Origin of the sequence: Variovorax sp. OK212 (assembly GCF_900112425.1) — a bacterium.
Taxonomy (GTDB): Bacteria; Pseudomonadota; Gammaproteobacteria; order Burkholderiales; family Burkholderiaceae_C; genus Variovorax.
This window is the reverse complement of record NZ_FOLP01000001.1, coordinates 953045-1400234: the sequence shown is the minus strand read 5'-3', so window position 1 is coordinate 1400234 and position 447190 is coordinate 953045. Positions and strand designations below refer to the sequence as shown.

431 protein-coding genes, 6 tRNA genes, 1 other RNA gene and 4 pseudogenes (2 of these 442 cut by a window edge) are annotated in these 447190 nt (G+C 67.9%); 208 read left to right on the top strand and 234 right to left on the bottom strand.

Annotated elements, in window-relative coordinates; translation table 11 throughout:
- Positions 1-1776, bottom strand: the 5' portion of a protein-coding gene (gene ppsA, locus BM004_RS06470) for a phosphoenolpyruvate synthase (RefSeq protein WP_093125020.1). Its footprint begins 618 nt before the window's first position; the window shows 1776 of its 2394 coding nt (coding positions 1-1776); it begins with the start codon at positions 1774-1776; its stop codon lies off the left edge, out of view.
- Between the two features lie 194 nt (positions 1777-1970).
- Between ppsA and BM004_RS06465 the strand changes: the two genes are divergently transcribed.
- On the top strand, positions 1971-2792 hold the full coding sequence (locus BM004_RS06465) for a posphoenolpyruvate synthetase regulatory kinase/phosphorylase PpsR (RefSeq protein ID WP_093125018.1): 822 nt from the start codon (positions 1971-1973) through the stop codon (positions 2790-2792).
- Between the two features lie 90 nt (positions 2793-2882).
- Here the strand turns inward: BM004_RS06465 and BM004_RS06460 are convergent, their stop codons facing one another.
- The 7 genes from BM004_RS06460 to ahpC all read right to left on the bottom strand — a co-directional run bounded on the left by BM004_RS06460 (position 2883) and on the right by ahpC (position 11409).
- Positions 2883-3698 (bottom strand): heme ABC transporter ATP-binding protein, encoded by an 816-nt coding sequence (locus tag BM004_RS06460; RefSeq protein ID WP_093211894.1) that lies wholly within the window; start codon positions 3696-3698, stop codon positions 2883-2885.
- Positions 3695-4729: a FecCD family ABC transporter permease gene (locus BM004_RS06455; RefSeq protein WP_093211892.1), complete on the bottom strand. Its 1035-nt coding sequence runs from the start codon at positions 4727-4729 to the stop codon at positions 3695-3697. Before BM004_RS06455 ends, BM004_RS06460 begins: the two co-directional genes overlap by 4 nt.
- Positions 4726-5631, bottom strand: a complete 906-nt coding sequence (locus BM004_RS06450) for a heme/hemin ABC transporter substrate-binding protein (RefSeq protein WP_093125011.1) — start codon at positions 5629-5631, stop codon at positions 4726-4728. Before BM004_RS06450 ends, BM004_RS06455 begins: the two co-directional genes overlap by 4 nt.
- A complete protein-coding gene (locus BM004_RS06445) occupies positions 5628-6737 on the bottom strand; it encodes a hemin-degrading factor (protein WP_093211890.1) in 1110 nt (369 codons plus the stop codon). The genes BM004_RS06450 and BM004_RS06445 overlap by 4 nt, the downstream gene beginning before the upstream one ends.
- A gap of 37 nt (positions 6738-6774) precedes the next feature.
- Complete coding sequence (locus tag BM004_RS06440) at positions 6775-9024, bottom strand: TonB-dependent hemoglobin/transferrin/lactoferrin family receptor (protein WP_093211888.1); 2250 nt, start codon at positions 9022-9024, stop codon at positions 6775-6777.
- Positions 9025-9183: 159 nt separating this feature from the next.
- Positions 9184-10752 carry an alkyl hydroperoxide reductase subunit F gene (gene ahpF / locus BM004_RS06435; RefSeq protein WP_093125003.1) on the bottom strand — a complete coding sequence of 523 codons (1569 nt, stop codon included), beginning with the start codon at positions 10750-10752 and terminating at the stop codon, positions 9184-9186.
- Positions 10753-10845: 93 nt separating this feature from the next.
- Positions 10846-11409, bottom strand: coding sequence for an alkyl hydroperoxide reductase subunit C (ahpC, locus tag BM004_RS06430; protein WP_056520682.1), 564 nt, complete (start codon positions 11407-11409; stop codon positions 10846-10848).
- A 262-nt stretch (positions 11410-11671) separates the two neighbouring features.
- Here ahpC and bfr point away from each other — a divergent pair, with 262 nt between their 5' ends.
- From bfr to hemP, 12 genes are all read left to right on the top strand, one after another.
- On the top strand, positions 11672-12148 hold the full coding sequence (bfr, locus tag BM004_RS06425) for a bacterioferritin (protein WP_093125000.1): 477 nt from the start codon (positions 11672-11674) through the stop codon (positions 12146-12148).
- 119 nt (positions 12149-12267) lie between these two features.
- Entirely contained in the window at positions 12268-12912 is a 645-nt protein-coding gene (locus BM004_RS06420; RefSeq protein WP_093124998.1) for a PepSY-associated TM helix domain-containing protein, read from the top strand.
- A 68-nt stretch (positions 12913-12980) separates the two neighbouring features.
- Positions 12981-13481, top strand: a complete 501-nt coding sequence (locus BM004_RS06415; protein WP_177206396.1) for a DUF2271 domain-containing protein — start codon at positions 12981-12983, stop codon at positions 13479-13481.
- 64 nt (positions 13482-13545) lie between these two features.
- Positions 13546-14352, top strand: coding sequence for a DUF4198 domain-containing protein (locus BM004_RS06410; protein ID WP_093211886.1), 807 nt, complete (start codon positions 13546-13548; stop codon positions 14350-14352).
- Between the two features lie 17 nt (positions 14353-14369).
- Complete coding sequence (locus BM004_RS06405) at positions 14370-15377, top strand: FAD:protein FMN transferase (protein ID WP_177206367.1); 1008 nt, start codon at positions 14370-14372, stop codon at positions 15375-15377.
- Positions 15374-16747: a sulfite reductase subunit alpha gene (locus tag BM004_RS06400; RefSeq protein WP_093211884.1), complete on the top strand. Its 1374-nt coding sequence runs from the start codon at positions 15374-15376 to the stop codon at positions 16745-16747. Before BM004_RS06405 ends, BM004_RS06400 begins: the two co-directional genes overlap by 4 nt.
- Before the next feature lie 114 nt (positions 16748-16861).
- Entirely contained in the window at positions 16862-17542 is a 681-nt protein-coding gene (locus BM004_RS06395; RefSeq protein ID WP_093211882.1) for a Fe2+-dependent dioxygenase, read from the top strand.
- A 126-nt stretch (positions 17543-17668) separates the two neighbouring features.
- Positions 17669-17941 carry a (2Fe-2S)-binding protein gene (locus BM004_RS06390; RefSeq protein WP_093124988.1) on the top strand — a complete coding sequence of 91 codons (273 nt, stop codon included), beginning with the start codon at positions 17669-17671 and terminating at the stop codon, positions 17939-17941.
- 122 nt (positions 17942-18063) lie between these two features.
- Positions 18064-18762, top strand: a complete 699-nt coding sequence (locus BM004_RS06385; RefSeq protein ID WP_371268855.1) for an energy transducer TonB — start codon at positions 18064-18066, stop codon at positions 18760-18762.
- Positions 18763-18784: 22 nt separating this feature from the next.
- Positions 18785-19498: a MotA/TolQ/ExbB proton channel family protein gene (locus tag BM004_RS06380; protein WP_093124984.1), complete on the top strand. Its 714-nt coding sequence runs from the start codon at positions 18785-18787 to the stop codon at positions 19496-19498.
- Positions 19499-19503: 5 nt separating this feature from the next.
- A complete protein-coding gene (locus BM004_RS06375) occupies positions 19504-19917 on the top strand; it encodes an ExbD/TolR family protein (protein ID WP_093124982.1) in 414 nt (137 codons plus the stop codon).
- Positions 19918-20021: 104 nt separating this feature from the next.
- Positions 20022-20234, top strand: a complete 213-nt coding sequence (gene hemP / locus BM004_RS06370; protein WP_093124980.1) for a hemin uptake protein HemP — start codon at positions 20022-20024, stop codon at positions 20232-20234.
- A gap of 181 nt (positions 20235-20415) precedes the next feature.
- On the opposite strand, the gene BM004_RS06365 is transcribed toward hemP, so the two are convergent.
- On the bottom strand, positions 20416-20823 hold the full coding sequence (locus tag BM004_RS06365; protein ID WP_007830736.1) for a GlcG/HbpS family heme-binding protein: 408 nt from the start codon (positions 20821-20823) through the stop codon (positions 20416-20418).
- A 195-nt stretch (positions 20824-21018) separates the two neighbouring features.
- Between BM004_RS06365 and BM004_RS06360 the strand changes: the two genes are divergently transcribed.
- Entirely contained in the window at positions 21019-21720 is a 702-nt protein-coding gene (locus BM004_RS06360) for a Bax inhibitor-1/YccA family protein (RefSeq protein ID WP_093124977.1), read from the top strand.
- A 58-nt stretch (positions 21721-21778) separates the two neighbouring features.
- Here BM004_RS06360 and rlmD read toward each other — a convergent pair whose 3' ends face one another.
- The 5 genes from rlmD to surE are packed head-to-tail and all read right to left on the bottom strand — an operon-like array spanning position 21779 to position 26816.
- Positions 21779-23275, bottom strand: coding sequence for a 23S rRNA (uracil(1939)-C(5))-methyltransferase RlmD (rlmD, locus tag BM004_RS06355; protein ID WP_093211878.1), 1497 nt, complete (start codon positions 23273-23275; stop codon positions 21779-21781).
- A 30-nt stretch (positions 23276-23305) separates the two neighbouring features.
- The gene (locus BM004_RS06350; protein ID WP_093211876.1) at positions 23306-24352 is read right to left on the bottom strand and encodes a sigma-70 family RNA polymerase sigma factor; all 1047 of its coding nucleotides are present in this window, start codon (positions 24350-24352) and stop codon (positions 23306-23308) included.
- A 4-nt stretch (positions 24353-24356) separates the two neighbouring features.
- Positions 24357-25271, bottom strand: a complete 915-nt coding sequence (locus BM004_RS06345; protein WP_093124970.1) for a peptidoglycan DD-metalloendopeptidase family protein — start codon at positions 25269-25271, stop codon at positions 24357-24359.
- An 11-nt stretch (positions 25272-25282) separates the two neighbouring features.
- Positions 25283-26056, bottom strand: a complete 774-nt coding sequence (locus tag BM004_RS06340) for a protein-L-isoaspartate(D-aspartate) O-methyltransferase (protein ID WP_093211874.1) — start codon at positions 26054-26056, stop codon at positions 25283-25285.
- A 1-nt stretch (position 26057) separates the two neighbouring features.
- Entirely contained in the window at positions 26058-26816 is a 759-nt protein-coding gene (surE, locus tag BM004_RS06335) for a 5'/3'-nucleotidase SurE (protein ID WP_093124966.1), read from the bottom strand.
- A 128-nt stretch (positions 26817-26944) separates the two neighbouring features.
- Here surE and BM004_RS06330 point away from each other — a divergent pair, with 128 nt between their 5' ends.
- Positions 26945-27931, top strand: a complete 987-nt coding sequence (locus BM004_RS06330) for an NADPH:quinone oxidoreductase family protein (protein WP_093124963.1) — start codon at positions 26945-26947, stop codon at positions 27929-27931.
- A gap of 85 nt (positions 27932-28016) precedes the next feature.
- On the opposite strand, the gene BM004_RS06325 is transcribed toward BM004_RS06330, so the two are convergent.
- The 3 genes from BM004_RS06325 to BM004_RS06315 all read right to left on the bottom strand — a co-directional run bounded on the left by BM004_RS06325 (position 28017) and on the right by BM004_RS06315 (position 29468).
- Complete coding sequence (locus BM004_RS06325) at positions 28017-28361, bottom strand: H-NS histone family protein (protein ID WP_093124961.1); 345 nt, start codon at positions 28359-28361, stop codon at positions 28017-28019.
- A gap of 279 nt (positions 28362-28640) precedes the next feature.
- A tRNA-His gene (locus tag BM004_RS06320) sits at positions 28641-28716 on the bottom strand.
- A gap of 119 nt (positions 28717-28835) precedes the next feature.
- Positions 28836-29468 carry a YbhB/YbcL family Raf kinase inhibitor-like protein gene (locus BM004_RS06315; RefSeq protein WP_093124959.1) on the bottom strand — a complete coding sequence of 211 codons (633 nt, stop codon included), beginning with the start codon at positions 29466-29468 and terminating at the stop codon, positions 28836-28838.
- 203 nt (positions 29469-29671) lie between these two features.
- Between BM004_RS06315 and BM004_RS06310 the strand changes: the two genes are divergently transcribed.
- Both BM004_RS06310 and BM004_RS06305 read left to right on the top strand, forming a co-directional pair.
- Positions 29672-29920, top strand: coding sequence for a GlsB/YeaQ/YmgE family stress response membrane protein (locus BM004_RS06310; RefSeq protein WP_093211872.1), 249 nt, complete (start codon positions 29672-29674; stop codon positions 29918-29920).
- Positions 29920-30300: a hypothetical protein gene (locus BM004_RS06305; RefSeq protein ID WP_093211870.1), complete on the top strand. Its 381-nt coding sequence runs from the start codon at positions 29920-29922 to the stop codon at positions 30298-30300. Before BM004_RS06310 ends, BM004_RS06305 begins: the two co-directional genes overlap by 1 nt.
- A gap of 39 nt (positions 30301-30339) precedes the next feature.
- On the opposite strand, the gene BM004_RS06300 is transcribed toward BM004_RS06305, so the two are convergent.
- The 6 genes from BM004_RS06300 to BM004_RS06275 form a co-directional block, all read right to left on the bottom strand.
- Entirely contained in the window at positions 30340-31014 is a 675-nt protein-coding gene (locus BM004_RS06300) for a histidine phosphatase family protein (RefSeq protein ID WP_093211868.1), read from the bottom strand.
- Positions 31015-31159: 145 nt separating this feature from the next.
- Complete coding sequence (locus BM004_RS06295; RefSeq protein ID WP_093211866.1) at positions 31160-33076, bottom strand: SurA N-terminal domain-containing protein; 1917 nt, start codon at positions 33074-33076, stop codon at positions 31160-31162.
- Positions 33077-33153: 77 nt separating this feature from the next.
- Positions 33154-33229, bottom strand: a tRNA-Val gene (locus BM004_RS06290).
- Between the two features lie 29 nt (positions 33230-33258).
- The gene (locus BM004_RS06285; RefSeq protein WP_007830705.1) at positions 33259-33531 is read right to left on the bottom strand and encodes an HU family DNA-binding protein; all 273 of its coding nucleotides are present in this window, start codon (positions 33529-33531) and stop codon (positions 33259-33261) included.
- Between the two features lie 230 nt (positions 33532-33761).
- Positions 33762-34847: a tartrate dehydrogenase gene (locus BM004_RS06280; RefSeq protein WP_093211864.1), complete on the bottom strand. Its 1086-nt coding sequence runs from the start codon at positions 34845-34847 to the stop codon at positions 33762-33764.
- Positions 34844-35788, bottom strand: a complete 945-nt coding sequence (locus tag BM004_RS06275) for an alpha/beta fold hydrolase (RefSeq protein WP_371268846.1) — start codon at positions 35786-35788, stop codon at positions 34844-34846. The genes BM004_RS06280 and BM004_RS06275 overlap by 4 nt, the downstream gene beginning before the upstream one ends.
- A 38-nt stretch (positions 35789-35826) precedes the next feature.
- Between BM004_RS06275 and BM004_RS06270 the strand changes: the two genes are divergently transcribed.
- Positions 35827-36786 carry a LysR family transcriptional regulator gene (locus BM004_RS06270; protein WP_093211860.1) on the top strand — a complete coding sequence of 320 codons (960 nt, stop codon included), beginning with the start codon at positions 35827-35829 and terminating at the stop codon, positions 36784-36786.
- Between the two features lie 35 nt (positions 36787-36821).
- Here the strand turns inward: BM004_RS06270 and BM004_RS06265 are convergent, their stop codons facing one another.
- The 5 genes from BM004_RS06265 to BM004_RS06245 form a co-directional block, all read right to left on the bottom strand.
- On the bottom strand, positions 36822-37709 hold the full coding sequence (locus BM004_RS06265; RefSeq protein WP_093211858.1) for a DMT family transporter: 888 nt from the start codon (positions 37707-37709) through the stop codon (positions 36822-36824).
- Positions 37706-38272, bottom strand: a complete 567-nt coding sequence (pgsA, locus tag BM004_RS06260) for a CDP-diacylglycerol--glycerol-3-phosphate 3-phosphatidyltransferase (RefSeq protein WP_093124940.1) — start codon at positions 38270-38272, stop codon at positions 37706-37708. The genes BM004_RS06265 and pgsA overlap by 4 nt, the downstream gene beginning before the upstream one ends.
- 57 nt (positions 38273-38329) lie before the next feature.
- On the bottom strand, positions 38330-40291 hold the full coding sequence (gene uvrC, locus BM004_RS06255; protein ID WP_093211856.1) for an excinuclease ABC subunit UvrC: 1962 nt from the start codon (positions 40289-40291) through the stop codon (positions 38330-38332).
- 183 nt (positions 40292-40474) lie between these two features.
- Complete coding sequence (locus BM004_RS06250; RefSeq protein ID WP_093211854.1) at positions 40475-41413, bottom strand: alpha/beta fold hydrolase; 939 nt, start codon at positions 41411-41413, stop codon at positions 40475-40477.
- Positions 41414-41426: 13 nt separating this feature from the next.
- The gene (locus BM004_RS06245) at positions 41427-42878 is read right to left on the bottom strand and encodes a M20/M25/M40 family metallo-hydrolase (RefSeq protein ID WP_177206365.1); all 1452 of its coding nucleotides are present in this window, start codon (positions 42876-42878) and stop codon (positions 41427-41429) included.
- Between the two features lie 75 nt (positions 42879-42953).
- Between BM004_RS06245 and earP the strand changes: the two genes are divergently transcribed.
- The 3 genes from earP (at position 42954) to BM004_RS06230 (ending at position 45765) form a co-directional block, all read left to right on the top strand.
- Positions 42954-44045: an elongation factor P maturation arginine rhamnosyltransferase EarP gene (gene earP / locus BM004_RS06240; RefSeq protein ID WP_093211852.1), complete on the top strand. Its 1092-nt coding sequence runs from the start codon at positions 42954-42956 to the stop codon at positions 44043-44045.
- A 162-nt stretch (positions 44046-44207) separates the two neighbouring features.
- Positions 44208-44762, top strand: a complete 555-nt coding sequence (gene efp, locus BM004_RS06235) for an elongation factor P (protein ID WP_093124930.1) — start codon at positions 44208-44210, stop codon at positions 44760-44762.
- Between the two features lie 139 nt (positions 44763-44901).
- Positions 44902-45765 (top strand): LOG family protein, encoded by an 864-nt coding sequence (locus tag BM004_RS06230; protein WP_093124927.1) that lies wholly within the window; start codon positions 44902-44904, stop codon positions 45763-45765.
- A 36-nt stretch (positions 45766-45801) separates the two neighbouring features.
- On the opposite strand, the gene BM004_RS06225 is transcribed toward BM004_RS06230, so the two are convergent.
- From BM004_RS06225 to pncB, 8 genes are all read right to left on the bottom strand, one after another.
- Positions 45802-46491: a TetR/AcrR family transcriptional regulator gene (locus tag BM004_RS06225; protein WP_256219799.1), complete on the bottom strand. Its 690-nt coding sequence runs from the start codon at positions 46489-46491 to the stop codon at positions 45802-45804.
- An 8-nt stretch (positions 46492-46499) separates the two neighbouring features.
- Positions 46500-46970, bottom strand: coding sequence for a hypothetical protein (locus tag BM004_RS06220; protein WP_093211850.1), 471 nt, complete (start codon positions 46968-46970; stop codon positions 46500-46502).
- 84 nt (positions 46971-47054) lie between these two features.
- Positions 47055-48608: a DHA2 family efflux MFS transporter permease subunit gene (locus BM004_RS06215; protein ID WP_093212051.1), complete on the bottom strand. Its 1554-nt coding sequence runs from the start codon at positions 48606-48608 to the stop codon at positions 47055-47057.
- A 111-nt stretch (positions 48609-48719) separates the two neighbouring features.
- Complete coding sequence (locus tag BM004_RS06210; RefSeq protein WP_093124920.1) at positions 48720-49883, bottom strand: MFS transporter; 1164 nt, start codon at positions 49881-49883, stop codon at positions 48720-48722.
- Positions 49880-51259 (bottom strand): DNA recombination protein RmuC, encoded by a 1380-nt coding sequence (locus BM004_RS06205; protein WP_093124917.1) that lies wholly within the window; start codon positions 51257-51259, stop codon positions 49880-49882. The genes BM004_RS06210 and BM004_RS06205 overlap by 4 nt, the downstream gene beginning before the upstream one ends.
- A gap of 67 nt (positions 51260-51326) precedes the next feature.
- Complete coding sequence (locus BM004_RS06200; RefSeq protein ID WP_093211848.1) at positions 51327-52313, bottom strand: 2-hydroxyacid dehydrogenase; 987 nt, start codon at positions 52311-52313, stop codon at positions 51327-51329.
- A 43-nt stretch (positions 52314-52356) separates the two neighbouring features.
- Positions 52357-53769, bottom strand: a complete 1413-nt coding sequence (locus BM004_RS06195) for a sodium:proton antiporter (RefSeq protein ID WP_093211846.1) — start codon at positions 53767-53769, stop codon at positions 52357-52359.
- Positions 53770-53804: 35 nt separating this feature from the next.
- On the bottom strand, positions 53805-55025 hold the full coding sequence (gene pncB, locus BM004_RS06190; protein ID WP_093124910.1) for a nicotinate phosphoribosyltransferase: 1221 nt from the start codon (positions 55023-55025) through the stop codon (positions 53805-53807).
- Positions 55026-55220: 195 nt separating this feature from the next.
- Between pncB and BM004_RS06185 the strand changes: the two genes are divergently transcribed.
- Both BM004_RS06185 and BM004_RS06180 read left to right on the top strand, forming a co-directional pair.
- On the top strand, positions 55221-55454 hold the full coding sequence (locus tag BM004_RS06185) for a CsbD family protein (protein WP_093124907.1): 234 nt from the start codon (positions 55221-55223) through the stop codon (positions 55452-55454).
- A gap of 71 nt (positions 55455-55525) precedes the next feature.
- The gene (locus BM004_RS06180) at positions 55526-55933 is read left to right on the top strand and encodes a hypothetical protein (protein ID WP_093124905.1); all 408 of its coding nucleotides are present in this window, start codon (positions 55526-55528) and stop codon (positions 55931-55933) included.
- 98 nt (positions 55934-56031) lie between these two features.
- Here the strand turns inward: BM004_RS06180 and BM004_RS06175 are convergent, their stop codons facing one another.
- Positions 56032-56484 carry an acyl-CoA thioesterase gene (locus BM004_RS06175; RefSeq protein ID WP_093124902.1) on the bottom strand — a complete coding sequence of 151 codons (453 nt, stop codon included), beginning with the start codon at positions 56482-56484 and terminating at the stop codon, positions 56032-56034.
- Positions 56485-56710: 226 nt separating this feature from the next.
- Here BM004_RS06175 and BM004_RS06170 point away from each other — a divergent pair, with 226 nt between their 5' ends.
- Together BM004_RS06170 and BM004_RS06165 are read left to right on the top strand one after the other, a co-directional pair.
- Positions 56711-57262: a phasin family protein gene (locus tag BM004_RS06170; protein ID WP_093124900.1), complete on the top strand. Its 552-nt coding sequence runs from the start codon at positions 56711-56713 to the stop codon at positions 57260-57262.
- Positions 57263-57499: 237 nt separating this feature from the next.
- Entirely contained in the window at positions 57500-58258 is a 759-nt protein-coding gene (locus BM004_RS06165) for a 3-hydroxyacyl-CoA dehydrogenase (RefSeq protein WP_093124897.1), read from the top strand.
- On the opposite strand, the gene BM004_RS06160 is transcribed toward BM004_RS06165, so the two are convergent.
- Positions 58206-59153 (bottom strand): YihY/virulence factor BrkB family protein, encoded by a 948-nt coding sequence (locus tag BM004_RS06160; protein ID WP_093124895.1) that lies wholly within the window; start codon positions 59151-59153, stop codon positions 58206-58208. The genes BM004_RS06165 and BM004_RS06160 overlap by 53 nt on opposite strands.
- Before the next feature lie 82 nt (positions 59154-59235).
- Here BM004_RS06160 and dnaG point away from each other — a divergent pair, with 82 nt between their 5' ends.
- The 4 genes from dnaG (at position 59236) to BM004_RS06140 (ending at position 66400) form a co-directional block, all read left to right on the top strand.
- Entirely contained in the window at positions 59236-61260 is a 2025-nt protein-coding gene (gene dnaG, locus BM004_RS06155; RefSeq protein ID WP_093212049.1) for a DNA primase, read from the top strand.
- Between the two features lie 298 nt (positions 61261-61558).
- A complete protein-coding gene (rpoD, locus tag BM004_RS06150; protein ID WP_093211844.1) occupies positions 61559-63910 on the top strand; it encodes an RNA polymerase sigma factor RpoD in 2352 nt (783 codons plus the stop codon).
- A gap of 107 nt (positions 63911-64017) precedes the next feature.
- Positions 64018-65253: a multidrug effflux MFS transporter gene (locus BM004_RS06145; RefSeq protein WP_093124890.1), complete on the top strand. Its 1236-nt coding sequence runs from the start codon at positions 64018-64020 to the stop codon at positions 65251-65253.
- A 19-nt stretch (positions 65254-65272) separates the two neighbouring features.
- Positions 65273-66400 carry an HPP family protein gene (locus BM004_RS06140; protein ID WP_093211842.1) on the top strand — a complete coding sequence of 376 codons (1128 nt, stop codon included), beginning with the start codon at positions 65273-65275 and terminating at the stop codon, positions 66398-66400.
- Positions 66401-66538: 138 nt separating this feature from the next.
- Here the strand turns inward: BM004_RS06140 and BM004_RS06135 are convergent, their stop codons facing one another.
- The 3 genes from BM004_RS06135 to BM004_RS06125 are packed head-to-tail and all read right to left on the bottom strand — an operon-like array spanning position 66539 to position 69735.
- Positions 66539-67531, bottom strand: coding sequence for a Bug family tripartite tricarboxylate transporter substrate binding protein (locus tag BM004_RS06135; protein ID WP_093211840.1), 993 nt, complete (start codon positions 67529-67531; stop codon positions 66539-66541).
- Between the two features lie 42 nt (positions 67532-67573).
- Positions 67574-68776 (bottom strand): CaiB/BaiF CoA transferase family protein, encoded by a 1203-nt coding sequence (locus tag BM004_RS06130; RefSeq protein WP_093211838.1) that lies wholly within the window; start codon positions 68774-68776, stop codon positions 67574-67576.
- Entirely contained in the window at positions 68773-69735 is a 963-nt protein-coding gene (locus BM004_RS06125; protein WP_093124881.1) for a hydroxymethylglutaryl-CoA lyase, read from the bottom strand. Before BM004_RS06125 ends, BM004_RS06130 begins: the two co-directional genes overlap by 4 nt.
- A gap of 111 nt (positions 69736-69846) precedes the next feature.
- Here BM004_RS06125 and BM004_RS06120 point away from each other — a divergent pair, with 111 nt between their 5' ends.
- The 3 genes and pseudogenes from BM004_RS06120 (at position 69847) to BM004_RS06110 (ending at position 72449) form a co-directional block, all read left to right on the top strand.
- Entirely contained in the window at positions 69847-70749 is a 903-nt protein-coding gene (locus tag BM004_RS06120) for a LysR family transcriptional regulator (protein ID WP_093124879.1), read from the top strand.
- A 120-nt stretch (positions 70750-70869) separates the two neighbouring features.
- A pseudogene (locus BM004_RS06115) lies at positions 70870-71781 on the top strand (MBL fold metallo-hydrolase); the annotation flags it as partial.
- A complete protein-coding gene (locus BM004_RS06110; RefSeq protein ID WP_093211834.1) occupies positions 71775-72449 on the top strand; it encodes a DsbA family protein in 675 nt (224 codons plus the stop codon). The pseudogene BM004_RS06115 and the gene BM004_RS06110, both read left to right, overlap by 7 nt.
- On the opposite strand, the gene BM004_RS06105 is transcribed toward BM004_RS06110, so the two are convergent.
- From BM004_RS06105 to BM004_RS06070, 8 genes are all read right to left on the bottom strand, one after another.
- Positions 72446-73150, bottom strand: coding sequence for an ABC transporter ATP-binding protein (locus BM004_RS06105; RefSeq protein ID WP_093124871.1), 705 nt, complete (start codon positions 73148-73150; stop codon positions 72446-72448). The genes BM004_RS06110 and BM004_RS06105 overlap by 4 nt on opposite strands.
- Positions 73143-73904 (bottom strand): ABC transporter ATP-binding protein, encoded by a 762-nt coding sequence (locus tag BM004_RS06100; RefSeq protein WP_093124869.1) that lies wholly within the window; start codon positions 73902-73904, stop codon positions 73143-73145. The genes BM004_RS06105 and BM004_RS06100 overlap by 8 nt, the downstream gene beginning before the upstream one ends.
- Entirely contained in the window at positions 73901-74917 is a 1017-nt protein-coding gene (locus BM004_RS06095) for a branched-chain amino acid ABC transporter permease (protein ID WP_093211832.1), read from the bottom strand. Before BM004_RS06095 ends, BM004_RS06100 begins: the two co-directional genes overlap by 4 nt.
- Positions 74917-75789, bottom strand: coding sequence for a branched-chain amino acid ABC transporter permease (locus BM004_RS06090; RefSeq protein WP_093124864.1), 873 nt, complete (start codon positions 75787-75789; stop codon positions 74917-74919). The genes BM004_RS06095 and BM004_RS06090 overlap by 1 nt, the downstream gene beginning before the upstream one ends.
- A 43-nt stretch (positions 75790-75832) precedes the next feature.
- The gene (locus BM004_RS06085; RefSeq protein ID WP_093211830.1) at positions 75833-77017 is read right to left on the bottom strand and encodes an ABC transporter substrate-binding protein; all 1185 of its coding nucleotides are present in this window, start codon (positions 77015-77017) and stop codon (positions 75833-75835) included.
- 169 nt (positions 77018-77186) lie between these two features.
- Positions 77187-78191: a PDR/VanB family oxidoreductase gene (locus tag BM004_RS06080; protein WP_093211828.1), complete on the bottom strand. Its 1005-nt coding sequence runs from the start codon at positions 78189-78191 to the stop codon at positions 77187-77189.
- Positions 78192-78228: 37 nt separating this feature from the next.
- Positions 78229-79002: a GntR family transcriptional regulator gene (locus BM004_RS06075; RefSeq protein ID WP_093124856.1), complete on the bottom strand. Its 774-nt coding sequence runs from the start codon at positions 79000-79002 to the stop codon at positions 78229-78231.
- Positions 78999-80150 (bottom strand): aromatic ring-hydroxylating dioxygenase subunit alpha, encoded by a 1152-nt coding sequence (locus tag BM004_RS06070; protein WP_093211826.1) that lies wholly within the window; start codon positions 80148-80150, stop codon positions 78999-79001. The genes BM004_RS06075 and BM004_RS06070 overlap by 4 nt, the downstream gene beginning before the upstream one ends.
- A gap of 146 nt (positions 80151-80296) precedes the next feature.
- Between BM004_RS06070 and BM004_RS06065 the strand changes: the two genes are divergently transcribed.
- The 4 genes from BM004_RS06065 (at position 80297) to BM004_RS06050 (ending at position 85613) form a co-directional block, all read left to right on the top strand.
- Entirely contained in the window at positions 80297-81418 is a 1122-nt protein-coding gene (locus BM004_RS06065) for a 5-methyltetrahydropteroyltriglutamate--homocysteine S-methyltransferase (protein ID WP_093124852.1), read from the top strand.
- A 36-nt stretch (positions 81419-81454) separates the two neighbouring features.
- Complete coding sequence (locus BM004_RS06060) at positions 81455-82144, top strand: glutathione S-transferase family protein (RefSeq protein ID WP_093211824.1); 690 nt, start codon at positions 81455-81457, stop codon at positions 82142-82144.
- 46 nt (positions 82145-82190) lie between these two features.
- Complete coding sequence (locus BM004_RS06055; protein ID WP_093124847.1) at positions 82191-83579, top strand: phospholipase D-like domain-containing protein; 1389 nt, start codon at positions 82191-82193, stop codon at positions 83577-83579.
- Positions 83580-83813: 234 nt separating this feature from the next.
- Entirely contained in the window at positions 83814-85613 is a 1800-nt protein-coding gene (locus tag BM004_RS06050) for an Ig-like domain-containing protein (protein ID WP_093211823.1), read from the top strand.
- Here the strand turns inward: BM004_RS06050 and BM004_RS06045 are convergent.
- Positions 85549-86742, bottom strand: coding sequence for an ROK family protein (locus tag BM004_RS06045; protein ID WP_256219798.1), 1194 nt, complete (start codon positions 86740-86742; stop codon positions 85549-85551). The genes BM004_RS06050 and BM004_RS06045 overlap by 65 nt on opposite strands.
- Positions 86743-86853: 111 nt before the next feature.
- On the opposite strand from BM004_RS06045, the gene BM004_RS06040 reads away from it, so the two are divergent.
- The gene (locus BM004_RS06040) at positions 86854-88431 is read left to right on the top strand and encodes a glycine betaine ABC transporter substrate-binding protein (protein WP_093211821.1); all 1578 of its coding nucleotides are present in this window, start codon (positions 86854-86856) and stop codon (positions 88429-88431) included.
- Positions 88432-88444: 13 nt separating this feature from the next.
- Here the strand turns inward: BM004_RS06040 and BM004_RS06035 are convergent, their stop codons facing one another.
- From BM004_RS06035 to BM004_RS06010, 6 genes are all read right to left on the bottom strand, one after another.
- Entirely contained in the window at positions 88445-89881 is a 1437-nt protein-coding gene (locus BM004_RS06035; RefSeq protein WP_093211820.1) for an aldehyde dehydrogenase family protein, read from the bottom strand.
- A gap of 88 nt (positions 89882-89969) precedes the next feature.
- The gene (gudD, locus tag BM004_RS06030) at positions 89970-91304 is read right to left on the bottom strand and encodes a glucarate dehydratase (RefSeq protein ID WP_093211818.1); all 1335 of its coding nucleotides are present in this window, start codon (positions 91302-91304) and stop codon (positions 89970-89972) included.
- An 8-nt stretch (positions 91305-91312) separates the two neighbouring features.
- A complete protein-coding gene (locus BM004_RS06025; RefSeq protein ID WP_093211816.1) occupies positions 91313-91762 on the bottom strand; it encodes a nuclear transport factor 2 family protein in 450 nt (149 codons plus the stop codon).
- Positions 91763-91831: 69 nt separating this feature from the next.
- Positions 91832-92743: a 5-dehydro-4-deoxyglucarate dehydratase gene (kdgD, locus tag BM004_RS06020; RefSeq protein WP_093124832.1), complete on the bottom strand. Its 912-nt coding sequence runs from the start codon at positions 92741-92743 to the stop codon at positions 91832-91834.
- A gap of 156 nt (positions 92744-92899) precedes the next feature.
- Positions 92900-93916 (bottom strand): Bug family tripartite tricarboxylate transporter substrate binding protein, encoded by a 1017-nt coding sequence (locus BM004_RS06015; protein WP_093124829.1) that lies wholly within the window; start codon positions 93914-93916, stop codon positions 92900-92902.
- 113 nt (positions 93917-94029) lie between these two features.
- Entirely contained in the window at positions 94030-94899 is an 870-nt protein-coding gene (locus BM004_RS06010) for a FadR/GntR family transcriptional regulator (RefSeq protein ID WP_093211814.1), read from the bottom strand.
- A gap of 123 nt (positions 94900-95022) precedes the next feature.
- On the opposite strand from BM004_RS06010, the gene BM004_RS06005 reads away from it, so the two are divergent.
- The 23 genes from BM004_RS06005 to BM004_RS05895 all read left to right on the top strand — a co-directional run bounded on the left by BM004_RS06005 (position 95023) and on the right by BM004_RS05895 (position 120103).
- Positions 95023-95784: an amino acid ABC transporter permease gene (locus tag BM004_RS06005; RefSeq protein ID WP_093124824.1), complete on the top strand. Its 762-nt coding sequence runs from the start codon at positions 95023-95025 to the stop codon at positions 95782-95784.
- Positions 95781-96437, top strand: a complete 657-nt coding sequence (locus BM004_RS06000) for an amino acid ABC transporter permease (RefSeq protein ID WP_093124821.1) — start codon at positions 95781-95783, stop codon at positions 96435-96437. The genes BM004_RS06005 and BM004_RS06000 overlap by 4 nt, the downstream gene beginning before the upstream one ends.
- 64 nt (positions 96438-96501) lie before the next feature.
- Positions 96502-97239: an amino acid ABC transporter ATP-binding protein gene (locus tag BM004_RS05995; RefSeq protein WP_305727952.1), complete on the top strand. Its 738-nt coding sequence runs from the start codon at positions 96502-96504 to the stop codon at positions 97237-97239.
- Positions 97240-97302: 63 nt separating this feature from the next.
- Positions 97303-98097: a transporter substrate-binding domain-containing protein gene (locus tag BM004_RS05990; RefSeq protein WP_093124816.1), complete on the top strand. Its 795-nt coding sequence runs from the start codon at positions 97303-97305 to the stop codon at positions 98095-98097.
- A gap of 14 nt (positions 98098-98111) precedes the next feature.
- A complete protein-coding gene (locus BM004_RS05985; RefSeq protein WP_093211810.1) occupies positions 98112-98927 on the top strand; it encodes an NAD-dependent epimerase/dehydratase family protein in 816 nt (271 codons plus the stop codon).
- A gap of 28 nt (positions 98928-98955) precedes the next feature.
- A complete protein-coding gene (locus BM004_RS05980) occupies positions 98956-99846 on the top strand; it encodes an SMP-30/gluconolactonase/LRE family protein (protein WP_093212047.1) in 891 nt (296 codons plus the stop codon).
- 52 nt (positions 99847-99898) lie between these two features.
- A complete protein-coding gene (locus tag BM004_RS05975; protein ID WP_093211809.1) occupies positions 99899-100891 on the top strand; it encodes a TRAP transporter substrate-binding protein in 993 nt (330 codons plus the stop codon).
- 12 nt (positions 100892-100903) lie between these two features.
- Positions 100904-101398 (top strand): TRAP transporter small permease, encoded by a 495-nt coding sequence (locus BM004_RS05970; RefSeq protein ID WP_093124809.1) that lies wholly within the window; start codon positions 100904-100906, stop codon positions 101396-101398.
- Complete coding sequence (locus BM004_RS05965) at positions 101389-102741, top strand: TRAP transporter large permease (RefSeq protein ID WP_007836432.1); 1353 nt, start codon at positions 101389-101391, stop codon at positions 102739-102741. Before BM004_RS05970 ends, BM004_RS05965 begins: the two co-directional genes overlap by 10 nt.
- Positions 102742-102760: 19 nt before the next feature.
- Entirely contained in the window at positions 102761-104350 is a 1590-nt protein-coding gene (gene garD / locus BM004_RS05960) for a galactarate dehydratase (protein WP_093211807.1), read from the top strand.
- 70 nt (positions 104351-104420) lie between these two features.
- Complete coding sequence (locus BM004_RS05955; protein ID WP_093211805.1) at positions 104421-105182, top strand: SDR family NAD(P)-dependent oxidoreductase; 762 nt, start codon at positions 104421-104423, stop codon at positions 105180-105182.
- Between the two features lie 82 nt (positions 105183-105264).
- Positions 105265-106242, top strand: a complete 978-nt coding sequence (locus BM004_RS05950; RefSeq protein WP_093124801.1) for a tripartite tricarboxylate transporter substrate binding protein — start codon at positions 105265-105267, stop codon at positions 106240-106242.
- Positions 106243-106253: 11 nt separating this feature from the next.
- Positions 106254-107336 carry a lactonase family protein gene (locus tag BM004_RS05945; RefSeq protein WP_093211803.1) on the top strand — a complete coding sequence of 361 codons (1083 nt, stop codon included), beginning with the start codon at positions 106254-106256 and terminating at the stop codon, positions 107334-107336.
- 46 nt (positions 107337-107382) lie between these two features.
- Positions 107383-108378 (top strand): Bug family tripartite tricarboxylate transporter substrate binding protein, encoded by a 996-nt coding sequence (locus BM004_RS05940; protein ID WP_093211801.1) that lies wholly within the window; start codon positions 107383-107385, stop codon positions 108376-108378.
- Between the two features lie 145 nt (positions 108379-108523).
- The gene (gene asd, locus BM004_RS05935; protein WP_093124794.1) at positions 108524-109375 is read left to right on the top strand and encodes an archaetidylserine decarboxylase; all 852 of its coding nucleotides are present in this window, start codon (positions 108524-108526) and stop codon (positions 109373-109375) included.
- A gap of 189 nt (positions 109376-109564) precedes the next feature.
- Positions 109565-110041 carry a winged helix-turn-helix transcriptional regulator gene (locus tag BM004_RS05930; RefSeq protein WP_093212045.1) on the top strand — a complete coding sequence of 159 codons (477 nt, stop codon included), beginning with the start codon at positions 109565-109567 and terminating at the stop codon, positions 110039-110041.
- An 85-nt stretch (positions 110042-110126) separates the two neighbouring features.
- Positions 110127-110477, top strand: coding sequence for an FKBP-type peptidyl-prolyl cis-trans isomerase (locus tag BM004_RS05925; RefSeq protein WP_013540334.1), 351 nt, complete (start codon positions 110127-110129; stop codon positions 110475-110477).
- A gap of 161 nt (positions 110478-110638) precedes the next feature.
- Positions 110639-111211 carry a nucleotide exchange factor GrpE gene (grpE, locus tag BM004_RS05920; protein ID WP_093211799.1) on the top strand — a complete coding sequence of 191 codons (573 nt, stop codon included), beginning with the start codon at positions 110639-110641 and terminating at the stop codon, positions 111209-111211.
- Positions 111212-111327: 116 nt separating this feature from the next.
- Entirely contained in the window at positions 111328-113265 is a 1938-nt protein-coding gene (gene dnaK / locus BM004_RS05915) for a molecular chaperone DnaK (RefSeq protein WP_093124788.1), read from the top strand.
- Between the two features lie 109 nt (positions 113266-113374).
- A complete protein-coding gene (gene dnaJ / locus BM004_RS05910) occupies positions 113375-114520 on the top strand; it encodes a molecular chaperone DnaJ (protein WP_093124786.1) in 1146 nt (381 codons plus the stop codon).
- Between the two features lie 730 nt (positions 114521-115250).
- On the top strand, positions 115251-117173 hold the full coding sequence (locus tag BM004_RS05905; RefSeq protein ID WP_093124783.1) for a PrkA family serine protein kinase: 1923 nt from the start codon (positions 115251-115253) through the stop codon (positions 117171-117173).
- 78 nt (positions 117174-117251) lie between these two features.
- On the top strand, positions 117252-118544 hold the full coding sequence (locus BM004_RS05900) for a YeaH/YhbH family protein (RefSeq protein WP_093124781.1): 1293 nt from the start codon (positions 117252-117254) through the stop codon (positions 118542-118544).
- Positions 118541-120103, top strand: a complete 1563-nt coding sequence (locus tag BM004_RS05895; protein ID WP_093211797.1) for a SpoVR family protein — start codon at positions 118541-118543, stop codon at positions 120101-120103. The genes BM004_RS05900 and BM004_RS05895 overlap by 4 nt, the downstream gene beginning before the upstream one ends.
- A 304-nt stretch (positions 120104-120407) precedes the next feature.
- Here BM004_RS05895 and aroQ read toward each other — a convergent pair whose 3' ends face one another.
- Together aroQ and BM004_RS05885 are read right to left on the bottom strand one after the other, a co-directional pair.
- Complete coding sequence (aroQ, locus tag BM004_RS05890; protein ID WP_093124778.1) at positions 120408-120854, bottom strand: type II 3-dehydroquinate dehydratase; 447 nt, start codon at positions 120852-120854, stop codon at positions 120408-120410.
- Between the two features lie 38 nt (positions 120855-120892).
- The gene (locus BM004_RS05885; RefSeq protein WP_093211795.1) at positions 120893-121864 is read right to left on the bottom strand and encodes a LysR family transcriptional regulator; all 972 of its coding nucleotides are present in this window, start codon (positions 121862-121864) and stop codon (positions 120893-120895) included.
- 119 nt (positions 121865-121983) lie between these two features.
- Here BM004_RS05885 and BM004_RS42410 point away from each other — a divergent pair, with 119 nt between their 5' ends.
- The 6 genes from BM004_RS42410 to fghA all read left to right on the top strand — a co-directional run bounded on the left by BM004_RS42410 (position 121984) and on the right by fghA (position 127351).
- Positions 121984-122721, top strand: a complete 738-nt coding sequence (locus tag BM004_RS42410; RefSeq protein ID WP_093211793.1) for a Rieske 2Fe-2S domain-containing protein — start codon at positions 121984-121986, stop codon at positions 122719-122721.
- 9 nt (positions 122722-122730) lie between these two features.
- The gene (locus BM004_RS05875) at positions 122731-123591 is read left to right on the top strand and encodes an aromatic ring-hydroxylating oxygenase subunit alpha (protein WP_093211791.1); all 861 of its coding nucleotides are present in this window, start codon (positions 122731-122733) and stop codon (positions 123589-123591) included.
- A complete protein-coding gene (locus BM004_RS05870; RefSeq protein WP_093211789.1) occupies positions 123588-124268 on the top strand; it encodes a glutathione S-transferase family protein in 681 nt (226 codons plus the stop codon). Before BM004_RS05875 ends, BM004_RS05870 begins: the two co-directional genes overlap by 4 nt.
- Before the next feature lie 40 nt (positions 124269-124308).
- Entirely contained in the window at positions 124309-125415 is a 1107-nt protein-coding gene (locus BM004_RS05865; RefSeq protein WP_093124767.1) for an S-(hydroxymethyl)glutathione dehydrogenase/class III alcohol dehydrogenase, read from the top strand.
- 140 nt (positions 125416-125555) lie between these two features.
- A complete protein-coding gene (locus BM004_RS05860; protein ID WP_093124764.1) occupies positions 125556-126476 on the top strand; it encodes an alpha/beta fold hydrolase in 921 nt (306 codons plus the stop codon).
- A complete protein-coding gene (fghA, locus tag BM004_RS05855; RefSeq protein WP_093211786.1) occupies positions 126473-127351 on the top strand; it encodes an S-formylglutathione hydrolase in 879 nt (292 codons plus the stop codon). Before BM004_RS05860 ends, fghA begins: the two co-directional genes overlap by 4 nt.
- 24 nt (positions 127352-127375) lie before the next feature.
- On the opposite strand, the gene BM004_RS05850 is transcribed toward fghA, so the two are convergent.
- Complete coding sequence (locus BM004_RS05850; RefSeq protein ID WP_177206363.1) at positions 127376-128320, bottom strand: LysR family transcriptional regulator; 945 nt, start codon at positions 128318-128320, stop codon at positions 127376-127378.
- A 94-nt stretch (positions 128321-128414) separates the two neighbouring features.
- Here BM004_RS05850 and BM004_RS05845 point away from each other — a divergent pair, with 94 nt between their 5' ends.
- Genes BM004_RS05845 through BM004_RS05825 form a run of 5 tightly spaced genes read left to right on the top strand, consistent with a single transcriptional unit; the run spans position 128415 to position 131273 of the window.
- Positions 128415-129257, top strand: coding sequence for an NAD(P)-dependent oxidoreductase (locus tag BM004_RS05845; RefSeq protein WP_093211782.1), 843 nt, complete (start codon positions 128415-128417; stop codon positions 129255-129257).
- A 59-nt stretch (positions 129258-129316) separates the two neighbouring features.
- Positions 129317-129811: a GNAT family N-acetyltransferase gene (locus BM004_RS05840; RefSeq protein WP_256219796.1), complete on the top strand. Its 495-nt coding sequence runs from the start codon at positions 129317-129319 to the stop codon at positions 129809-129811.
- A gap of 21 nt (positions 129812-129832) precedes the next feature.
- The gene (locus BM004_RS05835; protein WP_093211778.1) at positions 129833-130222 is read left to right on the top strand and encodes a VOC family protein; all 390 of its coding nucleotides are present in this window, start codon (positions 129833-129835) and stop codon (positions 130220-130222) included.
- Entirely contained in the window at positions 130219-130662 is a 444-nt protein-coding gene (locus BM004_RS05830; protein WP_093124751.1) for a TfoX/Sxy family protein, read from the top strand. The genes BM004_RS05835 and BM004_RS05830 overlap by 4 nt, the downstream gene beginning before the upstream one ends.
- Positions 130659-131273: a 3'-5' exonuclease gene (locus tag BM004_RS05825; RefSeq protein WP_093211776.1), complete on the top strand. Its 615-nt coding sequence runs from the start codon at positions 130659-130661 to the stop codon at positions 131271-131273. Before BM004_RS05830 ends, BM004_RS05825 begins: the two co-directional genes overlap by 4 nt.
- A 24-nt stretch (positions 131274-131297) precedes the next feature.
- Here BM004_RS05825 and BM004_RS05820 read toward each other — a convergent pair whose 3' ends face one another.
- Complete coding sequence (locus BM004_RS05820) at positions 131298-132026, bottom strand: alpha/beta hydrolase (protein WP_093211774.1); 729 nt, start codon at positions 132024-132026, stop codon at positions 131298-131300.
- Between the two features lie 135 nt (positions 132027-132161).
- Between BM004_RS05820 and BM004_RS05815 the strand changes: the two genes are divergently transcribed.
- The 4 genes from BM004_RS05815 to arsH are packed head-to-tail and all read left to right on the top strand — an operon-like array spanning position 132162 to position 134932.
- A complete protein-coding gene (locus BM004_RS05815) occupies positions 132162-132503 on the top strand; it encodes an ArsR/SmtB family transcription factor (RefSeq protein WP_093211772.1) in 342 nt (113 codons plus the stop codon).
- A complete protein-coding gene (locus BM004_RS05810; RefSeq protein ID WP_093211770.1) occupies positions 132497-133789 on the top strand; it encodes an arsenic transporter in 1293 nt (430 codons plus the stop codon). The genes BM004_RS05815 and BM004_RS05810 overlap by 7 nt, the downstream gene beginning before the upstream one ends.
- Positions 133786-134229: an arsenate reductase (glutaredoxin) gene (arsC, locus tag BM004_RS05805; RefSeq protein ID WP_093211768.1), complete on the top strand. Its 444-nt coding sequence runs from the start codon at positions 133786-133788 to the stop codon at positions 134227-134229. Before BM004_RS05810 ends, arsC begins: the two co-directional genes overlap by 4 nt.
- The gene (arsH, locus tag BM004_RS05800) at positions 134186-134932 is read left to right on the top strand and encodes an arsenical resistance protein ArsH (protein ID WP_093211766.1); all 747 of its coding nucleotides are present in this window, start codon (positions 134186-134188) and stop codon (positions 134930-134932) included. The genes arsC and arsH overlap by 44 nt, the downstream gene beginning before the upstream one ends.
- 30 nt (positions 134933-134962) lie before the next feature.
- On the opposite strand, the gene BM004_RS05795 is transcribed toward arsH, so the two are convergent.
- Positions 134963-135934, bottom strand: coding sequence for an AraC-like ligand-binding domain-containing protein (locus tag BM004_RS05795; protein ID WP_256219795.1), 972 nt, complete (start codon positions 135932-135934; stop codon positions 134963-134965).
- Between the two features lie 153 nt (positions 135935-136087).
- On the opposite strand from BM004_RS05795, the gene gnd reads away from it, so the two are divergent.
- Positions 136088-137509 carry a decarboxylating NADP(+)-dependent phosphogluconate dehydrogenase gene (gene gnd / locus BM004_RS05790; protein WP_093211762.1) on the top strand — a complete coding sequence of 474 codons (1422 nt, stop codon included), beginning with the start codon at positions 136088-136090 and terminating at the stop codon, positions 137507-137509.
- A gap of 16 nt (positions 137510-137525) precedes the next feature.
- Positions 137526-138107 carry a GNAT family N-acetyltransferase gene (locus BM004_RS05785; protein ID WP_093211760.1) on the top strand — a complete coding sequence of 194 codons (582 nt, stop codon included), beginning with the start codon at positions 137526-137528 and terminating at the stop codon, positions 138105-138107.
- Between the two features lie 3 nt (positions 138108-138110).
- Here the strand turns inward: BM004_RS05785 and BM004_RS05780 are convergent, their stop codons facing one another.
- Positions 138111-138638, bottom strand: coding sequence for a thioesterase family protein (locus BM004_RS05780; RefSeq protein ID WP_093124725.1), 528 nt, complete (start codon positions 138636-138638; stop codon positions 138111-138113).
- A gap of 69 nt (positions 138639-138707) precedes the next feature.
- Here BM004_RS05780 and BM004_RS05775 point away from each other — a divergent pair, with 69 nt between their 5' ends.
- On the top strand, positions 138708-139238 hold the full coding sequence (locus BM004_RS05775) for a MarR family winged helix-turn-helix transcriptional regulator (RefSeq protein WP_093124724.1): 531 nt from the start codon (positions 138708-138710) through the stop codon (positions 139236-139238).
- Here the strand turns inward: BM004_RS05775 and BM004_RS05770 are convergent.
- Positions 139228-139734: a gluconokinase gene (locus tag BM004_RS05770; protein ID WP_256219794.1), complete on the bottom strand. Its 507-nt coding sequence runs from the start codon at positions 139732-139734 to the stop codon at positions 139228-139230. The genes BM004_RS05775 and BM004_RS05770 overlap by 11 nt on opposite strands.
- A gap of 109 nt (positions 139735-139843) precedes the next feature.
- Here BM004_RS05770 and BM004_RS05765 point away from each other — a divergent pair, with 109 nt between their 5' ends.
- The 4 genes from BM004_RS05765 (at position 139844) to BM004_RS05750 (ending at position 146938) form a co-directional block, all read left to right on the top strand.
- Complete coding sequence (locus tag BM004_RS05765) at positions 139844-143071, top strand: efflux RND transporter permease subunit (RefSeq protein WP_093211755.1); 3228 nt, start codon at positions 139844-139846, stop codon at positions 143069-143071.
- A 93-nt stretch (positions 143072-143164) separates the two neighbouring features.
- Positions 143165-144463, top strand: a complete 1299-nt coding sequence (locus BM004_RS05760; protein ID WP_093211753.1) for an efflux RND transporter periplasmic adaptor subunit — start codon at positions 143165-143167, stop codon at positions 144461-144463.
- Entirely contained in the window at positions 144460-145950 is a 1491-nt protein-coding gene (locus BM004_RS05755) for an efflux transporter outer membrane subunit (protein ID WP_256219793.1), read from the top strand. Before BM004_RS05760 ends, BM004_RS05755 begins: the two co-directional genes overlap by 4 nt.
- Positions 145951-146005: 55 nt before the next feature.
- On the top strand, positions 146006-146938 hold the full coding sequence (locus tag BM004_RS05750; protein ID WP_093211751.1) for an alpha/beta fold hydrolase: 933 nt from the start codon (positions 146006-146008) through the stop codon (positions 146936-146938).
- A gap of 31 nt (positions 146939-146969) precedes the next feature.
- Here BM004_RS05750 and BM004_RS05745 read toward each other — a convergent pair whose 3' ends face one another.
- Entirely contained in the window at positions 146970-148064 is a 1095-nt protein-coding gene (locus BM004_RS05745; protein WP_093211749.1) for a PA0069 family radical SAM protein, read from the bottom strand.
- A 121-nt stretch (positions 148065-148185) separates the two neighbouring features.
- Between BM004_RS05745 and BM004_RS05740 the strand changes: the two genes are divergently transcribed.
- The 6 genes from BM004_RS05740 to BM004_RS05715 are packed head-to-tail and all read left to right on the top strand — an operon-like array spanning position 148186 to position 152387.
- Complete coding sequence (locus BM004_RS05740) at positions 148186-148788, top strand: GbsR/MarR family transcriptional regulator (protein WP_093211747.1); 603 nt, start codon at positions 148186-148188, stop codon at positions 148786-148788.
- A gap of 60 nt (positions 148789-148848) precedes the next feature.
- On the top strand, positions 148849-149271 hold the full coding sequence (locus BM004_RS05735) for a thiol-disulfide oxidoreductase DCC family protein (RefSeq protein ID WP_093211745.1): 423 nt from the start codon (positions 148849-148851) through the stop codon (positions 149269-149271).
- A gap of 59 nt (positions 149272-149330) precedes the next feature.
- Complete coding sequence (locus BM004_RS05730) at positions 149331-150299, top strand: SAM-dependent methyltransferase (RefSeq protein WP_093211743.1); 969 nt, start codon at positions 149331-149333, stop codon at positions 150297-150299.
- Positions 150300-150335: 36 nt separating this feature from the next.
- Entirely contained in the window at positions 150336-151406 is a 1071-nt protein-coding gene (locus tag BM004_RS05725) for an SRPBCC family protein (protein ID WP_256219792.1), read from the top strand.
- On the top strand, positions 151403-152032 hold the full coding sequence (locus BM004_RS05720; RefSeq protein WP_093124700.1) for a DUF4166 domain-containing protein: 630 nt from the start codon (positions 151403-151405) through the stop codon (positions 152030-152032). The genes BM004_RS05725 and BM004_RS05720 overlap by 4 nt, the downstream gene beginning before the upstream one ends.
- Before the next feature lie 7 nt (positions 152033-152039).
- A complete protein-coding gene (locus BM004_RS05715; protein ID WP_093124697.1) occupies positions 152040-152387 on the top strand; it encodes a DOPA 4,5-dioxygenase family protein in 348 nt (115 codons plus the stop codon).
- Here the strand turns inward: BM004_RS05715 and BM004_RS05710 are convergent.
- On the bottom strand, positions 152384-153736 hold the full coding sequence (locus BM004_RS05710) for an aromatic ring-hydroxylating oxygenase subunit alpha (protein WP_093211741.1): 1353 nt from the start codon (positions 153734-153736) through the stop codon (positions 152384-152386). The genes BM004_RS05715 and BM004_RS05710 overlap by 4 nt on opposite strands.
- A gap of 22 nt (positions 153737-153758) precedes the next feature.
- Positions 153759-154745, bottom strand: coding sequence for a tripartite tricarboxylate transporter substrate binding protein (locus tag BM004_RS05705; RefSeq protein ID WP_093124693.1), 987 nt, complete (start codon positions 154743-154745; stop codon positions 153759-153761).
- A gap of 121 nt (positions 154746-154866) precedes the next feature.
- Here BM004_RS05705 and BM004_RS05700 point away from each other — a divergent pair, with 121 nt between their 5' ends.
- On the top strand, positions 154867-155694 hold the full coding sequence (locus BM004_RS05700; protein WP_093211739.1) for a helix-turn-helix domain-containing protein: 828 nt from the start codon (positions 154867-154869) through the stop codon (positions 155692-155694).
- A gap of 18 nt (positions 155695-155712) precedes the next feature.
- Here the strand turns inward: BM004_RS05700 and BM004_RS05695 are convergent, their stop codons facing one another.
- Positions 155713-156369, bottom strand: coding sequence for a glutathione S-transferase (locus BM004_RS05695; protein WP_093124687.1), 657 nt, complete (start codon positions 156367-156369; stop codon positions 155713-155715).
- A gap of 80 nt (positions 156370-156449) precedes the next feature.
- Here BM004_RS05695 and BM004_RS05690 point away from each other — a divergent pair, with 80 nt between their 5' ends.
- The 3 genes from BM004_RS05690 (at position 156450) to BM004_RS05680 (ending at position 159601) form a co-directional block, all read left to right on the top strand.
- Complete coding sequence (locus BM004_RS05690; protein WP_093124684.1) at positions 156450-157670, top strand: polyhydroxyalkanoate depolymerase; 1221 nt, start codon at positions 156450-156452, stop codon at positions 157668-157670.
- A 357-nt stretch (positions 157671-158027) separates the two neighbouring features.
- Positions 158028-158915, top strand: coding sequence for a universal stress protein (locus BM004_RS05685; RefSeq protein ID WP_093124682.1), 888 nt, complete (start codon positions 158028-158030; stop codon positions 158913-158915).
- Positions 158916-158971: 56 nt separating this feature from the next.
- Positions 158972-159601, top strand: coding sequence for an N-acetyltransferase (locus tag BM004_RS05680; protein ID WP_093212041.1), 630 nt, complete (start codon positions 158972-158974; stop codon positions 159599-159601).
- 5 nt (positions 159602-159606) lie between these two features.
- Here the strand turns inward: BM004_RS05680 and BM004_RS05675 are convergent, their stop codons facing one another.
- Positions 159607-160590, bottom strand: coding sequence for a LysR family transcriptional regulator (locus BM004_RS05675; protein ID WP_093211737.1), 984 nt, complete (start codon positions 160588-160590; stop codon positions 159607-159609).
- A 105-nt stretch (positions 160591-160695) separates the two neighbouring features.
- Between BM004_RS05675 and BM004_RS05670 the strand changes: the two genes are divergently transcribed.
- Complete coding sequence (locus BM004_RS05670; RefSeq protein WP_093211735.1) at positions 160696-161817, top strand: adenosine deaminase family protein; 1122 nt, start codon at positions 160696-160698, stop codon at positions 161815-161817.
- 8 nt (positions 161818-161825) lie between these two features.
- Positions 161826-162812 (top strand): Bug family tripartite tricarboxylate transporter substrate binding protein, encoded by a 987-nt coding sequence (locus BM004_RS05665; protein ID WP_093212039.1) that lies wholly within the window; start codon positions 161826-161828, stop codon positions 162810-162812.
- A gap of 166 nt (positions 162813-162978) precedes the next feature.
- On the opposite strand, the gene BM004_RS05660 is transcribed toward BM004_RS05665, so the two are convergent.
- A complete protein-coding gene (locus BM004_RS05660) occupies positions 162979-163434 on the bottom strand; it encodes a CBS domain-containing protein (RefSeq protein WP_093124676.1) in 456 nt (151 codons plus the stop codon).
- A 207-nt stretch (positions 163435-163641) separates the two neighbouring features.
- Here BM004_RS05660 and BM004_RS05655 point away from each other — a divergent pair, with 207 nt between their 5' ends.
- Complete coding sequence (locus BM004_RS05655; RefSeq protein WP_093211733.1) at positions 163642-164952, top strand: O-acetylhomoserine aminocarboxypropyltransferase; 1311 nt, start codon at positions 163642-163644, stop codon at positions 164950-164952.
- Position 164953: 1 nt separating this feature from the next.
- Complete coding sequence (locus tag BM004_RS05650; RefSeq protein WP_093124670.1) at positions 164954-165760, top strand: alpha/beta fold hydrolase; 807 nt, start codon at positions 164954-164956, stop codon at positions 165758-165760.
- A 28-nt stretch (positions 165761-165788) separates the two neighbouring features.
- On the opposite strand, the gene BM004_RS05645 is transcribed toward BM004_RS05650, so the two are convergent.
- Genes BM004_RS05645 through BM004_RS05635 form a run of 3 tightly spaced genes read right to left on the bottom strand, consistent with a single transcriptional unit; the run spans position 165789 to position 167864 of the window.
- On the bottom strand, positions 165789-166778 hold the full coding sequence (locus BM004_RS05645) for a Bug family tripartite tricarboxylate transporter substrate binding protein (RefSeq protein ID WP_256219791.1): 990 nt from the start codon (positions 166776-166778) through the stop codon (positions 165789-165791).
- Between the two features lie 28 nt (positions 166779-166806).
- Complete coding sequence (locus BM004_RS05640; RefSeq protein ID WP_093211731.1) at positions 166807-167469, bottom strand: NAD-dependent epimerase/dehydratase family protein; 663 nt, start codon at positions 167467-167469, stop codon at positions 166807-166809.
- Between the two features lie 11 nt (positions 167470-167480).
- On the bottom strand, positions 167481-167864 hold the full coding sequence (locus tag BM004_RS05635) for a thioredoxin family protein (protein ID WP_093124665.1): 384 nt from the start codon (positions 167862-167864) through the stop codon (positions 167481-167483).
- 102 nt (positions 167865-167966) lie between these two features.
- Here BM004_RS05635 and BM004_RS05630 point away from each other — a divergent pair, with 102 nt between their 5' ends.
- Positions 167967-168305, top strand: a complete 339-nt coding sequence (locus tag BM004_RS05630; RefSeq protein WP_093211729.1) for an Mpo1-like protein — start codon at positions 167967-167969, stop codon at positions 168303-168305.
- A gap of 21 nt (positions 168306-168326) precedes the next feature.
- Here the strand turns inward: BM004_RS05630 and BM004_RS05625 are convergent, their stop codons facing one another.
- Complete coding sequence (locus BM004_RS05625; protein WP_093211727.1) at positions 168327-169538, bottom strand: YihY family inner membrane protein; 1212 nt, start codon at positions 169536-169538, stop codon at positions 168327-168329.
- Between the two features lie 75 nt (positions 169539-169613).
- Between BM004_RS05625 and BM004_RS05620 the strand changes: the two genes are divergently transcribed.
- On the top strand, positions 169614-170039 hold the full coding sequence (locus BM004_RS05620; protein WP_093211725.1) for a DUF2069 domain-containing protein: 426 nt from the start codon (positions 169614-169616) through the stop codon (positions 170037-170039).
- Complete coding sequence (locus BM004_RS05615) at positions 170036-171463, top strand: FAD-binding oxidoreductase (protein ID WP_093124654.1); 1428 nt, start codon at positions 170036-170038, stop codon at positions 171461-171463. Before BM004_RS05620 ends, BM004_RS05615 begins: the two co-directional genes overlap by 4 nt.
- Before the next feature lie 297 nt (positions 171464-171760).
- Here the strand turns inward: BM004_RS05615 and BM004_RS05610 are convergent, their stop codons facing one another.
- The 3 genes from BM004_RS05610 to nthA are packed head-to-tail and all read right to left on the bottom strand — an operon-like array spanning position 171761 to position 173441.
- Positions 171761-172129 (bottom strand): nitrile hydratase accessory protein, encoded by a 369-nt coding sequence (locus BM004_RS05610; RefSeq protein WP_093124651.1) that lies wholly within the window; start codon positions 172127-172129, stop codon positions 171761-171763.
- On the bottom strand, positions 172126-172791 hold the full coding sequence (gene nthB / locus BM004_RS05605; RefSeq protein WP_093211723.1) for a nitrile hydratase subunit beta: 666 nt from the start codon (positions 172789-172791) through the stop codon (positions 172126-172128). The genes BM004_RS05610 and nthB overlap by 4 nt, the downstream gene beginning before the upstream one ends.
- A complete protein-coding gene (nthA, locus tag BM004_RS05600) occupies positions 172788-173441 on the bottom strand; it encodes a nitrile hydratase subunit alpha (RefSeq protein WP_093211721.1) in 654 nt (217 codons plus the stop codon). Before nthA ends, nthB begins: the two co-directional genes overlap by 4 nt.
- A 36-nt stretch (positions 173442-173477) precedes the next feature.
- Between nthA and BM004_RS05595 the strand changes: the two genes are divergently transcribed.
- The 4 genes from BM004_RS05595 (at position 173478) to BM004_RS05580 (ending at position 176426) form a co-directional block, all read left to right on the top strand.
- Positions 173478-174317 (top strand): thymidylate synthase, encoded by an 840-nt coding sequence (locus BM004_RS05595; protein ID WP_093124641.1) that lies wholly within the window; start codon positions 173478-173480, stop codon positions 174315-174317.
- Positions 174318-174321: 4 nt separating this feature from the next.
- Positions 174322-174846 carry a dihydrofolate reductase gene (locus BM004_RS05590; RefSeq protein WP_093211719.1) on the top strand — a complete coding sequence of 175 codons (525 nt, stop codon included), beginning with the start codon at positions 174322-174324 and terminating at the stop codon, positions 174844-174846.
- Positions 174843-176021 (top strand): phosphatidate phosphatase App1 family protein, encoded by a 1179-nt coding sequence (locus BM004_RS05585; RefSeq protein ID WP_093211717.1) that lies wholly within the window; start codon positions 174843-174845, stop codon positions 176019-176021. The genes BM004_RS05590 and BM004_RS05585 overlap by 4 nt, the downstream gene beginning before the upstream one ends.
- A gap of 165 nt (positions 176022-176186) precedes the next feature.
- Positions 176187-176426 (top strand): hypothetical protein, encoded by a 240-nt coding sequence (locus BM004_RS05580; protein ID WP_093124632.1) that lies wholly within the window; start codon positions 176187-176189, stop codon positions 176424-176426.
- A gap of 25 nt (positions 176427-176451) precedes the next feature.
- Here BM004_RS05580 and gdhA read toward each other — a convergent pair whose 3' ends face one another.
- A complete protein-coding gene (gdhA, locus tag BM004_RS05575; RefSeq protein WP_093124629.1) occupies positions 176452-177795 on the bottom strand; it encodes an NADP-specific glutamate dehydrogenase in 1344 nt (447 codons plus the stop codon).
- Positions 177796-177962: 167 nt separating this feature from the next.
- A complete protein-coding gene (locus tag BM004_RS05570) occupies positions 177963-181142 on the bottom strand; it encodes an EAL domain-containing protein (RefSeq protein WP_093211715.1) in 3180 nt (1059 codons plus the stop codon).
- A gap of 225 nt (positions 181143-181367) precedes the next feature.
- On the opposite strand from BM004_RS05570, the gene xth reads away from it, so the two are divergent.
- Both xth and BM004_RS05560 read left to right on the top strand, forming a co-directional pair.
- A complete protein-coding gene (xth, locus tag BM004_RS05565; protein WP_093124624.1) occupies positions 181368-182153 on the top strand; it encodes an exodeoxyribonuclease III in 786 nt (261 codons plus the stop codon).
- Between the two features lie 4 nt (positions 182154-182157).
- Positions 182158-182685 carry a hypothetical protein gene (locus tag BM004_RS05560; protein ID WP_093124621.1) on the top strand — a complete coding sequence of 176 codons (528 nt, stop codon included), beginning with the start codon at positions 182158-182160 and terminating at the stop codon, positions 182683-182685.
- Positions 182686-182758: 73 nt separating this feature from the next.
- On the opposite strand, the gene ntrC is transcribed toward BM004_RS05560, so the two are convergent.
- The 13 genes from ntrC to BM004_RS05495 form a co-directional block, all read right to left on the bottom strand.
- On the bottom strand, positions 182759-184300 hold the full coding sequence (gene ntrC, locus BM004_RS05555) for a nitrogen regulation protein NR(I) (protein ID WP_093124619.1): 1542 nt from the start codon (positions 184298-184300) through the stop codon (positions 182759-182761).
- Positions 184301-184327: 27 nt separating this feature from the next.
- Complete coding sequence (gene glnL / locus BM004_RS05550; protein ID WP_093124616.1) at positions 184328-185407, bottom strand: nitrogen regulation protein NR(II); 1080 nt, start codon at positions 185405-185407, stop codon at positions 184328-184330.
- Between the two features lies 1 nt (position 185408).
- Positions 185409-185915 carry a hypothetical protein gene (locus BM004_RS05545; protein WP_093124614.1) on the bottom strand — a complete coding sequence of 169 codons (507 nt, stop codon included), beginning with the start codon at positions 185913-185915 and terminating at the stop codon, positions 185409-185411.
- Positions 185916-186073: 158 nt separating this feature from the next.
- Positions 186074-187489, bottom strand: a complete 1416-nt coding sequence (glnA, locus tag BM004_RS05540) for a type I glutamate--ammonia ligase (protein WP_093124612.1) — start codon at positions 187487-187489, stop codon at positions 186074-186076.
- Positions 187490-187635: 146 nt separating this feature from the next.
- Positions 187636-188436, bottom strand: a complete 801-nt coding sequence (locus BM004_RS05535) for a competence/damage-inducible protein A (RefSeq protein ID WP_177206360.1) — start codon at positions 188434-188436, stop codon at positions 187636-187638.
- On the bottom strand, positions 188433-189329 hold the full coding sequence (locus tag BM004_RS05530) for an EI24 domain-containing protein (protein ID WP_093211713.1): 897 nt from the start codon (positions 189327-189329) through the stop codon (positions 188433-188435). The genes BM004_RS05535 and BM004_RS05530 overlap by 4 nt, the downstream gene beginning before the upstream one ends.
- A gap of 50 nt (positions 189330-189379) precedes the next feature.
- On the bottom strand, positions 189380-190354 hold the full coding sequence (locus BM004_RS05525; RefSeq protein ID WP_093211711.1) for a sterol desaturase family protein: 975 nt from the start codon (positions 190352-190354) through the stop codon (positions 189380-189382).
- Positions 190355-190364: 10 nt separating this feature from the next.
- Positions 190365-191177, bottom strand: coding sequence for a polysaccharide deacetylase family protein (locus BM004_RS05520; protein ID WP_093211709.1), 813 nt, complete (start codon positions 191175-191177; stop codon positions 190365-190367).
- On the bottom strand, positions 191161-192174 hold the full coding sequence (locus BM004_RS05515) for a YncE family protein (protein ID WP_093211707.1): 1014 nt from the start codon (positions 192172-192174) through the stop codon (positions 191161-191163). Before BM004_RS05515 ends, BM004_RS05520 begins: the two co-directional genes overlap by 17 nt.
- 82 nt (positions 192175-192256) lie before the next feature.
- Entirely contained in the window at positions 192257-193006 is a 750-nt protein-coding gene (locus BM004_RS05510; protein WP_093125212.1) for a pseudouridine synthase, read from the bottom strand.
- Positions 193007-193067: 61 nt separating this feature from the next.
- Positions 193068-194762, bottom strand: coding sequence for a gamma-glutamyltransferase (gene ggt, locus BM004_RS05505; protein ID WP_256219811.1), 1695 nt, complete (start codon positions 194760-194762; stop codon positions 193068-193070).
- Positions 194763-194892: 130 nt separating this feature from the next.
- On the bottom strand, positions 194893-196500 hold the full coding sequence (locus BM004_RS05500; RefSeq protein WP_093211702.1) for a class I SAM-dependent methyltransferase: 1608 nt from the start codon (positions 196498-196500) through the stop codon (positions 194893-194895).
- Positions 196501-196716: 216 nt separating this feature from the next.
- Complete coding sequence (locus BM004_RS05495; protein WP_093211700.1) at positions 196717-197010, bottom strand: hypothetical protein; 294 nt, start codon at positions 197008-197010, stop codon at positions 196717-196719.
- 53 nt (positions 197011-197063) lie between these two features.
- On the opposite strand from BM004_RS05495, the gene BM004_RS05490 reads away from it, so the two are divergent.
- Entirely contained in the window at positions 197064-197339 is a 276-nt protein-coding gene (locus tag BM004_RS05490) for a hypothetical protein (protein WP_093125210.1), read from the top strand.
- 87 nt (positions 197340-197426) lie between these two features.
- Positions 197427-197555, top strand: a complete 129-nt coding sequence (locus BM004_RS41905) for a hypothetical protein (protein WP_256219790.1) — start codon at positions 197427-197429, stop codon at positions 197553-197555.
- Between the two features lie 219 nt (positions 197556-197774).
- Here BM004_RS41905 and ssrA read toward each other — a convergent pair.
- From ssrA to ompA, 4 genes are all read right to left on the bottom strand, one after another.
- Positions 197775-198159, bottom strand: a transfer-messenger RNA (tmRNA) gene (gene ssrA / locus BM004_RS05480).
- 12 nt (positions 198160-198171) lie between these two features.
- Complete coding sequence (locus BM004_RS05475; protein ID WP_177206357.1) at positions 198172-198840, bottom strand: HAD family hydrolase; 669 nt, start codon at positions 198838-198840, stop codon at positions 198172-198174.
- Positions 198837-199574: a bifunctional 2-polyprenyl-6-hydroxyphenol methylase/3-demethylubiquinol 3-O-methyltransferase UbiG gene (gene ubiG / locus BM004_RS05470; protein ID WP_093211694.1), complete on the bottom strand. Its 738-nt coding sequence runs from the start codon at positions 199572-199574 to the stop codon at positions 198837-198839. The genes BM004_RS05475 and ubiG overlap by 4 nt, the downstream gene beginning before the upstream one ends.
- Before the next feature lie 128 nt (positions 199575-199702).
- The gene (gene ompA / locus BM004_RS05465) at positions 199703-200353 is read right to left on the bottom strand and encodes an outer membrane protein OmpA (RefSeq protein ID WP_093211692.1); all 651 of its coding nucleotides are present in this window, start codon (positions 200351-200353) and stop codon (positions 199703-199705) included.
- 224 nt (positions 200354-200577) lie between these two features.
- Here ompA and gyrA point away from each other — a divergent pair, with 224 nt between their 5' ends.
- The 21 genes from gyrA (at position 200578) to mnhG (ending at position 222961) form a co-directional block, all read left to right on the top strand.
- Positions 200578-203223, top strand: a complete 2646-nt coding sequence (gyrA, locus tag BM004_RS05460) for a DNA gyrase subunit A (protein WP_093124584.1) — start codon at positions 200578-200580, stop codon at positions 203221-203223.
- Positions 203224-203270: 47 nt separating this feature from the next.
- Positions 203271-203795, top strand: a complete 525-nt coding sequence (locus BM004_RS05455; protein ID WP_256219788.1) for a DUF2059 domain-containing protein — start codon at positions 203271-203273, stop codon at positions 203793-203795.
- 73 nt (positions 203796-203868) lie between these two features.
- Positions 203869-204936: a 3-phosphoserine/phosphohydroxythreonine transaminase gene (gene serC / locus BM004_RS05450; protein ID WP_256219809.1), complete on the top strand. Its 1068-nt coding sequence runs from the start codon at positions 203869-203871 to the stop codon at positions 204934-204936.
- Positions 204937-204966: 30 nt separating this feature from the next.
- Positions 204967-206091, top strand: coding sequence for a prephenate dehydratase (gene pheA / locus BM004_RS05445; RefSeq protein WP_093124577.1), 1125 nt, complete (start codon positions 204967-204969; stop codon positions 206089-206091).
- A 19-nt stretch (positions 206092-206110) separates the two neighbouring features.
- Positions 206111-207001 (top strand): prephenate dehydrogenase, encoded by an 891-nt coding sequence (locus tag BM004_RS05440; RefSeq protein WP_093211688.1) that lies wholly within the window; start codon positions 206111-206113, stop codon positions 206999-207001.
- A 1-nt stretch (position 207002) separates the two neighbouring features.
- Positions 207003-209051, top strand: coding sequence for a bifunctional 3-phosphoshikimate 1-carboxyvinyltransferase/cytidylate kinase (locus BM004_RS05435; protein WP_093211686.1), 2049 nt, complete (start codon positions 207003-207005; stop codon positions 209049-209051).
- Between the two features lie 241 nt (positions 209052-209292).
- Positions 209293-210981 (top strand): 30S ribosomal protein S1, encoded by a 1689-nt coding sequence (rpsA, locus tag BM004_RS05430; RefSeq protein WP_081266812.1) that lies wholly within the window; start codon positions 209293-209295, stop codon positions 210979-210981.
- A 71-nt stretch (positions 210982-211052) separates the two neighbouring features.
- Positions 211053-211379 carry an integration host factor subunit beta gene (locus tag BM004_RS05425; protein WP_093124570.1) on the top strand — a complete coding sequence of 109 codons (327 nt, stop codon included), beginning with the start codon at positions 211053-211055 and terminating at the stop codon, positions 211377-211379.
- A 66-nt stretch (positions 211380-211445) separates the two neighbouring features.
- On the top strand, positions 211446-211781 hold the full coding sequence (locus tag BM004_RS05420; protein ID WP_093124567.1) for a LapA family protein: 336 nt from the start codon (positions 211446-211448) through the stop codon (positions 211779-211781).
- Positions 211771-212940, top strand: a complete 1170-nt coding sequence (gene lapB, locus BM004_RS05415) for a lipopolysaccharide assembly protein LapB (RefSeq protein ID WP_093211684.1) — start codon at positions 211771-211773, stop codon at positions 212938-212940. The genes BM004_RS05420 and lapB overlap by 11 nt, the downstream gene beginning before the upstream one ends.
- A 138-nt stretch (positions 212941-213078) precedes the next feature.
- Entirely contained in the window at positions 213079-213399 is a 321-nt protein-coding gene (locus tag BM004_RS05410) for a ComEA family DNA-binding protein (protein WP_093124562.1), read from the top strand.
- A 144-nt stretch (positions 213400-213543) separates the two neighbouring features.
- On the top strand, positions 213544-214512 hold the full coding sequence (locus tag BM004_RS05405) for a TRAP transporter substrate-binding protein (RefSeq protein ID WP_093211682.1): 969 nt from the start codon (positions 213544-213546) through the stop codon (positions 214510-214512).
- A 21-nt stretch (positions 214513-214533) separates the two neighbouring features.
- Entirely contained in the window at positions 214534-215043 is a 510-nt protein-coding gene (locus BM004_RS05400; protein ID WP_093124557.1) for a TRAP transporter small permease, read from the top strand.
- Positions 215036-216337, top strand: coding sequence for a TRAP transporter large permease (locus tag BM004_RS05395; protein ID WP_093211680.1), 1302 nt, complete (start codon positions 215036-215038; stop codon positions 216335-216337). Before BM004_RS05400 ends, BM004_RS05395 begins: the two co-directional genes overlap by 8 nt.
- 10 nt (positions 216338-216347) lie before the next feature.
- Complete coding sequence (gene crcB / locus BM004_RS05390) at positions 216348-216725, top strand: fluoride efflux transporter CrcB (RefSeq protein WP_093211678.1); 378 nt, start codon at positions 216348-216350, stop codon at positions 216723-216725.
- 77 nt (positions 216726-216802) lie between these two features.
- Positions 216803-219745 (top strand): monovalent cation/H+ antiporter subunit A, encoded by a 2943-nt coding sequence (locus BM004_RS05385; protein WP_093211676.1) that lies wholly within the window; start codon positions 216803-216805, stop codon positions 219743-219745.
- Positions 219745-220095 (top strand): Na+/H+ antiporter subunit C, encoded by a 351-nt coding sequence (locus BM004_RS05380; RefSeq protein WP_093124545.1) that lies wholly within the window; start codon positions 219745-219747, stop codon positions 220093-220095. Before BM004_RS05385 ends, BM004_RS05380 begins: the two co-directional genes overlap by 1 nt.
- Positions 220096-220136: 41 nt before the next feature.
- Entirely contained in the window at positions 220137-221792 is a 1656-nt protein-coding gene (locus BM004_RS05375) for a monovalent cation/H+ antiporter subunit D (protein ID WP_093125205.1), read from the top strand.
- Positions 221789-222280, top strand: coding sequence for a Na+/H+ antiporter subunit E (locus tag BM004_RS05370; protein ID WP_093124542.1), 492 nt, complete (start codon positions 221789-221791; stop codon positions 222278-222280). The genes BM004_RS05375 and BM004_RS05370 overlap by 4 nt, the downstream gene beginning before the upstream one ends.
- On the top strand, positions 222277-222555 hold the full coding sequence (locus BM004_RS05365) for a K+/H+ antiporter subunit F (RefSeq protein ID WP_093124539.1): 279 nt from the start codon (positions 222277-222279) through the stop codon (positions 222553-222555). Before BM004_RS05370 ends, BM004_RS05365 begins: the two co-directional genes overlap by 4 nt.
- A gap of 31 nt (positions 222556-222586) precedes the next feature.
- Complete coding sequence (gene mnhG, locus BM004_RS05360) at positions 222587-222961, top strand: monovalent cation/H(+) antiporter subunit G (protein ID WP_093124536.1); 375 nt, start codon at positions 222587-222589, stop codon at positions 222959-222961.
- A 42-nt stretch (positions 222962-223003) separates the two neighbouring features.
- Here mnhG and BM004_RS05355 read toward each other — a convergent pair whose 3' ends face one another.
- The 7 genes from BM004_RS05355 to BM004_RS05325 all read right to left on the bottom strand — a co-directional run bounded on the left by BM004_RS05355 (position 223004) and on the right by BM004_RS05325 (position 230734).
- The gene (locus BM004_RS05355; RefSeq protein WP_093211674.1) at positions 223004-224026 is read right to left on the bottom strand and encodes an XdhC family protein; all 1023 of its coding nucleotides are present in this window, start codon (positions 224024-224026) and stop codon (positions 223004-223006) included.
- Between the two features lie 19 nt (positions 224027-224045).
- On the bottom strand, positions 224046-224693 hold the full coding sequence (locus tag BM004_RS05350; RefSeq protein WP_093211672.1) for an SRPBCC family protein: 648 nt from the start codon (positions 224691-224693) through the stop codon (positions 224046-224048).
- Between the two features lie 31 nt (positions 224694-224724).
- Complete coding sequence (locus tag BM004_RS05345) at positions 224725-225957, bottom strand: vWA domain-containing protein (RefSeq protein ID WP_256219786.1); 1233 nt, start codon at positions 225955-225957, stop codon at positions 224725-224727.
- A gap of 17 nt (positions 225958-225974) precedes the next feature.
- Positions 225975-226877 carry an AAA family ATPase gene (locus BM004_RS05340; RefSeq protein ID WP_093211670.1) on the bottom strand — a complete coding sequence of 301 codons (903 nt, stop codon included), beginning with the start codon at positions 226875-226877 and terminating at the stop codon, positions 225975-225977.
- Between the two features lie 79 nt (positions 226878-226956).
- Positions 226957-227748 carry an FAD binding domain-containing protein gene (locus BM004_RS05335; RefSeq protein ID WP_093124528.1) on the bottom strand — a complete coding sequence of 264 codons (792 nt, stop codon included), beginning with the start codon at positions 227746-227748 and terminating at the stop codon, positions 226957-226959.
- 24 nt (positions 227749-227772) lie between these two features.
- A complete protein-coding gene (locus BM004_RS05330; protein ID WP_093211668.1) occupies positions 227773-230223 on the bottom strand; it encodes a xanthine dehydrogenase family protein molybdopterin-binding subunit in 2451 nt (816 codons plus the stop codon).
- A 13-nt stretch (positions 230224-230236) separates the two neighbouring features.
- Entirely contained in the window at positions 230237-230734 is a 498-nt protein-coding gene (locus BM004_RS05325; protein ID WP_093124522.1) for a (2Fe-2S)-binding protein, read from the bottom strand.
- 176 nt (positions 230735-230910) lie between these two features.
- Here BM004_RS05325 and BM004_RS05320 point away from each other — a divergent pair, with 176 nt between their 5' ends.
- The gene (locus BM004_RS05320) at positions 230911-232065 is read left to right on the top strand and encodes a helix-turn-helix domain-containing protein (RefSeq protein ID WP_093124519.1); all 1155 of its coding nucleotides are present in this window, start codon (positions 230911-230913) and stop codon (positions 232063-232065) included.
- Positions 232066-232133: 68 nt separating this feature from the next.
- Here the strand turns inward: BM004_RS05320 and BM004_RS05315 are convergent, their stop codons facing one another.
- From BM004_RS05315 to BM004_RS05280, 8 genes are all read right to left on the bottom strand, one after another.
- The gene (locus tag BM004_RS05315; RefSeq protein WP_093124516.1) at positions 232134-232511 is read right to left on the bottom strand and encodes a nuclear transport factor 2 family protein; all 378 of its coding nucleotides are present in this window, start codon (positions 232509-232511) and stop codon (positions 232134-232136) included.
- A 104-nt stretch (positions 232512-232615) separates the two neighbouring features.
- Positions 232616-234109, bottom strand: coding sequence for a M81 family metallopeptidase (locus BM004_RS05310; RefSeq protein ID WP_093211666.1), 1494 nt, complete (start codon positions 234107-234109; stop codon positions 232616-232618).
- The gene (locus BM004_RS05305) at positions 234106-235371 is read right to left on the bottom strand and encodes a Zn-dependent hydrolase (protein WP_093211664.1); all 1266 of its coding nucleotides are present in this window, start codon (positions 235369-235371) and stop codon (positions 234106-234108) included. Before BM004_RS05305 ends, BM004_RS05310 begins: the two co-directional genes overlap by 4 nt.
- A 35-nt stretch (positions 235372-235406) precedes the next feature.
- A complete protein-coding gene (locus BM004_RS05300; RefSeq protein WP_093211662.1) occupies positions 235407-236120 on the bottom strand; it encodes an ABC transporter ATP-binding protein in 714 nt (237 codons plus the stop codon).
- On the bottom strand, positions 236117-236884 hold the full coding sequence (locus BM004_RS05295; protein WP_093211660.1) for an ABC transporter ATP-binding protein: 768 nt from the start codon (positions 236882-236884) through the stop codon (positions 236117-236119). Before BM004_RS05295 ends, BM004_RS05300 begins: the two co-directional genes overlap by 4 nt.
- A complete protein-coding gene (locus BM004_RS05290; RefSeq protein WP_093212035.1) occupies positions 236881-237852 on the bottom strand; it encodes a branched-chain amino acid ABC transporter permease in 972 nt (323 codons plus the stop codon). The genes BM004_RS05295 and BM004_RS05290 overlap by 4 nt, the downstream gene beginning before the upstream one ends.
- Positions 237853-237862: 10 nt before the next feature.
- Complete coding sequence (locus BM004_RS05285) at positions 237863-238723, bottom strand: branched-chain amino acid ABC transporter permease (RefSeq protein ID WP_093124505.1); 861 nt, start codon at positions 238721-238723, stop codon at positions 237863-237865.
- A gap of 97 nt (positions 238724-238820) precedes the next feature.
- The gene (locus BM004_RS05280) at positions 238821-240026 is read right to left on the bottom strand and encodes an ABC transporter substrate-binding protein (RefSeq protein ID WP_093211657.1); all 1206 of its coding nucleotides are present in this window, start codon (positions 240024-240026) and stop codon (positions 238821-238823) included.
- A gap of 239 nt (positions 240027-240265) precedes the next feature.
- Here BM004_RS05280 and BM004_RS05275 point away from each other — a divergent pair, with 239 nt between their 5' ends.
- Positions 240266-241030: a FadR/GntR family transcriptional regulator gene (locus BM004_RS05275; protein ID WP_093124500.1), complete on the top strand. Its 765-nt coding sequence runs from the start codon at positions 240266-240268 to the stop codon at positions 241028-241030.
- Between the two features lie 43 nt (positions 241031-241073).
- On the opposite strand, the gene BM004_RS05270 is transcribed toward BM004_RS05275, so the two are convergent.
- Complete coding sequence (locus BM004_RS05270; protein WP_093211655.1) at positions 241074-242042, bottom strand: LysR family transcriptional regulator; 969 nt, start codon at positions 242040-242042, stop codon at positions 241074-241076.
- 107 nt (positions 242043-242149) lie between these two features.
- Here BM004_RS05270 and BM004_RS05265 point away from each other — a divergent pair, with 107 nt between their 5' ends.
- Positions 242150-243505: an omega-aminotransferase AptA gene (locus tag BM004_RS05265; RefSeq protein ID WP_093124495.1), complete on the top strand. Its 1356-nt coding sequence runs from the start codon at positions 242150-242152 to the stop codon at positions 243503-243505.
- Between the two features lie 76 nt (positions 243506-243581).
- Complete coding sequence (locus BM004_RS05260; RefSeq protein WP_093124492.1) at positions 243582-245021, top strand: MFS transporter; 1440 nt, start codon at positions 243582-243584, stop codon at positions 245019-245021.
- Between the two features lie 59 nt (positions 245022-245080).
- On the opposite strand, the gene BM004_RS05255 is transcribed toward BM004_RS05260, so the two are convergent.
- On the bottom strand, positions 245081-246367 hold the full coding sequence (locus BM004_RS05255) for an SUMF1/EgtB/PvdO family nonheme iron enzyme (protein WP_093124489.1): 1287 nt from the start codon (positions 246365-246367) through the stop codon (positions 245081-245083).
- A 164-nt stretch (positions 246368-246531) separates the two neighbouring features.
- Here BM004_RS05255 and BM004_RS05250 point away from each other — a divergent pair, with 164 nt between their 5' ends.
- Positions 246532-247170 (top strand): TRAP transporter small permease subunit, encoded by a 639-nt coding sequence (locus BM004_RS05250; RefSeq protein ID WP_093124486.1) that lies wholly within the window; start codon positions 246532-246534, stop codon positions 247168-247170.
- Positions 247171-247193: 23 nt separating this feature from the next.
- Positions 247194-249041, top strand: coding sequence for a TRAP transporter large permease (locus BM004_RS05245; RefSeq protein ID WP_093211653.1), 1848 nt, complete (start codon positions 247194-247196; stop codon positions 249039-249041).
- A 140-nt stretch (positions 249042-249181) separates the two neighbouring features.
- Here the strand turns inward: BM004_RS05245 and BM004_RS05240 are convergent, their stop codons facing one another.
- The 4 genes from BM004_RS05240 to xseB form a co-directional block, all read right to left on the bottom strand.
- Positions 249182-250264, bottom strand: a complete 1083-nt coding sequence (locus tag BM004_RS05240) for a TRAP transporter substrate-binding protein (RefSeq protein WP_093124480.1) — start codon at positions 250262-250264, stop codon at positions 249182-249184.
- 113 nt (positions 250265-250377) lie between these two features.
- The gene (gene dxs, locus BM004_RS05235) at positions 250378-252234 is read right to left on the bottom strand and encodes a 1-deoxy-D-xylulose-5-phosphate synthase (protein WP_093211651.1); all 1857 of its coding nucleotides are present in this window, start codon (positions 252232-252234) and stop codon (positions 250378-250380) included.
- Positions 252235-252255: 21 nt separating this feature from the next.
- A complete protein-coding gene (locus BM004_RS05230) occupies positions 252256-253161 on the bottom strand; it encodes a polyprenyl synthetase family protein (protein ID WP_093125195.1) in 906 nt (301 codons plus the stop codon).
- A 14-nt stretch (positions 253162-253175) separates the two neighbouring features.
- Positions 253176-253442: an exodeoxyribonuclease VII small subunit gene (xseB, locus tag BM004_RS05225; protein ID WP_093124474.1), complete on the bottom strand. Its 267-nt coding sequence runs from the start codon at positions 253440-253442 to the stop codon at positions 253176-253178.
- A 183-nt stretch (positions 253443-253625) separates the two neighbouring features.
- Here xseB and BM004_RS05220 point away from each other — a divergent pair, with 183 nt between their 5' ends.
- From BM004_RS05220 to BM004_RS05185, 8 genes are all read left to right on the top strand, one after another.
- Positions 253626-254771, top strand: a complete 1146-nt coding sequence (locus tag BM004_RS05220; RefSeq protein ID WP_093124472.1) for an aromatic ring-hydroxylating oxygenase subunit alpha — start codon at positions 253626-253628, stop codon at positions 254769-254771.
- Between the two features lie 96 nt (positions 254772-254867).
- A complete protein-coding gene (locus tag BM004_RS05215; RefSeq protein ID WP_256219785.1) occupies positions 254868-255800 on the top strand; it encodes a DMT family transporter in 933 nt (310 codons plus the stop codon).
- 29 nt (positions 255801-255829) lie between these two features.
- Positions 255830-256738 (top strand): sulfurtransferase, encoded by a 909-nt coding sequence (locus BM004_RS05210; protein WP_093211649.1) that lies wholly within the window; start codon positions 255830-255832, stop codon positions 256736-256738.
- Entirely contained in the window at positions 256735-257328 is a 594-nt protein-coding gene (locus tag BM004_RS05205; RefSeq protein ID WP_093124467.1) for a DUF2796 domain-containing protein, read from the top strand. The genes BM004_RS05210 and BM004_RS05205 overlap by 4 nt, the downstream gene beginning before the upstream one ends.
- Positions 257329-257331: 3 nt before the next feature.
- Positions 257332-258093, top strand: a complete 762-nt coding sequence (locus BM004_RS05200) for an ABC transporter ATP-binding protein (RefSeq protein ID WP_093124464.1) — start codon at positions 257332-257334, stop codon at positions 258091-258093.
- Complete coding sequence (locus BM004_RS05195) at positions 258090-259352, top strand: ABC transporter permease (RefSeq protein WP_093124463.1); 1263 nt, start codon at positions 258090-258092, stop codon at positions 259350-259352. Before BM004_RS05200 ends, BM004_RS05195 begins: the two co-directional genes overlap by 4 nt.
- Before the next feature lie 3 nt (positions 259353-259355).
- Complete coding sequence (locus BM004_RS05190; protein WP_093124461.1) at positions 259356-259991, top strand: DUF3299 domain-containing protein; 636 nt, start codon at positions 259356-259358, stop codon at positions 259989-259991.
- A gap of 183 nt (positions 259992-260174) precedes the next feature.
- Positions 260175-262427 (top strand): DUF3300 domain-containing protein, encoded by a 2253-nt coding sequence (locus tag BM004_RS05185; protein WP_256219784.1) that lies wholly within the window; start codon positions 260175-260177, stop codon positions 262425-262427.
- A 33-nt stretch (positions 262428-262460) separates the two neighbouring features.
- Here BM004_RS05185 and BM004_RS05180 read toward each other — a convergent pair whose 3' ends face one another.
- Positions 262461-263234 carry a helix-turn-helix domain-containing protein gene (locus tag BM004_RS05180; RefSeq protein ID WP_256219783.1) on the bottom strand — a complete coding sequence of 258 codons (774 nt, stop codon included), beginning with the start codon at positions 263232-263234 and terminating at the stop codon, positions 262461-262463.
- A gap of 203 nt (positions 263235-263437) precedes the next feature.
- On the opposite strand from BM004_RS05180, the gene BM004_RS05175 reads away from it, so the two are divergent.
- The 8 genes from BM004_RS05175 to BM004_RS05140 all read left to right on the top strand — a co-directional run bounded on the left by BM004_RS05175 (position 263438) and on the right by BM004_RS05140 (position 273460).
- Positions 263438-264616 (top strand): NAD(P)/FAD-dependent oxidoreductase, encoded by a 1179-nt coding sequence (locus BM004_RS05175; RefSeq protein WP_093211643.1) that lies wholly within the window; start codon positions 263438-263440, stop codon positions 264614-264616.
- Between the two features lie 86 nt (positions 264617-264702).
- On the top strand, positions 264703-266154 hold the full coding sequence (locus BM004_RS05170) for a M81 family metallopeptidase (RefSeq protein ID WP_093211641.1): 1452 nt from the start codon (positions 264703-264705) through the stop codon (positions 266152-266154).
- Between the two features lie 69 nt (positions 266155-266223).
- Positions 266224-267810: an ABC transporter substrate-binding protein gene (locus BM004_RS05165; protein WP_093124454.1), complete on the top strand. Its 1587-nt coding sequence runs from the start codon at positions 266224-266226 to the stop codon at positions 267808-267810.
- A gap of 30 nt (positions 267811-267840) precedes the next feature.
- A complete protein-coding gene (locus BM004_RS05160; protein WP_093124453.1) occupies positions 267841-268776 on the top strand; it encodes an ABC transporter permease in 936 nt (311 codons plus the stop codon).
- 12 nt (positions 268777-268788) lie between these two features.
- Complete coding sequence (locus tag BM004_RS05155; protein WP_371268840.1) at positions 268789-269703, top strand: ABC transporter permease; 915 nt, start codon at positions 268789-268791, stop codon at positions 269701-269703.
- A 10-nt stretch (positions 269704-269713) separates the two neighbouring features.
- Positions 269714-270754 carry an ABC transporter ATP-binding protein gene (locus tag BM004_RS05150; protein ID WP_093212033.1) on the top strand — a complete coding sequence of 347 codons (1041 nt, stop codon included), beginning with the start codon at positions 269714-269716 and terminating at the stop codon, positions 270752-270754.
- Positions 270751-271746, top strand: a complete 996-nt coding sequence (locus tag BM004_RS05145; protein ID WP_093211639.1) for an ABC transporter ATP-binding protein — start codon at positions 270751-270753, stop codon at positions 271744-271746. Before BM004_RS05150 ends, BM004_RS05145 begins: the two co-directional genes overlap by 4 nt.
- 256 nt (positions 271747-272002) lie before the next feature.
- Positions 272003-273460 carry an N-acyl-D-amino-acid deacylase family protein gene (locus BM004_RS05140; protein WP_093211637.1) on the top strand — a complete coding sequence of 486 codons (1458 nt, stop codon included), beginning with the start codon at positions 272003-272005 and terminating at the stop codon, positions 273458-273460.
- 25 nt (positions 273461-273485) lie between these two features.
- Here the strand turns inward: BM004_RS05140 and BM004_RS05135 are convergent, their stop codons facing one another.
- The 6 genes from BM004_RS05135 to BM004_RS05110 all read right to left on the bottom strand — a co-directional run bounded on the left by BM004_RS05135 (position 273486) and on the right by BM004_RS05110 (position 278180).
- On the bottom strand, positions 273486-274025 hold the full coding sequence (locus tag BM004_RS05135) for a DUF6886 family protein (RefSeq protein WP_093211635.1): 540 nt from the start codon (positions 274023-274025) through the stop codon (positions 273486-273488).
- A gap of 57 nt (positions 274026-274082) precedes the next feature.
- Entirely contained in the window at positions 274083-274295 is a 213-nt protein-coding gene (locus BM004_RS05130) for a hypothetical protein (RefSeq protein ID WP_093124443.1), read from the bottom strand.
- A 120-nt stretch (positions 274296-274415) separates the two neighbouring features.
- Positions 274416-275345 (bottom strand): ZIP family metal transporter, encoded by a 930-nt coding sequence (locus BM004_RS05125; protein WP_093211633.1) that lies wholly within the window; start codon positions 275343-275345, stop codon positions 274416-274418.
- 120 nt (positions 275346-275465) lie between these two features.
- Positions 275466-276362: a dienelactone hydrolase family protein gene (locus BM004_RS05120; RefSeq protein WP_093211631.1), complete on the bottom strand. Its 897-nt coding sequence runs from the start codon at positions 276360-276362 to the stop codon at positions 275466-275468.
- A gap of 162 nt (positions 276363-276524) precedes the next feature.
- Positions 276525-277265 (bottom strand): aspartate/glutamate racemase family protein, encoded by a 741-nt coding sequence (locus BM004_RS05115; protein WP_093211629.1) that lies wholly within the window; start codon positions 277263-277265, stop codon positions 276525-276527.
- A gap of 24 nt (positions 277266-277289) precedes the next feature.
- Complete coding sequence (locus BM004_RS05110) at positions 277290-278180, bottom strand: transporter substrate-binding domain-containing protein (protein ID WP_093124438.1); 891 nt, start codon at positions 278178-278180, stop codon at positions 277290-277292.
- Between the two features lie 187 nt (positions 278181-278367).
- Here BM004_RS05110 and BM004_RS05105 point away from each other — a divergent pair, with 187 nt between their 5' ends.
- Positions 278368-279579 (top strand): D-amino acid dehydrogenase, encoded by a 1212-nt coding sequence (locus BM004_RS05105; RefSeq protein ID WP_093211627.1) that lies wholly within the window; start codon positions 278368-278370, stop codon positions 279577-279579.
- A gap of 32 nt (positions 279580-279611) precedes the next feature.
- Here BM004_RS05105 and BM004_RS41900 read toward each other — a convergent pair.
- From BM004_RS41900 to polA, 6 genes and pseudogenes are all read right to left on the bottom strand, one after another.
- Positions 279612-279686, bottom strand: a pseudogene (locus tag BM004_RS41900) (QacE family quaternary ammonium compound efflux SMR transporter); the annotation flags it as partial.
- 71 nt (positions 279687-279757) lie between these two features.
- Positions 279758-280222, bottom strand: coding sequence for a carboxymuconolactone decarboxylase family protein (locus tag BM004_RS05095; protein ID WP_093211625.1), 465 nt, complete (start codon positions 280220-280222; stop codon positions 279758-279760).
- 107 nt (positions 280223-280329) lie between these two features.
- Complete coding sequence (locus BM004_RS05090) at positions 280330-281751, bottom strand: MocR-like pyridoxine biosynthesis transcription factor PdxR (RefSeq protein ID WP_093211623.1); 1422 nt, start codon at positions 281749-281751, stop codon at positions 280330-280332.
- A 99-nt stretch (positions 281752-281850) separates the two neighbouring features.
- Positions 281851-282753 carry a LysR family transcriptional regulator gene (locus BM004_RS05085; RefSeq protein WP_093124433.1) on the bottom strand — a complete coding sequence of 301 codons (903 nt, stop codon included), beginning with the start codon at positions 282751-282753 and terminating at the stop codon, positions 281851-281853.
- A 13-nt stretch (positions 282754-282766) separates the two neighbouring features.
- Positions 282767-284065 (bottom strand): M20/M25/M40 family metallo-hydrolase, encoded by a 1299-nt coding sequence (locus BM004_RS05080; RefSeq protein WP_093211622.1) that lies wholly within the window; start codon positions 284063-284065, stop codon positions 282767-282769.
- Between the two features lie 41 nt (positions 284066-284106).
- Complete coding sequence (gene polA / locus BM004_RS05075) at positions 284107-286929, bottom strand: DNA polymerase I (RefSeq protein ID WP_093211620.1); 2823 nt, start codon at positions 286927-286929, stop codon at positions 284107-284109.
- Between the two features lie 97 nt (positions 286930-287026).
- Between polA and BM004_RS05070 the strand changes: the two genes are divergently transcribed.
- From BM004_RS05070 to BM004_RS05060, 3 genes are all read left to right on the top strand, one after another.
- Positions 287027-287416 carry a hypothetical protein gene (locus BM004_RS05070; protein WP_093211618.1) on the top strand — a complete coding sequence of 130 codons (390 nt, stop codon included), beginning with the start codon at positions 287027-287029 and terminating at the stop codon, positions 287414-287416.
- An 81-nt stretch (positions 287417-287497) separates the two neighbouring features.
- Positions 287498-288553 carry a homoserine kinase gene (locus tag BM004_RS05065; RefSeq protein ID WP_093211616.1) on the top strand — a complete coding sequence of 352 codons (1056 nt, stop codon included), beginning with the start codon at positions 287498-287500 and terminating at the stop codon, positions 288551-288553.
- Between the two features lie 9 nt (positions 288554-288562).
- Positions 288563-289402 carry a BPSS1780 family membrane protein gene (locus tag BM004_RS05060; RefSeq protein WP_093124419.1) on the top strand — a complete coding sequence of 280 codons (840 nt, stop codon included), beginning with the start codon at positions 288563-288565 and terminating at the stop codon, positions 289400-289402.
- Between the two features lie 42 nt (positions 289403-289444).
- Here BM004_RS05060 and BM004_RS05055 read toward each other — a convergent pair whose 3' ends face one another.
- The 3 genes from BM004_RS05055 to BM004_RS05045 all read right to left on the bottom strand — a co-directional run bounded on the left by BM004_RS05055 (position 289445) and on the right by BM004_RS05045 (position 297385).
- Positions 289445-290962 carry a DUF3999 domain-containing protein gene (locus tag BM004_RS05055; RefSeq protein WP_093212031.1) on the bottom strand — a complete coding sequence of 506 codons (1518 nt, stop codon included), beginning with the start codon at positions 290960-290962 and terminating at the stop codon, positions 289445-289447.
- Between the two features lie 8 nt (positions 290963-290970).
- Positions 290971-294840 (bottom strand): DUF2339 domain-containing protein, encoded by a 3870-nt coding sequence (locus BM004_RS05050; protein WP_093211614.1) that lies wholly within the window; start codon positions 294838-294840, stop codon positions 290971-290973.
- Between the two features lie 106 nt (positions 294841-294946).
- A complete protein-coding gene (locus tag BM004_RS05045; RefSeq protein WP_093124414.1) occupies positions 294947-297385 on the bottom strand; it encodes a UvrD-helicase domain-containing protein in 2439 nt (812 codons plus the stop codon).
- A 206-nt stretch (positions 297386-297591) separates the two neighbouring features.
- On the opposite strand from BM004_RS05045, the gene BM004_RS05040 reads away from it, so the two are divergent.
- A complete protein-coding gene (locus BM004_RS05040) occupies positions 297592-298569 on the top strand; it encodes a GMP reductase (protein WP_093124411.1) in 978 nt (325 codons plus the stop codon).
- Between the two features lie 21 nt (positions 298570-298590).
- Here the strand turns inward: BM004_RS05040 and BM004_RS05035 are convergent, their stop codons facing one another.
- Entirely contained in the window at positions 298591-299457 is an 867-nt protein-coding gene (locus BM004_RS05035) for an alpha/beta hydrolase (RefSeq protein ID WP_093212029.1), read from the bottom strand.
- Between the two features lie 89 nt (positions 299458-299546).
- Here BM004_RS05035 and BM004_RS05030 point away from each other — a divergent pair.
- A tRNA-Ala gene (locus tag BM004_RS05030) sits at positions 299547-299622 on the top strand.
- A 54-nt stretch (positions 299623-299676) separates the two neighbouring features.
- On the opposite strand, the gene BM004_RS05025 is transcribed toward BM004_RS05030, so the two are convergent.
- On the bottom strand, positions 299677-300384 hold the full coding sequence (locus tag BM004_RS05025) for an SDR family NAD(P)-dependent oxidoreductase (RefSeq protein WP_093211612.1): 708 nt from the start codon (positions 300382-300384) through the stop codon (positions 299677-299679).
- A 139-nt stretch (positions 300385-300523) separates the two neighbouring features.
- Between BM004_RS05025 and BM004_RS05020 the strand changes: the two genes are divergently transcribed.
- Positions 300524-300599 (top strand) — tRNA-Lys (locus tag BM004_RS05020).
- A 56-nt stretch (positions 300600-300655) separates the two neighbouring features.
- Here the strand turns inward: BM004_RS05020 and BM004_RS05015 are convergent.
- Positions 300656-301072, bottom strand: coding sequence for a hypothetical protein (locus BM004_RS05015; RefSeq protein ID WP_093211610.1), 417 nt, complete (start codon positions 301070-301072; stop codon positions 300656-300658).
- Positions 301073-301346: 274 nt separating this feature from the next.
- On the opposite strand from BM004_RS05015, the gene BM004_RS41350 reads away from it, so the two are divergent.
- Positions 301347-301523: a hypothetical protein gene (locus tag BM004_RS41350; protein WP_177206351.1), complete on the top strand. Its 177-nt coding sequence runs from the start codon at positions 301347-301349 to the stop codon at positions 301521-301523.
- An 88-nt stretch (positions 301524-301611) separates the two neighbouring features.
- Here the strand turns inward: BM004_RS41350 and BM004_RS05010 are convergent, their stop codons facing one another.
- The 4 genes from BM004_RS05010 to BM004_RS04995 all read right to left on the bottom strand — a co-directional run bounded on the left by BM004_RS05010 (position 301612) and on the right by BM004_RS04995 (position 302653).
- The gene (locus BM004_RS05010; protein ID WP_093211608.1) at positions 301612-302175 is read right to left on the bottom strand and encodes an HNH endonuclease; all 564 of its coding nucleotides are present in this window, start codon (positions 302173-302175) and stop codon (positions 301612-301614) included.
- A gap of 54 nt (positions 302176-302229) precedes the next feature.
- A tRNA-His gene (locus BM004_RS05005) sits at positions 302230-302303 on the bottom strand.
- A 25-nt stretch (positions 302304-302328) separates the two neighbouring features.
- The gene (locus tag BM004_RS05000) at positions 302329-302535 is read right to left on the bottom strand and encodes a short-chain dehydrogenase (protein WP_093124397.1); all 207 of its coding nucleotides are present in this window, start codon (positions 302533-302535) and stop codon (positions 302329-302331) included.
- Between the two features lie 41 nt (positions 302536-302576).
- Positions 302577-302653, bottom strand: a tRNA-Arg gene (locus BM004_RS04995).
- Positions 302654-303386: 733 nt separating this feature from the next.
- Between BM004_RS04995 and BM004_RS04990 the strand changes: the two genes are divergently transcribed.
- Positions 303387-303779, top strand: coding sequence for a hypothetical protein (locus tag BM004_RS04990; protein WP_093211606.1), 393 nt, complete (start codon positions 303387-303389; stop codon positions 303777-303779).
- A 30-nt stretch (positions 303780-303809) separates the two neighbouring features.
- Here the strand turns inward: BM004_RS04990 and BM004_RS04985 are convergent, their stop codons facing one another.
- From BM004_RS04985 to BM004_RS04875, 23 genes are all read right to left on the bottom strand, one after another.
- A complete protein-coding gene (locus BM004_RS04985) occupies positions 303810-304271 on the bottom strand; it encodes an acyl-CoA thioesterase (RefSeq protein WP_093124392.1) in 462 nt (153 codons plus the stop codon).
- 2 nt (positions 304272-304273) lie between these two features.
- Positions 304274-304804: a MarR family winged helix-turn-helix transcriptional regulator gene (locus BM004_RS04980; protein ID WP_093124389.1), complete on the bottom strand. Its 531-nt coding sequence runs from the start codon at positions 304802-304804 to the stop codon at positions 304274-304276.
- On the bottom strand, positions 304801-305577 hold the full coding sequence (locus tag BM004_RS04975; RefSeq protein ID WP_093124387.1) for an SDR family NAD(P)-dependent oxidoreductase: 777 nt from the start codon (positions 305575-305577) through the stop codon (positions 304801-304803). The genes BM004_RS04980 and BM004_RS04975 overlap by 4 nt, the downstream gene beginning before the upstream one ends.
- A 53-nt stretch (positions 305578-305630) precedes the next feature.
- A complete protein-coding gene (locus tag BM004_RS04970; RefSeq protein WP_093211604.1) occupies positions 305631-306380 on the bottom strand; it encodes an SDR family NAD(P)-dependent oxidoreductase in 750 nt (249 codons plus the stop codon).
- Positions 306381-306385: 5 nt separating this feature from the next.
- A complete protein-coding gene (locus BM004_RS04965) occupies positions 306386-307975 on the bottom strand; it encodes an ATP-dependent acyl-CoA ligase (RefSeq protein WP_093211602.1) in 1590 nt (529 codons plus the stop codon).
- The gene (locus BM004_RS04960) at positions 307965-308696 is read right to left on the bottom strand and encodes an ABC transporter ATP-binding protein (protein WP_093124379.1); all 732 of its coding nucleotides are present in this window, start codon (positions 308694-308696) and stop codon (positions 307965-307967) included. The genes BM004_RS04965 and BM004_RS04960 overlap by 11 nt, the downstream gene beginning before the upstream one ends.
- A gap of 82 nt (positions 308697-308778) precedes the next feature.
- On the bottom strand, positions 308779-310569 hold the full coding sequence (locus BM004_RS04955; protein ID WP_093211600.1) for a branched-chain amino acid ABC transporter ATP-binding protein/permease: 1791 nt from the start codon (positions 310567-310569) through the stop codon (positions 308779-308781).
- On the bottom strand, positions 310566-311621 hold the full coding sequence (locus tag BM004_RS04950) for a branched-chain amino acid ABC transporter permease (protein ID WP_093124373.1): 1056 nt from the start codon (positions 311619-311621) through the stop codon (positions 310566-310568). Before BM004_RS04950 ends, BM004_RS04955 begins: the two co-directional genes overlap by 4 nt.
- Positions 311622-311655: 34 nt before the next feature.
- Positions 311656-312819, bottom strand: a complete 1164-nt coding sequence (locus BM004_RS04945) for an ABC transporter substrate-binding protein (RefSeq protein ID WP_093211598.1) — start codon at positions 312817-312819, stop codon at positions 311656-311658.
- A 40-nt stretch (positions 312820-312859) separates the two neighbouring features.
- Entirely contained in the window at positions 312860-313324 is a 465-nt protein-coding gene (locus BM004_RS04940) for an aromatic-ring-hydroxylating dioxygenase subunit beta (RefSeq protein ID WP_093211596.1), read from the bottom strand.
- A complete protein-coding gene (locus BM004_RS04935) occupies positions 313321-314652 on the bottom strand; it encodes an aromatic ring-hydroxylating dioxygenase subunit alpha (protein WP_093211594.1) in 1332 nt (443 codons plus the stop codon). The genes BM004_RS04940 and BM004_RS04935 overlap by 4 nt, the downstream gene beginning before the upstream one ends.
- A 27-nt stretch (positions 314653-314679) precedes the next feature.
- Entirely contained in the window at positions 314680-315822 is a 1143-nt protein-coding gene (locus BM004_RS04930; RefSeq protein WP_093124363.1) for an ABC transporter substrate-binding protein, read from the bottom strand.
- Positions 315823-315879: 57 nt separating this feature from the next.
- Positions 315880-317049 carry an ABC transporter substrate-binding protein gene (locus tag BM004_RS04925; protein WP_093211592.1) on the bottom strand — a complete coding sequence of 390 codons (1170 nt, stop codon included), beginning with the start codon at positions 317047-317049 and terminating at the stop codon, positions 315880-315882.
- A gap of 63 nt (positions 317050-317112) precedes the next feature.
- On the bottom strand, positions 317113-317847 hold the full coding sequence (locus BM004_RS04920) for an SDR family NAD(P)-dependent oxidoreductase (RefSeq protein WP_093211590.1): 735 nt from the start codon (positions 317845-317847) through the stop codon (positions 317113-317115).
- Positions 317848-317995: 148 nt separating this feature from the next.
- Positions 317996-318808 carry a cyclase family protein gene (locus BM004_RS04915; protein ID WP_093124355.1) on the bottom strand — a complete coding sequence of 271 codons (813 nt, stop codon included), beginning with the start codon at positions 318806-318808 and terminating at the stop codon, positions 317996-317998.
- A gap of 17 nt (positions 318809-318825) precedes the next feature.
- Complete coding sequence (locus BM004_RS04910; RefSeq protein WP_093124353.1) at positions 318826-320079, bottom strand: SDR family NAD(P)-dependent oxidoreductase; 1254 nt, start codon at positions 320077-320079, stop codon at positions 318826-318828.
- Positions 320080-320164: 85 nt separating this feature from the next.
- Entirely contained in the window at positions 320165-321337 is a 1173-nt protein-coding gene (locus BM004_RS04905; RefSeq protein WP_093124350.1) for a thiolase family protein, read from the bottom strand.
- Positions 321334-322980, bottom strand: a complete 1647-nt coding sequence (locus BM004_RS04900) for an AMP-binding protein (protein WP_093211588.1) — start codon at positions 322978-322980, stop codon at positions 321334-321336. Before BM004_RS04900 ends, BM004_RS04905 begins: the two co-directional genes overlap by 4 nt.
- 7 nt (positions 322981-322987) lie before the next feature.
- Positions 322988-323500, bottom strand: a complete 513-nt coding sequence (locus BM004_RS04895; RefSeq protein ID WP_093211586.1) for an aromatic-ring-hydroxylating dioxygenase subunit beta — start codon at positions 323498-323500, stop codon at positions 322988-322990.
- Entirely contained in the window at positions 323500-324813 is a 1314-nt protein-coding gene (locus BM004_RS04890; protein WP_093211584.1) for an aromatic ring-hydroxylating dioxygenase subunit alpha, read from the bottom strand. Before BM004_RS04890 ends, BM004_RS04895 begins: the two co-directional genes overlap by 1 nt.
- A 19-nt stretch (positions 324814-324832) precedes the next feature.
- On the bottom strand, positions 324833-325825 hold the full coding sequence (locus tag BM004_RS04885; protein ID WP_093211582.1) for a PDR/VanB family oxidoreductase: 993 nt from the start codon (positions 325823-325825) through the stop codon (positions 324833-324835).
- A 13-nt stretch (positions 325826-325838) separates the two neighbouring features.
- Positions 325839-327341 (bottom strand): indolepyruvate oxidoreductase subunit beta family protein, encoded by a 1503-nt coding sequence (locus tag BM004_RS04880; RefSeq protein WP_093211580.1) that lies wholly within the window; start codon positions 327339-327341, stop codon positions 325839-325841.
- 4 nt (positions 327342-327345) lie between these two features.
- Positions 327346-329538: a thiamine pyrophosphate-dependent enzyme gene (locus tag BM004_RS04875; RefSeq protein ID WP_093211578.1), complete on the bottom strand. Its 2193-nt coding sequence runs from the start codon at positions 329536-329538 to the stop codon at positions 327346-327348.
- Positions 329539-329682: 144 nt separating this feature from the next.
- Here BM004_RS04875 and BM004_RS04870 point away from each other — a divergent pair, with 144 nt between their 5' ends.
- Positions 329683-330168 carry a MarR family winged helix-turn-helix transcriptional regulator gene (locus BM004_RS04870; protein ID WP_093124331.1) on the top strand — a complete coding sequence of 162 codons (486 nt, stop codon included), beginning with the start codon at positions 329683-329685 and terminating at the stop codon, positions 330166-330168.
- A gap of 68 nt (positions 330169-330236) precedes the next feature.
- Here the strand turns inward: BM004_RS04870 and BM004_RS04865 are convergent, their stop codons facing one another.
- The 6 genes from BM004_RS04865 to orn all read right to left on the bottom strand — a co-directional run bounded on the left by BM004_RS04865 (position 330237) and on the right by orn (position 337026).
- A complete protein-coding gene (locus BM004_RS04865; RefSeq protein ID WP_093211576.1) occupies positions 330237-331121 on the bottom strand; it encodes a quinone oxidoreductase family protein in 885 nt (294 codons plus the stop codon).
- Complete coding sequence (locus BM004_RS04860) at positions 331118-331915, bottom strand: alpha/beta fold hydrolase (RefSeq protein WP_093212027.1); 798 nt, start codon at positions 331913-331915, stop codon at positions 331118-331120. Before BM004_RS04860 ends, BM004_RS04865 begins: the two co-directional genes overlap by 4 nt.
- A complete protein-coding gene (locus tag BM004_RS04855; RefSeq protein ID WP_093211574.1) occupies positions 331912-332916 on the bottom strand; it encodes a 3-hydroxybutyryl-CoA dehydrogenase in 1005 nt (334 codons plus the stop codon). Before BM004_RS04855 ends, BM004_RS04860 begins: the two co-directional genes overlap by 4 nt.
- The gene (locus tag BM004_RS04850; protein WP_093211572.1) at positions 332906-333979 is read right to left on the bottom strand and encodes an NAD/NADP-dependent octopine/nopaline dehydrogenase family protein; all 1074 of its coding nucleotides are present in this window, start codon (positions 333977-333979) and stop codon (positions 332906-332908) included. Before BM004_RS04850 ends, BM004_RS04855 begins: the two co-directional genes overlap by 11 nt.
- A gap of 211 nt (positions 333980-334190) precedes the next feature.
- Positions 334191-336137, bottom strand: coding sequence for a DEAD/DEAH box helicase (locus BM004_RS04845; RefSeq protein ID WP_093211570.1), 1947 nt, complete (start codon positions 336135-336137; stop codon positions 334191-334193).
- Between the two features lie 292 nt (positions 336138-336429).
- Positions 336430-337026 (bottom strand): oligoribonuclease, encoded by a 597-nt coding sequence (orn, locus tag BM004_RS04840; RefSeq protein WP_093124316.1) that lies wholly within the window; start codon positions 337024-337026, stop codon positions 336430-336432.
- Positions 337027-337085: 59 nt separating this feature from the next.
- Between orn and BM004_RS04835 the strand changes: the two genes are divergently transcribed.
- From BM004_RS04835 to rsgA, 3 genes are read left to right on the top strand one after another with little or no spacing between them, the layout of a single operon-like run.
- On the top strand, positions 337086-338345 hold the full coding sequence (locus BM004_RS04835; RefSeq protein WP_093211568.1) for a M48 family metallopeptidase: 1260 nt from the start codon (positions 337086-337088) through the stop codon (positions 338343-338345).
- 25 nt (positions 338346-338370) lie between these two features.
- Entirely contained in the window at positions 338371-338727 is a 357-nt protein-coding gene (locus tag BM004_RS04830; protein WP_093124310.1) for a 4a-hydroxytetrahydrobiopterin dehydratase, read from the top strand.
- A 12-nt stretch (positions 338728-338739) separates the two neighbouring features.
- Positions 338740-339693 (top strand): ribosome small subunit-dependent GTPase A, encoded by a 954-nt coding sequence (gene rsgA, locus BM004_RS04825; protein WP_093124308.1) that lies wholly within the window; start codon positions 338740-338742, stop codon positions 339691-339693.
- A 9-nt stretch (positions 339694-339702) separates the two neighbouring features.
- Here rsgA and BM004_RS04820 read toward each other — a convergent pair whose 3' ends face one another.
- The 8 genes from BM004_RS04820 to rpsP form a co-directional block, all read right to left on the bottom strand.
- Entirely contained in the window at positions 339703-340728 is a 1026-nt protein-coding gene (locus tag BM004_RS04820; RefSeq protein WP_093124305.1) for a hypothetical protein, read from the bottom strand.
- A gap of 13 nt (positions 340729-340741) precedes the next feature.
- On the bottom strand, positions 340742-341833 hold the full coding sequence (gene hisC, locus BM004_RS04815) for a histidinol-phosphate transaminase (RefSeq protein WP_093124303.1): 1092 nt from the start codon (positions 341831-341833) through the stop codon (positions 340742-340744).
- Positions 341834-341849: 16 nt separating this feature from the next.
- Complete coding sequence (locus tag BM004_RS04810) at positions 341850-342851, bottom strand: CobD/CbiB family protein (protein ID WP_093124300.1); 1002 nt, start codon at positions 342849-342851, stop codon at positions 341850-341852.
- 52 nt (positions 342852-342903) lie between these two features.
- Complete coding sequence (locus tag BM004_RS04805; protein WP_093212025.1) at positions 342904-343623, bottom strand: CoA pyrophosphatase; 720 nt, start codon at positions 343621-343623, stop codon at positions 342904-342906.
- A 163-nt stretch (positions 343624-343786) separates the two neighbouring features.
- Complete coding sequence (rplS, locus tag BM004_RS04800) at positions 343787-344164, bottom strand: 50S ribosomal protein L19 (protein ID WP_093124295.1); 378 nt, start codon at positions 344162-344164, stop codon at positions 343787-343789.
- A 110-nt stretch (positions 344165-344274) separates the two neighbouring features.
- Entirely contained in the window at positions 344275-345021 is a 747-nt protein-coding gene (gene trmD / locus BM004_RS04795) for a tRNA (guanosine(37)-N1)-methyltransferase TrmD (protein ID WP_093211566.1), read from the bottom strand.
- Between the two features lie 16 nt (positions 345022-345037).
- Positions 345038-345592: a ribosome maturation factor RimM gene (gene rimM / locus BM004_RS04790; protein WP_093124289.1), complete on the bottom strand. Its 555-nt coding sequence runs from the start codon at positions 345590-345592 to the stop codon at positions 345038-345040.
- A gap of 15 nt (positions 345593-345607) precedes the next feature.
- Positions 345608-345871, bottom strand: coding sequence for a 30S ribosomal protein S16 (gene rpsP / locus BM004_RS04785; RefSeq protein WP_093124286.1), 264 nt, complete (start codon positions 345869-345871; stop codon positions 345608-345610).
- Between the two features lie 180 nt (positions 345872-346051).
- On the opposite strand from rpsP, the gene BM004_RS04780 reads away from it, so the two are divergent.
- Both BM004_RS04780 and BM004_RS04775 read left to right on the top strand, forming a co-directional pair.
- Entirely contained in the window at positions 346052-346576 is a 525-nt protein-coding gene (locus BM004_RS04780; protein WP_093211564.1) for a GNAT family N-acetyltransferase, read from the top strand.
- A 37-nt stretch (positions 346577-346613) separates the two neighbouring features.
- The gene (locus tag BM004_RS04775; RefSeq protein WP_093124281.1) at positions 346614-347060 is read left to right on the top strand and encodes a TM2 domain-containing protein; all 447 of its coding nucleotides are present in this window, start codon (positions 346614-346616) and stop codon (positions 347058-347060) included.
- Positions 347061-347103: 43 nt separating this feature from the next.
- Here BM004_RS04775 and BM004_RS04770 read toward each other — a convergent pair whose 3' ends face one another.
- From BM004_RS04770 to hda, 5 genes are all read right to left on the bottom strand, one after another.
- Positions 347104-348114 carry an inorganic phosphate transporter gene (locus BM004_RS04770; protein WP_093211562.1) on the bottom strand — a complete coding sequence of 337 codons (1011 nt, stop codon included), beginning with the start codon at positions 348112-348114 and terminating at the stop codon, positions 347104-347106.
- 14 nt (positions 348115-348128) lie between these two features.
- Positions 348129-348773, bottom strand: a complete 645-nt coding sequence (locus BM004_RS04765; protein ID WP_012746613.1) for a DUF47 domain-containing protein — start codon at positions 348771-348773, stop codon at positions 348129-348131.
- Between the two features lie 138 nt (positions 348774-348911).
- On the bottom strand, positions 348912-349637 hold the full coding sequence (gene folK, locus BM004_RS42455) for a 2-amino-4-hydroxy-6-hydroxymethyldihydropteridine diphosphokinase (RefSeq protein ID WP_371268838.1): 726 nt from the start codon (positions 349635-349637) through the stop codon (positions 348912-348914).
- Entirely contained in the window at positions 349634-351286 is a 1653-nt protein-coding gene (gene pcnB, locus BM004_RS04755; RefSeq protein ID WP_093211560.1) for a polynucleotide adenylyltransferase PcnB, read from the bottom strand. Before pcnB ends, folK begins: the two co-directional genes overlap by 4 nt.
- Positions 351287-351313: 27 nt before the next feature.
- A complete protein-coding gene (gene hda / locus BM004_RS04750; protein WP_256219780.1) occupies positions 351314-352000 on the bottom strand; it encodes a DnaA regulatory inactivator Hda in 687 nt (228 codons plus the stop codon).
- Positions 352001-352160: 160 nt separating this feature from the next.
- Between hda and purM the strand changes: the two genes are divergently transcribed.
- From purM to BM004_RS04725, 5 genes are all read left to right on the top strand, one after another.
- On the top strand, positions 352161-353201 hold the full coding sequence (purM, locus tag BM004_RS04745) for a phosphoribosylformylglycinamidine cyclo-ligase (RefSeq protein ID WP_093124272.1): 1041 nt from the start codon (positions 352161-352163) through the stop codon (positions 353199-353201).
- 47 nt (positions 353202-353248) lie between these two features.
- Positions 353249-354340: an AI-2E family transporter gene (locus BM004_RS04740; RefSeq protein WP_093124269.1), complete on the top strand. Its 1092-nt coding sequence runs from the start codon at positions 353249-353251 to the stop codon at positions 354338-354340.
- 132 nt (positions 354341-354472) lie between these two features.
- Positions 354473-355033 (top strand): isochorismatase family protein, encoded by a 561-nt coding sequence (locus BM004_RS04735; RefSeq protein WP_093211558.1) that lies wholly within the window; start codon positions 354473-354475, stop codon positions 355031-355033.
- Positions 355030-355698 carry a DJ-1/PfpI family protein gene (locus BM004_RS04730; protein ID WP_093211556.1) on the top strand — a complete coding sequence of 223 codons (669 nt, stop codon included), beginning with the start codon at positions 355030-355032 and terminating at the stop codon, positions 355696-355698. The genes BM004_RS04735 and BM004_RS04730 overlap by 4 nt, the downstream gene beginning before the upstream one ends.
- On the top strand, positions 355632-356663 hold the full coding sequence (locus BM004_RS04725) for a GlxA family transcriptional regulator (RefSeq protein ID WP_093211554.1): 1032 nt from the start codon (positions 355632-355634) through the stop codon (positions 356661-356663). The genes BM004_RS04730 and BM004_RS04725 overlap by 67 nt, the downstream gene beginning before the upstream one ends.
- A gap of 6 nt (positions 356664-356669) precedes the next feature.
- Here the strand turns inward: BM004_RS04725 and BM004_RS04720 are convergent, their stop codons facing one another.
- From BM004_RS04720 to murJ, 7 genes are all read right to left on the bottom strand, one after another.
- Positions 356670-358319, bottom strand: a complete 1650-nt coding sequence (locus BM004_RS04720; protein ID WP_177206348.1) for a M14 family metallopeptidase — start codon at positions 358317-358319, stop codon at positions 356670-356672.
- A gap of 52 nt (positions 358320-358371) precedes the next feature.
- Positions 358372-359664, bottom strand: coding sequence for an RNA polymerase sigma factor (locus tag BM004_RS04715; protein ID WP_093211550.1), 1293 nt, complete (start codon positions 359662-359664; stop codon positions 358372-358374).
- 4 nt (positions 359665-359668) lie between these two features.
- Entirely contained in the window at positions 359669-360094 is a 426-nt protein-coding gene (locus tag BM004_RS04710; protein WP_093211548.1) for a YciI family protein, read from the bottom strand.
- Positions 360095-360149: 55 nt separating this feature from the next.
- Positions 360150-360581 carry a YciI family protein gene (locus BM004_RS04705; protein WP_093211546.1) on the bottom strand — a complete coding sequence of 144 codons (432 nt, stop codon included), beginning with the start codon at positions 360579-360581 and terminating at the stop codon, positions 360150-360152.
- Between the two features lie 149 nt (positions 360582-360730).
- The gene (locus tag BM004_RS04700; RefSeq protein ID WP_093124251.1) at positions 360731-361159 is read right to left on the bottom strand and encodes a bleomycin resistance protein; all 429 of its coding nucleotides are present in this window, start codon (positions 361157-361159) and stop codon (positions 360731-360733) included.
- On the bottom strand, positions 361159-362010 hold the full coding sequence (locus tag BM004_RS04695) for a SirB1 family protein (protein WP_093124248.1): 852 nt from the start codon (positions 362008-362010) through the stop codon (positions 361159-361161). Before BM004_RS04695 ends, BM004_RS04700 begins: the two co-directional genes overlap by 1 nt.
- 101 nt (positions 362011-362111) lie before the next feature.
- Positions 362112-363665 carry a murein biosynthesis integral membrane protein MurJ gene (murJ, locus tag BM004_RS04690; RefSeq protein ID WP_093211544.1) on the bottom strand — a complete coding sequence of 518 codons (1554 nt, stop codon included), beginning with the start codon at positions 363663-363665 and terminating at the stop codon, positions 362112-362114.
- A 128-nt stretch (positions 363666-363793) separates the two neighbouring features.
- On the opposite strand from murJ, the gene rpsT reads away from it, so the two are divergent.
- The gene (gene rpsT / locus BM004_RS04685) at positions 363794-364108 is read left to right on the top strand and encodes a 30S ribosomal protein S20 (RefSeq protein WP_007831346.1); all 315 of its coding nucleotides are present in this window, start codon (positions 363794-363796) and stop codon (positions 364106-364108) included.
- Between the two features lie 167 nt (positions 364109-364275).
- On the opposite strand, the gene BM004_RS04680 is transcribed toward rpsT, so the two are convergent.
- Positions 364276-364605 (bottom strand): DUF3579 domain-containing protein, encoded by a 330-nt coding sequence (locus BM004_RS04680; protein WP_093124243.1) that lies wholly within the window; start codon positions 364603-364605, stop codon positions 364276-364278.
- A 161-nt stretch (positions 364606-364766) separates the two neighbouring features.
- Here BM004_RS04680 and BM004_RS04675 point away from each other — a divergent pair, with 161 nt between their 5' ends.
- From BM004_RS04675 to kynA, 7 genes are all read left to right on the top strand, one after another.
- The gene (locus BM004_RS04675) at positions 364767-365975 is read left to right on the top strand and encodes an aspartate aminotransferase family protein (protein ID WP_093124240.1); all 1209 of its coding nucleotides are present in this window, start codon (positions 364767-364769) and stop codon (positions 365973-365975) included.
- Positions 365972-366913 (top strand): ornithine carbamoyltransferase, encoded by a 942-nt coding sequence (gene argF, locus BM004_RS04670; protein ID WP_093124237.1) that lies wholly within the window; start codon positions 365972-365974, stop codon positions 366911-366913. Before BM004_RS04675 ends, argF begins: the two co-directional genes overlap by 4 nt.
- 40 nt (positions 366914-366953) lie before the next feature.
- Entirely contained in the window at positions 366954-367268 is a 315-nt protein-coding gene (locus tag BM004_RS04665) for a YkgJ family cysteine cluster protein (protein WP_093124234.1), read from the top strand.
- A gap of 87 nt (positions 367269-367355) precedes the next feature.
- Positions 367356-368006, top strand: coding sequence for an arylformamidase (gene kynB, locus BM004_RS04660; RefSeq protein ID WP_093124232.1), 651 nt, complete (start codon positions 367356-367358; stop codon positions 368004-368006).
- A 13-nt stretch (positions 368007-368019) separates the two neighbouring features.
- Entirely contained in the window at positions 368020-369330 is a 1311-nt protein-coding gene (gene kynU / locus BM004_RS04655) for a kynureninase (RefSeq protein ID WP_093211542.1), read from the top strand.
- Between the two features lie 61 nt (positions 369331-369391).
- The gene (locus BM004_RS04650) at positions 369392-369877 is read left to right on the top strand and encodes a hypothetical protein (protein WP_093211540.1); all 486 of its coding nucleotides are present in this window, start codon (positions 369392-369394) and stop codon (positions 369875-369877) included.
- Between the two features lie 16 nt (positions 369878-369893).
- Complete coding sequence (gene kynA, locus BM004_RS04645; RefSeq protein WP_093211538.1) at positions 369894-370742, top strand: tryptophan 2,3-dioxygenase; 849 nt, start codon at positions 369894-369896, stop codon at positions 370740-370742.
- A gap of 27 nt (positions 370743-370769) precedes the next feature.
- Here kynA and BM004_RS04640 read toward each other — a convergent pair whose 3' ends face one another.
- Positions 370770-371822 carry a PDDEXK nuclease domain-containing protein gene (locus BM004_RS04640; protein ID WP_093212023.1) on the bottom strand — a complete coding sequence of 351 codons (1053 nt, stop codon included), beginning with the start codon at positions 371820-371822 and terminating at the stop codon, positions 370770-370772.
- A 389-nt stretch (positions 371823-372211) separates the two neighbouring features.
- Here BM004_RS04640 and BM004_RS04635 point away from each other — a divergent pair, with 389 nt between their 5' ends.
- Positions 372212-373576 (top strand): reverse transcriptase family protein, encoded by a 1365-nt coding sequence (locus BM004_RS04635; protein WP_177206346.1) that lies wholly within the window; start codon positions 372212-372214, stop codon positions 373574-373576.
- Positions 373577-373645: 69 nt separating this feature from the next.
- The gene (locus BM004_RS04630) at positions 373646-374896 is read left to right on the top strand and encodes an SMI1/KNR4 family protein (protein WP_093211534.1); all 1251 of its coding nucleotides are present in this window, start codon (positions 373646-373648) and stop codon (positions 374894-374896) included.
- A 54-nt stretch (positions 374897-374950) separates the two neighbouring features.
- On the opposite strand, the gene BM004_RS04625 is transcribed toward BM004_RS04630, so the two are convergent.
- The 11 genes from BM004_RS04625 to BM004_RS04575 all read right to left on the bottom strand — a co-directional run bounded on the left by BM004_RS04625 (position 374951) and on the right by BM004_RS04575 (position 387294).
- Positions 374951-376135 carry an FAD-dependent monooxygenase gene (locus BM004_RS04625; RefSeq protein ID WP_093211532.1) on the bottom strand — a complete coding sequence of 395 codons (1185 nt, stop codon included), beginning with the start codon at positions 376133-376135 and terminating at the stop codon, positions 374951-374953.
- Between the two features lie 5 nt (positions 376136-376140).
- Positions 376141-376446: a DUF6587 family protein gene (locus tag BM004_RS04620; RefSeq protein WP_093211530.1), complete on the bottom strand. Its 306-nt coding sequence runs from the start codon at positions 376444-376446 to the stop codon at positions 376141-376143.
- Positions 376447-376486: 40 nt separating this feature from the next.
- The gene (locus BM004_RS04615) at positions 376487-378382 is read right to left on the bottom strand and encodes a ferrous iron transporter B (protein ID WP_093124211.1); all 1896 of its coding nucleotides are present in this window, start codon (positions 378380-378382) and stop codon (positions 376487-376489) included.
- Complete coding sequence (locus BM004_RS04610) at positions 378375-378674, bottom strand: FeoA family protein (protein ID WP_093124209.1); 300 nt, start codon at positions 378672-378674, stop codon at positions 378375-378377. Before BM004_RS04610 ends, BM004_RS04615 begins: the two co-directional genes overlap by 8 nt.
- Before the next feature lie 205 nt (positions 378675-378879).
- Positions 378880-379716 carry an iron uptake system protein EfeO gene (gene efeO / locus BM004_RS04605; RefSeq protein ID WP_093211528.1) on the bottom strand — a complete coding sequence of 279 codons (837 nt, stop codon included), beginning with the start codon at positions 379714-379716 and terminating at the stop codon, positions 378880-378882.
- Between the two features lie 51 nt (positions 379717-379767).
- The gene (efeB, locus tag BM004_RS04600; protein ID WP_093211526.1) at positions 379768-381105 is read right to left on the bottom strand and encodes an iron uptake transporter deferrochelatase/peroxidase subunit; all 1338 of its coding nucleotides are present in this window, start codon (positions 381103-381105) and stop codon (positions 379768-379770) included.
- A gap of 35 nt (positions 381106-381140) precedes the next feature.
- Complete coding sequence (gene efeO, locus BM004_RS04595) at positions 381141-382328, bottom strand: iron uptake system protein EfeO (RefSeq protein WP_093211524.1); 1188 nt, start codon at positions 382326-382328, stop codon at positions 381141-381143.
- A gap of 9 nt (positions 382329-382337) precedes the next feature.
- Positions 382338-383174 carry an iron uptake transporter permease EfeU gene (gene efeU, locus BM004_RS04590; RefSeq protein WP_093124199.1) on the bottom strand — a complete coding sequence of 279 codons (837 nt, stop codon included), beginning with the start codon at positions 383172-383174 and terminating at the stop codon, positions 382338-382340.
- Positions 383175-383363: 189 nt separating this feature from the next.
- The gene (locus tag BM004_RS04585) at positions 383364-383825 is read right to left on the bottom strand and encodes a metallophosphoesterase family protein (RefSeq protein WP_093211521.1); all 462 of its coding nucleotides are present in this window, start codon (positions 383823-383825) and stop codon (positions 383364-383366) included.
- Between the two features lie 4 nt (positions 383826-383829).
- A complete protein-coding gene (locus BM004_RS04580; RefSeq protein WP_093124195.1) occupies positions 383830-386706 on the bottom strand; it encodes an aconitate hydratase in 2877 nt (958 codons plus the stop codon).
- A gap of 153 nt (positions 386707-386859) precedes the next feature.
- The gene (locus BM004_RS04575; protein ID WP_093211519.1) at positions 386860-387294 is read right to left on the bottom strand and encodes a hypothetical protein; all 435 of its coding nucleotides are present in this window, start codon (positions 387292-387294) and stop codon (positions 386860-386862) included.
- A 141-nt stretch (positions 387295-387435) separates the two neighbouring features.
- Here BM004_RS04575 and BM004_RS04570 point away from each other — a divergent pair, with 141 nt between their 5' ends.
- Entirely contained in the window at positions 387436-388326 is an 891-nt protein-coding gene (locus tag BM004_RS04570) for a helix-turn-helix domain-containing protein (RefSeq protein ID WP_256219779.1), read from the top strand.
- Between the two features lie 49 nt (positions 388327-388375).
- Here the strand turns inward: BM004_RS04570 and BM004_RS04565 are convergent.
- The 3 genes and pseudogenes from BM004_RS04565 to BM004_RS04555 all read right to left on the bottom strand — a co-directional run.
- Positions 388376-390490, bottom strand: a pseudogene (locus tag BM004_RS04565) (acyl-CoA dehydrogenase); the annotation flags it as partial.
- Positions 390491-390596: 106 nt separating this feature from the next.
- Entirely contained in the window at positions 390597-391187 is a 591-nt protein-coding gene (locus BM004_RS04560) for a hypothetical protein (RefSeq protein ID WP_093124187.1), read from the bottom strand.
- An 8-nt stretch (positions 391188-391195) separates the two neighbouring features.
- A pseudogene (locus BM004_RS04555) lies at positions 391196-391423 on the bottom strand (DUF2827 family protein); the annotation flags it as partial.
- Between the two features lie 4 nt (positions 391424-391427).
- On the opposite strand from BM004_RS04555, the gene BM004_RS04550 reads away from it, so the two are divergent.
- Both BM004_RS04550 and BM004_RS04545 read left to right on the top strand, forming a co-directional pair.
- Positions 391428-391655 (top strand): DUF2827 family protein, encoded by a 228-nt coding sequence (locus tag BM004_RS04550; protein ID WP_256219778.1) that lies wholly within the window; start codon positions 391428-391430, stop codon positions 391653-391655.
- Positions 391656-391667: 12 nt separating this feature from the next.
- Entirely contained in the window at positions 391668-392528 is an 861-nt protein-coding gene (locus BM004_RS04545) for a hypothetical protein (protein WP_093124175.1), read from the top strand.
- Positions 392529-392607: 79 nt separating this feature from the next.
- Here BM004_RS04545 and BM004_RS04540 read toward each other — a convergent pair whose 3' ends face one another.
- From BM004_RS04540 to BM004_RS04520, 5 genes are all read right to left on the bottom strand, one after another.
- Positions 392608-395193 (bottom strand): bifunctional aconitate hydratase 2/2-methylisocitrate dehydratase, encoded by a 2586-nt coding sequence (locus BM004_RS04540; RefSeq protein WP_093124172.1) that lies wholly within the window; start codon positions 395191-395193, stop codon positions 392608-392610.
- A 79-nt stretch (positions 395194-395272) separates the two neighbouring features.
- Positions 395273-395842, bottom strand: a complete 570-nt coding sequence (locus tag BM004_RS04535) for a hypothetical protein (RefSeq protein ID WP_093124170.1) — start codon at positions 395840-395842, stop codon at positions 395273-395275.
- 34 nt (positions 395843-395876) lie between these two features.
- Positions 395877-396875, bottom strand: coding sequence for an HpcH/HpaI aldolase/citrate lyase family protein (locus BM004_RS04530; RefSeq protein ID WP_093211514.1), 999 nt, complete (start codon positions 396873-396875; stop codon positions 395877-395879).
- Complete coding sequence (gene tam, locus BM004_RS04525) at positions 396872-397663, bottom strand: trans-aconitate 2-methyltransferase (protein ID WP_093124163.1); 792 nt, start codon at positions 397661-397663, stop codon at positions 396872-396874. Before tam ends, BM004_RS04530 begins: the two co-directional genes overlap by 4 nt.
- 14 nt (positions 397664-397677) lie before the next feature.
- A complete protein-coding gene (locus BM004_RS04520; protein WP_093124159.1) occupies positions 397678-398664 on the bottom strand; it encodes a malate dehydrogenase in 987 nt (328 codons plus the stop codon).
- A 183-nt stretch (positions 398665-398847) separates the two neighbouring features.
- Here BM004_RS04520 and BM004_RS04515 point away from each other — a divergent pair, with 183 nt between their 5' ends.
- The 18 genes from BM004_RS04515 to accD all read left to right on the top strand — a co-directional run bounded on the left by BM004_RS04515 (position 398848) and on the right by accD (position 418237).
- A complete protein-coding gene (locus BM004_RS04515) occupies positions 398848-399606 on the top strand; it encodes a GntR family transcriptional regulator (protein WP_093124157.1) in 759 nt (252 codons plus the stop codon).
- Between the two features lie 232 nt (positions 399607-399838).
- Entirely contained in the window at positions 399839-400282 is a 444-nt protein-coding gene (gene sdhC / locus BM004_RS04510; protein ID WP_093124155.1) for a succinate dehydrogenase, cytochrome b556 subunit, read from the top strand.
- A 14-nt stretch (positions 400283-400296) separates the two neighbouring features.
- On the top strand, positions 400297-400662 hold the full coding sequence (gene sdhD / locus BM004_RS04505) for a succinate dehydrogenase, hydrophobic membrane anchor protein (protein WP_093124152.1): 366 nt from the start codon (positions 400297-400299) through the stop codon (positions 400660-400662).
- Between the two features lie 7 nt (positions 400663-400669).
- A complete protein-coding gene (sdhA, locus tag BM004_RS04500; RefSeq protein WP_093124150.1) occupies positions 400670-402478 on the top strand; it encodes a succinate dehydrogenase flavoprotein subunit in 1809 nt (602 codons plus the stop codon).
- Positions 402479-402507: 29 nt separating this feature from the next.
- Positions 402508-403209, top strand: coding sequence for a succinate dehydrogenase iron-sulfur subunit (locus tag BM004_RS04495; protein ID WP_093124147.1), 702 nt, complete (start codon positions 402508-402510; stop codon positions 403207-403209).
- Positions 403210-403237: 28 nt separating this feature from the next.
- A complete protein-coding gene (locus BM004_RS04490; protein ID WP_093124145.1) occupies positions 403238-403552 on the top strand; it encodes an FAD assembly factor SdhE in 315 nt (104 codons plus the stop codon).
- Positions 403553-403576: 24 nt separating this feature from the next.
- Positions 403577-404887, top strand: coding sequence for a citrate synthase (gltA, locus tag BM004_RS04485; RefSeq protein WP_093124143.1), 1311 nt, complete (start codon positions 403577-403579; stop codon positions 404885-404887).
- Between the two features lie 177 nt (positions 404888-405064).
- Positions 405065-406009, top strand: coding sequence for a LysR substrate-binding domain-containing protein (locus BM004_RS04480; protein WP_093124141.1), 945 nt, complete (start codon positions 405065-405067; stop codon positions 406007-406009).
- 61 nt (positions 406010-406070) lie between these two features.
- Positions 406071-407492: a 3-isopropylmalate dehydratase large subunit gene (gene leuC, locus BM004_RS04475; protein WP_093124138.1), complete on the top strand. Its 1422-nt coding sequence runs from the start codon at positions 406071-406073 to the stop codon at positions 407490-407492.
- Between the two features lie 17 nt (positions 407493-407509).
- Positions 407510-408166, top strand: a complete 657-nt coding sequence (gene leuD, locus BM004_RS04470; RefSeq protein ID WP_093124135.1) for a 3-isopropylmalate dehydratase small subunit — start codon at positions 407510-407512, stop codon at positions 408164-408166.
- Positions 408167-408203: 37 nt separating this feature from the next.
- On the top strand, positions 408204-409292 hold the full coding sequence (gene leuB / locus BM004_RS04465; RefSeq protein ID WP_093211512.1) for a 3-isopropylmalate dehydrogenase: 1089 nt from the start codon (positions 408204-408206) through the stop codon (positions 409290-409292).
- 90 nt (positions 409293-409382) lie between these two features.
- Complete coding sequence (asd, locus tag BM004_RS04460) at positions 409383-410552, top strand: aspartate-semialdehyde dehydrogenase (protein WP_093124130.1); 1170 nt, start codon at positions 409383-409385, stop codon at positions 410550-410552.
- Positions 410553-410720: 168 nt separating this feature from the next.
- On the top strand, positions 410721-413576 hold the full coding sequence (locus BM004_RS04455) for a FimV/HubP family polar landmark protein (protein WP_093211510.1): 2856 nt from the start codon (positions 410721-410723) through the stop codon (positions 413574-413576).
- A gap of 41 nt (positions 413577-413617) precedes the next feature.
- Positions 413618-414430, top strand: a complete 813-nt coding sequence (gene truA, locus BM004_RS04450; protein WP_093211508.1) for a tRNA pseudouridine(38-40) synthase TruA — start codon at positions 413618-413620, stop codon at positions 414428-414430.
- Positions 414427-415128, top strand: coding sequence for a phosphoribosylanthranilate isomerase (locus BM004_RS04445; RefSeq protein ID WP_093124123.1), 702 nt, complete (start codon positions 414427-414429; stop codon positions 415126-415128). Before truA ends, BM004_RS04445 begins: the two co-directional genes overlap by 4 nt.
- A 47-nt stretch (positions 415129-415175) precedes the next feature.
- Positions 415176-416453 carry a tryptophan synthase subunit beta gene (trpB, locus tag BM004_RS04440; RefSeq protein WP_093124119.1) on the top strand — a complete coding sequence of 426 codons (1278 nt, stop codon included), beginning with the start codon at positions 415176-415178 and terminating at the stop codon, positions 416451-416453.
- Positions 416453-417298 (top strand): tryptophan synthase subunit alpha, encoded by an 846-nt coding sequence (gene trpA, locus BM004_RS04435; protein ID WP_093211506.1) that lies wholly within the window; start codon positions 416453-416455, stop codon positions 417296-417298. The genes trpB and trpA overlap by 1 nt, the downstream gene beginning before the upstream one ends.
- A gap of 66 nt (positions 417299-417364) precedes the next feature.
- The gene (accD, locus tag BM004_RS04430; RefSeq protein ID WP_093124114.1) at positions 417365-418237 is read left to right on the top strand and encodes an acetyl-CoA carboxylase, carboxyltransferase subunit beta; all 873 of its coding nucleotides are present in this window, start codon (positions 417365-417367) and stop codon (positions 418235-418237) included.
- Between the two features lie 93 nt (positions 418238-418330).
- Here accD and BM004_RS04425 read toward each other — a convergent pair whose 3' ends face one another.
- Positions 418331-418891, bottom strand: a complete 561-nt coding sequence (locus tag BM004_RS04425; RefSeq protein WP_093124112.1) for a YggT family protein — start codon at positions 418889-418891, stop codon at positions 418331-418333.
- Positions 418892-418980: 89 nt separating this feature from the next.
- Here BM004_RS04425 and BM004_RS04420 point away from each other — a divergent pair, with 89 nt between their 5' ends.
- The 5 genes from BM004_RS04420 to BM004_RS04400 all read left to right on the top strand — a co-directional run bounded on the left by BM004_RS04420 (position 418981) and on the right by BM004_RS04400 (position 424112).
- Positions 418981-419946: a glycosyltransferase family 2 protein gene (locus BM004_RS04420; RefSeq protein WP_093211504.1), complete on the top strand. Its 966-nt coding sequence runs from the start codon at positions 418981-418983 to the stop codon at positions 419944-419946.
- A 36-nt stretch (positions 419947-419982) separates the two neighbouring features.
- Positions 419983-420606, top strand: coding sequence for an LON peptidase substrate-binding domain-containing protein (locus tag BM004_RS04415; RefSeq protein ID WP_093211502.1), 624 nt, complete (start codon positions 419983-419985; stop codon positions 420604-420606).
- A 124-nt stretch (positions 420607-420730) separates the two neighbouring features.
- Positions 420731-422314: a lysine--tRNA ligase gene (gene lysS, locus BM004_RS04410; RefSeq protein WP_177206344.1), complete on the top strand. Its 1584-nt coding sequence runs from the start codon at positions 420731-420733 to the stop codon at positions 422312-422314.
- A gap of 2 nt (positions 422315-422316) precedes the next feature.
- Complete coding sequence (locus BM004_RS04405; protein ID WP_093124107.1) at positions 422317-423588, top strand: Hsp70 family protein; 1272 nt, start codon at positions 422317-422319, stop codon at positions 423586-423588.
- The gene (locus BM004_RS04400) at positions 423585-424112 is read left to right on the top strand and encodes a M48 metallopeptidase family protein (RefSeq protein WP_093124105.1); all 528 of its coding nucleotides are present in this window, start codon (positions 423585-423587) and stop codon (positions 424110-424112) included. The genes BM004_RS04405 and BM004_RS04400 overlap by 4 nt, the downstream gene beginning before the upstream one ends.
- A 6-nt stretch (positions 424113-424118) precedes the next feature.
- On the opposite strand, the gene BM004_RS04395 is transcribed toward BM004_RS04400, so the two are convergent.
- From BM004_RS04395 to BM004_RS04280, 24 genes are all read right to left on the bottom strand, one after another.
- A complete protein-coding gene (locus BM004_RS04395) occupies positions 424119-424991 on the bottom strand; it encodes a DUF7164 domain-containing protein (protein ID WP_093211500.1) in 873 nt (290 codons plus the stop codon).
- Positions 424992-425021: 30 nt separating this feature from the next.
- The gene (locus BM004_RS04390) at positions 425022-426368 is read right to left on the bottom strand and encodes a glycosyltransferase family protein (RefSeq protein WP_093211498.1); all 1347 of its coding nucleotides are present in this window, start codon (positions 426366-426368) and stop codon (positions 425022-425024) included.
- Between the two features lie 3 nt (positions 426369-426371).
- On the bottom strand, positions 426372-427493 hold the full coding sequence (gene nagZ, locus BM004_RS04385; RefSeq protein WP_093211496.1) for a beta-N-acetylhexosaminidase: 1122 nt from the start codon (positions 427491-427493) through the stop codon (positions 426372-426374).
- Positions 427490-427882 carry a holo-ACP synthase gene (gene acpS / locus BM004_RS04380; protein ID WP_093124095.1) on the bottom strand — a complete coding sequence of 131 codons (393 nt, stop codon included), beginning with the start codon at positions 427880-427882 and terminating at the stop codon, positions 427490-427492. Before acpS ends, nagZ begins: the two co-directional genes overlap by 4 nt.
- 13 nt (positions 427883-427895) lie before the next feature.
- Positions 427896-428663, bottom strand: a complete 768-nt coding sequence (locus BM004_RS04375; protein WP_093124093.1) for a pyridoxine 5'-phosphate synthase — start codon at positions 428661-428663, stop codon at positions 427896-427898.
- On the bottom strand, positions 428660-429433 hold the full coding sequence (gene recO / locus BM004_RS04370; RefSeq protein WP_093124090.1) for a DNA repair protein RecO: 774 nt from the start codon (positions 429431-429433) through the stop codon (positions 428660-428662). Before recO ends, BM004_RS04375 begins: the two co-directional genes overlap by 4 nt.
- 1 nt (position 429434) lies before the next feature.
- Complete coding sequence (gene era, locus BM004_RS04365) at positions 429435-430400, bottom strand: GTPase Era (protein ID WP_093124088.1); 966 nt, start codon at positions 430398-430400, stop codon at positions 429435-429437.
- Positions 430401-430407: 7 nt separating this feature from the next.
- A complete protein-coding gene (gene rnc / locus BM004_RS04360) occupies positions 430408-431094 on the bottom strand; it encodes a ribonuclease III (RefSeq protein WP_093211494.1) in 687 nt (228 codons plus the stop codon).
- 17 nt (positions 431095-431111) lie between these two features.
- Complete coding sequence (locus BM004_RS04355; RefSeq protein WP_093211492.1) at positions 431112-431480, bottom strand: DUF4845 domain-containing protein; 369 nt, start codon at positions 431478-431480, stop codon at positions 431112-431114.
- A 34-nt stretch (positions 431481-431514) separates the two neighbouring features.
- Positions 431515-432480 carry a signal peptidase I gene (gene lepB / locus BM004_RS04350; RefSeq protein ID WP_093211490.1) on the bottom strand — a complete coding sequence of 322 codons (966 nt, stop codon included), beginning with the start codon at positions 432478-432480 and terminating at the stop codon, positions 431515-431517.
- A gap of 8 nt (positions 432481-432488) precedes the next feature.
- Complete coding sequence (lepA, locus tag BM004_RS04345; protein WP_093124079.1) at positions 432489-434300, bottom strand: translation elongation factor 4; 1812 nt, start codon at positions 434298-434300, stop codon at positions 432489-432491.
- A 522-nt stretch (positions 434301-434822) separates the two neighbouring features.
- Positions 434823-436307, bottom strand: a complete 1485-nt coding sequence (locus tag BM004_RS04340; protein WP_093124077.1) for a DegQ family serine endoprotease — start codon at positions 436305-436307, stop codon at positions 434823-434825.
- A 101-nt stretch (positions 436308-436408) separates the two neighbouring features.
- Entirely contained in the window at positions 436409-437497 is a 1089-nt protein-coding gene (locus tag BM004_RS04335; protein ID WP_093211488.1) for a MucB/RseB C-terminal domain-containing protein, read from the bottom strand.
- Positions 437498-437522: 25 nt separating this feature from the next.
- The gene (locus tag BM004_RS04330) at positions 437523-438200 is read right to left on the bottom strand and encodes a sigma-E factor negative regulatory protein (RefSeq protein ID WP_093211486.1); all 678 of its coding nucleotides are present in this window, start codon (positions 438198-438200) and stop codon (positions 437523-437525) included.
- Positions 438201-438217: 17 nt separating this feature from the next.
- Positions 438218-438892: an RNA polymerase sigma factor RpoE gene (gene rpoE / locus BM004_RS04325; RefSeq protein ID WP_093124069.1), complete on the bottom strand. Its 675-nt coding sequence runs from the start codon at positions 438890-438892 to the stop codon at positions 438218-438220.
- 10 nt (positions 438893-438902) lie between these two features.
- A complete protein-coding gene (locus BM004_RS04320; protein ID WP_093211484.1) occupies positions 438903-439385 on the bottom strand; it encodes a hypothetical protein in 483 nt (160 codons plus the stop codon).
- Positions 439386-439398: 13 nt separating this feature from the next.
- Positions 439399-440643, bottom strand: coding sequence for a beta-ketoacyl-ACP synthase II (fabF, locus tag BM004_RS04315; protein WP_093124065.1), 1245 nt, complete (start codon positions 440641-440643; stop codon positions 439399-439401).
- 99 nt (positions 440644-440742) lie between these two features.
- Positions 440743-440982, bottom strand: a complete 240-nt coding sequence (gene acpP, locus BM004_RS04310) for an acyl carrier protein (protein WP_007830471.1) — start codon at positions 440980-440982, stop codon at positions 440743-440745.
- Positions 440983-441080: 98 nt separating this feature from the next.
- Positions 441081-441824, bottom strand: a complete 744-nt coding sequence (gene fabG / locus BM004_RS04305; protein ID WP_093124062.1) for a 3-oxoacyl-ACP reductase FabG — start codon at positions 441822-441824, stop codon at positions 441081-441083.
- Between the two features lie 25 nt (positions 441825-441849).
- Positions 441850-442803, bottom strand: coding sequence for an ACP S-malonyltransferase (fabD, locus tag BM004_RS04300; protein ID WP_093211482.1), 954 nt, complete (start codon positions 442801-442803; stop codon positions 441850-441852).
- 53 nt (positions 442804-442856) lie between these two features.
- Positions 442857-443834, bottom strand: coding sequence for a beta-ketoacyl-ACP synthase III (locus BM004_RS04295; protein ID WP_093124057.1), 978 nt, complete (start codon positions 443832-443834; stop codon positions 442857-442859).
- Positions 443834-444931, bottom strand: a complete 1098-nt coding sequence (plsX, locus tag BM004_RS04290; RefSeq protein WP_093211480.1) for a phosphate acyltransferase PlsX — start codon at positions 444929-444931, stop codon at positions 443834-443836. The genes BM004_RS04295 and plsX overlap by 1 nt, the downstream gene beginning before the upstream one ends.
- Positions 444932-444992: 61 nt before the next feature.
- Entirely contained in the window at positions 444993-445175 is a 183-nt protein-coding gene (gene rpmF, locus BM004_RS04285) for a 50S ribosomal protein L32 (RefSeq protein ID WP_007830466.1), read from the bottom strand.
- Between the two features lie 146 nt (positions 445176-445321).
- A complete protein-coding gene (locus tag BM004_RS04280) occupies positions 445322-445891 on the bottom strand; it encodes a YceD family protein (protein ID WP_093211478.1) in 570 nt (189 codons plus the stop codon).
- Positions 445892-445983: 92 nt separating this feature from the next.
- Between BM004_RS04280 and BM004_RS04275 the strand changes: the two genes are divergently transcribed.
- Both BM004_RS04275 and BM004_RS04270 read left to right on the top strand, forming a co-directional pair.
- Positions 445984-446565 (top strand): Maf family protein, encoded by a 582-nt coding sequence (locus BM004_RS04275; RefSeq protein WP_093211476.1) that lies wholly within the window; start codon positions 445984-445986, stop codon positions 446563-446565.
- Positions 446562-447190: the 5' portion of an SAM-dependent methyltransferase gene (locus BM004_RS04270; protein WP_177206342.1), read on the top strand. Its footprint extends 139 nt past the window's final position; 629 of the gene's 768 nt are visible here — the first part of the coding sequence; the start codon lies at positions 446562-446564; the stop codon falls past the right edge of the window. Before BM004_RS04275 ends, BM004_RS04270 begins: the two co-directional genes overlap by 4 nt.

Genomic DNA, 447190 nt, shown 5'->3' with positions numbered 1-447190 from the left:
GTACTCGTTCGACTTGAAGTCCGACAGGCGCACGATCACGGGCTTGGGCCAGAACGCGGCGGCGATGGTCGCAATGCCTTCGGCGACCTTGTCGACGTAGAACGCGCGCGGCGACGCATGGCCGCGGGCCACCGACTCCACGGCCTTCTTCAGGTCGTTGTCGACGTTCGGATAGTCGAGGATGGCCTTCGGGTGCACGCCGATGTTGTTGTTGATGATGAACTCCAGGCGGGCCAGGCCCACGCCGTGGTTCGGCAGCTGCGCGAAGTCGAAGGCGAGCTGCGGGTTGCCCACGTTCATCATGATCTTCAGGTCGATCTCGGGCATCACGCCGCGCTGCACTTCGGTCACTTCGGTCTCGAGCAGGCCGTCGTAGATGAAGCCGGTGTCGCCTTCCGCGCAGCTCACGGTGACGAGCGTGCCGTCCTTCAGCAGGTCGGTGGCGTCGCCGCAGCCGACCACGGCCGGAATGCCGAGTTCGCGCGCGATGATGGCCGCGTGGCAGGTGCGCCCGCCGCGGTTGGTGACGATGGCGGCGGCGCGCTTCATCACCGGTTCCCAGTTGGGGTCGGTCATGTCGGTGACGAGCACGTCGCCGGCCTGCACCTGGTCCATTTCGCTGATGTTGTGCACCAGGCGCACGGCGCCGGTACCGATCTTCTGGCCGATGGCACGACCCTCGGCCAGCACGGCGCCCTTGCCCAGCAGCTTGTAGCGCTGCTCGGCCTTGCCCTGCTGCTGGCTCTTCACCGTCTCGGGACGGGCCTGCAGGATGTACAGATGGCCGTCGGTGCCGTCCTTGCCCCACTCGATGTCCATCGGGCGGCCGTAGTGGTCCTCGATCACCAGCGCGTACCTGGCGAGCTGCTCGACGTCGGCGTCGCTCAGCGAGTAGCGGTTGCGCTGCTCGGCCTTGACGTCGGTGGTCTTCACCAGCTTGCCGCTCGCCTTCTTCTCTTCGGGCGTGGCGAATTCCATCTGGATCAGCTTGGAACCGAGGTTGCGGCGGATCACGGCCTTCTTGCCGGCCTTCAGGGTCGGCTTGTGCACATAGAACTCGTCGGGGTTCACGGCGCCCTGCACCACCGTTTCACCCAGGCCGTAGCTCGAGGTGATGAACACCACGTCTTCGAAGCCCGATTCGGTGTCGATGGTGAACATCACGCCGGCGGCGCCGAGGTCGGAGCGCACCATGCGCTGCACGCCGGCCGACAGCGCGACCACGTCGTGCTCGAAGCCCTTGTGCACGCGGTAGCTGATGGCGCGGTCGTTGTACAGGGAGGCGAACACCTCCTTCATCTTGTGCAGCACGTCTTCGATGCCGACCACGTTCAGGAAGGTTTCCTGCTGGCCCGCGAACGAGGCGTCGGGCAGGTCTTCGGCGGTGGCCGAGGAACGCACGGCGAACGAGGCGGCCGGGTTGCCGGCGCTCAGCGTGGCAAAGGCCTCGCCGATGGCTTTCTGCAGGTCAGCGGGGAAAGGCTGGGCTTCGACCATGGCGCGGATCTCGGCGCCGGCGGTGGCCAGCGCGCGCACGTCTTCGGTGTCGAGCGCGGCCAGGCGCTTGCTGATCTTGTCGGCCAGGCCGTCATGGGCCAGGAACTGTCGGAATGCGTGGGCCGTGGTCGCGAAACCGGTCGGCACCCGCACGCCCTGGGGAAGCTGCGAAATCATCTCGCCGAGGCTGGCGTTCTTGCCGCCGACCGACTCGACGTCGGTCATTCTCAGGTTTTCAAACGGTACGACCAGGGCGGTCGCGTCGAAAAGTGCAGACATGGGGAAGCTCCAGAAGTTGAAACCGGTGCCGCATGCAGACGGCGCGGCACGATCGTTGTCGTTGCTTTGGGTGCAGTCGCGGTGTGCATGGAAAGAATTGGGGGGTTGGGAAAGCGGATTCCCGATAATGGGCCGGATTGTAGGCGTGGCAGGCCCGCACGCGCCGCAGGACAAGGCCGCAAGAACCCAAGACCATGCACACACGCACCGTTTTCTTCATATCGGACGGCACCGGCATCACGGCCGAAACATTCGGCAACGCGGTTCTCGCGCAATTCGAGATGAAGCCGCGCCATGTGCGCCTGCCCTTCACCGACACCGTCGACAAGGCCCACCAGGCGGTGCGCCAGATCAACCACACGGCGGAAGTCGAGGGGGTCCGCCCCATCGTCTTCACCACGCTGGCCAACATGGACGTGCTGGAAGTGATCGAAACCGGCTGCAAGGGCATGCTGCTGGACATGTTCGGCACCTTCGTGCGCCCGCTCGAAATCGAGCTGGCCATGAAGTCCAACCACCGCATCGGCCGCTTCAGCGACGTCAGCAAGAGCAAGGAATACAACGACCGCATTGCCGCGATCGACTTCAGCCTGCAGCACGACGACGGCCAGAGCAACCGCGACCTGCAGGGCGCCGACGTCATCTTGGTGGGCGTGAGCCGCAGCGGCAAGACGCCGACTTCGCTCTACCTGGCGATGCAGCACGGCCTGAAGGCCGCCAACTACCCGCTGATTCCCGAAGACTTCGACCGCCGCCAGCTCCCCCCGGCGCTGATGCCGCACCGCAAGAAGATCTTCGGCCTGACCATCCAGCCCGAGCGGCTCAGCGAGATCCGCAACGAACGCCGGCCGAATTCGCGCTATGCGAGCCTGGAGAACTGCCGCCACGAGGTGAGCGAGGCCGAGGCGATGATGCGGCGCGCGGGCATCCGCTGGCTCTCGACCACCACCAAGTCGATCGAGGAAATCGCGACCACGATCCTGCAGGAGCTGCGGCCCGAGCGGCTCAACTACTGAGGTTGCTGTCGTTCAGATAGCGCCCTGCGCACGACTGGCGTGCGTAGGGAGTGCGTAGGGCGTGTGTACGGCGTGTGTACGGCGGCGAAATCATCCAAAAAGATACTGCGCCGTGCCGTCCGCGCTGGTCACGCTCTGGCACGGCGTGCGCCAGACCTGCTCGATCAGTGCCGGCTGCAGCACCTCGGCGGCCGGCCCCCGGATCAGCCCGCCAGCATCGCCGCCCAGCACCACCACCTCGTCGGCATAGCGCCGCGCCAGGTTCAGGTCGTGCAGCACCGCCACCACGCCCACGCCGCGCCCGGCCCAGGCACGCAGCAGGCGCATGGCCGAATGCTGGTGCGCGAGGTCCAGCGCCGCGGTGGGCTCGTCGAGCAGCAGCCAGCGGCTCGCGCCATCGGGCCGCGGATGCCACAGCTGGGCCAATGCCCGCGCCATGTGCGCCCGCGCCTTCTCGCCGCCCGACAGCGTGTTGAGAACGCGCCCCGCCAGCGCCGAAACGTCGGTGAGCGCCATGGCCTCCTCGACGATCGCGTCCTCGTCGCACCCCGGCGCCCGGCGGTGCGGGTAGCGGCCCAGCACCACGATCTCCTGCGCGGTGAAGTCGAAGGCGACCGCGCTTTCCTGCGGCATCAGCGCCCGGCGCAGCGCCAGTGCCGGCATGCCGTGCGCCTGGAGCGGCCGGCCGTCGAGCGTCACCCTGCCCTGCGTCGGCGCGCGCTGGCCGGCCAGCACCGACAGCAGCGTCGACTTGCCGGCCCCGTTCGGCCCGAGGATGGCCGTCACCTTGCCCGCGGCCAGCGCAATGGAGGCACCGACGAGCAGCGTCTTCTCGCCGATGCGCACCTCGACATCGGCACACGACAGCGCCGTCGCATCGCGAGGCGAACCTGATTGCGTCGTCATATGCGCCCCTTGAACCGCCGCAGCATCCAGAGAAACATCGGCACGCCGATGAACGCCGTGAGCACGCCCAGCGGCAGCTCGACCGGCGCCATCGCCGTGCGCGCCACCGTGTCGGCCGCGAGCACCAGCGCGGCGCCCAGCAGCGCCGAGGCCGGCAGCACCACGCGGTGATCGGGCCCGGCGACCATGCGCACCCAGTGCGGCGCGATCAGCCCGATGAAACCGATGATCCCGGTCGTCGCCGTCACCGCCCCCACGGCCACGGCCGTGACGACGATGGCGCGGCGCTTGATGCGTTCGACGTCCACGCCGAGCAGCGCCGCCTGCGCCTCGCCCAGCGCAATGGCGTTCAGCGGCGCGGCCAGCGATCGCGCGGCCAGGCAAGCCAGCAGCACCGCCGCGGCCACCAGCAGCACCGCGCTCCAGCGCGCCCCGCCCAGGCTGCCGAGCAGCCAGAACTGCAGGCTGCGCAGTTGCTCGTCGGTCGCCATCACGCTGAGAAAGCCGAGCCCCGCGCCCGCCAGCGCATTGACCGCGATGCCGGCCAGCAGCATCAGCGCCATGCGCGTGCCGCCCTCGCTGCGCGAGAGGCTGTAGATCAGCAAGGTCACCGAGAGCCCGCCGCCGAAGGCCATGAGCACCAGCGTCCAGCTGCCGAGCGTGCGCGGCAGCGAAGGCCACAGCGTCGCGCCCAGGATGATGGTCACGCCCGCGGCCAACGCGGCACCGCTGCTGATGCCCACCAGGCCAGGGTCGGCCAGCGGGTTGCGAAACAGCCCCTGCATCAGCGTGCCCGCCATGCCGAGCCCCGCGCCCGCCGCCACGCCGAGCACCAGGCGCGGCAGGCGGATGTTGAGAAACACCAGGTGCTCGGGCGACTTGTCGGCGCCGTGGCCCAGCGTCATCAGCACCTTCCACAGTTGCGGCAGGCTGATGGCATAGGCGCCCGACACCGCGCCCAGAATGAACACCGCGACGAGCAGCAGCGCACTGCCGCCCAGCACGGCCCGCGCGGAAAACCGCTGGCTCATGCCACCGCTGCCAGGAACTTCTCGTGCAGTTCGGCAATGGCCGCCGGCGTGCGCGGGCCGAAGCCCAGCAGCAGCAAGGCGTCCTGCGTGACCAGGCTGCGCTTTTTGAAGGCCGGCGTGAGCGCCAGTTCGGGCCGTTGCCAGAACCTGTCGACGCCGCCGTGGGCCTCGATGCTTTGCGTGCTCGTGAGAATGACGTCGGGCGCGGCGCTGGCCATGGCCTCTGCCGTCATCGGCCGGTAGCCCTGGAAGCCGCCGAGCGCGTTCACGCCGCCCGCGAAACCGATCACCGAGTGCGCGGCGGTCTTCTCGCCCGACACCTGCGGGCTGGCGCTGTGCGACAGCACGAACAGCACGCGCGGGGTGCGCACCTTGCGCGCCCTTGAATCGGCCACGCGCTGCTGCACCCGGGCCCACTCGGCGTCGAGCCTGGCCTGCAGTTCGCGCGCCTGCGCCTCGCGCGCGGCGGCGCGGCCCACGGCCTGCACCTTGCGCTGCACCTCGCCCCAGCTGTGGTCGGCCTCGATGATCTCGACCTTCACGCCCGCGCTGCGAACCTGGTCGAGCACCACGCTCGGGCCCGATTCATTGGTGGCGATGATCGCGTCCGGCTTGAGCGACAGCAGGCCCTCGGCCGACAGCTGGCGCATGTAGCCCACCTTGGGCGTGGCGCGCGCGGCGGCCGGGTACAGGCTGGTGGTGTCTGTGCCGACCAGTTGCCCTTCGGCGCCCAGCAGGTAGACCACCTCGGTGATCGCGCCGCTGACGGTCACGAGCTTCGGCAGCTTCGCGTCCTGCGCGAACAGCGGCAGCGCGGCGGCGCCGAGCGACGAGGCGCCGATCAGGCGCAGCACGTCGCGGCGTTGCGGCAGGCGGCGGGCGATGTGGTGAAAGGCGGTCATGGCGCGGGTGTGGTGGATTGAAGGCGCGGCAGCTCGCGCACGATGTGGCGCCACGGCTCCAGCTCCGGCGTGCCGGGCTTGCGCGCGCCGAAGAACATGGCCATCAGCTCGCCGGTATGGTCGAAGGCTTCGACCGAGGTGACGACGCCGTCGCTGGTCGGCTTCTCGACGATCCACACGCTGGCGATGCGGTCTTCGCGCAGGTGCAGGTTGAAGCCCGGGTCGAGCACGTTGAGCCAGCGGATCGGCGGTGCGTTCTCGTCGGCGCCGCGCATCTCCATCGGCTCGATGCGCACCACGGGGCCGGAGTGGATCTGGATGCAGCCCGGGCTGCCGACGAACACCATGATCGGCGTGCCGTCGAACGAGGCTTCCTGCAGCAGCGCGCGGATGGCGCCGAGCTCGGCGCGCTGCGTGAACTCGCCCTCGGTCAGGCGAAAGCTCTGCTGGCGCTCCACGTTGAACTTGTTGAGCAGGCCGAAGAACTCGTGCGTGTCCTTCATGCCGCGCCAGGCCTCGGCGAGACCCGCGGCATCGACGGCGCCGTCCTCGCGCGGCGCGGCCTTGTCCTGCGCTGCGACGAACGCCACGGGCCCGGCTTCTTCGCCGGTCGCGGTGTAGGTGTCGATGACCGACTGGAACGCATCGCGGTCGGTGGCGTCGCGCACGAAGATCTTGTGCACGGCCACGCCCTGCGCGTTGAAGAACTGCAGGCTCAGCGACGGTAGCACGCCCGGGTTGGCTGCCGCCTCGCTCACCGCGAAGCCCGCATGCCAGCGGCTGAAGAACAGGCGCAGGTCGATGGCCTCGCCCAGCGCGATGCCCATCGCGCCGCTGCCCGAGACCTTCTCGTAGACCCCGGTCTTCTCGTGCACCGTGGTCTCGTTGCGCGTGAGCGCGAGCACGGGGCCGCACAGCTCCAGCGCCTGCAGCAGTTCGACCCAGGGGCCGCGCAGCCGCGTGGCGCGCAAGGCCTTGTCATGCGTGCCGGTGTGCGCGGCCGCGGCCGCGCCCTCGGACAGGCCCATGGCCGCGGCGGCGTCCTTGTGGCGCATGCCCTTGGCGCGCAATGCGGCGAATCGGTCTCGGATGTCTTGGGCGTTCATCGGTTTTCCTTGGTGTGCAATCGGCGGTTCGCCGGGGTCAGAAGTCCGCCACGAGCGACACGTTGAAGCTGCGCCCCGGCTGGGTGTAGGCGTCGCGGACGGTCGAGGTCGAGGCCAGGCCGCGCACGTCGCTCCACATCCAGTAGCGCTTGTTGGTGAGGTTGGTGACCGAGGCGTTCAGGCGCAGGTCCTTGCGGATGCGCCACTGCGCGCCCAGGTCGAAGGTGGTGGCCGCGGGCGTCTGGAACTGGGTGCCGGCCGTGACTTCGGTGGCGTCGATGTCGGACCATTTCTTGCGCGCGTGGTTCACCGCGCTCAGGCTCACGTTCCACACCGGCGCCTGGTACTTGATGCCCACGCTGGCCTTGCTCGGATCGATCGAATTCAGCGGCCGGTTGTTGGTGCGGTCGCGCCCGCGCGTCTGGCCGTAGGCGAAGGGCACGGAAAAACCGTTGCCGTTGTCGGTGAAGTCGAGCTCGCCCTTGATCTCGAAGCCGCTGATGCGCGCGCGGCCGATGTTCACCGACTGGAAAGTCGCCGGATTGGTGCGCGAGCCGAACACGCCGCCCACCTGGCGGTCGTTCTCGATCAGGTCCTTGTAGTCGCCGGTGAAGGCGGCCACGTCGAAGCTCAGGATGCCGGTGCGCACGCGCAGGCCCAGCTCGATGTTCTGGCTCTTCTCGGGCTTGAGGTTCGGGTTGGGAATGGTCTTGTAGCCCGAGATCACGTTCTCGAAGAAGTTGTTCACCTGGAACGCGTTGGGCGCCTTGAAGCCCGAGGCGTAGTTGCCGTACACGCTCCATTGCGGCGTGGCGCGAAACAGCACGCCCAGCTTGGGCGACACCGCGGAGCCCGACAGCGACACGGCCTGCGCGCCGAAGCCGGCCTGCTTCGCATCGAGCGAGAAGTGGTCGAAGCGAATGCCGGGCGTGATGCTCCAGCGGTCGTGGATGAACTCGTCCTGCACGTAGAAGGCGGACGAGCTCTCGCGCGTGTCGGGGAAGCGCTTGAGCGGATAGCTCTCGCCGGCCGGCGGCACCAGCCCGGTCTGCAGGTTCTCGACGTTGGTGCGCGTGTAGTCGAAGCCGTAGGTGATCTTCTGGGCCCACCCTCCCATGTCCGGCCCCATGCGCACCATCTTGTCGGCCTGCAGGCCGAGCTGCCAGGTGCTCTCGTCGTAGGTGACGTCGCGCGTGCGGTCGGCGGCGGTGTAGCGGTCTTCGTAGATGAACTCGCGCGACTTTGCCTTCTGGTAGCTCACCACGGCCAGCAGGCTGTCGGCCATGACGGAGTTCAGGCGCAGGCGGCCGTCGTAGGTGAAGCGGTCGCGCTGCAGGTCGGTCTTCGCGTTCAGGCCGACGACCGAGGTGGAAGCATAAGGCGGCTTGGCGACGCCCGACAGCAGGTCGTAGCGGGCCGTCTTGTCGACGTGCTCGAAGGTGAAGCCGTGGCGCTGGTCGGCGTTGGGCGTGAGGGTGACCTTGGCCAGCAACGCCTTGTTGCGGTCGCGCTGCGGGTTGGGCGTGGTGCGCTCGACGTTGGCCGCGTTGTTGCTGCCCATGTTCTCCAGCGCGCTGGAGCGGCCCATGTTGGCCGAGATGAGCCACTGCAGCGTGTCATTGGCCTTGCCCGCGAGCGTGACGCCGCCGTGCGTGCCGTTGTCGTCGCCGCTGTAGCCGACGTTGGCGCTGCCGCCGAAGGTCTTGCCGTCGCGCAGGTACGACGACGGATCGCGCGTGATGAAGTTGACCAGGCCCGCAAGGCCGTCTGAACCGTAGAGCGCGGAGGCCGGGCCCTTGATGATCTCGATGCGCTCGACCAGGCTGAGGTCGAAGTAGTCGCGCCCGAACGCGTTGGCGCTGAACACATAGCTGCGCGGCGTGCGGATGCCGTCGGTCAGCATCAGCACGCGATTGCCGTCGAGGCCGCGGATGTTGAAGCCGGCGTTGCCGTCGCGCCCGGTGTTGCCCTGCGCCAGGCCGAAGCGCGCGGGGGCGCGCTTGACCGACACGTTGGGCAGGTCGCGCACGGCGTCGCGGATGTCGGTGATCTGCCTGGACTCGATGTCGTCGCGGCCGATGACTTCGGTGCTCACCGCGAGGTCGTCCCTCGCCTGCTCGGAGCGCGAACCGCTCACCACCACTTCATTGAGCGCCGCGACGCGCTGGGCCCACGAGGGGGCCGCGAGGCCGAGCCCGGAGGCGATCAGGCACGGCAGGAGGGCAAGGCGAAAACCAGGGCGAACGGCAGCGCGAACAGCAGCACAAGGGGTGTTTTTGGTGGCCACGAAAAAGGTCCAGGAAACAGTTGAAAAACTGCTTGCTGGACCTTCGGGCGCAGGCGTCTGCGCGGGCCGACCTGGCTGGCGGTGAGGGACCGGAAACGGGTTCGGCCCAAGCCTTTTATTGTATGAGAATAATTCTCAACTGAGCAACTTTAGGCTTACTTACGCCGGGGCCGATGTGCGGATCAGGTGGTCGAACGCACCGAGCGCCGCCTTCGCGCCGTCGCCGGCCGCGATGATGATCTGCTTGAACGGCACGGTGGTGGCGTCACCCGCCGCGAACACGCCAGGCACCGAGGTCTGGCCGCGCGCGTCCACGACGATCTCGCCGTGCTTCGACAGCTCCACCGTGCCCTTGAGCCAGTCGGTGTTGGGCACCAGGCCGATCTGGATGAACACGCCCTCGAGCTCGACCTTCTTCAACTCGCCCGTTGCGCGGTCCTTGTAGACCAGGCCGTTGACCTTCTGGTCGCCGGTGATCTCGGTGGTCTGCGCGTTGGTGAAGATGTCGACGTTCTTCAGGCTGCGCAGCTTGCGCTGCAGCACGGCGTCGGCACGCAACTGCGTGTCGAACTCGATCAGCGTGACATGGCCCACGATGCCGGCCAGGTCGATTGCCGCTTCGACGCCCGAGTTGCCGCCGCCGACCACCGCGACGCGCTTGCCCTTGAACAGCGGTCCGTCGCAGTGCGGGCAGTACGCCACGCCCTTGTTCTTGAACTCGTGCTCGCCGGGCACGTTGATGTTCCGCCAGCGCGCGCCGGTCGAGATGATGACGGTCTTGCTCTTGAGCGAGGCGCCGCTTTCGAGCTGCACTTCGATCAGGTCGCTGCCCGGCCCCGCATTCGGCACGAGGGCCTTGGCGCGCTGCAGGTTCATGATGTCGACCTCGTAGTCGCGCACGTGCTCTTCGAGCGCATGGGCGAACTTCGGTCCTTCGGTTTCCTTGATCGAAATGAAGTTCTCGATGCCCATGGTGTCCAGCACCTGGCCGCCAAAGCGCTCCGAAGCCACGCCGGTGCGGATGCCCTTGCGTGCGGCATACACGGCAGCTGCGGCGCCCGCGGGACCGCCGCCGACGATCAGCACGTCGAACGGGTCCTTGCCGGCGATCTTCTTGGCTTCACGCTCGACGCCGCTGTTGTCGAGCTTGGCGAGGATCTCCTCGAGGCTCATGCGGCCCTGGCCGAACTCGGTGCCGTTCAGGAACACGGTGGGCACGGCCATGACCTGGCGTTCCTTCACTTCGTCCTGGAAGGTGCCGCCTTCGATCATGGTGGTGCGGATGCGCGGGTTCTGCACCGCCATCAGGTTCAGCGCCTGGACCACGTCGGGGCAGTTGTGGCAGGTGAGCGAGACGTAGATCTCGAACTCGAAGTCGCCGTCGAGCGCCTTGATCTGGTCGAGCACAACCTGCTCGACCTTCGGGGGATAGCCGCCGATCTGCAGCAACGCAAGGATCAGCGACGTGAATTCATGGCCCATCGGCAGGCCGGCAAAGCGCGGGCCGTGGTTTTCGCTCGGGCGGTTGACCGAGAACGAGGGCTTGCGGTGGTTGTCGTCGCGGCTTTCGGTCAGCTTGACCAGCGCAGATGATTCGGCCACGTCCTTCAGCAGCGACAGCACCTCGCCCGAGGCCTTGCTGTCGTCGAGCGAGGCGACGATCTCGATCGGCTGCGTGGCGCGGTCGAGGTAACTCTTCAATTGGGCTTTGGTGTTGGCGTCGAGCATGAGGGACTCTCTTTCGATAACTGAAAACTATCAACTGGGGACAAAAAAGCCCGGGGGCCTCGTGAGCGCCCGGGCTTTCGCGCGGGGCGCTGCTTAGATCTTGCCGACGAGGTCGAACGACGGAGCGATGGTCTTGTCGCCATCATTCCACTTTGCGGGGCAGACTTCGTTCGGGTGGGCGGCGGTGTAGACCGCTGCCTTGAGCTTGCGCAGGGTTTCCTTGACGTCGCGGGCGATTTCGTTGGAGTGCACTTCGGCGGTCTTGATGATGCCGTCGGGGTTGATCACGAAGGTGCCGCGCAGCGCCAGGCCTTCTTCAGGGATGTGCACGCCGAAAGCGTTGGTCAGCGTGTGGGTCGGGTCGCCCACCAGCGGGAACTTGGCCTTGCCGACGGCCGGCGAGGTGTCGTGCCAGACCTTGTGCGAGAAGTGCGTGTCGGTGGTCACGATGTAGACCTCGGCACCCAGCTTCTGGAACTCGGGGTAGTTGTCGGCCGCGTCTTCGACTTCGGTCGGGCAGTTGAAGGTGAAGGCCGCGGGCATGAAGATCAGCACGGACCATTTGCCCTTGAGCGTCTCGTCGGACACATCGATGAACTTGCCGTTGAGGTAGGCCTGGGTCTTGAAGGGCTGGACTTGGGTGTTGATCAGGGACATGGTGATTCCTTGGATGCTGCGGGTGGACAAAAATAAGTGCGAGCCATGAGTATAGCTACCAAATAAGACATTTTGATAGCAATGAACTATCGATTGCATCGGTGCGGCCTATGAAAAACAAAGGCGCCGATGCCTTCGCGGCTTGCCCGAATACGAACGCCTATCACCCTCGTACGCATGCAGACCGGCTGCGCAGGGGAATGCTTGCGCGGGCCCTGCGAGCCCCCGGACAATCCCCTCTTTCAGAACAAGGAAAACGATCATGAAGGGCGACCCCAAGGTCATCGAACATCTGCAGGCGCAGCTCAAGAACGAGCTGACCGCAATCAACCAGTACTTCCTGCACTACCGCATGCTCAAGCACTGGGGCTTCGACAAGCTGGCGAAGAAGGAATACGAGGAATCGATCGGCGAAATGAAGCACGCCGACTGGCTCATGGACCGCATCTTCATGCTCGACGGCCTGCCGAACCTGCAGGACCTGGGCAAGCTGAACATCGGCGAAGACGTGCCCGAGCTTCTGAGCTGCGACCTCGGCGCCGAAACCGGCGCGCAAGCCACCATCAAGGCCGGCATCGCGCATTGCGAATCGGTGCGCGACTATGTCTCGCGCGACCTGCTGCAAAAGATCCTGGACGACACGGAAGAGCACATCGACTTCCTGGAAACCCAGATCGACCTGATCGGCCACGTCGGCCTGCAGAACTACCTGCAGTCGCAGATGGGCGAGATCGCGTAAGCCAGGCCCTGCGCTTGCCATCCAACGGGACTTCGGTCCCGTTTTTTATTGCTTTACGTAACTTAACCAGCCACGAATAACATTCATTCTCATTTGACCGGATAAAATCCGCGCCTCCAATGACTGCTGCCCGCTCCGACAACCGCCGCCGCGCCTACTGGCTCAAGACCCTGCACGAATGGCATTGGGTCAGCTCGGCGATCTGCCTGATCGGCATGATCCTGTTCAGCGTGACCGGCTTCACGCTCAATCACGCGGGGCAGATCGAGGCCAAGCCGGCCATCACGAAGCTGAATGGCGCCATCGGCGAACCGCTTCGCACACAGCTCGAAAAGCAACTGCCCGCCGCCAAGGCGCTGAAGGGCAAGGCCCCCCTCCCCGCCGAACTGCAGGCCTGGGTGCACAAGCAATGGGACGTCGGCACCGCCGGGCGCGACGCCGAGTGGTCCGACGACGAAATCTATCTCTCGCTCCCCCGCCCCGGCGGCGACGCCTGGCTGCGCCTGAGCCTGGCCGACGGCGAGATCGAATACGAGCGCACCGACCGCGGCTGGCTCTCCTACTTCAACGACCTCCACAAGGGCCGCAACACCGGCGCCGCGTGGAGCTGGTTCATCGACATCTTCGCGGGCGCCGCGCTGGTCTTCTCGCTCACCGGCCTGTTCATTCTCAAGATGCACGCGGGCAACCGCCCCTTCACCTGGCCGATGGTCGGCATGGGGCTGGTGGTGCCGGTGCTGCTCGCGCTGCTGTTCATTCATTGATCCGTTGGTTCTTCGATTCAGGAAAAGAGGTTTCCGTGCACGTTCGCTATTCCCTTGCGCCGCTCGCCATGTCGGCGCTGTTCGCAGCCCCGGCCTTCGCGGCCGGCCTGGCCGTCAACGTCGAGATCCCGCGGCTGAACGTCTCGGAGTACCACCGCCCCTACGTGGCCGCCTGGATCGAACGCGCCGACAACTCGGTGGCCGGCACGCTGGCCGTCTGGTACGACGTGCGCACCAAGACCAACAACCCCGAAGGTGAAGGCACCAAGTGGCTCAAGGACCTGCGCCAGTGGTGGCGCCGCGGCGGCCGCGAGCTCGCCGTGCCGGTCGACGGCGTGACGGGCGCGACCAAACCCGCCGGCAAGCACCAGCTGAGCTTCACCGAAGGCACGGGCGCCATGCCCAAGCTCGCACCGGGCGCCTACAAGCTCGTGGTGGAGGCCGCGCGCGAAGTCGGCGGCCGCGAGGTCGTGAGCATCCCCTTCCAGTGGCCGCCCACGGCCGCGGCGCAACCGACGGCCGCGGGCAAGGAAGAGCTGGGCGAGATCAAGCTCGAACTCAAGCCCTGATGCGCATCGACCCTTCGACTGCCGCCTGACTGCCCAACCGCCCCCGTTCATTCAAGGACCTGCCATGACCCACTTTCCCCTGCGCGCCGCCGCCATCGCCATCGCCCTGTCGGCCGCTTCGCTGGCCCAGGCGCACAACGCCTGGTTGCTGCCCTCTTCCACCGTGTTCTCGAAGGCCGACACCGTGAGCGTCGACGCCGCGGTGTCGAACGACCTGTTCGTTGCCAACCACGCACCGCTGCGCCTCGACGGCCTGCAGATCACCGCGCCCGACGGCAGCAGCGTCAAGCCCGAGAGCGAGGCCAAGCTCAAGCTGCGCAACGTGTTCGACGTGAGCGTGGCGCAGCAAGGCACGTACCGCATCGCCGTGATCAACGCGGGCGCCTTCGCGAGCTGGAAGGACAAGGCCACCGGGCAGAACAAGCGCGCGCGCGGCTCGGCCGAGACCATCGGCAAGGAAATTCCGGCGGACGCGCAGGACGTGGCGATCACGCAGTCGTCCGGCCGCATCGAGACCTTCGTGACGGTCGGCAAGCCCTCGGCGCTCAAGCCGATCGGCCAGGGCCTGGAGCTCATCACCACCGGCAGCCCCACCGACCTCGCCAAGGGCGAGAAGGCCACCTTCACGCTGCTCCTGGACGGCCAGCCCGCCAAGGACCTCGAAGTGACCGTCACGGCCGGCAACACGCAGTACCGCGACAAGCTCGAGGAGCTCAAGCTCAAGACCGACGACAAGGGACAGTTCAGCGTGACCTGGCCGGCCGCGGGCATGTACTGGCTCGACGCCAGCACCAAGGACGGCAAGACCACGGTGCCGCAAGCCAAGGAGCGCCGCCTGAGCTACGCGGCCACCCTTGAAGTGATGCCCTGACACGGCAGCAAGCCACCTTGGGCATTTCGTTCAGCACCTGGCGCGCGGGCGGCTACGCCAACGCGGCCGTCCCGCGCCCCGCCGATCCCGCCACGCTGCAGCAGCTTGGCGGCCAGACGATGGGCACGACATGGTCGCTGCGCTTCGACAACCCACGCATGCGGCCGCTGGCCGAGGTGCGCGACGCGGTCGACGCGGCGCTGGGCCGCGTGATCGCGCAGATGAGCCACTGGGAGCCGGACTCGGACATCGGCCGGTTCAACCGCGCACCTGCCGGGTCGCGCCACGCGCTGCCCGCCGAATTCGCCGAGGTGATGCGTTGCGCTTCGCGCTGGCATGCGGCCAGCGGTGGCGCGATCGACCCGACCGTCGGTCCGCTGGTCGCCTGCTGGGGCTTCGGCCCCGAAGCCCGGCAAGACGGCCTGCCCGATGGCGATGCGCTGGCCGAAGCCCGCGCGCACGTCGGCTGGCAGCGGCTGGCATTCGACGCAGACCAAGGCACCTTGACGCAACCCGGCGGCTTCACGCTCGACCTGTCGGGCATCGCCAAGGGCTTCGCCGTGGACCATGGCGTGGATGCGCTGCGCGCGCTGGGCCTGACTGACCTGCTGTTCGAAATCGGCGGTGAATTGCGCGGCATCGGGCGGCGTCCGGACGGCCAGCCGTGGCGGGTGCTCGTCGAAGGCGAAGCGGACGCAGCGCGCCGCATTGCGCTCGCCGACCTGGCCGTCGCCACCTCGGGCGACCGTTGGCACACGCGCACGGATGCAGGACGCAGCTGGTCGCACACCATCGATCCACGCACCGGCGAACCGGCCGCGCATGCGCTCGCCAGCGTCACCGTGCTGCATGCGGAATGCATGCAGGCCGATGCCTTGGCCACGGTGCTGACGGTGCTCGGGCCGGACGAAGGTTTCAGCTTCGCCGAACGGCACGGCATCGCGGCGCTGTTCTTGAGCCATGGCGACGCGTCGCCGCCCGTCGTGCGCACCACGCCCGCCTGGCCGCCAGCGACAGCGGCATGAGCGACATGGCATGGCGCGCGCTGGGCGCGGGCTCCACGGTGGTGGCGTACACGGCGCTGTGCGCATCGATCTACCTGCGCGAGCAGAAGCGAAAAATCGCTGCCGCGCGCGACGCCGCGGCGCTCGCCGGCAGCAGCGACAACAGCGGCAGCAGCACCGACAAGGCACCGGTCCTCGTGCTGTTCGCCAGCCAGACCGGGCAGGCCGAAGCCATCGCCTGGCAGACCGCGCGCCAGCTGAGCGCCGCTGGCACGCCGGCGCGCGTGATGGAACTGAACGCGCTCGACGCACCGGCATTGGCTGCCGCGAACCGGGCGCTCTTCATCGCCAGCACCTATGGCGAAGGCGATGCACCCGACGGCGCAAGCGTGTTCGCCGAACGCGTGATGGCATCGCCGCCCGCATTGGCTGCCTTGCGCTACGCCGTGCTGGCGCTGGGCGACCGCCAGTACGCCAACTTCTGCGGCTTCGGCCGCGCGCTCGACGAATGGCTGCATGCGGCCGGCGCCACGCGCGAATTCGAGCGCATCGATGTCGACAACAGCGACCCGGCGTCACTGGCCGCCTGGCACGCGCAATGGGGCGGCGAGGCCGGCACCACCGCGGAGGCGACGTTCGCACCCTGGCGGCTGCTCAAGCGCGAGCTGCTCAATCCGGGCAGCGCCGGCGCGCCAGTCTTCCACCTCGGGCTGGTGCCCCAGTCGGGCCCGATGCCGCCGTGGTCTTCCGGCGACCTGGTGCAGATCGGCATCGCCAGCGACCCGGCACATCCGCGCGACTATTCGATCTCATCGCTGCACAGCAACGGCGAACTGCAGTTGCTCGTGCGGCAGGAGCAGCACCCGGACGGCACGCTGGGCGCGGCGTCCGGGCTGCTCACCTCCACCCTCACGCTCGGCGACAGCGTGTCGTTGCGGCTGCGCCCCCACCGCGGGTTCCGGCTCGACGGCAACGAAGGCCGCCCCTTGATCCTCATCGGCAACGGCACCGGGCTGGCCGGCTTGCGGGCGCATCTTCGTGCGCGCGCCGCCGCAGGCCGGCACGACAACTGGCTGGTGTTCGGTGAACGCCAGTCGGCGCACGACTTCCTCTACCGTGAGGAAATCGAAGCCTGGCAGGCCGACGGCGTGCTGCAGCGGCTCGACATGGTGTTCTCGCGCGACCAGGCAGAACGCCTTTACGTGCAGCACCGGCTGCTGCAGTCGGCCGACACCCTGCTTCGGTGGCTGCAAGACGGCGCGGCGGTCTACGTGTGCGGAAGCCTGCAGGGCATGGCCTCGGGCGTGGATGGCGCCTTGCGGCAAGTCGCCGGCGAGGCACTCGTGAGCGACCTGGTGGCCAGCGGGCGCTACCGGCGCGACGTCTATTGAGCCCGGTCGCCCCGCCGGGTTGCGCGGCGGCGACGGGAGCCCGAACCTTTGAATTTGCGAAACTCGAGCCGAGGCGGGTCCGCCAAGGCTTCCTATTTGTGGAGTTGCTGAAAAATGATGCTGCATGTGCCTGACGTGCTGAGTCCTGCCCAGGTGCGCGACATGCGCGCGGCGCTCGATGCGACGAACTGGACCGACGGCCGCGAGACGGTGGGCGACCAGGGCGCGCAGGTGAAGCGCAATCGCCAGTTGCCCGAGCAATCGCAGATCGGCCGCGAACTCGGCAGCGCCGTGCTGGCCGCGCTGGCCCGCCACGCCCTCTTCTTCTCCGCGGCGCTGCCGCTGCGCTTCGTGCCGCCGCTTTTCAACCGCTACGAAGGCGGCGAGCACTACGGCGTGCATGTCGACGGCGCCGTGCGCGCCTTGCCAGGCGGCGCGCAACAGCTGCGCACCGACCTGTCGTGCACGCTCTTCCTGTGCGAGCCGGAGGAATACGAAGGCGGGGAGCTCGAGGTGATCGACACCTACGGCTCGCACGAGGTCAAGCTGCCGGCTGGCGACCTCATTCTTTACCCCGCGAGCAGCCTGCATCGCGTCCACCCGGTGACCAGCGGCGCGCGGGTCTGCTCGTTTTTCTGGCTGCAGAGCATGGTGCGCAGCGACCAGCAGCGCGGCATGCTGTTCGAACTCGACCAGAACATCCAGAAATTGCGCACCCGCCTGGGCGAATGCGAGGAAACGGTGGCACTGACCGGCCACTATCACAACCTGTTACGGCTCTGGTCGGAAGTCTGAAGGGGCGAAATTCCGCTCGGGCCCGATTCGTTGGGCGGTTCGTAACATCTGGTTATTGCAAATGCGATGGATTCTTATTTATAATCAATCACTTCCAACAGCCAGCTAACTGCCGCTTTCACCGCCATGATCGTTTGCGTCTGCCGCCGAGTCTCCGACCGCGAAATCGCACGCCACGTGCGCGCCGGCATGACTTTCGACGAAGTCCAGTTCGAACTCGGCGTGGCCACCCAATGTGGCCAATGTGAAGGCTGTGCGCGCGATATCGTCGCGCAATGCAGCGCGTCTCACCCGGTCGCCGCACTCAACTGCGAAACGGGTGCGAGGGCGATCCAGCTTGCCAACTCCATCAAGGAAAGCAAGGCATGGAACTCGTCTCGGCACTCGGCGGCAGCCTGATCCTGGTCGCAGGTTCGGTCTGGTGGATTTTTCGCAAGTAACGCAAGCGACGCCCCTCGCGTCCTCGTAGCGGTTTTGCTGCAATCGGGGCACCTTTCAGGGTGCCCGCATTCGAATGGTTGATCGTGTCTGACCGCTTTGCCCCTCCCCCCTCCTTCCTCGGCCTGTCCCGCAATGCCCTCATTGCGGGCGGCGTCATCCTCTTTCACGGGGCCGCGCTCTGGGCGCTGCAAAGCGGGCTCCTGCGCCGCGCCGCCGAGGTGGTGATTCCGGTCGAGATCCTGAGCCAGTTCGTCGAGCCGCCGACGCCGAAGGTCGACCCGCCTCCACCGCCCCCGCCGCCGCCCCAACCCAAGGTGACGAAGGCACCGCCGCCACCGCGGCCGCAAGCCATTCGCGAGCCGAAGCCCACGCCGGCCCCCATGGCGCCGGTCGGCACCCCGGAACCACCCCCGCCCGCCACGCCGCCGGCGCCGCCCACACCACCGGCGCCGCCGATGCCACCCGCACCGCCGCCGGCCCCGCCGGCACCGCCCGCGGTGTCGCTGCCGTCGAGCAACGCCGACTACCTGCAGAATCCGCGGCCGGTCTACCCCGCCATGAGCAAGCGCCTGGGCGAGCAGGGCAAGGTCATCGTGCGGGTGCTGGTCGGTGTCGACGGCCTGCCCAAGAGCGCGGAAGTCAAGAGATCCAGCGGCTTCGATCGCCTCGACGAGGCCGCCGTCGAATACATCATGAAATGCCGGTTCGTCCCCGGCAAGGTCAACGGCGTGGTTCAGGCCATGTCTTACGACGCCCCCGTCAACTACGTCCTGAACTAATTTTTCTCTGGAGCAACTTCGTATGGATTCCCAATTTGGCTTGATGAACGTCTGGAACCAGGGCGATTTCGTCACCAAGGCCGTGGCGGTGCTGTTGATCGGCATGTCGCTCGCGTCCTGGATCGTGATCATCGTCAAGGCCCTCGACGTCATTCGCTACAAGCGCCTCGCCAAGCGCTCGCAAGACTTCTGGCACAGCGAAGACTTCGCCACCGCGCTGAACAAGCTCGGCACCGACGACTCCAACCCCTTCCGCGCGCTGGCCCTCGAAGGCCGTGAAGCCGCCGCCCACCACCGCAACACCAAGGCCCACCTGCACGATGCGCTGGACGTGAGCGACTGGATCACGCGCGCCCTGCGCAACGGCATCGACGCCTTCACCGCGCGCCTGCAGAGCGGTCTGGCGATCCTGGCTTCGGTCGGTTCCACCGCGCCCTTCATCGGCCTGTTCGGCACGGTCTGGGGCATCTACCACGCGCTGATGAGCATCGGCTCGGCCGGCCAGGCCACCATCGACAAGGTGGCCGGCCCGATCGGTGAGGCGCTGATCATGACGGCGCTCGGCCTGGCCGTGGCCATTCCGGCGGTGCTGGGCTACAACACGCTGGTGCGCGGCAACAAGTTCGTGCTGACCAAGCTCAACGCCTTCGCGCACGACCTGCACGCCTACTTCGTGACCGGCGCACGCGTTCAGAGCGGCAGCGAATCGATCGTGGTTCCGCTCAAGAAGGGCTGAGCATCATGGCTTTCGGAACGCAAGACGAACCCGATGAGGTGATGAACGAGATCAACATGACGCCGCTGGTCGACGTCATGCTGGTGCTCCTGATCATCTTCATCATCACCGTGCCGGTGATGAAGCACGCGGTCAACATCGACCTGCCGCGCGCCACCAGCGAGCCCGAGCAGCCCAAGCCGCAGAACATCCTGTTCAGCGTGACGGCCGACGGCGCCTACTACTGGAACGAAACGAAGATCGACGACAGCGAACTGCCCTCCCGCCTGGCCGCGGAGGCCGCCAAGGAACCGCAGCCCGAGCTGCACATCCGCGGCGACAAGGCCGTGCGCTACGAGCGCGTGGCCAAGGCCATGTCCGAAGCCCGTGAAGCCGGCGTGCGCAAGATCGGCTTCATCACGGAGCCCGACGCGAAGTGACCTGAATCGCATGCGCCGCGATCGAAAAATTTTTTCATCGCGACGATTGACTTTTTATTGCGAATCATTATCATTCAATCATCGCTTCGATAAGGGAACTCCAAATGCCAGCCACGCCCAACGCCTTTTCTGTTCTGAACCATCCTTCGCTCGACCAATCGGGCGGCGGCCATGCGTCCATCCAGGCATCGCGTCCGGTGGCCATGCTCGAAAGCACGGAGCTTCTGAAAGGAAGCAAGACCGTCGCGATCATGCACAACGGGTCCCTCTATCGGCTTCAAGCCACCAAACTCGGCAAGCTGATCCTGACCAAGTAGGTCGAATCAGCCCGCCCTCCGCGCAAGTTTCATCGTGGGGCGACTCGAGGAGATTCATCTCCGAAGGGTCGTTTTTTGCTAGCCAACGGTTCGCCGACTAGCCAAGCTTTTTTTCACGCTGAACCGCTCAAAGAAAACGCCGACTCGAAGTCGGCGTTTTGCTTTGCGCGAACGAAAAGAATCAGAGGCCGAGTGCCGCGATGCCCGCCTTGGCGATCTGCGCGTCTTCGTTCGACTTCACGCCGCTCACGCCCACGGCGCCGATCACATGGCCGTCCTTCACGATCGGCACGCCGCCTTCGAGCAGGCCCTGCACTTCAGGCGCCGTCAGGAACGCGGTGCGGCCGCCGTTGATGATGTCTTCGTAGACCTTGCTCTCGCGGCGGCCCATGGCAGCGGTGTGCGCCTTGGCGGGGGCGATGTGCGAGGACAGTGCCGCGGCGCCGTCCAGGCGTTGCAGCCAGAGCAGGTTGCCGGCGTCGTCCGAGATCGCGATGGTCACGGCCCAGTTGTTCTTGAGAGCCTCGGCTTCTGCTGCGGCGGCCACGGCCTTGACGTCGGCGAGTTCGAGGAATGACTTGGTCTTCATGGTGTGCTCTGGTTGCGTAAAACCCAACAGCATAACGGCCATGCCGCCCCCAGTGTCTTCAGCCCGAAATGAAGCCGGAAAGCGGCCCCGCGGGCTTAGGAACATCCTGCATACGGTCTTTCTCTTCCCCTGCTCTTGCAGGCCCCTAGAATGCGCCCCAACTGCGTCTTCGCAGCAACCACAGGAGCTCCGGCCATGAACGACCGCGTTACCACCCTAGACACCTCCGCCGGCTACGGCCAGCCACTGGCGCAAGCCGAACGCCAACGCGTGCTGCGCAACACCTACTGGCTGCTCGCACTGAGCCTGCTGCCCACCGTGCTGGGCGCATGGGTCGGCGTGAGCACCGGCATCACCCGTTCGCTCACGGGCGGCCTCGGCCTCATCGTTTTCCTCGGCGGCGCCTTCGGCTTCATGTTCGCCATCGAGAAGACCAAGAACTCCGCCGCCGGCGTGCCGGTGCTGCTGGGCTTCACCTTCTTCATGGGCCTGATGCTGTCGCGCCTGATCGCGATGGTGCTCGGCTTCAAGAACGGCTCCGAACTCATCATGACGGCCTTCGGCGGCACCGCCGGCGTGTTCTTCGTGATGGCCTCGCTGGCCACGGTCATCAAGCGCGACCTGTCGGGCATGGGCAAGTTCCTGTTCGTTGGCGCGATGGTGCTGATGCTGGGCGCCGTCATCAACGTGTTCGTCGGCTCGAGCACCGGCATGCTGGTGATCTCGGTGGCCGCCATCGGCATCTTCTCGGCCTACATGCTCTATGACCTGAAGCAGATCATGGACGGCGGCGAAACGAACTACATCAGCGCCACGCTCGCGCTGTACCTCGACCTGTTCAACGTGTTCCAGAGCCTGCTGGCGCTGCTGGGCATCTTCGGCGGCGAACGCGACTGAACGAGCGCACCGCGCGCATCAGGCGCACCAGCAAGAAGGGCCCCGAGGGGCCCTTCTTTCATTCCAGCTCGAAGACCGCGATCGACTCGACGTGCGCCGTGTGCGGGAACATGTTGACCACCCCCGCATGCGTGCAGCGATAGCCCGCCTGGTGCACCAGCAGGCCTGCATCGCGCGCCAGCGTCGACGGGTTGCAACTCACGTAGACGATGCGCTTGGGCGGCGTCCAGCCGTCGGTGCGCAGCTCGGGCTGCTGGTGCAGGTCGGCCATGGCCTTGGCGAGCGCGAATGCGCCCTCGCGCGGCGGATCGACCAGCCACTTGTCGGCGCTGCCGTCGGCCACCAGCATGGCGGGCGTCATGTCGAACAGGTTGCGTGCTACGAAAGTTGCAGGTGACAACGCACGGCGGACGGGCGTTGCGGGCTCATTTCGCTTGAAGTTGTCGGTGGCGCGCGCGACCAGCGTGTCGCTGCCCTCGATGCCCAGCACCTCGCGCGCCCGGCTCGCCAGCGGCAAGGTGAAGTTGCCCAGGCCGCAGAACCAGTCGATCACGCGCTCGTCCGATTGCACGTCGAGCAGACGGAGCGCCTTGCCGACCAGCGCACGGTTGATGTGCGGGTTGACCTGCGTGAAGTCGGTCGGCTTGAACGGCATCGTCACGCCGAATTCGGGCAGGCGGTAGGCCAGCGGCGTGCCGCCCTCTGCCAGCAGCTTCACGGTGTCGGGCCCCTTGGCCTGCAGCCACCATTGAACGCCCTCGTTCTGCGCCGCAAAAGCCTTCAGCCGGTCGATGTCGTCGCGCGACAGCGGCTCGAGATGCCGCAGCACCAGCGCGATGGTGCCGAGCTTCGTGGACTCGGGTGCATCGCCGCACGCCAGTTCGATCTGCGGGCAGGTCTCGCGCGCGTCCATCGAGCCGATCAGCGCGCGCAGCGGCATCAGCATGTCGCTGACCTGTTTGGGCAGCACGGGACAGACCTGCATGTCGGCCAGGTAGCGGCTCTTGCGCTCGTGGAAGCCGATCAGCACCGTGCCCTTCTTGACCACGTGGCGCACCGACAGCCGCGCGCGGTAGCGGTAGTGCCAGGCCGGGCCTTCGAGCGGGCGCAGCAGGTTCTCGGGGCGCACCTTGCCGAGGTGCCAGAGGTTGTCTTCCAGCGCGCGCTGCTTCACGGCCACCTGGGCGGCGGCGTCGAGGTGCTGCATCTTGCAACCGCCGCAGGCGCCGGTGTGCAGGCCGAAATGCGGGCAGCCGGGGCGCACCCGCTGCGACGACTCGCGGCGAATGGCCGTGACCGTGCCCTGCTCCCAGTTGTTCTTGCGGCGGTGGACGTTGAATTGCACTTCCTCGAAGGGCAGCGCGCCCTCGATGAACACGACCATGCCGTCGGCCTTGTGGGCCACGCCCTGTGCGTCGAGGTCGAGCGACTCGACCTGCAGCCACTCGTCACCCGCGTGCGTGGCGCCTTTCGTGGCGTCTTTCGCGGAGGACTTCGCGGCAGGGGTCGCAGCGGGGTTCGTGGGGGTTTTCTTTTCTTCGATGGATTCCGTCATCCCCCGATTGTCTCAGCGCGGCGCACCCCGCTAGAACAGCGCGTCCCGCCCCACGCCCGAACGGGCCAACTGGCGGCGCATCTTGGCCAGCGCCTCGTTCTGGATCTGGCGGACACGCTCGCGCGTGAGGCCCAGGCGCACGCTCAGCACCTCGAGGGTTTCGGGCTCGCGGTCGTGCAGGCCGTAGCGGCCTTCCAGTACCTCGCGCTCGCGCGCATCGAGGGCATGCACCCACTGGTCGAGCAGGCGCTCCACCTCGTGGCTGTGTGCCACTTCGGTCGGGCTGCCCTGCTCGTCCTCGGAGGCCACGGTGTCGGCCAGCGTGAAGCCTTCGTCGCCACGCGCATCGCCCGCATCGAGCGAACGCGGTGCCTCGGACAGCGCCAGCAGGTCGGCCACGGACTGCACGTCGCGACCGAGCAGCGCCGCAATGTCTTCCACGCGCACGCCCTCGGGCCGTTGCGCCACGAATTCCGCATCGCCCTCGAGCGTGCGGCGCGCGCGCAGCACCTGCTGCAGCTCGCGCACCACGTGCACGGGCAGGCGGATCGCTCGCGCCTGCGTCATGACGGCGCGCTCGACGGACTGGCGAATCCACCATGTCGCGTAGGTCGAGAAGCGAAAGCCACGCTCGGGCTCGAACTTGGTGATGGCGTGCATCAGCCCGAGGTTGCCTTCCTCGATGAGGTCCGACAGCGGCACGCCGCGGCCCAGGTAGTTCTTGGCGATGTTGACCACGAGCCGCAGGTTGTGCTCGATCATCGATTGCCGCGCCTCGAAGTCGCCGGACCGCGCGGCGCAGGCGGTCTCGTATTCCTGCGCGGGCGTGAAGAGCTCGGTGCGACGGACCTGGCGCAGGTAGATGGTCAAGGCGTCCGCGCCTTCGCCGCCCAGCAGTTCGCTCACGGCCCCGTGAGGCAGCGCGGCATCGGTCGTCAGGGGTTCGGCATCGACGGCGCCCTTGGCGTCGAAGGCATCGCGCTCGTCGTCGGGAGCAGCGGGCGCTGCCGGTGACGGGCTACCCTTGCCCGCCGACCCGCGCACAGGCAGCGTGCGACGGGGGCGGGAGGCAGCCATGGCATCACCGGTTGGGCAGGTAGCGCGAGGGATCGACGGGCTTGCCCTGGCGGCGGATCTCGAAATGCAGCTTGACGCGGTCGGCGTCGCTGTTGCCCATCTCGGCGATCTTCTGGCCCTTCTGAACCGACTGGTCTTCCTTCACGAGCAGCGTCTGGTTGTGCGCATACGCCGTGAGGTAGGTGTTGTTGTGCTTCAGGATGATCAGGTTGCCATAGCCTCGCAGCCCGGCGCCCGCATACACCACGCGGCCGTCGGCCGCCGCCAGCACGGGGTCGCCCGCCTTGCCGCTGATGTCGTAGCCCTTGTTCTTGGCTTCGTCGAAACCTGCGATCAGCGAACCGCCCGCGGGCCAGATCCAGCCGAGGTCGTCGTCACCCGAATTGCCGCTGCCCGGTGCCGATGGCGACGCCGTGACCGGCACCGACGGCCTTGCCGCGCTGCTGGCAGTTGCCGCTGGCACCACGGCCGCGGGCGGCGTCACGGGCTTCGTCGTCGCGCCTTCCGAAGAAGGCGATGACGACATGCCCGACGGCGGTGCGACAGCAACAGCGGTTCCGCTCGGCGGAATCACGCGCAGAACCTGGCCGACTTCGATCAGGTCCGGGTTGTCGATGTTGTTCCAGCGAACCAGGTCCTGCCAGCGTTGGCCCGTGTCGGCGCCGATGCGGCGGATGGTGTCACCGGGACGCACGGCGTAGTAGCCGGGCTTGCCGTAGTTCTCGATGCCCGCGAGCGGCTTGCCGTTGGCATCGGTGGTGATGGGCGGGCCGCCGGGGACTGTGGGGCTCGGTGCGCGCGTCATCGTGCCGCGGTCTTCGACCGGCGCCGGCCCGCGCGGTGTGGAACAGCCCGCGATCACGAGCACAAAGGCCAACGTGACGCCAGCGAACCAACTCCGATTGCCTAAACCCTGCATTTGTTGTTCCTTCAAGCGATACCTGATTTTAGGGGGACAAAGTGAACCGCCTCAAGAACGAGGCGCTCCAGTCCCCGAGCGGTCTTGTCGATGACGACAAGGGCTTGTCCACCGCTGGCGGAGTGGGTCGGCGCGACGATGCGGCCGCCCACGGCGAGTTGCGCGATCCATGCTTCTGGCACGGCCTCTCCGCCTGCCGCTGCAATGATGCCGGCGTAGGGCGCGCCCTTGGCGTAGCCGATCATTCCGTCGCCCAGCATCAGGTGCACCGTGGCCAGCCGGAACGGCCGCAGATTCAGGCGCGCGCGCTCGTGCAGCCCGCGCAGGCGCTCGATGCTGTAGACCTCGGAGGCCACATGGTTCAGCACGGCGGCCTGGTAGCCGCAGCCCGTGCCGATCTCGAGCACCCGGCCCAGCTTGTCTTGCGGCTTTCCTGCCAGCGCGGGTGCGGCCAGCAGCAGCTCGATCATGCGGGCGACCACGCTCGGCTTGGAGATGGTCTGCCCGAGGCCGATCGGCAGGCTCGTGTCTTCGTACGCCTGGTTGACCAGCGCGCTGTCGACGAAGCCGTGCCGCTCCACGGCGCTCATGGCACGCAGCACGCGCGGATCGGAGATGCCCTGCGCCGCGAGCTTTTGCACCATGCGCGCGCGCACGGCGTTCGACGCCATCGAGGGCGTGGACGGCACCATTGGCTTGACCGGCACGGCGGGCATGCGCCCGCGCGTGGCGGCCGAAGCGGTGGGTGTCAGGCGGACGGGGAAACTGGGCCGTTGCGTGGCCATGTCAATTGCCGAGACGGGCCACCGTCTCGCGCCATTGGCCCAGGTTGGCGTGGTCGGTCAGGTCGATCTGCAACGGCGTCAGCGCGATGTGTCCGGCCGCGGTGGCATGGAAGTCGGTGCCCTCGCCGCTGTCCTTGGCGCTGCCTGCGCCGGCGATCCAGTACATGGTCTCGCCGCGCGGACTGTCCTGCGTGATCACCTTTTCGGCCGAGTGCCGGCGGCCGAGCCTGCAGACCTTGACGGGCTTCAGTTCGTCGAAAGGCAGGTTCGGCACGTTCACATTGAGCAGGAACGCATTGCCTTCCAGCATGCGCTCGCGCTCGATCTGCTGCACCAGCCGGCGCGCCACCTGGGCGGCCGCATCGACGTGCGCCCAGCCCTTTTCGATCTGCGAGAACGCGATGGCAGGAATGCCGAACAGGTACGCCTCCATGGCCGCGCCCACGGTGCCCGAATAGATGGTGTCGTCGCCCATGTTGGCGCCGTTGTTGATGCCGGAGACCACCAGGTCGGGCCGGTAGCCGAGCAGGCCCTTGAGCGCGATGTGCACGCAATCGGCCGGCGTACCCGTGACATAGCGAAAGCCGTTGTGCGCCTGGTGCACGTAGAGCGGTGCCGCCAGGGTCAGTGCATTCGACTTCGCGCTGTTGTTGTGCTCGGGTGCAATCACCTCGACATCGGCGATGTCCTTGAGCGCGTCGTGCAGTGCGACGATGCCCGGCGCCTGAAAGCCATCGTCGTTGGAAATGAGTATCTTCATGGTGTCCTGAATGCCCCCGGATTGTAGGCGGCGGGTGCGTCGCAGCAGGGACAAGCCCGCCCTACCGCGCCGCCTATCATCGCCCGCATTCATTGCCCCCACCCGACTCACACGAAGGAGACTCGAGCATGCACGCATGGCTTTGCGAAAACCCCACCGGCGTCGACGCGCTGACCTGGAAGGAACTGCCGACACCGGCGCCGGGCCCGGGCCAGGTGCTGATCGAGATCAAGGCGGCGAGCCTGAATTTCCCCGACCTGCTGATCGTGCAGAACAAGTACCAGATGAAGCCGCCCCTGCCCTTCGTGCCGGGCTCGGAATATGCGGGCGTCGTGCAGGCGGTCGGTGACGGCGTCACGCACCTCAAGGTCGGCCAGAACGTGGCCTGCCTGTCGGGCACGGGCGGCTTCGGCACCCACACGCTCGCACCCGCGGCCCTGTGCATGCCGCTGCCCGAGGGCTTCGGCCACGTGGACGCGGCGGCTTTCATCATGATCTACGCGACGTCATGGCACGCCCTGATGGACCGCGCGCAACTCAAGCCCGGCGAGACCGTGCTGGTGCTCGGCGCGGCCGGCGGCGTGGGCACGGCGGCCATCCAGATCGCCAAGGCGGCCGGCGCCAAGGTCATTGCAGCCGCCTCGACCGATGAAAAGTGCGAACTTTGCCGTTCAATTGGTGCCGACGCGACGATCAACTACACGACGCACGCACTGCCCAATGGCTTTCGCGATGCGATCAAAGCCGCCACCGACGGCAAAGGCCCGGACGTCATTTACGACCCGGTCGGCGGCGATTTTGCGGAACCGGCCTTTCGCTCGATCGGATGGCGCGGACGCTATTTGGTCGTGGGTTTTGCGTCGGGCCCCATTCCCTCGCTGCCATTGAATCTGACGCTGCTCAAAGGCGCGTCGCTGGTCGGCGTGTTCTGGGGCGATTTCGCCAAGCGCGAACCCAAGGCCAATGCGCAGATGATGGCCGAATTGGCCCAGTGGTACGGCCAGGGAAAGATCAAGCCGGTGATCGACAGCACGATGCCGATGTCCGAATTGAAGGCCGCCTACGCCCACATGGGCTCGCGCGGCGTCAAAGGCAAACTCGTGATGGTGAACTGAACGCACCGCGCTTCGTACGCCCAATAAAAAAGCCCGCGGATGCGGGCTTTTTTATTGGGCACTTGCCCAGAAAGGCGGGAGGCACTTACTTGATCTCGTAATCCGAGAGCGACTTGCCTGCGGCCAATGCCTCGGTCACCCAGCGCGGCTTGCGGCCACGGCCACCGGACCAGGTTTCGCCCGTCGGACCGCGGTATTTGGCTGCTGCCTTGGCCGGCGCAGCACCTGCGGCGCGCTTGACCGCACCCACGCGCCCCGTCAGTTTCAGATCGGAAGCCGTCAATCCGTATTCGGAAATCTTCTTGCGAACCTCTTCGATCACGCCGGAGCGTTCCTGGTTGCGCAGCTCTTCGGCCTGCCTGCGCAATTGCGCAATCTGCTCGTCGTGCTTCTTGATCTGAGAATTGATATCGGCGAGGGTCGAAGCCATTTGTTGGACTCCAGAAATTGAAAACGAGCGGATTTTAATTCAGTTTTCTTTTGCCACAAGAGCCTCTTGAAGCGAAAAACCGCTTTTCCGATTGCCTTGATGCAACAACTCGCAACACAAGGCACGTCGGCGTGGACGGCTTATATGCGGAGGGGAATCGGTAAAAGAGCGCAGCGCGCAACCAGAAGAAGTTGCGGCTCGGAAATGACAACGCCGGGGCAAGCCCGGCGGTGTAATCCTTTGATTGCTATTGAGCAATAGCGCAAAGGAGATATTTTTTGGGGTGGCTGATGGGACTCGAACCCACGACGACCAGAATCACAATCTGGGACTCTACCAGCTGAGCTACAGCCACCGCAGAGCCTTCGATTCTAGCGTTAAAAATCGCGCTTTTGAAGGGTCTCGATCAAAAAGACGCGATTTGATCGCTGGCGGCCTGTCGCCGGTCCCCTCCGACCCAACCTTGGCCCGCCATCAGCCTGCGGCGAGCGGGCCGTTCGGCGTCGCACCCTCCTCGATCCTGATCGAGCCATCGGGCCGCTCGTGCGTGCCGATGAGCAGGCCGCTTGCCATTGCATGTTCGCGCAGGGCCTCGACGACCTCGTCACGGCCCGGCGCATCGGAGAATTCCGGCGCCTGTCTCAGCGCGAACAGCTGGAACGCATAGCGGTGCGTTCCGTGTCCTGGTGGCGGATCGGGCGGCAGCCAAGCCGACTGCAAGGCCGAGTTGCGCCCGACATGCAGGCCCGCGCCTTCGTTGTCTTCGCTCGGCATCGCAGCCTCGGCCAGCGAACCGATGTCCAGCGGCAGGCTTACCACGATGGCATGCACCAGCGGATTGGGGGTCGGCGAATCGGCATCCTCGACGATCAGCAACAGCGAGGCTGCGCCGGCCGGAACGCCTTTCCACTGCAGGGGCGGCGAAACGCCCTCGCCGTCAGCGGTGTAGCGTGGCGGCAGCGGCGCATGGTCCGTGAAGGCCAGGCTTGTGACTTCGATCGACGCCATGCCTTCGCGCAAGCCAAGGGTGTTGAAGACGATCTGGTCCAGACCAGCGCGCACGCCCTGCAGCGCGTGGCCAATGACATCGGGCAATTTTTCCAGCATGCACAGGGTGTACCGCGGCGTTTGCCGCGCATCTGTAGGACGCCGCGCAGGCCCGGCGTCACGGCACCGGGTAAAAATTCTCGCGTCTGCGTTTCATCTGCGTTGGCGACACTCGCGCGCAAATCGCTCCGCTATCATGAATGCGGCTCGCGCAGGCGGGCTCGGCATTGGCCACTCCCCTTCACCACCAAAGGAATTTCTTCATGAGCATCGTCTGGACTATTCTGATCGGGTTCGTCGTGGGTCTTGTGGCACGCGCCGTCAAGCCGGGCGACGATTCCGCGGGCTTCATCGTCACCACCATCATCGGCATCGCGGGCTCGCTGATCGTCACCTACGTGGGCCAATCGCTCGGCTGGTACACCGCCGGCCAGGGTGCAGGCTTCATCGCTTCCGTGCTGGGCGCGATCGTGCTGCTGATCCTCTACGGCCTCATCAAGCGCAAGAGCTGATGCCTCCGCGGCCGCCCCGCGTCGCGCGGGCGGCCACCCCGAAAGCCACGCCCCGCAAGCCGCGCGCCAGGCATCACGTCTATGTGGTCGAGCTCGACGACCGCGTCTGGAACAACGGCCGCTTCAGGCGCGCCAACCCCGACTACCAACTCGGCAAGCCCTTCGTCTACGTCGGCATGACAGGGCTGGACCCCGACATCCGCTTCGACAAGCACAAGGCCGGCATCCAGGCCAACAGCTTCGTTCAGGAATTCGGCCTGCACCTGCTGCCCGCGCTCTACGAACGCTACAACCCCCTGACCTACGAAGACGCGCGGCTGATGGAGGTCGACCTCGGCATCGCGCTGCGCAAGGCCGGCTACGGCGTCTGGCAGGCCTGAAGCACAACCTGAAGCACAAGCAGCCTCACGACGTACACCTCAGGCGTAAGTCACCCACCCCTCGTACGCCGGCCCGTCCAGGTGAGGCAGCGTGTTGTAGGTCACCAGCATGTGCCGCTTGGGCGTGAACGCGAATTCCGTCACCGAGGTATTGCGGATGCGCAGGTTCAACTCGATCGTGGTCTCCGCGCTCGTGCCCAGCACATGGCCGACCGCGGTGCTGATCGGCCCGCCGCTCGACACCACCAGCACTTTCGCACCGTGGTGCCTCTCGCGCACATGGTCGAGCGCGGTCGTCACGCCGCCCAGGAAGTCGACATAGCTCGGCATGCCGACCGGTGCCGTCTTGGCCTGCATCCATGCGCCCAGGCCTTCACGCAGCAAGCGGAAGTGATGGCGGTACATCTCGGGCGAGTCCGGCTTCTCGAGCTTGCCGTCGTGGATGGTCGCGATGAGCGCCTCGCTGTCGTACTCGTTCAGTCCGGGCCACGGCAGCACGTCGTCGCGCGTCAGGCCCAACCCCTTGGCAATGCCCTCCCAGGTCTGGCGATGGCGCTTCAGCGTGCCGGTGATGACCGCGTCGAACGTCATGCCGCGCTCGCGCCAGTACTCGCCGAGCCGCACCGACTGCCGATGCCCGAGCTCGCTCAGGTTGTCATAGTCGGCAGCGCCGAAGCTGGCCTGTCCGTGGCGCACGAGGTAGAGGGTTCCCATGCCGGGGATTCTGGCAAGAAGCGCAGGCGCCGCTTGTCCCTCGTGCGACGACCAGCAAATGCATCGGATCGGCGCTCGCCATGAAAAAAGCCCGAGCCATGGCTCGGGCTTGGTGGGCTTGGCGTCTCGACGCCAGCCGTGTATCTCAGCGGCCCGCGACGGGCAGCGTGTCCGCCGGCTTCGGCACGAGGATCTCGGCCTTGAAGCGTTCCTTCAGCAGGTTGTAGTAGGCGGCATCTTCGGCGGCGGCGATCGACTGGCCGACCTGCGCCTGTTCCTGCTTCGCGAGTTCGGGTGCCGGCGGCGTGCGCGGCACGACCTTGGTCACGCGCACCACGACATAGCCTTGCGCACCCAGGTCCACGCCCACGAGCGCCGGCAGCTTGGAGGCGTCGGCACGCAGCGCGGCGTCGATGACCGGCAGCGGCTGCGATTGGGCCTCGCGGCGCGACACCGTCACGGGTGCGCCGAACGTTGCACCATCTGCCTTCGCGGTCCATGCGGCGAGCTTGGCTTCGCCTTCGGTCTTCGCGAGCACCGCGGCACGCTCGGTGACGAGCTGGGCGCGGATCTTGTCCTTCACGTCCGCCAGCGGCACGGCATGCGCCGGCGTGTACTGCGTGACGCGGCCTGCTGCCAGCTGGCTCGAGCCGACTTCGATCGCCTCGGTGTTCTGCTTGCGCTCGAGCGAGTCGGGCGCGAACAGCGCGCTCAGGAAGTTGCGGCTGGCCAGCGCGCCGGCGGCACCCGACGCGGCGGTGCGCGCAACGTTCTTGGCCGTCTGGATCGTGAGCTTCAGCTTCTCGGCGGCGGGCTTGAGGCTGTCGGGCGACTGGTAGACCGCATCGGTGAAGACCTCTGCCGCCTTCGCGAATTCCTGCGTGGCCTGCTGCGCGCGCGCTTCGTTCTCGATGGTGGCACGCACCTGCTCGAAGGGGGTCACCTGGGCAGGCTTGATGTCATTGAGCTGAACAATGTGAAAGCCGAATTCGGTTTCGATCAGGCTGCTGATTTCACCCTTCTTGAGCGCGAACACGGCGTCGTCCAGTGGTTTGGCAACAAGACTTCCCTTCGGCCCCATATCGAATTGACCACCGTTCTTGGCAGTCAAATCATCATCGGAATTCTTGCGGGCCACGTCGGCGAAGGTGTTGGGCGCCTTCTTCACTTCAGCCAGCAGCTGTTCGGCCTTGGCCTTCGCCTTTTCGCGGTCGGCGGCGGGCATGCTGGCCGGCGCATTGATCAGGATGTGGCTCGCACGGCGCTCTTCCTTCGTGCCGAAGCGCGCGGTGTTGTCCTTGTAGTAGGTCTGCAGGTCGGCGTCGCTCAGCACGATGTTCTTCTTGGCGGCCTCGATGTCGAGCACCAGGTACTCGATGTCCGCGCGCTCGGGCGCCTGGAACTGCGCCATGTGGTCCTTGTAGTAGGACTCGATGTCGGCGTCGCTCACCGCGACCTTCGACGCGAAGCTGTCGGGGGCGAAGCGGGCAACCTGGATCTCGCGGCTGTCGTAGAAGGCGTTGATGGTGGTCGAGGCCAGCGCGGGCGGCGTGAAGGCCGTGCCCGAGACGCCCAGCAGCACCTGCTGCGTTGTCATGTCGGAACGCACCGAAGCCTCGTACTGCTCGGGCGTGCGGCCGGTCACGCGCATGAAGGCGTCGCGGTCGAACTTGCCGTCGGGCGTGCGGAACGCGGCCAGGCCCGGGTCCTGCGCGAACATGCGCGCCAGGCGGTCTTCGGAAACCGTCATGTTCGTCTTCGCGGCGGCGGCGGCCAGCACGCGGTCGCGCACCATGCGCTCCAGCGTGGCATAGCGCAGCGCGTCGGAGTCGAGCACCGTCGGATCGACGTTGGGCGACTGCTGGCGGATGCGGTCCGTCTCCACGCGGTGCTGCTGGTCCCACTCGGGACGCGTGATGTCGTGGCCCTGGATGCGGGCAACCTTCTCGTCGCCGCCGGAGCCCTGGTAGCGCTCGACACCGAAGAGCACGAACGAGGGAATGATCAGCAAGAACAAGAAAATCATGACGATCTTGTTGTACTTGCGGAAGAAATCAAACATGCTTGAACACTCTTTTTCGACGGATGTCGGACGGCAATAAAAAAGGCGAACTTGTGGTTCGCCTTTGCATCGGGTGGTGGTGGGTGCTGAGGGGCTCGAACCCCCGACCTACGCCGTGTAAAGGCGCCGCTCTACCAACTGAGCTAAGCACCCCACCGGAAATACTCTCCGAGTCTAACGTCTTAGTTGAGCGCGTCTTTCAGCGCCTTGCCCGGACGGAACTTCGGAATCTTGGCGGCCTTGATTTTAATCGCGTCGCCGGTACGGGGATTTCGGCCGGTGCGGGCCGCGCGCTTGCCTACTGCGAAAGTGCCGAAACCGACGAGCGAAACGGAGCCGCCCTTCTTGAGCGTGGTACGAATAGCGCCAATGGTGGACTCGAGCGCACGGGTTGCTGCAGCTTTGGAAATATCGGCGTTCTTTGCGATGTGCTCAATCAGTTCGGTCTTGTTCACAAGGGCCCCTTGCAGAAAAATGTTGGTCGGCTTCCGTCAGCTGCGACCTGGCCGCGAAGTGTGCGGACTCAAGAACCTGGCAGGACTGACGCCTCGGCAGCGCACTGCCAGCGAGGATTACAACCACTGGTCTGCAGGGTGTCAATAAGACACGAGGCCTTGCAGATCAGCGGAGCGCGCGATTTTAGGGGCGTTTCGTGAAGTCTTTTTTGAAGGCGGCGCAAAGCTGTTCAAAGGGCTTCGGCGATCGCTTTTCCGAGGTCGCTGGTGCTCGCATTTCCACCGATATCGGGGGTGCGCGGCGCTCCGCTCTGGGGCGCCAGCACCTTCTCGATGGTCGAGAGGATGGCGTCGTGCGCCTGCTTGTGGCCCAGGAATTCCAGCATCATCGCGCCGCACCAGATCTGCCCGATCGGGTTGGCGATGCCCTTGCCCGCGATGTCTGGCGCCGAGCCGTGCACCGGCTCGAACAGGGACGGCGTGGTGCGCTCGGGGTTGAGGTTGGCGCTGGGCGCAATGCCGATGGTGCCGGTGCACGCCGGTCCCAGGTCGGACAGGATGTCGCCGAACAGGTTGCTCGCCACCACCACGTCGAAGAAGTCGGGACGCTGCACGAAGTGCGCGGTGAGGATGTCGATGTGGAACTTGTCGAGCGTGACGCCCGGGTAGTTCTTGCCCATCTCGGCCACGCGCTCGTCCCAGTACGGCATGGTGATCGAGATGCCGTTCGACTTGGTGGCGCTGGTGAGGTGCTTCTTCGGGCGCGACTGCGCAAGCTCGAAGGCGAACTTCAGTACGCGGTCGACGCCCACGCGCGACATCACGGTTTCCTGCACCACGATCTCGCGCGGCGTGCCCTGGTACATGCGCCCGCCGATGCTCGAGTACTCGCCCTCGGTGTTCTCGCGCACGATGTACATGTCGATCTCGCCGGGCTCGCGCGGCGTGCCGTCGCGGCGCACCACGGGCGCGATGATGCCGGGCATCAGGCGCGCGGGACGCAGGTTGATGTACTGGTCGAACTCGCGGCGGAACATCAGCAGCGAGCCCCACAGCGACACGTGGTCGGCGATCTTCTCGGGCCAGCCGACCGCGCCGAAGAAGATGGCGTCATGGCCGCCGATCTGGTCCTTCCAGTCGTCGGGCAGCATCTTGCCGTGCTTCTCGCAGTAGTCCCAGCTCGAGAAGTCGAAGTGGTCGAACTTCAGGTCGATGCCGAACCTGGTGGCCGCGGCCTCGAGCACGCGCAGGCCCTCGGGCGTGGTTTCCTTGCCGATGCCGTCACCAGCGATGACTGCGATTCTCTGGGTGCTCATGGTTTGGCTCCTGCTTGTCGGGTAGATGAAAAGAAGCTCAACGCCTCGGCGAGCAATTCGCCGGGCGCTTCTTCGGGAACGTAGTGGCCGCACGGCAGCGCGCGGCCCGAGACATCGGCGGCGCGCTCGCGCCACAGCGCCAGCACGTCGAAGGCCTTGCCCACGGCGCCGTGCTCGCCCCACAGCACGCGCAGCGGCTGCGCCAGCTGCAGGCCGGCCGCGATGTCGGCGCGGTCGTGCACGAGGTCGATGGTGGCGGAGGCGCGGTAGTCCTCGCAGATGGATTCGGCGGTGCCCGCGATGGCGGCGCAGCGCTCGTACTCGGCCAGCACCTCGGGCGCGAACGGCGCCAGCCCCGCGTGCCGCCCGCCCATCACGCTGCGGATGTAGCGCACGGGGTCGGAGGCGATCAGCGCCTCGGGCAGCGGCGGCGGTTGGATCAGGAAGAACCAGTGCCAGTACGCCTTGGCGAAGGCCTCCGACGTGTTCTCGTACATCGCGAGCGTGGGCGCGATGTCGAGCAGCAGCATGCGCTCGACGGCCGCCGGATGGTCGGCCGCGAGCCGGTGCGCCACGCGCGCGCCGCGGTCGTGCGCCAGCACGCCGAAGCGCTCGAAACCGTGGTGCCGCATGGCGGCGAGCGCATCGAGCGCCATCTCGCGCTTGCTGTAGACCGCGTGCTCGGCATCGGGCGCGGGCCGGCCCGAATCGCCGTAGCCGCGCAGGTCGACGGCCACCACGGTGAAGCGCTCGGCCAGCGCGGGCGCCACGCGGTGCCAGATCGCGTGCGTCTGCGGATGACCGTGCAACAGCAGCAGGGGCGCGCCGCTGCCGCCGATGCGGCCATGGATGCGCACGCCGTTGCGCTCGATGTCGAAAGTGGGAAGGGAAAGGAAGGAGGCCGTCACATCGGCGATTGTGCGTTGCGCCCCTGCGATCATCAAGCAACAATCAGCCAATTCATACTTTCCATTTCGGCATGAATCCTCCTTCGATGGACCGCGGCGACCTGGCCCTGGTGCTCGCCATCCGCGACGCGGGCAGCCTGGTCGGCGCGGCCGACACGCTCGGCGTGGTGCCTTCGGTCGTCACCAAGCGGCTGGGCGCGCTCGAGGCCCGGCTGGGCCAGCGCCTGTTCGACCGCACCACGCGGCGACTGAGCGTCACCACCGAGGGCGAGGCCATGTGCGTGCACGCGCGCAGCTTGCTCGACGGCTTCGCCGCGCTCGAAAGCGAACTGGGGGAGCGCCAGAACGAGCTGGCCGGCACCATCCGCCTGGCCGCCACCTTCGGCTTCGGCCGGCGCTGGCTCGGCCCGTCGCTGGCCAGCTTCCAGGCGCGCCACCCCGGCGTGCGAATCGAGCTGATGCTGACGGAGCAACTGCCCGACCTGGGCGCGGAAAGCTACGACGGCGCGGTGTGGCTGTGGGCGGTGCAGCAGCGCCACGCGGCCGACTGGGTCTCGCGGCGCATCGCGCGCAACCAGCGCGTGCTGGCGGCGTCACCCGCCTACCTGGAACGCCGGGGCATGCCGGCCACGGTCGAGGCGCTGGCTTCGCACGACTGCCTGGTCGCGCGCGAGAACGGCGACCCCAGCCAGCGCCAGCACGCGTTGTGGACGCTGCGCCACGCGCGCGACGGCGGCACGGCGCGCGCGCGCGTGCAGGGGCCGCTGGCCAGCAACTCGGGCGAGATGGTGCGCGACTGGTGCCTGGCCGGCCACGGCGTCATGCTGCGCAGCCTGTGGGACATCGCACCGCAACTGGCCACCGGCGAACTGGTGCGCGTGCTGCCGCAGTACGCCATGCCGGAGGCGGACATCCACTGGGTCGCGCCCTGGCGGCCGAAGACGCCACGCCGCGTGCGGCTGCTGGTCGACCACCTGGCGGAACAGTTTCGCGGCGAACCGTGGAAGCCGGGCAAGGCCGGCGCGCGCTGAAGGGGAAGCGGGGAAAAGAGAAGAACGCGCGCCGCTCAGCGCGTGCCGCGCACCACCAGGCTCACGCCGGCCGCGGTCAGCGCGATGCCCAGCACCGTCACCAGCGTGATCGGCTCCGAGAACAGCAGCCAGGCCATCACCGCCGTGCACGGCGGCACCAGGTACAGCAGGCTGGTCACCGCGGTGGCCGTGCCGCGCTGTATCAACATATAGAGCAGCGAGCTGCCGCCCAGGGACAGCGCCAGCACCGACCAGGCCATGGCCCCGCCGGAATACGCGTTCCATTCGATGCCCTGCGATTCCATGGCCGCGAACGGCAGCGTGACCAGCAGCGCCGCGGCCATCTGCACCGCACTGGCGCTGCGCACGTCGCAGGGCGCGACGAAGCGCTTCTGGTACAGCGTGCCCGCCGTGATCGACAGCAGCGCCATCACCGCCAGCCCCATCGTGAGCGCATTGACCTCGGCGCCCTGCCCCAGCTTGCGCGCCACCACGAGCACCAGCCCCGCGAAGCCCAGCACCAGCCCGACCCACTGCCGGCCCGTGATGCGTCCGCCGTTGAACGACAGCCACACCGCCGTCAGCACCGGCTGCACGCCGACCAGCAGGGCCACCAGCCCCGCGCCCATGCCCGCATGCACCGCGGCCCAGACACCGCCCAGGTAGCCCGCCTGCATCAGCACGCCCGTGACCGCGAGGTGGCCCCATTGCGCGCGCCCCTTCGGCCACGCGACCCGCGCCAGCGCGACCCACACGCCGAAGCACGCCAGCGACAACGCGTAGCGCACGGCCAGGAACTTGAGGGGTGGCGCGTACGGCATGCCGTAGCGCGCGACGATGAAGCCCGTGCTCCAGATCAGCACGAAGACCGCCGGCATCGCCCGCAGCCAGCCCGCGTTGCGGGCCGTGGCCGCCGTGGTCATTTGGTACGGGCCCGGATTTCCGGAATGGCCTTCTGCAGGTAGTACACCATCGACCAGATGGTGAGCACGGCCGAGATCCAGATCAGCCACTGGCCCCACAGGCCGGTGTCGATCACCTTGAACAGGCGCCCGTCATAGAGCAGGAACGGAATGGCCACCATCTGCACGGTCGTCTTGACCTTGCCGATCATGTGCACCGCCACGCTCTTGCTGGCGCCGATCTGCGCCATCCATTCGCGCAGCGCCGAGATGGCGATCTCGCGGCCGATGATGATGAGCGCCACGAACACGTCGGCCCGGTTCAGGTGAACCAGCACCAGCAGCGACGCGCACACCAGGAACTTGTCGGCCACCGGATCCAGGAAGGCCCCGAAGGCCGAGGTCTGGTTGAGCTTGCGCGCCAGGTAGCCGTCGAGCCAGTCGGTGGCGGCGAAGACGATGAACATCACCGTGGCGATCAGGTTGCGCATCGGCTCGCTGATCGGCAGGTAGAACACGCCGACAATCAAAGGGATCGCGACGATGCGCGTCCAGGTCATGATGGTCGGTAGGGTCCAGAACATCGCTTGATTGTGTCATGGCGGCGTTAACCCTCCGGCGAAGGTCTTGCCTTCTTGCCGTCAGTGCAGCGCCTTGTAAATTTCTTCCGCCAGCTCGGACGCGATGCCCTCGACCGAGGCGATGTCCTCCACGCTCGCCGCCGCCACGCCGCGGATGCCGCCGAAGCGCTGGAGCAGCCGCGCCCGCCGCTTCGGGCCGATGCCGGGAATGTCCTCGAGCTGGCTGCCGCCCACGCGCACCTTGGCGCGCTTGGCCCGCATGCCGGTGATGGCGAAGCGGTGCGCCTCGTCGCGGATCTGGGCCACCAGCATCAGCGCGGCCGAGTCCTTGCCCAGGTAGACCTTCTCGCGGCCGTCGGCGAACACCAGTTCCTCGAGCCCGACCTTGCGGCCCTCGCCCTTCTCGACCCCGACGATCAGCGACAGCGGCAGGCCCAGCTCGCTGAACACCTCGCGCGCCATCGAGACCTGGCCCTTGCCGCCGTCGACCAGCACCAGGTCGGGCATGCGCGCCGTCCGGATCTTGACCGGGGCTTCGCTGTCGTCGCTCTCGGCGTCGCCCGGGGGCAGCTCCTCGGTCTCGGCGGCCATCGCCTCGGCCAGCTTGCCGTAGCGCCGGTGCAGCACCTGGCGCATGGCCGCGTAGTCGTCGCCGGGCGTGATGCCCTCGATGTTGTAGCGGCGGTATTCCTTGTTCTGCATGGTGTGGTGCTCGAACACCACGCACGAGGCCTGCGTGGCCTCGCCCGCGGTGTGCGAGATGTCGAAGCATTCCACGCGGAATGCGTCGAGGTCGTCCGAGGCCAGCTCCAGCGCGTCGGTCAGCGCGCGCGTGCGCGCTTGCTGCGAGCCTTCTTCGGCCAGCAGCCGGGCCAGTTGCAGCTTGGCGTTGGTCTCGGCCATCTCCAGCCAGTGGCGGCGCTGCTCGCGCGGCTGGAACACCGCCGTCACGCGCGCGCCCGCCTGCAGCGAGATCGCCTCGATCAGCTCTCGGCTCACCTGCTCGCTGAGCACCAGCGTGGCGGGGACCGGCACGTCGATGTAGTGCTGGGCAATGAAGGCCTCGAGCACCTGCACCTCGATAGCGTCGGCGAGCACGGGCGCCGCGCCCTCTTCCGCATCGAGCTCGCCGTGGTGAATCTGCGCGGCGTCTTCCACGTGCACCGGAAAGTAGGGGCGGTCGCCCAGGTGCCGGCCGCCGCGCACCATGGCCAGGTTCACGCAGGCCTTGCCGCCCTGCACCTTCACGGCCAGGATGTCCACGTCCTTGTCGGAGGCGATCTCGATCGACTGCTGGTGCAGCACGCGCGAGATGGCCGACATCTGGTTGCGCAGCTCGGCGGCCTGCTCGAACTCGAGTTTCTCCGCGTGCGTGGTCATGCGCTGTTCGAGCTTGGAAAGCACGAGCTGCGTGTCGCCCATGAGGAAGGCCTCGGCGCTGGCCACGTCCTGCGCGTACGCATCAGGCGCGATGTGGCCGACGCACGGCCCACTGCAGCGCTTGATCTGGTACAGCAGGCACGGCCGCGTGCGGTTGGCGTACACGGTGTCCTCGCAGGTGCGCAGGCGGAACACCTTCTGCAGCAGCTGGATCGATTCCTTCACCGCCCAGGCGCTCGGGTACGGTCCGAAGTAGCGGTGCTTCTTGTCGGTCGCGCCGCGGTAGTAGGCCAGCCGCGGAAACGCGTGCGACGCGATCTTCAGGTAGGGGTAGCTCTTGTCGTCGCGAAACAGGATGTTGTAGCGCGGCTTGAGCGTCTTGATCAGGTTGTTCTCGAGCAGCAGCGCCTCGGCCTCGGAGCGCACCACCGTGGTCTCCATGCGCACGATCTTCGAGATCATGTGGCCGATGCGGGTGCCGCCGTGGCTCTTCTGGAAGTAGTTGGCCACCCGCTTCTTGAGGTTGCGCGCCTTGCCCACATAGAGCACCGCGCCGGCCGCGTCGAAGTAGCGGTAGACACCCGGCAACTGCGGCAGGGCCGCGACTTCGCTGAGCAATTGATCGGAATGCACGTCTGACATGGCGGCTATTGTGGCGCGCGCCACGCAGGCCGGCCGCGGCCCTCGCGCAAACCCCGACATGGCTGGAACGAAATGTGCCGTGGACGACAAGCGCGCCCGGCCACAAGGTCAAGACCGGGGCCTAACTAACCCAACGGCACCCGCACCGTCATCCGCGCGAAGGCATCGTGCGGGGCGGCACCTTCACGCCCCGAGGGCCACGGCGGGGCGTGCGGCGGCGAGCGCGGCAGGGTCGGCAACGGCACCTGGCGCGCGCCCCATGAACGCGAGGATGCGCCGGCTCACGTCGACGCCCTCCTCGTGCAGCACCCAATGCCCGGCGCCCTCGATGCGCTGCAGCTCGCCCTGGTCGCACAGGGCGATGCTGGGCTGGGCCATCTCGATGCCGAGCGCCTCGTCCTGCACACCCCACAGCAACAGCGTGGGCATGGGGATGCGCGCATCGGCGTGAATGCGCGCACGGCTGCGCATCAGCGCGCGGTACCAGTTGAGCATGGCGGTCAGCGCACCCGGGCGGCCCCATGCCTCGCGGTACAGCGCAATGTCCGCATCCGGGAAGGCGCCGGGGCGGCTGCCCTGGCGCAGCACCCGCACCAGGCCGCGAAAGTCGCGCCGGCCCAGCAGTCGCTCGGGCAGGCGCGGAATGCGGAAGAAATGCATGTACCAGCTGCGCAGGCGCTGCCGCCCGCCCGACATGTGCCGCAGCATCACCGCCAGGTGCGGTGAATTGACGATGACCAGCCGTTCCACCAGCTCGGGGTTGCGCGCCGCCACGCGCCAGCTCACCGCGCCGCCCCAGTCGTGGCCGAGCAGCGTCACTTTGTCGCGACCTGTGCTGCGGATCAGCGCGCAGATATCGTCGGCCAGTGTCTCCAGGCCGTAGGCTTCCACGCCCTGCGGCTTGTCGCTTTCACCGTAGCCGCGCTGGTCGGGCACCCAGACGCGGTAGCCGGCCTTGGCCAGGGCGTCGATCTGGCCGGCCCAACCGCGCCAGAACTCCGGAAAGCCGTGCAGCAGCATGGCCACCGGCCCGTCGGCCGGGCCGGCCTGCACGACGTGCAAGCGAATGCCGTTGACATGAACAAAGCCGTGTTCGAGCGCGTGTTCGCGGGTGCCGCTCATTGCGCAACCCCGCTCACTTCGCCAGTTCCGACACCAGCCGGTACAGGAACTCGCGGCCGTCGTACAGGCGCTGGATCTCGATGCGCTCGTCCAGCCCGTGCGCGCGCGCGTCCGACGGCTCGAGGAACATGCCGGTCACGCCGTACATCGGGATGCCCGCATTGCGCATGAACCGGCTGTCGGTGGCGCCGGTGCTCATGGCCGGCACCACGGGCACGCCGGGCCACATCTGCTGCGTGAGCGATTCCACCGTCTTCACCAGGTCGCCGTTCAGTGGCGACGCCGGGCTGCGCAGCGGCTTGCCCATGTTGCGCACCACGATCTTCTCGTTGCCGAGGGCCTGGGTCAGCAGGCGCTCCACCTCTTCGGGGTCGTCATGCGGCAGGATGCGGCAGTTGACCGTGGCCTTGGCCGACTGCGGCAGCGCGTTCTCGGCGTGGCCGGCCTGCACCATCGTTGCCACGCAGGTGGTGCGGAACTGGGCGCTGTAGGCCGGGTTGGCCGACATGCGCTCGATCACCGACGGGTCGGGGTTGCCGGCGCCCACCGCGCGCATGTCGTCGGCCAGCTGGCCGGTGGCGAACGGCGCGCTGCGCGCGAAGTAGGTCTTCGTCACGTCCGCCAGCTTGACCGGAAAGGCGAAGTTGCCCAGCCGCTCGAGCCCCGCCGACAGCGCATAGATCGGGTTGCTCCTGGTCGGCACCGAGCTGTGCCCGCCCACGTCGCGCACCTCGAGCATGTAGGTGGTGTACATCTTCTCGGCCACCTGCATGCGGTGCAGGTTCGGCTTGCCGCCGCGCAGTTCGCCGCCGCCGCCCTCGTTGATGCCGAACTCGGCCTGCATCAGCTCCGGCTTGTTGTTGATGAGCCAGAAGGCGCCGTTGCTGAGCGCGTCGCCGCGTTCCTCGTCGGCGGTCAGCGCCAGGATGATGTCGCGCCGCGGCTTGAAGCCTTCCTGCTTCAGCTGGCCCAGGACCGAGACCAGCGCCGAGGCCATCGCCTTGTCGTCGATGGAACCGCGCGCGGTGAAGTAGCCGCCGGTTTCCTGCAGCTTGAACGGGTCGGTCTTCCAGTCTTCGCGGCGGGCCTCGACCACGTCGATGTGGGCCAGCAGGAGCAGCGGCTTCTTGCTGCCGTCGCCCTTGAAGCGCAGCACCAGGTTGCCCTTCTTGGGGAAGGGTTCGAAGATCTGGATGTCACCGGGCGCGAAGCCCGATTCGACCAGGCGCTTTTCCATGGCGCGCGCCGCCACCGTGTTGTCGCCCACCGAATGGGTGGTGTTGATCTCCACCAGCTCCTTGTAGATGTCGTGGAAGCGCTGCTGCTGCGGGGTGAGCGCGGGCGGGGTCTGCGTCGGCGTCTGCGTCGGTGTCTGGGCGATCGCGGCGGTCATGCCGCCCAGCGCCATCGACACGGCCAGCACGGCTTTCGCTGCTTTCGCGACATGGAAGGTCTGCATCCTCATGGTCGTCTCTCTCCGGTGGTTGTTGTGCGGCCAGCATAGCAAGCGGTGCGCGCGAACACGGGCACACTCCCGGCCATGCAATCCATGGGCTGGGACATCTTCTGCAAGGTCATCGACAACCACGGCGACCTCGGCGTCTGCTGGCGGCTGGCCTGCCAGCTGGCCTTGCGCGGCGAACGCGTGCGGCTGTGGATCGACGACGCGGCGGCGTTGCGCTGGATGGCACCTTCGGGCCACCACGGCGTGGAAGTGATCGACTGGCTCGACCCCCTTGCGCTGCGGGCGGCCGTGGCTGCGCCGGCGCCCGACGTGCTCGTCGAAGGCTTCGGCTGCGAGCCGGCGCCGGAACTGATCGCGCGCTTTGCCCAAGCGCCGGGCCGGGCCTGGATCAACCTCGAATACCTGTCGGCCGAACCGTACGTCGAGCGGCTGCACGGGCTGCCCTCGCCGGTGTTCAAGGGGCCGGGCGCCGGGCTGACCAAGCGCTTCTTCTACCCGGGCTTCACACCGGCCACCGGCGGCCTGCTGCGCGAACCCGACCTGATGGCGCGGCGCGAGGCCTTCGACCGCGCGGCGTGGCTGGCCGCGCAGCAGATCGAATGGCAAGGCGGCGAGCGCCTGGTCTCGCTCTTCTGCTACGAGCCGCCGGCGCTGGCCGCGCTGCTCGCGCGCCTGGGACAAGGCCCCGGGCCCACGCGGCTGCTGGTGACCGCGGGCCGTGCCACGCAGGCCGTTCGCGCCGCTCTTTCGGATGAAAAGGAGCCCTCACGCACGTCCGTCGTGCGTGGTGCGCTATCAATTTCATACCTGCCGCACCTGACGCAACCCGACTTCGACCACCTGCTGTGGTCGTGCGACCTGAACTTCGTGCGTGGCGAAGATTCGTGGGTGCGCGCCCTGTGGGCCGGCGCCCCGTTCGTCTGGCAGATCTACCCGCAGGACGACGACGCGCACCACGAGAAGCTCGGCGCCTGGCTCGACTGGCTGGGCGCCCCGCCCTCGCTGCGGCTTTTTCACCACGCGTGGAACGGCTTCGGCGATGGGGCGCTGCCCGCGCTGGAAACACAGGGCCCCTGGCTCGAAACAGCCCGCGACGCCCGGGCGCGACTGCTGGCGCAAGACGACCTGGTCACCCAATTGCAGAAAATGATCGGCCAAAAAAGCTAAAATAGCGGGCTTTGCGGATTTCAAGCCCGGATCTCGACGATCCGAGATGCTGTCCGCTAAACCTGCCGCGGGACATGTACCGCGGGGCCAGACACACCGGCAAACGTCAAAAAGTCGCCGATGGCCCCGTGCACCGAGCGGCCAACATCCAGAGACCCTGTTATGAAAATCGCTCAAGAAATCCGCGCCGGCAACGTCATCATGCACGGCAAGGACCCGATGGTCGTGCTGAAGACCGAATACAGCCGCGGCGGCCGCAACTCCGCCACCGTGCGCATGAAGATGAAGAGCCTGATCGCCAACTTCAACACCGAAGTGGTCTTCAAGGCCGACGACAAGATCGACCAGATCGTGCTCGACAAGAAGGAGTGCACCTACTCCTACTTCGCCGACCCGATGTACGTCTGCATGGACGCCGAGTTCAACCAGTACGAAGTCGAAGCCGAAAACATGGGCGACGCCCTGAACTACCTCGAAGACGGCATGGCTGTCGAAGTGGTGTTCTACGACGGCAAGGCCATCTCGGTCGAACTGCCGACCAGCGTCGAGCGCGAAATCACCTGGACCGAGCCGGCCGTCAAGGGCGACACCTCGGGCAAGGTCATGAAGCCCGCCAAGATCGCCACCGGCTTCGAAGTGCCCGTGCCCCTGTTCGTCGCGCAAGGCGACAAGATCGAAATCGACACGCGCACCGGCGAATACCGCAAGCGCGTCTGAGCCCCTTCCCGGGCTCTGGCCGGGAACACCCGGCTGACCAGCACTCTCGAAAAAGGCTCCGCAAGGAGCCTTTTTCGTTGGCTGGGCACGCCAGTTGCAACGCTGCACAATCACTCGGGTCTATCTGTCTGGTTTTCTCATGAACAACACGCACAACCTTCACGACAAACGCCTGGCCGATGCCTGGGCCACGCTGCACTCCCATGCGGACAAGGGCCTGCCGCTCGACCCCGACCCCTCGCGCATCGCCTTCGCCGACCCCGAGTTCCTGCTGCGCCGCGAGACCCGCGGCATCCGCATGCAGCTCGAGTTGATGAAGCCCGACCTCGAGCAGCGCGCCCACGGCATCGAGAACACCGTGGTGGTGTTCGGCAGCGCGCGCTTTCGCAGCGAGGAAGACTCCGCCGCCATGATCGCGCAGGCCGACGCCGCCGGCGACACGGCCGCATCGGAGCGTTGGCGCCGGCTGGCGCGCAACTCGCACTACTACGAGAAGGCGCGCGCCTTCGGCAAGCTGGTCGCGCAGTACAGCAACGACAAGGAACCGCAGGACAAGCTCTTCGTGTGCACCGGCGGCGGCCCCGGCATCATGCAGGCGGCCAACCGCGGCGCGCATGAAGGCGGCGGCCTCTCGGTCGGCCTGGCCATCGCGCTGCCGATGGAAGAAGAAGCCAACCCCTACGTCACGCCGGCGCTGAGCTTCAAGTTCCACTACTTCGCCATCCGCAAGATGCATTTCATGATGCGTGCGAAGGCGCTGGTGGCATTCCCGGGCGGCTTCGGCACGCTCGACGAGCTGTTCGAAGTGATCACGCTGGTGCAGACCAAGAAGTCGAAGCCGGTGCCGATCGTGCTGTTCGGCTCGGACTACTGGAAGCGGATGATCGACTTCGACTTCCTGGTCGACGAAGGCGTGATCTCGCCCGGCGACCTGAAGCTCTTCGAATACGTCGACGCGCCCGACGACGCCTGGAGCGCGATCAAGCGCTTCTACAAGCTCTGAGCTGAGCCCCCGCCCCCCCCCGGGCCGGATCGCGGATCAACCCGTGCTGTCGTCGCCGGCCCGATCGACGGGGCGCAGCGCCTGCGCGAAGAAGTTCGTGAGCGAACGCGCGCGGCGCTTGCGTTCCGCGTCGCCGGTCTGCCCCATGGCCACCGCGTCGTCGGCCACGCCGTGCAGCGCATTGAAGAGGATCACGGCGGTCATGGTGCTGTCGTCCACCGACCACGTGCCGGCGGCGGCGCCCTGCTCCAGCAGCGCGGCGAGCTGCGTGATCACCGCGTTGTCGTTGCGCATGCGGCGGTCTTCGGGCCGGTACTCGTGGAAGACCACGTCGTGCAAGGCGACGTTGTCCAGGTAGATCTGCAGCCCCGTCTCGACCCAGGCCTTGAGCCGGGCGCGATGGTTGTCGGTGCGGTGACGGTCCATTCCCTCCTGCAGGCGCCCGCAGAAGTTGTCTACGAAGCGCTGCTGCAGCGCGCCGAGCAGCGCCTCCTTCGAAGGAAAGTAGAGATAGAAGGTGCCCTTGGCCACCTGCGCACCGGCCGCGATGTCGTCGATGCTGGTGGTGGCGATGCCCTTGGAGATGAAGAGCCGCTCGGCGGCGTCCATCAGCGCGGGCGCGCGTGTCTCGGGGGCCTTGGTGCGGCGGCGCGGAACGGCCTCGCCATCGACCATCGTGGGAATCGTGAGAACCGTGGGGATCGTGACCGCGCCGCTCTTCGCCATCGACAGCCTCAGGAAGCGGCCGCGGCCGCGGCCGCGCAGGTGGCGCGTGCCGAACGGATCGCCGCGCGCACAGCCGCCAGGTCGAACGGCAGGCCGCGCGGCGCCATCACGCGCTCGCCGAGCCACACCAGCGCATCGTCGGCGTCGGCAAAGGTGCTGGCGGGCACGCCGAAGAGTTTCTCGACATTCATCTTGCGGATTTTCTCGTACTGCTCGGCGGGCACCACGCTCGCCATGCCCATCATATGGCGGCGAATATCGGCGCCGCGCGCCTGCAGCCACTGCCTGGCGCCTTGCGCGCTGCCCTCGGGATGGACCAGCGCATCGGCATCGGCGAACACGCGCAGCGAGGCGAAGGGCTCGCCGCGGTCGAGCCAGCGGTTCCAGTCCTCGGTGAAGGCCTGCATCGCCTCGAGGGTCTGAAGCCCCGACGAGACGCTGATGACGAGCGGCCACTGCCCGAGTTCGTGATGGATCATGGAAAGCTCCTTGAAAAAAACCGATGAAGGGCGCGCACGAAAGCGCACCGGCACATGTGCGGCGGGCATGGAAAGAACGAAGCCTCAGGCGCGGGCGGGCACGGCAGCGGCGCGGGGCCGCACGCTCACGAGCAGGCCCGCGGCAAGCAGGCCGGCAATGCCGGCGCAGGCCATGGCGGCGTGGAAGCCACCCGCGAGCGCGGTGGCCAGCAGTTGCTGCGCCGTGGCCGCATCGAGCGAGGCCAACGCCCCCAGGTCGTGCCGGCCGACGGCGGCGACAGCGGCCTGCTGCGCCTCGCCCAGGCCGGCCTGGGCAAGCGCATCGGCCAGCAGCGACGTGGCGCGCGTGCTCATCAACGTGCCCAACAACGCAATGCCGATCAGCATGCCGGCCTGGCGCAGCGCGTTCATCGTGGCCGAGGCCATGCCCGAGCGCTGCGCCGGCACCGACCCCATCACGGCCGTGCTGGTGGCCGGCACGGCAAGGCCGGTGCCCGCACCCAGGAACACGAACAGCAGCGCCAGCCACACATAGGGCGTGTCGGCCGAGAACAGCGTCAGCAGCAGCATCGACCCGCCGATGAGCGCGTAGCCCGCCACCATCAGCGTGTGCACGTCGCAGCGCCGGGCCAGGCGGCCGAACTGCGAGGCCACGATGCCGGTGGCGACGAACTGCGGCGCCAGCCGCCAGCCGGTGTCGCTGGGCGACCAGCCCTGCACCTGCTGCAGGAACAGCGAGAAGAAGAACAGGCTCGCGTAGGCCGAGAAGCCGAGCACGAACGACGCGAAGTTGGTCACCGAAAAGCGCGCGTCGCGGAACAAGCCGAGCGGCAGCAGCGGCCGCGCCACACGCGCCTCCACTGCCAGGAAGAGCGCCAGGCCGACAGCGCCCGCAATCAACGCGCTCGAAGCCTGCACGGAGCCCCAGCCCTGCTCGCCCGCCGCGATCAGCCCGTAGGTCAGCGCGCCCAGCCACAGCACGCTGAGCACCTGCCCGGCCGGGTCGAGCGCCGCATGCTCGGGGTGCGCGCTTTCCCGGATGCCCCAGAGCCCGAGCCCCACGGTCAGCAGCCCGATCGGAATGTTGATGAGGAAGATGCTCTGCCACCCCGCGTGGTCCACCAGCAGCCCGCCCAGCATCGGCCCGAGCACCAGCGACAGCGCCGTGAACGACGACCATCCGCCGATCACCCGCGCCCGGCTCGCGGGCTCGGGGAACGCATGCGCCAGCAGCGACAGCGCACCCGGAATCAGCAGCGCCCCCGCCACGCCCTGCACCGCCCGACCTGCCAGCAAGGTCGGCAGGCTGCCGGCCATCGCGCACAACGCCGAGCCGACGGTGAACACGGCCACGCCCGCCAGCCAGGCGCGCTTGCGGCCGTAGCGATCGCCCAGCGGGCCGGCCGACAGCATGAAGGCCGAAAGGCACAGTGCGTAGATGTCGATCACCCACTGCAGGCCGGCGAGGTCGGTGGCGAGGGCGCGCTGCAGCGTGGGCAGCGCGACGTTGACGATGCTCACGTCGAGCGTGGCGATGAAGCTGCCGAGGTAGACCGCGGCAACGAGCGCGAGGCGGCGGCGCGGATCGGCCGCGGCCGCGACCGCGGCTGGAATTGCGATGGGGATGGGGGAACGCATGAACGCCTTCAAGGTCGGTTGAAGAAGGCGTCGATACTGACTGCGGGTCAGTTAAATGTCAATCAAATGAGAATTGCTCTTATCTGAAAACAGGTTTCGCACCCTGCCCCGTCAGGCCTTCAACCCCCAGGTCGCGCGCGCGCCGAGCGCCACCACGCCGCCGACCACCCAGAACACGCCGCCGATGCCGATCACCGCGCCCAGCGAACCGAACAGCATCGGCATCGCCACGCTCGACGCGTTGATGGTCATGAGCCGCAGGCCCAGCGCCTCGCCATGGCGCGTGTGCGGCGTGATCTGGTGCAGCATGCTCATCACCATCGGCTGCACCGCGCCCAGCGCGAAGCCCAGCACCACGGAGCACAGGCCCATGGTCCAGGCCGAGTCGAGCAACGGGTAGACCGAGAACACCATCGCCGTGACCAGCGTGGAGATCAGGATCACGCTGCGCTCCGAAGCGCGCGAGGCCAGCACCGGCAACACCACGCGAATGACGGCCGCCGCAATGGCGAAGGCGCCGAGGATGGAGCCGATCACCGAGGCGCTGATGCCGCGGTCGTGCCCCAGCACCGGCAGCACGAAGGCGTGCACGTCCCAGCTCGACGACTGCAGCCAGTTCACGAACAGCAGGCGCCGGAACATCGGCTCGCGCAGCAGGTCCCAGGCGCGCGTGGGCACGGCGCCCGCCACGGGCGCCGTGGGCGCCGGCTCGTGCGCGCCGCGCGTCAGCAGCCAGCAGATGAGGGGCAACGCCGCCATGGCCACGAAGCAGATGCGAAACGCGAGCATGTCCGCGGGCGAACGACCGGCATGGTCGATCAGCATGCCGGCCAGGAACGGGCCGACGAAGTTGGACAACGCCGGCGCAATGGCGAGCCAGCTGAACACGCGCTTGAGCTGCGTCGGGTTCGTGGCCGAGCGGCCCACGTGCCGCTGGAACGCGATGACCGTGACCCCCGTCGCGCCGCCGGTCAGCAGCGCGGCAAGGCACATCACGGGAAAGACCGGAAAGACCGCCACGAGCCCCGCGCCCGTCACCGCCGCGATCACGGACAGCCACAGCGGCCGCTTGAACCCGTGCCGGTCGGTGAAGCGCCCCGCGGGCAGGGCCAGGAACACCTGGGTCAGCGCGTACAGCGAGATCAGCACGCCCACCGCCGCCGCGCTGTAGCCCTGCTGCAATGCCAGCAGCGGCGTCGCGAGGCGCATGCCGGCCATGGTCGCGTGCAGGCACACCTGGGCCCCGATGACACGCAGCAGTTCGGAGCCTTTCACGGGGTTTCTTCGTCCTCTGTATCGGTGCCGGCCGTGGGTGGCAGCAGTGCCTGCGATTGCGCCTCGGGCAGCGCCTCGACCTTGCGCAGCGCCAGGCGCATCTGGCGGGCGCGCGTGTCGGCCTTGTCGAGCGTGTCGGAGGCCTTGGCCACCTGCTCCTTGATGCGCGACACCCATTCGCCGTAGCGCTCGAACTCGGTCTTGACCGCGCCCAGCACCTTCCACACTTCGGAGGCCTGGCGCTCCAGCGCGAGCGTGCGAAAGCCCATGTGCAGGCTGTTGAGCATGGCCAGCAAGGTGGTCGGGCCGGCCAGCGTCACGCGGTGCTGGCGCTGGATGGCGTCCATCAGGCCGGGGCGGCGCAGCACCTCGGCATAGAGGCTTTCGACCGGCAGGAACAAGATGGCGAAGTCGGTGGTGTGCGGTGCGGCCAGGTAGCTCTCGGCAATCGACTTGGCCTCGGTGCGGATGCGCGCCTCGAGGGCCTTGGCCGCCAATTCGGCACCGGCGGCGTCGGCGCGTTCGTGCGCGTCGATGAGCCGCTCGTAGTCGTCGCGCGGAAACTTGGCGTCGATGGGCAGCCACACGGGCGCGCCGTCGTCGCCGCGGCCCGGAAAGCGGATGGCGAAGTCCACGCGTTGCCCGCTGCGCGGCTTGGTCTCTACCTGCTTTGCATACTGGTCGGGCGTGAGCACCTGTTCGAGCAGCGCCTCGAGCTGCACCTCGCCGAACACGCCGCGCGTCTTCACGTTGGTCAGCACGCGCTGCAGGCTGCCGACGCCCACCGCCAGCGTCTGCATTTCGCCGAGGCCCTTGTGCACCTGCTCGAGCCGGTCGGCCACCTGCTTGAAACTCTCGCCAAGGCGCGCTTCGAGCGTGCTCTGCAGCTTCTCGTCGACCGTCTTGCGCATCTCGTCGAGCTTGGCCGCGTTGGTCTGCTGCAGTTGCGCGAGCTGCGTTTCCATGGTCGCGCGCACTTCCGACAGGCGCCGCGCATTCGCATCGCTCAGGCCCTGCAGCTGCGTGTTGAGCGTGTCGGCCAGCGTCTTCTGCAGCGACGCGAGCTGCAGCGAGAACGCGTCGAGCTGCGCGTTCTGCGTGCGCGTGGCCTCGGCGCCCTGCTGCACCAGCGCGCGCTGGAAAGTGGCGAAGGCCTGCGCGGTTTCCTGCCGCGCACCGCGCGAACTCTCGGCGATCTCGTGGCGCAGCTCGCGCTCGGTGCGCTCGCTGGCGGCACCCATCGTGGCCAGCACCCGCAGCAGGTCGCCGTGGTCGGCGGGAGGCTGCCGGCGTGCCAGCAGCCAGATCACCAGCACGAGCTGGATGACCGCGAGCACGGCCAGTCCGACAAGAATCAGGTCTGAATAGGAATCCAAGGTCGTGGGGCGGTGCCGCTGCTCGCTTTGTTTTTTATGCGCTCTTCTCGTGCGCTTTTTCCAGCTTCTACTTGCTTGCCGGCGGAACAGGCGTGACGGGTGTCAAGGGCCCCTTGCCGCCAAAGTACGCAATCAGGTTGTCGGCCGCCAGGTCGGCCATGGCGCGGCGCGTGGGCACGGTGGCGCTTGCGATGTGCGGCGTGAGAACCACGTTGGGCACGGTCAGCAGGTCGGGGTGCACCTTCGGTTCGCCCTCGAACACGTCCAGGCCGGCGGCGGCAATGCGCTTCTCGCGCAGGGCCACGGCCAGCGCCGCGTCGTCGACGATGCCGCCGCGCGCGATGTTGACGAGCGTCGCGGTCGGCTTCATCAGCGCGATCTCGGCCGCGCCGATGGTGTGGTGCGAAGCCGCCGAGTACGGCACCACCAGCACCACGTGGTCGGCCGTCTGGAGCAGCTCTTCCTTGCTTACGTAGCTGGCCTTGCATTCGGCCTCGAGCGCGGCGTCGAGCCGCGAGCGGTTGTGATAGACCACCTTCATGCCGAAGCCGTGCGCGCCGCGCCTGGCAATGCCCTGCCCGATGCGGCCCATGCCGATGATGCCGAGCTTGGAACCGTGGATGTCGGAGCCGGCGAACATGTCGTAGCTCCACTTCTGCCACTTGCCCGCGCGCAGGAAGTGTTCGCTCTCGGTGATGCGGCGCGCCGTGGCCATCAGCAGCGCGAAGCCGAAGTCGGCAGTGGTCTCGGTCAGCACGTCGGGTGCGTTGGTGCCGAGCACGCCGTGCGCGGCCATCGCGTCGACGTCGAAGTTGTTGTAGCCCACGGCCATGTTGGCGCACATCTTCAGATCGGGGCAGGCGTCGAGCACCGCGGCGTCGATGCGCTCGCTGCCGGTGGTGAAGGCGCCCTGCTTGCCCTGCAGCTTCGCGATCAGCTGTTCCTTGCTCCAGCCTTCGTCGGACTGGTTCGACTCGACCTCGAAATGCTGCGACAGGCGCTCGATGGTCTCGGGAAAGATCGCGCGCGCGACCAGGATCTTGGGCTTGCTCATGGTGTTGTCTCTTGTCGAAAAGGTCGCAAAGGTCGAAAGGAGGTCAGCGGAAGAAGATGAACGTGGAAATGATGAACAGCGGCACCAGGATGGACACCGACCACGCCATGTAGCCGAAGAAGCTCGGCATGCGCACGCCGCGGCTCTCGGCAATGGCCTTGACCATCAGGTTGGGCGCGTTGCCGATGTAAGTGTTGGCGCCCATGAACACCGCGCCCGCCGAGATGGCGGCCAGCGTGGAGGCATAGGTGGTCATCAGCGCCGCCGGGTCGCCGCCCGCGGTGTTGAAGAACACCAGGTAGGTCGGCGCGTTGTCCAGGAACGAGCTCAGCACGCCGGTCGCCCAGAAGTACATGGCCGGGTCGGGCTGGCCGTCGGCGCGCGTCACGGCCGAGACGATGGCGCCGAACGGGCCCTGCGCACCCGCCTTGAGCATCGCGATCACCGGGATGATCGTCAGGAAGATGCCCGCGAACAGCTTGGCCACCTCGGCCATCGGGCCCCATTCGAACTGGTTGTCGGCATGCACCTTGGCCGGCGTGATCTTCAGCGAGAGCAGCGTGATGGCGATCAGGCCCACGTCGCGCACCAGGCCGGGCAGGCCCACCTGCGTGCCGAAGACATCGAAGCTGACCGCCGACTTCCAGAACCCGCTGAGCAGCACAAAGAAGATCACCCCGCCCAGCAGCCAGAAGTTGACGCCGCCATCGAAACCGACGCGCTTGGTGTCGGGCGTCGGGTCGACGGGCAAGACGCCCTCTTTGCGGTAGTAGTGGCGGTCGATGGCGTAGAACAGCGCGAGCAGCACGGCCAGGATGAAGAGCGTGTCGGGCAGGATGTTCTTCGCGGTCCAGAAGAAGTCGACGCCCTTCAGGAAACCGAGGAACAGCGGCGGATCGCCCAGCGGCGTGAGCGAGCCGCCCGCGTTCGAGACGATGAAGATGAAGAAAACCACCACGTGGACCCTGTGCACGCGGTTGTCGTTGGCGCGAATGAGCGGCCGGATCAGCAGCATCGAGGCGCCCGTGGTCCCCATGAAGCTCGCCAGCACCGCGCCGATGGCGAGCAGGCCGGTGTTGAGCCCCGGCGCCCCGTGCAGGTTGCCGCGGATGTGGATGCCGCCCGCCACGGTGAACAGCGCTGTCAGCAGGATGATGAAGGGGATGTATTCCTCCACCAGCGCATGCACGAGCTGCGTGCCGGCCAGCGGTGCGCCGTAGGTCGCGGCAAAGGGCAGCAGGAACGCGAGCGCCCAGGCCGCCGCGATCTTGCCGTAGTGGTGATGCCAGAACCCCGGCGCCAGCAGCGGAAACAGCGCGATCGACAGCAGGATGCCGGCGAACGGCACACCCCACAAGGGCGACAGGGCGGCACCGTCGAACTCGGCGGCCATGGCCAAGGCAGGGAACATCAGCGGGAGCAGCGCGGCAACCGCGAAACGCAGGGGCTTTTTCATGGGGCCGTACCGTACCAGACGGGTCAGTACAGCCTTCAGGCCGCGGGTTGTTCGATCTCGAAGACCTGGCGCAGGTAGGCCAGGTACTTCTCGTCCTCGCACATGTTCTTGGACGGCGTGTCCGACAGCTTGGCCACCGGCTGGTCGTTGCAATGGATCATCTTGATGACGATCTGCAGCGGCTCGTACCCGAGGTCGTTGGTGAGGTTGGTGCCGATGCCGAAGGCCAGCTGGCAGCGCCCGCGGAACTGCTGGTAGAGCTCGATGGTGCGCGGCACCGTGAGGCCGTCGCTGAAGATCAGCGTCTTGGTCAGCGGGTCGACGCGGTTGGCGAGGTAGTGCGCCAGCATGCGCTCGCCCCACTGGAACGGGTCGCCGCTGTCATGGCGCGCGCCGTCGAAGAGCTTGCAGAAGTACAGGTCGAAGTCGCGCAGGAAGGCGCTCATGCCGTAGACGTCGGACAGCGCGATGCCCAGGTCGCCGCGGTACTCGCGCGCCCAGCTCTCGAAGCCGAAGATCTGGCTGTCGCGCAGCCGCGGGCCGAGCGCCTGGCAGGCCTGCAGGTATTCGTGGGCCATGGTGCCCAGCGGGATCAGGCCCAGCTTCATGGCGTACAGCACGTTGCTGGTGCCCGCCAGCTGGGGCAGCCGCGTGCCGGGCGGCGCCTGCACCGGCGGCGAGGTGACGGCGCCGAGGCGCGCCGTGAGGGTGCGCAGCACCTCTTCGTGCCAGTCCTTGGAGAAGCGCCGGCGCGTGCCGTAGTCGGCGATCTTCAGGTCGGCCAGGCCCTGGTCCTGCAGCTGCGAGATCTTGGTCTCGAGGCGGCGGCGGCCCTCTTCGAAGTCGGGGCGCTTCTGCGTGTTGCGGAAGTAGACCTCGTTGACGATGGCCAGCACCGGGATCTCGAACAGGATGGTGTGCAGCCACGGCCCCTTGATGCGGATCTCGAGTTCGCCCGAGGGCTGGGGAATGATGTTGATGTACTTCTCGTTGAGCCGGAACAGCCCGAGGAAGTCGACGAAGTCGCTCTTGATGAAGCGCATCGAGCGCAGGTAGGCGAGCTCGGCGTCGCGGAACTGCAGCGAACACAGGCTGCGCACCTCGTCACGGATCTGGCCCGCGAACTGCGCGAGGTTCACGCCCGGGTTGCGGCACTTGAAGCGGTACTCCACGCGCGCCCCCGGAAAGTGGTGCAGGACCACCTGCATCATCGTGAACTTGTAGAGGTCGGTGTCGAGCAGGCTGTGAATGATCATGGTGCTGTAAGCGATTCGATGCAGTGCGATGCGGTCTCAAACTTTTGGCGTCTGTTCGATTATCACGGGGTGCGTCGGCCTCTGCCTACGGGGCCTGAACAGCACGTCCTACCGAGGGGGCGAATCGGTCCGGTGACATTGATTTCACGGCGGCGAAACAAGGCCCGCCGAATCAACTTCTCAAAGGAGATTCGCATGAACAAGGACACCATCGAAGGCAACTGGAAACAGCTCAAGGGCAAGGTCAAGGAGCAATGGGGGAAGCTGACCGACGACGACTTCGATGTCATCGCCGGCAAGCGCGACCAGTTGCTCGGCCGCATCCAGGAACGCCACGGCATCAGCCGCGACGACGCCGAGAAGCAGGTCAAGGACTGGGAAAGCCGCGACGGCCGCACGCCGGACGCGCTGTGGTTCGAACGGTACTGACCGGTTCCCCAGCCACCCGGCCCTCATTCGCTCTCCACTGAATTCCGTCAACTCCTCGAAGGGAAAATCCCATGAAAAAACATCTCCTCATGCTGGCTCTCGCCTCCACCTGCTTCATGGCCACGCAAGCCAGCGCCATGACCAAGGACGAATACAAGGTCGCCAAGGAAAAGGTCGAGGCCGACTACAAGGTCGCCAAGGCGCAGTGCGACACCATGAAGGACAACGCCAAGGACGTCTGCATGAAGGAAGCCAAGGGCAAGGAAGACGTTGCCAAGGCAGAGCTCGAGCAGCAGTACCAGCCGAGCGACAGCCACGCCCGCAAGGTGGCTGAAGAAAAGGTGAAGGCCACCTACGAAGTCGCGAAGGAAAAGTGCGACGACCAGAAGGGCGACGCCAAGTCCGCTTGCCAGAAGCAGGCCAAGGCCGACGAAGCCCAGGGCAAGGCCGACATCAAGGCCATGAAGAAGGCGATGTAAGTATTTAGGCCTTGAAAAGCAAAGATCAGCGGCGCCCTCGGGCGCCGTTTGTCATGGGAGCTGCTGCGATGCGATGCGGCCCGGGCCTCCCGGGTCTGTCAGGCCTTCAGCGAATCCACCACCTGCTGCAGTGCGTCAGGCAGCGGCACCGGGCGCTGGGTGGCACGGTCCACATACACATGAACGAAGTGCCCCTGCGCCGCGGCGCTGTCCGAGCCCTCGGCGAACAGCGCGATCTCGTAGCGCACGCTCGAGCGGCCGGCCTGCGCAACGCGGATGCCCGCCTCCACCGTCTGCGGGAAGGCGATCGGCGCGAAATAGTTGCATTGGGTCTCCACCACGAAGCCGATGGCCTGGCCCTGGTGGATGTCGAGCGCCCCGCGCTCGATGAGCAGCGCGTTCACGGCGGTGTCGAACCAGCTGTAGTAGACGACGTTGTTCACGTGGCCGTACATGTCGTTGTCGGCCCAGCGGGTCGGGATGCTGCGGAACGCGCGGTAGCCGCTGCGGGCGTGCGGGGTGGGTTTTGCGGGGTTGGTGGGGGCGCTCATCGCGCGGCATTTTGCCAGCGGCACCCGGGCTGCCAACCCCGGGGGATCGCCCTTGCGACAGCCGAATTTCGAAATTTAGAAGACGGGTTCTAAATTGCTGCAGGGCAGCAAAAACCCCTTGATCGCAAAACTCAGCTGCCTATACTTGAGGCCATGCTGCACCGCAACATAGACGGCGAGACAGCGCAACGTGACCCGACCACTCAATCCCTTCTGGAGATCTCAAATGGCCCTGACCGCTGACCAAATCCTCGCCGCCCAAAAAGCCAACCTCGAAACCCTGTTCGGCCTGACCACCAAGGCTTTCGAAGGCGTCGAGAAGCTCGTCGAACTGAACGTGACCGCTTCGAAGGCAGCCCTGGTCGAAGCCCAGAGCACCGCCCAAGCCGCCCTGAGCGTCAAGGACGCCCAAGAGCTGCTGACGCTGCAAGCCAGCCTGTTCCAGCCCCTAGCCGAAAAGACCGCGGCCTACAGCCGTCACCTGTACGACATCGCCCAAGGCACCAGCGCCGAATTCAGCAAGGCTTTCGAAGCCAAGGCCTCTGAAGCCCAGCAAGCCTTCGTCGGCCTGGTCGACAGCGCTTCCAAGAACGCCCCGGCCGGTTCGGAAACCGCCGTTGCCGTCATGAAGAGCGCCGTGGCCGCCGCCAACAACGCTTTCGAATCGGTCCAGAAGGCCGTCAAGCAAGCGTCCGACGTTGCCGAAGCCAACTTCAACGCCGTGTCGTCGCAAGCCGTTGCCGCTGCGAAGACCGCGACCGCTTCGCGCAAGCGCTAAGCCGTCGACCACCACCAGTTGTCTCCTTGGGTCCTCACGGATCCAATTCAGGGCCTCATCTTCGGATGAGGCCTTTTTTTTGCTCCTGTTGCTCGCCCCCCCAGGCTGCGCGCACTTCGTGTCGCTTCTCCTTCCCCCTACCGGGGGCAACACCTGCGGCCTGGCGAAGCCAGTTCCGCGGTGTTCCTGGCCTCAGCCGCCTCTTCGATAATGAAGGTCTTATCCAGGAGACTTTCAATGCAGATCGACGGCAAGGTTTTTATCGTGACCGGTGGCGCTTCGGGCCTCGGCGAAGGCACGGCACGCATGCTGGCGGCCAACGGCGCCAAGGTGGTGGTTGCCGACATGCAGGCTGACAAGGGCGAAGCCGTGGCCAAGGACATCGGCGGCGTGTTCGTCAAATGCGACGTGAGCCAGGAAGCCGACGGCCAGGCCGTGGTGGCCGCGGCGGTCAAGCTCGGCAAGCTGGTCGGCCTGGTCAACTGCGCCGGCATCGCGCCGGCCGAGAAGACCGTGGGCAAGAACGGCCCGCACGCGCTGGCGGTGTTCAGCAAGACCGTCACGGTCAACCTGATTGGCAGCTTCAACATGATCCGCCTGGCGGCCGACGCCATGGGCAAGAACGAGCCCGAGGCCACCGGCGAGCGCGGCGTGCTGATCTCCACCGCCTCGGTCGCGGCCTACGACGGCCAGATCGGCCAGGCCGCCTACGCCGCTTCCAAGGGCGGCGTGGTCGGCATGACGCTGCCGATCGCGCGCGACCTGGCGCGCAGCGGCATCCGCAACATGACCATCGCCCCCGGCATCTTCGGTACGCCCATGCTGTTCGGCATGCCGCAGGAAGTGCAGGACGCGCTGGCCGCCAGCGTGCCCTTCCCGTCGCGCCTGGGCACGCCCGAGGACTACGCCAAGCTGGCCAAGCACATCATCGAGAACGACATGCTCAACGGCGAGGTGATTCGTCTGGACGGAGCGATTCGATTGGCTCCCCGCTGACCGCCGGCTTCGGCGGCTTCGTGCTGCCGGTGCGGTCCAGGCGTTCGTAGTTCGCGATCACCTGGGCCCCCAGCAGCACCAGCGTGGCGGCGATTTCCAGGCTCAGCAGCACCACGATCGCCGTGGTGAGCGAGCCGTAGACCACGTTCACCTGCGACAGCGTCGAGAAGTACCAGATCAGCACGCGCCGCGTGGCCTCCCACAGCAGCGCGGCCGTGACCCCGCCCAGCAGCGCATGCCGCAGCGACATGCGCCCGGCGGGCATCACCAGGTAGAGCGAGGTCAGCATGAAGATCTCGCCGCCCAGCCCCAGCAGGTAAAGCAACAGGCCCGAAATGCCCGACAGCGACCAGCTGCGGCCCAGCAGGTCGACGCTCTCCTGCCCCACCAGCTGCAACGCGCCCGACACCAGCGTGACCAGCAGCAGCCCCACGCACAGGCACAGGATGTAGATGTACGGCATGGCCACCGACACCAGGAAATGCCGTTTGTGGTCGGCCTTGCGGTGGTGAAAGATCACCGCCATGGCGCTTTCGAGCACGCTGAAGGCCAGCGAGCTGAAGAAGATCATCGTCACCAGCAGCACCGGCCCCAGCACGTCGCGATGGTCCAGGAAGCTCGACAGCTCGCTCACGATGGCCTTCGATTGCCCCGGTAGCAGCCATTCGAGGTAGCGCCCGATGGTGCGCAGCAGCTCCGACTGCTCGATGAGGTGCGACAGCACGATCACGCTCACGATCAGCAGCGGCACGATGGACAGCAGCGCGTAGTACGCCACCGCGCCGGCCAGCAGAAGCCCCTGGTTGGCGCGGAATTCCTTGAGTGCTTCCCAGGCGAATCGCAGGGGGTGGCGCAGCAGCGGCGCGGCGTGTTGCAGGGGGTTGGGGGTCTTCATGCGTGGATTTCGGTCGCTTTCAGTATGCCGTCGGCCCGCAGGGCTCCCTGCGCTTGCGTATGATTTGCCGCTCTTCGCCTACATGACCATCCCCGCTTCATTCATCCAGGAACTCATCGCGCGCGCCGATGTGGTCGAGATCGTCGGCCGCTATGTGCAGCTGAAGAAGGCCGGCGCCAATTTCATGGGGCTGTGCCCGTTCCACGGCGAGAAATCGCCGTCTTTCTCCGTCAGCCCGACCAAGCAGTTCTATCACTGCTTCGGCTGCGGGGTGCACGGCAACGCCATCGGCTTTCTCATGGAGCACGCCGGCATGGGCTTCGTCGAGGCCGTGCACGACCTGGCCGGCCAGTACGGCCTGCAGGTGCCGGAAGACGACGCCTCTCCCGCCGAACGCGCCCGCGCCGCCACCCAGCGCCAGAAACAGGCCACGCTGACCGACGTGCTCGAAAAGGCCGGCGACGCCTACCGCAAGCAGTTGCGCCAGGCGCCCGGCGCCATCGAATACCTCAAGGGCCGAGGCGTCTCCGGCGAGGTGGCCAAGCAGTTCGGCATCGGCTACGCGCCGGCCGGCTGGCGCTCGCTGGCCAGCGTGTTCCCCGACTACGACGACCCGCTGCTCGCCGAAAGCGGGCTGGTGATCGTCAACAACGAGGAAGGCCAGCTCAGCGAGGCCGACGCCAAGCGCTACGACCGCTTCCGCGACCGCGTGATGTTCCCCATCCGCAACGTGAAGGGCGAATGCATCGGCTTCGGCGGCCGAGTGCTGGGCGACGAGAAGCCCAAGTACCTGAACTCGCCCGAAACGCCCGTCTTCAGCAAGGGCCGCGAGCTCTACGGCCTGTACGAGGCCCGCGCCGCCTTCCGCGACCGCGGCTTCGCGCTCGTGACCGAGGGCTACATGGACGTGGTGGCGCTGGCCCAGCTCGGCTTTCCGAATGCGGTGGCCACGCTGGGCACCGCCTGCACCACCGAGCATGTGCAGAAGCTCTTCCGCTTCACCGAATCGGTGGTGTTCAGCTTCGACGGCGACGCCGCGGGCCGCCGCGCCGCACGCAAGGCGCTGGACGGCGCCCTGCCCTACGCCACCGACGTGCGCAGCATCAAGTTCCTGTTCCTGCCGGCCGAGCACGACCCCGACAGCTTCATCCGCGAACACGGCGCCGACGCCTTCGCCCGCTTCGTGAACGAGGCCACGCCGCTGTCGCGCTTCATGCTCGAAGCCGCCCGCGAAGGCTGCGACCTGACGACCGCCGAAGGCCGCGCCCACATGACCAGCAACGTGCGCCCGCTCTGGAGCGCCATGCCCGACGGCGCGCTCAAGCGGCAACTGCTGAGCGAGATCGCGACGCTGGTGCAGCTCGACGCGCCGGCGCTGTCGGAACTCTGGGCGTCCACGCCCGGCCCGCGCAAGGCCGGCGGCGCGCCCGCGCAGCAGCGCCACAACGAACCCGGCGGCTACAACGGAGGTGGTGGTGGCGACGACTACTACCCGGACATGCCGCCGCCGCAGGACTACGAGCCGCCGCGCTACGAAAACGATAGCAAACCGAAGTTCCAGCAGCGCAAGTTCGTCAAGGGCAAGCGCTGGGGCGGCAAGTTCGAGGAGCCGATCGAGCCCCTGCGCGGCCGCGGCACCCCACCGAGCCGGCCCGACGTGGCGGTGCGGCTGCTGCTGTCGAACATGGCGCAGTGGGAGGCGCTGTCGCACGAGCTCCACGTGATGCTGTGCGACCAGTCCGGCCCGCACGGCGCGCTCTTCACCTGGCTCGACAGCCAGCTGCACGAGCACGGCGTCCAGCCCTGGGCGGCGCTGCGCGAAGGCATGCGCGGCATGGATTTCGAGGCCTTGGCCGAACGGCTCATGTCCGTCGCCGAAGCCGGCCCGGTGCCCGAGGGCGAGGAAGCGCAGCACTTGGCCGAGGCCGCCCGCGAACTCTCCAGCGTGCTCGACTTCATGCTCGACGACCGCCTCAAGGTTCAGCAAAGCGAGGCCATCGCCGCCGTAGGTAAAGACCCCAAGGCGCTCGAGCGCTACAAGGCGCTGGAGACCCGGCGACTCGAATTGCGGGCCCGCATGCGCTCTTCCGGTGCAGAAACTGCTTGAAATTTTCGCAACGCGCTATAATGTAGGGCTTCGCAACTGGCGAAATTAGGCAAGAGCGACAGCAGCACCTCCGGGCCGACCCCTAGCGCAACGCACTCCAACGGTAAATTCCGGCGGAAAGGGTCAATAACCGCAAGGACTGCATACCAAATGTTCGCCCGACATCTTGCCTGTTGAGGAATTAATTCCTCTTTCCCAATTGTTTTAAGTCCGTGCCTGTGCACGGGCTGTGGTGGCGCTGTCCGTGTGACGGTGCGCCTGTGATTTCGCTTGTCTTTTCTTGTCGTAACGAGGTCGTATGCCCAGTTCAAAGAAGCCTGCTCCTTCACTTGCCAAAAGCGTCGCCACCAAGCCCGCAGCAGAAAAACCGTTGAAAGCCGGCGCGAAGCCAGCAACTAAGACGGGTGCCGCCGCGTCCAAAGCGGCAGCCGCAACGAAAGTGAAAACTGTGCCCACGAAATCGACTTCTCTCGACGATCCCAAAAAAGCAGCCGCTCCGGCCGCCAAGAAGGTCGGCCGCCCGCCCAAGGCCGCCGCTGCTGCTGCTGCTGGTTCAGCATCGCCCGCCACCGGCGCCAAGCGCGGCCGCAAGCCCAAGGCTGACAAGGACGCGCCCGAGAGCGACATCGACCTGTCGGACATCGAAGAGGACCTGGCGGGCGACGAACCCGCGGTCGCCACGACGACCGAGGAAAAGGTCAAGCCGCTGCGCATGAAGATCAGCAAGGCGAAGGAACGCGCCTTGATGAAGGAGTTCGGCCTCGACGAGACCGTGCTCTCCGAAGAAGACCTGGCCAAGCGCCGCTCGCGCCTGAAGACCCTGATCACGCTGGGCAAGACCCGCGGCTACCTCACGCACGGCGAAATCTCCGACCACTTGCCCGACAAGCTGGTCGACGCCGAGACCATGGAAGTCGTGGTCACCATGCTCAACGACATGGGCGTGGCGGTGTACGAGCAGACGCCCGACGCCGAAACCCTGCTGCTGAACAACACCGCGCCCACCGCCACCACGGTGGAAGAAGCCGAGGAAGAAGCCGAAGCGGCCCTGTCCACGGTGGACAGCGAATTCGGCCGCACCACCGACCCGGTTCGCATGTACATGCGCGAAATGGGCACGGTCGAGCTGCTGACGCGCGAAGGCGAAATCGAAATCGCCAAGCGCATCGAAGGCGGCCTGATGGCCATGATGGAAGCCATTTCGGCCTCCCCCGCCACCATCGCCGAGATCCTGCGCCTGGCCGCTGAAATCCGCGAAGGCAAGGTCGTCATCTCGACCATCGTGGACGGCTTCTCGAACCCCAACGAGGCCGACGACTATGTGGCCGAAGAAGACTTCGACGAATTCGACGAGGAAGACGACGACGACGGCAAGGGCGGCTCCAAGGCCCTGACCAAGAAGCTCGAAGAACTCAAGAACGAAGCACTCGCGCGTTTCGACCGCATCGCCGGCATGTTCGAGAAGGTCCACAAGATCTACGACAAGGAAGGCTACGGCACGCCCTCGTACGCCAAGGCTCAGGAGTCCCTGTCCGAAGAGCTGATGACCATCCGCTTCACGGCCAAGACCATCGAGAAGCTGTGCGACCTGGTGCGCACGCAGGTGGACGACGTTCGCAAGAAGGAACGCGAGCTGCGCCGCATCATCGTGGACAAGTGCGGCTTCCCGCAGGACGAGTTCATCCGCGACTTCAGCGGCTTCGACAAGAACGGCAACCGCATCGCGTCGAACCTGCTGAACCTGAAGTGGGTCGAGAAGCAGGCCGCCGCCGGCAAGCCCTGGAGCGCCGTGCTCGCGCGCAACATTCCGCCGGTGCAGGAACTGCAGCAGCGCCTGGCCGACATCCAGTCGCGCGTGGTGGTGCCGCTGACCCAGCTGAAGGACATCAACAAGCGCATGAACGAAGGCGAATCGTCTTCGCGTGACGCCAAGAAGGAAATGATCGAGGCCAACCTGCGCCTCGTGATCTCCATCGCCAAGAAGTACACCAACCGCGGCCTGCAGTTCCTGGACCTGATCCAGGAAGGCAACATCGGCCTGATGAAGGCGGTCGACAAGTTCGAATACCGTCGCGGCTACAAGTTCTCGACGTACGCCACGTGGTGGATCCGCCAGGCCATCACCCGCTCGATCGCCGACCAGGCGCGCACCATCCGCATCCCGGTGCACATGATCGAGACGATCAACAAGATGAACCGCATTTCGCGCCAGCATTTGCAGGAGTTCGGCTTCGAGCCCGACGCCGGCATCCTGGCCGCGAAGATGGAGATTCCTGAAGACAAGATCCGCAAGATCATGAAGATCGCGAAAGAGCCGATCTCCATGGAAACGCCGATCGGCGACGACGACGATTCGCACCTGGGCGACTTCATCGAGGACAGCAGCAACACGGCCCCCATCGAGGCCGCGATGCAAGCCGGCCTGCGCGACGTGGTCAAGGACATCCTCGACAGCCTCACGCCGCGCGAAGCCAAGGTGCTGCGCATGCGCTTCGGCATCGAGATGTCGACCGACCACACGCTGGAAGAAGTCGGCAAGCAGTTCGACGTGACCCGCGAACGCATCCGCCAGATCGAAGCCAAGGCGCTGCGCAAGCTGAAGCACCCGTCGCGTTCCGACAAGCTGCGCAGCTTCATCGACACCCTGTAATCCGGGTTCGCTGAAGCCAAAGCGCCCGCCTTGCCCCTCACCCGGGCGGCGGGCGTTCTCTTTTTTTGCTCTCGACAACGACAAGTACCCACGGAGGCGCTGACCCCATGAATCCCGATGCAGACAAACTCTGGCAGGCCCCGCGCTGGGCGCTTGCCGTGCTGCTCGCCGTGCTGGGCATGCTCGGTCCGTTTTCCATCGACACCTACATCCCGGCGTTCTCGGGCATTGCGCAGTCGATCGGCGCGACGCCGGCCGAGATGCAGCAGACGCTGTCGGCCTACCTGTTCGGCTTCGCGTTCATGAACCTGTTCCACGGCGCGCTGTCGGACAGCTTCGGGCGCCGGCCCGTGGTGCTGTGGGGCCTGGCGGTGTTCACCGTGGCCTCGCTGGGCTGCGCGCTGTCGCAGAACATCACGCAGCTGGTGCTGTTCCGCGGCCTGCAGGGCCTGTCGACCGGCGCCGGCATCGTGGTCTCGCGCGCGGTCATCCGCGACATGTTCCCGCCCGCCGAGGCGCAGCGGGTCATGAGCCAGGTGACGATCTATTTCGGCGTGGCGCCGGCCATCGCGCCCATCGTGGGCGGCTTCCTGTTCGTGCACGCGGGCTGGCACGCGGTGTTCTGGTTCCTGGTGGCGGTGGGTGTGGTGCTGTTCGCGGCCAACTACAAGCTGCTGCCCGAGACGCTGCACAAGACCCACCGCCAGCCGTTCCAGGTGCGCCACCTGCTGCGCGGTTACTGGGACCTGTGCTCCGACCCGCGCTTCCTGCTGCTGGCCTTCGCCAGCGGCGTGCCCTTCAACGGCATGTTCCTGTACGTGCTGGCCGCGCCCGCGTTCCTGGGCGACCGCCTCGCGCTGCAGCCGCAGCAGTTCTTCTGGTTCTTCCTGTTGACCATCGGCGGCATCATGCTCGGCGCGCGCGCCAGCGGCCGCATGGCCGGCAAGGTGGCGCCCAAGCGGCAGATCCGCGACGGCTTCCTGATCATGCTGGTGACCTCGGTGGTCAACGTGGTGGCCAACTTCTTCTTCCAGGCCCACGTGGCGTGGGCGCTGTGGCCGCTGGCGGTGTTCGCCTTCGGCTGGGCGCTGATGGTGCCGGTGGTCACGCTGCTGGTGCTCGACCTGCACCCCGAGCGCCGCGGCATGGCCTCGTCGCTGCAGGCCGTGATCGGCTCCACCGCCAACGGCATCGTGGCCGGCGCGGTGGCACCGCTGGTGATGCACTCCACGCTCGCGCTCGCGCTCACCTCGCTGAGCATGCTCGCCATTGGCCTGGTCGCCTGGGTCTGGCTGCACGGCCGCTGGCCCGAGATCGGGCGCATGGTGGCGCACGAAGGCTGACGAAGGGAGCGACCTTCCGATGCGCTTCGACGCCCTCTGGACCCATGCGCGCGCCTGGCTGCCGGCGCGCTCCAACGTCGATGCCCGCGAGCGCCTGCGCGCGGTGGGCGGTGCCGGGCTCGGCCTGCTGGTCGCGGCCTTGCTGTCGCACTGGCTGGCGAGCCCACTGCATGCCAGCGTCTGGCTGATCGCGCCGCTGGGCGCCAGCGCCGTGCTGGTGTTCGCGGTGCCCGCGAGCCCGCTCGCGCAACCGTGGTCGGTGATCGGCGGCAACACGCTGTCGGCGGTGGTCGGCATCGCCGCCGCGAACTGGATTCCCGATCCCGCGCTGGCCGGCGCCGTCGCGGTCGCCGGCGCCATCGGCCTGATGTTCAGCGCGCGCTGCCTGCATCCGCCGGGCGGTGCCGCGGCCTTGCTGGCGGTGCTCACGCACACCACGCATTTCTCGTCGGCCCTCTTCCCCTTCTTCACCAACTCGCTGCTGCTGGTGCTGGCCGGCGTGGCCTACAACACGCTCACCGGCCGGCGCTATCCGCATGTGCAGGTGGCGCGCCCGCCGGCGGCCGACGCGCGCTTCAGCCAGGCCGACATCGACGCCGTGCTGGCCCGCTACAACCAGGTGCTGGACATCAGCCGCGACGACCTCGAGTCGCTGATCCAGCAGACCGAGCTCGAGTCGTACAAGCGGCGCCTGGGCACGCTGCACTGCGCCGACATCATGTCGGCCACGCCCGTTTCGGTGGAGTTCGGCACGCCGCTGCAGGAAGCCTGGGCGCTGATGCACGAGCGCCGCATCAAGGCCCTGCCCGTCACCGACCGCACGCGCCGCGTGGTGGGCATCGTGACCCAGGCCGACTTCTTCCGCCAGCTCGACCTGCAGCACCACGAAGGCATCGCGGGCAAGCTGCGCGACCTGATCCGCGCCACGCGCACGGTGATGTCGAACAAGCCCGAGGTGGTCGGCCAGATCATGACGCGCCAGGTGCGCGTGGCCAGCGCCGACCGGCCCGTGGTCGACCTGGTGCCGCTGTTCTCCGAGGGTGGGCACCACCACATTCCGATCATCGATGAAGAGAAGCGGCTGACCGGGATGATCACGCAGTCGGATTTCGTGCGGGCGCTGTACCGCGCTGTCGGCCCCGCATAGATCCCCGGTCTTTGTCTTTCTCCCTCCCCTCCCGGGGGAGGGCCGGGGTGGGGCACGACGGCCTCGAACTCCTCATGGCGCCCGTTGGGCGCCTGCCCCCATCCCAGCCTTCCCCCGGGAGGGGAAGGCGCAAGACCTTCACTCAATCGTGACGTTCGCCTTCTTCACCAGCGCCGCATAGCGCACGGCCTCGCTGCGGAAATACGCCGCCGCCTGCTCCGGCGTGGTGGGCTTGATGACGTTGCCCTGCTTGTCCATCGCGTCGCGCACGTCGGGGCTGGTGTAGGCCGCGACCACGGCGTCGTGGATGCGCTGCACGTCGACCGCCGGCATCTTCGCCGGCCCGATCACCGCGAACCAGCCCTCGACCGCGTAGTTCGGCAGCCCCTGCTCCGCGATGGTCGCGATGTCGGGCGCGGCCGCCGAGCGCGTGGCGCCGCACAGGCCGATGGCGCGCAGCGCGCCGCTCTTGATGTGCTGCTGCACGGCGGGCAGCGCGACCACGCCCATCTCGACCTGGCCGCCGATCATGTCCGTCATCATCGGCCCGGTGCCCTTGTACGGAATGTGCCGCGCCTTCACGCCCGCCTCGTCCATGAACATCTCGTCGGCCAGGTGCAGGATGGTGCCGTTGCCCGACGACGCGTAGTTGAACTCGCCCGGCTTCGACTTCAGCAACGCGATGAGCTCCTGCACGTTCTTGGCGGGCAGCTTGGGGTTGGCCACGAACACCAGCGGCGTGGCGCCCACCACGCAGATCGGCGTGAAGTCCTTCACCGCGTCGAAGGGCATCTTCTTGTAGACCGCCGGGTTGATGACGTGGTTGTTCGACACCATGCCCAGCGTGAGCCCGTCCGGCGGCGCCTTGGCGATGGCCGCCGCGCCCGTGATGCCGCCCGCGCCCGGCAGGTTCTCGATCACCACGGGCTGGCCCAGGCTCTTGCCCAGCGCCACCGAGGCCGCGCGCACGATGGTGTCGACGCCCGAGCCGGCGCTGATCGGCAGGATGAAGCGGATCGGCTTGTCGGAGCCCTGCGCCAGCGCCGGGAACGCCGTCATCGCGGCGGCGGATGCGCCGAGGCCCAGCAGCGAACGGCGCGTGAGCTTCGAGGGGATGTGGATCGTGTTCATGTTCTTTGTCTCTCTTTCTTTGTTGATCTGTCGCAGGAACGTTCAGGCCACGGCGTGGGCCTCCTGCATCGCGTCCATCTGCGCGGCCTCGTAGCCCAGCTCGCCCAGCAGCTCGCGCGTGTGCTCGCCCAGCGTGGGCGGATGCAGCCGCACGCCCAGCCGCTCGCCGCCCAGCGTGATGGGAAACAGCGTGGTCTGCGCCATCTCGCCCGCGTGCTCGCCGTCGGGCAGCCGGATGTCGGCCAGGCCGCCCGTGGCCTTCAGGTGCGGATCGTCGTAGAGCTCCTCGGGCCGGCGGATCGGCGCGAACGGCAGGCCGCGCGATTCGAAGATATCGGTGAGCTCCGCGGCGCTGCGCCCCGCGAGCCGCGTGCGCAGGTCGGCCAGCAGCGTGTGCCGCACGCGCACGCGCTGGTTGTTGGTGGCCAGGCCGGGGTCGGCCTTGAGGTCATCGAAGCCCAGCGCGTCGCAGAAGGTCTTCCATTGCGCATCGCTCACCGCGGCCAGGAAGATCTGCTCGCCGTCCTTCACGGTGAACACGTCGTACAGCGCCCACGCCGAGATGCGGTCGGGCATCGGCGCCGCCGCCTGCCCCGTGATGGCGTACTGCAGCATGTGCTGGCCGACCAGGAACACGTTGTTCTCGAACAGCGCCGACTGCACCTCCTGCCCCTTGCCCGTCTCCATGCGCTGCATCAGCGCGGCGATGGCGCCGATGGCACCGAACATGCCGCCCATGATGTCGTTCACGCTGGTGCCCGCGCGCAGCGGGTCACCTGGGCGGCCGGTCATGTAGGCGAGCCCGCCCATCATCTGCACCACCTCGTCGAGCGCGGTGCGGTGCTCGTAGGGGCCGGGCAGGAAGCCCGTGTGGTTGACGTAGATGAGGCGCGGGTTGAGCTTGCCCAACGCCGCGTAGCCCAGGCCGTACTTGTCCATGGTGCCGGGCTTGAAGTTCTGCGCCACCACGTCGGCCGTGGCGCACAGGCGCAGCGCGGCTTCCAGCCCCTGCGGATGCCGCAGGTCGAGCGCGATGCTCTTCTTGTTGCGGTTGAACATGGGGAAGAAACCCGCGCCGGCGCCCAGCAGGTGCCGCGTGCGGTCGCCCTCGATGGGCTCGACCTTGATGACTTCGGCGCCCAGGTCCGCCAGCACCATGCCGCAGGTCGGGCCCATGACCATGTGCGTGAATTCGACGACGCGGATGCCGGAGAGCGGCAGGCGTTTGGGTTCGGGCGTGCTCATGCGGCTGCGCCTTCTTCGGCCGCGCCTTCTTCGGCGGCGAAAGTCTTGGGAAAGCCCGCGCGCCATACCGTGCCCTGCAGGGTTTCGCCGTCGAGCCACGCGGCCACGCGCTGGCGCAGGTCGAGCAGCTTCGGCAGATCGACGCCCGTCTGCACGCCCATGCTCTGCAGCATGAAGACCAGGTCTTCGGTGTTCACGTTGCCGCTGGCACCGGGTGCGTGCGGGCAACCGCCGATGCCGGCCAGGCAGGCGTCGAAGCGCGTGATGCCGACCTCGAGCGCGGCATAGGCGTTGGCGAGCCCCATGCCGCGCGTGTCGTGGAAGTGCCCGCACCACAGGCGGTCGCCCGCGATGCGCAGCGCGCGCTCGAACAGGCTGCGCACCATCGCCGGATCGGCATAGCCCACGGTGTCGGCCAGGCTCACGCGGTCGGCACCGGCGTCCAGCAGCGCCTGCATCAGCCGCAGCACTTCGTCGGGGTCGACCGCGCCCTGGATCGTGCAGCCGAAGGCCGTGCCCACGCCGCCGTCGATCAGCGTCCTGGAGCCCGCCGCGTCGCGCGCCGCGCGGATGCGGCCGACCTCGGCCACCACCTCGTCGGGCGTCTTGCGCAGGTTGGCCAGGCTGTGCGCGTGGCTGGCCGACAGCGGCACGATCATCAGGTCGGCCTCGCCCGCGATGGCGCGTTCGGCGCCCTTCAGGTTGGGCACCAGCACCGAGGCGAAAAGCCCCGGCAGCGTCTTGGCACAGGCCAGCAGTTCGGCCGTGTCGGCCAGCTGCGGCAGCAGGTGCGCGGGCACGAAGGAGCCCACTTCGATCTCGCGCTGGCCGGCCGCGTGCGCGTCGCGGATCCATTCGAGCTTGCGTGCGGTGGGCAGCACGCGGGCAATGCTCTGCAGGCCGTCGCGCAGGCCCACTTCGCGAACGACCGCGCGGGGCGGCAGGAAGGCGTGAATCAAGACTTTGTCTCCGTCGTGAGGGGTACGGCGGAATCTTAGAATTTCCGAACTGATCCAGAAGGTATATTTTGGAAGCCAATGGCTTCCAAAACGGAACATCAAAAAAACACCATGCGCGACCTCGACCTGACCACCCTGCGCCTTTTCGTCTCCGTGTGTGAAACCCGCAGCATCGCGCGCGCCGGCGAGCAGGCCAGCCTGGTCGGCTCGGCCATCAGCAAGCGGCTGGCGCAGCTGGAAGACACGGTGGGCACGCCGCTGCTGCTGCGCAAGCGCCGCGGCGTGGTGCCCACGCCGGCTGGCGAAACGCTGCTGGAGCACGCCCGCGCCATGCTCGGCAGCGCCCACCGCATCGAGCGCGACATGGCCGCCTATGCGGGCGGCGCGCGCGGGCATGTGCGCATCCTGGCCTCGGCCTCGGTCATGGCCGAGTCGCTGGCCGAAGACGTGGCCAGGTTCCTGCAGGACCCGGCCCACCGCAACATCCGTGTCGACATGGAAGAGCGCGTGAGCCCCGAGATCGTGCGCGGCATCCGCGAAGGCGTGGCTTCCATCGGCCTGTGCTGGGACGCCGCCGACCTCGACGGGCTGGAGCGGCGCAGCTACCGCTGCGACCACCTGGCCATCGTCGCGCACCCGTCGCACCCGGTGGCGCAGCATGACGATGTGCGCTTCGAGCAGGTGCTCGACCATGAGTTCGTCGGCATGCCCGCGCTGAGCGCCGTGCAGCTCATGCTGGCGCGCGAGGCGGCGGTGGCGGGCAAGCCGCTGGTGTACCGGGTGCTGGTGTCGAACTTCGACGCCGCGCTGCGCGTGGTGCGCGCCGGGCTGGCCATCAGCGTGGTGCCCGCGGAGGTGGCGCGGCCTTTCACCGACGCCTTCGGGCTGCGGCTGATGCCGCTGACCGATGCCTGGGCACGGCGGCGTTTTGCCATCTGCTTCCGGGGCGACGCGGCGCTGTCGCCGTCGGCGCAGTTGCTGGTCGCGCATCTGGAACGCTGCGCGACCGACTGACGGTTGGCGTCGCATTCGACCGGAATTCGAAACTATTCATTGCCTTGGAGCGGGTTTTTCATTCAATTCACGCAACCTACAGTCGAAGGGTCCGTGCTGTCACCCCAACGAAAGACCCCTATGTTCCGCAGAGCCCTCCTGTCCGCCGCCGCCCTCGCCACCACGCTGAGCCTCGCGCCGCTTCTCGCGCAAGCAGCACAGGCAACCCCGGCCGCCGCGCCGCTCCAGCTCGACGTGTACAACCCCGGCGCCAGGTCGATGTTCCCCGTGTCATCGGAAATCGTCACCGGCCAGACCGACGCCGTGCTGATCGACGCGCAGTTCCAACGCAACGACGCGCAGGCGCTGGTAGAGAAGATCAAGGCCACGGGCAAGAAGCTCACCACGGTCTACATCAGCCACAGCGACCCCGACTACTACTTCGGCCTCGACGTGATCCAGGCCGCCTTCCCCGACGCGAAGATCGTCGCCACGCCGCAGACCGTGGCCGCCATCCAGGCCTCGAAGGACGGCAAGCTCGCGCACTGGGGCCCGATCCTGAAGGACAACGCGCCCAAGGCGCTGGTCGTGCCCGAGCCGCTGACGGGCAACAGCCTCGTGCTCGAAGGCCGCAAGATCCAGGTCGTCGGCCTCGACGGCCCCACGCCCGAACGCAGCTTCGCGTGGATTCCTTCGCTGAAGGCCGTGGTCGGTGGCATTCCCGTCTCGGCCAACATCCACGTCTGGGTGGCCGACACGCAAACGCCCGCGTCGCGCCGCGACTGGATCCAGACACTGGGCCGCATCGAGGCGCTGCACCCGAAGACCGTGGTGCCCGGCCACTACCTGCCCAACGCCAACGGCTCGGCGCCATACTCGCCGGCCTCGGTGAAGTTCACGCGCGGCTACCTGAAGGCCTTCGAGACCGAAGCCGCCAAGGCCAAGGACTCCGCCGCGCTGATCGCCGCAATGAAGAAGCGCTACCCGACACTGGAAGACGCCTCGTCGCTGGAACTCGGCGCGAAAGTCATCAAGGGAGAAATGAAATGGCCGCAATGAACGACACGCCGGACGAACGCCAGGGCGCCACCCTGCACTACATCTTCGACCCGCTGTGCGGCTGGTGCTACGCCGCCGCGCCGCTGGTCGATGCGGCACGCGGCGTGCCCGGCCTGCGCGTCGCGTTCCACGGCGGCGGCATGATGACCGGCGCCAACCGCCGCGCGATCACACCGCAATGGCGCGACTACGTGATGCCGCACGACCGCCGCATCGCCGAGATGACGGGCCAGCCTTTCGGCGAAGGCTACTTCGAGGGCCTGCTGCGCGACACCGATGCGGTGATGGACTCCGAGCCGCCGACCACCGCCATCCTCGCGGCCGAGGCGCTGCGCGAAGGCGGCGGGCTGGACATGGTGCACCGCCTGCAGCGCGCGCACTATGTCGAGGGCCGGCGCATCGCCGACGTGGAAGTGCTCGGTGCGCTGGCCGCCGAGCTCGGCTTCGACGCCAAAGCCTTCGGTGATGCGTACGTGAGCCTGTCCGGCGCGGCGACCGCGCAGCACATTGCCGCGAGCCGCCAGTTCCTCCAGCGCGCGGGCGGCCAGGGCTTCCCGACCTTCGTGCTGTCGCAGGCCGACGGCCGCGCCAGCCGCATCGACATCGGCCCGTGGCTGGGCCGCGCCGAAGACTGGAAAGCGCGGCTGGCCGAGCTGGTCTAGCGTGCCACGCCCAGCAGCCGGTCGAGCACTTCCGGCTGGGTGCGCAGCGTCGCGGCGCGGTCGGTGTGCACGATGGTGCCGTGATCGAGCACCACGGCTTCGTCGGAAATCGCGAGGATCGCCTGCGGGTGCTGCTCCACGACGATCGCGGCCAGCCCCTCGTCCTGCGTGATGCGCCGGATGGCGCGCAGCAGCTCTTCCACGATGATGGGCGCGAGCCCTTCGAGCGGCTCGTCGAGCAGCAGCAGCTTGGGGTTGAGCACCAGCGCGCGGCCCACGGCCAGCATCTGCTGCTCGCCGCCCGAAAGCTGCGTGCCCAGGTTGGTCTTGCGCTCGGCCAGGCGCGGGAACATCTCGTACACGCGCTGCGGGTTCCACTTGCCTTGCCGCTCCACGGCCGTGAGGTTCTCGTGCACCGTGAGCGACTTGAAGATGTTGCGCTCCTGCGGCACCCAGCCGATGCCGGCCGCCGCGCGCTGGTGCGGCGCCAGCTTGTGCAGCGCCTGCCCGCCCAGCGTGATGCTGCCGCCGTGCTGGCGCGTGGCGCCCGCGAGCGTGTTGATCAGCGTGGTCTTGCCGGTGCCGTTGCGGCCCAGCAGCGCCAGCGTCTGGCCCTCGCCGAGCGCGAACGCCACGTCGTGCAGCACCACGGCTTCGCCGTAGCCCGCACTCAGGTTCTCGATGCGCAGCAGCTCAGACATGGGCAGCTTCTCCGTGGCCCAGATAGACCTCTTTCACCTTCGGATCGTTGGCGATGGTTTCGGGGTCGCCCTCGGTCAGCAGCGTGCCGTTCACCAGCACCGTCATGCGGTCGGCGAAGCTGAACACCAGGTCCATGTCGTGTTCGATCAGCAGCACCGACACGTCGGCCGGCAACGCGGCCACGGTCTGCAGCAACTCCTCGCGCTCGCCGGCGGGCACGCCCGCCACGGGTTCGTCGAGCAGCAGCACGCGCGGCTCGCAGGCCAGCGCAATCGCAATCTCCAGCAGGCGGCGCTTGCCATAGGCCAGGTGCTTCACCTGCTGCTGCGCCACGTCGCTCAGGTGGAACTGCTCGAGCAACTGCGCCGCGCGCTCGGCAATCGCCTTGCTCGCGCCGAGCGGGCGCCACCACTGCGCGCCGATGCCCTGGTGCTGCGACACGACGAGCGCCAGCGTCTCCAGCGGGGTCATCGAATCGAACAGCTGGTTGATCTGAAAGGTGCGCACCAGCCCGCGCGCCACGCGCTTGTGCGGCGCGAGCCGGGTGATGTCTTCGCCCAGCAGCGTGATGCGGCCTTCGGTCGGCGTGAGCACGCCCGTGAGCTGGTTGATGAGCGTGGTCTTGCCCGCGCCGTTGGGCCCGATCAGCGCATGGCGTGCGCCGCGCTTGAGCTCCATCGTCACGTTGTTGGTGGCCGTGATGCCGCCGAAGCGCATCACCAGGCCATGGGTGGAAAGCACGGTATCGGTCATGCCGTGCCCCCCTTCGCGCTCTTTGTCTTGCCTGTCTTCTTGCCCATGCCGAACCACATCCACGGCTTCAGCAGGCGCTCGCGCCCGGTGAGCACCATCACCACCAGGATCAGGCCGATCCAGAACATCCAGTACTGCGGCGTCACGGCCGACAGCCAGGTCTGCAGCAGCTTGAACACGATGGCACCCGCCACGCCGCCATACAGCCAGCCCACGCCGCCGATGACCAGCATCAGCAGCACATCGGCCGAGCGGTCGAAGGCCAGCACGTCGAGCGAGGCAAAGCCGGTGGTCTGCGCCAGCAGCGCACCCGCCGCGCCGGCCACGCCGGCCGCGATGGTGTAGATGACCGCGAGGCGCGACACCACCGGAATGCCGATGGCCATGGCACGCAGCCGGTTGTCGCGAATGGCCTTCAGCGTGGCGCCGAACGGCGAATGAACCAGCCGGCGCATCAGCAGGAACAGCACCAGCATCACGGCCAGCGAATACCAGGCGGCCGTGCGGCCGTACAGGTCGAACTCGAACAGGCCGAGCACCGGCCCCATGACCACGCCCTGCAGGCCGTCGGCGCCGCCGGTGAGCCAGTCGAGCTTGTTGGCGAGCTCGAGCAGCAGCAGCGCGGTGCCCAGCGTGACCATCAGCCGCGTGAGGTCGCTGCCGCGCAGGATCGTCACGCTTGCCACCAGGCCCAGCACGGCCGACAGCACGGTCGCCACCACCAGGCCCACGGTCGGGTCGGGCATGACGAGCTTGGCGAACAGCGCCGCCGCGTACGCACCGAAGCCGAAGAAGGCCGCATGGCCCAGCGACACGATGCCGGTGTAGCCCAGGATCAGGTCGAGCGACATCGCGAACAGCGCGACGATGGCGATCTCGTTGACCAGCAGCGAATGCGACGGCATGACCAGCGGCAGCGCGAAGGCCACCGCCCAGACCACGAACTCGACCGGGTGCCAGCGCGCCTTGCGCAACAGGGCCGACTGGAAATCGGCGGAGGAAGGCGTGCCCATCAGCGGCCTCCCTTGCGCGTGAACAGGCCCTGCGGCCGCCACATCAGGATCAGGATCATCAGCAGGTAGACGGTGAACGCGCCCATCTTCGGAATGAAGTACTTGCCCGCCACGTCGGCAATGCCCAGCAGCAGCGCCGCCGCGAGCGGCCCGGTGATCGATGAGGTGCCGCCGACCGACACCACGATCAGGAAATAGATCATGTACTTGAGCGGGAAGGTCGGGTCGAGCCCGAGGATCTCCGCGCCCAGCGCGCCGCCCAGCCCCGCGAGGCCCGAGCCCACCGCGAAGGTCAGCAGGAACACCACATTCACGTTGATGCCCAGCCCCGCCGCCACGCGCGGGTCGTCGACCGCGGCGCGCAGCCGGCTGCCGAAGCGGGTCTTGGAAAGAATCAGCTGCAGCACCACGGTGAGCACCGCGCACACGCCGATGATGAACAGCCGGTAGTGGCCCATGCCCAGCATCAGCGCGCCGTCGCCGATCTCGGTGCGCCCGCGCAGCCATTCGGGCAGCTGCACGTTCTGCTGCGACGAGCCGACGAAGTAGTCGACCGCCGCCACCGCCATGAACGCGAGGCCGATGGAAAACAGCACCTGGTCCAGGTGCGGCTTGCCGTACATCGGCCGGTAGAGGGTGCGCTCGAGCACCGCCCCCGCCAATGCGACGACGATGAACGCGAGCGGCAGGCAGGCCAGGAAAGGCAGGCCCAGCTTCTGCATCGCGAACACCGTGAGATAACCGCCGGCCATGGCGAAAGCGCCGTGCGCGAGGTTGATGAAGTTCATCAACCCGAGCGTCACGGCGAGGCCGACGGCGAGCACGAACAGCAGCATGCCGTAGGCGATGCCGTCGAAAAGAATGGTCAGCATGCTGTGGTCAGGAGCTCCGTCTTCGAACGCTTGCGATGCGCGCTTACTTGGTCTTGCCCGGGTCCTTGACGCTCTTGATCACGTCGAACTCGACGTTGTAGAGCTGCCCGTCCTTCTTCTCGACCTTGCGCAGGTACACGTCCTGCACCACGTCGCGGGTCTGCGCGTCGATCATCATCTGGCCGCGCGGGCTCTCGAAGACCTGGCCCTTCATGGCCGCCAGCAGCGCTTCGCCGCCGCCCTGGCCCTTGGTGGTCTTCAGCGCTTCGTAGATCACGCGCATGCCGTCATAGCCGCCCACGGCCATGAAGTTGGGGCGCAGCTTGGGGTTGGCCTTCTCGAAGGACTCCACAAACTTCTTGTTCATGGCCGACGGGTGCGCCGCCGAGTAGTGGTGCGAGGTGACCACGCCCAGCGCACCGTCGCCCATGTCGTTGAGTTGATCGTCGTCGGTCACGTCGCCGGTGGCGATCAGCTTGATGCCGGCCTTGTCCATGCCGCGCTCCAGGAACTGCTTCATCACGGCCGCGCCCGCGCCCGAGGGCACGAAGACGAACAGCGCGTCGGGCTTGGCGTCGCGCACCTTCTGCAGAAACGGCGCGAAGTCGGGGTTGCGCAGCGGCACGCGCAGCTTGTCGATGACCTTGCCGCCGTTGAGCTGGAAGCGCTCGCTGAAGAACTTCTCGGCGTCGTTGCCCGGGCCGTAGTCGGCCACCAGGGTCACCACCGTCTTGATGCCGTTCTTGGGCGCCCAGTCGCCCATGGGCACCGACACCTGCGGCAGCGTGAAGCCCGAGCGAATGATGTAGGGCGAGGCCTCCGTGATGCTCGAGGTGGCCGCGGCCATCACGAGCTGGGGCGTCTTCGACTGGGTGGCGATGGGCGCCACGGCCAGCGCCAGGGGCGTCAGGCCGAAGCCGGCGAGCACGTTGACCTTCTCGTTGACCACCAGTTCCTGCGCGAGGCGCTTGGTGACGTCGGGCAGGCCGGTGTCGTCCTTGACGATCAGCTCGATCTTCTTGCCGGCCACGGTGTCGCCGTTCTGGGCCATGTACAGGCGCGCGGCGGCTTCGATCTGGCGGCCGGTGGAGGCCGACTGGCCGGTCATCGGCAGGATCAGGCCGATCTTGAACTTGTTGTCCTGGGCGCTGGCCAGCGGGACCGAAAGAACCGTGGAAACCGCAAGCGCCGACAGGGCTGCGGTCTGGATGAGATGGCGTCTTTGCATGATTTTTCCTTCAGGGACGGAACTCGAAACCGGGGCTATTTTCAACACTTTGCAACATTCGGCGCAGCAGGCAATCACCTACCCCGGGCCCCTCCCGGGCCTTTGTTGCGCGATCAATAAATGAACTGCGCGATCATCGCGCAAGGTGGCCGGCGCCGCGGCGGCGGCGTCAGCTGTCGGCGCGGTACGCGGAGTCGAGCGTGAGCGTACCCACGGCGCGTGACACACAGGCGCAAATGCGCGTGGTCGACTGCTTTTCGTGCTCGCTGAGGAACACGTCGCGGTGGTCGATCTCGCCGTCCACGGCGATCACATCCATGGCGCACAGGCCGCACTCGCCGCGCTTGCAGTCCCACAGTGTCTGCACGCCGGCCGCGTCGAGCGCCTCGAGCAGCGTGCAGTCGGCCGGCACGGTGAGGGTCAGGTCGTGCCGGGGAATGCACACCTGGAACGACTGCGTGGCCAGGCGCCCGCTGCTGCCGAAAGTCTCGAAGCGCAGGTCCGCGATGGGGCGGCCGGCCGCATGCCAGGCGCGCTTCACGGCCTCGAGCATCGGCACCGGGCCGCAGGTGTAGAGCTGGCCGCCGGCCGGCAGCGCGGCAATGGCGGCGGCGAAGTCGATGGGGGTCGAGCCTTCGTGGGCCGTGACGCCCTCGCCCAATGCGTCCCGCAGGTGCGCCAGGTAGCCGAATTCCTCGGCATTGCGCGCGCCGTAGAGCATCTTCACCGGCACGCCGGTGCGCCTTGCGTGCGCCGCCAGCCGCTGCGCCATCAGCACCAGCGGCGTGATGCCGATGCCGCCCGCCACCAGCAGGTAGCCGGGCGCCGAGAGGTCGAGCCCGAAGTGGTTCTGCGGCGCGCTGACCTGCAGGCGGTCGCCCACGGCCAGCCGCCACATCGCGAGCGAGCCGCCGCGGCCGTCGTCCAGCCGCTTCACGGCGATGCGCCAGCACCGGCCGTCGCCCTCGCCGACCAGCGAGTACGAGCGGGTCTGCAGCCTGCCTTGCGCGGTCATCACCTGCACCTGCAGGTGGGCGCCGGGTTCGTATGCGCCGGCCAGGCCGCCCTCGCCCTCACCCTCTCGCCGGGGGCGCAGTTCGAACTCGCGCACGGTGGGCGTGACGTCGCGCAGCGCAACGACCTGCGCCTGCATCCATTGAAGATCGCTTTTCATCGGGGGAACACCAAAGGCAGGAAAGGAAAAGGCGGGCTCAGCCGCGGCGGCGGATCAGCTGCACGCCCGGCAGCGGGCGCTGCTCGGCGGTGGGCGTGCCGTGCAGCGCCTCGCGCAGGTTGCGCCGCGCGATGCGGCTGTGCTCGCGCATCAGCGCCTCGGCGCGCGAGCCCTCGCCGGACTCGATGGCGTCGAGCACCTGCAGGTGCTGGTCCTGCGCAATGACGAGCATGTCGCGCGCGGCGGGCGAGTTGGCCTGCACGATGACGAAGCCCGAAGGCGACGCGAACGGCAGGTTGACCACGCGCTCCAGCTGCTGCGCGATGACGGGGCTGCCCGCCATTTCGCACAGCAGCGAGTGAAAGCGCTCGTTGTGAGTAACGTAGCGCGAGAAGGCCGCGTCGTCGAGCGCGGGTTCGCGCAGCAGCTCGTCGATGCGCTGCAGGCAGGCGCGCGCCTCGCGCAGCACCACCGGCGCCGCGCCGCGCTCGGCCGCGAGCCGCGCGACCAGGCCTTCGAGCGTGCCGCGCAGCTCGATGGCGTCGGCCACGTCGCGCTCGGAAAACGTGCGCACCGCGTAGCCGCCGTTGGGCAGCGCCTCGAGCAGGCCTTCCTGCTCGAGGCGCATCAGCGCCGTGCGCACCGGCGTGCGCGACACGCCGAGCTGCTCGGAGATGGCCACTTCGGCAATGCGCGCGCCGCCGGGCAGCTCGCCCGCCAGGATCATCTCGCGCAGCCGCAGCTGCGCCTTCACGCCTTGCGAACTGCCGCTGTCGCCGGGCTCGGCGCTGGAGACTGCCGCGACCTTCATGCGGCCTGCTTCTGGTTCTGGTTCTGGTTCTGGACGGTGGCCACGGCGTCCACCGCGTCCACGGGGCGGATCGGGATCGGCGCGCGCGCGGGCTTTTCCTTCTCGATCAGGCGGTCGATCAGCCGGCGCGCCCACATCGAGCCGGCGTCGATGTTGAGGTTGTAGAACTGGTGGTCGGGGTGGTCGTCCATGGCCTTCTGCTGCGCCTCGAGCACGAGCTCGTCTTCGCGGAAGATGCCGGCCACGCCCTCGCGCAGCTCGTGCGTGAGGCGCTGCTCGCCCAGGCAGTAGTTGCGCGAGAAGGCCCAGAAGTACAGGCAGGTCTTGTCGGTCTCGGGCGTGATGGTGTTGAGCACGTAGCCGTTGACGCCCTTGCTGCGGTCGCCGGGGTTGTCGCCCCGGGGCACCGCGCCGCTGCCGGCCTCGGCCACGCCGACGTCGATGTTCACCGTGCACGGGCCTTCGAAACGGATGATCTGCCAGCGGTCGACCTTGCCCGTGTAGCCGCGCGCATGGCGGATCTGGCCGCCCCAGAACGGCGGCGGGTCGATGCTCTCCATCCAGCGCGTGACGGTGGCCGAGCGATCGCCGTGCGTGGCCACGAAAGGCGCCTCGGCCACTTCGCGGTTGCCGATGGACGAGCCGTGCACGAAGGTCTCGTGCGTCAGGTCCATGAGGTTGTCGACCACCAGGCGGTAGTCGCAGTTCACGCGGATCATCTTGCCGTCGCCGGCCCAGGCCGGGTCGTCGTTCCAGTGCATGTCGGGAATCAGCGCCGGGTCGGCCTTGGCCGGGTCGCCGGGCCAGATCCACACGAAGCGGTGCTTTTCCACGGCCGGAAAGTTGCGCACGCAGGCCGAGGGGTTGAGCGTTTCCTGGCTCGGCATGTGGGTGCAGCGGCCCTGGCTGTTGTAGACCAGCCCGTGGTAGCCGCAGACCAGCTCGTCGCCCTCCAGGCGGCCCAGCGACAGCGGCATCAGCCGGTGCCAGCAGGCGTCCTCCAGCACGGCCACCTGGCCGTCGGTGCGGCGGAACAGCACCACTTTCTGGTTGCAGATGGTGCGCGGCAGCAGCGCGTGACGCACTTCGACGTCGTAGGCGGCGGCGTACCAGGCGTTCAGCGGAAAGGTGGTCGTGGGCGTTTTCATGAATACCCAATGTATACAGAAATTCGCAAATTTCCAGCCTGAAGGCGACTTTCAAGGGTAAACACCGAGTCATCTGTATACAGTCATCGGCATTCCGAAGGCGATACGATGCCCGCTCGTTCCCCAAAATCACGACGGAGTCATCCATGTCACAGCACGCCGCCTTGCCCGCCCGCTACGACCACGTGGGCAGTTTCCTGCGCCCCAAGTACCTGCTCGAAGCGCGCGAGCAGAAGGCCAAGGGCGAGATCACGCCCGAGCAGCTTCGCCTGGTCGAGGACAAGGCCATCACCGAGATCGTCCGGTTCCAGGAAGACATCGGCCTGAAGAGCATCACCGACGGCGAGTTCCGCCGTACGTACTTCCACATCGACTTTCTCGACCAGTTGGGCGGCGTGAAGACCGACATTCCGGTCACCATCCGCAAGCCCGACGGCACCGAGGAACTGGCGCCGCCCGCGATGCGCGTGATCGACAAGGTCCGCCACGTGAAGGACATCCAGCTCGCCGACTTCCAGTACCTGAAGAGCCAGGTGTCGGCCGGCAACATGCCCAAGGTGACGATCCCCTCGCCGACCATGCTGCACTTCCGCGGTGGCCGCGCCGGCATCAGCAAGGACGCCTACCCCGAACTCGACCCGGCCTTCTACGACGACGTGGCCAAGGCCTACGGCGACGAACTGCGCTCGCTCGCCGCGGCCGGCTGCACCTACGTGCAGATGGACGACACCAACCTGGCCTACCTGTGCGACGAGCACATGCGCGAAGCCGCCCGCAAGCGCGGCGACGACCCGAACGAACTGCCGCACCGCTACGCCGCCTTCATCAACAAGGTGGTGGCGCAGAAGCCGCCGGGCATGCTGCTGGCCATGCACCTGTGCCGCGGCAACTTCAAGAGCACGCACGCCGCGGCCGGCAACTACGAGCCGGTGGCCGAGGCGCTGCTCAAGGAGATGGACCTGGACGCCTACTTCATGGAATACGACGACGCCCGCTCGGGCGACTTCAAGCCGCTGCGCTACCTGCCCAAGGGCAAGACCGTGGTGCTCGGCCTGGTGACCACGAAGTTCGGCCAGATGGAAGACAAGGACGAGCTCAAGCGCCGCATCGACGAGGCCGCCAAGTACGCCTCGCTCGACCAGCTCGCGCTGTCGCCGCAGTGCGGCTTCTCCAGCACGGTGCACGGCAACAACATCGCGGTGGAAGCGCAGCGCGCCAAGCTGCGCCTGGTGGTCGAGACGGCACAGGAAGTCTGGGGCACGACCTGATGCATTGAGGGGCGGTTTCTGGTCAAGTCGGTGCCCATGACGACTCACATCTACTCCGGTCCCCTCAGCATGTTCGGCGCCAAGGTCGAGATCGCGGCACGCGAAAAAGGCGTGCCCTTCGAACTGGTCATGGTGCCCTTCACCATCGACGACGCCTACGAGCCCAAGCACCCCGAGGTGCTTCGGGTCAACCCGGTCAAGCAGCAGGTGCCGGTGCTGACCGACGACATCGACGGCGGCGTGGCGCTGTTCGACTCCACGCAGATCTCCGAGTACCTCGAAGACCGCTACCCCGGCCCCGAAAGCCTCGCGCTGTGGCCCGCGGGCATTGCCGAGCGGGCCCGCGCGCGGCAGCTGGAACAGAAGTCGGACGAGGTCTTCTTTCCCAACGTCATCCGGCTCTTCGGCCTGCAGCACGACATGAAGAGCGCCCCGGCGGTCGCGGCCTGCGCCGCCTGCGCGCGCTTCTACGAAGAGCTGGAAGGCCTGCTGGCCTCGCGCGAGTGCGAGTATTTGGCCGGCCCCTACTCCTTCGCAGACATCGCCTTCTACATGGCCCATGTGTTCGCCGACCGCAAGGGTGCGGGCATGACCGGCGCCACGCCGCGCCTGGTGGCCTGGCGCGACCGCGTGGGCGCGCGGCCCGCGGTGCGCGCGGTGGTCGACCCGATGATGCGTTTCCTGGCCTCGCAGGGGCGCGGCGTGCCGGCCTTCCTTCAGCGCTGAAGGGGCTCGCGCGCGCGGCGGCGCAGCGCTGAGGCATCATCGACCCATGCCTACTGCAAGCGTCTCGCGGTTCGACTGGCTGCCCTCCCCCTCGCAGCATTTCCTCGTCGTCACTTTCGCGCTGCTCGTCTATGTGCTGACCACCCGCGCGCGCCGCGAGCAGCGCGCGCCCACCACGGCCATCGCCTGGGTCATGGGGCTGGTGCTGATGCCCTACTTCATCCTGCCGATGTACCTGCTGTTCGGCCAGCGCAAGCTGCGCCCGGCCGGCTCGCCGCGGCCGCCGCGCTCGGTGCCGCCGGGCCACTGGGCCGCCGACCTGATCGAGAGCTTCGGCCTCGCGCCGCCGGGGCGCAGCGAGATCCGCATGCACGCCGACGGCGAGGCAGCGCGCGAGGCGCTGTGGCAGGTGATCGACGGCGCGCGCGAGCGCATCGACGTGTGCACCTTCATCATCGGCAACGACGCGCTCGGCCATGCCGTGCTCGAGCGCCTGGCCAAGCGCGCGCGCGAAGGCATCAAGGTGCGCGTGCTGCTCGACGGCTTCGGCGCCCTTTCTTTGCCGCGCCATCACTTCGACCGGCTGCGCGCGGCCGGCGGCGAGGTGGCGGTGTTCCGCCCCTTCTTCAGCCTGCGCCGCATCGGCCCGCGCAACCTGCGCAACCACCGCAAGTTCACCATCGCCGACGACAGCTGGCTGTGGTCGGGCGGGCGCAACCTGGCGGGTGAATACTTCACCGGCAACGACGCGCACCCCGAGGCCTGGCACGACCTGTCGTTCGACCTGCGCGGCAGCGTGGCCGCGGCCGCGGCGCGCCAGTTCGACCACGACTGGGCCTCGGTGCGCAGCCGCAAGGCGCGCGCCATCACCTGCGAGGACGCGCCCGAAGGACCGGGCACGGCCATGGCGCAGTTCCTGCCGAGCGGCCCCGACCAGACCGAAGACACGGCGCACGCGCTGTTGATCGACGCGTGCTTTCGCGCCGAGCACCGCATCCTGGCGATCACGCCCTACTTCGTGCCCGGCGACGGCCTGCGCGACGCGCTGCGGCTGGCCGCGCGGCGCGGCGTGCAGGTGACCATCGCGATGCCCGCGCAGTCCAACCACCGGCTGGCCGACTTCGTGCGCGCACGCGCCATGCGCGACCTGGCGCGCGCGGGCGTGAGCTTTCGCATGCTGCCGTTCATGGCGCACGCCAAGGCGGTGGTGGTCGACGGCGACCTGGCGCTGTGCGGCTCGATCAACCTCGACCTGCGCAGCCTGCTGCTGAACCACGAGGCGGCGGTCGTGTTCTACGGCGTGGACGAAATCGAATGGCTGGCCGAGTGGATCGAGACCACCGCCTCGGCCGGCGAGCCCTACCGCGCGCGGCGCCCGGGGCTGGTGCGGGACGTGGCCGAAGGGCTGCTGCTGACGGTAGCTTTCCAGCTGTAATGTTTCGTGCATAAATGCAACGCTTGTGCAACAAACAGAACGTGAATACTAAAATCTCCACCGGTTTCGGTGGTTGACACGCCAGCCTGCCGCGAGCGTAAGTCCCGGCCGGCCGCGCGAGTTCCCGGAGCCCCCTGCGTTGCGGGGCAGTCCGCCCGGGGCCCGGCACGTCGCAAGTGCCCACCCAAGGCGCCGTCCGTTTGAGTTTCACGCCCCCACGCCGGGGAACGACCGATGCGAGCCTTCTTCTCGCTGCGTGCACGGCTGAGCCCACTGACCGTGCCGATGCTGGCGACCCTGATGAAGCGGTCGCTGCTGCTACCAATTCTGCTCGCGCTGTCTGGAATGACGCCCGCTTTCGCCGCCATGGACGACGTCGGCCGTGCCGCGCCCAGCGTGCACCGCCTGAAGTTCATCGCCGACCCCGAGCTGGCCGCCGACATCGGCCCCGCCGAAGCCGCCCGCCGCCTCGCGCAGTACGTGGCCGACGTCAACACCGTGTTCACGCGCGAGACCGTGCGCAGCTTCGTCTTCGACCCCAGCACCGACCTTCAGCTGGTGCCGCCCGCCGCGGCGCCGCAGTGCAGCTACAACGGCCTGGTCAACGGCGAGGTGGTGGTGTGCATCTCGAAGTCCAAACGCGGCTACAGCCACGGCGGCCTGTCGACCAGCTGGACCTTTCCGCAGAAGGGCGTGGCCTGGAACCTGAACTGGGTGGCCATCCACGACCCGCTGCGGCTGTCGCGCGCGCCCAGCGCCGCCGCGCCCGAGTCCACCGAGAAAGACTACCTCGGCCGCCAGCTGAAGACGCTGCTGCACGAGCTGGAGCACGTGTTCGGCGCCGGGGCGGGCGAGTACTACAACGGCGTTGCGGTGACCGACACCACCGGCGTGGCGCCCATCGCCGACCTGGCGCTGGCCGACGAGGGCGACCGCTACTGGTGGACGCGGCAGAACTGGCGCCTCGACCCGCTGCTGGGCACCGTGTTCGAGCAGCGCCGCGACCCGGCCGCCAACCGCATCGCCACGCTGGAAATGATCCGCTTCACGCCGGGCACCAAGGCCAGCATCGACACCGACTGGACCGACTGGCCCAAGCTCGGCAGCTCGAAGTTCATGGCCGGCACCACCGCCACGCAGGTGCGCGTGACCGACCGCGACAGCGGCGCCGCGCTGGCGGGCGCGCAGGTGTCGGTGTGGCGCAACCCGGGCGCGGGCAAGCCGCTGGTGATGCTGGTGACGGGCGTGGCCGACGCATCGGGCCGTTTCGTGTTCGACTGGGACTGCGGCTTCAGCTGCTTCGCCGTGGGCAAGACCACGCTGCTGGTGAAAGCACATGCGCCGAACCGCGCGCCGGGCGCGAGCTGGTTCACCATCTTCGACGCGTTCGAGCAGAAGGCCGTGCAGGGCTTGCCGATGTTCACCATCGACCTGGCGCTCGGCGGCATCGACGTGACGCCGCCCACCGTGTCGCTGGCCGCGCCGTCCACGGCCACCGTGGGCCAGCCCACGCTCATCGCGCCGGCCGTGGTCGACAACGTGGGCGTGTGGGGCGTCAAGGTGCTGGGCAACGACAGCATCCCGATCTGCACCTTCACCGCCCCGCCCTACACCTGCAGCTGGACTCCGGGCAGCCCGGGCGTGCAGACGATCCGCGTCATCGGCGTGGACGCGGCGGGCAACACCGCGGTGGCGTCGGCCAACGTCATCGTGCAACCGCCTGCCATCGCCGTGCCGCCGGCCGTGGCGATGACGGTGCCGCCCGCCGCCGCGGCCAGGGCGCCTGCGCAACTAGAGGCCAACGCCTCGGCCAACGTGGCGCAGCTGAGCTTCATCGTCGACGGCAAGACCGTGTGCAGCCTGCAGGCCGCGCCCTTCTCCTGCCGCTGGACGCCGTCCGCCGCCGGCTACGCCAACATCGAGGCGCGCGCCGTCGACGCGGCGGGCAACATCGCCAGCGTGTCCGCGATCACGCGCGTGACGCCCCAGCTTTCGATTTCTTCCGTCCCGCCGCCGGCGTCTTCCCCTCTTTGAGTTCGTCCGGCGTCGGCGTGTTGCTGAAGCTCACGTTGCCCAGCCCCGTGCCGATGGTCAGCACGCCCCAGTGCTTCACGTCGCGCATGAAGGGCAGCTCGCTCAGGCCCTGCACCACCGCGTCGTTGTGCATCAGCACCAGCATCGGGTCGGAGCCCAGCGTGAGCATGCGGCGCCACACGGCCGTGGGCAGGTGGAAGGCGTGGCTTTCCCAATCGCCCGGCAGGTTCTGCGCGCCGCGCGCAATGGAGCCGTCGGAGCGGATGAGCCCCGGGCAGCCGATGCCGATGAAGGGCGCGAGCCGGATCTTCTTGCGCTCGCTGTAGCGCACCATGTCCATCAGCATGTCGGCGATGTGCTCGACCATGTGGCTGCGGTTGGGGCCTTCGTCGGCATGGCGCCACTTCACGCGGCGCACCACCTCCGCGCGCGAGAAGTCGTGCGCCTTGCGGTAGCGCGTCTTCACGATGCCGCAGCGCACGTTGGTGCCGCCGATGTCCACCGCAAGAATGGCGTCGTACTTGCGCAGCAGGGCCGGCGGCGTGAGGTGCACCCAGCCGATCAGCCCGCCGTCGTCCACGTTGTGCGACAGGCGGCCCAACTGCACGTGCTGGCCCAGCTCTTCCAGGATGGCGCCGGTCTGCAGCACCGCGCGCTCGCCCACGTCGCTCTCGGGAAAACCGCCGCCGATGACGATGCGCTCGACCTTGTGCCACGAGGGCTGGCGCAGGAAGCGCTGGATCACCGAGGCCAGTTCCTCGGTGAACTCCTCGATCACGCCGTGCATCACGTCGCCGGCCTCCGACGCCTTCTTCGCGCCGAGCACGCGGTCGAGCGCCTTCTTGCTCAGGTCGCGCGAGTGCAGGTCGCCCAGCGGGTCCTTGCCCTTCTTGCGGCGGCGCTTGCGCCAGCGCTCGAGCAGTTCCCTGAAGGCGGTCTGGCTCGCCTGGTCGCCGACGAAGCCGTCCTTGTCGCGCAGCTGCAGGCTGTAGCCCTCGACGTGCACGCCGGGAAGGTCGCGCAGGCCGTGCACGTCGGTGGGGGGCAAGGGATCGGGCCGGTCGGCAGGGTTGGCGAGTTTGGTGCCGGCGGCTTCAGGCTTCGCAGCCTTGGAGGGAGAAGACTTCATGAAGCGGAATGATGCGCCCGCCCACCACCCCGGCGCATCGGTTGCGCGCACGACGGCGTGTAGGAGATTGGCGGGTACGCCGAACGCGGCGTTGTCTATAAACTGCCCGCGATGCACCTGCCCCGCTGCCTCCGCCTCAGTTTCTGGCGCTTCGCCTTGCTGCTCTCGCTCACCGGGTTCGGCATGGCCGGCGCCGCGCAGGCCGCGGACGACACCTTGCGCGTGGGCTCCAAGCGCTTCACGGAGTCGTACATTCTGGCCGAGCTGCTGGCGCAGACCGCAGCGCCGTACACCGCCTCTGCGCCCGTCGTGCGGCAGGGGCTGGGCAACACGGCCATCGTGTACGAAGCGCTGCGCTCGGGCGCCATCGACCTCTATGCCGAATACACCGGCACCATCGCGCAGGAGATCCTCAAGGGTTCACCCGCCGACACGCGCGAGGCCATGAACGCGTCGCTGGCACCACTCGGCCTGGGCGTGGCCATTCCGCTGGGCTTCAACGACGGCTATGCGCTCGCGGTGCGCGCCGCCGACGCCGACCGGCTGGGCCTGCGCACCCTGAGCGACCTGGCCAAGCACCCCGAGCTCAAGCTCGGCCTGTCGAACGAATTCATCGGCCGCGCCGACGGCTGGAAGGGACTTGCCGCGCGCTACGGCTACACGCAGACGCCGAGCGGCCTGGACCACGGCCTGGCCTACGACGCGGTGGCCGCCAAGCAGATCGACGTGATCGACATCTACACCACCGACGCGAAGATCGACCACCTCGGCCTGCGCGTGCTGGAAGACGACAAGAAGTACTTTCCGCGCTACGACGCCGTGGTGCTCTACAAGCTCGACCTGCCCACGCGCCTGCCGCAGGCCTGGGCCGCGCTGAAGACGCTCGAAGGCAAGGTCGACGAGCACGCGATGATCGCGATGAACGCGCGCGCCGAGCTGCAGAGCGTGCCCTTCGACGTGATCGCGCGCGACTTCCTCGCCGGCAGCGGCAAGGACGCGAAGGCGGACCCGAACGCGCAGCGCAAGGAAGAACGGCGCGGCTTCATGGCCAAGCTCTTCGGCCCCGACCTGTGGAAGCTCGCGCGCCAGCACCTGCTGCTGGTGGCGCTGTCGGTGGGCATTGCCATTCTCATCGGCGTGCCGATCGCGATCCTGGTGTTTCCGCATGTGCGGTTGCGCGCGGTGGTGCTGGGCATGGCAAGCCTGATGCAGACCGTGCCATCGCTGGCGCTGCTGGCGGTGCTGATCTCGATGCTCGGCGCCATCGGTGCCCTGCCCGCGTTGATTGCGCTCACGCTGTACTCGCTGCTGCCAATCATGCGCAACACGGTCACGGGCCTGACCGAGGTGCCCAACGGCCTGCGGATGGCCGGCACCGCGCTGGGCATGACCCCGCCGCAGAGCCTTCAGCTGGTGCTGTTGCCGCTCGCACTGCCGACCTTGCTGGCGGGCGTGCGAACGGCCACGGCCATCGCCATCGGCACCGCGACCATCGCCGCCTTCATCGGTGCGGGCGGGTTCGGTGAGCGCATCGTGACGGGGCTGGCGCTCAACGACCGGGAGTTGTTGATGGCGGGTGCGCTGCCGGCCGCCGCGCTGGCGTTGCTGAGCGAGGCGATCTTCGAACTCATCGAGTTCCTGATGCGCCGCAGGCGGCAAGCTCCGCCGAGCTCGCTGCCTTCGCCTTGAAGACGCCTGGAGATCAGGCCAGCGTGTAGGCCGTCTTCACGGTGGTGAAGAACTCCTGCGCGTACTTGCCCTGCTCACGCGGACCGTAGCTCGAACCCTTGCGGCCGCCGAACGGCACGTGATAGTCCACACCCGCCGTCGGCAGGTTGACCATCACCATGCCGGCCTGGCTGTGGCGCTTGAAGTGCGTGGCGTGCTTCAGCGAGGTGGTGGCAATGCCGGCCGACAGGCCGAACTCGGTGTCGTTGGCGGTGGCCAGTGCCTCTTCGTAGTTCTTCACGCGGATCACGCTGGCCACCGGGCCGAAGATCTCTTCCTTGTTGATGCGCATCGCCGCGGCCGTTTCGCTGAAGAGCGCGGGCGACATGTAGTAGCCGTCGGTCTCCAGCTTCAGCAGCTCGCCGCCGGCGGCCAAGGTGGCGCCTTCGCCCTTGCCGATGGCAACGTACTCCATGTCCTGGTCGAGCTGCGACTTCGAAGAGACCGGGCCCACGTCGGTGCCCTGCGCCAGCGCATCGCCCACCTTGATCCTGGCCATGCGCGTCTTCATCGCCTCGATGAACTTGGGGTAGATGCCTTCGGTCACGATGAGGCGGCTCGACGCGGTGCAGCGCTGGCCGGTGGAATAGAACGCGCTCTGCACGCTGAGCTCCACGGCCTGCGCGAGGTCGGCGTCGTCAAGAATCACCTGCGGGTTCTTGCCGCCCATTTCGAGCTGCACCTTCTTGTGGTTGGTGACGCACTGGATCGCGATGTTGCGGCCCACGCCCACCGAGCCGGTGAAGCTGATCGCGTGGATGCCGGGGTGCTTGACCAGCGCCTCGCCGATCACGCTGCCGCGGCCCATCACCAGGTTGAACACGCCCGCGGGAATGCCCGAGCGGCTGATGATTTCGGAGAGCGCCCAGGCACTGCCCGGCACGAGGTCGGCGGGCTTCAACACCACGCAGTTGCCGAAGGCCAGCGCGGGCGCGATCTTCCAGGCGGGAATGGCGATCGGGAAGTTCCACGGCGTGATCAGGCCGACCACGCCCACCGGCTCGCGCGTGATTTCCACGCCGATGTTGGGGCGCACCGACGGCAGCAGCTCGCCCGACAGGCGCAGGCATTCACCCGCGAAGAACTTGAAGATCTGGCCCGCGCGCGTGGCCTCGCCGATGCCTTCGGCCTTGGTCTTGCCTTCTTCGCGCGCCAGCAGCGTGCCCAGCTCTTCCTTGCGCGCGAGGATCTCGGTGCCGATCTTGTCGAGCGCGTCGGAGCGCGCCTGGATGCTGCCCGTGGCCCAGGCCGGGAAGGCGGCGGTGGCCGCGGCCACGGCGGCATCGACGTGCGATGCGTCGCCCTGCGTGTACTGGCCGAGCACGTCGGACAGGTTGCTGGGGTTGATGTTGGCGCTGTAGCTTGCGCCGGCACGCCATTCGCCGGCGATCAGGTTGTCGAAGTTCTGCATGGGGTGTTCCTTGCTGCTCGATGGAAAGAAAGAAGCCGGAGCGTTGAGGCTCCGGCTGCGGAAAGGGAAAGAAAGGAAGTGTGAACCTTCAGCGAACCATGCAGGGCCGCTTGTTGTCGAAGGTCCAGTTCGGAATCAGGTACTGCATCGCCTGCGCATCGTCGCGCGCGCCCAGGCCGTGCTTCAGGTACAGCTGGTGCGCCTTCTCGACTTCGGCCATGTCGAGCTCCACACCGAGGCCGCCGCGCGTGGGCACCTTCACGAAGCCGCCCTCGATCTGCAGCGGCGCCTTCGTGAGGCGCTGGCCGTCCTGCCAGATCCAGTGCGTGTCGATGGCCGTCACCTTGCCAGGTGCCGCGGCCGCCACGTGCGTGAACATCGCGAGCGACACGTCGAAGTGGTTGTTCGAATGCGAACCCCAGGTCAGGCCCCAGGCCTGGCACAGCTGCGCCACGCGCACCGAGCCCTGCAGGGTCCAGAAGTGCGGGTCGGCCAGCGGAATGTCGACCGACTGCAGCGACAGGCTGTGCACCATCTCGCGCCAGTCGGTGGCGACCATGTTGGTGGCGGTGGGCAGGCCGGTGGCGCGGCGAAACTCGGCCATCACCTCGCGGCCCGAGAACACGCCTTCGGCACCGCACGGATCTTCGGCATAGGCCATCACGCCGTGCAGGTCGCGGCACAGGCGAATCGCGTCCTGCAGCAGCCAGCCGCCGTTGGGGTCGAGCGTGACGCGGGCCTGCGGAAAGCGCTCGTGCAGCGCGCGAATGGCCTCGACCTCTTGTTCGCCGCGCAGCACGCCGCCCTTGAGCTTGAAGTCGGTGAAGCCGTAGCGCGCGTGCGTGGCCTCGGCCAGGCGCACGATGGCCTCGGGCGTCATGGCTTCTTCATGGCGCAGGCGGAACCAGTCGTTGTCGGCGCCGGGGTCGGTCTCGTACGCCAGGTCGGTCTTGGTGCGGTCGCCCACGTAGAAGAGGTAGCCGAGCATCTGCACCGCGTCGCGCTGCTGGCCTTCGCCGAGCAGGGCCGCCACGGGCACTTCGAGGAACTGGCCCAGCAGGTCGAGCAGCGCGGCCTCCACGGCGGTGACCGCGTGGATGGTCACGCGCAGGTCGAAGGTCTGCTGGCCGCGCCCGCCGCTGTCGCGGTTGGCGAAGGCGTGGCGCATGCTGTTGAGCACGGCGTTGTGCTTGCCGATGGGCTGGCCCACGATGAGGCTGCGCGCGTCTTCCAGCGTCTGGCGGATCTTCTCGCCGCCGGGCACTTCGCCCACGCCGGTGCGCCCGGCGCTGTCGGTCAGGATCAGCAGGTTGCGCGTGAAGAACGGGCCGTGGGCACCGCTCAGGTTCATCAGCATGCTGTCGTGGCCCGCGACGGGGACCACGCGCATGGCGGTGACGGTGGGGGTCTGGCTTTGGCTCATCGGATCGATCAGGTGCGTACGGCCTGGCGGGCCAACAGTTTCCAGCTTCCGCCCTGCTTTTGCCAGACCCCGAGGATCTTCAGCGCCACCTTGCCGGGCTTGCCCGAGTCGTTGGTGTCGGCGGCGAGCGTGTGGCGCACGATGGCGGTGTTGGCGTCCACCACCTTGATGGTCTGCTCGGTGATGGCGATGCTGACGAAGTCGGACTTGCCGTCCACCAGGTCGGCGATGAAGCTGGCCTTGGTGTCGACCTTGCCGCCCGAATGGCCGTAGCTCAGGTCGTCGGCCACCAGCGCGCCGAGCGCGGCGGCGGTGGGGTCGATCATGGCGATGCGCAGGCGCTCGGCCGCGGCAGCCACTTCGGGCTGCGCCGAGGCGCCGCCGCCCGCGGGCATCATCGCGCAGCCAGAGACCATCGCGGCCGCGGCGGCCACGAGGAAGAACTTCTTGATGGACATGGGGTCTTGTCTCCGTTGTCGTTTCTTTGCGTCCGTGCGGCCGTTCGGCCAGGGCTCCGGGTGCTCTTTTTACTGCGGGCCGAGCGCGTCGATCAGCGCCTTGAGCTCTTCCATCTCGGCGGGCTTCAGGTCGGTCAGCGGTGCGCGCACGGGGCCGGCGTCGTGGCCGACGATCTTGGCGCCGGCCTTCACGATGCTCACGGCGTAGCCCGGCACGCGGTTGCGCAGCTCGAGGTAGGGCATGAAGAAGTTCTTCAGCAGGTGGTGCTGCGTCTTCAGGTCGTCGGCGGCCACGGCCTTGTAGAAGTCCATGGCGGTCTTCGGGATGAAGTTGAAGACAGCCGACGAATACACCGGCGTGCCCATCGCCTTGTAGGCGGCGGCATACACCTCTGCCGTGGGCAGGCCGCCCAGGTAGGCGAAGCGCTCGCCCATGCGCTGGTAGATGGCGACCATGGCTTCGATGTCGCCGATGCCGTCCTTGAAGCCCACCAGGTTGGGGTTGCGCTCGGCCAGGCCGGCCAGCGTTTCGGGCTTGAGGCGGCTCGATGCGCGGTTGTAGACGATCACGCCGAACTTCACGCTCTTGCACACGGCTTCCACGTGCGCGGCCAGGCCTTCCTGGCCGGCTTCGGTGAGGTAGTGCGGCAGCAGCAGGATGCCGTGCGCGCCGGCCTTCTCCGCGGCTTGCGCGCACTGGATGGCAAAGCGCGTCGGGCCGCCGGCGCCGGCAATGATCGGCACCACGCCGCGGCAGGTGTCCACCGCGGTCTTGATGATGCCGGGGTACTCCTCGCCGGTCAGCGAGAAGAACTCGCCCGTGCCGCCGGCCGCGAACAGCGCGCTCGCGCCGTAGGGCGCCAGCCACTCGAGGCGCTTGACGTAGCTTGGCGCGTTGAAGTCGCCGTTGCTGTCGAAGTCGGTCAGCGGGAACGAGAGCAGGCCGGAGCCCATGATGGTCTTGAGTTCTTGCGGGTTCATGGGGATGAGTCCTGTGAAGATTGAAAGAGAAAGAAGAGATTCAGGAAGCAGCCATGCGGCCGCCGCCGGGCCGCCCCAAGGCGGGCCGCGCCTCCCCCTCGGGGGGTGGCGAATTGCACGGAGCGAAGCGAGTGAAAAGCCGGGGGATCAGCATGGCTAGTCGAGCTTGACGTTGGCTTCCTTGATGACCTGCGCCCAGCGCGCGCGCTCCTTGGCAAAGAACTGGTCCTGCTCGGCAACGGTCATGGTCACGACCTCCGCGCCCTGCCCCGCGAGGCGTGCACGGATGTCGGGTGTGCGGATGATGCGCACCAGCTCGCGGTTGAGCCGCGCGATCACCGCGTCGGGCACGCCGCGCGCGGCCACCACGCCCTGCCAGGTGCCCGATTCGTAGCCGGGCGCGCCCTGCTCCGCGATGGTCGGCACGCTGCCGATCAGCGGCATGCGCGTGGCCTTGGACACGGCGATCAGCTTGAGCTTGCCGGCCTGCACCTGCGGATAGGTGGCGAGCATGCCGTTCATGAGCACCTGGGTCTGGCCCGCGACGGTGTCCAGCACGGCCTGCACGCCGCCCTTGTAGGGCACGTACTCCCACTTCGCGCCGATCTTGCGCTGCAGTTCGATGCCGGCCAGGTGCGCGGTGCTGCCGCTGGCGGTGACGGCGAAGTTGAAGTCGCTTTTCTTGGAGAGTTCGACGAGCTCCTTCAGCGTGTTGGCCTGCACCGAGGGGTGCACCACCAGCAGGTGCGGCGAGTAGGCCAGCATGGACACGCTGCGCAGGTCCTTCGACGGATCGAACGGCAGCTTCGGGTACAGCGACGGGCTGATGGCCAGCGCGCCCATGTCGCACAGCATGAGGGTGTAGCCGTCGGCCGGCGCCTTGGCCAGCAGGTCGGCGCCGAGGTTGCCGTTGGCGCCCGCGCGGTTGTCGATGATGACCGACTGCCCCAGCGCTTCCGACAGCGGCTGGCTGATGGCGCGCGCGATGATGTCCGACGAACCGCCCGGCGGGTACGGAACGATGATCTTGATGGGCTTCGAGGGCCAGGTACCGGTGCCGGCCTGTGCGCCTTGCGCGGCCTGCGAGGCCTGGGCAAGGGCGCGCACAGGCAGGCTGGCGGCCAGTGTGGTGGCGAGGGCAGCGCCCAATGCGCCACGTCGGTTGATGCTCATGCTGTCTCCTGATTTGTTCGATGAAGTCGCGGCCTCGCACGCTCCACCGTGCAAGTTATCAGTCATCGTACAACTAGAAAAACAACTTGTCCAGATTGATGGACAAGAAAAAGTCAGCGGGGGGAGTTGCCGGACGAAGGGCCGCCCTGCCCCGCGCCTGCATCGGCCTTGGCCTTCTGCTGCGCGGCCTCCTGCGCCATGCGCAGCCGCTCGCGGCTGTTGGTCAGGTGGATGCGCATGGCCGCGCGCGCCGACTCGGGGTCGCGCCGCGCAATGGCCGCGTAGATCTCTTCGTGCTCGCGGTTCACGCGGCTCAGGTACGGCGCCCCGCCACCCTCGTGGTTGCGGATGGCGCTGATGCGGGTGCGCGGAATGAGCGTGGTGCCCAGGTGCCGCATGATGTCCGCGAAGTACGGGTTGCCGGTCGACTGCGCAATCTGCAGGTGGAAGCGGAAGTCCGGCCCCACGGTGTCGCCGGCCACGGCCACGTTCTTCTCGAAATCGTCGAGCGCACTGCGCATGGCGACCAGCTGCTCGTCGGTGCGGCGGCTGGCGGCCAGCCCCGCGGATTCGGTCTCCAGGCTGATGCGCAGTTCCAGCACGGCCAGCACGTCCACCGAGGCGGCGATCTCGCCCGGATCGAGGCGGAACACCCCGCTGGCGCGCGGCTGCAGCACGAAGGTGCCCACGCCGTGCAGCGTCTCGACCAGTCCGCCGGCCTGCAGCTTGGAGAGCGCCTCGCGCACCACGGTGCGGCTCACGCCGTAGGCCTGCATGATGGCCGACTCGGTCGGCAGCTTGTCGCCGGGCCGCAGCGACTGGTTGCGGATCTTGTCGCCCAGGTCTTCCACCAGCCCGTGCGCCAAGCCGCGTGCACGCGGCCGCGGCCGGCCCACGAAGGCAGCGCCCGCCGCCGACCCGCCCGGCGCGGTTTCCACCGGCGCTTTTGATACCAAGGGATTACCCGCACTCGACTGAACCATGGTCACGATGATAATCCCCAACTAGTTGTACGACAACAGATAACTTATCACTCAAAATTCCTGGAAGCCGCGCCGCAAGTGCCCCTGCTTCCATGGAAGCACAGCGGTCTGCACGGCACTCACATGAAGTATTCCCTCGACTTCGCTCCGTTGGCATCGTACTGGCCCGTTTTCGTGAACGGCGCGTGGCTGACGCTCAAGATGACCGCGCTGGCCGTGGTGATCGGCGTCTGCGTCGGCACGCTGGTCGCGTTCGCCAAGCGCAGCCACATCAAGCCGCTGTCCCGCGCCTGCACCGTCTACATCGAGATCGTGCGCAACACGCCGTTCCTGGTGCAGATCTTCCTGCTGTATTTCGGCCTCGCCAGCTTCGGCGTGCGCATGCCGACCTTCGCGGCCGCCGTGCTGGCCATGGTCATCAACATCGCGGCCTACGCCGCCGAGATCATCCGCGCGGGCCTCGAGTCGGTGCCGCGCGGGCAGATCGAGGCGGCCGAATGCCTGGGGCTGTCGAAGTGGCGCATCGGCTGGCACGTGATGCTGCAGCCGTCCATCGAGAAGGTGTACCCCGCCCTCACGAGCCAGTTCCTGCTGATGATGCAGGCCTCGGCCATGGCCTCGCAGATCTCGGCCGAAGAGCTCACGGCCATCGCCAACACCGTGCAGTCGGACACCTTCCGCTCGCTGGAGACCTACATCGTGGTCGCGGCGCTGTACCTGGTGCTGTCGCTGTTCATCAAGCTGGTGACCTGGGCGCTGGGCGAGTACATGTTCCGCCGCCGCCGCGTCATTCGCCGCGCCGCCGCGCAGGCCGGCAAGGTGCAACCCGCAGCGGGCGCCGACGCGTCCGCCGCCACGGTCGCCGTGCACGGGAGCGCCGCATGAGCATCGGCCACTTCACCTTCACGCACCTGATGTACCTGGTGCAGTCCATCGGCTGGACGCTGCTGCTGTCGGCGCTCGCCTTCGTGCTCGGCGCGGTCGGCGGCTTCGGGCTGATGCTCGCGCGCATCTCGCCGCGGCCGTGGCTGCGCTGGTTCGCGGTGCTCTACATCGAGTGCATCCAGGGCATTCCGCTGCTGATCCTGCTGTTCATCGTGTACTTCGGGCTGTCGGTGTACGGCCTGTCGCTGCCCTCGCTGGTGGCCGCCGGGCTGGCGATGATGATCTACGTCAGCGCCTACCTGGGCGACATCTGGCGCGGCTGCATCGAGGCCATGCCCAAGCCGCAGTGGGAAGCCGCCGAATGCCTGGCCTTCTCGCGCTGGCAGACGCTGCGCCTGGTGATCATTCCGCAGGCCGTGCGCCTGTCGCTGCCGCCCACGGTCGGCTTCCTGGTGCAGATCATCAAGATGACCTCGCTGGCCTCGGTGATCGGCTTCGTCGAGCTCACGCGGGCCGGCCAGATCATCAACAACACCATCTTCCAGCCCTTCCTGGTTTTCTTCCTGGTCGGCGCTTTCTATTTCGCCCTGTGTTATCCGCTGTCGCGTTGGAGCGAAGCGATGGAGAAGAAGCTCAATGTCGCCAATCGTTAAGCCTATGCCGGGCCGCTCCCAAGAAGGCCTGGCCTCCCCCTCGGGGGGTGGCGAAGCACACGAAGTGGCAAGCCGGGGGGCCATCGTCAAGCTGGACCACGTCTACAAGAGCTTCGGTGCCAACCAGGTTCTGAAGGGCGTTTCGTTCGAGGTCGCCAAGGGCGAGATGATCGCCATCATCGGCGCCAGCGGCTCGGGCAAGAGCACGGCGCTGCGCTGCATCGACCGCCTCGAGGTCATCGACAAGGGCACCATCGAGGTCTGCGGCATCCGCGTCGACAGCCCCGGTGTCGACCTGAAGCAGCTGCGCCTCGAAGTGGGCATCGTGTTCCAGAGCTACAACCTGTTCCCCCACCTCACGGTGCAGGAGAACATCATGCTGGCGCTGCGCCACGTGAAGAAGCAGTCGCGCGGCGAAGCAGCCGACGTGGCCATCCGCGTGCTCGACCAGGTCGGCCTCAAAGCCAAGGCCGACGCCTACCCCGAACAACTCTCCGGCGGCCAGCAGCAGCGCGTGGCCATCGCGCGTTCGCTCGCCATGTCGCCCAAGGTCATGCTGTTCGACGAGGTCACCTCCGCGCTCGACCCGCAGCTCACCGGCGAAGTGCTGCGCGTGATGGAAGACCTCGCGGCCGGCGGCATGACCATGCTGCTGGTCACGCACGAGATGGCCTTCGCCAAGCGCGTGGCCGACCGGATCATCTACATGCACCAGGGCACGGTCTGGGAGACCGGTCCCGGCGAAATGCTCGACGCGCCCAAGACGCAGGAGCTGCGCGCCTTCCTGAACAACGGGCTGTAAGCAGGCAGCCCGGGTCATCAAAGTCATTCACCTCCCATACCAATTCACTCCAGGAGACATTCAATGAAACTCGGCAACCTCTTCACCCGCACCTGCATCGCGCTGGCCCTCGTGGGCGGCGTCGCGCAAGCGGCGATGGCCGACCAGCTCGACGACATCAAGAAGGCCGGCAAGGTGCGCGTGGCCATCGCCATGGGCACGCCGCTGTTCTCCTTCGCCGACGCCAACCTGCAGCCCACCGGCTCCGACGTCGACACCGCCACGCAGCTGGCGAAAGACCTGGGCGTGAAGCTCGAGATCGTCTCGATCACCAACGCCGCGCGCGTGCCCACGCTGCAGGCGCAGCGCGCCGACCTGGTCATTGCCGACCTGTCGATCACGCCCGAGCGCGAGAAGGTCGTCGATTTCTCGGTGCCCTACGCGGTCATCAGCATCATCGTGGGCGGCCCCAAGAGCATCAAGGTGGCCGACTACGCCGACCTGAACGGCAAGCGCATCGGCCTGACGCGCGCCACCGTGAACGACACGCTCACCACGCAGCAGGCCAAGGGCGCCGAGATCGTGCGCTACGAGGACGACGCCACGCTCATCACCTCGATGGTCACGGGCCAGATCGACCTGTTCTCCAGCACGCCGTCGAACCTCAGCGAAATGATCAAGCAGGCACCGGCCAAGAACCTGGAGCTGAAGTTCGGCCAGAAGGACTTCGACCTGGGCATCGCGCTGAACAAGGAACAGCCCAAGCTCAAGGAATGGGTGAACAACTGGGTCGTCGCGAACCAGAAGAACGGCAAGCTGAACGCCATCTACAAGAAGTACCACGGCCGCGACCTGCCGGAACGCATCACCAAACTCTGAACGGACGAGCAACGATGGAAGCCTCGAACAACAAACTCAACAGGCTGCTGCTGACCGGCGCGGCCGGCGGCCTCGGCAAAGTGCTGCGCGAGCGGCTCAAGCCCTATGCCGAGGTGCTGCGGCTGTCCGACATCGCCTCGCTGGCGCCCGCCGCGGACGCGCACGAAGAAGTGCAGCCCTGCGACCTCTCGGACAAGGCGGCCGTCGACGCGCTGGTGAGCGGCTGCGACGCCATCGTCCACCTGGGCGGCGTGTCGGTCGAGCGTCCGTTCGAGGAAATCCTCGAGGCCAACATCAAGGGCGTGTTCCACATCTACGAGGCCGCGCGCCGCCACGGCGTGAAGCGCGTGGTGTTCGCCAGCTCGAACCACGTGATCGGCTTCTACGAGCAGAGCGAACACATCGACGCGCACGCCGCGCGCCGGCCCGACGGCTACTACGGCCTGTCGAAGTCCTTCGGCGAGGACGTGGCGCAGTTCTACTTCGACCGCTGGGGCATCGAGACCGTGAGCATCCGCATCGGCTCTTCCTTCCCCGAGCCGCTCAACCGCCGCATGATGAGCACCTGGCTGAGCTACCGCGACCTGACCACGCTGATCGAGAAGTCGCTGTTCACGCCCGGCGTGAAGCACACGGTGGTCTACGGCATGTCGAACAACCGCGACGTGTGGTGGGACAACAGCGCCGCGGCGCACCTGGGCTTCGTGGCGCAGGACGGCTCGGAGGTGTTCCGCGACAAGGTCGAGCAGCAACCGCCAGTCGCGCCGAGCGACCCGAACGCCATCTACCAGGGCGGCGCCTTCACGGCCCAGGGCCCGTTCGGCGACTGAACGTGAACGCGCCGCACCCCATCCGATGATGCAAGCCGAACTCGTTCTCGACGCGCGCAACGCCACCGGTGAAAGCCCGGTGTGGCACGCCGCGCAGCAGGCGCTTTACTGGGTCGACATTCCGGCGCGCACGCTGAACCGCTGGCACGCGGGCGAAGGCCATGCGCAATGGACGGCGAACGAAATGATCGCCTGCATTGCACCGCGTGCCGACGTGCCGGGCGAATGGATCGCCGGCATGGAAAGCGGCCTGTTCTCGCTGAAGCCGCAGGCCGACGGCACCCTGGCCGCCACGTCGCTCGCGCCCGTCGCGCACGCGGCCCCGGCCATGCGCTTCAACGACGGCCGCTGCGACCGGCAAGGCCGCTTCTGGGCCGGCACGATGCTGCTCGACATGGCCGCCGGCAAGCGCGTCGGCCGCCTCTACAGCCACGCAAAGGGCGACGGCGGCGCCGCCCTGCGCATGGACGACTTGATCGTGCCCAACGGCCTGGCCTTCAGCCCCGACGGCCGCACGATGTACCTGTCGGACTCGCACCCCACGGTGCAGGCCGTCTGGGCCTTCGACTACGACACCGGCAGCGGCACGCCAGGCAACCGCCGCCTGTTCGTCGACATGAAGCCGCTGCCCGGGCGCCCCGACGGCGCCGCCATGGACACCGACGGCTGCTACTGGATCTGCGGCAACGACGCGGGCCTGGTGCACCGCTTCACGCCCGACGGCCGGCTCGACCGCTCGCTGCAGGTGCCGGTGAAGAAGCCCGCCATGTGCGCCTTCGGTGGCCCCGGCCTCGACACCCTGTTCGTGACTTCCATTCGACCCGGCGGCATCGACCTGTCGGACCAACCACTGGCCGGCGGCGTGTTCGCGCTGCGGCCCGGCGCGCAGGGTCTCGCGGAACCCGCTTTCGGCATCTGAGCCTGTTGTTCATCCGCTGCGTTTTCTTTTCATCCACCGAGGAGCATCAAAAATGAAATCACTACAAATGAAGAAGCTGTCGGGCCTGATCGCGATCGGCCTGATCGCCCTCACGGCATCTCACGTCACCATGGCGCGGACCTTCCGATCCGCCGAGGTACACGCGAAGGACTTCCCCACCAACCAGGCGGTGAAGTTCATGGGCGACGAGCTGTCGAAGGCCACCGGTGGCAAGGACAACATCAAGATCTTCGCGGACAGCTCGCTGGGCTCGGAGAAGGACACGGTCGAGCAGGTGAAGATCGGCGCGCTGGACATGGTGCGCGTGAGCAGCGCGTCCTTCCACGGCATCGTGCCGGAGTCGGTGATTCCGTCGCTGCCCTTCCTGTTCCGCGACATCGAGCATTTCCGCAAGGCCATGTACGGCCCGGCCGGCGACAAGGTGCTGGCCGCCTTCGAAAAGGCCGGCTTCATCGGCCTGTGCATGTATGAAAGCGGCGCGCGCTCGGTGTACGCCAAGAAGCCGATCAAGTCGGTGGCCGACATGAAGGGCCTGAAGATCCGCGTGCAGCCCTCCGACCTGATGGTGAGCCTGGTGAGCGCCACCGGCGCCTCGCCCACGCCCATGCCCATCGCCGAGGTCTACACCGGCCTGAAGACCGGCCTGGTGGACGCCGCCGAGAACAACTACCCCTCGTACGAAGAAGCCAAGCACTTCGAGGCCGCGCCGGTCTACTCGGAGACCATGCACGTCATGACGCCCGAGGTGCTGGTGTTCTCCAAGAAGATCTGGGACACGCTCACCAAGGAAGAACAGGCCGCGATCCGCAAGGCCGCGAAAGACTCGGTGCCTTACTACGTGAAGCTGTGGGAACCGCGCGAGAAGGACGCCAAGGCCGCTGTCATCAAGGGCGGCGCCAAGATCGTGGCGGCCTCCGAGATCGACCGCAAGGGCTTCGTCGAGGTCGAGAAGCCGGTGTGGGACAAGTTCGCGACCACGCCGGAGCAGAAGGCGCTGGTGCAGGAAATCGTCAACACCAAGTGACGCACGCCGGACATGAGCTTGCTTACCTCACTGAACGCACGGCTGTCGCGCTGGGCCATGTACATCGCGTGCGTGTGCCTTGTCGGCCTGCTCGGGGTCGTCGTCTATGGCGTGGTGCTGCGCTACGTCTTCAATGACGCCCCGCCGTATGTCGAGCAGGTCGCGCTGCTGCTGGTGATCTCGGTCGCCATGTTCGGCGCTTCCGCCGGCGTGCGGGACGCCGGCCACATCGGCCTGGACTCGCTGGTGAAGGCGTTGCCGCCGAAGGCGCAGTTCTGGTGCAAGACGCTTGTCTATGTGCTGACCATCGGCTTCGCCGTCGCGTTGTTCGCGGGCGGCGCCGAGATGGCCGCCTCCACGCGCGAATCGACCATTCCCACGCTGGGCATGTCGGAGGCCGTGCGCTACCTGCCGATTCTCTTCGCGGGGGTGCTGATCACCCTCTTCTCCCTCGAGCACCTGGCTGCTCAGTTCACAGGCCAGAAGGTCGTTCCATCATGGCATTGACAGTGCTGTCGCTGAGCTTCGTGCTCTTCCTGCTGCTCGGCATGCCGGTGGCCTTTGCCATCGGCCTGAGCTGCCTGGCCACGTTCGCCTACGAGGGCCTGCCGTTCGAGACCGCCATCCAGATGATGGTCTCGGGCATGAACGTGTTCTCGTTCCTTGCCATTCCGTTCTTCATCTTCTCGGGCGAGCTGATGCTGCACGGCGGCATCGCCGACAAGATCGTGGCCTTCGCGCGCAGCCTGGTGGGCCACTGGAAGGGCGGCCTGGGGCTGGCCAACGTGGTGGCCTCGACGCTGTTCGGCGGCGTCTCCGGCTCGCCGGTGGCCGACACCTCGGCCATGGGCGGCGTGATGATCCCGATCATGAAACGCGAGGGCTACAGCGCGGCCTATGCGGTGAACGTGACAACGCATGCGTCGCTCTCGGGCGCGCTGATGCCGACCTCGCACAACATGATCATCTATGCCTTCGCCGCGCAGGCCGCGGTGGGCACCATCGACGGCCACATCATCAAGGGCGTGTCCATCGGCGACCTGATGTTCGCGGGCCTGATCCCGGTGTTCTGGATCATGGTGTGCATGCTGGTGGCGGCCTACTGGCAAGCGGCCAAGCACGGCTACCCGAAGCGCACCGACGGCAGCACCATGGTCGAGCGCTTTCCGGGCTGGGGCATGGTGGCCAAGACCTTCCTGGCGGCCATTCCCGGCCTGATGGTGATCGTGATCATCCTGGTGTGCGTGATGAAGGGCGTGGCCACGGCCACCGAGGCGGCGGCCATCGCGGTGACGTACTCGCTGCTGCTCACGGTGGTGGCCTACCGCACGATGACGCGCGAGAAGCTCTTCAAGTCGCTGGCCAAGGCCTCCAAGACCACCGGCGTGATCCTGCTGCTGATCGGCGTGTCGAACATGCTGCGCTACCAGATGGCCTACCTGGAGATTCCGGACGCCATCGAGACGGTGCTGCTGGCGGCCACCTCCAGCCCGTGGCTGATGCTGCTCTACATCAACATCATCCAGATCTTCCTGGGCATCTTCCTGGACATGGCGGCGCACATCCTGATCACCACGCCGCTGTTCCTGCCGCTGGCCATCCAGATGGGCGTGGGCCCGGTGCAGTTCGGGATGATGCTGCTGCTGAACTGCGCACTGGGCCTGGTGCATCCGCCGGTGGGCACGGTGCAGTTCATCGGCTGCGCGATCGGGAAGATATCCATCGGGGAGGCGACGAAGACCGCCTGGCCCTACTATCTGGCGATCTTCATCGCCATCACCCTGGTGACCTACGTGCCGGCCTTCTCCACCTGGCTGCCCACGATGCTGACCGGCCACAAGGTGCTGTAAGCAACAAGAGGTCCTCACGATGAGCCATCCCGCCTCCGGAGCGTCGCCGCTCTACATCCGCATCCACACCGACGACAACGTGGCCATCGTCGCGAACGACGGGGGCCTGAAGGCCGGCACGTCGTTCGCCGACGGCCTCGTGCTGGTGGACAACGTGCCCCAGGGCCACAAGGTCGCACTGGCCGACCTGGCCGAAGGCGGCGAGATCCGCCGCTACAACGTGGTGATCGGCTACGCGCTGAAGGCGCTGCCGCGCGGCAGCTGGGTGCACGAGCGCGTGATGCGCATGCCCGTGGCACCCGAGCTCGACGGCCTGCCCATCGCCACCGTCAAGCCCCCAGCCCTGCCGCCGCTGGAGGGCTACACCTTCGAGGGCTACCGCAACGCCGACGGCTCGGTGGGATCGCGCAACATCCTGGCCATCACCGAGACCGTGCAGTGCGTGGCCGGCGTGATCGACTTCGCGGTGCAGCGCATCAAGGCCGAGCTGCTGCCCAAATACCCGAACGTGGACGACGTGGTGGGCCTGGCCCACGGCTACGGCTGCGGCGTGGCGATCGACGCGCCCGACGCCATCGTGCCCATTCGCACGCTGCGCAACATCAGCCTCAACCCGAACTTCGGCGGCGAGGTGATGGTGGTGAGCCTGGGCTGCGAGAAGCTGCAGCCCGAGCGGCTGCTGCCGCCGGGGACCATTCCCATCGTCGACAAGCGCGGCGAGGCCGCGAACGCCGAGGGCGCTGCCGCACTCGACGTGGTCTGCCTGCAGGACGACGAGCACATCGGCTTCATGTCGATGATCGACGCAGTCATGCGCCAGGCCGAGGAGCACCTGGTGCGCCTGAACGCGCGCCGCCGCGAGACCGTGCCCGCCAGCGAGCTGGTGGTGGGCGTGCAGTGCGGCGGCAGCGACGCTTTTTCGGGCGTCACCGCCAACCCCGCCGTGGGCTTCTGCACCGACCTGCTGGTGCGCGCGGGCGCCACCGTGATGTTCTCGGAAGTGACCGAGGTGCGCGACGGCATCGACCAGCTCACCGCGCGCGCCTCGTCGCCGGAAGTGGCCGAAGCCATGATCCGCGAGATGGCCTGGTACGACGCCTACCTGCAGAAGGGCCGGGTCGACCGCAGCGCCAACACCACGCCGGGGAACAAGAAGGGCGGCCTGTCGAACATCGTCGAGAAGGCGATGGGCTCCATCGTGAAGTCGGGCTCCGCGCCCATCACCGGCGTGCTGGCGCCCGGCGAGAAGGTCGCGCAGAAGGGCCTGATCTACGCCGCCACGCCGGCCAGCGACTTCATCTGCGGCACGCTGCAGCTGGCCGCCGGCATCAACCTGCATGTGTTCACCACCGGGCGCGGCACGCCCTACGGGCTGGCCGAGGTGCCGGTGATCAAGGTGGCCACGCGCAGCGACCTCGCGCGCCGCTGGCACGACCTGATGGACGTGAACGCGGGCCGCATCGCCGACGGCGACGCCACCATCGAGGACATCGGCTGGGAAATGTTCCACCTGATGCTCGACGTGGCCAGCGGCCGCAAGAAGACCTGGGCCGAGCACTGGAAGCTGCACAACGCGCTGGTTCTGTTCAACCCGGCGCCGGTCACCTGAAGCGCCCCCGTACCGCACATACCGCACACACCGCACATACCGCGCACACGGAACCAAGGAGCACCCCGACATGGAAGACCTCAAGGACAAGACCGCCCTCGTCACCGGCGCGAGCACCGGCATCGGCGCGGCCGTGGCCGTCGCCTTCGCCGCGCGCGGCATGCGCGTGGCGGTGCACTACAACAGCTCGTTGGCCGCGGCCAACGAGGTGGTCGAGACCATCCGCGCGGCCGGCGGCGCGGCCATTGCCGTGAAGGCCGACGTGCGCGACACCGGCGCCATCCGCGAGGGCGTGAAGCAGACGGTGGCCGAGTTCGGCCGCATCGACGTGCTGGTGAACAACGCGGGCAGCCTGGTCAAGCGCGTGCCCATCGCCGAATTCGACGACGCGCTGTTCGACGAGGTGATGCACATCAACGCGCGCTCGGTGCTCGCCTACTGCCGCGAGGTGGTGCCGCTGATGCGTGCGCAGGGCGGCGGCAACATCATCAACGTGACCTCGGTCGCGGCGCGCACCGGCGGCGGGCCGGCCGCCTACCTGTACGCGGGCGCCAAGGGCTTCGTGAGCACGGCGACGCACGGCCTGGCCAAGGAACTTGTGGGCGACCGCATCCGCGTGAACGCGGTGGCCCCGGGCGTGATCCAGACGCCGTTCCAGGACCGCTTCTCGACGCCCGCGATGCTGGAGAACTTTCGCGCGAGCATCCCGATGGGCCGCCTGGGCACGTCCGAGGAATGCGTGGGCGCCTTCTTGTACCTGGCCTCCGAGCAGCTCTCGAGCTACGTCACGGGACAGGTCATCGAAGTGAACGGAGGGCAGTACATGCCCTGACGCGCAAGGACAGTGAGGAAGCCCACAGAGGAAGCATTCCCGGGGCTGAAGGATCAGATCAACAACGGAGACAAAAGACATCATGCAACGAAGCCAATTCGTGCGCGGCATTGCCGCGCTCTCGGCCACCGCCGCCCTCTCGCTGGGGCTGGCCGCGCCGGCCGCCGCGCAGGCCGACTTCCCCAACCGCACCATCGAGCTGCTGGTGCCCTACCAGCCCGGCGGCGGCACCGACGGCCTGGCGCGCGCCTTCTCGGAAGCCAGCCGCAAGCACATCTCGCAGAGCATCGTGATCGTCAACCGCCCCGGTGCGGGCGGCGCCATCGGCTGGACCGAGGTCATCAACGCCAAGCCCGACGGCTACAAGCTCGCGGTGCTCACGGTCGAGTTGCTGACGCTGCCGCACCTGGGCCTGGCCAAGTTCAACTACGACGACTTCCAGCCCATCGCCCAGCTCAACGCCGACCCGGCCGCGATCACCGTGAAGGCGGACGCGCCGTGGAACACCATCGAGGAGTTCCTGGCCGCAGCCAAGAAGTCGCCCGAGAGCGTGCGCGTGGGCAACTCGGGCAACGGCTCGATCTGGCACCTGGCCGCCGCGGCGCTCGAGGACAAGACCGGCGCCAGGTTCGGCCACATCCCGTTCCAGGGCGCGGCGCCCGCGGTGCTGGCGCTGCTCGGCGGCCACATCGAGGCGGTGGCGGTGAGCCCGGCCGAAGTCACCACGCACGTGCAGGGCGGCAAGCTCAAGGTGCTGATGGTGATGGCCGACAAGCGCGTGAAGGGCTTCGAGAAGGTGCCGACCGCCAAGGAGCGCGGCATCGACCTGTCGATCGGCACTTGGCGCGGCCTCGGCGCGCCGAAGAACACGCCGCCCGAAGTGATGGCCAAGCTGCGCGAGATGACCGCCAGGACCGCCGCCGAGCCGCTGATGCACGAGGTGATGGACAAGCAGAACCTGGGCTACGTCTACACCGACGGCGCCGTGTTCAAGGAGACGCTGGCCAAGGACAACGTGTACTTCAAGCAGCTGATCACCAAGCTCAACATCAAGCCCTGAACGCCGCCGCAATGAAAGCAACCACCACCATCGCGTCTGCGTTGTGCCTGGCCGCGGCCGCCGCTGCAACCGCTACGGCCTCGGCCGCGACCTGGGTCTATGTGTCCAACGCCGACAGCCAGGAGATCTCGGTGCTCGAGCTGGACCGCGCCCAGGGCGTGCTCAAGCCCGTACAGACGCTCCACGTCGGCGGCACGGTGATGCCGATGGTGGTGAGCCACGACAAGCGCGTGCTGTACGCCGCGCTGCGCTCGCAGCCGTTTCGCGTCACGGCGCTGTCGATCGACGCCGCCACGGGCAAGCTGCAGAAGCTGGGCGAGGCGCCGCTGGCCGACAGCATGGCCAACATCGACCTGGACGCGAGCGGCAAGTGGCTGTTCGCGGCCTCCTACCAGGGCGGGAAGATCACGGTCAACGCCATCGGCAAGGACGGCGCGGTAGGCCCGGTGCACCAGCTGATCCAGACCGCGCCCAACGCGCACGCGATCCATGCCGACGCCGCCAACCGCTTCGTGCTGGCCACCAGCCTGGGCGGCGACAACGTGTCGAGCTGGCGCTTCGACGCCGAGAAGGGGCTGCTCGCGCCCAACGATCCGCCGCTGACCACCACCACGGCGAAGTCGGGCCCGCGCCACTTCACGTGGGACAAGGCACAGCGCCACGTCTACCTGCTCGACGAGCTCGACGCGGCGCTGCACGTGTTCGCATGGGACGCCGCGCGCGGCACGCTCAAGCTCGAACAGAGCACGACCACGCTGCCCGCCGGCTTCACCGGCAAGCCGTGGGCCGCCGACCTGCACCTGACGCCCGACGGGCGCTACCTGTACGCGTCGGAACGCACGTCGAGCACGCTGTCGGCCTTCAAGGTCGACGCCGCCACCGGCCAGCTGCAGCCGCTGGGCCAGACGCCGACCGAGAAGGGTCCGCGCGGCTTCGCGATCGACCCGGCCGGCCGCTACCTGATTGCCGCGGGGCAGGAGTCGCACGGCATCTCGATGTACGCCATCGACGGCGCCACCGGCGCGCTGGGCAAGCCGCAGCACCTGGACGTGGGCAAGAACCCGAACTGGGTCGAGATCGTCGACATGCCCTGACGGCGCCTCGCCACCAAACGAACGAACAAACCAAGGAGACCTTCACATGCAACGCCGAACACTCATCCGAACCGCCCTCGCCTCCTCGCTCGCCGCGGGCCTGCCCGCCGCCTTCGCGCAGGGCGGCGGCAGCTGGCCCACGGGCAAGGCCATCACCTACCTCGTGCCGTTCCCGGCCGGCGGCACCACCGACGTGCTGGGCCGCCTGATCGCGCAGAAGCTCGGCACCGTGCTGGGCACGAGCGTGATCATCGACAACAAGGGCGGCGCCGGCGGCAGCGTGGGCTCCGAAGTGGGCTCGCGCGCGGCACCCGACGGCTACACGCTGGTGGGCGGCACCATCAGCTCGCACGCGATCAACGTGAGCCTGTACCCGAAGATCGGCTACGACCCGCAGAAGTCGTTTGCGCCGGTCACGCTCATCGGCACCAACCCGGTGGTGCTGGTGGTCAACCAGGCCAGCCCCTACAAGACGCTGAAGGACGTGATCGCGGCGAGCAAGGCCAAGCCGGGCGGGCTGTCGTCGGCCTCGGCCGGCACGGGCACCTCGCAGCACCTGGCGCTGGAGCTGATGGCCTACAAGTCGGGCGTGAAGTTCACGCACATCCCGTACAAGGGCAGCGGCCCGGCCATCCAGGACGCCATTGGCGGCCAGGTCGACATGATGTTCGACACCACCGTGGTGGCGGGCCCGCACATCCAGAGCGGCAAGCTGCGCGCCATTGCGGTCACCTCGTCGAAGCGCCTGGCCTCGATGCCCGACGTGCCGACGATCGCCGAATCCGGCGTGCCGGGCCTGCAGGACTTCGAGGTGGTGTCGTGGCAGGCGATCTTCGTGCCCGCTGGCACGCCGGCGCCGGTGGTCGACAGGCTGCACACCGAGATCCGCACGATCCTGTCCACGCCGGAAATGCAGGACAAGCTCAAGGGCTTCGGCATGGAGCCGGCCGACCTGAGCACCAAGCAGATCGCGGCGTTCCAGAAGGCCGAGGTGGAGAAATGGGCGCAGGTGATCAAGGCCGCGGGGATCAAGGCGGACTGAACGCCCGGCGCAAGGCGTACTGGCGTCTCAGCGCCGCGCGCGAAGGCCGCGCGCGGCGCTGCAAACCGAGGGAAGCTTCCTACGCCTGCCCCGGGAAGCCCTTTATAGAATGCCCCTCCGATTCCGCATTCCAGGCCCTCCCCACGTGTCCGACCGCTCCGCAGTACTGCCCCAATACCTGTTCCCCAAACAGGCCCTGACCAATTTCGCCGGCTGGGTCGCGGGCAAGGAACGGGGCGCCGTCACGACGTGGATCATCCGGCGCTTCGTGGCCAAGTACGGCGTGGACATGGGCGAGGCGCTCGAGTCGGACATCCAGCACTACAAGAGCTTCAACCAGTTCTTCACGCGCGCGCTCAAGCCCGGCGCGCGCCCGCTCGCGCAGACCGACCTGATCTGCCCGGTGGATGGCGCGATCAGCCAGTTCGGCGCGATCCAGGGCGACCAGATCTTCCAGGCCAAGGGCCACAACTACAGCACCACCGCGCTGGTGGGCGGCGACGCCACGCTGGCCGCGAAGTTCGCGCACGGCAGCTTCGCCACGCTGTACCTGAGCCCGAAGGACTACCACCGCATCCACATGCCCTGCGACGGGCGGCTGGTGCGCATGATCCACGTGCCCGGCGACCTGTTCTCGGTGAACCCGACCACGGCGCGCGGCGTGCCCGGCCTGTTCGCGCGCAACGAGCGCGTGGTGTGCGTCTTCGAGTCGGCACGCGGGCCTTTCGTGCTGGTGCTGGTGGGTGCCACCATCGTCGGCAGCATGGCCACGGTGTGGCACGGCGTGGTGAACCCGCCGCGCGTGGGCGAACTGCGCGAATGGAGCTACAACGACCAGCAGATCGACATCCGCAAGGGCGACGAGATGGGCCGTTTCCTGCTCGGCTCGACCGTCGTCATGCTGTTCCCCAAGCCCGCGCTGGCCTTCAACCCCGAGTGGGCGCCGGGGCGCGCCATCCGGCTGGGCGAGGCCATGGCCGATTACGCGACACTCTGAGGCGAATTTGTGAGGCTTTGTCTCACAACCCGCATGCAGCATGCCCTGACAGCTATAAAACTAGTAGCATCCTCATCCTTTGCGCTATAGTGACCGGCCCACAGAACGGTCCCTGACCAACCACAAGAACACGAGACATCGGTCGGCCCCCAGGCCGGTGGCTCGCCCAGCTTCGAGGAGATGATGTCGATGAGTACCAAGGAAAACGCAGCCGTCAGCCAGTTGCTTGCCCTGCTCGAAGCCCGCTACGCGCTGCGCGTGCTCTGGGCCCTGCGCGACGGCCATGCCCAGACCTTCCGCCTGCTGCAGGACAGCGTGGGCGGCATCACTCCCAACACGCTGAACACGCGCATCAAGGAACTGCGCGAGGCCGGCCTCGTCGGCCACGGCAGCGAGGGCTACAGCCTCACGTTGAGCGGGCAGGACCTGCTCAAGCGGCTGTCCGACCTGCAGGCCTTCGCGGGCAAGTGGCAGCTGGGACAGCTCAAGAAGGCGGCGGTGGCTGTGCCCGCTCCCTCAGCAGCTGCACCTGCAGCGGCGGCGGTGCAGGCGGCGTCCGATGCTTCGGGCGCACCCGCCGTTGCCGCGTCTCCCGCCCCCGTGGCGGCACCCGCTTCCGCGCCGGTCCCGCCCGCGCCGTCCACGGACGACAGCAGCAAAGGCTGAGCGACGACAGGCCGCCTCGGCCGGCCTCGGTAAACTCCCCGCCTTCGATTCCATTTCACACCCATCGACGCAAGGAGCGTTTCCCATGCCTACCACTCCCTCCGGCCTGCAATACGAAGACACCGAAGTCGGCACCGGCGCCGAAGCCAAGGCCGGCCAGCACGTGCATGTGCACTACACCGGCTGGCTCTACAACGACGGCGTGCAAGGCGCCAAGTTCGACTCCAGCCGCGACCGCAACGACCCGTTCGCGTTCTCGCTGGGCGCCGGCCAGGTCATCAAGGGCTGGGACGAAGGCGTGGCCGGCATGAAGATCGGCGGCAAGCGCACGCTGATCATTCCCGCATCGCTGGGCTATGGCGCCCGCGGCGCCGGCGGTGTGATCCCCCCGAACGCCACCCTGAAGTTCGACGTCGAACTGCTCGACGCGCACTGAGCGTTCGAAACACAGGCTCCAAGGCCCGGTTTCGGGCCTTTTTCATGCCTGAGCAGCCCTTTTCTTGCGCTTTTTGCCGCATTTTTTGGCTTGAAATGCCCCCAGCCAGCCCCAAGTGGCTGGCTATCGTTTGTTTTCCGGCGCACGCCGTTCTTTGAAAAATGACTGACCCGCAACAATCCGCACAGAATTCGCAAATGCTGCAAGGCGAGCCCAGCCCCGAAGAACTGGAGGCCGCGCAAGCCGCCAACGAAGCCGATGCCCTCGCCGCCCTGGCCACGGCCCAGGCCGAACTGGCCGCGCTGCAGGCCAAGAACACCGAGTTGGCCGACCAGTACCTGCGCGCCCAGGCCGACGTGCAGAACGCCCGCCGCCGCGCCGACGACGAGATCACCAAGGCCCGCAAGTTCGCCGTCGAGGCGTTTGCCGAAAGCCTGCTGCCGGTGACCGACAGCCTCGAAGCCGGCCTGGCCATCAAGGACGCCACCCCCGAGCAGATCCGCGAAGGCGCCGAAGCCACGCTGCGCCAGCTGAAGAGCGCGCTCGAACGCAACAAGGTGATCGAAGTGGCCCCGGCCGCCGGCACCAGGTTCGACCCGCACCAGCACCAGGCCATCTCGGTGGTGCCCGCCGACCAGGAACCCAACACCGTGGTGACCGTCCTGCAGAAGGGCTACACCATCAACGAGCGCGTGCTGCGCCCGGCGCTGGTCACGGTCAGCGCGCCCAAGTAAACGGCACACCCGTACACAAGATTCCCACAGGAAATCCCCGCGTCATCCCTTGAATCGCGCCGGGTTATCCACAAGTTCATAACAACATATTTTTCAGGCTTTCAGGAGTACAGAACATGGCAAAGATCATCGGCATCGACCTCGGCACCACCAACTCGTGCGTGTCGATCATGGAAGGCAACACCACGCGTGTGATCGAGAACTCGGAAGGTGCGCGCACCACGCCGTCGATCGTCGCGTACCAGGAAGACGGTGAAGTGCTCGTCGGTGCCTCGGCCAAGCGCCAGGCCGTCACCAACCCCAAGAACACGCTGTACGCGATCAAGCGCCTCATCGGCCGCAAGTTCGGGGAAAAGGAAGTCCAGAAGGACATCGACCTGATGCCCTACACCATCGCCAAGGCCGACAACGGCGACGCATGGGTGGAAGTGCGCGGCAAGAAGATGGCCCCGCAACAGGTCAGCGCCGACATCCTGCGCAAGATGAAGAAGACCGCGGAAGACTACCTCGGCGAAACCGTGACCGAAGCCGTGATCACGGTGCCGGCCTACTTCAACGACGCCCAGCGCCAGGCCACCAAGGACGCAGGCCGCATTGCCGGCCTCGACGTGAAGCGCATCATCAACGAGCCCACCGCCGCGGCCCTGGCTTTCGGCCTGGACAAGCAGGACAAGGCCGACCGCAAGATCGCCGTGTATGACCTGGGCGGCGGCACCTTCGACGTGTCGATCATCGAGATCGCGGACGTCGACGGCGAGAAGCAGTTCGAAGTGCTGTCGACCAACGGCGACACTTTCCTGGGCGGCGAAGACTTCGACCAGCGCATCATCGACTACATCATCGGCGAGTTCAAGAAGGACCAGGGCGTCGACCTCAGCAAGGACGTGCTGGCACTGCAGCGCCTGAAGGAAGCCGCTGAAAAGGCCAAGATCGAACTGTCGAACAGCGCGCAGACCGACATCAACCTGCCCTACATCACGGCCGATGCCTCGGGGCCGAAGCACCTGAACATCAAGCTCACCCGCGCCAAGCTGGAAAGCCTGGTCGACGAGCTGGTCGAGCGCACCATCGCGCCTTGCCGCCTGGCCATCAAGGACGCCGGCATCAGCGTGAGCGACATCAACGACGTGATCCTGGTCGGCGGCATGACCCGCATGCCCAAGGTGCAGGAAAAGGTGAAGGCCTTCTTCGGCAAGGAACCGCGCAAGGACGTGAACCCCGACGAAGCCGTGGCTGTCGGCGCCGCCATCCAGGGCCAGGTGCTCTCGGGCGACCGCAAGGACGTGCTGCTGCTGGACGTGACCCCGCTGTCGCTCGGCATCGAGACGATGGGCGGCGTGATGACCAAGATGATCACCAAGAACACCACGATCCCGACGAAGTTCGCACAGACCTTCTCGACCGCGGAAGACAACCAGCCGGCCGTGACCATCAAGGTGTTCCAGGGCGAGCGAGACATCGCCTCGGGCAACAAGGCGCTGGGCGAGTTCAACCTCGAAGGCATTCCGCCGGCATCGCGCGGCACGCCGCAGATCGAAGTGAGCTTCGACATCGACGCCAACGGCATCCTGCACGTCGGCGCGAAGGACAAGGGCACCGGCAAGGAAAATAAGATCACCATCAAGGCGAACTCGGGCTTGAGCGAAGACGAGATCCAGAAGATGGTGAAGGACGCCGAGCTCAACGCCGAAGACGACAAGAAGAAGCTCGAGATCGTGCAGGCCCGCAACCAGGGCGAAGCCATGGTGCACAGCGTGAAGAAGTCGCTGGGCGAACATGGTGCGACCCTGGAAGCCGCCGAGAAGGACGCGATCGAAGCCGCGATCAAGGACCTGGAAGAAGCCCTCAAGGGTGAAGACAAGTCCGCCATCGAGGACAAGACCAACACGCTGATGACCGCAAGCCAGAAGCTCGGCGAGAAGATGTATGCCGAATCGCAGGCCGCGGCCGGCGCCTCGGCCGCCTCCGGTCCGGCTGGCGCGGAAGCTGCTGCACACGCGCAGGCCGACGACAACGTGGTCGACGCCGAAGTCAAGGAAGTCAAGAAGGGCTGATCTTCAGCACCTTCAGCAAGGCTGGAACACCTGAAAGGGTGCTCCAGCCTTTCTCGCTTCAAAAGTTACCGAGTTCCCGCTGCCCCCTCGAGCCCCCGACCGACCTGCCATGGCCACCAAACGCGACTACTACGAAACCCTCGGCGTCCCCAAGAACGCGAGCGAGGAAGAAATCAAGAAGGCTTATCGCAAGCTCGCGATGAAGCACCACCCCGACCGCAACCACGGCGACACCAGCAAGGACGCCGAGGCCAAGTTCAAGGAGGTGAAGGAAGCCTACGAAATGCTGTCCGACGGACAAAAGCGCGCGGCCTACGACCAATACGGCCATGCCGGCGTCGACCCCAACATGCGCGGCGGCCCGGGTGCGGAAGGCTTCGGCGGCTTCGCTGAGGCCTTCGGCGACATCTTCGGCGACGTGTTCGGCGGCGGCGGTGGCCGGGGCGGGCGCACCAGCAGCGGCCGCCAAGTGTTCCGCGGCAGCGACCTGAGCTACGCGATGGAGATCTCCCTCGAGGAAGCGGCGGAAGGCAAGACCACCGAGATCCGCATTCCCACCTGGGACGAATGCGACACCTGCCACGGCTCGGGCGCCAAGCCCGGCACCAAGCCCATCACCTGCACCACCTGCCACGGCGCGGGCGCGGTGCAGATGCGCCAGGGCTTCTTCAGCGTGCAGCAGACCTGCCCGACCTGCCACGGCAGCGGCAAGATCATTCCCGAGCCCTGCACCGTGTGCCACGGCCAGGGCAAGATCAAGCGCAACAAGACGCTCGAAGTGAAGATCCGCGCCGGCATCGACGATGGCCAGCGCATGCGCGTGACCGGCAGCGGCGAGCCGGGCGTCAACGGCGGCCCGCCGGGCGACCTGTACATCGAGATCCGGCTGAAGAAGCACGACATCTTCGAGCGCGACGGCGACAACCTGCACTGCGTGGTGCCCGTGAGCATGACCACGGCGGCGCTGGGCGGCGAGATCAACGTGCCCACGCTCAAGGGCGCGGCGGCCATCGACATTCCCGAAGGCACGCAAAGCGGCAAGCAGTTCCGCCTGCGCGGCAAGGGCATCAAGGGCGTGAACTCGAGCTACCCGGGCGACCTGTACTGCCACGTGCGCGTCGAGACGCCGGTGAAGCTCACCGAGCACCAGCGCAAGGTGCTCAAGGAGCTCGACGAGTCGCTCAAGAAGGGCGGCGAGAAGCACAGCCCGACCGACAAGGGCTGGTTCGACAAGGCGAAGGAATTCTTCAGCTGAGTCGGTACGGGGGGCCTGTGCAATGCAGGCACCAAAGGCGGGCGAGCATCTGGTGCTCGTCCCCCTCCTCCAGCATGTAACACCGGAGACTTCACTTCCGGTGGCAGCACCTCTCCCAGCAAGGGCCGCTCAGCGGCCCTTTTTCATGGCTGGCGCCTCAAGGTGGTGCAACAAAGCCGTCCGAACCGCCACGACGCACCGCAAGGGTGTCGTGCGCCCTGTCTCGGAACGCGCCGACTCGCATCCGCGTCGCTTTCCCACGCGTACAGGCGCAAGCTGCTCATGCAGAAGTGGCGCGAGGATTGCTTTTATATTTTTTTCGGATGTGCAATAAACCAAACGAGGGGTCGCGCGTTATTGAAGGAAGGGGCTGATTTTATTGAGCACGCAGGCTCAATAGGCGACGCTTTTCCGGAGAAACGCAGAAATGGACGGTAGCCATTCGGCATAGGTATTTCACCCGGAGATTATTAAGAAAGCGAGCTTTTGAATTTAACTTGAATTTGAAAATTCGTTCTCGTTTTTTGGCGGAACTTTACTTGACAGCAAGGTTCTGAATTAAAAAATGATTCACCGGGTTCGGTCTTTGCTTTATGCTGATTGTTAGCAGAATGTTGTAAGGGGAGTTTTCCGCGGCATGCAGCCACGGGCAGGCACACCTTGAAAGTTGCGCATGCCATCGCTGCAGGCTTTCGGGCCAAAAGCCCACTGACTTGATGGAGGCGTGACCATGGATGTGATCAGCAACTTTGCCGCCCGCTACGAGCGCACTCGCGAGGAAGTCATCTCGCTGCAGGAGTACCTGGATATCTGCAAGCGCGACCCCACGGCGTATGCCACGGCTTCCGAGCGCATGCTCAAGGCCATTGGCGAACCCGAGCTGGTCGACACCCGCAACGACCCCCGGCTTTCGCGCATCTTCGCCAACAAGGTCATCAAGATCTATCCGGCGTTCAAGGAGTTCTATGGCATGGAAGACGCCATAGAACAGGTGGTGTCCTATTTCCGCCATGCCGCGCAAGGGCTGGAAGAAAAGAAGCAAATCCTTTACCTGCTGGGCCCGGTGGGCGGCGGCAAGAGTTCGATCGCCGAGCGCCTGAAGCAGCTCATGGAGCACGTGCCTTTCTACGCCATCCAGGGCTCGCCGGTCAATGAATCTCCGCTCGGCCTGTTCGACACGCTCGAGGACGGCGAGATTCTTGAAAAGGAATACGGCATCCCTCGCCGCTACCTGAATCGAATTCTCTCGCCCTGGGCCGTCAAGCGGCTCGAGGAGTACGGCGGCGACATCCGCCAGTTCAAGGTCGTCAAGCGTTTTCCGTCGGTCCTGCGGCAGATCGCCGTGGCCAAGACGGAGCCCGGCGACGAGAACAACCAGGACATTTCCTCGCTGGTCGGCAAGGTCGACATCCGCAAGCTCGAGACCTATGCCCAGGACGACCCCGACGCCTACGCCTACTCCGGCGGCCTGTGCCTGGCCAACCAGGGGCTGCTGGAGTTCGTGGAAATGTTCAAGGCGCCCATCAAGGTGCTGCACCCGCTGCTGACCGCCACGCAGGAAAGCAACTTCAAGGGCACTGAAGGCTTCGGCGCCATCCCGTTCGACGGCATCGTGCTGGCGCACAGCAACGAGAGCGAATGGAAGGCCTTCCGCAACAACAAGAACAACGAGGCGTTCCTCGACCGGATCTACATCGTCAAGGTGCCCTACTGCCTGCGCGCCTCGGAAGAAATCAAGATCTACGAGAAGCTGGTGCGCAACTCGTCGCTGGCTCAGGCGCCCTGCGCCCCGGGAACGCTGCGCATGATGGCCCAGCTCTCGGTGCTCACGCGGCTGAAAGAGCCGGAGAACTCCAGCACCTTCAGCAAGATGCAGGTGTACGACGGCGAGAACCTGAAGGACACCGACCCGAAGGCCAAGTCGATCCAGGAGTACCGCGACTACGCGGGCGTCGACGAAGGCATGAGCGGCGTCTCCACGCGCTTCGCGTTCAAGATCATCTCGAAGGTCTTCAACTTCGACAGCTCCGAGGTGGCGGCGAACCCGGTGCACCTGATGTACGTGCTAGAGCAGCAGATCGAGCGCGAGCAGTTCGCGCCCGAGGTCGAGCAGAAGTACATCAGCTACATCAAGGAGCTGCTGGCGCCGCGCTATGCCGAATTCATCGGCAAGGAGATCCAGACCGCCTACCTCGAGAGCTACAGCGAGTACGGCCAGAACATCTTCGACCGCTACGTGACCTATGCCGACTACTGGATCCAGGACCAGGAGTTCCGCGACGTGGACACCGGCGAGGTGTTCGACCGCGCCTCGCTCAACGCCGAGCTCGAGAAGATCGAACGGCCCGCCGGCATCGGCAACCCGAAGGACTTCCGCAACGAGATCGTCAACTTCGTGCTGCGTGCGCGCGCCGGCAACAGCGGGCGCAACCCGGCCTGGACCAGCTACGAGAAGCTGCGTTCGGTGATCGAGAAGAAGATGTTCTCCAACACCGAAGAGCTGCTGCCGGTGATCAGCTTCAACACCAAGAGCAGTGCCGACGAGCAGAAGAAGCACGAGGACTTCGTCACGCGCATGGTCGAGAAGGGCTACACGGCCAAGCAGGTGCGCCTGCTCTGCGAGTGGTATCTGCGCGTGCGCAAGAGTTCATAGCAAGGGTTCACAGCAACCAAGGCGCTGCGTAAAGCGCCCTGTTCTTCCCTCTTCTTTGCAAGGAGCTTTGACACCATCGTGGCCATCCTGCAGCAGATCATCGACCGCCGGCTATCGGGCAAGAACAAGTCCATTGGCAACCGAGAGCGCTTTCTCCGGCGCTACAAGGGGCAGATCCAGGAGGCGGTGCGGCGCGCGGTGAGCGGGCGCAACATCCGCGAACTGGAGCAAGGCGAAGACGTGACCCTGCCGCGCCACGATGTGTCCGAACCCGTGTTCGGACACGCCCGTGGCGGCGACCGCGAGTACGTGCACCCCGGCAACCAGGAGTACCTGAAGGGCGACCGCATCAAGCGCCCCGAAGGCGGGGGCGGCGGCGGTTCCGGCAGCGGCGAAGCCAGCGACAGCGGCGAAGGCGAGGACGACTTCGTCTTCCGCCTGACGCGCGAAGAGTTCATGCGCGTGTTCTTCGACGACCTCGCGCTGCCGCACCTCATTCGCACGCAGATCGCCGACGTGCCCGAGTGGAAGAGCCACCGCGCCGGCTTCACCAGCGACGGCTCGCCCAACAACCTGCACGTGGTGCGCTCGATGCGCGGCGCGCTGGCGCGGCGCATCGCGCTCGGCGGCGAGCCGCGCAAGGAACTCAAGCGCCTCGAGGCGCACCTCGAGCACCTGAAGCAGCATCCGCAGGCCGACCAGGCGCTGATCCAGAAGGAGATCCGCGAGACGGAAGAGCGCATCGCCGAGCTGCGCCGCACCATGCGGCACGTCCCCTACATCGACCCGATCGACCTGCGCTACCGCAACCGCGTGAAGACGCCGGTGCCCAGCGCCAAGGCCGTGATGTTCTGCCTGATGGACGTGTCGGGCTCCATGGACGAGGCGCGCAAGGACATGGCCAAGCGCTTCTTCATGCTGCTGTACATGTTCCTCACGCGGCACTACGAGACCATCGACCTGGTTTTCCTGCGCCACCACACGCAGGCGCAGGAAGTGACGGAGGAAGAGTTCTTCCACGCCACCGAGACCGGCGGCACCGTGGTGTCGAGCGCGCTGGTGCTGATGGACGAGATCATCAAGGCGCGCTACCCGAGCGGCGAATGGAACGTGTACGGCGCACAGGCCAGCGACGGCGACAACTGGCACCAGGACAGCGGCCGCTGCCGCGAACTGCTGGTCAACGACATCCTGCCGGTGGTGCGCTACTACGCGTACGTGCAGGTGGCCGAGACCGAGCAGAACCTGTGGCAGGAGTACCAGCAGCTCGAGGGCGTGCAGCCCAACTTCGCGATGCGCAAGGTGTCCGACGCGCAGGACATCTACCCGGTTTTCCGCGACCTGTTCAAGAAGGAAGGGGTCACGTCATGAGCTCCGTCATCTCCGGCATCTCCGCCCCCCCGCTGGCCAGCAGCCTGCCCCGGCTCGAGCGCCTGCCCAGCCCCTCGGACTGGACCTTCGATCTCATCGAGACCTACCACACCGAGATCGCCAAGACCGCCCGGAGCTACGGGCTCGACACGTACCCCAACCAGCTCGAGGTGATCACGGCCGAGCAGATGATGGACGCCTACGCCAGCGTGGGCATGCCCATGATCTACAGGCACTGGTCGTACGGCAAGCAGTTCATCGCCACCGAGAAGAACTACAAGCGCGGCCACATGGGGCTGGCCTACGAGATCGTCATCAACTCCGATCCGTGCATCGCCTACCTGATGGAAGAAAACACCATGGCCATGCAGGCCCTGGTGATCGCGCATGCGGCCTACGGCCACAACAGCTTCTTCAAGGGCAACTACCTGTTCCGCATGTGGACCGACGCGTCGTCGATCATCGACTACCTTGTCTACGCGCGGCACTACATCGCCGAGTGCGAAGAGCGCCACGGCCTCGACGCGGTGGAAGAACTGCTGGACTCCTGCCACGCGCTGATGAACTACGGCGTGGACCGCTATCGCCGCCCGCAGAAGCGCTCGCTGGCGCAGGAGAGCGCGCAGCGCGCCGAGCGCGAGCGCCACATGCAGCAGCAGGTGAACGACCTGTGGCGCACGCTGCCGCGGCGCAGCGAGCAGGCGGCGGAGTCCGATTCGTCGAAGCGCTTTCCGTCGGAGCCGCAGGAAAACCTGCTGTACTTCATCGAGAAGAACGCGGCGCTGCTCGAGCCCTGGCAGCGCGAGGTGGTGCGCATCGTGCGCAAGATCGCGCAGTACTTCTATCCGCAGCGCCAGACCCAGGTCATGAACGAAGGCTGGGCCACCTTCTGGCACTACACGCTGCTCAACACCATGTACGACCGCGGCCAGCTGGCCGACGGCTTCATGATGGAATGGCTCAGCTCGCACACCGGCGTGATCTACCAGCCGCCCGTGGGGCACCGCGCCTACAGCGGCATCAACCCCTATGCGCTGGGCTTTGCGATGTACACCGAGCTGCGCCGCATCTGCGAGAAGCCGACCGAGGAAGACCACCGCTGGTTCCCCGATTTCGCGGGCTCCGACTGGCTCACCACGCTCGACTACGCCATGCGCAACTTCAAGGACGAGAGCTTCATCGGCCAGTTTCTGAGCCCGAAGACCATGCGCGACTTCCGGCTGTTCTCCATTCGCGACTACCAGAGCGAGTCGGAGCTGCAGGTGTCCGCCATTCACGACGACAGCGGCTACCAGTCGCTGCGCGAGTCGCTTTCGCGCCAGTACGACATCAGCAGCCGCGAGCCCGACATCCAGGTGTGGAACGTGGCCACGCGCGGCGACCGCTCGCTGACGCTGCGCCACACCCAGCGCAACAACCTGCCGCTGCACGACGGCGCGGAAGAAGTGCTCAAGCACGTCGCGCGGCTCTGGGGCTTCGACGTGCACCTGGAGAGCATCGACAACCAGGGCCGCATCAGCCGCAGCTGGAAGGCCGCGGCGCCGAAGCAGCAGTACTGACTGATCGCGCTGGTCTTCGGGGCGCGCTCACGCCGAAGGGGTACCTTGCTCCGCGAATGTCCTCCGGCCTGCGGCCTCCCCCTTCATTTCGCTGCGCAAGGCACCCCATCGACACGAGCGTTTCAGAGCCGGGGTTGATCGCAGGATCACCAGCAGCGTGCCTTGGTGCTCAGGGCGTCGGGTGCCACCCGCAGCGAAACAAAGGAGGAGGGGCGAAGCCCCGGGGGACATTCGCGCAGGGGAGTACCCGGCGGCCTGTGCACCCGCCCTGAACAAACGGGCCCCGAACAAACGCCCCCAGAACTCAAGCCGAAGGAACCAGCGCCGCGATGGCCAGCGTGTAGCCCTTCACGCCCAGCCCCACGATGATCCCGCGCGCCGCCGGCGAGATGTACGAGCGGTGGCGAAACTCTTCCCGCGCATGCACGTTCGAGATGTGCAACTCGATCACCGGCACGCTCGCGCCCTTGATGGCGTCGTGCAGCGCAATCGAGGTGTGCGTGTAGGCGCCGGGGTTCATCACCACGCCCAGCATGTTGCCCGCCGCCACTTCGCGGCCGGCCTCCTGGATCCAGTCGACCAGCACGCCTTCGTGGTTCGACTGACGGCATTCGATCTCGACGCCGTGCTTCGCGCCGGTTTCCTTGCAAAGCCGCTCCACGTCGGCCAGCGTGTCGCGTCCGTACTGTTCGGGCTCGCGCGTGCCGAGCAGGTTGAGGTTGGGGCCGTTGAGGACGAGGATTTTCTTCATGATGGATGAGGGTCGAAGGTCTGTGCCGGGGGCGCCAATTATGGTCTCGCGGCCGTCTTGCGGCGCTTGGCCGCTGACGAACCGACGTAGTAGTTGTAAGAGTCGATGTCCACCACGCAGCGCGCCATCAGGTCCACGAAGGCGCGCAGCTTCTGGCCCATGTAGCGCTGGCGCTGGTAGGCGCAGTAGATGCGCCGCGGCTCGGGCTGCCACGCGGGCAGCACCGGCGCGAGCACGCCCTGCGCCACTTCGGGCTTGACGAAGAAGGCAGGCAGCAGCGCGATGCCCAGGCCGTCGATGCAGAAGGTCTTCATGACCCAGTGGTCGTTGGTCTCGAACGCCGGCTCGGGGCGAAAGGCGAAGCTCTGCGCACCGGACACCAGCAGCACCTGCGCGCCGCCCGACGAAGGCGCCTTCATCACGATCGACTGGTGCCGCGCCAGCTCTTGCGGCAACGACGGCGTGCCGTGGCGCGCCAGGTACTGCGGGCTCGCATACAGCCCGTAGTTCAGCCGCCCCAGCAGCTTGGCCACCAGGTTCGGCGCATCGGGCGGCTCGGAGCACACGTAGCAGTCGACGTCGGCGATGCGCGCCGCGTGAAAGCCGTTGGCCACGTCGAGCTGGCAGCGCACGTTCGGGTGCGACTCCAGGAACAGCTTGACCACGTGGCAGACGAAGGAGGTGCTGAACTGCGTGTCCGACAGCAACGACAGGCTGCCCGACACACCCGTCGTCAGCTCGTGGATCTCGGTGCTCGCGGCTTCGAGCCGGCCGGTCACTTCGTCGAGCAGCCCTTCGGCGCGCGAGAAGAAGGCGCGGCCCGCCTCGGTGAGCGTGATGCGGCGCGAACCGCGCATGAGCAGCTGCGCGCCCAGCAGTTCCTCGAGCCGCACGAGCTGCCGGCTCAGCGTGGCCTTCGAGGTGCCCGAGAGGCTTTCGGCGCGGGTGAGGCTGCCGCTCGTGGCGACCAGCACGAAGGCCTCGACCAGGGCGAGGTCGATGCGGCTCATGGCGCCCAGCGTTTCAGGAATGAAAAGTTGCGTCTCTTCATGTGGCTTTCATCGGTGCGGTGGAAGCGGTACGGTATCACCGGCGCTGCGCCCCGCGGCCCGACGTTCCCCCACGATCCATGAACGACACACAAGACACAGCCACCTGGCACCCCGTGGCGCCCAGCGCCGGCCTGCGCCCCGGCGCCAACATCGTCGCCGGCTTCGCCGAAGGCCAGGAGCTCGCCCTCTGGCGCGCGGCCGACGGCACGGCCCAGGCCTGGGAAAACCGCTGCCCGCACCGCAGCGTGCGCTTCACGCTGGGCCAGGTGATCGACAACCGCCTGGCCTGCGCGTACCACGGCTGGGAGTACGCGGCCGGCAGCGGACAGTGCACGCGCATTCCGGCGCACCCAGCCATGCAGGCGCCGCGCAACGTGTGCGCGAAGACCTTCGCAACGGCGGAGGCCGCGGGGATGCTGTGGGTTCGCCTGTCACCGGAGATGCCATCTGCCTCGCCCGCTCCGACCTCTCCACCTGCCCCACCTGCTCCACCTGCTCCACTGGCCCCACCGGCCCCGCCCGCACTGGCCGGCGCCGTGCCCGCCAACTGGCACTTCTGCCGCACGCTGACCGTTCGCGCGCCGGCTGCCACGGTGCGCGAAACGCTGGCCCGGCGCGGCCTGGCCGCCGGTGAAGCCACTGGCGCCTGGCGCGGTCCGCTCGACGGCGTGGACACCGCCGCCCTGGTGCTCGACGCCCAGCCCCGCCTCGCCTTCGTCCACCTCTGGGCCGGCGCCGCCCCCGGTTCCGCCGCCATGCAGGCCCTGCACACCGCCGCGCGCAGCCTGCGCGGCGACATCGAAGCCCTCGGCTGAAAGACCCCCATGCCCTTCGTCACCGACGACCCCAACATGCTGGACGACTGGCTCGTCATCGGCCCGGCCACGCCCGTGCCCGCGTCCGCGTCCGCACCGCGCACCACCCGCCTGCTCGGCGAAACCGTGCAGCTCTGGACCGATGCCGACGGCGCACCGCATGGCAGCCTGGGCGATCAACCGCTCACCGTGCAGTCCCGCTACGGCTACCTCTGGGCCTGCCCCAGCGGCCGCCCCGCCCGCCCGCTGTTCGACTTCCCCGAGTACAGCGAGCCCGGCCGGCGCACCATTGACTGCGGCGGCATCGGCGTGGCCGTGTCGGGCCTGCGCGTGATCGAGAACTTTCTCGACATGGCGCACTTCCCCTTCGTGCATGCCGACTACCTCGGCAAGGTGCCGCACACCGAGGTTGCGCAGTACCAGGTGCAGGTCGAGCCGGCCACAGGCGAGATCTGGGCCACCGACTGCCGCTTCTGGCAGCCGCGCGCCTCGGCCGCGCACGACTCGGGCAGCGAGGTGCTCTACAAGTACCGCGTGATGCAGCCCTTCTCGGCCATGCTCTACAAGTCGAGCTTTCGCGCGGGCGAACTCGACGCCATCGGCCTCTTCCTGCAGCCCGTGGACGAAGAACACGTGATCGCCCACACGCTGCTGGCCTGCTACGACGACGACTCCACCGACGCCGAGCTCATCGCCTTCCAGCACACCATCTTCGGGCAGGACAAACCCATCCTGGAGAACCACGCCTTCAAGCGCATGCCGCTCGAAGGCCGCGCCGAGACGCCGACGCGCGGCGACACCTCGTCGGTCACCTACCGGCGCTGGCTGCGCGAACGCGGCATGCGCTTCGGCGTGAGGGCCGCGGCATGACGATGAAGCTCTACGACTATCCGCTGTCGGGCAATTGCTTCAAGGTGCGGCAGATGCTGGCATGGCTCGGCTTGCCGTACCAGACCGTGCCCGTCGACTTCTTCCCGGGACGCGCCCACAGGTCGGCCGCGTTCCTGGCGAACGTCAACCCGCTGGGCCAGCTCCCGGTGATCGACGACGACGGCTTCGTGTTGCGCGACGCGCAGGCCATCCTGGTCTACCTGGCGAGCCGCTACGGCCCACCCAGCCCACCTGGCCAGCAAGGCCCGCAAGGCCCGCAAGGCCACTGGTACCCCGCCGACCCGAAGCTGCGCGGCCAGGTCACGGTGTGGCTGGCCACCGCCGACGAGATCACCCGCACCGCCTCGGCCGCGCGGCTCCACGACGCGCTGGGCTACCACCACCTCGACATCGAGGCCTGCCGGGCCGGCGCGCGCGCGGTGTTCCGCGTGCTCGACGACCACCTCGCGGAGCAGGCCGGCCAGGGCCTGCGTTGGCTGGCCTCGGCGCCCGAGCCGACCATTGCCGACCTCGCCTGCTTCCCCTATGTCGCGCTGGCCGGCGAAGGCGGCATTTCGCTGGACGAATTTCCCGCACTGCGAAACTGGGTCTGGGATTTCCGGCATCTGCACGGGTTCATCGGCATGTCGGGTATCTTCCCTGCTGGCCCCGCCTGAGTATCCTCATCCCCTTCCGCTTTCTGAAGAACCCAACACCATGAAAACCAAAGCCGCCGTCGCGTGGAAATCCGGAGCGCCGCTCACCATCGAAACCGTGGACCTCGAAGGCCCGAAGTTCGGCGAGGTGCTGGTGGAAATCAAGGCCACGGGCATCTGCCACACCGACTACTACACGCTCTCGGGCGCCGACCCCGAAGGCATCTTCCCGGCCATCCTGGGCCATGAAGGCGCGGGCATCGTGGTCGACGTGGGCCCCGGCGTCACCACCCTCAAGAAGGGCGATCACGTCATTCCGCTGTACACGCCCGAATGCCGCCAGTGCAAGTTCTGCCTGAGCCGCAAGACCAACCTGTGCCAGCTCATTCGCGGCACGCAGGGCAAGGGCCTGATGCCCGACGCCACCTCGCGCTTCAGCCTCGACGGCAAGCCGATCTTCCATTACATGGGCACGAGCACGTTCAGCAACTACACGGTCGCGCCCGAGATCTCGCTGGCCAAGATCCGCGAAGACGCCCCGTTCGACAAGGTCTGCTACATCGGCTGCGGCGTGACCACCGGCATCGGCGCGGTGATCTTCACGGCCAAGGTGGAAGCCGGCGCCAACGTGGTGGTGTTCGGCCTGGGCGGCATCGGCCTGAACGTGATCCAGGGCGCCAAGATGGTGGGCGCCGACAAGATCATCGGCGTCGACCTGAACCCCGAGCGCGAGGCCATGGCCCGCAAGTTCGGCATGACGCACTTCATCAACCCGAAGGACACCGAGAACGTGGTCGACGCCATCGTGCAGCTGACCGACGGCGGCGCGGACTACAGCTTCGAGTGCATCGGCAACACCAAGGTGATGCGCCAGGCGCTGGAGTGCACGCACAAGGGCTGGGGCCGCAGCATCATCATCGGCGTGGCAGAAGCCGGCGCGGAAATCAGCACGCGCCCGTTCCAGCTGGTCACGGGCCGCAAATGGGAAGGCTCGGCCTTCGGCGGCGCGCGCGGGCGCACCGACGTGCCGAAGATCGTCGACTGGTACATGGAGAACAAGATCAACATCGACGACCTGATCACGCACACCATGCCGCTGGAAGACATCAACAAGGGCTTCGACCTGATGAAGCGCGGCGAGTCGATCCGCGGCGTCGTTATTTACTGACCCCCCAGGCTTCGCGCACTTCGTGTCGCTTCTCCTCCCCCTTGCAGGGAGCAACACCAGCGGCCCGGCAAAGCCGGTTCCGCGGTGTTCCTGGAACAGACATCAGCGCTCTCTTTGGAGGTGACCTCGTGACGCCAAGAATGGAACCCTTGCACAAGATCGAGGCCGGTGTGCTCGAAGTCGCGTACTTCGAAGCCGGCCCCGCCGACGGTGCGCCGGTGCTGCTGATGCACGGCTTCCCGTACGACATCCACACCTACGCGGAAGTCGCGCCCATGCTGGCCGAACAGGGCTGCCGCGTGATCGTGCCGTACCTGCGCGGCTACGGCGCCACGCGCTTCCTGAGCGACGCCACGCCGCGCTCGGGCGAACAGGCCGCGCTGGGCGCGGACCTGCTCGCGCTGCTCGACGCACTGGAGATCGAACGCGCGGTGCTGGCCGGCTACGACTGGGGCGGCCGCGCCGCCTGCGTGGTCGCGGCGCTGTGGCCCGAGCGGGTGGCCGGGCTGGTGTCCTTCAACAGCTACAACATCCAGAACATCGCGAAGGCGATGGTGCCGGACACGCCGGCCAACGAGCACAGCCTCTGGTACCAGTACTACTTTCACAGCGAGCGCGGCCGCGCCGGGCTGGCGCAAGACCGCAAGGGCTTCACCAGGCTGCTGTGGAAGCTGTGGTCACCTACCTGGCAGTTCGATGACGCGACCTTCGAGCGCAGCGCCGCCGCATTCGACCACCCCGACTTCGTGGACGTGGTGATCCAGTCGTACCGCCACCGCTTCGGCCTCGTGCCGGGCGACCCGGCGTATGCCGACATCGAACGCCGCCTCGCGGCCCAGCCCGCCATCGGCGTGCCCACCATCACCTTCGACGGCATCGACGACGGCGTGCGCCCGCCGGCGCAACCGTCGGCGCACGCGCACCGCTTCAGCGGGCCACGCTCGCACCGCCTGGTGCCCGGCGTGGGCCACAACATGCCGCAGGAAGCGCCGCGCACCTTTGCCGACGCCGTGCTGGAGCTGGTGCCCGCCCTGCGGACGCCGCACAAGAAAACCTCATGACCGACCACACACCCAAGACCCTCTCCGAGCATCACGCCTTCGGCGGCGTGCAGAGCTTTCACGAACACGCGTCCCATGAAATCGGCCTGCCGATGCGCTTCTCGGTCTACCTGCCGCCGCAGGCCGCGAACGAGCGCGTGCCCGCCCTGCTCTACCTGGCGGGCCTGACCTGCAACGAGGAAACCTTCGCGGTGAAGGCCGGCGCGCAGCGCATGGCCGCGAGCCTGGGCATCGCGCTGATCGCGCCCGACACCAGCCCACGCGGCGCCGGGGTCGAGGCCATTCCCGGCGCCAAGGACAGCTGGGACTTCGGCATCGGCGCGGGCTTCTACCTCGACGCGCTGGCCGAGCCGTGGGCCACGCACTGGCGCATGGAAAGCTGGATCGTGCACGAGCTGCTGCCGCTGGTGGCGCAGCACTTCGCCATCGACGGCGAACGCATCGGCATCTTCGGCCACTCGATGGGCGGGCACGGCGCGCTCACGCTGGCGCTGCGGCATCCGGGGCGCTTCAAGTCGGTCTCGGCCTTCGCGCCGATCTGCGCGCCCACGCAATGCCCGTGGGGCGAGAAGGCATTCGCGGGCTACCTGGGCGAGCCGGGCGCCGACCGCGCGCAGTGGCTGGCGCACGACGCCAGCGCGCTCATGAAGTCGCAGGTGACGGCGCCCTACCCGCAAGGCATCCTGATCGACCAGGGGCTGGCCGACAAGTTCCTGGCCGAGCAGCTGTACCCCGACGTGTTCGAGGCCGCCTGCTTCGCCGCCGGCCAGCCGCTCACGCTGCGCCGCCATGCGGGCTACGACCACGGCTACTACTTCATCCAGAGCTTCATGGCCGACCACATCGCGCACCACGCGCAGACGCTGCGCGCCTGAACATCGGCAAGAGCAGCGGCAAGTTCAGGGCTCGATGAGCCCACGCTCGCCCACCGTCTCGGGCATCGCCTCGCGCACCATGTCCAGGAAGCGGCGCAGCCGCACCGGATAGAAGCGCGCGGGCGGATAGACCAGGTACATCGGCAGCGGCGAGGCCTGCCAGGTCGGCAGCAGGTGCACGAGGTCGCCGCGCGCGATGTCCTCGCGCAGCGCCCAGGCCGACGCCACGCACACGCCGAGCCCCAGCAGCGCGGCGTTGCGCAGCGCATAGAGGCTGTCGGTCGTCATCTGCGGGCGAATGGCGATGCGGCGCTGCTCGCCGCTGCGCAGGCAGCGCAGCTCGACCTCGTCGCGGTAGTACATGCTGAGCGCCACCCACGGCAGCGAGGCCAGCGCCTCCACGTCCTTCGGCGGCGCGGCCCCGCCGAGCACCGACGGCGCCACGGCCACGATGCGCGGCACGTCGGCCAGCTTGATCGCGATGACCGAGGGGTCGGTCACCTCGCCGACCTGGATCGCGCAGTCGATGTTCTCGGTGATGAAGTCGGGCGTGCCGTCGCGCAGCATCCACTCCACGCGCACGCGCGGGTGGCGGCGCAGGAACGCCGCGAGCGGGCCCAGCAGCTGGTGCTGGCCGAACGCGTGCGGCGCCACCACGCGCAGCGTGCCTTCGGGGTCGTCGTGCGAGCCGCGCAGGTCGGACTGCAGGGCTTCCCAGTGGGCCACCATGTCCTTGGCCCGCTCGTAGCAGCGCTCGCCGTCTTCCGTCAGGTTCATCGCATGCGTGGAGCGCTGCAGCAGCTTCACGCCGAGCGAGCGCTCCAGCGCCTGGAGCCGCCGGCTCACGGTGGGCTGCGTGGCGCCGATCTGCTGCGCCGCCGCCGAGAGGCTGCCCGCCTCGACGATGCGAACGAAGGTCTGCAGCAGCTCGATGCGGTCTGCGGCGGCGGTGGCCGGGGTCTTTTGCATGCGGCGAGCGTATAGCGTTTTTGCATTCGCACGCACTACCCACGCACCGTGCGCGGCGGCAGACTGGCCGGCTTTCATCGCGGAGATCAACTCAATGGACACAGCATTCATCGGCATCGGCAGCATGGGCGCGGCCATGGTGCCGAACCTCGTCAAGGCCGGTCACCAGGTGGCGGTGTGGAACCGCAACCCGGCCCCCGCCGAGGCGCTCGAAGGCGTCACGCTGCTCGACTCGCCGGCCGCGGCCTTCCAGCGCGAAGTCGTGCTCACGATGCTGGCCGACGACGCGGCCGTGCGCGGCGTGATCGTCGATTCGGGCGCCTTGCGTTCGGCGCGGCCCGGTTGCGTGCACGTGATGATGGCCACGATCTCGCCCGCGCTGGCCGAGGAGCTGGTCGCCTTGCACGACGCAGCGGGCGTGGCCTACGTCGCCGCGCCGGTGTTCGGCGTGCCGGCCGTGGCGGCGGCGGCGCAGCTCAACATCGTCGCGGCCGGGCCCGCGCAGGCACTGGCCGCGGTGCGCCCGCTGCTCGACGCGATGGGCCAGCGCGTGTGGCCGCTCGGCGACGATCCGCTGCGCGCCAACGTGGCCAAGATCGCCGGCAACATGATGATCTCGCTGGCCATCGAGGCCATGTCCGAGGCCGTGGCGCTGGGCGAGTCCTACGGGCTGAAGGGCGCGGACTTTCTCGACATCGTCACCAACACGCTGTTCGCGAGCCCGAGCTACCAGCGCTACGGCAAGCGCATCGCCACGGGCGACTACGAACCCGGCTTCAAGCTCACGCTGGGCCTGAAGGACGTCGACCTGGCGCTCGACGCGGGCGCGGCAAGGCAGGTGGTGCTGCCCGCCGCGCGCATCGTGCAGCAGCGCATGCACGCGGCCATCGAGCGGGGCATGGGCGGCAAGGACTGGTCGGCATTCGGGCAAGCCTGATCCGCGAGCGGGTTCACGGAGGCGTTCACGGCGACGTTCAGCGCCGTATCATGGTTCGCATGTCCGCCGCTCAAATCCCCGCCTTCGAACTGCGGTCGCGCGAAGGCAGCCCTGAAGAAAACATGGTGCTGGCCGGCATCTGGCGCCGCGCCTGGATCTCGGCCAACCGGGGCGCCGCCGCCATCGAGCCCATCGGCCACTGGCTGCGCCGCGTGCAGACCGAGTTCGGCCCGCCCGCCGACGTGGTGCTGGCCGAGCGCGACGGCCAGGTGCTGGCGTTCATGGTGCTGCTGGTGCGGCGCGAGTACGTGGCCCAGCTCTTCGTCGAGCCCCACCTGCGCAACCAGGGGCTGGGCAAGGCCCTGCTCGACGAGGCCTGCGTGCGCATCCCGACCGGCTGGCGGCTGCACGTGGCCACCACCAACACCAGCGCGCAGCGCTTCTACGAACGCTACGGCCTCGAACGCGGCACGGTCGACCGCCACCCGACCAGCGGGCGCGAACGCATCGCCTACCATTGGTCGCCCTCGCGCCCGCCGTGGCGCGTGGGCTGAACCCCACCCTGCATACGCCCCATGCGCATCGACCACATCGCACTCTGGACCACCGACCTCGAACGTTGCAAGCGCTTCTACGTCGACTACTTCGGCGCCACCGCCGGCACCGGCTACACCAACCCGGCCAAGGGCTTCGCCTCGTGCTTCCTGAGCCTGGGCGACGGCGCGCGCATCGAGGCCATGACCACCCGCACGCTCGAGCCCGTGACGGCCGAGGCCGGCGCGCAGCGCATGGGCTGGACGCACCTGGCCATCAGCGTGGGCTCCGACGCGGCGGTCGACGCCCTCACGCAACGCCTGAAGGCCGACGGCCATCCGCTGCTCGACGGCCCGCGCCGCACGGGCGACGGCTACTACGAGAGCGTGGTGCTCGACCCGGACGGCAATCGCATCGAGATCACGGCATGAGCGCGTTCGTCGACAGCCTGCACGAGATCTTCGAGCGCTTCGGGCGCATCACGCCGCGCCGCATGTTCGGCGGCCACGGCATCTTTCATGAAGGCCGCATGATCGCGCTGGTCACGGGCGACACGCTGTACCTGAAGTCCGACGCCGAAAGCGCGCCGTACTTCGACCGGCAGAACCTGCCGCCCTTCACCTATGTGCGCCAGGGCAAGTCGATGCCCATGTCGTACCGCCAGGCCCCGGCCGACCTGTTCGAGGACCGCGAAGAGGCCGCGCTCTGGGGCCGCCGCGCCTACGAATCCGCGCTGCGCTCGGGCCAGCCGCCCAAGCCCAGGAAAACACCCGCTGCGAAAAAGGCAGCGGCCCAAAAGACTCCCGCCAGGAAGGCGCCCGCAAAGAAGACCGCAGTGAAGAAAAAGACAACGAAAGCAGCCTCCCGGTGAGCGAGCACAACCGCACGCTCCCCCCCTTGCCCGAGCGCGAACAGATCGCGCTGCTCGAACCCTTCGACGGCCTCGGCCTGAAAGACATCGTGGTCGTCGCCACGCTGCAGGACGCCGAGCACGCCGCCGCCACGCTGCTGGCGGCCGGCATCGCCGGCTTCGACACCGAGTCCAAACCCACCTTCGCGAAGAACGAGGTCTCGGGCGGTCCGCACGTGGTGCAATTTTCGACGCGCGACACGGCATGGCTGTTCCAGCTGCACCGCACCGAGTGCAACCCGGTGGTGGCCGCGCTGATCGCCTCGACCGAGCTGCGCAAGGTCGGCTTCGGCCTGTCGGGCGACCTCACGCTCATTCGCAACCGGCTCGGCATCGAGCCGGGCGCGGTGTTCGACATCGACGACGAATTCCGCCGGCGCGGCTACCGCAAGTCGGTCGGCGTGAAGGCCGCGGTGGCGCTGGTGTTCGATCGCCGCTTCATCAAGTCGCGCAAGGCGACCACTTCGAACTGGGCCAACAAGCAGCTCACCGAGGCGCAGCTGCGCTACGCCGCGAACGACGCCTACGCGTCGATCCGCGTGTACGACGCGCTCTTCAGCCGCAGCAACTGAACGACCGCCCCGGTCGTCACCCGGTCAGTCGCGCCCCGCCTCGACGATCGCCTGCGCGAGCCGCCCGGGGTTCGAGAAGAACATCTCGTGGCTGCCCGGGCACGCCACCAGCCGGAACAGGCCCAGCCGCTCCGACAGGCGCGGATGCCACGGCAGGCCGTGCGGCAGCGCCGTGTCCTGCAGGCAGTTGACATACGACTTGCCCAGCGCCAGCGCCGCCAGCGGCTGGCTCAGCCTGATCTTGTCGGTGAAGGTGCGGTACGGGTGCGGGTTGAGCTTGTCGTACGCGGCCTGCGCGGTCGGCAGGTCGGCGTCGTTGATGAAGGCCTCGCGCCAGACCTCGAACGGCAGGCTCACCGCGTTGGCATTGGCCGCGGCCACGGCGTCGAACATCGCCACGTAGTGCGGCGGCACCATGTCGTTGAGCGACTCGCCGTCCAGCGGCACGAAGGCGTTGATGTACACCAGCCGCTTCAGGCGCGGCGCAATGCGGTCGGCCACGCCCGAGATCACCATGCCGCCGTAGCTGTGGCCCACCAGGCGCACCTGCGTGAGGTTCTTCTGCTCGATGTAGCGCACGGCCGAGTCGATGGCGTCTTGCAGCGTGGTGGTGGCGCGGTCGTCGCCGGGGTTGTTGCCCGCGAGCGTGGGGCAATGAACCGTGTGGCCGGCCGCGCGCACGCCCTCGGCCACGGCTTCGATTTCAGCGCCGGTGTGCCAGGCGCCATGGACGATGACATAGGTGTCGGACATGGAGGTCTCCTTCGTTGGGATGGAGAACGACTGTAGGAACCGCGGCCCGCGCCGGATGGCCGATGCCCGCCAGCCCGATGGCCGATTCGCGCCAGGCGGCTTGCATTCATTCAATACTTCAAACATACTTGAAATATGGAAGAAAACGACGTCGTCCGCTCCCTGGCCGCACTGGCACAGCCCGTTCGCTTGCGCGTGTTTCGCGCACTCGTGGTGGCGGGCCCCGCCGGCCTGACACCCGGCACGCTGACCGAATCGCTCGAGGTGTCGGCCACCAGCCTGTCGTTCCATCTCAAGGAGCTGATGCATTCGGGCCTGGTCTCGCAGGAGCGCCAGGGCCGCAACCTCGTCTATCGCGCGGCGTTCGAGCAGATGAACGGCCTGCTCGCCTACCTGACGGAGAACTGCTGCCAGGGCGAACCCTGCGCCGCGAGCTGCACTGCAGACGGCACTGCAGGCTGCGCCCCCGCATGCTGATCGCGCTCGCGATCTTCGTCTTCACGCTGGTGCTGGTCATCTGGCAGCCGCGCGGGCTGGGCATCGGCTGGAGCGCGTCGCTGGGCGCCGCCATGGCGCTGCTGCTCGGCGTGGTCCACGCCGCCGACATTCCGGTCGTCTGGGGCATCGTGTGGAACGCGACGGCCACCTTCATAGCCGTGATCGTCATCAGCCTGCTGCTCGACGAGGCCGGCTTCTTCGAATGGGCTGCCCTGCACGTGGCGCGCTGGGGCGGCGGGCGCGGCCGGCTGCTGTTCGCGCTCGTGGTGCTGCTGGGGGCCGCCGTGTCGGCGCTGTTCGCCAACGACGGCGCCGCGCTGATCCTCACGCCCATCGTGATGGCCATGCTGGCGGCGCTCGGTTTTTCGCCCGCGGCAACGCTCGCGTTCGTCATGGCGGCGGGCTTCATCGCCGACACGGCCAGCCTGCCGCTGATCGTGTCGAACCTGGTGAACATCGTCTCGGCGGATTTCTTCCACATCGGCTTCAGCGCGTACGCCTCGGTCATGGTCCCCGTGAACATCGCGGCGGTGCTCGCCAGCCTGCTGGTGCTGGTGCTCTACTTCCGCCGCGGCATTCCGGCGCGCTACGACGCGGGCCAGCTCAAGGCGCCGGCCGCTGCGGTCCGCGACCCCGCAACCTTCCGCGCCGGCTGGGTGGTGCTCGTGCTGCTGCTCGCCGGCTTCTTCGGGCTGGAGCCGCTGGGCGTGCCGGTCAGCGCCGTGGCGGCCTTCGGTGCGGTGGTGCTGCTGGCCGTCGCGGGGCGCGGCGGGGTGATCGGCATCGGGCGCGTGCTGCGCGGCGCGCCGTGGCAGATCGTGGTGTTCTCGCTGGGCATGTACCTGGTGGTGTACGGCCTGCGCAACGCGGGGCTGACCGGCCACGTGGCGTCGCTGCTGAACGTCTTCGCGCAAGGCGGCGTGTGGGGCGCGGCGCTGGGCACGGGCCTGCTCTCGGCGCTGTTGTCCTCGGTGATGAACAACATGCCCACGGTGCTGGTCGGCGCGCTGTCCATCGACGCGTCGGGCGCCACCGGCCTCGTGAAGCAGGCCATGGTCTACGCCAACGTGATCGGTTGCGACCTCGGCCCGAAGATCACGCCCGTCGGCAGCCTCGCCACCCTGCTCTGGCTGCACGTGCTCGCCAAGAAGGGCATGGCCATCGGCTGGGGCTACTACTTCAAGGTCGGCATCGTGCTGACCCTTCCCGTGCTGTTCGCGGCCCTCGCCGCCCTGGCACTTCGACTGAGCCTCCCGCTTCCATGAACGGCATCACGATCTATCACAACCCCGCCTGCGGCACCTCGCGCAACGTGCTCGCACTGATCCGCAACACGGGCGACGAGCCCACCGTCGTCGAGTACCTGCAAGACCCGCCGGACCGCGCCACGCTGGAGCGGCTCATCGCCTCGATGGGCATGGCGGTGCGCGACCTGCTGCGCCGCAAGGGCACGCCGTACGACGAGCTCGGCCTCGACGATCCGAAGTGGAGCGACGAACAGCTGGTCGGCTTCATGCTGCGGAACCCCGTTCTCATCAACCGGCCGATCGTGGTGACGCCGCTCGGCACGCGCCTGTGCCGCCCGTCGGAAGCGGTGCTCGACATCCTGCCGCGCGCGCAGCAAGGCGCGTTCTCCAAGGAAGACGGCGAAGCCGTCATCGATGCAAGGGGTCAGCGTGTCGCAAAACCAAACCCCAAGCCCTGAGCTGCCCCACGTCGACGCCGCGCATTTGCGCCGGCCCGACCCGCTGCAGCTGGCGCCCGCGCAGCGCGCCACGCACGCGCCGCGCATCCTGCTGCTGTACGGTTCGGTGCGCGAGCGCTCGTACAGCCGGCTCCTCACCGAAGAGGCGGCCCGCCTGCTGCAGGCCATGGGCGCGCAGACCCGCATCTACGATCCGCGCGGCCTGCCGCTGCCGGACGACGCGCCCGAAGACCACCCGAAGGTGCGCGAACTCCGCGAGCTCGCGCAGTGGTCCGAAGGCATGGTGTGGTGCTCGCCCGAGCGGCACGGCGCCATGACCGGCATCATGAAGGCGCAGATCGACTGGATCCCGCTGGCCGTCGGCTCGGTGCGCCCCACGCAGGGCAAGACGCTCGCGGTGATGGAGGTGTCGGGCGGCTCGCAGTCGTTCAACGCCGTGAACCAACTGCGCGTGCTGGGCCGCTGGATGCGCATGATCACCATCCCCAACCAGTCGTCGGTGGCCAAGGCCTTCATGGAGTTCGAGGAGGACGGCCGCATGAAACCCTCGCCGTACTACGAGCGCGTGGTCGACGTGATGGAAGAGCTGGTGAAGTTCACGCTGCTCACGCGCGACTGCGCGGGCTACCTGGTCGACCGCTACAGCGAACGGCGCGAGAGCGCGCAGGCGCTGTCGCAGCGCGTCAACCTGCGCAGCATCTGAGGGGGCCGGGCGCCGGAGCTCGGCATGAGCTCAGTTCAGTCGCCCGCGCCGCAGCTCGCCCGGCGTCGCGCCCAGGTGCCGGCGGCACAGCCGCACGAAGTGCGACGCATCCGCCAGCCCCACGCGAAAACCGATCTCCGCGATGCCCAGCCGGTCGAAGCGCGCGTCGCCGAGCATGCGCCGCGCCGCCTGCATGCGCACGGCCGTCAGCGCGGTGGCGAAGGTGGTGCCGCCATCGCCATCTTCCTGCCCGCCGGCCAGGCAGCGGTGCAGGCCGCGCTCCGAAATCCCCAGCCCGCGCGCCACGGCCGTGGCCGTGAGCCCGGGCTCGGCATGGCGCTCGCGCGTGGCGTCCAGCACGCGGCGGCGCAGCGCGGCGCGGCCCTCGCCGGGCGCCTGTGAAACACCATGCCCCAACGCCAGCGCCAGCAGGCCGCCCAGCTGGTCGGTCAGCAGCTCGGCCGGCACCGGTGGCCGGCTGGCCATCTGCGGCGACAGCTGCCTGATGAAGCCGCTCAGCACGCCGCCCCAGCCGGACTGCCCGTCGATGCGCCGCGCCACCCGGTCGCCGGCGTCGGGGAGCCAGGCGTCGACCCAGGCGGTCGGCAGTTCGAGCGACAAGGTCTCGGCCGACTGCAGCAGATGGAATTCGTAGAGGCGGCGCGAGTCGACCAGCACCGCGTCGCCCGGCAGCAGCCGCGCGCTGCGGCCGTCCTGCACGGTGACCCAGGCCGAGTCGGTCTTGCACAGCAGGTAGTAATAGTTGTGACGGCTCTGGGCAATGGCGCGGCGCGTGCGGTACACGGCCTGCGCGCTGCCGCGCACCTGGTTGACCACGATGGGCCCGAGCGGCGCCGACTCCAGCGTGGCGGCGAAGCTGCCGCCCGCGCAACTGGTGACGTCCATCTCCAGGAAGCCCTCGCAGACCGCGCCCACCCAGTAGTCCAGCCGCTGCGCGGGCGGCACGGCGTCGGTGGACCAGCGGTGGATGGCTTCATTCATGCGCGCCAACATACCCAAGCCGGACCTGCTTGCCAAGCGGGAATAGCCCCTCTCCCACGGCGCGGCGTGGCCGACACCGGCAAAATGGCCCGCGAACCAACCCGTGCGCGGGGCATTCCGGCGCACGCACATGAAAGAAGGGCAAGACGGGTCATGAGCAACAAAAGCGATTTCGGACTGATCGGGCTGGCCGTGATGGGCCAGAACCTGGTGCTGAACGTGGAGAGCCGCGGCTTCCAGGTCAGCGTGTACAACCGCACCGAAGCGACCACCGAAGCCTTCATTGCCGAGAACCCCGGCAAGAAGCTGGTCGGCGCCAAGACGCTCGAGGCGTTCGTGCAGAGCCTGGCCAAGCCGCGCAAGATCCAGATCATGGTGAAGGCCGGCGCGCCAGTCGACCAGGTGATCGAGCAGCTCATCCCCCTGCTGGACAAGGACGACATCGTCATCGACGGCGGCAACAGCCTCTACACCGACACCGAGCGCCGCGACGCCTACCTGAGCAGCAAGGGCCTGCGCTTCATCGGCGCGGGTGTGTCGGGCGGCGAGGAAGGCGCGCGCAAGGGCCCGTCGATCATGCCGGGCGGCCCGCTGTCCACCTGGGAGGTGATGAAGCCGATCTTCGAGAGCATCGCGGCCAAGGTGGACGGCGAGCCCTGCGTGATCCACATCGGCCCGGGCGGCGCCGGCCACTACGTGAAGATGGTGCACAACGGCATCGAGTACGGCGACATGCAGCTCATCTGCGAGGCCTACAGCCTGTTCAAGGCGGCCGGCTTCAGCACCGACGAGATGGCCGCCATCTTCAACGAGTGGAACGACGGCGAGCTGCAGAGCTACCTGATCCAGATCACCGCCAAGGCGCTGGAACAGAAAGACCCGGAAACCGGCAAGCCGATCGTCGACGTCATCCTGGACAAGGCCGGCCAGAAGGGCACGGGCCAGTGGACGCTGATCAACGCGGCCGAGAACGCGGTGGTCATCAGCACCATCAACGCCGCCGTCGAGGCGCGCGTGCTGTCGTCGCAGAAGAAGGCGCGCGTGGGCGCGAGCAAGCTGCTGCAGGGCCCGAAGATCGAGCTCTCGCTCGAGAAGAAGGCGCTGGTGGCCAAGGTGCACGACGCGCTGTATGCCTCCAAGGTCATCAGCTACACGCAGGGCTTCGACCTCATCAAGACGATGGGCGACAAGAAGGAATGGAAGCTCGACCTGGGCGGCATCGCGTCCATCTGGCGCGGCGGCTGCATCATTCGCGCGCGCTTCCTCAACCGCATCACCGACGCCTTCCGCACCGACCCCGCGCTGGGCAACCTGATGCTCGACCCCTTCTTCAAGGACCTGCTGAACCGCACGCAGCAGAACTGGCGCGAAGTGGTGGCGCTGGCGGTGAGCAACGGCATTCCGGTGCCGGCGTTCAGCGCCTCGCTGGCCTACTACGACAGCTACCGCACCGAGCGCCTGCCGGCCAACCTGCTGCAGGCGCAGCGCGACTTCTTCGGTGCCCACACCTACGAGCGCACCGACAAGCCCGAAGGCCAGTTCTTCCACACCGACTGGCCTGAAGTGATCGGCTGACCGATCGAATGAGGCCATGCCAGCCCTCGACTACCCCCGCCACCTGGTCGAGGACTGGCAACTGAGCGACGGCACGCCGGTGCGGATCCGCCCGATCCGTGCCGACGACCTGGATCTGCACTCGGCCTTTGTGGCGGGCCTGTCGAACGAAACGGGCTACCACCGCCTGCTGTCGCCGCGCAAGCCGCAGCCCGACGAGCTCTGGCGCATGACCCACATCGACTACGACCGCGAACTGGCGCTCATCGCGACCACCGAGGTCGGAGGCCGCGAGCAGCAGATGGGCGTGGTGCGCTACGTGCGCGGCGACACGCCCGAGACGGCGCACGTTGCCGAGTTCGCCGTGGTCATCGGCGATGCCTGGCAGCGCCACGGCGTCGCGGCCAAGCTGCTGCGCAAGCTGATCGACGCGGCCGCGCAGGCCGGCGTGAAGCAGCTGGCGGACATCACGCTCTACGACAACACGGGCATGCTGGCGCTGGCGCGCAAGCTGGGGTTCAGGCTGCAGCGCGACCCGGGCAACCCGAACGTCACGCGGCTGCGGCTGGCGCTCGATGCGCCTGCGCCACTTTCGCCGCCCTCGCCGCCCTCGCCCTGAGCTCTACCAGGCAGCGCTCATCACGCCCTGCTCGGCCGCGATCCAGTCGCGCACCGGCGCGGGCAGCGGATGCGCCGGCGGCACCAGGCCCATGGCCGCGTACGAATCCTGGTTGGGCACCAGCCCGCCGCGGCCCACGGCGGCGCCCTTCATGTAGCCGGCCGCGCACACGCGATCGCCGCGCACGAACTCGAAGCGCATGTAGTTCCAGTGCTGGTCGGTGGCGTCGAGCCGGAAGCGCAGCGTGTAGGCCTGCAACGGGCTCAGGCCGCGCCGGTAGCTGATGAGCGAACCGCCCGACATCGGCCGCCAGCCCTGGCGCAGCATGGTCGACGCAAAGCCGGTGCGCACGAAGTACTCGACCAGCATCAGGTCGATGATGGTCAGGTAGCGGCCGTTGTTCATGTGGCCGTTGATGTCGAGGTCGTTCGGCAGCACGCGCAGTTGCCGCTCCAGCGTGTCGCCCGGCACGAGGCGCGGCGCGCGCCAGGCGCGCAGCAAGGTCATCAGGAGGCGCAGGTAGAGGTTCATCGACAGCCTAGAATTGGTTCAATCTAGAACATTCTAGTTCAATACTGAACCATTTCGAGCTTCATCGCCATGCCCACCGCGAAGTCCAGCAAGCCCCGCAAGCGGCCGGTTGCCGCCGCCCCGGAACCCGCAGCCTCACCCGAACGCGCGCCGTCGTCGCCTCACGGCACCGCCGCCTGGCTGGCCGTGGTGCGGGCCTACAACCTGTGCGACGCGGTGATGACCGGAAGGCTTGCCGCCATCGGCCTGCGCGTGGGCGAACACGAGGTGCTGGCCACCGTCGCAACCACGCCGGGCATCACGCAGCAGGCGCTGGCGGCGCGTTGCTTCGTGGCGAAGAGCGGCGTCAGCATGCTGCTGTCGCAGATGGAGGCCAAGGGCTGGGTGCGGCGCGACAGCGACGGCGCCGACGCGCGGGTGCGGCGCCTCACGCTCACCGGCGACGGCATGGCGGTCGCGCAGCAGTGCCTGGCCATCCAGGCCGAGGTGGTCGAGGCCATGGTGGCGCCGGCCAGCGCGGGCGAACTCGCCACCCTGGCCGAACTGATGAACCGCGCGTCGGTGGTGCTCGAGGAACTGCGCGCCGGGCTCAGGAACTAGCGAGCCAGCCTTTCACGCCGGCCACCGACTGCGCCAGCGGCGCCGTCGCGTCCACCGCCAGCACGCCGGGCTCGCCCACCGGCGACTCCAGCGTGGCGAACTGGTTGGCCACCAGGCTGGCCGGGAACATGTGCTCCCCGGCACCGGCCCGCGCCGCCACCCGGCGCTCGGACTCGGCCCGCTCGATCGCCATGAACACGAAGCGCAAGCCGGGCACCGCCGCGCGCAGTTGCTCGCGGTAGATGCGCTTGAGCGCCGAGCAGGTCAGCACCGCGCCCTGCGGCGCGTCGGCCAGCGCGCGGCCCAGCGTGGCCAGCCAGCCGGCGCGGTCGGCGTCGGTGAGCGCAACGCCCTGGCTCATCTTCTCGACGTTGGCCTTCGGGTGGTGGTCGTCGCCTTCTATGAGCGGCAGCCCGAGGGCCGTGGCCAGCGCCGCGCCCAGGCTCGATTTGCCGCAACCCGACACGCCCATCACTACCAGCCAAACCCTGTCCATATGCATCCCTTTGGTAAAGCGCCACACCGTGTTTCACGGCACCAGCAAACTTAAATCTACTTCCTTATGATGCGAAACCTTTTTCCGTCGGAAGCAGAGAGTCCTCTCCATGGTCCAGCTTGCGTTGCGTCGTCCGTACACCTTCATCGTCATGGCGATGCTGATCGTGCTGGCCACGCCTTTTGTCCTCGCGCGCATGGCGACCGACATCTTCCCGGAAATCAACATCCCGGTGGTCAGCGTCATCTGGAACTACACCGGCCTGCCGGCCCAGGAAATGGGCCAGCGCATCTCGGGCCAGGTGGAGCGCGGGCTGACCACCACGGTGAGCGACATCGAGCACATCGAGTCGCAGTCGCTGGCGGGCGTGTCGATCATCAAGGTGTTCTTCCAGCCGACCGCCAACATCGAGATGGCCATCTCGCAGGTGGTGGCCTCGATGCAGGCGCAGGTGCGCCAGCTGCCGCCGGGCATCACGCCGCCGCTGGTCATCAAGTATTCGGCCTCCAGCGTGCCGGTGGTGCAGCTGGCGCTGTCCAGCCCCACGCGCTCGGAGAACTCGCTGTTCGACGCCACGGTGAACCAGCTGCGCCCGCAGCTCATCACGGTGCCGGGCGCGGCCATTCCGTTTCCGTACGGCGGCAAGAACCGGCTGATTTCGGTCGACCTCGACACCCAGGCGCTGCAAGCGCGCGGCCTCTCGCCGGCCGACGTGGTGAACGCGGTGAACACGCAGAACCTGATCCTTCCCTCGGGCACGGCCAAGTTCGGCGCCACCGAATACAACGTGCGCATGAACGGCTCGCCCGACGCCATCTCGGGCCTGAACGACCTGCCGATCCGCACCGTGAACGGCGCCACCACCTACCTGCGCGACGTGGCCTACGTGCGCGACGGCTTCTCGCCGCAGACCAACGTGGTGCGCCAGGACGGCGTGCGCGGCGTGCTGCTGTCGGTGCTGAAGAACGGCGGTGCCTCCACGCTGGACATCGTCTCCAACATCCGCGCCATGCTGCCCATCGCCGCGCAGACGATGCCCGAGGACATCAAGATCACGCCGCTGTTCGACCAGTCGGTGTTCGTGAAGGCGGCCGTGAAGGGCGTGGTGTTCGAGGCCATCCTGGCCGCCGCGCTGACCGCCGCGATGGTGCTGCTGTTCCTGGGCAACTGGCGCAGCACGCTGATCATTGCGCTGACCATTCCGCTGTCGATCCTGGCGTCGATCCTGGTGCTGTACGCGCTGGGCGAAACGCTCAACCTCATGACGCTGGGAGGGCTGGCGCTGTCGGTGGGCATCCTGGTGGACCAGGCGATCGTGACCATCGAGAACATCGAGCGGCACCTGCACATGGGCACGCCGCTGAAGGAGTCCATCGAGGTCGGCGCGGGCGAGATCGGCTCGGCCGCCTTCGTGTCCACGCTGTGCATCTGCATCGTGTTCGTGCCGATGTTCTTCCTCTCGGGCGTGGCGCGCTTCCTGTTCGTGCCGCTGGCCGAGGCGGTGGTGTTCGCCATGCTGGCCTCCTACCTGCTCTCGCGCACGCTGGTGCCCACGCTGGTGATGCTGCTGATGGGCAACTCGCACGGAGGCGGCCATGAACAGGTCGCCAACGCCAAGCCAAGCGCCCTGCAGCGCCTGTACCGCGCCTTCGACCGCCGCTTCGAGCGCGTGCGCCGCGCCTACACGCTGGTGCTGTCGGCGGTGCTCTCCAAGCGCGCCGGCTTCATCGGCCTGTTCCTCGGCTTCTGCCTGCTCTCCTGCCTGCTGTACCCCGCGCTGGGCCGCGACTTCTTCCCCACCGTCGATGCCGGCCAGATCCGCCTGCACCTGCGCGCGCCCACCGGCACGCGCATCGAGGAGACCGCGCGCCTCACCGACCGGGTGGAAGCCGCCATCCGCGAGCTGGTGCCGCCGGACCAGCTCGAGACCATCCTGGACAACCTGGGCGTGCCCAACAGCGGCATCAACCTGTCGTACAGCAACGCCGGCACCATCGGCACCTTCGACGGCGAGCTGCTGCTGTCGCTCAAGGAAGGCCACAAGCCGACCGAGCACTTCGTGTCGATCCTGCGCGCCGAGCTGCCCCGGCGCTTCCCGGGCACGGAGTTCTTCTTCCAGCCGGCGGACATCGTCACGCAGATTCTCAACTTCGGCCTGCCCGCGGCCATCGACGTGCAGTTCAGCGGCAACGACCTGGCCGGCAACGCGGCGCGCGCGGCCGAACTGACCAAGGCGATCCGCCAGATCCCGGGTGCGGTCGACGCCCATGTGCACCAGCGCCTGGACGGCCCCGCGCTCAGCCTGCAGATGGACCGCACGCGGCTGCAGCAGTATGGGCTCACGGCGTCCAACGTGGGGCAGAACGTGCTCATTGCGCTGTCGGGCAGCTCGCAGACGGCGCCGGCCTTCTGGCTCAACCCGGTGAACGGCGTGGTGTACAGCATCGCTGTGCAGTCGCCGCAGTACGTGGTCGACTCGCTCGATTCGCTGCTCAACATCCCGGTGGGTGCGGGCGCGGCGGCCGGCACCACGGGCTCGCAGCAGCTGCTGGGCAACCTGGTCGACGCGCAGGCGGCGCGCCAGCCGGCCGTGATGTCGCGCTACAACATCGCGCCCGTGATCGACGTGTACGTGAGCGTGCAGGGCACCGACCTGGCCAGCGTGGCCTCGAAGGTGCAGAAGCTGGTCGACGAGATGCGCCCCAAGCTCTCGCGCGGCAGCCGCGTGGAGATCCGCGGCCAGGTGCAGACCATGCAGTCGTCGTTCATCGGCCTGGGCGTGGGCCTGGCGATGGCCATCGTGCTGGTGTACCTGCTGATCGTGGTCACCTTCCAGTCGTGGCTGGACGCCGCCATCATCATCACCGCCCTGCCGGCCGCGCTGGCGGGCATCGCGTGGATGCTGTTCATCACCGGCACCACGCTGAGCGTGCCGGCGCTCACGGGCGCCATCATGACCATGGGCGTGGCCACGGCCAATTCCATCCTGCTGGTGTCGTTCGCGCGCGAGCGGCTGCAGGCGGGCATCCCGCCGCTGTCGGCCGCGCTGGAAGCCGGCGCCACCCGCATCCGCCCGGTGCTGATGACGGCGCTGGCCATGATCATCGGCATGATCCCCATGGCGCTGGGCCTGGGCGAAGGCGCCGAGCAGAACGCGCCGCTGGGCCGCGCGGTCATCGGTGGCCTGATCTTTGCCACGGTGTCGACATTGTTTTTCGTACCCGCGGTGTTCGCGGGGGTGCACAGTCGGCTTGCACACCGCCGGGCGGCGCGTGAAGCCGCGCAGCAGCAACACGCGCAACAGCCGCCCGCCGGCGCAGCGCCCCAGGAGAACTGAAGTCTTGACCCCCACGCTCATTCACTTTGTGTATTCGCTGCCCCCCAAGGGGTCCGCAGCTCGCCTTGGGAGCGGCCCGGCGCCGAGCGGGTCATGACGGAGCAACGCCATTCGGCATTGGCCATCCACCCCATCGCCGTCGAAGAGGGCGAAGGCGAGTTGCTGCGCCGCCGGCAGATGGTGCGGCGTACGCGCTGGCTGGTGCTGGTCGTGCTGGTGCTGCTGGCGCTGGGCGCCGCGCGCACCGTGTTCGTGCGCATGGCCAACGCGCGTGCGCTCGAAGCGGGCACCAGCGAGCGCGCCAGGCAGTACGTGCAGACCGCCCTGCCCCGCACGCCCATCACCGGCCAGACGCTGTCGCTGCCGGGCACGCTGCAGGGCTTCGTGCAGTCGCCCATTTCGGCGCGCGCCAGCGGCTACCTGAAGCGCTGGACCAGGGACATCGGCAGCCGCGTCGAAAAGGGCGATCTGCTCGCCGAGATCGAGACGCCCGAGATCGACCAGCAACTCTCGCAGGCCGTGGCCGCGCGCGCGCAGGCGGCCTCGGGCCTGGAGCTCGCACGCAGCACCGCCGATCGCTGGGAGGCGCTGCGCAAGAAGGACGTGGTTTCGCAGCAGGACCTCGACGAACGCCGCAGCGCGGTGGCGCAGGCCACGTCGAACGTGGCGGCGGCCGACGCCAACGTGCAGCGGCTCAAGCAGACCGAAGGCTTCAAGCGCGTGGTGGCGCCGTTCGCGGGCGTGATCACGCGGCGCAACGTCGACACCGGCGACCTGATCGACGCCGGCGCGGGCGGCGGCGCTGGGCGCGCGCTGTTCATGCTGGCGCAGACCGATCCGCTGCGCGTGTACATCAACGTGCCGCAGGCCTATGCCCAGCTCGTGAAGACCGGCCAGCCGGTGGTGGTGACGCAGGCCGAGCTGCGCGGCCAGACCTTCAAGGGCCAGGTGGCGCGCACCTCGGGCGCCATCGACACGACCACGCGGATGATGCAGGTCGAGGTGTCGCTGCCCAACAAGGACGGCGCACTGCTGCCCGGCGCCTACGTGCAGGTGTCGCTGCCGCTGGCGGCCAGCCGCACGCTCACCGTGCCGTCGAACGCGCTGCTGTTCCGTGCCGAGGGCACGCGCATCGCGGTGGTCGACGCGCAGGGCCGCATCAACCTGCGCCCCGTGACCCTGGGCCGCAACTACGGCGAGAACGTCGAGGTGGTCGACGGCCTCGAAGGCGCCGACCGCATGGTGCTGAACCCCTCCGACTCGCTGGCCGAGGGCGACGTGGTGGCGGTGGCGCCCGAGACGCCGCCGGCCGCGGCCAATGCCGGCCCGGGTGCACCGGCCGCACCCGCTGCGCCTGCCGCGCCTGCCGCCGCCAAGAAGGAACCCGCGTGAAACTGCGACCGCCGGTTGCCCCGACGGCCGTCGCCGTGCTGGCGCTCCTTGCGCTCCTCTCGGGCTGCGCCGTCGGCCCCGACTACAAGACCCCCGACACCGCGCTGCCCTTGAGCTGGAAGCTCGAGGCGCCTTGGCGCGTGAGCGCGCCCAGCGACAGCATCGACAAGGGCCCGTGGTGGAAGCGCTTCGACGACGCCACGCTCGACACCCTGCAGGCACAGGCCCTGGCCGGCAGCCCGACGCTGGTGATCGCCAATGCACGGCTCGCCCAAGCGCGCGCTTCGCTGGCCGCCAGCTCGGCCAGCCTGTACCCGCAGCTGGGCCTGGGCACGCGCGCCTCGCGCCTGAAGATTTCCGCCAACCGGCCGCTCACCAACTATGCGAGCGCCAACGCGTCGACCGTGCAGAACGACTTCGCGCTGTCGCTGAACGCGAGCTACGAGGTCGACCTGGCCGGCCGCGTGCAGCGCAGCGTCGAGGGCGCCTCGGCCTCCGCCGAGCAATCGGCCGCCGACCTGGCCAACACGCGGCTGCTGCTGAGCGCCGACGTGGCCAACAACTACTTCAACCTGCGCTCCAGCGACATCGAGCTCGACGTGCTCTCGCGCTCCATCGGCCTGCAGCGCCGCGCGCTGGAGCTGGTCACGGCGCGCCATGACCTGGGCGCGGTGTCGGGCCTCGACGTGGCGCAGCAGCAGGCGCTGCTGGAGACCACGCTGACGCAGGTCGACGTGCTGAAGAAACAGCGCGCGCAATACGAACACGCGCTGGCCACCCTCACCGGCACGCCCGCGCCGAACTTCGCGCTGCCGGTGGACCTGCGCGAGATCCGTCCGCCGGCGGTGCCGCTGGGCGTGCCGTCCGAGATGCTGCAGCGCCGGCCCGACGTGGCCTCGGCCGAACGCGCCATGGCCTCGGCCAATGCGCAGATCGGCGTGGCCACCGCGGCCTTCTACCCGAGCTTCATCATCTCGCCGACCGTGGGCGTGGACAGCCGCACCATCGAGACGCTGTTCAACGGCCCCAGCCTGCTGTGGTCGGTGGGCGTGTCGGCCACGCAGGTGCTGTTCGACGGCGGCCGCATCCGCGCCAACGTCGACTTCGCCAAGGCCGGCTACGACGCCACCGTGGGCAACTACCGCCGCACCGTGCTGGGCGCGATGCAGGAAGTCGAGGACGGCATCACCGGCTTGTCGGCACTGGACAGCGCGACCACGCAGGCGCAGTCGGCCGTGACGGCGGCGCGCCGCGTGCTCGACATGGCGACCAGCCGCTACGAGGGCGGCGCCTCGACCTACCTCGACGTGATCACCGCGCAGCAGTCGCTGCTGACGGTCGAGCGGCAGGCCGCGCAGCTGCAGGGGCAGCGGCTGCTGACCTCGGTGTTCCTGGTGAAGGCGCTGGGCGGCGACTGGTGCGCGGCCGACGACGCGGCCGCCGGTTGCCGCGCGCAGGGGATGGTGGGCCTGGCGCAAAGCAAGTAGCATCGCGCACCCTCCCGCGTTCGCCTCGGACGCTGCCTTCAACGAAAGAGCGACGATGCGACGACGGACTCTGGCCTTGCTGGCCACGGCACTGGTTGCGACCACGGCCCTTGCGCAGACCCACCAAGGCCTGCCGGCCTTCTCCCCCGCATTCAAGACACGCGAGATCGCCGTCGACGGCACCACGCTGCATGTGCGCGTGGGCGGCACCGGCCCGGCCGTCACGCTGCTGCACGGCTTCGGCGAAACCGGCGACATGTGGGCCAAGCTGGCGAACGACCTGGCGCGCGACCACACGGTGGTGGTGCCCGACCTGCGCGGCATGGGCCTGTCGGCGCGCGCCACCAGCGGCTTCGACAAGAAGACGCAGGGGCAGAACATCGCCCAGCTGCTCGACAAGCTCGGCGTGGCGAAGACCCAGCTGGTCACGCACGACATCGGCAACATGGTCGGCTACGCCTTCGCGGCGCAGTACCGCGACCGCGTGACGAGCTTCGTGCCCATCGACGCGCCGTTGCCCGGCGTGGGTCCGTGGGAAGAGATCCTGAAGAGCCCGCTGCTGTGGCACTTCCGCTTCGGCGGGCCCGACATGGAACGGCTGGTGGCGGGCCGCGAGCGCATCTACCTCGACCGCTTCTGGAACGAGTTCTCCGCCACGCCCGCGCGCTTCGGCGAGGCCGCGCGGCGGCACTACGCGCGCCTGTATGCGCGGCCCGGCAACATGCACGCGGGCTTCTCGCAGTTCGGCGCGTTCGACCAGGACGTGATCGACAACACCGCGTTCATGGCGCAAGGCAAGCTCGAGATGCCGGTGCTGGCGCTCGGCGGCGAGAAGTCGTTCGGGCCGATGATGGCCACCGTGATGCGCGCCGCGGCCAGCAACGTGACCGAAGGCGTCGTGCCGGACTCGGGCCACTGGATCATGGAAGAGAACCCCAAGGCGACCACCGCGATGGTGGGCGACTTCCTGCGCCGGCAACCAGGCTGACGGGCTGACGGGCACAGGCCCTGCAAAAAGCCTAGAACAGGTTGCCCTGCCCGGCCGCGCCCGGCGGCCGGAACGCGGTGACGTCCAGCGGAATGCGCTCGCGGTTGTAGCCGATGCGGTTCGCGGCCTTCACGAAGCGCTGGTGGATCAGGTCGGCCCACAGGCCCGAGCCCTTCATGCGCGTGGCGAAGTCGGCGTCGTAGTCCTTGCCGCCGCGCATCTCGTGGATGCGCGCCATGATCCGGTCGGCGCGCTGCGGGTAGTGCAACGCCAGCCACTCCTTGAACAGCGGCGCCACCTCCCACGGCAGCCGCACCACCGTGTAGAAGGCGCTGCGCGCGCCGGCTTCCCAGGCGGCTTCGAGCACCTGCTCCATGTCCTCGGTGACGAACGGAATCTGCGGCGCCACGCTCACGCCCACCGGCACGCCCGCTTCGGTGAGCGTGCGGATGGTGCGCAGCCGCCGGTGCGGCGCCGCGGCGCGCGGCTCGAGCTTGCGGGCGAGTTCGCCGTCGAGCGTGGTCACGGTGACGTACACGGCGGCCAGCCGGTTGGCCGCCATCGGCCCGATCAGGTCGAGGTCGCGCTCGATGGCGCTCGACTTGGTGACCAGCGCGAACGGGTGCCGCGTTTCCTGCAGCAGTTCGATCACCGAGCGCGTGAGCCGCAACTCGCGCTCGATGGGCTGGTAGCAGTCGGTGGCGGTGCCGATGGCGATGTAGCTCGGCCGGTAGCTCTTGCGGCCGAGTTCGGCGCGCAGCACCTCGACGAGGTTGCGCTTGGCGATCAGCTTGGTCTCGAAGTCGAGGCCGGGCGAGAGGTTGAGGTAGCTGTGCGTCGGGCGCGCGAAACAATAGATGCAGCCGTGCTCGCAGCCCCGGTACGGGTTGAGCGAGCGGTCGAAGGAGATGTCGGGCGACTCGTTCTCGGTGAGCACCGACTTCACGTCTTCGAAGCGCACCTCGGTCGCGAGCGGCTGCAGCTCGGCGGCCTCGGCCACGCCTTCCTCGAGCGTGCCCCAGCCGTCGTCGCAGGCGGCGCGTTCGTCGCTGGAGAAGCGGTGCGCCAGCCGCGTGGCCGCGCCGCGGCCCTTGATGGCGTGGACGGGGATCTGGGCAGCGGGCATGGCGAGTCCTTTGCTAAGGCATTTACTGTTCATACGTACAGTATTCCAGTCGCTCTGGCTTGTCCACGGATTTTTCTATTTCTCTATTGACAGAAATTTCGTAAATCCTAAACTCGACGCCATGGAACTCACCGACATTCAACGCAAGTTCGTCCTGCACTGGGGCGAAATGGGGTCCATGTGGGGCGTGAACCGCACCGTCTCGCAGATCCACGCGCTGCTCTTCGCCCACGGCAAGCCCATGAACGCCGAAGAGCTGTCCGACACGCTGGGCGTGGCGCGCTCCAACATCAGCAACAGCCTGAAGGAACTGCAGGCCTGGAACCTCGTGCGCGTCACCCACACGCTGGGCGACCGCCGCGACTACTTCGAGACCAGCGTCGACGTGTGGGAGCTGTTTCGCACCGTGGTGCGCGAGCGCAAGGAGCGCGAGTTCGACCCCACCGTGCGCGTGCTGCGCGAACTGGTCTCCAGCCCCGACTTCCAGAAGGAACCGGCCGACGCGCAGGACCGCATCCGCTCCACCATGGAGCTGATGGAAAAGCTCGCCACCTGGGCCGACGAAATGCTGCGCCTGTCGCCGGGCACGCTCGACAAGGTGCTGACGCTGGGCGCGAGCGTGCAGAAGTTCGTGCGCGGCGATGCCGCGCCAGCCGGCAAGGGTGACAAAGGAGACAAGGGCGAAGACCCCGACGCGCACCACGCCAGCCTCCCCATGATCTGAGTCTCCTTTTTTTGCCCTTTTATTTCTGTTTTGACAGAAATATCGATAACCAAGAACGCCATGAATGCCGCCGCCTCGCCCGCCTACCCGCTCACGATCTATTTCGACGCCAGTTGCGCGATCTGCTCGGCCGAAATGCGCCAGATGAAGTCGCGCGACGCGGCAAGCCGGCTGCACCTGGTCGACTGCTCGCCGGCCGCGTTCGACGACGGCCCGGCCCCGCGCAACGCGCTGATGGCGGCCATCCATGTGAAGGACGCGCAAGGCCAGGTGTTCATCGGCGTGCCCGCCATCCGCCTGTGCCGCAGCGCGGTCGGGCTGTCGAGCGGCAGCGTCCTGCTCGACCTGCCGCTGGTTGCACCGCTGGCAGATCGCGCCTACGCGCTGCTGGCACGCAACCGCTACCGCATTCCGCGCTGGCTGGCCGCGAGGCTGGCGGGGCGCGTCGCGCCTTCGTGCGACGACGGCCAGTGCCGCCTGTGAACGCTGCGAGCGCAGCAAGCGTCGTGAGCATCAAAGAACAACCAACCGAGGGAAGAGCCATGCCCACCGTTTTCCAGCCCGACTTCCGCATGCCGCACGAAAGCGCGCCGCACACCGCAACCGGCGCCGCCGCAGGCCCCGCCGGCGCCCCCATCACCACCCGGGACACCCAGCACTACTTCACCGAGGTCGCCGTCGACTACAGCGCCTGGAGCCCCAGCTACAACATGCACTTCGGCTTCTGGCGGGCGGGCCTGAACCCGTTGCGGCGCGAAGGCATGCTGGTCGAAATGAACCGCGCGATCGGCCGCGCCCTGCAGTTGGGCACCGCACCGGCGGACGCCGCGCAACGCCGCTGCGTGCTCGACCTGGGCTGCGGCGCCGGCGCCACCGCGCGCACGCTGGTCGGCGACGACCCGTCGCTCTGCGCCATCACCGTGACCAACGTCGCCGTGCAGAACCGCATCGCCGCCAGGCTCGACGCAGCCGCCGGCGTGGCCGACCGCATGGCGCACATCGAAGCCGACTACACGCGCACCGGCCTGCCCGCCGCGCAGGCCGACGGTGCCTGGGCCGTGGAGAGCGCCTGCTACGCCGGCGGCACCGACAAGGGCGACTTCATCCGCGAGGCCGCGCGCCTGCTGAAGCCCGGCGCGCGGCTCGCGGTGGTCGACGGCTTCCTGCTGCGGCGCACACCGGGGCGCATGGCCCAGTGGCTGCACCGCCTGTGGGCCGACAGCTGGGCCGTGCCCACGCTGGCGGTGCGAGACGAATTCGTGGCCGCGCTCGAGCGCAACGGCTTCGAGGACATCGAGGTGAAGTCGCTGCGCTGGCGCGTGGCGCCGAGCGCGCTGCACATCCCGGTGCTGGCCACGCGCTTCACGCTGGCCGAACTCTGGAAGGCGCGCGGCAAGCTCAGCCCGTGGCGGCGCAAGCACATCGTGGCCAGCTACTGCGCGCTCGCGCTGGGCATGTTCTGGCGCGACTTCGACTACTGCATGGTCACGGCGCGGCGGCGCGCCGGCTGAGCGAACAAGACAACACAACGAGGAGAAGAGGTTCCCATGCGCAACGACTCCGAAGAACAGCAACAGACGGAAAGCTGGTTCGCCGATCTCGCCCGCTTCAACGGCGGTCCGGACCAACCACCCCAGCCGCCCCCGCGCCGCATGCCCTTCGCCTGGTTCTGGCCGATCCTGGCGGGCGCGGCCATTGCGCTGGTGCTGCGCATCGTCTTCAGCGGCGGGCCGGGCCACCGCTTCTCGGCGATGCTCGGGTCCTTCGTGTACTTCGTGCCCGCCGTGTGCGGCGCGGTCACGGTGTACATGGCCGAGCGCATCGAGCGGCGCAGCTGGGGCTACTACCTCTGGGCGCCGTGGGTGGCGACCGCGCTGTTCGTCATCGGCACGCTGGCGGTGTTCATCGAGGGGATCATCTGCGCCATCGTCATCGTGCCGCTGTTCGGGGTGATGGGCAGCGTCGGCGGCCTGGCGATGGGCATCGTGTGCCGCATCACCAACTGGCCCAGGCAGGCGGTCTACAGCTTCGCGCTGCTGCCGCTGGTGCTCGGCGCCATCGAGCCGCAGCTGCCCAACCCCGACCGGTTTTCCCACACCTCGCGCACGCTCTTCATTGCGGCGCCGGCCGAGCGCGTGTGGCACTCGCTGAACGAGGCGCGCGACATTCGTCCCAGCGAAGTCAGCGGCATGTGGGCGTACCGCATCGGCGTGCCGATGCCGGTGTCCGGCGTGACGGTCGACACGCCCGAAGGCCGCGTGCGCCAGGTGCAGTGGCAGAAGAACGTGCACTTCGAGGAAATCGTCACCGACTGGCAGCCCAACCGCCTGCTGAAGTGGCGCTACCGCTTCACGCCGGACTCGTTTCCCGCGGGGGCGCTGGACGACCACGTGATGATCGGCGGCCAGTATTTCGACCTGCGCGACACCACCTACACGCTGACCCCGCGCGACGGCGGCACCGACCTGCGCATCGACGTGTCGTGGCGCCTGAGCACGCGCTTCAACTGGTATGCCGACCGCGTGCTGCAGGCCTTGCTCGGCAACGGCTCGGAGAACATCCTGCGCTTCTACAAGGCGCGCAGCGAAGCCCCGGCCACGGCCACGGTCGCCGGATGACGCAGCCACCGGTCTTCCAGCAGGCACTCGGCCCCGCGTGGGAGCGCCTCGGCGAGGTCGTTCGCCGGCACTACGCGATGGCGCCGTTCTCCGACGACCAGGTGTGCGTTCGCGGCGTGATGAGCGAGGTCTGGCACGCGCCCTGGGCCACGCTGCTGATGCCCTTCGGCCGGCTCTTCGGCGCGCTGGTGCCGCACACCGGCAGCCACGTTCCGATCGAGGTGCACTACAGCTGCCGCCCGGCCAACGCGCACCTGTACTGGGACCGCGTGTTTCATTTCCCGGGCAGGCCGCTCTTTCACTTCCGCTCGCACATGGAGCACGAAGCGAGCAAGGGCGCCGAAGTGATCGAGTACGTGCGCCTGGGCATCGGCATGCGCCTGGCGGTGAGCGCCGAAGACGGCGCGCTGGTGTTCCGCGACCTGGGCTACGTGTGGCGCATTGCCGGGCTGCGCATTCCGCTGCCGCTGGGCCTGTTGCTGGGCACCGCCTACGTCGAGGAACGCCCCGATCCCGGCGACGCCGACCGCTTCACCATGCAGATGCGGCTGCGCCACCGCTGGTTCGGCGATGTGTTTCGCTACAGCGGGCGCTTTCACCTGCCCGCACGGTTGGGGCCACAATGAGCGCACCATGCCACGCCGCCCCGAAAACCTCTACGCCCAGTACCACGCCCACGTCTATTTCGCGCCCGACACCGTGGCGCAGGCGCGCACCCTCTGCGAACGCGCGGGCCACGAGCTGATGGTGGTGGTCGGCCGCGTGCACGAGCGGCTGGTGGGGCCGCATCCGCACTGGAGCTGCCAGCTCGCCTTCGACGCCGCCGAGTTCGACCAGGTCATCGGCTGGCTCGAGGCCAACCGCGACGGGCTCGACGTGTTCGTGCACGGCGTGACGGGCGACGGCTTTGCCGACCACACGGCGCATGCCATGTGGCTCGGCGAGGAAAGCGCGCTCGACCTGCGGATGTTCCGGCACTAGGCTTCCTTCGCGATGCCCTCCACCTCCTCGCCCTCCACGCCCTCCTCGCTCCCCGCGCCGTGCACCTTGAAGAAGGTCGCACCCTCCACCTTCTGGCCGATGGCCTTCTCGTAGGCCGCGCGCACATCCTCAGGCTGCCCCGCCTGCCCGAAGAAGTCCTTCAGGTACGGCCCCAGCAACGGGTGCGCGGCCAGCGCCTTGCGCGGCAGGCCGTTGAGCATCTCGTCTCTGCAGGCTGACGGCAGGAACACGTCGCGGTTCTTCTGCGCATCGCGGATCAGCCCCTTGGGTTCGTGCGCCGGGTCGGCCTGCATCGCCTCGATCTCCTCGAAGAAGCGGCGGCGCATCATCACGATGCCCTTGTCGCTCTGGCCCAGCTTCTCGCGCGTGCGGTCGGTGACGGCGCCCTGCCCCACCCACACCACGAAGTCCTGGTTGGCGACGTGGCTGGTGATCCAGCGGCCGGTCACCGGGTCCTTGATGGGGCCGTACCACGAGGGAATGCGCTCCTGCACATAGGGCTCCTGCTCGGCGGGCACGCGGCTGAGCACCCACAGCACGCTCAGCGTGTGGTGGTCGTCGATGGGCACGCGCCATTCGAAGTGGTGGCCCAGGAAGAAGCCGTTGGGCCACAGCGTGACGCGCCCGGTGGTCCACATCACGTTGTCTTCGTGCTCACCGTCGCGCAGGCGCTTGTAGACGAAGCCGTGCTCGAACTCCTCGAAGGCCAGCTTCAGGTGCGTGGGCACATAGGGCCCTTCCTCGCCCTGCAGGCGCGTGGTCCAGTTGTTGTGCGTCCACTCGAAGTGCACCGGGTCGATCGAGTTCTCCTGGCACTGGAACCAGTTGCACGGGATCTCCGCGAACACCGCCTGCGCGAAACCGTTCCTGTAGTTGAACAGCTCCCAGTCGGGCAGCAGCGGCGCGGGCTGCGGGCCCATGTAGGCCCACAGCAGGCCGGCCTTCTCCTGCACCGGGTAGGCCTTGATCTTCGTGTTCTTGCGCATGCGCGCGCCGGGGTCCAGCGTTTCCTCGAAGGGCTGGTGAATGCACTGCCCGCTCGGGTCGTACTGCCAGCCGTGGTAGCTGCAGCGCAGGCCGCACTGCTCGACGTAGCCGTAGGACATGTCGGCATTGCGGTGCGGGCAGCGCCGGTCGACCAGGCCGTAGTTGCCGCTCAGGTCCTTGTAGAGCACCAGGTCTTCGCCCAGGATGCGCAGCGGCTTCACGGCCTTGTCGTCGAACTCGCTCGCGCCGGCGACCGGGTGCCAGTAGCGGCGCAGGTAGTCGCCCATCGGCTTGCCCGGGCCCACTTCGGTCAGCAGGCGGTTCTTTTCTTCGCTCAACATGCATCGTCTCCTTGGGGGGTTTTCAATCGGCGCGAATGCCGAACTCGCGCACCAGCTTGCCGAAGCGCTGGTCGTCGTCTGCAATCTGCTGCGCCAGCACGGCGGGCGCGCCGCCCACGGGCTCGATGCCGAGCGCGGCCATCTTGGCCTGCACGTCGGGCATGCGCAGGATCTCGTTGAAGTGCCGGTTGAGCGCCTGCACCACATCGCCCGGCATGGCCTTGGGGCCGAGCAGGCCCATCCACGCGCTCACGTCCATGTCCTTGTAGCCCAGCTCGATGAAGGTGGGCACGCCGGGCATCAGCCTCGTGCGCTGGCGTTCCGCCACGGCGAGCGGAATGAGCTTGCCCGCGGTGATGTGGCCGGCCACCGCGCCGGGCGTGATCCAGCCCACGCTGATGTGGCCGCCCAGCGCGTCGTTCACCACCGGCGCCACGCCGCGGTACGGCGCGTGCGTGGCCGAGATGCCCGCGTCCTTGTTGAGCAGCTCGCCCGCGATGTGCATCGGCGAGCCCGCGCCGGGCGTGCCGTAGGTGACGGTCTTGCCGGCCTTGGCGCCGGCCACCAGCTGCGCCACGCTCTGGATGCCGGTGGCCGGCGCGGTCACCAGCAGCAGCGGGATGTTGCCGGTCTTCACGATGGGCGTGAAGTCTTTCACCACGTCGTGCGCCACGCCGGGGCCGGTCTTCAGCACGTGCTGCGCAATGGGAAAGGTGCTGGGCGTGAACAGCAGCGTGTAGCCGTCGGCGGGCGCCTTGGCGACCCACACGTTGCCGATCATGCCGCTCGCGCCGGGCCGGTTGTCGACCAGCACCGGCTGGCCGACGCGCTGCGAGAGCTTCTCGGCGTAGGTGCGCGCGATGGCGTCGGTGTCGCCGCCCGCGGGGTAGGCGACGACGATGGTGATCGGCTTCGAGGGCCAGGCCTGCGCCATGGCCGCTGTCGCGGCACAAAGCGAAAGAATGGCTCCTGCAGCGGCACGGGCCGCGTTTCGGTGGTGAAACATCATGCTCTTTTCCTTCAGTGGGGACGACGTTGGGGGTCGATCGCACTGTAGGAACGCAGCCGCGAAGCCAGAAGATATAGTTTCACCCAGTGAACCAAATCAGCCACCGCCTCAGGGAAAGCACATGCCGGACACCACGGGCGCGCAGAGCGTGAAATCCATCGATGCGCTGCGCCGCGGGCTCGACGTGATGCTCGCCGTGCAGCGCTCGTCGGCCGTGACGCTGCAGGAGCTGCACCGGCAGACGGGCCTGTCGAAGGCCACGCTGCTGCGCATCCTCAAGACGCTGCAGCAGGCCGGCTGGGTCGAGCGCAGCGAGCACGACAAGCGCTACGTGCCGGCCTCGGCCACCGGCCAGTCGGGGCCGGTGGCGGCGTGGCGCACGCGCCTGTCGGCACTGGCGGCGGCCTCGCGCGCCACCTTGCAGCGCGTGGTGCCCTGGCCCATCGACCTGGGCGTGCGCGACGGCACGGCCATGCTGATCCTCGACACCGACCGGCCGCGCAACGGCCTGGCCGTGAACTACCGCGCGCTGGGCTTTCGCCCGCCGATGCTGCTGTCGTCGCTGGGGCGCTGCTACCTCTCGTTCTGCCCGGAAGAAGAGCGGCGCGGAATTCTCGCGGCGCTGGCGCGTTCGCCCAACGACTTCGACCGCAGCGCGCGGCGGCCCGAGAACATCCGGCGCATGGTGGCGCATGCGCGCGACCTCGGCTACGTGGTGCGCGACCCCACCGCGACCAGCCTGGATTCGCCCGACCGCTTCGGCGCGATGTCGGTGCCGCTGCGGCACGCAGGCCTCGTGGTGGGCTGCCTCAGCTGTGCGTGGCTGCCCGCGGTGAAGAGCGAGCGCGAGATCGTCGCGGCGCACCTGGGCGACCTGCAGCAGGCCGCCCAGAACATCGAGCGCAAGCTGGCACAGGCCGGCTTCGAGCCGCCGCCCGCGAGCGCATGAAACCGAAACACGCGGGGTTCAGAACTCCGCGTCGAGCTCGTCGATCTCGTCGGGTTCCTGCTTGGCGGCAGTGACCCATTCCTTCATGGCCGGCAGCTCCATCACGCGCTTGCAGTAGGCCGCGCACGCGCTGTCGAGCGCCACGTCGTAGCTCAGGAAGCGCGTGACCACCGGCGCATACATCGCGTCGGCCATGCCCGGCTGCTTGCCGAACAGGAAGGGCCCGCCGTAGGCCTTCAGGCATTCGCGCCAGATGGCGACGATGCGGTCGATGTCGGCCTGCGCGCGCGACCACACCTTGAAGTTCTTGAAGTGGGCCTTGATGTTCATCGGCAGCGCGCCGCGCATCGAGCCGAAGCCCGAGTGCATCTCGCCGCAGATGGCGCGGCAGTGGGCGCGCGCGGCCACGTCGTCGGGCAGCAGGCCGGCCTTGGGCTTGATCTCGTTGAGGTACTCGCCGATGGCCATGGTGTCCCACACCTTCACGCCGCCGTGCTGCAGCGAGGGCACCAGCATGGAGGACGACAGCAGCAGCATCTCGGCCTTCATGGCCGGATCGTCGGGCGGGATGATCTTCTCGCTGAAGTCCAGCCCGGCCAGCCTGCACATCAGCCAGCCGCGCAGCGACCACGCGCCGTAGTTCTTGCTGCTGATGGTGAGAACGGGTTTGGCCATCGGGTCGCTCCTTGTGGGTAACCCGGTGCGTGCAAGCGCCATGCCATCCGGCTGGCCCGCAACTTGCCTGCTGCAACGTCATGCTGTACCGGGCCTACCAGAACCAAGCCGACCTGCTCTCTCCGGCGCGGCTCGCGGCGCAATACCTGGGCAAGGCCCTGTGGCAGGACGGCACCGAGCGCACCATGGTGCGGCGCATGGCCGCCCAGTTCGAGGTGTTCTCGCGCATGCGGCTCACGCACACGCGGCCCGACTACGGCATCGCCAGCGTGCCGGTCGACGGCGTCGAGGTGGCCGTGCACGAGGAAAAAACCCTCGTCTCGCCCTTCGGCACGCTGCTGCATTTCCGCAAGGACACCGATGCGGTGCACCCGCCCGTGCTGCTGGCCGCACCACTCTCGGGCCATTTCGCCACGCTGCTGCGCGAAACCGTGCGTACCCTGCTGCGCGACCACGACGTGTACCTGACCGACTGGCACAACGCGCGCGACGTGCCGCTGTGGGAGGGCAAGTTCGGCCTGGACGACTACACACTGCAGCTCATCGAGTTCCTGGAGGCCGTGGGCCCCGGCGTGCACATGGTGGCGGTGTGCCAGCCCTGCGTGGCCGCGCTGGCCGCCACCGCGCTCATGGCCGAAGACGACAACCCCGCCACGCCGCGCAGCCTGACGCTCATGGCCGGCCCGGTCGATTGCCGCATCAACCCGACGGGGGTGAACGTGCTGGCCACCAGCAAGCCCATCGACTGGTTCCGCCGCAACCTCATCAGCCACGTGCCGTGGCCGCACGCGGGCATGATGCGCCGCGTGTACCCCGGCTTCCTGCAGCTCACGGCCTTCATGAGCATGAACCCCGAGCGGCACAAGAAGCAGTTCCAGGACATGGTCACGCACCTGGTCGAAGGCGACCTCGAGAAGGCCCGCACCATCGGCACCTTCTACGACGAGTACCTGGCCGTGAACGACCTGCCGGCCGAGTTCTACCTGGAAACGGTGGAGCGCGTGTTCCAGACCTACGACCTGCCGCGCGGCGTGCTCACCGTGGGCGAGCGCACCGTGAACCCCGGGGCCATCCGCCGCACCGCGCTGCTGACGGTGGAAGGCGAGCGCGACGACATCTGCGCCGTGGGCCAGACGGTGGCGGCGCAAGACCTGTGCACCGGCATCCGGCCCTACCTCAAGGCGCACCACCTGCAGGCCGGCGTGGGGCACTACGGGGTGTTCAGCGGCAGCAAGTGGAACGCGCAGATCTACCCGCGCGTGCGCGAAACCATCCACGCGGCGGCCGAGCTGCACGGCTGATCAAGGCCCGTCAATCCGGCAAGGGTCGTGAGGCCTTTGTTTGCCTTGGCGCGCAAGGCTTCCTACACTCCGGCCCCATGCAACGCCAGGCTTTCATCCGCAGAACATCGCGCGCAGTCTTCACTGCGCGGATGGCTGCAGGGTCGCACCAGACCCTCGCAGACCTCTGAGCCCGGCGGTCAGCCTCCCCCCTCTCTTTTTCTCAGCATTTCATCGACCGCCGGGCCCAAGCCCCGCGCGGTAGCGCGCCCGCTCGGGCACGCCGCGCTTTCCCCAGCTGATTCCCTCGCTTGCCGCCGCCCGTCGCTTCGCCGCGACCGGGGCGGTGGCCGGCTTTGCCATGCGGAAAGAACCCTGATGAACATCCAATCGATCCTGGCGGTGACGGACCTGTCGGCCCAAGGCCGTCGCACGGTCGTGCGCGCGGCTTCCATCGCGGCGGCGCACGGCGCGCTGCTGAAGCTCATGTACGCACCGGCCGCCTTCGCTGGCGCTGCGGGTGCCGATGCCGATGCCGCGCAAGGCCTCGGCGCGTTGTGCGTCGAGGTGGCCGAGCGCTTCGGCATCCTCGTCAAGAAGATCGACGACACCGGCGGGCGCCTCGAGAGCGCCGCGCAGGAGGCGCGGTGGTGCGACCTCGTGGTGATCGGCGGCGAGCCCGACCGCCGCGTGGCGGCCTTCTTCCACGGCCAGCCCGCCGAACAGCTGCTGCGCGCCGCGCAGCGCCCGGTGCTGGTGACGCGGCTCGATGCGCGGGAGAGCGGCTACAGCCGCATCCTCGTGGCGGTCGACCTCATGAACGAATCGCGGCCGCTGGTCGACCTGGCCTGCGCCTTCGACAGCGCGGCCGAGATCGAGCTGTTCCACGCCTTCACGGCCATGCACGAAGGCAAGCTGCGCTATGCCGACGTGTCGGCGCACATCATCGACGCCTACCGCCACGCCTGCGCCCGCCATGCGCGCGAACGCATGCTGTGGCTGTCCGACCCGTCGAGCGCGCGGCGCAACCGCGTGGTGTCGTCGATCGGCCGGGGCGACCCGGCGCGCCAGGCGGCCGTGCAGCAGCAGTACACCAACGCCGACCTGCTGGTGGTTGGCAAGCGCAAGCGCTCGGCGCTCATGGACTTCCTGTTCGGCAGCGTGGCGCTGCGCGCGCTGCGATGGTCCACGGGCGACGTGCTGGTGGTGCCGCATGGCGCGCTCGCCGAATGGCAGGGACGCCGGGCGGCGGCGCTGGCACCATGACGTCCGTGATGACGTCGGTGATGACGTCGGTGATGACGTCGGTGATGGCGCACGGCATGGCGCCGGCAGCGCCCTTCTCCTTTGCGGCGCTGCCCCGCTGGCTGCTTCGCCCGGCCGAGCTGCGCATCGACGTCGATCCGCGCAAGGCCAGGCCCGCCGACACGCTCCTGCCGGTGCACGAGCGCATGCGCGCAATGGACGACCGGCTGCAGCAGATGCCGCACTTCGTGCTCGACGACCCCGGCCTGCGCGCGCGCTACCGCGAGGCCGACGGCGAGCTGTACGTGTACATCGAGGACGTGCGCCGCGGCTGCCTGGTGGGCTACACCGTGTTCAACCGGCTCATCGAGCTCGACCGCCGGGCCGACCGCCACATCCGCGCACCGCATTCGCAGTACGACCCGGCCTACCAGCGGCGCGGGCTGGCGTCGGCGGTCTACCGCTGGGCGCTGGACCAGGGCATCTGCCTCATGAGCGGCGCGCGCCAGTCGCCCGGCGCGCATGCGCTGTGGCAGAGCCTGTCGCGCCAGCACGAGGCGGGCTTTGTCGACCTGCGCCACAAGCGGCTGAGCTACCTCGGGCACGAGGTGGCGGCCGCCACGCTGGCCGAGCTGCACACCCGCATGTTCCTGCTCGGCGACGGCTGGACGCTGGCGCGCTTCAGGCGCGATGTGCGCATGGACTGAAACTGTCAGCGCCGCGCCCGCGTGCCCTTGCTGCTGACGCGCCGCACCTTCGCCTCGCCGATCTCGCCGGCCTCGCTTGCTTCCCTCGCTCGAGGCAATTTTTCGCGCAGGAACGCGATGAGCTCCTGCGCCACCACGTTGCGCATCGGCCCCGGCAGGTAGGCCAGCACCACGCGGCGCTCGACGCGCGGCTTCAGCAGCGGCAGCACCACCAGCTCGGGGTCGCGCAGCGACGAGGTGTACAGGCGCGGCATGAGCCCCAGCGCCTGGCCGCTGCGCACCAGCGCGTAGAGCGTTTCCGAATAGCTCACGCGGTACGGCTCGGCGCCCTGCGCGAACTGCGCGCGCGCCGGGTTGCCGAGCGCGGGCATGCTGCCGCTTTCGAACAGCACCAGCCGCTCCTTGCCGATGGCCTCCCAGCTGGCGTCGCCGGCCGCGGCCAGCGCGTGGTCGCGCCGCACCACCAGCACCAGCGGATCGCGGAACAGGTCGATGCAGGCCAGCCCGCCCGGCGGCTCGGTGATGGCGGCCACCGCCATGTCGATCTGTCCGCTGCGCAGCTCGGCCAGCAGCGTGTTCGACGGCGCGTCGCGCCAGGCCAGCTCCACGTCGCGCCGGCCGCTCCCGAGGAACTCGCCGGCCGCGGCCGCCACGCGCGCGGCGGCCGAGGGAATGACGCCGATGCGCACGAAGGCCCGCCCGCGCTGCACGGTGCTCTCGATGTCGCGCAGCGCCACCTCGAAGGTGTTGACCAGGAAGTCGGTGCGCGCCAGCACCTCGGCGCCCACCGGCGTGAGCTCCAGCCGGTGGGTGGAGCGCGTGAGCAGCTCGGCGCCGAGCAGCTTCTCCATCTGCTTGATGGCATTGCTCAGCGCCGGCTGCGTGATGGCCAGCCGCCGCGCCGCGCGGCCGAACTGGCCTTCTTCCACCAGCACCGAGAAGAACTGCAGCTGGCGCAGGGTGAGCGCACGCAGGGGCAAGGCGGCCATGGGCAACTCCCGGTTGGGTTCGGTCAGGTTGGTTATTGATTCAGTGAATCAAATTATAGAAATTCAAAATTTTCTTTATGGGACGGTGCTCACTAGACTGCGCGCATGAACAGCCCCACGAGCCCTTCGGCGAACCACACGCCCGCGCCAGTGTTCACGCTGGAAGCGATGCTGCGCGCGATCCCCAAGGTCGAGCTGCACTGCCACCTGTTCGGCACGGTGCGCCACGACACCTTCAAGCAACTCAACCTGCGCGCCGGTGCGCCGCTGGCGGCCGACGAGATCGAAGGCTTCTACACGCGGGGCGAAAAGCCGGTCGGCGTGCTGCGCGTGCTGCGCGCGCTCGACGCCCAGCTGGTGCGCAGCGCCGGCGACCTGTACCAGCTGACGCTCGAATACCTGCAGGACGCGGCCTCGCACAACGTGCGCCATGCCGAGTTCTTCTGGAACCCGACCGGCACGGTGCACGGCTCGGGCATTGCGTACCCGCTGGCGCAGAGCGCCATCGTCCGCGCGATCCACGACGCGCAGAAGGAGTTCGGCATCGCCGGGCGCCTGATCGCGGCCATCGACCGCGAGGCCAGCGCCGAGGCGGCCGTGGAGATGGTCGAATGGGTCAAGGCGCATCGCTGCGACGAGGTGATCGGCATCGGCATCGACTACCGCGAGAACGACCGCCCGCCGGAGCTGTTCACGCAGGCCTATGCCAACGCGAAGAAGGCCGGCCTGAAGACCACCGCGCATGCCGGCGAGTTCGGCATGCCCTGGACCAACGTGCGCACCGCGCTCGACGTGCTGCAGGTCGACCGCATCGACCACGGCTACACGGTGGTCGACCAGCCCGACTACGCGCGCGAGTGCGCAGAGCGCGGCGTGCTCTTCACCGTGGTGCCCACCAACTCGTACTACCTGCGCACCCTGCCGCCCGAGCGCTGGGCGCTGGACCACCCGATTCGCCGCATGCCCGGCCTGGGCCTGCGCATCCACCCCAACACCGACGACCCGACGCTGCACAAGGTCACGCCCACGCAGGCCTGGCTGATGATGGTGCGCGACTTCGGCTTCGGCCTGGACGACCTGCGCGGCTTCATGCACAACGGCCTCGACGGCGCATGGATCGACGACACCCAGCGCCGCGAATGGCGCACGCAATGGAGCGATGCCTTCGATTCGCTGCGCGCACGCCTGCCCGAAGACCCCGCCCCTTCCCAAGATCACCAAGGATGAACCCCGCCATGCACACGCCCCGCCGCCTGCTTCTTTCCACCGCAGCCGCCGCACTCTGCGCGGCACTGCCTTCGGTGACCCTCGCGCAGGCGTGGCCCGCGGCCAAGCCCATCACGCTGATCGTGCCGTACACCGCCGGCGGCAGCGTGGACGTCAACGCGCGGCTGGTGGCGCAGCGCCTCGGCGAGCGGCTCAAGCAGTCGGTGGTGATCGAGAACGTGAGCGGCGCGGGCGGCGCCATCGGCGTGGCCAAGGCGGTGAACGCCACGCCCGACGGTTACACGCTGGTGGTGGGGCCCGACAGCGCCATCGCCATCGGCAAGCTGGTCAACCCGACGGCCTTCCGCTTCGATCCGCTGAAGGACCTGGCGCCGGTCGGCCTGCTGAACACCGCGCCCATGGTGCTGGTGGCGCGCCCCGGCCTGGAGGCGCAAACCTTCCCCGACTTCGTGAAGCTCGCCAAGGCCAGGCCCGGCAAGTACAACTACGCCACCTCGGGCGTGGGCACGGTGCTGCAACTGGCCATGGAACTGCTGAAGGAGCGCAGCGGCATCTTCGTGACGCACGTGCCCTACCGCGGCGGCGCGCAGATTGCCACCGACGTGATCGGCGACCAGGTCGACCTGGCGATGCTGGTGAGCACCAGCGCCATTCCGCATGTGAACGGCAAGCGCCTGAAGGCGCTGGGCATCACCAGCAGCAAGCGGCTGCCTTCGCTGCCCAACGTGCCGACCTTCGACGAGATGCCGGGCCTGAAGGGTTTCGACATGGTGAGCTGGACCGGCATCTTCGCGCCCGCGAAGACGCCGCCGGCCGTGGTCGCGCAGATCAACCAGGAACTGAATGCGGTGCTGCAGGAGGAAGGCGTGCGCTCCAAGCTGATGGAGCAAGGCGCGCTGCCGGGCAGCGGCACGCCGGACTCGTTCTCGAAGTTCGTTCAGGCCGAATACGCACGCAACCAGAAGATCGTGCAGACCGCGAACATCAAGGAGTAGCCAGGCTCGCCCCAGGCTGCGCGCACTTCGCATCGCTTCGTGCCGCTTCGCCAGCCCCTGCCGGGGGCGACACCCGAGGCCCGAGGCCCGGCAGGGCCCGTTCCTCGGCGTCTCGGTGTCTGGGTGTTCTTGCATGAGGCCGGGCCTTGCGCCTGGCCGTCTCGGCTCAGCCGGTGCTGCTCTCGTCTTCCGCCGGCCAGTCGCGGATGTAGGCCTTGAGCATCTTGTTCTCGAAGTTCTGGCTGTCCACCACGGCCTTGGCCACGTCGTAGAAGCTGATCACGCCCATGAGCATGCGCTTGTCCATCACGGGCATGTAGCGCGCGTGGCGCTCCAGCATGATCCGGCGGATCTCGTCGAGGTCGGTTTCCAGCGTGCAGGTGACGGGGGCGTCGTCCATGGCCTTGCGCACGAGCGTGGTGCCGATCTGGCCGCCGTTGTTGACGACGGCGACGATCACCTCGCGGAAGGTGAGCATGCCGACGAGGTCGCCGTGTTCCATGACCACCAGCGAACCGATGTCCTTTTCCGCCATGGTGTTGGCGGCCTCTGCCAGCTGGTCGTCTGGCGTGATGGTGAAGAGCGTATTGCCCTTGACGCGAAGGATGTCGCTGACTTTCATCGTGTGCTCCTCTCGGGACTCAATCTCGGCTCGCTGTGAGCAATCTCTGGGCTATGTCTGAAGCGGTGTCGGCGGGGTGCCTTTTTTGAATATAGCCCACAATCGACGCCGACCTGCACGCCCCTGTCGCGCACGCATGATTTGCAGACGTAACGGGGCATTGCGAAGCGACCCAAGAGACAACCGAGAAAATTGAGAAAGGCCCCAATGCCCGGATATTCCGACCCCGGTTTCGACACCCTCGCGCTGCACGCCGGCGCCTCGCCCGACCCCGCCACCGGCGCGCGGGCGGTGCCGATCCACCTGACCACGTCCTTCGTCTTCGAGTCGAGCGACCACGCCGCGGCACTGTTCAACCTGGAGCGCGCCGGCCACGTGTATTCGCGCATCAGCAACCCGACCAACGCGGTGCTGGAGCAACGCGTGTCGGCGCTCGAAGGCGGCATCGGCGCCATCGCCACCGCCAGCGGCCAGGCCGCGCTGCACCTGTCGGTGGCCACGCTGATGGGCGCGGGCTCGCACATCGTGGCCAGCACGGCCCTGTACGGCGGCTCGCAGAACCTGCTGCACTACACGATGCGCCGCTTCGGCATCGAGACCACCTTCGTGAAGCCCGGCGACCTCGACGGCTGGCGCGCCGCGGTGCGCCCCGAGACCAAGCTGTTCTTCGGCGAGACGGTGGGCAACCCCGGCCTGGACGTGCTCGACATTCCCGCCGTGAGCGACATCGCGCACGAAGCCGGCGTGCCGCTGCTGGTCGACTCCACGCTGACCTCGCCCTACCTGATCAAGCCCTTCGACTGGGGCGCCGACCTGGTCTACCACTCGGCCACCAAGTTCCTGTCGGGCCACGGCACCGTGATCGGCGGCATCGTGGTGGACGGCGGCAGCTTCGACTGGGAGAAGTCGGGCAAGTTCGCCGAACTGACGCAGGCCTACGACGGCTTCCACAACATGGTGTTCAGCGAGGAAAGCACCGTCGGCGCGTTCCTGCTGCGCGCGCGCCGCGAAGGCCTGCGCGACTTCGGCGCGTCGATGAGCCCGCACACGGCCTGGCTGATCCTGCAGGGCATCGAGACGCTGCCGCTGCGCATGGAGCGCCACATCGACAACACGCAGAAGGTGGTCGAGTTCCTGGCCACGCACCCGTTCGTGTCGCGCGTGGGGCATCCGCTGATCGAGTCGCACCCGAGCCATGCGCTCGCGCAGAAGCTGCTGCGCCACGGCGCGCGCGGCGCGGGCGCGGTGTTCAGTTTCGACATCAAGGGCAGCCGCGCGCAGGGCAAGGCCTTCATCGAGGCGCTCAAGCTGTTCAGCCACCTGGCCAATGTGGGCGACTGCCGCAGCCTGGTGATCCACCCGGCCAGCACCACGCACTTCCGCATGACCGACGAGGCGCTGGCGGGCGCGGGCATCTCGCAGGGCACGATTCGCCTGTCGATCGGCCTGGAAGACCCGGCCGACCTGATCGACGACCTGAAGCGCGCCCTGAAGGCCGCGGAAAAGGCGGGTGCCTGAGATGAACTACAGCGTCAACGGCCACACCACCTACTGCTACACCGGCGGCAAGACCTTCGATGCGGCCAAGCCTACGGTCGTGTTCATCCACGGCGTGCTGAACGACCACAGCGTGTGGATCTTGCAGAGCCGCTGGTTCGCCAACCACGGCTGGAACGTGCTCGCGGTCGACCTGCCCGGCCACTGCAAGAGCGCCGGCGCGCCACCGGCCAGCGTGGAAGAGGCGGCGCAGTTCGTCATTGCGCTGCTCGACGCGGTGGGCGTGCACAAGGCCGCGCTGGTCGGCCACAGCTTCGGCTCGCTGATTGCGCTGGAAGCCGCGGCGCGCGCGCCGGACCGCATCACGCAGCTCGCGATGGTCGGCACGGCCTACCCGATGGTGGTGTCGCCCGCGCTGCTCGAAAGCTCGGTGAGCGACCCGCAGCGCGCGATTGCCATGGTCAACACCTTCTCGCACTCGCTGCTGGCGCCGCCGCCCTCCTCGCTCGGCCCGGGCACCTGGCTCTACGGCAGCTCGCGCGCGCTGATGCGCCGCGTGCTGGCCAGCAACCGCGAGGCCAACGTGTTCCACATCGGCTTCAAGGCCTGCAACGACTACGCCAACGGCGAAGGCGCGATGGAAAAGGTGCAGTGCCCCGTGCTGTTCCTGCTGGGCGACGCCGACCAGATGACGCCGCCGCGCGCCACCAAGGCGCTGGTGGCCAAGGCGCGCAACGCCAAGGTGGTGACGGTGCACGCCGGCCACGCGCTGATGAGCGAGGCGCCCGACGAGGTGCTGTTCGCGCTGCGCGACTTCATGACCTTGTGAGTGCCCGGGGCCCAAGAGGCCCTGGCTTTCAGTCCAGCGAGATGCCGGCCCGATCGGCCTCGACGCGGTAGCGCGAGATCTCGCGCTCCGCCTCCTGGCGAAAGGCCGCCGCACCGACCGCCACGGGCTCCATGCCCTGCGCGCGCAAGGCCGACTGCACACCGGCGTCGCTCGCGGCCACCGCCACGGCACGTGAGAGCCTGTCGAGCACGGGTGGCGGCGTGCCGGCCGGCGCGGCCAGAGCGAACCAGGCCTCGAAAGTGGCCTCGCGCAGCCCGTGCTCGGCCAGCGTGCGCACCTCGGGGAAGACACGCGAGCGCTCGCTGCCCAGCACCGCGATCGCGCGCATCCTGCCGGCCTGCACCTGCGGCGCGAGCGCCCCGGCCACCTCGATGCCCAGGTCGACCTCGCGGTTGGCCAGGGCTACCACGAGCTGGCCGGTGCTGCGGTACGGAACGTCCTGCAGGCGCACGCCCGCGGCCGTCGCGAGCATCTCGCCGGCCAGGTGGGGACCCGAGCCGGGGCCGAAGGTGCCGTAGCGGATGCGCCCGGGGTGCGCCCTGGCGGCGGCGATCACCTCGCACAGCGAGTGCCAAGGCGCCTTCTGCCCCACCACCAGCGCGAGCGAGGTGCGCGCGACGATGGCGATGGGTGCCAGGTCGCGCGACGGGTCGTACGGCAGCTGCTTGCGCAGCGCGGGGTTGATACTGAAGCTGGTGGAGGCGGACAGCAGCAGCGTGTGGCCGTCGGGCATGGCGCGCACGACCGACTGCGTGCCGATGACGGTGGCCGCGCCGGGCTTGTTTTCCACCACGATCGGCTGGCCGAACTGCGCCGACAGGCTTTGCGCGAAGGCACGGGCCACCATGTCGCTGCCGCCGCCGGCCGAAAAGGGAACCACGATGCGGATCGGCCGCTGCGGCCAGGTGTCGTTCACCGGGGCCTGCGCACGGGCCTGGGCCTGCGCGTGGGCGCCCGGCGCCGCGCAGGCGCCCAGGACCAGCAGGCTGGCCAGCAAGCAAAGAAGGTTTGCCCGCGGACGCAACTCAGCCCAGCGCGTTGATGTCCGCCGGGTCGAGCACCACTTTCGGCGCGCCCTTGCGCGCCACGGCCAGCATCGCGCGGCCGAGCTTCTCGGTGGTCGTCACCCTGTGGGGCCACCACCGGTAGGCCAGCCCCAGCACCGGCTTGAGCACGACGATGGCCGCGTCGTACAGCGGGGTCTTGGAGCGCACGCCGTGCAGCGGCTGGATCATGCCGGGGCGGAACATGTAGGCCGCCTTGAACGGCAGGCGCAGCAAGGCGTTCTCTGTGGCGCCCTTCACGCGTGCCCACATGCTGGTGCCGCGCTCGCTGCTGTCGGTGCCGGCGCCCGTCACGTAGGTGAAGGTCATGCCGGGGTTGAGCCGCGCGAGCACGGTGGCCGCGGCCAGCGTCAGGTCGTACGTGATGCGCTTGTACTCGGGCTCCTTCATGCCGACGGACGACACGCCCAGGCAGAAGAAGCAGGCGTCGAAGCCCTGCAGCTGCGGCTCGATGGCGCTGTAGTCGTACATGTCCTTGTGCACCAGGTCGCGCAGCTTCGCGTGCTGCTGCCCCGTGGGGTTGCGGCCGACCGCGACCACGCTCTGCACATCGGGCGCCAGCAGGCACTCGCGCAGCACGCCCTGGCCCACCATGCCGGTGGCGCCAAAAATCAGGATTTTCATGAGGGTTCCGGTCAGACCGCGAAGACGGTCGGCTTCTTGTCGAGCACCGCCAGCAGCAGGTCGACGTCGAGGCTCGACGGCTTGGGCGGCTGCAGCGCACCGAGCATGCGCGAGAGGGTTTCCGCATGCGGCAGCAGCGGGCCGAGGAAGCGGGTGCCCTCGGCGCCCGCCACCAGCAAGGTGGGGAAGGTCTCGACGTCGAAGGCGTCGGCGATGTCGGCGTGGTCCTCGATGTCGACCCAGGCGAAGCGCAGCTGCGGATGCGCGCGCGCCACCTGCTCGAGCAGCGGCCGGTAGTCGCGGCAGGTGCCGCACCATTCGGCGCACAGGCACACGACCCACAGCGCGTCGCTGGCGGGCCCGGCCGATTCGGTGGTACTCAGGAGTGCGCTCAAGGTCGATGCGTCGAAGGTGGGAAGGAAGGGCCGGATGGTGCCATCGGGACGTCGTGGCTATTATGGCCAAGCCCTCCTGAAAGGGCACAGGAGGCTCGCACCATGAACACCACGACCGCCCCAGGATCTGCAGTCGATCCGCGACGTTTCAAGAGCTTTGCGGAGTTCTATCCGTTCTACCTGACCGAGCACGCCGACCGCACCTGCCGCCGGCTGCACTTCGCGGGCTCGACGCTGTCGCTGCTGTGCCTGGTGGCGCTGGTGGTCACGCTCAACCCGTGGTGGCTGCTGGCCGGGATGGTGGCGGGCTACGGCTTCGCCTGGGTCGGGCACTTCGGGTTCGAGAAGAACAAGCCGGCCTCGTTCAAGCGGCCGCTGTACTCGTTCATGGGCGACTGGACGATGTACCGCGACATCTGGCTCGGCCGGGTGAAGATCTAGCCGCTGCCCGCTCATTCGCTCCTAGATCAATAGCACGTCACCCAGGCGCAGCGTGCGCAACGGGCCCTTTTGCCAGAGGTCTTCGAGCGGCTCGGCCCGGGGCATCATCAGTTCCTTGAGCAGCGGCTCGATCGAGGTCGACGGGTCCGCGAGCAGCACGTAGCGCGGGTCCTCGTTGGCGGGCTCTTCGGCCAGCGGCCCGATCCAGTCGAGCACCACCAGCGTCTCGAGCACCGGCGCCAACTGCAGCGCGTCGACCCGCATGCGCGTCACCAGTTCGGTCGCGCCCATGCCCTTGGCCGGCGTGGCCTGCGCGCGGGCCAGGTGCTGCAGCGTTTCCATGGCCAGCTGCAGCGGCCAGCCCGCCGCGCCGCCGCGCCGCGCCACGCCCGTCAGCAGGCTCGGCAGGTAGGCCGCAATCACCGCGCCGAGCAGCACGATCACCCAGGCCACGTAGATCCAGACCAGCAATATCGGGAAGGTGGCGAACGCGCCGTACAGCACCGAATAGGTCGGCACCAGGCTCAGGTAGTAGCCCAGCACGCGCTTGGCGATCTCGATGGCCGCCGCCACGAAGATGCCGCCGGCCCAGGCATGCGACCAGCGCACGTTGGTGTTGGGCACGTAGTGGTACAGCGACGCCATGCCCACCGCCAGCAGCGCGAACTCGAAGGTGTCGAAGAACAGCTTCACCATGCCGCGCCCCACCACGTCGCTGGTGGCCGAGACCACGTACGAGGTGGTCGACAGGCTCACCGCCAGGATGACCGGCCCCAGCGTGATGGCTGCCCAATAGATGAGCACCCGCTGCGCGAAGGGCCGCGGCGTGCGCACGCGCCAGATGTTGTTGAGCGTCTTGTCGATCGTGAGGATCAGCGCAATGGCCGTGATCACCAGCACGACCAGGCCCGCAATGCCCAGCCCGCTGGCCTTGCTCGCGAACTGGTTGAGGTAGCCGAGCACCTGGCGCGAGATGTTCTCGGGAATCAGGCTCTCGATGAGCCAGCGCTGCAGGCGGCCCTGCATCTTGGCGAACATCGGGAACACCGTGAACAGCGCCAGCGCCACGGTGAAGAACGGCACCATCGCAATGGTCGTGGTGAAGGTCAGGCTGCTGGCCGTGAGGCCGAGCTTGTCTTCGCGAAAACGCTCGCCCAGCACCGCTGCGGTGTTGCGCCACGGAAAGCGCGAAAGATCCCTCCAAAGCTGCCGACGATTCATGGCCGGTATCATGCCATCCGCTCTTTTCGTCGCGCCCGGCACCGACCGCCGGGCGCGCCTCTCTTTCCTCGCTGTCCACTCCCCACCGTGTCCGACACTCCTCTCCCGCCCTCCTCCGTACGCGCGACCCGCTGGGCCGCCGTGGGCAGCGTGCTCGGCCTCATCGTGCTGGGCCTGGCCTGGGAGTTGTGGCTGGCGCCGCTGCGCCCCGGCGGCTCGCTGCTGGCGCTGAAGGTGCTGCCGCTGGTCATTCCGCTGGCGGGCCTGTGGAAGAACCGCATGTACACCTACCGCTGGGTCAGCCTGATGGTCTGGCTCTATTTCACCGAGGGCGTGGTGCGCGCCTGGAGCGACATCAACCGCACGGGCCAGGCGCTCGCGCTGGTCGAGGTGCTGCTGTGCCTCGTGCTCTTCGCCGCCTGCGCATGGCATGTGCGGCTGCGCCTGCGCCATGCCAAGGCGGCCGCGGCCACCGCTGCCGCGGCCCGACAACTGGAGGCTTCTGCCCAATGACCACTTCTTCCGACCTGATCGACCAACTGCGCGCCATCGTCGGCGCCGCGCACGTACTGAACGAGGGTGACCTCACGGCCTACGAGCAGGACTGGCGCAAGCGCGCGCGCGGCAAGTCGCTGGCCGTGGTGCGCCCCGGCACCACGCAGCAGGTGGCCGACGTGGTCAAGGCCTGCGCGGCCGCCGGCACGGCCGTCGTTCCGCAGGGCGGCAACACCGGCCTGGCGGTCGGTTCGATTCCGGACGAGAGCGGCACGCAGGTGGTGCTGAGCCTGCAGCGCCTGAACACGGTGCGCACCATCGACGGCGCCAACCTCACCATGACGGTGGAGGCCGGCTGCATCCTGCAGACGCTGCAGGAGACGGCAGAGAAAGCCGGCTTCCTGTTCCCGCTGAGCCTGGCGGCCGAAGGCAGCTGCACCATCGGCGGCAACCTGGCCACCAACGCGGGCGGCACGCAGGTGGTTCGCTACGGCAACACGCGCGAGCTGTGCCTGGGGCTGGAAGTGGTCACGCCGCAGGGCGAGATCTGGGAGGGCACCAGCGGCCTGCGCAAGGACAACACCGGCTACGACCTGCGCGACCTGGTCATCGGCAGCGAAGGCACGCTGGGCGTCATCACCGCGGCGACCATGAAGCTCTACCCGCTGCCCGCCGCGCAACTCACCGCCTGGGCCGCCGTGCCCTCGCTCGACCACGCGGTGACGCTGCTGGGCCTGGCGCACAAGCACCTGGGCTCGGGCCTCACGGGCTTCGAGGTGATGGGCAAGTTCGCGCTGAGCCTGGTCGACAAGCACATGCCGCAGCTGCGCGTGCCCTTCATCAAGGACGAGGCGGTGCCGTACTGCGTGCTGCTGGAGAACTCCGACAACGAGTCCGAGGACCATGCCCGCGCGCGCTTCGAGGCGCTGCTGGAAACCGCCTTCGAGGACGGCTGCGTGACCGACGCGGTGGTGGCCGAGAACCTCACGCAGGCGCACCAGCTGTGGCACATCCGCGAGAGCATTCCGCTCGCGCAGGCCGAGGAAGGTCTGAACATCAAGCACGACATCTCGATTCCGGTGTCGCGCATTCCGGCCTTCGTGGAAGAGACCGATGCGCTGCTCAGGCGCGAGATCGACGGCGTGCGCCTGGTGAACTTCGGCCACCTGGGCGACGGCAACCTGCACTACAACGTGCAGGCGCCGGAGAACATCGACACCAAGGCCTTCCTGAAGAACGAGGAAGAGCGCATCAACACGCTGGTGTACGACGCGGTTGAGAAGTTCGGCGGCTCGTTCTCCGCCGAGCACGGCGTGGGTTCGCTGAAGGTCGACAAGCTCGAGAAGCACAAGTCGCCGGTGGCGCTGGAGATGATGCGGGCGATCAAGCGCGGGCTGGACCCGAAGAACATCCTGAATCCGGGCCGGGTGATCCGCGTCTAGCGCGCGAGGTCGCGGGGTGTTTCTCCCTCCCCTCCCGGGGGAGGGTCGGGGTGGGGGCACGACGGCCTCGACCCATTCATTGCGCTCGTTGGGTGTTGCCCCCATCCCAGCCTTCCCCAAAGGGGGAAGGAGCAAGATCACCAGACACGTCCGCGTCCAGGCTTCGGGTGTTTCTCCCTCCCCTTCCGGGGGAGGGTCGGGGTGGGGGCACGGCGGCCTCGACCCATTCATTGCGCTCGTTGGGTGCTGCCCCCATCCCACCCTTCCCCCAAAGGGGGAAGGAGCAAGGCAACACGCTCAGGCCGGAAAGTCTTCGCCGCGCAGCTCGATCGGCTGCCCGTGCGGCGTGCGGTCGGCCGCGTGGTCCCAGGCATGCCGATAGCGCGCGAGTTCGTCGTGCGAGCTCGCGCCCTTGCGGGCCACCAGCGTCTCCAGCGCCGCAAGCCAATGCCGGTAATAGGTCTCGCCCGTGTCCGGGTCGCCCGCGGCCTGCGCCATCGTGATCTGCGCGGCCAGCGTCTCGGCCCATTCGGGCCAGGTGAACAGGCCGCGCTCATGCAACGCGAGCGTCATCGCGAAGGCCTGCGCCTCCCACGGGGCGCTGAACACGGGCCCGTCGGCATCGCGTGGCATGCCGGGTGCGAGGGGCATGCGATCGCCCGTCATGCGGCGGCCTCCAGGTAGCTTTCCCACGCATCGACCGACACCGACAGGTTCTGCCGCGGCGCGGTGTCGCCCCACAGCTCGGCCTCGTCGAACGCCACGGTGTAGAGCCACTGCGGCTGCTCGCCGAGCCCCTGTGCATTCGCGTCGGCGAACACATGCGCGCCATGCAGATGCACGACGGTGCCGCGCTTGCCCTTCACGTAGCCGGGCAGCCGCGTGTGATGGTCGACCTTGCCGAGGTGCATGCGCACCTGCTGGCCGAGAGTGAAGCGCGCCGGGGCCGGTTCGGGGCGCTCCGTGGGCGAGCCCTTCGCGAGCACGGCGGGCACGTTGGCCGCCTGCAGCACGCGGGCCACGGGCGCGGCCGGGTGGTGCATCTCGCCATCGGCGATCTCGTCGGGAAAGATCTGGCCGCGCTGCAGCATCAGCTGCTCGAGCGCGCCGAGCCAGATCTGGTAGTAGCTCAGGTCGCGGTAGTCGGGCAGCGTCTCGCGCACGGCGCGGCTCGCATCGATGTTCCACGAGCCGGTCGCGCCCATGGCCAGCACGAGCGCCAGCGCGCGCGGCTCCCAGCCGGCATGGAAGAGCTCGCCCTCGGCCTCCGGCTCGACCTTGCCGAAGCCCGGCTGGCCGCCGAGGTCGGCCTGCGTGTCGTAGCTCATGCCGGGCTCCCCTCTGGCACCGGTGCGTCCACCAGCCGCGTGCCGATCATCGAATCGCGCGAGACCAGCGCGGCGAGCTCGTCTTCGCCCAGCCCTTCGGTGCCCGCGGGCCGCTGCGGAATCACGAGGTAGCGCACCTCGGCGGTCGAGTCCCAGACGCGGATGCGCGTGGCCTCGGGCAGCGTCACGCCGAAGTCGGCGAGCACGCCGCGCGGGTCTTTCACCACGCGCGAGCGGTACGGCGCGCTCTTGTACCAGGTGGGCGGCAGGCCCAGCACCGGCCACGGGTAGCAGCTGCACAAGGTGCAGACCACCATGTGGTGCAGGTCGCCGGTGTTTTCCACCGCCACCATGTGTTCGCCCTGGCGGCCCGTGTAGCCCAGCGAGGCGATGGCCGCCGTGGCATCGGCCAGCAGCCATTCGCGAAAGGCCGGGTCGACCCAGGCCCGCGCCACCACGCGCGCGCCGTTGCGCGGGCCGATGCGGGTCTGGTAGGTGTCGATCAGCGTGTCGAGCGCGGCGGGGTCGATGTAGCCCTTCTGCGTGAGCACGGTTTCGAGCGCGCGCACGCGCAGGTCCATCTCGCCGAGCGCGCCGTGGTCGTCCGGATGCGCGTGGGAATGGTCGTGGGAGTGGTCATGACCGGTCATCGGCCGATGCTAGCGCCGGACCGTAAAATTCCCAACATGACCTCGCCCGCCCGCCCCACCCGCTCCCAGTACGAAGACTTCATGCGCCACGTCGACACGCACGGCGTGTTCAAGAGCGACCGCACGGGCACCGGCACCAAGAGCGTGTTCGGCCACCAGATGCGCTTCGACCTGAACGAGGGCTTCCCGCTGGTCACCACGAAGAAGGTGCACCTGAAGTCCATCATCCAGGAACTGCTGTGGTTCCTGACAGGCTCCAGCAACAACAACTGGCTGAAGGAGCGCGGCGTGTCCATCTGGGACGAATGGGCCCGCGAAGACGGCGACCTGGGCCCGGTGTACGGCGTGCAATGGCGCAGCTGGCCCACGCCCGACGGCGGCCACATCGACCAGATTGCCGACGTCATCAAGACGCTGAAGAGCAACCCCGACTCGCGCCGCATCATCGTGAGCGCATGGAACGTGGCCGAGCTGTCGAAGATGGCGCTCATGCCCTGCCACGCGTTCTTCCAGTTCTACGTGGCACCGCCGCAGGCCGAGGGCGAGCGCGGCAAGCTCAGCTGCCAGCTCTACCAGCGCAGCGCCGACATCTTCCTGGGCGTGCCCTTCAACATCGCCAGCTACGCGCTGCTCACGCACATGGTGGCGCAGCAGTGCGAACTCGACGTGGGCGACTTCATCTGGACCGGCGGCGACTGCCACATCTACAGCAACCACGCCGAGCAGGTGGCGCTGCAACTGAGCCGCACGCCCTACCCGTACCCCACGCTGAACATCAAGCGCAAGCCGGCGTCGATCTTCGACTACCAGTACGAAGACTTCGAGGTGCTCGACTACCGGCACCACGACCCGATCAAGGCACCCGTGGCGGTTTGAGCCGATGAACACGCCCCGCATCAACCTCATCTTCGCGCGCGCAGCCAACGGCGTGATCGGCGCCGGCAACGCCATTCCCTGGCACCTGCCCGAGGACATGGCGCACTTCAAGCAGCAGACCGCCGGCGCGCCCGTGGTCATGGGCCGCAAGACCTGGGACTCGCTGCCGCCGCGCTTCCGGCCGCTGCCGGGCCGCCAGAACATCGTGGTGACGCGCCAGGCCGACTGGCAGGCCGAAGGCGCACAGCGCGTGGGCAGCCTGCAGGAGGCGTTCGCGTCCTGCGCGCAACCGGCGCTCCAGGAGGTGTGGGTCATCGGCGGCGCGCAGATCTATGCCGAGGCCGAGCCGCTCGCGCAACGCGCCGTCGTCACCGTGCTCGAGCGCGACTACGAAGGCGATGCCTACGCGCCTGAGCTCGACCCCGCCGCCTGGCGCGAAACGCAGCGCGAGTCGCATGTCTCGGCCAAGGAAGGCATCGGCTTCAGCTTCGTGACCTACGAGCGCGCCGCGTCCACCGCCCAGGAATGAACCCCGACCGCCCGCACCACCCGCCCGCCCCGCCGCTGCGGCGACGGTCCGTGGTGGCGGGTGTGGGCGTGGGCGTGGCGCTGTTCGCCGGCCTGGCGCCGCTGCGCGCCGTGCAGGCCGCCCCCGAGGCGCTGGAGCCCGACGAAGAAGCGCTCTTCATGACCGGCACGGCGCGCCCCACGGCCGACGGGCGCCTCGAGCTCGACGTTCACGCATGGATCTTCGAGCGCGAGCACCGCTGGGGCCTGAACACCGCGCTGGCGCGCTACCTCGGCCTGAACCTGAAGAAGCTCTCGCCCGCCGCGCGGCTGCGCTTCAACCAGCGCACGGCGCTGTTCCATGCGGAGTCGGAAGAAGACAAGGTCATCGGCATCGATGTCGACGGCAGCCCCACGCGCATCACGATGCCGCCCTCGGGCAAGGACGGGCGCTGCAACCTGCGCATCGTCATCGATGCACCGCATGCACCGCTGCTGTCCATCGCCTCAATCTCCTCCATCTCTTCTACGGCGCCCGGGCAATGGGTGCAGTTCCATGGCGTCACGGGCCCGGGCGAGCTGCTGCACCGCTTCCGCGGCCAGGCGCTGATCGTGCCCGCGCAGGGCGTGTCGGTGATCTCGGACATCGACGACACCATCAAGCACACGCAGGTGCGCGACCGGCGCGAGATGCTGCTCAACACCTTCTCGCGCCGCTTCGAGGCGGCGCCTCGCATGGCGGGCTGGTACCGCGAACTGGCGAAGGCGCCCGAGACGCGCTTTCACTATGTGTCGGCAAGCCCGATCCAGCTGTATCCGCCGCTGTCGGACTTCATTCGCAGCGCCGGCTTTCCCGCGGGCAGCATGCACCTGCGCGAGAGCACCACATGGCGCACGCTGGTACCGGGCGACGAGGATTCGCGCACGCACAAGCTCGGCGTGATCGAGCGGCTGCTGGCCGAGTTTCCGCAGCGCCGCTTCGTGCTGGTGGGCGACTCGGGCGAAGCCGATCCGGAAATTTATGCGCAGGCGTTTCGCGCGCACCCGCAACGCATCGACGCCATCGTGATCCGCGACGTGACCGGTGAAGACCGGCGCGCCGATCGCTACCGCGCCACCTTCGAGGGCATCGACCCTGCGTACTGGCACATCCTGCTGCCCGGCACCACCGCCTGGCCGGCCACGGCACGCAGCTGATCCGCAAACAAACCGGCACCTCGCCGATCTACCGGACGGCAGATGAAAACTTCGGTACAAGCGTGTGAAAGGCATGCGCCGCGCAGGGTCTAGGCGGCGTTTGGACAGCGCTAATTGTTTGTGCGCACAATGTCCTTCACGCCCTCAAACCCAAGGAGACGGCCCATGTCCATGGAGTTTCTTCGGACCATCGCCGAGCAGAGATTGCCATACGTCGTCCACACGCCAGCGGACATCGACAGGCTGCGCGTGCTGCGTGCGGCGCAGCTGGTGACGGCCTTCATTCCCCCGTCGGACCGCGCGCACGAGTCGCGCGCGATCCGTCAGCTGGCCCAGGTCGAATCGATCACCGTGAAAGGCCAGCTGGCCTTGAACAAGGCCACCTCGGCATTCATCGAACTCTGAGCGGGCGCTGCGCGAACAGGCGCCGTCAGACGACGCCCTGCGCCAGCATCGCGTCGGCCACGCGCACGAAGCCCGCGATGTTCGCGCCGTCGACGTAGCTCACGCGCTTGTCCTTGCCTTCGCCGTAGTGCATGCACGAGGCATGGATGCCCTGCATGATCTGCAGCAGCCGGCCGTCGACTTCCTCGCGCGTCCACGACAGGCGCGCCGCGTTCTGGCTCATCTCCAGGCCCGAGGTGGCAACGCCGCCCGCGTTGCTCGCCTTGCCCGGCGCATACAGCACGCCATTGGCTTCGAACACCTTCACGGCTTCCATGGTCGAGGGCATGTTGGCGCCTTCGGCCACGCAGACCACGCCGTTCTTCACCAGCGTGCGCGCGTCTTCCTCGTTGAGCTCGTTCTGCGTGGCGCTCGGCAGCGCCACGTCGACCTTCACATGCCACGGCGTCGCGCCGGCCACGAAGCGCGCGCCGGTGCGTTCGGCGTAGTCGCTCACGCGGCCGTAGAGGTGGTTCTTCACGTCCATCAACACGGCGAGCTTCTCGGGCGTGAAGCCGTCCTCGTCGATCACGGTGCCGCTGGAGTCGGACACCGTGACCACCTTCGCGCCCAGCGCCATGGCCTTCTCGACCGTGTACTGCGCCACGTTGCCCGCGCCCGAGACGCTCACGCGCAGGCCTTCGAAGCCGATGCCCTTGCGCTTGAGCATTTCCTGCGCGAAGTAGACGTTGCCGTAGCCCGTGGCCTCGGGGCGGATCAGCGAGCCGCCGAAGCTCAGGCCCTTGCCGGTGAACACGCAGTCGGCGCGGTTGGTGAGCTTCTTGACCATGCCGGCCATGAAGCCGATTTCGCGCCCGCCCACGCCCACGTCGCCCGCGGGCACGTCGGTGTCGGAGCCGATGTGGCGGAACAGTTCGCTCACGAAGGCCTGGCAGAAGCGCATCACCTCGCCCTGGCTCTTGCCCTTGGGGTCGAAGTCGGCGCCGCCCTTGCCGCCGCCCATGGGCAGCGTGGTCAGCGAGTTCTTCAGGGTCTGCTCGAACGCCAGGAACTTGAGGATCGACAGGTTCACCGACGGATGGAAGCGCAGCCCGCCCTTGTACGGCCCGATGGCCAGGCTGTGCTGGATGCGAAAGCCCCGGTTGACCTGCACCTCGCCGTGGTCGTCCACCCAGGACACACGGAACATCAGCACCCGCTCGGGTTCGACCAGGCGCTCGAGCAGGCTGTGGGCCACGTACTTCGGGTGCTGCTCGATGTAGGGCCACAGGCTTTCCATCACCTCGGTCACGGCCTGCAGGTACTCGGGCTGTCCGGGGTTGCGTTGGGCGACATGGGCCAGGAAACCCCCGACGGATGCGTGCTTCATTCCAATCCTTTGTTCAAAATCGGTGCATAAGGTTATGCGGATCTTGCATTCTGCCGGATTGAAGAACCAAATTGAGGCACATAGCCCCATTACGGTGCGGACAAAGGGCGCACACCTTGCACTGCGGCCCAAAGAAGACAGCGGCGTGTCGTTTTTCGGAAAAAGGCTCAGGCCGCCGTCGCACCCATGCGGCTTTCCTGCTCGATCCAGCCCGCCAGCCGGGCGGCGGGCATCGGCCTGGCGATCAGGTAGCCCTGCAGCTCGTCGCAGCGGGCCGCGCGCAGCGTGTCGGCCTCCTCGGGCAGCTCCACGCCTTCGGCCACCACGCGCAGCCCGAGCGTGTGGCCCAGGCCGATGATGGCCCGCGCGATCGCCATGTCGGTCGGGTCGCCGAGCATGTTGTGGACGAAGGAGCGGTCGATCTTGAGCTTGTCGATGGGAAAGCGGTTGAGGTAGTTCAGGCTCGAGTAGCCCGTGCCGAAGTCGTCGATCGACAGCATCACGCCCAGCGACTTCAGCGCATGCAGCTGCGCCAGCGTGCGCTCGGCCGCGTCCATCAGCGTCGATTCGGTGAGCTCGATCTCGATGTCGCCCGGCGGCACGCCGTGGGTGGCGAGCGCCTTGCGCAGCACCTCGACCAGGTCGCCGTCGCGCAGCTGCAGCGCCGACATGTTGATCGACACCCGGATCGCGCCCAGCCCGTCGCGGCGCCAGGCGGCGTGCTGCGCGCAGGCCTGCTCGATGACCCAGGCGCCGATGGCCACGATCTGGCCCGACTCCTCCGCGATGGGGATGAACTCCGCGGGCGGCACCTGCCCGAGCTCGGCGCTCTGCCAGCGCAGCAGCGCCTCCACGCAGATCAGCTCGCCGCCGTGGGCGTCGATGCGCGGCTGGTAGTGCAGGCTGAGCTCGTTGCGCTCGATGGCGTGGCGCAGGCTGGACTCGCGCTGCAGCCGATGCTGGGCGCGCTCGTTCATCTCGGGCGTGAAGAAGCGCGCGGTGTCGCGCCCGCTGGCCTTGCTCTGGTACATCGCCACGTCGGCATGCCGCATGAGGGCGTCGATGTCCTGCGCGTCGTCGGGATAGACCGCGATGCCCACGCTGCACGAGACATGGATCTCGGCGCCGTCGATGTCGTGCGGCTGCCGTATCAGCCGGATCAGCCGGCGCTCGACCAGCGCCAGGATCTCCTCGCCGTCGGCCACGTTGTTGAGCACCACCACGAACTCGTCGCCGCCGAGCCGGCTCACGGTGTCGCCCGGCCGCACGGCCTGGCTCATGCGGGAGGCCACCGAGCGCAGCAGCGCGTCGCCCACGTGGTGGCCGAGCGAGTCGTTGATGTTCTTGAAGCGGTCCAGGTCGATGAACAGCACGCCCACGCGCTGCCCCTTTCGCTGCGCCTGCTGCAGCGCGAGCCCCAGGCGCTCGATGCACAGCGAGCGGTTGGGCAGCTCGGTCAGCACGTCGTGGTGCGCCAGGAAGCGGATGCGCGCCTCGCTGCGCTTGCGGTCGCTCACGTCGATGGAGGTGAAGATGTAGTGCGAGATGCGCTCCGGCCCGTCGCGCACCACGCTGGCGACCAGCCACGCGGGGTAGCAGTCGCCGTTGCGCCGGCGCACGCTGACCTCGCCCTGCCAGGTGCCGCGCTGGTCGAGCACCGGCCAGAGATCGGCGAACAGCATGCTGTCGTCGCTCATGAGCTGCTCGGGCGGCTCGCCGACCAGGTCGGCCAGGTCGTGGCCCGTGAGGCGGCACAGCGCCCGGTTCACCGTGAGGATGCGGTGCTGCTCGTCGATGATCAGGATGCCTTCGGACGAGGCCTCGAACACCTTGGCCCAGAGCATCAGCCGCTGCTCCATCAGCTTCAGGTGGTTGATGGGCGTGAAGGCCGTGAGCAGCGCGTCCTGCCCGTGGTAGACCAGCCGCCGCGCCGACAGCACGGCCCACGAAGGCTCCGCGCCGCCGAGCCAGCGCACCTCGAACTCGTCGACGGCGCCGCGGTCGGCCAGCTGCTGGAAGAAGCGCGAGCGCACGCCGGGCGCCACGCCCAGCGCCCACGGGTCGCGCGTGACGCCGCCGAGCCAGGCCTGCGCGCTGGGGTTGGCGTTGAGCACCTCGTGGTTCGGAATGGCCGTGACCATCAGCGGAATCGGAATGGCCGCGACCAGGTCGCGCTGCGCCTCGGCCGCGCGGGCGCTGGCCGCAAGCTCCTGCTGCGCCTGGCGCTCGCGGTCGAGCTGCGCGAGCATGTCGTTGAAACCGAGCACCAGCGAGCCGATCTCGTCGCCGCTGTCCCAGTGCGCGCGCAGGCTGTGGTCGTTGGTGCGGCGCACCGTGTCGACCACGCCCGACAGCCGCCGCAGCGGCAGCGAGATCTGGCGCGCCACGTAGAACACCGCCGTGAGGATCATCAGCAGCAGGAAGAGCGCCGTGCCCAGGTGCAGCCACATGCGCGCGAAGAAGCCCTTCTCGCGCGAAGTGAGCATGGCGTCGAGCTCGCCGATGGCGCCGGACCAGGCGTTGTCGAGCTCGCCGAACAGCGCCTGCTGGGCCGTGTCGAACGCGGCCAGGCCGCGGCTGTTGCCACTGTTGTCGCTGCTGTCGCTCGACTCCAGCACGTTGCGCGAGGCCCGCCGGAAGGCGTCGATGCTCGCCAGCAGGCGCGCGCGCGACGGTTCGAGCCGTGCCTGCAGCGGCCCCTTGGCGGCGGCGAAGGCCTCCGCGTAGTCGCTCCTGATGCTGGCCGCGATGGCGTCGATGCGCCCTTCCAGGATGAAGTACTGCGTGCGCGCCTCGGTGGCCGCGAGCGCCTTCGCACCGGGGGCGTGCAGCCGCGCGGCCATGTCGGAGCCCAGCTCGAGCAACTCGGGAAAGCGCAGCAGCACCAGCGACATCGTGTAGTAGCTGTCGAGGTCGGGGTCGAGGATCAGGTTCGACTGGTTGCCGATGCGCGTGACCAGCGCGCGCCCCTGCTCGAGCGCCGCGCGCGCAGCCGCCTCTCGCCCGGCGGGGCCGGCCTCCTGCACCGACGCCAGCGCGTCCTTGAACTGGCGGCTGAGCTCGGCGCTTTGCATGCCGTCGCCGTACTGCTGCTCGAGCCGCTCCAGCGCCTGCGGCGGCGCGGCATGGGCGCCCTGCCAGCCGGCGGTGGCCAGCAGGGTCTCGCGCATGCGGTCGATGTAGGCCGCGCCGGCCATCTCCTTGCGGCCGAAGTCGATCGCGATGAATTTCTCGCTGATCAGGATGCCGCTGATGAAGATGACGGCACTCAGGTCCAGCAGATAGATGACCAGCAGCTTGCGGCCAACGCTGAGCCGGCTCAGGCGGCGGGTAACGAATTGCACCATATCCCTCCAGGATCGGGCTCATGCATGCAATCTTTAGGCCTCTTTTGCGCGGATCGCGACAGATCGTTCGGAATGCGCGCCGTCGGACCCGAAAAAGCCGAGGCGAGGTTACCAAGCGTAGCAACGGGGCCGTGGTTTTCGGATGCTGGCCGCGGCCCTTTGCTAAGCTGTCCGCCGACTCAACGAAACCAGTGCCGTCCAAACGATCGGCACGCCGACAGCCCCATGAAAATCGCCACCTGGAACGTCAACTCCCTCACCGCGCGCCTGCAGCACGTGCTCGACTGGCTCATTGCCAACCCGGTCGACGTGCTCTGCCTGCAGGAGCTCAAGATGACGGACGACAAGTTCCCCCTCGAGGTGCTCAAGTCGGCCGGCTACGAGGCCGCGGTGTTCGGCCAGAAGACCTACAACGGCGTGGCCATCCTGAGCCTGGCGCCGATGCGCGACGTGGTGAAGAACATCGGCGGCTTTGCCGACGAGCAGTCGCGCGTGATCGCGGCCACGGTCGAGACGCCCACGGGCCCGCTGCGCGTGATCAACGGCTACTTCGTGAACGGCCAGGAGCCGGGCTCCGAAAAGTTCGCCTACAAGATGAAGTGGCTCGAGGCGCTGCACGAGCTGGTGCGCCAGGAGATGGCCGCGCACCCGAACCTGGTGCTGCTGGGCGACTTCAACGTCACGCCCGAAGACCGCGACAGCTTCGACCCCGTGGGCCTGAAGGAAACCATTCACCACACGACCGAGGAGCGCAACCATTTCAAGGCGCTGCTGGAGCTGGGCCTGACCGACAGCTTCCGCATGTTCGAGCAGCCCGAGAAGAGCTTCTCGTGGTGGGACTACCGCATGCTGGGCTACCAGAAGAACCGCGGCCTGCGCATCGACCACATCCTGGTGAGCCAGCCGCTGCTGCCGCGCGTGAAGGGCTGCGTCATCGACCGCGTGCCGCGCAAGTGGGAAAAGCCGAGCGACCATGCGCCGGTGGTGCTCGACCTCGACCAGGGCGCCTGAGCCGATGGCCGCGCTCACCCGCACCGCAGGCCGCCTCGCTTGGGTGGCGGCCGCGCTCGCGCTGTCCGCCTGCTCGCTGCTGAAGCCTTCGGACAAGGCGGAAAGCGGTACGGCGGCCACTTCGGAATCGCCTGCCGACGAAGCGTCGAGCAGCGGGCGCGAGGTGGCCACCGTGCGGCTGATCACCGCGCAGACGCCCGCAGTGCGGGCCTACCGCAAGATCGGCGCGCGCCACATCTACAACAAGTACGCCAGCCGCATCTACAAGGGCAAGATTCCGCCGCTGGTGTATGCGGTGGTGGTGGTCGAGACCGACATCGACGCGACCGGCAAGGTGGTCCGCGTGGGCTTCAGCCGCACGCCGAGCCACGCGCCGGAGGTGGCGCCGATGATCGCGGAGCTGATCAAGGCCACGTCGCCGCTGCCCAGCCCGGGCAAGCTGGGCGCGCACACCTACGTGGACACGTGGCTCTGGGACAAGAGCGGCAACTTCCAGATCGACTCGCTGACGCTGGGGCAGCGCAGCAGATAGACAGAACGACAGGTCGGCAGGTCGACAGGAAGAAGGAAGCGCTCCAAAAGAAAAAAGGCCCTGAGGGCCTTTTTCATTCGATGCCGAGTTCCTGGATCTTCCGGGTGATGGTGTTGCGCCCGATGCCCAGCTTCTGCGCGGCCTCGATGCGGCGGCCCCGCGTGTTGGCCAGCGCCGTGAGGATCAGCCTCGACTCGAAGCGGCGCGAGAGCACGTCCCAGACGTCGGTGCGGCCGGCCGCCAGCAGCGCCTGGGCCTCGACCTCGAGGCCGCTCTCCCAGCTGCTGACGCCCGCGTGGGCTTCGGCGGTTTCGGCGACGGCATGCGCGGCAGGCGCCGCTTCGCCGCCCGCCACCGGCGGCGAGGCCATCGGTTGATGCGGTGCCGGAACCGGCGCGGCAGCCAGAGCCTCGGGCGCATGGATGGGCGCATGAACCTCGGCACCGCCGGCCATCACTTCGGGCGGCAGGTCCTTGGCTTCGATCAGTTGCGCCGGCGCCATCACCGTCAGCCAGTGGCAGATGTTCTCGAGCTGGCGCACGTTGCCGGGGAAGCTGAAGGCCGCGAGCTTGGCCAGCGCCGCATCGGAAATGCGCTTGGGCTCCACGCCGAGCTGACGCGCGCTCACCTGCAGGAAGTGGCGCGTGAGCGCGGGCACGTCTTCGCCGCGTTCGCGCAATGCCGGCAGGCGCAGGCGGATCACGTTGAGGCGGTGGAACAAGTCTTCGCGGAAGCCGCCGAGCTTGACGCGCTGCTCTAGGTCCTGGTGGGTCGCCGCGATCACGCGCACATTGGCCTTGACCGAGTTGTGCCCGCCCACGCGGTAGAAATGGCCGTCGCTCAGCACGCGCAGCAGGCGCGTCTGCAGGTCGAAGGGCATGTCGCCGATTTCGTCGAGGAACAGCGTGCCGCCCTCGGCCTGCTCGAAGCGGCCGCGGCGCATGGTCTGCGCGCCGGTGAAGGCGCCGCGCTCATGGCCGAAGAGTTCGCTCTCGAGCAGGTCCTTCGGAATGGCGGCGGTGTTGATGGCCACGAACGGGCCGTTGGCGCGCGGCGAGTGCTTGTGCAGCGCGCGTGCGACCAGTTCCTTGCCCGAGCCCGATTCGCCGGTGATGAGCACCGTGACGTTGCTCTGCGAGAGTCGGCCGATGGCGCGGAACACGTCCTGCATGGCGGGGGCCTGGCCGAGCATCTCGGGCGCGGCGACCATGCGCTCTTCGGCGACTTCCTCGCGCTGGCTCTCGTCGACGGCGCGGCGGATGAGTTCGACCGCGCGCGGCAGGTCGAAGGGCTTGGGCAGGTATTCGAAGGCGCCGCCCTGGAAGGCCGAGACGGCGCTGTCGAGGTCGGAGAACGCCGTCATGATGATGACGGGCAGGCCGGGGTGCTTGGCCTTGATCTTGTCGAGCAGGTCGAGCCCGGAGCCGCCGGGCATGCGGATGTCGCTCACCAGGACCTGCGGCCCCTGCTGTTCGTCGTCGGCGGCCTGTTCGAGTGCGGCAAGCACTTCGCGCGTGTTCGTGAAGCTGCGTGTCGGGAGGTCTTCGCGCAGCAGAGCCTTCTCGAGCACGAAGCGAATCGATTGGTCGTCATCAACTATCCAGATCGGCTTCATGCATCTCCTCTGTTGCCGGGTGCTGCGCTAGGGCAGCGGTATCAATATCTTGAAATCGGTTCGGCCCGGGACGCTGTCGCACTCGATCACGCCGTGATGCTGTTGCACAAAAGTTTGTGCGAGCGTCAATCCCAGCCCGGTCCCGCCTTCCCTGCCCGAAACGAGCGGATAGAAGATGCGGTCCTTGATCGTGTCCGGCACACCCGGTCCATTGTCAATGACATGCAATTCCAGTGCCAGTCGATACCACTGCTTGTTGAAGATCACCTGGCGGGCCACCCGCGTCTTGAAAGTGATCTGCGCATCGCCCGCCGCGCGCCGCTCGGCCAGCGCCTGCGCCGCGTTGTGCGCGATGTTCAGCGTGGCCTGGATGAGCTGCTCGCGGTCGCCGCGAAACTCGGGGATCGAGACGTCGAAGTCGCGCTCGATGTGCAGGTCGCGCGGGAACTCCGCGAGGATGACGGAGCGCACGCGCTCGCACACCTCGTGGATGTTCACGTCGCCCACCACGTGCGGGCGCCGGTGCGGCGCCAGCAGCCGGTCGACCAGCGTCTGCAGCCGGTCGGCCTCGTGGATGATGACCTGGGTGTATTCGATGAGGTCGCGCGACTCGACCTCCATCTGAAGCAGCTGCGCCGCGCCGCGGATGCCGCCCAGCGGGTTCTTGATCTCGTGCGCGAGGTTGCGGATGAGTTCCTTGTTGGCCTGCGCCTGGTCGATGAGGCGCTCCTCGCGGTCCTGGCGCACCTGCTGCTCCAGCGGCGACATCTCGATGATGAGTTCGCCCTTCTTGTCGCCGTGCGCCAGCGTCACCTGCACCGGCATCAGCTCGTGGTTCACGCGGCGCAAAAAGGCCTCGTAGCGCAGCGTTGCAAAGTCGTTGCTGCTGGCGCCGTCGAGGGCCGTGCGCAGCACCTGCGGCTCATGGAAACATGCGCCGAACTGGGAACCCTCGAGCGTGCGCCGCGAAGTGCCCAGTGCGTCTTCGAGACCTGCATTGGCAAACAGCACGGAGCCGTCGCTGTTGACCACCGCGATCAGCGTGGACAGCAGGTCGAAGGACTGGAAGCGCAGGTTGGCGCCGTTCGCCTTCTTCCCGAACACCATGTTATTGGGGCTGCTTGACGGGCAGGCGGCCGATTTCGCGGCGGATGCCGGCGATGTCGCTCTCGTTGCGCGCCAGCTCGGCCTTCATTTCGGCAACACGGTCCAGGTACTTCTGGTAGTTCTTGCCTTCGCTGCCCTGCTTCTCGGGCTCGCCGTTGTTGTATTCCTTCTGCAGCTCGGCCTGGCGCGACTCGGCCTTCTTGAGCTCGGACTCGAGCACCGAGCGCGCCTCGCCGTCGCGGGCACGCTGGTCGACGCCTTCGACGCGCGGGCTGCCGGCCGGCGCACGCGCCGCGGAAGAGCCCGACGACGATGCGGAGCCGCCGCCCGAAGGCTTGGTGCCTTGCACGACCGTCACGTTGCCGCCTTCGAGCAGCTTGCAGCCCTTTTGCTGGGCCACGGAGGCGTTGTTGGTGTATTCGTTGCCGCAGCGCCAGACGCGTTCTTGCGCGAGCGCCGGCAGCGCGATCAGGGATGCGGCCAGGAAAATGAGAGAAGCAGTCTTCATGTGTATCGGGTGGATGGCGCGACAAAGGCGCATTTTCGTGCAATTCGACGCCACTGGTGACAAGATGTTCCGCCCCCATGAAAAAGGACGGCCGAGGCCGTCCTTTCGACTTACATCCCCTCGGAAGGCCGAGGGGAATGGCTGCGTCGCCGTGGCGATTACAGCGAGTAGTACATGTCGAACTCGACGGGGTGCGTCGCCATGCGGAAGCGCGTGACTTCCTGCATCTTCAGTTCGATGTACGCGTCGATGTAGGCATCGGTGAACACGCCGCCCTTGGTCAGGAACGCACGGTCCTTGTCCAGGTATTCCAGGGCCTGGTCGAGGCTGTGGCACACGGTCGGGATCAGCGCGTCTTCTTCCGGCGGCAGGTGGTACAGGTCCTTGCTGGCGGCTTCGCCCGGATGGATCTTGTTTTCCACGCCGTCGAGGCCGGCCATCAGCAGCGCGGCGAAGCCCAGGTACGGGTTCATCAGCGGATCGGGGAAGCGCGCTTCGACGCGGCGGCCCTTGGGGTTGGCCACGAACGGAATGCGGATCGAGGCCGAGCGGTTCTTGGCCGAGTAGGCCAGCTTCACCGGGGCTTCGAAGCCGGGGACCAGGCGCTTGTAGCTGTTGGTGCCGGGGTTCGTGATGGCGTTCAGGGCACGTGCGTGCTTGATGATGCCGCCGATGTAGTGCAGAGCGAAGTCGCTCAGGCCGGCGTAGCCGTCGCCTGCGAACAGGTTCTTGCCGTCCTTCCAGACCGACTGGTGCACGTGCATGCCGGAGCCGTTGTCGCCGACGATGGGCTTGGGCATGAAGGTGGCGGTCTTGCCGTAGGCGTGGGCCACGTTGTGGATCACGTACTTCTGCAACTGGACCCAGTCGGCGCGCTGGACCAGCGTGCTGAACTTGGTGCCGAGTTCCATCTGGCCGGCGTTGGCCACTTCATGGTGATGCACTTCGACCGGGATGCCGAGCGATTCGAGCACCAGGCACATTTCCGAACGCATGTCCTGGAAGCTGTCGACCGGGGGAACCGGGAAGTAGCCGCCCTTGACCGCCGGACGATGGCCGGTGTTGCCGTGTTCGTATTCCTTGTCGGTGTTCCACGAGGCTTCTTCGGAGTCGATCTTCACGAAGCAGCCCGACATGTCGTTCTTCCAGCGAACGCCGTCGAACACGAAGAATTCGGGTTCCGGACCGAAGAAAGCGGTGTCGCCCAGGCCCGAAGCCTTCATGTAGGCTTCCGCGCGCTTGGCGAGCGAACGCGGGTCGCGCTCGTAGGCCTTGCCGTCGGCGGGGTCGATGACGTCGCAGGTCAGGATCATCGTCGTCTCTTCGAAGAACGGATCGATGTTCGCGGTATTCGGGTCGGGCATGAGCTGCATGTCCGAAGCTTCGATCCCCTTCCAGCCGGCGATGGACGAGCCGTCGAATGCGTGGCCCGAGGTGAATTTGTCTTCATCGAAATGAGACACGGGCACGGTCACGTGCTGCTCTTTGCCGCGGGTGTCGGTGAAGCGGAAGTCGACGAACTTGACCTCGTTTTCCTTGACGAGCTTGAGTACATCGGCGACGGTCTTTGCCATCAGTTTCTCCTGAGTTGGATGGTGGTTAGGAATACGGGGACGAGGGATGCAGTTTCTGTGCCATTGTCACCTCAGGCGATGAGGCTTTGGTGAACGCCGCAAACCCCAAATAAAGGCAGTAATTCCCTATTTTGGTGCGATTGAAATTAACGCACCAATTCAGGGCCAAGCTTCGCATCGAAACCGTGCAGGCCTTCGATCAGCTGCGCATAGGCCGCATCGAGCCGACCGGGGTCGCCCTTCACGCCCAGCTCGATATGACGGCCATATTCGGGGTGATCGACGCTCGGCAGGCTGAACACCTTGATGCCGGCGTGCTGGTCTTCGATGGCCTGCATCAGCGGGGTCAGGGTGGCTTCCATGGCACCGAAAACGATCACGGACTTCTCGGCGACCGCGTTTCGGGTGAAAAGATCGGCGTAGCGGCCGTCGAGCACGGACTCGACCATCGGCCAGGCCATGACCGGGAAACCCGGCACGAAATGCACGTCGCCGACGCTGAAGCCGGGGATCTTGTTGTACGGGTTGTGAATGAGCGCGGCGCCCTGCGGAAACACGCCCATGTTGAGCCGGTGCACATTGTCCGACCGGTCGGGCTCGTAGGGCACGCCCTGCTCGCGCGCCGTGTCCTGCATGCGCTCGCGGATCAGCAGCTCGGCCTCGGGGTGCAGCGCGAGCGGCACGCCCAGCGCCTTGGCCGCGCACTGGCGGGTGTGGTCGTCGGGCGTGGCACCGATGCCGCCGGTCGAGAAGACGATGTCGCCCGAGGCGAAGGCGCGGGCAAGCGCGGCGGTGATGCGCGCCGGCTCGTCGCCGACGTACTCGGCCCAACTCAGCTGCAGGCCGCGCGCGGCGAGCAGCTCGATGACCTTGGCCATGTGCTTGTCGGCCCGCTTGCCGGAAAGAATCTCGTCGCCGACGACGATGAGACCGAATGCGCGTGTCATGGTGAACCCCATTGAGAAAGAGCGGCCCGGTTGGCTTGCGCGGTCTGCGCGGCCTCCAGGGCCGGCATGCCGGCCGCGCCCGACGCCGCGGCCGCCGCGCGCTGCGCGCGCAGTTGCGCGAGCGCGTCGAGGCAGTAGTGGGCGAACCAGAGCGCCGAGAAGGCGAAGACCAGTGTGTAGATCCAGATGGCGATCGGCACCAGCACGAAGAAGGCGGCGGCAAACAGCAACCCCGACGCCCAGACGATGCTCGGCGCGGCGCCCAGGTAGCCGCACAGCACGCCGACGCACAAGAGCGGCACACGGTGCGCGCGAATCAGCGCGGCGCGCTCCTCGGGGTTGGCATGCTCTGCCAGCGCGTCGAAGCTCATCACGCGGTAGGTTAGCCAGCCCCAGATCAGCGGCGGAAGAATGAGCACCAGCGGCGGAATGAGCCACAGCGGCATCGACACCACCAGTGCAACCAGTGCCAGCACCGTGACGCCGAGCGAGCGCATCACGCTGCCGAAGAAAGAGGCGCCCTTCTTCTGCTCGAGCGAGGGAAAGCGCCGTTCGGCCACCAGCTTGGTGAGCGCCGGCGCCATGAAGCCGGCCACGATGAGCAGGCAGATCACCACGATCAGCGGCGTGGCCGCCAGCACCACGACCATCGGCGCGAGCACGCTCGTGATGTCGCCGGAGAACAGACGGCCGATCCAGGCCCAGAAGCTCGAGAGCAGCGGCCAGGCGTCGAGTGCGCCGTGCGTCCAGGCCACCGCGCCATCCCAGAAGAAGTACCCGAGCCCGGCGGCCAGCACCACCATCAGGCCCAACGGCAGGAGCGACAGCACGATCACGCGCGGCAGCATGCAATACGCGACCGCGCGCCAGAAGGAGTCGAGGAGCAGGCGCATGAGGCAGCGAGGATAACGCCTCGGGCGAGGCTGTCAGGGGCCGGAGCCCCTCAGCCGCGACCGACCATTCGCTTCAGGCCGAGCCACTGCTGCGCCCAGAAGCCGCGCCCGTACTCGCGCACGCGGCCGTCGCCGCCGGGTTCGACCTGGTCGCGGATGCCCGTGGGGTCGTAGCGGTTCTCGAAGTTGGCGGTGCCGAACATCATGTCCCACCACGGCAGCAGCACGCCGAAGTTGTGGCCGCCGAGCGTGCTCTTGCCGTTCGACTCGTGGCCCAGGCCGATGCTGTGGTGCAGCCGGTGGAAGCGCGGGCTGATCCACAGCCGCTCGCCAAGGCCGCCGAAGCTCAGCCGCAGGTTGGCGTGCTGCAGGCTCTCGCTGAGCTGCGTGAACGCGACGAAGGCGATGAACTGCCCCGGCGCCACGCCGATGAGCTGCGCCACGACCACGATCAGCGTGTCGTGCACGATGTCGTCCAGCAGGTGGTTGCGGTCGTCGCTCCACATGGTCATCTGGCGCTGCGAGTGGTGCAGCGAATGCAGCCCCCACCACCAGTTGAACTGGTGCTGGCCGCGGTGGATCCAGTAGCCGACGAAGTCGAGCACCACCAGGTAGATGGCAAAGGCGAGCACTGGCACGTCGGTCACGCCGGGCCACACCTCGTCGAGGTGGAAGGTGCCCCACCCCGCCGTGCGCAGGCCGCCCATGGCGTCGTCGAAGAAGGGCTGCAGCGTGAAGAAGATGGCCAGCCGGAACAGGCCGAGCCGGTGGATCAGCGTGTAGAGCACGTCGATGCGGATGGCGTGCCGGTCGACCACCGGTTCCACCGAGCGCCAGCGCTGCAGCGGGCCGATGACCGCGATCAGCACCACGATCTGGATGGCGCCGACCAGCAGCCAGCCGGTGGCGTCGAAGGCGTCCTCGGTCCAGCCGCCCAGGCCCACCGCGAAGACCAGCGGTTGCACCACGGTTTCGAAGAACCAGCCTTGCATGGCCGAAAAGATGTCCGTCAACCAGTCGATCACGACACAAGCCTCAGGGATGGGATGCGATCCAGGCGCGGAAATCGGGGTGCTGGCGCAGGGTCTCGAAGCAGAAGCCCTTGGCCTTGAGGCCGACGATCAGCGGCTCGAGGTTGGCCGGCGCCCACGGGTCCTTGCGCGACCAGATGCCCAGGTGCGCGAGCAGGATGTCGCCGGGGCGGATGGTGTCGAGTGCCTGCGTGAGCAGCCTGGCGTTGCTGAATTTCTCGCTCGGCAGTTCGTCGCCGAGGAAACCAGCAGGCGCCCAGCCGACGTACTTGTAGCCGCAGCCCTCGGCGGCGGCCAGCAGCGCGGGAGAGGTCTTGCCGCCCGGCGCGCGGTACAGCGGCAGCGGCTTCTTGCCGGTGATGGCGGCCAGCCGGTCGGACGACTTGCGGATGTTGGCGCAGTACTCGGCTGCGGTCCAGGTCGATTCCTTGCCGTCCTGCGGCCCGGCCGACGGCTTGATGCGAAAGCTCGGCGGCGTGCCCTTGACGTCGGCGCGCCAGTAGGCGTGGTCGTAGGTGTGCGAGCCGAACTCGTTGCCTTCGGCCGCCCTCGCCTTCCACCAGGCGGTCCAATGGTCGTCGAGGCTGTCGCCGTCGGTCTGGGTGCGCTCGGCGGCGGCAAAGAAGGTGACGCGCACGTTCTGGCGCTTGAGCACGTCGGCCACCAGCGGGGCGATGCCCATGTGGCCGGTGTCGAGGGTCAGGTAGACCGGCTTTTCGCAGCTGGCCGCGCCCTGCGCCGCCCAGGCGCCGGGCATGACGCTGCCAGCCAGCAGCAGCGCGAGCGCCGCGCCGGCGCTCTTACGTGCGCTTGCCATGGTCCAGGGTCCAGACGCCGTGCGGCGAACGGCCGACGTTGACCTGGCGCACGACCTTCTGGGCCACGAGGTCCACCACCGTGAGCTTCTTGGCCCAGCGCGAGGTCACGTACAGCGTCTTGCCGTCGGCCGACACGTCCATGCAGTCGGGGCCGCCGGGCACGGCGTAGTTGGCCACCACCTTGAGCGTGCTCAGGTCGATGCGGCTGATGGTGTTGGCCACGCGGTTGCTCACGAACACCGTCTTGCCGTCGCCGGCCGAGCGGAACGCGTGGGCGCCCTTGCCGGTAGGGATCTTGCCGACCAGCTTGGGCTCGGCGCCGGCCACGTCATACACCTGCACGCCGTCGCCGCCGGTCAGGCCGACCAGCAGGGTCTTGTCGTTGTGCGTGCCGAAGATGTCCGCCGGCATCGGGCCGGTGGCGGTGCGCCACTTCACGGTCTGCGTGGGCAGGTCGACGGCGATCATCTCGTCGCTGTCCTGCATGGTCACGTAGGCGATGGTGCTGGTGTTGTCGATCCAGATGTGGCTGGGCGTCTTGCCGGTGGCGATGCGCTTGGCCAGCTTCAGGTCCTTGCCGTCCCAACGGTACACGTCGACGTGGTTCAGGCGGTTGCCCGCCGTGACGAACCACTTCATGTCGCGCGAGAACTGCAGCTGGTACGGATCGATGATGCCGTAGACCACGCGCTGCACTTCGGCCGTCTTGGGGTTCAGGAAGGTCAGCGAGTCGCCCGCCGAATTGGCCACGATGACCGACTTCTCGTCGGGCGTCATGTAGAGGTGGTGCGGCTCCTTGCCGGTGGCGATGCGCTGCTTTTCCGTCCAGTCGACCGGGTTGATCACGCTCACGCTGGCGTCCAGCGAGTTGAGCACGAAGATCGGAGGGGGTTCGGCCGGGGCGGCGGCGGCGGCCGTCGCATGTACCGAAAAGGCCGCAAAACAGGCAAGCAGGAAGGCCGCAAGGCGGCCGTTCGGTCGGGCAGAAAGTCGCAAGGGGAGGTTCCGGGAGAGAGCTTGGCGAGATTAACGGTCGAGCCTTAAGACTGGCTGACCGTCCGGGGGCTCTTTCTCGCGCTTATTTAGGGGGTTTGGCGGGTTTGGCAGGGGCCCGCAGGCCCGCAACCTCGTCGGCGGTCAGCCAGCGCCACTGTCCCGGCGCCAGCTCGGCCGGCAGCGCCAGGTCGCCGATGCGCGAGCGGTGCAGCCCTTCGACCCGGTTGCCGACCGCGGCCAGCATGCGCTTGACCTGGTGGTACTTGCCCTCGGTCAGCGTGAGCCGCAGGTGCAGCGGGCTGTCGGACTCGCAGGCGGCGGCGCGCACGGGCTTGGGGTCGTCGTCGAGCACCACGCCGGCCAGCAGCTTGGCGATCTGCGCCTCGTCGATGGGGTGCTTGGCCGTCACCTCGTAGACCTTGGGCACGTGGTGCTTGGGCGAGCCCATCTTGTGGATGAACTGGCCGTCGTCGGTCAGCAGCAGCAGCCCGGTGGTGTCCTGGTCGAGCCGGCCGATGGCCTGCACGCCCTGCACCGCGCCCTTGTTGGGCCGCAGCCGCAGCGGCGACGGCAGCAGCGTGTAGATGCTCGGGTAGGTCGAGGGCTTCTGCGAGCACTCGGTGCCGGCCGGCTTGTGCAGCATCAGGTAGGCCTTCTCGTGGTACGCCCACGGCGTGCCCTGCACGGTGTAGAGCAGGCCTTCGGGGTCGAGGTCGGCGAACGGGTCGGTCACGGCCTGGCCGTCGATGGTCACGTGGCCCTGCTGGGCAAGGCCCGCGCACACGCGGCGCGTGCCGAAGCCCTGGGTATAGAGGATGTCTTGCAGATGCATGGGAAATGAAAAAAGCGGCCGCGCCGCCAAGGGCACGACCGCCTTCTAGTGTGCCGCAGGATCAGTAGCCTGCCGCCAGGCCGGTGTTGCGGCGCGGGTCGTTGGCGCCGTAGAAGCGGTTGTTGCCCACCGGCTTGCCGCCCAGCGCGGGTGCGCCCACGATGATGGCGGCCAGGTGGTTGGCCGGTTGCGGCACACCGAGGTTGTGGCCCATGTCGGTCAGGATCTTGCGCGTGTCGGGGCTGATCGCGAAGGTCTCGACGTTGGTGACATCTGGCAGCCATTGCTGGTGGAAACGCGGCGCGTCGACAGCTTCCTGCACGTTCATGCCGTAGTCGACCACGTTCAGGATGGTATGCAGCACGGCCGTGATGATGCGGCTGCCGCCCGGCGTGCCGACCACGAACACCGGCTTGCCGTCCCTGGAGACGATGGTCGGGCTCATCGAGCTCAGCGGGCGCTTGCCCGGGGCGATGGCGTTGGCCTCGCCCTGCACCAGGCCGTACATGTTGGGCACGCCGATCTTCGAGGTGAAGTCGTCCATCTCGTTGTTCAGCAGCACGCCTGTCTTGGCGGCCGTGACCTTGGCGCCGAACCAGTCGTTCAGCGTGTAGGTCACGGAGACGGCATTGCCCCACTGGTCGGTGATCGAGTAGTGGGTGGTGTTGCTGCCTTCATGCGGCGCCACGCCGGGCTTGATGTCCTTGGAGACGCCGGCCTTCTTCGGGTCGATGGCCGCGCGGATCTTCTCGGCATAGCCCTTGTCGAGCAGGCGGTCGAGCGGGTTCTTCACGAAGTCGGGGTCGCCCAGGTAGCTGTTGCGGTCCACGTAGGCGTGGCGCATGGCTTCGATTTGGTAGTGCACCGACTGGGCCGAGCGAAAGCCCAGGTCCTTGAGCGGATAGCCCTCGAGGATGTTGAGCATCTCGCAGATGATCACGCCGCCCGAACTGGGCGGCGGTGCCGACACCACGCGGTAGCCGCGGTAGTCGCACTCCACCGGCGCGAGTTCACGCGTCTTGTACTGGTCGAGGTCGGCCTGCGTGATGATGCCCTTGCCGGCCTGGCTCGACGCCACGATGGCATCGCCCACCCAGCCCTTGTAGAAGCCGTCGGGGCCGTTCTTGCTGATGGTGCGCAGCGTCTTGCCGAGGTCTTTCTGCACCAGCTTCTGGCCGACCTGGAAGGGCTCGCCCTTGTTCAGGAAGATGGCGCCGGAGACGGCGTCCTTCTGGAAGTCGGCGGTGGAGGTCCAGAGCATGTCGATGTCGCCCTGCTCCAGCGCGAAGCCCTTTTCGGCCAGCTGGATCGAGGGCGCGATGAGGTCGGCGCGCTTCATGGTGCCGTACTTCTCGCGTGCGTATTCCATGCCCGAGACCGAGCCGGGCACGCCCACGGCCAGGTGGCCGTTGGTGCTCAGGCCCTTGACGACGTTGCCGTCCTTGTCGAGGTACATGTTGGCCGTGGCGGCCAGCGGCGCCTTCTCGCGGAAGTCGAGGAAGGTCTTGCGTCCGTCGGCCAGCTGCACGGTCATGAAGCCGCCGCCGCCGAGGTTGCCCGCGGCGGGGTACACCACCGCCAGCGCATAGCCCACGGCCACGGCCGCGTCGACGGCATTGCCGCCGCGCTTGAGCACGTCGACGCCGACCTTGCTGGCCAGGTGCTGCGCGCTCACGACCATGCCGTGCTCGGCCGCGACCGGCGCCTGCGACGCGGCATTCGACGCGCCGGCGGCCAGCGCGAGCACCGCCGCCATGGCGGTGCGCAGCTTGGGTGTCCATTGGATCTGTTGCATCTGAAAGTCTCCTCTGTGGGTGCGATGAAGAAGCGGGTGCGGGGATGTCGTCTGGAAGGGCTTGAGGGCCTTGAAGTTTTGGCCGTGAAGTTCAGGCCGTGAGCAGCGCCTTGCGCCGCAGGCTCGCCAGTGCCAGCGCGACCTGCTGGCGGGAAAATTCCTTCACCGCCGACGGCTCGGTCAGCGGCTTGTCGTCCTTCACGAAGCGCAGGCGGTCGCTGCGCACTTCGCCCTCGAGATGCTCGGCGAGCGCCTCGTGCGAATGCGTGCCGTCCAGCAGCGGCAGCAGGCTGCGCTCGAGCAGCGACAGCACGACCGACTCATGCCACTGGTTGCAGATGCTGAAGGCCTCGCCCGCGCTGTGGCCTGCCCCTGCGCGCAGGGCGGAAGACGAGCGCACGGCAGGCAAGGCGCGGGGCTGCTCGGACACCGCGGCGACCGCGGGCACCGGCGTGCGGCGGATGCGCAAGGCGCCGAGGATCAGCAGTTCCTCCAGCATCGCCATCACCACGGGCTCGACGGCGGCCGGGGGCTGGTCCGTGAGCTTCGACGCGCCTTCGATCAACGCCCGCGGCGACATCGATGCGGGGTAGTTCGCTTCGAGCAGGCCGGCCACGGCCTTGTGCACCGGCAGCCGCAGCGTGACCTTGAGGCCACGGATGGCATGGCAAGGCTGCTCGCGCGCGTCGAGCGTGAGCGCGCCGCCGCCTTCGGCGGAGAACAGGCCCGCGAACTCGAGCTCGCGGATGCGTGCCGGATCGAGCCGGTAGCGGATGCCGGCGGCATTCGTCTGCTTCACCAGCACCGTCTGGCGGAAGGTGCGATTGACCAGGAAGTCGAGGTACTGCTCCATGAGGATCTGGCTGCCGCCGCACTCGCGCAGCAGCGGGCCGTGCACCTTCTCGCCGTAGTTCTGCACGAACATGGTCGAGGGCTCGGCGTCGCACAGATAGGCCAGGCCCTGCGCATCGGCGCGCGCGACGAACTCCTTGAAGTAGCACGGCGCGTTGCAGGGCTCGAGGAACTCGTGCAGCAGGTAGGCGCTGTTGGCGCTGCGCACGATCGGCATGGTCTCGTCGAGCGTCTTCTTCAGCACGCTGTCGGCGCGGGCCGACTGCTCGAGAAATTCGAGCATGCCGCGCGCGTAGGAGAGCTTTTCCTCGGGCGTGTCGCGCGGCCCGCCGCGCAGGATCATGGCGTCGCGCACGATCTCGCGCGCCTTCCAGCCCGGGTAGACGTTGTAGCTCACGTAGGCCACCCCGTTGGGCGCGAGGTTCTGCGCGCAGATGCGCAGGATCGCCTCCTGCACCGGGCCGGGCACCCAGCTGTACACGCCATGGCAGACGATGTAGTCGAACTGGCCGAACGAGGCGTCGATCTGCGAAATGTCGAAGGCCTTGAGCTCGATGTTCGACAGCCCCGCGCGCTCGATGGCCGCCACGCCCTGCGCCACCTGCACCGGCGACAGGTCGACACCGACGGCGCGGGCTTCGGGGTGGCGCGCCGCGAAAGGAATCAGGTTGCCGCCTGCGGCGCATCCCAGCTCGAGCACGCGGGCTTTGGATGGGTCGGGGGCGTCGAGTCCGAAGAGGTAGGCCAGCGCTTCCAGGTGCTCCATCGCCGACTGAGGGAACGGGTGCGACTCGTAGGGCACCTCGTCGTAGTAACGGGTCAACGTGGAGGTCAGGGAATCCGGCACGGGTGTCCTTGTTCGGGATCTGGCAGGCAAGACGCCTTGCCTTGTGTAGCGGCAGATGCTTGCAGCGAGTGCAACGTGACAGCGCTGGCCGACTATAGCGTTGCGTCCGGGCAAAAAAAAGCGGGGCCGTGCGGGGCAGCGAAGGACAGCCGCGTGCAAGGCAAAAAAAGCCCAGCCGTGTGGCTGGGCTTCAAAAGCCTATCGGCGTGGCGCGCGTCAAGGCCCCCGCACAGGTTGACCAGCGGGGGACGGCTTACCCGTCAAGGAGAAATTCGAGGCGATGGTGCAATTAGCGACCGAAGTGGTGCCGCAAGTGGTGGTGGAACTGCTGGAGGTGATGGGCCGCAGCCAGTCGGCGGCGGCCTCTTCGGGCCACATGGCGCGTAACCGGTCGTCGCGCCACAGGTCGCGCGCGACTTCTTCGAGTTCGAGCACATCCACCGTGTGCCAGCGCTGCTGCAGCCGGTGCGCGCAGGCAGCGATCCAGAGCGTGGCAGGCATTTTTTCCATGCGCCCAGTTTACTGTATATTTGTACAGTCTTTCAACAAGGATGTTGTTCGCCATGCCCGAAGCCGAGGAAACCACTGCGCCACCCAACCTTGCGCTCAAGGAAGCGCTGGCCTGGATCTCGAAATTCGCTCACGCGTGGAAGGCGATCGAGCCGGCGCCAGGAAGCCTGAGCATCGACGGCTTCATCATCTGGGGACCGGTGCTCTACGAGAAGCACAGGCACGAGGATCCGGTGCTGCTCGCAGGGCGGCTGTTCGGCAATTCGGGCCACTACTTCAAGTATCTCTACCCGGGGCGCCAGCGCAGTTCGAACGATGCCCGGTCTTAGAATGCCCCGATGAATTGGCGCACACTGCTTCCGCTTGCCCTCCTGGTCCTGGCCGGCTGCTCGACTCCTCCCAACCAAGTGACACAGGTGCGCGAAGGCGTCCTGCGCGCCATGACCTACGTACAGGCCTCGGACTACTGCGACGCAAGAAGCAAGTCACCGCGCTGGCTCGGCAAGGCGCCTGCGGAACAGGGTGTCCTGTTCCAGTGCAACTGAAGAACTGCTGAGCCGCAATCTCCGGGCACTGCGCAGCGCCCGATGGGGCCAAAGCTCGCCCTGAGCCAAGGAACGGCCCGGTACGGGCGACTCTGACGTGCCTTATCGCCGCGGCATGGAACAGAGAAACGAAAAAAGACCCTGCCAGCGGTTCGCGACAGGGTCCGAGTTTCAGGTCAAGCGCCAGCGTTTGCAGCTGACGTCGACCGTCCTAGATGGTGGTGGAGCTGGGGGGATTTGAACCCCCGTCCGCAAGCCTTCATCGCGCAGTTCTACATGTTTAGTGATCTGATTTAAGTCTCGCTTCCGGAGTCGCGCAGTCACACGCTACACCGGACGCCAGCACCCTATTTTCTTGCCCCGACCCAAGGTACCCGGATCGGAGCCAGCCCATGTAATTATCCTTGCAGCCGGGAGGTCAGGATTGCTCCAGACCCCCTTGCCCAGCCCATCGGCCAACTGTTGCAAGGCTCACTGGCAATTAAGCAGCGAGTGCGAAACGTTCGTCGTTTGCAGTTAGTTTGTTTGAATCTGTTTTACGAGCGCATTCAGCTCGACATGCCCCGCTGCGATTCCGAACCCACGTCGAAACCAGTGCAGCCCCAAGCGACTCATTTTAGGCGCTATTGAGCAACTTCAAGAGCTCAAGGGGTGAAGAGATTGAAGCATCTGCGTTCCAGAGCGCCGCGTCGGCCTGGGAACCCATGTAGCCATAGGTGGCGGCGACCGTTTTCATGCCGGCGGCGCGGCCCGCAATGATGTCTCGCTCGTCGTCGCCGACGTAGATGCACGCCTCGGACGCCACGCCAAGCCGGCGAGCGGCCTCGTGCAGCGGCTCCGGGTGCGGTTTCGCGAAGGGCGTGGTGTCGCCGCTCACCACCGCGCCCGCGCTGGCGAACAGCGGAATCGCGCGCGTCAGCGGATCGGTGAAGCGCATCGACTTGTTCGTGACGACGCCCCACAGCAGCCCCTGATCCCGCAGCGTCTCGATCAGCACCTGGATGCCGTCGAACACCTGCGTGTTGAGCAGCATGCGGCGCTCGTAGGTCACGAAGAACTCTTCGCGCAGCACCTCGAACTCCGGCGACTCGGGCGTGATGCCGAAGGCCACGCCGAGCATGCCTCGCGCGCCCGCACCGGCCATGGGCCGATAGCGCTCCAGCGGGTACGACGCGAGGCCGCGATCGGTGCGCATCTTGTCGGCCGCGGCACCGAGATCGGGGGCGCTGTCGATCAGCGTGCCGTCCAGGTCGAACAGCACGGCTTTCGTCTCGGCGCCCATCATCCTTGCGATTCCTGCATTGTTGGCTCCGCCGGCTTCTGCGTGGCGAACATGTAGTTGACGCTGGTATCGCCGCTGAGCCAGTACCGCCGGGTCAACGGGTTGTGCTCCATGCCGCGGGTGTGCCGCAGGTCCAGGCTGGCAGCACGGCAGTAGCCGGCCAGTTCGCTGGGGCGAATGAGCTTTGCATATTCATGCGTGCCGCGCGGCAGCATGCCCAGCACGTACTCGGCGCCCACGATGGCCAGCATGAAGGACTTCAGGCTGCGATTGATGGTCGAGAAGAACACCCAGCCGCCAGGCTTCACGAGCGTGGCGCAGGCCTGGATGACCGAGGCCGGCTGCGGCACGTGCTCCAGCATTTCCATGCAGGTGACCACGTCGAAACTGCCCGGCTGCTCCGCGGCCAGCGCCTCGGCGCTGATCTCTTGGTACTTCACGCCGCGCGTACCTGCCTCGAGCGCGTGCAGCTGCGCGACCTTGAGCGCCTTGCCGGCGAGGTCGATGCCCAGCACGTCGGCGCCCTTGCGCGCCATCGAATCGGCCAAGATGCCGCCACCGCAGCCGATATCGAGCACACGGCGCTGCGAAATAGGCGCAATACCGTCAATCCATTCCAGTCGCAAAGGATTGATTTCATGCAGCGGGCGGAATTCGCTCTCCAAATCCCACCAGCGGTGCGCGAGTTCTGAAAACTTGGCCAGTTCGGCCGGATCGGCATTCACGTTTTCTGTCATGCACAGATTATGAAACGAGCAATGTCCGATAAACGCCGGATGGGCTTTGGCAAAGGCCAATCGCCAATTCGACGGCCATAAAAAAACCCCGCCTGAGCGGGGTTTTCATGGTCGATGGAATCGATCGATCAGTTGGCGCGGGTGCCAACCACTTCGATTTCCACGCGACGGTTCTTGGCGCGGCCTTCCTTGGTGCGGTTGTCAGCCACTGGCTGCTTCTCGCCCTTGCCTTCGGTGTAGACGCGGTTGCGTTCGATGCCCTTCGAGACCAGGAAGGCCTTGACGGCTTCGGCGCGACGCACCGACAGACGCTGGTTGTAGGCGTCCGTACCGATCGAGTCGGTATGGCCCACAGCGATGATGACTTCGAGGTTCACACCACGGATCTTCTCGACCAGATCGGTCAGCTTGGCGCGACCTTCAGGCTTCAGAACCGACTTGTCGAAGTCGAAGAAGGCGTCAGCAGCGAAGGTCACCTTGTTGGCGGCGACTTGCGGTGCGGCCGGAGCAACCGGAGCGCCAGGGGTCGGAGCAACAGCGGCCGGAGCAGCAGGAACCAGAGCACCGTCGCAACCAGCGGCAGCCGTAGCAGGCGTCCAGTTGGCATCGCGCCAGCACAGTTCATTCGTGCCGTTCTTCCAGACCAGTTCGCCGGTGCCGTTTTGCCAGTTGTCGATCGTAGGACCGCCGTCCGCAGCGGTGACACGGGTCTGCGCGCCGGCGGCAGTGGCGAGCGCAGCGACTGCAAACATCATCGCCACTTTATTCAGTTTCTTCATGGTTCTCCTCTTGGGGAAAAAGCCGCAGCCGCGCTGCGAATCAAGGACGCTTTAAGTGACCACCACCCAAAACGTTGAGGCGATTGTGCCATAGGGTCTTTGGCAAACAGGCCGCTGGACACTCGGGAAACGTAGGACGGAGGCGGAATAGGCGCCTTGTGTTGCGGCGGTGCGACACCCCTCACAGCGTAAAATTTCGGGTTCCTGCCGCCAGCCCCTTGCTCATGACCTCCTTCGCAAAAGAAACCCTGCCCATCAGTCTCGAAGAGGAAATGCGCAGCAGCTATCTCGATTACGCGATGAGCGTGATCGTGGGCCGAGCGCTTCCCGATGCCCGTGACGGCCTCAAGCCGGTGCACCGCCGCGTGCTCTACGCGATGCACGAGCTCAACAACGACTGGAACCGGCCGTACAAGAAATCGGCCCGTATCGTCGGCGACGTCATCGGTAAGTACCACCCCCACGGCGACCAGTCGGTCTACGACACCATCGTGCGACTGGCCCAGGACTTCTCGATGCGCCACATGCTGGTGGACGGCCAGGGCAACTTCGGGTCGGTCGATGGAGACAACGCGGCCGCAATGCGTTATACGGAAATCCGGCTGGCGAAAATCGCGCACGAAATGCTGGCCGATATCGACAAGGAAACTGTCGACTTTCAGGACAATTACGACGGCTCCGAAAAAGAGCCCAAGGTGCTGCCGAGCCAGCTGCCGAATTTGCTGGTCAATGGCTCCGGCGGTATTGCGGTCGGCATGGCCACCAATATTCCGCCGCACAACCTCAATGAAGTGGTGGACGCCTGCCTCCACCTGCTGCGCAACCCCGAAGCCAGCATCGACGAGCTGATGGAAATCGTGCCCGCGCCCGACTTCCCCACCGCCGGCATCATCTATGGCATCAACGGCGTGAAGGACGGCTACCGCACCGGCCGCGGCAAGGTCGTGATGCGCGCCAAGTGCCACTTCGAGGACATCGACCGCGGCCAGCGCCAGGCGATCATCGTCGACGAGCTCCCCTACCAGGTCAACAAGAAGACGCTGCAGGAGCGCATGGCCGAGCTGGTGCACGAGAAGAAGATCGAAGGCATCAGCCACATCCAGGACGAGTCCGACAAGTCGGGCATGCGCCTGGTGATCGAGCTCAAGCGCGGCGAAGTGCCCGAGGTGGTGCTCAACAACCTGTACAAGCAGACGCAGCTGCAGGACACCTTCGGCATCAACATGGTGGCGCTGGTCGACGGCCAGCCCAAGCTGTGCAACCTGAAGGACCTGATCCAGGTCTTCCTGCAGCACCGCCGCGAAGTGGTCACGCGCCGCACCGTCTTCACGCTGCGCAAGGCCCGCGAACGCGGCCACGTGCTCGAAGGCCTGGCGGTGGCGCTGGCCAACATCGACGAGTTCATCCGCATCATCCGCGAGTCGCCCACGCCGCCCGTGGCCAAGGCCGAGCTCATGACGCGCAGCTGGGACAGCAAGCTGGTGCGCGAAATGCTCACACGCTCGCGCGCCGACGGCGGCGTGATCAACGCGGACGACTACCGTCCCGAAGGCCTCGAGCGCGAATACGGCATGGGCGGCGACGGCCTCTATCGCCTGTCGGAAACGCAAGCCCAGGAAATCCTGCAGATGCGTCTGCAGCGCCTCACCGGCCTCGAGCAGGACAAGATCGTCGCCGAGTACAAGGACGTCATGGCCGAGATCGACGACCTGCTCGACATCCTGGCCAAGCCCGAGCGCGTCTCGACCATCATTGGCGACGAGCTCGGCACCATCAAGCAGGAGTTCGGCCAGTCGAAGGTGGGCGCGCGCCGCAGCCAGGTGGAGCACAGCGCCTACGACCTCTCCACCGAAGACCTGATCACCCCGACCGACATGGTGGTGACGCTCTCGCACAGCGGCTACATCAAGAGCCAGCCGCTGGGCGAGTACCGCGCGCAGAAGCGCGGCGGCCGCGGCAAGCAGGCCACCGCCACCAAGGAAGACGACTGGATCGACCAGCTCTTCATTGCCAACACGCACGACTACATCCTGTGCTTCTCCAACCGCGGCCGGCTCTACTGGCTCAAGGTGTGGGAAGTGCCGGCGGGCTCGCGCGGTTCGCGCGGCCGCCCCATCGTGAACATGTTCCCGCTGCAGGAAGGCGAGAAGATCAACGTCGTGCTGGCGCTGACCGGCGAAAAGCGCGTCTTCCCGGCTGACCAGTACGTGTTCATGGCGACCTCGATGGGCACCGTCAAGAAGACCGCGCTCGACGAGTTCAGCAACCCGCGCAAGGGTGGCATCATTGCGGTGAACCTCGACGAGGGCGACTACCTGATCGGTGCCGCGCTGACCGACGGCAAGCACGACGTGATGCTCTTCAGCGACGGCGGCAAGGCCGTGCGCTTCGACGAGGAAGACGTCCGTCCGCTGGGGCGCAATGCACGCGGCGTGCGCGGCATGTCGCTGGATCCGGGACAGGGCGTGATCGCCATGCTGGTGGCCGAGGACGAGCTGCAAAGCGTGCTCACCGCCACGGAAAACGGTTACGGAAAGCGCACAAGCATTACCGAATACACGCGTCACGGCCGCGGAACCAAGGGCATGATTGCGATTCAACAGAGTGAGCGCAACGGCAAGGTCGTGGCTGCCACTCTCGTTCATGCCGATGATGAGATCATGCTCATCACCGACAAGGGTGTGCTCGTGCGCACCCGGGTTGCCGAGATTCGCGAACTGGGTCGCGCAACGCAAGGCGTTACGCTCATCGGTCTCGACGAAGGCGCCAAACTCAGCGGTCTTCAACGCATTGTCGAAAATGACGCCAACGGCGAATCTGAGCCGGACGCGGACGATGCATCCTCATCTTCAACGGAGAATCCTCAGTGAAAAAAATCAAACTCGCACTTCTGACGGTCGCCCTGGCTGGCAGTTCCATGGCCGCAATGGCCCAGGACAAGGCCGCGCTCATCAAGCAGTTCATCGACATCCAACGCCCCGGCATCGAATCGCTGGCGCGCGGCCTGGTCGAGCAGTCGAGCGCTCCGATCGCACAGGCGGGTTCGCAGTACCTGCAGACGCAAGTGCCCGAAGCCAAGCGTGAATCGGCCGCCAAGGCTGCCGACGCAGAGCTGAAGAAGTACTTCGACGACGCCTACCCGATCGTTCGCGACAAGGCCATTCAACTGGCTCCCGGCGCACTGACCCCGCTGCTCGAGCAGAACTTCAGCGAAGACGAGCTCAAGCAACTGCTGGCCTGGATCAACTCGCCCCTGAGCAAGAAGTACCAGGACCTGAACCCGAAGATGCAGACCGCACTGACGGAAAAGCTCGTGTCCGACACGCGCGCCAGCATCGAACCCAAGATGCGCGCACTCGACGAGAACGTTGCCAAGGCACTCGGCGCCCCCACCGAAGCCCCCGCAGCCAAGGCTCCCGCCAAGGCACCAGCCAAGAAGTAAGACCAACGTGACCCAGCAGCAGCAGACGCCGGCCGGCAAGCGCCCCTACAACTTCTCGGCCGGTCCGGCTGCCATGCCGGAAGCGGTGCTGCAACGCGCCGCCGCCGACATGCTCGACTGGCAGGGCAGCGGCATGAGCGTGATGGAAATGAGCCATCGCGGCAAGGAGTTCGGTGCGATCTGCACCCAGGCCGAAGCCGACATCCGCGCGCTGCTGGCCATCCCTTCGAACTTTCACATCCTGTTCATGCAGGGTGGCGGACTGGGCGAAAACGCCATCGTGCCGTTGAACCTGTCGCGCGGCACCGCCGCCGACTTCGTCATCACCGGCAGCTGGAGCATCAAGTCGTACAAGGAAGCGCAGCGCTATTGCACGGCGCGCGTGGCCGCGAGCAATGCCGACGACCAGCACACCAAGCTTCCCGATCCCTCGACCTGGCAACTCGCCAAGGATGCCTCGTACGTGCACGTGTGCACCAACGAGACCATCAACGGCATCGAGTTCCAGCAACTGCCCGACCTGGCCGCGCTCGGAAGCGACGCGCCGCTGGTCATCGATTTCTCGTCGCACGTCGCCTCGCGCAGCGTCGACTGGTCGCGCGTGGGCCTGGCCTTCGGCGGCGCCCAGAAGAACCTCGGCCCCGCCGGCCTGACCATCGTGGTCGTGCGCGACGACCTGCTGGGACGCGCACTCGAAATTTGCCCGAGCGCGTTCAACTACAAGACCGTGGCCGACAACAACTCCATGTACAACACCCCGCCGACCTGGGGCATCTACATGGCCGGACTCACCTTCCAGTGGCTGTTGCAGCAAAAGGAAGGCGAGTTCACCGGCGTGGCCGCCATGGAGCAGCGCAACATCGCCAAGGCGAAGCTGCTGTACGACTTCATCGACGGTTCCGACTTCTACGCCAACCGCATCGATGCGAGCTGCCGTTCGCGCATGAACGTGCCGTTCTTCCTGGCCGACGAGGGCCGCAACGAGGCCTTCCTGGCGGGCGCACGCAAGGCGGAGCTGCTCCAGCTCAAGGGCCACAAGTCGGTCGGCGGCATGCGCGCCAGCATTTACAACGCCATGCCGCTGGAAGGGGTGCAGGCCCTTGTGGGCTACATGCGAGAATTCGAGCGATCGCACGCCTAGTCGCGCGCCCCCGCTCAGTTGCTCGCACCGATGACCGATTCCGCACCCACACCACCCTCTTCTCCTTCCGATAAATCCGAAAGCCTGTCCGATCTGCGCGTGCAGATCGACTCGCTCGACCAGCGACTGCTGAGCCTGCTCAACGAGCGGGCCCATGTGGCCGAACTGGTGGGCGAGGTGAAGAAGCGCGAGGGCACGCCGTTCTTCCGCCCCGATCGCGTGGCGCAGGTCATCGACAAGATGCAGAAGAGCAATGGCGGTCCGCTCAAGGACCTCCATGTCGCGGCCATCTGGCGCGAGATCATGTCGGCCTGCCTGGCGCTCGAGTCGCCGCAACGCGTGGCCGTGCTCGGCCCCGAAGGCACCTTCTGCGAACAGGCCGCCATCGAGTACTTCGGCGGCGCCGCCGACCTGATCTACTGCGCCAGCTTCGACGAGGTGTTCCACGCCACCGCCGCGGGCAGCGCCCAGTACGGCGTGGTCGGCGTCGAGAACTCGACCGAAGGCGTGGTGACGCGCTCGCTCGACCTGTTCCTGCACTCCCCCACCCATGTCGTCGGCGAAGTCAGCCTGCTGGTTCGCCACCACCTGCTGCGCAGCAGCAACTCGCTCGAAGGCGTCGAGGCCGTGCTGGCCCATCCGCAGGCGCTGGCCCAGTGCCAGACCTGGCTGTCCAAGCACCTGCCCAACGCCGAGCGGCGCGCCGTGTCGAGCAACGCCGAAGGCGCCCGCCTCGCGGCCACCAACCCGGCCTGGGCCGCGCTGGCCGGCGAACGCGCCGCCACCCGCTTCGGCCTGCACATCGTGGCGCATGCCATCCAGGACGACTCGTACAACCGCACCCGCTTCTCGGTGATCTGCCTGCCGCAGACGCTGGCCATGCCGCCGGCCTCGGGCCGCGACTGCACGAGCCTGATCGTCTCGGTGCCGAACCGCCCCGGCGCCGTGCACGACCTGCTGGTGCCGCTGAAGGCCAACAACGTGTCGATGACGCGCTTCGAGTCGCGTCCCGCGCGCACCGGCCAGTGGGAGTACTACTTCTACATCGACCTCGACGGCCACCCCTCGCAGCCCAACGTGGCCGCGGCGCTGGCCGAGCTGCGCGGTCTCTGCGCGTTCTACAAGGTGCTCGGCGCCTACCCCGTCAAGGCCTGAGCGGCAGGCAAGCAGAAGCATGTTCGAACAACTGGGACTGATCGGCTGCGGCCTGATGGGCGGCTCCTTCGCGCTCGCGCTCAAGCGCGCCAAGCTGGTGAAACGCGTGGTGGGCTACAGCAAGTCGCCCTCCACCACCGAACGGGCGCGCCAGCTCGGCGTGATCGACGTGGCCGCGCCTTCCGCGCTGCTGGCGGTGTCGGGCGCCGACATCGTGCTGCTGGCGGTGCCGGTGGCCGCATCGGAAGCCACTTTCAAGGCCATCCGCCACGGCATCTCGGCCGACACGCTGGTGATGGACGTCGGGTCGACCAAGGGCGACGTGATCGAGGCGGCGCGCAACGGGCTGCAAAAGCAGTTCTCCAGCTTCGTTCCAGCGCATCCGATCGCCGGTAAGGAGCTGTCGGGCATCGAGCACGCCGAAGCGTCTCTCTTCACCGGCCGCCAGGTCGTGCTGACGCCGGTCAAGACCACGCTGCGCTCCAACGTGCAGCGCGCCTCGCAGGTGTGGAGCGGTATCGGCGCCAACGTGATCACCATGACGCACGAGGAGCACGACGGCGCCTTCGCCGCCGTGAGCCACCTGCCGCACCTGCTGGCCTTCGCGTACATCAACGGCCTGGCTGCGCAACCGCTGGGCGAGCGTTTCCTGAGCCTCGGCGGCCCCGGCTTTCGCGACTTCTCGCGCATTGCCGCGAGCGACCCGGTCATGTGGCGCGACGTGCTGATGGCCAACCGCGAGCAGGTGCTGCAACAGTCGCAGGCCTTTCGCAAGGCGCTGGACGACTTCGAGGCACTCATGAAGGCGGGCGACATGCAGGCCATCGAGCAGTCGATCGCGGCCGCCAGCAAGACGCGTGCACGCTGGAAGCCGGCCACCGACACCTCGTCGCAGCAGCAGGACGCCTGACATGTTCTCGACAGCCTTCCTCGACCTCCCGCCCCTCGCGGGCGCTGCCGGCACGGTCCGGCTGCCGGGCTCCAAGAGCATCTCCAACCGCGTGCTGCTGCTCGCCGCGCTGGCCAGCGGCACCACCACCATCCACGACCTGCTCGACTCCGACGACACCCGCGTGATGCTCGACGCCCTGCGCGCACTCGGCTGCGGCGTGGTGCGCGACGCGGCCGACACGACCGATGCAACCGACGCGGCCGGCGGCAGCACGCTGCGCGTGACCGGTCTCGGCGGCCAGCTGAAGCCCGGCGGGGCGCTGCTTGCGCTGTTCCTGGGCAATGCCGGCACGGCCATGCGGCCGCTGACGGCGGCGCTGTCGCTGCTGGGCGGCGAGTTCGAACTCAGCGGCGTGCCGCGCATGCACGAGCGCCCGATCGGCGACCTGGTCGACGCGCTCACCCAGCTCGGCTGCCGCATCGACTACCTCGGCAACCCCGGCTACCCGCCGCTGCGCATCCACCCCGTGCCGCACGGCGAGCTGATGCTCGACACCCCGATCCGCGTGCGCGGCGACGTGTCGAGCCAGTTCCTCACCGCCCTGCTGCTGGCGCTGCCGCTCGCGGCGGCCGGCGACATCGTGATCGAGGTGGTCGGCGAGCTGATCTCCAAGCCCTACATCGAGATCACGCTGAACCTGCTGGCCCGCTTCGGCATCCAGGTGCGGCGCGACGGCTGGGAGCGCTTCACCATTCCCGCCGGCAGCAGCTACAGCTCACCGGGCGACATCCACGTCGAGGCCGACGCCTCGTCTGCTAGCTATTTCATAGCGCTGGGCGCAATAGCGACGGGCGTGTTGGGCAAAAATGGCATCCGCATCGAAGGCGTGGGCGCCGATTCGATCCAGGGCGACATCCGCTTCATCGACGCGGCCCGCCAGATGGGCGCGCTGGTCGACAGCGGCCCGAACTGGCTCGAGATCCGCCGCGGCGCCTGGCCGCTGAAGGCCATCGACCTCGACGCGAACCACATCCCCGACGCCGCCATGACGCTGGCCGTGATGGCGCTCTATGCCGACGGCCCGACCACGCTGCGCAACATCGCGAGCTGGCGCGTGAAGGAAACCGACCGCATCGACGCCATGGCCAACGAGCTGCGCAAGCTCGGCGCCGCCGTCGAGGCCGGGCCCGACTTCATCCGCGTGCACCCGCTGGCGCAGGCCGGCTGGCGCCCGGCCAGCATCCGCACCTACGACGACCACCGCGTGGCCATGTGCTTCTCGCTGGCGGCGTTCAATCCGGCCGGCGTGCCGGTGCGCATGCTCGATCCGCACTGCGTCGCCAAGACCTTCCCCGACTACTTCGAAACCCTGTTCTCGGTGGCCGAGGCCGCCGAGGTGCCGGTGATCTGCATCGACGGGCCGACCGCCTCCGGCAAGGGCACGCTGGCCGCAGAAGTGGCGCGGCTGCTGGGCTACCACTACCTCGACTCGGGCTCGCTGTACCGCGTGACCGGCCTGGCCATGCGACGCGCCGGCTTGACGGCCGAAACCCAGCACGAAGCGCAGATCGCCGCCATGGCGGCCGCCCTGCCCCTGCAGTTCACCGAGGGCAAGGTGCTGCTGGCCGGCGAGGACGTCAGCGAGGACATCCGCACCGAAGCCGCCGGCATGGACGCCTCCCGTGTCTCCACGCTGCCGGCCGTGCGCGCGGCCCTCCTGGCACTCCAGCAGCGCTTCCGTGAGCTGCCCGGCCTGGTGGCCGACGGGCGCGACATGGGCACCGTGATCTTCCCCGACGCGACCCTCAAGGTGTTCCTTACGGCCAGCGCCGCGCAGCGTGCCGAACGGCGCCATAAGCAGTTGATTTCAAAGGGTATTTCGACTACACTCGACAGTCTTCGCTCCGACTTGGAAGCACGTGACGCCCGGGACTCTTCCCGCAGCGTCGCCCCTCTGAAGCCGGCGCAGGACGCTCGCCACCTCGACAACTCCCAGCTTTCCATCGAGCAATCGATCGACCAGGTGTTGGACTGGTGGCAAGAAATTCAGCCGTTCAAGCCCGCTTGAACGGTTGGAAGTGACAGCTTTTCAGGTCCGCTTGAAAAGCTGGCGCCCGACGGAACATCCAAAGATGTTCAGCGGGTGCATACCGCTCCAGCAGGCTCTCTTCGCGCGACAGCGCACCGGCCTGCTGGTTGTTCAACGAACCCGGGCTCACGCCCACCAAACCGCCGTCTACAGACCCACAGCAGCCGCACGCAATTTCGCAAGAGCGCCTGCCAACCCTGCCTGACGGAAGGAACCATAAATGTCTGAATCTTTTGCCGATCTGTTCGAAGAGTCCCTGAAGCGTTCCGAAATGCGCACCGGCGAGGTCATCACGGCCGAAGTCGTGCGTGTCGAACACAACCACGTCGTCGTCAACGCCGGTCTGAAGTCCGAAGCGTATGTGCCGATCGAAGAGTTCAAGAACGACAAGGGCGAACTCGAAGTTCAGGCCGGCGACTTCGTTTCCGTTGCCATCGGCAGCGTTGAAAACGGCTACGGCGACACCATCCTCTCGCGCGACACCGCCAAGCGTCTGGCTTCGTGGCTCGCCCTGGAGAAGGCGCTGGAATCGGGCGACTTCGTCACCGGCACCACCAGCGGCAAGGTCAAGGGCGGCCTGACCGTCCTGGTCAACGGCATCCGCGCGTTCCTGCCGGGCTCGCTGATCGACACGCGTCCGATCAAGGACCTGACCCCGTACGAGAACAAGACCCTCGAATTCAAGGTCATCAAGCTCGACCGCAAGCGCAACAACGTCGTGCTGTCGCGCCGTGCCGTGGTCGAAGCCAGCATGGGCGAAGAACGCGCCAAGCTGATGGAAACGCTGAAGGAAGGCGCAGTCGTGCGCGGCGTGGTCAAGAACATCACCGAATACGGTGCGTTCGTGGACCTCGGCGGCATCGACGGCCTGCTGCACATCACCGACATGGCATGGCGCCGTGTTCGCCACCCGAGCGAAGTCGTTCAGGCCGGCCAGGAAATCACCGCCAAGATCCTCAAGTTCGACACCGAAAAGAACCGTGTCTCGCTGGGTCTGAAGCAAATGGGTGACGACCCGTGGATGGGCGTTTCGCGCCGCTACCCGCAATCGACCCGCCTGTTCGGCAAGGTCACGAACATTGCCGACTACGGCGCGTTCGTCGAACTCGAACCCGGCATCGAAGGCCTGGTGCACGTCTCCGAAATGGACTGGACCAACAAGAACATCGCTCCGAACAAGATCGTCTCGCTGGGCGATGAAGTCGAAGTCATGGTCCTGGAAATCGACGAAGACAAGCGCCGCATCAGCCTGGGCATGAAGCAGTGCAAGGCCAACCCGTGGCAAGAGTTCGCTCAGAACACGAAGCGTGGCGACCGCGTCAAGGGCCCGATCAAGTCGATCACCGACTTCGGCGTGTTCGTGGGTCTGGCTGCCGGCATCGACGGCCTGGTTCACCTCTCGGACCTCTCGTGGAACGAAGCCGGCGAAACCGCCGTTCGCAACTACAAGAAGGGCCAGGAAGTCGAAGCGATCGTGCTGGCTGTGGATGTCGACCGCGAGCGCATCTCGCTGGGCATCAAGCAACTCGACAGCGACCCGTTCACCACGTTCACCACCGTGAACGACAAGGGCCAGATCGTGACCGGCAAGGTCAAGACCGTGGACGCCCGCGGCGCTGAAATCGACCTCGGCGAAGACATCATCGGCTACCTGCGTGCTTCGGAAATCTCGCGCGACCGCGTGGAAGATGCCCGCAACGTGCTGAAGGAAGGCGACGAAGTCACCGCCATCGTTGTGAATGTGGATCGCAAGACCCGCAACATCCAGCTGTCGATCAAGCAGAAGGACATGGTCGACGAACAAGGCGCCATGGCCAGCCTGAGCCAGCAGTCGGCACGCGAGAACGCGGGCACGACGAGCCTGGGCGCCCTGCTACGCGCCAAGCTCGACAACAGCGACAACAAGTAAGCTGAGTCCGAAGACAGAGCAGGCCCTGGGGCCGCTCTGTCTTTTTTTTCGTCCACGTTTTTGTTTGGCCTATGACACGCTCAGACCTCGTCGAAGAACTCGCAGCGCGTTTTGCACAGCTCACGCACCGCGATGCCGAATACGCCGTCAAGACCATCCTCGACGCGATGAGCGACGCACTGGTGCGCGGACACCGCATCGAGATCCGTGGCTTCGGCAGCTTCTCGGTCAACCGGCGTCCGCCGCGCATCGGCCGCAACCCGCGTTCGGGCGAGAGCGTGCAGATTCCCGAAAAGCGGGTGCCGCACTTCAAGCCCGGCAAGGCGCTGCGCGAAGCCGTCGACGCGAAGACCGCGGAGCTCGACGCCGGCAAGGAAGCCGTGGCCCGCAAGGGCTGACGGCACGGACGGCAAGGCTGCCCCGATGGCTGCAAACGTAGAATCGTCCCGCCAACGGGAACGTGCATGAAATACCTCCTGTGGCTGCTCAAGGCAGCCATTTTTTTTACGCTCTTCGCTTTCGCGCTGAACAACCAGCACGACGCGACCGTGTACTTCTTCTTCGGCACCTACTGGCGCGCGCCGCTGGTGCTCGTGGTGCTCGCGGCCTTTGCCGGCGGGCTCGTCGTCGGTGCACTGGGCATGCTGCCCGGCTGGTGGAAACACCGCGCCGCCGCGGCGCAGCTGCCGGCCACCACCGAAGCCCAGCCACCCGTGCCGTTGGCCGCCTCGCCTGCGACCGCAGCGGCGCCGTCCATCACCGCCACCGACCTTCCCGCCGTACGTCAACATGGACTTTGATCCCAGCTGGCTGCTGATCAGCCTGCCCGTCGCCTTCGTGCTGGGCTGGCTCGCATCGCGCTTCGACATCCGGCAACTCAGGCTGGAGAACCGCCAGGCGCCCAAGGCCTACTTCCGCGGCCTCAACTTCCTGCTCAACGAGCAGCAGGACCAGGCCATCGACGCCTTCATCGAGGCCGTGCAGAACGACCCCGACACGCAGGAGCTGCACTTCGCGCTCGGCAACCTGTTTCGCCGCCGCGGCGAGTACCAGCGCGCGGTGCGCGTGCACGAGCACCTGCTGGGCCGCGGCGACCTGAGCCGCAGCGACCGCGAACGCGCCCAGCACGCACTGGCGCAAGACTTCCTGCGCGCCGGCCTGCTCGACCGCGCCGAAGCCGCGTTGCAGAAGCTCGAAGGCACGCGCTACGAGAACGAGGCCCGCCTGTCGCTGCTGGCCATCTACGAACGCTCGCGCGAATGGGCGCAGGCCGCCGACGTGGCGCAAAAGCTCGACGAGTCCGACCAGGCCAGCTACAGCACGCGCCGCGCGCACCACCTGTGCGAACAAGCCACCGAGCGCGTGGCCGCCGGCGACCTGCCCGGCGCCGCGAAGCTGCTGGTGGCGGCGGTCGACCTGGCGCCGCAGGCACCGCGTCCCGCCATCGACACCGCCAACCTGCAGCTGCGCAACGGCGACGCGAACGCGGCCTTCGACACGCTCGTGGCCCTGAGCGACACCGCACCGCTGGCGCTGCCGCTGTATGCCGCCACGCTGCAGCAAGCCGCCGTGGCCGCGCACCGCGAAGCCGACGCGCTCGCGTTGCTGCAGCGGCGCTACGTCGAGTCGCCCTCCATCGACGTGCTCGAGGCCATGATCGCCCTCGGCGGTACGCCGAGCGCCACCGCCGAGGCACCGGACCCCGCGCCGCGCGACGGCTACATCGCGCACCTGGCGCAGCAGCCCTCGCTGGTGGCCGCCTCGCGCTGGCTGGCGGGCGAGCGCTTCGAGCACGAGCAGTTCCACCCGCAGGTGCAACGCGCGCTCGACCAGGCCACGCGGCCGCTCATGCGCTACCGCTGCGCCGCCTGCGGTTTCGAGGCGCACCAGTACTTCTGGCACTGCCCCGGCTGCCAGGCCTGGGACAGCTATCCGCCGCGCCGCGTCGAGGAACTTTGATCACGGTTTTGAACAATGGTCACGCGAACGCAGGCCATGCTTTCGCGCGTCAACGCCCTGCTCCCTGCCCCCGTTGAGCCCAAGCCGGCGTTCTTGTCGGCTGTCAGTCATATCAACAAATCAGGGAGTAAAAAAATCATGTTCAAGAAGATCCTGGCCGCCACGGCCATGCTGTTCGCGGTCGCATCCTTCGCGGCCGTCGACGTCAACAAGGGCACCGCCGCCGACCTCGACGGCATCAAGGGCGTGGGCCCGTCGATGTCCAAGCGCATCCTCGAGGCGCGCAAGGAAGGCGAGTTCAAGGACTGGCCCGACCTCATGCAGCGCGTGAAGGGCGTGAAGGAAAAGAGCGCGGCCAAGCTGTCGGCCGAAGGCCTCACGGTCAACGGCCAGAGCTTCGGCAGCGCGGCACCGGGCACCGCCAAGGAAGCCAAGGCGAGCAAGGCCGCCAAGCCCTGATCTCCCCGCGCATCGACGCCAAGCAAAGCCGCCTTCGGGCGGCTTTTTCATGCGTGCACCAAGGCAGGGAAATGCCTCAGAGATGGCCCGGAATTTGCACGTATGCTCATTTTCGTTTTCACTTTCATACGTTCCGGAGAGCCCATGAATCACAAGTTCGGCATCGCCCTCGCTGGCCTGACCCTCGGCGCCGCAGCCTTCGCGCAGACCAAGTGGGACCTGCCCACCGCCTACCCGGCGAGCAACTTCCACACGGAGAACATCACGCAGTTCGCCAGCGACGTGGACAAGGGCAGCGGCGGCAAGCTGAAGATCACCGTGCACTCCAACGCCTCGCTGTTCAAGGCGCCCGAGATCAAGCGCGCGGTGCAAGGCGGCCAGGCCCAGCTCGGCGAGATCCTGCTGGTGAACTACCAGAACGAATGGCAGATGTTCGGTGCCGACGGCATCCCGTTCCTGGCCGACAGCTACGACGCCGCCTGGAAGCTCTACCAGGCGCAGAAGCCCGTGCTCGAGAAGAAGCTCGCCGAGCAAGGCATCGTGCTGCTCTACACGGTGGCATGGCCGCCCCAGGGCATCTTCGTGAAGAAGGAAATCGCATCGGCCGCCGACCTGAAGGGCGTGAAGTGGCGCGCGTACAGCCCGGCCACCGCGCGCATCGGCGAACTGGTGGGCGCACAGCCCGTCACGGTGCAGCAGGCCGAGCTGTCGCAGGCCATGGCCACCGGCGTGATCGAGTCGTACATGTCCTCGGGCTCCACCGGCTACGACACCAAGACCTACGAGTACATCAAGAACTTCTACGACACCCAGGCGTGGCTTCCGAAGAACGCGGTGCTCATGAACAAGAAGGCCTTCGACGCGCTCGACAAGCCCACGCAGGACGCGGTGCTCAAGGCCGGGGCCGATGCCGAGAAGCGTGGCTGGGACCTGTCGAAGAAGAAGAACATCGAGTACCTCGAGCTGCTCAAGAAGAACGGCATGGCGGTGCACGTGCCCTCCGCGCAGCTGAAGGCCGACATGAAGAAGGTCGGCGACACCATGATCAAGGAGTGGACCGAAAAAGCCGGTGCCGAAGGCCAGGCCGTGGTCGACGCCTACAAGAAGATGTGAGGCGGACTCGAACTGCTCCCGATGCGCAAGACGCTTGATCTTCTCTACATGAGCGCCGCCGCATTGGCGGCGCTTTTCATGGTCGGCCTGCTGGTGATGGTGCTCCTGTCCATCCTCGGCCGCCAGCTTCACTTCAACATTCCGGGCATCGACGCCTACGCCGGCTATCTGATGGCCGGCGCGGGTTTCCTGGCGCTGGCGCACACGCTCAAGCGCGGCGAACACATCCGCGTGACGCTGGTTATGCAGAACCTCGGTCCCGCGGCGCAGCGCTGGCTCGAGCGCTGGGCCATGGCGGCCGCGGCGCTGCTTGCGCTGCTGTTCGCCTGGTACAGCGTGCGGCTGGTCTGGCAGTCGCTCGACTACCACGACATTTCCACCGGCAACGACGCCACCCCGCTGTGGATCCCGCAGCTGTCGATGGCGTTCGGCGCCCTCGTCTTCGCGGTCGCCTCGCTCGACGAGTTCGTGATCGAATGGCGCGGCCGCCCTGCCAAGGCCCCCGAGACGGAGGCGCTTCGCCATGAGTGACATCGCCGTTGCCGGCCTCCTGATCGCCACGCTGTTCCTCATCCTGGGCAGCGGCGTGTGGATCGGCCTCACGCTCTCGGGCGTGGCATGGATCGCCATGCAGATCTTCTCGTCCCGCGCCGCCGGGGACGCCATGGCCGTGACCATCTGGGGATCGGCCTCCAGCTGGACGCTCACCGCGCTGCCGCTGTTCGTGTGGATGGGCGAGATTCTGTTCCGCACGCGGCTGTCGCAGGACATGTTCAAGGGCCTCGCGCCCTGGATGCAAAGCCTGCCGGGCCGGCTGCTGCACACCAACGTGGTGGGCTGCGCGGTGTTCGCCGCGGTCTCGGGTTCGAGCGCGGCCACCTGCGCCACCATCGGCAAGATGAGCCTGCCCGAGCTCAAGCGCCGCGGCTACCCCGACGACATGGTCATCGGCACGCTGGCCGGCGCCGGCACGCTCGGCCTGCTGATTCCGCCGTCGATCATCATGATCGTCTACGGGGTGAGCGCAGACGTGTCGATCGCGCGGCTGTTCATCGCGGGCGTGATCCCGGGCATCCTGCTCGCGGTGCTGTTCTCGGGCTACATCGTGTTCTGGGCGCTGCGCCACCCCGACAAGGTGCCGCCGGCCGACGCCAAGCTGCCTTTCATGGAAAAGCTCAAGGCCTCGATGTCGCTGATCCCGGTGGCGCTGCTGATCCTGTCGGTGCTCGGCTCGATCTACGCGGGCATCGCCACGGCGACCGAGGCCGCGGCCGTGGGCGTGGTGGGCGCGATGGTCATCTCGGGCGCGCAAGGCTCGCTGACCTGGCACAGCTTCAAGGAAGCGCTGCTCGGCGCCACACGCCTGTACTGCATGATGGCGCTGATCCTCGCGGGCGCGGCCTTTCTCACGCTGGCGATGGGCTACATCGGCCTGCCGCGTCACCTTGCGGAGTGGATCGGGTCGCTCGGCCTGTCGAAGTTCCAGCTCATCCTGATGCTGGCGGCGTTCTATGTGGTGCTGGGCTGCTTCCTCGACGGCATCTCGATGGTGGTGCTGACCATGGGCGTGATCATGCCGACCGTGACCGCGGCGGGCATCGACCCGGTCTGGTTCGGCATCTTCATCGTGCTGGTGGTCGAGATGGCGCAGATCACGCCGCCGGTGGGCTTCAACCTGTTCGTGCTGCAAGGCATGACCGGCAAGGACCTGCTGTACATCGCGCGCGTGACGCTGCCGATGTTCTTCCTGATGGTGGCGGCGGTGCTCATCATCTACTTCGTGCCGCAGCTGGTGACGTGGCTGCCGCAGCAGATGGCGCCCTGACAATCGGGGCATGCTGCTTCCGATTCTTGCCATCTGCATCGGCGCCTCCGTGGGCGCGCTGGCCCGCTGGGGCCTCGCCCTCTGGTTCGGCGCGGGCGGCCTCATGCCCTGGGGCACGCTGGCCGCCAACCTGATCGGCGGCTACCTCATCGGCGTGGCCATTGCCGCCTTCCAGCTGCTGCCCGACCTCGACCCGGTGTGGCGGCTGGCACTGGTGACCGGCTTCCTGGGCGGCCTGACCACCTTCTCGAGCTTCTCGGCCGAGGTGACGACCATGCTGCTCGAAGGCCGGCTGGGCACCGCCATGCTGACGGCCGGGGCGCATCTGGGCGGTTCGCTCTTCTGCACCTGGGTCGGCATCCGCACCGTGCAGGCCTTTTCGGCCTGAAGGACGCAAAAAAACGCCTTATGTCTTGCGGTTATAGATAAGGCCTTCCATAGGGTCGGCCGATAGAATCGACCCCAATGCCCCTGGTCTTTCTCGTCGCTCTCCCATTCATTGCCAGCGTGCTGGCCGCGTTGATGCCGTCCAACGCGCGCAACAGAGAGTCGACCCTGGCGGGCCTGGTCGCGCTGGGCTGCGCCATCCAGACCGCATGGCTCTTTCCGCAGATCGCGCATGGCAACGTGCTGCGCCAGGAAATCGAGTGGCTGCCGGCCCTCGGCCTGAACCTCGTGTTCCGCCTGGACGGCTTCGCCTGGCTGTTCTGCATGCTGGTGCTGGGCATCGGCGCGCTGGTGGTGCTCTATGCGCGCTACTACATGTCGGCCTCCGACCCGGTGCCGCGCTTCTTCTCGTTCTTCCTCGCGTTCATGGGCGCGATGATGGGCGTGGTGCTCTCGGGCAACATGATCCAGATGGTGCTGTTCTGGGAGCTCACCAGCCTCTTCTCGTTCCTGCTCATCGGCTACTGGCACCATCGCCGCGACGCGCGGCGCGGCGCGCGCATGGCGCTCACCGTCACCGGCGCGGGCGGGCTGTGCCTGCTGGCCGGCGTGCTGGTGCTGGGGCGCATCGTCGGCAGCTACGAGCTCGACGTGGTGCTGGCCTCGGGCGACATCGTCCGCGCGCATGCGCTCTACCCGGCCGTGCTGGTGCTGGTGCTGCTGGGCGCCTTCACCAAGAGCGCGCAGTTCCCGTTCCACTTCTGGCTGCCGCGCGCCATGGCCGCGCCCACGCCGGTGTCGGCCTACCTGCACTCGGCCACCATGGTGAAGCTGGGCGTGTTCCTGATGGCGCGGCTGTGGCCCGTGCTCTCGGGCACCGAGCAATGGTTCTGGATGGTGGGCGGCGCGGGCGCCATCACGCTGCTGCTCGGCGGCTTCGCGGCCATGTTCCAGCGCGACCTGAAGGCGCTGCTGGCCTACTCGACCATTTCTCACCTCGGCCTCATCACGCTGCTGCTGGGCCTGAACAGCCCGCTCGCGGCGGTGGCGGCGGTCTTCCACGTGATGAACCACGCGACCTTCAAGGCGTCGCTGTTCATGGCGGCCGGCATCATCGACCACGAGACCGGCACGCGCGACATCCGCAAGCTCAGCGGGCTGATGCGGCTGATGCCCATCACGGGCACGCTGGCCATCATCGCCAGCGCCTCGATGGCCGGCGTGCCGCTGCTCAACGGCTTCCTGTCGAAGGAAATGTTCTTCGCCGAGACGGTGTTCATCCAGGCCACGCCGTGGATCGACTTCAGCCTGCCGGTGATCGCCACCATCGCGGGCATCTTCAGCGTGGCGTATTCGGCACGCTTCGTGTTCGACGTGTTCTTCGGGCCGCCCTGCGGCAACGACGTGCCCAAGCACCCGCACGAGCCGCCGCACTGGATGCGCGTGCCGGTCGAGCTGCTGGTGCTGGTGTGCCTGGTGGTGGGCGTGGCGCCCGCCTGGTCGGTGGGCCCGATGCTGGCGGCCGCGGCCGCGCCGGTGGTCGGCGGCGTGCTGCCCGAGTACAGCCTGGCCGTGTGGCACGGCTTCAACCTGCCGCTCGTGATGAGCTTCGTGGCGCTCGCGGGCGGCGGTGTGCTGTACCTGCTGCAGCGCCGCCGACGCGCGCAAGGCGGCCTCGAGAACACGCCGCTGCTGCACCGCTTCGACGGCCAGGTCATCTTCGAGCACCTCATCGCGCTGCTGAGCGAAGCCGGCCGCCGCAGCCGCCGCCTGTTCGGCACGCGCCGCCTGCAATGGCAGTTGCTGCTGCTGGTGGTCGTGGCCGTGGCGGGCGCCGGGGCATCGCTGTGGGCCACGCCGGCCGCGCCCGGCACGCGCGAGCTGCTGCCCTTCTCGCCGATGTTCGCCATGACCTGGATCATCGGCGGCACCTGCGCGCTGGCCGCCGCGTGGCAGGCCAAGTTCCACCGGCTCGCCGCGCTCATGCTGGCCTCGGGCGCGGGGCTGGTCTCTTGCGTCACCTACATCTGGTTCTCGGCGCCCGACCTCGCGCTCACGCAGTTGGTGGTCGAGGCCGTGACCACGGTGCTGATCCTGCTGGGCCTGCGCTGGCTGCCGATGCGCAGCAAGGACGTCATCCAACCCGCGCGCGCGCGGCTGCGCCCCTGGGGCCGGCGCGGCCGCGACCTGCTGGTGGCCACCGTCGCCGGCGGCGGCATGGCCGCGCTGGCCTGGGCCATGATGACGCGCACCTTCCCCCAGAGCATCTCGCCCTTCTTCCTCGAGCGCGCGCTCACCGAAGGCGGCGGCACCAACGTGGTCAACGTGATGCTGGTGGACTTCCGCGGCTTCGACACCTTCGGCGAAATCACCGTGCTCGGCGTGGTGGCGCTCACCGTGTACGCGCTGCTGCGGCGCTTCCGCCCCGCCATCGAATCGATGGCGCTGCCGGTGCAGCAGCGCCTGCAGGTCGACGACGGCAGCAGCGACCTGCTGAACCCGCGCCGCGCCAAGGACACCGCCATCGGCTACCTGATGGTGCCCGCCGTGCTGGTGCGGCTGGTGCTGCCGCTGGCGGCGCTGGTCTCTGTCTATTTCTTCATGCGTGGCCACAACGCGCCGGGTGGCGGCTTCGTCGCCGGGCTGGTGATGTCGGTCGCGCTGGTGCTGCAGTTCATCGTGTCGGGCACCGAGTGGGTCGAGGAGCACCTGCGCATCTACCCGCGCCGCTGGATCGCCATCGGCCTGCTGCTGGCGCTGTGCACCGGCGGCGGCGCGGTGGTGTTCGGCTACCCCTTCCTGACCACGCACACCGCGCACCTGCACCTGCCGCTGCTGGGCGAGGTGCACGTGCCCAGCGCCCTCTTCTTCGACATCGGCGTGTTCGCGCTGGTGCTCGGCGCCACCATGCTGATCCTCACCGCACTGGCCCACCAGTCCGTACGAAGCCACCGCTGGGCCGACGAACAGGCCGAGAAAGAAGCCCAGGCCGCGGCCGAAGGCACAGAGGGAGCGCACTGATGGAAATCGTGCTCGCGCTCGCCATCGGCGTGCTCACTGGCTCGGGCGTGTACATGCTGCTGCGCCCGCGGACCTTCCAGGTCATCATGGGCCTGACGCTCATCTCCTACGCCGTGAACCTGTTCATCTTCAGCATGGGCCGGCTCAAGGTCGACAGCGAACCCGTGCTCATCAAGGGCTTCGAGGCCACGCTGGCCAACACGGCCGACCCGATGCCGCAGGCGCTGGTGCTCACCGCCATCGTGATCGGCTTCGCCATGACGGCGCTGTTCCTGGTGGTCATGCTCGCCTCGCGCGGCCTCACCGGTACCGACCACGTGGACGGTGAAGAACGGCAGGAGGCAGAGTGAACGAAATCTTCCACCTGCTCGACGAGCTGCTCGAGTTCAGCATGCCGCACCTGGTGGCGGTGCCCATCCTCGTGCCCATGCTCACGGCCGCGCTCATGCTGCTGCTGGGCGAGAACCGCCGGCGCACCAAGTCGGCCCTGAGCGTGGTCTCGGGCCTGGTCGGCCTGCTGGCCGCGCTGGCGCTGCTGCGCTGGGTGAACGCGGCCGACACCGGCGGCGGCCCCGGCTCCATCGGCGTCTACCTGCCGGGCAACTGGCGCGCGCCCTTCGGCATCGTGCTGGTGGCCGACCGGCTCTCCACCATGATGGTGGCGCTCACCGGCGTCATCGCCTTCGCGGCCTCCATCTATTCCACTTCGCGCTGGGACCGCGCGGGCGTGCACTTCCACCCGCTGCTGCAGCTGCAGCTCATGGGGCTGAACGGCGCGTTCCTCACGGGCGACCTGTTCAACCTGTTCGTCTTCTTCGAGGTGATGCTCGCGGCCTCCTACGGGCTGCTGCTGCACGGCTCGGGCCGGCTGCGGGTGCAGGCCGGGCTGCACTACATCGCGATCAACCTGGCGGCCTCGTCGCTGTTCCTGATCGGCGCGGCCATCCTCTACGGCGTGACCGGCACGCTGAACATGGCCGACCTGGGCGCGCGCATCGCCGAGCTCGCGCCGGGCGACCGCGGCCTGGTGCATGCGGCGGCCGCCATCCTGGCGACGGCCTTCTTCGCCAAGGCGGGCGCGTGGCCGCTCAACTTCTGGCTGGTGCCGGCGTACAGCGCGTCGGTGTCGCCGGTGGGCGCGGTGTTCGCGCTGCTCACCAAGCTGGGCATCTACACCATCCTGCGCCTGTGGACCGTGCTCTTCGCGCCCGACACCGGCGCCTCGGCCGCCTTCGGGCAGGCCGCGCTCGTGGGGGTCGGGCTGGCCACGCTGTTCGTGGGCGCCATCGGCATCGTCGGCACGCAGCGGCTGTCCAACCTCGCGGGCTTCAGCGTGCTGGTCTCGGCGGGCACGCTGCTCGCGGCGGTCGGCCTCGGCCAGCCGGCCGTCTGGGCCGGCGCGCTGTACTACCTGCTGAGCTCCACGCTGGCCGTGAGCGCCTTCTTCCTGCTGACCGACATGATCGAGCGCTGGCGCAACGCCGGCATGAGCGTCGCGCCGCACGAGGTGGCGGGCAATGCGCCCTACCTGGCCGAAGACCTGCGCGTGCTGTCCGACGTGAACCTCGACGACGAAGCCCAGGCGCTCTACGGCCGCGCGATTCCCGCGGGCGTCGCCTTCCTGGGCCTGAGCTTCATGGGCTGCACGCTGCTGCTCGCGGGGCTGCCGCCGCTGTCGGGCTTCGTCGGCAAGTTCGCCATGCTGTCGGGCCTGCTGGACACCCCCTCGCCGGGCACCGCCGGCTGGACCTTCCTCGGGCTGCTGATCGTCTCGGGCTTCCTGACGCTGATTGCGCTGAGCCGAACCGGCATCCGCCACTTCTGGACGCAGCCGCACGCCACCATGCCGTCGCTGCCCGCGCTCGAGGTGCTGCCGGTGGCCGGCCTGCTCGCGGCGTGCGTGGCGCTGACCGTGTGGGCCGGGCCCGTCATGCAGCACGCCGAGGCAACGGCCGCCGGCCTGAAGACGCCCACCGCCTACCGCAACGCCGTGATGGGCGCGCGGCAGGTGCCCAACCCCGTCAAGCACGAAGGCACGGCCCCATGAAGCGCCTGATTCCTTCCCCGCCGCTGTCGTTCGCGCTGTTCGTCGTCTGGATCCTGCTCGAGCAGTCGCTGGAAGCCGCCACGCTGCTGTCGGCCGTGGTGCTCGCCATTGCCGTTCCGTTGCTCACCAAGGGCCTGCGCCCGGCGGCCGTGCGCATGCGCCGGCCCGGCGTGGCGCTGCGGCTGTCGTTCCTCGTGACCTTCGACATGCTCAAGTCGGCGTACGACGTGGCGCGGTTGCTGCTCACGCGGCGCAGCGCGGGCATCGGCTCGAAGTTCGTGCAGATCCCGCTGGACATGCGCGACCCCAACGGGCTCGCGGTGCTGGCCATGGTCATGTGCCTCACGCCCGGCACCGCATGGGGCGAAGTGTCGTTCGACCGCAGCATGCTGCTCATCCACGTGTTCGACCTCGACGACGAGGCCGCCTTCGTCGCGATGATCAAGCAGCGCTACGAACGCCCCCTGATGGAGATCTTCGAGTCATGACACCCATCCTCTTCTGGGCCCTGAAGTTCGCGCTGTTCCTGCTGGCCGTGGCCATGCTGTGCGCGCTGTCGCGGCTGCTGATCGGCCCCACCGCGCAAGACCGCGTGATGGCCCTCGACTGCCTCTACATCAACGGCATGCTCATGATGCTGGTGCTGGGCATCATCTACGCGAGCAACGTGTACTTCGAGGCGGCCATGCTGATCGCGCTGTTCGGCTTCGTCGGCTCGACGGCCATGGCCAAGTTCCTGTTGCGCGGCGAGGTGATCGAATGAGCGCCGCGCCGTGCCGGGCATGGGGGCAGCCATGAACGACTTCATCGTCGGGCCGCTGCCGCTGTGGGCGGAGATCATCACCGCGGTGTTCGCCGTGCTGGGCGCGGCCTTCGCGGCCATCGGCTCCTTCGGGCTGGTGCGCCTGCCCACCTTTTTCCGCCGCATCCATGCGCCCACGCTGGGCGCGACGGTGGGCGTGTGGTGCATGACGGTGGCCACCACCGTCTACTTCTCGGTGCAGGGCTTCAGCCTGTTCCTGCACGCGGTGCTGATCGTGCTGTTCATCGCGCTCACCGCGCCGATCACCACCATCTTCCTGATGCGCGCCGCGCTCTTCCGCGAACGGCAAAAGGGCGGCGACGTGCCGCCCGAGGCGAAGCCGAAGCTGCAGAAGGGCAAGTCCTGACAGCGGCAGCAATCAGAACGCGACTGGACTGAACCGCGCCGCTCAGCTCGGCTGCAGCTGCTGCATTTCCTTGGCGCGCGCCACCTCGACCTCGCGCGGCAGCGTCACCGCGTTCTTCACCGCGAGGATCTCGGCCATGACGCTCACCGCGATCTCCGGCGGCGTCTTGCTGCCGATGTAGATGCCGATCGGCCCGCGCAGCCGCGCAAGCGATGCGTCGGTCTGCTCGAAGTGCTCGATCATGCGGTCGCGCCGCGCGTCGGCGTTGCGGCGCGAGCCGATGGCGCCGACGTAGAAGGCCTCGCTCTGCAGCGCCTCGAGCAACGCAAGGTCGTCGAGCTTGGGGTCGTGCGTGAGCGCCACCACGCAGCTGCGGCGGTCGGGCCTGAATGCGAGCACCGCGTCGTCGGGCATCTCGGTGGTGATGTGCACGCCGGGCAGCGACCATGCGGTGCGGTACTCGGCGCGCGGGTCGCACAGGGTCACGGCGAAACCGCTGAACTTGGCCATGGTCGCGAGGTACTCGGCGAGCTGGCCGGCGCCGATCAGCAGCATGCGGTACTCGGGGCCGAAGGTGTTGGTGAGCTGGGTGTCGTTGACCGTGAGCTCGTCGGGCGCCTTGGCTTCGGCGAGCCGCACCGCGCCGGTGGCAAGCGTCACCGTGCGCTGCATGAGCTTGCCCTGCTCCAGCTGCCCGACCAGCAGGTCGAGCGACGCGGCATCGGGCGCGTATTCGAGCAGCAGCTCCAGCGTGCCGCCGCAGGGCAGGCCGAAGCGGTGCGCCTCGTCGGCGGTGATGCCGTACTTCACCAGCGCGGGCGGCGCACCCAGCGGCACGTCTTCGCCCTTGCCGTGGGCATGGCTGTAGCGCGCGATCAGGTCGTCCTCGATGCAGCCGCCGGAGACCGAGCCGACCACCGCGCCGTCTTCCGCCAGCGCCATGATCGAGCCCACGGGCCGCGGCGACGAGCCCCAGGTGCGCACCACGGTCGTGAGCAGCGCGCGCTTGCCGGCGCGGCGCCAGTCGCGCAGCGTGCGCAGCACCATGACGTCGAGGTTTTCCATGATGGCGCGGCCCGTTCCCTCAGCTGGCGTCGCCGCCGGTGGCGGCATCGTCCTTCTTGCCGAGGCCCATCTTCTTCATGAGGCCCGACATCATCCCGGCCTTCTCGGCCGGTGCTTCGCCGGCCTCCGCGGCGGGCGCGGGTGGCGGGCCGTAGCGGCTTTGCATCTCGGCTTCGAAGCGCTTGAAGAAGTCGTCGGCGGTCGACTTGGCGGCGCCGTCGATCAGGCGCTGGCCGAGCTGGGCGATCTTGCCGCCGACCTGGGCCTGCACGGTGTAGTCGAGTTCGCAGCCGGCGGGGGGCGATGCGGCCTCGGCCTCGTGCGCGACGGCTGCATCGGTGGACTCGGTGGCCTCCGTGGATGAGGATGCCAGCGGCTTGAGCGTGACGCTCGACGCGCCCTTGGCGAACCCCGCCACGCCGCCCTGCCCCTCGAAGCTCAGCTTGTAGCCGTTGGGCGCCACGATGTCCGACAGCACCACCTTGCCGCTGAACTTGGCCGACACCGGGCCGATCTTCACCGCGAGCGCAACGCTGTAGGTGTTCTCGCCCGTGAGCTCGAACTTGTCGCAGCCCGGGATGCATTTCTTCAGCGTCTCGGGGTCGTTGAGCGCTTCCCAGGCCTGTTGTTGGGTGACGCCGAGCTGGCGGTTTCCGAGCATTTCCATGGTGGGTCCCTTCTTTGTCTTTCCTGGCGCGCTACCTGCCGGACCGCATCAGGGCGGCGAGGCTGGCGGCCAGCTGTTCGAGCGCGCTGAGATTGTGAACCGCGAGCATCGCGTCTGCATGGCGGTGCAGCACGGCGGCCCCACGGGCCAGAGGGGCGTAGCCCTCGAAGCGCAGCAGCGGGTTGAGCCACAGCAGCCGGCGCGAATGGCGCTTGAGCCACAGCAGCTCCTGCTCCAGCTGCGCGGGCTCGCCGGTGTCCAGCCCGTCGCTGATCACCAGCACCAGCGTGCGGCGGCCGGTCAGGCGGCGGGCGTGGGCGCGGCGCAGCTCGCCCAGCGAACTGCCCAGGCGCGTGCCGCCCGCGAAATCGTCGATGGCCAGGCTGGCCGCGCCGAGCATGGCGTCGGTGTCGGCCAGCCGGAAAGCGGGCGTGAGATCGCTCAGGCCGGTGCCGAAGGCGAACACGTCGCGCCGGCCCGCGCGCCGCGTGGACGCGTGCAGAAAGGCCAGCAGCAGGCGCGCATAGCGCTCCATGGAACCCGACACGTCGACCAGCACCAGCAGCGGCAGCGGCTGTTCGCGCCGGGCCAGCCGGGGCAGCCGCAGGATCTCGCCGCCCGTGCGCGCCGCCTCGTGCAGCACACCGGGCCAGTGCATGCGCGCGTGCTGGCGGCCGGCGTCGCCGGCCACGCGCAGGCGGCGCGACGGCAGCTCGGGAATGGGCAGGCGGATGTCGCGCGCGAGCCGCTCCACAAGCCGGTACTCGGCCGCGCCCAGCGCGTTGAAGTCGGCATGCTGCAGCCGCTGGCGGTCGCTCGACGTCATGGCCGCGTCGAACTCGATCTCGCGGTCGGGCTTGGCCGGCGCGGCCGGCTTGCTGGGGCTGCGCGGCGCGGTCAGGGCCTCGCGCACGCGCGGGCGGCGTTTCGAGGGTTCGGCCTTGCCTTCGGCGCTCGGCAGCATCTGCGCGAGCAGCTTGTTGGCCAGCTCCGGGTCCCGGAACCAGGCGTCGAACAGCTCGCGGAACACCATGCGGTCCTGTTCGCGGCTGACCATCACCGACTCCATGGCGGCGCTCAGGTCGAGCTTGTCGGCCACGCCCACCAGCATCGCGGCCTCGGCGGCCAGCGCGATGCGCATGGCGTCGGTGCGCACCCCGGCGCGGCGCAAGGCGCGGCCGAAGGCGGCGATGTTGCCGGCGAGCTTGCCGCTGCGGACATCGCCGAGTTGCGGGATGCCGGCCACGCGGGTCTTGTCGGTCATTCGCGCACGCGGCGCGCTCAGCGCGCGGCCGGCTCCTCGGGCCGGAGCAGGTCGGACGCGAGTTCGCGCGTGAGCGCCGCCACGTCGTCGCGCTGCTTGAAGAGAATGCCGGCGGTGTCCACCACCACCTCGGGGTCGAGCTCGACCGTGTCGAGCGCAATCAGCGCCCTGGCCCACTCCACGCTTTCGGCGATGCCGGGCGCGCGCTGGAAGGCGTTGACGAACGGCGCCTCGCGCAGCCGCGCGACAAAGGCCGAGACCTGCGCCGACAGCTTCTCGCCGGCCTCGGGCACGCGGGCGCGCACGATGGCCAGCTCGCGCTCTCGCTCGGGGTAGTCGAGCCAGTGGTACAGGCAGCGGCGCTTGACCGCGTCGTTGAGCTCGCGCGTGCGGTTGCTCGTGAGAATGGTGACGGGCGGCACCACGGCGCGCACCGTGCCCAGCTCGGGAATGCTCACCTGGTACTCGCCCAGGTACTCGAGCAGGAAGGCTTCGAAGGGCTCGTCGGCGCGGTCGACCTCGTCGATCAGCAGCACCGCGCCGGGCAGCGGCGTCTGCAGCGCCTGCAGCAGCGGCCGGCGAATGAGGTAGTGCGGCTGGTAGACCTCGGCCTCCACGTCGCGTGCGGCGCCCGAGGCTTCGGCCGCGCGCATGTGCAGCAGCTGCGCGGCGTAGTTCCACTCGTAGAGCGCCTCGCGCTGCTCCAGCCCGTCGTAGCACTGCAGGCGCAGCAGCTCGCGGCTCAGCGCGCTCGACAGCGCCTTCGCCAGCTCGGTCTTGCCGACGCCGGGCTCGCCTTCGAGCAGCAGCGGGCGCTGCAGCTTGAGCGCGAGGAACACGGCCGTGGCCAGGCGCCGGTCGGCAAAGTAGCCGGCCTGCACCAGGCCTTCGGAAAGCGAATCGATGGTCGGAAAGATCATGGCGAAGCGTAGCGGAAGACCCTTGGAAGACGCGAGGAAGCCGCGTCTTCCGGCCCGTGCTCGGCAAGCCCCGCGCGGCTCAGCCCAGCGCCTTGGTCACCGCGCGCTGGGTCAGCACGCTGATCAGGTTCGCGCGGTAGGCCGCCGAGGCGTGCAGGTCGCTGTTCAGGTCGCTCGCGTCGATCTTCACGCCGGCCGCGGCGGCGGCGGTGAAGCTCTTGCCCAGCGCGTCCTCGAGGCCCGCATGGCGGAACACGCCATTGCCCGCGCCGGTGATCGCCACGCGCACGCCGCTGTCGTACTGCGCGAGGAACACGCCGACCAGCGGGAAGTGCGAGGCCTTCTGGCGCAGCTTTTCATAGACGGCGCGCTTCGGAATCGGGAAGCGGATCGCGGTGATCAGCTCGTCTTCTTCGAGTGCCGTGGTGAACAGGCCCAGGAAGAAATCGTCGGCCGCAATTTCGCGCTTCGTCGTGACCACGGTCGCGCCCGTGCCCAGCACCGCGCTCGGGTAGCACGCCGCGGGGTCGTTGTTGGCCACCGAGCCGCCGATGGTGCCCATGGCACGCACCTGCCGGTCGCCGATGCGCGAGGCCAGGTCGGCCAGCGCCGGGAAGGCGGCCTTCACGTCGGCGTTGTTCGCCACGTCGAGGTGGCGCGACATGGCGCCGACGGTGATGGCGTCGCCGCTCTTGGTGATGCCGGTGAGTTCCTTGATGCCGCCCAGGTCCACGAGTTGTTCGGGGGCCGAGAGCCGCAGCTTCATCGAGGCCAGCAGGGTCTGGCCGCCCGCCAGCGGCTTGGCGCCCGCTGCAACGAGCCTGGTCGCGTCGGCCACGGAAGCGGGCCGTTCGAGTGTGAAGGCGTACATGGTGTGTGGTTCCTTCTTTGTTGTTCAGGGTGCCGGACGGCCTTGGGTGCTGGCGGCGAGCGCGGGCTGCTGCGCCATCGCGTCTTTCGCGGCGCTGCCGCTGCCCTTCTGCATCGCTTCCCAGACGCGGCTGGACGATGCGGGCATGTCGAAGTCCTTCACGCCCAGCGGCGCCAGCGCGTCGAGCACGGCGTTGATCACGGCCGGCGGCGAGCCGATGGCCCCCGCCTCGCCGCAGCCCTTGGTGCCCAGCGGGTTGTGCGTGCAGGGGGTGCACACGGTGTCGAGCTTGAACTGCGGGAACTCGGCGGCGCGCGGCATGGCGTAGTCCATGAAGCTGCCGGTGAGCAGCTGGCCGGTCTCGTTGTCGTACACGCAGTTCTCCAGCAGCGCCTGGCCGATGCCCTGCACCAGCCCGCCGTGCACCTGGCCCTCGACGATCATCGGGTTGATGATGGTGCCGAAGTCGTCCACCGCGGTGAAGCGGTCCACGCGCACCTCGGCGGTCTGCTTGTCGATCTCGACCTCGCAGATGTAGGTGCCGCCCGGGAAGGTGAAGTTGGTCGGGTCGTAGAAGGCGGTTTCGTTCAGGCCCGGCTCGAGCTTGTCGAGCGGGTAGTTGTGCGGCACGTAGGCCGTGAGCGCCACCTGGCCGAACGGGATCTTCTTGTCGGTGCCCTTGACCGTGAACTCGCCGTTGGCGAACTCGATGTCGGCGTCGCTCGCCTCCATCAGGTGCGCGGCGATCTTCTTGGCCTTGGTCTCGATCTTGTCGAGCGCCTTCATGATGGCCGCGCCGCCCACCGAGATGGAGCGCGAGCCGTAGGTGCCCATGCCGAAGGGCACGCGGCCGGTGTCGCCGTGCACCACGTCGACGTTGTCCACCGGAATGCCCAGCCGCGCCGCCACCACCTGCGCGAAGGTGGTCTCGTGGCCCTGCCCGTGGCTGTGCGAGCCGGTGAACACCGTCACGCTGCCGGTGGGGTGCACGCGGATCTCGCCGCACTCGAACAGGCCCGCCCGCGCGCCCAGCGCACCGGCGATGTTCGACGGCGCAATGCCGCAGGCCTCGATGTAGCTCGAGTAGCCGATGCCGCGCAGCTTGCCCGCGGCTTCGCTCTGCGCCTTGCGCGCCGGGAAGCCGTCGACCTCGGCCAGCACGCGGGCCTTGTCCATGCAGGCATGGAAGTCGCCCGTGTCGTACTGCAGCGCCACCGGCGTCTGGTACGGGAAGGTGGTGATGAAGTTGCGTTTGCGGATCTCGTCCTGCCCCTGGTTCATTTCCCAGGCGCAGCGCGACACCAGCCGCTCCAGCAGGTAGGTGGCCTCGGGCCGGCCCGCGCCGCGGTAGGCATCGACCGGCGCGGTGTTGGTGAACCAGGCGTCGACCTCGACGTAGATCTGCGGCGTCGTGTACTGGCCCGCCAGCAGCGTGGCGTAAAGGATCGTCGGCACCGCGGTCGAGAAGGTCGACAGGTAGGCGCCCAGGTTCGCGTCGGTGTGCACGCGCATGGCGAGGAACTTGCCCTGGCCGTCCATCGCCATCTCGGCGTGGCTCACGTGGTCGCGGCCGTGGGCGTCCGACAGGAAGCACTCGGAGCGCTCGGCCGTCCACTTGATGTTGCGGTTGAGCTGCTTGGCGGCCCAAGTCAGGCACACGTCCTCGGCATACAGGAAGATCTTGGAGCCGAAGCCGCCGCCCACGTCGGGCGCGATCACCCGCACCTTGTGCTCGGGCAGGCCCAGCACGAAGGCCGTCATGAGCAGGCGCTCGACGTGCGGGTTCTGGTTGGACACGTACAGCGTGTAGTCGTCGGTGCCCCGGCTGTAGCTGCCGATGGCCACGCGGGGCTCGATGGGGTTCGGAATGAGCCGGTTGTTGACCAGGTCGAGCCGGGTCACGTGCGCGGCATTGGCAAAGGCCGCATCGACCGCCGCCTTGTCGCCCAGCGCCCACTTGTAGCACTGGTTGTCGGGCGCCTCGTCGTGCAGCGTGACGCCGCTGGCCTTCTTCGCGGCATCGGCCACGCTCACGAGCGCGGGGTGCACGTCATAGTCGACCACCACCGCCTCGGCCGCGTTCTTCGCCTGCTCGACCGTCTCGGCCACCACCATGGCCACGTGGTCGCCCACGTAGCGCACCTTGTGGATCGCCAGGATCGGGTGCATCGGCTCCTTCATGGGGGTGCCGTCGGGGTTGTTGATGAGCCAGCCGCAGGGCAGCCCGCCCATCTTGCCCTCGATGTCCTTGCCGCTGAAGATGCCGACCACGCCGGGCATCTTCATGGCCTCGGCGATGTCGACCGACTTGACGGTGGCATGGGCGTGCGGCGAGCGCACGAAGACCGCATGGCTCTGGTTGGCCAGCGTGATGTCGTCGGTGTAGTTGCCCGCGCCGGTCAGGAAGCGATAGTCCTCCTTGCGCCGCAGCGCCTCGCCGATGTGGGGCAGGTTCGAGAAGTCGGAAGCACCCATGATGTCGCTCCCTTCACGCGGTGACGGTGGTCTTGACGGGCGTGCCCGAGGCCATGGCCTCGCCGCCCATCTTCACGGCTTTCACGATGTTCTGGTAACCCGTGCAGCGGCACAGGTTGCCGTCGAGCAGTTCGCGGATTTCCGACTCGCTCGACCTGGGGTGGTGGGTGCACAGGTCGATCGCGCTCATGACCATGCCCGGGGTGCAGAAGCCGCATTGCAGGCCGTGGCATTCCTTGAAGGCCGCCTGCATCGGGTGCATGGTGCCGTCGGCCTCGGCGATGCCCTCGATGGTGGTGATGTCCGCGCCGGCCGCCTGCGCGACCAGGATGTTGCAGGACTTGACCGCCCTGCCGTTCACATGGACGGTGCAGGCGCCGCACTGCGCGGTGTCGCAGCCGACGTGCGTGCCGGTGAGGTGGAGGTGCTCCCGGATGGCTTGGACGAGGAAGGTGTTGGGAGGAGCGTCGACCGTGACCTGGCGGCCGTTGACCTTGAAAGCGACCTGCATTTGGCTGTCTCCGTGAAAGGTGATGGCTGGTTCAGCGAAGCATCTTGGATGCCGGCCTCTCGCACTATCCTAGGCAAAAACCCTTGACACTTGCACAGACCGCGCGAAATTCTCAAAATGAAACAGCTTGCCGCCCGGCGAGCCGGGAAATGCCGCCCCGCCCGCGAAAACACACGATGACCGCCACTCTCGTCTCGCCATCCCCAGAGGGTTCCCTCGCCCGTTCCCTGGCCATTTCCCAGGCCCGCCGCGCGCTCATCGAAGGCGAACCCCAAGGCGCGCGCCCGCATGCATGCATCGACTCCTGGATCGCCCGTTCCTGGCAGCGCTGCATCGAGGCCGGGCAGCAGCCGCGGCAGCGGGTCCATTTCGACCCGGTGAGCCGCTCGGGCAGCCGCGACGTGGCCGAGCGCAACCGGGCGCTGGTCGCGGCGGCGCGCCCGGTCATCGACCGCCTGTCGCGCGCCATCGCCGACACCCGCTACTTCGCCATCCTCACCGACGCCGAGGGCATCGTGGTCGACGTGGGCAACCTCCCCGCCGGCACCGACGCCGCCAGCCGCTGCGCGCGCGACATCGGGCGCATCGGCGTCGACCTGTCGGAGCGCGCCATCGGCACCAGCGCCATCGGTACCGCGCTGGCCGAGCAGGAGTCGGTGTGGCTGCATCGGGGCGAGCATTTCTTCGACGACACCAGCGTCTACAGCTGCGCAGGCGCCCCGCTGTTCGGCCCGCGGGGCGACTGCATCGGCATGCTCGACCTGACCGGCGTGCAGACGGTGGAGCGGCCCGAGCTGCGCCACCTGACCACCCTGTCCGCCCGCAGCATCGAGAACATGCTGGTGATGCGCGAACCCTGCGAGCTGCTGCTGCACCTGGCCTGGCCCGGCTGCGCGGCCAGCGAGGCCACCGAGGGCCTGCTGTGCATCGACGCCGAAGGCCGCGTCACCGGCGCCAACGCGGCGGCGCGGCAGATGCTGCACCAGCCGCTCGCGCGCAGCGAGCACGCCCTGCTGTTCAACGACCTCTTCGCCCTGCCGCTGCACATGATGTTCGATGCGGCCCGCCGCGGCGACCCGGTGCTCGAGGTGCCGCTGTGGTCGGGCCTGCGGGTGCAGGTGCGGCCCCACCGCAACGGCGCCGACATCCCGCCGGGCGCGCCGGCGGCCGAGGCGCAGCCGCGGCTGCGCGACGTGGAGACGGCGCTGATCCGCAAGGCGGTGGCCGATGCGCGCGGCAACGTGGCCGAGGCGGCCCGTGCATTGGGAATCAGCCGAGCGACCGTCTACCGCAAGCTGTGGCGCGGCCGCACGAGCGGCGCGCCGGACTGAGGGCTTTCATTCGGCTTTCGCCCGGCCGCTTCGGCCTTCCTTCTTCTTCTTTCTTTTTTCTTCTTGCTTCAGGCACCGACCGGCACCTTGTCCAGGAAGCCCGTGACCGTGCGCAGCTTGCCCGCGTCGAGCTGCACGAAGTCCGTTCCCTGGATCAGGTCTTGCGCGCCGCTCGGGCCCAGCGTCCACGAAAAGCGCAGGTGGTCGCCATGCGCATCCGCCTTGCCCAGCAGGTTGAAGCGGAAGCCCGGAAAGCGCTGGTGCACGGCGCCGACCAGTGCGTTGATCTGCGCATGACCGCTGGCCTGCGCCATCGGGTCGACGTAATGGGCGTTGGCGGCCCACCCCGCTTCGATCAGCGCGGCGCGGCGCGCGGCGTCGGTTTCGTTCCACACGGCGATGTAGCCCTGGGCGATCGCGGTGGCGTCGTGTGCGGCGGTGTTCATGGTGACGATTCCTTTCGAGGGGTTCGACCCGCAACATCGCGGGGTGAAGGAATGGTCGCGCCGCACGCGAGGCGCGTCCATGACGTGGCAGGTTATGCGGCGCCTTATGCGGCCGTGTCCATCGTCGCGTTCGCATCGAGCGGGAACACCGGCCGGCGCACCTTGCCGAAGGGGAACAGGCCGTAGTCCGAACTCGTCACGCCGGGGCTGTCGCACTCCACCAGCGCGGACGACAGCGGCCCGAACACCGGCCGGCAGTACATGCGCGACTTCAGCAGCAGGAAGCGCTCGGTGCGCGGGTCGAGCCCCGCGCACGCGAACACGCCGATGTCCCACGGCTCCTGCGTGCGCTCGGTCACCACGATGCGCGCGGCGCCGATGTCGAACAGCACCGTGCGGCCCATGCTGCTGCGCTGGCCGGTGTAGGTGGGGCCGGTGATGACGTAGTCGCCGTCGCTGATGACGCGCACCGTGCCGGTCAGGCGCACCGGCGTCTTCGACAGGCCGATGCCCGCGAGCGACACCTTGTTGCCCAGCGCCACCGTCACCTCGGCGCCCTCGCCCGCCGCGATGAGTTCGGCCACCGCCTCGGGGTCGCACAGCGGGCCCACGCCGATGCCGTGCAGGCCCTGCGCAAGCGCCTCCTGCAGCACGTCCATGGTGTCGCAGCTGCCGCCCGACATGCAGTTGTCGCCGTGGTCGAGCAACAGCACCGGGCGCGCCGCGCCGTGGGCGATGAGCTTGGCGCGCGCGATCGATTCGGCCAGCGGTTCGCTGCGGTAGATGAAGGCCTCGCGCTCGGCCCACATCTGCGCGGCGATGCGGTCGGCCGTGGCCTGCGCGCGCTCGGGCGACTGCGCATCGACCGCGATCACGCTCATGCACGGCGCCGCGATGTCCGACAGCGAGAAGCCCGCCAGGATCGACACCGCGAGCGACTCCGACTTCTCCGCCGCCTGCGCCGCCTCGATGGCGCGCTGCATCGCGCCGGTGAACGACGCGCTGCGCAACGTGTGCGCCATCAGGGGCAACTGGCGCCAGCGCATGTGCGGCTGGCTGCGCCCGGCCAGCAGGTCGAACATCAGACGCCCGGCATGGTCGCCGGTTTCGTACATGTCGATGTGCGGGTAGGTCTTGAAGCCGACGATCACGTCCGCGTTCTCCACCATCTCGGGTGTCACGTTGGCGTGCAGGTCGAGCGCCACGCCAATGGGCACGCCCGGCGCGGCGGCGCGCAGGCGCACCAGCAGGTCGCCCTCGCCGTCAGCGCTGTTCTGCGCGACCATGGCGCCGTGCAGGTCGAGCAGGATGGCGTCGCAGCCCGGCGCGGCATCGACGATGCACTGCGTGAGCGTGGTGTAGGCCTGCGCATCGACCGGCCCGCTCGGGTTGGCCGAGGCCGACACCGGCGTCACCACCGTGGCGCCCGCCGCCTCGGCCAGGTCGATGAAGGCGGACATCGCGGTGCGCATGCCCTTGTTGTCGGTGTAGGCCTGCTCGCCGAAGGTCGGGCCGTCGGGCCCGAAGGCCGCGAGCGGCGTGGGCACGGGCGAGAAGGTGTTGGTCTCGTGGTTGAGGCGCGCGATCAGCACTTTCATGCGGCGACCTCCTCGACCACGACCGCGCTCTGCAGCATCGCCTGCAGCAGCACGTTGCACCCGGCTTCCAGGTGGTCGGGCTGCGCGTCCTCGATCTCGTTGTGGCTGATGCCGTCCAGGCAGGGCACGAAGATCATGGCCGCGGGGCACACGCGCGCGAGGTACACCGCGTCGTGGCCCGCGCCGCTGATCACGTTCATCCAGGTCATGCCCTGCGCCTGCGCGGCGTCGCGCACGGCGGACACCAGTCCGGGCGTGAAGGGCTGCGGCGGGAAGTACACCACCTGCTCCACCGTCGCCTCGACCTTGCCCTTGGTGGCGATGCGCTGCACCGCTTCGCGCATGGCGGCGTCCAGCGCCGACAGCACCACGTCGTCGGCCGCGCGCAGGTCGACGCTGAGCTTCACGCGGCCCGGAATCACGTTGCGGGAATTGGGATAGTTGTCGATCCAGCCGACCGTGCCGCGCGCATGCGGCGCGTGGGCCAGCGCGATGCGGTTCACCTCGATCACCAGTTCGGCGGCTGCCAGCAGCGCGTCCTTGCGCAGCTCCATCGGCGTGGGGCCGGCGTGCGCCTCCATGCCCTGCAGCACCACGTCGTACCAGCGCTGGCCGAGCGCGCCTTCGACCACGCCAATCACGCGCTCGTTGGCTTCCAGCACCGGGCCTTGCTCGATGTGCGCTTCGAAGTACGCGCCCACGGGCGAAGCCGTTGCCGACGGCGCCACGCTGCCCGCATAGCCGATGGCCGCGAGCGCGTCGGACACGCTCACGCCTTCGGTGTCGCGCTGCGCCAGCGCGTGCTCCAGCGTGAAGGCGCCGGCGAACACGCCCGAGCCCATCATCACGGGCACGAAGCGCGAGCCCTCTTCGTTGGTCCACACCGCCACCTCGATCGGCGCCTCGGTCTGCACCTTGGCGTCGTTCAGGCTGCGGATCACCTCGAGGCCGGCCAGCACGCCGTAGTTGCCGTCGAACTTGCCGCCGGTGGGCTGCGTGTCGATGTGGCTGCCGGTGGTGACGGGCGGCAGCGCGTTGTTGCGACCGGCACGGCGCGCGAAGATGTTGCCGATGGCGTCCACGCGGACCTCGCAACCCGCCTCGCGCACCCAGCGCGTGAACAGGTCGCGGCCCTGGCGGTCGAGCTCGGTCAGTGCGATGCGGCAGACGCCGCCTTTTTCAGTGGCGCCCAGCTGCGCCAGTTCCATCAGCGAGGCCCAGAGGCGCTGGCCGTCGATGCGGAGTTCGGTGTGTGATGTCATGGTGGTGCGGAAAGAAAGAGGGGTTGGCGGGCGCCTCAGGCGAGGCCCACGCCCAGGTAGCGGTCCTTGACCTGGTGGTCGGCCACGAAGTCGGCATTGGCGGCCTCGTGCACGATCACGCCCTGCTCCACGATGTAGTGGCGGTCGGCCAGCTGCACGCAGACCTCGAGGTTCTGCTCGACCAGCAGAATGGCCACGCCGGCCGCCTTGATGGTCTTGAGCTGCGCGACGATCTCTTCGACGATCACCGGCGCCAGGCCTTCGACCGGCTCGTCGAGGATCAACAGGCGCGGATGGTTCATGAGCGCGCGGCCGATGGCCAGCATCTGCTGCTCGCCGCCCGAGAGCTGACCGCCGCCGTTGCGCCGGCGCTCCTTCAGGCGCGGGAAGACGCGGTAGATGTCATCGAGCTGCCAGGGCGACTCGCGCCGCTGGCCGAGCAGCAGGTTCTCTTCCACCGACAGCAGCTTGAAGACGCCGCGGTGCTCGGGCACCAGGCACACGCCGCGCTGCGCGATGCGGTGCGGCGGCTGGCCCGCGACGTCGGCGCCCTGGAAGCGCACGCGCCCGCCGGTCGGCAGCACGGCGCCGGCAATGCTCTTGAGCGTGGTCGACTTGCCCGCGCCGTTGCGCCCCAGCAGCGTGACCAGCTCGGCCTCGCCCACGCGCATCGACACGCCCTGCAGCACGTGGCTCTTGCCGTAGTGCGCGTGCAGGCCTTCCACTTCGAGGATGTGGCCGGTGCTCATGCTTTTCCTCCGGTGATCATGTTGCCCAGGTAGGCGGTGCGCACGCGCGCGTCGGCGCGGATGTCGCCCGGCAAGCCCTCGGCCAGCACGCGGCCGAGCTGCATCACGGTCACGGTGTCGGAGATGTCCATCACGATGTTCATGTTGTGCTCGATCAGCACCACGGTGTGCGCGTCGCGCAGGCCGCGGATCAGCTGCTTCATGTCGTCGAGGTCGTCGATGCCCATGCCCGAGGTCGGCTCGTCCAGGAAGATCGCCTTGGGCCTGGCGGCCAGCGCCATGCCCACCTCGAGGCGGCGCTGCTGGCCGTGCGACAGCACGCTGGCCGGCGTGTCGGCCAGCCGCTCCAGGCCGACGCGCGCGAGCACCTCGGCCACCGTCTCGGCGCAGGCACGCTCGCCCACCGGCGCGCGCCAGCAGTTCATGGCCTGGCGCGGTGCAACGCCCTGCGCCGCCACGCGCAGGTTCTCGCGCACCGACAGGCTCGCGAACAGGCTCGTGACCTGGAAGGAGCGCGCCATGCCGCGCTGCACGCGCTGGTGGTCGGGCTCGCGCGTCACGTCGTGGCCGTCGAACACGATGCGCCCGCCCGTGGTGGTGCCGGTGCCCGTGAGCATGTGGAACAGCGTGGTCTTGCCCGCGCCGTTCGGCCCGATCACCGAGTGCACGGTGTTGCGCTTGATCTTCAGGTCGACGCCGCCCAGCGCGGCGAACTTGCCGTAGTGCTTGGTGACGCCGACGGCTTCGATGAGAACGTCGCTCATGCTTTTTCTCCTTGCGCGGCGCTTGCGGCGGAGGCCGCCTTGGGGTCGGGCACGGCCTTGCGGAACACGCGGCGCCATGCGCTTTCGCCCAGGCCCCAGAGCCCGCGCTGCATGCCGATGCTCACGCCGATCAGCAGCAGGCCCAGCAGCAACAGCCAGCGCGGCCACAGCGTGGAGAGCCAGTCGGCCAGCAGCACGTAGAAGGCCGAGCCCAGCACCGACGCGAACAGGTTGCCGGTGCCGCCGATCACGGTGATGACCAAAATCATTTCGCTCGTGTGGTACTCGGCGTTCGACAGCGGCGCGATGCCGGTCATCATGGCGTGCAGGCCGCCCGCCAGGCCGGTGACGGCGCCGGAGATCACGAAGGCCAGCAGCTTGAAGCGCTTGAGGTCGTAGCCCACGGCGGCGGCGCGGTCCTCGTTGTCGCGGATGGCCAGCAGCGTGCGGCCGAAGACCGAGTCGGTCACGCGCAGCAGCAGCGCGAACGCAAGGAGGAACATCACCGCCACGAAGGCGTAGTACTTCCACGGCGTGTCCATGAAGGCCGGGCGCGGCACGTCGAGCAGCCCGTTGTCGCCGCCCGTGAGGCCCGAGGCGGTGTACGCCACGAAATAGAACATCTGCGCGAAGGCCAAGGTGAGCATCACGAAGTAGGTGCCGCGCTGGCGAATGGCCACCCAGCCGACCACCGCCGCGCCCAGCGCGCCCATGCCGATGGCCGCGAGCAGGGCCACCGGCATCGGCAGCTGCAGCCGCGTGAGCAGGATCGCGATGGTGTAGCTGCCCAGCCCGAAGAAGATGCCCTGGCCGAACGACAGCAGCCCGGTGTAGCCCAGCAGCAGGTTGCAGCCGACGGCGGCCAGCGCGTAGATGAGCACCTCGCTCGCGAGCGAACCCGAGCGCAGCACCAGCGGCAGGCCCAGCGCGACGATCAGCGCCAGGAGGAAGGAATATTTTCTTGGCATGGCGTGGTCCTCATCCTCTGCGGCCGAGCAGGCCATGCGGGCGCAGCAGCAGCACGGCTGCCATGGCGACGTAGATCATCAGGCTCGCACCCGGCGGCCAGATGGTGCTCATGAGGCTCTGCACGATGCCGATCAGCAGGCCGCCGACCAGCGCCCCGCCGAAGCTGCCGAGCCCGCCGATCACCACCACCACGAAGGCCACGCTGAGCGCCTCGACGCCCATGAACGGCTCGGCCCCGCGAATGGGCGCGGCCAGCACGCCGGCCAGCGCCGCGGTGGCCGCGCCCAGCGCGAACACCAGGCTGAACACGCGGAACACGTTGATGCCCAGCAGCGACACCATCTCTGTCGATTCGCTGCCCGCGCGCACCGCGCTGCCCAGGCGCGTGCCTTCGAGCACCCACCACAGCAGCACCGCGAGCACGGCGGTGAAGCCGATCACGAAGAGCCGGTACTTCGGGTAGATGAAGCTGCCCCACATCACCACGCCCTGCAGCAGGTCGGGCGTGGGCACGCTGTTGCCCAGCGGGCCCCAGAACACGATCACGATCTCCTGCACCGCCAGCGCCAGGCCCACGGTGACGAGGATGTGGAATTCGTGCGCCTTGGCGTACACGCGGCGCAGCAGCAGCTTCTCGGCCAGCCAGCCCAGCGCGCCCACGGCGAGCGGCACCACCACCAGCGCGGCCCAGAAGTTCAGGCCCCACTGCATGGCCTGGTAGCACAGGTAGGCGCCCAGCAGGTAGAAGGCGCCGTGCGCGAAGTTCACGAAGCGCAGCAGGCCGAAGACGATGGACAGGCCGACGGCCAGCAGGAAATACAGCATGCCGATGCCGATTCCGTTGATGGTCTGGAGCAGGTAGACGGTCATAGGGATGGGTAGTGGTGGCGCGGTGGCGCGGCCCGCCTCCCTTTGCAGCCAACCTGCAAGGGATCCGGAGGCCGCACGCAGTGGGCAAGCCCGGGCGTCAGCCCAATTTGCAGCCGGTCTTGTCCGCGGCGAGGAACGACTTGCCCGAACTCACCACGTCGACGTAGTCGGCCGGGTTCGCCATCTTCGACTTGGCCTTGCCCTTGAGCAGGTAGTAGTCCTTGATGACCTGGTGGTCGGCCTTGCGGATTTCCTCGGTGCCGGTGAGGCCGTCGAACTTCATGCCCTCGAGCGCGGCGATCACGGCCTTGGGGTCGACCGTGCCGGCCTTCACGATGCCGTCGATCAGGATCTTGGTGCAGATGTACGAACCCGCGAGGCTGTAGTTGGGCACGATCTTCAGCTTGTCGGCCGTGCGCTTCACCAGGTCCTTGTTGAGCGTGGTGTCGGCCGTGTGCCAGTACTGCGCACCGAAGTAGACGCCGTCGCACAGGTCGGCGCCGAGCTCGTCGAACTGCTCCAGGCCCGAAGCCCAGGCCATGAGGATCGTCATGTTCTTGTGCATGCCGAAGCTCACCGCCTGGCGCAGCGCGGCGGACGACTGCGCGCCGAAGTTCAGCAGCAGCAGCACGTCGGGCTTGGCGGCCATGGCGTTGGTGAGGTAGCCGCTGAATTCCTTTTCATTGAGCGAGTGGTAGCTGTTGCCCACGTGCTCGATGCCCTTCTCCTGGAAGATGTTCTTGGCCGCGCTCAAGAGGCCCTCGCCGAACACGTACTGCGGCGTGATGGTGTACCAGCGCTTGGCCTTGGGCATGGAGGCGATCAGCGGACGCACGGTCTGCTCGATGGCACCGAAGGTGGGCACCGACCAGCGGAAGGTGGCGGGGTTGCAGTCCTTGCCGGTGATCTCGTCGGCGCCCGCAGTGGTGATGAACAGGCCGCCGGCCTTCTCGGCTTCCTTGCCCATGGCCAGCGCTTCCGACGACAGGATGCCGCCCGCGAAGAACTTGGCGCCCTGCTGCTGCGAGGCTTCCTGCACCTTGCGCACCGCGGTGGCGGGCTTGCCCTCGGTGTCGAGCACCGTGTAGGCCAGCGGGCGCTTCAGCACGCTGCCGTACTGCTCGATGGCCAGCTTCATGCCCAGGTCGGCGAACTTGCCGTTGGCCGCGAAGGCACCCGACATCGGCACCGGGCAGCCGAACTGGATCGTCTGCGCCGACTGCGCGAAAGCGCCGCGGCCCGTGAGCAGCGAGGCGGGGGCAGCCGACAGGGCGGCCAGCTGAAGAAGGTGTCTGCGTTGCATGGAGTTCTCCGGTCGAGATGGGGATGAGGGTGGGGGTGGGACGGAACGTGGGGGAAAGAAGGAAAACGGGGTGCCAGCGATCGCGGGCAAATTTAAGCGGATAAATAGGATTAATATGCTGGTAAAAACCCGCAAGCAAGGCTTGTGCCCACCACCCGACCGGAGCCCTCGATGCCGCCGTTTAAGATCGCCCGCTGTTGCGCATCCCGCGCATCTCCCGATGGGCATGGAGCGTTTCAATGAGAGTGGGACAGAACCGTCCTAAACGGCAAAAGCTCTCGGACGTCATCGTCGAAGACGTCAAGCGCTGGATCGTGGCGGAGCGCAAGCAGCCCGGCGACCGGCTGCCGAACGAGAAGGAACTGATCGAGCTTTTCGGCTATTCGAAGAGCACCGTGCGCGAGGCGCTGAAGGCCCTGGAAGTGCGCGGCCTCGTGTCGATCCGCACCGGCCCCGGCGGCGGCGCGTACCTGCAACAGGTGTCGGTGGACCATGCGTCGGAGCCGCTGCGCAACTTCCTGCACTTTCACCACCTCGACGGGCACCACATCTACCAGCTGCGCAAGGCGCTGGAGCCTGAACTGGCCGTGAGCGTGGTGGGCAAGCTGACGCCGGAGCAGTTCGGCAAGCTCGAAGAAAACATCCGCCTGTGCACCGTCGAGCCGACCAACGAGGACGAACTGCGCACCCAGCGCGAGGCCGAGCTGGCCTTCCACACGATGCTGGCAGAAAGCTGCCCCAATCCGGTGCTGTCCTTCATGTGCCGCTTTCTCAACGACCTGCTGCGCGACCTCGTGGTCTACAAGAAGGCGCTCGACCATCACCACTTCGGCGAGACCAACGTCGACTACCACACGCAGTTGCTGGCCGCCTACCGCAAGGAAGACGCCGACGAGGTGCGCCGGCTGATGGCCGAGCACATGGTCGATGCCGAGCACCACATGCACGAGATGGAAGCGCACATCGGGGCGAAGCACCTGCTGCTGCCGAGCGGGCAGCGCTGAGCCGCCTTCCCGGCTTCGCTCTCTTTCTTCTCTACTTTCTTCTTTACTTGTGCAGGCGCTGGTGCGCCTGCGCCAGGCACGCCTGGAACGCCAGCACCGCGCGTGACGGCTTCGGCGAGCGGCGCAGCAGGCTCACGAAGCGGCACGCATAGTTGAAGCGCGCCGGCAGCACCGGCTGCATGAGCCCGCGCTGCTCGAAGACCTGCGCGTAGTGATCAGGCAGGAAGCCGAGGAAACGCCCCGACAAGATCAACGTGGCGATGGCTTCCTGGTCGAAGCCGGTCGCCTTGCGCGAGAGCTTCGCGCGGTGGCTCAGCTCCATGTTGGGCGAGTGGTAGCCCAGCCCCGCGAAATGGTGCTCGCGCAGCTTGGCCCAGGTGAGCTTTGCGTGGCCGGCGCCGAACAGCGGATGCCCCGCGCCGCAGTACAGCAGCATGGTCTCGTCGAACAGGTCGGCGTACACCAGGCTCTTGGAGCTGCGGTGCGCCGGGATGATGCCGATCTGGAAGTTGCCCTCCAGCACGCCCTGCTCGATCGCGTTGATCGACCCCACGTGCAGCGCCAGGCTCACCTCGGGCGCGATCTCGGTGAAGCGCGCAATGGCTTCGCCGATGCGCGCCTGCGGGTTGGTGGCGGTCTTGTCGAACACCGCCACCTCGAGCTGCCCGCCCATGCGGTTGTGGATGTCGTCGATGCTGCCGCGAAAGGCGTCGACCGAGGCCAGCAGGCGCAGCGTCTCGTCGTACACGCGCTGGCCCTCGGCCGTGAGCGCGAAGCCCGCGCGCCCGCGCCGGCACAGCACCAGGCCGAGCCGCGTCTCCAGGTCCTTCACGTGGCGGCTCACGGTGGAGGTGCCGATGTTCAGCTCGAGCTCGGCGGCCGCCATGCCGCCGCAGTCGACCACGCTCTTGAACACCTTGAGCAGGCGCAGGTCCATGTCGCTGAGCTGCCCCAGAACGGCGCGGTTGCGGGTGCCGGCGGCACCGTTTTGGGCTTTCTCTTTTACTTGCATGAATTGTCAAGTGAACATTGATATTGCGCCATTCTCCACACTGAAGGCTGTGCGAACAATCGGCACACCTCATCACCCCTCCGGAGCCCGCCCTTGCGGGAATCGCCATGACCCTTGCCACCCCCGCCCTCGAACCCACGCCCGCCGTCCGCACCGACGCCGCCTGGCTCGACGCGCACTGGATGCCCTACACCGGCAACCGCAACTTCAAGGCCGATCCGCGGATCATCGTGGAGGCCAAGGGCGCCTACTTCACCGACGCCGACGGCCGCAAGATCTTCGACGGCCTGTCCGGCCTGTGGTGCTCGGGCCTGGGCCACGGCCGCCCCGAGATCACCGAGGCGGTGAGCCGCCAGATCGCCAAGCTCGACTACTCGCCCGCCTTCCAGTTCGGCCACCCCGCCTCGTTCGAGCTGGCCAACAAGATCAAGGAACTCACGCCCGCGGGCCTGGACTACGTGTTCTTCACCGGCTCGGGCTCCGAAGCCGCCGACACCTCGCTGAAGATGGCGCGCGCCTACTGGCGCACCAAGGGCCTGTCGAGCAAGACCCGCCTGATCGGCCGCGAGAAGGGCTACCACGGCGTGAACTACGGCGGCATCTCGGTGGGCGGCATCGCGGCCAACCGCAAGCTCTTCGGCCAGGGCATCGAAGCCGACCACCTGCCGCACACGCAACTGGCCTCGAACGCCTTCACGCGCGGCATGGCCGACAACGGCGCCGAGCTGGCCGACCGCCTGCTCGACCTGATCGCGCTGCACGACGCGTCGAACATCGCGGCCGTCATCGTGGAGCCCTTCGCGGGCTCGGCCGGCGTGGTGATCCCGCCCAAGGGCTACCTGAAGCGCCTGCGCGACATCTGCACGGCCCACAACATCCTGCTGATCTTCGACGAGGTCATCACCGGTTTCGGCCGCTGCGGCGCGTTCACCGGCGCGGAAGCCTTCGGCGTGACGCCCGACATCATGAACATCGCCAAGCAGGTCACCAACGGCGCACAGCCGCTGGGCGCCGTGGTCGCCAGCAAGGAGATCTACGACACCTTCATGGCCGCCGGCGGTCCCGACTACATGCTCGAGTTCCCGCACGGCTACACCTACGGCGCGCACCCGGTGGCCTGCGCCGCCGGCATCGCCGCGCTCGACGTGCTGCAGAAGGAAGACATGATCGGCCGCGTGCAGACGCTGGCGCCGCACTTCGAGAACGCCGTGCACAGCCTGAAGGGCAGCAAGCACGTGAACGACATCCGCAACTACGGCCTGGCCGCGGGCCTCACGATCGCCGCGCTGCCGGGCGAGCCGGCACGCCGCCCGTACGAGATCGCGATGAACTGCTGGAAGAAGGGCTTCTACGTGCGCTACGGCGGCGACACCATCCAGCTCGCGCCGCCCTTCATCGCGGAAAAGGCGGAGATCGACCGCATGGTGAACGCGCTGGCCGACGCGCTCGCAGAAACGGCCTGACCCGCGACGGACCGCGGCCTCATCGGAGGTCGGGTCCTACAGGCGGCACGCCGGCCGCCTTCCAATAATCGGCGGGATGACGGCACTGCGCAGCGACATTCCCGCCCGCCTCGACCGCCTGCCATGGTCCCGCTGGCACTGGCGCGTGGTGATCGCACTGGGCGTGGCCTGGGTGCTCGACGGCCTCGAGGTCACGCTGGTGGGCTCGATCGGCGCGGTGCTCGAGCGGCCCGACACGCTCGGGCTCACGGCCGGCGAGATCGGCCTGTCGGGCTCGGTGTACGTGGCCGGCGCGGTGCTCGGCGCCCTGCTCTTCGGGCGGCTCACCGACCGGCTCGGCCGCAAGAAGCTGTTCCTGATCACGCTGGTGGTCTACACCATCGGCACGCTGGCCACGGCGTTCTCCCCCAACTTCGCCTTCTTCGCGCTGTGCCGCCTCGTCACGGGGCTGGGCATCGGCGGCGAGTACGCGGCCATCAACTCGGCCATCGACGAACTCATTCCGGCGCGCGTGCGCGGGCGCGTCAACCTGGCCATCAACGGCAGCTTCTGGATCGGCGCGGCGCTGGGCGCGGCGCTCAGCCTGGTGCTGCTCGACGCGCGCGTGATCGGCCCGGTGTGGGGCTGGCGCGCCGGCTTCGCGCTGGGCGCGGTGCTGGCGGTGGCCATCTTGCTGGTGCGGCGCGACGTGCCCGAGAGCCCGCGCTGGCTCATCGCGCACGGCCGCGCCGATGAAGCCAAGCGCATCGTCGACCAGATCGAAGCCGAGATCGAGGCGCAGCACGGCCCGCTGCCCGCGCCGCAGGGCCATGTGAACTACACGGCCGCGCGCGCCCACAGCCCGTCGATGCGCGAAGTGGCGCGCGTGCTGCTGCAACGCTACCGGCAGCGCAGCGTGGTCGCGCTGGCGCTGATGGTGTCGCAGGCCTTCTTCTACAACGCCATCTTCTTCACCTACGCGCTGGTGCTCACGCGCTTCTATGCCGTGCCCGAGGCCAGCGTGGCGCTCTACATCTTTCCGTTCGCGCTGGGCAACGTGCTGGGGCCGCTGCTGCTGGGCCCGCTGTTCGACAGCGTGGGCCGGCGCAAGATGATCGCGCTGACCTATGTGCTCGCGGGCGTCGGCCTGGCGTTCACGGGCTGGGCCTTCATGATGGGCTGGCTCGACGCGCGCAGCCAGGCGCTGTGCTGGTCGGCGGTGTTCTTCCTGGCCTCGGCGGCGGCCAGTTCGGCCTACCTCACGGTGAGCGAGGTGTTCCCGCTGGAGATGCGCGCGATGGCCATCGCGATCTTCTATGCGGTGGGCATGGGCGCGGGCGGCTTCGCGGCGCCGCTGCTGTTCGGCCTGCTGATCGAGACCGGCAGCCGCGGCGCGGTGATGGTGGGCTACGGCATCGGCGCCGTGCTGGTCATCGTCGCGGGGCTGCTGGCCTTGCGCTATGCGGCCGACGCGGAGCGCAAGCCGCTGGAGGAAGTGGCGCCGCCGCTGTCGTCGGAAGCGGGCGGCGAGCGCTGAGTTCGACCGGGCGCAACCGGGCAGGACTACAGCGCGATCAAAGCGCGACTACTGCGCGACTACAACGCGCAGGTGCGAAAGCCGAAGAAGCCGTCGTCCCGGCCCGGCAGCGCAAAGCCGCGGCGGCGCGGTGAACGCAGCCGCGCCCGCGTCGCGAACGACGCACCGCGCAGCACGCGCGCGCGCCCGAAGCCGGCGGCCGGATCGAAATCGGTTCCCGCGCTCCACGGGTCGGCCCGGTAGCCCGGCCAGGGCTGCAGCGTGCCCGCGGTCCATTCGTGCACGTCGGCCCAGCGGAAACCGCGCCGCGCGGCCGTGTGCGCCGCGATTTCCCATTCGACCTCGGTCGCGATGCGCCGCCCGGCCCAGCGCGCCCAGGCGTCGGCCTCCCACCAGCTCAGGTGCACCGCGCTGTGGTGGCCGGCCGCGCGCACGGTCGCGCCGAAGCGCTGCTGCAGCACCGAGCCGCCCGTGCCATGGCGCCCCACGCCGATCTGCTCGACATGGCGCGGCCCGCGCCGCCCGTCGACCTGCGCGGCCAGCCAGCGCCAGCCGTCGCCGTGCCACAGCTCCTCGCGGTCGTAGCCGCCGTCGTCGACGAACTCGATGTACTGGTTCCAGGTGACGGGCTGCGCGTCGATCTCGAACTCGGGCACTTCCACCCGGTGCGCCGCGCGCTCCTGCGAGAAGGCGAAGCCGTTCTCGGGCATGCCCAGCTCCCAGCGCGTGGCCGGCAGCAGCAGCGGCTCGCGCGTGACGGCGATGGGCGCCTGCTCGACGCCCAGCGGCAGCCCCAGCGTCTGCGCCATCACCACGAACTGCTCGCCGCGCAGGTCTTCGTGGAACAGCGCGAGGCGGTAGAAGTACAGGCCCGCGTCGGTCTCGGCCGCGTGCTCGAGCAGCTCGAGCGTGCTCTCCAGCGTGTCGAGCATGTAGGCCTTGGTCTGCGCCAGGTCGGGCAAGTCCGGAATGCCGCGCAGCGCCTGGGGCAGCTGCACGGTGCCCCACCAGTCGTCGGCGCCGGGCTCGATGGCCGCGAGCCGCGTGGGACGCACCGGGCAGTCGGCACCGAAGGCGCGCTGCGTGTTGCGCCCGATCCACCACTCGGCAAACCAGCCGATGTGCCCGGCCAGCCAGATCGGCGGCACGACGTCCGGCGCCGCGGCCACCGGCATGTGCTCGCCAAGGGCCTGCTCGTAGAGCGACAGCAGGTGAAGGGTGTGGTTGCGCGCATCGATCAGCGCCAGCGAGAGCAGGTCGCGGCCTGCCCGGCAGATGTCGGGGGAGTCGATCGATTGGGACGTCGCCACGGCCGGAGCCGGAGGGGGTCGCGGTGTCTGGGCCATGGGGGATTATGGCCACCCTGCGCCCCCCGGGTACGCCCCGAAAGACACTTTGCATTACGTCGATAGAATTCGTCCCGCCTCACGCACCCGACCCGCTGGCACACAAGGCCAGTGCGTCGGGTGCCGTCGTATATGGGGGCATCCAATACAAAAATGGAGATGTAATGCAAGGCTTGCTCAAGCTGTCCCGGGCCATCGACTGGCTCAATGCCCAGGTGGGCAGATACGCCATCTGGCTGATCCTGGCCGCCACGGCGATCAGCGCCCTCAACGCGATCGTGCGCAAGGTGTTCAACACCAGCTCCAACGCGTTCCTCGAAGTGCAGTGGTACCTGTTCGCGTGGTCGTTCCTGATCGCCGCCGGCTTCACGCTGCTGCACCGCGAACACGTGCGCATCGACGTGCTCAACAGCCGCCTGTCCAAGCGCAAGCAGGTGTGGATCGACATCATCGGCTTCACTTTCTTCCTGACGCCGCTGTGCATCACGGTGCTGTGGCTGTCGATGCCGGTGGTGATCCAGATGTACCAGTCGGGCGAAATGTCGGGCAACTCGGGCGGGCTGATCCGCTGGCCCGTGTGGGCGGCGCTGCCGGTGGGCTTCGTGCTGCTGCTGCTGCAGGGCTGGTCCGAACTCATCAAGCGCATCGCGTTCCTGCGCGGTGAAGGCCCCGACCCCATGGGCCGCCTGACCGACAAGACGGCCGAGGCCGAACTCATCGAAGCCCTGCGCCTACAGGCCGAGGCGGACGCCGCCAAGGCCGCGCCCGGCACGTCCCCCGTGGCCGCCAAGCCGCAACACTGAACGGCCGAGCAGACACACACACCATGGAATTCATTGTTGCCAACTTCGCCCCGATCATGTTCGCGGGGCTGATCTGCTTCCTGCTGCTGGGCTTCCCGGTGGCATTCAGCCTCGGGGCCTGCGGCCTGTTCTTCGGTTTCGTCGGCATCGAGCTCGGCGTGTTCCAGTCGTCGGTGATGGCCTGGCTGCCCCAGCGGCTGATCGGCATCATGGCCAACGACACGCTGCTGGCGGTGCCCTTCTTCACGCTCATGGGGCTGATCCTCGAGCGAAGCGGCATGGCCGAGGACCTGCTCGACACGGTCGGCCAGGTGTTCGGCCCGATGCGCGGCGGCCTGGCGCTGGCGGTGATCTTCGTCGGCGCGCTGCTGGCGGCCACCACCGGCGTGGTGGCGGCCTCGGTCATCTCGATGGGCCTGATCTCGCTGCCCATCATGCTGCGCTACGGCTACGACCGCCGGCTGTCCAGCGGCGTCATCGCGGCGTCCGGCACGCTGGCGCAGATCATCCCGCCCTCGCTGGTGCTGATCATCATGGCCGACCAGCTCGGCAAGAGCGTCGGCGACATGTACAAGGGCGCCTTCCTGCCCGGCTTCATGCTGATGGGCCTGTACGTGCTGTACGTGGTGTTCCTGGCGATCTTCAGGCCGGCGCAAGTGCCGGCGCTGCCGCCCGAGGCGCGCACCTTCCGCCAGCCCAACGGCAGCGGCGGCTACGCGTCGCTGGTGGGCCTCACCGCCCTGTCGGCCGTGGTGGCGGTCTGGCTGGCGCGCAACATGGCGGCGGTGCACAGCTGGTTCCAGGGTCACGAAGTGACCTCCGTGGCCACCGACGAGAAGGTGGTGGTCGCCATGTGCGGCGGCGTCTTCGTGGCACTGGTGATCGCGCTGGTCAACAAGGGCCTGAAGCTCAACCTGCTGTCGCGGCTGGCCGAACGGGTCACCTTCGTGCTGATCCCGCCGCTGCTGCTGATCTTCCTGGTGCTGGGCACCATCTTCCTGGGCGTGGCCACGCCCACCGAAGGCGGCGCCATGGGCGCCATGGGCGCGCTGGTCATGGCCTGGGTGCGCCGGCGCATGAGCTTCTCGCTGCTCAAGCAGGCGCTGGCCTCGACCACGCGTCTTTCGAGCTTCGTGATGTTCATCCTGATCGGCGCCACCGTGTTCAGCCTGGTGTTCCAGGCGGCCGACGGCCCGATCTGGGTCGAGCACCTGCTGTCGTCGCTGCCCGGCGGCCCGGTGGGCTTCCTGATCGCGGTGAACGTGCTGGTGTTCTTCCTGGCGTTCTTCCTGGACTACTTCGAGCTGTCGTTCATCGTGGTGCCGCTGCTGGCGCCGGTGGCGCACAAGCTGGGCATCGACCTGATCTGGTTCGGCGTGCTGCTCGCGGTGAACATGCAGACCTCGTTCATGCACCCGCCGTTCGGCTTCGCGCTGTTCTTCCTGCGCTCCGTCGCGCCCGAGAAGCAGTACGTGGACCGCGTGACCCAGAAGGTCATGGAGCCGGTGACGACGATGCAGATCTACAAGGGCGCGATCCCGTTCGTGCTGATCCAGCTCACCATGGTGGGCGTGCTCATCGCCTTCCCGCAGATCGTGACGGGCGCGCTCGACAAGGAGATCAAGGTCAACCTGGACGACATCGGCGCGCAGATGCGCGACAGCCTGAAGCCCGAAGGCGACGCCACGCCCACCGACCCGTACGGCACGCCGGAAGAAGCCGCGCCGGCGGTCGAGCCGACCGTCCCTGGTGCTGGTGCTGGTGCCGGTGCGGCACCGGCCGCCCCCGCCACGCCGGAGCCGCCGGCCGAGAGCACCGAGAGCGACCCCATGAAGGCCATGCAGGACGCGCTGAAGCCGCAGAAGCCCTGAGGCGGCGCGCAACCAGACCTGGGGCAACCAGACCGGGGTTCACCGAGCTCCGCGAAGCCCCATGAAAAAAGGCCGGACTGCGAAAGCAGTCCGGCCTTTTTGCTGGCTGGCTGGCCGCGAACGGCCCGGCCAGCGGGTCCTCAGATCTTGACCGTGTTCATGTACTGGTTGAACGGGTATTCCGAGAAGCGGTTCCACAGGATCTGGTCGCGCTGGAATGCGCGCATGTCCTGGTGGATCTTCTTGAAGTCGGGCGACTTGGCTTCGTGCTCGGCGAACACTTCCATCGAGGCCTTGAAGCCCGCGTCCATGACGGCCTTGGGGAACGGCTTCAGCTGGGTCTTGGCAGCCACGAGGCGCTTGAGCGCGACGGGGTTGTAGGCGTCGTACTTGGCGATCATGTCGCGCGCGGCAACCTTGGTCGCTGCGTCCAGGATGGCCTTGTTCTCGTCCGACAGCTTGGCGAATGCCTTGTTGTTGATGAAGAACTCGAGGTCGGCGCCGCCTTCCCACCAGCCGGGGTAGTAGTAGTACGGGGCGACCTTGTTGAAGCCCAGCTTCTCGTCGTCGTAGGGGCCGACGAACTCGGCGGCGTCCAGCGTGCCCTTTTCGAGCGCCTGGTACACGTCGCCCGCGGGCATGTTCTGCGACACCACGCCCAGCTTGGCCATGGCCTCGCCGAACACGCCGCCGCCCATGCGCATCTTCAGGCCCTTCAGGTCTTCGACCGTCTTGATCTCCTTGCGGTACCAGCCACCCATCTGCGTGCCGGTGTTGCCGGCGCTGGCGGTGCGGAAGTTGTACTGCGCGAAGAAGGCGTCGAGCAGCTTGCGGCCGTTGCCGTAGTCCTTCCAGGAATCGGTCTGGCGCGCGGTCAGGCCGAAGGGCACTGCGCAGCTGAAGGCGAAGATCGGGTCCTTGCCGGTGAAGTAGTAGGCCGCGGTCTGCGCCATTTCGAGCGTGTCGGCCTGCAGGGCATCGACCACGCCGAACGCGGGCATCAGTTCACCCGCGGGGTGGACCGAGATCTCGAACTTGCCGCCCGACAGCGCCTTGACCGTCTTCGAGAGCATCTCGGCGCTGCCGAAGATGGTGTCGAGGGAACGGGGAAAGCTCGACGCGAGGCGCCAGCGAATCGCGGCTTGCGCGTGAACGGCCGGCGCGATGCCAGCGGCCAAAACGCCGGCGATGCCGGCGTTTTTGATGAGGGAACGACGATCCATTGAATGCACTCCGAGTTCTTGGAAAAAACGAAACGCGGCTTGTGACCGCGTTGGGGACTTTTGTGTAAGTCTTCTTGATTGTAAAAACGCGCTTACAGGTGCCCGGCGGGGGTTTACCCTGCGCTGGAAACGTAGCGCTGGCGAATGGCGGCCTCGATGCCCGCCGCGTCCAGGCCGATGCCCGACAGCAGCTTGGCCGGGTCGCCATGTTCGATGAAGCGGTCGGGCAGGCCCAGCTGCAGCACCGGCTTGTGCACGTTCGCGGCCTGCAGTGCTTCGAGCACCGCACTGCCCGCGCCGCCCATGATGGCGCCCTCTTCGAGCGTGACGATCGCGTCGTGCGTGGCCGCCACCTTCAGCAGCAGCTCGACGTCCAGCGGCTTGGCCCAGCGCATGTTGACCACCGTGGCGTCGAGCGATTCGGCGGCGGTGAGCGCGGGGTACAGCAGCGTGCCGAACGCGAGGATGGCGATGCGCTTTCCTTCGCGGCGAACCTCGCCCTTGCCGAACGGCAGCGCGTCGAGCGACAGGTGCGGCGCCACGCCGGCACCCGCGCCGCGCGGATAGCGCACCGACACCGGGTGGTTCTGTTCGTAGGCACTCGACAGCAGCTGGCGGCATTCGCGCTCGTCGGCCGGGCACGCGATGCTCATGTTCGGAATGCAGCGCAGGAACGGAATGTCGTACGCACCCGCGTGCGTCGCGCCGTCGGCGCCGACCAGGCCCGCGCGGTCGAGCGCGAACACCACCGGCAGGTTCTGGATCGCCACGTCGTGAATCAGCTGGTCGTAGGCGCGCTGCAGGAAGGTCGAGTAGATCGCCACCACCGGCTTGAGCCCTTCGCAGGCCAGGCCGGCCGCGAAGGTCACGGCGTGCTGCTCGGCAATGCCGACGTCGTAGTAGCGCTCGGGAAAGCGCTTCTCGAACTCCACCAGCCCCGAGCCTTCGCGCATCGCGGGCGTGATGCCCACGAGGCGGCCGTCGGCGGCGGCGGTGTCGCACAGCCACTGGCCGAACACCTGCGTGAAGGTCTGCTTGACCACGGCGGTCGACTTGACCAGCCCCACCTGCGGATCGAACTTGCCGGGGCCGTGGTAGGCCACCGGGTCGGCCTCGGCCAGCTTGTAGCCCTGGCCCTTCTTGGTGACCACGTGCAGGAACTGCGGGCCGTCCAGGTGCTTGAGGTTTTCGAGCGTGGGCACCAGCGAGTCGAGGTCGTGGCCGTCGATAGGGCCGACGTAGTTGAAGCCGAACTGCTCGAACAGCGTGGCCGGCACGACCATGCCCTTGGCATGCTGCTCGAGGCGCTTGGCCAGCTCGAACAGCGGCGGTGCGTTGCGCAACACGCTCTTGCCCACGTTCTTGGCGGCGGCGTAGAAGTTGCCGCTCATCAGCTGCGCGAGGTAGCGGTTGAGCGCGCCCACCGGCGGGCTGATCGACATGTCGTTGTCGTTCAGGATGACCAGCAGCTTGCAGTCGCACACGCCGGCGTTGTTCAGCGCCTCGAAGGCCATGCCGGCCGTGAGCGCGCCGTCGCCGATGATGGCCACGGTGTGGCGGTCCTCGCCCTTCTGCTTGGCGCCCATGGCCATGCCCAGGGCGGCCGAGATGCTGGTCGACGAGTGCGCCGTGCCGAAGGTGTCGTACTCGCTCTCGGTGCGCTGCGGAAAGCCCGAGATGCCGCCGAGCTGGCGCAGCGTGGGCATGCGCTCGCGCCGGCCCGTCAGGATCTTGTGCGGGTAGGTCTGGTGGCCCACGTCCCACACCAGCCGGTCGTGCGGCGTGTTGAACACGTGGTGCAGCGCGACCGTGAGCTCGACCGTGCCGAGGTTGGAGCTCAGGTGGCCGCCGGTGCGCGAGACGTTGTCGAGCACGCAGGCGCGCACCTCGTCGGACAGCTGGCGCAGCTGGGCCCGGTCGTACTTGCGGATCGGCGCGGGGTCGTGGAGTGTGGGGAGCAACGGAGCCATGAGGAGGTTTGTTCTTTTCTCTCAGCGGTCGCGATCGACCACCATGTGGGCCAGCGCGCGCAGGGCGGCCGTGTCGGCCAGGCCGCTCCGGTCCAGCGCGGCGAGCGCGTCGGCCAGCAGCTGGCGGGCCTGGGCCCGCGCGCCGTCGAGGCCGAGCAGCGAAACGTAGGTGGGCTTGTCGGCCGCGGCGTCCTTGCCGGCGGTCTTGCCCAGGGTCTGCGAGTCGGCGGTGACGTCGAGGATGTCGTCGACCACCTGGAACGCGAGACCGATGGCCGCGCCGTAGCCGCGCAGCGCATCCAGCGCCGTGGCGCTGACGGGGCCGCAGGCCGCGCCCATCTCGACGCTGCCCTGCAGCAGCGCGCCGGTCTTCAGGCGGTGCATTTCGCGCAGCTGCGCTTCGTCCAGTGCAATGCCCACGCTGGCCAGGTCGATCGCCTGGCCGCCGGCCATGCCCTGGCTGCCCGCGGCGCGCGCGAGCAGGCGGCACAGCGTGGCCTGGGTGGCGGGGGAAATCTCGTCGCCTTCGGGCGTCAGCAGCTCGAAGGCCAGGGCCTGCAGCGCGTCGCCGGCCAGCAGGGCGTCGGCCTCGCCGAACTTCACGTGCACCGTGGGCTTGCCGCGCCGCAGCACATCGTTGTCCATGCACGGCAGGTCGTCGTGCACCAGCGAATAGGCGTGGATCAGCTCGGTGGCGCAGGCCGCACGCAGCGCCGCGGCAACGTTGCCGCCGACGGCTTCGCTGGCGGCCAGCACCAGCAGGGGCCGCAGCCGCTTGCCGCCGTCGAGCACGGCGTAGCGCATGGCGTCGCCCAGCAGCACGGGGGCATCGACGCCGACCCAGCGCGACAGCGCCGACTCGACGTTCGCCAGATGGGGTTCGCTCCAGCCGGCCAGGGTCTTCGCGTCCCAACGGGGGGAATTCATCGTGGTGGCGGTGCTCATTCGGCCGCCCAGACCTTCAGGCTGCCCGCGTCGAGCACCTTGATCTGGTCTTCGACCGCCTGCAGCTTGTCGCGGCAGAAGGCGAGCAGCGCGGCGCCGCGCTGGTAGCTGCCGAGCAGCTGGTCGAGCGGCAACTGGCCCGATTCGAGTTCCGCGACCAGTTGTTCCAGCTCCTGGAGCCCGGCTTCGTAACTGGCGGGCAGCGGACCGGTGTCGGGCGTCGCCGCCGGGCTGGACGTGGAAGGAGAAGGCACCTTGGGCATGCAAGCGAAACGTGGGTGAAACCGGGCATTTTAGGGCGGGGACCAAAACAGGGGTCCCCGGGTACAATGCGAACTTCTCTCGTTGACGAAGTCAGCGCACCTCTTCGGGCCGCCGATCCACACAGGCGGCGCCTTTCCGTTCTTTTTCCTTTCCTCCCTGTGGGGAGCTTGGTCAGGTCCTCCATGTCTGATTTAAGTCTTCAACTGCAGCAGGCCACGAGCCAACTTCCAGTTTCCGCGTATTTCGACGAGGCCCTGTATGCCCGCGAAATGCAGAACCTTTTTGCGCGAGGGCCCCGCTACGTCGGCCATCGCCTGGCCGTGCCCGAACAGGGCAACTTCCACACCCTGCCCCAGGAGCACCAGGGCCGCGCGCTGGTGCACACGCCCAAGGGCGTGGAGCTGATCTCCAACGTGTGCCGCCACCGCCAGGCCCTGATCCTGCAGGGCCGGGGCCAGCTCGACAACCAGGCCGGCGGCAACATCGTCTGCCCGCTGCACCGCTGGACCTATGCCGCGAGCGACGCCCGCACCACCGGCACGCTGATCGGCGCCCCGCATTTCGATCACGACCCCTGCCTGAACCTGCACAACTACCCGCTCACCGAATGGAACGGGCTTTTGTTCGAGAAGAACCCGGACGGCTCGGGCCCCGACGTGGCGGCCGACATGGCCGGCCTCGGGCCGCAGGCCGACCTCGACTTCTCGGGCTACGCGCTCGACCGCGTCGAGCTGCACGAGTGCAACTACAACTGGAAGACCTTCATCGAGGTCTACCTCGAGGACTACCACGTCGGCCCGTTCCACCCGGGGCTGGGCAGCTTCGTCACCTGCGACGACCTGCGCTGGGAGTTCAAGCCGCGCTATTCGGTGCAGACGGTGGGCGTGGCCAACCGCCTGGGCCGCGCCGGCAGCCCGGTCTACCAGAAGTGGCAGGAGCAATTGCTCAAGTACCGCGACGGCAAGCCGCCGAAGTACGGCGCCATCTGGCTGACCTACTACCCGCACGTGATGGTCGAGTGGTATCCGCACGTGCTCACGGTGTCGACCCTGCACCCCGTGAGCCCGACCAAGACGCTCAACATGGTCGAGTTCTTCTACCCCGAGGAAATCGTCGCCTTCGAGCGCGAATTCGTCGAGGCCCAGCAGGCCGCCTACATGGAAACCTGCGTGGAGGACGACGAGATCGCCGAGCGCATGGACGCCGGGCGCCGCGCGCTCATGCTGCGCGGCGACAACGAGACCGGGCCCTACCAGAGCCCGATGGAAGACGGCATGCAGCAGTTCCACGAGTGGTACCGCGTGGCCATGCAGAACAAGATCGCGTGACGCCCGCCCTGGTGCCCGCCGCGCGAACGCATCCAGCAAGTCCCGGGGCCACCCGGGCACCTCTTTCTCCCCCTTCCCTTTCATAAAGTAGAGACGATGCAAGCGCTCTGGATGGTGCTCGGCGCCTTTTTGTTCGCCACGATGAGCGTGGTCGTGAAGATCGCCTCGGCGTGGTTCAACAGCGGCGAAATGGTGCTCGGCCGCGGGCTGATCGGCATCGTCTTTCTCTGGCTGCTGGCGCGCAACCGCGGCGTGTCGCTGGCCACCCGCTACCCCGGCATGCACGCCTGGCGCAGCACCATCGGCGTGGTGTCGCTCGGCGCGTGGTTCTATGCCATCGCCCACATGCCGCTGGCCACCGCCGTCACGCTCAACTACATGAGCAGCGTGTGGGTCGCGGCCTTCCTGGTCGGCGGCGCGCTGCTGGCCTGGGTGCCCGTGCCCGGGCGCGACGGCCGGGTGGAGCGCCCGCCGCTGCAGGGCGTTCTGGCCATGACGGTGCTCACCGGTTTCGTGGGCGTGGTGCTCATGCTCAAGCCCAGCGTCAACGGCAACGAGGGCTTCGCGGGCCTGCTGGGCCTGCTGTCGGGCCTCACGGCCGCGTTCGCCTACATGCAGGTGGTGGCGCTGTCGCGCATCGGCGAGCCCGAGCTGCGCACCGTCTTCTACTTCGCGGTCGGCTCGGCCGTGGCCGGCGCCTTCGCCACGGCCGCCACGGGGTTTTCGGGCGGCGGCGCATGGACGTGGCAGCATGCGCTGTGGCTGCTGCCGATCGGCTTGCTGGCCGCGCTCGGACAGCTGTGCATGACGCGCGCCTACGCCACCGCCAAGACGCAAGCCGGTACGCTGGTGGTCGCCAACCTGCAGTATTCGGGCATCGTCTTCGCGGCGTTCTACAGCGTGGTGGTGTTCGACGACCACATCGACAGCGCCGGCTGGGGCGGCATGGCCCTGATCATTGCGAGCGGCATTGCTGCAACCGTGTTGCGGCAACGGGCGGTGCCCAAGGCGCCGGCCGAAGAGCACTGAACCTCATTTTTTTCGAAGGAGCACGCGCCATGTACACCACCCTCATCTCCGTCGAACAACTCCACCAGCTGCAGGCGGGCGATCAGCCCTTCATGGTCTTCGACTGCAGCTTCGACCTCATGAAGCCCGACGCCGGCGCGCAGCAGTACGCCGCCGCGCACATCCCGGGCGCGCACCACGCCAACCTCGACACCGACCTGAGCGCCAGGCACGGCGCCCCCGGCGCGCACGGCGACGTGGTGGTGGCGCAGGACGACGGCGTGCCGGCCTCCGGCGGGCGCCACCCGCTGCCCAGCCGCGAGAAGTTCGCGCAGTGGCTCTCGGGCATCGGCTTTGCCAACGGCATGCAGGCCGTGGTGTACGACCGCAACGGCGCCAACTACTGCGGGCGCCTGTGGTGGATGCTCAAGTGGATGGGCCACGACGCCGTGTCCGTGCTCGACGGCGGCCTGCAGGCCTGGCAGGCCGCGGGCGGCGAGGTCACGAACCGCGAGGAGCCCGCGCGCTTCCAGTCGAACTTCGTCACGGGCGAGCCCATTGCGAAGCTCGTCACCACCGCCACGGTGGTGCGCCGGCTCGGCCAGCCTGACCAGAACCTGATCGATGCGCGTGCCGGTGCACGTTACCGTGGCGAGGTGGAACCTCTGGACCCGATTGCCGGTCACATCCCCGGGGCACTCAACCGCCCCTTCGCCGAGAACATCGGTCCCGACGGCAAGTTCAAGCCGGCATCGCAATTGCGTGCCGAGTTCGAATCGCTGCTCGCGGGACGCGACCCGGCGAGCGTTGTCCACCAATGCGGCAGTGGCGTGAGCGCCGTGCCCAACCTGCTCGCGATGCAGATCGCGGGCCTGGGGACGACCGCGCTCTATGCCGGCAGCTGGAGCGAATGGAGCAACACGCCGGGGCTGCCGACCCGGCAAGGCGCTGAACCATGACATCGACGAATCGACGACTCCGGACACTGCAACGCACCACCGGTCTCGCACTGGCCGCCGCCCTCTTCGCGGCCGCCCCGTTCCTCACGGCCCAGGCGCAACAGCAGCACGCGCACGTGCACGGCCAGCTCAAGCTCGACGTGGCCGTCGACGGCCCCACGGTGGTGATCGACATGGAGTCGCCGCTGGACAACATCGTGGGCTTCGAGCGCGCCCCCAAGACCGACGCCGAGAAGAAGGCCGTGGAAGAAGCCGTGGCCCAGCTGCGCGCGGCCGACAAGCTCTTCGCGATCGACCCCGCGGCCAACTGCAAGCTCGGCCCGGTCGACCTGCGCTCCGGCGCGCTCGGCCTGGGCAACCCCGACCCCGCCGAACCCGCCGGCCATGCCGACCTCGACGCCACCTTCTCCTTCAACTGCACCAACGCGGGTGCCGCCAAGTTCATCGACGTGAACCTGTTCGGCGCGTTCAAGGGCCTGCGCCAGATCGATTCGCAGATCGCCTCCGCGCAAGGCCAGTTCAAGCGCCAGCTGAAGCGCCCGGCCGGAGCGCAGGCCGCGCAGCCCGCCCGCCTGAGCTGGGGCAAGTAGCACGTGAGCACCACCCATCAGGCGGCGTCGGCAGCGGCGGCCGGCTCGCCCCTGCGCGTCGTGCTCGCCGCCGAGGCGCTGCGCTTCACCTGGCCCGGCGGCAAGACGCCGTGCATCGACATCGAGGCCTTTCGCATCGCGGCCGGCGAATCGGTGTTCCTGCACGGCCCGAGCGGCTGCGGCAAGAGCACGCTGCTGTCGCTGCTGGCCGGTGTGCTGGTGGCCGACGAAGGCCGCGTCATGCTGCTGGGCCACGACTGGTCCCAGCTCTCGGGCACCCAGCGCGACCGCAGCCGCGTGGCGCACGTGGGCTACATCTTCCAGCAGTTCAACCTGCTGCCCTACCTGAGCGTGCTCGACAACGTGCTGCTGCCCTGCCGCTTCTCGGCCCGGCGTGAAGCGCAGGCCTCGCGCAACGGCAACTCGCGCGCGGAGGCCGAACACCTGCTCGACCAGATGGGCCTGGACCGCAACCTGTGGAAGCGCCAGGCGCTGCAGCTCTCCGTGGGCCAGCAGCAGCGCGTGGCCGCGGCGCGCGCGCTCATCGGCCAGCCCGAGGTGGTGATTGCCGACGAACCCACCTCCGCGCTCGACGAGGACCGGCGCGAAGCCTTCCTCGACGTGCTGCTCACGGCCTGCGTGGAAAACCACAGCGCGCTGGTGTTCGTGAGCCACGACCAGCGCATTGCGCAGCGCTTCGCGCGGCACGTGCTGCTGCCCGAGATCAACCGCGCAGCGACCAGCGCCATGGCGGTGGACGCATGAAGGCGCTTTTCTCCATTGCCTGGCGCAGTGCCTGGAACCGCCGCTTCACGCTCGCGCTCACGGTGTTCTCCATCGCGCTGTCGACCTTCCTGCTGCTGGGCGTGGAGCGCATCCGCACCGAGCTGCGCGAGAACTTCGCGTCGTCCGTCTCGGGCACCGACCTGATCGTGGGCGCGCGCACCGGCTCCACGCAGCTGCTGCTGTACTCGGTGTTCCGCATCGGCGCGGCCACCAACAACATCTCCTGGAAGAGCGTGCAGGCGCTGCAGGCGCACCCCGGTGTCGACTGGGTGGTGCCGCTGTCGCTGGGCGACTCGCACCGCGGCTTCGCGGTGCTGGCCACGTCCACCGACTACTTCACGCGCTTTCGCTACGGCGACAGGCAACTGCTGAAGATGCGCGAGGGCAAGCCCTTCAGCGAACTGTTCGACGCCGTGGTCGGCGCCGAGGTGGCCGACAAGCTCGGCTACCACGTGGGCCAGAAGATCACGCTCGCGCACGGCAGCGGCGAGCTCAACGTGGCCGAGCATGCCGACAAGCCCTTCACCGTGGTCGGCGTGCTCGCGCGCACCGGCACGCCGGTCGACCGCACGGTGCACATCGGCCTGGCGGCCATGGAAGCCATCCACCTCGAATGGGTGGGCGGCGCGCCCATGCCGGGCGTGCACATTCCGGCCGAGCAGGTGCGCAAGTTCGACCTCACGCCCAAGAACGTGACGGCCGCGCTGGTGGGCCTGAAGAACCGCGCGGCCGTGTTCGGCGTGCAGCGCTGGATCTCCACCTACACCGGCGAGCCGCTCATGGCCATCCTGCCCGGCGTGGCGCTCGACGAACTGTGGAGCGTGATCGGCATCGGCGAGAACGCGCTGCTGCTCATGTCGGCGCTGGTGGCGCTGGTGAGCCTCGCGGGGTTGGTGTCGGTGGTGATGGCGGGCCTGAACGAACGCCGCCGCGAGCTCGCCGTGTTGCGCGCCGTGGGCGCCGGCCTGCGCCACGTGCTGGCCCTGCTGGCGCTCGAAGGCGCGATGGTCACCGTGCTGGGCGTGGCCTTCGGCCTGGTGATGGCGGTGCTGGGCATCGCCCTGCTCTCGCCATGGCTGCAGGCGCAGTTCGGGCTGACACTGAGCCTGTCCGAACCTACACTGAACGAATGGCTGCTGATGGCAAGCCTGCTGGTCGCCGGCTGGTTGGCAAGCCTGCTGCCCGGCATCCGCGCCTACCGCCTCTCCCTTGCCGACGGCCTCTCACCGAGAATCTGAACCATGCCTATCGCCAACGCAACGACCTCCAAGGCCTTCCTGCGGCTTTCCATGCTGATCGCCGGCGCCGGCCTCGCGGCCGCCGCCTGGTCGGCCGAGCCCGCCGCCAAGGACACCACCGCCACCAACCCGCTCGGCGGCAAGGCAGCGCCGCCGGCCGCCGCCAAGGCCACGCCGGGCCAGCCGCGCCAGATCACCTGGGAAGAACTGGTGCCCAAGGACTGGGACCCGGCCAAGGAGTTCAAGGGCCTCGACCTGGGCGCGCTCGACGACGGCGACCCCAAGGCCAACGAACTGCTCATGAAGATGCAGGAGGTGTCGAACAACGCACCGACCAACCCCTCGATGAACGGCGTGGAAGTGAAGATCCCCGGCTTCATCGTGCCGCTCGAGGAAGCCAAGGGCGAGGTCACCGAGTTCCTGCTGGTGCCCTACTTCGGCGCCTGCATCCACACGCCGCCGCCGCCGGCCAACCAGATCCTGCACGTGGTGCCGCAGAAGGGCGCCAAGTTCCGCGCCATGGACACCGTGTGGGTCACCGGCAAGCTGCAGACGCTGCGCAACGACTCCATGATGGGCGTGAGCGGCTACCACGTGAGCGCCACCAACGTCACCAAGTACACGGGCGGCGCCAAGTGAGGGACCGCTCGCGTGAGCCGGGTGGCCCGCGGCCTCCCGGCCGTGTGGTTCTGCGCCGACAGGCTTGACGGCGCGCCACCGACACAGACCGTTGCATCCGCGGCGCAGGCTTTGTCATCGCCTGTTGCCGCGCGCCGTTGAAAGAGTTCCGGGCACGACACCGGTGTTCTCATGGAACTCGAGATGACAAACAACAACCTCGCCCCGCGACTGCTGACGATCTCGCTGTGCATCGGCGCACTCGTTCTCGCAGGCTGCGACAAGACCCCTGTCACGCCCAGCCAGCCGGTCGCGGCCGGCGATCCGGCGACCGGCATCCCCGCGCCTTCGGTGCCGCAGACGCCCGCGGCAGCCACGCCGGCCGCAGCCGCGCCGGCCGCAGCGGTGCCAGCCGCCTACACGCCGCCTGCCGCCGAACAGCTCTACCAGATGGTCGCGCCCATCGCGCTGTACCCCGACAAGCTGGTGGCACAGATCCTGGCCAGCGCCACCTACCCCGAGCAGATCACCGCCGCGCACGCGTGGCTCGGCCAGAACCGCAGCCTCAAGGCCGGTCCGCTGGCCGATGCGGCCAACCAGCAGCCGTGGGACCCGAGCGTGAAGTCGCTCACCGCTTTCCGCCCCGTCGTGGACCAGCTGGCCGGCAACATCCCGTGGACCACGGCGCTCGGCGAGGCCTACTACAACGACCCGGCCGACGTGATGAACGCGATCCAGGTCATGCGCCAGCGCGCCGCCAAGGCCGGCCGCCTGAAGAACAACGACAAGCTGCGCGTGGCCAGCGCCGCCACGCCGCGCAACTACGTGCCCGCACCGGACATGCAGGCGATGTACGGCGGTCCGGCCGTGATCGAGGCGCCGCAGGAGCTCATCACCATCGAGCCCGTGCAGCCCGACGTGGTGTATGTGCCGGCCTACGACCCGCAGGTGATCTACGGTGCGCCGGAGCCGGTGTACCCGGGCTATGCGTACGCGCCGCCGGTGGAAGTGGCACCGGGCTACAGCGGCGGCCAGCTGGCCGCGGCCGGCGTGCTCGCCTTCGGCGCCGGCGTGGTGGTCGGCAGCGCGCTCGAGCGGCACGGCTGGGGCTGGAATTCCTGGAACGTGAACTGGGGCGCGCCGCGGGCCCGCGGGCGCGACCGCGACCGTGGCGCACCGCCGCCGCAGGCCTTCGCGCGGCCCGCCGTCGTCTACAACAACAGCACCTACATTTCGCGCTCGACCACCGTGGTCAACAACGTGAACGTGCGCAACCCGAACATCAACAACGGTGGCGGCCGCGGCGGTGTGCCGCCCAACTTCGCGGCGGGGCCGGCCTTCGCGCAGCAACAACAGGCGCAGCAGGCACAACAGCAGCAGGCCATGCTCGCGCAGCAGCAGCAACAACAGCGCCAGCAACAGCAGGCCGCGATGGCACAGCAACAGGCCCAGGCACAGGCTCAGCAACAACAAGCCCAGCAGCGCGCGCAGCAGCAAGCCCAGCAACAACAGGCACAGCAACAGCAAGCCCGTCAGTTGCAGGCGCAGCAGCAACAGGCGCGCGACCAGCAGCAGCAAGCGCGGCAACAGCAGGAGCAGCAACGCCGCCAGCAGATGCAGCAAGCCCAGCAGGCGCAACAACAGGCCCAGCAGCAGGCACGCGGCGGCAACCCGCCGGGGCTGCAACAGCAGCAACAGCAAGACCCGCAGCGCCGCCAGCAGCTGCAGCAGGCCCAGCAAGCACAACAGGCCCAACAGCAGGTGCAGCAACAGGCGCGCGGCGGCAATCCGCAAGGACCGCAACAGCAGCAACAACAGCAACTTGCCCAGCAACAGCAACGCCAGCAGCAGCAGGCCCAGCAAGCCCAGCAGCAGGAGCAGCAACGGAGCCAGGCCGAGCAGTCACGGCGCCAGCAACAGCAGCAACAGGTGGCGCAGAACCAGGCGCAACAGCAGCAAGCCCAGCAGCAGGCCCAGCAACGCGCGCAGCAACAGGCGCAACAGCAACAACAGCAGGTCCAGCGCCAGCAACAGCAGCAGCAAGCGCAACAACAGGAGGCGCAGAACCAGGCTCGGCAGCAGCAACAGGCGCAGCAGGAGCAGATGCGCCGCCAGCAACAGGCTCAACAGCAGGCACAGCAGCAGCAAGTCCAGCAACAGCAGGCGCAGCAAGCGGCGGCAGCCCAGCAGCAGGCCGCCCGGGCTCAGCAACAACAGCAGCAACAGCAACAGGCGATGCAGCAGCAGCGCCAACAGCAGATGCAGCAACAACAGCAGATGCAACAAGCCCGCGCACAGCAGCAGGCCCAACAAGCACAACAGGCCCAACAGCAGCAGCACCAGCAACAACAAGCTCAGCAGCAGCAGGCCCAGCAGCAACAGCGGGCGGCCGCGGTGGCGGCAGCCGCGCAACGCCAGCGTCCGCCCCGCCCCGGCGAGCCCGGACAGCAGCCCTGACGTTGCGCTGTCAGCGAGCGTTCAACCGAACGCTCAGCGCTTGACGCGCGCCGTGCCCTTCTTCGCCGCGACAGGTGCAGGGGCCGGCGCAGAGAGCGGCTGGCTCTTGCGCCTGCGCGAGACCACCGGTGCAGGTGCAGGTGCCGGCGTCATCATCGGTGCCTCGCGCGCCGACTTCATGTGCCCGCTCTCGCCGATCGTCATGCCCACGATGCGCGCCAGCTGCCGGCTCACGCTCACATAGGCATGGCCGAGCCGGCTGTCGAAGTACAGCGAGTCGCCGCGCCCGAGGCGCACGACCTCGCCGTTGTCGAAGTGCACGTCGATCTCGCCTGAGAGCACATAGGCGAACTCCTCGCCCGCGTGCCGCACGAAATCCTCGGGCCCGTGAACCTCGCGCGCGTGCACCGTGCCGACGATCGGGCTCATCTGCTTGCCCGCCGCCGTGGTGCCCAGGAACTCGTAGGCAATGGCCAGCCCGCGGTACACCACGCCCTTGCCCGCCCGCGTGACCACCGGCCCGTCGAGCTGCGCGGGCTTGACGCCAGCGCCCGCGAACATGGCGTTCATGTCCATGTCGAGCGCACTGCCCAGCGCGGTGAAGTTCTCGTAGCCCAGCGCGAGCTGGCCGCGCTCCGCGCGCGAGATGGTGGTGATCGACACGCCCGAGCGTTCGGCCAGCTGCGCCAGCGTCCAGCCGAAACGCTTGCGCGCGGTGCGCAGCCGATGGCCGAAAGTGGTGCGGTCCAGGGTGGGAGGCTGCTCCCTGGGCCTGGCTGCCGGCTTGTTCCCTGTGTGTGGATTCACGCGCGTCTTTCTCTTGTGATGCAGGCAGATTCTGCCAGCCCCGCCGCGCGCCATCCATGCCAACCCGGGTGACGCGGGCCCGGAAGTTGCGTATACGCAAATTGCGTGAACGCAAATTTCACCGATACGGTGCGCCATGGTTTCCCCTTGGTGGGGTTCTTTTTATTTGCGTATCCGCAAATTTGTTCCTACACTTTTCGCCGATGACATCTTCCACACCCACTCCTGTCGCGGCCGATTTCCTGATCATCGGCGGCGGCATTGCCGGGGCCTCGGCGGCCCACTGGCTGGCACCGCATGCCCGCGTGATCCTGCTGGAGCGCGAATCGCAGCCCGGCTACCACTCCACCGGCCGCTCGGCCGCCCTCTTCATGGAAAGCTACGGCACGGCGCAGGTGCGCGCCCTCACCATGGCCAGCCGCGCCTTCCTCGAACACCCGCCCGAAGGCTTCTGCGAGCACCCGCTGCTCACGCCGCGCGGCGCGATGATGGTCGCGGGCGCCGAGCACATGGCCGAGCTCGAAGCCCACTGGGAGGTGCTGCGCGCCATGGACACCGGCGCCTCGCGCCTGAGCGGCGAGCAGGCCCGCGAGAGGGTGCCGGTGCTGCGCCCCGACCAGGTGCTGGGCGCCGTGTACGAGCCCGACGCGGCCGACATGGACGTGCACGCCATCCACCAGGGCTACCTGCGCGGCATGCGGCGCGCCGGCGGCCAGCTGGTGTGCGATGCGGGCGTGACCTCCATCGAGCGCGTGGGCGAACGCTGGCGCGTGGAGGCCGGCGGCAACGTGTACGAGGCGCCGGTGGTGCTCAACGCGGCGGGCGCCTGGGTCGACACCATCGCGCAGCTGGCCGGCGTGCCGCCGCTGGGCATCGAGCCGCGCCGCCGCTCGGCCTTCATCTTCGCGCCGCCCGAAGGCGCGAACGGCAAGGCCGACGAAAGCGTGGCGCGCTGGCCCATGGTGTTCGGCGCCGACGAGGGCTGGTACATCAAGCCCGACGCCGGCATGCTGCTCGGCTCGCCCGCCAACGCCGACCCGGTCGAGCCGCAGGACATCCAGCCCGAAGAGCTCGACATCGCCATCGCCATGCACCGCATCGAGGAGGCGACCACGCTCAGCATCCGCCGCCCCACGCGCACCTGGGCCGGCCTGCGCTCCTTCGTGCCCGACGGCGACCTCGTGGGCGGCTTCGAACCCGGCGTGCCCGGCTTCTTCTGGGTGGCGGCGCAAGGCGGCTACGGCATCCAGACCTCGGCCGCCATGGGCGAGGCCTGCGCCGCACTCGCGCGCGGGCTGCCGCTGCCCGAGCGCATCGCGTCGTTCGGGCTCACGGCGCAGATGCTGGGCCCGCAGCGCTTGCGCGCGGCCAAGGCCGACTGATACAGCCGCTACGGCTGATACGGCTGATACGGCAGATACGCCCGCTACCTGTCCCCAAGAACAACCCTTCCTCACGAGTCCCCACCATGCGTGTCTTCAGTGCCTCCCTCGCCACCGAAACCAACACCTTCGGCCCGATGCCCACGGGCATCGCCTCCTTCCAGGACCGCGGCTACTTCCCCGCCGGCCAGCACCCCGATGCGCTCACGCTGTACTCGGGCCCGCTGTGGGCGGCGCGCATCCGCGGCAAGGAAAAGGGCTGGACGCTGCTCGAAGGCATGGTGGCCGGCGCGCAGCCCAGCGGCACCACCACGCGCCACGCCTACGAGACGCTGCGCGAGGAAATGCTGAACGACCTGCGCGCCGCGCTGCCGGTGGACATGGTGCTGCTCGGCCTGCACGGCGCGATGGTGGCCGACGGCTACGACGACTGCGAAGGCGACATGCTGCAACGCGTGCGCCAGATCGTCGGGCCCGGCGTGGTGATCGGCGCGGAGCTCGACCCGCACAACCACCTCACGCCCGCGATGGTGGACAACGCCGACGTGATGATCTCCTTCAAGGAGTACCCGCACACCGACATCCTGGAGCGCGGGCTGGAGCTGGTCGACATCTGCGCGGCGGCGGCCGAGGGCAAGGTCAAGCCGGTGGCCGCGGTGGTCGACTGCGACATGATCGTCACGGTGCACACGTCGCGCGAGCCGGCGCGCGGCTTCGTGGAACGCATGCAGTCGCTCGAAGGAAAGGACGGCGTGCTGACCGTCTCGCTCACGCACGGCTTCTCTTGGGGCGACGTGCCCGAGATGGGCACCAAGGTGCTGGTCTACACCGACGGCGACCAGGCCAAGGCCGACGCACTCGCGCGCCAGCTGGCCGACGAGGTCATCGCCATGCGCGACGGCCTCACGGTGAACTACCCCGGCATCGACGCCTCGCTCGACGAGGCGCTGGCCTTCGACGGCGGCCCGGTGGTGCTGGCCGACGGCGCCGACAACCCCGGCGGTGGCGCGGCGAGCGACTCCACCTTCATCCTGAAACGCATGCTGGAGCGCGGCATCGGCAACGCGGCGCTCGGCCCGATGTGGGACCCGATCGCGGTGCGCATCGCCTTCGACGCGGGCGTGGGTGCGCGGCTGCAGATGCGCATCGGCGGCAAGATCAGCCCGCTGTCGGGCGACCCGCTGGACCTCGACTGCACGGTGAAGGCGCTGAAGCACGACCTGGTGATGACGGGCCTGTCGAACACGCCCATTCCCATGGGCGACTGCGCGCTCGTCGAAGTCGGCGGCATCGACATCGTGCTGATCACGCGGCGCAACCAGGCCATGGGCACCGACATGTTCACGCAGCTGAGCTGCGACCTGGCCACGAAGAAGATCGTGGTCGTGAAGTCTTCGCAGCATTTCTATGCGTCGTATTCGAAGGTGGCCAAACACGTCATCTACGCGGGCGCGCCCGGCGCCGTGACGCTCGACCTGAACACGCTGCCCTACCGCAAGGCACGCCTGCCCAAGTGGCCGATCGGCGCCGCGGCCTGAGCGCCTTCCTTCTTTTCTTCTTGCCCCTTTCCTGACTTTCTTTCGCCCCCACCGACCGGAGAACCGACGATGAAACGACGAACGCTTGCCGCCCTCGCTGCCCTGGCCATCTCGGGCGCCTTTGCCGCGGGCCTTCCCGCGCTCGCCCAGACACCGCCCAAGACCCTGAAGGTGGTGGCGCATGCCGACCTGAAGATCCTCGACCCGACCTTCACCACGGCCTACATCTCGCGCAACTTCGGCTACATGGTGTACGACACCCTGTTCGCACAGGACGCCACGGGCAAGCCGCAGCCGCAGATGGTCGAGAAGTACACCACCTCGAAAGACGGCAAGCAGTGGAGCTTCACGCTGCGACCGGGACTGAAGTTTTCCGATGGCAGCGCCGTCACCTCCGCCGACGCCGTGGCCTCGCTGCAGCGCTGGGCCGCGCGCGACAGCCTGGGCCGCGCCATGACGGCCGTCGGCGCCGAGTGGAAGGCCACCGACGCGCGCAGCTTCACGCTCACGCTGAACGAGCCCTTCGGCATGGTGCTCGACGCGCTGGCCAAGCCCTCGGGCTTTCCGCCGGTGGTGCTGCCCGAGCGGCTGGCGAAGATGCCGGCCACCGCGCCGCTGCCCGAAGTGCTGGGCTCCGGCCCCTTCATCTTCAAGCGCGACGAATGGGTGCCGGGCAACAAGACGGTGTTCGTGCGCAACCCCAACTACGTGCCGCGCAGCGAGCCGCCGAGCGGCCTGGCCGGCAGCAAGAAGACCAGCTTCGATCGCGTCGAATGGCTCTACCTGCCCGACGCCAACAGCGCCGTGTCGGCGCTCAAGCGCGGCGAGGTCGACTTCATCGAGCAGTTGCCGCCCGACTACATTGCGCCGCTGCGCGCGGACACCAACATCAAGATCGGCTCGGGCGGCGCCTACCAGGCCTTCCTGGTGATGAACCAGCTGCACGCGCCCTTCGACAACCCGAAGGTCCGCCAGGCGCTGATGCAGGCCGTGAACCAGGAACGCTTCGTGGCCGCCATGGGCTTCCCGCTGGACATGCGCATGGCCTACTGCGCCACCTACTTCATCTGCGGCAGCCCCAACGACACCTCCGCCGGCGCCGAGCCCTACCGCAAGGCCGACGTGGCCAAGGCCAAGAAGATGCTGGCCGATGCCGGCTACAAGGGCGAAAAGGTGGTGCTGATGGTGCCCAGCGACGTGCCCTACCTCAACGCCGAGGCGCTGATGGCCGCGCAGACCATGAAGAGCATCGGCATCAACGTCGACGCGCAAAGCATGGACTGGGCCTCCATCGGCGCGCGCCGTGCCAAGCGCGACGCGGCCGACGCAGGCGGCTGGAACATGTACGTCACGGTGGCCGGCGAGTTCGACGCCAACTCGCCCATCGCCAACGCCTACCTGGGCGCGGCCTGCGGCAACACATTGCCCGGCTGGCCCTGCGACAAGCCGCTGGACGAACTGCGCACCGCTTGGCTCAAGGAGACCGTGCCGGCCAAGCGCAAGGAACTGCTCGACGCCTTCCAGGCCCGCGCCTTCGAGGCCGTGCCGTACATCAACGCGGGCCAGTACTCGGCCGCGAACGCCGCGCGCTCGAACCTCAAGGGGCTGGACAAGCTCTGGGCCGGCATGCCCGTGTTCTGGGCCCTCGACAAGTAAGCCCGGCGAACGGCGCGCACAGGGCACCCCATGGGCTACATCGTTCGACGCTTTCTCTCCACGCTGCCGGTGATGGCGGTGGTGGCCGTGGTGGTGTTCCTGCTGATCCACCTCTCGCCGGGCGACCCGGCCGCACTGATCGCGGGCGACCTCGCCACCACCGAGGACATCGACAAGCTGCGCGCCGCGCTCGGCCTGAACCTGCCGCTGTGGCAGCAGTTCACGCTGTGGCTGGGCAAGCTGCTCACCGGTGACCTGGGCACGTCCATCTTCACGCAGGTGCCGGTGGCGCAGTTGCTGGGGCAGCGGCTGGAGCCCACGGTGTCGATCGCGGCGCTCACCATGCTCATCACGCTGGTGGTGGCGGTGCCGCTGGGCACGCTCGCGGCCTACCGCGCGGGCAGCTGGATCGACCGGCTGGTGATGCTGTTCGCGGTGCTGGCCTTCTCGGTGCCGGTGTTCCTGGTCGGCTACCTGCTGGTCTACACCTTCGCGGTGCAGCTGCCGTGGTTTCCGGTGCAGGGCTACGCGCGCTTTGCCGACGGGCCGCTGCAGTGGCTGAATTCGCTGGTGCTGCCCTGCGTGAACCTGGCGCTGGTGTACATCGCGCTGGTGACCCGCATGACGCGCGCCACCGTGCTGGAGGTGCTGCACGAGGACTACATCCGCACCGCGCGCGCCAAGGGCCTGGGCGTGCTGCCGGTGCTGGGGCATGCGCTGCGCAACGCGGCCATTCCCATCGCCACCACCATCGGCGCGGGCATTGCGCTGCTGATCGGCGGCGTGGTCGTCACCGAGACGGTGTTCGCCATTCCGGGCGTGGGCCGGCTGGTGATCGACTCGGTGCAGCGCCACGACTACCCGGTGATCCAGAGCGTGCTGCTGCTGTCGGCGGGCGTGTACGTGCTGATCAACCTGCTGATCGACCTGAGCTACCGCCTGTTCGACCCGCGCATCCAGTACTGAGAGCCCCACGCCATGTCCACGGTACTTCCCTTGAACACCATGCCCGCTCCCGCCCCTGCATCCGCCGACACGGCCGCCGACGAAGCGCCCTTCGTGCCGCCGCGCTGGCGCTGGGTGCGCAAGCACCCGACGCTGATCATCGGCGCGCTGCTGCTCATCGCCGTGGCCGTGCTGTCGCTGGCCGCGCCGTGGATCGCCACGCACGACCCGCAGGACATCGACCCGCTCGCGCGCATGCAGCCGCCTTCGGGCGAGCACTGGTTCGGCACCGACGCGCTGGGCCGCGACGTGTTCAGCCGCGCCGTGTGGGGCGGGCGCGTGTCGATGATCGTGGGCGCCGCGGTGGCCGTGCTGGCCACCTGCTTCGGCGTTGCGCTGGGGCTGGTGTCGGGCTTCGTGCGCTGGGCGGACGGGCCCATCATGCGGGTGATGGACGGCCTCATGGCCATCCCCGGCATCCTGCTGGCCATTGCGCTCATGGCCGTCACGCGCGCCAGCCTCGCCACGGTGATCGTCGCCATCACCGTGCCCGAGATTCCGCGCGTGGTGCGGCTGGTGCGCTCGCTGGCGCTCACGCTGCGCGAGCAGCTGTTCGTGGAGGCCGCGCATGCGGTGGGCACGCGGCTGCCGGCCATCCTGCTGCGCCACGTGCTGCCGAACATCGTGGCGCCGCTGGTGGTGCAGGCCACCTTCGTGGCGGCCGCGGCGGTGCTGACCGAGGCCGCGCTCTCCTTCCTGGGCGTGGGCGTGCCTTCGCAGACGCCGAGCTGGGGCAACATGATGGCCGAGGGCCGCAACTTCGTGACCGTGGCGTTCCACATCATCCTGTACCCGGGGCTGCTGCTGGCGGCCACGGTGCTGGCCATCAACCTGCTGGGCGACGGCCTGCGCGATGCGCTCGACCCGCGCCTGGCGCGGCAACTGTGAGCAACGCGCCATGAGCATCACCATGTCCCACACCGCGCTCGCACCGGGCGAACCGCTGCTCGAAGTCGACAACCTGCGCACCCACTTCCACACGCTGGCGGGCGTGGTGCGCTCGGTCGACGGGGTTTCGTACACCGTGCGCGCGGGCCGCACGCTGGGCGTGGTCGGCGAATCGGGTTGCGGCAAGAGCGTGACGGCGCTGTCCATCCTGCGGCTGGTGCCCACGCCACCGGGCCGCCACATGGGCGCCGTGCGCCTGCGCGGCACCGACCTGATGCAGCTGAGCGAACGCGAGATGCGCCAGATTCGCGGCAACCGCATCTCCATGATCTTCCAGGAGCCGATGACCTCGCTGAACCCCGTGCTCACCGTGGGCCGGCAGATCGCCGAGACGGTGCAGCTGCACCAGAAGGCCAGCCGCGCCGACGCGATGAAGCGCGCGGTGGAAATGCTGCGCGTGGTGCAGATCCCCGAGCCCGAGCGCCGCGTGAACGAGTACCCGCACCAGCTGTCGGGCGGCATGCGCCAGCGCGTGATGATCGCGCTGGCCCTGGCCTGCAACCCCGAGGTGCTGATCGCCGACGAGCCCACCACCGCGCTGGACGTGACCATCCAGGCGCAGATCCTCGACCTCATCAAGCGGCTGCAGAAGGAGCTGGGCATGGGCGTGGTGATGATCACGCACGACCTGGGCGTGGTGGCCGAGAGCTGCGACCGCGTGGTGGTGATGTACGCCGGCAAGAAGGTGGAAGAAGCCGACGTGATCGACCTGTTCGACCGCCCCTTGCACCCCTACACCCGCGCGCTCATGGCCTCGATGCCCGCGATGAACACCGCGAGCACGCGGCTCACCGAGATACCGGGCCTGGTACCGGCCGCGCACGAGCTGGGCCGCGGCTGCGCCTTTGCGGCGCGCTGCGGCCATGCGCGCGAACGCTGCCGAATCGAGACGCCGCAGCTCTCGCAGCAAGGCGGCGACCACGTGGTGGCCTGTTTCGCCGTCGAGGAACACTGGGAACAACCGGCCCGCGCCGAGGAGATGGCCGCATGACGACGACCGCCGAAACCGCAGCACCCCTGCTGCAGGTGCGCAACCTGCGCAAGCACTACACCTCGCCCAAGCGCTGGCTCGCCAAGGCGAAGCCGCCGATCCAGGCGGTCGACGGCGTGTCGTTCTCGGTGGCGCGCGGCGAAACGCTGTCGCTGGTGGGCGAGTCGGGCTGCGGCAAGACGACCACGGCGAAGTCGGTGCTGCGGCTGGTGGAGCCCAGCGCGGGCTCGGTGCGGCTCGAGGGCGAGGAGCTGCTGTCGCTCTCGGCCGAGGAGATGCGCCTGCGCCGGCGCGACCTCCAGATCATTTTCCAGGACCCGTATGCCTCGCTGAACCCGCGGCTGACGGCGGGCGACATCGTGGCGGAGCCGTTGCGCAATTTCGGCATGGGCGCGGCGGCCGAGCGGCGCGAGCGCGTGCAGTGGCTGTTCTCGCGGGTCGGGCTGCGGCCTGAAGCGGCGAAGAAGTTTCCGCACGAGTTTTCGGGTGGCCAGCGGCAGCGGCTGGGCATTGCGCGCGCGCTGGCGTTGAACCCCAAGCTCATCGTGTGCGACGAGCCCGTGTCCGCGCTGGACGTGTCGGTGCAGGCGCAGGTGGTCAACCTGTTGATGGACCTGCAGGCCGAACTGGGCATTGCCTACCTGTTCGTGGCGCACGACCTGGCGGTGGTGCGGCACATCAGCCATCGCGTGGCGGTGATGTACCTGGGGCACATCGTGGAGGTGGCCGACCGCGACACGCTGTTCTCCGCGCCGCTGCATCCGTACACCGAGATCCTGCTGTCGGCCGTGCCGGTGCCCAACCCGCGCACGCCCGCGCGGCGCATGTTGCTGCAGGGCGATCCGCCGAGCCCGGCCAATCCGCCTTCGGGGTGCCGCTTTCATACGCGTTGCCCTATGGCGCAGGCTGTGTGCAAGGAGCAGGTGCCTGAGCTGGGAAAACGCACTTCTTCTTCCAGTGGCGGTCATTGGGTTGCTTGCCACTTTCGATGAGATGAAGCGCGGCTGTTCAGGGTGCGCTCACGCCGACGGGGTGGGCGTTATCCGGAGCAGTTGTTGATCGGGCGAGCACTCAGAGCGTGCCCTCGTGCACAGGGCATCGGGTGCTCCCCGCAGCGAAATAAAGGAGGAGCGAAGCGGGGGACATTCGCGGAGGGGAGTACCCGGTGGCCTGTGCACGCGCCCTGAACAACAGCGCCAAGAACGACAGCAAACAAACAACATCGCCTGAAAAACTGAAAGGACAGAAATGAACGAACCAGTCCCCCACTACGACCTGCTGATCCACGGCGGCACCGTCATCGACGGCACCAAGGCGCCGCGCTTCGACGCCGACGTAGGCATCGTCGACGGCCGCATTGCCGCCATCGGCAACCTCACAGGCCACACAGCCGAACAAACGATCGACGCCACCGGCCGCATCGTCGCGCCCGGCTTCATCGACTCGCACACCCACGACGACCAGGCGGTGCTGTCGCAAGCGCAAATGCCGTTCAAGGTGTCGCAGGGCGTGACGACAGTGGTGGCCGGCAACTGCGGCATCAGCGCCGCGCCGCTGCGCATCGACATGGAACTGCCCATGCCACTGAGCCTGCTCGAATCGCCGGCGGAAGGCCGCTTCACGAGCTTTGCCGCGTACCTCGACGCGCTGCGCGCCACGCCGTCATCGGTGAACGTGGCGGCGATGGTGGGCCACTCGACCCTGCGCGCCGTGGTCATGAGCGACCTCGACCGCCCCGCGAACGACACCGAGATTGCCGCCATGCAGGCGCTGGTCGAAGAAGCCATGCAGGCCGGTGCCATTGGCATGTCGACCGGCACGTTCTATCCGCCGGCCGTGAAAGCCACGACCGAGGAAATCATCGAGGTCGGCCGCCCGCTCAGCGCGCGCAAGGCGCTGTACGTGACACACATGCGCGACGAAAGCGACCGCGTGATGGAGTCGCTGGAAGAAACCTTCCACATCGGCCGCGCGCTCGACATTCCGGTGGTGGTGTCGCACCACAAGGTGCAGAACACGCAGAACTTCGGCAAGACCAAGGTCACGCTGCCCTTCATCCAGGAGGCGATGCAGCACCAGTGCATCGGGCTGGACTGCTACCCCTACACGGCCGGCTCCACCATGATCCGCACCGACCGCGGAATGATGGAAGGCCGCGTGCTCATCGCCTCCAGCGTGCCGCACCCCGAATGCGCAGGGCGCGACCTGAAGGACATCGCGGCCGAATGGGGCGTGTCGGGCGAAGAAGCGGCCCAGCGGCTGCAGCCCGGCAGCGCGATCTATTTCATGATGGACGAGGACGACGTGCAACGCATCCTCGCGTTCGACGAAACCATGATCGGCTCCGACGGCATTCCGCTGGGCGACAAGCCGCACCCGCGCCTGTGGGGCACCTTCCCGCGCGTGCTTGGCCACTACAGCCGCGACGTGGGGCTGTTCCCGCTGGAAACGGCCGTCTGGAAAATGACCGGCCTGACCGCCCGCAATTTCGGCCTGCATGAACGCGGCACGCTGAAGCCCGGCCACCACGCCGACGTGGTGATCTTCAACGCCGCGACGGTGCGCGACACCGCCAACTACGACACGCCGACGCAGCCGGCCGAAGGCATCGACGCGGTGATCGTGAACGGCGCGGTGACCTGGCGCCACGGCACGCACAGCGGCGCGCGCAACGGGCAGGTGATCACGCGGCGGGAACCCGCCTGAAGCAGGCGCAATGCCGCCTACGCGCCTACGACCAGTCGGCGGCATTGCGCAGGCGAATGCCGCTGGCGTGCACCGATGAGTTCCACGCGGGCTTGAGGGGACGCAGGGACTCCACCACCCTCAGTTCGGTCCGGCACGCCGCAAGCTCGGCTTTCAAGTCGGTGATCCGGGTCGCCCGGCTCGGCACGACGGTGGCCGACGAGACCCACATGCCCACATCGTCGATGTCCTGAAAACCGTCGAGGGGAAGCTCATAGCGTGTGAGCGTCTCGCGCTCGACGCGCTGCAGCCAACACGTCTCGATGTACGCAACGGCAGAAGTGCCGGCCGGTGTGTCGCCCAGCCATGTCTGCCGATCGGCCGCGGTCGTGCAGTCGCGCGCCCACAGCACGATGCGCGGGCACTCCCGGGGGAAGAGATAGAGCCGCTGATGGTCCTCGGCAATCGCCCAGACCAGGGGGCCGTTGAGCCATTGCATGCCCGGGGGTCGCAAGGCGGGTGTTCGTACCGGGCGAGGCACGAAGCAGTCGATGTCAGCGTTGTCGCTGAAGTGAAACAGGCGCATGCCGCAGCGTAACCGCGGCGGGCTGACAGGCTGGCAGGCAGACCTGCAGCGCGACGTTCAGTCCGGTGCGTTCATGACCCGGTCGAACTCCTCGTCGGCCGGCACGTTGTCGGCGTCGAGCTCGCTCGCGTCCGTCAGGTCGATGCCTGTTTCCTCGGACAGGTCGTCGGACACGTCGCTGTCCGGTTCTTCGAAATCATCGGCGGGCGTGTTGTCCTCTTCGTCCTCGGCGGACGAAGCGGCTCGTGCGGTGGCGTCGATGTTGTTCATGATCGGTTCCTCGGCTGATTTCTGACAGGCCCCCTATGGTGCGCCTGTTTCAGCCGCCGCGGCTCATCCGGCACGCAGCGTCGGTGTCGGAAAGTTTCCCGCCGCCCTCGCGATCCGCCTTCAGTCCTTGTGCACGTGGCCGGGTTCGCCGTGCCCGGGGTCGTCATGGTCGTGGGCGTGCTCGCTGTGCGCGGCGCCTTCATGACCGTGGTCGTGCCCGTGTTCACCGTGCGCCAGGCGGCTCACGCCCGTGACCAGCACGATGCCGGCGGCCAGCCAAATGATCTGCGCGGCCGTCTGGCGCGCGGGCAGGCGCTTTTGCAGCTGCGGAATCAGGTCGGCCAGCGCCACGTAGACAAAACTGCTGCCGGCCAGCACCAGGAAGTACGGCAGCCAGCTGTGCAGCTGGTCGACCAGCCACCAGCCCACGATGCCGCCCAGCGCGGTCATGGTGCCGGCGAGCGACACCTTCACCAGCGCGGCGCGCTGGTTGGCCGAGCTCTGGCGCAGCACGACGAGGTCGCCGATATGGTGCGGAATTTCGTGCGCCAGCACGGCCAGCGCGGCCACCAGGCCCAGGCGCATGTCGGCGGTGAAGGCGGAGGCGATGAGGATGCCGTCGCCGAAGCAGTGCACGCTGTCGCCGGTGAGCACGGCCCAGCCGCCGGTGCGGGGGGCGGGATCGTGCGCGTGGGCATGGCCGTGGCCATGGTCTTTGCCATGCTCATGTCCGTGGTGCTCGTGCGCGTCGCCGTGGTGGTGCTCGTGCCCGTGGTGCCACAGCTCGGCCTTGTCGAGCAGGAAGAAGAACACCAGCCCGAACAGCAGCACGCCGAACAGCAATGCGGGCTCGATGCGGCTTTCGAAGGCCTCGGGCAAGAGGTGCATGAAGGCGGTGGCAAGCAGCGCGCCGGCCGCCAGGCTCAGCAGGTGCTGCGGGTTCACGCCGCCCGAGCCGCTGCGCACGCCCACCTTCAACAGGAGGGCCGCGAGCCAGACGCTGCCGATGCCGGAGACCAGGGTCGCCGCGATGATGACTATCAAATTCATAGCTGCTTGCGCAAGAGGGACGGCCGTCGAGACGGTTTCAGGGCCGTTGCCCGTTCATAAAAAGAGAAAAGGCCGTCATGGGACGGCCTTCGGCGGGGGTGTGGCTACGAGGCGCCGCGGTCAGGCGACGCCATTGGCTTTGAACCAGGCCGTGGCGCGTTGCCAGCCGTCGTCCGCCGCGCTCTTGACATAGCTGGGGCGGTAGTCGGCATGGAATGCGTGGCCTGCTTCGGGGTACACGACGAAGCTCGATGCCTTGGCCGCCGGAGTCCCATTGGCCAGAGCAGCTTTCATCTTATCAACCGTGTCAAGGGGGATGCCCTGGTCTTTTCCGCCGTACAGCCCGAGCACCGGCGCCTGCAGGTTGGCGGCCACGTCGACGGGGTGTTTCGGGGTCAATGCGCTGGCCGTGCCGACCAGCCGGCCGTACCAGGCCACGCCCGCCTTGACCTTGCCGGTGGCCGCGTACAGCCACACGATGCGCCCGCCCCAGCAGAAGCCGGTGATGCCGGCCTTGGCGGTGTCGCCGCCGTTGGCCTTGGCATAGGCCAGCGCGCCGTCGAGGTCGGCCATGACCTGCGCGTCGGGCACCTTGCTGACGATGTCGGCCTGCAGCTTCGGAATGTCGGTGTAGCCGCGCGGGTCGCCCTGGCGCGCATACAGCTCGGGCGCGACGGCCAGGTAGCCGAGCTGGGCGAAGCGGCGGCAGGTGTCGGCGATGTATTCGTGCACGCCGAAGATTTCCTGGATCACCAGGATCACCGGCAGGCCGGTCTTGCCCGCGGGCGCGGCCGCATAGGCGGGCACCGCGAAGCCGTCCACGGTGTACTTGATGGGGCCGGCCTTCAGGCCTTCGGTCGAGGTGGCGATGGCGGTCTGCGCGGCCACCGGCAGCACGGCCGCCGCGTAGCCCACGCCGATGGCGGCCTTCAGCGCGGTGCGTCGCGTGGCGCCCTGCTCCGTGCTGTCGCCGGGGCGCAGCGAGTCGAAGTCGGAACGGCGGTCGTCGAGGGACATGGATGAGGCTCCAGTTGAGTCGTCGGACAAGGGGCGTTGCGCTGAAAAACGCACGCCGCAATGTAGGCCAAATCAGCCGGTGGCTCCATGTCCCGAAATTCGGTGGGGTTGGTCCGGGCCTCGGACCACGCGGACCGCGCGGACCGCGGCCCCCTGGAACATTCAGTCCGCCCGGTACGCGCGGCGTGCCAGCGCGGCGGCCAGCACCTGCGCCGGGTCGATCAGGTCCAGCCCCGCCACGGCGGGCGAGCCCTGCAGGCCCAGCGGCACCTCGGTGCAGCCCATGATGATGGTGACGGGGCCATGCCGCTCGGCGAGCCGCAGCGCCACGTCGGAAAAGCACTGCTCGGCCAGCGGCATGTTGCCGGCCTTCACGCCTTCGAAGATGCCGCGCGTGATGGTGCGGCGTTCGTCGGCCAGCGGCACGTGGCAGCCCAGGCCGGCCTCGGCCAGCGCCTGCTCGTACAGGCGCACGCGGTAGGTGCCTTCGGTGGCCATGAGCGCCACGTCGCGCGCGCCCTGCTCGGCCAGCTGGCGCGCGGTTTCGCGCGCCATGTGCAGCAGCTCGACCTGCGGAAAGCGCGCCTGCAGGCTGCCATGCCAGGCATGCGCCGTGTTGCAGGCGATGGCCACGGCCCGGCTGCCCAGCGCGGCCAGCCGGCCCAGCGCCTGCAGCATCGGCTCCAGCGGCTGGTGCGCGCCCTGCTCCGCCGACGCCAAGGCGTCGGTGCGGTCGGGCACCGGCACCTGCGCCAGCCAGTGCTCGGGAAAGGACTGGTCGCGCACCGGCTCGCCCCGCGCGCGCATCTGCTGCGCGCAGGCCTGCACGAAGAGCCGCACGAAGTCGGCGCCCGCCGCAGGGCCCATGCCCCCCAAAATGCCGACCACTTGCGTCACTGCGATGTCCTTTTCTTCAATGGCCCGCGATCAGGTCGCCGGCTTGTCGCTGAGTGCCTTGAGGTTCTGCTTCAGCTGCTCGCTCATGGGCAGGTTCAGGGGAACGTTCTTCGGCGGGATCGGCTGCATGAACCACTTGGTGTAGAGCTTCTCGAATTCGCCGCTCTTCATCATGGCGCTGAAGGTGTCGTCCACCAGCTTCTTGAAGGCCGGATCGTCCTTGGGCAGCATGCAGGCGTAGGGCTCGACCTGCAGCGACTCGCCCACCACTTCGTAGTCGGCCGGTGCCTTGGAGTTGGCGATCAGGCCGAACAGCAGGATGTCGTCCATGGCGAAGGCCACGGCGCGGTCGCTTTCCACCAGCAGGAACGAGTCGGCGTGGTCCTTGCCGAGCACGATGTCCATGCCGAGGTTCTTCTCGCTGTTGTACTTGCGCATGACCAGCGCGTTGGTGGTGCCGGTGGTGCTGGCCACGGTCTTCTTGGCAAGGTCGGCGTAGTCCTTGATCCTGGAAGACTTCTTCACCAGCAGGCGCGTGCCGGTATAGAAGTGGTTGATGGCGAAGGCCACGTCCTTGCCGCGCGCGGTGTTGTTGGTCGTCGAGCCGCACTCCAGGTCGACCGTGCCGTTGGTGATCAGCGGAATGCGGTTCTGCGAGGTCACGGCCATCAGCCCGACCTGCAGGTTGGGCTTGTTCAGCTTCTTCTTCACCGCCTCGACGACGGCGTTCGACAGCTCCACCGAGAACCCGATCGGCTTGTTGGGGCCGTCCAGGTAGCTGAAGGGCACGGACGACTCGCGGTAAGCGAGCGTGATCTTGCCGGACTCGGCGATCTTGGCCAGCGTGTCGGCGGCTTGCGCAGCCGGTGCCGTGAAGAGCACCGCGGCGGCCAGGGAAGCCATCAGGACGGAGAGTTTCATTCGAGCCTTCATTCGGTTGGATTGAACAGAAGGCCAGTGTAAGAAGGAGTGACACAAAGCGACAATTCCAAATGAACCCTGACCTATGCCCAAAGCTGATGGGTGGGGTTTCTTTTGGCATTTCCGCGGCGCGCCGGGCGCCCCTACAGTCACGGCTGTCTTCTCAACCAACCGGAAAGTTGCCCCAATGCATGTGTGTGTGCTCGGTGCCGGCATCGTGGGCCTGGCCACCGCCTGGCAGCTCCAACGCGAGGGCCATCAGGTCACCGTGATCGACCGCGCCGCCCCCGGCGCGGGTGCGAGCGGCGGCAACGGCGCGCAGCTGAGCTACTCGTACGTGCAGCCGCTGGCCGATCCGTCGATCTGGACGCAGCTGCCCAAGCTGCTGCTCTCGCCCTCCTCGCCGCTCAAGCTGCGCCCGCAGCTCGACCCGCTGCAGTGGCGCTGGGGCATGGAATTTCTCGCGGCCTGCAACGCCCGGACCTCGCGCGACACCACCGAGAAGCTGCTGGTGCTGGCCGCCTCGAGCCGCGCAGGGTTCGAGGCGATGCGCGCCGACATCGCGCCCGACTGCGACTTCTCCGCCACCGGCAAGCTGGTGCTGTACGCCAGCTCGGCGTCGCTGGAAGGCGCACGCGCGCAGCTCGAGCTGCAGCGCGCCCTGGGCAGCGAGCAGCGGCTGGTGACGCCCGGCGAATGCATCGCCATCGAGCCCGCGCTTTCGAGCTACCGCGGCCAGATGGCCGGTGCGGTGTACACGCCGAGCGAGTGCGCGGCCGATTGCCTGAAGGTGTGCGCCGAGCTGATGCGTGCCCTGAGCGCGCGCGGCGTGCGCTTCATGCTGGGCGCCGACATCCATGGCTTCGCGCGCAGCGAGAACCGCATTGCGGCGGTGCGCACGAGCGAAGGCGACGTGCAGGCCGATGCCTTCGTGATGGCGCTGGGCTCGGCCTCGCACAAGCTGGGGCGCGTGCTGGGCGCGTACCTGCCGGTGTACCCGCTCAAGGGCTACAGCATCACGGTGGAGGTCGACCCCGCGCCCGGCGCCGCGCCGAGCGTGAGCGTGACCGACAGCGCGCGCAAGGTGGTGTTCGCGCGCATCGGCTCGCGCCTGCGCGTGGCGGGCATGGCGGAGCTGGTGGGACACGACGCGAGCATTCCGGCCGCGCGCATCGAGACGCTCGCGGCCGCAACGCGCGCCGTGTTCCCGAACGCGAGCCGGCTGGAAGAACTGAGCCCCTGGACGGGCATGCGGCCCGCCACGCCGAAGGGCCTGCCGATCATCGGACGGCTGGAGAGCGCGCCGTCGAACATGCTGTTCAACACGGGCCACGGCGCGCTGGGGTTCACACTGGCCTTCGGGTCGGCGCTGAAGATCGCGCAGGCGCTGCAGGCCTGACGCGCCCCACGGCGCATCGCGAGCGACAGCAGCACCACGCTCGACACCCCGCTGGCGACCGTGCACAGCGCGGGAACCCACCGCGTGAAACCTTCGGACGATTTCATGGCAACGGCGAAGGCAATCTCGAGAATGCCGGCCACGCCGAGCAGTGCCCATGCCATCTGCGGCGAGCCGTTCAAGCCCGGACCGCGGCCACGGCCGCTGCCGGCGCGACACGGAACGAGATGCCGAGCCGGTTGAAGGCGTTCATCAGGCCGATGGCGTACGTGAGGTCGGCCAGTTCCTTGGCGCTGAACTCGGCCGCGGCGGCGTCGTAGTCGGCGTCGGGCACGCCGGTGTCCGAGACGCGCGTGACGCTCTCCGCCCAGGCGAGCGCCGCGCGTTCGCGGCGGCTGAAGACCGCGCCGCCGTCTTGCCACACCGCCACCAGCACGAGCTTGTCGACCGCGAGGCCGCCCTCGAGCAGGTCGCGCGAATGCATGTCGATGCAGTAGGCGCAGCCGTTGATCTGCGAGATCCGCAGGTACACGAGGTCGACCAGTTCCTTGGGCAGGCCGCTTTTCTGGAGGGCGAGGTACACGCCGCCGAAGGCCTTGTAGCCCTCGGGTGAGGCTTGGGTGTAGTCGATGCGATGGCTCATGGGAAGTCCTTGGATGCAGGGGTTGGAAAGGACTTCATCGTCCCGCGTCTTGGCCCAGTCCAGAAGAACCAAGAATGGGCTTTGTGCATGGGCCATCCGGCCGGGCGCTACAGCAGGCGCGCGATGCGCCGGCCGAGCTTCTCGGCCTCGGCCTGCGACGCGACGTTGGTGAAATTCAGCAGGATGGCCGGCGTGCCTTTCCTGCCCGTTGTCCAGTGCGACAGTGCCTCCGCGTACAGCCCGTCTTCACGCATGCGCGCCGCGAGCGCGCGGTCCGACTGGCGGCCCTGCAGCCGAAGGATGAGGTGCATGCCGCCGGGCTGCGGGTCGATGCGCACGTGCTTGCCCAGCGCGCTTTCCAGGCCCGCCGTGGTCGCGGCGCGGCGCTCGGCGTAGAGCTTGCGCATGCGCTGGATGTGGCGCGCGAAGTGGCCCTCGGTGATGAAGGCCGTGACGATCGCCTGCGTGAGCGCGGGGCTGCCGCCGACGAAGGCATGCAGGATCTGCTCGAAGCGCTCGACCTGCGCCGGCGGCACCACGAGGTAGGCCAGCCGGATGCTCGGAAACAGCACCTTGCTGAACGTGCCCGCATAGAGCACCCGGCCGTCGCGGTCCAGGCTCTTCAACGCCGGCAGCGGGCGGCTCACGTAGCGGTACTCGCCGTCGTAGTCGTCCTCGACGATCCATGCCTTGTTGCGCGCCGCCCAGTCCAGCAGCGCGGCGCGCCGGGGCAGCGACAGCGACACGCACAGCGGGCTCTGGTGCGCCGGCGTGACCACCGCGGCGCGCGCCTTCGGTGCCAGCCGGATGCCTTGCCCGACGTCCAGGCCCTGCGCGTCCACCGGGACCGCAACGGACTCGATCTGCATGTGCCCCAGCAGCTCCCGCGTGGGCGGGTAGCCCGGGTCTTCGAGCCACACGCGGTCGCCGGCCTTCAGCAAGGCAAGGCCGATCAGTTCCATGGTGTGGCGGTAGCCCGAGGTCACGAACACCTGCGACGGCGCGCAGTTGATGCCGCGCGACACCTGCAGGTAGGCGGCGATTTCCGCGCGCAGCATCGGCGCGCCGTAGACCGTGGGGTGCGTCATGTCGAGCGGCTGCATCGCGCGCACGCAGCGCGCGCCCAGCCGGGCCCAGATCTTCCGGGGGAACGCGTCCAGCGCGGGCAGCCCCATCTGGAACGGCCGGATCGAATCGGGGCGAAAGCTCGTCGCGGCGTGGCCGCCCTCGGCCACAGGTGCGGGCCTGGCCACCGGCATGCGCGGCTTGAGGCCCGGCGTCACGATGGTCCCGGCCGGGCCGCGCGTCTGCGTGTAGCCCTCGGCGGCCAGCAGGGAGTAGGCCACCTCGACGGTGCCCCGCGCCAAGCCCAGTTCCTTCGCCAGCGCACGCGCGGCGGGAATGCGGTCGCCGGGCTTCAGCAGGCCGCTGGCCATGGCGTTGCGCAGGCGGTCGTAGATCTGGCGGTAGTACGGCTCCGCCGCCGAAGGGTCCAGGGGCGGGACGGGGCTGGTCTTGTCGATGGTCATGGTGCGAGGCCTTTGCCCGCGGATCATGGACCAGTTTCAATCGCCATTCATGTGCCCGGGTACGGGGCCATGGCGGCCGCTGCAGCGTGCTGGATCGCGCTAGATCGTGCTTTCGATCGCCTGCTGCATGCAGCGCGTGATGCCGCGCACCGCCACCGAGTCGGGCCGCGCGGCGAAGCGCAGCGCACGGATCGGCACCGGGATGTGCGGCTCCAGCGTGAGCACGTCGACCTTCTCGCGGTCGGCCGACCTTGCCGTGCAGCCGTCGACCAGCGCCACGCCGATGCCGTGGTGCGCCATGGCCAACGCGGCGTGGTAGGTCTGCACCGTCACCACCGCCTGCTGGAAACCCACGCCGGCCTGCCGGCAGGCCTGGCTCAGGCTGGTGCCGACCGGGTCGCGGCTGTCCAGCCCGATCACGGGTTGCTTCACGAGGTCGTGCAGGGCCGCCGAGCCGTTGCGCACCAGCGCGCGCGGCAGCATGCCCTTGGGCGCGATGCACACCATGCGGCTGTCGGCCAGCGTCTCCTGCGTGAGCGAGGGGTGCACCGCGGGGCTGAAGGCGAAGCCCACGTCGGCCTCCTGCAGCAGCAGCGCCGACATGATCTGCGGCGAGTGCAGCGACTCGACCGTGATCTTGTAGCCCGGGTACTTTTCGCGAAACGCCTTGAGCGCGCGCGGCAGGATGTCGTAGCTCAGCGCCAGCACGCTGAGGATGCGCAACTCGCCGGTATCGCCCGCGGTGCGCAGGTTGGCCGCGAGCCGCTGCACCTCGTCGAGCTGCGCGAACAGCCGTTCGATGTGCGGGTACAGCGTGAGCGCCTCGGTGGTCGGCGTGAGCCGGCCCTTGGCGCGCTGGAACAGCGGAAAGCCCAGCTGGAGCTCGGCGTGCTGCAAGGTGCGGCTGACCGCCGGCTGCGTGATGTTGATGAGCCGCGCCGCCGCGCTCACGCTGCCCGTGAGCATGATCGCGTTGAAGACCTCGATGTGGCGCAGGCGCATCGCGGGCGGTGGGTCAGTTGCCGTTGGCGGTCTTGCCGCGGGCGATGTCCATCACCATGCGCGTGCCCAGGTACAGGCGCGGCTCGATGGAATCGACCAGCACGTACTCGGCATCGGCCGAGTGCGCGCCGAAACCCTGCAGGCCGAAGCGCTCGATGACCGGCGCCTTGGTCTTCAGCGCCGCAAAGGCCGCGTCGGTGCCGCCGCCGGCGGCCTTGTCGTCGGCGCCCAGCGGCAGGCCGAGCTCGTCCTTGTAGATCTGCTGTGCATGGCGGGCCATGGCGCGCGAGGCGTCGGTGGCTTCCAGCGGCGGACGGCGGCGCTCGAACTTCAGCTCGACCTTGGCTTCGTGAATGAGCTGCTTCTTCACGCGCTCGTTCACCTGCTGCTCGATGCGGTCGTCGTCGCTCACCTTCAGCACGCGCACGTCGGCGCCGGCCGTGGCGCTGGCCGGGATCACGTTGCGGTTGCTGCCCGACTTGGAGATGGTCCAGTTCATCTTCAGGCCGGTGGCAGGGTCGGACAGGTCGCGCATCTGCAGGATCTGGTGCGACAGCTCGTACAGCGCGTTCACGCCCAGTTCGGGCGCCGAGCCCGCGTGCGAGGCCTTGCCCGCCACGTGCAGCGTGACCGAAGCGATGCCGGCCGTGGCCAGCGAGAGCTTGTCTTCCTTCACGTAGGCGCCTTCGAAGGACATGACGGCGTCGTGCTCGGCGCCCATGCGCGTGATGAGCGCGCGCGCGCCGGGCGAGCTGATTTCCTCGTCGCCGTTGATCAGCACGGTGAGCGTGCCGTATTCCTTGAACTTCATCGCCTGCAGCATCGACACGATGTGCGTGATGACCGCAATGCCCTGCTTGTCGTCGGCAATGCCCAGGCCGTAGGCCTTGTCGCCCTCGACGCGGAACGGCTGCTTGTTGAGCATGCCCACGGTGTAGACCGTGTCCATGTGCGCGATCAGCAGGATCTTCTTCTTGCCCGTGCCCTTGAAGGTGGCGCGCACCACGCGGCCCATCTTCTCGGGCGTGTCTTCCATGCGGTAGGCCTCGGCGCTCGGGTCGATCAGCTCGACCTCGCCGCCCAGCGCCTTGAACTTGGCGGCGATGAGGTCGGAGATCTTCTCGAGCCCGTCGAGGTCGCGGCTGCCCGATTCGATGGAGACCAGCTCCTTGAGCGTCTCGAGCAGCGCGGGCTTTTCCTTGGCGGCGAGCGCGGTGATGCCGGCGTCGGGCGCGGCGCAGGCGGTGCCGAGGAAGGCAGCGCAGGCGGCGAAGACGGCGGCAGGCAGGAATGAGCGATGCGGGAATTTCATGGGTATGCGGTTTCTTTCGTTGTCTCTTGTTGCTTGTGTGTTCAGTGCGCCTTGTCCCAGTTGGGGCCGACACCGATCTCCGCCAGCAGCGGCACCTTCAGCGCGGCCACGCCGGCCATGAGACGGGGGATTTCGGTGCGCACCCATTCGACTTCGGCCTCGGGCACTTCGAACACCAGTTCGTCGTGCACCTGCATGATCATCCGGGTGCCGCGCTTCTCTTCGTCAAGCACGTTCTGTACCTTGACCATGCTGAGCTTGATCAGGTCGGCCGCGGTGCCCTGCATCGGGGCGTTGATGGCCGCGCGCTCGGCGCCGCCGCGGCGCGGGCCGTTGGGCGAGTTGATCTCGGGCAGGTACAGGCGGCGGCCGAACACGGTCTCCACGTAGCCCTGCTCCTTGGCCAGCGCCTTGGTCTCGTCCATGTAGGCCTTCACGCCCGGGTAGCGCGCAAAGTAGCGTTCGATGTACGAGGCCGCGGCCTTGGTCTCGATGCCCAGGTTCTTCGCCAGGCCGAAGCTGCTCATGCCGTAGATCAGCCCGAAGTTGATCACCTTGGCATAGCGGCGCTGCTCGCTGGACACCTGGTCGGGCGTGGAGCCGAACACCTCGGCGGCGGTGGCGCGGTGCACGTCGATGCCTTCGGTGAAGGCGCGCAGCAGCGACTCGTCGCCGCTGATGTGGGCCATGATGCGCAGCTCGATCTGCGAGTAGTCGGCGCTGGCGATCACGCTGCCCGCCGGCGCCACGAAGGCCTCGCGCACACGGCGGCCTTCGGGTGTGCGGATCGGGATGTTCTGCAGGTTGGGGTCGTTGCTGCTCAGGCGGCCCGTGACGGCCACGGCCTGCGCATAGTGCGTGTGCACACGGCCGGTGCGCGGGTTGGCGAGCTGGCCGAGCTTGTCGGTGTAGGTGCCCTTGAGCTTCGACAGGCCGCGGTGCTCCAGGATCTTGGCCGGCAACGGATAGTCTTCGGCGAGCTTTTCCAGCACTTCCTCGTCGGTGCTGGGTGCGCCGCTCGGCGTCTTCTTGACCACGGGCAGGCCCAGCTTGGTGAAGAAGATCTCGCCGATCTGCTTGGGCGAACCCAGGTTGAAAGGCTGGCCCGCGATCTCGTAGGCCTCCTGCTCCAGCGCCATGATGCGCGTGCCGAGTTCGTGGCTCTGCGCGGCGAGCGTGGGCGCGTCGATCAGCACGCCGTTGCGCTCGATGCGGTAGAGCGCCTCGCTCGAATCCATCTCGAGCTGGTAGATGAAGCGCAACTGCGCGTTCTTCTCCAGCTGGGGCCACAGCGTGTTGTGCACGTCGAGCGTCTGGTCGCTGTCTTCGCACGAGTACTCGGCGGCCTTGGCGATGTCGACCTGGCTGAACGAGATCTGGTGCGCGCCCTTGCCGCACAGGTCTTCGTACGAGATGCCGCTGCGGCCCAGGTGGCGCTCGGCCAGGCTGGAGAGGCCGTGCGGGCGGTGCACCTCGAGCACGTAGCTCTGCAGCATGGTGTCGTGCGCGTAGCCCTGCACCTCGATGCCGTGGTTGGCGAACACGTGGCGGTCGTACTTGATGTGCTGGCCGAGCTTTTTCTTCCCGGCGTTTTCAAGCCACGGCTTGAGCCTGCCGAGCACCTCGTCGATGGGCAGTTGCTCGGGTGCGTCGGGGTAGTTGTGCGTGAGCGGAATGTAGGCCGCCTCGCCCGGCGTGACGCTGAAGCTCACGCCGACGATCTGCGCGACCATCTCGTCGAGCGAGGTGGTCTCGGTGTCGACGGCGGCCAGTTCGGCAGCGTCGAGCTTCGCGAGCCAGCCGTCGAGCTGTTCCCAGGTGGTGATGGTGTCGTACTTGAGGTTGCTCGCGGGCGCGGCGGCTTCGAGCGCGGCGATTTCGGAAGGCTCGTCGAACAGGCCGCCCTGGTCGGTGTTGACGGCGGCCTTCGAGGCCGACTTCTTCTTGAGGCTTTCCTCGATCAGCTCGGGCGGCACTTCCTGCGCCTCGAGCCCCTTCACGAGGCTCTTGAAGCCGAACTTCTCGTAGAAGGGCTTCAGCTCGCCGGTCTGCGGCGCGCCGACCGGCAGGCCTTCGAGCGACGGCAGCCCGGTGACGTGGCCGTCGAGGTCGCAGTCGGTGCGGATGGTCACCAGGCGCCTGCTCAGCGGCAGCTTGTCGAGCGCGTTGCGCAGGTTCTCGCCGGCAGCGCCCTTCACCTCGGCGGCGCGTTCGACCAGCGCGTCGAGCGAGCCGTATTCGGCCAGCCACTTGGCCGCCGTCTTGGGGCCGACCTTCGGCACGCCGGGCACGTTGTCGACCGTGTCGCCCACCAGCGTCTGGTAGTCGACCATGAGGTTGGGCGGCACGCCGAACTCGGCCGTCACGCCGGCCACGTCGCGCCGCTTGCCGTTCATGGTGTCGATGATGGTGATGTGCTCGTCCACCAACTGGCTCAGGTCCTTGTCGCCGCTGGAAACGATCACCTCCACGCCCTGCGCCGCGGCGATCTTGGCGAGCGTGCCGATGACGTCGTCGGCCTCCACGTCGGGCACGGTGAGCACGGGCCAGCCGAGCAGCTTCACCACTTCGTGGATCGGGTCGATCTGGCTGCGCAGGTCGTCGGGCATCGGCGAGCGGTTGGCCTTGTACTCGGGGTACCAGTCGTCGCGGAAGGTCCTGCCGGGGGCGTCGAAGATGCAGGCCGCGTAGTCGGCGCGCACCTCGCGGCGCAGCGCGGTCATCATGTTGATCATTCCCCGGATCGCGCCGGTCGCCGCGCTCTTGGGGTCGCCGGGCACCGCCCGCAGGTCGGGCATGGCGTGGAAGGCGCGATAAAGGTAGCTCGAGCCATCGACGAGCAGCAGCGTTTTCTTGTCGGTCATCGCGGCATTTTGCCGTGCGCGCGACAGCGCCCGGAACCACGACGACGCGAGGTGGCAACCGACGCCCCGAAACCGGTGCCGCGCCTACAATCGGCGCATGCCTAGCTCCTCACTCCTGGTCGCCCGCCGCATCCTGCTGGCGCTGGCTTTCGCAACCCCCTTTGCCGCCGTCCAGGCGCAGCAACCCGCGCCCGCCGCGGCACCCGCTGCCTCTGCGCAAGGGGCCCCGGGGGAACCGCTACAAAATCAGGAGCAGGCCAAGAGCGAAGGCCGACGCAACCAGAAGATCGAGAACATCCACACCGAAGACAGCGGTGCCTCGGTCGACGAAGTGCGCTACGGCGGCCGCACGCAGAGCATCAACGTCAAGCCGAAGTCGAACATGCCGGGCTACGAAGTGCTGCCCGCCGACCAGGCCACGGGGCGCCAGAATTCCTCCGAGACCGGTGCCAACGGCGCCCGCGTCTGGAACGTGATGAAGTTCTGATGGCCGTGCGTTCTTTCGTCTTCGCTTTCGTTTCCACCTTCGTTTCCGTTGTCTCAGCGGCAACGCCGCGCTGAGCACCCCATGGCAGTCTTTACCGAAGTCGGTTTCGGCGAGGCGGACGCGCTCGTCCAACGCCTGGGCCTGGGCCCGCTGCGCGAACTGCGCGGCATCGAGGGCGGCATCGAGAACACCAACTACTTCGCCACCACCGAGTCGGGCGAGTTCGTGCTGACGCTGTTCGAGCGCCTGAGCGCCGAGCAGCTGCCTTACTACCTTTGCCTCATGAAGCACCTGGCCGGTGCCGGCCTGCCGGTGCCCGCGCCGGTGGCCGGCCCGCCCGCGGTCGAGAAGACGAAAAAGGGGCAGATGGCCCTGCCCTCCGCCGACACCGATTGCGACCTGCTCCACCTGGTGGCCGGCAAGCCGGCGGCCGTGGTGCAGAAGCTCTCGGGCCGCAGCGAGCTCGCCCCCGGCGCCGCGCACTGCGCCGAACTGGGCGCCATGCTGGCGCGCATGCACGTTGCCGGGCGTGACTACCCGCGCATCCAGCCCAACCTGCGCGGCTTGCCCTGGTGGAACGAGACGGTGCCCGTGGTGCTGCCCTACATCGAGGAAGCGCAGGCCGGCCTGCTGCGCGCCGAGCTGGCCTACCAGAACCACATTGCCGAGTCGTCGGCCTACGCGGCGCTGCCGCGCGGCCCGGTGCACGCCGACATGTTCCGCGACAACGTGATGTTCGCGACCGGCGACGGTGCCGACGCCGCGCCGCGCCTGACCGGCGTGTTCGACTTCTACTTCGCCGGCACCGACACCTGGCTGTTCGACCTGGCCGTGTGCCTGAACGACTGGGCCATCGACCTGCCAACCGGCCGCCACGACGCCGAGCGCGCCGAGGCACTGCTTTCGGCCTACGAGACCGTGCGCGCGCTGAACGCGTCGGAGCGTGCGCTGCTGCCCGCAATGTTGCGCGCCGCCGCGCTGCGCTTCTGGATCTCCCGCCTCTGGGACTTCCACCTGCCGCGCGAGGCGAGCATGCTCAAGCCCCACGACCCCACGCATTTCGAACGCGTGCTGCGCGACCGCGCCACCCACCCGCACGTCATGGCCCAGGCCTTCGAGCCCGCCCTGGCTGCCTGACCCGAACCCATGAAACTCAACCTCGTGCCGGCGCGAACCGGCGCCGAATGGGTCCGCCTCGGACTCAAGACCTTCTGGCGGCAGCCGCTGGCCTTCATCTCGCTGTTCTTCCTGCTGATGGCGGTGATCTCGACGGTGTCGATCGTCCCCATCCTCGGCAGCCTGCTGGCACCGGGCCTGGTGCCCTTCATGACGCTGGGCCTGATGGTGGCCACGTCGGTCGCGTACACCGACAACGCCGAAGGCGTCGGCCGCGCCGGTGACGCGCAGCGGCCCACGGGCTCGGCGATGTTCGTGGCGGTGTTCGCCGCGATGCGCACCGAATGGCGCTCGCTGGTGGTGCTGGGCGTGATCTCTGCCGTGTTCTTCGTGCTCGCCGTGCTGGTGACCACGCTGGTCGACGGCGGCCAGCTCGCGCGCGCCTACCTGCTCGACGACCCGCTCACGCCCGAGATCGTGGCGAGCAGCGACTTCCAGGTCGCGCGCATGCTGCTGATGTGCCTGAACCTGCCGCTGTCGCTGGCCATGTGGCACGCCCCCGCACTGGTGCACTGGCACCGCGTGGAGCCGGTGAAGAGCATCTTCTTCAGCATCGTCGCGCTGTTCCGCAACTTCGGCGCCTATGCGCTGTTCGGCATCGCGTGGTTCGGCGTGTTCCTGCTGGCCGGCATCGCGATGGGCCTGCTGGCCACGCTGCTGATCGGCGTCGGCGCGCTGGGCGCGGGCGGTGCCGCGCTGGCGGTGGGCAACATCCTGATCGTCGGCACGGCGCTGGTGCTGGCGGCCATGTCGCTGAGCTCGACCTGGTTCACCTTCCGCGACACCTTCGACGCAAACGGAACCAACTGACGGACCGGGCAGGCAGGCGCCCCGCCTGCCCTGCTTTCGCGATCAGCCCGGCCGTTGCGCATCCTTGCGCAGGCTCGCGAACAGCGACCACGCCATTCCGGCCAGCAGCAGCAGGCCGACGCCCAGAGCCCCCCACAACCACCACTTGCGCGACGGTTCCTGCGCGGGAACCGGCGGCTGCGCGACGGCAGCGACCGCCGCTTCGACAACCGCCGCGGGCAGCCGCACCGATGCGTTGTCCGCGGCCACGGGCTTGTCGGCCGCATAGCCCGGAATCAGGGTGGACAGCGCCAGCGGCGCGCCGGGCTCGCTGCCTTCGACCGCATTCTTCTCGGGCGCCGCGCGCCATGCGAGCGAGAACGGCGCCGCACCCTGCGCGAGAAACACCAGCGTGCGCGGCACCGCGCCCACGGACACGGTGGGCGGCGTCGCGCCCAGCAGGCTGACCGGGCCCGCGGTGCGCAACCGCAAGCGCGCGTGCACCGCACCGTCGAGCGCCAGCACCGGCGAACGCACTTCGCCGCCGGCCTGCGCGAGCCGGTACACCACGGTGTCGACCAGCGGCGTCTCGTCGGGCCCGCCGGGCTGCGGCACGGCGCGGCGCTGCGGATGCCGCAGGGCGTAGAGCGGATTGCGCGGCACCGGCTGCTGCGGCTGCACCGCGGCCGACGTGGCATCGGACAAGCCCGAGATGCCGACCTGCGCCAGCGTGTTGACGTCGGCCAGGTCGATGCGCAGGCTCTGCACCGGCACGCCGCGCGGCAGCAGGTAGTCGCAGTGGTCGGCGGCACAGCGCTCGGGCTTGAGCGCCGCGGACCATTCGATCGGCGCGACGGGCTCCACGTCCTGCACGCTGTCGATGCCCACGCGGGTCAGCACCGCACCGTTCTTCGGGTCGCTCCAGCGCAGCCGCAGGAAGCGCGCGCGCACGTTGTCCAGCTCGACCGCGAGCCGCTCGATGGCCTGGCCGCCATGGGCGAGCCGCACCAGCTGTTCTTCGCCGCCCACCGGCCGCCATTGGCGCAGGTCGTCGCTGGCTTCGAGGTGAAAGGCGAACAGGCCGCGCGTGTCGGGCGCGATCTCGAAGCGGGCCTGCAGCAGGCTGCCCTTGACCTGGCTCACGTCGATGAGCCACTGCGCCGCGTCGTCGCTGCCGACGGGCTTGACCGCCTTGCTCTCGAGCTTCAGCGAGCCATCGGGCCGCACCGAGAACGCAAGCGCCGTGTCGCCCGGCGCCGCGCTGGCGACGCTGCCGGGCAGCGCGAAGATCGGCACGTTGCGCGAGGCGGTCTGCGGCGTGGCGGCCTCGTTGCGCAGCCAGGCGTAGGGCACGGCATGGCCCGCGGCATTGCGCACCCGCAGGTCGCGCAGGTCGGCGTAGGCGGCACGGCCGTACAAGGCCAGCGGCAAGGTGAGGCGGTGATAGGGCCCTGTGCCTTCGAGCGTGATGGGTGCGCTGGGTGCGCTGGGTGCGCTGGGTGCGCTGGGTGCAGGTTGGGCAAGGGCAACTCCACCGGCCATCGCCACCAGCGCGGCGCCCGCGCGAAGCGTCCAGGTCATGCGCGCGCTCATGCGGCACCGCCTTCTTCTTCAGGCGCCGGCTGCGGCACCGGTTCTTCCTTCTTCGGCGGCACCGGCGCGAAGTAGCCCACCAGCAGCAGCAAGGCGCCGACCGCGATGAACGACACGATGCGGAACAGCCCGCCGCGGTCTGCCAGTTCGACGAAGAACAGCTTGAGCACCACCACGCCCAGCAGCGCCGCGCCCGCCACCCACAGCGTGCGCACGCGGCGCGAATGGCCGAGCACCATGGCGACGACGCCGCAGATGGCCCAGGTGATGGACAGCGCCGCCTGCGTGAGCCAAGAGGCGTACAGCGCGTCGAAGCGCCACTCGACACCCGCGTAGTGGTGGCAGGTGCGCAGCACCATGCCCGTGAGCAACGCCAGGCCCGTGAAGCCGGCCGCGCCCTTCGCGGCCATCGGCTGGACGCGCGCGAACGAGCCTTGCGGCAAGACGCGCCACCAGAGCACCAGCGCGAACAGCACCAGCCATTGCGCGAGTTCGAGCGGGTTGAGCAGCGGCACGTAAGGCAGCGGCGACGCATCGCCCGGGCTGACCGCATTGGTCACCCACGCCCACGCCAGCAGGTACACCGCCACCGGCGTGGCGGCGAACTCGAGGTAGGCGCTGCGGAATTCGGTGAGCGGCCAGCGCGGCAGCAGCGCGCGCGAGCGCAGCGCCCACAGCACCAGCGCGGGCACGATGGCCCAGCCCAGCAATTGCCAGCTCGACCATTCGGCGCCGACACGGCCCAGCTGCCACTGGCATTCGCGCGCGGCCAGCAGCAGGAAGAGCCAGAAGCCGGCGACGTGGAACGGCGCGAGCGCCGGGGCGTCGGCCCAGCGCTTCTGCGCGCGCAGCAGGCGCAGGTGCCATACCAGCGCCAGCGGCCATGCGATCCAGCCGAGCGCGCTCGACGGCACATAGAACAGCGTCGGCCCGCCCGCGATGCCGTAGGCGGCGATCAGGCCGAAGGCCGGCAGCGTGGCCAGCGTCGCCTTGCCGAGCTGCGACCAGTCGCGGCGGTACGCCACGATGGCGGCCAGCACCGAGGTGACGAGCACCACGGCCATCGTGCCGGCGGGAATGTGGCTCGCGAGGCCGTGGCGGTTGAGCACGCGAACGCTTTCGTCGAGCGCGCCGAACAGCCACCAGCCCAGGCCCCAGACCACCGGCGCCCACAGCACCGCCGCAATGGCGCACCAGGCATTGGTCCAGCGCTTGCGCGCCGTGCCGACCGGCTCGCTCAGGCGCGGACGCGCCTCGTCGCGCAGCCAGTCGCCCGCGAGCAAGGCGGTCAGGCCCAGCACCACCGGGGTCCAGAAACCGAGGTGGGCAAACGCCGGGCGCACCGCACCGGCGACGTCCGCCACGGCCACGTTGGCCACATCGGCCACGCTGACGCCGAACGCGACGGCGGCAATGACCTGCAGCACGCCCGCAAGCGCCGCGAGCGGGAAGTGCGCCATGCGCAGCGCCACCCACAGCACCACCGTGGCCGTCAGCGGCCACAGCAGCGCCACCTGCGCCAGATTCAGCTGGAACAGCATCGCCAGGTGCAGCAGGCTCACGCCGGCAATCACGCCGATGACGTTGCCGGCCGACCACTCGGGCTGCACGCCGCGCGCGAGCGCCGCGCGGTGCGCCTGCAGCATCGACCATGCCGCGCTGCCGAGCACGCTGAGCGCGATCAGGCATGCCGCGGCGGCGCCCTCCCAGCCGCTCTGCAGCACCTTCGCGTCGACCACCTCGCCGGTGCGGTGCAGCGTGGCGATGAAGCCCGCCACCGCCAGCGCCTGCATGCCGAAGCTCACGTAGCTCAGCGGCAGCAAGGCCAGCCGGATCGCCACCGCGAAAGTCACCGAAGCCAGCACGGCCGTGGCCGCCGCGGCCCACGGCGGCGTGAACCACTGCCACAGCAGCAGCGTGAGCGCGGCCATGCCGAGCCACGGCAAGGCGGTGCCGGCCAGCGCCTCGACGCTGTTGCCCGCGTCCAGCCTGGCGCGCCGGTGGATCGCCCACATCGCGAAGGCGCTCACCGCGACCAGCACCGGGCCGATCACCGAGCCGTCGAGCAGCGGATGCCCCGGTGCCGCGTCGAGCCGCGTGGCCTCGAGCAGCTTGAGCACCGCGCCGGCGAACACCACGAAGGAGAAGGCGCGCGCATAGCCGCGCCCCTGCCGCGCGCCCAGCCAGTACATGCCGGCCGCCTCGACCGCCCATGCCGCGCCGGTCCACTGCCCCTCGAGGCCGAGCGGAATGGCCAGCGTGCCGAAGATCACGCCCACGATGGCGTAGGCCTCCGCCAGCAGCGCCAGCCCCTTGGGCTGCGTGGCGAACACCAGCCGGCCCAGCAGCAGGTAGAAGGCCGAGAGCGCCAGCGCCGAGAAGGCGGCGCCGTATTCCCAGGGCCGCATCAGCAGCACCTGCATGCCGAAGGCGACCATCGGCGTGCCGAACACCAGCGAGCTGTCGACGCGGCCCGCGCGGCGCAGCGTATCGAGCGCGCGCGTGGCCAGCGGCTGCGCGGGCTGCACCGGTGCGTCGAACAGCGTGCGGCGCGCGAACAGCAGGCCGATGGCGGTGAACAGCAGGAAGAACACCACCAGGAAGGGCTCGATGGTGGCGAACTGGTCGTCGGTGTAGTACTTGTGCGCCCAGCCGGCCGCCAGCGTGAAGGTGCCGACGAAGCCGATCAGGTTGAGCACGCGCCAGGCCTTGAACCAGGCGATCAGCACGATGCCCACGTCGAGCACCAGCAGGTAGGTGAACAGGCCCACCGGCTGGTTCGAGCCGGTGGACGCCAGCACCGGCGCCGCGAAGCCTTCGAGCGCGGCCACGATGGCCAGCAGCGGCGCGTTCTGCAGCACGGCCAGCGCGGCGCTGAGCACGGCCACGCCGAACAGGAAGGCGAAGCCGACGCTGGCCGGCAGCAGCCCGCTGAGCTTCATGGCCGCGAGCGTCGTCAGGTAGAACACGCCGATGCCCGCGCCCTGCAGGATCAGCGCATAGCCCGCGCGCTTGTGGCGCAGCAGCCAGCCCAGCACCAGCAGGCCCGCGCCGACCAGCGCGACGGCCGCGTAGCGCAGCTCGATCGGCACGGTGACGCGTTCGGCCGTGTAGCGCAGCAGGAAGGCCAGCCCGAGGAACAGGATCAGCACGCCGAGCTTGACGAGCATGTTGCCGCCGAAGATCAGGTTGGCGATGGGTGCGGGCAGGCGGTCGCGCAGCGCAAGCGCCGGTGGTGGGGGCGGCGGCGGTGCGCGGCGAACCTGGGCCGGGGCCGGGGTGGGGACCGGTGCGGGCGCCGCGGCCTGCACCGGGGCCGGCACCAGGGGCGCGACGGGCTCCTGGGCCACGGGCGCCTTGGGCAGGCTCGCCTCGGCCAGCATCCGCGACAGGCGGGCCTGCTCGATCTCGGCGGCCCGCGACGCCAGCGTGGCCACGGGAAGCGGCGGCGCTTCCGGCAGCGGCGTGGCGCCCATCGAGGTGGCCATCGAGGTGGCAAGTTCGCCGGAAGACAGTTCGGGGATGACCGAGGCTTCGGACACTTCAGGCACTTCGGCGGCCGTCGCGCCCTGCGCCAGCCGGCTTTCGAGCGCGGCGACACGCTGCTCGAGCTCCGACACGCGTTGCTGCAGCTTCAGCACGCCGCCGCCGGGCGCGGTTGCAGCCGCATTTGCGGCGTTGGCGCCCGCATTGACCGCCGGCGTGCGCTCAGCCTCGGTGCGGTACGGCTCGGCCTTGTCTTTCTTCTTCCTGCCGACCAGCTGCGGCAGCGCGAACGCACCGACCACCGCAAGCACCAGCGCCACGGGCACCGATTCGAACAGCGCTCCAATGAACAGGCCGGCAATGATGCCCAAGAACCACATCCCTGACTCCCCTTGTTTGGCGAGTGCGGAGTGTACGACCGTTCAACACAAAAGCGCCCGTTGCGCGCGTCCCGCCTACGTTGTGCGCTATAGCTTTAGTAGCAACTCAGATGGGCGTGAGCTTGGCCACCGACAGCGCCAGCCACTTCACGCCGTGGCGCGCGAACTTGACCTGCGCGCGCGCATCGTCGCCCGAGCCTTCCAGCGCGGTGACCGTGCCTTCGCCGAACTTGTTGTGGAACACCTGCATGCCCGAGCGCAGGCCGTGCGCGGGCGCGCTCTTCTGCGGCGGCACGGGCGGGCTGGCGAAGGTGTCCTTGTCGCGGTTGCTGCCGTAGCCGGTGCCCTGGCCGCCGCCATAACCGCCGCCGTAGCCTCCTGACCCGCCGCGCGTGCTGCCGTAGCCGCCGCCGTAGCCGAAGGCCGAGGGCGTGAAGCCCTGGTTCTTCGGGGTGAGCCACTTCAGCGCGCCTTCGGGCAGCTCTTCGAAGAAGCGGCTCTTGACGTTGTAGCGGGTCTGGCCGTGCAGCATGCGCGTCTGCGAATGGCTCAGGTACAGGCGCTTGCGGGCGCGCGTGATGGCCACGTACATCAGGCGGCGTTCTTCCTCGAGGCTCTCGAAGTCGCTCATCGAGTTCTCGTGCGGGAACAGGCCCTCTTCCATGCCGGTGATGAACACGCAGTCGAACTCCAGGCCCTTGGCGGCGTGCACCGTCATGAGCTGCACCGCGTCCTGCCCGGCCTGCGCCTGGTTGTCGCCCGATTCGAGCGCGGCGTGCGTGAGGAACGCGGCCAGCGGGCTCAGCGTTTCGCCGGTCTCGGCGTCGGGCGCGAGCGGCTCGTCGATCACCGGGCGGGTCAGGTCGATGCCCTGGCTCGCGGGCGACTGGCGCAGCTCGTCGACCGGCAGCGCCACGGCGTCGCGGCCGAAGCCTTCCTGCGTGACGAAGCTCTCGGCCGCGTTCACCAGTTCTTCCAGATTCTCGATGCGGTCGGCGCCTTCGCGGTCGGCCTTGTAGTGCTCCACGAGGCCGCTGTGGTCGAGCACCAGCTCGATGATCTCGCGCAGGCTCACGCCCTGGGTCTGCTCGCGCAGCACGTCGATCTTGGCGACGAAGCCCGTGAGGTTGGCGCCCGCCTTGCCGCCGACCACGCTCACCGCGTCGTGCAGCGAACGCCCGGCCGCGCGGGACGCGTCCTGCAGGGTTTCGAGCGTGCGCGCGCCGATGCCGCGCGGCGGGAAATTGACCACCCGCAGGAAGCTGGTGTCGTCGTCCTTGTTCTCCAGCAGGCGCAGGTAGGCCAGCGCGTGCTTGATTTCGGCGCGCTCGAAGAAGCGCAGGCCGCCGTACACGCGGTACGGCACCGACGCGTTGAACAGCGCCGTTTCGATCACCCGGCTCTGCGCATTGCTGCGGTAGAGCACGGCCATTTCCTTGCGCTCGAAGCCGTCGCGCACGAGCTGGCGCATTTCCTCGACCATCCACTGCGCCTCGGCCAGGTCGGTGGGCGACTCGTACACGCGCACGGGCTCGCCGGGGCCCTGCGTCGTGCGCAGGTTCTTGCCGAGGCGTTTCTTGTTGTGGCTGATGAGCTCGTTGGCGGAGTCGAGGATGTTGCTGTAGCTGCGGTAGTTCTGCTCCAGCTTGATCTGGTGGCGCACGTCGAACTCGCGCACGAAGTCGGTCATGTTGCCCACGCGCGCGCCGCGGAAGGCATAGATGCTCTGGTCATCGTCGCCCACCGCGATCACGCTGTTGCGCCCGGGCTCGAACTGGCCTCCGACGGTGTTGCCCGCCAGCATCTTGATCCACGCGTACTGCAGGCGGTTGGTGTCCTGGAACTCGTCGATCAGGATGTGGCGAAAGCGCCGCTGGTAGTGCTCGCGCACCGGGTCGTTGTCGCGCAGCAATTCGTAGCTGCGCAGCATGAGCTCGCCGAAATCGACCACGCCTTCGCGCTGGCATTGCTCTTCGTACAGGCGGTAGATCTCGACCTTCTTGCGGTCGTCCTCGTTGCGCACTTCCACGCCGTCGGGGCGCAGGCCGTCTTCCTTGGCGCCGGCGATGAACCACTGGGTCTGCTTGGCGGGAAAGCGCTCGTCATCGACGTTGAACTGCTTCATCAGGCGCTTGATGGCCGAGAGCTGGTCCTGCGTGTCGAGGATCTGGAAGGTCGAGGGCAGGTTGGCCAGCTTCCAGTGCGCGCGCAGCAGGCGGTTGCACAGGCCGTGGAAGGTCCCGATCCACATGCCGCGCACGTTGACGGGCAGGATGGCCGTCAGCCGCGTCATCATTTCCTTGGCGGCCTTGTTGGTGAAGGTCACGGCCAGGATGCCGCCGGCGGAGACCTGGCCCGTTTGCAGCAGCCACGCGATGCGGGTGGTGAGCACGCGCGTCTTGCCCGAGCCCGCGCCCGCGAGGATGAGCGCGTTGCCTTCGGGCAACGTGACCGCGGCGAGCTGCTCCGCGTTCAGGTTATGGAGCAGCGGCATGTCCGAAGGATTCGGGAGGGGGGCGTCAGCCGCAGGATCGTTAAACAACATCCTTCGATTGTAGAAACCACGGCGTATGCGGGTTATATGAAGATTCGGAAGACCCGGCTTCGCGAGACCGCGTAGACTCAATCACCGGGCCCAAGTTTCTTGCGCCCGGTTTTTTGTGGGCGTCTTCTTGCAAGAACGCACCGCGAAAGCCGGCCGGACCAAGCGCTCATTCGTTCCATTCAACGATTCCTTTCAGGAGCCTGGTCATGCAGATTTTCGATTACGACAACATCCTTTTGCTCCCGCGCAAGTGTCGCGTGGAGAGCCGCTCCGAGTGCGACACCAGCGTCACGCTGGGCGAACGCAGCTTCCGCCTGCCGGTGGTGCCCGCCAACATGAAGACGGTGGTCGACGAGTCGATCTGCCTGTGGCTCGCGCAGAACGGCTACTTCTACGTGATGCACCGCTTCGACCTGGACAACGTCCAGTTCGTGAAGGACATGCAGGGCAAGGGCGTGTTCGCCTCGATCTCGCTCGGCGTGAAGAAGCCCGACTACGACACCGTCGACCAGCTGGTGGCGCAGGGCCTGGTGCCCGAGTACGTGACCATCGACATCGCGCACGGCCACGCCGACAGCGTGAAGAACATGATCGGCTACCTCAAGCAGAAGCTGCCGAAGACCTTCGTGATTGCCGGCAACGTCGGCACGCCCGAAGCGGTGATCGACCTGGAGAACTGGGGCGCCGACGCGACCAAGGTCGGCATCGGCCCGGGCAAGGTCTGCATCACCAAGCTCAAGACCGGCTTCGGCACGGGCGGCTGGCAGCTGTCGGCGCTCAAGTGGTGCGCGCGCGTGGCGACCAAGCCGATCATTGCGGACGGCGGCATTCGCGACCATGGAGACATCGCCAAGAGCGTGCGCTTTGGCGCGTCGATGGTGATGATCGGCTCGCTGTTCGCGGGCCACGAGGAGTCGCCGGGCAAGACCGTCGAGGTCGACGGCGCGCTCTTCAAGGAGTACTACGGCTCGGCCAGCGACTTCAACAAGGGCGAATACAAGCACGTCGAGGGCAAGCGCATCCTCGAGCCCGTGAAGGGCAAGCTGGCCGACACGCTGGTCGAGATGGAACAGGACGTGCAGAGCTCGATCAGCTACGCGGGCGGCCGCGCCCTGATGGACATCCGCAAGGTCAACTACGTCACGCTGGGCGGCGACAACGCGGGCGAACACCTGCTGATGTAAGCCCCCTGCCCTGGCCGCCGATCAGGCCTCGAGCAGCTGCACCGCATGGCGGTGCAATGCATGGGCCGGATCGGCCAGCGCATCGACCACGTCGAAGTGGTTGAGCCCCGGCAGCACCTCGCACACCGGCACGGTGTTGCGGCCCCACGACTCGCGGATCATCGCGTTGTGGCGGATGAATTCTTCGCTCTCGCTGCCGCCCGCGACGGCGTAGAGCTGGCCGCGCTTCGGCGCGGGCCACAGCGCCGGGCTGGCGCGCAGCACGTCGGCATCGGTCAGCTTCAGCGTGTTCACCAGGAACGGCGTGTGCTGCAGCGGGCGCAGGTCGTAGAGCCCGGAGATCGACAGCGCGTTGCGCACCAGTTGCACGGGCAGGTCGGGAGCGACCGCTTTCCAGTCGCAGGACAGCAGCGCAGCGGCCATGTGCCCGCCGGCCGAGTGGCCCGCGACGGTGATGCGCGAGGGGTCGCCGCCGTAGGCCGCGACGTAGCGCCAGGTCCACTCGAGCGCGCGCACCATCTGCATCACGATGCCGGGCACCGTGACCGGCTGCTCCGCCGTGCCGGGGCACAGCGCGTAGTTGGGTTGCACCACGCAGATGCCGCGGTCGTTGAACGCGGGTGAAATGAAGGAGTGGTCTTTCTTGTCCATCGCGCGCCAGTAGCCGCCGTGGATGAAGACCAGCACCGGCGCGTCGGGCACGGGTGCGGGGAAGACGTCGAGCGTTTCGTTCGTGCCGCTGCCGTAGGGAATGTCGATCCGCGCAGGCAAGGCATCGCGTGCGGCGGCGGAATCGCGGGCCCAGCGCTGGAAGTACGCGGGGTGGTCTTTCACCCGCGCGAGGTTGTTGTACATGCCTTCCAGCCAGGCGGGTTCGAACGAAGCCATGCGATTTTTCTCCGTGTTTCGCGAGGCGCGCATCTTGGCACGCCGGGGTGTGCGAAAACGGGAGTTCTGGCTAAAATTCGCTGTGCGTCGGGGGGGTAGCTCAGCTGGGAGAGCGCCGCGTTCGCAATGCGGAGGTCGTGAGTTCGATCCTCATCCTCTCCACCAGACCGACACAAAAAAGGCCTTGGCATCTGCCAGGGCCTTTTTCTTTTTCAGGGCTCAGGTATCGAGCGTCAGGTGCTGGCCGTGCAGCGCGGACGCCGCTGGCGATGCAAGGAAGGCGATGGTCTGCGCGGCGACCGAGGTCGACACCCAGTCGGCCGGGTTCGCATCGGGCATCGCCTGGCGATTGGCCGGCGTGTCCAGCACGCTGGGGGCGACGCTGTTCACGCTGACGCCGTGCGGCGCCGCCTCGGCCGCCATGGCTTCGACCAGGCGCTGCAGCGCGCTCTTCGATGCGATGTACGCGGCCATGGCCGGCAGGCCGCGCGCGGCCACCTTCGCCGTCACGGCAATGATGCTGCCGGCGCGGCGTTCGGTCATCGACGGCAGCACCGCCTGCGTGACGGCGACGAACGACCAGGCGTTGAGATTCATCATCCGGTCCCAGCTCTCGCGCGTGAGCGCATGCGTGGCCTCGCCCATCTCGAAGCCGCCGGCGATGTGGACCAGCGTGTCGATGCGGCCGAAGGACTTGAGCGCTTGCTGCGCGAGGCTCTTCATCTCGGAAGCGGAAGTCACGTCGCCCGAGAGCAGCAGGTGCTGCGAGTTGTCGAGACCGGGGAAGACTTCGGCGAGTCGGCCCGCGTGGTGATCGACCAGCGCAAGGCGCGCGCCCTGATCGAGAAAGTGCTGTGCCACGGCCCGACCCAATGCGCCTGCGGCGCCGGTGATCAAGACATGGGGCGTGGTGCTTGCGTCGCTCATCGAAATTCTCCTGGTTGAAGGGCCCTGCCCTGTCGGTGATGACGCATCCTAACGTTGCGTCTGCAAATTTTTTGGAAAAGCTTCAGAACTGGTATATACTCGTGGTCTTGCCAGATAGCAGCAAACGCTGTCTAAGCAAGGGCTCTTAGCTCAGTTGGTAGAGCAGCGGACTCTTAATCCGTAGGTCGAGTGTTCGAGTCACTCAGGGCCCACCACCAACAAGCGCAGTAATGCTGAACCCGCCCGCTACCCACAAGGTAGCGGGCGTTTTTCATTGTGCTGCGCCCTGCCGCGCAGTCCATTCGTCGACACAGCGCGCCAGCAGGTCGCGACGCTCTCCCACTTCCGCCATCAGATACTGCCGTGCGTGTTCCTGCGCCAGTTCGTTCGACAGGAACCACTGCGCTCGCGCGTCGGTCCCTTGCGCAGGCGGCGCGTCCCACGTCGCATCTCGGTTGCCGAGGAACGCTTCCGTGACCGGCAGCCGCCCATCGGTCTTGCCGAGTTCGCACAACGCATCGCGCGGGCCGCCAAGATCGATGCGCACCTTCACGACCTCGTCGTCCGCCTCGATAGACGCACCGAGACCGCCCGATCGATGCACCTGCCAAAGCTGCGCAGCGGAGGCATTCCGAACCCAGCTCTCGAGGGCTCGCGCCAGACTCTCAAGAATGATCAGTTTGTTCATACGGGAATTTTTCACAGTTTTGCGGAGCACTTACCTCTTGCCCCGGATGCAACCTACAAAAGGACCCTATGCGCCGTGGCATCTTGCACATGCTGTCACGCACAGAAGAAGAAGAACACCACAGGGACTGCAACTTCGAAGCCAAAGGCTCGTTCAACCCGCACAGGCGGGTATTTTTTTGCCTGGCCGAAATCAGCGCCGGCAACGACGTCCGCGGACAACGCATTGACACGGTCGCGGCGTATGCATTCAAGCGTGAGCTATATTTCCTCCCATGGAAAAGGCGTCCGACATAGGCAAACCCACCGTCCCCATCGACCTGATCGGGCCGGACCATTGGCCGCGCTCCAGGCGCGGCGGCGGGCGCACAACCAAAGTGATCCTCGCCGTCGTCGGCGGACTGGCCGCCGCCGGACTGATCGCCTACAACCTCTTCGGCGTCGGACGCTGACGCCTCGCTCTCCCTCAAACGAAAAAGCCCGCCGTCCGAAAGACAGCGGGCTTCGTTCATTGGCGCGGACCTCATCGCGATCCCGCCCTCATTGAAGCCGCGAGCCCTTGGGCAGGCGCTTCGCGAGCCACTCGTGCACGTCCGCACGGATGTTGCGGCCTTCGAGCAGAAAGTTCTCGTAGCGGCTCGGCACGTACGGCAGGTAGACCAGCCGCATGCCCGCTTCCTCCGGCGTGCGCGCGGCCTTGCGGTTGTTGCAGACCGCGCATGCGCTCACGAGGTTGGTCCAGGTCCACGGGCCGCCGCGCGACTCGGGCATCACGTGCTCGCACTGCAGGTCGCGTTCGTGGAACACGTTCGCGCAGTAGGCGCAGGTGTGGCGGTCGCGGCGCAGCAGCTTGCTCTTGGTGACGCTCGGAATCACGTCGAACAGGTTGATCTTCGACGCGCCGCGCAGCGCGATGATCGGCGCCACCTCGACGCGCGACTGCACACCGCGCGCCACGTTGAAGCCGCCACGCAGCGTGGCCAGCGGCAGGTCGCCGTCTTCCCAGGCGACCGAGCCGGTCGCGTAGTGCAACACCGCCTGCTCCAGCGAGATCCAGGCCTGCGGCGTGCCCTGAATATCGAGTTGCAGGACGTGAGGATGCATGTCTCGCCTCCTTTCGCGGCGATGGTTGGGATGAAGTTGAACGAAACGAAACCATGGGGTGCACGAACGGAATCGAACCGTCGTCAGCGGGACCACAACCCGCGGCTCTGCCATTGAGCTACGCGCACCATGAAAAACTGAAGGCCGGCCGGCTTACCATTCGCCGACCGCGCGAACGCGCTGGTCGAGATCGAGTCCTTCCGGCAGCGGATCGCATCCCGGCGAGGCCGCCGCGCATTCGCCTGCCCGGCGCGCGTCGACGGCAATGCCGAAGCGGCGGGCCAGGGCCAGCACCATGCGGCTGCGCGGCTGTGCCGGGCGCACGGTGATCATCCGGATCGGGGTGTTGCGCTTGCGCATGATGTGACTCCTTGGTTGTGTGACAGCTGACAAATAAAAAATGGCCCCACGTGCACGACTCGAACGTGCAACCCCTTGCTTCGTAGGCAAGTGCTCTCATCCATTGAGCTAACGCGGGTCGAAAACAAAAAGTGTCCGGTTACGGGTTCCGGCGCCGCCCAATCGTTGCGGCCGGTTTCCGCGGGAGAACCATCTGCATGGCCCGGTCCCGCTCGGGTTCGGTGATGAAAAAAACGGTGGCCCGCCTTTCCATTTCGGTTGTGTCCTCACGCGACGGGCAGCGCGCTGGGCGCTGCCCCGTACGACGTCGCTGCACAGGAGTGATCAGTTCCTGCACATCCCGCCAGACCGTCTACGCGGTGGACACTGGCGGTGTGGTGAAGGCACACCCGAAATGGCAAACAAGCACGACAAAAACAAAAGCCAAAAACAAAAAGGCCCGGAACCTTGCGGTGTCCGGGCCTCTGCATGAGAGAGCTTGGAAGGTATGCGCCTATGCGCAACCTCCACCCGGTAGCACCTGATCCTCTGCTTTTCCAACGCGCAGGCTGGCTGCGGCTTGTGTCGAATACGCGTGGCTCTGGTGCTGATTCAGTCGGACCGACGGCATGCTGCCGAAACCACCACACGCCCAGACGCGCACGAGCGATCGGCCCGAGGCGGGTCGAATGCTGGTGAGGTGCAATGCGGTGTTCACGATGGTTCCTGAGTCAAAAATTGCCGCTGTCGGCTGTAAGGGGTTGGAAAAAAGGGACGGCTTGGGGCCGCGAATGAAGGCAACTGTAAATAGTGTTTACGACGGCGTCAACAACCGGGACAATCTTTTCTTGTCTTGTTGTTGTTTTTGAACAGTGCCCAATATCACCGTCGCGCGTCGCCGCAATGCCCTCGCGCTGCACCGTCGTTTTCTCGAAGAGGCCGTGGCCGCCGGCCTGCCGGCCAAGGGGCTGGACCAGGCGTTTGCGAAGAAGATCGAAATCTCGCCGAGCATGTGGAGCCAGATCAAGAGCGCCCGGCCCATCGGCGACAACCTGGCGCGGCAGATCGAGCGGCACTGCGACGTCGAGCCCCACTGGCTCGACAAGGAAGACCGCCCCTCCGAAGTGCCCGACGCGGCGGAAGATCGCTTCATCGCCGCTGCGCGCGAGGCATGGCGCACAGCCAATGCCAAGGGCAAGAAAGAGCTCGCCAGCTGGCTCAAGAAGCGCGCGCAGGCCGCCGCTGGCAACGAGCCTGCCCCCTAGCTTCCCAGCCCGCTGACAAGCTGAAGGCCGTCAGCCCAGCTCGGGCGCGCTGCGCAAGATGGCCGCGCGCATGTCCTCGGGAATGGCGACGGCGCGATGGGTCTCCAGCGACGTCGTCACGATCACCTGCGTCATCTGCATGCGCACTTCGCCGCCTTCGGCGCTGAAGCAGCGCACCGCCAGCGTCATCGAGCGCGAGCCCAGCCGCTGCACGGACAGGCCGAGCATCACCGGGTCGCCCATGCGGCTCACGGCGCGGAAGTCGACGTCGAGCTTCACGGTTGGCAGGCCGATGCGGCGTTGCGCCACCAGCCCGTGGTAGCTGAGCCCCAGGCCTTCGTTGACCCAGTCCTCGATCAGCCCGTTGAGCATCACGAAGTACTGCGGATAGAAGACGATGCCCGCCGGATCGCAGTCGGAAAAGCGGATCAGCCGTGGCCGGCGGAACTCCGTGCTCGCAGCCGAAAGATCGACGTGGGTGCCCTCGCTCATGCTCAGCCCTCCTCGCCCGCCGGCTCGCCGCGCATCACGTGCACGCGCAGCAGGCCCAGTTGCGTGTGCATCTGCTTGACCGTCTTCATGTCCAGCCCCGAGAACATCTCGAGGATCCACTGCTCGTGCTCGCTCGCCATGGTCTCGAAGGTGCGGCGGCCCGCGGGCGTGAGGCTCACGATCCAGGCGCGGCGGTCGTCGGGGCTGGGCGCGCGCGCCACCATGCCTTCGCGCTCGAGCTCGTCCGTCAGGCCCGTCACGTTGCCGCCGGTCACCATCAGGTAGCGCGACAGCACGCGCATCTTCAGGCCGTCCTTGTAGCGGTAGAGCTGCGCCATGTAGTCGAAGCGCGCCAGCGAGATGCCGAAGCGCTCGCGCAGCCGCCGCCGGATCTCGGCCTCGATCTGCGTGGTGCTGGCCAGCATGCGCAACCAGAGCTTGAGCATCGCGTGGTCCTCGTGGCCCGCGCGGGCCTCGTGGCCGAGTTCTTCCGCGTCGCTCAGCACGGCGTGCGAGGCATCGTTGCGTGTCATGTCACTTCTCCCCCTGAAACCGAGATCGACTGCCCGGTGACCGACGCGGCGCCCGCACCGCAGAGCCAACGCACGGCATCGGCCACCTCGGCCGGCTGCACGATGCGGCGCTGCGGGTTCACGCTCGAGAACTCCGCCAGCGCATCGGCCTCGCTGCGCCCGGTCTTGCCGACCACGTTGGCGACGCTGTTGCGCAGGATGTCGGTGTCGGTGTAGCCCGGGCACACGGCATTCACCGTGATGCCCTTGCGCGCCACCTCCAGTGCCAGCGAGCGCGTGAGCCCGACCACGCCGTGCTTGGCCGCGGTGTAGGCCGCCACGTAGGCGTAGCCCTTCTGCCCCGCCGTGCTGGCGATGTTGACGATGCGGCCCCAGCCCGCGTCGAGCATGTCGGGCAACGCGGCCTGCGCGCACAGGAAGCTGCCCGTGAGGTTGACCGACAGCATGCGCTGCCAGAGCTCGAACGAGGTCTTGAGGAAGGGCGCGCTCTCGGCCGCGCCCGCGTTGTTGACGAGCACCGCGACCGGCCCGCGCGCGGCGCGGGCCTCGGCAAAGGCCGCCTGCACCGCCTCGGGGTTCGCCACGTCGGCGGCCACCACGCCGTGCCCGCTTCCGGCGAGCGAATCGGCCACGCGCTGCAGCGCCTCGCGGTCGCGGCCCAGCAGCGTCAGCACGGCGCCTTCGGCAGCCAGGGTGCGGGCGATCTCGGCGCCAATGCCGCGTGCCGCGCCCGTGACGAGTGCGTGCCGGCCAGTGAGTGAATTTGTTTGCATACCTGAATGTTTTAGTTCTGAACCATTTTAACGCGCGGTCCGTGCCCGGGTTGTCAGCGCATGAAACGGCCGCCGTTGAGGTCCAGCGTCGCGCCGGTCATGAAAGCGGCGGCCGGCGAGGCCAGGTAGACGACCGCCGCGGCCACTTCCTCGGGCAGGCCGAAGCGTCCGACCGGAATGGCGGCCTTCAGCGCCTGCTGCCGCGCGGGCTCCATGGCCTCCAGCGGCGGGCTCTGGATCGCGGCGGGCGCCAGCGCGTTCACCGTCACGCCGTGCGGCGCCAGTTCCTGCGCGAACGACCGCGTGAGCGCCAGCAGCCCGGCCTTGCTCGCGCCATAGTGCACACCGGTCGCGGCACTGGCCTGCTGCCCGGCCAGCGAGCCCAGGTTGACGATGCGCCCCGAACCGCGCTCGCGCATGTGCCGCCCGGCGATGCGGCAGCCGAAGAAGCTGCCGCGCAGGTTCACGGCCAACACGTCGTCCCATTCCTCGGGCGTGATGTCCCACAGCGAGGTGGTCGGCGTGCGTGCCGCGTTGTTGACCATGATGTCGACGGCACCGAAATGCGCGACCGCCCTGTCGAAGGCATCGCGAAACGCCGCCTCGTCGCGCACGTCGAGCCTCAGCGCAAGCCCGTCGATCTGCGCCGCCACGGCCTGTGCATTCGCCGGCTCGACATCGGCCAGCGCCACGCGCGCCCCGGCCTGCGCCAGCCCGCGCGCAATGGCCGCGCCCAGCCCCTGCCCCGCACCCGTCACGAACGCCGCGCGGCCGGCAAGCGGGAGCAGCGTTGCGTTCGTCATGCGCCTCAGGCCCTCGCGGGCCGGCCGTCCCAGGTCTGCGGACCCACGCCGCGCTCGCGCAGCTTGAACTTCTGCACCTTGCCGTTCTCGGTGCGCGGCAGGTCGGCCAGCACGTCGATGTAGCGCGGCACGGCGAAGTACGGCAGGCGGCCTTCGCAGAAGCGCACGAGTTCGGCGGGGTCGATGGCCACGCCCTCGCGCGCCACCAGCGCGGCCATCACCTCGTCTTCCGCCAGTTCGGAGCGCACCGGGTACACCGCGCACGAGGCCACGCCCGCGTGGCTCAGCAGCACCTGCTCGACCTCGAACGACGAGATGTTCTCGCCGCGCCGGCGAATCGCGTCCTTGATGCGGTCGACGAAACGAAACGCGCCGTCGGCGTCCTGCACCACGCGGTCGCCGGTGTGGAACCAGAGATTGCGCCAGGCCTCGACCGTCTTCCCGGGCATGTTGAAGTAGCCGCTCGCAAAGGCGTGCGGCTCGTCCGCGCGCAGCAGCAGCTCGCCGGCCTCGCCGGGCGGCAGGGCCCCGTCGTCCTCATCGGCCACGCGCGCCTGGAAGCCCGGCCGCAGCCAACCCATGACGCCGCCGCGCGGCGAATCGGGCGCGGTGGCGATGGCGAAATTGGTCTCGGTCGAGCCGTAGCCCTCGAGCAGCGGCACACCCGTGCGCGCCTTGAACGCCGCCCCCGCCGCGGAAGGCACGCCCGGCCCCAGGCCGATGCGCACGCGGTGATCGCGCTCGCCGGGCCCTTCGGGCTGCGCCAGCAGGATCGGCACCATCGCGCCCAGCAGGTACACCACCGTCGCGCCGCTCGCGCGCATCGACGGCCAGAAGCCCGAGGCGGAGAAGCGCGACTCGAACACCACTTCGGCGCCGGTCAGCGCAGCCTGCGCGAAGGTGTTGAGCGCATTGATGTGAAACAGCGGCAGCGTGGTGCACAGCACGTCGTCGGCGCCCACGCCGAGCACTTCCGCGCTGTTCACGCCCCACCAGAAATACTGCGCGTGCGGGCACATCACGCCCTTGGCCGGCCCGGTCGTGCCGGAGGTATAGAGGATCGCAAGCGGATCGCCGGGCTGCACGGCCGCGGGCGCGAGCGCCTCGCCGCCTTCGGGGTAAGGCGTCACGCGCACGCCCTCGGGCGCCTGCCAGTCCGCGGGCTCGGCCTCGCCCACCACCCAGATCTCGCGCAACGCGGTGCGCGCCAGGTCCGCCGTGGCAAGCCGCGACAGAAAGCCCGCCTCGATCACCAGCAGCTTCGCCTCGCTGTTCGCGAGGAAGTATTCGACCTGCGGCCCCATCGACGCGGTGTTGACCGGCACCACCGCCGCACCCAGCCAGCCCGCGCCCAGGAAGCTCTCGAGAAACTCGACACGGTTGCCGCACATCACAGCCACGCGGTCGCCGCGCACCACGCCGGCCGCGGCCAGCGCGCCGGCGCGAACGGCTGCTGCCTGCGCTGCGTCGCGGTGCGCCCACGCCCGCCCCGCGATCCGCAGCAGCGCGCGCGGGCCGAACAGCCCGGCCTGCCGCTGCAACATCGCCGGCAGCGTGCGCTGCGCGGGCGGCACGGCGCGCGCGTCACTCGTCATCGTGCGTGCCTCCGCCAAGGTAGGTGGCCTGCACGCGCGGGTCGCTCGCCAGCTCGGCCGATGCGCCCGACAACGCAATCTCGCCGGTTTCCAGCACATAGCCCTCGTCCGAGCTCTCGAGCGCGGCGCGCGCGTTCTGCTCCACCAGCAGGATCGACACGCCGTCGTCGCGCAGCTTGCGCACGATGGTCAGGATGTCGCGCACGATCAGCGGCGCCAGGCCCAGGCTGGGCTCGTCCAGCATCAGCAGGCGCGGCGCCGACATCAGCGCGCGCCCCACCGCCAGCATCTGCCGCTCGCCGCCCGACAGCGTGTCGGCGCGCTGCGAGCGCCGCTCGGCCAGCCGCGGAAAGCGGTCGTACACCGACTGCAGCCGCTTCTTCATCGCATCGCCGCGCAGCCGCTTGGCATAGGCGCCGAGCTGCAGGTTGTCGAGCACGGTGAGCTCGCCGAACAGCTCGCGCTTCTCGGGCACCAGGCACAGGCCGCGTTCCACGCGCGCTTCCACGTCCAGCCCCTGCAGGTCTTCGCCTTCGAAGCGCAGCGTGCCCTTGCAGGGCAGCAGCCCCATCGCCGCGGCCAGCAGCGTGGTCTTGCCCGCGCCGTTCGGGCCGATCACCGAGATGATCTGCCCCGGCTGCAGGTCGAGCGACACACCGCGCACCGCCTCCACCTGCCCGTACGACACATGCAGGTCGCCAATCTCCAGCATCGCGGTCATTTCGTTACCCCCAGGCTTGGCACTTCGTGTACTTCTCCCACCCCCTGAAGGGGGCCCGCGCCTTCGGGCGGCCGTGCGGCGCTCATACGACGCTCCCCAGGTAAGCCGCCTGCACACGCTCGTCGGCGCGCACCGCCGAGGGCACGCCCTCCACGAGCTTGGAGCCGAAGTTCATCACCACCAGCCGGTCCACCAGTTTCATCACGAAGTCCATGTCGTGTTCGACGATGAGGATGGTCACGCCCTCCTCGCGCAGCTTGCGCAGCAGGTCGCCGAGTGCCATCTTTTCCTTGCGGCGCAGGCCGGCGGCGGGCTCGTCGAGCACCAGCAGCACCGGGTCGGCGGCCAGCGCGCGCGCAATCTCCAGGATGCGCTGCGTGCCCAGCGGCAGGCTGCCCGCCAGCTCGTGCGCGCGGTCGCCCAGGCCGATGCGGTCGAGCTGGCGCTGCGCCTCCTGCAGGATCTGGCTTTCCTCCGTGCGGTCGAGCCGCAGGCCCGCCTTCAGGATGCCCGAGCGCGTGCGCGAGTGCGCGCCCAGCGCCACGTTGTCGAGCAGGCTCATGCGCGGCCTCAGCTTCACGTGCTGGAAGGTGCGCGCCAGGCCCAGCCGCGCCACCTGCCGCTGCGGCAGGCCGGCAATGTCGTGCTCCAGAAAGCGCACCTGCCCCGCGCTCATGGGCAGCGTGCAGGTCAGCAGGTTGAACATGGTCGACTTGCCCGCGCCGTTGGGCCCGATCAGCCCGACGATCTCGCCGGCCTTCACGTCGAAGCTCACGTCGTTCACCGCCACCAGCCCGCCGAAGCGCTTCACCGCGCCGTTGACCGACAGCACCGGCGATCCGCGTGCCGGCAGCGTGCGGTTGGCCAGCGGCTCGACCGGCGCCGCCTCGTGGCGCGACGGCCCCTGCGGCGCGCCGCGCCGGTGCGTCCAGCGGCGCAGCAGGCCCATGACGCCGCCGCGCGCGAAGTGCAGCAGCAGGATGAAGAGCGCGGCGAAGGCCACGGCCTCCAGCTGGCCGGCGCGTTGCGTGAGCATCGGCAGCACGTCCTGCAGGCCGTTCTTCAGCACCAGCACCAGCGCGGCGCCCACCAGCGCGCCCGCCAGTTGCCCGAGCCCGCCGGCCACCGCCATCAGCAGGTACTCGATGCTGGCGCGCACGTCGAAGGGCGACGGGCTCACGAAGCGGTTCATGTGCGCGTACAACCAACCCGCCAGCCCCGCGAACAACGCCGCCGTGACGAACAGCGACAGCCGCACGCGGTACGCATCCGCGCCCACGCTCGCCAGCAGCGTGGCACCGCCGCGCAGCCCGCGAATGGCGCGACCCGGCCGCGACTGCAGCAGGTTGTGGCTGAACAGGCAGGCCAGCCCCACCACCACCCAGATCAGGTAGTACATCGCGCGCGGGTCGGCCAGCGACCAGCCCGCCACCTGCAGCGCCGGAATGTTCGACAGCCCCGTGTGCCGGCCCAGCGCATCGACGTTGCCGAACAGCATCGCAATCGACAGCCCCCACGCGATGGTGCTCAGCGGCAGGAAGTGCCCGCCGAGCCGCAGCGTGAGCATGCCGATGGCCAGCGCCGACAGCCCCGTGAGCAGCAGTGCGAAGAGCAGCCCGATCCACGGCGACATGCCCTGCGTGGTGGTGAGCCATGCGGTCGCGTAGGCCGCGATGCCCACGAAGGCCGCCTGCCCGAACGACGTGGCACCGCCCACGCCCGTGAGCATCACCAGGCCCAGCGCCACCAGTGCGCCGATGCCGATGTCGTTGAGCAGCGAGACGGTGAAGCTGCCCGCCACCACCGGCACCAGGGCCAGCACGGCGACGATGCCGGCGATCCAAGCGCCGCGCTTCTTGAGATTCGCGTTCATTGGTCCACCTCGTCTTCTTCCTCTTCGGCGTGCGCGACCATGAAGGAGCGCAGCATGAGCACGGGAATCAGCAGGCTGAAGACGATCACGTCTTTCAGTGCGCCGCTCCAGAACGAGGCGAAGCTTTCCACCACGCCGACCGCGAGCGCACCCACGGCCGTCATCGGGTAGCTCACCAGCCCGCCGATGATCGCGGCCACGAAGGCCTTCAGGCCGATGATGAAGCCCGAGTCGTAGTACATGGTCGTCACCGGCGCAATCAGCACGCCGATGAGCCCCGCCAGCAGCGAGGCGCAGCCGTACGCCAGCAGCGCCGTGCGCACCGGCCGGATGCCCACCAGCCGCGCGCCCACCCGGTTCACGGCCGTGGCGCGCAGCGCCTTGCCGGCCACCGTGCGCTCGAACACCAGGAAGAACAACCCGCTCAGCACAATGGCCGCCCCCACCATCAGCACCACCTGGCCGCTGACGGTGAAGCCGTCGCCCAGCGTGAACACGGCGCTGGTCAGCGGCGTGGTGCGCGAGCCTTCAGGCCCGAAGAACAGCAGGCCCAGGCCCGACAAAAGGAAGTGCAGCGCCAGCGACACGATCAGCAGCACCAGCACCGACGCGTCCGCGATCGGCTGGAACACCACCCGCGCGAGCAGCGGCGCAATCGGCACCACCAGCAGCACGGCCACCGCGATGTGCACCGCCACCGGCACGCCGGGCCGCGCGGCAAGCCATGCCAGCACGCACGGAATGGCGGGCAGCACGCCCCACATCAGCACGGCCTTGGGAATGCGTGCGGTCTCGCCGCGCCGCAGCAGGCTGCCGATCTCGGTGGCCAGCGCCAGCGCGGCCAGCACCGCCACCATGCCGATGGTGGCCGGCACGTGGCCGGTTTCAAACGCCGCGAGCGACAGGGCCGCGAAGGCCGCGATGTCGCCGAACGGCACGAACACCACCCGCGTGACGGAAAAGATCAGCACCAGCCCGAGCCCGGCCAGCAGGTAGACGGCGCCGTTGGCCAGCCCGTCGGTGAGAAGAATGAGTGCCACGTCCCATGTCATCGCGCGGCCCTCCGGCAAGGCAAAGGCGAGTGGTTCAAGGTGCGAGCTTCCATTGGCCGTTGTCGAGCTTGACGATCACGCGGGCACGTTCGTCCACGCCGTAAAGGCTGCCGGGCTTGAAGCTGTAGACACCGTGCGTGCCCACCACTTCCCTGGTGCTGAAGATGGCATCGCGCAGGGCGACGCGAAACTCGGGCGTTCCCGGCTCGGCCTTCTTCATGGCGCGCGATGCGGCGTCCGCGAACACCAGCCAGCCGTCGAAAGAATAGGCCGAGAAGGCGTCGCTGGTCGGTGCGTTGTTGACCTTCTGGAACACGGCGCGGAACTCGGTCGCGATCTTCTTGGTCGGGTAGCTGTCGGGCAGCTGCTCGGCCACGATCACCGGGCCCGTGGGCATCAGCGCGTTCTGGCCGGAGGCACCCACCACGCGCACGAAGTCGGGGTTGATCAGCCCGTGCTGCCCGTACACGCCGCCCTTGAAGCCGCGCTCCTGCAGCGCCAGGAACGGCAGCGCGCCCGGCGTGCCGGCGCCGCCGGTCATCACCGCGTCGGGCCGCAGCGCCACGATCTTCAGCACCTGGCCCGTGACCGACGCGTCGGCGCGCGCATAGCGCTCGTTGCTCACCACCTTGATGCCGGCGGCCGGCGCGGCCTTCATGAGCGCGTCGTACACCAGGTCGCCCCAGGCGTCGGTGAAACCGATGTAGCCCACGGTCTTCACGTTGTTGCGCTTCATGCGCTCGACCACCGCGTCGATCATCAGCTGCGTGGGCTGCGCCACCGTCATCACCCACGGGTTCTCGTTGGGGTCGAGCAGGATGGGCGTGAGGCCGATCATCGGCGTCTTCGCTTCCTTGCCCACCTGCGCCATCGCAATGGCGGCCGGCACGCCCGAGGTGCCCATGAGCACGTCGACCTTTTCTTCCTCGATCAGCTTGCGCGCGTTGCGCCCGGCCGTGGTCGGGTCGGAGCCGTCGTCGAGCACGATGAGTTGCACCTTGCGGCCGTTCACCTCGGGCTTGTAGGCCAGCGCGGCCTGCATGCCCTTGGCGTAAGGCACGCCCAGCGAGGAGTTCGGCCCCGACAGCGACACGCTCAGGCCGACCTTCAGGTCGGCCGCGAATGCGCTGGCAATGCCGCAGGCGGTCAGCGCCGCGGCGAGTGTGCCGCGCGTCAAGGTCTGCATCAGGCTCTTCATGTCGTAGCTCCAGTGAGGATGGTGGGAATGAACAGGAAACTCAGATGAACAACTGGATCGCCGGCAACGCACGCGCGGCGTTGAGCAGGTCGATGCGCTTCTCGCGGATGCGCCAGCCGCCGGGCGTGCGCACGAGGTGGTGGCGGGCCGTGCCGCTCAGCAGCACCTGGTCTTCGCCGCGCGCCTCCACGTACAGGAACGGCGTGCGCAGGCGCACTTCGTCGCCGCCCTGGTGCTCGACGCGCGAGGGCTGCAGCACGTGCTGGCTGTGGCTGGCGGGGTGCTGCGAGTGCGCGCGCGGGTTCTTCAGGCGCTCCACGCGCAGCTGCAGCAGCAGCCGGTCTTCGTAGGCCAGCGAGTTGTGCGAGAACGGATCGGCCTGCGCCGCGCCGAGCAGCGGCACCCAGTAGTGGCCGTCCTCCGCGAACAGGGCCAGCCATTCGTCGAAGCGTTTTTCGTCGAGCAGCGCCGCCTCGTGGGCGACCACGTCGCGCGGGTCCGTCATGGCGCGGCCTCCGCATTCATGCCCGCCGCCATGGACTTCGCCCACGCGCGGAACTGGTTGCGCATCAGCAGTTCGTTGGTGCCGTTGGTGGTCACCGTGGCCTGCTGCGTCTCCGCCGGGTCGTGGTTGCGGTGCAGGCTCACCCATTCGTTGCCGCCGGCGCGCAGGCCCTGCTGGATGCTCTCGAACAGATGCACGTCGTCGTGCGCCACCACCGACATGGGCGAGAACACGAGGCGGTTGTAGCTCATGGCGCGCTCGAACAGCAGCGCCGGCGCACCGGCCGCGCGGAAGCTCCAGGCCTCGATCAGCGTGCGGTTGGCCGCCAGCGGGCGGATCACGCGGATGGCCTGCGGCGAGCCCTTGACCGACAGGCTCGGATAGAACACCGAGTTCTGCGGCGAGCGCTGCAATATCTCCGTGGCGCGCGCCTCGCCGTGCGCGGCGCGCATCGCGGCCTCGTACGCGGGCAGCTGCGCGTAGTTGGAATGGATGCTGAAGTTCACCCCCAGCACGCTGTGGCCGTTGGCGAACACGCGCCCGCCCATCTTGTCGAAGAATTCGTAGCCCGAGCCGAAGGGCAGGATCTGCTCCATCGCCATGGGCTTGGGGTCAGTGGGCGCATGGCCTTCCCACAGTGCCTCGGCCGCCTTGGTGGCCGACTCGTGCGTGGACATCGGGTGCACCGTGTCGTTGATGTTCTCCAGGTACATCTTCCAGTTGCAGTGCACGATGTTGCGCAGCACGCCGCCGCCCACGCTCAGCTTGCCTTCGGGCGAGCGGTCGACCATGTTGTCTATGGCGCCCAGCACTTCGCCGAAGTAGTCCTCGAACGAAGGGCCGGTGTCCGACAGCCGCACGAACACGAAGTCGCGGTACACCTTCACATGCTTCACCGCCGACAGCCCTTGCCCCGATTCGCAGGCTTTTAGCTGCGTGCCTTCATAGCCATTCTTCAGCGGCAGCCCGAGCGGCGCGCCGTCGAGCTTGTAGGTCCACGCGTGGTACGGGCAGCGGAAGAAACGGCCGGTGTTGCCGCTCTCGTCCGTCACCAGCTGCGTGCCCTTGTGGGCGCAGCGGTTGTAGAGCACATGCACGTCGCCGCCGGGCTGGCGCACCATGAGCAGCGGCCGCCCCGCGATGTCCTGCGTCACGAAGTCGCCGGGCTCGGGCACCTGGCTCGCATGGCCTAGAAAGACCCAGGTGTTGGCGAACAGGTGTTCCTGCTCCAGCGCGAAAAGCTCGTCGCTGAGGTACAGGTCGCGGTGCACCCGGTCGTCGCGGACCAGCGCCGCGACAAGATCGGGGCGGTTGCGGTAGGTGGTCATGGTGGTGCTCGGTGGCTCAGGCCGGGCTCAGGGAACCAGCTTCCACTGGCCCTTGGTCATCTGCACGATGACCACGCCGCGCTGGTCGGAACCGTAGCGGTCGTCGGGCTTGAAGGTGTACACGCCGTGCGTGCCCACCAGCTCCTTGGTGCTCACGATCGCATCGCGCAGCGCCGTGCGGTACTGCGGCGTGCCCGGCTCGCCCTTGGCCCGCGAGGCCGCATCGGCCAGCAGCAGGTAGGCGTCGTAGGTGTACGACGAGAAGGCATCGGTCGGCACCGCGCCGTTGACCTTCTGGTACGCGTTGCGAAAGCCCATCGACACCTTCTTGATCGGGTTGCTGTCGGGCAGCTGGTCGGCCACCAGCACCGGGCCGCTGGGCACCTGCAGGCCTTCGATGGAGGCGCCGCCCACGCGCACGAAGTCGGCGTTGATGAGGCCGTGCGTGCCGTAGATCCTGCCCTTGTAGCCGCGCTCGGCCAGCGCCAGGTAGGGCAGCGCACCGGGCGTGCCCGAGTTGCCCGCGAACACCGCGTCGGGCCGCGCCCCGACGATCTTCAGCACCTGCCCGGCCACCGACGAATCGCTGCGCGCATAGCGCTCGTTCGCCACCACCTTGATGCCGGCGGTGTCGGCGCTCTTCACCAGCGAGTCGTAGGCCAGGTCGCCCAGCGCGTCCGAGAAGCCGATGAAGGCCACCGTCTTCACGCCCGACTTCTTCATGCGCTCGACCACGCCCGCCACCATGAGCGGGAACGGCTGCGACACCGTCACCGTCCACGCGCCTTCGGGGCCGGCGATGGTCACCGGCGTGGGCGAGATCAGCGGCGTGTTGAGCTCCCGCGCCACCGCGGCGATGGCCATGGCGCCCGGCACGCCCGAGGTGCCGATGAGCACGTCGACCTTGTCCTCGGTCACCAGCTTGCGCGCGTTGCGCCCGGCGGTGGTGGGGTCGGAGGCGTCGTCGAGCACGATCAGCTGCACCTTGCGCCCGGCGATCTCCGGGTGCTCGGCAATGGCGGCGCGAATGCCCTTCTCGTACGGAATGCCCAGCGCGGCCACCGGGCCCGACAGCGAGCTGATGAAGCCGATCTTCAGGTCGGCGGCCATGGCTTGCGCGGCAGCCAGCGCGACGGCCGTGGCGGCGAGGATGCGAGTGATCTTTTTCATGTGAGGCGGTTCAGGCAGTTCAGGCGGTTGAGACGGGGTTCGGGCGATGCGTGCGGCTCAGGGAACGAGCTTCCATTGGCCCTTTTCGAGCTTCACGACGACACGCGAACGGTCGTCCGAGCCGTAGCGGTCGGTCGGCTTGAAGTTGTAGACGCTGTGCGTGCCCACCAGCTCCTTGGTGCTCACGATGGCATCGCGCAGCGCCAGGCGGAACTGCGGCGTGCCCGGCTCGGCCTTGCTGTTGGCCAGCGCGCGCTGCGCCGAGTCGAGGTAGATCAGCCAGGCATCGAAGCTGTAGGCCGAGAAGGTGTCGGTGGGCGGCGCGCCGTTGGCCTTCTGGTAGGCCGCGCGGAAGTCCATCGAGATCTTCTTCATCGGGTTGCTGTCGGGCAGCTGCTCGGCCACCACCACCGGGCCGGTGGGCGCCAGCAGGCCTTCGACCGACGCGCCGCCGACACGGATGAAGTCGGGGTTGATCAGCGAGTGCATGCCGTAGATCTTTCCCTTGTAGCCGCGCTCGGTGAGTGCCAGGTACGGCAGCGCGCCGGGCGTGCCCGAGGCGCCGGTGATCACCGCGTCGGGCTTCAGCGCCACGATCTTCAGCACCTGTCCGGCCACCGACGAATCGCTGCGCGCGTAGCGCTCGTTCGACACCACCTTGATGCCGGCCGTGGGCGCGGACTTCATGAGCGCGTCGTACACCAGGTCGCCCCAGGCGTCGGAGTAGCCGATGTAGGCCACCGTCTTCACGCCGGCCTGCTTCATCTTCTCGACCATCGCGCCCATCATCAGCGGCGCGGGTTGCGGCAGCGTCACCATCCATGCGCCCTCTTCGCCCGCCAGGTCGGCGTTGGCGATGGAGATCAGCGGCGTCCTGGTCTCGCGCGCCACGCCGGCAATGGCCAGCGAACCCGGCGCGCCGGCCGTGCCGATGATGACGTCGACCTTGTCCTCCTCGATCAGCTTGCGCGCGTTGCGCGCGGCCGTGGACGGGTCGGACGCATCGTCGAGCTGGATCACCTGCACCTTGCGCCCCCCCACTTCGGCCTTGTAGGCAAGCGCGGCCTTCATGCCCTTGTCGTAGGGAATGCCGAGCGACGACACCGGCCCCGACATCGACGTGATGAAGCCGACCTTCAGGTCAGCGGCCCACGCGCCCGCGGCGCTCAGCGCACCGAGGCCCGCGGCGATGGCCGCGAGCGTGCGAATTCGGTTCAGGACTTTCATGGCGATGCTCCAGTGATGGTTTTGGACGAACGTGGGAAAGCAGGTATCAGGGGACAGAAATATTCAGAGGGCCAGGCTGCCGACGCTGGTGCCGCCGCACACGTAAAGCACCTGGCCGGTGACGAAGCTGTTGTCGGCGTCGGCAAAGAAACGCACGGCCCGTGCCACGTCGGCCGACTCGCCCAGGCGCTTGACGGGCACCGAGGCGGCGAGCGCGCGTTCCTTCTCGCTGCCGGCCTCGACGACGTCGTAGAACATGTCGGTGCGGATCGGTCCCGGGGCCACCACGTTCACCGTGATGCCATCGGCCGCGAGCTCCAGCGCCCAGGTGCGCGCCATGCCCAGCATGCCGGCCTTGGTGGCCGAGTAGCTGGTGCGTGTGGCCAGGCCCAGCGCGGCGCGCGACGACAGCAGCACCACGCGGCCGAAGCGCTGTGCACGCATGGCGGGCAGCGCACCTTGCACGAGCTGGATGGCACAACCCAGGTGCAGGTCGACCAGCGCGTCGAGGTCGTCGAGCTTCACGTCGGGCAGCAGCGCCGCGCGGATCACGCCGGCGTTGTGCACGATGGTGGTCGGCGCAAAGCGTTCGACCAGCTCGCGCACGGCCTCGCCGGTCGCGGCGCGGTCGCTCAGGTCGGCTTCGATGCTGTGCAATTTCGGGTGATCGATCTCGGCCTTGCGGCGCGCGAGCGACACCACCTCGTAGCCCTGCGCGAGCAGGTCTTCGCAGATGGCCTTGCCGATGCCGGCGCTACCGCCCGTGACGGCCGCGACCTTGGGTGCTGCGTTGCTCATGCCCGGCCTCCCTGTCTTGCCTGTCTTGCCCCCTCTCCCGCACGCGGGAGAGGATTGGGGTGAGGGTGCGCGCAATGTGCAGAGCCCTCATCCCCCGCCTTCTCCCGCAAGCGGGAGAAGGAGCCAAAGCCAACACGGCAGAGGGAACTCACAGCGAAGCTCCCACCAGCGCCAGCACGCGCAGCGGACTTCCGCTGCCCTTCTCGATCTTCAGCGGCGGGCAGATCAGCACCGCGCCGGCCGGTGGCAGCAGGTCGAGGTTGCTCAGGCACTGCAGGCCGTAGCGGCCCGCGCCGTGCATGTAGTAGTGGCACGGGTACGGCGGGCGAAGGTGGTAGCCCTGCCCGGCGTCGGTGCCGATGGCTTCCGAGCCGAAGCCCAGCACGTCGCGCTGCTCCACCAGGAAGCGCACGGCCTCGGTGCTCGGGCCCGGCGTGTGCTGGCCGGTCTCGTCGAAGTTCTGGTAGGCCTCGGGGTCGCTGCGCTTGGACCAGTCGGTGCGCATCAGCACCCACGCGCCCTTCGGGATGCGGCCGTGCGCCGCTTCGTAGCGCTCGATGTCGGCCACGCTCAGCAGGTAGTCGTCGTTCGATTGCACGTCGGCCGAGCAGTCGATCACGCAGGCCGGGGCCACGAAGTGCTGCACCGGAATCGTGTCGACCGAGTTGTTCGGCAGGTCACGGCCCGAGATCCAGTGGATCGGTGCGTCGAAGTGCGTGCCCGTGTGCTCGCCGCAGGAGAAGTTGTTCCAGTACCAGCCCGGGCCGCGCTCGTCGTACTTCGACACTTCCTCGATGCGAAAGGGCCAGCACTGCCCCATTTCGGGCGGCAATGCGATCTGCGGGAACTCGGGCGTGAGCGTCTGCGTGAGGTCGATCACGCGGATGCGCCCGCTGGCCATGGCCGTCACCAGGCCGCCGAGGATCTCGGCGGCGGACATGAGTTCGGTTGTCGTTGTCATCGTGTGCTTCCTTTTGCTCAGCCGCCGGCGGCCAGTTCGCGCTCGAGCACCTTCGGGTTGTCGCGCCAGCGCTCCAGCCACTCCTGCGCCACGTCGCCGGGGTACACGTCTTCCACGCCGTCGCGCAGCGCCTTCACGATGGCGTTGGCCAGCGTGGCCGGCGCGAGCTTGGGCGGCGGCGTGTGCTGGTTCCATTCGTCGTCGATGGGGCCGGGGAACACGTTGATCACGCGGATGCCCGCCGGTCGCATCTCGGCGCGCAGGCACTGGGCCAGCGAATGCGCCGCGGCCTTCGACGCGCTGAAGGTGCCGTGCGGCGGGAAGTTGCTGAGCGCGTAGATCGACAGCAGGTTGACCCACGCGGTCGCGCCCGTCTCGCCGTCGGCCGAGCGGCCCTTCAGCGCCGGGCCGAACTCCTGCGCCAGGCGCAGCAGGCCGAAGTAGTTGATGTCCATCTCGGCCTTGGCCACGTCGGTGCCGCGCCGCGCGCCGATGCCGAAGGTGCGGTGCACCTCGGCGTTGTTGATCACGATGTCGACCTTGCCGCCGATGGAGCCGGCCAGCTCCGTCACCTGGCGGCCGTTGGTGAGGTCCAGCGGCACCAGCGTGACCTGCGGCAGCGCCGCGATGTCGTCGAGCCCGTCGCCCATCTTCTTCCAGGGTTCGGCATGGCCGACCCAGACGATGTCGGCGCCGGCCTTCACCAGCGCACGCACGATGGCCTGGCCGGTCTCGGTCTTGCCGTCGGTCACCAGCGCCTTGCGGAACTTGGGGTCGCTGGTCATCTCGCGCAGCATCTTGTCGTCGGCCATATGGGCACTCCCTTCATTCGGAAAACCAATGAGAACGGCCTGGCCCGCGCGGTCGAGGCGGGCGCCGACACGCACGCGCGTGGGCGCATCGCCGACCTCGCCGTGCAGGTGGACCATGAGCGTGGGGCCGGCATCGAGGTGCACCAGCCCCAGCCGCCAGGGCAGCCGTTCGCGAAAGAACAGGTCGTTGCTGTGGTGCAGCGTGGTGCTGCCGAGCAGCGCGCCCTCGCCGCTCTGTTCGCGCCAGCGCAGCGCGGCCGAAAGGCACTTGTGGCAGACCTCGCGCGGCGGGTACTGCACCGTGCCGCAGTCGTCGCAGGTCTGCAGCTCGAAGCGGCCTTCGGCGGCGGCGGCCGTGAGGCCGAGCGCCACGCGGCCGCGCGCGCCGGGCGGCAGGTTCATCTGCCGGGTGCGCAGCACCGGGTTCTTGCGCGGGGGGCGCATCAGGGGCATGGTCATGGCGCCTCCGCCGGGCCGCCCCAAGGCAGGCGCGCGGCCCCCTCGGGGGGCAGAGCAGCCGCGAAGCGGCGAACGTGGGGGTACATCATTCCGGTCTCCCGAGGATGACGGCGCCTGTGCACAGGCAGCGGTCGTAGGTCACCATGCCGAAGCCGGCGACAAGGCCGAGCCGCGCGTCGGGCACCGTGCGTTGGCCTGCTTCGCCGGTCAGCTGGCGAATCGCCTCGACCATGCCGAGGAAGCCGCCGGCCGCACCGGCCTGCCCTGCGGACAGCTGCCCGCCGCTCGTGTTGTTCGGAAAGCTGCCGTCGAAGGTCATGGTGTTGGCCTGCACGAAGGCCGAGCCCTCGCCCTTCTCGCAGAAGCCCAGGTCCTCGAACTGCATCATCACGATGACGGGGTAGTCGTCGTAGGTCTGCACGAAGTCGAGCGCGGCGGGCCGCACGCCGGCCTGCGCGTAGAGGTCGTCGCGGTCCTTGCGCCAGCCGCCCTGCACCATCACCGGGTCTTCGGCGTAGGCGTTGTGGCGCTCGATGGCACCGCGGATCACCACGTGCGCCAGCCCCAGGTCGCGCGCGCGCTCCTCGCTCATCACCAGGAAGGCGTCGGCGCCCGCGCAGGGCATGACGCAGTCGAACAGGTGGATCGGGTCGGAGATGGGGCGCGCGGCCATGTACTCGTCGAGCGTGAGCGCCTTCTTGAACATCGCGTTCGGGTTGCCCAGCGCGTTGGTGCGCTGGTCCACGCAGATGCGGCCGAAGTCTTCGCGCTGCACACCGTAGGTGCGCATGTAGTTGGCGGTGATGAACGCGAAGATGGAGTTGGGCCCGCCGGAGCCGTAGGGGTAGCTGGCGTCGCGCGCGAAGTTGCTGAAGCTGCCGAGCGTCTGGCGGAAGGAGTCGACGTGGTTGGTGTCGGCACCCACGCAGGCCACGATGTCGGCGTCGCCCGCCTGCACCGCGCGGGCCGCACGGCGCAGGCACATCACGCCCGACGCGCCGCCGGTCGGCACATGGTCGAGCCAGCGCGGCGACAGGCCCAGGTGCTGCGTGACGCCCACGGCCGTGTCGGGCGCGAGCGAGAAGCTGCTGAGGCACAGGCCGTCGATCTGCTCCTTGGCCACGCCGCTGGCCTCGACCAGCGCCTCGAGGGCCTGGCCGATGAACCAGTGCGCGGTGCGCGTGGAATAGCGCACGTAGGGCACGGTGACGGGCACCGCGACCGCGACGCCTTCGTAGGAAAGTCGCCGCTTCGTCATGCCTGGCCTACCTGTCTTTTCTTCATCGCGCGGGTGTCGATGCAGTGGCCCTGCCCCGGCAGCGACTGCGCCATCTCGCGCAACTGGCCGCGCTGGATCTTCTGCGACGGCGTGAGCGGCAGCGCATCGACGAAGGCCACGTAGCCGGGCGCCTTGTAGTACGCCAGCTGCGCCAGCGCGTGCGCGACGATGCTGGCCGCGGTCTGCGCGGGCTGCGAGGCATCGGCGCCTTCGTGCATCACGATGCAGGCCAGCACCTCGTCGCCGCGCACCGCGTCGGGCGTGGCGGCCACGGCCGAGGCTTTCACGGCCGGGTGCTGGTTGAGCACGCTCTCGACCTCCACGGCCGAGATGTTCTCGCCGCTGCGGCGGATCACGTTCTTCTTGCGGTCGACGAAGAAGAAGTTGCCTTCGGCGTCGCGGCGCACCAGGTCGCCGGTGTGGAACCAGCCGTCGGCCCAGGCCTCGCGCGTGGCCTCGTCGTCCTTCAGGTAACCGGAGAAGAAGTAGCGCTTCGGGTCATGGTCCGACGAGCGCACCAGCAGCTCACCGGGCATGTCGGTGGCCGCGTCGTTGCCCGCTTCGTCGACCAGGCGGATCTCGACGAAATCTTCCTGCCGCCCGAAGCAGCTGGTGCCCACCAGGCGCGGCTCGCGGTTGGCCATGATGCAGGCGGCCGCGCCGGTCTCGGTCATGGCCCAGGCCTCGACCAGCGGGAAGCCGAAGCGTTCTTCGAAGGGCGCGTGGTTCTTGCGATCGACGCCGGCACCGAAGCCCCAACGGATGGCGTGGTCGCCGTCGGCCGGCGACGCGGGGGCCGACAGCAGCATGGCCGGCATCACGCCCAGGTAATGCACGATGGTCGCGCCGCTTTCCTTCGCGCTGGCCAGCCAGCTCCTGGGGTGGAAGCGGTCGAGTTGCACCAGGCAGCCGCCGGCCACCAGCACCACCATGGTGGAGAACGCCATCGCGTTCATGTGGTTGAGCGGCAACGGCGTGATGACGCGTTCCGCGTCCCGGCGGATGCTGCACACGCCGTCGAGCGCGGCGTACCACTCGCCGGCGCGCAGGAAGTAGGCGTTGCTCAGGATGCAACCCTTGGGTCGGCCCGTGGTGCCCGAGGTGTAGAGCAGCCCGCATTCGGTGTCGGCGCCGATGGGTTCGTGGGCGCGCGGTGCGGCGGTCTTCGCTGGCGGCACGGCGTCGTCGGCGCCCATGGTCTCGAAAGCCACGCCGGCCTGCGCCGCCGCGGCGAGCAGGTCGGCGGCGCGGCCCGGCAGCGTCACGGCCAGCCCGATCTCGCTGTGGCCGATCAGGTAGACCAGCTCGGCCGAGCGCATCTCGGCATTGATCGGCACCACGCTGGCGCCCAGCGCGTTCAGCGCGAGCCAATGAAAGATGAAGGCCGGCCGGTTCTCCAGCAGCAGGCCGACGCGGTGGCCGTGCCCGTAGCCGGCCTGCGCATAGGCCGCGCGCAGGCGTTCGATCTGCGCGGCAGCCTCGCCCCAGCGGATGGCGCCGGCCTCGATGCCGTAGGCGGCGGCCGTCACCGATTCGGTGAACAGGAACTCGGCCTGCGGCGTGCGCGCCGCGGTGGCCTGGAAGACGCCGTGGACGGTGGCGGGAACGGAGAGATCGTGCATCGCGTTCCTAGATGAAGAGTTGCACGGCCGGCAGGGCCGCGTCGCAGTTGAGCAGGTTGACGCGCTTGAGCGTCATGCGCAGCGCGCCGTCCTGCACCGTGAGGTGATGAAAGAAGGTGCCGACATAGAACTGCAGCTCGTCGCCCTGCGATTCGGTGTAGTGGAACGCGGTGCGCACCACGAAGCTGTGGGCCTCGGCGTCGAAATGCTCGACCACCGGCACCTGCAGCAGGTGGTGGCAGCGGCTGGCCGGTTGTTGCGAGAAGGCGCGCGGGCTCTTGAGACGCTCGATGCGCAGATCGCGCAGCAGCTTGTCCTCGTAGAGGTGCGAGGTGTGGTTGAGGCCGTCTTCCTGGTCGGGCACGAGCGGGATCCAGTAGAACGCGTCGTCGGTGAAGAGCGCGTTCCATTCCTCGTAGCGGCGCGTGTCGAGCAGGTGCGCCTCGTTCACGACGAAGTCGACCAGATCCTGCTGAGTGATCTGGCGGGAGATCTGGCGGGTGGTGTCGGTGCCGGCCATCACATCGTCTCCGTCATGCGCTGCACCCAGCTGCGGTACTGGTTGCGCATCGGCAGCTCGCTGGTGCCGCCGGTGGTGATCTCGCCGCCCTTCAGCTCCGACGCGTCGTAGTCGCGGTGCAGGCTGACCCATTCGTTGCCGCTCGCGTGCAGCCCGGCCTGCATGCCGCGGTAGGCCTGCAGGTCGTCGTGGCCCACCACCGAGAACGGCGAGTTGATCAGGCGGTTGTACATGGTGGTGCGCTGCAGCAGCTCGGGCGGCGCGCCCTTCAGGCGGAAGGTCCAGCTCTCGATCAGCGTCCTGTCGGCCGAGATCGGCGTCACCACACGGATCGCCTGGATCGCGCCCTTGATCGTCAGGTTCGGGTAGTACACGGTGTTGTGCCGCGCCATGCCCAGGATCTGCGCGGTCTTCTCCTCGCCGTAGCGCGCCTTCATGGCGTCGTCGTACGCGGGAATCGCCTTGTACTTGCTGTGGATGCTGAAGTGCACGCCCGTGAAGCTGTGGCCGTTGTCGTAGGTGCGGATGCCCATGTCCTCGAAGAACTTGTAGTCGGACATGAAGGGCACGAACTGCTCCACGGCCATGGGCTTGGGCGCGTCCTCGGGCTGGTCGGCCCACATGCGCTTGGCGGTGCCGGCGGAGGACTCGTGCGCCACCATGGGGTGCATGGTGTCGTTGAGGTTCTCGACGAACATCTTCCAGTTGCACTGGTGCATGAAGCGCAGGCAGCCGCCCGCGATCTCGAGCTCGCCTTCGGGCGAGCGGTCGGCCATGTTGTCGATGGAGCTCAGCGAATCGCCGAAGTACGCGTCGAAGTCCGGCCCCGCATCGTTGATCTTCACGAAGATGAAGCCGCGGTGGCTGCGCACGTGCTTCACCAGCGTCAGGCCCTTGCCCGACTCGCACTCCTGCAGCTGCGTGTGCTCGTAGCCCGTCTTCAGCGGAATCGCCAGCGGCGCGCCGTCGGTCTTGAAGGTCCACGCGTGGTACGGGCAGCGAAAGAACTTGCCGGTGTTGCCGCACGGCCCGTTGACCAGCCGCGAGCCCTTGTGGGCGCAGCGGTTCATCATGGCGCGCACGCTGCCGTCGGAGTGGCGCACGATGATCAGCGGGCGGCCCGCGATCTCGTTGCTGATCCAGTCGCCGGGCTTGGGCAACTGGCTCTCATGGCCGACGTAGTTCCAGGTGTTGGCGAAGAAGTGCTCCTGCTCCAGCTCGAACAGCTCCTGGCTGGTGTACAGGTCGCGGTGCACCCGGTCGTTCTGCACCAGCGCGCGGATCGCATCGGGGTTGTCTCGGTACGCGGTCATGGTCTCGTGGCTCCTGGCTTCAGATGTCGAGCACCAGGCGCGCACCCTTGGCGCGCGAGATGCAGATCTGCATGACGGTGCCCTCGGCCTTCTCGCGGGCGGTCAGCACGTAGTCGCGGTGGTCGATCTCGCCTTCGAGCACGGGCACGGCGCACACGCCGCATTCGCCGCGCTTGCAGTCGAACATCGGGTCGCAGCCGTGCCCGATCAGGCAGTCGAGCAGGCTCTGGTCGGCCGGCACGGTGAAGCGCTGGCCCGACTGCGCCAGTTCCACCTCGAAGGGCTGGTCGCCGGCCTCGGCGACGACCTCGGTGAACAGTTCGAAGTGCACGCGGTCGTGCTCCCAGCCGCGCGCCTGCGTACGCTCGAGCACGGCGTCGAGCATGACCTTGGGGCCGCACACGTAGAGGCGGTCGCCCGCCGGTACGCCGTCGAGCAGCGCATCGATGTCCAGCGGCCGGCCGGCCTCGGCGTCGGCATGCACGCGCAGGTCGTCGCCCAGCAGGTCTTGCAGCTCGGGCAGGAAGGCCATCAGGTCGCGGCTGCGGCCGGCGTAGTGCATGCGCACGGGCGCGCCCTCCGCGCGGCGGCGGGCCGCCATGGTGGCGAGCGGCGTGACGCCGATGCCGCCGGCCACCAGCACCGAGCCGCCGGGGCCAGTGTGCAGCGGAAAGTCGTTCTTCGGCGCTTCGATGGCCAGGGCATCGCCCTCTTTCAGCTGCTCGTGCATGAAGCGCGAACCGCCGCGGCCTTCGGCCTCCTTGCGCACGGCAATCACGTATTCCGTCGGCGCGTTGGTCGCGTTGCGCGCGGTCGCGAAGTTGATGAGCGAATAGTGGCGCCAGTCGGTCTTGCCGTCGGGCAACGACACCTGCACGCGGATGTGCGCGCCGGCCGCGAAGCCGGGCAGCGCGCGGGCGTCGTCGGCGCGCAGGCGCAGCATGCGGATCAGCGGATTCAGTTCGCGCGCTTCGACGACGCGCAGTGCAAGGGTGGCTGAGGGTGCGGTCATCTTCTTTGTCTCTTCAGGCCAGTGCGTGCTGCGCCAGCGCGGCCTGCAGCTTGTGGCCGTGTTCGTCGGCCAGCGCCGCGTCGCGCAGTTCGCGCAGCGTGGCCGGTGCCAGTGCGGCGCCGGCGCGCTCGAAGGCGCGCATCACGGTGTCGTAGTTGCGCAGGCCGCGCTCGTGCGTGTCGCTGTAGCCCTTCACGAGCCGCTGGCACTGCGCGAGTTCGACGGCGAGTTCTGGGTTGCGCTGCGCGGTGGCGGCGATGCGCTGCAGCCATTCCTCGATGCGGCGGTTCTCGTCGGCATAGCGCATGGTGGACAGGCGCCAGCGCTTCATGGCCGCCACGGTGCGCAGCATGAGGTAGCCCCTCAGCGAGCTGGTCTGGATCACGCGGCCGTGCTGCGTGAAGCGCTCGACGAGCTTCTTCGGCAGCGTCGAGCCCATGAGCCAGCGGCCGATGCCGCCGGGCAGCGTCTCGCAGATTTCCTGCAGGCGCGGGTGCATGTATTCGTTGATGGCCAGCACCTGGCCCGGCTGCACGCGCGCTTCGCCGCGCACGCGTTCGAAGCGGGTGGCACGGGTCTTGAGCGCGGCCACGCGCGCGGTGTCTTCGTAGGACATCCACAGCGCGAGATGGCGCGCGGTTTCGCGCAGCAGCCGGTGGTCGCCGGCCGGCAGGGCCGCGACGGCCGCCATGCGGTCGAGGTACAGGGCGGCGTAGGCCACGTCCTGGTAGTCGATGAGGCGGCGCACGCCTTCGAGCAGCAGGTCTTGCGCGGCTTCCGGAAAGCCGCGCTGCACGCGCTCGACCAGTGCGCGCACGGCCGGGTGGCGCGGCTGCGGCAATGGTGCGGTGGCCGCTGCCGGCTTGGCGGGCTCGCCGTCGTCACCGTCCTGCGCGCGATCGAAGGCCGCGCCGAAAGCCTTCAGGCTGGGCTTCACGCCGACGCCGCCGCGCTCGACGGTCGCCTCGAACTGCGCACGGCTGAAAGGCAGCACGCCCGAACCCGCCAGCGCACCGAACAGCACCGCGCTGATCACGCTGCCCGAGTCCTCGGCCGCCTGCGCCATGTCGAAGCGGATGAAGCGCTTGGCCGCCCTGGCCGTGTGCGCGAGCAGCTGGCCGCTGTCGACGCGCCCGTCACCGAGCGCGCTTTTCTCTGCAATCGAGAACACGCGGTGCGTGGAAGCGATCAGCGTGGTGCGCTCGCGCGTGACGAGGCCGCGCTGCACGGCGCGCCCGGCTTCCATGAGCTCCGATGCCAGCACCAGGTCGACGTCGCCCGGCAGCGGCATCAGCGCGAGCACCGGGCGGCCGCCGTCGGACTCGGCCTGCGCCATGGGATAGAGCTCGACGTAGTAGATGGTCGCGCCCGTGCGCTGGGCCACGCCCGGCACCGAGGTGGTCTGCGCAACGTAGCCGTTGGCCTCGCCCATGTCGACGATCCAGTCGGCCAGCACGCCGCCGCCCTCCCCGCCCATGGCGAGGATCGCGATCTTGATAGGTTGTGCGGTGCTCATCGTTTCAGAAGGCGTAGGCTTCGCGGCGGCGCGCTTCGCCGCGCTGCAGCCAGCCGATGACGGCGGCGCGCACGCGTTCGCGCAGCACGTCCCAACGGCTCGGGTTGCTGACGATCTGCGCCTTGTAGAACGACGGGCACAGCACGGCGGCATGCGAGACCTCGCCGCACACGCCACAGCCCACGCAGCTGTCGAGCACGGTGGCCACCGGGTCGGTGCGCAGCGGATCGGGGTTGGGCTTGATCGACAGCGACGGGCAGCCCGACAGGCGGATGCACGAGTGGTCGCCGGTGCAGGTGTCGGAGTCGACGCCGAACTTCTCGCGCACCATGCGCTTGCCGTCGGCCACGGCCTTGCGCACCAGCGGCTTCTCGCGGCGCTGCTTGTTGAGCATGCACTCCGACTGGGCGATCAGCACCTTCGGGCCCTTGGTCTTGGTGGTGAGCGCTTCTTTCAGCGCGTCGCGCATGCCGGCGACGTCGTAGGTGCGGCGCAAGGTCTTCACCCACTCGACGCCCACGCCGCGCACGGCGCGCTCGATCTCGTGGCCGGTGCTGCGCGTCTTGTTGACGGCCTGCGACGAGAGGATGTCCTGCCCGCCCGTGGCCGAGGTGTAGTTGTTGTCGACGACGATGGTCAGGTTGTCGCTCTTGTTGAAGACCGCGTTGGCCACGCCGCTGGTGAGGCCGTTGTGCCAGAAGCCGCCGTCGCCCATCATCGAGATCGCGCGCTTGCCGGCCGGCGCGTTGAGCGCCGCGGCGCCCGCGCCGCCCAGGCCGTAGCCCATGGTGGTGTTGCCGATGTTGAACGGCGGCAGGATGGAGAACAGGTGGCAGCCGATGTCGGCGCTCACGTGGTGCGCGCCGAGTTCGCGCTCGACCAGCTTCATTGCGCTGAAGATCGGGCGCTCGGGGCAGCCGGTGCAAAAGCCCGGCGGACGGGCGTGCACCACTTCGCCCAACGCGGTGGACGGCAGCGCAGGCTCGGGCGCTGCGTCGACGCCGACCGCGGCGACTTCCATCAACGGGATCACCTTGCGCACGGGGGCGGGCACGGGCAGCGGCGCGAGCCGGTCATAGCGCTCGCAGAAGCTGCGCGCACCCTTCAGCAGTTCGGCCGCGGTGTATTCGCCGGCCACGGGCAGCATGTCCTTGCCGTGCAGCGCGGTGGTCGAACCGGCCTGGCGCAGGATGGTCGCGAGGTTCTGCTCGACGAAGTTGGGCTGGCCCTCTTCGACCACCATCACCGCGCGCTTGCCTTCGCAGAAGCGGATCACCTCGCTCTCGATGACCGGGTAGGCCACGTTCATCACGTACAGCGGCACCTGCGTGTTGCCGTACACGTCGGCCAGGCCCAGGCGTTCGAGCGCACGCAGCAGCGTGTTGTAGCTGCCGCCCTGCACGATGATGCCGATGTCGTCCGCGTCCTGCGAGAAGAACTCGTTGAGCTTGCGCTCCTCGATGAATCGCACGGCGGCGGGCCAGCGGTCTTTCACCTTCTCCTGCTCGTGCACGAAGCTCGCGGGCGGCAGCACGATGCGGCCGACGTCGCGCTGCGGGTTCTCGAGCGCGTCCTTCAGCGTGAACTTGGCGCGCTTGTTGTCGCCCGCGATGAAGTGGCCGTGCACGTGGCATGCACGGATGCGCAACTGGAGCATCACGGGCGTGTGGCTGGCTTCCGAGAGATCGAAGCCCTGCTTCACCGCATCGACGATGCTCGGCAGGTTGGGACGCGGATCGAGCAGCCACATCTGCGACTTCATGGCGAACGCGTGGCTGCGCTCCTGCATGATCGACGAGCCCTCGCCGTAGTCTTCGCCCACGATGATGAGCGCACCGCCGGTGACGCCGCCCGAGGCCAGGTTGGCCAGCGCGTCCGACGCGACGTTGGTGCCCACGGTGGCCTTGAAGGTGACGGCACCGCGCAGCGGGTAATTGACCGATGCCGCAAGAGTGGCTGCAGCAGTGGCTTCGCTGGCACTGTTCTCGAAACGGATACCCTGCTCGGCGAGGATGTCCTGCGCATCGGCCAGCACATCCATCAGGTGCGAGATGGGCGCGCCCTGGTAGCCGGCCACGTAGGAAACCCCGGATTCGAGGAGGGCCTTGGTCACGGCCAGAATGCCTTCACCACGAAAGACATCTCCGCCAGAAAGCCGCAGCTTCTTGACTTCTTCGACGAACGAACGCTCAGCCATGTGGGTCCTTGTTGTCTATCGTGGAACGATGCGCTTCAACTGCCACATCATGCTTTCTATAATGTTGACAAATGAATGTATCCACAATCATGAATTACCCTAGACATGCAAACAGCGTGCCCGCCACATGCACCGGGTGCGTTCATGGCTGAGCCTTCGACGCCCGAGTCGCCTGCGCATCGCTTCGTCGACGACTACCTGCCGGCGCTGCTGGCGCAGGCCAGCCAGCTGATCTCCTCGGAGTTCCACGAGGTGGCGCGCCAGCAAGGGTTCTCCATCTCGGAGTGGCGTGTGATGGCCTCTCTTGCAGGCAGCGAGGCCGTCAGCATCGGCCAGCTCGCGCAGGTGACGGTGACCAAGCAACCCACGGTGACGCGGCTGCTGGACCGCATGGAAGCACGCGGACAGGTCGAGCGGCTGCCCCATGAAAGTGATCGCCGCATCACGCTGGTGCGCATCACGCGCAAGGGGCTGAAGGCGGTCGAGCACCTGATGGAACTGGCGCGCGATCACGAACGGCGCGTGCTGGAGCCCTTCGGGCTGCGGCGCGCCGAAGAGCTCAAGCAGACGCTGCGGCAGATGATCGACCTGCACGTGCATGTGCCGGTCGAGGAGCCGGGGGAAGACTGAGGCCTCGAGGCCTCGAGGCCTTGCGGCCTTGCCGCGCCCTCACTGCTGCTTCACGGCTCCTTCGCCGCTCAGCTGTCGGGCACGAGGACGGCGCGGCCGCGGTGGCCGCGTTGCGCGATCCAGTCGAGCGCGCGGGCCGCATCGCCGAGTGCGAAAGTCTCGACGTTCAAACGCAGACGGCCATCGGACAGCCTTGCAAGCAATTCGGGCGCGGCAGCACGGCCCGCCGATTCACGTCGAAACATGTTGAGCGGCAGAAGCGCCACATCGCGTTGCAGGAAGTGTGCAATGTCGAGTTGCAGCGTCGGGCCGGCGGTGTAGCCGATCAACACCGCGCGCCCACTAGGGCGCACCGCAGGAAGCACCTTCGCAAGCACGTCCCCGCCGACCGTATCGATCAGCAGGTCGGCGCTGCCGATGGGCGGTGCTTCCGCATTCGGATCCACCGCCGTCACTGCGCAGCCCAGGTTGCCCGCCAACTGCATCACGAGCGAGCCGACGGCGCCGCTCGCACCGGTCACGAGCACGTGTTCACCGGCCTGCAGCTTGGCGACGTCGTGCAGCGCAACCCACGCCGACGTGCACGGAGAAAAGAACGCTGCGCCCAGCGCCATCGGCACACCGTCGGGCAAGAGGCCCAGCGCTTCGTCGGGCGCATCGACCCGTTCGCACCAGGTGCCGTCGAAGAGCGTGCCGAGCCCGCTGCCGCGCAGCCACACGCGCTGCCCGATGCCGTAGCGCTCGCTCGCAATGACGACACCCGCGGCCTCCACGCCCGGCGTATAGGGCAACGGCGGATGGCGCAGGAAGCTGCCGCGCCACACCGTGCGGTCGATGTGCCCGACGGTTGCGGCTTCCATCCGCACGATGGTGCGGCCCGGTCGCGCGACCGGGTCGGCGACCTCTTCCAGCACGGGCACCGCATCGAAGCCGTGGATGCGCACGGCCTTCATGGCAGCGTCGCCAGGAAGTCGAGCACCGTGCGCGAGAAGGCCTCGGGCATCTGGTCGGGCAACGGCACCATGCCGCCGTCGATGTCGGCGATGCGCGCATGCGGCAAGTGATGCTGCAGCTCCGCCGCGTGCGGCGCCGCGAACGGATCGAGGGTGGCGCGAACGATCAGCGTGGGCTGCGCGAGGCGGCCGATGCGGTCTTCCATGCGGTACGACGCAACGGCGCGATGGCCCTCTTCGACATGCGCGACCTTCAACGCATCGCGCACGAAAGCCTCGAGCAGGTCGGGACGTCCCTTCGGATAGAAGCCCTGGCGCTTCTGCCACAGCGCAGCCAGATGGGAACCGTCTTCGCTGGGCGCGACCTCGTCGATGGGCGGGCGTTGCGCACGCGCGCGTCGGAACGGTTTGTCGGTGAAGGGGGTCGAGGACAGCACCAGGCCGCGGATGCGATCGGGAAACGCCGCGGCAAGCTCCACCGCCACGACACCGCCCGTGTGATGCCCCACCACGTCGACCTGCCCGATGTTCAGCGCGTCGAGCAGTTCGCACGCCACGCGCGCCCATTGCTCGATGCTCGCGGGCACGCCGCCGTCCGCGGAATCGCCGAAGCCGGCCGTGTCCATCGCAATGGCGCGGCGGTGCGCGCCGATCAGCGGCAGCACCGCGCGGTACTCGGCCCAGCTGCGCGGCGACTGGTGCAGCAGCAGCACGGCAGGCGCGTGCGCGTCGCCGCATTCCGCGTAGTGCACCTGCCCCACAGACAGGTCTGCAAAGGCGCGCCGGATGCTCATGGCAAGGTCTCGCCGGCGGGCGCGCGCCACAGGCCCGCGTGCCGCAGTTCGCCGAGCGTGCGGGAAAGCACGTCGCGCCGGTAGGCTGCGATGTCGCGGCCTTCGTAGTCGTAGAAACCGCTGCCGCTCTTCAGGCCGAGCCGCCCTTGCTCGACCATGCGAGCGACGATGGCGGGCGCGGTGTAGCGGCCGGCGTCGAGCGAGGCAGACATCTCTCGGCTGGCGTGGTGCAGGATGTCGCAGCCGCCGAAGTCGATGAACTCGACCACGCCCAGCGCGGCGAAGCGCAGGCCGAGGCCGTAGCGCGTGGCCTTGTCGATTTCTTCGGCGGTGGCAGCGCCTTCTTCGATCATGCGTGCGGCTTCGTTCATCACCAGCGCCTGCAGGCGCGGCACGATGTAGCCGGGCGAGGCGCCGCAGACCACGGGCAGCTTGCCGATGTCTTCCATCAGCGCCTTGGTGCGCGCGAGCACGGCGGCGTCGGTGCCGGGGTGGCAGCTGAGTTCCACCACCGGGATCACGTAGGCCGGGTTGAGCCAGTGCATGTTGAGGAAGCGCTCCGGCAGCCGCACGAGTGCGGCCAGCTGCGTCACGAGGATGCTGCTGGTGGTCGAGGTGAGGATGGCGTCGTCGCGGCAATGGCGGTTGAGATGCTCGAACGCCTCGCGCTTGGCCTCCATGGTTTCGGGCACGCCTTCGAACACGAGTTCGGCGGCGGCCAGGGCCTGCGGCGCGGCCGCGGCATCGACGAACTCGACGCGCGCGGCGATGCGCGCGACCTGCGAGGCGTCGATCACGCCGAGTTGCGCGAGGCCCGAGAGGCTGGCCTCGATCTCGGCCTTGGCCTCGTCGCGCAGGCGCTGCCATGCGTCGTCGCTGCGCGGGCGCAGGTCGATCAGCGAGATCCGGCGCCCGGCATAGGCGAACGCGATGGCGATGCCACGCCCCATGCGGCCCGCGCCGACGGCCGCGAAGCGCGGCAGCGCAGCGTCATTCGCCATCGTGCAGCCTCTGCTTGAACTGGGCGGCGCTCAGGTCGGCCAGGCCCAGGCTTTCGAACGTGCGAGGTCCGCGGCGCAGGTCGCGGCCCAGGAAGCCGCCGACGATGGCCAGCAGGCCGTGCGCGATGGGCGCGTCCACGCCCGCATGGCGCGCGGCCGAGGCCAGGAAGGCCAGGCCGAGCTCGGTGTCCTCGGTGATGTAGCGGTGCGTGTGCAGGTCGATGTTCTCGCGCCAGTCGCCCGACTTCACGAGCTGCTTGTGCGCGTCGCCGTACATCCACTGGTCGTTGTTGTAGTGGTCGGCCAGCGGATAGTGCGGCGCGCCCTGCCCGAAGGCTTCGCGCACGGCCATGCGTTCCTGGTCGAGCCGGTCGGTCACGTCGCGCACGGCGCGCTGCGTGCCTTCGTTGTGGATGTCCCAGCGCTCGAAGTGTTGCAGCGGCGCGGCGTTCATCACCATCAGCGGCGGGTGGATGACGGGGCCGGCATTCATCAACGCGCCCGAAAGCGCATCGCCGCAGCCGTGCACGGCCGGATAGGCCTTGCGGATCACCTCGATGGCCTGCGCCTCCTTGCGCGCCGGGTACACGCCGGTGGGCAGGCGGATGGCGCGGATGGTGACGTTCACCTCGCGCTCGCCGTGCTTGCGCGCCAGGTAGGGCAAGGTGCCGGTCTCGGCCCAGGCGACGTCGGCGCGGCTGCCTGCCTCTTTCACCGTTCTTGCCATCACGTAGCTGCCGAAGGTGCCCGGCGGCAGGAACACGACCTGGCCGTCGGCGAGGTGCGGCGCCATCGCGAGCGCGATGTCGTGCTGGGCGATGGCGGGCGTGGGGATGACGATCAGCTCGGCGCCCTTCAGGGCGGCGCCGATGTCGGCGGTAGCCAGCGCGAGGGGGACTTCGCGGGCACCGGCGGCGTCTTTCAGCGTGATCGCGCCGGCGCGGACGACGGGCTCCAGCGCGGCGGCGTCGCGGCGCCACAGGCGCACCTCGTGGCCGGTTTCAGACAGGTCGGCGGCGGCCGCGTAGGCGCCATGACCACCCCCAAGAATCGCAATTTTCATGTCGAAAGTCGAAAAGCAGGTGTCGATTAACCGGCGGCCGCAGGACGGACCCGGGGAAGCAATGCGCTATTACATTACTTTTCATCGATTCAGGTGTCAACCAAAATCGGTCGATACGCTGCTGCTCGGAAACCCGAAATGAAAAAGCCCGCGTTCGTGAGAAGCGCGGGCTTTCGAGGGGCGAGGCGGCTGTCAGGCCGCTGGCCGGGGATCAGCGGCTGGGCTTGAACGAACGCTTTTGCGCGTCGCGGGGCACGAACACCTTGCCCGGGCCGCCATGGCCTGCGCCATTGCCGCGGGGCGCGAAGCCTTCACGCGGTGCGAAACCTTCGCGGGGAGCGAAGCCTTCACGCGGAGCGAAGTCACGGCCACCGCCGTTGCCGCCGCCGCGCGGGGCGTTGTCGCCCCAGCCCGGCTTGCGACCGTAGCCGCCGCCGTTGCCGCCTTCGTCACGGCCGCCGCCGAAGCCGGCGTTGTGACCGCCGCCATGGCCGTGGCCCTGGCCGCCGAAGCCACCGCCGCGCGGTGCCGGGGGACGCGAACCGCGGTCGTTGAAGCCACTGGCGCCTGCGTAGTTGTTGTTGCCGCCGCCGAAGCCGCCGGCATTGCCGCCGCGATGACCGCCGCCGCCGCCGCCGAACTTGCGGTCACGCGAATGGTTGTCGCCGCGGCCGCCGCGGAACTCGCCTTGCGGCGGGCGCGATTGCGGCATGCGCTGTTGCGGCTCCATGCCCGGCACCACTTCCGCCTGGAATTGCTGGCGGCTGTAATGCTCGATGTCCATGATCTTGCGGCGATCGCGGAACTCGGCAAACGTGACGGCGATGCCGTCGCGGCCGGCACGGCCGGTGCGGCCGATGCGGTGGGTGTAGTCCTCGGCCTTCATCGGCAGGCCGAAGTTGAAAACGTGGGTGATGGTCGGCACGTCGATGCCGCGGGCGGCAACGTCGGTGGCCACCAGGATCTGCACCTGGCCCTGGCGCAGCGCCATCAGGCGGCGGTTGCGCAGGCCCTGGCTCAGGGCGCCGTGCAGCGCCACGGCGCTGAAGCCGTCTTGCTGCAGGTCGTTGGCGAGGCCGTCGCACTCGACTTGCGTGCTCGCGAACACGATGGCCTGGTTGATGGTGGTGTCACGCAGCCAGTGGTCCAGCAGCTTGCGCTTGTGCTGGCTGTTGTCGGCCCAGAACAGCACCTGCTTGATGTTGGCGTGCTTTTCTTGCGGGCTGTCGATGGTCACGCGCTGCGGCTCGCGCATCACGCGCTGGGCCAGCTGCTGGATGCGCGGCGCGAAGGTGGCGCTGAACATCATCGTCTGCTGGCGCTCGATGGTGAGCTGGTTGACTTCGGCCAGGTCGTCCGAGAAGCCCAGGTCGAGCATGCGGTCGGCTTCGTCGACGACCAGGAACTTGACCTGGTCGAGCTTGAGCTGTTGCGAGCGTTGCAGGTCGAGCAGGCGGCCGGGCGTGGCGACCACGAGGTCGGCGTTCTGCAGCTTGGCGATCTGCAGCTGGTAAGGCATGCCGCCCACCACGTTGGCGATGCGCAGGCCGCGGCAATGGCGAACCAGTTCGATGGCGTCGTGCGCAACCTGCTGCGCGAGTTCGCGCGTCGGGCACAGGATCAGGGCGCCGGGGGTGGCGGCCTTGAAGTGGCGCGCGTTGGTCGGGTCCTTGCGCTTGGGCTTCTTCGGCACAGCTTCGCCGCGGGCAGCGGCTTCGGCGGCCAGGCGCTGGAACTCGGCCTTGGCTTCGGCTTCGGCTTCGGCCTGGCGCTTCAGCAGCGTGTGCAGCACGGGCAGCAGGAAGGCTGCGGTCTTGCCCGAACCGGTCTGGCTGGAGACCATCAGGTCGACAAAACGGGCCTTGCCGTCCTGGCCGGCTTCGCCGCCCATGGCGAGCGGGATCACCTTGTCTTGCACGGTGGTCGGCTGGGTGAAGCCCAGGTCGGCCACGGCGGCGATCAGCTCGGGTGCGAGGCCCAGTTGGATGAAGCCGTTGGGCTTGGCGGGTTCTTCAGCGGCTGCCACTTCGGGAGCGGCTGCATCCAGCGCCTCGAGGATGGGCGCTTCGGACACGGTGTCCGAAACAGCGGTGAATTCGTTATGGGTAGCGGATTGCACAGGCGCGAACTCGCCCTGCGCTTCAAAAGCGTCGGTCATGAATATCAATCTCAAACGCGAGCGCTGCCGTAGGCAGGCGCCCCGTTGGTGGTTAAAAACATCAACCATCCAACGACATTTCAGCTTCCGGCTGACGCCTGAGGCTGCGGCCCTTTTTGATCAGCGAATGCGATCGGGCGCGGTGTGCAAGATAGGGAGATGCAAGAGACGCTGGCCGGACTTGAAATACCTGTCCGATCAGCGAAGCCTGCGATTATGGCATGGATTCGGGTTTTTACCTAATCCCATTCCTCGCGCAGGCTGTGACTTGCTTCACAGCCTGCAGGCCAACTCAATCCACGAGACGCAGGAAGGTCTCGCGGTAGTGCGCCAGTTCCTCGATGGACTCGTGCACATCGGCCAGCGCGGTGTGCGCCTGCTGCTTCTTGAAGCTGTTGTAGGCCGTGGGTTTCCAGCGCTTGGCCAGCTCCTTCAGCGTGCTGACGTCGAGGTTGCGGTAGTGGAAATACGCTTCCAGCTTGGGCATGAACTTGACCAGGAAGCGCCGGTCCTGCCCGATGGTGTTGCCGCACATCGGCGAGCCGCTGCGGGGGATGTACTTGGCGATGAATTCCAGCAGCTGCTGCTCGGCGGCGGCTTCGTCCAGCGTGGAGGCCTTGACCTTGTCGATCAGGCCGCTGCGGCCGTGGGTGCCCTTGTTCCAGGCGTCCATGGCGTCGAGCACGGCGTCGCTCTGGTGAATGACGAGCACCGGGCCGTCGATGCGGGGCGTGAGGTCGGGGCCCGTCACGACCACGGCGATTTCGAGCAGGAACTCCTTTTCAGGGTCCAGGCCGCTCATTTCGCAGTCGAGCCAGACCAGGTTCTGGTCGCTTTTCTTCAGGGTCGGCACTGCGGCCGGGGGCGTCGGGTCGAGGGATTCAGGCATCGCAGGATTGTCGTCGAAGGGCTGCGGCGCCAGATACCGAGGGCTAAACTCGCCGCCTTATGTCCTATTCGCTCATCTTTACTGCAGCTTTCGCCATTGCGCTGGTTGCGGGCTTGATCGTGGAGTTCTGGCTGGCATCCAGGCAGATGCGCCATGTGGCACGGCATCGCGCCGCCGTGCCGGCCGGTTTTGCGCAGAGCATCACGCTGGCTGCGCACCAGAGGGCTGCCGACTACACCGCCGCCAAGACCCGGCTCAACATCATCGAGATGGCCGTCAGCGCAGCAATACTTCTAGGCTGGACGTTGCTTGGCGGACTCGACTTGCTCAACAAGCTCCTGCTGGCCTGGATGGGCGGTGGGATGCTGCAGCAGATTGTGCTCATCGCCTCCTTTGCGGCCATCGGCGGCCTGCTCGGACTTCCCTTTTCGCTCTGGCGGATCTTCAAGCTCGAAGAGAGCTTTGGCTTCAACCGGATGACCGTCAAGCTCTGGCTGCTGGATACGGCCAAGTGGACCGTGGTGGGCGCGGCCCTGGGCCTCCCGTTCGCAGCACTGATCCTGTGGCTGATGGCCGCGGCCGGCCCGATGTGGTGGCTGTGGGCCTGGGGCGCGCTCACGTTCTTTCTGCTGCTGTTGCAGGTGATCTATCCCCTCTTCATCGCCCCTTGGTTCAACAAGTTCACCCCGCTCGACGACCCCGTGCTGCAAACGCGCGTGATGGCCCTCCTGAAGCGCTGCGGCTTTGCATTCAAGGGGTTGTTCGTGATGGACGGCAGCACGCGCAGCGCGCACGCCAATGCCTACTTCACCGGTTTCGGCGTCAGTAAACGCGTGGTGTTCTACGACACGCTGCTGAGCCAACTGGACGCCGCCGAGATGGAAGCTGTGCTGGCACACGAGCTGGGCCACCTCAAGCACCGGCATCTCTGGAAAAGCCTCGTGATGACATGTCTTCTGAACCTGCCGGCATTCGCACTGCTGGGCTGGGTTTCGACACAGGTCTGGTTCTATGCGGGGCTGGGTGTGCGGCCCGACATGACGGCCCCGAACAATGCCCTGGCGCTGCTCCTGTTCATGCTGGCCGTGCCGGTTTTCAGCTTCTTCATCGCTCCGATGTTCTCGCAGCTGTCGCGCAAGAACGAATTCGAAGCCGACACCTACGCAGTGGCGCAAACCAGCAGCACCGCACTTTCGGCTGCGCTGCTCAAGCTGTACAAGGACAACGGCGCCACCCTCACGCCCGACCCCGTGTTCGTCAAGTTCTACTACTCGCACCCTCCCATATCCGAGCGCCTGGCCCACATGGCCGCGGCATGACCCCTCACCTCCAAAGCAGCCCACCATGAGCAGCATGTTCAAGCCCAAAGACTGGAAGAATCTTCCTCCCCGCAAGGCGCTGAGCGCCACCGAGATCGTGGCGAGCCTGGCGCGCCTCGACGGCTGGAAGCTCACCGGCGACGGCGCAGACGTCGCCGTCGAGAAGACCTTCACCTTCGCCAACTACTTCGAGACCATCGCCTTCGTGAACGCGCTGGCCTTCGTGGCGCACACGCAAGACCACCACCCCGACCTGTCGGTGCACTACAACCGCTGCGTGGTGCGCTTCAACACGCACGACGTGGGCGGCCTCTCGGTCACCGACTTCGACTGCGCCCGTCAGGCCGACGCACTGGTCGCCGCCCCCGGCGCCGCCGCATGACGGAACACGCCCTTGGCTAAGCCGGGCCGCGCCGCCGCTTCCGCGGCCACCGCCGCGAAGAACCTCCAGGAAGGCCTGGTCATTGCCAGCCACGGGCGCCACTGCATCGTCGAGACGCCCGACGGCGAACGGCGCATCTGCCATCCGCGCGGCAAGAAGAGCCAGGCCGTGGTCGGCGACCGCGTGCACTGGCAGGCCAGCGAGGACGAAGGCACCATCGAGCAGGTGCTGCCGCGGCGCAACCTGTTCTACCGGCAGGACGAGATCCGCACCAAGTCGTTCGCGGCCAACCTCGACCACGTGCTGATCCTCATCGCGGCCGAGCCGGAGTTCTCCGAACACCAGTTGGCGCGCGCGCTGATCGCGGCCGAAGCCGAACGCATCACGCCGATCATTGCGCTCAACAAGAGCGACCTGGTCGAGCCCTTCGAGCGCGCCTGGACCAAGCTGGCGCCCTACCGGCGCATGCACCACGGCGTGCTGCCGCTGTCGCTCAAGGCCTCGGGCGAAGCCGACTACGCGTCGCTGATGAAGCTGCTCGCCGGCAAGTCGACGCTGGTGCTCGGGCCGTCGGGCGCGGGCAAGAGCACGTTGACCAACCTGCTGGTGCCCGGCGCCACCGCGTTCACGCAGGAGATCTCGCAGGCGCTGAATTCAGGCAAGCACACGACCACGAGCACCACCTGGTACTGGATCGACGCAGCCCGCACCACGGGCCTGATCGACTCGCCGGGCTTCCAGGAATTCGGCCTGAACCACATCGAGCCGATGCAGCTCGCCGGCCTGATGCCCGACATCGCCGAGCACATGGGCGACTGCAAGTTCTACAACTGCACGCACCTGCACGAGCCGGGCTGCGGCGTGATCGCGAACGTGGGAACGGCCGGCGCGCCCGGTGCCATCAGCCCGAGCCGCTACAAGATCTACGGCGAGCTGTTCGCCGAGCTCAGCCAGAAGCGGTACTGAGGCCGCGCTTCAGCGCAGCCAGATCCGGTACGACCTCCACGTCGGGTCGAACACCAGGTCCAGCGTCACCGGCAGGTCCATGTCTTCCTGCAGCGATTGCGCGTGCGTGATCGCTGCAGCCTCATCGGCCACCTGGAAGTGAACGGTGCGAACGCCCTCCTCCAGCACGACGTGCGTGCAGCAGCCTTCTTCGTGTTTCTGCAGCAGCGCGGTCAGCCGGTCTTCGTAGAGGCGGGCCTCTTCCAGCTCCTCGCCCGACTCCACCGGCATCGCCGCCGACAGCCGGTGGCCGAGGTCTGCGCGGCCCAGCAGCGCGGTGGCGGAGTCGTTGCGCATCACGACCACCTCGACCTCGCTGCCGTCCGCAGCCTCGCGCGTGGCGCTCAGGCCCGACCAGGCGTGCTCGCCCATGGGGAACACACCGGTGTGGCCAAGGTCGTCGCGCCAGAAGGCATCGAACACGGGCGCGAAGCCATCGAGCGGCACGCCGTCGAAACCCTCGCTGTCGCCCGCATCGACATAGTCGACCGGACCGACCTTCACCGCGGTGTCGTACTCGCCCAGGATGTGGTCGAGCATGATGAGGCTCATGTGGCGCGCGTGGTCCTGCATGTCCATGGGAATCGGCTTGGCGAAGCCGATTTCCAGCGCCACCAGGCCGTCGTACGGTTCGTGCTTCACAAGAATGTCGGCGCTCGCCAGCTCGAAGCCGTCCATGCGGATCGCGAAACTGTCGTTCGCGCGCTGGCGGAAGGCCTCCACCTCGATCGGGGCGAGCGCGGGGCTGCTCTGCGCCAGCGCCATCACGTCGCCGAAGTCGTCCATCGAGCCATGCGCGGTCAGCACGAGCTTGAAGGCGGGCGGATCTCCGGCCACCTCGGCAGCCAGCCGCGGAAAGAGGGGCTGCAGCAACGCGTTGAGCGCTTGCACCAGGTCGTGGGCCGGCAGCGTGCGCAAGTTGTCGATCTCGGCACTCACCGCTTGCCAGAAGCCTGCACAGGCCGCTGCGCGCGGATCGGAGTCGGGGGTGGTCATTGCCGGGGGTCTTTCAGGAGGCGGGGTCAAGAATGTCCTGCAGGTGCTGCACCAGCAGGCTGCATTGCTCGCGCGTGCCGATGCTGATGCGCAGGTACTGCGCGATGCGCGGCTGCTTGAAGTGCCGCACCAGCACCGCGCGCTCGCGCAGCAGCGCCGCCAGCTCGGCGGCATCGCGCTGCGGATGGCGCGCGAAAACGAAATTGGTCTGCGAAGGCAGCACCTCGAAGCCCAGGTCTTCAAGTTGCAGCACGAGGCCTTCTCGGGTGTCGGCGATCTTGGCGCAGGTGCTGCGGAACCACGCCTCGTCGTCCAGCGAGGCCACCGCACCGGCCGAGGCCAGCCGGTCGATCGGGTAGGAATTGAAGCTGTCCTTGACGCGCACGAGCGCGTCGATCAGGTGCGACTGGCCGCAGGCAAAGCCGACACGCAGGCCGGCCAGTGCGTGCGCCTTGGAGAGGGTCTGCACCACCAGCAAGTTGGGATACCTGTGGACCAGCGGCAGCGCGCTCTGGCCGCCGAAATCGACATAGGCCTCGTCGACCAGCACCACGCGGTCGGGGCAAGCGTCGAGCAGTTGCTCGATGCGCGCGAGCGGCAGGCCGATGCCGGTCGGCGCGTTCGGGTTGGCGATCACGATGCCCGCGCAGCCGTTGCGGGCACGCGCCGCGATGGCGTCGACGTCGATGCGCAGGCCCTCGTCCACCGGCTGCAGCTCGCAGGCGATGCCGTAGATCTGCGCATAGACCTTGTAGAAGCTGTAGCTCACGTCGGGCATCAGCAGCGGCTCGGCTTGCTGGAAGAACGCGAAGAAGGCGTGCGCAAGGACTTCGTCGGAGCCGTTGCCGGCAAACACCTGCTCGGGCTGGAGACCGTGCCGGCGCGCGACCGCTTCGCGCAGCGCGAGCGAGGTCGGGTCGGGATAGAGCTCCAGGCCGCTCTCGGCGGCACGCCGGATGGCCTCGACCGCGACGGGCGACGGCGGGTACGGGTTCTCGTTGGTGTTGAGCTTGACGAGGTTGGCGATGCGCGGCTGCTCGCCGGGCACGTAGGGCTCGAGCGCGGCGATGCGCGGGCTCCAGAAAGCCGGCACGGGGTGGGTCATGGGGTTGTTCCTTCGCTCAGCCCAGCAGGCGAGCCAGCGTGAGCAAGGCCAGCAGCACCATCCACATCACGACCGAACGCCAGACCAGGCCCACGACGCTGCGCAAGTGGGCGGGCTCGGGCTCCCGGCCGGGCGTGCTGCCGCTGTCGAAGCGGCTGCCGTCGGCCACCGGTTCGCCGGCCTGGGCACGGGGCAGCGGGTCGGCCACCGGGATCGGCCGCAGCGAACCGCCGCCAAGGCGCACGTTCACCGCGCCCGACGTGGCCGCGAGGATCACGCCGTCGTTCTCGTTGGGAAAGCGCTGCGCGTCGTTGCGCCAGCAATCGATCGCCTCTTCGAAGCTGCCGACCACCGCGAAGCCGAGCGCGGTGATGCGCGCGGGCAGCCAGTCGATCGCATGCCATGCGCGGTCCGCGGCCTCCTGCGCGGAAGCGCTCGAGGGCTGCAGCGCGGCGCCGTTCTTGTGCGCCCAGTAGCGCGAGACGAATTCGCTCATGCGGTAGAACACCGCGCCCGCGGGACCCAGGCCGATGGCCGCGACGATCGAGAACCATGCCAGCACGCCGAACACGTGGCGGTGCGCGGCGATCACCGAATGCTCGATGACATGGCGCACGATTTCGCTGCGCGGCAGATCGGCCGCATCCACACCCTGCCAGTGCGCGAGCAGCGAGCGCGCGAGCGGCTCGTCGCGTTCGTCGAGCGCGTCGCGGATGTCGGTGAAGTGGTGGCTGAACTGCCGGAAGCCGAGCGTGACGTAGAGCACCGCGATGCTCCAGAGCACCGCAAAAGGAAGGCCGAGCGTGAGCACCAGCAGCCAGTGGATGCCCAGCGAAAGAAGGGTTGGCACGAACACCGCGAGGCCCCAGGCGATCCATCCGTGATGCGGCTTGCCCGCGTCGAAGTTGCGGCTGGTCCAGCGCGTCCACGCCAGGACACCGCCGTACACGGGATTGCGCGGGCCCAGCGGGCGCACCTGCTCGATCAGCAACGCGCACAGGATGGCAAAGAAGCTCATCCTTCGATGATAGCGAGAGCGCTTGAAGGTTCAGGCGCCGTTCGCAAGAGACTCAGGCGGCGAGGAAGCGGTAGAGATTGCGCAGCATGCCGGCCGTCGCGCCCCAGACGAAGCGTTCGTCGGGCCCGTCCTGGTAGGGCATCGAATACCACTCGCGCCGGCGGCCGTCGACCGCGCTCACGGAATGGCGGCGGTGGTTGGCGGGGTCCATGAGCCAGGCCAGCGGCACCTCGAAGGCCTCGGCCACCTCATAGGGATTGATGGTGAGCTCGAAGTCGGGCTGCACCAGCGCGACCACCGGCGTCACGATGAACGAAGTCACCGTGGTGTAGGTCGGAAGGCTGCCCAGCACTTCGATGTACTGCGCCGAAAGACCGACCTCCTCCCACGCCTCGCGCAGTGCGGCCGCGGCGATGTTGGCGTCTTCCGGATCGACACGGCCGCCCGGAAACGCGACCTGCCCCGAGTGGTTCGACAGGTGCGTGGTGCGCTCGGTCAGCAGCACGGTCGCACCCTGCGGGCGTTGCACGATCGGCACCAGCACGGCGGCCAGCGCGGGCGGGCGGTCGACCATGTTGGGCTCGCGGCGCAGCTCGGGGGTCCACGCCGGCGGCGTGGCGAATCGTGCGCGCAGGGCCTGCGCCGTCAGCTGGTCGGCCGCTACCGCGGGCAAGCCGTCGCTGCCGTCCACGAACGGCGCCTCGCGCGGGTCGAACTGCAGCAGCGTGGGCGGCACCACGGCATTGACGGGTTCGACGGGAACGGGTTGCATGGCGGCGGCGGCGGTGTGGGTCAAGAGAGGAAGCGGCCCGCGGGCGGGACAGGTAGGGAGTAGAGCGTAAAAATGCGGCGCTGTCTTTTGGCGTTCGGTGCCGTGCGCAGCGCCAATGCAAAAAGCCGCCAGAGCGGCGGCTTTTTGTGCACGACAGGACTGCTTACTTGGCAGCAGCCGTCGACTTGCTCGGCAGCTTTTCCTTGATACGTGCCGAGCGGCCGCTGCGTTCACGCAGGTAGTACAGCTTGGCGCGACGCACATCGCCACGGCGCTTGACTTCGATGCCGGCGATCAGCGGGCTGTAGGTCTGGAACGTACGTTCCACGCCTTCGCCGCTGGAGATCTTGCGCACGGTGAAGCCGCTGTTGAGGCCACGGTTGCGCTTGGCGATCACGACGCCTTCGTAGGCCTGCACGCGCTTGCGGGTGCCTTCGACGACGTTCACGCTGACGATGACCGTGTCACCAGGCATGAAATCGGGAATGGTCTTGCCGAGGCGGGAAATTTCTTCCTGCTCGAGGGTCTGGATGAGGTTCATGATTTCCTGATAGTCGATCGTGTCGGGCTACACAAAAGGCGCCTTGGGCTTTCAACGACGGATCGCTGAAGAGACCGGCGCGGCCGGGCAGAGGATCGGGGAACCGCCGATTATAGCTTTTTTTTCAGCGCGGCCTCATCGGCCTTGCCAAGACGGCCCGCTGCACGGGCTGCGTCGATCAGTTCCGGCCGCCGCGCGGCCGAGATGGCCAGGCGCTGGTCGCGCCGCCAGCGCTCGATCTGCGCATGGTGGCCCGAGAGCAGCGGCGCCGGCACGCCCTGCCCGTTCCACTGCTCGGGCCGCGTGTAGTGCGGGCAGTCGAGCAGGCCGTCCAGCGCAGGATTGAAGCTGTCCTGCACGTGGCTGGCCTCGTCGCCGAGCACGCCGGGCTGCAGGCGCGCCACGGCGTCGAGCAGCGCCATGGCCGCGATTTCGCCACCGGACAGCACGAAGTCGCCGAGGCTGATCTGGTGGGTAACGCGGGTGTCGATGAAACGCTGGTCGATGCCTTCATAGCGGCCGCAGACCAGCACCGCGCCTTCGCTGGCCGACCAGCGTTCGACCGCCTCGTGCCGCAGCGCCTCGCCGATGGGCGAGAACAACACGACGGGCGCCTGCGAGCCGCGTGCCGCGAGCGCCGCATCGAGGCAGTCGGACAAGGGCTCGGCCATCATGACCATGCCGGGCCCGCCGCCGAACGGCCGGTCGTCCACGCGCTTGTAGTTGCCCTGCGCAAAGTCGCGCGGATTCCACAGCACGACCTCGACCTGCTTCGATTCGTAGGCACGGCGCGTCACGCCGCTGGCCATGAAAGGCGCGAACAGCTCGGGAAACAGCGTGAGAACGTCGAAGCGCATGCCGCGCGGTCGCCGGTCAGTATTCGGGTTGCCAGTCGACCGTGATCAGGCGGCCGGGCAGGTCGACCTTGTCGACGAAGACCGAGACGAAAGGCACCATGCGCTCGATGGCCTTGCCGTCTTGCTCGGCAGTGAGCACCAGCGTGGTCTGCGGGCCGGTGGCGAGCAGCTCGCGCACCGCGCCGAGCACGACGCCTTCGCGGTTGACCACCGACAGGCCGATCAGGTCGACCCAGTAGTACTCGTCGTCGCCGGCCGTGGGGAAGCTCGAGCGCGGCACGAACACGCGCGCGCCGCGCAATGCTTCGGCCGCATTGCGATCGGGCACGTCGTCGGACGTGGCGACGATGCAGTCGGAATGTTCTTTGGCTTCGCGGATCGCGAGCCTGAAAGCGCTGCTTGCCGAGGCTCCGGGAGCCTGCAGGAACCAACGCTTGGAAGAAAAGAGCGCCTCGGGTTGGGCGCTGTGGGGCAGGACCTTGAACCAGCCCTTGATGCCCCAGGCATCGGCGATGCGCCCTACTTCAATCGCGTCCGCCGGCAATTCGGCGGTTTCGAGGGCAGGCAACATCGCCGTGCGGCCGGCTTAAGCCGCCGCCTTGGGAGCTGCCGAAGCAGCTTGCTTGATGATGCGCAGAACGGTGGGCGAAGCTTGTGCGCCGACGCTCTTCCAGTACGCCAGGCGGTCCTGGGCGATACGGATGCTTTCTTCGTTTTCCTTGGCGGTCGGGTTGTAGAAACCCAGGCGCTCGATGAAACGGCCATCGCGGCGAACGCGCTTGTCCGACACGACGATGTTGAAGAACGGACGGCCTTTGGAGCCGCCGCGGGAGAGTCGAATGACGACCATGATTTATCCTTGGGTGGTCAGCAGGCCTTATGGATGAAGAAGAGGCCCGCTCACAATGTTCTTCCAGCGTCGAGACACGCGACATGGCCACCCGGCCAGCGACACGCTGAAAAGCCCGCGATTATAGCCCGACAAGCGTTTCCTCCGAATTTCGGCCTCGCGCCACCTGCTTTCATCCGCATGCCCCTCACCCTGCGCCCCAGTCGCGACGAAGACGTTGCAGCCATCACCGCCATCTACGCCCACCACGTGCTGCACGGCACCGGCACCTTCGAAACGGAGCCTCCTTCCCCCACCGACATGGCCGCCCGCCGCGCCGACGTACTGGCCAAAAATCTGCCGTATTTCGTGGCCGAAGAAAATGGCGAAGTGTTGGGTTTTGCCTACTGCAACTGGTTCAAGCCGCGCCCGGCCTACCGTTTTTCGGCCGAGGACTCGATCTACATGTCGGAGTCAGCGCGCGGCAAGGGTCTGGGCGCCAAGCTGCTGGCAGCGCTGTCGCAGGCCGCCGAAGCGGTGGGCGTGCGCAAGCTGATCGCGGTGATCGGCGACTCGGCCAACGCCGGCTCCGTCGGCGTGCACCGCAGCCAGGGCTTCACGCACGTGGGCGTGCTGAAAGACTGCGGCTGGAAGTTCGGCGAATGGCGCGACGTCGTGCTGATGGAAAAGATGCTCGGCGAAGGCAGCACCACCAAACCCGAATGAAGCCGAATGACGCCGAATGGCACCGACTGATTCCCGAATGAAAAACAAGACCACCGCCGCCTGGCTCTCCTTCCTGGGCGGCCCGCTCGGCCTGCACCGCTTCTACCTGCGAGGCATGGGCGACTGGCTCGGCTGGCTGCTGCCGATTCCGACGGCGCTGGGCGTCTACGGCATCGAGCGCGTGCGCATGTACGGCGTGGACGACGGCCTGAGCTGGGCGCTGATTCCGCTGCTGGGCTTCACCATCGCAGGCTGCGCCTTGATGGCCATCGTCTACGGGCTGATGACGCCCGAGAAATGGAATGCCCGCTTCAACACGAGCGCGCCGGAAGACGCGGCGCCCGGCCAGACGAACTGGTTCACCATCGGCGCGGTGGTGCTGGCCCTGTTCTTCGGCAGCACGATCCTGATGGCCAGCATCGTGTTCAGCTTCCAGCGCTACTTCGAGCACCAGATCGAAGAGGGCCGGAAGATTTCGCAGTAGCGGATGGGCCGCGATCGGCCCCGATCAGCACCGGCGAAGGTCTTTAGAAGACCTGCAGGCTGATCCAGTAGGCAATCGCCGCCACGAAAGCCGAGGCCGGGATCGTGAAGATCCAGGCCCACACGATGTTGCCCGCCACGCCCCAGCGCACCGCGCTCGCGCGCTGCGTGGAGCCCACGCCGACGATGGCGCCGGTGATGGTGTGGGTGGTCGACACCGGAATGCCCAGCGCGGTGGCCAGGAACAGCGTCAGCGCCCCGCCCGTCTCGGCGCAGAAGCCGCCCACGGGCTTGAGCTTGGTGATCTTCTGGCCCATCGTCTTCACGATGCGCCAGCCGCCGAACATGGTGCCCAGCGCAATCGCGGCGTAGCAGCTCACGATGGTCCAGGTCGGCGGGTTCGCGTCGCTGGCCGAGGCGTAGCCGGTGGCGATCAGCAGCATCCAGATGATGCCGATGGTCTTCTGTGCGTCGTTACCGCCGTGGCCCAGGCTGTACGCGCCCGCGGACACCAGCTGCAGCCGGCGGAACCAGCGGTCCACGCGCGACGGCGTGGCGCGCCGGAAGCCCCAGGCCACCACGACCATCATCATCGAGCCCAGCAGGAAGCCCAGCAGCGGCGACACGAAGATGAACGCCACCGTCTTCCAGATGCCGGAAGCCACGAGGCCGGCGGTGCCGGTCTTGGAGATCACCGCGCCCACGATGCCGCCGATCAGCGCGTGCGACGAGCTGCTCGGAATGCCGTAGTACCAGGTGACCAGGTTCCAGCTGATGGCACCCACCAGCGCGCCGAACACCACGTGCACGTCGACCACCCCGGGCTGGGCGATGCCCTTGCCCACGGTGGCGGCCACGCTCAGGTGGAAGATGAAGATCGCGACCAGGTTGAAGAAGGCCGCGAACACCACGGCCTGCCCGGGCTTGAGCACCCCGGTGGAGACCACCGTCGCAATCGAATTGGCGGCGTCGTGGAACCCGTTCATGAAGTCGAACAGGATCGCCAGCGCGACCAGCACCACCACCACCCAGAGGGCGACCTGTACCGTTGCCATCGGTCGCTACCCGCTCAGGAATTCTCGAGGACGATGCCCTCGATCACGTTGGCCACGTCCTCGCACTTGTCGGTGATCGTCTCGAGCAACTCGTAGATCGCCTTGAGCTTGATCACCTCGCGCACGTCGGGCTCCTCGCGGAACAGCTTGCTCATGGCGCTGCGCATCACGCGGTCGGCGTCCGACTCGAGGCGGTCGATTTCCTCGCAGGTCTTCAGCGTGGCCTCGGCCACGGCCGGGTCGGCGATCTTGCCGAGGAACTTCACGGCGTCCTTCAGGCGGTCGCAGCACTTCACGCTCAGGGCCGTGAGGCGCACGATCTCGTCGGTCATGTGGCGCACGTCGTACAGCGCCATGGTCTCGGCCGAGTCCTGGATCAGGTCGGCCACGTCGTCCATCGTGTTGATGAGCTTGTGGATCTGCTCGCGGTCGATGGGCGTGATGAAGGTTTTGTGGATCAGCCGGTTGACGTCGTGCGTCACGCGGTCGGCCGCGCGCTCGGCGTTGTCGACGTCGCGGTTGTACTGCTCGCGCAGGTGCACGTCGCTGTAGTTGGCCACCAGTTGCTCGAACGCGCGCGCCGCCTCGACGATGCGCTCGGCGTGCTGGTTGAACATCTCAAAAAAATTCCCCTCGCGGGGCAGCAGCTTGCCGAACATGGCGCTCTCCTGGAATCTCGGGTCTCGCCCTGCCACAGGCGTGTGACAGGGTCGTGAAAAACCGCACAAGTGTAATGGGAGGGCGAACCCGCACCGCGCCGGCGGGGTTCCCGCCGTGCGGCCGATCGTCGACGGCGCTCAGTTCCGGATGCGTTCGATGACCTGGCCCGACACGCGCGACAGCGCCACGCGCGGCACCTTGTCGGGTGCGATCTCGGCCAGCGGCTTGAGCACGAAGGCGCGCTCGCGCATGCGCGGGTGCGGCAGGGTCAGCGTGGGCGTGTCGATCACCGAGTTGCCGTGCATCAGCAAGTCGAGATCGAGCGTGCGCGGCGCATTGGGGAACGGCCGCTCGCGGCCGGCCTGCGTCTCCAGGCGCTGCATGGCGATGAGCAGCTGCTCGGCGTCCAGGCCGGTGCGCAGGGCCACCACGGCATTGATGAAATCGGGGCCGGTGGCATCGACCGGCGCGCTGCGATAGAGCGACGAGCGGGCCGTGACCTGCGTGCGCTGCAATGCGCCCAGCGCGTCCATGGCCGCCTTGACGGCCGCTTCGGCGTCGCCGAGGTTGGCGCCGATGGCGACGAAGGCCTGCACGGTCGGATAGTCCTCGCGCACGCGGCTGGGGCCCCGGCTGGGCGCGCGGCGCGCAGGCGGCGCGCCCCGGGCACCCGCGGGCTTGGCACCCGCAGGTTTAAGTCCTGCGGGTTTAGCTCCTGCGGGCTTGATTCCTGCAGGCTTGGCGCCCGCGGACTTCGCACCCGCAGGCCGTGCGCCCGCCGGCTTGCCGGCTGCTTCACGCGACGGTTTCCCCTGGGGGGCGATGCTTTTCTTGCCGTCCTTCGGCTTGTCGGACGCGCTCATGCGCCTTCGGCGCTCCCGCCGCCCTCACCACCGCCACTGCCACCTCCCGCGGGACGCGGCTTGCGGCGGCGCCGGCGCTTGCGCGGCACGGCTTCGCCATCGGGCGGCACGGCGCCGGCTTCGACTTCCAGCTCGTCGTCCTGCTCGGTCTCGGAGTTGGCGCTGGCGTCGGCGTCATGCAGGCGCATGGCCGGTTCGCCGCGCGGCTTGGCGGGGGCCTTGGGCGGCGGCGCCGTCTCGCGCACGCGCACACGCTGGCGCACCTTCTGCTCTTCGCGCACCTGCTCCAGCAGGTCCTGGCGGCGCACGTCGTCGGCGGTGCTGAATTCCTGCCACCACTCGGCAATCGCCTCGCCCACCTCGCCCACGTCGGCGCGCAGGCGCATGAAGTCGAAGGCGGCACGAAAGCGCGCCTGCTCGACCAGGCTGTAGGGCGTGGAGCCGGTGCGCTTGTCGAAGCGCGGCTGCATCATCCAGATCTCGCGCATGTCGGCGGCCAGCTTGCCGCGGCCCGACACGTCGCCGATGCGCGAATTGAACACGTCGTCGATGGCGTCCTGCAGCGCCGGGAACGGTGGCTGCGCGCGCTGGCCGTGGCGGCCTTCCTGGCGCTGGGCCCAGCCGTCGCGCACGTCGGCCCACAGCACGCAGGCCAGCAGGAAGCTGGGCGCCACGGGCTTGCCTTCGCCCACACGGCGGTCGGTGTCCTGCAGGGCGGCCTTCACGAAAGGCTGGTCGGCGCGCTCCACCACCACGTCGAGCAGCGGGTAGATGCCGCGTACCAGGCCGAGCTTGTTGAGCTGCTCGATGGTGGCAATGGCGTGGCCGGTCTGCAACAACTTGAGCATTTCGTCGAACAGGCGACTCTGCGGCACGTCGGCCAGCAGCTTGCTCGACTCGATCAGCGGCGCCGCCGTCTTGGCTTCCATCTTGAAGCCCAGGGCCGCGAGCTTGGCCGAGAAGCGGATGGCGCGAATGATGCGCACCGGGTCTTCTCGGTAGCGCGTGGCCGGGTCGCCGATCATGCGCAGCGTGAGCTTCTGCGCGTCCTTGATGCCGTTGTGATAGTCCACCACCACCTGGTTGGCCGGGTCGTAGTACATGGCGTTCACGGTGAAGTCGCGGCGCGCCGCGTCTTCTTCCTGCGGGCCCCAGACGTTGTCGCGCAGCACGCGGCCGCTGGCGTCCACGGCGTGCTTCATGCTCGCCAGTTCACCCTTGCTGGTGCGCTCGTTGCCCGACACCTGCTCGGCGGCGGTGTTGTCCATGTAGGCGCGGAAGGTCGAGACCTCGATCACCTCATGTTCGCGGCCGCGCCCGTACACCACGTGCACGATGCGAAAGCGCCGCCCGATGATGAAGGCGCGGCGAAACAGCGACTTCACCTGCTCGGGCGTGGCGTTGGTGGCCACGTCGAAGTCCTTGGGGCGCAGCCCCAGCAGCAGGTCGCGCACCGCGCCGCCCACCACGTAGGCCTCGTAGCCGGCCTGCTGCAGCGTGGTGACCACGTTCTTCGCGCGTTCGTCGACCAGGGCCGGATCGATCTTGTGGACCTCCGCCGGCACCTCCTGGCGCTTGCCGAAACGGCTCGCGCCCTGTGTGCCGCCGGCGGACTTGCCGAGCAGCTTGTCGATGAATTTCTTGATCATTGTTGGTTGGAAGCCTTGTTCGCTCTTTTATTCGTTCTCGAGCATGGAGCGGATCAGCGGAATGGTGATCGCGCGTTGCGTCTGCAGGGCATAGCCGTCGAGCTGCGTGAGCAGCTCCATCAGGCTGCCGAGGTCGCGGCTGAAGCGGTGCAGCATGTAGTCGAGCACATCGTCGGACAACATCACGCCGCGCGCGTCGGCGGCCTGGCGCAGCACCGCGCGGCGTTCGCTTTCGCTCAGCACGTGCAGGTGGAAGACATGGCCCCAGCCGAGGCGGGTGCGCAGGTCTTCGCGCAGCGGCAGGTCGGCCGGCGGCAAGGCGCCGGCGGCGACCACGCCGCGCTGCAGGGTCTGTGCGTTGACGAACCAGTTGAAGGCCGCGTGCTGCTGCACGGCGGTGTAGAGGTGCACGTCGTCGAGCAGGACGGCGCCCCAGCGCTCGTCGAACTCGGGCGGCTCCAGCAGGCCGGCGTGCAGCCAGCCCACGCTGGCGCCCTGCTCGCGCAGTGCGACACGCACCGATTCGAGCAGATGGGTCTTGCCGCTGCCGCCGTCGCCCCACAGATAGGTCGGCACCGGCGAGTGCAGCGCAGGGCTGCCGGCGCCGCCCACCCACACTTGCAGATGGCGCAGCGCCGCCTCGTTGGGGCCGGCAAAAAAGGCGTCGAAGCTGGGGCCCGTCGCAATGCCGATATCGAGCGCGAGCTGTTTCATCCCGGGAAGGTTCATGGAGGGGGCCGCGAGGGCCCTTAAAATCGTGAGGAATTCTATCGGGCCGGCCACCATGGTTACCGGCGACCCCTTCAGCTCCTACTATTCGCGTTCTTTCGCGTCCTTTCGCGGCTTTTCGCGTCCTTCCCGACCTCGACCACCCATGACTTCCCCTACGCCCACCCCCCTCAGCTACAAGGACGCCGGTGTCGACATCGATGCAGGCGACGCCCTGGTCGACCGCATCAAGCCGCTGGCCAAGAAGACCCTGCGCGAAGGCGTGCTGGCCGGCATCGGCGGTTTCGGCGCCCTGTTCGAGGTGCCCAAGCGCTACAAGGAGCCGGTGCTGGTGAGCGGCACCGACGGCGTGGGCACCAAGCTCAAGCTGGCGTTCGAATGGAACATGCACGACACGGTCGGCATCGACCTGGTGGCCATGAGCGTGAACGACGTGCTGGTGCAAGGCGCCGAGCCCCTGTTCTTCCTGGACTACTTCGCCTGCGGCAAGCTGGACGTGGAAACGGCCGCCGCCGTCATCGGCGGCATCGCCCGCGGCTGCGAAATTTCCGGTTGCGCGCTGATCGGCGGCGAAACCGCCGAAATGCCCGGCATGTACCCGGCCGGCGAGTACGACCTGGCGGGCTTCGCGGTCGGCGCGGTCGAGAAGTCGAAGATCCTCACGGGCCAGAACGTGAAGCCTGGCGACGTGGTGCTGGGCCTGGCCTCGGCCGGCGTGCATTCCAACGGCTTCAGCCTGGTGCGCAAGGTGATCGAACGTGCCGGCGCCGACCTGCCCGCCACGCTCGACGGCAAGCCCTTCCGCGAAGCCGTGATGGAGCCCACCCACCTGTACGTGAAGCCCGTGCTCGAGGCGCTGGCCAAGCACCCGATCAAGGCGCTGGCCCACATCACCGGCGGCGGCCTGCTCGAGAACATCCCGCGCGTGCTGCCCGAAGGCACGGCCGCCCACCTGAAAAAGGGCAGCTGGCCGCAGACCGAGCTGTTCGCCTGGCTGCAGAAGGTGGCCGGCATCGACGACATCGAGATGAACCGCACCTTCAACAACGGCATCGGCATGGTGGTGGTGATCGATGCGGCCGAAGCCGCCGCCTGCGCCGCCACGCTGCGCGCCGCCGGCGAATCGGTACATGAAATCGGCGTGATCGCCGCGCGCGGCGAAGGCGCCGCGGTGATCGTCGGCTGAGCGCCGGCTGCTCCGTCCACTTATTGAGCAGAGCAAGCACCGCCCGGATGGCCAAGAAGCCGCAACCCATCAACCCCGCCCTGACGGCGGCTCCCATCCACCGCCCCACCGCCTCGCGCGGCGTGATGGTCGCAAGCTACCTGCTGATGCTGGCGGCGCTGCTGCTGGTGATGTGGGAACACCTGCTGCCGGGGTTGCTGTGCGTGTGCATCGGCTTCCTGGCCACGCGCTGGTTCGCCCGCGTGCTCGGCGGCGGCCTGCTGCGCATGCCGGCGCTGAACAAACGCCCCGCGCGCGCCCAGGGGTGGGCCAACGTGCTGGCCGTCATCGTCGTGCTGCTGGGCCCCATCGCGCTGCTCACGCTGGCGCTGTCGCAGGCCCGCGAATACATCGTCGACGCGCCCGACCAGTACCGCGAACTGCTCGACTACACCGCGCGCACGGTGCTCGAGCTGCGCTCCAAGCTGCCGGTCGAGATCGCGGCCTACCTGCCCGAGGGCGCCGCCGAAATCCAGCGCGTGATCGCCAACTACCTGCGCGCGCAGGCCGGTTCGCTGGCCATGGCGGGGCGTGCCTGGCTGCACGGGCTGCTCTTTTCCTACGTGGGGCTGATCGTCGGCGCGCTGGCCGCCGTGTCGCACACGCCGCTGCGCCGCCTGCCGCTGGCCGAGCAGCTGCACCAGCGCGTGCAGACTTTCGGCGAAGCCTTCGGCCAGATCGTGGCGGCGCAGTTCTGGATCGCCGCCTTCAACACGCTGCTGACCGCCGTCTTCCTGCTGTTCCTCATGCCGATGTGGGGCGCGCACCTGCCGTACACGCCGGCGCTGATCACCCTCACCTTCCTGGCCGGCCTGGTGCCGATCGTGGGCAACCTGGTCTGCAACTCGGTCATCACGCTGGTGGGGCTGTCGGTGTCGCCGGTGACGGCTGCGGCCTGCCTGATCTTCCTGATCGTGATCCACAAGGCCGAGTACGTCATCAACGCCAAGGTGGTCGGCGCGCGCACGCAGATGAGCGTGTGGGAGCTGCTGGCCGTGATGTTCGTGGCCGAAGCGGTGTTCGGCCCGGCCGGCCTGGTGGCGGCGCCGCTGTACTACGCGTACCTGAAGAAAGAGCTGCAGGCGGCTTCGCTGGTCTGACGGGCAGGCGGGCGAGGCGAGCAGGGCCCGATGTCCGGATCTGATCGATTCTGGTCCGCTCCCGAGCGGTCCATGGGCTGGTAACGCAGAAGAATAGCGGGCATCATCCACTTTGCCGCCGCGAGCCCCGCCATGAAAACCTGTCTGATTGTGATCGACGCCCAGGAATCGTTCCGCCAGCGCGCGTACTGGAACGAAGCCCTGGGCAGCGCCTACCTGGCCCAGCAGAACGCCCTGATCGCGGGCTGCGCCGCCTCCGGCGTGCCGATCGTGCGGGTCTTCCACACCGACGAGCCCTCCGACGCCAGCAACCCCTTCGCGCGCGAATCGGGCCATGTGCGCCCCATCGGCGGCCTCGCCGACTTCGCGGCCGCGGCCACCTTCACCAAGCACCGCCACAGCGCGCTGGTGAACAGCGGGCTCGACGTCTGGCTCACGCAGAACGGCATCGGCCGGCTGATCGTGAGCGGCATCCGCACCGAGCAGTGCTGCGAGACCACCACGCGCCACGCCTCCGACCTGGGCTGGGAGGTCGACTACGTGCTCGACGCCACGCTCACCTTCGACATGCTGCAGCCCGACGGCAAGCCGCTGTCGGCCGCCGACATCAAGGCGCGCACCGCCACCGTGCTGCAGGGCCGCTTCGCCACCGTGTGCACCGTGGCGCAGGCGCTCGAGCGGGCCGTGGCATGAGCGGCGCCACGCTGCGCGTCTCGATCCTGGCTTTCGACGGCGTCGAGGCGCTCGACTTCGCCGGCCCCTTCGAGGTGTTCACCACCGCCAGCCGCGTCGCCGGCCGCCTGCAGCCCGGCTCGGCCGCCCCGTTCGCCGTGGCTTCCGTCGCCGAAGCGGCGCACGGCCAGCCGGTGCGGGCGCGCGCCGGCCTGCAGCTGCTGGCCGACCACACGCTGGCCGACAGCCCCAAGGCCGATGTGCTCATCGTCCCCGGCGGCGTGGTCGACGCGCCGCTCGCCAGCCCCGCCACCCTGCGCTGGATCGCCGCGCAGGCCGCGGGCGCGCAAGTGGTCGCCTCGGTGTGCACCGGCGCCTTCCTGCTGGCCGCCAGCGGCGTGGTGACGACCGACGCCGTCACCACCCACTGGGAAGACATTGCCGACCTGCGCGCGCAGTTCCCCGCGCTCGACGTGCGCGACGGCGTGCGCTGGGTCGACAACGGCCGCATCGTGAGCTCGGCGGGCATCAGCGCCGGCATCGACATGAGCCTGCACCTGGTCGAGCGGCTGGCCGGGCGCGAACTGGCCGAGCGCACCGCGCGCCAGATGGACTACGCATGGACCCGAGAACCCCGAACCTCCCCCGCACACCCCACCTCCCCGCCCGCGCACCCATCCGCGTAGTCTTCGTGCTGCTGCCCGGCAGCCTGGTGCTCGACTGGGCCGGGCCGGCCGAGGCGCTGCGCATCGCCAACCAGCGGCTGCGCGCCATGGGCCAGCCCGAGCGCTTCGCCATCGAATTCGCGAGCCCGCGGCCAACCTCCATGAGTTCGGTCGGCGTCGCGATTTCCGGCCTCGCGCCGCTGCCCACGCAGTGGAACGGCCCCGGCTGGGTGGTGCTGGTGGGCCTGCCCGGCGACGCCATCGCCACCGACAACCCCGAAGCGCAAGAGTTGCTGCACTGGCTGCGCGGCCTGCGCTTCGAGCGCGACCGGCTGGAGCTGGTGACCGTCTGCGCCGGCGCCGTGCTGGCCGCGCATGCCGGCGCGCTCGCGGGCCGGCGCGCCACCACGCACCACCATCACCTGGGCGAGCTGCGCGCCGTGGAGCCGCGCTGCGACGTGGTCAGCAACCGCGTGTTCGTGATCGACCCGCCCGTGTATAGCAGCGCGGGCGTCACGACCGGCATCGACCTGGTGCTGCACCGCATCGCCGAGCTGTGTGGCGAAGCGCTGGCGGCGCAGGTCGCGCAGACCATGGTGGTGGCGCTGCGCCGCGGCCCGCACGACCCGGAGCTGTCGCCCTTCCTGGCCTACCGCAACCACCTGCATGCCGCGCTGCACCGCGTGCAGGACGCCGTGAGCGAGCAACCGCAGGCCGACTGGAGCGTGCCGCGCATGGCCGAGGTGGCGCACACCTCGGCGCGGCACCTCACGCGGCTGTTCGTCGAGCATGCCGGCGTGGCGCCGCTGGCCTACCTGCGCCGGCTGCGGCTGGCCACGGCGCAGCTCGCGCTGGCCTCGGGCGCCAGCGTCACGCGGGCGGCGGAGCAGTCGGGCTTCGGCTCGGACACGCAGCTGCGCCGCGCGTGGCACCAGTTCGGCCTGCCGGGCTCGCCGTCGGAGGCGAGCCCGATGCCCGCCGCCTGACCGCGCTCAGTGCCCTGCACCCGTGGAGCTCACGGGGCCTGGGGGGCTCACGACGCCCGCCGGTGCGGGCCCGGGCACGCGCAGCAGCTTGTCGCCGCCGATCTCCAGCAGCCGGTTGGCCGCATAGCTGTTCTGCGAATCGGGCTCCAGCGCCGCGCTCACCAGCGGCGACAACGGCTGCGCCAGCGGCACGTAGAAGCTGCCGGGCGGCACCACCGCGCGCCCCGGGCGCAGCCGCACGCGGAAGGCGCGGATCGCCTCGCCGTCCTCGATGGCGCCGCGCGCGTCCTGGCGCCGGCCGTCGTTCTGCGACAGCACCTCGTAGCGCTCCACCGGCCACGGCGCGGCGTTGCCGATGCGCTCCACGCGCACGCCCAGCATCTGCAGCCGCTGCACGGCCACGCTCTCGCTGGCCGCGAGCAGGTAGCCGCAGGGACGCGGGCGCGCGTTGGCGATCTTCAGCGGCTCGGCGGCGCGCCAGTCGACGTCGACCGGCTTGTCTTCCCCGGTCTTCGCGTCGAGAAAATCGAGCCGCTGCCGCGCGGGCGTCTGCCAGGCCTCGACCACCACGTCGCCGTGGCAGGCCTCGGCACTGGCGCGCTGGCCGGCCTGGGCCGTGAGCTGCACCAGCGCCGGGCCCTGCTTCGCGGCGGTCTCGATCACCGTGGTGGCGGCCAGCACCTGCGTGTGCACGCGGCGCGCGAAATGCGCGCGGCCGAGCCCCACGCCGCGCACCTCGAGCAGCAGGCTCACGGCCTGGTGCAGGGCGCTCACGTTGCGGCCGGTGTCGGGCTGCACGCCGCCCATCGACACGCTGCGGTCGTCGGCCTTGCCGCCCGAGGTGGTGTGGTACTTGAAGCCCTCCAGGCCGGCCTGCGTGAAGGCGGCCTGCACGGCGTCGACGTAGTCGCGCTGCGCGCTCGCGGCAATGGCGGCATCGAGGTTGCCGACCGTGGCGGGCTGCAGCAGGCCGTCGTACTTCATGACCGCGCCGAACTTCTCGATCCAGCGCCCGCCCACGGTGAACTCGTGCAGGTCGAGCACCACCTGCGGCTTGTAGCGCAAGGTGGCGGCCGCCAGCGCGCGCGCCTCGGGCGTGCGCAGCAGCAGGTGGTCGCGGTTCACGTCGATGCCGTTGGCGGTGACGCGGGTGAACTGCTCGGCGCCGTCGGGGTTGCCGCGCGGCACCAGCACCAGATTGACCTTTTTCAGCAGCGCCGCGCCCGGCTCGCCGGCGAACTGCTGCGCCAGCGCCAGCACGGCCTCGCCGCCGGCCGGCTCGTTGCCGTGCTGCTGCCCGATCACCATCACCGTGGGGCGCGCCGGGTCGATGCGGCCCTCGTCGGCCAGCAGCACCACGGACATCTCGCGGCCCTGCTGCGACACCCCCAGCCGCTCGACGCGCACATGCGGCGACTGGCGCGCCAGCTCTTTCAGGAAGGCCTGCACTTCGGCGTGCGAAGCGAAGTCGGTGCGCCCCTCGCGAAAGCCCGGCGTGGCGTAGCTCACGGGCGGGTCCGGAAAGCGCGCGGCGATGGCCGGCGGCTCGACCCATGCCTTGGCGGGATCGAACTGGGCGTGGGCCGAAGCCGCAGCCAGCAGCGCAAGGCCGAAGACGCACAGCGGCCGGTGTCGGAGGAGGAAGGCGCGGGGCATGGCGCGCATTTTCCACGCGGCGGGCCGGCCAGCGGTTCAGCGAACGTTCAGTTCACTCGGCGGACGGTTCGCTGCTGCAGGCCCGCGCACGCGCCAGCAGCAGCGCCCGCTCGCGCGTGTTGCGCGTGAGCGCGGCGGCGCGGTCGAACTCCCGGCGCGCCTCGTCGCGGCGGCCGAGCTTGAACAGCAGGTCGCCGCGCACGGTCGGCAGCAGGTGGTAGCCCTTCAACGCGGGCTCGTCCATGAGCGGGTCCACCACCTCCAGCCCGGCGGCCGGCCCGAAGGCCATCGACAGCGCCACCGCGCGGTTGAGCTCGACGATGGGCGACGGCGCGAGTTCGGCCAGCGCGTCGTACAGCGCGGCAATGCGGGCCCAGTCGGTTTCGCCGGCGGTGCGCGCGCGGCCGTGGCAGGCGGCAATGGCGGCCTGCAGCGCATAGGGGCCGAGCGCGCCGCCCAGCGACTCGGCACGCGCCAGCGCCGCAAGGCCGCGGCGAATCAGCAGCTGGTCCCAGCGCGCGCGGTTCTGCTCGAGCAGCAGCACCGGCTCGCCCGAGGCGCCCACGCGCGCGGCGGTGCGCGAGGCCTGGATTTCCATCAGCGCCACGAGGCCGTGCACCTCGGCCTCCCCGGGCACCAGCTCGGCCACGATGCGGCCCAGGCGCAGCGCTTCCTCGCACAGCGCGGGGCGCATCCAGTCGTCGCCCGCGGTGGCCGAGTAGCCCTCGTTGAAGACCAGGTAGATCACCTCGAGCACCGACGCGAGCCGTGCCTCCAGCTCGTGGCGGCGCGGCACCTCGAAGGGCACGCGCGCCTCGGCCAGCGTGCGCTTGGCGCGCACGATGCGCTGCGCCACGGTGGCCTCGGGCACGAGGAAGGCACGCGCGATCTCGTCGGTGGTGAGGCCGCCCATCACCCGCAGCGTGAGCGCCACGCGGGCCTCGGTCGACAGCACCGGGTGGCAGGCGGTGAACACCAGCCGCAGCAGGTCGTCACCGATGTCGTCGTCGAGCGCCGCATCGACCGCGTCGGCGAAGTCGGCCTGCGCGATGTCGTGTTGCGCGTCGAGCTCGCGGCCGATCTCGCCGGCCTTGTGCTCGGTCAGCTGCCGGTGGCGCAGGCGGTCGAGCGCGCGGCGCTTGGCCACCGCGGTGAGCCAGGCGGCGGGGTTGTCGGGCACGCCGGATTCACGCCATTGCTCGAGGGCGCTGACCAGCGCGTCCTGCGCCAGCTCTTCGGCCAGGCCCACGTCGCGCACCATGCGCGCGACGGTGGCGATGATCTTCGCGGACTCGATGCGCCACACCGCCTCCAGGGTGCGGTGGATGGCGTCCTCGCGGGCCACGGGCTCAGGCCCCGGTCTTCCTGACGGTCTGCATCGAGGCGAACTCGGCGGTCACCGCCTGCACGTCGGCCGGGTAGTCGTCGAATTCCTGGATCTGGCGCACCTCGATCACCTCGTTGTCGCCGCCCGGGCAGCGCGTGGCCCATTCGATGGCGTCGGCGCGCGAAGGCACGTCGATCACCCAGAAGCCGCCCAGCACTTCCTTGGCCTCGGCGAACGGGCCGTCGACCACCTTGGGCTTGCGGTCCTTGAAGCTCACGCGCGCACCCATCGAGGGCGGGTGCAGGCCGTCGCAGCTGATCAGCACGCCGGCCTTCTGCATCGACTCGTTGTAGGCCATCATGGCCGAGACCGCGTCGACGTCGTCGGGAATGGTGCCGGGCGGGGCGCTCTCGTAGCCGTGGGGAATCATCAGCAGCATGAATCGCATGGTGTGTCTCCTGGGGTTCGCTCGCGTGGGGTTCGGTCGCCGTGCGGCGGCGTCTTCAGTTGCCGCCCTTGGCGCGGGCCTCGGACTCGGCGCGCAGGCGGTCTTCCTGCGCGAGCAGCTCGGGCGTCATCGCGTCGCCGAAGTCGGCCGCTTCGAACACCTGGCGGATCTCGATCTCGCCTTCCTGGAACGGGCTGCGCTTGATCCACTCGATGGCTTCTTCCTTCGACTTCACCTGGAACAGCCAGAAGCCGGCCAGCAGCTCCTTGGTTTCGGCGAACGGGCCGTCGATGACGGTGCGCCTGGTCGGGCCTTCGCAGCGCACGCGCACGCCCTTGGAACTGGGGTGCAGGCCTTCGCCGGCCAGCAGCACGCCGGCCTTGACCAGTTCTTCGTTGAACTTGCCCATGGCCGTGAGTATTTCGGTGCTGGGCATCGCGCCGGCTTCGGAATCCTTGTTCGCCTTGACCAGAATCATGAATCGCATGTCGTTTCTCCTGAAGGTTGATGAGGTTGGAAGCGGCGTCTTGAAGTTGCCTGCTCCTGTTCACACGTCGCGCGAGCGGATGCCGGATCGACACGGGTGCATCGATCTGTTTGTAATTTTTTGTTTCAAGAGCCGGCGTGCCCGGCCGGTCAGGACAGGTCGGCGCAAAACCGCAGCACGTGGCCATCGGGCTCGCGGATCGCGAATTCGCGCAAGCCCCAGGGCTGCGACACGGGCGGCTCGATGACCGTGACGCCGCGCTTCACATAGGCGGCATGCAGGCCGTCGATGTCCTTGCCCACGTGGATCACGATCTCGCCGCGCCAAGGCCTGGCGTCGCGCGCGCTGCATTGCCACAGCCGCAGGTAGACCGGGTCGCCGTAGCTGCGGTCGCCCTTCTTCACGCGGGCGTAGCTGGGCGGTTCTCCGGCGATGAAGTCGAGTTCGAAGCCCAGCACGTCGCGAAACCAGCGCGCCGCGCGCGAGACGTCCGACACCGGCAGCACCGGCTGCACGCCATGGAATTCATGCAGGGTGCCCAGGTCGGGCGCCGGGCTCACACCGGCCTTGGCGCTCATCAGTTGGCCATTCGGCGCAGGGCGGCGACGCGTTCGGCGACCGTGTCGATGTCCAGCGCGTCGTCGGCGTTCGCCAGGTAGGTCTCGAGGTCGCGCACGGCCTGCGCGGTGTTGCCCTGCTCGGCATGCGCCGTGCCGCGGTCGCGGTACTCGCCCCAGGCGGTGGGCAGCAGCACGACGAGGCGGTCCTGCACCGCGATGATGCGCTGCCAGTCTTCCTGCGCGTGGTGCACTTCCTTCAGGTTGCGCAGCATGCGCGCGATGATCTCGCGCGGGCTGGACGGCTGCAGGTACAGGCCCAGCGGCACATCGAAGTCGCCCACCAGCCCGTTGCTGCGCTTGTAGGGCTCCAGCCGCTCGCCCAGCTCCTCGCGCGAGAGCGACTTGCCGGTGAACGGGTCGATCACCACCTGCCCCTTGGGCAGCGTCACCTTCAGCATGAAATGCCCCGGGAACCCGACGCCGCGCGCCTGCAGGCCCAGGCCCTGCGCCAGCTCCATCCACAGCACGGCCAACGAGATCGGAATGCCGCGGCGGGTGCGCAGCACGGCGTTCAGGTAGCTGTTGTCGGGGTCGTAGTAGTCGTTGACGTTGCCGCCGAAGTTCAGGTCGTTGAAGAAGAACTGGTTCAGCGCGCGCAGGCGGGCCAGCGGGGCGGCGTCGGGGGGCAGGCGGCGCTTCAGGCGTGCCAGCAGCTGGTCGACGTCGCCCAGCACCTGCTGCACGTCGAGCTCGGGGTATTCGTCCTGCGCGAGGCTGGCGGCGGCTTCGAGCAGCGGAAAGTGTTCGTCGCTGCTCACGAGCGATTCGAAATATTCCAGTGCGGTGGGAAGCTGAAAGCTGAACGTCATGTGTCTTTGTAGAGGAGCCTGCGCGGAGCGTCAAGGACGCGGCGCCCCGCTCGAGGGCCGGCGGGGGGTCGACGCAGGTTCAGCGCAGGTTCGATGAAGGTTCAGCGGCGGATGAAGCTGCGCAGCCGCACGCCCGCCGCCGCCAGCACCGCGAAATAGAGCAGCGCCGAGGCGGCAATGAGCGCGCCCAGCAGGCCGATGCGCGCCAGCCGGTGCTCGCGCAGGCCGATCCAGTCGAAATGCTGCGAGCCCCACACCAGCAGGGCCGCCAGCAGCAGCGTGCCGGCCAGCACCTGCAGCGCGAACTTGCCCCAGCCCGGCTCGGGCTTGTAGCTGCCGCGGCGCATCAGGCCGGCCAGCAGCCAGGTGGAATTGACCAGCGCGCCGATGGCGATGGTCAGCGTCAGCGCCGCGTGCTGCAGCACCGGCACCAGGAACACGTTGAGCACCTGCGTGAGCACCAGCACGCCGACCGCGATCAGCATGGGGGTGCGCGTGTCGTGCTTGGCGTAGTAGCCGGGCGCGAGCACTTTCACCGCCACGATGCCGACCAGCCCGACGCCATAGCCCATGAGCGCCAGCGTGGTGCGGCCCACGTCCTCGCCGGTGTAGGCGCCGTTGTGGAACAGCACGGCCACCAGCGGCTTGGCGAACAGCAGCAAGGCGACGGCGCAGGGCGCCGACAGCAGCACCACCAGGCGCAGGCCCCAGTCGAGCAGCGCCGAATAGCGCGCGTCGTCCTTGGCGGCGCGGGCGCCGGCCAGCTGCGGCATCAGCACCACGCCCAGCGCCACGCCGAGCATGGCGGTGGGGAATTCCATCAGCCGGTCGGCGTTGGTGACCCAGGTGACGCTGCCCACGGCAAGGTGCGAGGCGATCTGCGTGTTGATGAGCAGCGAGATCTGCGCCACGCTCACGCCCAGCAGCGCGGGCAGCATCAGCTTGAGCACCTTGCGCGTGGTCGGGTCGGTCCATGCGGCGCGCAGCGCCTTGAAGCTCGCGCCGATGCGTGGCAGCAGGCCGAGTTTGCGCAGCGCCGGAATCTGCAGGGCGAGCTGCAGCACGCCGCCGACCAGCACGCCCACGCACTGCGCGTAGATCGGCTCGATGCCCCAGCGGCGGAACAGCGGCGCGCCGACCGAGATCGACAGGATCAGCGCGATGTTCAGCAGCACCGGCGAGGCCGCCGGCACCGCGAACTTGCGCCACGTATTCAGAATGCCGCCCGCCAGCGCCACCAGCGACATGAAGCCGATGTACGGGAACATCCAGCGCGTCATGACCACGGCGGCGTCGAAACCCGGCAGGCCGCTGGCCATGGCCCAGACCAGCAGCGGCGCACCCAGCACGCCGGCCACGCACACGATCACCAGCGTCCAGGTGAGCAGCGTGGCGACGTGGTCGATCAGTTGCTGCGCGCCCTCCTCGCCCGCTTCGGTCTTTTGCGCGGCCAGCACCGGCACGAAGGCCTGGCTGAAGGCGCCTTCGCCGAACACGCGGCGAAACAGGTTGGGAATGCGAAAGGCGACGTTGAAGGCGTCGGTCAGCGCGCTCACCCCGAACACCGAGGCAAACAGCACGTCGCGCACGAGGCCCGTGATCCGCGAAGCGAGGGTCAGCAGGGAGACGGTGGAGGCGGATTTGAGCAAGGACACGGGGGCCGAGTGTAGGGCCCGGCAAATGCCCGAACGGGCCCGTCGGGCGGCGGATTGGGAGGAATCGCCAACCCGGCCTATAATGGAGGGCTTTGCTGCATCATCCTCAGACACCTAAGGACTAAATCATGGCATCCGCCAAGCCCAAGAAAAAGAACCCGCGCCTCGCCTCCGGCCGTAAGCGCGTCCGCCAGGACACCAAGCTCAACGCTGCGAACACCTCGCTGCGCTCCAAATACCGTACCGCGGTGAAGAACGTCGAAAAGGCTGTTCTCGCTGGCGACAAGACCAAGGCAAGCGAACTGTTCGCGAAGGCCCAGAGCATCGTCGACACCGTCGCCGACAAGGGCATCTTCCACAAGAACAAGGCAGCCCGTGACAAGAGCCGCCTGTCGGCCAAGGTCAAGGCCCTCGCCCTCGCGCCTGAAAAGGCCGCCGCCTGACACCTGTCAGGCAAGCCCGGACCGGAATTCTCCGGTTCGCCGTTTGATCGGGGTGCGCTGCAGCTAAAGTGAAAAACCGCCTTCGGGCGGTTTTTTCATGGGCGCTCGGTTCGTGATCGCTTGATTGCGCGTGGTTGCGAACCGGCAAGCCCAAGAAAAAAGGCCGCTCAGGCCTTTTTCGGGGGGATCGGTGCGTCGGGCACCAGGCAGGCCTCGGCGACCTGCAGGTCGTTGTCCCTGGCGAAGTTCACGCAAAAGTCCCAGGCCATCGGCTCGGCATCGCGCAGCGCGCGGTTCACGACCACGCACTTCACACCGTTGATGGTCGTGGGAATGCACCAGGGCGAGTAGCTCAGGTGGCTGCCCGGATACGCCCCACCGGGGCGGAAGGAACACATCACGCCGGCCAGACGCTCGGCCCAATCGCTCGGGCGAAAGGTCCGGCCATCCTTGGTGATGCCCTGGATGAAGATTTCTTTGGCTGTGGGGGAAATCATCGTTGATAGAGGCGACCGGAGCAGGTGCTGCGGTGCAACAACCGATTCTATCCGCGCCACTTTTTGCATCCTGAACATGGGGCATTGCTGCGATGCGCAATCCTCAACAAAGCCGTCAAACGGGCCGCCTAGAATTCGCGTTCCCTTTCTGGAGATACCGAATGAGCGCCACTGCCCAGCCCACCTCGCCCCACGTCATGAACACCTACGGTCGCCTGCCGATCGCGCTGTCGCACGGCCAGGGTTGCCGAGTCTGGGACACCACGGGCAAGGCCTACATCGACGGTCTCGGCGGCATCGCCGTGAACACGCTGGGCCACAACCACCCCGAGCTGGTGCCCGCCCTGCAGGACCAGCTGACCAAGCTGATCCACAGCTCCAACTACTACCACGTGACCGGCCAGGAACAGCTCGCCACCAAGCTGACCGAGATTTCCGGCCTCACCAACGCCTTCTTCTGCTGCACCGGCCTGGAGGCCAACGAAGCCGCCCTGAAGCTGGCGCGCAAGTTCGGCCATGACAAGGGCATCGAGCGCCCCGAGATCGTGGTCTACGAAGCCGCCTTCCACGGCCGCAGCATCGCCACCCTGTCGGCCACCGGCAACCCCAAGGTGCAGGCCGGCTTCGGCCCGCTGGTCGAGGGCTTCATCCGCGTGCCGCTGAACGACATCGAGGCGCTGAAGAAGGCCACCGAAGGCAACCCCAACGTGGTGGCCGTGTTCTTCGAAACGATCCAGGGCGAAGGCGGCATCCACCCGATGCGCGTGGAATACCTCAAGCAGGTGCGCGCCCTGTGCGACGAGCGCGACTGGCTCATGATGATCGACGAAGTGCAGTGCGGCATGGGCCGCACCGGCAAGTGGTTCGCCCACCAGTGGGCCGATATCAAGCCCGACGTCATGCCGCTGGCCAAGGGCCTGGGCTCGGGCGTGCCGATCGGCGCCGTGGTGGCCGGCCCCAAGGCCGCCAACATCTTCGGCCCGGGCAACCACGGCACCACCTTCGGCGGCAACCCGCTGGCCATGCGCGCCGGTGTGGAAACCATCCGCATCATGGAAGAGCACAAGCTGCTGGAAAACGCCGCCACCGTGGGCGCCCACCTGAAGGCCGCGCTGGAACGCGAAATCGGCGGCCTGCCGGGCGTGACGGACATCCGCGGCCAGGGCCTGATGCTGGGCATCGAGCTCGACCGTCCGTGCGGCGTGATCCTGAACCGCGCCTGCGATGCCGGCCTGCTGCTGAGCGTGACCGCCGACAAGGTGATCCGCCTGGTGCCGCCGCTCATCCTGAGCATCGCCGAGGCCGACGAGATCGTCGCCATCCTCGCGCCCATCGTCAAAACCTTCCTGTCGGAGCCTGCCGCCCAATGACGAACGCCACGACGACCACGCCCCACGCGATCCGGCACTACCTGCAGTTCTCGGACCTCTCGGCTGACGAGTACACGTACCTCTTCGATCGCATGGCGATCATCAAGAAGAAGTTCAAGACCTACGAAAAGCACCAGCCGCTGACCGACCGCACGCTGGCCATGATCTTCGAGAAGGCCAGCACGCGCACCCGCGTGAGCTTCGAGGCCGGCATGTACCAGCTCGGCGGCAGCGTGGTCCACCTGACCACCGGCGACAGCCAGCTCGGGCGCGCCGAGCCCATCGACGACAGCGCCAAGGTCATCAGCCGCATGGTCGACCTGGTGATGATCCGCACCTACGAGCAGACCAAGATCGACGCCTTCGCGGCGCACTCGCGCGTGCCGGTCATCAACGGCCTGACCAACGAGTTCCACCCCTGCCAGATCCTGGCGGACATCTTCACCTACATCGAGCACCGCGGCTCGATCCAGGGCAAGACGGTGGCCTGGGTGGGCGACGGCAACAACATGGCCAACACCTGGCTGCAGGCGGCCGAGATCCTCGGCTTCACCGTGCACGTCAGCACGCCCAGCGGCTACGAGGTCGACCAGTCGATCGCCGGCATCCGCTCGGGCGACAGCTACAAGGTCTTCAAGGACCCGATGGAAGCCTGCCGCGGCGCCGACCTCGTCACCACCGACGTCTGGACCAGCATGGGCTACGAGGCCGAGAACGAGGCGCGCCGCAAGGCCTTTGCCGACTGGTGCGTCGACGAGGACATGATGCGCGTGGCCCAGCCCGGCGCCCTCTTCATGCACTGCCTGCCCGCCCACCGCGGCGAGGAAGTGCAGGCCGAGGTCATCGACGGCCCGCAGTCGGTCGTGTGGGACGAGGCCGAGAACCGCCTGCACGCCCAGAAGGCGCTGATGGAGTTCCTGCTCCTCGGCCAGCTCTGATCCGACGCAGCAGCAACAGCAAAAGCAGCAAGGCCACCGCATGTCCGATTGCCAGCAATGCGGCGCCTGCTGCGCCAGCTACCGCGTCGATTTCAGCGTGCATGAACTCGACGACAACGGCGGCCACGTGCCGTCCGGCCTCGCCGTCGACGTGAACGACGCCATCTGCCGCATGCGCGGCACCGACCACACCCCCATGCGCTGCGCCGCGCTGGGCGGCAAGATCGGCCAGGCCGTGAGCTGCGGCATCTACGAATGGCGGCCCAACCCCTGCCACGAATTGCAGGCCGGCAGCGACGCCTGCGAGCGCGCGCGGGCCCGGCACGGGCTGCCGGCGCTGTCGTCGCTGCACTGACCCGTTCAATTCACGGGTTCAACTCGTCACGTGCTGTGTTGGAAATAACCGACACCACGACCCCTCGGCCGGCGCTAACTTCGCGCCATGGCTTCCTCACATCCGCAACGCATCTGGGACATTTCGCCGCCCGTGCATGAGGGCGCGCCGGTCTTTCCCGGCGACACGCCCTACCAGCAGCGCTGGGCCGCGACCATCTCACCGGGCTGCCCGGTGAACGTCAGCGAGATCAAGCTCTCGCCCCACATCGGCGCGCATGCCGACGCGCCGCTGCACTACGACCCCGAAGGCCAGACCATCGGCCACGTCGACCTCACGCCCTTCCTGGGCCCCTGCCGCGTGATCCATGCGATCGGCAAGGGCGCGCTGATCGAGTGGGAGCACATTGCCCACGCGGTGGACAGCCACCTGCCGCCGCGCGTGCTGGTGCGCACCTACACCACCATGCCCGTCGGCCACTGGGACCCGCTGCTCGCGGCCTACGCTCCCGCCACCGTCGAGCGCCTCGCGGCCATGGGCGTGAAGCTCATCGGCATCGACACCGCCAGCATCGACCCGGCCGACAGCAAGACGCTGGAAAGCCACCAACGCATCCGCCGCCTCGACCTGCGCGTGCTCGAGAACCTCGTGCTCGACGACGTGCCCGAGGGCGACTACGAACTCATCGCGCTGCCGCTGAAGCTGGTCAGCGCCGATGCCTCTCCCGTTCGCGCCGTGCTGCGCGAACTCCCCCGCTGAAACCTCCCCGCTTATGACGACCCTTGCAGACTACCGCGCGCTCGACGCGCAAGACCCGCTGCGCGCCCTGCGCGACCAGTTCACCATTCCCGCGGACGTGCTGTACCTCGACGGCAACTCGCTCGGCGTGATGCCCAAGGCCGCGCCCGCGCGCATCGCCGAAGTGGTCACCAGGGAATGGGGCGAAGGCCTCATCCGCTCGTGGAACACCGCGAGCTGGTTCGACCTGCCGCAGCGCCTGGGCGACAAGGTGGCCCGCGTGATCGGCGCCGCGCCCGGCGAAGTGGTGTGCACCGACAGCACCTCGGTCAACCTCTACAAGGTGCTGTTCGCGGCCCTGTCGCAGCAGAAGGACAGCGGCCGCAAGCTGGTGGTGAGCGAGCGCAGCAACTTCCCGACCGACCTCTACATTGCCGAGTCGCTGTGCCGCGAGCGCGGCTTCACGCTCAAGCTGATCGACGCGAGCGAGCTGCAGGGCCCGGATTCGGTGCTGAGCGACGAGGTGGCCGTGCTGATGCTCACGCACGTCAACTACCGCACCGGCGCCATGCACGACATGAAGGCCATCACCGCCGCCGCGCACGCCGCGGGCGCGCTCACGGTGTGGGACCTCGCGCACAGCGCGGGCGCCGTGCCCGTGGCGCTGAACGACGCCAATGCCGACTACGCCATCGGCTGCGGCTACAAGTACCTCAACGGCGGCCCCGGCGCGCCGGCCTTCGCCTGGGTGCACACGAAGCACGCGGGCCAGTTCGAGCAGCCGCTGTCCGGCTGGTGGGGCCACGCCGCGCCCTTCGAGTTCACGCCGCACTACCGCCCCGCGCCGGGCGTGGGCCGCTACCTGTGCGGCACGCAGCCGATCATTGCGCTGGCCGGCCTGGAATGCGGCCTCGACACCGTGCTCGCGGCCGAAGCCTTCAACGGCGACCGGGGCGCGATGGCGGCGCTGCGCACCAAGTCGCTCGCGCTCACCGACATGTTCATCCGGCTGGTGGAAGAACGCTGCGCCGGCCAGGGCCTGTCGCTGGTCACGCCGCGCGATCACGCGCAGCGCGGCTCGCAGGTGTGCCTGAGCCGCAAGAACCCGGAAGATCCGCAAGGCGGCTCGGGCGCCTACGCCATCGTGCAGGCGCTGATCGCACGCGGCGTGATCGGCGACTACCGCGCCGGCGATTCGCAGATGCCCGACATCCTGCGCTTCGGCTTCACGCCGCTGTACATCGGTTTCGAGGACGTGTGGAATTCGGTCGAGCATCTCGTGCAGGTGCTGGAGACAGGCGAATGGAAGCGCGAGGAGTTCAACCGCAAGAACGCCGTGACCTGAGCCGCGCCCCAACCCAACACGACCACCCCACACGACCACCCCCGACGACCACGACCACCCCATGAAACGCACACTGTTCGCTTTCTCCGCCGCGCTGCTGATGCTGGCCGCGCCCGCCCTTGCACAGCAGCCGAACTTCACGCTGCCTCAGCTCAAGGCCTTCGTCGCCCTCTCGCCCGACGCCTTCCGCCAGGAGATCAAGAGCCAGGGCTTCTCCTACGCCGACAAGACCGTGACCGAGGAGATCAGCATGATCGAGTACGAGAAGTTCGTCGACGGCCAGACCACGCACCTCATGAAGTCCACCTACGTGGAAAGCCGCGGCAGCGAGAACAGCATCCAGCTCTCGCTGACCGACAAGGCCGCCTTCGAGCGCCTCGTGAAAGAGGCGCGCGACGCGGGCTTCGTGCCGGCCGAGAAGGGCCGCATCCCGGGCGGCGAGACCTATCAGCAGTTCAAGCGCAAGAACGAGGCCGTGCGCTTCGTCTACCCGAAGAAGGAATCGGGCATGGGCCTTCCCACCTACACCGCCGTGGTCTGGCGATGACCAGCCGGCCGACATCATGAGCACCGACAAGACACCCGAGAACATCGTCCACGAAGAAAAGGCGCAACTGGACTTCAGCAAGTCCATGAGCTACGGCGACTACCTGCACCTCGACGAGATCCTCGACGCCCAGCATCCGCTGTCGCCCGCGCACGACGAGATGCTGTTCATCGTGCAGCACCAGACCAGCGAGCTCTGGATGAAGCTCATGCTGCACGAGCTGCGTGCCGCCACGAAGTGCATCGCCGAAGAAAAACTCGCCGACGCCTTCAAGATGCTCGCGCGCGTGAGCCGCATCATGGAACAGCTGGTGAGCGCATGGACCGTGCTCTCCACCATGACGCCGCCCGAGTACACGGCCATGCGCCCGTACCTCGCCAACTCCAGCGGCTTCCAGAGCGCGCAGTACCGCTGCATCGAGTTCGCTCTGGGCAACAAGAACGCCGCCATGCTCAAGCCGCACGCGCACCGCGCCGACCTGCTGGCCCAGGTCGACCAGGCCTACCGTGCGCCCTCGCTGTACGACGAGTCGCTGCGGCTGCTGGCGCGCCACGGCCTGCCCGTGCCGGCCGACCGGCTGCAGCGCGACTGGACGCAGCCCTACGAGTCGAGCGAAGGCGTCGAGGCCGCATGGCTCGCGGTGTACCGCGAACCGCACGCGCACTGGGACCTGTACCAGCTCGGAGAGAAGCTCACCGACCTCGAAGACGCATTCCGCCTCTGGCGCTTCCGCCACGTGACCACCGTCGAGCGCGTCATCGGCTTCAAGCGCGGCACCGGCGGCACGGGCGGCGTGAGCTACCTGCGCAAGATGCTCGACGTGGTGCTGTTCCCGGAGATCTGGAAGATCCGCACGGACCTCTGAGTGCATGAAGGGGGAGGAGAACGAAGTTCATCCACCCTCCCCTCCATACCTCCCCAACTCGCTCTCGATCTGTTCAATGGTCGGCAGATTCGTCTGCAGTTCCCTCGGAAGAGATTCGACCAACTGGTACTCCGCGATGCCGATGGGCCTGTTCGAATCGCGCAGCGCATATTCCGCAACGATGCGGTTCTTCGTCTTGCACAGCAGCAAGCCGATCGTCGATGCGTCCTCCTTCGACTTGAGCTGAGCATCTATCGCCGTCAGATAGAAGCCCAGCTGTCCGGCGTGCTCGGGCCTGAATGCGCCGGCTTTCAGTTCGATCACCACATAGCAATGCAGCTTCAGGTGGTAGAAAAGAAGATCGATGAAGAAGTCGTCCCCGCCCACCTCGATCGGAACCTGGCGTCCGACATAGGCAAAGCCCGCACCCAGCTCCAGCAGAAAGCGCGAGATGTGCTGCACCAGCGCCGCTTCAATCTCGCGCTCCCCGGCTTCCTGGCCAATGCTCAGGAAATCGAGCATGTACGGATCCTTGAGCGCTTGTTGGGCGAGGTCGGAACCCGGTGACGGGAGCCGCTCGGTGAAATTGCTCACCCCTTTCCCTTCCCGCTCGAGCAACCTGGCCTCGATCTGGATGTTCAGGACGTTGCGCGACCACCCATTTTCGACAGCGCGCTGCGCGTACGCCAGCCTCAGTTCGGCGGTCTTGAGCTTGCTCAGCAATACGAGGTTATGGCCCCAAGGCAAATGTCCAACAGCCTGTTGGACAATTTTCTCGTCCGCCCAAGCCTCTGCAAACGCCCGCATGTACATGAGGTTCGCGCGGGAGAACCCCTTCATCTCGGGAAAGGCCGTCCGCAGGTCATGGGCGAGCCGCTCGATGATCTTCGCGCCCCAACCTTGCTCGAGCTGCCGCCGCAATATGTCCCTGCCGATGTGCCAGTACAGGAGCACCAATTCCCTGTGGACGGACTGAACCGCGCGCTGCTGCGCACCATGAACCCTGGATTTCAGTTCTGCGAGCCATTCGGCGTACCCGGTCGGCGTTTCGGCGAAAGAAGGCGGGGCTGACTTGCTCATGAAGACCTTGCGTGCGGGAGAGAGAGAACGCGCCGGGTGGAAGCTCGGGAGCCCCAAGGGCGGAGCGCGAAAGATTATTGAAGGCGCCCTTGCCTTGTCGACGCTCCGGTACTCGAGGAACTCGCGCAATTCCTCGAAAAATTCCGCCCTCCTACAATCCGCGCGGCACCGGCACTTCAAGACTCGGCAAGGCTTCGCGATCCGTCGTTCGGCCTTGTGCTGCGGGGATACCCCGTGGTGGATGGATGGCTACCCATTTCGGCGCGCAAGCGCGTCTGCGCTCACGCGCAGCACAGCTGGCGCATCACCGGCTGGTTGAAGGGCCGGTGCCACCCACCTTCAATCGGGCCCCTCACTTCATGCCGCGTGAACCGAGCTACAGGGAATGGATGTCACGCAGCCTTGCGCGTGCCTTGCTGGCCGACGCAAGGCAGCCCGGCGGCACGGCACCCGGCGCGTTGCGCGCACGCGCCGCGGCCACGCTCGGTGCCGATGCGCCGTGGCTCAAGGCCTTCGCCGAAGCGCTCGGCCAACGCTCGCAAGCCACATGGCAGCGCACCGACCTGCCCGCGCTGGCCAGGGCGATCGACGACATGCCGGCGTTCGACGCGGCCTTCGCGCAGGACGAAGCGCCGCGCGTGCGGCGCATCATCCTGCGGTCCGCGGAGATGTTCCCGCGCCCCCTGGGCCTCGACCACTTCGCGCTGCCGCGCATTCCCACGCTGGCCGAGCTCGCGCAATGGCTGGAACTCGATGCGGAGCGCTTGGCCTGGCTCACCTCGCCGGCGCAAGCTTTGCGCACCTCCCATGAACACGACGCGCCGGGCACCGCCCCCGCCTCGCACTACCGCTACCAGCTGCAGCCCAAGCGCCTGGGCGGCCTGCGCCTGCTCGAGATTCCCAAGGCCGACCTGAAGCGCGCGCGGCGCCGCATCCTCGACGACCTGCTGCAGCACGTGCCCGTGCACGAGGCGGCGCACGGCTTCGTGCAAGGCCGCTCGGTGGCGAGCCATGCCGCCGCGCACGCGGCCAAGGAGGTCGTCATCGGCTTCGACCTGCGCGACTTCTTCCCCGCCGTTCGCGCCTCGCGCGTGCACGCGACATGGCGCACGCTGGGCTACCCCGACGGCGTGGCGCGCGCACTCACCGCGCTGTGCACGCACCGCACCGGCGCCGCGGTGATCGAGCGGCTGCGCGACGACGGCGGCCTCGACTGGATGGGCGCCAAGCGCCTTGCCGCGCCGCACCTGCCGCAGGGCTCGCCCTGCTCTCCCGCGCTGGCGAACCTCTGCGCGTTCCGCCTCGACCTCCGGCTCGAAGGGCTGGCGTGGGTGTTCGGCGCAACCTACACGCGCTACGCCGACGACCTGGTGTTCTCCGGCCCGGCCTCGCTGCGCGCGCGCTTCACCGCCTTGCGCACCTGGGTCGGCGGCATCGCGGCCGACGAGGGCTTCGAGCTGCATCCACGCAAGGTGCGCTGCATGCCGCAGCACCGCCAACAGCGCGTGACCGGCGTGGTGGTCAACGACAAGGCCAATGCGCCGCGCGAGGAGTTCGACCGGCTCAAGGCCACGCTGCACCGCTGCGCGCTGCACGGCCCCGCGGGCCAGAACCGCGCGCAGGTGCCCGACTTTCGCGCGCACCTGCTGGGCCGCATGGCATGGGTCGGGCAGTTCAACCCGGCGCGCCATGCGCGGCTCTTGCGCATCTTCGAGCGCATCGCGTGGCCGAGCGCAAGCCCAACGCCCTCATGAAGCTGGGGTGTCACGGATTGCCCGTTCGGCGCAAAGCGCTACAGTTTTGAAAACAACGGAGATCCCAGCATGAACGACATCCGGTTCACACCCGACGAGCTCTCCACCCTGCGCGAACATGGCGTCGTGCTGTTCGCCGGCCGCGTGATCTTCGACGCGCAGCCGCCGATGCCCGAGGCGCAGATCGCCGCGGTGCAGGCCGCATGCGCGGGCCCGATCCCCGAAGCCTTGCGCGCGCTGTGGACCACCACCGCGGGCGGACGGCTCGACTACGACCTGTCGCTCGAGATGAACGGCAACCTCGAAGGCATCAGCTGGACCGAGCTGTTCTGGAACGGCAACGACGGCTACCACGACCTGCAGGGCTGGATCGAGCACGAGCTCGAACTGGCCGAGGAAGCCGCGCAGGAAGGCGGCACGCCGTGGAGCGGCAAGCTCACGCACCTGCCCTTCGGCGGCTTCGAGTACACCGACCGCATCTACGCGGTGGTCGAGCCCGGCGCCGAGCAAGGACAGATCGTCGCCTGGAAGAAGGGCCTGCCGCCGGCCTGGACGCATGCGCTGCACGAAGACAGCGTGAACACCGTCGCCGCCGACCTGCACGGCGCCTTTGCCGCGCTGCACCTCGACGAAGACCCGCTCGCGCCCACCAGCGACTATTTCTCGGGCCAGACGCTGCTCGAATACCTCGACGACCGGCACGAGGAACACGGGCTCGACCTCGACCTGATGGACAAGCTGGTCGCGTTCTACAGCCGCGCCGTGGTCGACTGGCGCACGCCGCTGGCCGAAGGCACGCTGCGCCACCATGCGTCGCTGGCGCGCGTGGCGCTGCGCCATGCCATCGGGGCGGACGACGGCGAGCTGGTCGCGCAGCTGGCCGCAGCCGGCGTGGGCTTCGACGGCCCGCTGCAAGGCAGCGCGCTCGCCACCGACGTGGCGGTGGGGCACGGCGCCTTCGCCGCGGCCGCCGCGCTGGTGCGCGCGGGCGCACCGGTGGCGGCCGACGCGCTGCGCAACATCGACGGACAGATCTCGCCCGAACTCACGCAGGCGCTGCTGGACAACGGCGCCGAGCCCAACGTGCAGGCGATCGTGAAGTGCACGGCCTGCGGCGCGCCCGCGAGCGCGCACCTGATCGCGCAGGCCTGCACCGCGGCGGGCATCGACGTGCCGCCGGCCTTCATCGAAGACCGCGACGCGATGCTGCTCGACCTGGAAGGCACGCTCGTGAAGATGCAGGGCGGCGCGTACAGCCACTACCTCGGGCAGGAAGGCATCGCGCAGCGCATCGAGCACCTGCGGACGTTCAGGCTCTGAACAGGCTGTAAACAGGCTCCGAGGCGCGCGGCGGGCGCGCGCATCGACCGCCGCTCAGCCCGCGTACAGCCAGGGCTGGTCGAGCAGCTTCGCGCCCAGCAGGCGCATCGCCATGTCGCGCCCGAGCCGCACGGCGCCGGTCGCGTGGAAGATCTCTCCGTTGCGGCGCGCCCGCGCCTGCACCTGCGCGTTGCGCGCCCAGCGCGCGTCCGCGTAGCGCGCGAAGGCGGCCGGCACTTCGGCCGCGCCGCCGCCGCCGAGCGCATCGGCCAGCGCCACCGCGTCCTCGATCGCCATGCCCGCGCCCTGCGCGAGGTACGGCACCATCGGGTGCGCCGCGTCGCCCACCAGCGCCACGCGCTCGTGCGCCATGTCGGCCGCGCAGGTCATGGGCGCGCGGTCGCCCAGCGACCAGGCGCGCCAGCCGGGCATGGCGTCGAGCAGCGACTGCAGGCCGGCACAGCTGCGGCCCATGGCCTGCTTCAGCGCGGCGATGCTGCCGGCCTGGTCCCAGTCGCGCGCATCGCCGGCGGGCGCCGACTCGGCGATCACCACCACGTTGAGCCAGTCGCCGCCGCGCACCGGGTACGCCACCGCATGCAGCCGCGCGCCGAGCCACACCCGCACCTGCCTGCTGCGCAACGCAGCGGGCAGCTTTGCCTGCTCGGCCATGGCGCGCCAGGCCGTGTGGCCGGTCACGCGCGGCGGCTGTTCGGCCGAAGGGGTATCGAGTTGCCGGCGCACCATGCTCCACAGCCCGTCGGCGCCGACGATGGCCTCGCCTTCCCAGGCGCGCGCGTCGGTGCTCGACAGGCAGACCAGGTCGTCGCTGGTCTCGACCTGGCGGATCAGCGCGGCCGTGACCAGCGTGCCGTTGCCGCGCGCGCGCACGGCGTCAAGCAGCAGGCCGTGCAGGTCGGCGCGGTGCACGCAGAAATAGGGGGCGCCGTAGCGCTGCTGCATCGCGTCGCCGAGCGGCATGCGGGCGATTTCGGTGCCGCTCTCGGCGCCGTGGACCACCAGCGCGTCGGGCCGCGCCGCGATGGCGGCGAGCTGCGTGCCGAGGTCGAGTTGCCGCAGGCGCCGCGTGGCGTTGGGGCCGAGCTGCACGCCGGCGCCGATTTCGCCGAAGGCCGCGGCCTGTTCGAAGACGTCGGCGCGGTGGCCTTGACGGGAAAGCGCCAGTGCGGTGGCCAGCCCCCCGATGCCGCCGCCGGCGACGAGGATGTGCGCGGGCATCGGGCTCAGCGGCTGTGCGTGGACGGCAGCGCGCTGGCGGTGGACGGGCTCGTGGCCTGGTCGGCTTCCGGTTGCTTGAAGGGTGTCTTGGGTGCGCAGCTGCCGCAGCTGTCGCACGAGCCGCAGCCCGAGGTCTTGGCCAGCGAGGCCGCCAGTTCCTTCGCACGGGCTTCGTCGACCCAGCCCGCGCGGTGCGTGCCGGCCGCCAGCTTCTGCGCGGCGCCGCGCCGCCAGCCCGCGGGCATCCAGCGCCAGACCGCGTAGAACGCGGCGGCCGCGACGATCAAACCGACGATCAGTTGCTGTGCCATTTCTTCGTCAACCTTTTGTTCAAGCCTTTCAGCGCCGGTTTTACCCCGCCCCGAGTGCCACTGCAACGCGGTAGGTGATGAAACAGGCTCCATAGGCCAGCGCGAACAGGTAGCCCGCCATGATCCACACGTACTTCCACGATCCCGTTTCGCGCTTCACCGCGGCCAGCGTGGAGATGCATTGCGGCGCGAACACGTACCAGACCAGCAGCGACAGCGCGGTGGCCAGCGTCCAGCTGCCGGCAATCAGCGGCTCCAGCGTGCCGGCCACGTCGTCGCCGGTGGCCGAGAGCGCGTACACCGTGCCCAGCGCGCCCACCGCCACTTCGCGCGCCGCCATGCCCGGCACCAGCGCGATGGAGATCTGCCAGTTGAAGCCGATGGGCGCGAAGATGTACTCGAGCCCGCGCCCGATCATGCCGGCCAGGCTGTACTGGATGGCCGGCCCGGTCGCGCCTTCGGGCGGCGACGGGAAGGTCGACAGGAACCACAGCAGGATGGTCAGCGTGAGGATGATGGTGCCCACGCGCTGCAGGAAGATCCATGCGCGCTCGTACAGGCCCAGCGCCAGGTTGCGCGGGTTCGGCCAGCGGTAGGCGGGCAGTTCCATCAGCAGCGGCGAGTGCGAGGTGTTGTCGCGAAAGCGCTTCATCACCCAGGCCACGGCCATCGCCGAGACGATGCCGAACACGTACAGCGCGAACAGCACCACGCCCTGCAGGTTGAACACGCCGCCCACGGTGCGCGCCGGAATGAAGGCCGCGATGAGCAGCGCGTACACCGGCAGCCGCGCCGAGCAGGTCATGAGCGGCGCGATCATGATGGTCGTGATGCGGTCGCGCCAGTTGCTGATGGTGCGCGTGGCCATCACGCCGGGAATGGCGCAGGCGAAGCTCGACAGCAGCGGAATGAACGAGCGCCCCGACAGCCCCACCGTGCCCATCACGCGGTCCAGCAGGAAGGCCGCGCGCGGCAGGTAGCCCGAGTCTTCCAGCGCGAGGATGAACAGGAAAAGAATCAGGATCTGCGGCAGGAACACCACCACGCCGCCCACGCCCGCGATCACGCCGTCGGCCAGCAGGCTCTGCAGCATGCCTTCGGCCATGTGCGTCTTGACCAGGCCGCCCAGCGCCTCGGTGGCGGCCTTGATGGCGTCCATGGGCACGTTGGCCCAGCTGAACACGGCCTGGAACATCAGGAACATGGTGACGGCCAGCACCAGCATGCCCCACACCGGGTGCAGCACCACGCGGTCGATGCGGTCGCTGGTGGCCAGGCTGCCCACCGGCTCCATCACCGCCAGGCCGAGGATGCGGCGCACCTCGCGCTGCGTGGCCAGCACGTCGTCGAGTTCGGGCGCCTGCCAGGTCTGCGGCGCGGCGGCGGCCACGGGCGTGTCGAGCGCCTCGAGCAGGCCCTTGGCGCCGCCGGTGTGCACGCCCACGGTCTCGACCACCGGCATGCCCAGCTCGCGCGAGAGCACGGCCGTGTCGACCGTGATGCCCTGCTTCCTGGCCATGTCTGTCATGTTCAGCGCCATCACCATCGGCAGGCCGAGGCGCTTGGCCTCGAGCACCAGGCGCAGGTTCAGGCGCAGATTGGTGGCGTCGGTCACGCACACCAGCAGGTCGGGCAAGGCTTCCTTGCTCTGGCCGGTGACGATGTCGCGGGTCACGGCCTCGTCGGCGCTCAGCGCGTTCAGGCTGTAGGCACCCGGCAGGTCGAGCACGAACACGCGGCGGCCCGACGCGGTGCGCAGCGTGCCTTCCTTGCGCTCGACGGTCACGCCGGCGTAGTTGGCCACCTTCTGGCGGCTGCCGGTCAGCAGATTGAACAGCGCGGTCTTGCCGCAGTTGGGGTTGCCCAGCAAGGCGATGCGGCCCGGCTGCGCGGTGGGCGCAAGGCGCCCCGGCCCCTGGATGACGGCTTCAACCATGGTTCGCGGCTCCCGGCGTGACGTGGATCAGCGCGGCCTCGTGGCGGCGCAGCGCGAAGGTGGTGTGGCCCAGGCGAACGGCCAGCGGCTCGCGGCCCGGCAGGCCGCTGGCGACGATGCGCACCGCCTCGCCCGGCACGAAGCCGATTTCGGTCAGGCGCAGGACAAGTTCACGGTCGTCCGCGCCGTCGGGGCGGGCCACGTCGAGCACGGTGGCCCATTGGTTGTTCGGAAGCTGGTCAAGGCGCAGGGCGGCGGATGCCGGCGCTGCGCCAGAGTCGTTGGTTTGCACGGTGAGAGTGCGCCTCGAATATCGGGCGCGCCAGTAAGCAAAACCTGGATGCTAGCAATTCTCACTCGCGAAAACCTGACCATCCCTCAAAAATGGGGACTGCAGAGCCAGAAACACCGAGGAACCGGCGCTGCCAGGCCTCCGGTGTTGCCCCCGGCAGGGGGCAGGAGAAGCGGCACGAAGTGCGCGAAGCCCGGGGACGGGCCTAGTTCAGGCCCAGCATGCCGCGCAGCTTGGACAGGTCTTCGGCCAGCGTGTTGACCCGGCCGGCCAGCAGCTTGCGGTCGCGTTCGCTGAGCTTGGAGTAGGTTTCGAAGCCGCCGTCGGCCGTCTTGTACTTGGCCAGCGTGTCGAACACGACCTTGAAGTTGGCGTCGGTCTTGTCCGAGAAGGCCTTGTTTTCCTTCACCACCAGCGGGCGCAGCAGCTCGACGATCTTGAAGGCGCCCTCGAAGTTCGACTGGAAATCCCACAGGTCGGTGTGGCTGTAGCGGTTTTCCTCGCCCGAAATCTTGGTGGCGGCCACCTCCTCCATCAGCACGGCGGCGCCGCCCACCACCTTCTCGGGCGGGAAGGTCAGCGCGACCAGGCGCTTCTGCAGCTCGAGCACGTCGGCCAGCAGCTTGTCGGCCACGGGGTTCAGGTCTTTGGTGCTCTTTTGCGTCCACAGGCCGTACTCGATGCGGTGGAAGCCGCCGAAGGCCGGGTCTTTCTCGGCCTTCTCGTGGTCGTCGGCGCGCGAGTCGATCGACTTGTCGAGGTCGTTGAAGAGCTCCGCCACCGGCTCGATGCGCTCGTAGCTGGTGCGCGTGGGCGCATACAGCTTCTTCGCCTTCTCGATGTCGCCGGCCTTCACCGCGGCGGTGAAGGTGCGGGTGTCCGCGGCCAGCTTGCGCACGTTCTCGGCCACGTAGATCTTGTAGTCGGAGATCGGTCCGACCAGCTCGAGCGGCGACACGGCGGCCTGCGCGCCCGCGGCATAAAGCCCGGCGAAGCCTGCAACGAAAGTGGCGAGGAAGTGGCGGCGGAACTGCACGGTCATGGATCTCCCGGTTCTAGCGGTGGTTGAAAAACTTGTGGCCCTGGCGGCGCCTCAGGCGGCCATCAGGCTGCGCCCCAGCCAGTCGCGCTCGTCCTGCACACCGGGCAGCGTGAAGAAGAAGCCGCCGCCGATGGGCTTGATGTATTCCTCGAGCGGTTCGCCGTCCAGGCGCTTCTGCACGGCGATGAAGCCGTTCTCCAGGTTGGCCTGGTAGCAGATGAACAGCAGCCCCATCTCGAGCTGGCCCGACTTGGTGACGCCGTTCGAATAGTTGAAGGGACGGCGCAGCATCAGGTTCCTGTCCGAAGCCCTGGTGCGCGGGTTGGCCAGGCGGATGTGCGCGTCCATCGGCGTGGCCTTGCCTTCGGGGTCCTTGGCGTAGTCGGGCACGTCGTGCTCGGTCTTGCCGCCGTCCATGGGTGCGCCGGTGGGCTTCAGGCGGCCCATGATGGCCTCCTGCTCCTGCAGCGGCGTGCGGTCCCAGCGCTCCACGAAGTTGCGGATGATGCGCACCGCCTGGTAGCTGCCGCCCACGGTCCAGGCTGGCTCGTCGCTGCCGGGCTGCACCCACACGAGGGTGTCCATGAGCTTGGCGTCGGCCGAGTCGGGGTTGGCCGAACCGTCCCTGAAGCCGAGGAAATTGCGCGCGCTCTCGGCCGGCTTGCCGGGCACCGCCGGAATCGGCGGCACGGTGCCTTCCTGCTTCCAGTGCAGCACCAGCAGGTCGGGCGTGTTCTTGATGATGTCGCGCAGCGCGTGGATGTTGGTGTCCGGCGTGTTGGCGCAGAACTGGATCGACAGGTCGCCGTGGCACAGCGCGGCGTCCAGCGCGTCGTTCGGGTGGCGCTGCATCTGGTTCAGGCGCACCGGCTTCTTCTTGGCGAGGCCGAAGCGCTCGTCGAACAGCGACGTGCCCGCCGACACCGTCACCGTCAGCCCGTCGGGCTGCACCACCGGCCCGAGGATGCCGGAGCCCGCGGGCGGCAGCTTGGGATCGGGGTCGGTCTGCGCGCCGCCCTGCGTGAGGAAGGCGATGCGCTCGGTGAGCGTGCGGAACAGGCGCTCCAGGTCGGCGCGGTTCTCGGCCAGCACGTAGAACGAGGCGATCATGCCGGCCGTCGGGCGCGGCGTGACGATGCCCGCCTGGTGCTTGCCGCGGAACGCCACGCGGTCTTGCGTGTGGGTGCTTTGCGGGGCGTCGGTGACCTGCGCGCCGCTGTCGGTGGACGTGCCTGCGGTGGCCGCCGTGGCCGTCGTTGCCGCATGGCCCGGACGGGCCGCGGCGGCGAGCCCCGCGAATGCGGCACCGGCCGCGCCGATCATGCGGCGGCGGTGCGGGGACGCGGGTTGCCCTTCGGCGGGCGCGGATTCGTTCTTCGGCTTTTCCATGGGGATTCTTCCGGGTTCTGCTTTCGGCCTGCGGCTCACTCGAGGCCGAGCGCCGCATTCACCTTGCCGAGTTCCTCGGCCAGCGCGCGCACGGGTTCGGCCAGCGCCTTGCGTTGCGCCTCGTCCAGCGGCGCGGGCTTGAAGCCCTCGCCTTCGCGGTAAGGCGCCAGCGCGGCGTCGAAGGCCGCGAAGCGTTCGTCCACACTCTTCTGCAGCGCGGGCGCGGCCTTCACCAGCAGCGGCTGCAGCAGTTCCGACATCTTCTTCGTGCCTTCGTAGGTGCCCTGCAGGTTCACGAGTTCGGCATGGCCGTAGTGGTCTTCACCGCCCGCGGGCAGGTTGTCGGCCACGCGGCGCAGCAGCTTGGAGGCCGAACCGGCCAGCCGCTCGGGCGGCATGTTCAGCCCGCGCAGGCGCTCCTTGAGCACGCCGATGTCGGCCATCAGCTGCTCGACCACGGGCGCGAGCGACTTCAGGTCGTTCTGGCTGTACAGCGCGTACTCGATGCGGTGGAAGCCGGTGAAGCCGGCATCGGCCTCGCGCTTCTCGAAGTAGTCGGCGCGCGCGTTGATGCGCGTGTCGAGGTCGGCGAACAGCTCGGCCATCGGCTCGATGCGCTTGTAGGCCTGGTGCGCCGGTGCGTAGAGCGCGCGCGCCTGCGGCAGGTCGCCGGCCTTCACGGCGTCGGCCAGCGCGCGCACCGCGTCGTCGAGCGAGCCGGCCTCCAGGCGCAGGAACACCTGGTACTCGGCCAGCGCGCCCACGTAGTTGACCAGCGAGGGGCGCGCCGCTTCGGCATCGGAGGCGGCCGAGGGCGTCACGCGCAGCTTGCCGCGCGGGTTGCTCAACAGGCCGCAGGTGATGGCGAACTCGCCCGGCTGCAGCTTGACCGTCATGGTCTGCGAGAAGCCCGGCGCGATGTTCTCGCGCTCTTCCACCACCATCACGCCGTCGAGAATTTCCCACTCGAGCGCGCGGTTCGACTTGTTGACGATGGTGAAGGTGGTGCGCCCCGCGGGCACGGTGATCTCGTTGGGCTCGCAGGCGTTGCCCTGGATGGTGACGGTCACGGCGTTGTCGGCCGCCTTGGCCGGCGCCTTCTTGGCCTCGTTCGAGGCATACCAGAAGGCCGCGAGGCCGGCGACCACCAGCAGGGCCGAGGCGGCCACCGCCACGCGCATCAGGTGGGACGAGGAAGCTTTGGGTTCGGGAGAAGAAGACATGAAAGGGTTTCAGCGGGCCGCGGCCGCGCGTGGCGCCGGGGCGGGTGCCGAGCGCAGGAACAGGAACAGGGCGACGGCCAGGAAGGCCAGGTAGACGACGACCTCGCCCACCACGGGCGCGGCCTGGTAGCCCAGCAGGCCCGAGAGCACGGCGCCCACGGGGCTGTCCATGGGCAGCGTGTCGCTCATGTCGAACACCACCGCCTGCAGGTGGTTCCACACGCCGCCTTCGTGCAGCTTGCGCAGCACGCCGGCCAGCAGGCCCGCGGCCACCAGGAGAATGAACAGGCCCGTGAAGCGGAAAAAGCGGCGCAGGTCAAGCCGCACGCCGCCCGAATACAGGCCCCAGCCGACGATCACCGACACCGCGATGCCGGCCAGCGCGCCCACGGGCGCCTCCCAGCCGCTGCTCTGCTGGAACACGGCCAGCAGGAAGAACACCGACTCCAGGCCTTCGCGCGCCACGGCGAGGAACACCATGCCGATCAGCGCCCAGCCCTGGCCGTCCGCGCCCTTGTGCAGCGCCTTGTCGATGGAGGCCTGCAGCTCGCCCTTGATGGAGCGCGCGGCCTTGCGCATCCAGAACACCATCGAGGTCAGCATGACCACGGCAATGAGCCCGACCACCCCTTCGAACAGCTCCTGCTGCTTCTGCGGAAACTCTGCCGCCAGCAGCTGCAGGCCCGCGCCCGCGAACAGCGACAGCGCGGTGGCCAGCAGCACGCCGACCCACACCGCGGGCATCAGCGCGCCGCGCCCGCTTTGCTTGAGGTAACTGGCAACGATGCCGACGATCAGCGCGGCTTCGATGCCTTCGCGCAGCATGATGAGAAAGGGGATGAGCATCGGCTTCGGAATTCAGGGCAGGACGGAGCCCTCCGGAGCCGGCACGTTCAGCAGCGCTCGACGCCCGGCTTGGGTCTGCGGAGGAGCGTTCGAGGATACCCCATCAAATAAGAGACATTCTCATTAAGGGGCTTTACTTACCGAATGGTAATGATTGCCCTGCCCTCGGCGGCAGGGGCTGCGCAGGGCTCAGGCGGCCAGCTCGACGATGCGCGCGCTGACCGCGTCGCCGTCGATCAGCAGTTCGGCCACCGCAATGGGCAAGGTGAAGCGGCGCGGCCCCGCGCTGCCGGGGTTGACGTAGAGCACGCCGCCGCGCTCCTCGATCTTCGGCTTGTGCGAATGCCCCGAGACCACCACGCGCACGCCGGCGCCCTGCGGGTCGATGTCGAGCTGCGCCAGGTCGTGGATGGCGTAGAGGTGCACGTCGCCGAACGCGACCAGTTCGGTCTCGGCGATGCCGCCGGCCCATGCCTCGCGGTCGTTGTTGCCGCGCACCACGGTCAGCGGCGCCAGCTCGCGCAGCGCGTCGAGGATGCCGGCGTTGCCGATGTCCCCGCCGTGCACGATGAAGTCGCAGCCCCGAAGCGCCTGCACGGCCTGCGGGCGCAGCAGGCCGTGGGTGTCGGAGATGAGTCCGACCCGGGTCACGGCATCAGGCCGCGAGCAGCTGGCGCAGCACGAACGGCAGAATGCCGCCGTGCTTGTAGTAGTCGACCTCGATCGGCGTGTCGATGCGCAGGCGCACCGTCACCTCCTGGTGCGTGCCGTCGGGGCGGTGCACGACCAGCTTCACGTCCATCTGCGGCTTCAGCTCGCTGCCGATCACCACGTCGATCTGCTCGTCGCCGGTGAGGCCCAGCGTCTGCCACGAGTCGGCGCCGCGGAACTGCAGCGGCAGCACGCCCATGCCGACCAGGTTGGCGCGGTGGATGCGCTCGAAGCTGCGCGCCACCACGGCCTTGATGCCCAGCAGCTGCGTGCCCTTGGCGGCCCAGTCGCGCGACGAGCCGGTGCCGTACTCCTCGCCGCCGAACACCACGGTGCCCACGCCCTGCTCCATGTACTTCATGGCGGCGTCGTAGATGAACATCTTCTGGTTGCCGGGCTGGAACAGCGTGACGCCGCCCTCTTCCTGCGTGCCGTTGGCGTCCGGCGGAATCATGAGGTTCTTGATGCGCACGTTGGCGAAGGTGCCGCGCATCATCACGTCGTGGTTGCCCCGGCGTGAACCGTAGCTGTTGAAGTCGGCCTTGGCCACGCCGTGCGCCTTCAGCCAGATGCCCGCGGGCGAGCTTTCCTTGATGGAGCCGGCCGGCGAGATGTGGTCGGTGGTGATCGAGTCGCCGAACAGCGCCATGATGCGCGCGCCCTTGAAGCCCGCGTCCGACGCGTGCGGCTTCATCTTGAAGCCCTCGAAGAACGGCGGCTCGGCAATGTAGGTGGAGGTGGGCCAGTCGTACACCTGCCCATTGGTGCCCTTGATGCTGCTCCAGAACTTGCCCGGGTCGGTCTTGACCTTGTCGTAGTTCGCGCGGAACGACTTGGCGTTCATGGCGTAGCGCAGGTTGTCGTCGATTTCCTTCGGCGTGGGCCAGATGTCGCCCAGGTACACGTCCTTGCCGTTCTTGCCCTTGCCCACCGGCTCGGTCATGAGGTCGGTCATGACGTTGCCGGCAATGGCGAAGGCCACCACCAGCGGCGGCGAGGCCAGGAAGTTGGCCTTGAGGTTCGGGTGGATGCGCGCCTCGAAGTTGCGGTTGCCCGACAGCACGGCCGCGCCGATCAGGTCGTTCTTGGTGATCGCCTCGTTGATCTCGGGCGTCAGGTCGCCGGCATTGCCGATGCAGGTGGTGCAGCCGTAGCCGGCCAGGTAGAAGCCCAGCTTCTCCAGGTACGGCAGCAGGCCCGCCTTCTCCAGGTATTCGGTGACGATGCGCGAGCCCGGGGCCAGCGAGGTCTTCACGTGCGGCTTGACCGTGAGGCCGGCCTCCACCGCCTTCTTGGCCAGCAGGCCGGCGGCCAGCATCACGCTGGGGTTGGAGGTGTTGGTGCACGAGGTGATGGCCGCAATGAGCACGTCGCCGTTGCCGATGGTCACCTGGCCTGCACCGCCCTTGGGTGCCGCGGGCGCGGTGGCGCTCACGTGGGCGGCGGCCTTGGTCGAGCGGTTGGCCACCATCTCCTCGAGGTCGCGCGGCGAGCCGGGCGGCGGCGCGGCGGCTTCGCCGTCACCGGTGTTGCCGGCCGTGATCAGCGGGTAGCGCAGCTTGAGCTTGTCGGCCGGCTGGTTGAAGCCGTTGGCGTCGTTGGGCTTGCTGTAGAGCTCCGAGAACTTGGTCGACAGGTGGCCCAGGTCGATGCGGTCCTGCGGGCGCTTCGGGCCGGCCAGGCTGGGCGACACGGTGCCCAGGTCGAGCCGCACGATCTTGGTGTAGTCGATGTCGCCGGGGGCGGGCATGCCGTACAGGCCCTGCGCCTTGTAGTAGGCGGCGAAGCGCTCGACCTCTTCCTTGGTGCGGCCGGTGCCTTCGAAATACGCCACCGTCATGTCGTCGACCGGGAAGAAGCCCATGGTCGCGCCGTACTCGGGCGCCATGTTGCCGATGGTCGCGCGGTCGGGCACGGCGATGGACGCGGCGCCCGGGCCGAAGAACTCGACGAACTTGCCCACCACCTTCTCGGCGCGCAGGATGGCGGTGACGTACAGCACCAGGTCGGTGGCCGTGACGCCTTCGCGCAGCTTGCCGGTGAGCTCGAAGCCCACCACGTCGGGCGTCAGCATGTACACGGGCTGGCCCAGCATGGCCGCCTCGGCCTCGATGCCGCCAACGCCCCAGCCGACCACGCCCACGCCGTTGATCATGGTGGTGTGGCTGTCGGTGCCGACCAGCGAGTCGGGGTAGTAGACGGGCACGTCGGCCTTGTCGTTCGGGCTGGTGTAGACGCCGCGCGCAAAGTACTCAAGGTTGACCTGGTGCACGATGCCGAAGCCCGGCGGCACGACACGGAAGGTGTCGAAGGCCTGCATGCCCCACTTCATGAACTGGTAGCGCTCGTTGTTGCGCTGGAACTCCAGCTTCATGTTCAGGTCGAGCGCCTTGGGCGTGCCGTAGTAGTCGACCATCACCGAGTGGTCGACCACCAGGTCGACGGGCACCAGCGGCTCGATGGTCTTGGGCGACTTGCCCAGCTTCTCGGCCACGCTGCGCATGGCGGCCAGGTCGGCCAGCAGCGGCACGCCGGTGAAATCCTGCAGCACCACGCGGGTCACGACGAAGGGGATCTCGTCGACGCGCTCCGCGTTGGGCGCCCAGTGGGCCAGCTCTTCCACATGCTTGGGCGAGACCTTCTGGCCGTCGCAATTGCGCAGCACCGACTCCAGCACGATGCGGATGGAGACCGGCAGGCGCTCGATGGTCGGGTACTGCTTGGCCAGCTCCTTCAGGGACCAGTACTTGCCGGACTTGCCCGATGCGGTCTTGAAGGTCTTGAGGGTGGACGCAAAGGCGTGTGCCGGGGCTTTGGCCATAGAGGAACTCCTGTTTGTTCGTGGAAGCTCCTCAAAGATAGCAGTTAACAATGTCAGCCGTTGTAGTCGGGCTTCCCCGTTCTCGCCTTTCGGAGCCTTGTTTCTTATCGCGAAAAATGCCGGATGAAGGGGCGTCGCCGGCATGGCGCGATGTCACCAGCGACCGGCCGGTGCAAGCCCGGCGGCAGGGCCCGTGCCGCCGCGGGTGCGGCGCAAGCCGGTCCATTGCAGCTCGGCCAGCACGACCACGCAGGCCGCCTGCGCCAGCACCCACGCCATGCCCAGTGACGTGACCGGGAACAGGCCGCTCACCAGCAGCGCGATGCAGGCCGCCGCCCAGCCGAAGTTGCCCGCGACCACGAGCCCGATCGGCGTGCGCGGCGGGGTGCGGCGGCTGGCCATGAAGGCGGCGGCCGCGGCGTACGCCAGCAGGAAGATGCCGGTGCCCATGAGCAGCGGCGCCGGCAGTCCGGTGAGCGCGGCCAGCGCGCCGGTGAATGCCACCTGCAGCGCGCCGGTCGCGGCACAGGAGGCGGCGTCGGCCCACATCACGTTGGGCAGGAAGCGGGGGGATGCGAAGACGGTCATGGGGATCTCCTGGAATCGTCGGGGTGGTACGCGGCGGGCCAGCCCCGCCGCGTTGGAGCCCATGATTCCGCCCGCCGGGCATGGCGTCGATGACCTCGCAGGTCATGGCGGCACGGCGCGGCCACGCCAGAATGCGGCTCCATGAACACCACCCGCTCCCACCCGTCCAAGGCCGGCCAGCCCGGCGCGCGCGACCCGTTCGGCGCCCACCTGCGGCACTGGCGCACCCACCGCCGCCTGAGCCAGCTCGACCTGGCGCAGGAGGCCGAGGTTTCCACGCGCCACCTGAGCTACGTGGAAACCGGCCGCGCCGCGCCCAGCCGCGAGATGGTGCTGCGCCTGGCCGAGCGGCTGGAGGTGCCGCTGCGCGAGCGCAATGCGCTGCTGGTGGCCGCGGGCTTCGCGCCGATGTACCGGCAGCGCTCGCTCGACGATCCGGCCATGGCCTCGGCGCGCCGCGCCATCGACCTGGTGCTCAAGGGCCACGAGCCCTTCCCCGCGCTGGCCGTGGACCGGCACTGGAACCTGGTGGCGCACAACGCGCTGGTGCCGCTGCTGATGGAAGGCGCCGCGCCCGAATTGCTGAAGCCGCCCATCAACGTGCTGCGCCTGAGCCTGCACCCCGACGGCGTGGCCCCGCGCATCGCCAACCTTGCGCAGTGGCGCACCCACCTGCTCGAACGGCTGCTGCAGCAGATCGCGGCCACCGGCGACGCGGTGCTGCAGTCGCTGCACGACGAACTGGCGGCCTACCCCGCTCCCGCCGTGAGCCACGACGCGCCGGTGCTCGACACCGCGTTGTCGGCCGTGGCCGTGCCCTTCCAGGTGATCATGCCCAGCGGCGTGCTGAGCTTCATCAGCACCATCACCATCTTCGGCACGCCGGTGGACGTCACATTGCAGGAACTCGCGGTGGAATCGTTCTTTCCGGCCGATGAGCAGACGGCTGCGGCGCTGACTGCGCTGGCGGCGCAGATTGCCCAGCAGGGGCAGCAGGGACGTCCAGGCCAGCAGGAGAAGCAGCCCGGTTGAGATCGGCCCTGCCGTCCGCGCCGCGCGGCGGGCCTTCGAAGTCGTCCACCTGGATGACCTTGTCGGCCGCCTTCAGGTAGGCGAGCGCCAGTTCGGGGTCGGGCGCCGAGTGCGCCGCCTCCTCGAGCGAGTTCGTGCGGCGCAGCACCTTGTTGAGCGCGGCCGTGGTGTCGCCGAGCTGCGCGCCCAGCTGCATCGCGTGCATCAGGTCGCGCAGCCCGCCGGCCGCGGGCTCGCTGAGGTCGGGCGCCAGGCGCTCGACGATGCGCGGGTTCTTGCGCAGCAAGTCCGACAGCTCGAGCAGTTGCACGTCGCGCAGCGGCGCCAGGTGCGCGGTGCGGCGCAGCACCAGCGCGCCGATCACGCGCCGGCCGGCCGTCGGCAGGTTGCCGTAGAGGTCGCGCAGTATCTTGCCGGCCTCGTCGAGCTGAAGGCGGATCGCGGCGCGCGCGAACGGCAACAGTTCGGGCGACGCATCGACACCGTAGCGCCAGATGCACGCGCTCGCCAGGTACAGGTGCGCGAGCACGTCGCCCAGCCGGGCCGACAGCAACTCCATGCGCTTGAGCTTGCCGCCGAGCATGCCCATCGCAAGGTCGGCGGTGAGCGCGTACTTGGCGCTCATGCGCGCGAGCAGCCGCGCCTCGTGTTCCAGCTCCCGGGGCGGCTCGCCGAGCACCGGCGCGCCGAACACGCTGTGCCACAGGTTGGTTGCCACGTGCTTGCCGTGCGCGATGAGGGCGCGGCCCAGCGCCGTCTCGTCCTTGGCCTGCACGGCCGCCATTTCGTCGAGCACATGCGGATGGCAACGCACCGCGCCCTGCCCGAACACGATGAGCGCGCGCGTGAGGATGTTCGCGCCTTCCACCGTGATGGCGATCGGCGCCTGCCGGTACGACACGCCCAGCAGGTTCGACGGGCCGTAGATGATGCCCTTGCCGCCGAGGATGTCCATGCCGTGGTTCACCGCGCGGCGCCCGGCTTCGGTCAGCTGCACCTTGAGGATGGCGCTCGCCACGCTGGGCCGCTCGCCCTTGTCGAGCGCGGCCGCCGTGAAGCGGCGCGCGGCATCGCTCGCGTAGAGCTCGGCCGACATCTGCGCGACCAGCCCCGCAACCGCGTGGAACCTGCCCACCGGCATGCCGAACTGCTCGCGGATCTGGCCGTAGCCGTTGCTCACGTACAGCGCGGTCTGCTGCATGGCCGAGCCCAGCGCCGGCAGCGAAATGGCGCGGCCCGCGGCCAGGCATTCCATCAGCATGCGCCAGCCCTGGCCCACCTGCTTTTCGCCGCCGATGATCCAGTCCATCGGCACGAACACCTGGCGCCCGTGGATCGGGCCGTTCATGAAGGCGCTGTCCATCGGGCGGTGGCGCCGGCCGATCTCCATGCCCTCGTGCGGCACGGGAATCAGCGCGCAGGTGATGCCGAGGTCGCGCTGGCCCTCGGGCCGGCTCTGGTCGACCGCATGGAAGGCCAGGCCGACCACCGTGGCCACGGGCGCCAGCGTGATGTAGCGCTTGTCGAAATCGACCAGGAAGCCGCGCGTCATGCGGCCGTTGAATTCGCGCTCGACGACCACGCCGCGGTCGGGAATCGAGGCGGCGTCCGAGCCCGCATAGGGCGAGGTCAGGCCGAAGCACGGCAGCTCGCGGCCGTCCGCCAGGCGCGGCAGGTAGTGCTCTTTCTGCGCGTCGGTGCCGTAGCGCAGCAGCAGCTCGGCCGGGCCGAGCGAGTTGGGCACCATCACCGTGACGGCCGTCGCCACGTTGACGGTGGCGATGCGCGCCACCACCGTCGCGTGCGCGTAGTGCCCGAAGCCCAGGCCGCCGAACTCCTCCGGAATGATCATTCCGAAGAAGCGCTTCTCGCGCAGGTAGCGCCACACCTCGGGCGGCAGGTCGCGCGCCTCGTCGATGGCGTGGTCGTCGAGCATGTAGCACAGCTCGCGCACCTCGTGGTCGAGAAAGGCCAGTTCGCGGGCGGTGAGCTTGTTGGGCCCCACACCGGACAGCACGTCGAAATCGGGGTTGCCCGCGAACAGCCGGCCCTCGAAGCCGACGGTGCCCGCCTCGAGCGCGGCGCGCTCGGTGTCGCCCAAGGGCGGGAGCGCCTTGGAAAAGGGATGCATGGCCCATCGACCGATGAGTTTCGCCAGAGGCATGGTTGTCTCCTTCCGCGACAGAGCGCGCGGACCGACACCATTCTTGGGACGTGCGACCGCTCGCGCGGGACGGCCAAGGGCCTTCCTGCGTGTCGGACGGGCTCGACTAGCGCTTGCCGGGCGGCGGCGCGGCAGACACCGCGGCCGGGTCTTTCCAGCCGTACTCCACATAGCGCCGGATGATCAGGCAGCCCGGCGGCGAATCGATCAGCGAGACCGACGAAGTGGGCTCCTTGGCGTCGGTGTACACGGCGTAGTTGGGCAGCAGCCGGGTCATCTTGTAGCTGGCCAGCTCCTGCTGCGCGACGCTCTCGCAGGTGAACGGCGCGACCGAAATGCGCTCGGCCGACACCGTGCAGGCGCCGCTCTCGTCGGGAATGGCGGTGATCGACGCGGCCACGCCGGCGTTCGGGTACTGCATGCCGATGAGCGAGAACATCGGGCCGGCGTCGGGGCGCTTGCGGTCCCAGTCGAGCAGCACGTCGTGGCTGCGGCTGCCCTGCACCGTGAGCGACGACAGGCGCGAGATGGCCGGCAGGCAGCGCTTGATGCCCACGCTGGTGGCGGCGCGCGTGAGCGTGTCCTGCGGCGGCGCGGGCGGTGCCGGCGGCACCAGCACGCCCTGTGCGCACACGGTGCCGGCGGCGGCCCATGCCAGGGCGGCCGGAAGCCATCGCAACAGTGCCTGGGTGTTCATGGCGGTCCTCATGCGTAAAGGTTGTCGATGGCCGCGGTGTAGGTGCGCACGTTGGCCTCGGCCTCGGGGTCGAGCGTGGCGATGAACCGGCGTGCGCGCTCGCGGTAGGCCGGCAGGTCGGCGTCGTGCGCGGCGAACGCGTGCTGCAGCGCGCGGCCGCCCTCCTCGCAGTCGAAGCCGTGGTAGCGGTAGCCGCAGCCGCCGACGAGGTGCGAGTTGTGCACCAGCGGATACCCGCTGGTGCACAACGCGCACCTGTGCGCGGACCTGGGCTACCACTACGAAGGCAACGACGTGGCCGGCGGCAGCGCACGCGTGCTGGAGGCCGTCGACAGCCACGACGCCCAGGCCCTCGCCTACCGCGAGCGGCAGCGCGGCCTGATCGACCGCTACCTGCCCGGCAACGCCGCGGCCACCGAGGTGTACAACGCCCTGCTGCTCGGCCTCGTGCAGCGCCCCGCCAGATAACCGGACCCTTTCATGCTCGAACCCTCCGAACTGCGGCAGTTCTTCCCCGTCATCGTCACGCCGAGCCATGACGGCAAGTACTTCCAGAACTACGTCATGTCGATGATGAATTTCGCCATCGAGGCCGAACGCGCCGGCATGCGGCTGCAGGTGCTGTTCCACCAGGGCGAAAGCCTGGTGACACGGGCGCGCAACAACTGCGTGGCCCAGTTCCTGGCCAACCCGCAGTGGACGCACCTGTTCTGGATCGACGCCGACATCGGCTTCTCGGCGCAGGCGGCCTTCCGCCTGCTGCTGGCCGACTACGACATCGCGGCCGGCGTGTATCCGCTCAAGCGCGAGGACTGGCCCGCCGAAGGGGTCGCCGAAGGCACGACGCGGCAGCTTTTCGAGGCCACGTTCACGCGCTACACGGTCAACGCGAAGGCGTCGGAGGCCAGCTCGCAGGTCGAGCTCGAGGTGCAGCCCGACGGGTTCATGCGGATGACCGAGGCGCCGACGGGCTTCATGGCCATCAAGCGCGGCGTGTTCGAGCGGCTCATCGCCAGCCACCCGGAGCTCAACTACGTGCCCGACAGCATCGGCGAGCCCGACCTCGGGCTGCACTACCGCTTCTTCGACGTGATGGTCGATCCGCAGACGCGCCGCTACCTGTCGGAAGACTACGGTTTCTGCCGGCTGTGGTCGGGCCTTGGCGAGTCGATCTACATCGACGCCAACTCGAACCTCACGCACCAGGGCGCCAAGCTCTACCGCGGCGACTTCGCGAGTTCGCTGCTGACCTCGCTGCCCCACGCGGTGGGTGGGCCGGCCGGCGCGAACATGGTGCTGAGCGGCCAGGAACACCTGCAGCCCAACCTGCCACCGAGCTGAGCGAACAACAACACCCCGTTCGCCAATGAAAAAGCCCCGCGGAGCGGGGCTTTTTCGCATGCGAAAGACGCAGTGCCGATCAGCAGGCCGGTGCGGTCTCGGCCACCTTGTAGTCTTCGATCTTGTCGAAGTTCAGGTACTGGTAGATCTGCGTGCTCGACGCATCGAGCACACCCGTGGCGGCCATGTATTCCTCACGCGTCGGGATGCGGCCCAGGCGCGAGCAGATGGCGGCCAGCTCGGCCGAACCCAGGTACACGTTGGTGTTCTTGCCCAGGCGGTTCGGGAAGTTCCGCGTGCTGGTCGACATCACCGTCGCGCCTTCGCGCACCTGTGCCTGGTTGCCCATGCACAGCGAGCAGCCCGGCATTTCGGTGCGCGCACCGGCATTGCCGAACACGCCGTAGTGGCCTTCTTCGGTGAGCTGTTGCGCGTCCATCTTGGTCGGCGGTGCGATCCACAGCTTGACCGGGATGTCGCGCTTGCCTTCGAGCAGCTTCGACGCCGCGCGGAAGTGGCCGATGTTGGTCATGCACGAGCCGATGAACACTTCGTCGATGGTGGCGCCGGCCACGTCGCTCAGCGTCTTCACGTCGTCGGGGTCGTTCGGGCAGGCCACGATGGGTTCGTGGATCTCGGCCAGGTCGATGTCGATCACGGCGGCGTACTCGGCGTCGGCGTCGCCCGCAAGCAGCGACTGGTCGGCCAGCCACGCCTCTTGTGCGGCGATGCGGCGGGCCAGCGTGCGTGCGTCGGCGTAGCCTTCGGCAATCATCCACTTCATCAGCGTGATGTTGCTGTTGATGTACTCGGCGATCGGCTCCTTGTTCAGGTGCACGGTGCAGCCAGCGGCCGAGCGTTCGGCCGAAGCGTCGCTCAGCTCGAAGGCTTGTTCCACCTTCAGGTCGGGCAGGCCTTCGATTTCGAGGATGCGGCCCGAGAAGATGTTCTTCTTGCCTTGCTTGGCCACGGTCAGCAGGCCCGCCTTGATGGCGTACAGCGGAATGGCGTTGACCAGGTCACGCAGCGTGACGCCGGGCTGCATCTTGCCCTTGAAGCGCACGAGCACCGACTCGGGCATGTCCAGCGGCATCACGCCGGTGGCGGCGGCGAAGGCCACGAGGCCCGAGCCTGCCGGGAAGCTGATGCCGATGGGGAAACGGGTGTGGCTGTCGCCGCCCGTGCCCACGGTGTCGGGCGTCAGCAGGCGGTTGAGCCAGCTGTGGATCACGCCGTCGCCCGGACGCAGCGACACGCCGCCGCGGTTGGCCATGAACTCGGGGAGTTCGTGGTGCATCTTGACGTCGACCTTCTTGGGGTACGCCGCCGTGTGGCAGAACGACTGCATCACGAGGTCGGCCGAGAAGCCCAGGCAAGCCAGGTCCTTCAGCTCGTCGCGGGTCATCGGGCCGGTGGTGTCCTGCGAGCCGACCGAGGTCATCTTGGGTTCGCAGTACGTGCCCGGGCGAACGCCCTGGCCTTCGGGCAGGCCGCAGGCGCGGCCGACCATCTTCTGTGCGAGCGAGAAGCCCTTCTTGGTGTCGACCGGGCTGGTCGGCAGGCGGAACAGCGTCGACACGGGCAGGCCCAGTGCTTCGCGCGCCTTGGCCGTGAGGCCGCGGCCGATGATCAGCGGAATGCGGCCGCCGGCGCGCACTTCGTCGAACAGCACTTCGCTCTTGACCTGGAATTCGGCAATGACCTTGCCGTCCTTCAGTGCCTTGCCGTCATAGGGACGCAGCTCGACCACGTCGCCCATTTCCATCTGCGTGACGTCGAGCTCGATGGGCAGTGCGCCCGAGTCTTCCATCGTGTTGTAGAAGATGGGAGCGATCTTGCCGCCGAGGCAGACGCCGCCGAAACGCTTGTTCGGCACGAAGGGAATGTCTTCGCCGGTGAACCACAGCACCGAGTTGGTGGCGCTCTTGCGCGACGAACCCGTGCCGACCACGTCGCCCGCGTAGGCCACCAGATGGCCGCGTGCGCGCAGGTCTTCGATGAACTTCACCGGGCCGCGCTTGCCGTCTTCTTCCGGCACGATGCCGGGACGCGCGTTCTTGTGCATCGCCAGGGCGTGCATCGGAATGTCGGGACGCGTGGTGGCGTCGGGCGCGGGCGACAGGTCGTCGGTGTTGATTTCGCCAGCCACCTTGAAGATGCTGACGGTGATGCTCTGGGGCACTTCGGGGCGGCTGGTGAACCACTCGGCGTCGGCCCAGCTTTGCAGCACGCCCTTGGCGTGCACGTTGCCCTTGTCGGCCTTTTCCTTGACGTCGTGGAACTGGTCGAACATCAACAGGGTTTTCTTCAGGCCTTCGGCTGCCACGGCGCCGACTTCGGCGTCGTCGAGCAGGTCGATCATGGGGCTGATGTTGTAGCCGCCGAGCATGGTGCCGAGCAGTTCGGTGGCGCGGGCGCGCGACAGGAACTCGCTCTTCTCGGTGCCGTGGGCCACGGCCGCAAGGTAGCTCGCCTTGACCTTGGCGGCGTCGTCGACGCCGGCAGGCACGCGATAGGTGAGCAGATCGAGCAGGAAGGCGCCGTCTTTCGCGTTCGCGCTCTTCAGGAGCTCGATCGCTTCAGAGGTCTGCTTCGCGCTCAATGGCAGCGGCGGGATACCGAGCGCGGCGCGTTCGGCAACATGGTCAACGTAGGCTTGCAACATCTTTTTTTCTCCGGAAACTGGTCTGACGGGCGTGCGGAGCGCTCAAGCAAGAGCTGCGCCGCACCCCGGCTCGGTACGCTTACTTCTTCTCGCCGTCGGCACCTTCGAACAGGGCCTTGGGCGGGTTCTTCTTCATTTCTGCGGCGAACGCGACTTGCGCGTCGGTCTGGCATTCGTCCGCAATGCGCAGGCCGGCCTTCTGGTTCATCAGCATCGACTTGTTGCCGAGCTGCAGCCACATGGCGCCGGCACGCGGGTCTTCGAGGCGGATGGCGCCGGTGCGGCTTTCGACCGGGTGCATGCGGTACTTCTGGCCCTTGGTGCTGACGGTGAAGAAGCCGGGCTTCTTCTCGTCGGGCGTGACGGTCACGTCGGCGCCGAGTTCGCACTGGGCCTTGCCGACCGACACGCGCTGTGCCACGGCCAGGTCGGCGTCGTTGAGCGTCACGTCGGTGTCGGTGTTGACGGGGGTGACTTCTTCCACGGCCTTGGCGGCGCGGCGGGTGACCTGGCGCTTCGGCGGAGCCTTCTTGGCCTCGGCCTTGGCGGCGGGCTTGGCCGCCGGCTTGGCGGGGGCTGCTGCGGTCTGCGCCACGGCAGCGAACGGCAGTGCCAGGGCAACGGCAGCGATCAGGGCAATTTTCTTCATGTGTGGGTTTCCTTGAGACTGGATTCGGGTGGTTTCAGGAGGCCGCGAATGCAAACCAGGCTTTCGCCTCGGGGGGCAACACGCGCCCTGTTGCGTGGGCGCGCGTCAGAACCTGCCAGAAATGGCGGTAGCTCGCGCGGTCGTGCAATGTGCCATCAATTTGTGTCGGTGCCCAATTCGCGGTTGCCGCCTTTACAAGGATTTTTGTGGCAATTTGAATCTGCGCCTCGTCGGGAGCGAAGGCCTCGAGGATCGGGCGGATCTGGTTCGGGTGGATGCTCCACATGCGCGTGTAGCCGAATTCGGTGGCGGCCTTGCGGGCCGCCGTGCGCATGGCATCGGTGTCGTTGAATTCGGTGACCACGCAGTGCGAGGGCACCTTGCCGCAGGCATGCGCGGCCGACGCGATGGCCAGCTTGGCGCGCACCACCAGCGGATGGCTGAACTGTCCCGCCGCGCCCATGCCGTCGGCCGGAATGGCGCCGGCGTGGGCCGAGACAAAGTCCATCAGGCCGAAGCTCAATGACTGCACGCGCGGATGCGCGGCGATGTCGAAGGCGTTGTGCACGGCCAGCGGCGACTCGATGAGCACGTGCAGCGGCAGCGTGGCGGCATCGGCCGCGTCGAGCGCGGCCACGGCCTGCAGCACGTCGGCCACCGACTCGACCTTCGGCACCATCAGGTGGCTCAGGCGCTCGCCGGCACGCCCGGCGATGGTGATCACGTCGCCGGCAAAGGCCGGATGGTCGACCGGGTGCACGCGCACGCCGACGCGCATGCCGGGCCTGGCGGCCAGCGCGAGCTCGGTGACGAGCGCGGCATGCTCGGCCTCGCCGCCCACCGGGGCGCCGTCTTCGCAGTCGAGGGTGACGTCGAACACGCAGGCCCCGAACTCCTCGGCCATCTCGGCCTGGAGCGCGAGGCTCTTCTTCATGCGCGCTTCGACGCCGCTGTAGTGATCGCACACCGGCAGCGTCACGGCGCCGGCCTGCGCGCCGAGCAGTACTTCACCCGGGTGAACAGTGTTCGTCATGCCTTGTTGCCCTTTTGCGCCACGATGAACATGCGCGGGAAAGCGAGCAGCCGCTTGCCGTCGGCACGCGCCGGATAGGCCGCGTCCACGCGGCGAAGGTACTCGGCCAGGTAGCTGGCTTGCAGGTCGGCCGGCAGGCGGTCGACGAACGGCTTCAGCCCGGTGCCGCGCACCCATTCGACGATGGCCGCGGCATCGGCCATGCGGTGCTGGTAGATGGTGTGCCAGACATCGACGTGCGCGGCGCGCGGCGCCAGCAGGTCGTAGTAGCCGCCCAGGTCGAGCAGCAGCGTGCGCAGCCTGTCGGCATCGCCGATGGCCTCGGCCCACGGGGCTTCGGCGGCCACGGCGCGCATCAGGCGGTGCGTGGGCTCCTGGCGGTTGTCGGGCATCTGGATGGCAAGCACGCCACCCGGGGCCAGCGCGTCGAACAGGCGCGGGATCAGCGTTTGGTGATCGGGCACCCACTGCAGGGACGCGTTGGCATAAATGAGGTCGGGCGCTTGCTCCGCGGAGTGCGGCGCCCAGGTCGCGATGTCGCTCAACTCGAAGGCCGCCTGGGGCAGCCGCTCGCGCGCGCTGGCCAGCATGGCCTCGGAGTTGTCGGTTCCGGTGACTTGCGCCGCCGGGAACCGATGGACCAGCAGCTCGGTGGAATTGCCCGGCCCGCAACCGAGGTCGACCACGCGGGCCGCCTCCGTCAGGGGCACCCGCGCCAGGAGTTCCTGTGCGGGGCGGGTGCGCTCGTCCTCGTAGCGACGGTAGAGCGCGGGATTCCAGTCGAGCATGCTGCGGGGTTGCCTTACAGCAGGTGAGCGACGCCGGCGCGTTCGCCTTCGAGCTCTTCGAGCGTCTTGTTGATGCGTTCCTGGCTGAATGCGTCGATGTCCAGGCCTTCGACCAGCTTGTACTCACCGTTTTCGCAGGTGACGGGGAAGCCGAACATCACGTCCTTCGGAATGCCGTACTGGCCGTCCGACGGGATGCCCATGGTGACCCACTTGCCGTTGGTGCCCAGGGCCCAGTCGCGCATGTGGTCGATGGCGGCGTTGGCGGCCGAGGCAGCCGACGACAGGCCGCGTGCTTCGATGATGGCCGCGCCGCGCTTGCCGACGGTCGGCAGGAACGTGTTGGCGTTCCATTCCTGGTCGTTGATCATCTTGGCGACGCTTTCGCCGTTGATGGTGGCGAAGCGGTAGTCGGCGTACATCGTGGGCGAGTGGTTGCCCCACACGGTGAGCTTTTCGATGTCGGCCACGGCCTTGCCGGTCTTGGCGGCGATCTGGCTGGCGGCACGGTTGTGGTCCAGGCGCAGCATGGCGGTGAAGTTCTTGCGCGGCAGGTCCGGCGCGCTCTTCATGGCGATGTAGGCGTTGGTGTTGGCGGGGTTGCCGACCACCAGCACCTTGACGTTGCGGCTGGCAACGGCGTTCAGGGCCTTGCCCTGCGCGGTGAAGATGGCGCCGTTCACGGCCAGCAGTTCGGCACGTTCCATGCCGGGGCCGCGGGGACGCGAACCGACCAGCAGTGCGTAGTCGGCGTCCTTGAAGGCGGTCATCGGGTCGCCGTGGGCTTCCATGCCGGCCAGCAGCGGGAAGGCGCAGTCGTCGAGCTCCATCATCACGCCCTTGAGCGCCTTCTGGGCCTTCTCGTCGGGGATTTCGAGCAGTTGGAGAATGACCGGCTGGTCTTTGCCGAGCATTTCACCGGATGCGATACGGAACAACAGGGCGTAACCGATTTGACCGGCGGCACCGGTAACGGCAACGCGGACGGGCTTTTTGCTCATGGGAAGACTCCAGAAGGTGATGAAACGGTGCGGCGCTCTCGTGGGGCGCCAGGGTCCTGCGGGATGGAAATACCTTCCCGCAGCGCGAGACCCGCAGCATTTTAAGCCGATTCAATGAGGGCCGTCTTATGTCTTATATAAGATATCCTCTGGAGGTCCGCCACGGCGCACCCCACCGCTGCCATGAACACGCCCACCCTCCTCGACGAGCCCACGACGCCGTCCTTCAGTCCGCTCTACCAGCAGATCAAGACATTGATCCTGCAGAGCCTGCAGGCGGGCGAGTGGAAGCCGGGCGAACCCATCCCGAGCGAGATGGACCTGGCGGCGCGCTACCGCGTGAGCCAGGGCACGGTGCGCAAGGCCATCGACGAACTCTCGGGCGAAAACCTGGTGGTGCGCCGCCAGGGCAAGGGCACCTTCGTGGCCACGCATGCAGAGCAGCATGTGCAGTACCGCTTCCTCAAGCTCGTGCCCGATGCCGGCGACCCGAGCACCGAGGGCCCCGCGGTGCGCACCATCGTCGACTGCAAGCGCCTGCGCGCCTCGGCCGACGTGGCACGCGCGCTCGGCCTGCGCACCGGCGACGCGGTGCTGCAGGTGCGCCGCGTGCTCGCCTATGGCGGCGTGCCGACCATCCTCGAAGACCTCTGGCTGCCCGGCACGCCCTTCAAGGGCCTGACTGCCGAGCGCCTGCGCGCCTGGCCCGGCCCGATGTACGCGCTGTTCGAGACCGAGTTCGGCGTGCGCATGGTGCGAGCCGAGGAAAAAATCCGCGCCGTGCTGCCCGATGCCGAACAGGCGCAGCTGCTCGACGTTCCCCGCCAGATGCCCCTGCTGAGCGTGGAACGTGTCGCGCACACCTACCATGACATGCCGATGGAGCTGCGACGCGGCCTCTATCGCACCGACACGCACCATTACAGGAACCAGCTGGGCTGATCCGATGCATTCGAAGGAAGAATCCGGTCTCGCGCAGACCCCCGCACAGCATGTCCAACGCGCTACGAAGTCAATAGCATCCGACTGCAACGGTGCGCTGACTCGGACGCGTCCGCTGCCCGATGGTGCATTGCAATAGAATTTTGCGTTGTTTGCATTTCCGCATAAGAAACAAAAGCGTTCGCTCTCAGAACAAGCCAACAAGTCACCAAGCCACGAAAGCAATCCCCCAATGACAGAGCTTGCAACTCCTCCTCGGCCACGTCGCGAATTCCGCAACATCAATGCCTTCACCGACCTCACGACGTACCGGCTGCCGCCGGCCGGCATCGTGTCGATCCTGCATCGCGTCAGCGGCGTGCTGATGTTCCTGCTGCTGCCGTTCATCATCTGGATGTTCGACACGTCGCTGTCATCTGACTATTCGTTCGCGAAATTCAAGGGCGCGTTCAACGTCGGCATCGGCTTCGCTCCGGGCTGGTTCTTCAAGCTGGTCGCACTCGCGCTCATCTGGGCCTACCTGCACCACTTCATCGCCGGCCTGCGCCATCTCTGGATGGACGTGAGCCACGCAGCGGTCACCAAGGAGTTCGGACACAGCTCCGCCCTGGTCACGCTGTCCCTGAGCATCCTGCTCACCGTGGTGCTCGGCGCCAAGTTGTTCGGCCTGTACTGAGAAGGAGCCAATCCATGTCTGTGAACTACGGCTCCAAGCGCATCGTCGTCGGCGCGCACTACGGTCTGCGCGACTGGCTCAGCCAGCGCATCACCGGCGGCCTGATGGCCCTCTTCACGATCATCCTGCTCGCGCAGCTGATCTTCTCGCGCGGCCCCATCGGCTACGACCTCTGGGCCGGCATCTTCGCCGCGCAGTGGATGAAGGTCCTGACGTTCTCCGTGATCGTCGCCCTGCTCTATCACGTGTGGGTCGGCATGCGCGACGTGTGGATGGACTACGTCCAGCCTGTCGGCATCCGTCTCGTGCTGCAAATTTTCACCATCGTCTGGCTTGTCGGTTGTGCGGGTTGGGCCATTCAAGTGCTTTGGAAGATCTGACCCCACCATGACTTACACAAAAGAAAAAATCACCAAGCGCAAGTTCGACGTCGTGATCGTCGGTGCCGGCGGTTCCGGCATGCGCGCCTCGCTGCAACTCGCACGTGCCGGCCTCAACGTGGCCGTGCTGTCCAAGGTGTTCCCCACGCGTTCGCACACCGTGGCTGCCCAGGGCGGCGTGGGCGCATCGCTCGGCAACATGAGCGAGGACAACTGGCACTACCACTTCTACGACACGATCAAGGGCTCCGACTGGCTCGGCGACCAGGACGCGATCGAGTTCATGTGCCGTGAAGCACCGAAGGTCGTGTACGAGCTCGAACACTTCGGCATGCCGTTCGACCGCAACCCCGACGGCACCATCTACCAGCGCCCGTTCGGCGGCCACACCGCCAACTACGGCGAAAAGGCCGTGCAACGCGCCTGCGCCGCGGCCGACCGCACCGGCCACGCGATGCTGCACACGCTCTACCAGAAGAACGTCGAAGCGCGCACCCAGTTCTTCGTGGAATGGATGGCGCTCGACCTCATCCGTGACGACGAAGGCGACGTGGTCGGCGTGACCGCGCTCGAAATGGAAACCGGCGACCTGCACATCCTGCAGGCCAAGACCGTGCTGCTCGCCACCGGCGGTGCAGGCCGCATCTTCGGCGCGTCCACCAACGCCTTCATCAACACCGGCGACGGCCTGGGCATGGCCGCGCGCTCGGGCATCCCGCTGCAGGACATGGAGTTCTGGCAGTTCCACCCCACCGGCGTGGCCGGCGCGGGCGTGCTGCTGACCGAAGGCTGCCGCGGCGAAGGCGCCATTCTGCTGAACAGCAACGGCGAACGCTTCATGGAGCGCTATGCGCCCACGCTGAAGGACCTGGCACCGCGCGACTTCGTGTCGCGCTCGATGGACCAGGAAATCAAGGAAGGCCGTGGCTGTGGTCCGAACAAGGACTACATCCACATGAAGCTGGACCACCTGGGTGCCGACACGATCCACAAGCGGCTGCCCTCGGTGTACGAGATCGGCATCAACTTCGCGAACGTCGACGTCACCAAGGAACCGATCCCGGTGGTGCCCACCATCCACTACCAGATGGGCGGCATCCCGACCAACATCAACGGCCAGGTCGTCATCCAGAAGGGTGAAGAGAACAGCGCCGTGGTGAACGGCCTCTACGCAGTGGGCGAATGCTCTTGCGTGAGCGTGCACGGCGCCAACCGCCTGGGCACGAACTCGCTGCTCGACCTGCTGGTGTTCGGCCGCGCGGCCGGCAACCACATCGTGCAGTTCAACGACAAGCTCAAGGAACACAAGGCCCTGCCCAACGACGCGGCCGACCGCACGCTGGAGCGCCTGAACCGTCTCGAGGCGACCACCGACGGCGAGTACGCGCAGGACGTGGCCGGCGAGATCCGCGCCGTCATGCAGCAGCATGCCGCCGTGTTCCGCAAGCAGGCCTCGATGGACGAAGGCGTGGTCAAGATCGCCGCCGTGCGCGAGCGCGTCAAGGCCATCGGCCTGAAGGACAAGTCGAAGGTGTTCAACACCGCGCGCATCGAAGCGCTGGAAGTCGACAACCTGATCGAAGTGGCGCAAGCCACCATGGTCTCGGCCGCGGCCCGCAAGGAATGCCGCGGCGCGCACACGGTGGAAGACTACGAGCGTCCCGCGGACGATCCGGTCGCACCGCTGGGCCGCGACGACGCCAACTGGATGAAGCACACGCTCTGGTACAGCGAGGACAACCGCCTCTCGTACAAGCCCGTCAAGCTGCAACCGCTGACGGTGGCCTCGGTGCCGCCCAAGGTCCGCACGTTCTAAGAACAAAGAGCATTTAAAAGGTCAATACGATGAAGCGCACATTCCAGATCTACCGCTACGACCCGGACAAGGACGCCAAGCCCTACATGCAGACGGTCGAGGTCGAACTCGACGGCCACGAACGCATGCTGCTCGACGCCCTGATGAAGCTCAAGGCACAGGACCCCACGCTGTCGTTCCGCCGCTCGTGCCGCGAAGGCGTCTGCGGCTCCGACGCGATGAACATCAACGGCAAGAACGGCCTCGCCTGCCTGACCAACATGCTCACGCTCAAGGGCACGATCGTGTTGAAGCCGCTGCCGGGCCTGCCCGTCATTCGCGACCTGATCGTCGACATGACGCAGTTCTTCAAGCAGTACAACTCGATCAAGCCGTACCTGCAGAACGACAACGTGCCGCCCGAGAAGGAGCGCCTGCAGTCGCCCGAAGAGCGCGAAGAGCTCGACGGCCTGTACGAGTGCATTCTTTGCGCGAGCTGCTCCACGAGCTGCCCGAGCTTCTGGTGGAACCCCGACAAGTTCGTCGGCCCTGCCGGCCTGCTGCAGGCCTACCGCTTCATCGCCGACAGCCGCGACGAAGCCACCGCCGAGCGCCTGGACAACCTGGAAGACCCGTACCGCCTGTTCCGCTGCCACACGATCATGAACTGCGTGGACGTGTGCCCGAAGAGCCTCAACCCGACCAAGGCCATCGGCAAGATCAAGGAATTGATGGTGCGTCGCGCCATCTAATCGACTGCTTCATCTGCCTGACGCCACCATGCAACCCGCCGCCGACTCCGCCCAGTTGCTCAGCGAACGTGCGCTGAGCAAGCTCAAATGGCGCTGCCGGCGCGGACTGCTCGAGAACGACCTGTTCATCGCCCGCTTCTTCGAGCGGCACGAAGCCCGCATGACCGTGGGTCAAGCGGGAGCGATGGAGACATTGATGGACCTGTCGGACAACGACCTCCTCGACCTCCTTCTCCGTAGAAAGGAGCCCGAGCCCGAATGGGCCGGGGCCGAGGTGGTCGCATTGCTGCAGCTGATGCGCACCGACGGCGCTCAGCGTCCCGCGATTTCTCCTTCGTCCTGAATCCACCTCTGAAAGTAAACCGAAATGAAAGCATCCGATACCAAGGCCACGCTGTCGTTCAGCAACGGCGGCGACAGCGTTGATCTGCCGATCTACAAGGGCACCGTCGGTCCCGACGTCATCGACATCCGCAAGCTGTACGCGCAGACCGGCATGTTCACCTATGACCCGGGCTTCATGTCGACCGCGGCCTGCCAGTCGGCCATCACGTACATCGATGGCGACAAGGGCGAACTGCTGTATCGCGGCTACCCCATCGAGCAACTCGCCACCAACTGCGACTTCCTCGAAACCTGCCACCTGCTGCTGTACGGTGAACTGCCGGACCAGGCCAAGAAGGAAAACTTCACCAAGGTCGTGACGAACCACACCATGGTGAACGAGCAGATGCAGTTCTTCCTGCGCGGTTTCCGTCGCGATGCCCACCCGATGGCCATCATGACCGGCCTCGTGGGCGCCCTGTCGGCCTTCTATCACGACAGCACGGACATCAACAATCCCGAGCACCGCGAGATCGCCGCGATCCGCCTGATCGCGAAGATGCCCACGCTGGTGGCCATGGCGTACAAGTACACGATCGGCCAGCCGTACATGTACCCGAAGAACGACCTGAGCTACGCAGGCAACTTCCTGCACATGATGTTCGCCACGCCGTGCGAAGAGTACAAGGTGAACCCGGTGCTCGAGCGCGCGCTCGACCGCATCTTCATCCTGCACGCAGACCACGAGCAGAACGCCTCGACCTCGACGGTGCGCCTGTGCGGCTCGTCGGGCACGAACCCCTTCGCGGCCATCGCGGCCGGCGTGGCCTGCCTCTGGGGCCCGGCCCACGGCGGCGCCAACGAAGCAGCACTGAACATGCTGTACGACATCCAGAAGGAAGGCGGCGTCGAGAAGATCGGCGAGTTCATCAAGAAGGTCAAGGACAAGAACTCGAACGTCAAGCTGATGGGCTTCGGCCACCGCGTGTACAAGAACTACGACCCGCGCGCCAAGCTGATGCAGGAAACCTGCAACGAAGTGCTGACCGAGCTGGGCCTGGAAAACGACCCGCTGTTCAAGCTGGCCAAGGAACTGGAAAAGATCGCCCTGGAAGACGAATACTTCGTGTCGCGCAAGCTGTACCCGAACGTCGACTTCTACTCGGGCATCGTGCAGCGCGCCATCGGCATCCCGGTGCCGCTGTTCACCGCGATCTTCGCGCTGGCCCGCACGGTCGGCTGGATCGCCCAGCTGAACGAAATGATCGGCGATCCCGAGTACAAGATCGGCCGTCCGCGCCAGCTGTTCGAAGGCTCGCCCAAGCGCGACGTGAAGCCAATCTCGGCCCGCTGATCGGCCCGCCGAGCGATTGCTCCCCTCAAAAAGCTGCCTTCGGGCAGCTTTTTTATTGCCCGTTCGGCAGGCCCCTCTTCGCGGGCCGGCAGCAATGCCATCTCATATCACGATGGCAATGGCATGAAAACAGCGAGAAAATAGCCATCTCATCGCAGAACGCGATGCCCCCACCCCATGAGCACGTCAGAACGCAACTTCGCCCGCCGCATCGACCTCACGTCGCTGCAGCTGTTTGTTGCCGTCTGCGAGCTGGGCAGCATCGGCCGCGCGGCGGAGCGCGAATTCATTGCGGCCTCGGCCATCAGCAAGCGGCTGTCCGACCTGGAAGCCACGCTCGGCACCACCCTGCTCTACCGCCATGCGCGCGGCGTCGACCTCACGCCCGCCGGCGAAAGCCTGCTGCACCACGCCCGCTCGGTGCTCTACAGCCTCGAGAAGATGCAGGGCGAGCTCAGCGAATACGCCGACGGCGTGCGCGGCCACGTGCGGGTGCACGCGAACATCTCGGCCATCGTGCAGTTCCTGCCCGAAGACCTGGGCGTGTTCACGCGCGCCCACGAAGCCATCAAGATCGACCTCGAAGAACACCTCAGCAGCGAGGTGATCCGCGCGGTGCAGGAAGGCGCGGCCGACCTCGGCGTGTGCCATGTGGCCGGCGGCGCGGGCGAGCTGCAGAGCCTGTCGTACCGGCACGACCGCCTTGCGCTGATCGTGCCCACGGGGCACGTGCTGGCGGCGCAGGACAGCATCGACTTCATCGACTCGCTGGACTTCGACCACGTCGGCCTGCACACCAACAGCTCGATCTACGTCGCCATGCACGAGGCCGCGCTGGACGCGGGCCGCAGCATCAAGCTGCGCATCCACGTGACGGGGCTGGACGCGATGTGCCGGATGATCGAGAACGGCCTGGGCATCGGCGTGATGCCGCAACGCGCGTTCGAGCTCATGCAGAACGGCATCGGCCGCGGCCTGGCGAGCGTGGCGCTCAATGACGCCTGGGCGGCCCGCGAGATCCGCCTGGTGGCGCGCGACTTTTCCACCCTGCCGGTGGCGGCGCGCTCGCTGGTGAACCACCTGCATGCGGCAGCGGACGGCACGGAACAACTTGCGGCTTGAAACGCATTCGAAGCCCCGCACACAAGACAATCCATTTCCCCACGAAAGACAAGAGAACGACATGGCACGCACGCTCTACGACAAGATCTGGGACGAACACGTCGTCCACACCGAGGACGACGGCACCGCGATCCTCTACATCGACCGCCACCTGGTGCACGAAGTGACCAGCCCCCAGGCGTTCGAAGGCCTGCGCGAAGCCGGCCGCAAGCTGTGGCGCATCAGCTCGGTGGTGGCCACGGCCGACCACAACACGCCGACCACCGGCTGGGAGCGCGGCTATGAAGGCATTGCCGACCCGACCAGCAAGGAACAGGTCACCACGCTGGACCACAACATCGCCGAGTTCGGCGCAGCCGCGTTCTTCCCGTTCCTGAGCAAGCGCCAGGGCATCGTGCACGTGATCGGCCCCGAGTCGGGCGCGACGCTGCCGGGCATGACCGTGGTCTGCGGCGACTCGCACACCTCCACGCACGGAGCGTTCGGCGCGCTGGCGCACGGCATCGGCACCAGCGAGGTCGAGCACGTGATGGCCACGCAGACGCTGCTGGGCAAGAAGGCGAAGAACATGCTCGTGAAGGTCGAGGGCAAGCTGCCCCTGGGCTGCACGGCCAAGGACATCGTGCTGGCCATCATCGGCAAGATCGGCACCGCCGGCGGCACGGGCTACACCATCGAATTCGCGGGCTCGGCCATTCGCGACCTGAGCATGGAAGGCCGCATGACGGTCTGCAACATGGCCATCGAAGCCGGCGCGCGCGCCGGACTGGTGGCGGTGGACGAGAAGACCATCAGCTACGTCAAGGGCCGCCCGCTCGCGCCCACCGGCGTGGAATGGGAACAGGCCGTGGGCTACTGGCGCACGCTGCAGTCCGACCCGGGCGCGAGCTTCGACGCCGTGGTCGAACTCGACGCAGCCACCATCCCTCCTCAAGTGACCTGGGGCACCTCGCCCGAGATGGTGGTCGACATCAACGGCCGCGTGCCCGATCCGGACAAGGAAAAGGACGCCAGCAAGCGCGGCGCCATCGAGCGCGCGCTGGTCTACATGGGCCTGGAGCCCAACAAGGCCATGAACGACATCTTCATCGACAAGGTGTTCATCGGCTCGTGCACCAACAGCCGCATCGAGGACATGCGCGAAGCCGCGGCCGTGGTGAAGAAGCTGGGCCAGAAGGTCGCGAAGAACGTGAAGCTCGCGATGGTCGTGCCCGGCTCGGGCGTGGTGAAGGAACAGGCCGAGCGCGAAGGGCTCGACGTGATCTTCAAGGCCGCGGGCTTCGAATGGCGCGAGCCCGGCTGCTCGATGTGCCTGGCCATGAACGCCGACCGCCTGGAACCCGGCGAACGCTGCGCATCGACCAGCAACCGCAACTTCGAAGGCCGCCAGGGCGCCGGCGGCCGCACCCACCTCGTGAGCCCGGCCATGGCCGCCGCCGCCGCGGTGCACGGCCACTTCGTCGACGTTCGTACGTTCGCCTGAACACACAAGAGATTCACATGCAGAAATTCACCGTGCACAAGGGCCTCGTGGCCCCCATGGACCGCGAGAACGTCGACACCGACGCGATCATTCCCAAGCAGTTCCTGAAGTCGATCAAGAAGACCGGCTTCGGCGTGAACCTGTTCGACGAATGGCGCTACCTGGACGCCGGCTTCCCGGGACAGGACCCTGCGAGCCGCAAGCCCAACCCCGACTTCGTGCTGAACCAGCCGCGCTACGCGGGCGCCTCGGTGCTGCTGGCGCGCAAGAACTTCGGCTGCGGCTCGTCGCGCGAGCACGCGCCGTGGGCGCTCGACCAGTACGGCTTCCGCGCGATCATTGCGCCGAGCTACGCCGACATCTTCTTCAACAACAGCTTCAAGAACGGCCTGCTGCCGATCGTGCTGTCCGAAGCCCAGGTGGCCCAGCTGTTCGACGAGGCCGCAGCCTTCCCCGGCTACTCGCTGACCATCGACCTGGAACGCCAGGTGGTGGTGAAGCCCGATGGCGGCGAACTCGCGTTCGACGTGCAGGCTTTTCGCAAGTACTGCCTGATCAACGGGCTGGACGACATCGGCCTCACGCTGCGCCACAAGGACAAGATCAAGGCCTTCGAGGCCGAGCGCCTGGCGCAGAAGCCGTGGCTCGCGCATACGATGCTCGCGAACGCCTGAGCGTCGCTCTCTTTCATCTCTTCAACACACGACAAAAATGAAAATCGCAGTTCTCCCGGGTGACGGCATCGGCACCGAAATCGTGGCCGAGGCCGTCAAGGTGCTCGACGTGCTCGACCTGAAGTTCGAGATGGAATCGGCGCTGGTCGGCGGTGCGGCCTACGAGGCACACGGCCATCCGCTGCCGGAGTCGACGCTCAAGCTGGCCAAGGAATCCGACGCGGTGCTGTTCGGCGCCGTGGGCGACTGGAAGTACGACAAGCTCGACCGCCCGCTGCGGCCCGAGCAGGCCATCCTGGGGCTGCGCAAGAACCTGGGCCTGTTCGCCAACTTCCGCCCGGCCATCTGCTACGAGCAGCTGGTGGACGCGTCGAGCCTGAAGCCCGAGCTGATCGCGGGCCTGGACATCCTGATCATTCGCGAGCTGACCGGCGATATCTACTTCGGCCAGCCGCGCGGTCGCCGCACGGCGGTCGACGGGCACTTCCCGGGCGCCGAGGAAGCCTTCGACACGATGCGCTACTCGCGCCCCGAGGTCGAGCGCATCGCGCGCGTGGCCTTCGAAGCGGCCCGCAAGCGCAGCAAGCGCGTGACCAGCGTGGACAAGGCCAACGTGCTCGAGACCTTCCAGTTCTGGAAGGACATCGTCACCGAGATCGGCAAGGAGTACCCGGACGTCGAGCTCGACCACATGTACGTCGACAACGCGGCCATGCAGCTCGTGAAGGCGCCCAAGAAGTTCGACGTGGTGGTCACCGGCAACATGTTCGGCGACATCCTCTCGGACGAGGCCGCGATGCTCACCGGCTCCATCGGCATGCTGCCCTCGGCCTCGCTCAATGCGAGCAACCAGGGCCTGTACGAGCCCAGCCACGGCAGCGCGCCCGACATTGCTGGCAAAGGGGTTGCCAATCCTTTGGCTACAATCCTGTCCGCTGCCATGATGCTCCGCTTCTCACTCAACCAACCCGAGGCTGCCGACCGTATCGAGTCGGCGGTGAAGCACGTGTTGGCCTCCGGGCTGCGCACGGGCGACATCTGGTCGGAAGGCACGAAGCGCGTCGGCGCCCGCGAAATGGGCGACGCGGTCGTTGCAGCAATCACCAAAAAGACGATTACCGGCTAACCGCAGCCCGCTTCGTCACGCCCCTCCCCGGCTCGACGAGTCGGGGGCAAAAAAAAGACAACTTTTCTTTTTTCATAAGGGCAAACTGAAATGGCGAACGCATCTCAACCTCTGGTCGGCCTCGTAGGCTGGCGCGGCATGGTCGGCTCGGTCCTGATGGACCGCATGCAGGCCGAAGGCGACTTCGGTCTCATCGAACCGATCTTCTTCTCGACCTCCAACGCGGGCGGCAAGGCCCCGGCGATGGCCAAGAACGAAACCGCGCTGAAGGATGCGAACGACATCGAGGCACTGAAGAAGTGCGACATCGTCATCACCTGCCAGGGCGGTGACTACACCAGCGAGGTGTTCCCCAAGCTGCGCGCCGCCGGCTGGAACGGCCACTGGATCGATGCCGCCTCCACCCTTCGCATGAAGGACGACGCGATCATCGTGCTCGACCCCGTCAACCTGCCGGTGATCGAGAACGCGCTGGCCAAGGGCGGCAAGAACTGGATCGGCGGCAACTGCACCGTGAGCTGCATGCTCATGGGCGTGGGCGCCCTCTACAAGGCCGGCCTGGTCGAGTGGATGACCAGCATGACCTACCAGGCGGCCTCGGGCGGCGGCGCGCAGCACATGCGCGAACTGCTGACCCAGTTCGGCACGCTCAACGCCGAAGTGCGCGCCCTGCTGGACGACCCGAAGTCGGCCATCCTCGAGATCGACCGCAAGGTGCTGCACAAGCAGCAGAACCTCAGCGCCGCTGAAACGGCCAACTTCGGCGCGCCTCTGGGCGGCTCGCTGATCCCCTGGATCGACAAGGACCTGGGCCTGGGCAAGAGCCAGGACGATGCCGAATGGGGCATGTCCAAGGAAGAGTGGAAGGGCGGCGCCGAGACCAACAAGATCCTCGGCCAGGGCGCGGGCTTCGGCACCGCCGCCACGCCGGTCGACGGCTTCTGCGTGCGCATCGGCGCCATGCGCTGCCACAGCCAGGCCCTGACCTTCAAGCTCAAGAAGGACGTGCCGCTGGCCGACATCGAGGCGATGATCGCTGCCGACAACCCCTGGGCGAAGGTCGTGCCGAACACGCGCGAAGCCACCGTGAAGGACCTGACGCCGGTGGCGGTGACGGGCACCATGAACATTCCGGTCGGCCGCATCCGCAAGCTGGCCATGGGCCCGGAATACGTGGGCGCCTTTACCATCGGCGACCAGTTGCTGTGGGGTGCCGCCGAACCGCTGCGCCGCATGCTGCGGATCTTGCTAGAAGCCTGATGCGGACTGCTCAGGGCCTTTTGAAACAAGAATTGTTGCCATATGGCAACAGTCAATGTGTTCGTAAGTATGCGCGCACTGGGTAGAACAGGCGCATTGCCTTGTCAGTGCCTGGTGTTGATGCTAACGTCCTCTTACAAATTCTGGGCCTGAGCCGCCCCTATCAGCATGACAAGACATCTGTTGCCTGCGGCCAGCCCATCGGCCGCTCGCCCGCCCCTCCCGTCCAACGGCTGGCGTCTCTCCATCCTTGGCGCGGCGGCAGCCGTGGCCCTGGGCATCGCCAGCACCGATGCCAGCGCCTTCGCGCTGGGTCAGCTGAAGGTGCAGTCGGCGCTGGGCGAGCCCTTGCGTGCCGAGATCGACGTGACCGAAATAGCCGCCAACGAGGCGGAAGGTCTGAAGATCAACATCGCGACCGCCGCTGCGTTCAAGAGCGCCGGCGTCCCCTACAACTCGGCGCTCAGCGACGTCAAGGCAACGCTGCAACGCCGCGCCGGCGGCCAGTACGTCGTGCGGCTGAGCGGCAACCGCCCGTTGAACGATCCGTTCATCGACCTGTTGCTCGAAGCCAACGGTTCGTCGGGCCGCATCGTGCGCGACTACACCGTGCTGCTCGACCCGCCGACCGCGCGCCAGGCTGCCGCAAGCGCGGCGGCTGCAGCAGCGCCCATCGCACCCCAGATCGCAACGCCCGTCGAACGCTCCACGTCGGCGGCACGTGCACGCCGCGAGCGTGCCGCGCCCCCAGTGGTGGCAACGGCGCCCGACGCGCCCGCCACTGCTGCGCCGGCACCGGCACCCGCCGCCGCAGCCCCTGCCACGGCAACCGCACCGGTCCGCACCAGCGGTGGTGGCGGCGAACAGGTCACCGTGCAGCGCGGCGACACCGCCAGCAAGATCGCCGGCGCCCACAAGCCGGCCGACGTGTCGCTCGACCAGATGCTGGTCGCGCTGCTGCTGGCCAACCCCGACGCATTCGTCGGCGGCAACATCAACCGCATGCGCGCCGGCGCGGTGCTCGACCTGCCGGGCTCGGCCGAAGCGTCGGCCGTGCCGCCCGCGGAAGCGCGCCGCACCGTGACCGCGCAAAGCCGCGATTTCGGCAGCTACCGCCAGCGCCTGGCCGAGAACGCCCCCACGTCGAACGTGGCGGCCGCCAGCCGCAAGGCCTCGGGCAAGCTGCAGGCCAACGTCGAAGACCGCAATGCCGCGGCCAGCGCCCCCGACAAGCTCACCATCTCGCAAGGCAGCGCCTCCACCCGCGCCGCCGACGACAAGGTTGCGCAAACCCGCCAGGCGCAGGACAACAGCACCCGCGTCGCGGAACTGTCGAAGAACATCAACGAGCTGAACAAGCTCAAGTCCGGCAGCGGTGCCGGTGCCACGGCGCCTGCCGCCGCTGCGCCCGCAGCGTCCACGCCGGGCATCCCGGTTCCCGCGCCGTCCACCGGCGCGAGCCCGACGCCCGCAGCCGCGAGCCCTGCCCCTGTTGCCGCGGCCCCCGCGCCGGCACCGGTGGCTGCTCCGGCACCTGCCGCTGCAGCAACGCCCGCCGCAGCAGCACCGGCACCGGCTGCCCCCACGCCCGAAGCCGTCGCCGCAGCCCCGGTTGCCGTCGAGACGCCGCCCGCTGCCGGCGCAGTTGCAGCAGGCACCGACGCCGCAGCCGTGCCCGCAACGGCCGCCGCCAGCGCCGCAGTGGCCGCACCCGCGGCCCCGAAGCCGGCTGCCAAGAAGGTCGTGGCACCGCCGCCCCCGCCGGAACCCACCTTCCTCGAGGAACTGCTCGACAACCCGCTGATGCTCGCCGGTGGCGCGTTGATCGCGCTGCTGATCGGCTTCCTGCTGTACCGCGTGCTGGGCCGCCGCCGCGAGGAAATGAGCGAAAGCGTGTTCCTCGAAAGCCGCATTCCGAAGGACTCGTTCTTCGGCGCCAGCGGCGGCGAATCGGTCGACACCAAGAACCGTGGCGACTCCACCGTGTCGTCGCTGTCGTACTCGCCGAGCCAGCTCGACGCGGGCGATGTCGATCCCGTGGCCGAAGCCGACGTGTACCTGGCCTATGGCCGCGACCTGCAGGCAGAAGAAATCCTGCGCGAAGCGCTGCGCCTGAACCCGGACCGCACCGCCATCCACCTGAAGCTGCTCGAAATCCACGCCAAGCGCCGCGACGTGCGTGCCTACGAAAGCCTGGCCACCGAAGTGCACAAGCTGACGGGCGGCCTGGGTTCCGACTGGAACCGCGTGGTCGACATGGGCAAGGATCTCGATCCGGGCAACCCGCTGTACGAATCGGGCACGTCCCGCAGCGGCAGCGCAAGCGCCGCCGAAACGGCCGCCTTTGCCGGCGCTCTGGCCTCGGCCGCCAAGCCGGTCGCCGTGCCGCCTCCGCCTGCAGCGCCGCCGGTCGCCGTCGCGGCGCCGCCCGCCTTCGTGCCTTCGGTCGCACCGCTGGACTTCGATCTCGACCTGACCACGCCGCCGGCACCGGCTCCGGCACCGGCCCAGAACCACGCACCGGTCGGCGCCAGCCTGCCGAAGTCGGCCTACGCACCCGCTCCGACCACGGCACGCCCCGCGCCGCCGCTGTCGAACGGCCATGCCGCGACGCCCGTGGATCTCGAGAACGATTTCGACACCGCGCCCGGCGCGCTGACGCCCAACACCCTGCCCGGCTCGCTGTCCGACATCGACAACACCCGTCCTGCCATGCTGCGCAATGCGCTGCCGGCCGACTCGGGCTTCATCGAATTCGACATGAGCGCGCTGGCCGGCCTGCCCGCAACGGCACCGACCGCGGCCGCCCCGTCGCGCTCGGCGGAAACGACGCGTCCTTCGCCGATCTCGCACGATGACGACCACGGCGACGAGAGCCCGCACGCCGTCAAGCTCTCGCTGGCACGCGAGCTGCAAGCCATCGGCGACGTCGAAGGCGCCCGTTCGCTGGTCGAGGAAGTCGAAGCCGAAAGCGCCGGCGACCTCAAGACGCAAGCCCGTCAACTGCTCGCCGAGCTGCGCTGAGCTGTTGTCCCTGTCGTTCCTGAATTCGTGAGGCTGGCGTCTTGAGGCTGGCGCTTGGCATCCGCTACAACGGCCAGGCGTACGAGGGCTGGCAAAGCCAGCGCTCGGGCCGCACGGTGCAGGACAAGCTCGAAGCGGCCCTCACGAAATTCGCCGCGCAGCCCATCGGCACGCTGTGCGCCGGCCGCACCGACGCCGGTGTGCACGGGCTGATGCAGGTGGTGCACTTCGACACCACCGTCGAGCGCGAACCCTTCTCCTGGATGCGCGGTACCAACCGTTTCCTGCCCGGCGACATCGCCGTGCAGTGGGCGCACCCGGTGCCCGACGAATTCCATTGCCGCGCCAGCGCCCTGGCGCGCCGCTACCTCTACGTGCTCTCGCAATCGCCGGTGCGGCCCAGCCTCGACGCGGGCCGCGTCGGCTGGTCGATGCATGCGCTCGATGGCGACGCGATGCGCGCCGCGGCCGCGCTGCTGGTTGGCCAGCATGATTTCAGTTCGTTCCGCGCCTCGGCCTGCCAGGCGCGCTCGCCGGTCAAGGACCTGCGGCGCATCGAGATCACGCGCATGGGCGACGGCGAGCGCTGCCGCTGGCATTTCGAGTTCGAGGCCGATGCCTTCCTGCACCACATGATCCGCAACCTGATGGGTTGCCTGGTGCGCATCGGCCGCGGCGACGAGCGCGTGGAATGGATCTCCGAGGTGCTGGCAGCGCGCAGCCGCAAGGTGGCGGCGCCCACGTTCTCCGCGGACGGCCTTTATTTCGTGGGTCCGATGTACGACGCCAAATGGGGTCTGCCGGCCGAGGCCACGCTGCAGGCCGGCGGGGCTCCGTATGATGGCCCGCCATGACCGCGACCTGCCCTCCCCGAACCCGCATCAAGATCTGTGGCCTGACGCGTGAGGCCGACGTCGATGCGGCGGTCGAAGCCGGCGCCGACGCCATCGGTTTCGTTCTTTACCCGAAAAGCCCCCGCGCCGTGACGCCCGGGCGCGCCGCCGAACTGGCTTCGCGCCTGCCCCCGTTCATCACGCCCGTGCTGTTGTTCGTGAACGAGGATGCTCCCAAAGTCATAGCAGCACTCTCATGTGTGAAGGGCGCCATCGCCCAATTCCACGGCGAAGAGTCGCCCGGAGAGTGCGAGGAGGCCAGCGGCCCTGGTCGCTTTCGCTACATGCGCGCCGCGCGCATTCCACTGGGGGCTGCCGGAGCCGGCTTCGACCTCGTAAAATACGCGTCCGATTACTCCCACGCCCAGGCCATCCTGCTCGACGCGCATGTCGAAGGTTATGGCGGTGGCGGCAAGGCTTTCGATTGGTCACTTCTTCCACCCGCCGTCGACGCTCACCTCGTCTTGAGTGGTGGGCTCACACCTGCAAACGTGAGCGATGGCATTCGCATCCTGCGGACGCGCTGCAAGTCGCTGTCCGTTGATGTGAGCTCGGGCGTCGAAGTCGACGGCCCGGGGAACAAGGGCCTCAAGGACGCCGGAAAGATCCGGCAATTCGTCGCAGCCGTCAGGGCAGCCGACGCGTCCTTCTCCAGTTAGCCGCCGCAGCCGATCGCTATCGGGCTGCGGCCCATCGATCGAGAACCATGCAAAGCAATTACCAGCAACCCGATGCCACCGGCCACTTCGGCAACTACGGCGGCACCTTCGCGAGCGAAACGCTCACCCACGCGATCAACGAACTGCGCGACGCGTATGCGAAGTTCAAGGACGATCCGGCGTTCCTCGCCGAATTCCACTACGAGCTGAAGCACTTCGTCGGGCGTCCATCGCCGATCTACCACGCCGCGCGCACCAGCCGCGAAATGGGCGGCGCGCAGATCTACCTGAAGCGCGAAGACCTGAACCACACCGGCGCGCACAAGATCAACAACGTGATCGGCCAGGCGATGCTCGCGCGCCGCATGGGCAAGCCCCGCGTGATCGCCGAAACCGGCGCCGGCCAGCACGGCGTGGCCACGGCCACCATCTGCGCGCGCTACGGCCTCGAATGCGTGGTCTACATGGGCAGCCAGGACGTGAAGCGCCAGAGCCCCAACGTCTATCGCATGAACCTGCTCGGCGCCACCGTGGTGCCGGTCGAGTCGGGCAGCAAGACGCTGAAGGACGCGCTCAACGAGGCGATGCGCGACTGGGTGACGAACGTGGAAAACACCTTCTACATCATCGGGACCGTCGCTGGCCCGCACCCGTATCCGACGATGGTGCGCGACTTCCAGAGCGTGATCGGCACGGAATGCATCGACCAGATGCCCGCCATGCTGGCCGCCGACGGAATCACCGGCGAAGCCGAAGGCAAGCAGCCCGACGTGGTCGTCGCCTGCGTGGGCGGCGGCAGCAACGCGATGGGCATCTTCCACCCCTACATTCCGTTCGCGGGCACGCGCCTGATCGGCGTGGAAGCCGCGGGCGAAGGCCTGGACAGCGGCAAGCATTCGGCGTCCATCCTGCGCGGGAGCCCCGGCGTGCTGCACGGCAACCGCACCTACCTGCTGCAGAACGAAGACGGCCAGATCACCGAGACGCACAGCATCAGCGCCGGTCTCGACTACCCCGGCGTGGGCCCCGAGCACGCGTACCTGGCGGACATCGGCCGTGCCGAGTACGTCGGCATCACCGACATGGAGGCGCTCGAGGCCTTCCACTACCTGTGCCGGACGGAGGGCATCATCCCCGCGCTCGAATCCAGCCACGCCGTGGCCTATGCCATGAAGCTCGCGAAGACCATGCGCCCCGACCAGTCCATCCTGGTGAACCTCTCGGGCCGCGGCGACAAGGACATCGGCACCGTGGCCGACCTGTCGGGCGTCGACTTCTACGACCGGCCTTCGATGCGCGGTCTGAGCGTGAAGGGAGGCAAGTGATGAGCCGCATTGCCGCCACCTTCGACGCGCTGAAGAAAGACGGCCGCCGCGCCCTCATTCCCTACGTCACCGCGGGCTTCCCCTTCGCCGACATCACGCCCGAGTTGATGCACGGCATGGTCGAGGCCGGTGCCGACGTGATCGAGCTCGGCGTGCCCTTCTCCGACCCGATGGCCGACGGCCCCGTGATCCAGAAGGCCGGCGAAGCCGCGCTGGCGCTGGGCATCGGCATGAAGCAGGTGCTGGCCATCGTGGCCGCCTTCCGCCAGAAGGACACGGCCACGCCCGTGGTGCTGATGGGCTATGCCAACCCGGTCGAGCGCTACGACCTCGTGCACGGCAAGCAGGCCTTCGTCCGCGACGCGGCCGCGGCCGGCGTCGACGGCCTGCTGGTGGTCGACTATCCGCCGGAAGAATGCGAAGCCTTCGCGGCCGAGCTGAAGGCCGCCGGCATCGACCTGATCTTCCTGCTGGCGCCCACCAGCACCGACGAGCGCATGGCGCAGGTCGCGCGCATGGCGAGCGGCTACGTGTACTACGTGTCGCTCAAGGGCGTGACGGGTGCCGGCCACCTCGATACCGAGGCGGTCGGCCGGATGATCCCGCGCATCCGCCAGCACGTGAGCATCCCGGTGGGCGTGGGCTTCGGCATCCGCGACGCGCGCACGGCGCAGGCGGTCGGCTCGGCCGCCGATGCGGTCGTGATCGGCACCAGGATCATTCAACTCGTCGAAGACCAGCCGCGCGAACGCGTGGTGCCGGCGGTGCGTGAATTCCTCGCGGGCATCCGCGAGGCGCTCGACGCCCTGCCCGCCGCTACCCCCAAGAACGCGGCTGGCCGATAATCGCGGTTGCCCTCACCCCCAGCCCCTCTTCCGCCCTGCGGGAGAGGGGAGCTAATTCGGAGTCCTATGAGCTGGCTTGAAAAACTGCTACCCGCCAAGATCGCACAAACCGACCCGTCGGAGCGCCGCCAGGTGCCCGAGGGCCTGTGGATCAAGTGCCCCGCCTGCGAGACCGTTCTGTACAAGACCGACCTCGAACACAACCAGAATGTCTGCCCCAGCTGCAGCCATCACCACCGCATCGGCGCCCGCGCGCGGCTCGACGCGTTCCTCGACGCCGAGGGCCGCTACGAAGTCGGCCAGGAAGTGCTGCCGGTCGACGCCCTGAAGTTCAAGGACAGCCGCAAGTACCCCGAGCGCCTGAAGGAAGCCCTGGAAAACACCGGCGAGACCGACGCGCTGGTCGTGCTGGGCGGCTCGGTCCACAGCATCAACGTGGTCGTGGCCTGCTTCGAGTTCGAATTCATGGGCGGCAGCATGGGCAGCGTGGTCGGCGAGCGCTTCGTGCGCGGCGTCGAGACCGCCATCGAGCAGAAGGTGCCCTTCATCTGCTTCACCGCCACCGGCGGTGCGCGCATGCAGGAAGGCCTGCTCTCGCTCATGCAGATGGCCAAGACCAACGCCTCGCTCACGCGCCTGGCGAAGAAGGGCCTGCCCTACATCAGCGTGCTGACCGACCCGACCATGGGCGGCGTGTCGGCCGGCTTCGCCTTCGTGGGCGACGTGGTGATCGCCGAGCCCAAGGCGCTGATCGGCTTTGCCGGTCCGCGCGTGATCGAATCGACCGTGCGCGTGACGCTGCCCGAAGGCTTCCAGCGCGCCGAGTTCCTGCAGACCAAGGGCGCCATCGACTTCATCAGCGACCGCCGCGAACTGCGCAAGACCATCGCCAGCACGCTGGCCATGCTGCTGCGCCAGCCGGCCGACGCGGTCAGCTGATCGAACAGGAAGCCGAAGCCGCGCGCAAGCGCAGCCAATGCAAAAGGGCCCGGGTGCGATGCATCCGGGCCCTTTTTCCTGCGCGGTGCAGGTTCAGAACGTCAGTTGGTAGGCAAACACCAGCAGGTTGCCCAGCACGATCGCGATCACCTGCAGCACCACGATGGCGGCCAGCGGCGACAGGTCGACCCCGCCGATCAGCGGAATGAAGCGGCGAAACGGCCGCACCAGCGGGTCGGCCAGGCGCGAGATCAGGTCCAGCAGCATCGGCGAGGCACCCGGGATCCACGACAGCACCGCATAGACCACCAGCAGCGCCGTCAGGCCCGAGACGGCCAGCTGCATCAGCCCGACCAGCGACACCAGCGGCAGGGTCACGATGTGGCCCAGGTTGCCGATGAGCAGCCACAGCAGCAGGAACTTCAGCATCACCAGCAGCCAGGCCGCGATCAGGCTCGCGAGGTCCCAGCGCTTCACCGACGGCACGATGCGCCGCAGCGGCAGCACGATCCAGTCGGTGATGGCGAACACGAAGCGCCCCAGCGGATTGCCGAAGGGCACACGGTGGTACTGCATGTAGAGGCGCAGCAGGCAGGCGCCGCCGAGCAGCCCGATGATCACGTCGAGGAGGAACGAGGGTATCTGGTACAACATGTCGGTTGGGAGAAAGGTGCGGTTGCACGACTGCTCCGATTCTGGCCCACAAGCGCCCCGTCGCCACTCACACTGCCCTACGGAACACCATGCCTTTGCTGAGCGTCGTCCTGCCCACCTGCAACAGCGGCGAGCTCGTCATCGAAACCGTGCAGTCGCTGCTGGCGCAGACCTTCACCGACTTCGAACTGCTGGTCATGGACGACGCGAGCTCCGACGGCACCTGGGAGCGCCTGGCCGCCTTCGACGACCCGCGCATCCGCCGGCACCGCAACGCCTGCAACGTCGGCCTGCCCACCAACATGAACATCGCCATGGCGATGGCGCAGGGCAAGTACCTGGCGCGCGTCGACCATGACGACTGCGCCATGCCCGAGCGCTTCGCGCGGCAGGTCGGCTTTCTCGAGAGCCACCCCGACATCACCGTGGTCGGCAGCCAGCTCGAGCATTTCCAGGACGAAGCAGGCATCACCGGCCTGCCGCTGGACGACGCGACCATCAAGGCGCGCATGGTGTTGGGCGCCGAGTACCTGGCGAACCAGAGCACGCTCGGGCGCCTGGATTTCTACCGCGCGCACGCCCTGCGCTTCGACCCGAACCTCTACGTGGTCGACGACCTCGGTTTCTGGATGGACTGCATGCTGCATGGCGCACGCTTCGCCAACCTGCCCGAGCCGCTCACGCGCTACCGCATCCACGCGAACATGACCTCGCGCACCCTGCGGCTCGACCGGCTCTACGCCTCCAAGGACCGCATCTACCGCCGCTTCCTGCCGCTGCTGTTCCCGCGGCTGAGCGGGCGCGAATGCGAGCACCTGCTGAGCCTGTACCGCATGGCCGAGGACATGCCCCAGACGCTGGCCCACATGGTCGATGTGCACCGCGCGGCGCGCAGCGCGCTGTCCGAGATCGACACCCGCTGGGGCCAGAGCGCCGAAGGTTGCCAGGCGTGCGTCCTGAGCCTGTTGAACCGCGCGCGGCAGGGTTTCGAGGCGCGCGGGATACTGCGCGCGGAGCACGCGGCAGTGCTCGACCTGGTCTTTCAATCCCACTGACTTCGGCCCGAGGTTCACAGCCCGGGCCCCCTCAACGTGCCCCTTCCTCTTTTTCCGCTCGGAACGGTCCTCTACCCCGGCGGCCTGCTGCCGCTTCGCATCTTCGAGGTGCGCTATCTCGACATGATCGGCAAGTGCCGCAAGGCCGACCTGCCCTTCGGCGTGGTGAGCCTCACCAGCGGCAGCGAGGTGCGCAAGGCCGGCGCCGAGGCCGAGAGCTTTGCCGCCGTCGGCACGCTGGCCTCGATCCGGGAATTCGAATCGCCGCAGAGCGGCCTGCTGCAGATCGAGTGCGTGGGCACGCAGCGCTTTCGCATCCGCAGCACCGAACTGCAGAAGCACGGCCTGTGGATCGCCGAGGTGGACCCCGTGGCCGACGACGTCGCGCTCGAGATCCCCGACGACCTGAAGCACACCGCCACCGCGCTGCAGCGCCTGATCGACACCCTCGAGGAGCGTCGTCGCGCCGAGGGCGAGGCCGTGCGCCTGCCCATCGGCGAGCCCTACCGGCTCGGCGACTGCGGCTGGGTGGCCAACCGCTGGTGCGAGCTGGTGCCGATGCAACTCGAACTGCGCCAGCGCCTGATGGAACTCGACAGCCCGCTGATGCGCCTCGAACTGGTCAGCGATCTGCTCGCACGTACCGGTATCACTGAATGAGTTGCTACTTTTTTCATAGCGTATCGCGCAGGATTGACGGGCGATAGGGCCGGCTTTTCTTCAAATCCGATGGGCTAAAATGCCAGCCCCGCGCACGCTCCCGGATGCGCGCCACCCGCCTCCCATGTCCGATCACCTGACCCCTCCCATTCCCACGCCGTCTACGCCTGTAGCGGCACCGGCCGCCACCACGCCCGCCGTCGACGAAAACCAGCTCATCGCCGAACGCCGCGAAAAGCTCAAGCTGCTGCGCACGGCGCAGGCCGAGGGTAAAGGCGTTGCGTTCCCGAACGACTTCAAGCCGGGCCACCGCGCCGCGGCACTCGTCGAGGCGCATGGTGCCACCGAGGCCGAGGCCCTCGAGGCGCAAGCCGTCGCGGTGAGCGTCGGGGGCCGGATGATGCTCAAGCGCGTCATGGGCAAGGCCAGCTTCGCCACGCTGCAGGACGCCACCAGCCGCATCCAGCTGTATGTGACGCGCGACGCGGTCGGCGAGGAAACCTACGCCGAATTCAAGCGTTGGGACCTGGGCGACATCCTGGGTGCCGAAGGCACGCTGATGAAGACCAAGACCGGCGAACTGTCGGTCAAGGTCACCAAACTGCGCCTGCTCACCAAGAGCCTGCGGCCGCTGCCCGACAAGTTCCACGGCATGGCCGACCAGGAACAGAAGTACCGCCAGCGCTACGTCGACCTGATCACCGACGAGTCGGCCCGCGTGCGCTTCACCGCGCGCAGCAAGGCCGTGAGCGCGCTGCGCGAGTTCATGGTGGCCAACGACTTCCTCGAGGTCGAGACGCCCATGCTGCACCCGATCCCGGGCGGCGCGAATGCCAAGCCGTTCAAGACGCACCACAACGCGCTCGACCAGGAGATGTTCCTGCGCATCGCGCCCGAGCTGTACCTGAAGCGCCTGATCGTCGGCGGCTTCGAGCGCGTGTTCGAAATCAACCGGAGCTACCGCAACGAGGGCATCTCGGTGCGGCACAACCCCGAGTTCACGATGATGGAGTTCTACGCGGCCTACTGGAACTACCGCGACCTGATGGACTTCACCGAGACGCTGATCCGCACCATCGCCGACAAGGCCGTGGGCACGCAGCAGCTCACCTACGGCGGCAAGCCGGTCGACCTGACGCAGCCCTTCGAGCGCCTGACGATCCGCGAAGCGATCCTCAAGTACACCGAAGCCGAGGGCGTGGCCCAGGGCGTGGACGACAGCGCCTGGCTCATCCCCGCCCTGCGCAAGCTCGGCCTGAGCGAAGAAAAGGACAAGCTCTCGCAGCGCAGCCTTGCGAGCCTGCAAGTGATGTATTTCGAGGAAACCGTCGAAGAGAAGCTCTGGCAGCCGACCTTCATCATGGAGCACCCGACCGAGATCTCGCCGCTGGCGCGCGCCAACGACGAGCGCCCCGAAGTCACCGAGCGCTTCGAGCTGTACATCACCGGGCGCGAGTTCGGCAACGGCTTCAGCGAGCTGAACGACGCCGAGGACCAGGCCGCGCGCTTCAACGCGCAGGTGGCCGCCAAGGACAGCGGCGACGACGAAGCCATGTTCTACGACCACGACTTCGTGCGTGCGCTCGAATACGGCATGCCGCCCACCGGCGGCTGCGGCATCGGCATCGACCGCCTGATGATGCTGCTGACAGACTCGCCGAGCATCCGCGACGTGATCCTGTTCCCGGCGCTGCGCAGGGAATCTTGAGCATGAAGTCACCGTCGTCGCTGCCGACGATCGGCATCGACTTCGGCACCTCCAACTCCGCCGTGGCCTGCCGGGTCGACGGCGTGGCCCGGCTGTTGCCCATCGAGGGCGCGGCCACCACCCTGCCCACGGCGATCTTCTTCAACGCCGAGGACCGCACCACGCACTTCGGGCGCGAAGCGGTGGCGCTCTATCTCGCGGGCTACGAAGGCCGCCTGATGCGCTCGCTGAAGAGCCTGCTCGGCAGCGCGCTGATGCAGGAAAAGACCGCCATCTACGACGGCCTGGTGAGCTTCGAGGACATCATCGCGCGCTTCCTGCACGAGCTCGCCCATCGCGCCGGCAAGGAACTGGGCCACACGCCCGAGCAGGTCGTGATCGGCCGCCCGGTGCATTTCGTGGACGACGACAGCAAGCGCGACGAACGTGCCGAGCAGAGCTTGCGCGTCGCGGCGCGCGCGGCGGGCTTTCGCGACATCTCGTTCCAGCTCGAGCCCATCGCGGCGGCCTTCGACTACGAGCAGCGCATCACCAGGGAATCCGTGGTGCTGATCGTGGACATCGGCGGCGGCACCTCCGACTTCACGGTCGTGCGCGTCGGGCCCGAGCGCGCCACGCACGAAGACCGCAGCGGCGACGTGCTGGCCACCACCGGCGTGCACATCGGCGGCACCGACTACGACCAGCGCCTGAACCTCGACCGCGTGATGCCGCTGCTGGGCTTTCGCCACCACGGCCCGCAAGGCCGCGAGGTGCCCAGCGGCGTGTTCTTCGACCTCTCGTCGTGGCACCTGATCAACTGGCTCTACGCCGCCAAGGCCACGCGCCAGGCCAAGGACCTGCGCACCAGCTACATCGACCTTCGGCTGCACGACCGGCTCATGACCGTGCTCGAAGAGCGCCATGGCCACCGCATCCTGGCGGCCGTGGAGCAAGCCAAGATCGACGCGTCGGTCAACGACGCGCCGGCCACCATCGACCTGTCGTGCGCCGAGCCCGGCCTGAGCGCCGTGCTCTCGCCCGAGGACATGGTGCAGCAGCTCAGCGGCCCGTTCGACGACGTGATCGCCTGCGCCCATGCCTGCGTCAAGCGCGCAGGGCTGCGCAGCAACGACCTCGATGCGATCTACCTCACGGGCGGCTCGTCGGCGCTGCGGCCGTTCCAGCACGCGCTGCGCAAGAGCTTCGCGGGCGTGCCGCTGGTCGAGGGCGACCTGTTCGGCGGCGTGGCCGCGGGCCTGGCCTGCGCGGCGCGCACGGAGCAGCGGGCGTGAAGTACCTGGCGGGCTATCCGGCATCGCTGCTGGACCAGGTCCGCCAGCTGGTGGCGGACGACAAGCTCGCCGCGCTGCTCGGCAAGCGCTACCCCGAGGGTGTGCACACCGTGCAGACCGACCGCGCGCTCTACGAGTACGTGAGCGAGCTCAAGAGCGAGTTCATGCGCAAGGCCGAGCCGCTGTCCAAGGTGATGTTCGACAACAAGCTGCACGTGATCCGCAACGCCCTGGGCACGCACACCACGGTGTCGCGCGTGCAGGGCGGCAAGCTCAAGGCCAAGCGCGAGATCCGCGTGGCGAGCCTGTTCAAGGGCGTGCCGCTGCCGTGGCTGCGCATGATCGTCGTGCACGAGCTCGCGCACATGAAGGAGCGCGACCACGACAAGGCCTTCTATTCGCTGTGCACGCACATGGAGCCGGACTATTCGCAGCTCGAGTTCGACCTGCGGCTCTACCTGACCCACCTGGACGGCGGAGGCGAGCCGCTGTGGTCGAGCGCCGCGAAGGCGCCGGCGCCCTGAGCTTCTTCAGGCCGCCGCCGCGGCAGCCCTGACCTGCTCGATGCCGGCAACGGCCAGCCAGTGGCAATACCCGCCCGAGGTGCGGCGGTCGATGGCTTCCAGCGCCATGCCGTCGTAGGCGCCCGCGCGGTACTGGTGCTTGGACCAGTACTGGTCGGTGTGCCAGGCGTGGATGTGCAGCACGTCGCTGCCCAGCGCGCGGCTCGCATACGGCAGATGATCCAGCAGGCCGAGCGAACATTGCTGCGGATAGGTGCGGCGCAAGGCCAGCTCGCCCGCATACATCGTGACGACGTTCTTGCACCAGCCCGGCCATTCGCCCTGGAAGTGGCGGAACTCCTCGTCGAGCAGCCGGTTGCAGTAGTCGAGCTGCGCCTCCACGAAATTGCAGACGAAGTCGGAGGGGCCGAGCACCGACGCGCCGACGTTGTGCAACCCCGAATGCGGGAAGCCCCAACGCGCGCTGCACGCCGAGAGCTTGCGGCGCACCTCTTCCTCGTACGCGTAGGCGCCGAAGCCGAAGCACAGGCCCGTGGGCGTGAAGCCGGTGAGCGCGGGCGTGACGAAGGTGTCGCAGTCGGTCTTCAGCAGGGTGTCGTACTTGCGGCACTCCTGGATGACGGCCGGCTCGCAGAGGTTGGCCACCGAGTTGATGTAGCCGTAGCCCGCCCAGTCGGTGTTGCGCTGCGCATAGGGCTCGCTCGGGATCACGACGATGCGGTCGTCCTGTGGCAGCGCAGCGGCGGCCTCCGGATGGCACACGGCGATGATCTTCGCGCGCGAGAACAGGTTCGAGAAGATCATGCTTTTGTAGAGCCATGAGAACTCGTCGATGATTTCCTGCTTGTGGTCGATGTAGACCAGCACGCCCATCGTCATGTCGTTTCCTTGCGAGGTGGCCGCCGGGCGTCACCGGCCGCGTTGCGAGCGGGCGTCCATGGCGGCCATGTACACGGAGCGGTACGGCTCGCTGAGATTGATGAAGTGCACCAGCAGCGTGTCGTCGCTCGCCAGGTGCGGCGGCGTGTTGATGCTGAGGTTGTCCAGGATGTGCGGCTCGCCGACAAGGCCCTCTTCGCCCAGCACCTCGTTCGTGTAGTACTGGTCGCCCTGGCTGCTGTACACCGCCGACTTGTCGGCCACCGCGCCGATGCGCTCCCAGATGCGATCGAGCAGCCGCGCATTGCCCGGCGTGTTGCGAAAACCCATGACGCCGGAGTTGAACTGCCAGGCGCCGACGTCCTTGGCGAGCAGCAGGTCGCGGCCTTCCAGCAGCGGCTCGATGCGCCTGGCGGGGTTGCGGAAGACGACGTCGGCGTCGACCCAGATCACCCATTCATGGTGCGCCAGGTGCTGGTTGATGAGCCAGCTGCGGATCCACGAGCCATTGATGCCGGGGCCGATGGCCGCGGGAATGTCGCGGTACACGTGGTACGCGTGGCCATGCCGGTCGCAATAGCGGCGCACGTTGTGCTCGGACACGCGGGCGTAGGCCTGGATGTGCGGCGTGTACAGCGTCAGGAAGGCGATGCGTGCTTCGGGGTTGTAGCTGTCCGCCGCCGCCGCCGAGATCTCGGGGTACGCCGGCGGCTGCAGCACCGGGCTGCCCTGAGTCAGCGACGCGTTCACCTGGTCGACCAGCACGCGCTGCAGGTTCAGGTCGTGCAGCATGTCTTCGCCCGGCTCGCCGTCGACCTCGACCGGCGACGCACCCAGGTGGACCACGAAGACCGGCGCCTGGTGCCACTGCGCGATGCGCCAGGACACGTTGACGTAGACGCCCTGTTCCATGGCGTTGCATCCCCGCATGCCCGCCGGCCGCAGGCGCGCGGCCTCGTCGATGCGCCTGGCCACCCGGGCGATCACGTGGCCGGCATCGACGATCAGCTGGTGCAGCATCGCCCGGTTGGCGGCCGTGTGGCGCACCACCATCATGTTGGTCATGGCCAGGCCGCCGAGGCTGCCCGCGGGCGGGCTCTCGGCCGCGAGCAGGTCGCTGCCCTGCATCAGCACGTCGATGGCCACGGGATGGAAGACCACCGAATCGCCGTCGATGAAGAACAGCCAGTCGCCTTCGGCCAGCGTGCGCAGGTGCCGCAGGATCTCGCTGTACTTGGCGCTCGCGCGAAGCGCCGGGTGCAGGATGCACTCGCTTTCGACCCATTGATGGGGGTAGCCGTGGAGCCTGCAGTAGTGCGCATGGTTGCGCAGCACCGCGTCGTCGCGGCGCTGGAGAAAACTGAGGCACAGGGGCATGGCCTACCCCGAGAGACCGGCCTCGGTCAGCGCGCGCCGGGCGCCGCGGTAGGCAGCCGAATCCTGCAGCGCCTCCCACGAGGCAGGCGCGGGCGTGTCGGGCAACAGGCTCCGGCGCCGCGCTTCGCTGCGCGCATCGGGCTGCCAGCGCTGCGTGCCCGCCGCTCGGGCGAAACCGTCGAGCAGTTCGTCCAGCGGTGCGCCGTCGCCGATGCTCTGGTTGCACAGCAGGGCCAGGTCGCAACCGGCTTGCAGCGCGGCCAGCGCCGCGTCGGTGTAGCTCAGGAGCTGGCCGTCGATGTAGCGGCCGGCCTCCATGCTGAGGTCGTCGCTGAAGATCACGCCGTCGAAGCCGAGCTTCTGGCGCAGGATGTCCTGCAGCCACCGGGGCGAGAAGCCCGCTGGCCGCTTGTCGACCTTCGGGTAGATCACGTGCGCGGGCATCACCGCGGTGAGCGCGCCCGAGAGCCACTCGTACGGCCGCGCGTCGTCGCCCAGGATGGCCTTGAGACCGCGCTTGTCGACCGGAATCTCGACATGCGAGTCGGCATGCACGAAGCCATGCCCGGGAAAGTGCTTGCCGCAGTTGCGCATGCCCATCTGCAGCATGCCGTGCATGACGCTCTTGGCCAGCAGCGCCACCACGCGCGGATCGCGGTGAAAACTGCGGGTGCCGATGACGCTGCTGCCGCCGAAGTCGAGGTCGAGCACCGGCGCGAAACTGAAATCGACGCCGCAGGCACGCAGCTCGCCCGCCAGCACCTGCCCGGCGGCGGTGGCCGCCTGGGTGGCGCGCATGGCGTCGTTCATCCACAGCTCGCCGAGCGCGCGCATCGACGGCAGGTGGGTGAAGCCGTCGGTGCGAAAGCGCTGCACCCTGCCCCCTTCGTGGTCGACGCAGATCAGCAGGTCGGGCCGGATGGCCTTGATCTCGGCGTTGAGCGCGGTCATTTGCGCGCGGCCTTGCCAGTTGCGGGCGAAATGGATCACGCCGCCGACCAGCGGGTCGGCCAGGCGCCGGCGGTCGGCGCCGGTGAGTTCGGTGCCCGCCACGTCGATGATCAGCGGCGAATGCGACGGAACTGTGCGGGAACGGGAGTTGGGGCGGGTGAGCCCGGGGGTCATAGCTTCTCCACCACCACGAAGCTCGCGGCGTATTCGGTTTCGTCGGTCACGGTCACATGGGCCGTGAGGCCCTGCGCCTCGAACCACTCCTTCAGTTCGCCATGCAGCACGATGACGGGCTTGCCGCTGCGCAGGTTGGCGATCTCGCACAGGCGCCAGCTCATCGGCATGCGCATGCCCATGCCGACGGCCTTGCTGAAGGCCTCCTTGGCCGAGAAGCGGGTGGCGAGGTAGCTCAGGCCGCGCTTCGGCCAGCGGGCGCTGCGGGCCTGCCAGACCGCGAATTCGGCGTCGCTGAGCACCTTGCGCGCAAAGCGCTCGCCCTGGCGCTCGAAGGTCGCGGCGATGCGGCGCAGGTCGCAGATGTCGGTGCCGATGCCGTAGATCATGCGGCGCCGGCGTTCATTGCGCTTCGCCGATGCAGCGCAGGTAGTCGCGCGTGGCGCCGGCGTAGCCCAGTTCCAGCGCGTCGGCCACGAAGGCATGGCCGATGGAGACCTCCTGCACGCCCGGCACGGCACGCAGGAAAGCGCTCAGGTTGTCGCGGCTCAGGTCGTGGCCGGCGTTGACGCCCAGGCCCGCCGCAATCGCCGCGCGCGCGGTCTCTGTGTAGCGCGCCAGCACGGCCTGCGCGTCCGGCGTGCCGCGGGAGGCGGCATAGGCCTCGGTGTAGAGCTCGACGCGGTCGGCGCCCACGGCCTTGACGGCGGCCATCATCTCGGGAATCGGGTCCATGAACAGGCTGACGCGCACGCCCAGGGCCTTGGCCTCGGCGATCAGCGGGCGCAGGCGCTCGGCGTCGTCGGGGAAGGTCCAGCCGTGGTCGCTGGTGGACTGGGTTTCGCTGTCGGGCACGAAGGTGGCCTGGTGCGGCTTCAGCGCGCGCACGAAGTCCATCAGGTTCTGGAAGGGGTTGCCTTCGATGTTGAACTCGACGCCCGGCCAGTCCTTGGCGAGCAGCGTCGACAGGTCGCTCACGTCGTGCGCGCGGATGTGGCGGGCGTCGGGGCGCGGGTGCACGGTGATGCCCTGGGCGCCGGCGGCCAGGCAGGCCTGTGCGGCTTTCACCACGCTCGGGATGCCCAGGTGGCGCGTGTTGCGCACCAGGGCAACCTTGTTGAGGTTGACGGACAGCGAAGTGGTGGCGCCGGCGTGGCCTGAAGTGCTCATAGTGCTTGCAGATCTCTCATCATTTGCCGCGTGCGCAGCGTGGACACGCCGCAATGGTAGTTGAGCAAGGCGCGCAGCTGGTTGCGCAGCGCGCTGTTGCTGCCGGCGTTCATGGTGGCAATTTCACGCAATGTGGAGGTAAATGGCGTGCGGTCGTCGAGCATGTCCTGCAACGCCTGCCAGTCGGCACCGGCGAGCGCGGCTTCTTCGTCGGCCGCGTGCCGCAAGCCGGCTTCCGGCACCAGGATGTAGCGCGTGTCGGCATCGAGCGGCTCCAGCGTGAGCGTCTGCAGGTCGAGCGCCGGCAGCAGGCCCACCGCGCGCAGCAGCAGCAGCTCGAAGGCGCGCAGCGCGGCGGCGTGCGTGGCCGCCTGGGCGCCGGCATGGTCGCCGGCCAGCACCTGTACCACGCCGGCGTAGGCGTCGAACAGGGCCTCGTGCGCGTCGTCGCGCGCCAGCAGGCGCAGCAGCAGTTCGTTGACGTAGTAGCCCGACAGCAGCGCCTCGCCGGTCGGCATGACGTGCCCGCCCATCCACTCGGCGCCCTTGAGCGTGCGGATCTCGGCGTCGCCGCCGTAGTTGAGCTGCAGGGGCTGCAGCGGCAGCAGCACCGGGCGGAAGTTGGAGCTCGGACGCTTCGCCCCCTTGGCCACCAGCGCGATGCGCCCGTGGTGCCGGGTGAAGACCTCGAGGATCAGGCTCGACTCGCTCCAGTCGTAGCGATGGAGCACATAAGCCGGTTCGTGCGAAACGCGGTGGGCAGCGGCCACTTCATTCGTAGCCGAACGAGCGCACGCGGGCTTCGTCGTCGGCCCAGCCCGAGCGCACCTTCACCCACAGTTCGAGGAACACCTTGGCGTCGGCCAGCTTCTCGAGCTCGACACGGGTTTCCATGCCGATGCGCTTGATGCGCTCGCCCTTGTCGCCGATCACCATGGCCTTGTGGCCGTCGCGCTCGACCACGATGGTGGCGGCAATGCGCAGCAGGCGCTTCTGGCCCTTCTTCTGCGGCGGCTCTTCCTCGAACTTGTCGATGATGACGGTCGAGGTGTAGGGCAGCTCGTCGCCGGTCAGGCGGAAGAGCTTCTCGCGCACCAGTTCGCCGGCCAGGAATTTCTCGCTGCGGTCGGTCAGCTCGTCCTCGTCGTAGAACCAGGGTTGCTCGGGCAGGTACTTCTCGCAGATGCCGAACAGGCGCTCGACGTCCTTGGCGCTCTTGGCCGACATCGGCACGAACTCGGCGAAGGCATGCTTGGCCTGCATGGTCTGCAGCCAGGGCGCGATGTCGCCGCGGCGGTGCACGTTGTCCAGCTTGTTGGCCAGCAGCACCGTCGGAATGCCCTTGCCGAGCAGCTTGAGCACGCGCTCGTCGGCCGGCGTGAAGCTGCCGGCCTCGACCACGAAAAGAATCAGGTCCACGTCGCCGACCGCGCCCTGCACGGTCTTGTTGAGCGACTTGTTCAGCGCGTTGGCATGCAGGGTCTGGAAACCCGGCGTGTCGACGAACACGAACTGCGTGGCGCCCAGCGTGCGCATGCCGGTGATGCGGTGCCGCGTGGTCTGCGCCTTGCGCGAGGTGATGCTGATCTTCTGGCCGACCAGCGCGTTGAGCAGCGTCGACTTGCCGACGTTCGGCTTGCCGACGATGGCGATGAGGCCGCAATGTTGGGGACCGCTGGCGGGCGAACCGCCTTCGGCGTCTTCGGGTTCCGCTACGGGATTGATAGCATCGTTCATTCTGATTTCACGCGGCGCCGCGTGCCTTGAGCCGGATCAACATGGCGGCGGCCGCCGCCTGCTCGCCGGCGCGGCGCGAACCGCCGATGCCGCGTTCGCGAAGGCCCAACTCGGGCACCTCGCACTCGACATCGAAAGTCTGCTTGTGCGCAGCGCCCAGTGTGGCGGCCACGCGGTACACCGGCAGCTTCATTTTGTGACCCTGCAGCCATTCCTGCAATTCGGTCTTCGGGTCCTTGGCCGCGGCTTCCATGCGCGGGTTGATCTCGACCGCCTCGTAGAGCCGGTGCACCATCGCCTGCGCGGCGGAGAAACCGGAGTCGAGGTACACCGCGCCGATCAGCGCTTCGAGCGCATCGGCCAGGATCGAAGGCCGGTTCGGCCCGCCGGAGCGCGCCTCGCCCTCGCCCAGCTTCAGCAGCGGCGACAGCGCCAGCCCCACGGCCAGGCGGTGCAGGGTGTCCTGCTTGACCAGGTTGGCGCGCACGCGCGAGAGATCGCCTTCGGGCAGCGCCGAGAGGCGCAGATAGAGCAGATGCGAGACCGCCAGGTTCAGCACCGAGTCGCCCAGGAATTCGAGGCGCTCGTTGTGGTCGGCCGAGAAGCTGCGGTGCGTGAGCGCGAGCTGGAGCAGCCGCGGGTCGGAGAAGGTGTACTGGAGACGCGCCTGCAGCGCGACGAGGCTGCCGTCCACCTTTTTCAGCGCCGCGTTCAGCGGGACTGGCCCTTGTATTTGAGGGTCAGGTAGGCCGGACCGAACAGCGGAATCTCGCGCTCGTACGCGTACGACACGACCACCTTGTCGCCGACCTTCTTGATGTCGAGGTCCTTGCCGCTGACCGACTTGAAGTCGTCGATGGTCTGTGCGCGATCGAAGAGCGCGCGCACTTCGGGCACGGTTGCCCCCTCCTTGGCCTTGTTGGCGGCCTTGTCGATCGCCTGCCACTCGATCAGCGTCGGAATGACCTGTGCGACGACCACGCCGAGGCAGCCGAGCACGGCCGCGACGAACACCAAGCCGACGAACGAAATACCACGTTGCCGCGCAGCGCTGCCGCGCACAGACCGATGTGTTCTCATGCCCTCTTACCCCTCGAACAATGCTGATGAATGCTTATTGGAACGGACCGATGCGACCCAGATCGCCGAAGTTCATCCAGACAAAGAAGGCCCTGCCCACGATGTTGCTGTCTGGCACGAAACCCCAGAAACGCGAGTCGGCCGAATTATCGCGGTTGTCGCCCATCATGAAGTAGCTGCCCGCAGGCACCTTGCAGACGACGCCCTCCACCGAGTAGCGGCAGTTCTCGCGGCCGGGGAAGTCGCTGGCGCCGGGCACGAAGGACGGAGCCGTCTCATCGTTCAGGATCTTGTGCTTCCTGCCGAGCAGGTCTTCGTCGTACTGCTTGAGCAGGCGCATCGATTCGCTGTCGAGGTAGTCGGCCGCGGGCTGCTTGGACACCGGCTGGCCGTTGATCGTGAGCTTCTTGTTCAGGTAGGCCACTTCGTCGCCCGGAATGCCGACCACGCGCTTGATGTAGTCCATGCTCGGCTTGGGCGGGTAGCGGAACACCACGACGTCGCCGCGCGCCAGCGGCGTGCCTTCGGTGATCTTGGCGTTGATGACCGGCAGGCGCAGGCCGTAGGTGAACTTGTTGACCAGGATCAGGTCGCCGGTCAGCAGCGTGGGCATCATCGAGCCCGAGGGAATCTTGAAGGGCTCGTACAGGAACGAGCGCAGCAGGAACACCACCAGGATCACCGGGAACAGGCCGGCGGTCCAGTCGAGCCACCAGGGCTGCATCAGCAGGCGCTCGCTGGCCTTCGCGTCGGCGGTGTCGACCTGCTTGATGCCCTGCCCGGCCAGACGCGCGTTGCGCTCGGCCAGCGAGGCTTCCAGCGCGGCGGCTGCGCGCTCGCGCTTCGGCAGGAAGAAGAAGCGCTCGGCCACCCAGTAGAGGCCGGTGATCACCGTGGCCACGAACAGCAGCAATGCGAAGTTGCCTTCGATCGCGCCGAAATACCACGAGCCGACATAGCCGGCAAAAGCCGCGAGGACCAGGGAGGTGATGAGTGCCATTTTTTTGATCAGTCTTCGACTTGCAGAATCGCGAGGAAGGCCTCTTGCGGGACCTCGACGGAGCCGATCTGCTTCATTCTTTTCTTGCCCGCCTTCTGCTTCTCGAGCAGCTTCTTCTTGCGGGAGATGTCGCCGCCGTAGCACTTGGCCAGCACGTTCTTGCGAAGGGCCTTGATTGTCTCACGCGCAATGATGGTGACCCCGATGGCGGCCTGGATCGCCACGTCGTACATCTGGCGCGAAATGATCTCGCGCATCTTCGAGACCACCGCCCGGCCGCGGTACTGCGACTGGCTGCGGTGCACGATGATGGACAGCGCGTCGACCTTCTCGCCGTTCAGCAGGATGTCGACCTTCACCACGTCGGAGGCGCGGTACTCCTTGAACTCGTAGTCCATCGACGCGTAGCCGCGGCTCACCGATTTCAGCTTGTCGAAGAAGTCGAGCACGATCTCGCCGAGCGGCATCTCGTAGGTCAGCATGACCTGGCGGCCGTGGTAGGCCATGTTCATCTGCACGCCGCGCTTCTGGTTGGCCAGCGTCATGACGGAGCCGACGTATTCCTGCGGCATGTACAGGTGCACGGTCACGATGGGCTCGCGGATTTCCGCCATCCGGCCGACGTCGGGCATCTTGGACGGGTTCTCGACCATGATCACTTCGCCGTCGTTCCTGACCACCTGGTAGACCACGCTGGGCGCGGTCGTGATCAGGTCCTGGTCGAACTCGCGCTCCAGGCGCTCCTGCACGATCTCCATGTGCAGCAGGCCGAGGAAGCCGCAGCGGAAGCCGAAGCCCAGCGCCTGGCTCACTTCGGGTTCATAGCGCAGCGACGAGTCGTTGAGCTTGAGCTTTTCGAGCGCGTCGCGCAGCGAGTCGTACTCGCTGGCTTCGGTCGGGTACAGGCCCGCGAACACCTGCGGCTGGATCTCCTTGAAGCCGGGCAGCGCCTCGGTCGCCGTGGCTGCCGCACCGCCGGTGCCGGGCCGGATCAGCGTGACCGTGTCGCCGACCTTCGCGGCCTGCAACTCCTTGATGCCCGCGATGATGTAGCCCACCTCGCCGGCCTCGAGCGACTCGCGCGCTTCGTTGGCGGGCGTGAAGACGCCGATGCTGTCGGCGTTGTACATCGCGCCGGACGCCATCATCTTGATGCGCTCGCCCTTCACGAGCCGGCCGTCGACCACGCGCACCAGCATGACCACGCCGACGTACGCGTCGAACCAGCTGTCGACGATCATCGCGCGCAGCGGACCGTCGGGATTGCCGCGCGGTGCGGGCATGCGCGCGACGATGGTCTCGAGAATGTCGTCGATGCCGACACCGGTCTTGGCCGAGCACGGAATCGCGTCGGTCGCATCGATGCCGATCACGTCTTCGATTTCAGTGCGCGCGTTGTCGAGGTCTGCGTTGGGCAGATCGATCTTGTTGAGCACGGGCACCACTTCGACACCGAGGTCGAGCGCGGTGTAGCAGTTGGCCACCGTCTGCGCTTCGACACCTTGCGATGCGTCGACGACGAGCAATGCGCCTTCGCATGCGGACAGCGAGCGGCTCACTTCATACGAGAAGTCGACGTGGCCCGGCGTGTCGATCAGATTGAGGTTGTAGACCTGTCCATCACGCGCCTTGTAGCGCAGCGCAGCGGTCTGCGCCTTGATGGTTATCCCACGCTCTTTTTCGATGTCCATCGAATCGAGCACCTGCGCTTCCATCTCGCGTTCCGCGAGGCCGCCGCAACGTTGGATCAAACGGTCTGCGAGCGTCGACTTGCCATGGTCGATGTGCGCAATGATCGAAAAATTTCTGATGTGATTCATCAACGGGAACGCTTAAGTACTTGAATTGGCTCGGACGCAGAGTGCGACGGGCAAGAAAAAAGGGCGCGTCTTCTGGAGACGCGCCCTGAACCAACAAGCAATGGCAACTGCAGTAGTTGGAACTTCATTGTAGGCAAAAAGGGAGGCACGTACATCCGGGAACAGGGTCCAAAGGGGTCGTTGCAGGTCCACAACATCAAAGATATGAACAGGTTATCAACAGGATCGGTGGAGCAGTCTATGAACAACTTGTGGGCGATCTGTGGACCACCGGTGGACTGCTGTCTGACATCTCGCATCGTGGATGCCAGTGCACTCCTTATGCGCTGACTGGCTGCACCGAGCGCTCTATTCTACCGAAATTCGTCCTAAGCCTGTTTTAAAGTTAGCTTTCACTAACAAAATCCACCGCTTTTTCCGTCCAAGATTTTTTTCATGGCCGGCGCAAGAACGTCGTAAACACCTCAAAAAAACGGCCCCAAACCCGACTGCCGGGTGGGGCCACTTGACGCCAGCGCCAGATCAGCGTGCGGGCCGGATCAGGGCGTACTGCGCCCAATCGCCCCGGCGGAACAGCACGCTGAGCGCCTTGTTCTTGTCGGCCTTCCCCACGGCAGACTCGAATTCGCGGGTGTTCGCCACCTCGGCATTGCCCACGGAAAGAATGATGTCGCCCTCACGCAGACCAGCCCGCGCCGCTGCTTCGTTGGCGGCATCGACCTTCACGCCGCCCTTCAGCTTGAGCTCTTTCTTCTGCGCATCGCTGAGGTCGCTCACGGCCAGGCCGAGCGACTTCGCGGCGGCGGAGGCCGGCGGCTTCGGCGCCGGCTCGTCGCGGTCGCTCGCACGCTTGGCTGGCTTGTCGGGCTCGATCTCGGCAATGGTCACGCTCAGGTCGCGCGACGCGCCGCGGCGGAACACCGTCAGCGTGCTCTTGGTGCCCGGCTTGGTGTTGCCCACCAGGCGCGGCAGGTCGCTCGGCTTCTCGATGGCCTTGCCGTCGAACTTGGTGATGACGTCGCCCGGTTCCACGCCGGCCTTCTCGCCCGGCGAACCTGCCTCGACACCGCGCACCAGCGCGCCCTGCGCCTTGCCCAGGCCGATGGCCTCGGCCACGTCCTTGGTGACCTGATCGATCTGCACGCCGATGCGGCCGCGCGAGACGCGCCCGGTGGTGCGCAGCTGGTCGCTCACGCGGATCGCCTCGTCGATCGGGATCGAGAAGGAGATGCCCATGAAGCCGCCAGAGCGCGAGTAGATCTGGCTGTTGATGCCCACCACCTCGCCGCGCATGTTGATGAGCGGTCCGCCCGAGTTGCCGGGATTGATGGCCACGTCGGTCTGGATGAACGGCAGGTACTCGCCCGTGTCGCGCTGCTTGGCGCTCACGATGCCGGCGGTGACGGTGTTCTCGAGGCCGAACGGCGAACCGATGGCCATCACCCATTCGCCCACGCGCAGCCTGGAGATGTCGCCGACCTTCACCGCGGGCAGGCCCGTGGCTTCGATCTTCACGACCGCCACGTCGGTGCGCTTGTCGGCGCCGACGATCTTGGCCTTGAACTCGCGCTTGTCGGGCAGCGTGACCAGCACCTCTGAGGCGTCTTCCACCACGTGGGCGTTGGTCATCACGTAGCCGTCGGCCGTCAGGATGAAGCCGGAGCCCACGCCGCGCGGACGCTCCTCTTCCTGCGGCTGCTGGGGCCGCTTGGGGGTCGGGCCCTGGCGGGGCTGGCCCGGCGCCGGCTGGCCGAAGAAACGGCGGAAGAACTCCTGCATTTCCTCGTCCATCTCGCCGTTGCCGCCGCCGCGTTGCGCGACTTTCTCGACCGTGCGGATGTTGACGACCGAAGGCCCGACCTGGTCGACCAGATCGGTGAAATCGGGCAGCGTGCGCGTCTGCGCATGAACGGATTCGACCGGCAGGAAGGTGGCGCCCGCGGTCAGCGCGAGTGCAAAAGCCAGCAGGCCGGAACGAAGCTTGTGTCCCTCGACTTTGAAGATCATCGGTTTTCTTTCAAAAGAACAGAGCGGCGGAAAACAGTTGCTATGAGTCTGCGCTACACGCTTGGTTCAGCGCAACTTGGCGCCCATGCGGCCCGACGCCGTCAGCGTGTGCGCGCCAGGCTCTGCGCGAAGGCGTTGAGTGTCTGCGGCGGCACCTCGCCCACCGCGGTCAGCCACCAGTCGCTGGCCGGCGCGGGCAGGCGGCGGCGGATCGCGTTGGTCGCGCCGATGGTCAGCACGCCATCGCGCGGCGCACGGGCGGCGTCGTAGCGCTCGATGAAGAGCGATACCGAGGCCAGGCCATCGGAGAAGGTCCACTGCACCGTTGCGGTGTCCTGCTTCGCCTTGCCGCTGCTGTCGTCGGCAGAGGCGGCCATCGGGCGGCGGAAGAAGCTGCGCGGCTTGAAGCCGGCAACGGGCGTGCTGAGGGTCCAGCCCTCGTCCTGCGCGTTGCTGCGCTCCAGCTCGAGCTTCTCGATGCGGTAGCCGGTGGTGTTGGCCATCATCTGCGACAGCGCCTGTGCCTTGACGGGCGCGTCGAGCTGCAGCTCGGAGAACGCCGACTGCTCCACCACGCGCGAATCGCTGTCGATGGTCTGCAGCTTCACCACCAGCCCGGAGCGGCGCTCGCTCCAGATGCGGTAGCCGAAGCGCAGGCCGTCGTGCGGCACCAGCTGCACCACGTCGGCGTCGAAGCCGGCCACGCGGTCCTTGCCGATCGCGCGCACGTCGTAGAAGTCGCTGATCGACGAATCGGGTTTTTCCGGCAGGTTCGGGAAGAGGTCGAGGTTCTCGCGCTTCTCGACCTTGACGACCTTCGCCTCGGGCAGGAAGGTCATCACGTTGCGGTTGCGGCGGAAGGTCGAGCGCGGCGGTCCCGACAGGGCCTCGATGCGTTCGATCTGGTGCTCGCCGTCGCGCACGTGCCAGATGCGCGCGCTCGACAGGTCGCCGCCCGGCGCCGACACCACGAAGGTGCCCACGTAGTTGCGCTGGCGGGCCCCGGCGTGCATGCGCTGCAGCCACTCTGTCACGTTCATTGCCGGCGGTTCGTCGGTCTGAACCGGTGCGGTCGCGCCCTTCGCATTCGCAGCACCCGAGCGGGTCTGTGCGGTGGCGGCCTGCGCAAGGCAGAAAGCGGCAAACACAAGCACGCAGGCGCGTGCGGAGATCGGCATCTGAACGGTCATTACGGGCGGCTGCGGGCGCGCGCGCTCAGCGCGTCGGACCCTCGAAAGTGGCGTTGCGCAGGAAACCGGAAGGCATTTGCGACGCACCGCCGGCTTGCTGGTGCGCTTCGAGCAACTGGTCGAGCCGCGGATCGCGCAGCATGACCTGCGGGTTGCCGTTGCCGACGATCACTCGGGTGGGCGTGAGCGTGTTGGCTGCGGGCTGTTCGCTGTTGACGGCCACGGCCGCCAGCACCGAATTCACTGCCGGCTGCACCTGCTGTTGCTGCACCGCGGCCATCTGGGCACCGGCTTGCGACACCGCCGCGCCGTTGCCGACCAGCGTCCAGCTGATGGCGGCCACGGCCATCAGCGACGCGGCACCGGCCACCAGCTTCCAGCGGAACACCGGCTCGTTGGCCGCCTCGGCCCTGCGCTGCACTGGCAGCGCGACAGGCGCGGCTGCCGGCACCGGGGCCGGCGCAATCACCACGGGCTCCGCCGCCAGCCGCTGCTGGAAGCGCGTGAGGAATGCCGAGGTGTCGCTGCACGGCGCATGCGAGCCCGAGCGCAGCACATCGCCCGCCACATGGAGCGCCTGCCAGGCCGCGCGCGCCTCGCCCTCGGCGCAGACCGCTTCGATCGCCTGTGCGAACGCCTCGCCCTGCAAATGACCATCCGCAAGTGCGGACACCTGTTCCCGAACCGTCATCGTCTGATTCATTTCATTCACCTGCTTACTTACCAACGCTTGCCGGACTGGTTGTCCAGCAGCGGTTTGACCCTGGCCGAAATGGCCTCGCGCGCCCGGAAAATACGCGAACGCACGGTGCCGATAGGGCAATCCATGACCTCGGCGATCTCTTCGTAACTCATGCCCTCGATTTCGCGCAGCGTGACCGCCTGCCGCAATTCAGCTGGCAGTGCTTCCATGGCAGCCTCGACGGCACTGGCGATTTCGTTCGCCGCCATGACCGATTCGGGGGTTTCGTCGGTGGTTGGTTCGTTTCCAGGACGGTAAGTTTCATCGTCGTCCTCAGAAGACGGCCTCAGGGCCGCTTCGGAGACGGTCGGATCGCGCTTCATGTCGACCAGCGCCTTCTTGGCGGTGTTGACGGCGATCCGATAGAGCCAGGTGTAGAACTGCGCCTCGCCGCGGAACTGGTGCAGCGCGCGGTAGGCACGAATGAAGGTTTCCTGCGCGATGTCCTCGACCAGGTCGACATCGCGCACCATGCGCCCGATCAGGCGCTCGATGCGCCGCTGGTACTTGATGACCAGCAGTTCGAACGCTTTCTGGTCGCCCGCGACGGTGCGCTGAACGAGCTGGAAATCGACCTCGCCCGGACGCGGCGCTTCAGCGGGCGCGTCGGTCAGGCCGGAATCCGGCGGCACGGGCGGCGGAGAAGTGGTCATCGAGGAGGGTTCAGGGCGCGTCGGCGGGAGCCGTCGCGCGCCAGGTGTCGCCCGCAGGTGCTGCGGACGGGGGGCGCGAATATACCGCACGGCGCACGTCGCGCCAGCGTTCGGGCATGGCCCGCTGTTCGACCCAGAGCCAGCGCCGCGCGCGGCCCGGCTCGCTGAAACGAAGCAGCATCAGCGACTGGAAATCGAGCGCCACCAGCGCCCGCGCGGCATGCACCGAACGCGATGCATCGCCCGCGGAGAGCGACCAGTGAAGGCCGTCGAAATGCAGGGTGCCCGCACCGTCGCGGCGCAGGCCGAAGCCCGCCGCGACGCCGGCGAATGCAACGCTGAGAACCAGCAGCAGCTGGCGCCATCCGGCGCTATCCGAAAGATAGCAGGATGCGCCCGCGCAACAAGCGCCCAGGGCCCAAAGAACAACAAGGAGGCGAGTCGCGCCGCGCGAGCGCCCCACCGGGTAGGTCACCGACGGCGCGCTGTGCATGAAAGAGCAATGCTCAAGCGCGCTTGAACACCAGCGTGCCGTTGGTGCCGCCGAAGCCGAAGTTGTTCTTGACCGCGACGTCGATCTTCAGATCGCGCGCCTCGTTGGCGCAGTAGTCGAGATCGCACTCCGGATCCTGGTTGAAGATGTTGATGGTCGGCGGGCTCTTCTGCTCGTGCAGCGCCATCACCGTGAACACCGATTCGATGCCGCCCGCGCCGCCCAGCAAGTGGCCGGTCATGGACTTGGTCGAATTCACGACCAGCTTCTTCGCGTGATCGCCGAACGCCAGCTTGACCGCATTGGTCTCGTTGAGGTCGCCGATCTGCGTCGAGGTGCCGTGCGCGTTGAGGTACTGGACCTGGTCGGCATTGACGCCGGCGTTGGCCAGTGCCATGGCCATCGAGCGGCGGGGGCCGTCGACGTCTGGCGCGGTCATGTGGTACGCGTCGCCCGTCAGGCCGAAGCCCGCGACTTCCGCGTAGATCTTGGCGCCGCGCGCCTTGGCGTGTTCGTACTCTTCGAGCACCAGCACGCCGGCGCCCTCGCCCAGCACGAAGCCGTCGCGGTCCTTGTCCCAGGGACGCGAAGCCGTGGCGGGATCGTCGTTGCGGGTGCTCAGTGCGCGAGGCGCAGTGAAGCCGCCGATGCCGAGCGGGGAAATGGTCGATTCCGCACCGCCCGCGATCATCACGTCGGCGTCGCCGTACTCGATCATGCGTGCCGACGTGCCGATGGCATGAAGGCCGGTGGTGCAAGCGGTGACCACGGCGATGTTCGGGCCCTTGAAGCCGTACTTGATCGACACGTGGCCGGAGATCATGTTGATGATCGACGCCGGCACGAAGAACGGCGACACGCGGCGCGGGCCGCGTGCAGCCAGTTCGGCGTGCGTCTGTTCGATCATCGGCAGACCGCCGATGCCCGAGCCGATGTTGCATCCGATGCGCACGGCTTTTTCATAGGACAGCGCTTCGCCGGTCGGCAGTCCGCTGTCCTGCACCGCCTGGATGGCGGCGGCGAGACCCAGATGAATGAAGCGGTCCATGTGACGCGCTTCCTTCTCCGAGATGTATTGGGTGATGTCGAAACCCTTGACCTCACCGGCGAACTTGCAGGCGAAGGCGCTTGCATCGAACGCGGTGATGTTCGCAATACCCGACTTCCCGGCCAACAGGTTGGCCCAGGATTCGGTTGCGGTGTTTCCGACAGGAGCGATGCAACCGAGTCCGGTCACGACGACGCGGCGTTTGGTCATGCCGGCAAACCTTTCTGGATGCGCTGAACAGTTGCCTGTCGGCGCGTGCGGTTTAGAGATAAGCCGCCGGCCGCAGTTGCAATCTTGTCAGCTGGCCTGTCAGGCCTTTTGATTCTTGGTGGCGTAGTCGACGGCGTTTTGCACCGTGGTGATCTTCTCGGCATCTTCGTCGGGAATTTCGATGCCGAATTCGTCTTCGAGTGCCATCACGAGTTCGACCGTGTCGAGCGAGTCAGCGCCGAGGTCGGCCACGAAAGCCTTTTCGTTCGTCACTTGAGACTCTTCCACGCCGAGTTGCTCGGCGATGATTTTCTTGACACGTGCTTCGATATCGCTCATTTGGTTCCCTCTGAGGGTTGTAGGTAATCGGTGGATTTTAGCCGGGCGCATTGTGGCATTTGCCGTGCACCCGGTGCGGGAAAGATTGCGCCTTGCGGCTACATGTGCATGCCGCCGTTGACGTGCAGCTCTTGCCCCGTGACGTAGGACGCCTGGGGCGATGCGAGGTAGGCCACCGCGTGCGCGATGTCGGCCGGCTTGCCCAGGTGGCCCAGCGGGATCTGCTGGAGCAGCGCCTGTTGCTGGGCCTCGGGGAGGCTGGCCGTCATGTCGGTCTCGATGAAACCGGGCGCGACGCAGTTGACCGTGATGTTGCGGCTGCCGAGTTCACGGGCCAGCGCGCGGGTCATGCCCGCAACGCCGGCCTTGGCGGCCGCGTAGTTGGCCTGGCCGGCATTGCCGGAGGCGCCAACCACGCTGGTGATGCTGATGATGCGGCCGTAGCGCTGCTTCATCATCGGGCGGATGACGGCGCGCGAGAGCGAGAAGACGGCCTTGAGATTGGTGTCGAGCACCGCATCCCAGTCGCTGTCCTTCATGCGCATGGCGAGCGTGTCGCGCGTGATGCCGGCGTTGTTGACCAGTACGTGGATCGCGCCGTAGGCCTGCACGATCTCGTCGATCAGCGCTTCGACGGCGGCACCGTCGTTCACGTCGAGCGCGCGGCCGCGGCCGCCGAATGCGCTGAGTGCCGACGTGATCTTGGTCGCACCTTCATCGGTGGTGCCGGTGCCCACGACCTTCAGGCCACGCTGGGCGAGCTCCAGCGCGATTGCCGCGCCGATGCCGCGCGTGGCGCCGGTGACCAGGGCGACTTGCCCTTCGAATTTGGGAATGCTCATAAGAAAAAGTGTCTGGCCTTGCCGGTCAGCCGGCGAGCGATTGTCGGGTGTCCGCGAGCGTGGCCGGGTCGTACACCGACGCGGCTTCCAGATCGGGGGCGATGCGCTTCACCATGCCGGCCAGCACCTTGCCGGGGCCGCACTCGATGATGGAGGCTACACCGCGCAGTTTCAAGGCCTGGACGCTCTCGACCCAGCGCACCGGACCGGCCGCCTGGCGCACCAGCGCGTCGCGAATGCGGTCGGCGTCGGTTTCCACCGACACGTCGACGTTGTTCAGCACCGGAATCTGCGGCGCCGCCAGCGGCGTGGACGCCAGCTTTTCGCGCAGCGCCTCGGCGGCGGGCTTCATCAGGCTCGAATGGAACGGCGCCGACACGGGCAGCAGCAGCGCGCGCTTGGCGCCGTTGGCCTTGAGCAGCTCGCAGGCCTTGTCGACGGCGGCCTTGCTGCCGGCGATCACGGTCTGCATCGGGTCGTTGAAATTCACCGCTTCGACGATCTCGGCACTGCCGGCACCGAAGCTGGCCGTGGCTTCCGCGCACCCGGCCACGACCTTGCCCGACTCCATGCCGAGCACGGCAGCCATCGCGCCGACGCCCACAGGCACCGCCTGTTGCATCGCTTGCGCACGGAAACGCACGAGCGGCGCGGCTTGCGCCAGCGTCAAAACGCCCGAAGCCACCAGCGCCGAGTATTCGCCCAGCGAATGACCGGCCACGACCGCGGGCGTGGCACCGCCTTCGGCCAGCCACGCGCGCCAGGCGGCCACACCGGCCACCAGCATCACGGGCTGCGTGTTGGTCGTGAGCGCCAGGTCTTCCTTGGGGCCGTTCTTGATCAGCGCGCCCACGTCTTCGCCGAGCGCGTCCGAAGCTTCGCGCAGGGTTTCGACGACGGCGGGGTGATCGCCCCAGGCGTCGAGCATGCCGACGGCCTGCGAGCCCTGACCCGGAAAGACAAAAGCAAAGGATTTCATTGTTTATGCGTCGTCTCGCATTGCAGGCGCCCTCTTCCGGGCGCCGCAACACACTACAGATTCAATAGCACCGCGCCCCAGGTGAAGCCGCCGCCCACGCCTTCGAGCATGAGCGTTTCGCCTTTCTTCACCTTGCCGGAGCGCACGGCCTCGTCGAGCGCCAGCGGGATCGAGGCGGCCGACGTGTTGCCGTGCTCGTTCACCGTGACGATCAGCTTCTCGCGTGGAAGCTTCAGCTTCTTCGCCGTGCCTTCCATGATGCGGATGTTGGCCTGATGGGGAATGAGCCAGTCGATGTCCGCTTCGGTCTTGCCCGCCTTGGCAAGCGTGGCGCGCGCCGCTTCTTCGAGCACGCGAACCGCGAGCTTGAAGACTGCCTGGCCGTCCATGTGCAGCAGCGGCGTGCCCAGCACATTGCCGCCGGACACATGGCCCGGCACGCAAAGAATGCCGACGTGCTTGCCGTCCGCATGCAGGTCGCTGGCCAGGATGCCGGGCTGTTCGCTCGCTTCGAGCACCACCGCACCCGCGCCGTCGCCGAACAGCACGCAGGTGGTGCGGTCGCTGAAGTCGAGGATGCGTGAGAACACTTCGGCGCCCACCACCAGCGCGCAGCGCGCGGTGCCCGTGCGGATCATGGCGTCGGCCACGGTCAGCGCATAGACGAAGCCGCTGCAGACCGCCTGGACGTCGAACGCCGGGCAGCCGGCAATGCCGAGCTTGTGCTGGAGGATGGCGGCCGACGACGGAAACACCATGTCCGGCGTCGAGGTCGCGACGATGATCAGGTCGACGTCGCTGGCCTTGCGGCCAGCGGATTCGAGGGCGTGGCGGGCGGCTTCGAGACCGAGATCGCTGCTGGTGACGTCCGGCGCGGCAAAGTGCCGCGCGTGGATGCCGGTGCGCTCGACGATCCACTGGTCGGAGGTTTCGATGCCGCGTGTCGCCAAGTCCTTGGCGAGATCGTCATTGGTCACGCGGCGTGGGGGCAGATAGCTGCCGGTGCCGGTAATGCGTGAATAAGGGGTCATCAAACGTGAAGGGCCGTCGCGTCGACCGGCGCCGCCGGTTCCTGCCGCGCGAGCAATGGCGCGGCGTGGGCGATGCGGGCCCGCACGCGATCGAGCAGGTTGTTGCGAGCGGCATCATAAGCGCGATCCAGGGCGTGCCCGAAAGCCACTTCGTCAGCCGAGCCATGGCTCTTGAAAACCAGCCCACGCAGACCCAAAAGTGCCGCACCGTTGTAACGGCGGTGATCCAGGCGACTTTTGAACGCTTTTAGAACCGGATAAGCAACGATGGCCGCAAGTTTCGTGAACACGCTTCGCGAGAATTCGACGCGAATGAACTCGCCGATCATCGACGCCACGCCTTCGCTGGCCTTCAGCGCAACGTTTCCAACGAAACCGTCACACACAACGATGTCGGTCGTGCCCTTGAAAATATCGTTGCCTTCGACGTTGCCGTAGAAGTTCAGATCTTTCGAGTTGGCAGCCGTACGCAGCAGTTGACTGGCTTTCTTGATGGTTTCGCTGCCCTTGATGGCTTCCTCGCCGATATTGAGCAGGCCGACCGAAGGCGCCTCGTTGCCGGTCAGCGCCGACACCAGGGCCGAGCCGAGCACGGCGAACTGGAGCAGGTCTTCGGCGTCGCAGTCGACGTTCGCACCCAAGTCGAGCACGGTCGTCGCTCCACCTTTTGCATTTGGTAACTGCGGCGCGATGGCCGGGCGGTCGATGCCGTCGAGCGTCTTGAGCAGGTAGCGCGCAATGGCCATCAGCGCGCCGGTATTGCCAGCGGAGATCGCGGCCTGGGCGGCGCCGTCCTTGACCTGCTGGATCGCCACGCGCATCGAAGAGTCTTTCTTCTTGCGCAAGGCGATTTCGATCGGGTCGTCCATGCCCACCACTTCGCTCGCGGCGACGATGCGGGCACGTGGATGCGCGGCGAACCCCGCCAGTGCGGCCGGCGCACCGACCAACAACAACGAGGCTTCGCTGTGCCGCTCGAGAAACGCGCGGCAGGCCGCGAGCGTGACTCGCGGCCCATGGTCACCCCCCATGCAATCGACGGCAAGCGTGATTGCGGAAGGCGCAGCAGTGATTTCGGGAAAAGAAGGCGTAGCCATCAAAACAAAGGCCCGACGCTACGGCAAAAGTAGCTTCGGGCCTTGGCCTTGGGATGCGAGATCAGGCTTCGGACTTGTTCTTGAGCACCTGGCGGCCACGGTAGAAACCGTTGGGGCTGATGTGGTGACGCAGATGCGTTTCGCCGGTGGTCGGCTCGACAGCGATGCCGGGCACGACCAGCGCATTGTGTGAACGGTGCATGCCGCGCTTGGAAGGCGACTTCTTGTTTTGCTGGACGGCCATGGTGGCTCCTGGACTGTGAGGTGAGTGAAAGGGTGCGGGCTCAAGCGGTGGCAATGCAGTGACATGGCTGACATGTTCTGATCTGCATTGCTGCTCACGGCGGCGCGCGCGAAGCCCATGATTATAGCCCAGCCTGAGGAAAAGAGCTACTTGCCCTCTTCCGAGCCTTTTTTCGGCGTGCGCGAACGCAACGCTTCGAGGGCGGCAAAGGGGTTCGGCTTGGCTTCTTCAGCCGCCATGAAGTCCTCGTCGCTGGACGACAGCTTGACCGGCGTGGGGCACACGTCGTGAACGGGCATGACGGGAATTTCCATCAGAAGCTCGTCCTCGATCAGGGCGTGGAGGTCGAAATCCCGGCTCACGACGAGCAGGTCTTCGTCGGATTCCTCGTCCTCGGTCTCCGCCGTGGCTTCGTCGGCCACGAAACGGAACCAGCGGTCCACGAAAAGCTCGGTATCGACCGGCGACAGGCAACGCTGGCAGACCAGCGGCACGACGGCTTCGGCTTCCAGGTGCATCCAGGACACGGGCTTGCCGTCGGCGCCGGGGCGCTCTTCCCCGGTGGCTTCCCAACGCACGACCGCGTCGGGCGCCGGGGCGGCCAGTTCGGCGGTCAGGCGTACATAGTCAGGCACCGGATCGGCGGCATCCAGGGTGGCGGCCGCAGCCGTAAAGGCAGGCACATTGAGCCGTTCGGGGGCAAATTCTCTCTTCATCCGCGCCAGTCTAGCGCGCCTCGCGCTTCACCGGCTCGGGACAAGCCTGAGGGAAAGCCGAGGGACTCAGGCGGCTCACGCACAATCGTCCCATGCAACGCACCGTGATCCTCGCCTCGACCTCGCGCTACCGCCGCGAACTGCTTACCCGCCTGAGACTGCCCTTCGACGTGCACTCGCCCGAAGTGGACGAAACACCGCTGCCCGGCGAAACGCCGCGCGACCTGGCCATTCGCCTGGCCCTCGAAAAAGCCAACGCCGTGGCCGCCCGCTTCCCCGAAGCCGTGGTCATCGGCTCCGACCAGGTGGCCGACCTGGCCGGTGAAGCGCTCGGCAAGCCCGGCGACCATGAACGCGCCACCACCCAACTGCGCCGCATGCGCGGCCAGACGCTGATCTTCCAGACGGCCGTGGCCGTGGTCTGCCGTGCTTCGGGCTTCGTCCAGCGCGACATCGCCCCGGTGCGCGTGGTGTTCCGCGACCTCAGCGACGACGCCATCGAGCAGTACCTGCAGGCCGAGCAGCCCTACGACTGCGCCGGCAGCGCCAAGAGCGAGGGCCTCGGCATCGCGCTGCTGGAAGCCATCGACAGCGACGACCCGACCGCGCTGGTCGGCCTGCCGCTGATCCGCACCTGCCAGATGCTGCGCGCCGCGGGGGTGGATCTGCTGTGACGCAAAAAGGCAAGCTCTACCTCGTTCCGGCGCCGCTCGACTTCGGCTGCGACGTCCAGGCCCCGCTGCAGGACGCCCTGCCCCTGGGCACGCTGCAGACCGCCGCGGGCATCACCCACTGGATCTGCGAAAACGCGAAATCCGCTCGCGCCTACCTGAAACGCATCGACGCCGTCGCTCCGCTGGCGGCGCCGCTGCAGGCGCAGAACATCCAGGAACTGCCGCGCGAAGTGCACAAGAAAGGCGACCATGCCGGCCAGTTCGACGCCCGCCCCCTGCTGGCCGCCGCGCTCGAAGGCCACGACATCGGCCTGCTGAGCGAAGCCGGCATGCCGGCCGTGGCCGATCCGGGCTCGTCGGTGGCACGCGCCGCGCACGACCTGGGCCTGACCGTGGTGCCGCTGACCGGCCCGGTCTCGCTGCTGCTGGCGCTGGCCGCGAGCGGCCTCAACGGCCAGAATTTCGCCTTCGTCGGCTACCTGCCGCAGGACGCCGTCGAGCGCCAGACGCGCATCCGCGAACTCGAGGCACTGGCGCTCAAGACGGGCCAGACACAGCTCTTCATCGAAACGCCCTACCGCAACGCCGCGTTGCTGCAGGCGCTCGTGCAGACCTTGCAGCACAA

Excerpts from the sequence above, each read along its gene's own strand:
- BM004_RS06465 (WP_093125018.1), top strand. The coding sequence starts at position 1,971 with ATGCACACACGCACCGTTTTCTTCATATCGGACGGCACCGGCATCACG.
- BM004_RS06460 (WP_093211894.1), bottom strand. The coding sequence starts at position 3,698 with ATGACGACGCAATCAGGTTCGCCTCGCGATGCGACGGCGCTGTCGTGT.
- BM004_RS06455 (WP_093211892.1), bottom strand. The coding sequence starts at position 4,729 with ATGAGCCAGCGGTTTTCCGCGCGGGCCGTGCTGGGCGGCAGTGCGCTG.
- BM004_RS06450 (WP_093125011.1), bottom strand. The coding sequence starts at position 5,631 with ATGACCGCCTTTCACCACATCGCCCGCCGCCTGCCGCAACGCCGCGAC.
- BM004_RS06445 (WP_093211890.1), bottom strand. The coding sequence starts at position 6,737 with ATGAACGCCCAAGACATCCGAGACCGATTCGCCGCATTGCGCGCCAAG.
- ahpF (WP_093125003.1), bottom strand. The coding sequence starts at position 10,752 with ATGCTCGACGCCAACACCAAAGCCCAATTGAAGAGTTACCTCGACCGC.
- ahpC (WP_056520682.1), bottom strand. The coding sequence starts at position 11,409 with ATGTCCCTGATCAACACCCAAGTCCAGCCCTTCAAGACCCAGGCCTAC.
- bfr (WP_093125000.1), top strand. The coding sequence starts at position 11,672 with ATGAAGGGCGACCCCAAGGTCATCGAACATCTGCAGGCGCAGCTCAAG.
- BM004_RS06420 (WP_093124998.1), top strand. The coding sequence starts at position 12,268 with ATGACTGCTGCCCGCTCCGACAACCGCCGCCGCGCCTACTGGCTCAAG.
- BM004_RS06415 (WP_177206396.1), top strand. The coding sequence starts at position 12,981 with ATGTCGGCGCTGTTCGCAGCCCCGGCCTTCGCGGCCGGCCTGGCCGTC.
- BM004_RS06410 (WP_093211886.1), top strand. The coding sequence starts at position 13,546 with ATGACCCACTTTCCCCTGCGCGCCGCCGCCATCGCCATCGCCCTGTCG.
- BM004_RS06400 (WP_093211884.1), top strand. The coding sequence starts at position 15,374 with ATGAGCGACATGGCATGGCGCGCGCTGGGCGCGGGCTCCACGGTGGTG.
- BM004_RS06395 (WP_093211882.1), top strand. The coding sequence starts at position 16,862 with ATGATGCTGCATGTGCCTGACGTGCTGAGTCCTGCCCAGGTGCGCGAC.
- BM004_RS06390 (WP_093124988.1), top strand. The coding sequence starts at position 17,669 with ATGATCGTTTGCGTCTGCCGCCGAGTCTCCGACCGCGAAATCGCACGC.
- BM004_RS06380 (WP_093124984.1), top strand. The coding sequence starts at position 18,785 with ATGGATTCCCAATTTGGCTTGATGAACGTCTGGAACCAGGGCGATTTC.
- BM004_RS06375 (WP_093124982.1), top strand. The coding sequence starts at position 19,504 with ATGGCTTTCGGAACGCAAGACGAACCCGATGAGGTGATGAACGAGATC.
- hemP (WP_093124980.1), top strand. The coding sequence starts at position 20,022 with ATGCCAGCCACGCCCAACGCCTTTTCTGTTCTGAACCATCCTTCGCTC.
- BM004_RS06365 (WP_007830736.1), bottom strand. The coding sequence starts at position 20,823 with ATGAAGACCAAGTCATTCCTCGAACTCGCCGACGTCAAGGCCGTGGCC.
- BM004_RS06360 (WP_093124977.1), top strand. The coding sequence starts at position 21,019 with ATGAACGACCGCGTTACCACCCTAGACACCTCCGCCGGCTACGGCCAG.
- rlmD (WP_093211878.1), bottom strand. The coding sequence starts at position 23,275 with ATGACGGAATCCATCGAAGAAAAGAAAACCCCCACGAACCCCGCTGCG.
- BM004_RS06350 (WP_093211876.1), bottom strand. The coding sequence starts at position 24,352 with ATGGCTGCCTCCCGCCCCCGTCGCACGCTGCCTGTGCGCGGGTCGGCG.
- BM004_RS06345 (WP_093124970.1), bottom strand. The coding sequence starts at position 25,271 with ATGCAGGGTTTAGGCAATCGGAGTTGGTTCGCTGGCGTCACGTTGGCC.
- BM004_RS06340 (WP_093211874.1), bottom strand. The coding sequence starts at position 26,056 with ATGGCCACGCAACGGCCCAGTTTCCCCGTCCGCCTGACACCCACCGCT.
- surE (WP_093124966.1), bottom strand. The coding sequence starts at position 26,816 with ATGAAGATACTCATTTCCAACGACGATGGCTTTCAGGCGCCGGGCATC.
- BM004_RS06330 (WP_093124963.1), top strand. The coding sequence starts at position 26,945 with ATGCACGCATGGCTTTGCGAAAACCCCACCGGCGTCGACGCGCTGACC.
- BM004_RS06325 (WP_093124961.1), bottom strand. The coding sequence starts at position 28,361 with ATGGCTTCGACCCTCGCCGATATCAATTCTCAGATCAAGAAGCACGAC.
- BM004_RS06315 (WP_093124959.1), bottom strand. The coding sequence starts at position 29,468 with ATGCTGGAAAAATTGCCCGATGTCATTGGCCACGCGCTGCAGGGCGTG.
- BM004_RS06310 (WP_093211872.1), top strand. The coding sequence starts at position 29,672 with ATGAGCATCGTCTGGACTATTCTGATCGGGTTCGTCGTGGGTCTTGTG.
- BM004_RS06305 (WP_093211870.1), top strand. The coding sequence starts at position 29,920 with ATGCCTCCGCGGCCGCCCCGCGTCGCGCGGGCGGCCACCCCGAAAGCC.
- BM004_RS06300 (WP_093211868.1), bottom strand. The coding sequence starts at position 31,014 with ATGGGAACCCTCTACCTCGTGCGCCACGGACAGGCCAGCTTCGGCGCT.
- BM004_RS06295 (WP_093211866.1), bottom strand. The coding sequence starts at position 33,076 with ATGTTTGATTTCTTCCGCAAGTACAACAAGATCGTCATGATTTTCTTG.
- BM004_RS06280 (WP_093211864.1), bottom strand. The coding sequence starts at position 34,847 with ATGAGCACCCAGAGAATCGCAGTCATCGCTGGTGACGGCATCGGCAAG.
- BM004_RS06275 (WP_371268846.1), bottom strand. The coding sequence starts at position 35,788 with ATGATCGCAGGGGCGCAACGCACAATCGCCGATGTGACGGCCTCCTTC.
- BM004_RS06270 (WP_093211860.1), top strand. The coding sequence starts at position 35,827 with ATGAATCCTCCTTCGATGGACCGCGGCGACCTGGCCCTGGTGCTCGCC.
- BM004_RS06265 (WP_093211858.1), bottom strand. The coding sequence starts at position 37,709 with ATGACCACGGCGGCCACGGCCCGCAACGCGGGCTGGCTGCGGGCGATG.
- pgsA (WP_093124940.1), bottom strand. The coding sequence starts at position 38,272 with ATGTTCTGGACCCTACCGACCATCATGACCTGGACGCGCATCGTCGCG.
- uvrC (WP_093211856.1), bottom strand. The coding sequence starts at position 40,291 with ATGTCAGACGTGCATTCCGATCAATTGCTCAGCGAAGTCGCGGCCCTG.
- BM004_RS06250 (WP_093211854.1), bottom strand. The coding sequence starts at position 41,413 with ATGAGCGGCACCCGCGAACACGCGCTCGAACACGGCTTTGTTCATGTC.
- BM004_RS06245 (WP_177206365.1), bottom strand. The coding sequence starts at position 42,878 with ATGAGGATGCAGACCTTCCATGTCGCGAAAGCAGCGAAAGCCGTGCTG.
- earP (WP_093211852.1), top strand. The coding sequence starts at position 42,954 with ATGCAATCCATGGGCTGGGACATCTTCTGCAAGGTCATCGACAACCAC.
- efp (WP_093124930.1), top strand. The coding sequence starts at position 44,208 with ATGAAAATCGCTCAAGAAATCCGCGCCGGCAACGTCATCATGCACGGC.
- BM004_RS06230 (WP_093124927.1), top strand. The coding sequence starts at position 44,902 with ATGAACAACACGCACAACCTTCACGACAAACGCCTGGCCGATGCCTGG.
- BM004_RS06225 (WP_256219799.1), bottom strand. The coding sequence starts at position 46,491 with ATGGCGAAGAGCGGCGCGGTCACGATCCCCACGGTTCTCACGATTCCC.
- BM004_RS06220 (WP_093211850.1), bottom strand. The coding sequence starts at position 46,970 with ATGATCCATCACGAACTCGGGCAGTGGCCGCTCGTCATCAGCGTCTCG.
- BM004_RS06215 (WP_093212051.1), bottom strand. The coding sequence starts at position 48,608 with ATGCGTTCCCCCATCCCCATCGCAATTCCAGCCGCGGTCGCGGCCGCG.
- BM004_RS06200 (WP_093211848.1), bottom strand. The coding sequence starts at position 52,313 with ATGAGCAAGCCCAAGATCCTGGTCGCGCGCGCGATCTTTCCCGAGACC.
- BM004_RS06195 (WP_093211846.1), bottom strand. The coding sequence starts at position 53,769 with ATGAAAAAGCCCCTGCGTTTCGCGGTTGCCGCGCTGCTCCCGCTGATG.
- pncB (WP_093124910.1), bottom strand. The coding sequence starts at position 55,025 with ATGATCATTCACAGCCTGCTCGACACCGACCTCTACAAGTTCACGATG.
- BM004_RS06185 (WP_093124907.1), top strand. The coding sequence starts at position 55,221 with ATGAACAAGGACACCATCGAAGGCAACTGGAAACAGCTCAAGGGCAAG.
- BM004_RS06180 (WP_093124905.1), top strand. The coding sequence starts at position 55,526 with ATGAAAAAACATCTCCTCATGCTGGCTCTCGCCTCCACCTGCTTCATG.
- BM004_RS06175 (WP_093124902.1), bottom strand. The coding sequence starts at position 56,484 with ATGAGCGCCCCCACCAACCCCGCAAAACCCACCCCGCACGCCCGCAGC.
- BM004_RS06170 (WP_093124900.1), top strand. The coding sequence starts at position 56,711 with ATGGCCCTGACCGCTGACCAAATCCTCGCCGCCCAAAAAGCCAACCTC.
- BM004_RS06165 (WP_093124897.1), top strand. The coding sequence starts at position 57,500 with ATGCAGATCGACGGCAAGGTTTTTATCGTGACCGGTGGCGCTTCGGGC.
- BM004_RS06160 (WP_093124895.1), bottom strand. The coding sequence starts at position 59,153 with ATGAAGACCCCCAACCCCCTGCAACACGCCGCGCCGCTGCTGCGCCAC.
- dnaG (WP_093212049.1), top strand. The coding sequence starts at position 59,236 with ATGACCATCCCCGCTTCATTCATCCAGGAACTCATCGCGCGCGCCGAT.
- rpoD (WP_093211844.1), top strand. The coding sequence starts at position 61,559 with ATGCCCAGTTCAAAGAAGCCTGCTCCTTCACTTGCCAAAAGCGTCGCC.
- BM004_RS06145 (WP_093124890.1), top strand. The coding sequence starts at position 64,018 with ATGAATCCCGATGCAGACAAACTCTGGCAGGCCCCGCGCTGGGCGCTT.
- BM004_RS06140 (WP_093211842.1), top strand. The coding sequence starts at position 65,273 with ATGCGCTTCGACGCCCTCTGGACCCATGCGCGCGCCTGGCTGCCGGCG.
- BM004_RS06135 (WP_093211840.1), bottom strand. The coding sequence starts at position 67,531 with ATGAACACGATCCACATCCCCTCGAAGCTCACGCGCCGTTCGCTGCTG.
- BM004_RS06130 (WP_093211838.1), bottom strand. The coding sequence starts at position 68,776 with ATGAGCACGCCCGAACCCAAACGCCTGCCGCTCTCCGGCATCCGCGTC.
- BM004_RS06120 (WP_093124879.1), top strand. The coding sequence starts at position 69,847 with ATGCGCGACCTCGACCTGACCACCCTGCGCCTTTTCGTCTCCGTGTGT.
- BM004_RS06110 (WP_093211834.1), top strand. The coding sequence starts at position 71,775 with ATGGCCGCAATGAACGACACGCCGGACGAACGCCAGGGCGCCACCCTG.
- BM004_RS06105 (WP_093124871.1), bottom strand. The coding sequence starts at position 73,150 with ATGTCTGAGCTGCTGCGCATCGAGAACCTGAGTGCGGGCTACGGCGAA.
- BM004_RS06100 (WP_093124869.1), bottom strand. The coding sequence starts at position 73,904 with ATGACCGATACCGTGCTTTCCACCCATGGCCTGGTGATGCGCTTCGGC.
- BM004_RS06095 (WP_093211832.1), bottom strand. The coding sequence starts at position 74,917 with ATGGGCACGCCTTCCTCCGCCGATTTCCAGTCGGCCCTGTTGCGCAAG.
- BM004_RS06090 (WP_093124864.1), bottom strand. The coding sequence starts at position 75,789 with ATGCTGACCATTCTTTTCGACGGCATCGCCTACGGCATGCTGCTGTTC.
- BM004_RS06085 (WP_093211830.1), bottom strand. The coding sequence starts at position 77,017 with ATGCAAAGACGCCATCTCATCCAGACCGCAGCCCTGTCGGCGCTTGCG.
- BM004_RS06080 (WP_093211828.1), bottom strand. The coding sequence starts at position 78,191 with ATGAAAAGCGATCTTCAATGGATGCAGGCGCAGGTCGTTGCGCTGCGC.
- BM004_RS06075 (WP_093124856.1), bottom strand. The coding sequence starts at position 79,002 with ATGAAGGTCGCGGCAGTCTCCAGCGCCGAGCCCGGCGACAGCGGCAGT.
- BM004_RS06070 (WP_093211826.1), bottom strand. The coding sequence starts at position 80,150 with ATGAAAACGCCCACGACCACCTTTCCGCTGAACGCCTGGTACGCCGCC.
- BM004_RS06065 (WP_093124852.1), top strand. The coding sequence starts at position 80,297 with ATGTCACAGCACGCCGCCTTGCCCGCCCGCTACGACCACGTGGGCAGT.
- BM004_RS06060 (WP_093211824.1), top strand. The coding sequence starts at position 81,455 with ATGACGACTCACATCTACTCCGGTCCCCTCAGCATGTTCGGCGCCAAG.
- BM004_RS06055 (WP_093124847.1), top strand. The coding sequence starts at position 82,191 with ATGCCTACTGCAAGCGTCTCGCGGTTCGACTGGCTGCCCTCCCCCTCG.
- BM004_RS06050 (WP_093211823.1), top strand. The coding sequence starts at position 83,814 with ATGCGAGCCTTCTTCTCGCTGCGTGCACGGCTGAGCCCACTGACCGTG.
- BM004_RS06045 (WP_256219798.1), bottom strand. The coding sequence starts at position 86,742 with ATGAAGTCTTCTCCCTCCAAGGCTGCGAAGCCTGAAGCCGCCGGCACC.
- BM004_RS06040 (WP_093211821.1), top strand. The coding sequence starts at position 86,854 with ATGCACCTGCCCCGCTGCCTCCGCCTCAGTTTCTGGCGCTTCGCCTTG.
- BM004_RS06035 (WP_093211820.1), bottom strand. The coding sequence starts at position 89,881 with ATGCAGAACTTCGACAACCTGATCGCCGGCGAATGGCGTGCCGGCGCA.
- gudD (WP_093211818.1), bottom strand. The coding sequence starts at position 91,304 with ATGAGCCAAAGCCAGACCCCCACCGTCACCGCCATGCGCGTGGTCCCC.
- BM004_RS06025 (WP_093211816.1), bottom strand. The coding sequence starts at position 91,762 with ATGTCCATCAAGAAGTTCTTCCTCGTGGCCGCCGCGGCCGCGATGGTC.
- kdgD (WP_093124832.1), bottom strand. The coding sequence starts at position 92,743 with ATGAACCCGCAAGAACTCAAGACCATCATGGGCTCCGGCCTGCTCTCG.
- BM004_RS06015 (WP_093124829.1), bottom strand. The coding sequence starts at position 93,916 with ATGAGCATCAACCGACGTGGCGCATTGGGCGCTGCCCTCGCCACCACA.
- BM004_RS06010 (WP_093211814.1), bottom strand. The coding sequence starts at position 94,899 with ATGGTTCAGTCGAGTGCGGGTAATCCCTTGGTATCAAAAGCGCCGGTG.
- BM004_RS06005 (WP_093124824.1), top strand. The coding sequence starts at position 95,023 with ATGAAGTATTCCCTCGACTTCGCTCCGTTGGCATCGTACTGGCCCGTT.
- BM004_RS06000 (WP_093124821.1), top strand. The coding sequence starts at position 95,781 with ATGAGCATCGGCCACTTCACCTTCACGCACCTGATGTACCTGGTGCAG.
- BM004_RS05990 (WP_093124816.1), top strand. The coding sequence starts at position 97,303 with ATGAAACTCGGCAACCTCTTCACCCGCACCTGCATCGCGCTGGCCCTC.
- BM004_RS05985 (WP_093211810.1), top strand. The coding sequence starts at position 98,112 with ATGGAAGCCTCGAACAACAAACTCAACAGGCTGCTGCTGACCGGCGCG.
- BM004_RS05980 (WP_093212047.1), top strand. The coding sequence starts at position 98,956 with ATGCAAGCCGAACTCGTTCTCGACGCGCGCAACGCCACCGGTGAAAGC.
- BM004_RS05975 (WP_093211809.1), top strand. The coding sequence starts at position 99,899 with ATGAAATCACTACAAATGAAGAAGCTGTCGGGCCTGATCGCGATCGGC.
- BM004_RS05970 (WP_093124809.1), top strand. The coding sequence starts at position 100,904 with ATGAGCTTGCTTACCTCACTGAACGCACGGCTGTCGCGCTGGGCCATG.
- BM004_RS05965 (WP_007836432.1), top strand. The coding sequence starts at position 101,389 with ATGGCATTGACAGTGCTGTCGCTGAGCTTCGTGCTCTTCCTGCTGCTC.
- garD (WP_093211807.1), top strand. The coding sequence starts at position 102,761 with ATGAGCCATCCCGCCTCCGGAGCGTCGCCGCTCTACATCCGCATCCAC.
- BM004_RS05955 (WP_093211805.1), top strand. The coding sequence starts at position 104,421 with ATGGAAGACCTCAAGGACAAGACCGCCCTCGTCACCGGCGCGAGCACC.
- BM004_RS05950 (WP_093124801.1), top strand. The coding sequence starts at position 105,265 with ATGCAACGAAGCCAATTCGTGCGCGGCATTGCCGCGCTCTCGGCCACC.
- BM004_RS05945 (WP_093211803.1), top strand. The coding sequence starts at position 106,254 with ATGAAAGCAACCACCACCATCGCGTCTGCGTTGTGCCTGGCCGCGGCC.
- BM004_RS05940 (WP_093211801.1), top strand. The coding sequence starts at position 107,383 with ATGCAACGCCGAACACTCATCCGAACCGCCCTCGCCTCCTCGCTCGCC.
- BM004_RS05930 (WP_093212045.1), top strand. The coding sequence starts at position 109,565 with ATGAGTACCAAGGAAAACGCAGCCGTCAGCCAGTTGCTTGCCCTGCTC.
- BM004_RS05925 (WP_013540334.1), top strand. The coding sequence starts at position 110,127 with ATGCCTACCACTCCCTCCGGCCTGCAATACGAAGACACCGAAGTCGGC.
- grpE (WP_093211799.1), top strand. The coding sequence starts at position 110,639 with ATGACTGACCCGCAACAATCCGCACAGAATTCGCAAATGCTGCAAGGC.
- dnaK (WP_093124788.1), top strand. The coding sequence starts at position 111,328 with ATGGCAAAGATCATCGGCATCGACCTCGGCACCACCAACTCGTGCGTG.
- dnaJ (WP_093124786.1), top strand. The coding sequence starts at position 113,375 with ATGGCCACCAAACGCGACTACTACGAAACCCTCGGCGTCCCCAAGAAC.
- BM004_RS05905 (WP_093124783.1), top strand. The coding sequence starts at position 115,251 with ATGGATGTGATCAGCAACTTTGCCGCCCGCTACGAGCGCACTCGCGAG.
- BM004_RS05895 (WP_093211797.1), top strand. The coding sequence starts at position 118,541 with ATGAGCTCCGTCATCTCCGGCATCTCCGCCCCCCCGCTGGCCAGCAGC.
- aroQ (WP_093124778.1), bottom strand. The coding sequence starts at position 120,854 with ATGAAGAAAATCCTCGTCCTCAACGGCCCCAACCTCAACCTGCTCGGC.
- BM004_RS05885 (WP_093211795.1), bottom strand. The coding sequence starts at position 121,864 with ATGAGCCGCATCGACCTCGCCCTGGTCGAGGCCTTCGTGCTGGTCGCC.
- BM004_RS42410 (WP_093211793.1), top strand. The coding sequence starts at position 121,984 with ATGAACGACACACAAGACACAGCCACCTGGCACCCCGTGGCGCCCAGC.
- BM004_RS05875 (WP_093211791.1), top strand. The coding sequence starts at position 122,731 with ATGCCCTTCGTCACCGACGACCCCAACATGCTGGACGACTGGCTCGTC.
- BM004_RS05870 (WP_093211789.1), top strand. The coding sequence starts at position 123,588 with ATGACGATGAAGCTCTACGACTATCCGCTGTCGGGCAATTGCTTCAAG.
- BM004_RS05865 (WP_093124767.1), top strand. The coding sequence starts at position 124,309 with ATGAAAACCAAAGCCGCCGTCGCGTGGAAATCCGGAGCGCCGCTCACC.
- BM004_RS05860 (WP_093124764.1), top strand. The coding sequence starts at position 125,556 with ATGGAACCCTTGCACAAGATCGAGGCCGGTGTGCTCGAAGTCGCGTAC.
- fghA (WP_093211786.1), top strand. The coding sequence starts at position 126,473 with ATGACCGACCACACACCCAAGACCCTCTCCGAGCATCACGCCTTCGGC.
- BM004_RS05850 (WP_177206363.1), bottom strand. The coding sequence starts at position 128,320 with ATGCAAAAGACCCCGGCCACCGCCGCCGCAGACCGCATCGAGCTGCTG.
- BM004_RS05845 (WP_093211782.1), top strand. The coding sequence starts at position 128,415 with ATGGACACAGCATTCATCGGCATCGGCAGCATGGGCGCGGCCATGGTG.
- BM004_RS05840 (WP_256219796.1), top strand. The coding sequence starts at position 129,317 with ATGTCCGCCGCTCAAATCCCCGCCTTCGAACTGCGGTCGCGCGAAGGC.
- BM004_RS05835 (WP_093211778.1), top strand. The coding sequence starts at position 129,833 with ATGCGCATCGACCACATCGCACTCTGGACCACCGACCTCGAACGTTGC.
- BM004_RS05830 (WP_093124751.1), top strand. The coding sequence starts at position 130,219 with ATGAGCGCGTTCGTCGACAGCCTGCACGAGATCTTCGAGCGCTTCGGG.
- BM004_RS05820 (WP_093211774.1), bottom strand. The coding sequence starts at position 132,026 with ATGTCCGACACCTATGTCATCGTCCATGGCGCCTGGCACACCGGCGCT.
- BM004_RS05815 (WP_093211772.1), top strand. The coding sequence starts at position 132,162 with ATGGAAGAAAACGACGTCGTCCGCTCCCTGGCCGCACTGGCACAGCCC.
- BM004_RS05810 (WP_093211770.1), top strand. The coding sequence starts at position 132,497 with ATGCTGATCGCGCTCGCGATCTTCGTCTTCACGCTGGTGCTGGTCATC.
- arsC (WP_093211768.1), top strand. The coding sequence starts at position 133,786 with ATGAACGGCATCACGATCTATCACAACCCCGCCTGCGGCACCTCGCGC.
- arsH (WP_093211766.1), top strand. The coding sequence starts at position 134,186 with ATGCAAGGGGTCAGCGTGTCGCAAAACCAAACCCCAAGCCCTGAGCTG.
- BM004_RS05795 (WP_256219795.1), bottom strand. The coding sequence starts at position 135,934 with ATGAATGAAGCCATCCACCGCTGGTCCACCGACGCCGTGCCGCCCGCG.
- gnd (WP_093211762.1), top strand. The coding sequence starts at position 136,088 with ATGAGCAACAAAAGCGATTTCGGACTGATCGGGCTGGCCGTGATGGGC.
- BM004_RS05785 (WP_093211760.1), top strand. The coding sequence starts at position 137,526 with ATGCCAGCCCTCGACTACCCCCGCCACCTGGTCGAGGACTGGCAACTG.
- BM004_RS05780 (WP_093124725.1), bottom strand. The coding sequence starts at position 138,638 with ATGAACCTCTACCTGCGCCTCCTGATGACCTTGCTGCGCGCCTGGCGC.
- BM004_RS05775 (WP_093124724.1), top strand. The coding sequence starts at position 138,708 with ATGCCCACCGCGAAGTCCAGCAAGCCCCGCAAGCGGCCGGTTGCCGCC.
- BM004_RS05770 (WP_256219794.1), bottom strand. The coding sequence starts at position 139,734 with ATGGACAGGGTTTGGCTGGTAGTGATGGGCGTGTCGGGTTGCGGCAAA.
- BM004_RS05765 (WP_093211755.1), top strand. The coding sequence starts at position 139,844 with ATGGTCCAGCTTGCGTTGCGTCGTCCGTACACCTTCATCGTCATGGCG.
- BM004_RS05760 (WP_093211753.1), top strand. The coding sequence starts at position 143,165 with ATGACGGAGCAACGCCATTCGGCATTGGCCATCCACCCCATCGCCGTC.
- BM004_RS05750 (WP_093211751.1), top strand. The coding sequence starts at position 146,006 with ATGCGACGACGGACTCTGGCCTTGCTGGCCACGGCACTGGTTGCGACC.
- BM004_RS05745 (WP_093211749.1), bottom strand. The coding sequence starts at position 148,064 with ATGCCCGCTGCCCAGATCCCCGTCCACGCCATCAAGGGCCGCGGCGCG.
- BM004_RS05740 (WP_093211747.1), top strand. The coding sequence starts at position 148,186 with ATGGAACTCACCGACATTCAACGCAAGTTCGTCCTGCACTGGGGCGAA.
- BM004_RS05735 (WP_093211745.1), top strand. The coding sequence starts at position 148,849 with ATGAATGCCGCCGCCTCGCCCGCCTACCCGCTCACGATCTATTTCGAC.
- BM004_RS05730 (WP_093211743.1), top strand. The coding sequence starts at position 149,331 with ATGCCCACCGTTTTCCAGCCCGACTTCCGCATGCCGCACGAAAGCGCG.
- BM004_RS05725 (WP_256219792.1), top strand. The coding sequence starts at position 150,336 with ATGCGCAACGACTCCGAAGAACAGCAACAGACGGAAAGCTGGTTCGCC.
- BM004_RS05720 (WP_093124700.1), top strand. The coding sequence starts at position 151,403 with ATGACGCAGCCACCGGTCTTCCAGCAGGCACTCGGCCCCGCGTGGGAG.
- BM004_RS05715 (WP_093124697.1), top strand. The coding sequence starts at position 152,040 with ATGCCACGCCGCCCCGAAAACCTCTACGCCCAGTACCACGCCCACGTC.
- BM004_RS05710 (WP_093211741.1), bottom strand. The coding sequence starts at position 153,736 with ATGTTGAGCGAAGAAAAGAACCGCCTGCTGACCGAAGTGGGCCCGGGC.
- BM004_RS05705 (WP_093124693.1), bottom strand. The coding sequence starts at position 154,745 with ATGATGTTTCACCACCGAAACGCGGCCCGTGCCGCTGCAGGAGCCATT.
- BM004_RS05700 (WP_093211739.1), top strand. The coding sequence starts at position 154,867 with ATGCCGGACACCACGGGCGCGCAGAGCGTGAAATCCATCGATGCGCTG.
- BM004_RS05695 (WP_093124687.1), bottom strand. The coding sequence starts at position 156,369 with ATGGCCAAACCCGTTCTCACCATCAGCAGCAAGAACTACGGCGCGTGG.
- BM004_RS05690 (WP_093124684.1), top strand. The coding sequence starts at position 156,450 with ATGCTGTACCGGGCCTACCAGAACCAAGCCGACCTGCTCTCTCCGGCG.
- BM004_RS05685 (WP_093124682.1), top strand. The coding sequence starts at position 158,028 with ATGAACATCCAATCGATCCTGGCGGTGACGGACCTGTCGGCCCAAGGC.
- BM004_RS05680 (WP_093212041.1), top strand. The coding sequence starts at position 158,972 with ATGGCGCCGGCAGCGCCCTTCTCCTTTGCGGCGCTGCCCCGCTGGCTG.
- BM004_RS05675 (WP_093211737.1), bottom strand. The coding sequence starts at position 160,590 with ATGGCCGCCTTGCCCCTGCGTGCGCTCACCCTGCGCCAGCTGCAGTTC.
- BM004_RS05670 (WP_093211735.1), top strand. The coding sequence starts at position 160,696 with ATGAACAGCCCCACGAGCCCTTCGGCGAACCACACGCCCGCGCCAGTG.
- BM004_RS05665 (WP_093212039.1), top strand. The coding sequence starts at position 161,826 with ATGCACACGCCCCGCCGCCTGCTTCTTTCCACCGCAGCCGCCGCACTC.
- BM004_RS05660 (WP_093124676.1), bottom strand. The coding sequence starts at position 163,434 with ATGAAAGTCAGCGACATCCTTCGCGTCAAGGGCAATACGCTCTTCACC.
- BM004_RS05655 (WP_093211733.1), top strand. The coding sequence starts at position 163,642 with ATGCCCGGATATTCCGACCCCGGTTTCGACACCCTCGCGCTGCACGCC.
- BM004_RS05650 (WP_093124670.1), top strand. The coding sequence starts at position 164,954 with ATGAACTACAGCGTCAACGGCCACACCACCTACTGCTACACCGGCGGC.
- BM004_RS05640 (WP_093211731.1), bottom strand. The coding sequence starts at position 167,469 with ATGAAAATCCTGATTTTTGGCGCCACCGGCATGGTGGGCCAGGGCGTG.
- BM004_RS05630 (WP_093211729.1), top strand. The coding sequence starts at position 167,967 with ATGAACACCACGACCGCCCCAGGATCTGCAGTCGATCCGCGACGTTTC.
- BM004_RS05625 (WP_093211727.1), bottom strand. The coding sequence starts at position 169,538 with ATGATACCGGCCATGAATCGTCGGCAGCTTTGGAGGGATCTTTCGCGC.
- BM004_RS05615 (WP_093124654.1), top strand. The coding sequence starts at position 170,036 with ATGACCACTTCTTCCGACCTGATCGACCAACTGCGCGCCATCGTCGGC.
- BM004_RS05610 (WP_093124651.1), bottom strand. The coding sequence starts at position 172,129 with ATGACGGGCGATCGCATGCCCCTCGCACCCGGCATGCCACGCGATGCC.
- nthB (WP_093211723.1), bottom strand. The coding sequence starts at position 172,791 with ATGAGCTACGACACGCAGGCCGACCTCGGCGGCCAGCCGGGCTTCGGC.
- nthA (WP_093211721.1), bottom strand. The coding sequence starts at position 173,441 with ATGACCGGTCATGACCACTCCCACGACCATTCCCACGCGCATCCGGAC.
- BM004_RS05595 (WP_093124641.1), top strand. The coding sequence starts at position 173,478 with ATGACCTCGCCCGCCCGCCCCACCCGCTCCCAGTACGAAGACTTCATG.
- BM004_RS05590 (WP_093211719.1), top strand. The coding sequence starts at position 174,322 with ATGAACACGCCCCGCATCAACCTCATCTTCGCGCGCGCAGCCAACGGC.
- BM004_RS05585 (WP_093211717.1), top strand. The coding sequence starts at position 174,843 with ATGAACCCCGACCGCCCGCACCACCCGCCCGCCCCGCCGCTGCGGCGA.
- BM004_RS05580 (WP_093124632.1), top strand. The coding sequence starts at position 176,187 with ATGTCCATGGAGTTTCTTCGGACCATCGCCGAGCAGAGATTGCCATAC.
- gdhA (WP_093124629.1), bottom strand. The coding sequence starts at position 177,795 with ATGAAGCACGCATCCGTCGGGGGTTTCCTGGCCCATGTCGCCCAACGC.
- BM004_RS05570 (WP_093211715.1), bottom strand. The coding sequence starts at position 181,142 with ATGGTGCAATTCGTTACCCGCCGCCTGAGCCGGCTCAGCGTTGGCCGC.
- xth (WP_093124624.1), top strand. The coding sequence starts at position 181,368 with ATGAAAATCGCCACCTGGAACGTCAACTCCCTCACCGCGCGCCTGCAG.
- BM004_RS05560 (WP_093124621.1), top strand. The coding sequence starts at position 182,158 with ATGGCCGCGCTCACCCGCACCGCAGGCCGCCTCGCTTGGGTGGCGGCC.
- ntrC (WP_093124619.1), bottom strand. The coding sequence starts at position 184,300 with ATGAAGCCGATCTGGATAGTTGATGACGACCAATCGATTCGCTTCGTG.
- glnL (WP_093124616.1), bottom strand. The coding sequence starts at position 185,407 with ATGGTGTTCGGGAAGAAGGCGAACGGCGCCAACCTGCGCTTCCAGTCC.
- BM004_RS05545 (WP_093124614.1), bottom strand. The coding sequence starts at position 185,915 with ATGAAGACTGCTTCTCTCATTTTCCTGGCCGCATCCCTGATCGCGCTG.
- glnA (WP_093124612.1), bottom strand. The coding sequence starts at position 187,489 with ATGGCAAAGACCGTCGCCGATGTACTCAAGCTCGTCAAGGAAAACGAG.
- BM004_RS05535 (WP_177206360.1), bottom strand. The coding sequence starts at position 188,436 with ATGACACGCGCATTCGGTCTCATCGTCGTCGGCGACGAGATTCTTTCC.
- BM004_RS05530 (WP_093211713.1), bottom strand. The coding sequence starts at position 189,329 with ATGCGCCTGCTCCTCGACTCCTTCTGGCGCGCGGTCGCGTATTGCATG.
- BM004_RS05520 (WP_093211709.1), bottom strand. The coding sequence starts at position 191,177 with ATGGCAAGCGCACGTAAGAGCGCCGGCGCGGCGCTCGCGCTGCTGCTG.
- BM004_RS05510 (WP_093125212.1), bottom strand. The coding sequence starts at position 193,006 with ATGCATCTGCAAGACATCCTCTATACCCAGGGCTTCGGCACGCGCCGC.
- ggt (WP_256219811.1), bottom strand. The coding sequence starts at position 194,762 with ATGGCGGCGGTGCTCGCGCTGGCCGCCGGCGCGTCGAATGCCGCGTCG.
- BM004_RS05495 (WP_093211700.1), bottom strand. The coding sequence starts at position 197,010 with ATGGAAAAAATGCCTGCCACGCTCTGGATCGCTGCCTGCGCGCACCGG.
- BM004_RS05490 (WP_093125210.1), top strand. The coding sequence starts at position 197,064 with ATGCCCGAAGCCGAGGAAACCACTGCGCCACCCAACCTTGCGCTCAAG.
- BM004_RS05475 (WP_177206357.1), bottom strand. The coding sequence starts at position 198,840 with ATGATGGGCGCCGAGACGAAAGCCGTGCTGTTCGACCTGGACGGCACG.
- ubiG (WP_093211694.1), bottom strand. The coding sequence starts at position 199,574 with ATGACAGAAAACGTGAATGCCGATCCGGCCGAACTGGCCAAGTTTTCA.
- ompA (WP_093211692.1), bottom strand. The coding sequence starts at position 200,353 with ATGAAGAAACTGAATAAAGTGGCGATGATGTTTGCAGTCGCTGCGCTC.
- gyrA (WP_093124584.1), top strand. The coding sequence starts at position 200,578 with ATGACCTCCTTCGCAAAAGAAACCCTGCCCATCAGTCTCGAAGAGGAA.
- BM004_RS05455 (WP_256219788.1), top strand. The coding sequence starts at position 203,271 with ATGGCCGCAATGGCCCAGGACAAGGCCGCGCTCATCAAGCAGTTCATC.
- serC (WP_256219809.1), top strand. The coding sequence starts at position 203,869 with ATGCCGGAAGCGGTGCTGCAACGCGCCGCCGCCGACATGCTCGACTGG.
- pheA (WP_093124577.1), top strand. The coding sequence starts at position 204,967 with ATGACCGATTCCGCACCCACACCACCCTCTTCTCCTTCCGATAAATCC.
- BM004_RS05440 (WP_093211688.1), top strand. The coding sequence starts at position 206,111 with ATGTTCGAACAACTGGGACTGATCGGCTGCGGCCTGATGGGCGGCTCC.
- BM004_RS05435 (WP_093211686.1), top strand. The coding sequence starts at position 207,003 with ATGTTCTCGACAGCCTTCCTCGACCTCCCGCCCCTCGCGGGCGCTGCC.
- rpsA (WP_081266812.1), top strand. The coding sequence starts at position 209,293 with ATGTCTGAATCTTTTGCCGATCTGTTCGAAGAGTCCCTGAAGCGTTCC.
- BM004_RS05425 (WP_093124570.1), top strand. The coding sequence starts at position 211,053 with ATGACACGCTCAGACCTCGTCGAAGAACTCGCAGCGCGTTTTGCACAG.
- BM004_RS05420 (WP_093124567.1), top strand. The coding sequence starts at position 211,446 with ATGAAATACCTCCTGTGGCTGCTCAAGGCAGCCATTTTTTTTACGCTC.
- lapB (WP_093211684.1), top strand. The coding sequence starts at position 211,771 with ATGGACTTTGATCCCAGCTGGCTGCTGATCAGCCTGCCCGTCGCCTTC.
- BM004_RS05410 (WP_093124562.1), top strand. The coding sequence starts at position 213,079 with ATGTTCAAGAAGATCCTGGCCGCCACGGCCATGCTGTTCGCGGTCGCA.
- BM004_RS05405 (WP_093211682.1), top strand. The coding sequence starts at position 213,544 with ATGAATCACAAGTTCGGCATCGCCCTCGCTGGCCTGACCCTCGGCGCC.
- BM004_RS05400 (WP_093124557.1), top strand. The coding sequence starts at position 214,534 with ATGCGCAAGACGCTTGATCTTCTCTACATGAGCGCCGCCGCATTGGCG.
- BM004_RS05395 (WP_093211680.1), top strand. The coding sequence starts at position 215,036 with ATGAGTGACATCGCCGTTGCCGGCCTCCTGATCGCCACGCTGTTCCTC.
- crcB (WP_093211678.1), top strand. The coding sequence starts at position 216,348 with ATGCTGCTTCCGATTCTTGCCATCTGCATCGGCGCCTCCGTGGGCGCG.
- BM004_RS05385 (WP_093211676.1), top strand. The coding sequence starts at position 216,803 with ATGCCCCTGGTCTTTCTCGTCGCTCTCCCATTCATTGCCAGCGTGCTG.
- BM004_RS05380 (WP_093124545.1), top strand. The coding sequence starts at position 219,745 with ATGGAAATCGTGCTCGCGCTCGCCATCGGCGTGCTCACTGGCTCGGGC.
- BM004_RS05375 (WP_093125205.1), top strand. The coding sequence starts at position 220,137 with ATGCCGCACCTGGTGGCGGTGCCCATCCTCGTGCCCATGCTCACGGCC.
- BM004_RS05370 (WP_093124542.1), top strand. The coding sequence starts at position 221,789 with ATGAAGCGCCTGATTCCTTCCCCGCCGCTGTCGTTCGCGCTGTTCGTC.
- BM004_RS05365 (WP_093124539.1), top strand. The coding sequence starts at position 222,277 with ATGACACCCATCCTCTTCTGGGCCCTGAAGTTCGCGCTGTTCCTGCTG.
- mnhG (WP_093124536.1), top strand. The coding sequence starts at position 222,587 with ATGAACGACTTCATCGTCGGGCCGCTGCCGCTGTGGGCGGAGATCATC.
- BM004_RS05355 (WP_093211674.1), bottom strand. The coding sequence starts at position 224,026 with ATGGAAAACCTCGACGTCATGGTGCTGCGCACGCTGCGCGACTGGCGC.
- BM004_RS05350 (WP_093211672.1), bottom strand. The coding sequence starts at position 224,693 with ATGGAAATGCTCGGAAACCGCCAGCTCGGCGTCACCCAACAACAGGCC.
- BM004_RS05345 (WP_256219786.1), bottom strand. The coding sequence starts at position 225,957 with ATGACCGACAAGACCCGCGTGGCCGGCATCCCGCAACTCGGCGATGTC.
- BM004_RS05340 (WP_093211670.1), bottom strand. The coding sequence starts at position 226,877 with ATGATCTTTCCGACCATCGATTCGCTTTCCGAAGGCCTGGTGCAGGCC.
- BM004_RS05335 (WP_093124528.1), bottom strand. The coding sequence starts at position 227,748 with ATGTACGCCTTCACACTCGAACGGCCCGCTTCCGTGGCCGACGCGACC.
- BM004_RS05330 (WP_093211668.1), bottom strand. The coding sequence starts at position 230,223 with ATGGGTGCTTCCGACTTCTCGAACCTGCCCCACATCGGCGAGGCGCTG.
- BM004_RS05325 (WP_093124522.1), bottom strand. The coding sequence starts at position 230,734 with ATGCAGGTCGCTTTCAAGGTCAACGGCCGCCAGGTCACGGTCGACGCT.
- BM004_RS05320 (WP_093124519.1), top strand. The coding sequence starts at position 230,911 with ATGACCGCCACTCTCGTCTCGCCATCCCCAGAGGGTTCCCTCGCCCGT.
- BM004_RS05315 (WP_093124516.1), bottom strand. The coding sequence starts at position 232,511 with ATGAACACCGCCGCACACGACGCCACCGCGATCGCCCAGGGCTACATC.
- BM004_RS05310 (WP_093211666.1), bottom strand. The coding sequence starts at position 234,109 with ATGAAAGTGCTGATCGCGCGCCTCAACCACGAGACCAACACCTTCTCG.
- BM004_RS05305 (WP_093211664.1), bottom strand. The coding sequence starts at position 235,371 with ATGACATCACACACCGAACTCCGCATCGACGGCCAGCGCCTCTGGGCC.
- BM004_RS05300 (WP_093211662.1), bottom strand. The coding sequence starts at position 236,120 with ATGAGCACCGGCCACATCCTCGAAGTGGAAGGCCTGCACGCGCACTAC.
- BM004_RS05295 (WP_093211660.1), bottom strand. The coding sequence starts at position 236,884 with ATGAGCGACGTTCTCATCGAAGCCGTCGGCGTCACCAAGCACTACGGC.
- BM004_RS05290 (WP_093212035.1), bottom strand. The coding sequence starts at position 237,852 with ATGCCAAGAAAATATTCCTTCCTCCTGGCGCTGATCGTCGCGCTGGGC.
- BM004_RS05285 (WP_093124505.1), bottom strand. The coding sequence starts at position 238,723 with ATGACCGTCTACCTGCTCCAGACCATCAACGGAATCGGCATCGGCATG.
- BM004_RS05280 (WP_093211657.1), bottom strand. The coding sequence starts at position 240,026 with ATGCAACGCAGACACCTTCTTCAGCTGGCCGCCCTGTCGGCTGCCCCC.
- BM004_RS05275 (WP_093124500.1), top strand. The coding sequence starts at position 240,266 with ATGAGAGTGGGACAGAACCGTCCTAAACGGCAAAAGCTCTCGGACGTC.
- BM004_RS05270 (WP_093211655.1), bottom strand. The coding sequence starts at position 242,042 with ATGCAAGTAAAAGAGAAAGCCCAAAACGGTGCCGCCGGCACCCGCAAC.
- BM004_RS05265 (WP_093124495.1), top strand. The coding sequence starts at position 242,150 with ATGACCCTTGCCACCCCCGCCCTCGAACCCACGCCCGCCGTCCGCACC.
- BM004_RS05260 (WP_093124492.1), top strand. The coding sequence starts at position 243,582 with ATGACGGCACTGCGCAGCGACATTCCCGCCCGCCTCGACCGCCTGCCA.
- BM004_RS05255 (WP_093124489.1), bottom strand. The coding sequence starts at position 246,367 with ATGGCCCAGACACCGCGACCCCCTCCGGCTCCGGCCGTGGCGACGTCC.
- BM004_RS05250 (WP_093124486.1), top strand. The coding sequence starts at position 246,532 with ATGCAAGGCTTGCTCAAGCTGTCCCGGGCCATCGACTGGCTCAATGCC.
- BM004_RS05245 (WP_093211653.1), top strand. The coding sequence starts at position 247,194 with ATGGAATTCATTGTTGCCAACTTCGCCCCGATCATGTTCGCGGGGCTG.
- BM004_RS05240 (WP_093124480.1), bottom strand. The coding sequence starts at position 250,264 with ATGGATCGTCGTTCCCTCATCAAAAACGCCGGCATCGCCGGCGTTTTG.
- dxs (WP_093211651.1), bottom strand. The coding sequence starts at position 252,234 with ATGGCTCCGTTGCTCCCCACACTCCACGACCCCGCGCCGATCCGCAAG.
- BM004_RS05230 (WP_093125195.1), bottom strand. The coding sequence starts at position 253,161 with ATGAATTCCCCCCGTTGGGACGCGAAGACCCTGGCCGGCTGGAGCGAA.
- xseB (WP_093124474.1), bottom strand. The coding sequence starts at position 253,442 with ATGCCCAAGGTGCCTTCTCCTTCCACGTCCAGCCCGGCGGCGACGCCC.
- BM004_RS05220 (WP_093124472.1), top strand. The coding sequence starts at position 253,626 with ATGTCTGATTTAAGTCTTCAACTGCAGCAGGCCACGAGCCAACTTCCA.
- BM004_RS05215 (WP_256219785.1), top strand. The coding sequence starts at position 254,868 with ATGCAAGCGCTCTGGATGGTGCTCGGCGCCTTTTTGTTCGCCACGATG.
- BM004_RS05210 (WP_093211649.1), top strand. The coding sequence starts at position 255,830 with ATGTACACCACCCTCATCTCCGTCGAACAACTCCACCAGCTGCAGGCG.
- BM004_RS05205 (WP_093124467.1), top strand. The coding sequence starts at position 256,735 with ATGACATCGACGAATCGACGACTCCGGACACTGCAACGCACCACCGGT.
- BM004_RS05195 (WP_093124463.1), top strand. The coding sequence starts at position 258,090 with ATGAAGGCGCTTTTCTCCATTGCCTGGCGCAGTGCCTGGAACCGCCGC.
- BM004_RS05190 (WP_093124461.1), top strand. The coding sequence starts at position 259,356 with ATGCCTATCGCCAACGCAACGACCTCCAAGGCCTTCCTGCGGCTTTCC.
- BM004_RS05185 (WP_256219784.1), top strand. The coding sequence starts at position 260,175 with ATGACAAACAACAACCTCGCCCCGCGACTGCTGACGATCTCGCTGTGC.
- BM004_RS05175 (WP_093211643.1), top strand. The coding sequence starts at position 263,438 with ATGACATCTTCCACACCCACTCCTGTCGCGGCCGATTTCCTGATCATC.
- BM004_RS05170 (WP_093211641.1), top strand. The coding sequence starts at position 264,703 with ATGCGTGTCTTCAGTGCCTCCCTCGCCACCGAAACCAACACCTTCGGC.
- BM004_RS05165 (WP_093124454.1), top strand. The coding sequence starts at position 266,224 with ATGAAACGACGAACGCTTGCCGCCCTCGCTGCCCTGGCCATCTCGGGC.
- BM004_RS05160 (WP_093124453.1), top strand. The coding sequence starts at position 267,841 with ATGGGCTACATCGTTCGACGCTTTCTCTCCACGCTGCCGGTGATGGCG.
- BM004_RS05155 (WP_371268840.1), top strand. The coding sequence starts at position 268,789 with ATGTCCACGGTACTTCCCTTGAACACCATGCCCGCTCCCGCCCCTGCA.
- BM004_RS05150 (WP_093212033.1), top strand. The coding sequence starts at position 269,714 with ATGAGCATCACCATGTCCCACACCGCGCTCGCACCGGGCGAACCGCTG.
- BM004_RS05145 (WP_093211639.1), top strand. The coding sequence starts at position 270,751 with ATGACGACGACCGCCGAAACCGCAGCACCCCTGCTGCAGGTGCGCAAC.
- BM004_RS05140 (WP_093211637.1), top strand. The coding sequence starts at position 272,003 with ATGAACGAACCAGTCCCCCACTACGACCTGCTGATCCACGGCGGCACC.
- BM004_RS05135 (WP_093211635.1), bottom strand. The coding sequence starts at position 274,025 with ATGCGCCTGTTTCACTTCAGCGACAACGCTGACATCGACTGCTTCGTG.
- BM004_RS05130 (WP_093124443.1), bottom strand. The coding sequence starts at position 274,295 with ATGAACAACATCGACGCCACCGCACGAGCCGCTTCGTCCGCCGAGGAC.
- BM004_RS05125 (WP_093211633.1), bottom strand. The coding sequence starts at position 275,345 with ATGAATTTGATAGTCATCATCGCGGCGACCCTGGTCTCCGGCATCGGC.
- BM004_RS05120 (WP_093211631.1), bottom strand. The coding sequence starts at position 276,362 with ATGTCCCTCGACGACCGCCGTTCCGACTTCGACTCGCTGCGCCCCGGC.
- BM004_RS05110 (WP_093124438.1), bottom strand. The coding sequence starts at position 278,180 with ATGAAACTCTCCGTCCTGATGGCTTCCCTGGCCGCCGCGGTGCTCTTC.
- BM004_RS05105 (WP_093211627.1), top strand. The coding sequence starts at position 278,368 with ATGCATGTGTGTGTGCTCGGTGCCGGCATCGTGGGCCTGGCCACCGCC.
- BM004_RS05095 (WP_093211625.1), bottom strand. The coding sequence starts at position 280,222 with ATGAGCCATCGCATCGACTACACCCAAGCCTCACCCGAGGGCTACAAG.
- BM004_RS05090 (WP_093211623.1), bottom strand. The coding sequence starts at position 281,751 with ATGACCATCGACAAGACCAGCCCCGTCCCGCCCCTGGACCCTTCGGCG.
- BM004_RS05085 (WP_093124433.1), bottom strand. The coding sequence starts at position 282,753 with ATGCGCCTGCGCCACATCGAGGTCTTCAACGCGATCATGCTCACGGGC.
- BM004_RS05080 (WP_093211622.1), bottom strand. The coding sequence starts at position 284,065 with ATGAAATTCCCGCATCGCTCATTCCTGCCTGCCGCCGTCTTCGCCGCC.
- polA (WP_093211620.1), bottom strand. The coding sequence starts at position 286,929 with ATGACCGACAAGAAAACGCTGCTGCTCGTCGATGGCTCGAGCTACCTT.
- BM004_RS05070 (WP_093211618.1), top strand. The coding sequence starts at position 287,027 with ATGCCTAGCTCCTCACTCCTGGTCGCCCGCCGCATCCTGCTGGCGCTG.
- BM004_RS05065 (WP_093211616.1), top strand. The coding sequence starts at position 287,498 with ATGGCAGTCTTTACCGAAGTCGGTTTCGGCGAGGCGGACGCGCTCGTC.
- BM004_RS05060 (WP_093124419.1), top strand. The coding sequence starts at position 288,563 with ATGAAACTCAACCTCGTGCCGGCGCGAACCGGCGCCGAATGGGTCCGC.
- BM004_RS05055 (WP_093212031.1), bottom strand. The coding sequence starts at position 290,962 with ATGACCTGGACGCTTCGCGCGGGCGCCGCGCTGGTGGCGATGGCCGGT.
- BM004_RS05050 (WP_093211614.1), bottom strand. The coding sequence starts at position 294,840 with ATGTGGTTCTTGGGCATCATTGCCGGCCTGTTCATTGGAGCGCTGTTC.
- BM004_RS05045 (WP_093124414.1), bottom strand. The coding sequence starts at position 297,385 with ATGTTGTTTAACGATCCTGCGGCTGACGCCCCCCTCCCGAATCCTTCG.
- BM004_RS05040 (WP_093124411.1), top strand. The coding sequence starts at position 297,592 with ATGCAGATTTTCGATTACGACAACATCCTTTTGCTCCCGCGCAAGTGT.
- BM004_RS05035 (WP_093212029.1), bottom strand. The coding sequence starts at position 299,457 with ATGGCTTCGTTCGAACCCGCCTGGCTGGAAGGCATGTACAACAACCTC.
- BM004_RS05025 (WP_093211612.1), bottom strand. The coding sequence starts at position 300,384 with ATGAGCGACGCAAGCACCACGCCCCATGTCTTGATCACCGGCGCCGCA.
- BM004_RS05015 (WP_093211610.1), bottom strand. The coding sequence starts at position 301,072 with ATGAACAAACTGATCATTCTTGAGAGTCTGGCGCGAGCCCTCGAGAGC.
- BM004_RS41350 (WP_177206351.1), top strand. The coding sequence starts at position 301,347 with ATGGAAAAGGCGTCCGACATAGGCAAACCCACCGTCCCCATCGACCTG.
- BM004_RS05010 (WP_093211608.1), bottom strand. The coding sequence starts at position 302,175 with ATGCATCCTCACGTCCTGCAACTCGATATTCAGGGCACGCCGCAGGCC.
- BM004_RS05000 (WP_093124397.1), bottom strand. The coding sequence starts at position 302,535 with ATGCGCAAGCGCAACACCCCGATCCGGATGATCACCGTGCGCCCGGCA.
- BM004_RS04985 (WP_093124392.1), bottom strand. The coding sequence starts at position 304,271 with ATGAGCGAGGGCACCCACGTCGATCTTTCGGCTGCGAGCACGGAGTTC.
- BM004_RS04980 (WP_093124389.1), bottom strand. The coding sequence starts at position 304,804 with ATGACACGCAACGATGCCTCGCACGCCGTGCTGAGCGACGCGGAAGAA.
- BM004_RS04975 (WP_093124387.1), bottom strand. The coding sequence starts at position 305,577 with ATGCAAACAAATTCACTCACTGGCCGGCACGCACTCGTCACGGGCGCG.
- BM004_RS04970 (WP_093211604.1), bottom strand. The coding sequence starts at position 306,380 with ATGACGAACGCAACGCTGCTCCCGCTTGCCGGCCGCGCGGCGTTCGTG.
- BM004_RS04965 (WP_093211602.1), bottom strand. The coding sequence starts at position 307,975 with ATGACGAGTGACGCGCGCGCCGTGCCGCCCGCGCAGCGCACGCTGCCG.
- BM004_RS04960 (WP_093124379.1), bottom strand. The coding sequence starts at position 308,696 with ATGACCGCGATGCTGGAGATTGGCGACCTGCATGTGTCGTACGGGCAG.
- BM004_RS04955 (WP_093211600.1), bottom strand. The coding sequence starts at position 310,569 with ATGAACGCGAATCTCAAGAAGCGCGGCGCTTGGATCGCCGGCATCGTC.
- BM004_RS04950 (WP_093124373.1), bottom strand. The coding sequence starts at position 311,621 with ATGACATGGGACGTGGCACTCATTCTTCTCACCGACGGGCTGGCCAAC.
- BM004_RS04945 (WP_093211598.1), bottom strand. The coding sequence starts at position 312,819 with ATGAAGAGCCTGATGCAGACCTTGACGCGCGGCACACTCGCCGCGGCG.
- BM004_RS04940 (WP_093211596.1), bottom strand. The coding sequence starts at position 313,324 with ATGACGGACCCGCGCGACGTGGTCGCCCACGAGGCGGCGCTGCTCGAC.
- BM004_RS04935 (WP_093211594.1), bottom strand. The coding sequence starts at position 314,652 with ATGACCACCTACCGCAACCGCCCCGATCTTGTCGCGGCGCTGGTCCGC.
- BM004_RS04930 (WP_093124363.1), bottom strand. The coding sequence starts at position 315,822 with ATGAAAAAGATCACTCGCATCCTCGCCGCCACGGCCGTCGCGCTGGCT.
- BM004_RS04925 (WP_093211592.1), bottom strand. The coding sequence starts at position 317,049 with ATGAAAGTCCTGAACCGAATTCGCACGCTCGCGGCCATCGCCGCGGGC.
- BM004_RS04920 (WP_093211590.1), bottom strand. The coding sequence starts at position 317,847 with ATGAGCAACGCAGCACCCAAGGTCGCGGCCGTCACGGGCGGTAGCGCC.
- BM004_RS04915 (WP_093124355.1), bottom strand. The coding sequence starts at position 318,808 with ATGACAACGACAACCGAACTCATGTCCGCCGCCGAGATCCTCGGCGGC.
- BM004_RS04910 (WP_093124353.1), bottom strand. The coding sequence starts at position 320,079 with ATGACCATGCCCCTGATGCGCCCCCCGCGCAAGAACCCGGTGCTGCGC.
- BM004_RS04905 (WP_093124350.1), bottom strand. The coding sequence starts at position 321,337 with ATGACGAAGCGGCGACTTTCCTACGAAGGCGTCGCGGTCGCGGTGCCC.
- BM004_RS04900 (WP_093211588.1), bottom strand. The coding sequence starts at position 322,980 with ATGCACGATCTCTCCGTTCCCGCCACCGTCCACGGCGTCTTCCAGGCC.
- BM004_RS04895 (WP_093211586.1), bottom strand. The coding sequence starts at position 323,500 with ATGGCCGGCACCGACACCACCCGCCAGATCTCCCGCCAGATCACTCAG.
- BM004_RS04890 (WP_093211584.1), bottom strand. The coding sequence starts at position 324,813 with ATGACCGCGTACCGAGACAACCCCGATGCGATCCGCGCGCTGGTGCAG.
- BM004_RS04885 (WP_093211582.1), bottom strand. The coding sequence starts at position 325,825 with ATGACCGCACCCTCAGCCACCCTTGCACTGCGCGTCGTCGAAGCGCGC.
- BM004_RS04880 (WP_093211580.1), bottom strand. The coding sequence starts at position 327,341 with ATGAGCACCGCACAACCTATCAAGATCGCGATCCTCGCCATGGGCGGG.
- BM004_RS04875 (WP_093211578.1), bottom strand. The coding sequence starts at position 329,538 with ATGGCTGAGCGTTCGTTCGTCGAAGAAGTCAAGAAGCTGCGGCTTTCT.
- BM004_RS04870 (WP_093124331.1), top strand. The coding sequence starts at position 329,683 with ATGGCTGAGCCTTCGACGCCCGAGTCGCCTGCGCATCGCTTCGTCGAC.
- BM004_RS04865 (WP_093211576.1), bottom strand. The coding sequence starts at position 331,121 with ATGAAGGCCGTGCGCATCCACGGCTTCGATGCGGTGCCCGTGCTGGAA.
- BM004_RS04860 (WP_093212027.1), bottom strand. The coding sequence starts at position 331,915 with ATGAGCATCCGGCGCGCCTTTGCAGACCTGTCTGTGGGGCAGGTGCAC.
- BM004_RS04855 (WP_093211574.1), bottom strand. The coding sequence starts at position 332,916 with ATGGCGAATGACGCTGCGCTGCCGCGCTTCGCGGCCGTCGGCGCGGGC.
- BM004_RS04850 (WP_093211572.1), bottom strand. The coding sequence starts at position 333,979 with ATGAAAATTGCGATTCTTGGGGGTGGTCATGGCGCCTACGCGGCCGCC.
- BM004_RS04845 (WP_093211570.1), bottom strand. The coding sequence starts at position 336,137 with ATGACCGACGCTTTTGAAGCGCAGGGCGAGTTCGCGCCTGTGCAATCC.
- orn (WP_093124316.1), bottom strand. The coding sequence starts at position 337,026 with ATGCCTGAATCCCTCGACCCGACGCCCCCGGCCGCAGTGCCGACCCTG.
- BM004_RS04835 (WP_093211568.1), top strand. The coding sequence starts at position 337,086 with ATGTCCTATTCGCTCATCTTTACTGCAGCTTTCGCCATTGCGCTGGTT.
- BM004_RS04830 (WP_093124310.1), top strand. The coding sequence starts at position 338,371 with ATGAGCAGCATGTTCAAGCCCAAAGACTGGAAGAATCTTCCTCCCCGC.
- BM004_RS04820 (WP_093124305.1), bottom strand. The coding sequence starts at position 340,728 with ATGACCACCCCCGACTCCGATCCGCGCGCAGCGGCCTGTGCAGGCTTC.
- hisC (WP_093124303.1), bottom strand. The coding sequence starts at position 341,833 with ATGACCCACCCCGTGCCGGCTTTCTGGAGCCCGCGCATCGCCGCGCTC.
- BM004_RS04810 (WP_093124300.1), bottom strand. The coding sequence starts at position 342,851 with ATGAGCTTCTTTGCCATCCTGTGCGCGTTGCTGATCGAGCAGGTGCGC.
- BM004_RS04805 (WP_093212025.1), bottom strand. The coding sequence starts at position 343,623 with ATGCAACCCGTTCCCGTCGAACCCGTCAATGCCGTGGTGCCGCCCACG.
- rplS (WP_093124295.1), bottom strand. The coding sequence starts at position 344,164 with ATGAACCTCATCCAGACCCTCGAGCAGGAAGAAATTTCCCGCCTCGGC.
- trmD (WP_093211566.1), bottom strand. The coding sequence starts at position 345,021 with ATGCGCTTCGACGTTCTCACGCTGTTTCCCGAGCTGTTCGCGCCTTTC.
- rimM (WP_093124289.1), bottom strand. The coding sequence starts at position 345,592 with ATGTTGCCTGCCCTCGAAACCGCCGAATTGCCGGCGGACGCGATTGAA.
- rpsP (WP_093124286.1), bottom strand. The coding sequence starts at position 345,871 with ATGGTCGTCATTCGACTCTCCCGCGGCGGCTCCAAAGGCCGTCCGTTC.
- BM004_RS04780 (WP_093211564.1), top strand. The coding sequence starts at position 346,052 with ATGCCCCTCACCCTGCGCCCCAGTCGCGACGAAGACGTTGCAGCCATC.
- BM004_RS04775 (WP_093124281.1), top strand. The coding sequence starts at position 346,614 with ATGAAAAACAAGACCACCGCCGCCTGGCTCTCCTTCCTGGGCGGCCCG.
- BM004_RS04770 (WP_093211562.1), bottom strand. The coding sequence starts at position 348,114 with ATGGCAACGGTACAGGTCGCCCTCTGGGTGGTGGTGGTGCTGGTCGCG.
- BM004_RS04765 (WP_012746613.1), bottom strand. The coding sequence starts at position 348,773 with ATGTTCGGCAAGCTGCTGCCCCGCGAGGGGAATTTTTTTGAGATGTTC.
- folK (WP_371268838.1), bottom strand. The coding sequence starts at position 349,637 with ATGAGCGCGTCCGACAAGCCGAAGGACGGCAAGAAAAGCATCGCCCCC.
- pcnB (WP_093211560.1), bottom strand. The coding sequence starts at position 351,286 with ATGATCAAGAAATTCATCGACAAGCTGCTCGGCAAGTCCGCCGGCGGC.
- hda (WP_256219780.1), bottom strand. The coding sequence starts at position 352,000 with ATGAAACAGCTCGCGCTCGATATCGGCATTGCGACGGGCCCCAGCTTC.
- purM (WP_093124272.1), top strand. The coding sequence starts at position 352,161 with ATGACTTCCCCTACGCCCACCCCCCTCAGCTACAAGGACGCCGGTGTC.
- BM004_RS04740 (WP_093124269.1), top strand. The coding sequence starts at position 353,249 with ATGGCCAAGAAGCCGCAACCCATCAACCCCGCCCTGACGGCGGCTCCC.
- BM004_RS04735 (WP_093211558.1), top strand. The coding sequence starts at position 354,473 with ATGAAAACCTGTCTGATTGTGATCGACGCCCAGGAATCGTTCCGCCAG.
- BM004_RS04730 (WP_093211556.1), top strand. The coding sequence starts at position 355,030 with ATGAGCGGCGCCACGCTGCGCGTCTCGATCCTGGCTTTCGACGGCGTC.
- BM004_RS04725 (WP_093211554.1), top strand. The coding sequence starts at position 355,632 with ATGGACCCGAGAACCCCGAACCTCCCCCGCACACCCCACCTCCCCGCC.
- BM004_RS04720 (WP_177206348.1), bottom strand. The coding sequence starts at position 358,319 with ATGCCCCGCGCCTTCCTCCTCCGACACCGGCCGCTGTGCGTCTTCGGC.
- BM004_RS04710 (WP_093211548.1), bottom strand. The coding sequence starts at position 360,094 with ATGCGATTCATGCTGCTGATGATTCCCCACGGCTACGAGAGCGCCCCG.
- BM004_RS04705 (WP_093211546.1), bottom strand. The coding sequence starts at position 360,581 with ATGCGATTCATGATTCTGGTCAAGGCGAACAAGGATTCCGAAGCCGGC.
- BM004_RS04700 (WP_093124251.1), bottom strand. The coding sequence starts at position 361,159 with ATGAGCGCCAAGGCCGGTGTGAGCCCGGCGCCCGACCTGGGCACCCTG.
- BM004_RS04695 (WP_093124248.1), bottom strand. The coding sequence starts at position 362,010 with ATGACGTTCAGCTTTCAGCTTCCCACCGCACTGGAATATTTCGAATCG.
- rpsT (WP_007831346.1), top strand. The coding sequence starts at position 363,794 with ATGGCATCCGCCAAGCCCAAGAAAAAGAACCCGCGCCTCGCCTCCGGC.
- BM004_RS04680 (WP_093124243.1), bottom strand. The coding sequence starts at position 364,605 with ATGATTTCCCCCACAGCCAAAGAAATCTTCATCCAGGGCATCACCAAG.
- BM004_RS04675 (WP_093124240.1), top strand. The coding sequence starts at position 364,767 with ATGAGCGCCACTGCCCAGCCCACCTCGCCCCACGTCATGAACACCTAC.
- argF (WP_093124237.1), top strand. The coding sequence starts at position 365,972 with ATGACGAACGCCACGACGACCACGCCCCACGCGATCCGGCACTACCTG.
- BM004_RS04665 (WP_093124234.1), top strand. The coding sequence starts at position 366,954 with ATGTCCGATTGCCAGCAATGCGGCGCCTGCTGCGCCAGCTACCGCGTC.
- kynB (WP_093124232.1), top strand. The coding sequence starts at position 367,356 with ATGGCTTCCTCACATCCGCAACGCATCTGGGACATTTCGCCGCCCGTG.
- kynU (WP_093211542.1), top strand. The coding sequence starts at position 368,020 with ATGACGACCCTTGCAGACTACCGCGCGCTCGACGCGCAAGACCCGCTG.
- BM004_RS04650 (WP_093211540.1), top strand. The coding sequence starts at position 369,392 with ATGAAACGCACACTGTTCGCTTTCTCCGCCGCGCTGCTGATGCTGGCC.
- kynA (WP_093211538.1), top strand. The coding sequence starts at position 369,894 with ATGAGCACCGACAAGACACCCGAGAACATCGTCCACGAAGAAAAGGCG.
- BM004_RS04640 (WP_093212023.1), bottom strand. The coding sequence starts at position 371,822 with ATGAGCAAGTCAGCCCCGCCTTCTTTCGCCGAAACGCCGACCGGGTAC.
- BM004_RS04635 (WP_177206346.1), top strand. The coding sequence starts at position 372,212 with ATGTCACGCAGCCTTGCGCGTGCCTTGCTGGCCGACGCAAGGCAGCCC.
- BM004_RS04630 (WP_093211534.1), top strand. The coding sequence starts at position 373,646 with ATGAACGACATCCGGTTCACACCCGACGAGCTCTCCACCCTGCGCGAA.
- BM004_RS04625 (WP_093211532.1), bottom strand. The coding sequence starts at position 376,135 with ATGCCCGCGCACATCCTCGTCGCCGGCGGCGGCATCGGGGGGCTGGCC.
- BM004_RS04620 (WP_093211530.1), bottom strand. The coding sequence starts at position 376,446 with ATGGCACAGCAACTGATCGTCGGTTTGATCGTCGCGGCCGCCGCGTTC.
- BM004_RS04615 (WP_093124211.1), bottom strand. The coding sequence starts at position 378,382 with ATGGTTGAAGCCGTCATCCAGGGGCCGGGGCGCCTTGCGCCCACCGCG.
- efeO (WP_093211528.1), bottom strand. The coding sequence starts at position 379,716 with ATGACCGTGCAGTTCCGCCGCCACTTCCTCGCCACTTTCGTTGCAGGC.
- efeB (WP_093211526.1), bottom strand. The coding sequence starts at position 381,105 with ATGGAAAAGCCGAAGAACGAATCCGCGCCCGCCGAAGGGCAACCCGCG.
- efeO (WP_093211524.1), bottom strand. The coding sequence starts at position 382,328 with ATGTCTTCTTCTCCCGAACCCAAAGCTTCCTCGTCCCACCTGATGCGC.
- efeU (WP_093124199.1), bottom strand. The coding sequence starts at position 383,174 with ATGCTCATCCCCTTTCTCATCATGCTGCGCGAAGGCATCGAAGCCGCG.
- BM004_RS04580 (WP_093124195.1), bottom strand. The coding sequence starts at position 386,706 with ATGGCCAAAGCCCCGGCACACGCCTTTGCGTCCACCCTCAAGACCTTC.
- BM004_RS04575 (WP_093211519.1), bottom strand. The coding sequence starts at position 387,294 with ATGACCGTCTTCGCATCCCCCCGCTTCCTGCCCAACGTGATGTGGGCC.
- BM004_RS04570 (WP_256219779.1), top strand. The coding sequence starts at position 387,436 with ATGAACACCACCCGCTCCCACCCGTCCAAGGCCGGCCAGCCCGGCGCG.
- BM004_RS04560 (WP_093124187.1), bottom strand. The coding sequence starts at position 391,187 with ATGAACACCCAGGCACTGTTGCGATGGCTTCCGGCCGCCCTGGCATGG.
- BM004_RS04545 (WP_093124175.1), top strand. The coding sequence starts at position 391,668 with ATGCTCGAACCCTCCGAACTGCGGCAGTTCTTCCCCGTCATCGTCACG.
- BM004_RS04540 (WP_093124172.1), bottom strand. The coding sequence starts at position 395,193 with ATGTTGCAAGCCTACGTTGACCATGTTGCCGAACGCGCCGCGCTCGGT.
- BM004_RS04535 (WP_093124170.1), bottom strand. The coding sequence starts at position 395,842 with ATGAAGAAAATTGCCCTGATCGCTGCCGTTGCCCTGGCACTGCCGTTC.
- BM004_RS04530 (WP_093211514.1), bottom strand. The coding sequence starts at position 396,875 with ATGACGAACACTGTTCACCCGGGTGAAGTACTGCTCGGCGCGCAGGCC.
- tam (WP_093124163.1), bottom strand. The coding sequence starts at position 397,663 with ATGCTCGACTGGAATCCCGCGCTCTACCGTCGCTACGAGGACGAGCGC.
- BM004_RS04520 (WP_093124159.1), bottom strand. The coding sequence starts at position 398,664 with ATGAGCAAAAAGCCCGTCCGCGTTGCCGTTACCGGTGCCGCCGGTCAA.
- BM004_RS04515 (WP_093124157.1), top strand. The coding sequence starts at position 398,848 with ATGAACACGCCCACCCTCCTCGACGAGCCCACGACGCCGTCCTTCAGT.
- sdhC (WP_093124155.1), top strand. The coding sequence starts at position 399,839 with ATGACAGAGCTTGCAACTCCTCCTCGGCCACGTCGCGAATTCCGCAAC.
- sdhD (WP_093124152.1), top strand. The coding sequence starts at position 400,297 with ATGTCTGTGAACTACGGCTCCAAGCGCATCGTCGTCGGCGCGCACTAC.
- sdhA (WP_093124150.1), top strand. The coding sequence starts at position 400,670 with ATGACTTACACAAAAGAAAAAATCACCAAGCGCAAGTTCGACGTCGTG.
- BM004_RS04495 (WP_093124147.1), top strand. The coding sequence starts at position 402,508 with ATGAAGCGCACATTCCAGATCTACCGCTACGACCCGGACAAGGACGCC.
- BM004_RS04490 (WP_093124145.1), top strand. The coding sequence starts at position 403,238 with ATGCAACCCGCCGCCGACTCCGCCCAGTTGCTCAGCGAACGTGCGCTG.
- gltA (WP_093124143.1), top strand. The coding sequence starts at position 403,577 with ATGAAAGCATCCGATACCAAGGCCACGCTGTCGTTCAGCAACGGCGGC.
- BM004_RS04480 (WP_093124141.1), top strand. The coding sequence starts at position 405,065 with ATGAGCACGTCAGAACGCAACTTCGCCCGCCGCATCGACCTCACGTCG.
- leuC (WP_093124138.1), top strand. The coding sequence starts at position 406,071 with ATGGCACGCACGCTCTACGACAAGATCTGGGACGAACACGTCGTCCAC.
- leuD (WP_093124135.1), top strand. The coding sequence starts at position 407,510 with ATGCAGAAATTCACCGTGCACAAGGGCCTCGTGGCCCCCATGGACCGC.
- leuB (WP_093211512.1), top strand. The coding sequence starts at position 408,204 with ATGAAAATCGCAGTTCTCCCGGGTGACGGCATCGGCACCGAAATCGTG.
- asd (WP_093124130.1), top strand. The coding sequence starts at position 409,383 with ATGGCGAACGCATCTCAACCTCTGGTCGGCCTCGTAGGCTGGCGCGGC.
- BM004_RS04455 (WP_093211510.1), top strand. The coding sequence starts at position 410,721 with ATGACAAGACATCTGTTGCCTGCGGCCAGCCCATCGGCCGCTCGCCCG.
- BM004_RS04445 (WP_093124123.1), top strand. The coding sequence starts at position 414,427 with ATGACCGCGACCTGCCCTCCCCGAACCCGCATCAAGATCTGTGGCCTG.
- trpB (WP_093124119.1), top strand. The coding sequence starts at position 415,176 with ATGCAAAGCAATTACCAGCAACCCGATGCCACCGGCCACTTCGGCAAC.
- trpA (WP_093211506.1), top strand. The coding sequence starts at position 416,453 with ATGAGCCGCATTGCCGCCACCTTCGACGCGCTGAAGAAAGACGGCCGC.
- accD (WP_093124114.1), top strand. The coding sequence starts at position 417,365 with ATGAGCTGGCTTGAAAAACTGCTACCCGCCAAGATCGCACAAACCGAC.
- BM004_RS04425 (WP_093124112.1), bottom strand. The coding sequence starts at position 418,891 with ATGTTGTACCAGATACCCTCGTTCCTCCTCGACGTGATCATCGGGCTG.
- BM004_RS04420 (WP_093211504.1), top strand. The coding sequence starts at position 418,981 with ATGCCTTTGCTGAGCGTCGTCCTGCCCACCTGCAACAGCGGCGAGCTC.
- lysS (WP_177206344.1), top strand. The coding sequence starts at position 420,731 with ATGTCCGATCACCTGACCCCTCCCATTCCCACGCCGTCTACGCCTGTA.
- BM004_RS04405 (WP_093124107.1), top strand. The coding sequence starts at position 422,317 with ATGAAGTCACCGTCGTCGCTGCCGACGATCGGCATCGACTTCGGCACC.
- BM004_RS04395 (WP_093211500.1), bottom strand. The coding sequence starts at position 424,991 with ATGACGATGGGCGTGCTGGTCTACATCGACCACAAGCAGGAAATCATC.
- BM004_RS04390 (WP_093211498.1), bottom strand. The coding sequence starts at position 426,368 with ATGCCCCTGTGCCTCAGTTTTCTCCAGCGCCGCGACGACGCGGTGCTG.
- nagZ (WP_093211496.1), bottom strand. The coding sequence starts at position 427,493 with ATGACCCCCGGGCTCACCCGCCCCAACTCCCGTTCCCGCACAGTTCCG.
- acpS (WP_093124095.1), bottom strand. The coding sequence starts at position 427,882 with ATGATCTACGGCATCGGCACCGACATCTGCGACCTGCGCCGCATCGCC.
- BM004_RS04375 (WP_093124093.1), bottom strand. The coding sequence starts at position 428,663 with ATGAGCACTTCAGGCCACGCCGGCGCCACCACTTCGCTGTCCGTCAAC.
- era (WP_093124088.1), bottom strand. The coding sequence starts at position 430,400 with ATGAACGATGCTATCAATCCCGTAGCGGAACCCGAAGACGCCGAAGGC.
- BM004_RS04355 (WP_093211492.1), bottom strand. The coding sequence starts at position 431,480 with ATGAGAACACATCGGTCTGTGCGCGGCAGCGCTGCGCGGCAACGTGGT.
- lepB (WP_093211490.1), bottom strand. The coding sequence starts at position 432,480 with ATGGCACTCATCACCTCCCTGGTCCTCGCGGCTTTTGCCGGCTATGTC.
- lepA (WP_093124079.1), bottom strand. The coding sequence starts at position 434,300 with ATGAATCACATCAGAAATTTTTCGATCATTGCGCACATCGACCATGGC.
- BM004_RS04340 (WP_093124077.1), bottom strand. The coding sequence starts at position 436,307 with ATGATCTTCAAAGTCGAGGGACACAAGCTTCGTTCCGGCCTGCTGGCT.
- BM004_RS04335 (WP_093211488.1), bottom strand. The coding sequence starts at position 437,497 with ATGACCGTTCAGATGCCGATCTCCGCACGCGCCTGCGTGCTTGTGTTT.
- BM004_RS04330 (WP_093211486.1), bottom strand. The coding sequence starts at position 438,200 with ATGAATCAGACGATGACGGTTCGGGAACAGGTGTCCGCACTTGCGGAT.
- rpoE (WP_093124069.1), bottom strand. The coding sequence starts at position 438,892 with ATGACCACTTCTCCGCCGCCCGTGCCGCCGGATTCCGGCCTGACCGAC.
- BM004_RS04320 (WP_093211484.1), bottom strand. The coding sequence starts at position 439,385 with ATGCACAGCGCGCCGTCGGTGACCTACCCGGTGGGGCGCTCGCGCGGC.
- fabF (WP_093124065.1), bottom strand. The coding sequence starts at position 440,643 with ATGACCAAACGCCGCGTCGTCGTGACCGGACTCGGTTGCATCGCTCCT.
- acpP (WP_007830471.1), bottom strand. The coding sequence starts at position 440,982 with ATGAGCGATATCGAAGCACGTGTCAAGAAAATCATCGCCGAGCAACTC.
- fabG (WP_093124062.1), bottom strand. The coding sequence starts at position 441,824 with ATGAGCATTCCCAAATTCGAAGGGCAAGTCGCCCTGGTCACCGGCGCC.
- fabD (WP_093211482.1), bottom strand. The coding sequence starts at position 442,803 with ATGAAATCCTTTGCTTTTGTCTTTCCGGGTCAGGGCTCGCAGGCCGTC.
- BM004_RS04295 (WP_093124057.1), bottom strand. The coding sequence starts at position 443,834 with ATGACCCCTTATTCACGCATTACCGGCACCGGCAGCTATCTGCCCCCA.
- plsX (WP_093211480.1), bottom strand. The coding sequence starts at position 444,931 with ATGGCTACGCCTTCTTTTCCCGAAATCACTGCTGCGCCTTCCGCAATC.
- rpmF (WP_007830466.1), bottom strand. The coding sequence starts at position 445,175 with ATGGCCGTCCAGCAAAACAAGAAGTCGCCTTCCAAGCGCGGCATGCAC.
- BM004_RS04280 (WP_093211478.1), bottom strand. The coding sequence starts at position 445,891 with ATGAAGAGAGAATTTGCCCCCGAACGGCTCAATGTGCCTGCCTTTACG.
- BM004_RS04275 (WP_093211476.1), top strand. The coding sequence starts at position 445,984 with ATGCAACGCACCGTGATCCTCGCCTCGACCTCGCGCTACCGCCGCGAA.